463 protein-coding genes, 8 tRNA genes, 8 pseudogenes and 1 riboswitch (2 of these 480 running past the window's edge) are annotated in these 452,469 nt (G+C 65.7%); of the genes and pseudogenes, 253 read left to right on the top strand and 226 right to left on the bottom strand.

The window, feature by feature from the left end; all coding sequences use genetic code 11:
• Positions 1–580: the 3' portion of a type I pantothenate kinase gene (gene coaA / locus MSP7336_RS11050; RefSeq protein ID WP_069397747.1), read on the top strand. Its footprint begins 359 nt before the window's first position; only the last 580 of its 939 coding nucleotides appear in the window; its start codon lies off the left edge, out of view; its stop codon occupies positions 578–580.
• A 105-nt stretch (positions 581–685) separates the two neighbouring features.
• Here the strand turns inward: coaA and MSP7336_RS11045 are convergent, their stop codons facing one another.
• The 3 genes from MSP7336_RS11045 to MSP7336_RS11035 all read right to left on the bottom strand — a co-directional run bounded on the left by MSP7336_RS11045 (position 686) and on the right by MSP7336_RS11035 (position 3,384).
• Positions 686–1,105, bottom strand: a complete 420-nt coding sequence (locus MSP7336_RS11045; RefSeq protein ID WP_113963698.1) for a hypothetical protein — start codon at positions 1,103–1,105, stop codon at positions 686–688.
• 124 nt (positions 1,106–1,229) lie between these two features.
• On the bottom strand, positions 1,230–2,585 hold the full coding sequence (locus tag MSP7336_RS11040) for a hypothetical protein (RefSeq protein ID WP_113963697.1): 1,356 nt from the start codon (positions 2,583–2,585) through the stop codon (positions 1,230–1,232).
• Between the two features lie 10 nt (positions 2,586–2,595).
• Entirely contained in the window at positions 2,596–3,384 is a 789-nt protein-coding gene (locus MSP7336_RS11035) for a (2Z,6E)-farnesyl diphosphate synthase (protein WP_113963696.1), read from the bottom strand.
• 123 nt (positions 3,385–3,507) lie between these two features.
• Here MSP7336_RS11035 and trhA point away from each other — a divergent pair, with 123 nt between their 5' ends.
• Complete coding sequence (gene trhA, locus MSP7336_RS11030) at positions 3,508–4,209, top strand: PAQR family membrane homeostasis protein TrhA (protein WP_232321113.1); 702 nt, start codon at positions 3,508–3,510, stop codon at positions 4,207–4,209.
• Positions 4,210–4,214: 5 nt separating this feature from the next.
• Here trhA and MSP7336_RS11025 read toward each other — a convergent pair whose 3' ends face one another.
• The 4 genes from MSP7336_RS11025 to mca are packed head-to-tail and all read right to left on the bottom strand — an operon-like array spanning position 4,215 to position 7,741.
• Positions 4,215–4,586 carry a nuclear transport factor 2 family protein gene (locus MSP7336_RS11025; RefSeq protein ID WP_069397742.1) on the bottom strand — a complete coding sequence of 124 codons (372 nt, stop codon included), beginning with the start codon at positions 4,584–4,586 and terminating at the stop codon, positions 4,215–4,217.
• Between the two features lie 11 nt (positions 4,587–4,597).
• The gene (locus MSP7336_RS11020) at positions 4,598–6,610 is read right to left on the bottom strand and encodes a thioredoxin domain-containing protein (RefSeq protein ID WP_113963695.1); all 2,013 of its coding nucleotides are present in this window, start codon (positions 6,608–6,610) and stop codon (positions 4,598–4,600) included.
• The gene (locus MSP7336_RS11015; RefSeq protein WP_069397740.1) at positions 6,597–6,872 is read right to left on the bottom strand and encodes a hypothetical protein; all 276 of its coding nucleotides are present in this window, start codon (positions 6,870–6,872) and stop codon (positions 6,597–6,599) included. Before MSP7336_RS11015 ends, MSP7336_RS11020 begins: the two co-directional genes overlap by 14 nt.
• Positions 6,869–7,741: a mycothiol conjugate amidase Mca gene (mca, locus tag MSP7336_RS11010; protein WP_069397739.1), complete on the bottom strand. Its 873-nt coding sequence runs from the start codon at positions 7,739–7,741 to the stop codon at positions 6,869–6,871. Before mca ends, MSP7336_RS11015 begins: the two co-directional genes overlap by 4 nt.
• 84 nt (positions 7,742–7,825) lie before the next feature.
• On the opposite strand from mca, the gene MSP7336_RS11005 reads away from it, so the two are divergent.
• Together MSP7336_RS11005 and greA are read left to right on the top strand one after the other, a co-directional pair.
• Complete coding sequence (locus MSP7336_RS11005; protein ID WP_069397738.1) at positions 7,826–8,251, top strand: DUF4307 domain-containing protein; 426 nt, start codon at positions 7,826–7,828, stop codon at positions 8,249–8,251.
• Positions 8,252–8,472: 221 nt separating this feature from the next.
• Entirely contained in the window at positions 8,473–8,967 is a 495-nt protein-coding gene (gene greA, locus MSP7336_RS11000) for a transcription elongation factor GreA (RefSeq protein WP_069397737.1), read from the top strand.
• A 10-nt stretch (positions 8,968–8,977) separates the two neighbouring features.
• Here the strand turns inward: greA and MSP7336_RS10995 are convergent, their stop codons facing one another.
• The 4 genes and pseudogenes from MSP7336_RS10995 to MSP7336_RS10980 form a co-directional block, all read right to left on the bottom strand.
• Positions 8,978–10,126, bottom strand: a complete 1,149-nt coding sequence (locus tag MSP7336_RS10995) for a cystathionine gamma-synthase (RefSeq protein ID WP_113963694.1) — start codon at positions 10,124–10,126, stop codon at positions 8,978–8,980.
• A pseudogene (locus tag MSP7336_RS10990) lies at positions 10,123–10,623 on the bottom strand (RDD family protein); the annotation flags it as partial. The gene MSP7336_RS10995 and the pseudogene MSP7336_RS10990, both read right to left, overlap by 4 nt.
• Before the next feature lie 23 nt (positions 10,624–10,646).
• The gene (locus tag MSP7336_RS10985) at positions 10,647–12,041 is read right to left on the bottom strand and encodes a cystathionine beta-synthase (protein ID WP_069397735.1); all 1,395 of its coding nucleotides are present in this window, start codon (positions 12,039–12,041) and stop codon (positions 10,647–10,649) included.
• 31 nt (positions 12,042–12,072) lie between these two features.
• Positions 12,073–13,125, bottom strand: coding sequence for an alpha/beta hydrolase (locus MSP7336_RS10980; RefSeq protein WP_113963692.1), 1,053 nt, complete (start codon positions 13,123–13,125; stop codon positions 12,073–12,075).
• 244 nt (positions 13,126–13,369) lie between these two features.
• On the opposite strand from MSP7336_RS10980, the gene MSP7336_RS10975 reads away from it, so the two are divergent.
• Together MSP7336_RS10975 and MSP7336_RS10970 are read left to right on the top strand one after the other, a co-directional pair.
• The gene (locus tag MSP7336_RS10975) at positions 13,370–14,350 is read left to right on the top strand and encodes an SGNH/GDSL hydrolase family protein (protein ID WP_069397733.1); all 981 of its coding nucleotides are present in this window, start codon (positions 13,370–13,372) and stop codon (positions 14,348–14,350) included.
• Between the two features lie 25 nt (positions 14,351–14,375).
• On the top strand, positions 14,376–15,593 hold the full coding sequence (locus tag MSP7336_RS10970) for an acetyl-CoA C-acetyltransferase (protein ID WP_069397732.1): 1,218 nt from the start codon (positions 14,376–14,378) through the stop codon (positions 15,591–15,593).
• A 51-nt stretch (positions 15,594–15,644) separates the two neighbouring features.
• Here MSP7336_RS10970 and MSP7336_RS10965 read toward each other — a convergent pair whose 3' ends face one another.
• Both MSP7336_RS10965 and MSP7336_RS10960 read right to left on the bottom strand, forming a co-directional pair.
• Positions 15,645–16,499: a hypothetical protein gene (locus tag MSP7336_RS10965; RefSeq protein ID WP_069397731.1), complete on the bottom strand. Its 855-nt coding sequence runs from the start codon at positions 16,497–16,499 to the stop codon at positions 15,645–15,647.
• A gap of 149 nt (positions 16,500–16,648) precedes the next feature.
• A complete protein-coding gene (locus MSP7336_RS10960) occupies positions 16,649–17,500 on the bottom strand; it encodes a Bax inhibitor-1/YccA family protein (RefSeq protein WP_069397730.1) in 852 nt (283 codons plus the stop codon).
• A gap of 148 nt (positions 17,501–17,648) precedes the next feature.
• Between MSP7336_RS10960 and MSP7336_RS10955 the strand changes: the two genes are divergently transcribed.
• The gene (locus MSP7336_RS10955) at positions 17,649–18,698 is read left to right on the top strand and encodes an enoyl-CoA hydratase/isomerase family protein (RefSeq protein ID WP_113963691.1); all 1,050 of its coding nucleotides are present in this window, start codon (positions 17,649–17,651) and stop codon (positions 18,696–18,698) included.
• Complete coding sequence (locus MSP7336_RS10950) at positions 18,695–19,468, top strand: enoyl-CoA hydratase (protein WP_069397728.1); 774 nt, start codon at positions 18,695–18,697, stop codon at positions 19,466–19,468. Before MSP7336_RS10955 ends, MSP7336_RS10950 begins: the two co-directional genes overlap by 4 nt.
• Here the strand turns inward: MSP7336_RS10950 and MSP7336_RS10945 are convergent.
• Positions 19,459–19,869, bottom strand: coding sequence for a rhodanese-like domain-containing protein (locus MSP7336_RS10945; RefSeq protein WP_069397727.1), 411 nt, complete (start codon positions 19,867–19,869; stop codon positions 19,459–19,461). The two genes, MSP7336_RS10950 and MSP7336_RS10945, sit on opposite strands and share 10 nt — an antisense overlap.
• Positions 19,866–20,417 carry a cysteine dioxygenase gene (locus MSP7336_RS10940; RefSeq protein ID WP_069397726.1) on the bottom strand — a complete coding sequence of 184 codons (552 nt, stop codon included), beginning with the start codon at positions 20,415–20,417 and terminating at the stop codon, positions 19,866–19,868. The genes MSP7336_RS10945 and MSP7336_RS10940 overlap by 4 nt, the downstream gene beginning before the upstream one ends.
• 162 nt (positions 20,418–20,579) lie before the next feature.
• Here MSP7336_RS10940 and MSP7336_RS10935 point away from each other — a divergent pair, with 162 nt between their 5' ends.
• From MSP7336_RS10935 to MSP7336_RS24565, 3 genes and pseudogenes are all read left to right on the top strand, one after another.
• Positions 20,580–20,987, top strand: coding sequence for a lipoprotein LpqV (locus MSP7336_RS10935; RefSeq protein WP_425325742.1), 408 nt, complete (start codon positions 20,580–20,582; stop codon positions 20,985–20,987).
• A 28-nt stretch (positions 20,988–21,015) separates the two neighbouring features.
• A complete protein-coding gene (locus tag MSP7336_RS10930; protein WP_113963690.1) occupies positions 21,016–22,074 on the top strand; it encodes a patatin-like phospholipase family protein in 1,059 nt (352 codons plus the stop codon).
• Positions 22,075–22,201: 127 nt separating this feature from the next.
• Positions 22,202–22,789: pseudogene (locus MSP7336_RS24565) on the top strand (alpha/beta hydrolase); the annotation flags it as partial.
• Between the two features lie 256 nt (positions 22,790–23,045).
• Here the strand turns inward: MSP7336_RS24565 and MSP7336_RS10920 are convergent.
• Positions 23,046–25,280: a molybdopterin-dependent oxidoreductase gene (locus MSP7336_RS10920; RefSeq protein ID WP_113963689.1), complete on the bottom strand. Its 2,235-nt coding sequence runs from the start codon at positions 25,278–25,280 to the stop codon at positions 23,046–23,048.
• A gap of 58 nt (positions 25,281–25,338) precedes the next feature.
• Here MSP7336_RS10920 and MSP7336_RS10915 point away from each other — a divergent pair, with 58 nt between their 5' ends.
• Complete coding sequence (locus MSP7336_RS10915) at positions 25,339–25,911, top strand: TetR/AcrR family transcriptional regulator (protein WP_084226605.1); 573 nt, start codon at positions 25,339–25,341, stop codon at positions 25,909–25,911.
• Here MSP7336_RS10915 and MSP7336_RS10910 read toward each other — a convergent pair.
• From MSP7336_RS10910 to MSP7336_RS10885, 6 genes are all read right to left on the bottom strand, one after another.
• A complete protein-coding gene (locus MSP7336_RS10910; RefSeq protein ID WP_113963688.1) occupies positions 25,897–26,751 on the bottom strand; it encodes a patatin-like phospholipase family protein in 855 nt (284 codons plus the stop codon). The two genes, MSP7336_RS10915 and MSP7336_RS10910, sit on opposite strands and share 15 nt — an antisense overlap.
• Before the next feature lie 30 nt (positions 26,752–26,781).
• Positions 26,782–28,413 carry a long-chain fatty acid--CoA ligase gene (locus MSP7336_RS10905; RefSeq protein WP_069397721.1) on the bottom strand — a complete coding sequence of 544 codons (1,632 nt, stop codon included), beginning with the start codon at positions 28,411–28,413 and terminating at the stop codon, positions 26,782–26,784.
• 50 nt (positions 28,414–28,463) lie between these two features.
• Positions 28,464–29,522: a YncE family protein gene (locus MSP7336_RS10900; RefSeq protein WP_069397720.1), complete on the bottom strand. Its 1,059-nt coding sequence runs from the start codon at positions 29,520–29,522 to the stop codon at positions 28,464–28,466.
• A gap of 462 nt (positions 29,523–29,984) precedes the next feature.
• Entirely contained in the window at positions 29,985–30,284 is a 300-nt protein-coding gene (locus MSP7336_RS10895; RefSeq protein WP_069397767.1) for a DUF732 domain-containing protein, read from the bottom strand.
• 78 nt (positions 30,285–30,362) lie between these two features.
• Positions 30,363–30,605 (bottom strand): hypothetical protein, encoded by a 243-nt coding sequence (locus tag MSP7336_RS10890; RefSeq protein WP_113963687.1) that lies wholly within the window; start codon positions 30,603–30,605, stop codon positions 30,363–30,365.
• Between the two features lie 115 nt (positions 30,606–30,720).
• Positions 30,721–30,797, bottom strand: a tRNA-Leu gene (locus MSP7336_RS10885).
• A 259-nt stretch (positions 30,798–31,056) separates the two neighbouring features.
• On the opposite strand from MSP7336_RS10885, the gene MSP7336_RS10880 reads away from it, so the two are divergent.
• From MSP7336_RS10880 to MSP7336_RS10845, 8 genes are all read left to right on the top strand, one after another.
• A complete protein-coding gene (locus MSP7336_RS10880) occupies positions 31,057–31,356 on the top strand; it encodes a PE family protein (protein ID WP_069398208.1) in 300 nt (99 codons plus the stop codon).
• A gap of 9 nt (positions 31,357–31,365) precedes the next feature.
• A complete protein-coding gene (locus tag MSP7336_RS10875; protein WP_280524364.1) occupies positions 31,366–32,592 on the top strand; it encodes a PPE family protein in 1,227 nt (408 codons plus the stop codon).
• A 213-nt stretch (positions 32,593–32,805) separates the two neighbouring features.
• Positions 32,806–33,591: a PPE family protein, SVP subgroup gene (locus MSP7336_RS10870; RefSeq protein ID WP_069398210.1), complete on the top strand. Its 786-nt coding sequence runs from the start codon at positions 32,806–32,808 to the stop codon at positions 33,589–33,591.
• A 43-nt stretch (positions 33,592–33,634) separates the two neighbouring features.
• The gene (locus MSP7336_RS10865; protein ID WP_113963686.1) at positions 33,635–34,756 is read left to right on the top strand and encodes a PPE family protein; all 1,122 of its coding nucleotides are present in this window, start codon (positions 33,635–33,637) and stop codon (positions 34,754–34,756) included.
• A gap of 118 nt (positions 34,757–34,874) precedes the next feature.
• Positions 34,875–35,171: a WXG100 family type VII secretion target gene (locus tag MSP7336_RS10860; protein ID WP_085178737.1), complete on the top strand. Its 297-nt coding sequence runs from the start codon at positions 34,875–34,877 to the stop codon at positions 35,169–35,171.
• A 20-nt stretch (positions 35,172–35,191) separates the two neighbouring features.
• Complete coding sequence (locus MSP7336_RS10855; RefSeq protein ID WP_113963685.1) at positions 35,192–35,476, top strand: WXG100 family type VII secretion target; 285 nt, start codon at positions 35,192–35,194, stop codon at positions 35,474–35,476.
• A 264-nt stretch (positions 35,477–35,740) separates the two neighbouring features.
• On the top strand, positions 35,741–36,514 hold the full coding sequence (locus MSP7336_RS10850; protein WP_069396095.1) for a response regulator transcription factor: 774 nt from the start codon (positions 35,741–35,743) through the stop codon (positions 36,512–36,514).
• Positions 36,514–38,019 carry an ATP-binding protein gene (locus MSP7336_RS10845; RefSeq protein ID WP_113963684.1) on the top strand — a complete coding sequence of 502 codons (1,506 nt, stop codon included), beginning with the start codon at positions 36,514–36,516 and terminating at the stop codon, positions 38,017–38,019. The genes MSP7336_RS10850 and MSP7336_RS10845 overlap by 1 nt, the downstream gene beginning before the upstream one ends.
• Here the strand turns inward: MSP7336_RS10845 and MSP7336_RS10840 are convergent.
• On the bottom strand, positions 38,009–39,304 hold the full coding sequence (locus MSP7336_RS10840) for an ArsB/NhaD family transporter (protein WP_113963683.1): 1,296 nt from the start codon (positions 39,302–39,304) through the stop codon (positions 38,009–38,011). The two genes, MSP7336_RS10845 and MSP7336_RS10840, sit on opposite strands and share 11 nt — an antisense overlap.
• Complete coding sequence (locus MSP7336_RS10835; protein ID WP_069396098.1) at positions 39,301–39,744, bottom strand: CBS domain-containing protein; 444 nt, start codon at positions 39,742–39,744, stop codon at positions 39,301–39,303. Before MSP7336_RS10835 ends, MSP7336_RS10840 begins: the two co-directional genes overlap by 4 nt.
• A 53-nt stretch (positions 39,745–39,797) precedes the next feature.
• Between MSP7336_RS10835 and MSP7336_RS10830 the strand changes: the two genes are divergently transcribed.
• Together MSP7336_RS10830 and MSP7336_RS10825 are read left to right on the top strand one after the other, a co-directional pair.
• Positions 39,798–42,359, top strand: coding sequence for a sensor histidine kinase (locus tag MSP7336_RS10830; RefSeq protein ID WP_244917538.1), 2,562 nt, complete (start codon positions 39,798–39,800; stop codon positions 42,357–42,359).
• Positions 42,356–43,033: a response regulator gene (locus MSP7336_RS10825; RefSeq protein ID WP_113963681.1), complete on the top strand. Its 678-nt coding sequence runs from the start codon at positions 42,356–42,358 to the stop codon at positions 43,031–43,033. Before MSP7336_RS10830 ends, MSP7336_RS10825 begins: the two co-directional genes overlap by 4 nt.
• A gap of 5 nt (positions 43,034–43,038) precedes the next feature.
• Here MSP7336_RS10825 and MSP7336_RS10820 read toward each other — a convergent pair whose 3' ends face one another.
• Genes MSP7336_RS10820 through MSP7336_RS10800 form a run of 5 tightly spaced genes read right to left on the bottom strand, consistent with a single transcriptional unit; the run spans position 43,039 to position 47,191 of the window.
• On the bottom strand, positions 43,039–43,962 hold the full coding sequence (locus MSP7336_RS10820) for a Ppx/GppA phosphatase family protein (RefSeq protein WP_113963680.1): 924 nt from the start codon (positions 43,960–43,962) through the stop codon (positions 43,039–43,041).
• Positions 43,963–44,011: 49 nt separating this feature from the next.
• On the bottom strand, positions 44,012–44,503 hold the full coding sequence (locus tag MSP7336_RS10815) for a DUF501 domain-containing protein (RefSeq protein WP_069396102.1): 492 nt from the start codon (positions 44,501–44,503) through the stop codon (positions 44,012–44,014).
• Positions 44,496–45,113 (bottom strand): FtsB family cell division protein, encoded by a 618-nt coding sequence (locus MSP7336_RS10810; protein WP_069396103.1) that lies wholly within the window; start codon positions 45,111–45,113, stop codon positions 44,496–44,498. The genes MSP7336_RS10815 and MSP7336_RS10810 overlap by 8 nt, the downstream gene beginning before the upstream one ends.
• Before the next feature lie 8 nt (positions 45,114–45,121).
• Complete coding sequence (eno, locus tag MSP7336_RS10805; protein ID WP_113963679.1) at positions 45,122–46,411, bottom strand: phosphopyruvate hydratase; 1,290 nt, start codon at positions 46,409–46,411, stop codon at positions 45,122–45,124.
• A 48-nt stretch (positions 46,412–46,459) separates the two neighbouring features.
• A complete protein-coding gene (locus MSP7336_RS10800) occupies positions 46,460–47,191 on the bottom strand; it encodes a lytic transglycosylase domain-containing protein (protein ID WP_069396105.1) in 732 nt (243 codons plus the stop codon).
• Between the two features lie 924 nt (positions 47,192–48,115).
• Between MSP7336_RS10800 and MSP7336_RS10790 the strand changes: the two genes are divergently transcribed.
• Together MSP7336_RS10790 and MSP7336_RS10785 are read left to right on the top strand one after the other, a co-directional pair.
• Positions 48,116–48,361: an AbrB/MazE/SpoVT family DNA-binding domain-containing protein gene (locus tag MSP7336_RS10790; protein WP_069396106.1), complete on the top strand. Its 246-nt coding sequence runs from the start codon at positions 48,116–48,118 to the stop codon at positions 48,359–48,361.
• Entirely contained in the window at positions 48,358–48,762 is a 405-nt protein-coding gene (locus MSP7336_RS10785) for a type II toxin-antitoxin system VapC family toxin (RefSeq protein ID WP_113963678.1), read from the top strand. Before MSP7336_RS10790 ends, MSP7336_RS10785 begins: the two co-directional genes overlap by 4 nt.
• Here the strand turns inward: MSP7336_RS10785 and MSP7336_RS10780 are convergent.
• The 3 genes from MSP7336_RS10780 to MSP7336_RS10770 all read right to left on the bottom strand — a co-directional run bounded on the left by MSP7336_RS10780 (position 48,759) and on the right by MSP7336_RS10770 (position 54,067).
• Positions 48,759–49,685, bottom strand: coding sequence for a nucleoside triphosphate pyrophosphohydrolase (locus MSP7336_RS10780; RefSeq protein ID WP_069396108.1), 927 nt, complete (start codon positions 49,683–49,685; stop codon positions 48,759–48,761). The genes MSP7336_RS10785 and MSP7336_RS10780 overlap by 4 nt on opposite strands.
• The gene (mfd, locus tag MSP7336_RS10775) at positions 49,682–53,317 is read right to left on the bottom strand and encodes a transcription-repair coupling factor (protein ID WP_113963677.1); all 3,636 of its coding nucleotides are present in this window, start codon (positions 53,315–53,317) and stop codon (positions 49,682–49,684) included. Before mfd ends, MSP7336_RS10780 begins: the two co-directional genes overlap by 4 nt.
• 156 nt (positions 53,318–53,473) lie before the next feature.
• Entirely contained in the window at positions 53,474–54,067 is a 594-nt protein-coding gene (locus tag MSP7336_RS10770) for a TetR/AcrR family transcriptional regulator (protein ID WP_181786965.1), read from the bottom strand.
• 145 nt (positions 54,068–54,212) lie between these two features.
• Between MSP7336_RS10770 and MSP7336_RS10765 the strand changes: the two genes are divergently transcribed.
• From MSP7336_RS10765 to pth, 8 genes are all read left to right on the top strand, one after another.
• Positions 54,213–54,284, top strand: a tRNA-Gln gene (locus MSP7336_RS10765).
• 98 nt (positions 54,285–54,382) lie between these two features.
• A complete protein-coding gene (glmU, locus tag MSP7336_RS10760; RefSeq protein WP_069396110.1) occupies positions 54,383–55,834 on the top strand; it encodes a bifunctional UDP-N-acetylglucosamine diphosphorylase/glucosamine-1-phosphate N-acetyltransferase GlmU in 1,452 nt (483 codons plus the stop codon).
• A 69-nt stretch (positions 55,835–55,903) separates the two neighbouring features.
• Positions 55,904–56,884: a ribose-phosphate diphosphokinase gene (locus MSP7336_RS10755; RefSeq protein WP_069396111.1), complete on the top strand. Its 981-nt coding sequence runs from the start codon at positions 55,904–55,906 to the stop codon at positions 56,882–56,884.
• Positions 56,885–57,229, top strand: a complete 345-nt coding sequence (arsC, locus tag MSP7336_RS10750; protein WP_069396112.1) for an arsenate reductase (glutaredoxin) — start codon at positions 56,885–56,887, stop codon at positions 57,227–57,229.
• A complete protein-coding gene (locus MSP7336_RS10745; protein ID WP_069396113.1) occupies positions 57,226–57,864 on the top strand; it encodes an LpqN/LpqT family lipoprotein in 639 nt (212 codons plus the stop codon). The genes arsC and MSP7336_RS10745 overlap by 4 nt, the downstream gene beginning before the upstream one ends.
• A gap of 11 nt (positions 57,865–57,875) precedes the next feature.
• A complete protein-coding gene (locus MSP7336_RS10740) occupies positions 57,876–58,742 on the top strand; it encodes an oxidoreductase (RefSeq protein ID WP_113963676.1) in 867 nt (288 codons plus the stop codon).
• 129 nt (positions 58,743–58,871) lie between these two features.
• Entirely contained in the window at positions 58,872–59,555 is a 684-nt protein-coding gene (locus MSP7336_RS10735) for a 50S ribosomal protein L25/general stress protein Ctc (RefSeq protein ID WP_113963675.1), read from the top strand.
• Between the two features lie 3 nt (positions 59,556–59,558).
• Positions 59,559–60,134 (top strand): aminoacyl-tRNA hydrolase, encoded by a 576-nt coding sequence (pth, locus tag MSP7336_RS10730; RefSeq protein ID WP_069396116.1) that lies wholly within the window; start codon positions 59,559–59,561, stop codon positions 60,132–60,134.
• Between the two features lie 13 nt (positions 60,135–60,147).
• Here the strand turns inward: pth and MSP7336_RS10725 are convergent, their stop codons facing one another.
• A complete protein-coding gene (locus MSP7336_RS10725) occupies positions 60,148–61,782 on the bottom strand; it encodes a fatty acyl-AMP ligase (protein WP_069396117.1) in 1,635 nt (544 codons plus the stop codon).
• Between the two features lie 310 nt (positions 61,783–62,092).
• Entirely contained in the window at positions 62,093–63,049 is a 957-nt protein-coding gene (locus MSP7336_RS10720) for a 4-(cytidine 5'-diphospho)-2-C-methyl-D-erythritol kinase (protein ID WP_181786695.1), read from the bottom strand.
• Between the two features lie 35 nt (positions 63,050–63,084).
• On the opposite strand from MSP7336_RS10720, the gene MSP7336_RS10715 reads away from it, so the two are divergent.
• Complete coding sequence (locus MSP7336_RS10715; RefSeq protein WP_113963674.1) at positions 63,085–63,885, top strand: serine/threonine-protein kinase; 801 nt, start codon at positions 63,085–63,087, stop codon at positions 63,883–63,885.
• On the opposite strand, the gene rsmA is transcribed toward MSP7336_RS10715, so the two are convergent.
• The 3 genes from rsmA to MSP7336_RS10700 form a co-directional block, all read right to left on the bottom strand.
• Positions 63,863–64,780, bottom strand: coding sequence for a 16S rRNA (adenine(1518)-N(6)/adenine(1519)-N(6))-dimethyltransferase RsmA (gene rsmA, locus MSP7336_RS10710; protein ID WP_069396120.1), 918 nt, complete (start codon positions 64,778–64,780; stop codon positions 63,863–63,865). The genes MSP7336_RS10715 and rsmA overlap by 23 nt on opposite strands.
• A complete protein-coding gene (locus MSP7336_RS10705) occupies positions 64,744–65,871 on the bottom strand; it encodes a resuscitation-promoting factor (protein WP_069396121.1) in 1,128 nt (375 codons plus the stop codon). The genes rsmA and MSP7336_RS10705 overlap by 37 nt, the downstream gene beginning before the upstream one ends.
• Positions 65,872–66,018: 147 nt before the next feature.
• Positions 66,019–66,876, bottom strand: coding sequence for a TatD family hydrolase (locus MSP7336_RS10700; RefSeq protein WP_069396122.1), 858 nt, complete (start codon positions 66,874–66,876; stop codon positions 66,019–66,021).
• A 19-nt stretch (positions 66,877–66,895) separates the two neighbouring features.
• On the opposite strand from MSP7336_RS10700, the gene metG reads away from it, so the two are divergent.
• The 4 genes from metG (at position 66,896) to MSP7336_RS10680 (ending at position 71,852) form a co-directional block, all read left to right on the top strand.
• The gene (gene metG / locus MSP7336_RS10695) at positions 66,896–68,443 is read left to right on the top strand and encodes a methionine--tRNA ligase (RefSeq protein WP_069396123.1); all 1,548 of its coding nucleotides are present in this window, start codon (positions 66,896–66,898) and stop codon (positions 68,441–68,443) included.
• A gap of 75 nt (positions 68,444–68,518) precedes the next feature.
• Positions 68,519–69,682, top strand: coding sequence for an NAD(P)/FAD-dependent oxidoreductase (locus MSP7336_RS10690; protein ID WP_113963673.1), 1,164 nt, complete (start codon positions 68,519–68,521; stop codon positions 69,680–69,682).
• The gene (locus tag MSP7336_RS10685; RefSeq protein ID WP_372507658.1) at positions 69,679–70,584 is read left to right on the top strand and encodes an RNA polymerase sigma-70 factor; all 906 of its coding nucleotides are present in this window, start codon (positions 69,679–69,681) and stop codon (positions 70,582–70,584) included. Before MSP7336_RS10690 ends, MSP7336_RS10685 begins: the two co-directional genes overlap by 4 nt.
• A 20-nt stretch (positions 70,585–70,604) precedes the next feature.
• The gene (locus MSP7336_RS10680; protein ID WP_069396125.1) at positions 70,605–71,852 is read left to right on the top strand and encodes an aminodeoxychorismate synthase component I; all 1,248 of its coding nucleotides are present in this window, start codon (positions 70,605–70,607) and stop codon (positions 71,850–71,852) included.
• Here the strand turns inward: MSP7336_RS10680 and rsmI are convergent.
• Positions 71,808–72,638: a 16S rRNA (cytidine(1402)-2'-O)-methyltransferase gene (gene rsmI / locus MSP7336_RS10675; RefSeq protein ID WP_113963672.1), complete on the bottom strand. Its 831-nt coding sequence runs from the start codon at positions 72,636–72,638 to the stop codon at positions 71,808–71,810. The genes MSP7336_RS10680 and rsmI overlap by 45 nt on opposite strands.
• 24 nt (positions 72,639–72,662) lie before the next feature.
• Between rsmI and MSP7336_RS10670 the strand changes: the two genes are divergently transcribed.
• Both MSP7336_RS10670 and MSP7336_RS10665 read left to right on the top strand, forming a co-directional pair.
• Positions 72,663–74,213: a dolichyl-phosphate-mannose--protein mannosyltransferase gene (locus MSP7336_RS10670; RefSeq protein WP_113963671.1), complete on the top strand. Its 1,551-nt coding sequence runs from the start codon at positions 72,663–72,665 to the stop codon at positions 74,211–74,213.
• 119 nt (positions 74,214–74,332) lie between these two features.
• Positions 74,333–75,196, top strand: coding sequence for a hypothetical protein (locus MSP7336_RS10665; protein WP_113963670.1), 864 nt, complete (start codon positions 74,333–74,335; stop codon positions 75,194–75,196).
• On the opposite strand, the gene MSP7336_RS10660 is transcribed toward MSP7336_RS10665, so the two are convergent.
• On the bottom strand, positions 75,193–75,621 hold the full coding sequence (locus MSP7336_RS10660; RefSeq protein ID WP_069396129.1) for an ester cyclase: 429 nt from the start codon (positions 75,619–75,621) through the stop codon (positions 75,193–75,195). The genes MSP7336_RS10665 and MSP7336_RS10660 overlap by 4 nt on opposite strands.
• Before the next feature lie 20 nt (positions 75,622–75,641).
• Positions 75,642–76,844: an arginine deiminase gene (arcA, locus tag MSP7336_RS10655; protein ID WP_425325741.1), complete on the bottom strand. Its 1,203-nt coding sequence runs from the start codon at positions 76,842–76,844 to the stop codon at positions 75,642–75,644.
• Positions 76,845–76,892: 48 nt separating this feature from the next.
• Here arcA and soxR point away from each other — a divergent pair, with 48 nt between their 5' ends.
• Together soxR and MSP7336_RS10645 are read left to right on the top strand one after the other, a co-directional pair.
• Positions 76,893–77,327 (top strand): redox-sensitive transcriptional activator SoxR, encoded by a 435-nt coding sequence (soxR, locus tag MSP7336_RS10650; protein WP_069396130.1) that lies wholly within the window; start codon positions 76,893–76,895, stop codon positions 77,325–77,327.
• 32 nt (positions 77,328–77,359) lie between these two features.
• The gene (locus tag MSP7336_RS10645) at positions 77,360–77,956 is read left to right on the top strand and encodes an alpha-ketoglutarate-dependent dioxygenase AlkB (protein WP_069396131.1); all 597 of its coding nucleotides are present in this window, start codon (positions 77,360–77,362) and stop codon (positions 77,954–77,956) included.
• Here the strand turns inward: MSP7336_RS10645 and MSP7336_RS10640 are convergent.
• From MSP7336_RS10640 to MSP7336_RS10630, 3 genes are read right to left on the bottom strand one after another with little or no spacing between them, the layout of a single operon-like run.
• The gene (locus tag MSP7336_RS10640) at positions 77,953–78,606 is read right to left on the bottom strand and encodes a DUF5642 family protein (protein WP_084226438.1); all 654 of its coding nucleotides are present in this window, start codon (positions 78,604–78,606) and stop codon (positions 77,953–77,955) included. The two genes, MSP7336_RS10645 and MSP7336_RS10640, sit on opposite strands and share 4 nt — an antisense overlap.
• Before the next feature lie 27 nt (positions 78,607–78,633).
• Positions 78,634–79,290, bottom strand: coding sequence for a DUF5642 family protein (locus MSP7336_RS10635; protein ID WP_069396133.1), 657 nt, complete (start codon positions 79,288–79,290; stop codon positions 78,634–78,636).
• 11 nt (positions 79,291–79,301) lie between these two features.
• Positions 79,302–80,255 carry a GNAT family N-acetyltransferase gene (locus tag MSP7336_RS10630; protein WP_069396193.1) on the bottom strand — a complete coding sequence of 318 codons (954 nt, stop codon included), beginning with the start codon at positions 80,253–80,255 and terminating at the stop codon, positions 79,302–79,304.
• A 140-nt stretch (positions 80,256–80,395) separates the two neighbouring features.
• Between MSP7336_RS10630 and MSP7336_RS10625 the strand changes: the two genes are divergently transcribed.
• The 4 genes from MSP7336_RS10625 to MSP7336_RS10610 are packed head-to-tail and all read left to right on the top strand — an operon-like array spanning position 80,396 to position 82,627.
• Positions 80,396–81,151, top strand: a complete 756-nt coding sequence (locus MSP7336_RS10625; RefSeq protein ID WP_069396134.1) for a class I SAM-dependent methyltransferase — start codon at positions 80,396–80,398, stop codon at positions 81,149–81,151.
• A gap of 47 nt (positions 81,152–81,198) precedes the next feature.
• Positions 81,199–81,519, top strand: a complete 321-nt coding sequence (locus tag MSP7336_RS10620; RefSeq protein ID WP_069396135.1) for an ArsR/SmtB family transcription factor — start codon at positions 81,199–81,201, stop codon at positions 81,517–81,519.
• Positions 81,516–82,004: an SRPBCC family protein gene (locus tag MSP7336_RS10615; RefSeq protein ID WP_113963668.1), complete on the top strand. Its 489-nt coding sequence runs from the start codon at positions 81,516–81,518 to the stop codon at positions 82,002–82,004. Before MSP7336_RS10620 ends, MSP7336_RS10615 begins: the two co-directional genes overlap by 4 nt.
• Positions 82,001–82,627, top strand: a complete 627-nt coding sequence (locus MSP7336_RS10610; protein WP_181786693.1) for a maleylpyruvate isomerase family mycothiol-dependent enzyme — start codon at positions 82,001–82,003, stop codon at positions 82,625–82,627. The genes MSP7336_RS10615 and MSP7336_RS10610 overlap by 4 nt, the downstream gene beginning before the upstream one ends.
• A 27-nt stretch (positions 82,628–82,654) precedes the next feature.
• On the opposite strand, the gene MSP7336_RS10605 is transcribed toward MSP7336_RS10610, so the two are convergent.
• The 5 genes from MSP7336_RS10605 to MSP7336_RS10585 all read right to left on the bottom strand — a co-directional run bounded on the left by MSP7336_RS10605 (position 82,655) and on the right by MSP7336_RS10585 (position 86,879).
• Positions 82,655–82,727 (bottom strand) — tRNA-Ala (locus MSP7336_RS10605).
• A 101-nt stretch (positions 82,728–82,828) separates the two neighbouring features.
• On the bottom strand, positions 82,829–83,791 hold the full coding sequence (gene sepX, locus MSP7336_RS10600) for a divisome protein SepX/GlpR (RefSeq protein WP_113964866.1): 963 nt from the start codon (positions 83,789–83,791) through the stop codon (positions 82,829–82,831).
• A 168-nt stretch (positions 83,792–83,959) separates the two neighbouring features.
• A complete protein-coding gene (locus tag MSP7336_RS10595) occupies positions 83,960–84,613 on the bottom strand; it encodes a GNAT family N-acetyltransferase (RefSeq protein WP_069396138.1) in 654 nt (217 codons plus the stop codon).
• A 22-nt stretch (positions 84,614–84,635) separates the two neighbouring features.
• A complete protein-coding gene (gene glp, locus MSP7336_RS10590; RefSeq protein ID WP_069396139.1) occupies positions 84,636–85,901 on the bottom strand; it encodes a molybdotransferase-like divisome protein Glp in 1,266 nt (421 codons plus the stop codon).
• 42 nt (positions 85,902–85,943) lie between these two features.
• Positions 85,944–86,879 carry a UTP--glucose-1-phosphate uridylyltransferase gene (locus MSP7336_RS10585; RefSeq protein ID WP_069396140.1) on the bottom strand — a complete coding sequence of 312 codons (936 nt, stop codon included), beginning with the start codon at positions 86,877–86,879 and terminating at the stop codon, positions 85,944–85,946.
• 64 nt (positions 86,880–86,943) lie between these two features.
• On the opposite strand from MSP7336_RS10585, the gene MSP7336_RS10580 reads away from it, so the two are divergent.
• The 3 genes from MSP7336_RS10580 to MSP7336_RS10570 all read left to right on the top strand — a co-directional run bounded on the left by MSP7336_RS10580 (position 86,944) and on the right by MSP7336_RS10570 (position 88,639).
• Positions 86,944–87,570 carry a 5-formyltetrahydrofolate cyclo-ligase gene (locus MSP7336_RS10580; protein WP_113963666.1) on the top strand — a complete coding sequence of 209 codons (627 nt, stop codon included), beginning with the start codon at positions 86,944–86,946 and terminating at the stop codon, positions 87,568–87,570.
• A gap of 40 nt (positions 87,571–87,610) precedes the next feature.
• Positions 87,611–87,925 carry an FmdB family zinc ribbon protein gene (locus MSP7336_RS10575; protein WP_069396142.1) on the top strand — a complete coding sequence of 105 codons (315 nt, stop codon included), beginning with the start codon at positions 87,611–87,613 and terminating at the stop codon, positions 87,923–87,925.
• Between the two features lie 66 nt (positions 87,926–87,991).
• Positions 87,992–88,639: an SAF domain-containing protein gene (locus MSP7336_RS10570; protein ID WP_113963665.1), complete on the top strand. Its 648-nt coding sequence runs from the start codon at positions 87,992–87,994 to the stop codon at positions 88,637–88,639.
• A gap of 4 nt (positions 88,640–88,643) precedes the next feature.
• Here MSP7336_RS10570 and MSP7336_RS10565 read toward each other — a convergent pair whose 3' ends face one another.
• The 6 genes from MSP7336_RS10565 to rpmF all read right to left on the bottom strand — a co-directional run bounded on the left by MSP7336_RS10565 (position 88,644) and on the right by rpmF (position 93,726).
• Positions 88,644–89,069 (bottom strand): large conductance mechanosensitive channel protein MscL, encoded by a 426-nt coding sequence (locus MSP7336_RS10565; protein WP_069396144.1) that lies wholly within the window; start codon positions 89,067–89,069, stop codon positions 88,644–88,646.
• A 237-nt stretch (positions 89,070–89,306) separates the two neighbouring features.
• Complete coding sequence (locus MSP7336_RS10560) at positions 89,307–89,852, bottom strand: MogA/MoaB family molybdenum cofactor biosynthesis protein (RefSeq protein WP_084226440.1); 546 nt, start codon at positions 89,850–89,852, stop codon at positions 89,307–89,309.
• Positions 89,852–91,219, bottom strand: a complete 1,368-nt coding sequence (locus tag MSP7336_RS10555) for a S1C family serine protease (protein WP_113963664.1) — start codon at positions 91,217–91,219, stop codon at positions 89,852–89,854. The genes MSP7336_RS10560 and MSP7336_RS10555 overlap by 1 nt, the downstream gene beginning before the upstream one ends.
• Before the next feature lie 51 nt (positions 91,220–91,270).
• Entirely contained in the window at positions 91,271–92,767 is a 1,497-nt protein-coding gene (locus tag MSP7336_RS10550) for a HAMP domain-containing sensor histidine kinase (RefSeq protein WP_113963663.1), read from the bottom strand.
• Complete coding sequence (locus MSP7336_RS10545) at positions 92,767–93,453, bottom strand: response regulator transcription factor (protein ID WP_069396148.1); 687 nt, start codon at positions 93,451–93,453, stop codon at positions 92,767–92,769. Before MSP7336_RS10545 ends, MSP7336_RS10550 begins: the two co-directional genes overlap by 1 nt.
• A gap of 99 nt (positions 93,454–93,552) precedes the next feature.
• Complete coding sequence (gene rpmF / locus MSP7336_RS10540; RefSeq protein WP_069396149.1) at positions 93,553–93,726, bottom strand: 50S ribosomal protein L32; 174 nt, start codon at positions 93,724–93,726, stop codon at positions 93,553–93,555.
• Positions 93,727–93,949: 223 nt separating this feature from the next.
• On the opposite strand from rpmF, the gene MSP7336_RS10535 reads away from it, so the two are divergent.
• From MSP7336_RS10535 to MSP7336_RS10505, 7 genes are read left to right on the top strand one after another with little or no spacing between them, the layout of a single operon-like run.
• A complete protein-coding gene (locus tag MSP7336_RS10535; RefSeq protein ID WP_113963662.1) occupies positions 93,950–95,647 on the top strand; it encodes an acyclic terpene utilization AtuA family protein in 1,698 nt (565 codons plus the stop codon).
• On the top strand, positions 95,644–96,792 hold the full coding sequence (locus tag MSP7336_RS10530; protein ID WP_113963661.1) for an acyl-CoA dehydrogenase family protein: 1,149 nt from the start codon (positions 95,644–95,646) through the stop codon (positions 96,790–96,792). Before MSP7336_RS10535 ends, MSP7336_RS10530 begins: the two co-directional genes overlap by 4 nt.
• A gap of 49 nt (positions 96,793–96,841) precedes the next feature.
• Positions 96,842–98,437, top strand: a complete 1,596-nt coding sequence (locus MSP7336_RS10525) for an acyl-CoA carboxylase subunit beta (protein WP_425325740.1) — start codon at positions 96,842–96,844, stop codon at positions 98,435–98,437.
• 5 nt (positions 98,438–98,442) lie between these two features.
• A complete protein-coding gene (locus tag MSP7336_RS10520) occupies positions 98,443–100,434 on the top strand; it encodes an acetyl/propionyl/methylcrotonyl-CoA carboxylase subunit alpha (RefSeq protein WP_113964864.1) in 1,992 nt (663 codons plus the stop codon).
• Entirely contained in the window at positions 100,431–101,597 is a 1,167-nt protein-coding gene (locus MSP7336_RS10515; RefSeq protein ID WP_113963660.1) for an acyl-CoA dehydrogenase family protein, read from the top strand. Before MSP7336_RS10520 ends, MSP7336_RS10515 begins: the two co-directional genes overlap by 4 nt.
• Complete coding sequence (locus tag MSP7336_RS10510) at positions 101,597–102,385, top strand: enoyl-CoA hydratase family protein (protein ID WP_113963659.1); 789 nt, start codon at positions 101,597–101,599, stop codon at positions 102,383–102,385. Before MSP7336_RS10515 ends, MSP7336_RS10510 begins: the two co-directional genes overlap by 1 nt.
• A gap of 46 nt (positions 102,386–102,431) precedes the next feature.
• On the top strand, positions 102,432–103,031 hold the full coding sequence (locus tag MSP7336_RS10505; RefSeq protein WP_069396154.1) for a DUF1707 SHOCT-like domain-containing protein: 600 nt from the start codon (positions 102,432–102,434) through the stop codon (positions 103,029–103,031).
• On the opposite strand, the gene MSP7336_RS10500 is transcribed toward MSP7336_RS10505, so the two are convergent.
• From MSP7336_RS10500 to MSP7336_RS10475, 6 genes and pseudogenes are all read right to left on the bottom strand, one after another.
• A complete protein-coding gene (locus MSP7336_RS10500) occupies positions 103,028–105,001 on the bottom strand; it encodes a vWA domain-containing protein (protein ID WP_113963658.1) in 1,974 nt (657 codons plus the stop codon). The two genes, MSP7336_RS10505 and MSP7336_RS10500, sit on opposite strands and share 4 nt — an antisense overlap.
• A complete protein-coding gene (locus MSP7336_RS10495; protein ID WP_113963657.1) occupies positions 104,994–106,376 on the bottom strand; it encodes a sigma 54-interacting transcriptional regulator in 1,383 nt (460 codons plus the stop codon). The genes MSP7336_RS10500 and MSP7336_RS10495 overlap by 8 nt, the downstream gene beginning before the upstream one ends.
• Positions 106,377–106,431: 55 nt before the next feature.
• Complete coding sequence (gene purH / locus MSP7336_RS10490) at positions 106,432–108,012, bottom strand: bifunctional phosphoribosylaminoimidazolecarboxamide formyltransferase/IMP cyclohydrolase (protein WP_113963656.1); 1,581 nt, start codon at positions 108,010–108,012, stop codon at positions 106,432–106,434.
• Positions 108,009–108,638, bottom strand: a complete 630-nt coding sequence (gene purN, locus MSP7336_RS10485; RefSeq protein WP_069396158.1) for a phosphoribosylglycinamide formyltransferase — start codon at positions 108,636–108,638, stop codon at positions 108,009–108,011. The genes purH and purN overlap by 4 nt, the downstream gene beginning before the upstream one ends.
• A 21-nt stretch (positions 108,639–108,659) precedes the next feature.
• Positions 108,660–109,889: pseudogene (locus MSP7336_RS10480) on the bottom strand (cell division protein PerM); the annotation flags it as partial.
• A 25-nt stretch (positions 109,890–109,914) separates the two neighbouring features.
• Entirely contained in the window at positions 109,915–110,826 is a 912-nt protein-coding gene (locus MSP7336_RS10475) for a DUF5336 domain-containing protein (protein ID WP_069396159.1), read from the bottom strand.
• 221 nt (positions 110,827–111,047) lie between these two features.
• Here MSP7336_RS10475 and MSP7336_RS10470 point away from each other — a divergent pair, with 221 nt between their 5' ends.
• Positions 111,048–111,896, top strand: coding sequence for an LLM class F420-dependent oxidoreductase (locus tag MSP7336_RS10470; RefSeq protein ID WP_113963655.1), 849 nt, complete (start codon positions 111,048–111,050; stop codon positions 111,894–111,896).
• A 22-nt stretch (positions 111,897–111,918) separates the two neighbouring features.
• On the opposite strand, the gene sucD is transcribed toward MSP7336_RS10470, so the two are convergent.
• Entirely contained in the window at positions 111,919–112,821 is a 903-nt protein-coding gene (sucD, locus tag MSP7336_RS10465; protein WP_069396161.1) for a succinate--CoA ligase subunit alpha, read from the bottom strand.
• 4 nt (positions 112,822–112,825) lie between these two features.
• Entirely contained in the window at positions 112,826–114,001 is a 1,176-nt protein-coding gene (gene sucC, locus MSP7336_RS10460) for an ADP-forming succinate--CoA ligase subunit beta (RefSeq protein ID WP_113963654.1), read from the bottom strand.
• Positions 114,002–114,291: 290 nt separating this feature from the next.
• Between sucC and MSP7336_RS10455 the strand changes: the two genes are divergently transcribed.
• A complete protein-coding gene (locus MSP7336_RS10455; protein WP_069396163.1) occupies positions 114,292–115,317 on the top strand; it encodes a M23 family metallopeptidase in 1,026 nt (341 codons plus the stop codon).
• A 125-nt stretch (positions 115,318–115,442) separates the two neighbouring features.
• Complete coding sequence (locus tag MSP7336_RS10450) at positions 115,443–115,994, top strand: hypothetical protein (protein ID WP_232321020.1); 552 nt, start codon at positions 115,443–115,445, stop codon at positions 115,992–115,994.
• 22 nt (positions 115,995–116,016) lie between these two features.
• Here MSP7336_RS10450 and pcrA read toward each other — a convergent pair whose 3' ends face one another.
• Entirely contained in the window at positions 116,017–118,329 is a 2,313-nt protein-coding gene (gene pcrA, locus MSP7336_RS10445; RefSeq protein WP_069396164.1) for a DNA helicase PcrA, read from the bottom strand.
• 199 nt (positions 118,330–118,528) lie between these two features.
• On the opposite strand from pcrA, the pseudogene MSP7336_RS10435 reads away from it, so the two are divergent.
• The 3 genes and pseudogenes from MSP7336_RS10435 to pgi all read left to right on the top strand — a co-directional run bounded on the left by MSP7336_RS10435 (position 118,529) and on the right by pgi (position 121,370).
• A pseudogene (locus MSP7336_RS10435) lies at positions 118,529–118,847 on the top strand (chorismate mutase).
• 141 nt (positions 118,848–118,988) lie between these two features.
• On the top strand, positions 118,989–119,672 hold the full coding sequence (gene ric, locus MSP7336_RS10430; protein WP_113963653.1) for an iron-sulfur cluster repair di-iron protein: 684 nt from the start codon (positions 118,989–118,991) through the stop codon (positions 119,670–119,672).
• 39 nt (positions 119,673–119,711) lie between these two features.
• Positions 119,712–121,370: a glucose-6-phosphate isomerase gene (gene pgi / locus MSP7336_RS10425; RefSeq protein WP_113963652.1), complete on the top strand. Its 1,659-nt coding sequence runs from the start codon at positions 119,712–119,714 to the stop codon at positions 121,368–121,370.
• Positions 121,371–121,373: 3 nt separating this feature from the next.
• Here pgi and MSP7336_RS10420 read toward each other — a convergent pair whose 3' ends face one another.
• Positions 121,374–121,949 (bottom strand): TetR/AcrR family transcriptional regulator, encoded by a 576-nt coding sequence (locus tag MSP7336_RS10420; protein WP_181786963.1) that lies wholly within the window; start codon positions 121,947–121,949, stop codon positions 121,374–121,376.
• Between the two features lie 101 nt (positions 121,950–122,050).
• On the opposite strand from MSP7336_RS10420, the gene MSP7336_RS10415 reads away from it, so the two are divergent.
• Positions 122,051–123,370, top strand: coding sequence for an oxygenase MpaB family protein (locus MSP7336_RS10415; RefSeq protein ID WP_113963650.1), 1,320 nt, complete (start codon positions 122,051–122,053; stop codon positions 123,368–123,370).
• Here MSP7336_RS10415 and MSP7336_RS10410 read toward each other — a convergent pair.
• From MSP7336_RS10410 to MSP7336_RS10400, 4 genes and pseudogenes are all read right to left on the bottom strand, one after another.
• Positions 123,367–124,116 (bottom strand): SDR family oxidoreductase, encoded by a 750-nt coding sequence (locus MSP7336_RS10410; protein WP_113963649.1) that lies wholly within the window; start codon positions 124,114–124,116, stop codon positions 123,367–123,369. The two genes, MSP7336_RS10415 and MSP7336_RS10410, sit on opposite strands and share 4 nt — an antisense overlap.
• A 9-nt stretch (positions 124,117–124,125) precedes the next feature.
• A complete protein-coding gene (locus MSP7336_RS24210; RefSeq protein ID WP_232321025.1) occupies positions 124,126–124,599 on the bottom strand; it encodes a zinc finger domain-containing protein in 474 nt (157 codons plus the stop codon).
• A gap of 153 nt (positions 124,600–124,752) precedes the next feature.
• Positions 124,753–124,989, bottom strand: a pseudogene (locus MSP7336_RS24205) (DNA-formamidopyrimidine glycosylase family protein); the annotation flags it as partial.
• Between the two features lie 15 nt (positions 124,990–125,004).
• Positions 125,005–125,406: a phage holin family protein gene (locus MSP7336_RS10400; RefSeq protein ID WP_069396169.1), complete on the bottom strand. Its 402-nt coding sequence runs from the start codon at positions 125,404–125,406 to the stop codon at positions 125,005–125,007.
• A 100-nt stretch (positions 125,407–125,506) separates the two neighbouring features.
• Here MSP7336_RS10400 and MSP7336_RS10395 point away from each other — a divergent pair, with 100 nt between their 5' ends.
• Together MSP7336_RS10395 and MSP7336_RS10390 are read left to right on the top strand one after the other, a co-directional pair.
• Positions 125,507–126,409 (top strand): AurF N-oxygenase family protein, encoded by a 903-nt coding sequence (locus tag MSP7336_RS10395; RefSeq protein ID WP_069396170.1) that lies wholly within the window; start codon positions 125,507–125,509, stop codon positions 126,407–126,409.
• Entirely contained in the window at positions 126,406–127,482 is a 1,077-nt protein-coding gene (locus MSP7336_RS10390; protein WP_425325739.1) for a DUF4873 domain-containing protein, read from the top strand. The genes MSP7336_RS10395 and MSP7336_RS10390 overlap by 4 nt, the downstream gene beginning before the upstream one ends.
• A gap of 13 nt (positions 127,483–127,495) precedes the next feature.
• Here the strand turns inward: MSP7336_RS10390 and MSP7336_RS10385 are convergent, their stop codons facing one another.
• Positions 127,496–128,185: a GAF and ANTAR domain-containing protein gene (locus tag MSP7336_RS10385; protein WP_113963646.1), complete on the bottom strand. Its 690-nt coding sequence runs from the start codon at positions 128,183–128,185 to the stop codon at positions 127,496–127,498.
• Positions 128,186–128,253: 68 nt separating this feature from the next.
• Between MSP7336_RS10385 and MSP7336_RS10380 the strand changes: the two genes are divergently transcribed.
• Entirely contained in the window at positions 128,254–129,120 is an 867-nt protein-coding gene (locus tag MSP7336_RS10380; RefSeq protein ID WP_113963645.1) for a TIGR03619 family F420-dependent LLM class oxidoreductase, read from the top strand.
• Between the two features lie 3 nt (positions 129,121–129,123).
• Here the strand turns inward: MSP7336_RS10380 and MSP7336_RS10375 are convergent, their stop codons facing one another.
• A complete protein-coding gene (locus MSP7336_RS10375; RefSeq protein ID WP_069396173.1) occupies positions 129,124–129,930 on the bottom strand; it encodes an enoyl-CoA hydratase/isomerase family protein in 807 nt (268 codons plus the stop codon).
• A 38-nt stretch (positions 129,931–129,968) separates the two neighbouring features.
• On the opposite strand from MSP7336_RS10375, the gene MSP7336_RS10370 reads away from it, so the two are divergent.
• Positions 129,969–130,520 (top strand): hypothetical protein, encoded by a 552-nt coding sequence (locus MSP7336_RS10370; protein WP_069396174.1) that lies wholly within the window; start codon positions 129,969–129,971, stop codon positions 130,518–130,520.
• Here the strand turns inward: MSP7336_RS10370 and MSP7336_RS10365 are convergent.
• Positions 130,517–132,460 (bottom strand): fumarylacetoacetate hydrolase family protein, encoded by a 1,944-nt coding sequence (locus tag MSP7336_RS10365; protein WP_113964863.1) that lies wholly within the window; start codon positions 132,458–132,460, stop codon positions 130,517–130,519. The two genes, MSP7336_RS10370 and MSP7336_RS10365, sit on opposite strands and share 4 nt — an antisense overlap.
• Before the next feature lie 136 nt (positions 132,461–132,596).
• On the opposite strand from MSP7336_RS10365, the gene MSP7336_RS10360 reads away from it, so the two are divergent.
• Positions 132,597–134,135 carry a mannitol dehydrogenase family protein gene (locus tag MSP7336_RS10360; RefSeq protein ID WP_069396175.1) on the top strand — a complete coding sequence of 513 codons (1,539 nt, stop codon included), beginning with the start codon at positions 132,597–132,599 and terminating at the stop codon, positions 134,133–134,135.
• On the top strand, positions 134,132–134,977 hold the full coding sequence (locus MSP7336_RS10355; RefSeq protein WP_113963644.1) for an HAD family hydrolase: 846 nt from the start codon (positions 134,132–134,134) through the stop codon (positions 134,975–134,977). The genes MSP7336_RS10360 and MSP7336_RS10355 overlap by 4 nt, the downstream gene beginning before the upstream one ends.
• On the opposite strand, the gene MSP7336_RS10350 is transcribed toward MSP7336_RS10355, so the two are convergent.
• Positions 134,978–137,242 carry an ATP-dependent DNA ligase gene (locus MSP7336_RS10350; RefSeq protein ID WP_113963643.1) on the bottom strand — a complete coding sequence of 755 codons (2,265 nt, stop codon included), beginning with the start codon at positions 137,240–137,242 and terminating at the stop codon, positions 134,978–134,980.
• Positions 137,243–137,397: 155 nt separating this feature from the next.
• Here MSP7336_RS10350 and MSP7336_RS10345 point away from each other — a divergent pair, with 155 nt between their 5' ends.
• The 3 genes from MSP7336_RS10345 to ku are packed head-to-tail and all read left to right on the top strand — an operon-like array spanning position 137,398 to position 140,653.
• Positions 137,398–138,795: a mannitol dehydrogenase family protein gene (locus tag MSP7336_RS10345; protein WP_069396178.1), complete on the top strand. Its 1,398-nt coding sequence runs from the start codon at positions 137,398–137,400 to the stop codon at positions 138,793–138,795.
• A complete protein-coding gene (locus tag MSP7336_RS10340) occupies positions 138,792–139,703 on the top strand; it encodes a carbohydrate kinase family protein (RefSeq protein WP_113963641.1) in 912 nt (303 codons plus the stop codon). The genes MSP7336_RS10345 and MSP7336_RS10340 overlap by 4 nt, the downstream gene beginning before the upstream one ends.
• Before the next feature lie 38 nt (positions 139,704–139,741).
• A complete protein-coding gene (gene ku / locus MSP7336_RS10335; RefSeq protein WP_069396180.1) occupies positions 139,742–140,653 on the top strand; it encodes a non-homologous end joining protein Ku in 912 nt (303 codons plus the stop codon).
• Here the strand turns inward: ku and MSP7336_RS10330 are convergent.
• On the bottom strand, positions 140,650–142,104 hold the full coding sequence (locus MSP7336_RS10330) for an HNH endonuclease signature motif containing protein (protein ID WP_113963640.1): 1,455 nt from the start codon (positions 142,102–142,104) through the stop codon (positions 140,650–140,652). The two genes, ku and MSP7336_RS10330, sit on opposite strands and share 4 nt — an antisense overlap.
• Before the next feature lie 76 nt (positions 142,105–142,180).
• Between MSP7336_RS10330 and MSP7336_RS10325 the strand changes: the two genes are divergently transcribed.
• The 8 genes and pseudogenes from MSP7336_RS10325 to MSP7336_RS24660 all read left to right on the top strand — a co-directional run.
• Entirely contained in the window at positions 142,181–142,972 is a 792-nt protein-coding gene (locus tag MSP7336_RS10325) for an SDR family oxidoreductase (RefSeq protein WP_069396785.1), read from the top strand.
• Between the two features lie 7 nt (positions 142,973–142,979).
• Entirely contained in the window at positions 142,980–144,062 is a 1,083-nt protein-coding gene (locus tag MSP7336_RS10320; RefSeq protein WP_069396772.1) for an NAD(P)H-dependent amine dehydrogenase family protein, read from the top strand.
• Positions 144,062–145,288 (top strand): Nramp family divalent metal transporter, encoded by a 1,227-nt coding sequence (locus MSP7336_RS10315; protein WP_069396771.1) that lies wholly within the window; start codon positions 144,062–144,064, stop codon positions 145,286–145,288. The genes MSP7336_RS10320 and MSP7336_RS10315 overlap by 1 nt, the downstream gene beginning before the upstream one ends.
• On the top strand, positions 145,289–146,368 hold the full coding sequence (locus tag MSP7336_RS10310) for a poly-gamma-glutamate hydrolase family protein (protein ID WP_113963639.1): 1,080 nt from the start codon (positions 145,289–145,291) through the stop codon (positions 146,366–146,368).
• 96 nt (positions 146,369–146,464) lie between these two features.
• Complete coding sequence (locus MSP7336_RS10305; RefSeq protein WP_069396769.1) at positions 146,465–147,283, top strand: LLM class F420-dependent oxidoreductase; 819 nt, start codon at positions 146,465–146,467, stop codon at positions 147,281–147,283.
• A gap of 28 nt (positions 147,284–147,311) precedes the next feature.
• A tRNA-Arg gene (locus MSP7336_RS10300) sits at positions 147,312–147,384 on the top strand.
• A gap of 536 nt (positions 147,385–147,920) precedes the next feature.
• Positions 147,921–148,361: an OsmC family peroxiredoxin gene (locus tag MSP7336_RS10295; RefSeq protein ID WP_113964862.1), complete on the top strand. Its 441-nt coding sequence runs from the start codon at positions 147,921–147,923 to the stop codon at positions 148,359–148,361.
• Positions 148,362–148,694: 333 nt separating this feature from the next.
• Positions 148,695–148,781: pseudogene (locus MSP7336_RS24660) on the top strand (molybdopterin-dependent oxidoreductase); the annotation flags it as partial.
• A 54-nt stretch (positions 148,782–148,835) separates the two neighbouring features.
• Here MSP7336_RS24660 and gdhA read toward each other — a convergent pair.
• The 3 genes from gdhA to fdxA form a co-directional block, all read right to left on the bottom strand.
• Positions 148,836–150,185 (bottom strand): NADP-specific glutamate dehydrogenase, encoded by a 1,350-nt coding sequence (gene gdhA / locus MSP7336_RS10290; RefSeq protein WP_113964861.1) that lies wholly within the window; start codon positions 150,183–150,185, stop codon positions 148,836–148,838.
• Between the two features lie 317 nt (positions 150,186–150,502).
• Positions 150,503–151,861: a multicopper oxidase domain-containing protein gene (locus MSP7336_RS10285; protein ID WP_113963638.1), complete on the bottom strand. Its 1,359-nt coding sequence runs from the start codon at positions 151,859–151,861 to the stop codon at positions 150,503–150,505.
• A 316-nt stretch (positions 151,862–152,177) separates the two neighbouring features.
• Positions 152,178–152,534, bottom strand: a complete 357-nt coding sequence (gene fdxA, locus MSP7336_RS10280) for a ferredoxin (RefSeq protein ID WP_113963637.1) — start codon at positions 152,532–152,534, stop codon at positions 152,178–152,180.
• A 74-nt stretch (positions 152,535–152,608) separates the two neighbouring features.
• Here fdxA and MSP7336_RS23980 point away from each other — a divergent pair, with 74 nt between their 5' ends.
• A complete protein-coding gene (locus MSP7336_RS23980; protein WP_220178571.1) occupies positions 152,609–153,088 on the top strand; it encodes a DUF2249 domain-containing protein in 480 nt (159 codons plus the stop codon).
• 85 nt (positions 153,089–153,173) lie between these two features.
• Here the strand turns inward: MSP7336_RS23980 and MSP7336_RS10270 are convergent, their stop codons facing one another.
• The gene (locus MSP7336_RS10270; RefSeq protein WP_113963636.1) at positions 153,174–153,563 is read right to left on the bottom strand and encodes a cupin domain-containing protein; all 390 of its coding nucleotides are present in this window, start codon (positions 153,561–153,563) and stop codon (positions 153,174–153,176) included.
• Between the two features lie 279 nt (positions 153,564–153,842).
• Here MSP7336_RS10270 and MSP7336_RS10265 point away from each other — a divergent pair, with 279 nt between their 5' ends.
• From MSP7336_RS10265 to MSP7336_RS10225, 9 genes are all read left to right on the top strand, one after another.
• Complete coding sequence (locus tag MSP7336_RS10265) at positions 153,843–154,562, top strand: helix-turn-helix transcriptional regulator (RefSeq protein WP_113963635.1); 720 nt, start codon at positions 153,843–153,845, stop codon at positions 154,560–154,562.
• 104 nt (positions 154,563–154,666) lie between these two features.
• Positions 154,667–155,404, top strand: coding sequence for a helix-turn-helix transcriptional regulator (locus MSP7336_RS10260; protein ID WP_220178570.1), 738 nt, complete (start codon positions 154,667–154,669; stop codon positions 155,402–155,404).
• A complete protein-coding gene (locus tag MSP7336_RS10255; protein ID WP_220178569.1) occupies positions 155,397–155,795 on the top strand; it encodes a metal-sulfur cluster assembly factor in 399 nt (132 codons plus the stop codon). The genes MSP7336_RS10260 and MSP7336_RS10255 overlap by 8 nt, the downstream gene beginning before the upstream one ends.
• On the top strand, positions 155,795–156,979 hold the full coding sequence (locus MSP7336_RS10250; protein ID WP_220178568.1) for a hypothetical protein: 1,185 nt from the start codon (positions 155,795–155,797) through the stop codon (positions 156,977–156,979). The genes MSP7336_RS10255 and MSP7336_RS10250 overlap by 1 nt, the downstream gene beginning before the upstream one ends.
• A gap of 105 nt (positions 156,980–157,084) precedes the next feature.
• Positions 157,085–158,248 carry a 3-keto-5-aminohexanoate cleavage protein gene (locus MSP7336_RS10245; protein WP_113963634.1) on the top strand — a complete coding sequence of 388 codons (1,164 nt, stop codon included), beginning with the start codon at positions 157,085–157,087 and terminating at the stop codon, positions 158,246–158,248.
• Positions 158,249–158,273: 25 nt separating this feature from the next.
• Positions 158,274–159,422 (top strand): Mrp/NBP35 family ATP-binding protein, encoded by a 1,149-nt coding sequence (locus MSP7336_RS10240; protein ID WP_425325769.1) that lies wholly within the window; start codon positions 158,274–158,276, stop codon positions 159,420–159,422.
• 198 nt (positions 159,423–159,620) lie between these two features.
• On the top strand, positions 159,621–161,336 hold the full coding sequence (gene ctaD / locus MSP7336_RS10235) for an aa3-type cytochrome oxidase subunit I (protein ID WP_113964856.1): 1,716 nt from the start codon (positions 159,621–159,623) through the stop codon (positions 161,334–161,336).
• A 652-nt stretch (positions 161,337–161,988) separates the two neighbouring features.
• Positions 161,989–164,892, top strand: a complete 2,904-nt coding sequence (locus MSP7336_RS10230) for an MMPL/RND family transporter (protein WP_113963632.1) — start codon at positions 161,989–161,991, stop codon at positions 164,890–164,892.
• Between the two features lie 170 nt (positions 164,893–165,062).
• Positions 165,063–166,580 (top strand): carotenoid oxygenase family protein, encoded by a 1,518-nt coding sequence (locus MSP7336_RS10225; protein ID WP_113963631.1) that lies wholly within the window; start codon positions 165,063–165,065, stop codon positions 166,578–166,580.
• A gap of 7 nt (positions 166,581–166,587) precedes the next feature.
• On the opposite strand, the gene MSP7336_RS10220 is transcribed toward MSP7336_RS10225, so the two are convergent.
• Positions 166,588–167,004 (bottom strand): hypothetical protein, encoded by a 417-nt coding sequence (locus MSP7336_RS10220; RefSeq protein WP_069396767.1) that lies wholly within the window; start codon positions 167,002–167,004, stop codon positions 166,588–166,590.
• Positions 167,005–167,039: 35 nt separating this feature from the next.
• Between MSP7336_RS10220 and MSP7336_RS10215 the strand changes: the two genes are divergently transcribed.
• Positions 167,040–167,504, top strand: coding sequence for a cupin domain-containing protein (locus MSP7336_RS10215; RefSeq protein ID WP_113963630.1), 465 nt, complete (start codon positions 167,040–167,042; stop codon positions 167,502–167,504).
• Here the strand turns inward: MSP7336_RS10215 and MSP7336_RS10210 are convergent.
• From MSP7336_RS10210 to MSP7336_RS10180, 7 genes are all read right to left on the bottom strand, one after another.
• Complete coding sequence (locus tag MSP7336_RS10210; RefSeq protein WP_113964855.1) at positions 167,479–168,252, bottom strand: VOC family protein; 774 nt, start codon at positions 168,250–168,252, stop codon at positions 167,479–167,481. The genes MSP7336_RS10215 and MSP7336_RS10210 overlap by 26 nt on opposite strands.
• Positions 168,253–168,340: 88 nt before the next feature.
• On the bottom strand, positions 168,341–168,778 hold the full coding sequence (locus MSP7336_RS10205; RefSeq protein ID WP_113963629.1) for a type II toxin-antitoxin system Rv0910 family toxin: 438 nt from the start codon (positions 168,776–168,778) through the stop codon (positions 168,341–168,343).
• A gap of 16 nt (positions 168,779–168,794) precedes the next feature.
• Positions 168,795–171,233: a cation-translocating P-type ATPase gene (locus tag MSP7336_RS10200; protein ID WP_113963628.1), complete on the bottom strand. Its 2,439-nt coding sequence runs from the start codon at positions 171,231–171,233 to the stop codon at positions 168,795–168,797.
• Positions 171,211–172,320, bottom strand: coding sequence for an MBL fold metallo-hydrolase (locus MSP7336_RS10195; RefSeq protein ID WP_113963627.1), 1,110 nt, complete (start codon positions 172,318–172,320; stop codon positions 171,211–171,213). The genes MSP7336_RS10200 and MSP7336_RS10195 overlap by 23 nt, the downstream gene beginning before the upstream one ends.
• 4 nt (positions 172,321–172,324) lie before the next feature.
• Positions 172,325–173,056: an enoyl-CoA hydratase gene (locus MSP7336_RS10190; protein ID WP_113964854.1), complete on the bottom strand. Its 732-nt coding sequence runs from the start codon at positions 173,054–173,056 to the stop codon at positions 172,325–172,327.
• 81 nt (positions 173,057–173,137) lie between these two features.
• Positions 173,138–175,261, bottom strand: a complete 2,124-nt coding sequence (locus tag MSP7336_RS10185; protein WP_113963626.1) for an amylo-alpha-1,6-glucosidase — start codon at positions 175,259–175,261, stop codon at positions 173,138–173,140.
• The gene (locus tag MSP7336_RS10180) at positions 175,258–176,430 is read right to left on the bottom strand and encodes a glycosyltransferase family 4 protein (protein WP_084226503.1); all 1,173 of its coding nucleotides are present in this window, start codon (positions 176,428–176,430) and stop codon (positions 175,258–175,260) included. The genes MSP7336_RS10185 and MSP7336_RS10180 overlap by 4 nt, the downstream gene beginning before the upstream one ends.
• Before the next feature lie 117 nt (positions 176,431–176,547).
• Between MSP7336_RS10180 and MSP7336_RS10175 the strand changes: the two genes are divergently transcribed.
• From MSP7336_RS10175 to MSP7336_RS10160, 4 genes are read left to right on the top strand one after another with little or no spacing between them, the layout of a single operon-like run.
• Positions 176,548–178,032, top strand: coding sequence for an acetyl-coenzyme A carboxylase carboxyl transferase subunits beta/alpha (locus MSP7336_RS10175; RefSeq protein ID WP_113963625.1), 1,485 nt, complete (start codon positions 176,548–176,550; stop codon positions 178,030–178,032).
• A gap of 15 nt (positions 178,033–178,047) precedes the next feature.
• Positions 178,048–179,307: an MFS transporter gene (locus tag MSP7336_RS10170; protein WP_113963624.1), complete on the top strand. Its 1,260-nt coding sequence runs from the start codon at positions 178,048–178,050 to the stop codon at positions 179,305–179,307.
• Positions 179,308–179,354: 47 nt separating this feature from the next.
• Positions 179,355–180,065 carry a two-component system response regulator PrrA gene (gene prrA / locus MSP7336_RS10165; RefSeq protein WP_069396759.1) on the top strand — a complete coding sequence of 237 codons (711 nt, stop codon included), beginning with the start codon at positions 179,355–179,357 and terminating at the stop codon, positions 180,063–180,065.
• A 9-nt stretch (positions 180,066–180,074) separates the two neighbouring features.
• Positions 180,075–181,415: a HAMP domain-containing sensor histidine kinase gene (locus tag MSP7336_RS10160; protein ID WP_069396758.1), complete on the top strand. Its 1,341-nt coding sequence runs from the start codon at positions 180,075–180,077 to the stop codon at positions 181,413–181,415.
• Between the two features lie 13 nt (positions 181,416–181,428).
• On the opposite strand, the gene arfA is transcribed toward MSP7336_RS10160, so the two are convergent.
• Positions 181,429–181,941: a channel-forming protein ArfA/OmpATb gene (gene arfA, locus MSP7336_RS10155; RefSeq protein WP_084226502.1), complete on the bottom strand. Its 513-nt coding sequence runs from the start codon at positions 181,939–181,941 to the stop codon at positions 181,429–181,431.
• Between the two features lie 56 nt (positions 181,942–181,997).
• Here arfA and MSP7336_RS10150 point away from each other — a divergent pair, with 56 nt between their 5' ends.
• Positions 181,998–183,479, top strand: a complete 1,482-nt coding sequence (locus MSP7336_RS10150) for a phytoene desaturase family protein (protein WP_113963623.1) — start codon at positions 181,998–182,000, stop codon at positions 183,477–183,479.
• A 108-nt stretch (positions 183,480–183,587) separates the two neighbouring features.
• On the opposite strand, the gene MSP7336_RS10145 is transcribed toward MSP7336_RS10150, so the two are convergent.
• The gene (locus MSP7336_RS10145; RefSeq protein WP_069396756.1) at positions 183,588–184,883 is read right to left on the bottom strand and encodes a citrate synthase; all 1,296 of its coding nucleotides are present in this window, start codon (positions 184,881–184,883) and stop codon (positions 183,588–183,590) included.
• Positions 184,884–185,083: 200 nt separating this feature from the next.
• On the bottom strand, positions 185,084–185,743 hold the full coding sequence (pdxH, locus tag MSP7336_RS10140) for a pyridoxamine 5'-phosphate oxidase (protein WP_069396755.1): 660 nt from the start codon (positions 185,741–185,743) through the stop codon (positions 185,084–185,086).
• A gap of 81 nt (positions 185,744–185,824) precedes the next feature.
• Between pdxH and MSP7336_RS10135 the strand changes: the two genes are divergently transcribed.
• Both MSP7336_RS10135 and MSP7336_RS10130 read left to right on the top strand, forming a co-directional pair.
• Entirely contained in the window at positions 185,825–186,958 is a 1,134-nt protein-coding gene (locus MSP7336_RS10135) for a citrate synthase 2 (protein WP_069396754.1), read from the top strand.
• An 81-nt stretch (positions 186,959–187,039) separates the two neighbouring features.
• Positions 187,040–187,492 carry a VOC family protein gene (locus MSP7336_RS10130; RefSeq protein WP_069396753.1) on the top strand — a complete coding sequence of 151 codons (453 nt, stop codon included), beginning with the start codon at positions 187,040–187,042 and terminating at the stop codon, positions 187,490–187,492.
• Here the strand turns inward: MSP7336_RS10130 and MSP7336_RS10125 are convergent.
• Positions 187,489–189,180 (bottom strand): FAD-dependent oxidoreductase, encoded by a 1,692-nt coding sequence (locus tag MSP7336_RS10125; protein WP_069396752.1) that lies wholly within the window; start codon positions 189,178–189,180, stop codon positions 187,489–187,491. The two genes, MSP7336_RS10130 and MSP7336_RS10125, sit on opposite strands and share 4 nt — an antisense overlap.
• A gap of 7 nt (positions 189,181–189,187) precedes the next feature.
• On the bottom strand, positions 189,188–190,204 hold the full coding sequence (locus MSP7336_RS10120) for an AurF N-oxygenase family protein (RefSeq protein WP_069396781.1): 1,017 nt from the start codon (positions 190,202–190,204) through the stop codon (positions 189,188–189,190).
• A gap of 172 nt (positions 190,205–190,376) precedes the next feature.
• On the opposite strand from MSP7336_RS10120, the gene serC reads away from it, so the two are divergent.
• Together serC and sepH are read left to right on the top strand one after the other, a co-directional pair.
• Positions 190,377–191,495 carry a phosphoserine transaminase gene (gene serC, locus MSP7336_RS10115; RefSeq protein WP_069396780.1) on the top strand — a complete coding sequence of 373 codons (1,119 nt, stop codon included), beginning with the start codon at positions 190,377–190,379 and terminating at the stop codon, positions 191,493–191,495.
• 86 nt (positions 191,496–191,581) lie between these two features.
• Positions 191,582–192,364 (top strand): septation protein SepH, encoded by a 783-nt coding sequence (gene sepH / locus MSP7336_RS10110; protein ID WP_069396751.1) that lies wholly within the window; start codon positions 191,582–191,584, stop codon positions 192,362–192,364.
• Here the strand turns inward: sepH and MSP7336_RS10105 are convergent.
• The 3 genes from MSP7336_RS10105 to MSP7336_RS10095 are packed head-to-tail and all read right to left on the bottom strand — an operon-like array spanning position 192,361 to position 193,885.
• Positions 192,361–192,633, bottom strand: a complete 273-nt coding sequence (locus MSP7336_RS10105; RefSeq protein WP_069396750.1) for a DUF2537 domain-containing protein — start codon at positions 192,631–192,633, stop codon at positions 192,361–192,363. The two genes, sepH and MSP7336_RS10105, sit on opposite strands and share 4 nt — an antisense overlap.
• Positions 192,630–193,448, bottom strand: a complete 819-nt coding sequence (locus MSP7336_RS10100; protein ID WP_069396749.1) for a TrmH family RNA methyltransferase — start codon at positions 193,446–193,448, stop codon at positions 192,630–192,632. The genes MSP7336_RS10105 and MSP7336_RS10100 overlap by 4 nt, the downstream gene beginning before the upstream one ends.
• A gap of 5 nt (positions 193,449–193,453) precedes the next feature.
• On the bottom strand, positions 193,454–193,885 hold the full coding sequence (locus MSP7336_RS10095; RefSeq protein WP_069396748.1) for an Rv0880 family HTH-type transcriptional regulator: 432 nt from the start codon (positions 193,883–193,885) through the stop codon (positions 193,454–193,456).
• Positions 193,886–193,976: 91 nt separating this feature from the next.
• On the opposite strand from MSP7336_RS10095, the gene MSP7336_RS10090 reads away from it, so the two are divergent.
• Positions 193,977–194,246: a DUF2530 domain-containing protein gene (locus MSP7336_RS10090; protein ID WP_069396779.1), complete on the top strand. Its 270-nt coding sequence runs from the start codon at positions 193,977–193,979 to the stop codon at positions 194,244–194,246.
• A gap of 69 nt (positions 194,247–194,315) precedes the next feature.
• On the top strand, positions 194,316–194,771 hold the full coding sequence (locus MSP7336_RS10085) for an SRPBCC family protein (protein ID WP_069396747.1): 456 nt from the start codon (positions 194,316–194,318) through the stop codon (positions 194,769–194,771).
• Here MSP7336_RS10085 and MSP7336_RS10080 read toward each other — a convergent pair.
• A complete protein-coding gene (locus MSP7336_RS10080) occupies positions 194,768–195,538 on the bottom strand; it encodes a DUF3027 domain-containing protein (RefSeq protein WP_069396746.1) in 771 nt (256 codons plus the stop codon). The genes MSP7336_RS10085 and MSP7336_RS10080 overlap by 4 nt on opposite strands.
• Positions 195,539–195,631: 93 nt before the next feature.
• Here MSP7336_RS10080 and MSP7336_RS10075 point away from each other — a divergent pair, with 93 nt between their 5' ends.
• Together MSP7336_RS10075 and MSP7336_RS10070 are read left to right on the top strand one after the other, a co-directional pair.
• A complete protein-coding gene (locus MSP7336_RS10075; RefSeq protein ID WP_069396745.1) occupies positions 195,632–197,203 on the top strand; it encodes an MFS transporter in 1,572 nt (523 codons plus the stop codon).
• 38 nt (positions 197,204–197,241) lie between these two features.
• Positions 197,242–197,688: a DUF2771 domain-containing protein gene (locus MSP7336_RS10070; RefSeq protein WP_276002400.1), complete on the top strand. Its 447-nt coding sequence runs from the start codon at positions 197,242–197,244 to the stop codon at positions 197,686–197,688.
• Here the strand turns inward: MSP7336_RS10070 and MSP7336_RS10065 are convergent.
• The 3 genes from MSP7336_RS10065 to MSP7336_RS10055 all read right to left on the bottom strand — a co-directional run bounded on the left by MSP7336_RS10065 (position 197,685) and on the right by MSP7336_RS10055 (position 201,142).
• The gene (locus MSP7336_RS10065; protein ID WP_069396743.1) at positions 197,685–198,698 is read right to left on the bottom strand and encodes a glutathione S-transferase family protein; all 1,014 of its coding nucleotides are present in this window, start codon (positions 198,696–198,698) and stop codon (positions 197,685–197,687) included. The two genes, MSP7336_RS10070 and MSP7336_RS10065, sit on opposite strands and share 4 nt — an antisense overlap.
• The gene (locus tag MSP7336_RS10060) at positions 198,695–200,632 is read right to left on the bottom strand and encodes an acyl-CoA dehydrogenase family protein (protein ID WP_069396742.1); all 1,938 of its coding nucleotides are present in this window, start codon (positions 200,630–200,632) and stop codon (positions 198,695–198,697) included. The genes MSP7336_RS10065 and MSP7336_RS10060 overlap by 4 nt, the downstream gene beginning before the upstream one ends.
• A gap of 108 nt (positions 200,633–200,740) precedes the next feature.
• Positions 200,741–201,142, bottom strand: a complete 402-nt coding sequence (locus MSP7336_RS10055; RefSeq protein ID WP_069396741.1) for a cold-shock protein — start codon at positions 201,140–201,142, stop codon at positions 200,741–200,743.
• A 149-nt stretch (positions 201,143–201,291) separates the two neighbouring features.
• Between MSP7336_RS10055 and MSP7336_RS10050 the strand changes: the two genes are divergently transcribed.
• From MSP7336_RS10050 to MSP7336_RS10035, 4 genes are all read left to right on the top strand, one after another.
• On the top strand, positions 201,292–201,696 hold the full coding sequence (locus MSP7336_RS10050; protein ID WP_069396740.1) for a YccF domain-containing protein: 405 nt from the start codon (positions 201,292–201,294) through the stop codon (positions 201,694–201,696).
• Complete coding sequence (gene moaA, locus MSP7336_RS10045) at positions 201,693–202,775, top strand: GTP 3',8-cyclase MoaA (protein ID WP_069396739.1); 1,083 nt, start codon at positions 201,693–201,695, stop codon at positions 202,773–202,775. Before MSP7336_RS10050 ends, moaA begins: the two co-directional genes overlap by 4 nt.
• Before the next feature lie 4 nt (positions 202,776–202,779).
• A complete protein-coding gene (locus tag MSP7336_RS10040; protein ID WP_069396778.1) occupies positions 202,780–203,058 on the top strand; it encodes a MoaD/ThiS family protein in 279 nt (92 codons plus the stop codon).
• A gap of 225 nt (positions 203,059–203,283) precedes the next feature.
• A riboswitch (cyclic di-AMP (ydaO/yuaA leader) is annotated at positions 203,284–203,504 on the top strand.
• A gap of 9 nt (positions 203,505–203,513) precedes the next feature.
• A complete protein-coding gene (locus MSP7336_RS10035; RefSeq protein ID WP_069396738.1) occupies positions 203,514–204,461 on the top strand; it encodes a transglycosylase family protein in 948 nt (315 codons plus the stop codon).
• 1 nt (position 204,462) lies between these two features.
• On the opposite strand, the gene MSP7336_RS10030 is transcribed toward MSP7336_RS10035, so the two are convergent.
• The 4 genes from MSP7336_RS10030 to MSP7336_RS10015 are packed head-to-tail and all read right to left on the bottom strand — an operon-like array spanning position 204,463 to position 206,096.
• Positions 204,463–204,891: a molybdenum cofactor biosynthesis protein MoaE gene (locus MSP7336_RS10030; protein ID WP_069396737.1), complete on the bottom strand. Its 429-nt coding sequence runs from the start codon at positions 204,889–204,891 to the stop codon at positions 204,463–204,465.
• Positions 204,888–205,370 carry a MogA/MoaB family molybdenum cofactor biosynthesis protein gene (locus MSP7336_RS10025; RefSeq protein ID WP_069396736.1) on the bottom strand — a complete coding sequence of 161 codons (483 nt, stop codon included), beginning with the start codon at positions 205,368–205,370 and terminating at the stop codon, positions 204,888–204,890. Before MSP7336_RS10025 ends, MSP7336_RS10030 begins: the two co-directional genes overlap by 4 nt.
• Positions 205,370–205,855, bottom strand: a complete 486-nt coding sequence (gene moaC, locus MSP7336_RS10020; RefSeq protein ID WP_069396735.1) for a cyclic pyranopterin monophosphate synthase MoaC — start codon at positions 205,853–205,855, stop codon at positions 205,370–205,372. Before moaC ends, MSP7336_RS10025 begins: the two co-directional genes overlap by 1 nt.
• A 7-nt stretch (positions 205,856–205,862) precedes the next feature.
• Positions 205,863–206,096, bottom strand: coding sequence for a hypothetical protein (locus tag MSP7336_RS10015; RefSeq protein WP_069396734.1), 234 nt, complete (start codon positions 206,094–206,096; stop codon positions 205,863–205,865).
• A 57-nt stretch (positions 206,097–206,153) separates the two neighbouring features.
• Between MSP7336_RS10015 and MSP7336_RS10010 the strand changes: the two genes are divergently transcribed.
• The gene (locus MSP7336_RS10010) at positions 206,154–208,412 is read left to right on the top strand and encodes a helicase-associated domain-containing protein (protein WP_069396733.1); all 2,259 of its coding nucleotides are present in this window, start codon (positions 206,154–206,156) and stop codon (positions 208,410–208,412) included.
• 9 nt (positions 208,413–208,421) lie between these two features.
• Entirely contained in the window at positions 208,422–210,071 is a 1,650-nt protein-coding gene (locus MSP7336_RS10005) for a DNA repair helicase XPB (RefSeq protein WP_069396732.1), read from the top strand.
• A 9-nt stretch (positions 210,072–210,080) separates the two neighbouring features.
• Here the strand turns inward: MSP7336_RS10005 and MSP7336_RS10000 are convergent, their stop codons facing one another.
• From MSP7336_RS10000 to MSP7336_RS09985, 4 genes are read right to left on the bottom strand one after another with little or no spacing between them, the layout of a single operon-like run.
• On the bottom strand, positions 210,081–211,226 hold the full coding sequence (locus tag MSP7336_RS10000) for a thiolase family protein (protein ID WP_113963622.1): 1,146 nt from the start codon (positions 211,224–211,226) through the stop codon (positions 210,081–210,083).
• A gap of 12 nt (positions 211,227–211,238) precedes the next feature.
• Positions 211,239–211,664: a Zn-ribbon domain-containing OB-fold protein gene (locus tag MSP7336_RS09995; RefSeq protein ID WP_069396730.1), complete on the bottom strand. Its 426-nt coding sequence runs from the start codon at positions 211,662–211,664 to the stop codon at positions 211,239–211,241.
• 47 nt (positions 211,665–211,711) lie between these two features.
• The gene (locus MSP7336_RS09990) at positions 211,712–212,701 is read right to left on the bottom strand and encodes an LLM class F420-dependent oxidoreductase (protein WP_113963621.1); all 990 of its coding nucleotides are present in this window, start codon (positions 212,699–212,701) and stop codon (positions 211,712–211,714) included.
• Between the two features lie 15 nt (positions 212,702–212,716).
• Positions 212,717–213,253, bottom strand: a complete 537-nt coding sequence (locus MSP7336_RS09985) for a TetR/AcrR family transcriptional regulator (protein ID WP_069396728.1) — start codon at positions 213,251–213,253, stop codon at positions 212,717–212,719.
• A 76-nt stretch (positions 213,254–213,329) separates the two neighbouring features.
• Between MSP7336_RS09985 and MSP7336_RS09980 the strand changes: the two genes are divergently transcribed.
• The 3 genes from MSP7336_RS09980 to MSP7336_RS09970 are packed head-to-tail and all read left to right on the top strand — an operon-like array spanning position 213,330 to position 216,032.
• Positions 213,330–214,541 carry an FAD-dependent monooxygenase gene (locus MSP7336_RS09980; protein WP_113963620.1) on the top strand — a complete coding sequence of 404 codons (1,212 nt, stop codon included), beginning with the start codon at positions 213,330–213,332 and terminating at the stop codon, positions 214,539–214,541.
• A 3-nt stretch (positions 214,542–214,544) separates the two neighbouring features.
• Positions 214,545–215,414, top strand: coding sequence for an LLM class F420-dependent oxidoreductase (locus MSP7336_RS09975; protein WP_069396726.1), 870 nt, complete (start codon positions 214,545–214,547; stop codon positions 215,412–215,414).
• 9 nt (positions 215,415–215,423) lie between these two features.
• Positions 215,424–216,032, top strand: coding sequence for a class I SAM-dependent methyltransferase (locus tag MSP7336_RS09970; RefSeq protein WP_113963619.1), 609 nt, complete (start codon positions 215,424–215,426; stop codon positions 216,030–216,032).
• A 9-nt stretch (positions 216,033–216,041) separates the two neighbouring features.
• Here MSP7336_RS09970 and MSP7336_RS09965 read toward each other — a convergent pair whose 3' ends face one another.
• Entirely contained in the window at positions 216,042–218,189 is a 2,148-nt protein-coding gene (locus MSP7336_RS09965; RefSeq protein WP_113963618.1) for a 3-hydroxyacyl-CoA dehydrogenase NAD-binding domain-containing protein, read from the bottom strand.
• 7 nt (positions 218,190–218,196) lie between these two features.
• Positions 218,197–219,408 carry an acetyl-CoA C-acetyltransferase gene (locus MSP7336_RS09960; RefSeq protein WP_069396723.1) on the bottom strand — a complete coding sequence of 404 codons (1,212 nt, stop codon included), beginning with the start codon at positions 219,406–219,408 and terminating at the stop codon, positions 218,197–218,199.
• A gap of 109 nt (positions 219,409–219,517) precedes the next feature.
• Here MSP7336_RS09960 and MSP7336_RS09955 point away from each other — a divergent pair, with 109 nt between their 5' ends.
• Positions 219,518–220,699: a pyridoxal phosphate-dependent aminotransferase gene (locus tag MSP7336_RS09955; RefSeq protein WP_069396722.1), complete on the top strand. Its 1,182-nt coding sequence runs from the start codon at positions 219,518–219,520 to the stop codon at positions 220,697–220,699.
• 31 nt (positions 220,700–220,730) lie between these two features.
• On the opposite strand, the gene MSP7336_RS09950 is transcribed toward MSP7336_RS09955, so the two are convergent.
• The 3 genes from MSP7336_RS09950 to MSP7336_RS09940 are packed head-to-tail and all read right to left on the bottom strand — an operon-like array spanning position 220,731 to position 222,746.
• On the bottom strand, positions 220,731–221,189 hold the full coding sequence (locus tag MSP7336_RS09950) for an SRPBCC family protein (RefSeq protein ID WP_113963617.1): 459 nt from the start codon (positions 221,187–221,189) through the stop codon (positions 220,731–220,733).
• Positions 221,190–221,229: 40 nt separating this feature from the next.
• Positions 221,230–222,303, bottom strand: coding sequence for a CaiB/BaiF CoA transferase family protein (locus MSP7336_RS09945; protein WP_113963616.1), 1,074 nt, complete (start codon positions 222,301–222,303; stop codon positions 221,230–221,232).
• On the bottom strand, positions 222,300–222,746 hold the full coding sequence (locus tag MSP7336_RS09940) for an SRPBCC family protein (RefSeq protein ID WP_069396720.1): 447 nt from the start codon (positions 222,744–222,746) through the stop codon (positions 222,300–222,302). Before MSP7336_RS09940 ends, MSP7336_RS09945 begins: the two co-directional genes overlap by 4 nt.
• Before the next feature lie 69 nt (positions 222,747–222,815).
• On the opposite strand from MSP7336_RS09940, the gene MSP7336_RS09935 reads away from it, so the two are divergent.
• Positions 222,816–224,486: an alpha-keto acid decarboxylase family protein gene (locus MSP7336_RS09935; RefSeq protein WP_069396719.1), complete on the top strand. Its 1,671-nt coding sequence runs from the start codon at positions 222,816–222,818 to the stop codon at positions 224,484–224,486.
• Positions 224,487–224,489: 3 nt separating this feature from the next.
• On the opposite strand, the gene MSP7336_RS09930 is transcribed toward MSP7336_RS09935, so the two are convergent.
• The 4 genes from MSP7336_RS09930 to MSP7336_RS09915 are packed head-to-tail and all read right to left on the bottom strand — an operon-like array spanning position 224,490 to position 229,331.
• Positions 224,490–225,089: a fatty-acid--CoA ligase gene (locus MSP7336_RS09930; RefSeq protein WP_113964852.1), complete on the bottom strand. Its 600-nt coding sequence runs from the start codon at positions 225,087–225,089 to the stop codon at positions 224,490–224,492.
• A gap of 23 nt (positions 225,090–225,112) precedes the next feature.
• A complete protein-coding gene (locus MSP7336_RS09925; RefSeq protein ID WP_069396777.1) occupies positions 225,113–226,516 on the bottom strand; it encodes a FadD3 family acyl-CoA ligase in 1,404 nt (467 codons plus the stop codon).
• A 38-nt stretch (positions 226,517–226,554) separates the two neighbouring features.
• Positions 226,555–227,745 carry an amidohydrolase family protein gene (locus MSP7336_RS09920; protein WP_113963615.1) on the bottom strand — a complete coding sequence of 397 codons (1,191 nt, stop codon included), beginning with the start codon at positions 227,743–227,745 and terminating at the stop codon, positions 226,555–226,557.
• A gap of 29 nt (positions 227,746–227,774) precedes the next feature.
• Positions 227,775–229,331 (bottom strand): AMP-binding protein, encoded by a 1,557-nt coding sequence (locus tag MSP7336_RS09915; RefSeq protein WP_113963614.1) that lies wholly within the window; start codon positions 229,329–229,331, stop codon positions 227,775–227,777.
• Positions 229,332–229,430: 99 nt separating this feature from the next.
• Here MSP7336_RS09915 and MSP7336_RS09910 point away from each other — a divergent pair, with 99 nt between their 5' ends.
• From MSP7336_RS09910 to MSP7336_RS09885, 6 genes are read left to right on the top strand one after another with little or no spacing between them, the layout of a single operon-like run.
• Positions 229,431–230,171 carry an enoyl-CoA hydratase/isomerase family protein gene (locus MSP7336_RS09910; protein ID WP_113963613.1) on the top strand — a complete coding sequence of 247 codons (741 nt, stop codon included), beginning with the start codon at positions 229,431–229,433 and terminating at the stop codon, positions 230,169–230,171.
• A gap of 20 nt (positions 230,172–230,191) precedes the next feature.
• Positions 230,192–230,578, top strand: a complete 387-nt coding sequence (locus tag MSP7336_RS23805) for a hypothetical protein (RefSeq protein ID WP_069396715.1) — start codon at positions 230,192–230,194, stop codon at positions 230,576–230,578.
• Between the two features lie 57 nt (positions 230,579–230,635).
• Positions 230,636–231,715 carry an NAD(P)H-dependent amine dehydrogenase family protein gene (locus MSP7336_RS09900; protein WP_069396714.1) on the top strand — a complete coding sequence of 360 codons (1,080 nt, stop codon included), beginning with the start codon at positions 230,636–230,638 and terminating at the stop codon, positions 231,713–231,715.
• Positions 231,712–232,359, top strand: coding sequence for a TetR family transcriptional regulator (locus MSP7336_RS09895; RefSeq protein WP_113963612.1), 648 nt, complete (start codon positions 231,712–231,714; stop codon positions 232,357–232,359). The genes MSP7336_RS09900 and MSP7336_RS09895 overlap by 4 nt, the downstream gene beginning before the upstream one ends.
• Positions 232,360–232,371: 12 nt before the next feature.
• A complete protein-coding gene (locus tag MSP7336_RS09890) occupies positions 232,372–232,875 on the top strand; it encodes a nuclear transport factor 2 family protein (protein WP_069396712.1) in 504 nt (167 codons plus the stop codon).
• Positions 232,876–232,878: 3 nt separating this feature from the next.
• A complete protein-coding gene (locus MSP7336_RS09885) occupies positions 232,879–234,042 on the top strand; it encodes an FAD-dependent oxidoreductase (protein WP_069396711.1) in 1,164 nt (387 codons plus the stop codon).
• On the opposite strand, the gene MSP7336_RS09880 is transcribed toward MSP7336_RS09885, so the two are convergent.
• Complete coding sequence (locus MSP7336_RS09880) at positions 234,000–234,596, bottom strand: TetR/AcrR family transcriptional regulator (RefSeq protein WP_069396775.1); 597 nt, start codon at positions 234,594–234,596, stop codon at positions 234,000–234,002. The two genes, MSP7336_RS09885 and MSP7336_RS09880, sit on opposite strands and share 43 nt — an antisense overlap.
• A gap of 180 nt (positions 234,597–234,776) precedes the next feature.
• Between MSP7336_RS09880 and MSP7336_RS09875 the strand changes: the two genes are divergently transcribed.
• Together MSP7336_RS09875 and MSP7336_RS09870 are read left to right on the top strand one after the other, a co-directional pair.
• A complete protein-coding gene (locus MSP7336_RS09875; RefSeq protein WP_069396710.1) occupies positions 234,777–236,075 on the top strand; it encodes a cytochrome P450 in 1,299 nt (432 codons plus the stop codon).
• 34 nt (positions 236,076–236,109) lie between these two features.
• A complete protein-coding gene (locus MSP7336_RS09870) occupies positions 236,110–236,934 on the top strand; it encodes an SDR family NAD(P)-dependent oxidoreductase (protein WP_069396709.1) in 825 nt (274 codons plus the stop codon).
• A gap of 5 nt (positions 236,935–236,939) precedes the next feature.
• On the opposite strand, the gene MSP7336_RS09865 is transcribed toward MSP7336_RS09870, so the two are convergent.
• Entirely contained in the window at positions 236,940–238,382 is a 1,443-nt protein-coding gene (locus MSP7336_RS09865; RefSeq protein WP_113964851.1) for an adenylate/guanylate cyclase domain-containing protein, read from the bottom strand.
• A 167-nt stretch (positions 238,383–238,549) separates the two neighbouring features.
• Between MSP7336_RS09865 and MSP7336_RS09860 the strand changes: the two genes are divergently transcribed.
• A complete protein-coding gene (locus tag MSP7336_RS09860) occupies positions 238,550–239,065 on the top strand; it encodes an Rv2253/PknI dimerization domain-containing protein (protein WP_069396708.1) in 516 nt (171 codons plus the stop codon).
• A 14-nt stretch (positions 239,066–239,079) separates the two neighbouring features.
• Here the strand turns inward: MSP7336_RS09860 and MSP7336_RS09855 are convergent, their stop codons facing one another.
• The 8 genes from MSP7336_RS09855 to MSP7336_RS09820 are packed head-to-tail and all read right to left on the bottom strand — an operon-like array spanning position 239,080 to position 248,571.
• Positions 239,080–240,840, bottom strand: a complete 1,761-nt coding sequence (locus tag MSP7336_RS09855) for an MCE family protein (protein WP_113963611.1) — start codon at positions 240,838–240,840, stop codon at positions 239,080–239,082.
• Positions 240,841–242,061 carry an MCE family protein gene (locus MSP7336_RS09850; RefSeq protein WP_069396706.1) on the bottom strand — a complete coding sequence of 407 codons (1,221 nt, stop codon included), beginning with the start codon at positions 242,059–242,061 and terminating at the stop codon, positions 240,841–240,843.
• Positions 242,058–243,476 (bottom strand): MCE family protein, encoded by a 1,419-nt coding sequence (locus MSP7336_RS09845; RefSeq protein WP_113963610.1) that lies wholly within the window; start codon positions 243,474–243,476, stop codon positions 242,058–242,060. The genes MSP7336_RS09850 and MSP7336_RS09845 overlap by 4 nt, the downstream gene beginning before the upstream one ends.
• Entirely contained in the window at positions 243,473–244,591 is a 1,119-nt protein-coding gene (locus MSP7336_RS09840) for an MCE family protein (protein WP_069396704.1), read from the bottom strand. The genes MSP7336_RS09845 and MSP7336_RS09840 overlap by 4 nt, the downstream gene beginning before the upstream one ends.
• Positions 244,584–245,618: an MCE family protein gene (locus MSP7336_RS09835; protein WP_069396703.1), complete on the bottom strand. Its 1,035-nt coding sequence runs from the start codon at positions 245,616–245,618 to the stop codon at positions 244,584–244,586. The genes MSP7336_RS09840 and MSP7336_RS09835 overlap by 8 nt, the downstream gene beginning before the upstream one ends.
• The gene (locus MSP7336_RS09830) at positions 245,615–246,892 is read right to left on the bottom strand and encodes an MCE family protein (RefSeq protein ID WP_244917443.1); all 1,278 of its coding nucleotides are present in this window, start codon (positions 246,890–246,892) and stop codon (positions 245,615–245,617) included. The genes MSP7336_RS09835 and MSP7336_RS09830 overlap by 4 nt, the downstream gene beginning before the upstream one ends.
• A 10-nt stretch (positions 246,893–246,902) precedes the next feature.
• On the bottom strand, positions 246,903–247,748 hold the full coding sequence (locus tag MSP7336_RS09825) for an MlaE family ABC transporter permease (RefSeq protein WP_069398255.1): 846 nt from the start codon (positions 247,746–247,748) through the stop codon (positions 246,903–246,905).
• A 13-nt stretch (positions 247,749–247,761) separates the two neighbouring features.
• Positions 247,762–248,571, bottom strand: a complete 810-nt coding sequence (locus tag MSP7336_RS09820) for an MlaE family ABC transporter permease (protein ID WP_069398256.1) — start codon at positions 248,569–248,571, stop codon at positions 247,762–247,764.
• Positions 248,572–248,654: 83 nt separating this feature from the next.
• Here MSP7336_RS09820 and MSP7336_RS09815 point away from each other — a divergent pair, with 83 nt between their 5' ends.
• Positions 248,655–248,864: a hypothetical protein gene (locus MSP7336_RS09815; RefSeq protein WP_069398234.1), complete on the top strand. Its 210-nt coding sequence runs from the start codon at positions 248,655–248,657 to the stop codon at positions 248,862–248,864.
• Positions 248,865–248,941: 77 nt separating this feature from the next.
• On the opposite strand, the gene MSP7336_RS09810 is transcribed toward MSP7336_RS09815, so the two are convergent.
• Entirely contained in the window at positions 248,942–249,340 is a 399-nt protein-coding gene (locus MSP7336_RS09810) for a hypothetical protein (RefSeq protein ID WP_232321145.1), read from the bottom strand.
• A 135-nt stretch (positions 249,341–249,475) separates the two neighbouring features.
• Here MSP7336_RS09810 and MSP7336_RS09805 point away from each other — a divergent pair, with 135 nt between their 5' ends.
• Positions 249,476–250,123: a hypothetical protein gene (locus MSP7336_RS09805; protein WP_232321144.1), complete on the top strand. Its 648-nt coding sequence runs from the start codon at positions 249,476–249,478 to the stop codon at positions 250,121–250,123.
• On the top strand, positions 250,120–250,740 hold the full coding sequence (locus MSP7336_RS09800; protein ID WP_069398232.1) for a hypothetical protein: 621 nt from the start codon (positions 250,120–250,122) through the stop codon (positions 250,738–250,740). The genes MSP7336_RS09805 and MSP7336_RS09800 overlap by 4 nt, the downstream gene beginning before the upstream one ends.
• Positions 250,741–250,755: 15 nt before the next feature.
• On the opposite strand, the gene MSP7336_RS09795 is transcribed toward MSP7336_RS09800, so the two are convergent.
• From MSP7336_RS09795 to MSP7336_RS09750, 10 genes are all read right to left on the bottom strand, one after another.
• The gene (locus tag MSP7336_RS09795; protein WP_069398231.1) at positions 250,756–251,268 is read right to left on the bottom strand and encodes an Rv2253/PknI dimerization domain-containing protein; all 513 of its coding nucleotides are present in this window, start codon (positions 251,266–251,268) and stop codon (positions 250,756–250,758) included.
• The gene (locus MSP7336_RS09790; protein ID WP_113963608.1) at positions 251,265–252,974 is read right to left on the bottom strand and encodes an MCE family protein; all 1,710 of its coding nucleotides are present in this window, start codon (positions 252,972–252,974) and stop codon (positions 251,265–251,267) included. Before MSP7336_RS09790 ends, MSP7336_RS09795 begins: the two co-directional genes overlap by 4 nt.
• Complete coding sequence (locus MSP7336_RS09785) at positions 252,975–254,195, bottom strand: MCE family protein (protein ID WP_113964850.1); 1,221 nt, start codon at positions 254,193–254,195, stop codon at positions 252,975–252,977. It abuts the gene before it with no gap.
• A gap of 5 nt (positions 254,196–254,200) precedes the next feature.
• Entirely contained in the window at positions 254,201–255,592 is a 1,392-nt protein-coding gene (locus MSP7336_RS09780) for an MCE family protein (protein ID WP_085178715.1), read from the bottom strand.
• Complete coding sequence (locus MSP7336_RS09775) at positions 255,589–256,707, bottom strand: MCE family protein (RefSeq protein WP_069398242.1); 1,119 nt, start codon at positions 256,705–256,707, stop codon at positions 255,589–255,591. The genes MSP7336_RS09780 and MSP7336_RS09775 overlap by 4 nt, the downstream gene beginning before the upstream one ends.
• Positions 256,707–257,729, bottom strand: a complete 1,023-nt coding sequence (locus tag MSP7336_RS09770) for an MCE family protein (protein ID WP_069398241.1) — start codon at positions 257,727–257,729, stop codon at positions 256,707–256,709. Before MSP7336_RS09770 ends, MSP7336_RS09775 begins: the two co-directional genes overlap by 1 nt.
• On the bottom strand, positions 257,726–259,012 hold the full coding sequence (locus tag MSP7336_RS09765) for an MCE family protein (RefSeq protein WP_244917442.1): 1,287 nt from the start codon (positions 259,010–259,012) through the stop codon (positions 257,726–257,728). The genes MSP7336_RS09770 and MSP7336_RS09765 overlap by 4 nt, the downstream gene beginning before the upstream one ends.
• A 10-nt stretch (positions 259,013–259,022) precedes the next feature.
• Entirely contained in the window at positions 259,023–259,868 is an 846-nt protein-coding gene (locus MSP7336_RS09760) for an MlaE family ABC transporter permease (protein ID WP_113963606.1), read from the bottom strand.
• Positions 259,869–259,881: 13 nt separating this feature from the next.
• Positions 259,882–260,691 carry an MlaE family ABC transporter permease gene (locus MSP7336_RS09755; protein WP_069398256.1) on the bottom strand — a complete coding sequence of 270 codons (810 nt, stop codon included), beginning with the start codon at positions 260,689–260,691 and terminating at the stop codon, positions 259,882–259,884.
• A 110-nt stretch (positions 260,692–260,801) separates the two neighbouring features.
• The gene (locus MSP7336_RS09750; RefSeq protein WP_113963605.1) at positions 260,802–262,007 is read right to left on the bottom strand and encodes a CaiB/BaiF CoA transferase family protein; all 1,206 of its coding nucleotides are present in this window, start codon (positions 262,005–262,007) and stop codon (positions 260,802–260,804) included.
• Positions 262,008–262,346: 339 nt separating this feature from the next.
• On the opposite strand from MSP7336_RS09750, the gene MSP7336_RS09745 reads away from it, so the two are divergent.
• The 4 genes from MSP7336_RS09745 (at position 262,347) to MSP7336_RS09730 (ending at position 265,091) form a co-directional block, all read left to right on the top strand.
• Positions 262,347–263,048, top strand: coding sequence for an SDR family NAD(P)-dependent oxidoreductase (locus MSP7336_RS09745; protein WP_069398169.1), 702 nt, complete (start codon positions 262,347–262,349; stop codon positions 263,046–263,048).
• Positions 263,049–263,090: 42 nt separating this feature from the next.
• On the top strand, positions 263,091–263,291 hold the full coding sequence (locus MSP7336_RS09740) for a ferredoxin (protein ID WP_113963604.1): 201 nt from the start codon (positions 263,091–263,093) through the stop codon (positions 263,289–263,291).
• An 80-nt stretch (positions 263,292–263,371) separates the two neighbouring features.
• Entirely contained in the window at positions 263,372–264,628 is a 1,257-nt protein-coding gene (locus tag MSP7336_RS09735) for a cytochrome P450 (protein ID WP_232321138.1), read from the top strand.
• A 31-nt stretch (positions 264,629–264,659) separates the two neighbouring features.
• Positions 264,660–265,091, top strand: coding sequence for a hypothetical protein (locus MSP7336_RS09730; protein WP_069398167.1), 432 nt, complete (start codon positions 264,660–264,662; stop codon positions 265,089–265,091).
• A gap of 19 nt (positions 265,092–265,110) precedes the next feature.
• Here the strand turns inward: MSP7336_RS09730 and MSP7336_RS09725 are convergent, their stop codons facing one another.
• Entirely contained in the window at positions 265,111–266,283 is a 1,173-nt protein-coding gene (locus tag MSP7336_RS09725; RefSeq protein ID WP_069398166.1) for an acyl-CoA dehydrogenase family protein, read from the bottom strand.
• Positions 266,267–267,265, bottom strand: coding sequence for an acyl-CoA dehydrogenase family protein (locus MSP7336_RS09720; protein WP_069398165.1), 999 nt, complete (start codon positions 267,263–267,265; stop codon positions 266,267–266,269). Before MSP7336_RS09720 ends, MSP7336_RS09725 begins: the two co-directional genes overlap by 17 nt.
• 317 nt (positions 267,266–267,582) lie before the next feature.
• On the opposite strand from MSP7336_RS09720, the gene MSP7336_RS09715 reads away from it, so the two are divergent.
• Genes MSP7336_RS09715 through MSP7336_RS09700 form a run of 4 tightly spaced genes read left to right on the top strand, consistent with a single transcriptional unit; the run spans position 267,583 to position 271,105 of the window.
• Positions 267,583–268,674, top strand: a complete 1,092-nt coding sequence (locus MSP7336_RS09715) for an amidohydrolase family protein (protein ID WP_113963603.1) — start codon at positions 267,583–267,585, stop codon at positions 268,672–268,674.
• A gap of 16 nt (positions 268,675–268,690) precedes the next feature.
• Positions 268,691–269,836, top strand: coding sequence for an amidohydrolase family protein (locus MSP7336_RS09710; RefSeq protein ID WP_069398163.1), 1,146 nt, complete (start codon positions 268,691–268,693; stop codon positions 269,834–269,836).
• Entirely contained in the window at positions 269,837–270,229 is a 393-nt protein-coding gene (locus MSP7336_RS09705) for a Rieske (2Fe-2S) protein (RefSeq protein WP_069398162.1), read from the top strand. It abuts the gene before it with no gap.
• Between the two features lie 9 nt (positions 270,230–270,238).
• Positions 270,239–271,105 (top strand): alpha/beta fold hydrolase, encoded by an 867-nt coding sequence (locus MSP7336_RS09700; protein WP_069398161.1) that lies wholly within the window; start codon positions 270,239–270,241, stop codon positions 271,103–271,105.
• Positions 271,106–271,110: 5 nt separating this feature from the next.
• Here the strand turns inward: MSP7336_RS09700 and MSP7336_RS09695 are convergent, their stop codons facing one another.
• Positions 271,111–271,584, bottom strand: a complete 474-nt coding sequence (locus tag MSP7336_RS09695) for a hypothetical protein (RefSeq protein WP_069398160.1) — start codon at positions 271,582–271,584, stop codon at positions 271,111–271,113.
• Between MSP7336_RS09695 and MSP7336_RS09690 the strand changes: the two genes are divergently transcribed.
• The 9 genes from MSP7336_RS09690 (at position 271,583) to MSP7336_RS09650 (ending at position 280,369) form a co-directional block, all read left to right on the top strand.
• Positions 271,583–272,863: an NADH-ubiquinone oxidoreductase-F iron-sulfur binding region domain-containing protein gene (locus MSP7336_RS09690; protein WP_069398159.1), complete on the top strand. Its 1,281-nt coding sequence runs from the start codon at positions 271,583–271,585 to the stop codon at positions 272,861–272,863. The two genes, MSP7336_RS09695 and MSP7336_RS09690, sit on opposite strands and share 2 nt — an antisense overlap.
• An 8-nt stretch (positions 272,864–272,871) precedes the next feature.
• Positions 272,872–273,171 carry a ferredoxin gene (locus MSP7336_RS09685; RefSeq protein ID WP_084226641.1) on the top strand — a complete coding sequence of 100 codons (300 nt, stop codon included), beginning with the start codon at positions 272,872–272,874 and terminating at the stop codon, positions 273,169–273,171.
• The gene (locus MSP7336_RS09680; protein ID WP_069398172.1) at positions 273,168–274,814 is read left to right on the top strand and encodes a thiolase C-terminal domain-containing protein; all 1,647 of its coding nucleotides are present in this window, start codon (positions 273,168–273,170) and stop codon (positions 274,812–274,814) included. The genes MSP7336_RS09685 and MSP7336_RS09680 overlap by 4 nt, the downstream gene beginning before the upstream one ends.
• Entirely contained in the window at positions 274,811–275,683 is an 873-nt protein-coding gene (locus MSP7336_RS09675) for an alpha/beta hydrolase (protein ID WP_113963602.1), read from the top strand. The genes MSP7336_RS09680 and MSP7336_RS09675 overlap by 4 nt, the downstream gene beginning before the upstream one ends.
• Entirely contained in the window at positions 275,683–276,501 is an 819-nt protein-coding gene (locus MSP7336_RS09670; RefSeq protein WP_113963601.1) for an NAD(P)-dependent oxidoreductase, read from the top strand. The genes MSP7336_RS09675 and MSP7336_RS09670 overlap by 1 nt, the downstream gene beginning before the upstream one ends.
• Positions 276,498–277,283, top strand: a complete 786-nt coding sequence (locus tag MSP7336_RS09665; RefSeq protein ID WP_113963600.1) for an NAD(P)-dependent oxidoreductase — start codon at positions 276,498–276,500, stop codon at positions 277,281–277,283. The genes MSP7336_RS09670 and MSP7336_RS09665 overlap by 4 nt, the downstream gene beginning before the upstream one ends.
• Positions 277,284–277,380: 97 nt before the next feature.
• A complete protein-coding gene (locus tag MSP7336_RS09660) occupies positions 277,381–278,586 on the top strand; it encodes a cytochrome P450 (RefSeq protein WP_069398155.1) in 1,206 nt (401 codons plus the stop codon).
• A complete protein-coding gene (locus MSP7336_RS09655; protein WP_069398154.1) occupies positions 278,583–278,777 on the top strand; it encodes a ferredoxin in 195 nt (64 codons plus the stop codon). The genes MSP7336_RS09660 and MSP7336_RS09655 overlap by 4 nt, the downstream gene beginning before the upstream one ends.
• Positions 278,778–278,842: 65 nt before the next feature.
• Complete coding sequence (locus MSP7336_RS09650; protein WP_113963599.1) at positions 278,843–280,369, top strand: HNH endonuclease signature motif containing protein; 1,527 nt, start codon at positions 278,843–278,845, stop codon at positions 280,367–280,369.
• A 16-nt stretch (positions 280,370–280,385) separates the two neighbouring features.
• Here MSP7336_RS09650 and MSP7336_RS09645 read toward each other — a convergent pair.
• The 11 genes and pseudogenes from MSP7336_RS09645 to MSP7336_RS09595 all read right to left on the bottom strand — a co-directional run bounded on the left by MSP7336_RS09645 (position 280,386) and on the right by MSP7336_RS09595 (position 290,130).
• Positions 280,386–281,695 (bottom strand): annotated as a pseudogene (locus MSP7336_RS09645) (adenylate/guanylate cyclase domain-containing protein).
• 23 nt (positions 281,696–281,718) lie between these two features.
• Positions 281,719–282,561, bottom strand: coding sequence for an SDR family oxidoreductase (locus MSP7336_RS09640; RefSeq protein WP_113963598.1), 843 nt, complete (start codon positions 282,559–282,561; stop codon positions 281,719–281,721).
• An 18-nt stretch (positions 282,562–282,579) separates the two neighbouring features.
• Positions 282,580–282,870: a DUF1330 domain-containing protein gene (locus tag MSP7336_RS09635; RefSeq protein WP_069395905.1), complete on the bottom strand. Its 291-nt coding sequence runs from the start codon at positions 282,868–282,870 to the stop codon at positions 282,580–282,582.
• Positions 282,871–282,878: 8 nt separating this feature from the next.
• The gene (locus tag MSP7336_RS09630; RefSeq protein WP_069395904.1) at positions 282,879–283,067 is read right to left on the bottom strand and encodes a ferredoxin; all 189 of its coding nucleotides are present in this window, start codon (positions 283,065–283,067) and stop codon (positions 282,879–282,881) included.
• Positions 283,064–284,347: a cytochrome P450 gene (locus MSP7336_RS09625; RefSeq protein WP_069395920.1), complete on the bottom strand. Its 1,284-nt coding sequence runs from the start codon at positions 284,345–284,347 to the stop codon at positions 283,064–283,066. Before MSP7336_RS09625 ends, MSP7336_RS09630 begins: the two co-directional genes overlap by 4 nt.
• A 119-nt stretch (positions 284,348–284,466) precedes the next feature.
• Entirely contained in the window at positions 284,467–284,973 is a 507-nt protein-coding gene (locus tag MSP7336_RS09620) for a hypothetical protein (RefSeq protein ID WP_069395903.1), read from the bottom strand.
• Positions 284,970–285,569: a TetR/AcrR family transcriptional regulator gene (locus MSP7336_RS09615; RefSeq protein WP_069395902.1), complete on the bottom strand. Its 600-nt coding sequence runs from the start codon at positions 285,567–285,569 to the stop codon at positions 284,970–284,972. Before MSP7336_RS09615 ends, MSP7336_RS09620 begins: the two co-directional genes overlap by 4 nt.
• Before the next feature lie 110 nt (positions 285,570–285,679).
• Complete coding sequence (locus MSP7336_RS09610) at positions 285,680–286,825, bottom strand: thiolase family protein (protein WP_069395901.1); 1,146 nt, start codon at positions 286,823–286,825, stop codon at positions 285,680–285,682.
• Complete coding sequence (locus MSP7336_RS09605) at positions 286,818–287,624, bottom strand: enoyl-CoA hydratase/isomerase family protein (protein ID WP_069395900.1); 807 nt, start codon at positions 287,622–287,624, stop codon at positions 286,818–286,820. Before MSP7336_RS09605 ends, MSP7336_RS09610 begins: the two co-directional genes overlap by 8 nt.
• 27 nt (positions 287,625–287,651) lie before the next feature.
• Positions 287,652–288,818, bottom strand: a complete 1,167-nt coding sequence (locus tag MSP7336_RS09600) for an acyl-CoA dehydrogenase family protein (protein ID WP_069395899.1) — start codon at positions 288,816–288,818, stop codon at positions 287,652–287,654.
• 16 nt (positions 288,819–288,834) lie between these two features.
• Positions 288,835–290,130, bottom strand: coding sequence for an amidohydrolase family protein (locus tag MSP7336_RS09595; RefSeq protein ID WP_069395898.1), 1,296 nt, complete (start codon positions 290,128–290,130; stop codon positions 288,835–288,837).
• A 241-nt stretch (positions 290,131–290,371) separates the two neighbouring features.
• Between MSP7336_RS09595 and MSP7336_RS09590 the strand changes: the two genes are divergently transcribed.
• The 7 genes from MSP7336_RS09590 to MSP7336_RS09560 are packed head-to-tail and all read left to right on the top strand — an operon-like array spanning position 290,372 to position 296,023.
• The gene (locus tag MSP7336_RS09590; RefSeq protein ID WP_113964849.1) at positions 290,372–290,899 is read left to right on the top strand and encodes a carboxymuconolactone decarboxylase family protein; all 528 of its coding nucleotides are present in this window, start codon (positions 290,372–290,374) and stop codon (positions 290,897–290,899) included.
• 18 nt (positions 290,900–290,917) lie between these two features.
• Positions 290,918–292,198, top strand: coding sequence for an aromatic ring-hydroxylating oxygenase subunit alpha (locus MSP7336_RS09585; RefSeq protein ID WP_069395897.1), 1,281 nt, complete (start codon positions 290,918–290,920; stop codon positions 292,196–292,198).
• Positions 292,182–292,517 carry a hypothetical protein gene (locus MSP7336_RS09580; protein WP_069395896.1) on the top strand — a complete coding sequence of 112 codons (336 nt, stop codon included), beginning with the start codon at positions 292,182–292,184 and terminating at the stop codon, positions 292,515–292,517. The genes MSP7336_RS09585 and MSP7336_RS09580 overlap by 17 nt, the downstream gene beginning before the upstream one ends.
• Positions 292,518–292,520: 3 nt before the next feature.
• Positions 292,521–293,735 (top strand): metal-dependent hydrolase family protein, encoded by a 1,215-nt coding sequence (locus MSP7336_RS09575; protein ID WP_069395895.1) that lies wholly within the window; start codon positions 292,521–292,523, stop codon positions 293,733–293,735.
• Complete coding sequence (locus tag MSP7336_RS09570) at positions 293,719–294,144, top strand: nuclear transport factor 2 family protein (protein WP_069395894.1); 426 nt, start codon at positions 293,719–293,721, stop codon at positions 294,142–294,144. Before MSP7336_RS09575 ends, MSP7336_RS09570 begins: the two co-directional genes overlap by 17 nt.
• Positions 294,141–295,229 (top strand): acyl-CoA dehydrogenase family protein, encoded by a 1,089-nt coding sequence (locus tag MSP7336_RS09565; RefSeq protein ID WP_069395893.1) that lies wholly within the window; start codon positions 294,141–294,143, stop codon positions 295,227–295,229. Before MSP7336_RS09570 ends, MSP7336_RS09565 begins: the two co-directional genes overlap by 4 nt.
• Before the next feature lie 23 nt (positions 295,230–295,252).
• The gene (locus tag MSP7336_RS09560) at positions 295,253–296,023 is read left to right on the top strand and encodes an acyl-CoA dehydrogenase family protein (protein ID WP_069395918.1); all 771 of its coding nucleotides are present in this window, start codon (positions 295,253–295,255) and stop codon (positions 296,021–296,023) included.
• A gap of 14 nt (positions 296,024–296,037) precedes the next feature.
• Here the strand turns inward: MSP7336_RS09560 and MSP7336_RS09555 are convergent, their stop codons facing one another.
• Positions 296,038–297,210 carry an acyl-CoA dehydrogenase family protein gene (locus tag MSP7336_RS09555; RefSeq protein WP_113963597.1) on the bottom strand — a complete coding sequence of 391 codons (1,173 nt, stop codon included), beginning with the start codon at positions 297,208–297,210 and terminating at the stop codon, positions 296,038–296,040.
• Positions 297,211–297,406: 196 nt separating this feature from the next.
• On the opposite strand from MSP7336_RS09555, the gene MSP7336_RS09550 reads away from it, so the two are divergent.
• From MSP7336_RS09550 to MSP7336_RS09535, 4 genes are all read left to right on the top strand, one after another.
• Positions 297,407–298,072, top strand: coding sequence for a TetR/AcrR family transcriptional regulator (locus MSP7336_RS09550; protein ID WP_069395891.1), 666 nt, complete (start codon positions 297,407–297,409; stop codon positions 298,070–298,072).
• 182 nt (positions 298,073–298,254) lie between these two features.
• A complete protein-coding gene (locus tag MSP7336_RS09545) occupies positions 298,255–299,454 on the top strand; it encodes a cytochrome P450 (RefSeq protein WP_069395890.1) in 1,200 nt (399 codons plus the stop codon).
• Between the two features lie 62 nt (positions 299,455–299,516).
• On the top strand, positions 299,517–300,353 hold the full coding sequence (locus MSP7336_RS09540) for a mycofactocin-coupled SDR family oxidoreductase (RefSeq protein WP_069395917.1): 837 nt from the start codon (positions 299,517–299,519) through the stop codon (positions 300,351–300,353).
• A 16-nt stretch (positions 300,354–300,369) separates the two neighbouring features.
• On the top strand, positions 300,370–301,197 hold the full coding sequence (locus tag MSP7336_RS09535) for an SDR family NAD(P)-dependent oxidoreductase (protein ID WP_069395889.1): 828 nt from the start codon (positions 300,370–300,372) through the stop codon (positions 301,195–301,197).
• On the opposite strand, the gene MSP7336_RS09530 is transcribed toward MSP7336_RS09535, so the two are convergent.
• The 11 genes from MSP7336_RS09530 to MSP7336_RS09485 all read right to left on the bottom strand — a co-directional run bounded on the left by MSP7336_RS09530 (position 301,191) and on the right by MSP7336_RS09485 (position 311,963).
• On the bottom strand, positions 301,191–301,994 hold the full coding sequence (locus MSP7336_RS09530; protein ID WP_113963596.1) for an SDR family NAD(P)-dependent oxidoreductase: 804 nt from the start codon (positions 301,992–301,994) through the stop codon (positions 301,191–301,193). The genes MSP7336_RS09535 and MSP7336_RS09530 overlap by 7 nt on opposite strands.
• Positions 301,995–301,999: 5 nt before the next feature.
• Entirely contained in the window at positions 302,000–302,854 is an 855-nt protein-coding gene (locus MSP7336_RS09525; RefSeq protein ID WP_069395887.1) for an LLM class F420-dependent oxidoreductase, read from the bottom strand.
• Positions 302,851–305,259, bottom strand: a complete 2,409-nt coding sequence (locus tag MSP7336_RS09520) for a CaiB/BaiF CoA-transferase family protein (protein ID WP_113963595.1) — start codon at positions 305,257–305,259, stop codon at positions 302,851–302,853. The genes MSP7336_RS09525 and MSP7336_RS09520 overlap by 4 nt, the downstream gene beginning before the upstream one ends.
• 3 nt (positions 305,260–305,262) lie before the next feature.
• Positions 305,263–305,412 carry a hypothetical protein gene (locus MSP7336_RS23800; protein WP_157123579.1) on the bottom strand — a complete coding sequence of 50 codons (150 nt, stop codon included), beginning with the start codon at positions 305,410–305,412 and terminating at the stop codon, positions 305,263–305,265.
• The gene (locus MSP7336_RS09515) at positions 305,405–306,544 is read right to left on the bottom strand and encodes a M24 family metallopeptidase (protein ID WP_113963594.1); all 1,140 of its coding nucleotides are present in this window, start codon (positions 306,542–306,544) and stop codon (positions 305,405–305,407) included. Before MSP7336_RS09515 ends, MSP7336_RS23800 begins: the two co-directional genes overlap by 8 nt.
• A complete protein-coding gene (locus tag MSP7336_RS09510) occupies positions 306,531–307,757 on the bottom strand; it encodes a M24 family metallopeptidase (protein WP_113964848.1) in 1,227 nt (408 codons plus the stop codon). Before MSP7336_RS09510 ends, MSP7336_RS09515 begins: the two co-directional genes overlap by 14 nt.
• 21 nt (positions 307,758–307,778) lie before the next feature.
• Positions 307,779–308,840 (bottom strand): amidohydrolase family protein, encoded by a 1,062-nt coding sequence (locus MSP7336_RS09505; RefSeq protein ID WP_181786959.1) that lies wholly within the window; start codon positions 308,838–308,840, stop codon positions 307,779–307,781.
• Positions 308,841–309,009: 169 nt separating this feature from the next.
• On the bottom strand, positions 309,010–310,254 hold the full coding sequence (locus MSP7336_RS09500) for a cytochrome P450 (protein WP_113963593.1): 1,245 nt from the start codon (positions 310,252–310,254) through the stop codon (positions 309,010–309,012).
• Between the two features lie 3 nt (positions 310,255–310,257).
• The gene (locus tag MSP7336_RS09495; protein ID WP_069395881.1) at positions 310,258–310,452 is read right to left on the bottom strand and encodes a ferredoxin; all 195 of its coding nucleotides are present in this window, start codon (positions 310,450–310,452) and stop codon (positions 310,258–310,260) included.
• Entirely contained in the window at positions 310,449–311,111 is a 663-nt protein-coding gene (locus tag MSP7336_RS09490; RefSeq protein WP_113963592.1) for a TetR/AcrR family transcriptional regulator, read from the bottom strand. The genes MSP7336_RS09495 and MSP7336_RS09490 overlap by 4 nt, the downstream gene beginning before the upstream one ends.
• 45 nt (positions 311,112–311,156) lie before the next feature.
• Positions 311,157–311,963, bottom strand: coding sequence for an SDR family oxidoreductase (locus MSP7336_RS09485; protein ID WP_069395879.1), 807 nt, complete (start codon positions 311,961–311,963; stop codon positions 311,157–311,159).
• A gap of 281 nt (positions 311,964–312,244) precedes the next feature.
• Between MSP7336_RS09485 and pstS (MSP7336_RS09480) the strand changes: the two genes are divergently transcribed.
• The 3 genes from pstS (MSP7336_RS09480) to pstA (MSP7336_RS09470) all read left to right on the top strand — a co-directional run bounded on the left by pstS (MSP7336_RS09480) (position 312,245) and on the right by pstA (MSP7336_RS09470) (position 315,305).
• Complete coding sequence (gene pstS / locus MSP7336_RS09480; protein ID WP_069395878.1) at positions 312,245–313,384, top strand: phosphate ABC transporter substrate-binding protein PstS; 1,140 nt, start codon at positions 312,245–312,247, stop codon at positions 313,382–313,384.
• Positions 313,385–313,453: 69 nt separating this feature from the next.
• Entirely contained in the window at positions 313,454–314,392 is a 939-nt protein-coding gene (gene pstC, locus MSP7336_RS09475) for a phosphate ABC transporter permease subunit PstC (RefSeq protein WP_069395877.1), read from the top strand.
• A 7-nt stretch (positions 314,393–314,399) separates the two neighbouring features.
• A complete protein-coding gene (gene pstA / locus MSP7336_RS09470) occupies positions 314,400–315,305 on the top strand; it encodes a phosphate ABC transporter permease PstA (RefSeq protein ID WP_069395876.1) in 906 nt (301 codons plus the stop codon).
• A gap of 17 nt (positions 315,306–315,322) precedes the next feature.
• Here pstA (MSP7336_RS09470) and MSP7336_RS09465 read toward each other — a convergent pair whose 3' ends face one another.
• Together MSP7336_RS09465 and pstS (MSP7336_RS09460) are read right to left on the bottom strand one after the other, a co-directional pair.
• Positions 315,323–317,317 (bottom strand): serine/threonine-protein kinase PknD, encoded by a 1,995-nt coding sequence (locus MSP7336_RS09465; protein WP_113963591.1) that lies wholly within the window; start codon positions 317,315–317,317, stop codon positions 315,323–315,325.
• 22 nt (positions 317,318–317,339) lie between these two features.
• Positions 317,340–318,449, bottom strand: coding sequence for a phosphate ABC transporter substrate-binding protein PstS (pstS, locus tag MSP7336_RS09460; protein ID WP_069395874.1), 1,110 nt, complete (start codon positions 318,447–318,449; stop codon positions 317,340–317,342).
• A gap of 216 nt (positions 318,450–318,665) precedes the next feature.
• On the opposite strand from pstS (MSP7336_RS09460), the gene MSP7336_RS09455 reads away from it, so the two are divergent.
• From MSP7336_RS09455 to MSP7336_RS09440, 4 genes are all read left to right on the top strand, one after another.
• Positions 318,666–319,349 (top strand): TetR/AcrR family transcriptional regulator, encoded by a 684-nt coding sequence (locus MSP7336_RS09455; RefSeq protein WP_069395873.1) that lies wholly within the window; start codon positions 318,666–318,668, stop codon positions 319,347–319,349.
• A 126-nt stretch (positions 319,350–319,475) separates the two neighbouring features.
• A complete protein-coding gene (locus tag MSP7336_RS09450; protein WP_069395872.1) occupies positions 319,476–320,321 on the top strand; it encodes a metal-dependent hydrolase in 846 nt (281 codons plus the stop codon).
• Between the two features lie 16 nt (positions 320,322–320,337).
• Complete coding sequence (locus tag MSP7336_RS09445) at positions 320,338–321,216, top strand: metal-dependent hydrolase (RefSeq protein ID WP_069395871.1); 879 nt, start codon at positions 320,338–320,340, stop codon at positions 321,214–321,216.
• Positions 321,217–321,240: 24 nt separating this feature from the next.
• On the top strand, positions 321,241–322,134 hold the full coding sequence (locus MSP7336_RS09440; protein ID WP_069395870.1) for an SDR family NAD(P)-dependent oxidoreductase: 894 nt from the start codon (positions 321,241–321,243) through the stop codon (positions 322,132–322,134).
• A gap of 21 nt (positions 322,135–322,155) precedes the next feature.
• On the opposite strand, the gene MSP7336_RS09435 is transcribed toward MSP7336_RS09440, so the two are convergent.
• The 17 genes from MSP7336_RS09435 to MSP7336_RS09355 all read right to left on the bottom strand — a co-directional run bounded on the left by MSP7336_RS09435 (position 322,156) and on the right by MSP7336_RS09355 (position 341,279).
• Positions 322,156–323,703 (bottom strand): MCE family protein, encoded by a 1,548-nt coding sequence (locus tag MSP7336_RS09435; RefSeq protein WP_069395869.1) that lies wholly within the window; start codon positions 323,701–323,703, stop codon positions 322,156–322,158.
• A gap of 3 nt (positions 323,704–323,706) precedes the next feature.
• On the bottom strand, positions 323,707–324,801 hold the full coding sequence (locus MSP7336_RS09430) for a virulence factor Mce family protein (protein ID WP_069395916.1): 1,095 nt from the start codon (positions 324,799–324,801) through the stop codon (positions 323,707–323,709).
• 35 nt (positions 324,802–324,836) lie between these two features.
• Entirely contained in the window at positions 324,837–326,384 is a 1,548-nt protein-coding gene (locus MSP7336_RS09425) for a virulence factor Mce family protein (RefSeq protein ID WP_069395868.1), read from the bottom strand.
• The gene (locus MSP7336_RS09420) at positions 326,381–327,934 is read right to left on the bottom strand and encodes a virulence factor Mce family protein (RefSeq protein WP_113963590.1); all 1,554 of its coding nucleotides are present in this window, start codon (positions 327,932–327,934) and stop codon (positions 326,381–326,383) included. Before MSP7336_RS09420 ends, MSP7336_RS09425 begins: the two co-directional genes overlap by 4 nt.
• Positions 327,931–328,971: a virulence factor Mce family protein gene (locus MSP7336_RS09415; protein ID WP_069395866.1), complete on the bottom strand. Its 1,041-nt coding sequence runs from the start codon at positions 328,969–328,971 to the stop codon at positions 327,931–327,933. The genes MSP7336_RS09420 and MSP7336_RS09415 overlap by 4 nt, the downstream gene beginning before the upstream one ends.
• Entirely contained in the window at positions 328,968–330,197 is a 1,230-nt protein-coding gene (locus MSP7336_RS09410) for an MCE family protein (protein WP_113963589.1), read from the bottom strand. The genes MSP7336_RS09415 and MSP7336_RS09410 overlap by 4 nt, the downstream gene beginning before the upstream one ends.
• Positions 330,198–330,202: 5 nt before the next feature.
• Complete coding sequence (locus MSP7336_RS09405) at positions 330,203–331,072, bottom strand: ABC transporter permease (RefSeq protein WP_069395864.1); 870 nt, start codon at positions 331,070–331,072, stop codon at positions 330,203–330,205.
• Between the two features lies 1 nt (position 331,073).
• Positions 331,074–331,790 carry an MlaE family ABC transporter permease gene (locus tag MSP7336_RS09400; RefSeq protein ID WP_372507693.1) on the bottom strand — a complete coding sequence of 239 codons (717 nt, stop codon included), beginning with the start codon at positions 331,788–331,790 and terminating at the stop codon, positions 331,074–331,076.
• A gap of 255 nt (positions 331,791–332,045) precedes the next feature.
• Positions 332,046–332,873, bottom strand: a complete 828-nt coding sequence (locus MSP7336_RS09395; protein ID WP_069395862.1) for an alpha/beta fold hydrolase — start codon at positions 332,871–332,873, stop codon at positions 332,046–332,048.
• The gene (locus MSP7336_RS23795) at positions 332,870–333,034 is read right to left on the bottom strand and encodes a hypothetical protein (RefSeq protein WP_181786687.1); all 165 of its coding nucleotides are present in this window, start codon (positions 333,032–333,034) and stop codon (positions 332,870–332,872) included. Before MSP7336_RS23795 ends, MSP7336_RS09395 begins: the two co-directional genes overlap by 4 nt.
• A gap of 8 nt (positions 333,035–333,042) precedes the next feature.
• Positions 333,043–334,032, bottom strand: coding sequence for a cyclase family protein (locus MSP7336_RS09385; RefSeq protein ID WP_181786685.1), 990 nt, complete (start codon positions 334,030–334,032; stop codon positions 333,043–333,045).
• Positions 334,020–334,844: a coniferyl-alcohol dehydrogenase gene (locus MSP7336_RS09380; RefSeq protein WP_069395860.1), complete on the bottom strand. Its 825-nt coding sequence runs from the start codon at positions 334,842–334,844 to the stop codon at positions 334,020–334,022. The genes MSP7336_RS09385 and MSP7336_RS09380 overlap by 13 nt, the downstream gene beginning before the upstream one ends.
• Positions 334,841–336,160: an LLM class flavin-dependent oxidoreductase gene (locus MSP7336_RS09375; RefSeq protein WP_069395859.1), complete on the bottom strand. Its 1,320-nt coding sequence runs from the start codon at positions 336,158–336,160 to the stop codon at positions 334,841–334,843. Before MSP7336_RS09375 ends, MSP7336_RS09380 begins: the two co-directional genes overlap by 4 nt.
• Positions 336,157–337,869: an FAD-binding protein gene (locus MSP7336_RS09370; RefSeq protein ID WP_069395858.1), complete on the bottom strand. Its 1,713-nt coding sequence runs from the start codon at positions 337,867–337,869 to the stop codon at positions 336,157–336,159. Before MSP7336_RS09370 ends, MSP7336_RS09375 begins: the two co-directional genes overlap by 4 nt.
• Positions 337,866–338,786 carry a 3-carboxyethylcatechol 2,3-dioxygenase gene (locus tag MSP7336_RS09365; protein ID WP_069395857.1) on the bottom strand — a complete coding sequence of 307 codons (921 nt, stop codon included), beginning with the start codon at positions 338,784–338,786 and terminating at the stop codon, positions 337,866–337,868. Before MSP7336_RS09365 ends, MSP7336_RS09370 begins: the two co-directional genes overlap by 4 nt.
• Positions 338,734–340,413 carry a bifunctional 3-(3-hydroxy-phenyl)propionate/3-hydroxycinnamic acid hydroxylase gene (locus tag MSP7336_RS09360; RefSeq protein WP_069395856.1) on the bottom strand — a complete coding sequence of 560 codons (1,680 nt, stop codon included), beginning with the start codon at positions 340,411–340,413 and terminating at the stop codon, positions 338,734–338,736. The genes MSP7336_RS09365 and MSP7336_RS09360 overlap by 53 nt, the downstream gene beginning before the upstream one ends.
• Positions 340,410–341,279: an alpha/beta fold hydrolase gene (locus MSP7336_RS09355; protein ID WP_069395855.1), complete on the bottom strand. Its 870-nt coding sequence runs from the start codon at positions 341,277–341,279 to the stop codon at positions 340,410–340,412. Before MSP7336_RS09355 ends, MSP7336_RS09360 begins: the two co-directional genes overlap by 4 nt.
• A 132-nt stretch (positions 341,280–341,411) precedes the next feature.
• Here MSP7336_RS09355 and MSP7336_RS09350 point away from each other — a divergent pair, with 132 nt between their 5' ends.
• Together MSP7336_RS09350 and MSP7336_RS09345 are read left to right on the top strand one after the other, a co-directional pair.
• On the top strand, positions 341,412–342,077 hold the full coding sequence (locus MSP7336_RS09350) for an IclR family transcriptional regulator (protein ID WP_232321007.1): 666 nt from the start codon (positions 341,412–341,414) through the stop codon (positions 342,075–342,077).
• A 10-nt stretch (positions 342,078–342,087) separates the two neighbouring features.
• Positions 342,088–343,707, top strand: a complete 1,620-nt coding sequence (locus MSP7336_RS09345) for an FAD-dependent oxidoreductase (RefSeq protein ID WP_069395853.1) — start codon at positions 342,088–342,090, stop codon at positions 343,705–343,707.
• Here MSP7336_RS09345 and MSP7336_RS09340 read toward each other — a convergent pair.
• From MSP7336_RS09340 to MSP7336_RS09330, 3 genes are all read right to left on the bottom strand, one after another.
• Positions 343,704–344,768, bottom strand: coding sequence for a phosphotransferase (locus MSP7336_RS09340; RefSeq protein ID WP_113963587.1), 1,065 nt, complete (start codon positions 344,766–344,768; stop codon positions 343,704–343,706). The two genes, MSP7336_RS09345 and MSP7336_RS09340, sit on opposite strands and share 4 nt — an antisense overlap.
• A 62-nt stretch (positions 344,769–344,830) precedes the next feature.
• A complete protein-coding gene (locus MSP7336_RS09335) occupies positions 344,831–345,205 on the bottom strand; it encodes a nuclear transport factor 2 family protein (RefSeq protein WP_069395851.1) in 375 nt (124 codons plus the stop codon).
• Positions 345,206–345,211: 6 nt separating this feature from the next.
• Positions 345,212–345,736 carry a TetR/AcrR family transcriptional regulator gene (locus MSP7336_RS09330; protein WP_113964845.1) on the bottom strand — a complete coding sequence of 175 codons (525 nt, stop codon included), beginning with the start codon at positions 345,734–345,736 and terminating at the stop codon, positions 345,212–345,214.
• A 129-nt stretch (positions 345,737–345,865) separates the two neighbouring features.
• On the opposite strand from MSP7336_RS09330, the gene MSP7336_RS09325 reads away from it, so the two are divergent.
• From MSP7336_RS09325 to MSP7336_RS09310, 4 genes are read left to right on the top strand one after another with little or no spacing between them, the layout of a single operon-like run.
• Complete coding sequence (locus MSP7336_RS09325) at positions 345,866–346,603, top strand: hypothetical protein (protein WP_069395849.1); 738 nt, start codon at positions 345,866–345,868, stop codon at positions 346,601–346,603.
• Positions 346,600–347,319: a hypothetical protein gene (locus MSP7336_RS09320; RefSeq protein ID WP_069395848.1), complete on the top strand. Its 720-nt coding sequence runs from the start codon at positions 346,600–346,602 to the stop codon at positions 347,317–347,319. The genes MSP7336_RS09325 and MSP7336_RS09320 overlap by 4 nt, the downstream gene beginning before the upstream one ends.
• Positions 347,319–347,903, top strand: a complete 585-nt coding sequence (locus MSP7336_RS09315; protein ID WP_069395847.1) for a cytochrome c oxidase subunit 3 family protein — start codon at positions 347,319–347,321, stop codon at positions 347,901–347,903. The genes MSP7336_RS09320 and MSP7336_RS09315 overlap by 1 nt, the downstream gene beginning before the upstream one ends.
• Positions 347,904–347,907: 4 nt before the next feature.
• Positions 347,908–348,177, top strand: coding sequence for a cytochrome C oxidase subunit IV family protein (locus tag MSP7336_RS09310; RefSeq protein WP_069395846.1), 270 nt, complete (start codon positions 347,908–347,910; stop codon positions 348,175–348,177).
• On the opposite strand, the gene meaB is transcribed toward MSP7336_RS09310, so the two are convergent.
• The 5 genes from meaB to MSP7336_RS09285 all read right to left on the bottom strand — a co-directional run bounded on the left by meaB (position 348,165) and on the right by MSP7336_RS09285 (position 353,255).
• The gene (meaB, locus tag MSP7336_RS09305) at positions 348,165–349,034 is read right to left on the bottom strand and encodes a methylmalonyl Co-A mutase-associated GTPase MeaB (protein WP_069395845.1); all 870 of its coding nucleotides are present in this window, start codon (positions 349,032–349,034) and stop codon (positions 348,165–348,167) included. The genes MSP7336_RS09310 and meaB overlap by 13 nt on opposite strands.
• Positions 349,035–349,096: 62 nt before the next feature.
• The gene (locus tag MSP7336_RS09300) at positions 349,097–349,864 is read right to left on the bottom strand and encodes an enoyl-CoA hydratase/isomerase family protein (protein WP_069395844.1); all 768 of its coding nucleotides are present in this window, start codon (positions 349,862–349,864) and stop codon (positions 349,097–349,099) included.
• 32 nt (positions 349,865–349,896) lie between these two features.
• Positions 349,897–350,979 (bottom strand): acyl-CoA dehydrogenase family protein, encoded by a 1,083-nt coding sequence (locus MSP7336_RS09295; RefSeq protein WP_113963586.1) that lies wholly within the window; start codon positions 350,977–350,979, stop codon positions 349,897–349,899.
• Positions 350,966–351,868: an acyl-CoA dehydrogenase family protein gene (locus MSP7336_RS09290; RefSeq protein WP_069395915.1), complete on the bottom strand. Its 903-nt coding sequence runs from the start codon at positions 351,866–351,868 to the stop codon at positions 350,966–350,968. Before MSP7336_RS09290 ends, MSP7336_RS09295 begins: the two co-directional genes overlap by 14 nt.
• Positions 351,846–353,255: a class I adenylate-forming enzyme family protein gene (locus MSP7336_RS09285; RefSeq protein ID WP_069395842.1), complete on the bottom strand. Its 1,410-nt coding sequence runs from the start codon at positions 353,253–353,255 to the stop codon at positions 351,846–351,848. Before MSP7336_RS09285 ends, MSP7336_RS09290 begins: the two co-directional genes overlap by 23 nt.
• Positions 353,256–353,341: 86 nt before the next feature.
• Between MSP7336_RS09285 and MSP7336_RS09280 the strand changes: the two genes are divergently transcribed.
• On the top strand, positions 353,342–354,343 hold the full coding sequence (locus MSP7336_RS09280) for a ferredoxin--NADP reductase (protein WP_069395914.1): 1,002 nt from the start codon (positions 353,342–353,344) through the stop codon (positions 354,341–354,343).
• Between the two features lie 12 nt (positions 354,344–354,355).
• Complete coding sequence (locus tag MSP7336_RS09275; RefSeq protein WP_069395841.1) at positions 354,356–354,802, top strand: TIGR03618 family F420-dependent PPOX class oxidoreductase; 447 nt, start codon at positions 354,356–354,358, stop codon at positions 354,800–354,802.
• 12 nt (positions 354,803–354,814) lie between these two features.
• On the opposite strand, the gene MSP7336_RS09270 is transcribed toward MSP7336_RS09275, so the two are convergent.
• Genes MSP7336_RS09270 through MSP7336_RS09250 form a run of 5 tightly spaced genes read right to left on the bottom strand, consistent with a single transcriptional unit; the run spans position 354,815 to position 361,967 of the window.
• Positions 354,815–358,003, bottom strand: coding sequence for an ATP-binding protein (locus tag MSP7336_RS09270; RefSeq protein ID WP_084226423.1), 3,189 nt, complete (start codon positions 358,001–358,003; stop codon positions 354,815–354,817).
• A gap of 12 nt (positions 358,004–358,015) precedes the next feature.
• Positions 358,016–359,044, bottom strand: coding sequence for a CaiB/BaiF CoA transferase family protein (locus tag MSP7336_RS09265; RefSeq protein ID WP_069395840.1), 1,029 nt, complete (start codon positions 359,042–359,044; stop codon positions 358,016–358,018).
• On the bottom strand, positions 359,041–359,997 hold the full coding sequence (locus tag MSP7336_RS09260) for an LLM class F420-dependent oxidoreductase (protein WP_069395839.1): 957 nt from the start codon (positions 359,995–359,997) through the stop codon (positions 359,041–359,043). The genes MSP7336_RS09265 and MSP7336_RS09260 overlap by 4 nt, the downstream gene beginning before the upstream one ends.
• Positions 359,982–360,389, bottom strand: a complete 408-nt coding sequence (locus tag MSP7336_RS09255) for a cobalamin B12-binding domain-containing protein (protein WP_069395838.1) — start codon at positions 360,387–360,389, stop codon at positions 359,982–359,984. Before MSP7336_RS09255 ends, MSP7336_RS09260 begins: the two co-directional genes overlap by 16 nt.
• Positions 360,390–361,967 (bottom strand): methylmalonyl-CoA mutase family protein, encoded by a 1,578-nt coding sequence (locus tag MSP7336_RS09250; protein WP_113963585.1) that lies wholly within the window; start codon positions 361,965–361,967, stop codon positions 360,390–360,392.
• Positions 361,968–362,119: 152 nt separating this feature from the next.
• Between MSP7336_RS09250 and MSP7336_RS09245 the strand changes: the two genes are divergently transcribed.
• The gene (locus tag MSP7336_RS09245; RefSeq protein ID WP_113964843.1) at positions 362,120–363,676 is read left to right on the top strand and encodes an amidase; all 1,557 of its coding nucleotides are present in this window, start codon (positions 362,120–362,122) and stop codon (positions 363,674–363,676) included.
• On the opposite strand, the gene MSP7336_RS09240 is transcribed toward MSP7336_RS09245, so the two are convergent.
• The 7 genes from MSP7336_RS09240 to MSP7336_RS09210 all read right to left on the bottom strand — a co-directional run bounded on the left by MSP7336_RS09240 (position 363,627) and on the right by MSP7336_RS09210 (position 367,825).
• Complete coding sequence (locus MSP7336_RS09240) at positions 363,627–364,439, bottom strand: methyltransferase domain-containing protein (RefSeq protein WP_113963584.1); 813 nt, start codon at positions 364,437–364,439, stop codon at positions 363,627–363,629. The genes MSP7336_RS09245 and MSP7336_RS09240 overlap by 50 nt on opposite strands.
• A 59-nt stretch (positions 364,440–364,498) precedes the next feature.
• Positions 364,499–365,146, bottom strand: a complete 648-nt coding sequence (locus MSP7336_RS09235; protein ID WP_244917535.1) for a M15 family metallopeptidase — start codon at positions 365,144–365,146, stop codon at positions 364,499–364,501.
• A 23-nt stretch (positions 365,147–365,169) separates the two neighbouring features.
• Complete coding sequence (locus tag MSP7336_RS09230; protein ID WP_113963582.1) at positions 365,170–366,630, bottom strand: dihydrolipoyl dehydrogenase family protein; 1,461 nt, start codon at positions 366,628–366,630, stop codon at positions 365,170–365,172.
• 47 nt (positions 366,631–366,677) lie between these two features.
• On the bottom strand, positions 366,678–367,418 hold the full coding sequence (locus tag MSP7336_RS09225) for an SDR family NAD(P)-dependent oxidoreductase (RefSeq protein WP_069395833.1): 741 nt from the start codon (positions 367,416–367,418) through the stop codon (positions 366,678–366,680).
• A gap of 126 nt (positions 367,419–367,544) precedes the next feature.
• Positions 367,545–367,618 (bottom strand) — tRNA-Phe (locus tag MSP7336_RS09220).
• Between the two features lie 28 nt (positions 367,619–367,646).
• A tRNA-Asp gene (locus MSP7336_RS09215) sits at positions 367,647–367,720 on the bottom strand.
• Between the two features lie 31 nt (positions 367,721–367,751).
• Positions 367,752–367,825, bottom strand: a tRNA-Glu gene (locus MSP7336_RS09210).
• Between the two features lie 123 nt (positions 367,826–367,948).
• Between MSP7336_RS09210 and MSP7336_RS09205 the strand changes: the two genes are divergently transcribed.
• Together MSP7336_RS09205 and MSP7336_RS09200 are read left to right on the top strand one after the other, a co-directional pair.
• Positions 367,949–368,021 (top strand) — tRNA-Lys (locus MSP7336_RS09205).
• Positions 368,022–368,410: 389 nt separating this feature from the next.
• Positions 368,411–368,587, top strand: coding sequence for a MerR family transcriptional regulator (locus MSP7336_RS09200; RefSeq protein ID WP_081215562.1), 177 nt, complete (start codon positions 368,411–368,413; stop codon positions 368,585–368,587).
• Positions 368,588–368,631: 44 nt separating this feature from the next.
• On the opposite strand, the gene MSP7336_RS09195 is transcribed toward MSP7336_RS09200, so the two are convergent.
• On the bottom strand, positions 368,632–368,928 hold the full coding sequence (locus tag MSP7336_RS09195) for a GAT domain-containing protein (protein WP_113963581.1): 297 nt from the start codon (positions 368,926–368,928) through the stop codon (positions 368,632–368,634).
• A 113-nt stretch (positions 368,929–369,041) separates the two neighbouring features.
• On the opposite strand from MSP7336_RS09195, the gene MSP7336_RS09190 reads away from it, so the two are divergent.
• Positions 369,042–370,037 (top strand): phage antirepressor, encoded by a 996-nt coding sequence (locus MSP7336_RS09190; RefSeq protein ID WP_113963580.1) that lies wholly within the window; start codon positions 369,042–369,044, stop codon positions 370,035–370,037.
• Positions 370,038–370,114: 77 nt separating this feature from the next.
• Here the strand turns inward: MSP7336_RS09190 and MSP7336_RS09185 are convergent, their stop codons facing one another.
• Positions 370,115–370,375: a hypothetical protein gene (locus MSP7336_RS09185; protein ID WP_142706780.1), complete on the bottom strand. Its 261-nt coding sequence runs from the start codon at positions 370,373–370,375 to the stop codon at positions 370,115–370,117.
• A 116-nt stretch (positions 370,376–370,491) separates the two neighbouring features.
• On the opposite strand from MSP7336_RS09185, the gene MSP7336_RS09180 reads away from it, so the two are divergent.
• The 59 genes from MSP7336_RS09180 to MSP7336_RS23760 all read left to right on the top strand — a co-directional run bounded on the left by MSP7336_RS09180 (position 370,492) and on the right by MSP7336_RS23760 (position 414,212).
• Positions 370,492–371,193 carry a phage antirepressor N-terminal domain-containing protein gene (locus MSP7336_RS09180; RefSeq protein ID WP_113963578.1) on the top strand — a complete coding sequence of 234 codons (702 nt, stop codon included), beginning with the start codon at positions 370,492–370,494 and terminating at the stop codon, positions 371,191–371,193.
• A gap of 82 nt (positions 371,194–371,275) precedes the next feature.
• Positions 371,276–371,527 carry a hypothetical protein gene (locus MSP7336_RS09175; protein WP_113963577.1) on the top strand — a complete coding sequence of 84 codons (252 nt, stop codon included), beginning with the start codon at positions 371,276–371,278 and terminating at the stop codon, positions 371,525–371,527.
• Entirely contained in the window at positions 371,524–371,799 is a 276-nt protein-coding gene (locus MSP7336_RS09170) for a hypothetical protein (protein ID WP_113963576.1), read from the top strand. The genes MSP7336_RS09175 and MSP7336_RS09170 overlap by 4 nt, the downstream gene beginning before the upstream one ends.
• 2 nt (positions 371,800–371,801) lie before the next feature.
• The gene (locus MSP7336_RS23790; RefSeq protein ID WP_181786683.1) at positions 371,802–371,972 is read left to right on the top strand and encodes a hypothetical protein; all 171 of its coding nucleotides are present in this window, start codon (positions 371,802–371,804) and stop codon (positions 371,970–371,972) included.
• Positions 371,969–372,121: a hypothetical protein gene (locus tag MSP7336_RS23785; protein ID WP_181786681.1), complete on the top strand. Its 153-nt coding sequence runs from the start codon at positions 371,969–371,971 to the stop codon at positions 372,119–372,121. The genes MSP7336_RS23790 and MSP7336_RS23785 overlap by 4 nt, the downstream gene beginning before the upstream one ends.
• On the top strand, positions 372,115–372,591 hold the full coding sequence (locus MSP7336_RS09160) for a hypothetical protein (RefSeq protein ID WP_142706779.1): 477 nt from the start codon (positions 372,115–372,117) through the stop codon (positions 372,589–372,591). Before MSP7336_RS23785 ends, MSP7336_RS09160 begins: the two co-directional genes overlap by 7 nt.
• A 98-nt stretch (positions 372,592–372,689) precedes the next feature.
• Positions 372,690–373,034 (top strand): hypothetical protein, encoded by a 345-nt coding sequence (locus MSP7336_RS09155; RefSeq protein ID WP_142706777.1) that lies wholly within the window; start codon positions 372,690–372,692, stop codon positions 373,032–373,034.
• Positions 373,031–373,324: a hypothetical protein gene (locus MSP7336_RS09150; RefSeq protein ID WP_113963572.1), complete on the top strand. Its 294-nt coding sequence runs from the start codon at positions 373,031–373,033 to the stop codon at positions 373,322–373,324. Before MSP7336_RS09155 ends, MSP7336_RS09150 begins: the two co-directional genes overlap by 4 nt.
• Complete coding sequence (locus MSP7336_RS09145) at positions 373,321–373,587, top strand: hypothetical protein (RefSeq protein ID WP_113963571.1); 267 nt, start codon at positions 373,321–373,323, stop codon at positions 373,585–373,587. The genes MSP7336_RS09150 and MSP7336_RS09145 overlap by 4 nt, the downstream gene beginning before the upstream one ends.
• Positions 373,584–373,994 (top strand): hypothetical protein, encoded by a 411-nt coding sequence (locus MSP7336_RS09140; RefSeq protein ID WP_113963570.1) that lies wholly within the window; start codon positions 373,584–373,586, stop codon positions 373,992–373,994. Before MSP7336_RS09145 ends, MSP7336_RS09140 begins: the two co-directional genes overlap by 4 nt.
• Entirely contained in the window at positions 373,991–374,320 is a 330-nt protein-coding gene (locus MSP7336_RS09135; protein ID WP_113963569.1) for a hypothetical protein, read from the top strand. The genes MSP7336_RS09140 and MSP7336_RS09135 overlap by 4 nt, the downstream gene beginning before the upstream one ends.
• On the top strand, positions 374,317–374,691 hold the full coding sequence (locus tag MSP7336_RS09130; protein WP_142706775.1) for a DUF7368 family protein: 375 nt from the start codon (positions 374,317–374,319) through the stop codon (positions 374,689–374,691). Before MSP7336_RS09135 ends, MSP7336_RS09130 begins: the two co-directional genes overlap by 4 nt.
• Positions 374,688–374,852 carry a hypothetical protein gene (locus MSP7336_RS23780; RefSeq protein ID WP_181786679.1) on the top strand — a complete coding sequence of 55 codons (165 nt, stop codon included), beginning with the start codon at positions 374,688–374,690 and terminating at the stop codon, positions 374,850–374,852. Before MSP7336_RS09130 ends, MSP7336_RS23780 begins: the two co-directional genes overlap by 4 nt.
• Positions 374,849–375,769, top strand: a complete 921-nt coding sequence (locus tag MSP7336_RS09125; RefSeq protein ID WP_113963567.1) for a hypothetical protein — start codon at positions 374,849–374,851, stop codon at positions 375,767–375,769. The genes MSP7336_RS23780 and MSP7336_RS09125 overlap by 4 nt, the downstream gene beginning before the upstream one ends.
• Positions 375,769–376,254 carry an HNH endonuclease signature motif containing protein gene (locus MSP7336_RS09120; RefSeq protein WP_113963566.1) on the top strand — a complete coding sequence of 162 codons (486 nt, stop codon included), beginning with the start codon at positions 375,769–375,771 and terminating at the stop codon, positions 376,252–376,254. The genes MSP7336_RS09125 and MSP7336_RS09120 overlap by 1 nt, the downstream gene beginning before the upstream one ends.
• Positions 376,251–377,459 (top strand): recombination directionality factor, encoded by a 1,209-nt coding sequence (locus MSP7336_RS09115; protein WP_113963565.1) that lies wholly within the window; start codon positions 376,251–376,253, stop codon positions 377,457–377,459. The genes MSP7336_RS09120 and MSP7336_RS09115 overlap by 4 nt, the downstream gene beginning before the upstream one ends.
• Before the next feature lie 3 nt (positions 377,460–377,462).
• Positions 377,463–378,245, top strand: coding sequence for a hypothetical protein (locus MSP7336_RS24200; protein ID WP_113963564.1), 783 nt, complete (start codon positions 377,463–377,465; stop codon positions 378,243–378,245).
• 2 nt (positions 378,246–378,247) lie between these two features.
• Positions 378,248–378,601: a hypothetical protein gene (locus tag MSP7336_RS09105; RefSeq protein WP_113963563.1), complete on the top strand. Its 354-nt coding sequence runs from the start codon at positions 378,248–378,250 to the stop codon at positions 378,599–378,601.
• Positions 378,598–380,241, top strand: coding sequence for a DNA cytosine methyltransferase (locus MSP7336_RS09100; protein ID WP_113963562.1), 1,644 nt, complete (start codon positions 378,598–378,600; stop codon positions 380,239–380,241). The genes MSP7336_RS09105 and MSP7336_RS09100 overlap by 4 nt, the downstream gene beginning before the upstream one ends.
• Positions 380,238–380,510, top strand: a complete 273-nt coding sequence (locus MSP7336_RS09095) for a DEAD/DEAH box helicase family protein (RefSeq protein WP_220178567.1) — start codon at positions 380,238–380,240, stop codon at positions 380,508–380,510. Before MSP7336_RS09100 ends, MSP7336_RS09095 begins: the two co-directional genes overlap by 4 nt.
• Entirely contained in the window at positions 380,510–380,728 is a 219-nt protein-coding gene (locus MSP7336_RS09090) for a hypothetical protein (RefSeq protein ID WP_113963561.1), read from the top strand. The genes MSP7336_RS09095 and MSP7336_RS09090 overlap by 1 nt, the downstream gene beginning before the upstream one ends.
• The gene (locus tag MSP7336_RS23775) at positions 380,725–380,886 is read left to right on the top strand and encodes a hypothetical protein (protein ID WP_181786677.1); all 162 of its coding nucleotides are present in this window, start codon (positions 380,725–380,727) and stop codon (positions 380,884–380,886) included. The genes MSP7336_RS09090 and MSP7336_RS23775 overlap by 4 nt, the downstream gene beginning before the upstream one ends.
• A 158-nt stretch (positions 380,887–381,044) precedes the next feature.
• Positions 381,045–381,767, top strand: coding sequence for a hypothetical protein (locus MSP7336_RS09085; protein ID WP_113963560.1), 723 nt, complete (start codon positions 381,045–381,047; stop codon positions 381,765–381,767).
• Positions 381,760–381,972 carry a hypothetical protein gene (locus MSP7336_RS09080; protein ID WP_142706774.1) on the top strand — a complete coding sequence of 71 codons (213 nt, stop codon included), beginning with the start codon at positions 381,760–381,762 and terminating at the stop codon, positions 381,970–381,972. The genes MSP7336_RS09085 and MSP7336_RS09080 overlap by 8 nt, the downstream gene beginning before the upstream one ends.
• Entirely contained in the window at positions 381,969–382,187 is a 219-nt protein-coding gene (locus MSP7336_RS09075; protein ID WP_113963558.1) for a zinc finger domain-containing protein, read from the top strand. Before MSP7336_RS09080 ends, MSP7336_RS09075 begins: the two co-directional genes overlap by 4 nt.
• Positions 382,184–382,771 (top strand): hypothetical protein, encoded by a 588-nt coding sequence (locus MSP7336_RS09070; RefSeq protein WP_113963557.1) that lies wholly within the window; start codon positions 382,184–382,186, stop codon positions 382,769–382,771. Before MSP7336_RS09075 ends, MSP7336_RS09070 begins: the two co-directional genes overlap by 4 nt.
• Complete coding sequence (locus MSP7336_RS09065) at positions 382,768–383,763, top strand: hypothetical protein (RefSeq protein WP_113963556.1); 996 nt, start codon at positions 382,768–382,770, stop codon at positions 383,761–383,763. The genes MSP7336_RS09070 and MSP7336_RS09065 overlap by 4 nt, the downstream gene beginning before the upstream one ends.
• A 184-nt stretch (positions 383,764–383,947) precedes the next feature.
• A complete protein-coding gene (locus tag MSP7336_RS09060) occupies positions 383,948–384,133 on the top strand; it encodes a hypothetical protein (RefSeq protein ID WP_113963555.1) in 186 nt (61 codons plus the stop codon).
• On the top strand, positions 384,126–384,569 hold the full coding sequence (locus MSP7336_RS09055) for a hypothetical protein (protein WP_113963554.1): 444 nt from the start codon (positions 384,126–384,128) through the stop codon (positions 384,567–384,569). Before MSP7336_RS09060 ends, MSP7336_RS09055 begins: the two co-directional genes overlap by 8 nt.
• Positions 384,566–384,838: an MFS transporter gene (locus MSP7336_RS09050; RefSeq protein ID WP_113963553.1), complete on the top strand. Its 273-nt coding sequence runs from the start codon at positions 384,566–384,568 to the stop codon at positions 384,836–384,838. Before MSP7336_RS09055 ends, MSP7336_RS09050 begins: the two co-directional genes overlap by 4 nt.
• Entirely contained in the window at positions 384,816–385,112 is a 297-nt protein-coding gene (locus tag MSP7336_RS09045) for a hypothetical protein (RefSeq protein ID WP_113963552.1), read from the top strand. The genes MSP7336_RS09050 and MSP7336_RS09045 overlap by 23 nt, the downstream gene beginning before the upstream one ends.
• Before the next feature lie 852 nt (positions 385,113–385,964).
• Positions 385,965–386,231, top strand: coding sequence for a hypothetical protein (locus MSP7336_RS23970; protein WP_220178566.1), 267 nt, complete (start codon positions 385,965–385,967; stop codon positions 386,229–386,231).
• Entirely contained in the window at positions 386,203–387,750 is a 1,548-nt protein-coding gene (locus MSP7336_RS09035; protein ID WP_113963550.1) for a hypothetical protein, read from the top strand. Before MSP7336_RS23970 ends, MSP7336_RS09035 begins: the two co-directional genes overlap by 29 nt.
• Entirely contained in the window at positions 387,747–387,935 is a 189-nt protein-coding gene (locus MSP7336_RS09030; RefSeq protein WP_113963549.1) for a hypothetical protein, read from the top strand. Before MSP7336_RS09035 ends, MSP7336_RS09030 begins: the two co-directional genes overlap by 4 nt.
• Positions 387,932–389,371, top strand: coding sequence for a phage portal protein (locus MSP7336_RS09025; protein WP_113963548.1), 1,440 nt, complete (start codon positions 387,932–387,934; stop codon positions 389,369–389,371). Before MSP7336_RS09030 ends, MSP7336_RS09025 begins: the two co-directional genes overlap by 4 nt.
• A complete protein-coding gene (locus MSP7336_RS09020; RefSeq protein ID WP_113963547.1) occupies positions 389,352–390,314 on the top strand; it encodes an HK97 family phage prohead protease in 963 nt (320 codons plus the stop codon). Before MSP7336_RS09025 ends, MSP7336_RS09020 begins: the two co-directional genes overlap by 20 nt.
• On the top strand, positions 390,314–391,843 hold the full coding sequence (locus MSP7336_RS09015; RefSeq protein WP_113963546.1) for a phage major capsid protein: 1,530 nt from the start codon (positions 390,314–390,316) through the stop codon (positions 391,841–391,843). Before MSP7336_RS09020 ends, MSP7336_RS09015 begins: the two co-directional genes overlap by 1 nt.
• Before the next feature lie 94 nt (positions 391,844–391,937).
• Positions 391,938–392,225: a hypothetical protein gene (locus tag MSP7336_RS09010; RefSeq protein ID WP_113963545.1), complete on the top strand. Its 288-nt coding sequence runs from the start codon at positions 391,938–391,940 to the stop codon at positions 392,223–392,225.
• Complete coding sequence (locus MSP7336_RS09005; protein ID WP_113963544.1) at positions 392,218–392,793, top strand: hypothetical protein; 576 nt, start codon at positions 392,218–392,220, stop codon at positions 392,791–392,793. The genes MSP7336_RS09010 and MSP7336_RS09005 overlap by 8 nt, the downstream gene beginning before the upstream one ends.
• On the top strand, positions 392,790–393,137 hold the full coding sequence (locus MSP7336_RS09000) for a hypothetical protein (protein WP_113963543.1): 348 nt from the start codon (positions 392,790–392,792) through the stop codon (positions 393,135–393,137). Before MSP7336_RS09005 ends, MSP7336_RS09000 begins: the two co-directional genes overlap by 4 nt.
• The gene (locus MSP7336_RS08995) at positions 393,137–393,520 is read left to right on the top strand and encodes an HK97-gp10 family putative phage morphogenesis protein (protein ID WP_113963542.1); all 384 of its coding nucleotides are present in this window, start codon (positions 393,137–393,139) and stop codon (positions 393,518–393,520) included. Before MSP7336_RS09000 ends, MSP7336_RS08995 begins: the two co-directional genes overlap by 1 nt.
• A complete protein-coding gene (locus MSP7336_RS08990) occupies positions 393,517–393,936 on the top strand; it encodes a hypothetical protein (RefSeq protein ID WP_113963541.1) in 420 nt (139 codons plus the stop codon). Before MSP7336_RS08995 ends, MSP7336_RS08990 begins: the two co-directional genes overlap by 4 nt.
• 131 nt (positions 393,937–394,067) lie before the next feature.
• On the top strand, positions 394,068–395,120 hold the full coding sequence (locus MSP7336_RS08985) for a hypothetical protein (protein ID WP_181786675.1): 1,053 nt from the start codon (positions 394,068–394,070) through the stop codon (positions 395,118–395,120).
• Between the two features lie 100 nt (positions 395,121–395,220).
• On the top strand, positions 395,221–395,772 hold the full coding sequence (locus MSP7336_RS08975; RefSeq protein WP_142706772.1) for a hypothetical protein: 552 nt from the start codon (positions 395,221–395,223) through the stop codon (positions 395,770–395,772).
• The gene (locus MSP7336_RS08970; RefSeq protein WP_113963539.1) at positions 395,726–396,133 is read left to right on the top strand and encodes a hypothetical protein; all 408 of its coding nucleotides are present in this window, start codon (positions 395,726–395,728) and stop codon (positions 396,131–396,133) included. Before MSP7336_RS08975 ends, MSP7336_RS08970 begins: the two co-directional genes overlap by 47 nt.
• Positions 396,134–396,157: 24 nt before the next feature.
• The gene (locus MSP7336_RS08965; RefSeq protein ID WP_113963538.1) at positions 396,158–399,739 is read left to right on the top strand and encodes a VldE C-terminal domain-containing protein; all 3,582 of its coding nucleotides are present in this window, start codon (positions 396,158–396,160) and stop codon (positions 399,737–399,739) included.
• Positions 399,736–401,439 (top strand): DUF7257 domain-containing protein, encoded by a 1,704-nt coding sequence (locus MSP7336_RS08960; protein ID WP_113963537.1) that lies wholly within the window; start codon positions 399,736–399,738, stop codon positions 401,437–401,439. The genes MSP7336_RS08965 and MSP7336_RS08960 overlap by 4 nt, the downstream gene beginning before the upstream one ends.
• Positions 401,436–403,136, top strand: a complete 1,701-nt coding sequence (locus MSP7336_RS08955; RefSeq protein WP_113963536.1) for a Gp37-like protein — start codon at positions 401,436–401,438, stop codon at positions 403,134–403,136. Before MSP7336_RS08960 ends, MSP7336_RS08955 begins: the two co-directional genes overlap by 4 nt.
• Before the next feature lie 7 nt (positions 403,137–403,143).
• Positions 403,144–403,989 carry a hypothetical protein gene (locus MSP7336_RS08950; protein WP_113963535.1) on the top strand — a complete coding sequence of 282 codons (846 nt, stop codon included), beginning with the start codon at positions 403,144–403,146 and terminating at the stop codon, positions 403,987–403,989.
• Positions 403,986–407,150: a glycine-rich domain-containing protein gene (locus MSP7336_RS08945; RefSeq protein WP_113963534.1), complete on the top strand. Its 3,165-nt coding sequence runs from the start codon at positions 403,986–403,988 to the stop codon at positions 407,148–407,150. Before MSP7336_RS08950 ends, MSP7336_RS08945 begins: the two co-directional genes overlap by 4 nt.
• Complete coding sequence (locus MSP7336_RS24485; protein WP_113963533.1) at positions 407,147–409,702, top strand: PE-PPE domain-containing protein; 2,556 nt, start codon at positions 407,147–407,149, stop codon at positions 409,700–409,702. The genes MSP7336_RS08945 and MSP7336_RS24485 overlap by 4 nt, the downstream gene beginning before the upstream one ends.
• A 107-nt stretch (positions 409,703–409,809) precedes the next feature.
• Complete coding sequence (locus MSP7336_RS08935) at positions 409,810–410,157, top strand: hypothetical protein (RefSeq protein WP_220178565.1); 348 nt, start codon at positions 409,810–409,812, stop codon at positions 410,155–410,157.
• Between the two features lie 12 nt (positions 410,158–410,169).
• A complete protein-coding gene (locus MSP7336_RS08930; RefSeq protein ID WP_113963532.1) occupies positions 410,170–410,439 on the top strand; it encodes a hypothetical protein in 270 nt (89 codons plus the stop codon).
• Positions 410,440–410,570: 131 nt separating this feature from the next.
• A complete protein-coding gene (locus MSP7336_RS08925; protein ID WP_113963531.1) occupies positions 410,571–410,987 on the top strand; it encodes a C40 family peptidase in 417 nt (138 codons plus the stop codon).
• 22 nt (positions 410,988–411,009) lie between these two features.
• Entirely contained in the window at positions 411,010–412,353 is a 1,344-nt protein-coding gene (locus tag MSP7336_RS08920) for a C39 family peptidase (RefSeq protein ID WP_113963530.1), read from the top strand.
• Complete coding sequence (locus tag MSP7336_RS08915) at positions 412,353–413,345, top strand: peptidoglycan-binding domain-containing protein (protein WP_113963529.1); 993 nt, start codon at positions 412,353–412,355, stop codon at positions 413,343–413,345. The genes MSP7336_RS08920 and MSP7336_RS08915 overlap by 1 nt, the downstream gene beginning before the upstream one ends.
• A 45-nt stretch (positions 413,346–413,390) precedes the next feature.
• Positions 413,391–413,663, top strand: coding sequence for a hypothetical protein (locus MSP7336_RS23770; RefSeq protein WP_181786672.1), 273 nt, complete (start codon positions 413,391–413,393; stop codon positions 413,661–413,663).
• Positions 413,660–414,049: a hypothetical protein gene (locus MSP7336_RS23765; protein WP_181786670.1), complete on the top strand. Its 390-nt coding sequence runs from the start codon at positions 413,660–413,662 to the stop codon at positions 414,047–414,049. Before MSP7336_RS23770 ends, MSP7336_RS23765 begins: the two co-directional genes overlap by 4 nt.
• A gap of 4 nt (positions 414,050–414,053) precedes the next feature.
• Entirely contained in the window at positions 414,054–414,212 is a 159-nt protein-coding gene (locus MSP7336_RS23760; RefSeq protein ID WP_181786668.1) for a hypothetical protein, read from the top strand.
• Between the two features lie 4 nt (positions 414,213–414,216).
• Here the strand turns inward: MSP7336_RS23760 and MSP7336_RS24655 are convergent, their stop codons facing one another.
• Genes MSP7336_RS24655 through MSP7336_RS08900 form a run of 3 tightly spaced genes read right to left on the bottom strand, consistent with a single transcriptional unit; the run spans position 414,217 to position 416,229 of the window.
• Complete coding sequence (locus MSP7336_RS24655; protein WP_425325738.1) at positions 414,217–414,375, bottom strand: DUF732 domain-containing protein; 159 nt, start codon at positions 414,373–414,375, stop codon at positions 414,217–414,219.
• Positions 414,356–415,366, bottom strand: coding sequence for an Rv2253/PknI dimerization domain-containing protein (locus MSP7336_RS23750; protein WP_181786664.1), 1,011 nt, complete (start codon positions 415,364–415,366; stop codon positions 414,356–414,358). Before MSP7336_RS23750 ends, MSP7336_RS24655 begins: the two co-directional genes overlap by 20 nt.
• Positions 415,367–415,389: 23 nt before the next feature.
• The gene (locus tag MSP7336_RS08900; RefSeq protein ID WP_280524363.1) at positions 415,390–416,229 is read right to left on the bottom strand and encodes a tyrosine-type recombinase/integrase; all 840 of its coding nucleotides are present in this window, start codon (positions 416,227–416,229) and stop codon (positions 415,390–415,392) included.
• A gap of 272 nt (positions 416,230–416,501) precedes the next feature.
• On the opposite strand from MSP7336_RS08900, the gene MSP7336_RS08895 reads away from it, so the two are divergent.
• Positions 416,502–417,584: a F420-dependent hydroxymycolic acid dehydrogenase gene (locus MSP7336_RS08895; RefSeq protein WP_113963527.1), complete on the top strand. Its 1,083-nt coding sequence runs from the start codon at positions 416,502–416,504 to the stop codon at positions 417,582–417,584.
• Here MSP7336_RS08895 and MSP7336_RS08890 read toward each other — a convergent pair.
• A pseudogene (locus MSP7336_RS08890) lies at positions 417,581–418,475 on the bottom strand (class I SAM-dependent methyltransferase). The gene MSP7336_RS08895 and the pseudogene MSP7336_RS08890 overlap by 4 nt on opposite strands.
• Before the next feature lie 104 nt (positions 418,476–418,579).
• Between MSP7336_RS08890 and MSP7336_RS08885 the strand changes: the two are divergent.
• Together MSP7336_RS08885 and MSP7336_RS08880 are read left to right on the top strand one after the other, a co-directional pair.
• Positions 418,580–418,966 (top strand): ArsR/SmtB family transcription factor, encoded by a 387-nt coding sequence (locus MSP7336_RS08885; RefSeq protein ID WP_069395812.1) that lies wholly within the window; start codon positions 418,580–418,582, stop codon positions 418,964–418,966.
• Positions 418,967–418,968: 2 nt separating this feature from the next.
• A complete protein-coding gene (locus MSP7336_RS08880) occupies positions 418,969–419,175 on the top strand; it encodes a zinc transporter Slc39a7 (RefSeq protein ID WP_069395811.1) in 207 nt (68 codons plus the stop codon).
• Between the two features lie 6 nt (positions 419,176–419,181).
• On the opposite strand, the gene MSP7336_RS08875 is transcribed toward MSP7336_RS08880, so the two are convergent.
• Complete coding sequence (locus tag MSP7336_RS08875) at positions 419,182–420,198, bottom strand: oxygenase MpaB family protein (RefSeq protein ID WP_113963526.1); 1,017 nt, start codon at positions 420,196–420,198, stop codon at positions 419,182–419,184.
• A 69-nt stretch (positions 420,199–420,267) separates the two neighbouring features.
• Between MSP7336_RS08875 and MSP7336_RS08870 the strand changes: the two genes are divergently transcribed.
• The 5 genes from MSP7336_RS08870 to phoU all read left to right on the top strand — a co-directional run bounded on the left by MSP7336_RS08870 (position 420,268) and on the right by phoU (position 426,105).
• Positions 420,268–420,852 carry a TetR/AcrR family transcriptional regulator gene (locus tag MSP7336_RS08870; RefSeq protein ID WP_113963525.1) on the top strand — a complete coding sequence of 195 codons (585 nt, stop codon included), beginning with the start codon at positions 420,268–420,270 and terminating at the stop codon, positions 420,850–420,852.
• Positions 420,853–420,957: 105 nt separating this feature from the next.
• Complete coding sequence (locus MSP7336_RS08865) at positions 420,958–421,971, top strand: acyl-ACP desaturase (protein ID WP_069395808.1); 1,014 nt, start codon at positions 420,958–420,960, stop codon at positions 421,969–421,971.
• Between the two features lie 6 nt (positions 421,972–421,977).
• Positions 421,978–423,111, top strand: coding sequence for a tRNA dihydrouridine synthase DusB (dusB, locus tag MSP7336_RS08860; protein WP_069395807.1), 1,134 nt, complete (start codon positions 421,978–421,980; stop codon positions 423,109–423,111).
• Positions 423,112–423,314: 203 nt separating this feature from the next.
• Complete coding sequence (locus MSP7336_RS08855; protein WP_113963524.1) at positions 423,315–425,387, top strand: LCP family protein; 2,073 nt, start codon at positions 423,315–423,317, stop codon at positions 425,385–425,387.
• Between the two features lie 55 nt (positions 425,388–425,442).
• Positions 425,443–426,105, top strand: a complete 663-nt coding sequence (gene phoU / locus MSP7336_RS08850; RefSeq protein WP_069395805.1) for a phosphate signaling complex protein PhoU — start codon at positions 425,443–425,445, stop codon at positions 426,103–426,105.
• A 4-nt stretch (positions 426,106–426,109) separates the two neighbouring features.
• Here the strand turns inward: phoU and pstB are convergent, their stop codons facing one another.
• The 6 genes from pstB to MSP7336_RS08820 all read right to left on the bottom strand — a co-directional run bounded on the left by pstB (position 426,110) and on the right by MSP7336_RS08820 (position 431,755).
• Positions 426,110–426,886, bottom strand: a complete 777-nt coding sequence (gene pstB, locus MSP7336_RS08845; protein WP_069395804.1) for a phosphate ABC transporter ATP-binding protein PstB — start codon at positions 426,884–426,886, stop codon at positions 426,110–426,112.
• Positions 426,887–426,899: 13 nt separating this feature from the next.
• Positions 426,900–427,814, bottom strand: coding sequence for a phosphate ABC transporter permease PstA (pstA, locus tag MSP7336_RS08840; RefSeq protein WP_069395803.1), 915 nt, complete (start codon positions 427,812–427,814; stop codon positions 426,900–426,902).
• Entirely contained in the window at positions 427,811–428,773 is a 963-nt protein-coding gene (gene pstC / locus MSP7336_RS08835) for a phosphate ABC transporter permease subunit PstC (protein ID WP_425325768.1), read from the bottom strand. The genes pstA (MSP7336_RS08840) and pstC (MSP7336_RS08835) overlap by 4 nt, the downstream gene beginning before the upstream one ends.
• A gap of 92 nt (positions 428,774–428,865) precedes the next feature.
• Positions 428,866–429,960: a phosphate ABC transporter substrate-binding protein PstS gene (pstS, locus tag MSP7336_RS08830; RefSeq protein WP_113963522.1), complete on the bottom strand. Its 1,095-nt coding sequence runs from the start codon at positions 429,958–429,960 to the stop codon at positions 428,866–428,868.
• 143 nt (positions 429,961–430,103) lie between these two features.
• On the bottom strand, positions 430,104–430,997 hold the full coding sequence (gene mshD / locus MSP7336_RS08825; RefSeq protein WP_113963521.1) for a mycothiol synthase: 894 nt from the start codon (positions 430,995–430,997) through the stop codon (positions 430,104–430,106).
• Positions 430,994–431,755, bottom strand: coding sequence for a winged helix-turn-helix transcriptional regulator (locus MSP7336_RS08820; RefSeq protein WP_069395799.1), 762 nt, complete (start codon positions 431,753–431,755; stop codon positions 430,994–430,996). The genes mshD and MSP7336_RS08820 overlap by 4 nt, the downstream gene beginning before the upstream one ends.
• 147 nt (positions 431,756–431,902) lie before the next feature.
• Between MSP7336_RS08820 and lmeA the strand changes: the two genes are divergently transcribed.
• From lmeA to MSP7336_RS08790, 7 genes are all read left to right on the top strand, one after another.
• Positions 431,903–432,715 (top strand): mannan chain length control protein LmeA, encoded by an 813-nt coding sequence (gene lmeA, locus MSP7336_RS08815; protein ID WP_113964840.1) that lies wholly within the window; start codon positions 431,903–431,905, stop codon positions 432,713–432,715.
• On the top strand, positions 432,712–433,122 hold the full coding sequence (locus tag MSP7336_RS08810; RefSeq protein ID WP_069395798.1) for a thioredoxin family protein: 411 nt from the start codon (positions 432,712–432,714) through the stop codon (positions 433,120–433,122). The genes lmeA and MSP7336_RS08810 overlap by 4 nt, the downstream gene beginning before the upstream one ends.
• Positions 433,123–433,151: 29 nt before the next feature.
• Positions 433,152–433,241, top strand: coding sequence for an Ms5788A family Cys-rich leader peptide (locus MSP7336_RS24650; protein WP_372507691.1), 90 nt, complete (start codon positions 433,152–433,154; stop codon positions 433,239–433,241).
• Positions 433,242–433,322: 81 nt separating this feature from the next.
• Positions 433,323–433,820 carry a DUF4395 domain-containing protein gene (locus tag MSP7336_RS08805; protein ID WP_113963520.1) on the top strand — a complete coding sequence of 166 codons (498 nt, stop codon included), beginning with the start codon at positions 433,323–433,325 and terminating at the stop codon, positions 433,818–433,820.
• Entirely contained in the window at positions 433,799–434,632 is an 834-nt protein-coding gene (locus MSP7336_RS08800) for a sulfurtransferase (RefSeq protein WP_069395796.1), read from the top strand. The genes MSP7336_RS08805 and MSP7336_RS08800 overlap by 22 nt, the downstream gene beginning before the upstream one ends.
• Before the next feature lies 1 nt (position 434,633).
• Complete coding sequence (locus MSP7336_RS08795) at positions 434,634–434,936, top strand: DUF1416 domain-containing protein (RefSeq protein WP_069395795.1); 303 nt, start codon at positions 434,634–434,636, stop codon at positions 434,934–434,936.
• Positions 434,937–435,102: 166 nt separating this feature from the next.
• Positions 435,103–435,735: a heme-binding beta-barrel domain-containing protein gene (locus tag MSP7336_RS08790; RefSeq protein WP_069395794.1), complete on the top strand. Its 633-nt coding sequence runs from the start codon at positions 435,103–435,105 to the stop codon at positions 435,733–435,735.
• Positions 435,736–436,036: 301 nt separating this feature from the next.
• Here MSP7336_RS08790 and MSP7336_RS08785 read toward each other — a convergent pair whose 3' ends face one another.
• Positions 436,037–436,888, bottom strand: a complete 852-nt coding sequence (locus MSP7336_RS08785; protein ID WP_113964839.1) for an aminodeoxychorismate lyase — start codon at positions 436,886–436,888, stop codon at positions 436,037–436,039.
• A gap of 108 nt (positions 436,889–436,996) precedes the next feature.
• On the opposite strand from MSP7336_RS08785, the gene ygfZ reads away from it, so the two are divergent.
• The gene (gene ygfZ / locus MSP7336_RS08780) at positions 436,997–438,079 is read left to right on the top strand and encodes a CAF17-like 4Fe-4S cluster assembly/insertion protein YgfZ (RefSeq protein ID WP_113963519.1); all 1,083 of its coding nucleotides are present in this window, start codon (positions 436,997–436,999) and stop codon (positions 438,077–438,079) included.
• A gap of 136 nt (positions 438,080–438,215) precedes the next feature.
• On the top strand, positions 438,216–438,401 hold the full coding sequence (locus MSP7336_RS08775) for a DUF3073 domain-containing protein (RefSeq protein ID WP_069395791.1): 186 nt from the start codon (positions 438,216–438,218) through the stop codon (positions 438,399–438,401).
• A 3-nt stretch (positions 438,402–438,404) separates the two neighbouring features.
• On the opposite strand, the gene purM is transcribed toward MSP7336_RS08775, so the two are convergent.
• The 5 genes from purM to MSP7336_RS08750 all read right to left on the bottom strand — a co-directional run bounded on the left by purM (position 438,405) and on the right by MSP7336_RS08750 (position 442,366).
• Positions 438,405–439,481, bottom strand: a complete 1,077-nt coding sequence (gene purM / locus MSP7336_RS08770; protein WP_069395790.1) for a phosphoribosylformylglycinamidine cyclo-ligase — start codon at positions 439,479–439,481, stop codon at positions 438,405–438,407.
• Between the two features lie 40 nt (positions 439,482–439,521).
• The gene (gene purF, locus MSP7336_RS08765) at positions 439,522–441,069 is read right to left on the bottom strand and encodes an amidophosphoribosyltransferase (RefSeq protein ID WP_181786957.1); all 1,548 of its coding nucleotides are present in this window, start codon (positions 441,067–441,069) and stop codon (positions 439,522–439,524) included.
• Positions 441,070–441,276: 207 nt separating this feature from the next.
• Entirely contained in the window at positions 441,277–441,663 is a 387-nt protein-coding gene (locus MSP7336_RS08760) for a sterol carrier family protein (protein WP_069395788.1), read from the bottom strand.
• A 38-nt stretch (positions 441,664–441,701) separates the two neighbouring features.
• A complete protein-coding gene (locus MSP7336_RS08755; RefSeq protein WP_244917441.1) occupies positions 441,702–442,052 on the bottom strand; it encodes a SpoIIAA family protein in 351 nt (116 codons plus the stop codon).
• 8 nt (positions 442,053–442,060) lie between these two features.
• Complete coding sequence (locus MSP7336_RS08750) at positions 442,061–442,366, bottom strand: hypothetical protein (protein WP_113963516.1); 306 nt, start codon at positions 442,364–442,366, stop codon at positions 442,061–442,063.
• Between the two features lie 66 nt (positions 442,367–442,432).
• Here MSP7336_RS08750 and MSP7336_RS08745 point away from each other — a divergent pair, with 66 nt between their 5' ends.
• Complete coding sequence (locus MSP7336_RS08745; RefSeq protein WP_244917440.1) at positions 442,433–442,843, top strand: MerR family transcriptional regulator; 411 nt, start codon at positions 442,433–442,435, stop codon at positions 442,841–442,843.
• On the opposite strand, the gene MSP7336_RS08740 is transcribed toward MSP7336_RS08745, so the two are convergent.
• The 5 genes from MSP7336_RS08740 to MSP7336_RS08720 are packed head-to-tail and all read right to left on the bottom strand — an operon-like array spanning position 442,829 to position 448,692.
• Positions 442,829–443,452: an Rv0804 family intramembrane glutamic endopeptidase gene (locus MSP7336_RS08740; protein ID WP_113963514.1), complete on the bottom strand. Its 624-nt coding sequence runs from the start codon at positions 443,450–443,452 to the stop codon at positions 442,829–442,831. The genes MSP7336_RS08745 and MSP7336_RS08740 overlap by 15 nt on opposite strands.
• Positions 443,452–445,179: an alpha/beta hydrolase gene (locus MSP7336_RS08735; protein ID WP_113963513.1), complete on the bottom strand. Its 1,728-nt coding sequence runs from the start codon at positions 445,177–445,179 to the stop codon at positions 443,452–443,454. Before MSP7336_RS08735 ends, MSP7336_RS08740 begins: the two co-directional genes overlap by 1 nt.
• Positions 445,176–447,470, bottom strand: a complete 2,295-nt coding sequence (gene purL / locus MSP7336_RS08730; protein WP_113963512.1) for a phosphoribosylformylglycinamidine synthase subunit PurL — start codon at positions 447,468–447,470, stop codon at positions 445,176–445,178. Before purL ends, MSP7336_RS08735 begins: the two co-directional genes overlap by 4 nt.
• Positions 447,471–447,510: 40 nt before the next feature.
• Positions 447,511–447,858 (bottom strand): VOC family protein, encoded by a 348-nt coding sequence (locus MSP7336_RS08725; RefSeq protein ID WP_069395781.1) that lies wholly within the window; start codon positions 447,856–447,858, stop codon positions 447,511–447,513.
• Between the two features lie 15 nt (positions 447,859–447,873).
• Complete coding sequence (locus MSP7336_RS08720) at positions 447,874–448,692, bottom strand: helix-turn-helix domain-containing protein (RefSeq protein ID WP_069395908.1); 819 nt, start codon at positions 448,690–448,692, stop codon at positions 447,874–447,876.
• A 125-nt stretch (positions 448,693–448,817) separates the two neighbouring features.
• Between MSP7336_RS08720 and MSP7336_RS08715 the strand changes: the two genes are divergently transcribed.
• Positions 448,818–449,213: a nuclear transport factor 2 family protein gene (locus tag MSP7336_RS08715; RefSeq protein ID WP_069395780.1), complete on the top strand. Its 396-nt coding sequence runs from the start codon at positions 448,818–448,820 to the stop codon at positions 449,211–449,213.
• Between the two features lie 9 nt (positions 449,214–449,222).
• On the opposite strand, the gene MSP7336_RS08710 is transcribed toward MSP7336_RS08715, so the two are convergent.
• The gene (locus tag MSP7336_RS08710; protein ID WP_069395779.1) at positions 449,223–450,482 is read right to left on the bottom strand and encodes a M18 family aminopeptidase; all 1,260 of its coding nucleotides are present in this window, start codon (positions 450,480–450,482) and stop codon (positions 449,223–449,225) included.
• Between the two features lie 59 nt (positions 450,483–450,541).
• On the opposite strand from MSP7336_RS08710, the gene MSP7336_RS08705 reads away from it, so the two are divergent.
• Positions 450,542–451,552: a Dyp-type peroxidase gene (locus tag MSP7336_RS08705; RefSeq protein WP_069395778.1), complete on the top strand. Its 1,011-nt coding sequence runs from the start codon at positions 450,542–450,544 to the stop codon at positions 451,550–451,552.
• Positions 451,549–452,346, top strand: coding sequence for a family 1 encapsulin nanocompartment shell protein (locus MSP7336_RS08700; RefSeq protein WP_069395777.1), 798 nt, complete (start codon positions 451,549–451,551; stop codon positions 452,344–452,346). The genes MSP7336_RS08705 and MSP7336_RS08700 overlap by 4 nt, the downstream gene beginning before the upstream one ends.
• Before the next feature lie 93 nt (positions 452,347–452,439).
• Here the strand turns inward: MSP7336_RS08700 and purQ are convergent, their stop codons facing one another.
• Positions 452,440–452,469 carry the 3' end of a phosphoribosylformylglycinamidine synthase subunit PurQ gene (gene purQ, locus MSP7336_RS08695; RefSeq protein ID WP_069395776.1) on the bottom strand. It continues 645 nt past the right edge of the window, so the window shows 30 of its 675 coding nt (coding positions 646–675); its start codon lies off the right edge, out of view; its stop codon occupies positions 452,440–452,442.

Raw genomic sequence — 452,469 nt, 5'->3', positions numbered from 1 at the left:
CCCGCGCGTCGACCTGGTGACCACCGACGGCTTCCTTTACCCGAACGCCGAACTCGAACGGCGAAACCTGATGCACCGCAAGGGCTTCCCGGAAAGCTACGACCGGCGGGCACTGATGCGATTCGTCACCTCGGTGAAGTCGGGTGCGCCCTACGCGTGCGCGCCGGTGTACTCGCACCTGCACTACGACATCGTGCCCGGCGCCAAGCAGGTGGTCCGTCACCCCGACATCCTGATCCTCGAGGGACTCAACGTGCTGCAAACCGGGCCGACGCTCATGGTGTCGGACCTGTTCGATTTCTCGCTGTACGTGGATGCGCGAATCGAGGACATCGAGCAGTGGTACGTGTCGCGATTCCTGGCGATGCGCTCCACCGCATTCGCCAACCCGGAGTCACACTTCCACCACTACGCCGGGCTCAACGATGCGGAGGCCGTCGTCGCCGCGCGCGACATCTGGCGCTCGATCAACCGGCCCAACCTCGTCGAGAACATCCTGCCCACCCGGCCGCGGGCCACCCTGGTGCTGCGCAAAGACGCCGACCATTCCATTAACCGGCTGCGGCTGCGCAAGTTGTGAACTTCCGATCGCCCGAAATCCCTTGCTGCCTTTGGCACAGCGCCGGTGCGGGGCCGCACACCGCAAACCTCCTACGGCGGCGCCCCGCACCGACCCGGAAGGGAGTCACGCCGGTAGTCGGCGCACTCCGAGGTACTGCAGGTAGCCGAACACCGCGGTGTACACGCCGCCGGCCAGGGTGGTGGCGATGCCGGCTGTGCTCAGCGGCAACACGTCGGCGGCCACGACGGCCACGGTCGCCACGGCGAAGGCGAAGTTCGCGATGGCGACACCGATCCCGGTCCGGCGCAGATCGGGCAGCGCGGCGAGACAGAACACCGCCAGGCCGGCGAAGATGAAGAACGCGCCGACGGCGTACTCCTGCAAAGAGGTCAGCCCAGTCAGCGACGAGATCGGGTCGGCGGCCGCGGCGATGAGCAGTCCGCCAAGCCCGGTGAGCGTCGCGTCGACGCGCATCGCGAACCGCAGCATCGAGTCGGTGGAGTCGGTGAAGGGGCCGGTGGGCAATCCGGTTACGGCGGTCATCTGAGAACTCCTTGCGATCGGGGTGATCGAACACCCTCGAGCGTGCCGTTGTGGCGCTGCCAGATCGACGCGTGGCGCTGCCAAGCACTGCCAAGCGCTGGTCACCGTGATCGGAGCCGGCGTTCTAGCTGCTGGAGACGGCCACCCTGCCCCGCAGATCGGCGGCGATGAGCCGGGCCGCGGCGTTTTGCCAGTTATGCAGCGAGCGCTGCGGTACCTCGGTGACGAACCACTGCCAGGCCCGCCGAGCCGTTGGGTCCAGGCCGGCGGCGGTGGCGTTTTGCGCATAAGCGCGCACACCGGCGACGTAGGGGAAGTACAGGGCGTTGTAGTAGCGCCACTCCTCGCTGGTGCCGAAATCGCCGCCATCTTGCGGCTTGAGCCGCTCGATGCGATCGGCCAGCAGCGCCTTGAGTTCGATGGCCCGCTCCAGCGGCTGATCGGGTGCCCCGCGCGCAGCCAGCCGCTCGTCGATAATGGGCAACCCGGTCAGCGGGCTGGCGACCAGCTTGGACAGGTCGCCGTAGTGGCCAAGGGCGCGACGGGTGAGGCGCGTGAACGTCTCGTCGTCGACGTCGTCGAGCGGGTCGGTGGACCGCAGCGGCAGCGCGGATTGCGTGCGCCGCAACGTTTCCAAGTCCGCGCGCAACGCCGGCGAGCGGGAGAACGCCACCCCGTCCAGCATGCCCGCCAGCGGGTCGGCCAGCACCTGCACGGCGATGGCGATCGCCAAGCTGGTGAACAGCAATACGACCAGCGCAGTCTGTTGGCTGGTAACTGCGATGCCGACCAGGACCTGACCGCCGAACAGCACCGCCACCAGGGTGGTGCCCCAAAACGAGCGCATCATGTCGGCGCGCAACGCCTGACCCTCGTCGAAGGCATCCCAGAGGGCCACCGCGATGCCGAGCGCCAGCACGTCGCAACCGGTCGAGGCCAGCGCGAGCCAGCTGGGCAGCAGACCCAGCGGGATGACCAGGATCGCGTTGCTCAGTGCGAAGAACAGCGTCGCGACGATGACCAGCCCGGCGACTGAGACGGGCTGGGCGGGCCGGCGCACCAGGGCGGCGACCATCGCGCCCAGCGTCGACGTCGAGAGCACCGCGAACATCACCAGATGACCGGCCCGCAGCGGGCCGCCGACGCTGCCGGCCATTGCCGCACCCGCCACGGCCAGGGCGGCCACGACGCCTGTCAGCAGCAACTCACCGGTGCGGGCCCGCCAGCGCTCGCAGGGCCGGGACAACTCGAGGAGCACCGCGAACCAGGCCACACCCGGGATGACCACCAGGTAGACCTCGACCTGGCTGAGCAGATCGCTGTGCGCCACCAGCCGTACCGCATCCAAGGCGACCACCGTGGCAAACGCACACAACCCGATGGCCGCCAATACGAGGACCGGCTTGCGCGGGTCACGGACCAGCAGGTACAACCCCAGCCACCAGCTCAGCGCAAAAACCACTGCGGACAGCGCGGCCATCCCTCAAGTGTTACATGCCGTAGCGACGGTGGCGCAGGCTGTAATCGCGCAGCGCGCGCAGGAAGTCGACCCGGCGGAACGCCGGCCAATGCGCCTCGGTGAACCACATCTCCGAATACGCGCTCTGCCACAGCAGAAACCCGGACAACCGCTGCTCCCCCGACGTCCGGATCACCAGGTCGGGGTCGGGCTGTCCGGAGGTGTACAGGTTTTCCGAGATCGCGTCGACGGTGACCGCGTCGACGAGTTCCTCGGCGCTGGCCCCGTTGGCGAGTTCCTTGCTGAGCAGCGCGCGGACCGCGTCGACGATCTCCTGACGTCCGCCGTAGGCGACCGCGACATTGACGTGGAAGCCGGCATCCGATGGGGTTTTCTCCACCGCCTCACGCAGTCGCCGGGCGGGCTCGTCACCGATGAGCTCCAGGTCACCCACCGTGCGCACGCTCCACTTGTTGACCGGGGCGCAGATCTCCTCGACGACGTCGGTGATGATCTCGATCAGCGCGGCAAGTTCGTCGGGATCGCGACGCAGGTTTTCGGTGGAAAGCAAGTAGACCGTGGCCATTTCGATGCCGGCTTCGGCGCACCAGCGCAGCATCTCGGCGATCTTCGCCGCGCCCATCCGGTAGCCATAGCTGACGTCGTCGTAGCCGGCGTCACGCGCCCAACGCCGGTTCCCGTCGCAGAGCACTGCGATATGGCGCGGCAGCGCGGATCTGGACGCGGCCAAGCCCTGCCGCAGCCGCAGCTCGTAGATCCGATACAGCGGTTCCTTGAGCCGTGGCGGAATAATCTCCACGGGGATCCAGACTACTGTGGGAACGAAGCCCCGCCGGGGATCCCCACATAACGCAGGGCGCAAATTTTGGAGAGCGAGTTGAGCCACACCGACGCCGATTCGCGACCTGAGCAGTCCGGACCGCTGCACGTTGTCGAGGACGTAGTCGAGGGTGCCACCGACGTCTTGACCAAGCCGCGCATGCGCGGCTGGATCCACTTCTACGCCGCATGGTTGGCGATCATCTGCGGCGCCACCCTGGTGTCGGTGTCGTGGGCGTTCGAGTCGCCGAGTGCCGGTCTCGCGACATTCATCTATGCGGCCGCCACCGTGGCGATGTTCGCCGTCAGCGCCACCTATCACCGAGTGCAGTGGAAGTCTGACGTCGCCCGGATATCCATGAAGCGGCTCGACCATTCGATGATCTTCGTGTTCATCGCGGGCAGCTACACACCGTTCGCGCGGCTGGCCATGCCGCACAACGTCGGAACGCTGGTGCTGTGGATCGTCTGGGTCGGCGCGGCAGCCGGGATCTTGTTGAAGGTGCTGTGGCCGACCGCGCCCCGCTGGGTGGGTGTGCCGCTCTATCTGGTGTTGGGCTGGGTGGCGGTGTGGTATGCGCCGACGATCATTCACAGTGCCGGGGTGGCCGCGATGGTGCTGTTGGTAGTCGGCGGCGTGTTCTACAGCGTTGGTGGGGTGCTCTACGGTCTACGCTGGCCGGATCCGTGGCCGAACACCTTTGGCTATCACGAGTTTTTCCACGCCTGCACGGCGATCGCGGCAATCTTGCACTACATCGCGATGTGGCTGGCGGTCTTCTATGTCGACCACCCGCAGCTATAGCGACGCTAAAGCGAACTGACGTTCTCTGCCGACCAGTACGCCTTCATGGCGGCGACCTTGCCGTCCTCGTCGAACGCCATCACGTCGATCGGCTCGATGACCATCCCGCCGTCACCGGACTTGACGGTGAGCCGGAACTGAAATGCGGCCTCGTTGCCGGCCACCCGCAACGTGACCAGCTCGCAGTCTTTCTCGGCGTTCTCCACCGCGGAGTAGAAGCCGCGGATGGCCTGCCGACCGATGTGCACCTCGCCGCCGACCGGATCCTCAACGGTGGCGTCGTCGGCGTACAGGGCGGCGATGTCGTCGGCGCTGCCCTTGGCGAGCAAACCGATGTAGCGGTGGACGGTGTCGGCGATCTGTTCAGCAGTCGGCATGAGACGTGAGGCTACCGGGCGAGCGCGGCAGCCAGATCCTCAACGCTGGTAACCGGGAGGTCGCAAACCCGCCCGCGGCACACGTAGGCCGCGTCGGCGCCGCCCACTCGGTCCCGGCCGGCCAGCAAGTGCAGGGAATCCACCTGGCCGCCGACGACGATCGCCCCGCCGGGCGCCAGCCGGCGCGCAGCGGCCAGTAGCGCCGACTCGGACGGTTCGCAGGCGACCGCGATCTGCAGCGGCCCGCGCACGGCGGCTTCGGCGACGGCCAGCCAATGCCCGGCCGAACGCGGGGCGCGGGCCAGCAGCGGCGAGTGGGCCAGCAGTGCGTCGGCCGCCGCCTGCCGATACCGGTCGGCGTGCGGCTCGTCGGCGAGATACCCGGCCAGCAGCAGCGCCTCGGCGACCGACGACGCGCCGGACGGCGTCGCCCCGTCGAGCGGGTCGGCGGGCCGCAGCATCAGCTGCTCGGCGTCGTCGGCGGTGTCGAACCAACGGCCGGGCCGGTCGGGATCAGCGAAATGGTCCAGCGCCGTGTCAAGCAGTGCCGTGGCCGCCGTCAGCCAGCTGTCCTCGGCGGTGAGCTCATGAAGCGTCAGCAGACCGGTGGCCAGCATTGCGTGGTCTTCCAGCAGGGCCGCGTTGTCGCCGACGTGTCCGCCCAGGCTGGCCCGCCGCAGCCGGCCGTCGACGATATGCAGCTCGATCAGCGCCGTCGCGCACCGCCGCGCGGCGTCGAGCAGCTCCGGATCGTCCAGCGCCACACTGGCTTCGGCCAGCGCGGTGATCGCCAGGCCGTTCCAGGCGCTGACAACCTTGTCGTCGCGGTCGGGCTGCACCCGGGTCAACCGTGCGGCCAGCAGCACGGTGCGGACTCGATCGAAGCGATCGGGGTCGTCCGGATCGGCCGGCAGCTGCAACACCGAGGTGCCGTGCTCGAACGTTCCGTCCTCGGTGACACCGAAAACTGAGGCGGCCCAACGTCCGTCGTCGGCTCCGAGGACTTCGGTCAGCTGTGCGGGCGTCCACACATAGGTCGCCCCTTCACGACCCCCGGCGTCGGCGTCCAGCGATGAGGTGAACATGTCGCCGTCAGCGAGATCGTGCAGCAGGAACGCGGCGGTCTGGCCGGCGACCCGGCGCGCCAATTGGTCGCCGGTCCGGCGGGCCCAGTGCGCATAACTGCGCAACAGCAGCGCGTTGTCGTACAGCATCTTCTCGAAATGCGGTACCACCCAGGCGTTGTCGACGCTATAGCGGGCGAAGCCGCCGGCCAGCTGGTCGTAGATGCCACCGCGGGCCATCGCGGTTCCGGTGCGCTGCACAGCCTGCAACGCTCGAGCAGACCCGGTGCGTTCGTAATGCCGCAGTAGCGCCTCCAACAGCGCCGACGGCGGAAACTTCGGTGCTCCACCGAATCCGCCGTGCACGGTGTCCTCGTCGTCGAGCACGGTCGACACCGCGTGGTCGCAAAGCGACGGCTCTACCTCCGGACCGCCGGTCAGGCCCTGCAGAGACTGGGCCATCGACTGCAGCTCGCCCGCGATGTGGTCGGACGCCTGCTCGACCTCCTCGCGGCGATTACGCCAGGTGCTGATGACGGCCGAAAGTAGTTCGAGGAATGCGGCTTTCGGGTAGTAGGTGCCGCAGAAGAACGGTCGCCCGTCCGGGGTGAGGAAGCATGTCATCGGCCACCCGCCTTGCCCGGTGAGCGCAACAGTGGCATTCATGTAGACGGCGTCGATGTCGGGCCGTTCCTCGCGGTCGACCTTGATGCACACGAAGTCGGCGTTCATCGCTGCGGCCACCTGCTCGTCCTCGAACGACTCGTGGGCCATGACGTGGCACCAGTGGCAGGCGGCGTAGCCGACCGACAGCAGGATCGGCACATCGCGCTCGGCGGCCTCGGCCAGCGCCTGCGGCGTCCACTCCTGCCAGTGCACCGGGTTGTCGGCGTGCTGGCGCAGATAGGGGCTGGCGGCGTCGGCGAGTTTGTTTTGCCCGCGATGTTCAGTCGGGTTCACGCGGCGATCCGTCGGTTTCACCGACCGTGCCCTCGTCGGCGGCCTGATCCGGCTCCGGATGCGTCGGGTCGAAAGACTCGGGCACCTTCTTCAGCTGTTTGTTCATCGACCGCACCAGCAGGAACGTCCCCAGCAGCAGCAACACGATGACCAGCAGCCCGAACGGGCTGGCCTTGCCGAAGTCGGGTCCGCTGTTGCGTGGCGCGTCATCGGCCAGCAGGACGAGTGCACTCACTGCACCGGCTGCACCGGCAAGAATCATTCTTCGGCCTCGATTCCGGCGAACAGATCGGTCTCGGGCAGCCGCACCGGCACCCGGGAGCGGGCCAGCTCGAATTCTTCGGTCGGCCACAGCCGCTGCTGCCATTCGATGGGAGCGGCGAAGAAATCGCCTTTGGGGTCGATCTGGGTGGCATGAGCGCGCAGCGCGTCGTCGCGTTGCGAAAAGTACGCCGAGCACTCCACCCGGGTGGTTACCCGGTCGGCGAAAACGTCGTGCTTGGGGTCCCAGTGCGCCAGCCACTTCTCGAACGGGCCCTGCTGGCCGTGTTTGGCGAACTCGTCCTGCAGCAACTGCATTCGCTGCCGCAAAAAGCCGTGGTTGTAGTACAGCTTGGCCACCGACCAGGCTTCGCCGGCGTCCGGGAAGCGGCGGTAGTCGCCGGCCGCCTCGTAGGCGGCGACCGCAACCTGGTGGCAGCGGATGTGGTCGGGATGCGGGTAGCCACCGTTCTCGTCGTAGGTGGTCATCACGTGCGGCCGGAACTCGCGCACGACCCTTACCAGCGCCTCGGTGGCCACCTCGAGCGGGACCCGCGCGAAGCAATCGTCGGGCAGCGGTGGCGGCGGGTCGCCTTTCGGCAGGCCCGAGTCGACGAAGCCCAGCCAAGTGTGTTCGACGCCCAGAATCTCCGCCGCCTTGGCCATCTCGTCGCGGCGGATCTCCGCCAAGCGTCCGTGCACGTCGGGCAGGTCCATGGCGGGATTGAGGATGTCGCCGCGCTCGCCGCCGGTCAACGTCACTACCAGCACGCGATGCCCTTCGTCGGCATAGCGGGCAAGCGTGGCGGCTCCCTTGCTGGACTCGTCGTCCGGATGGGCGTGCACCGCCATCAACCGCAATTCGCTCACGTACTCCCTGTCTCGCCGCACTATCGGCCCCTTAACCTAATAGTTCCATCCTGGTGGCCCGAATCCGAACCGACGTACCAGCCCATGAGCGAAGCGCCCATCCTTCCCCCGGAAAGCCGCTACGGCCGATCCCGGCGGTGGCGGCGCGGCGCTGTCATCGTGTTGGGGTTGCTGGTAGTCGTCGCGGGCGTGATCGTCGCCGTCGTCGGCTACCAGCGGCTGGGCCGCAGCGACGTGGACGGCAGGCTGGCCGCCTACCGGGTGATCGACGACGAGACGGTGTCGGTGACGATCAGCGTCACGCGCGCCGACCCGTCGCGTCCGGTCGACTGCATCGTGCGGGTGCGGGCCAAAGACGGCAGCGAGACGGGCCGGCGCGAAGTGCTGGTCCCCCCGTCGCCGGAATCCACGATCCAGATCACCACGATCGTGAAGTCCAGCCGTCCGCCGGTGATGGGTGACATCTACGGGTGCGGCACCGATGTGCCCGGCTACCTGCGTGCTTCGTGACCCGGTATCGGCGGCGACGACGTCGAACTGCGAAAACATTCTCAAGTGACCTGCCTCAGCGGTGCTAAAATGTCGTGGTGCACGGTTCCAGCTGGGGCCGTGTATTGCTGCTTTAGCGGGTATACGCACGCGTGAGCGGCAGTAACGCGATTAAGCCGCCGGCAGCCGCAATTCAGCGCACGCGAATCCGTAACGGAATACATACAAGGGAGCACGACGAGATGACGGACACTCAGGTGACCTGGTTGACCCAGGAGTCACATGACCGACTGAAGGCTGAGCTCGATCAGTTGATCGCGAACCGTCCGATCATCGCCGCGGAAATCAACGACCGCCGCGAGGAAGGCGACCTGCGCGAGAACGGCGGATACCACGCCGCGCGTGAGGAGCAGGGCCAGCAAGAGGCTCGCATCCGGCAACTGCAGGACTTGCTCAACAACGCGAAGGTCGGTGAGGCTCCGAAGCAGTCCGGGGTTGCGCTTCCCGGCTCGGTGGTCACTGTCTACTACGGCGATGACGAGTCGGACAAGGAGACCTTCTTGATCGCCACCCGCGGGGAGGGCATCAACGACGGGGACCTGGAGGTCTACTCGCCGAACTCGCCGCTCGGCGGTGCGCTGATCGGCGCCAAGGTCGGCGAGTCGCGCAGCTACACCGTTCCCAACGGCAACACCGTCAAGGTGACGTTGGTCAGCGCGGAGCCGTACCAGGGCTAGGCACCCGGCGTTAGTCGGCTAGCGCCTGGTCCAGGTCGGCCAGCAGGTCGGCGATGTCCTCGATGCCCACCGACAGGCGCACCAGGTCGTCGGGAACCTCCAACTGCGAACCGGCGGTCGACGCATGCGTCATCGCAGCGGGATGCTCGATCAGCGACTCCACCCCGCCCAGCGACTCGGCGAGGATGAACACTTCGGTTCGGGCGCAAAGCCTTTCGGCTGCCGAGCGTCCACCACGCATCCGCACCGACACCATGCCACCGAATCCGCGCATCTGCCGGGCAGCGACGGCGTGGCCGGGGTGGCCGGACAGCCCCGGGTACAGGACTGTGCCGACAGCGGGTTGCTCGGCGAGGAAACCGGCGACCGCGGCGGCGTTTTCGCTGTGCCGCTGCATGCGCAACACCAGCGTCTTGAGACCGCGGATGGTCAAGTAGACGTCGAACGGGCCGGGCACGGCCCCGGCCCCGTTCTGCAGGAAACCGAACGCGGCGTCCAATTCCTCGTCGCTGGTGACCAGCGCCCCGCCCACGACGTCGGAGTGGCCGCCGATGTACTTGGTCGTCGAATGGAGTACGACGTCGGCGCCGAGCGTCAGCGGCTGCTGCAACGCGGGGGACGCAAACGTGTTGTCCACCAACACTTTCACGGAGCGCTCGTGGCCGAGTTGGGCGATCGCAGCGATGTCGGCGATCGACAGCAGCGGATTGGTCGGCGTCTCCACCCAGATCAACCGGGTGTGCGGGGTGATCGCGCCCTGCACCGCGTCGAGGTCGGACAGTGCGACCGGGGTATATGCCACACCCCACTCGGTGAAGACCTTGTCGATCAATCGGAATGTGCCGCCGTAGGCGTCGTCGGGAATGACCACGTGGTCGCCCGGACGCAGCATCGCGCGCAGCGCGCAGTCGGCGGCGGCCATGCCGGAGCCGAACGCCCGGCCGAACCTGCCCTCTTCGACCGCGGCCAGCGCCGCTTCCAGCGCGGCGCGAGTGGGGTTGGCCGAGCGGGAGTATTCGAATCCGGCGCGCAACTTACCCACGCCGTCTTGGGCGAATGTGCTGCTGGTGTGGATCGGCGGATTGACCGCACCGGTCGACGGGTCGGTGTGGAAGCCGGCGTGGATGGCCTTGGTGGCAAGCCCGTGCTGTCGCGTCATGAGGGCAGGCACACCGTGGCCATGATCTTGTCGGCCAACGTCTGCCGCTTGGCGTCCCACAGCGGGAAGAGGTACCCGACGTAGAACACCATCGTGTCGACGAGGTGTGCGAGCTGGCGCAGCACCGACATCCCGAAACCGATTGGCTGACCGGTGTTTTCGCTGACGACTTTGAACTTCATCACCGACTTACCGATGCTCGACCCGGTGGTGCCCTGGCGGTAGCCGTAGTTCCAGACCAAGTAGGCCAGCCCCAGCAGGATCGACAGCCAGAAGACCGTCAGCCCCATCGGAGAGAACCCGGTGGCGCACAGCTCGTCAACACCGTAACGGCTGATGTCGGCGACACACGCCTGCCGTTGAGTGCTCACCAGCACGAGCCAGCCGGTACCGACGATGACCAGATACGGGAAGTAGTCGATGAAAAACGCCAGCACGCGGGTGAACCACGAGGTGTAGGCCTGCGTGGGCAAGCCGCGGATCGCCGGCCCGGGCGGCACCAGGCTTGCTCGTCGTCGCGCTACCTACGGCGCGGACCCTCAGACAAGAATCCCAGCAGATCGTGCCGGGTGACCACACCCACCGGTTTGCCTTCCTCGACCACCATCACCGCGTCCCAATCGCGCAGCGTCTTGGCCAGCGCGCTCACCAGCTCGCCGGCGCCGATCATCGGCAACGCGGGACTCATGTGCAGCGCGACCGCATCGGCCAGGTTGGCGCGGCCTTCGAAGACGGCCGAGAGCAGTTCGCGTTCCGACACGCTACCGGCCACTTCGCCGGCCATCACCGGCGGCTCGGCACCGACGACGGGCATCTGCGACACCCCGTACTCGCGCAAGATGCCGATGGCGTCGCGCACGGTCTCCGACGGGTGGGTGTGCACCAGGTCGGGCAGCTTTCCGGATTTGCCCCGCAGCACGTCCCCGACGGTGGGTTGTTCCAGCGAGCCGTCGAGCGGGGTGCGCAAGAACCCGTACGACGACATCCATGCGTCGTTGAAGATCTTCGACATATAGCCGCGGCCGCCGTCGGGCAGCAACACGACCACCAGCGCGTCCGGCCCGGCCGCCTTGGCCACCTTCAGCGCGGCCACCACCGCCATCCCGCAGGATCCGCCGACCAACATCGCCTCCTCGCGGGCCAGTCGCCTGGTCATGTCGAACGAGTCGGCGTCGGAGACCGCGATGATCTCGTCGGGGACGGAACGGTCGTAGGCGGCCGGCCAGAAATCCTCGCCGACCCCCTCGACCAGGTAGGGGCGGCCGGTCCCACCGGAGTAGACCGATCCTTCCGGGTCGGCGCCGATGACGCGCACTCGGCCGTCGGAGACCTCTTTGAGATAGCGTCCGGCGCCGGTGATCGTTCCGCCGGTACCGATGCCGGCGACGAAATGGGTGACCTGGCCGTCGGTGTCGGCCCAAATCTCCGGGCCGGTGGTCTCGTAGTGGCTGGCCGGACCCTCTGGATTCGAGTACTGGTCGGGCTTCCAGGCGCCCTCGATCTCCTCGACCAGCCGATCGGAGACGCTGTAGTAGCTGTCCGGGTGCTCGGGCGGCACCGCTGTCGGGCACACCACCACCTCGGCGCCGTAGGCGCGCAACACATTTTGCTTGTCCTCGCTGACCTTGTCCGGGCAGACGAAGATGCACTTGTAACCGCGTGGCTGGGCGACCAGGGCCAGCCCGACGCCGGTGTTACCCGAGGTGGGTTCGATGATGGTGCCGCCCGGCTTCAGCTGACCGCTGGCCTCCGCGGCGTCGATCATCTTCGCGGCGATGCGGTCCTTGCTGCTCAGTCCGGGGTTGAAATATTCGACCTTGGCGACGACGCGGCCGGCGCCCGCCGGCACCACCGAGTTCAGCTGAACCAGCGGGGTATTGCCGATGAGTTCACTGATGTGCCGCGCGATCCGCATACCTTCATAGTCTCAGGTGCGCAAGTGACCGTTAGCCGGTGGCCTCGCGGATGTATTCGCCGATCTGCCGCAATGAGCGTGTCGCCTCCGGCACCACCGGCGCCGCGAGCTGGAAATCGTGAATTTGACCGGGCCACACCCGGACCTCGGCGGGCACGCCGGCGGCCGCCAGGCGGCGCGACGCCAGCCGGGCGTCGTGCAGCAGCACCTCGGAGCCCGACACGTGAATCAGTGTGCGCGGCAAGCCCGCTGCGACATGGTCGAGCGGCTCGTAGATCGCCTCCGGCTTGCCGTCGACGATGTTCTTGGCAGCGGCACGGGCGACCAGCGCGGCCAGGGCGTCGAACGCCTTGGACGGGAACATCGCGTCGATCCTGACGTTGGGATGGGCCTGCTTGGGACCCTTGGCCAGTTGCAGCAGCGGCGAGATAGCCACCAGCGCCGCCGGCTCCTCGTTCTCATCCTGCAGCCGCTGCGCCAGCGCGAGCGCCAGGTAACCTCCCGCGGAGTCGCCGGCCAGCACGATCTGCTCGGGGGAGTATCCGCGCAGCCGCAGCCAGCGGTAGGCGTCCATACAGTCGTCCAAGGCCATGCCCACCGAGTGCTTGGGGATCAGCCGGTAGTTCACCACCAGCACGGGCGAGTCGGCGTAGTGCGACAGGGCGTTGACCAGCCTGCTGTGGGAATTCGCTCCACACGTCAAAAAAGCGCCGCCGTGCAGATAGAGCACTATGCGGCGCCTGCCATCGGCGGGTAACACCCCGGGAGCGCGCACCAACTGTGCTGTCGCGTTCGGTAGGCCCACCGTCGCACGCACGGTGCCGGGGGTGGGCAGCAGCGCGCGGGAAACGAAGTCGATCAGACCCCACGGCCAGGGCAGATGCGGAAGATAGCTGCCGATTGCCAGCGTCGGGCGGATCGTCAAGTGGCTTGCCAGGGACAGCAACCTGCCGGGGATGCTGGGCCCGCTTTCGACAACCTCGACCGGGGCACCGTCGCTGAACGGAAGCTTGCGCGCCGGCGACGTGTTGCGAGCGCGCAGCAAAGTATGTGATGGATCGGGAACCTTGGTCGCTGCGGTCATGCTCAACTCCTACGCCGTTGTAGCCAGTCGACGAAGTAGCAGAGCATCGGGTTCAACTCTTGCCTCTTGCCTAAGCGAGGGCATACCCGCACCGACACCCAGCCAACCTCGCAAACCTAGCTTGACACCTGTAAAAATTTCAACAATCAAAGAGTCTTAATCGATACCACATTTGTTTCGCTCTGTGATTCCAGCCGCGCCGGCGTTGCGAGAACCTCCGCCAGAGCCGACATAAACTGACGCCGTGGACATTCGCGTGCCGCGGCGATCGATGGTTGCTTTGGCCGCAGCAGGGGCGTTGGCCTCAACGGGCACCGCTTTTGTAGGTGCCCGCAACCTGCTGATCGGCCAGGCTCAGCATGCCCGCAAGGTCATCCCGAGGGCCACGAAAGCCCCGCCCCGCGCGGACGGCATCTACACGCCCGGGGGCGGGCCCGTGCAACGCTGGGAGCGCGGCACCCCCGTCGACTTGCACCTGATGATCTTCGGCGACTCCACCGCCACCGGCTACGGCTGCCGCGACGCCGACGAGGTGCCCGGCGTGCGAATTGCCCGCGGTCTCGCCGAGCAGACCGGCAAACGTGTCCGGCTGAGCACCAAGGCCATCGTCGGGGCCACGTCGAAGGGGTTGTCCGGGCAAGTCGATGCCATGTTCGTGGCAGGCCCCCCACCGGATGCGGCAGTGATCATGATCGGCGCCAACGACGTCACCGCGTTGAACGGCATCAGGCCGTCGGCGCGCCGGCTCGGCGCGGCAGTGCAGCGGCTGTGCGCCAGCGGGGCCGCGGTCGTGGTCGCGACCTGTCCGGATTTCGGTGTGATCACCGCGATTCCCCAGCCGCTGCGCTGGGTGGCGCGCACTCGGGGGTTGCAACTGGCCCGGGCCCAGGCCGCTGCGGTCAAGGCGGCCGGCGGGGTGCCGGTTCCGCTGGCCAACCTGCTGTCCTCGAGCTTCCGCCATTCGCCGGCGCTGTTGCTGTCCGACGACCGGTACCACCCGTCGGCGGCGGGTTATGCGTTAGTGGCCGATCAGCTGCTGCCGGCGTTGTGCCGGGCGCTGGGTATCTCGACCGGCGACCTGACGCCGGCCCTGGAGGCGGCGGGCACACATACCGGTGACGCCGATCGCCGCGACATCGTGTCGCGACTGCTGCGACGGCACACCACCGGAGTGCCGGCACCCGTCTTCGTGCGGGGCGGCGACCCCGGGCTAGATTCGGTGTAACCCGTCCAGCAGTAGGGAGCCGATCGTGCCTGAAGCCGTCATCGTTTCGACCGCCCGTTCGCCGATCGGTCGTGCCGGCAAGGGATCGCTGGTCAACATGCGGCCCGATGACCTGGCCGCGCAGATGGTGCGCGCGGCGCTCGACAAGGTGCCCGCGCTCAACCCGCATCAGATCGAAGACCTGATCATGGGCTGCGGCCAGCCGGGCGGGGAGTCCGGCTACAACATCGCCCGGGTGGTCGCTGTGCAACTCGGCTACGACTTCCTGCCGGGCACCACGGTGAACCGGTACTGTTCGTCGTCGCTGCAGACCACCCGAATGGCGTTCCACGCCATCAAAGCCGGCGAGGGCGACGCGTTCATCTCCGCCGGCGTGGAGACGGTGTCGCGCTTCGCCAAAGGCAGCGCCGACGGCATGCCGGACACCAAGAACCCGCTGTTCGATGAGGCTCAGCAACGCACGGAAGCGGCCTCGGCCGGCGCCGACGAATGGCACGACCCGCGCAAGGACGGCAAGCTGCCCGACATCTACATCGCGATGGGTCAGACCGCGGAGAACGTGGCGCTGCTGACCGGGATCAGCCGCGAAGAACAAGATCACTGGGGGGTGCGCAGCCAGAACCGCGCCGAGGAGGCGATCAAGAGCGGTCACTTCGCGCGTGAGATCGAGCCGGTCACGTTGCCGGATGGCACCACGGTCAGCGTCGACGACGGCCCGCGACCCGGTACGACCTACGAAAAGGTCAGCCAGCTTAAACCGGTGTTTCGGCCCAACGGCACGGTGACCGCGGGCAACGCCTGCCCGCTCAACGATGGCGCGGCGGCGGTGGTGATCACCAGCGACACCAAGGCCAAAGAGCTCGGGCTGACCCCGTTGGCGCGGATCGTGTCCACCGGGGTGACCGGCCTGTCCCCGGAGATCATGGGCCTCGGGCCGATCGAGGCGACCAAGAAAGCGCTGGCCAACGCCGGCATGTCGATCCGCGACATCGACCTGTTCGAGATCAACGAGGCCTTCGCGGTGCAGGTGCTGGGCTCGGCCCGCGAACTCGGCATCGATGAGAACAAACTCAACGTCTCCGGTGGCGCGATCGCCCTTGGCCACCCGTTCGGGATGACCGGTGCCCGCATCACCGCCACGCTGCTGAACAACCTGCAGGCCTACGACAAGACGCTAGGCCTGGAGACCATGTGCGTCGGCGGCGGCCAGGGCATGGCGATGGTGATCGAGCGGCTGTCGTAATTTCGCGTTGAGTCTGCGGCTACCAGGCAAAAGTGCGAGTAGCCCCCTTGGTCAGCGCAGAGTCAATCCGTCCCAGGCGCGCTTAACCCGGCGGATGACGTCACAGCCACGGTGCTCGGATAGCACCCGGATATGAGTCCAACCGATTCCGATCAAGTACTCGAGCCGCGTGGCGTCCCAGACGTACTGTGACCTGCTCGTCCGATGTTGATCACCGTCGTACTCGACCGCCAGCATGAGGTCTTCCCAACCCATGTCGAGGAAGTACGTAGAGCCATTGGGACCGGGAACGGGAATCTGAGTGCGTGGCCTGGGGAAGCCAGCGTCTATCAGTAATAGCCGCAACCACGTTTCCTTCGGCGACTGTGCTCCTGCGTCGACGAGATCGAGCACGACTTCCAGCTGACGAAGGCCGCGGGTATGCCGATGGTTAGCCGCGAGCTCTTGGACATCGCTCACCTTGAAGTCGGTCGCGGCGGCAAGCGCGTCGAGCCTGGCGACGGCCTGCCTGATGGTTCCTCGCCTGGCCAGATCGAACGCGGTGCGCTCCGGCGTCGTCACATAGAGGCCGCCCAGCTGCTGGGTTTCACCATCCAACAACAGCTCATTGCGGGTTTTCACGCCCTTGGGGGCTCTGGCATTGCGCCAAATCAACTCCACGACGGTGTCGGCATCCACCCACTTCGCCCCATGCAGCGCCGACGCGGCGGCGCCGGCGATGACGCCTTTACGCCCAGACCACAGCCAGGCCGCGACTATGCGTTGGCGCAACGAGGGCTGCAGCCGGCTTTCCACATAGACGTTCGGCATGATCGCCTGGTAGTACCTGCCCAGCTCATGCCAGCTGACGATGCCCGCAGCAAGCGCCTCGGAGCCAACAAACGGCTGTTTCCCCAATTCCCCCATGCGGGCATGGTGGCCGTCGGCACCGACAAACTGCGTTGACTCTGCGGCTACCAGGCAAAAGTGCGAGTAGCCACCTTGGTCAGCGCAGAGTCAACGCAAAGCAAAACCGGCACGCCGTGTGGCGTGCCGGTTTGCGACCCCCGATGGCGTTACTCGCTTTGTAGATAGCTGAGCAGACGCAGGATCTCGATGTAGAGCCAGACCAGGGTCACGGTCAGACCCAGTGCGATGCCCCAGGCGGCCTTCTCCGGCGCGCCGGCGCGAATCATCTGGTCAGCCGCGTCGAAGTCGATGAGGAAGCTGAACGCGGCCAGGCCGATGCAGACCAGCGAGAAGATGATCGCCAACGGGCCGCCGCTGCGCAGGCCGAGGCCCTCACCGTGGCCCACGCCGAACATCGCCAACACCAGGTTGCCGATCATGAGAGCCAACACCCCGAACAGCCCGGCGACGATCATCCGGGAGAACTTCGGAGTGACGCGGATGGCGCCGGTCTTGTACACGACGAGCATCCCGGCGAATACCCCGAGGGTGCCCAGAATCGCCTGGCCGATCAGGGCCCCGGCGTTGGTGGTGGACACCGCGAAGTTCGCCAGCACGAAGGAGATGGCGCCGAGGAACAATCCCTCCAGCGCGGCGTAGGCCAGCACGATCGGCGGATTGTCCTGCTTGCGGCCGAAGGTGGCGATCAGCACCAACGCCAGGCCGCCGAAAGCGCCGACGAACGTGAACGGCGCGGCCAGCGCCTCGTTGGCCCGCACCATGAAATACGAGACCACGGCGACAGCCGAGAGCACCGCCAAAGTGATACCGGTCTTAGTGACGACGTCGTCGATGGTCAGCGGGCGCGCGACACCGGCCCGCTGGTCGACATACGGAGTCGCATAGGGGTCCGCATGCCCATACTGGGTCGCGGCGGCAGCCGTGCCCGTACCGAACTGCGCGTATCCGCCACGCTGCTTGGGCAGCGATCGGAATACCGGGTTGCTAGTCTCCCGCACCGTCGGATCCTCTCTTGTGGTGTGACTCGAGCTGTGCGAACACCTGCTCAACGAACCGCGGTCCTGCCGGGTTCCCGGCGCATGACCATCTCGACGTAAACCTTACCCGCGGGCAAGGCAAACCGGGTAGCGATCTAGATTGCTCGTCGTGACGCACGAATCCGACGAGGTCTTGACCCGCATCGACGACGGCATCGGCTTTTTGACCCTCAACCGCCCTAAGGCGATCAATTCGCTGAACCAAAACATGGTCAACGTGTTGAGTGCGGTGCTCACCGAGTGGGAAGCCGACGACGCGGTGCGTGCCGTGGTGCTTACCGGCGCCGGGGAACGTGGACTGTGCGCAGGTGGCGACGTCGTGGCGATCTACCACAGCGCCCGTGCCGACGGTGTTGCGGCACGGCGATTCTGGTACGACGAATACCTGCTCAATGCGCAGATCGGCCGCTTCGCCAAGCCGTACGTGTCGCTGATGGACGGCATCGTGATGGGCGGCGGAGTGGGCGTCGGCTCACACGCGAACGTTCGGGTGGTCACCGATACCACCAAGATGGCGATGCCCGAGGTGGGCATCGGGTTCATTCCCGACGTCGGCGGCACCTACCTGCTCTCACGTGCGCCGGGGTCGCTGGGTCTGCACGTAGCCCTTACCGGGGAACCGTTTTCCGGCGCCGACGCGATCGCGCTGGGATTCGCCGACCACTACGTGCCGCACGACGAGCTCGACAAGTTCTGCCGGGCGATCGTCGCCGATGGCGTGGAGCGGGCGCTTGCCGCTCACGCCGTCGACCCACCACCCAGCGATATTGTGGCGCAACGTGATTGGATCGACGAGTGCTATACCGGCAACACCGTCGCCGACATCGTGGCCGCGCTGCGCGCTCACGACGCCAAACCCGCCAATGATGCCGCTGACGTCATCGCCACCCGCTCCCCCATCGCGCTGTCGGTGACGTTGGAGGCGGTGCGCCGCGCCGCCAAGCTGGCCACGCTGGAAGACGTTCTGACACAGGAATACCGGGTGTCCTGCGGATCGCTGCGCTCACATGACCTGGTCGAGGGCATCCGTGCTCAACTGATCGACAAGGACCGCAATCCGAAATGGTCGCCGGCCACCCTGGAGGAAGTCACCGCGGCCGACGTCGAAGCGTATTTCGCTCCCGCAGAACCCGATCTGAGCTTCGAGGAGAAGGCATGAGTTACGAAACGATTCTGGTGGACCGCGACGGGCGGGTCGGCACGATCACGCTGAACCGGCCGCAGGCGCTCAACGCGCTCAACAGCCAGATGATGAACGAAGTCGTCACGGCTGCAGCTGATTTCGATGACGACCCGGATATCGGGGCGATCATCGTCACCGGTTCGGCGAAGGCCTTCGCCGCCGGTGCCGACATCAAGGAGATGTCAGCGCTGTCGTTCGCCGACGTCTTCGGCGCCGACTTCTTCGCGCCCTGGGCCAAATTCGCGGCGGTGCGGACCCCGACAATCGCCGCGGTGGCCGGGCATGCCCTCGGCGGCGGCTGTGAGCTGGCGATGATGTGCGACCTGCTGATCGCCGCTGACACAGCCAAATTCGGCCAACCCGAGATCAAGCTGGGTGTGCTGCCCGGGATGGGCGGCACACAGCGGCTGACGCGGGCCATCGGCAAAGCCAAAGCGATGGACTTGATCCTGACCGGCCGCACCATCGACGCCGCCGAGGCCGAACGCAGCGGCCTGGTTTCCCGGGTAGTTCCGGCAGACGATCTGCTCACCGAAGCGAAAGCCGCCGCGACCACTATTGCGAATATGTCGCTGTCAGCGACACGAATGGCCAAGGAAGCGGTGAACCGCGCCTTCGAAACGACGTTGGCCGAAGGGTTGCTGTACGAACGCCGGCTGTTTCACTCCACCTTCGCCACCCACGATCAGTCGGAGGGAATGGCGGCGTTCGTCGAGAAACGGCCGGCAAACTTCACTCACCGCTGAATCTGATCGAACACACCGGCGTTAACCAGCGCGTGATAACCGCCGACGACGTCGGTGGCCCGGTGCAGGCCCAGATCCTGTAGCGCCGCGGCGGCGAGGCTCGACGTGTAGCCCTCCGAGCAGAGGATCACCCACTCGACCTCATCGTTGACCGCTTGCGGCAGCCGGGCGTCGCTGGTGGGGTCGCAGCGCCACTCGAGCACGTTGCGCTCGATCACCAGCGCTCCCGGCACCTCTCCTTCCCGGGCGCGCTGGGCCGCCGGCCGGATGTCTACTAAGACCGCACCGCGACGCAGCGCTTCGGGCACCTGGTCGGCGGACAACCGGACCAGCCGGCCGCGGGCCCGTTCGAGGACTTGGTCAATGCGACTCTCTGTCTTGATTGTCCGGCTCCTCCTCATCGCGCTGCTTCGGGCTGGTCGGTCAACTCGGTGCGCCGCTTACGCAGTGTGTTGCCGGCGGTGACCTCGTAGTACGACATCACGGTCAGCGGCGGCGAATACGCGTGCACGCTGATCGTCGGACCTGTCGGGGCCACGCCCGGCGCCCACACCACGTCGTGGACCCAGCCCAACGGAAAGCCCGCCTGGTCGCCGGCCTTGAGGCGACGGCGGCGTAGCTGCTCACCGTCCCAACGGAACTCGTCGAGCGAGCCGGACAGCACAGTCAGCGCGCCCAACGATCCGCCATGGTCATGTAGTTCGGTGGCGTGTCCGGGCACCCAGCTGATCAGCCAGATATCGAGCTCGTCGTCGCTGTGGAGCCGTGTGAACCACCGGTGGTCGGTCGGCACTCCCCGGGCCGGCAAGAGGTGGTCGTAGCGACCGCTGAGCACGTCGTCTGCGGCCCGGTCGGTGGCATGAAAAAGGTCGGGCAGCCGCAACCGGGTGGGCGCCGCCAAGGACAGGCGGGGCAGTACAGGATGGGCGAGCGCGTTTGCCGAAAGCATGGAACGACTCCAAATGGGATGGACGGGTCGGGGCTGCTGGGCCTGTCGCCCGGCTTCTCCTCGGGCCGTTTCGACCCGGATCGTCGCTCGGGCTAGGCCCGACGACACTCCCAAAATCCGGTTCGTTCCATCACGAGCGCCAGTGTTGCATAGATTGACCGCGTGCACCGGTGTCGTTGTCCCCGCACGCTGTGCGGCGCCGTCGTCGTGGCGATCGCAGGGTGCTCGGCAGGCGGCGGCAACCAGACCGCGCCGCCACCCGCATCGCCCGGCGCTGCGGCGCCGCCGGAGCGGGTCGCGGTGTCGCCCGCGGGAGTGACGACCCGGGTCGACGTCCCGGCGGCGTCGACCGAAGAGGAGTATTTCCAGGCCTGTCACGCTGCGAAAACGTGGATGCAGGAGCGGTCCGGCGACCCGCATTTGTTGATCGAGCCGTATCTGGCGAGCATTCAGGCTCCCGGCGTCAGCGGCGCGGGCACCTGGAACACGACCTGGGCCAAGCTGACGCCGGCTCGGCAGGCGGCGGTGATCCTGGCCGTCCACGCGGCCGCCAACGACGAGTGCGGTTGATTCGGATCACGGTGTAAAAAATGGGGGAATGCCCCAGAGCGATCCAGTGAACACACCCGGTTCCGCGCCCGCCGATGCGCACCGCGGTAGTGGATCGTCGCCGACGAGGGTCGCGCTGGCTTTGGGCAGCGGCGGTGCGCGCGGATACGCCCACATCGGGGTGATCGACGAGCTGCGGGCCCGCGGCTACCAGATCGTCGGGATCGCCGGTTCGTCGATGGGTGCACTGGTGGGCGGCGTGCAGGCGGCGGGACGGCTCGACGACTTCGCCGACTGGGCCAAGGCGCTGACGCAGCGCGCGCTCTTGCGGCTGCTCGACCCGTCCATCACCGCCGCAGGAGTGCTGCGGGCCGAAAAGATCCTGGACGTCGTGCGCGAGATCCTCGGCGCGGTCGCCATCGAGGAGTTGCCCATTCCGTATACCGCGGTGACCACTGACCTGATCGCCGGAAAGTCGGTGTGGTTGCAGCGCGGCCCCGTCCATGAAGCCATCCGGGCATCGATCGCCATCCCCGGAATGATTGCCCCGCACGTCGTCGACAGGCGGCTGCTGGCCGACGGGGGCATTCTCGATCCGCTGCCGATGGCGCCGATCGCGGCCGCCAATGCCGATCTGACCATCGCGGTCAGCTTGAGCGGCGACGAAACCGAGGGCGAGCGCGAAGCAGAACCCCGCCCGGCCGCCGAGTGGCTGAACCGCATGATGCGCAGTACCTCCGCGCTGCTGGAGCGACCGGCAGCACGGGCGGTCCTCAACAGGTTCGGCGCATCGACCACCGAAAGCGAGGCCGAGGCCGTCGCGCAGCCGGAAGACTACTCCGAGGAGGTGCCCGAAGCCCCCCGACTCGGCGGCCGTTTCGAGGTGATGAATCGGACGATCGACATCGCCCAGGCCGCACTGGCCCGCCACATCCTCGCCGCATATCCCCCCGATCTACTGATCGAGGTGCCCCGTTCGGCCTGTCGCAGCCTGGAATTCCACCGCGCCGCCGAGGTGATCGAAATCGGTCGCGAGCTGACCAGCCGCGCCCTGGACACACTGGACGCCGGCCCCTCACCTCCTACACATACGCCTACCGCGCCCTGATGCACCCGGCTGAAATACGTTGTGCGCCGTAGGGATACCGGATCGCACCTGCCTTTGATCAATTCACAGGCCCCGCAACGCTGTTGACACATTTAACGACCAAATTCCTGTAGTACCATCGGTGCCCATGCCAATCCCTGATCTCGTTCTCATCCACGGCGGCTCTCATGCCGCAGATTGCTGGGATCCAGTGATTGGAACGTTAAGTCGCGCTGCGCCTGGATTGCGGGTACTTGCGGTCGATTTGCCCGGTCATCGAGCCAAGCCGGGTGACCTGCGCACAGCAACCATCCGCGACTGGGTCGATTCGGTTGTGAGCGATGTCGATCGGGCCGGCCTACGCAGGGTGGTTGTGGCTGGGCACTCAATGGCAGGTCTGATCATGCCGGGGGTAGTGAGCAAGCTGGGCGCGACTCGCGTCGCTGAGGCTGTTTTCGTGACGACATGCGTGCCACCGCAAGGAAGTGATATGGCACATGTCTTGGGTCCCCCGATAACCCAGTTCGTTCGAATGGGCGCCAGGTTCGGCATGTCCCTCAAATTGCCTGCGGTGGCAACGTTCATGTGCTGCAACGGAATGACCCGCGCCCAGCGCCAATTCGTAAAGTCCAGGCTCTATCCGGAGTCGACAGCGATCATCGCGGAAACGGTTAGCCGCCGGGACATGCCAGAGGGGATCTCCCGGACATGGGTTATGACATTGCGCGATCGAGTGTTCTCCGAAGCCAAGCAGCGGTCCAGCATCGACGCGCTCGGCGGTGTGGACAGGATTTATTCGATCGACACCTGCCACGACGCAATGGTCAGTGAACCCGAACGGCTCGCCGAGATCCTGCTCGAACGTTGTGCGACTCATTCGACGAGGGCCAGTTGTTGCCTCAGGAAGTTGGATTCTTCTTCGTCCCTGTGTCGCGCGCTAACCTTCCGCCGCTGCAACTTTGAGTCGCTGTGCGCGCCAAGGTCACCCGCGGCTAATGGATCGACTCGATGCGGGCGGGAACATGCTTGTGCCACGGCGTGCCCGCGTACTCGTCACGCCATTGCGTCGACGTCAATGAATTGGGGGCCACCCCGGGAATCCGCACCGCGCCGGCCTCGTCGGTGAAGTCAAGGCCGTACCCGTTGGGCAGCGACGCGTGCCCTGGCAGCATGGTTTCACTGATCTCCACCGTCGCCATGGCACCGCCGGCCGGAGTCGTAATCCGGGCCTGAGCGCCGTCGACCAATCCCAGCTCCTGAGCATCTTCGACGCTGACGCGCAGCGCTCCCTCGACATCACGCTTGCGCCAAGACGGATCACGAAGGATGTCGTTGGCGGTGAACGGCCGACGCTCGCCCGCCGAGAGCACGATCGGAAACTCGGCCGTCGTGTATTGGGTAGGAACGTCGGGCAATCTGCGGATCTCCTCCAGCAGCTCCGGCATGGTGTCGAGGTGAATCTTGCGATCCGCGTGCCGGATCAGGGCGAAGTCGTCGGCGTATTCATGCAGGGTGAACGTCACCCCGGAGCGGTTCGTCAGGATCGCTTCGAACAGCGCGTTGCCGTCGCGGTGCCCGGCGCGGCGAATCGCGTCCGGGTACGCCTGCGCAACGTTTTGCGCCAGACCCCACAATGCGGCCGCACCCGCTAACCCGTCGGGCAAGGTGGGCCCGAGGGTTTCATACAACACGTAGGGAAGAACTTTTCCGAACATCGGGTTTGCGCTGACCGCTTGCATGAACGCGACCGCATAAGCGTCGAGACCTGCTTCGGCCGCGGCCCGTAGCGGTCGTAGCTCGGCATCGTCGACGACCCCGAGTGCGCGCACCAAGCGCGCCCAGATCTCGGGTTCGGACAGTGTCCCGGGCAACGGGTCAAGCAGCGGGTGACGAAGGTGAAAAGTGTTGCGCGGAAACTCGAAATTGAAAAACGTCGCTTCCGGTTTTTCGAACTGGCTGGCCGCCGGCAGCACGTAGTGGGCCAACCGAGCCGTCTCGGTCATGGCCACGTCGATGACGACCATCAGTTCCAGCGATTCGAATGCCACCCGGCAGGCGCCGGAGTCGGCCAGCGAGTGAGCCGGGTTGCTGCTCTCCACGATCAGAGCACGGAACCGGTCAGGGTGATCCGACAGAATCTCCTGCGGCACAACGTTGCTGGGCACCAATCCACCGAGCACGGGCGCGCCGGTCACCGGTGTTCGACCGACGTCGGTGCTGTGCCGCAGGAGCGGACCGAACGACGAATGCAAATGCTGCCCACCGCGTTTGGCGAAGCTGCCGGTAAGAATCCACAGCAACTTGTTCAAATACGAGCACACGGTGCTGTTGGGCGCCTGCTGTATGCCGAGATCTTCGAAAACCGCGACGCTGTCCGCACCCGCGATACGCCGCGTCGCGGCGCGTATCAATTCCGGATCTACGCCGCAGCGATGCGCGTAGTCGTCGATATCGATGTCGCGCAATACCTCTCGAACCACATCTGCGCCGCTGACATGGCTCGCCAGAAACTCTTCGTTGCACAGATCTTCCTGGACCAACACGGCGGCCATCGCCGCCAGACACCACACGTCGGTTCCCGGCCGGACCCGTAGATGAAGGTCGGCCATCTTGGCGGTGTCGGTGAGTACCGGATCGATGACGATCATCGAGCGGCGTGGATTCTTGGCGATGTCGTTGAGCACGGTGCGTGCACGCGGGAAGCTTTGTGACATCCACGGGTTCTTGCCGACGAATACCGAGACCTCGGCATGCTCGAACTCGCCGCGGGTGTGGCCACCGTAAAAGTGAGCATCGACCCAGGCCTCACCCGTCTTTTCTTGGGCCAGCGCGTTTGAGCGGTAGCGAGCGCCGATGGCCTTGAGGAACGCTCCGCTGTAGGCGCCGCCGAGATGGTTACCCTGCCCGCCCCCGCCGTAGTACAAGATCTTGTCGCCGCCGTAGGTGTCGCGGATGTGGGTAAACCCGGCCGCGATCTCGGCAATCGCGGTGTCCCAGTCGATCTCCTCGTAGCCGCCGTCCGGACGCCGGCGCATCGGCGAGGTCAAGCGGTTGCGGTTGTTCTGGTAATGATCCAGGCGCAGGGCCTTGTTACAGGTGTAGCCCTTGGAGGCGGGATGTTTTTTGTCGCCGCGGATCTTGGCCAGTGTCCGGCCGTCCAGTTGCACGACGATGCCGCAGTTGCATTCACACAGGATGCATGCGGTCTGTTGCCAGTCGTTTGTCATGAGCGCCGGTCCCGTCCGGTAGATGCTATGCTATGCACCATAGCATAGTGGAGGTGAAATGGGAGTCCGGACCGACACCAAGCGCAGAATGCTGCTCAGCTCGATCGAGCTGCTGCGGGAACGTGGTGCCGGTGGGGTGACGGTTGAGGCGGTCCTTTCCCGTAGCCAGTCACCGAGGGGCTCGGTCTACCATCACTTCCCGGGTGGCCGCAGCGAGATCCTTTCCGAGGCACTGACTCTCGCCGGCGACACCATCGCCGACATCGTCGAGCAATCGGCCGCTCGAGGTTCGGGTTTCGCGCTGCGCCGCATCGGCAAGTTCTGGCGCAAGGTCCTGCTCGACTCCGACTTCAGCGCCGGCTGCCCGGTGGTCTCCGTCGCCGTCGGCGCCTCACCCGACGAGCAGCACCTGCAACCCACTGTCGCCGCGACGTTCCAGCGACTGCATCAGGCGCTGGTCGGGGCGATCGTGGTGGACGGGGTGAACGAGCAACGCGCAGATCGGCTGGCGACGATGGCGTTGGCTGCCATCGAAGGCGCGATCATCCTGTGCCGCGTGCAGCGATCCACCACCCCACTCGACGATGTCATCACCGAATTCGAGGCGCTGATCACGTCAGCCGCCGGTTAGGAACGCGCCGATCCGCGCGGCCTCGCGACGCCCCTGCGCACGCCCTGCCGCTGCTGACCCCGTGCGGCAGCGCGGGTCGAGCGGATTGGAGCCGAATGCCGCCAGCGAGTCGCCGTCGGCGAACACACCCAGAGCCGCACCATCGAACTCCGCGATCTCAGCGGCCGGCCCATCGCCGAACGACGACGGCGCCGACACGCCGGTTGGCACCAGCACCACGGCCACGCCGCAGTCGCCGGCGACCTCCAGGTTGATCGTGCTGCCGATTCCGCCGTCCATGTAGCGCCGCTCGCCGATCGTCACCGGCGGCCAGGCTCCCGGCACCGCGCAACTGGCCGCCACCGCGTCGACCAGTCCGGCACCCGAGTCACGGTCGAGGACAACGAGTTCGCCGGTGGCGGTGTCGATGGCGGTGATCCGCAGGATCACCTCTGGCCAGTCGTGCGACGGTAGCCGGTGGGCGATCACCTCGCGGCGCACCGGCTCGGCCACGGTTCTTGCTGCCAGCGCCACCGCCCCGATGCGTTGCCGCTTGCGTTGCATGTCCGGTTCGGCCATGGCCGCCAGGAACAGCTCGGTGATGTCGTCGACACCGACGCCGGGATCGATCTCGGTGGAGGTCTCGGCGACCTGCTTGGCGAACAGCTCGTCGAGACCACAGCCGCTGCTTAGCTGGGCCGCGACCGCCGAGCCGGCGGAGGTGCCCACCAGCACGTCAAAATCCAGCAGCGCCCGCGCCGTGGTGGGTGACTCGTCGGCGATGCCCCGCAAAATGCCGATTTCCCACGCGATCCCCGCTATTCCCCCGCCGCCGAGCACCAGCGCGCGCTTCGCGCTCATACGTTTACGTTAGCGACCAGCGGCCGAAGGTCAGTCACGCACCTCCGTGACCTGATAGGCGTTCTCGGCGTAGCGGGAGCGGATGGCCTTCTTGTCGTACTTTCCCACACTGGTACGCGGGATTTCGTCGACGAAGGTCCAGCGTTCCGGCAACCACCAGCGGGCAACCTTGTCCGAGAGGTACTTTCGCAATTCGCTGGCGTCGACACAACCGTCTTTCTTGCCGACGACCACCGCCAGCGGCCTTTCCTGCCAGCGCTCGTCGGGCACTCCGACAACGGCGGCTTCCACCACGTCCGGGTGCGCGATCAGGCAATTTTCCAGCTCGACCGACGAAATCCATTCTCCACCGGATTTGATGACGTCCTTGGCACGGTCGGTCAGCGTGATGAAACCGCGTTCGTCGATACGGCCCACGTCCCCGGTGCGCAGCCAACCGGACTGGAATCTGGACTCGTCGGCGCCACCATAGTAGGAGCCGGTGATCCAGGGGCCGCGGACCTCCAATTCGCCCACGGCCACGCCGTCATTGGGCAACACGTTGTCATCGTCATCGACTATCCGGGCTTCCACCCCGCACACCGGCCGCCCCTGGGTCGCGCGCAGCGCCCAGTACTGATCGTCCGGCGTTCCGGGCGGCGGCCACGCCATGGTGGCCAGCGGCGAGGTCTCGGTCATCCCCCACAACTGGCGGATCTGCACGCCGTGCTTCTCCTGGAACGTACGCATCAACGATTCCGGCACGGCCGAGCCGCCAGACGCCACCAGCCGCAGCGACGAGACATCATGGTCGGGTTCGCGCTCCAGGTAGTGCAGGATGTCGTTCCAGATGGTCGGCACTGCGCCGGCCACGGTGGGCCGCTGCGTTTCGATCAGGCCGACCAGCGACTCGGCGTCCAGATGGCGGTCGGGCAACACCAGATCCGCGCCCGCCATCAACGCCGCATACGGCAGGCCCCACGCGTTGGCGTGAAACATCGGCACAATCGGCAGTACGCAATCGCTGGCACCGATGCCGATCCCGTTGCTGGTGCAGGTCGCCATCGTGTGCAGATAGCTGGAACGGTGGCTGTAGACAACCCCTTTGGGATGTCCGGTGGTGCCGCTGGTGTAGCACATCGCGGCCGCAGAGTTCTCGTCGATCTCCGGCCAGTCGAATTCGCGCGGCTCGCCGGCGACGACATCGGCGAAGCGCAGCACCGTCTTGCCTGATTCGCTTAACGGCGCCAAGTCGCCGTCACCGACGGCGATCACCGTGTGCACGCTGTCCAGACGCCCTAAAACCGGCGCCAACAGATCGGCCAACGACATGTCGACCAGCACCACCTGGTCTTCGGCCTCATTGGCCACGAAGACGATCTGGTCGGCAAACAGCCTGATGTTGAGGGTGTGCAGCACCGCGCCCATCGACGGGACCGCCAGGTAGGTGGCCAGGTGCTCGGCGTTGTTCCACATGAACGTGGCGACCCGCTGGTCGCCGATGATGCCGAGCCTTCGCAATGCGTTGGCCAGCTGCGCCGCCTGTGCGCCCAGCTCCGCGTAGCTGCACTGACGGTAGCCGCTGCCGGTCGCGGTGGTGACCCTGCGCGCGCCGTGCACAACCGTGGCATGCCGCAAGATTGCGGTGATCGTCAACGGGACGTTCTGCATCGTGGCGTACATCACGTCCAGCTTATGATTCCGGGCGCGCCCGCGGGCCGCGGCCCGTCAGCTCATGCGGACTCGAGCTGCGGCAGCTCGGGCAAAAACCACTCGTTCGCGACGGTGGGTTCGTCGTCCGCCGACCCGATCGTCGAGCCACTCGCCGACGCCGACTCCACTACCGCCAGGGCGCCGGTGTAGTCGGCGATGTAAAGGCGCGTTCCGTCCGGGCTCTCGCTCACGCACGACGGTGCACGGCCCACAGCAATGGTGCCGATGACCTCATGAGTCGGTATGCCCAGGACCGCGACGCCCTCGTCGGCGACAAGGTAGGCCCGCGCCCCGTCGCGGCTCACCACCAGTTGGGTGAGCCACCCGCTGATCTCGGGGATCTTGTGGGTGCAGATCACGGCGTTACTGCCGGTGTCGATGACGTCGAGAACCGCGCCGAAGTCGGGACCGCAACTGGCGACATACGCCGTGCCGCCGTCCGGGCTGATCGCGACGTCCCGGATCGGCGAGCCGATCTCGACGATGTCGATGACGCGCGACTGCCCGGCGTCGATCACCGCCAGATTCCCACCGGATGCGGTGTTCGTCGCGAGATAGATCCGACGCCCATTCGGGCTGACGCGCACACACTGGGCGACGGTCCCCGGGGTCTCGGCGGCGCCGATCGCTTCCAGCTGTCCGGTTGCGGTGTGCAGGACTGCGACGTCGGCGCCGCCCGAACCCGTCCGTGCGACGTAGAGGTGCGCGCCGTCCGGGCTGACCGCCAGGTCAGCGATGCTGTGTGCTACCGGGTGGACGTCGACAACATAGTTGGTGCCCATGTCGATGACCGCGATCGCGTCGTAGGCGGGCCACACCGTGCTGACATAGGCGCGCTCGCCGGCGATGGCCAATGCGAACGGTTCGTCGAGGCCGGTGAGCGTGCGGATGAACGGCTCGTGGCCGCGGTAATCGATCAACGAAATGCTGTCATTGCCGGAATTGGTGACCACCACCCGGCCGCCGTCAGCGCTTACCGCAATGTCACCGACAGGACCCTGGTGCACGGCGACTTCGCCGACGTACGAGAAACCCGGCGGGGTGTCGGCCCGGCCGGTTTTTTGGTTTTTCGCGCCCAAAGCGGCACCTGCCTTTGCGTGGTGGTCGTCCGATCGTCATCGGACGCTGACGACGGCGCGTGCACTCGTGAAGCACAACTCCGAAGTCGGCGGATATGACGTCTTTCGGCGTCTTTCGATGCCTTTTGACGTGACTTTCAATCAAGTCTAGTGGCGTAATTCGGCTCAAAATGCACGAGTTTCGGCGCGCCGTCGGCTCGCTGTCGGTTAGGTCACATCGCCAGCTCAGGCTTCCCTTAAAGACAGTTCAGTCACGGTGCCGGCGCAAGTCGGGACAGCGAACAAACAACCATTTTCGTCCAGCAGTTTCCCGATCGCCGCTAACTCCCGAATTTCAACGCAGCCGCCGCGACCAGTGTTAAGAGTCTCTTAACCCTCCGGTGCGAAAAGCGGTCTAAATCACACACCAAAAAGCGCCGCGATCGGCGCGGCGCTTTGGTAGCGGATGCTCAACTATGCGGATCAGAGGTGCTGAGGGCAGAAGGCCGAGGCCGCGGTCACCGCGAACCGTGCGGATTGCTCCACGGTCATCGCGGGGTTGGTGCTGCGCACCGCGTTGACGGTATCCACCGGCGAGAGGCCGCGGTCCATCAATTCACACACCGCTTGGCCGGCGAGGACGGTTTGGCCCGCCCCGGCGCTATGAGAAATGCCCTGTTGGTCCAGCGCGGCCAGAAACCCTGCGTCGTTGCCGTCAGCGTGCGCGGGCGCCGCCAGGCCGACCATGGCTGCCATGCTCATCAGCAGGAGTAGGCGTTTCATACCCTGGAGCATGCCCAGCGGTCATTACGGGTGTGTTACCACCGGTTAAGCGTCGCCCTGCACATTGTTAAATCGGCGTTACTGGTGTTCGGCCATGCCGTCGAACTGCAGGTCAACGGCGTGACCGTCGGTCATGGCGCGTTGGCGAAAGTTCCGGGCCAGCGCAACCTGGCTCATGCGGGTCACCCGACCGGTATCCCAATTGCGGACCGCGAAGCGGCGCCCCAACGGCGAGGCGGCCAGCTCCGCGACAATCTCGACGGTGCGGTATCCACGCCTGGCATCCCACACGGTGCCCACCAGGTGTTCTTTAACCCCCATTGAATCGCCCCCCAGCGAGTCGATCGGTCCTCTCCCTACCTCGGTCACGGTAGCTCAGGAATCCCGGACGAAAGCGAGAATGGCCGTAGTGGTGGCGACGTAACAAGGTGGCACTTGGTGCCCCCAGTCGGACTCGAACCGACACTGGGCGGATTTTAAGTCCGCTGCCTCTGCCAATTGGGCTATGGGGGCCTCGGCGGCGAATCTAGCGTGCCGACGCCACAGCGGGTACGACCGGTGCTGGCAGGTCGCTGCGGCCGTCTCTTGTGACATCGATGTGTCTGAGGGCGCCACCGTGTTAAGTCTTCCAGCCCAACCGTTAAGAAGCAGTTAACGAGCTATCACATCCGCGCGATTTTGGGCAACTGTGGACGCGTGCAATCGGTAGTTCGACAGCACCGTAATGGCTGGCCCGGCAACGTGGGTCGGCCTGTTTTCTGTGAGGAGAAGTATGTCCTTCGTGACCACGCAGCCTGAGGCGCTGACGGCTGCGGCCAACAGCTTGCAGGCGATCGGTTCGGCGATGGCGGCGCAGAACGCCGCGGCTTCGGTTCCGACCACCGGTGTGGTTCCGGCTGCCGCTGACGAGGTTTCGGCCTTGACGGCGACGCAGTTCGTAGCGCATGCCACCTTGTATCGGGCAGTCAGCGCACAGGCCGAGACGATTCACGAAATGTTCGTGAAAACCCTTGGTATTAGTGCTGGTTCGTATGCGGCCACCGAGGTCGCCAACGCGATCGCAGCTGGTTAGGGGCCGAACATGCTGGATTACGGAGCCTTTCCGCCGGAGTTCAACTCCGCACGCATGTATGCCGGTGCCGGTTCAGGGCCGATGATGGCCGCGGCGTCGGCGTGGAATGCGCTTGCCGCAGAACTGAGTTCGACGGCCTCCTCCTACGAGGCGGTGATCAACGGGCTGATCAGTGAGCAGTGGCTTGGCCCCGCGTCGGCGTCGATGGCGGCCGCAGCTGCGCCCTATTTAGCGTGGATGAACAACAGCGCCGCCGAGGCACAGAAGGCGGCCGAGCAGGCCGCCGCGGCGGCGTCCGCCTACGAGGCGGCGTTTTCGATGACGGTGCCCCCGCCGGTGGTCGCGGCCAACCGTGCCGAGTTGGCAATGTTGGTCGCCACCAATGTCTTAGGCCAGAACACGCCCGCGATCGCCGCCAACGAGGCCCAGTACGCCGAGATGTGGGCCCAGGATGCCGCCGCGATGTACGGGTACGCGGCGAACTCGGCGGTCGCCTCCCAGCTGACCCCGTTCGACTCGCCCGCCCAAACCACCAACGGCACCGGCGTTGCCGGCCAAGCCGCAGCCGTCGCTCAAGCCACCAGCGGCGCTGCCGGCAGCCAAACCCAAGTGGCACAACTGATGTCGAGTCTGCCTAACGTGCTGCAGAACATGTCGTCCCCACTTGCATCGACAGGGTTGAGCCTTGCTGCCGCCCTTGATCCGGTGCTTCCGGCTGACGCTGTGGATGTAGTCCTGAACGGCATCTCGTCGGGAGCGTCCACGGCCGCGATGTACATCCCGTCGACGTTGATCCCCAGCATGATCGGTTACTTCGCCGGCCCCGGTTTCAACGCCGAGGGCGGTGGCGTCGTCGGTGGCGGGTTGGGCGCGTTGCTCGCTCCGGGTGGGCCGCTGGGCAACCTCGGCGCGCTCGGCGGTGGTCTGGGAAGCGCCGGTGGCGGCGCCGCCGGGGCGGCATCGGCCGCATCGGCTGTCACCGGCGGCGTGGGCCAGGCGTCGCTGGTCGGCTCCTTGTCAGTGCCGCCGAGCTGGGCCGCAACCACACCGGCCGGCTCCGCGGCGGGGGCCTTGCAGCCCGCCGGCTGGGCCGCCGCCCCGGAAAGCAACACGGTGGCGGCCATGCCCGGTGCGATGCCCGCCGGAGCGATGGGCAGCCGCGGCGGGTTCGGCATGGGTGCGCCGCGCTACGGCTTCAAGCCCACGGTGATGGGCCGGCCGGTGGTAGCGGGATAAGCCCCAACCACCACGTGGCCCGCGCACCCAGGGTGTGCGGGCCACTTTTATGCATGGTGATGTCACGAAACCCGTAACACAGCGTTAAAAGGCTGTGCCACACCGTTAAGAAACCGTTAGCGAATCCTCACAGCAGCCATTTTGTGCGCGAACCTTAGCCGGTGCCGCCCGACAGCCTGGCTGGCTGCCGGCCCGTTCGAGTGAGGAGAAGCTATGTCTTTCGTGACCACGCATCCTGAGGCGTTGACGGCGGCTGCCGCCAACCTGCAGGCCGTCGGCTCTGCGGTAGCGGCCCAGAATGCGGCCGCCGCAGCGCCGACCACAGGTGTCATTCCCGCAGCCGCCGACGAGGTTTCAGCGCTGCAGGCGACCCAGTTCGCGGCGTACGGCAACCTCTATCAGCAGATCAGCGCCCAAGCCACGGCGATCCATGAGATGTTCGTCCACACCTTGGGTCGCAGCGCCGGCTTGTACGGCGACACCGAAGCGGCCAACTCGGTGGCTGCGGCGGCCGCATCGGATGCGCCGGTCCTCAACGGCCTTACCACTCAGATCGGGAATTTCGGCTCCGCAGCCTCTGACCTGCTGCAGCTGGGAAGCTCCGGTTTCCTTGCTCCGGGTGCACTGGCCAACGGCCAAGTGCCCGGCCTCGGGCCCATGGCGGCTGGTTTAAGCCAAGCCGGCGCGGTGAGCTCCGTCGGGCCGGCGACTCCTGCCGCCACCACGGGCGCACCGGTGTTGGCCGGCGTGGGCCGGGCGTCTTCGGTGGGCCGCCTGTCGGTGCCGCCCAGTTGGGTCGCCGAAGGCGGCCCGGTTGTCAGCTCAGGTCCCCCGACCTTGACGGGCGCGGGCTGGACTACCGCCCCGCAGAGCACGTCGGTCGCAGCGATGCCGGCCGGGATGCCGGCCGCGGCCTCGGGCGGGCGCAGCGGATTTGGCTTCGGCGTACCGCGCTACGGCGTCAAGCCCACCGTCATGCCCAAATCCGCAGTCGTCTAAAAACGCTCAACCGAATCGGTTACCAGAGAACGGGATTGAAAAGATGGACTTCGGAGCATTACCCCCGGAAATCAACTCCGCACGCATGTATGCCGGTCCGGGAGCGGGACCGATGATGGCCGCCGCGGCGGCCTGGAACAACGTGGGCGCCGAATTGGCGACGGCCGCGGCCTCGTACCAGTCGGTGATCGCAGCGCTCACCGGCGAGCAGTGGCTGGGTCCGGCCTCAGCGGCCATGGCGGCCGCCGCCGCGCCCTACGTGGCATGGATGAACGCCACCGCCGCGGCCGCTGAGCAGGCCGCCGCCCAGGCCATGGCCTCGGCGGCGGCCTATCAGGCTGCCTTCGCTATGACGGTGCCCCCGCCGGTGATTGCCGCCAACCGCGCGCAATTGGCGATGCTGGTCGCGACCAATTTTCTCGGCCAGAACACGCCCGCGATCGCGGCGAACGAGGCCCTCTACGCCGAGATGTGGGCACAGGATGCGGCCGCGATGTACGGCTACGCCGGTGCGTCGGCGACCGCCGGCGTGCTGCAGCCCCTCAACGCCCCGGCACAAATCACCAATCCGGCGGCTGCGGCCGGCCAGGCCGCCGCGGTCTCGACCGCCGGCACCCAGTCGGGACTTTCCCAATTGGTGTCCAGCCTGCCGGGCGCGGTGCAGGGGCTGGCGTCCCCGTTGGCGGCGGGTGATGCGGCAGGGGCGCTCCAAAGCGTGATCGCCCAGGCCGGAAACATCGGGGCTTGGAACATGTTCGCCGGAATCTCGAGCGGGGTGGGTCTTGCCCACGCCCACAGTGCGGAAATGGCCGCCGATGCAATGGCTGAGGCGGAATTGCCGGTCTCAGTTGCGCAGGCTGCACCCGCAGCCGCGGTGGGCGCCAGCAACATTGGCGCGGCACCGGTGGTGGCCGCCGGTATGGGCCAGGCCTCCTCGGTCGGTGGTCTGTCGGTGCCGGCCGGTTGGTCGGCAGCCACCCCGACGAGCACTGCTGGCGCGGCGTTGGCGGGCAGCGGCTGGACAGCCGCCGCAGAGGAAAGCACCGCGATGGCCACCGTTCCGGCCGGGATGCCGCTGGGCGCCGGCCGGGGCTTGGGTGTCGGCTTCGGTGCGCCGCGCTACGGATTCAAGCCCACCGTGATGCCTAAATCGGTGGTGGTTTAACGAAACAAAAGTAACGACATGTCATGTGTTAGAAGCGAGCTGTTAATCGCCCGGTCCTAGCCTGTGCGCAACAGCCTGACAGACCCTGAGGGACCCTGACAGACAAGGAGCTACCTCGATGACCACCCGTTTTATGACCGACCCGCACGCGATGCGGGACATGGCGGGCCGTTTTGACGTGCACGCTCAGACCGTCGAGGACGAGGCCCGCAAGATGTGGGCATCCTCGATGAACATCGCCGGTGCCGGCTGGAGCGGCACAGCCCAGATGACCTCGCACGACACCATGGCCCAGATGAACACCGCGTTTCGCAACATCGTCAACATGCTGCACGGGGTGCGCGACGGGCTGATCCGCGACGCCAACAACTACGAACAGCAAGAGCAGGCCAGCCAGCAGATCCTGGGCAGCTGAAAGACATTGGGAGAACAAAGATGACGATCAATTACCAGTTCGGCGATGTCGACGCTCACGGTGCGCTGATCCGCGCCCAGGCCGCCACCTTAGAAGCGGAGCACACCGCCATCATTCGTGATGTGCTGGCCGCCGGTGACTTCTGGGGTGGTGCCGGTTCGGTGGCCTGCCAGGAGTTCATCACCGCGTTGGGTCGCAACTTCCAGGTGATCTACGAGCAGGCCAACGCCCACGGCCAAAAGATACAGGCCGCCGGCAACAACATGGCCAGCACCGACTCCGCCGTCGGCTCCAGCTGGGCCTAGTCCCGGTAGGAATCCCATCGCCGGCAGGGCACCCCGCGGGGGCTCGCCTGTCCAGAGGCACCTCGGCCGAGTAGCCGGGTCGTCTCCTTCAATGGTCATGTATTCCAATATTTTTCGGGAAATGCCACACACCGAGTAAACTTATGCGATACAGGGAAACGCATATCTTGCCCGGTCCATGGCGGTCTCTTCGACCATCTACAAAATTTGAGAACGCTATGAAGTGTGTGACTGAGCGATTTGTGCCAGGGAAAATCGGGAACCATGACCGCCATGTCGAGTTACACGCGTGAACAGCGGCCGCGCCAGGCCATCTTGGGCCAGCTGCCACGGATCACCCGAGCCGACGGATCACCGATCCGGGTCCTGCTGGTCGACGACGAGCCGGCATTGACCAACCTGGTCAAGATGGCGCTGCACTATGAAGGCTGGGTCGTCGACGTCGCGCACAACGGCCGAGAGGCCGTCACGAAGTTCGACAAAGTGGGACCCGACGTGCTCGTCCTCGACATCATGCTTCCCGATATGGACGGGCTGCAGATTCTGCAACGCGTGCGCGAATCCGAGGCCTACACCCCCACGCTGTTCCTCACCGCCCGCGATTCGGTGATGGACCGCGTCACCGGTTTGACCGCCGGCGCCGACGACTACATGACCAAGCCGTTCAGCCTCGAAGAGCTGGTGGCCAGGCTACGTGGGCTGCTGCGCCGCTCCAATCAGCTGGCACCTCCGGCCGAGGAGGTTCTCACGGTCGGCGGACTAATCCTGGACGGAGCCAGCCGCGAGGTGACCCGCGACGGGACGCCGATACCGCTCACGTCGACCGAGTTCGAGCTGCTCCGCTTTTTGATGCGTAACCCCCGCCGGGCGTTGACCCGCACCGAAATTCTGGATCGGGTATGGAATTACGACTTCGCCGGCCGCACCAGCATTGTCGATCTGTACATCTCCTATCTGCGGAAGAAAATTGACGCCGGCCGCAAACCCATGATTCATACCGTGCGAGGTATCGGGTACATGCTGCGACCACCGGACTAATGCGACGCCGACTCGCACCATGGTGGCGGCCCCGTTCGCTACGGCGGCAGCTGGTGCTGGGCGTATCGGCGATCGTTTGTGTGGTGCTGGCCGTAATCGGCGTCGCCTCGGTGGTGAGCATGCGCGAATACGTCACAGCGATGGTCGACGCGGAGGTTTCCGAATCGCTGGACGCACTGAGTCATTCGTTGGCCCGGTATCGCAACGCCGTTGGTCCTGAAGCACCGATAGCGCAGGAGATGGTGAAATTCACCGGCCAAACACCGGGCAATCTCATCGCGGTGGTCCGCGACGGTACCGTGATCGGCTCGGCCGTGTTCTCCGAAGACGAGCCGCGAGCGGCGCCTGCCGACGTTGTGAAAGCGATCGAGGCCCAGTCTTGGTCAGACGGCCCGGCGCGCACCGAAGATCTGGGTAGCTTGGGACCTCATCGGGTCAACAGCAGGGCTGACGGCGATGATCGTCTTGTGGTCGGGGTTTCGATGGACCTTGCCAATCGAGCTGTTTCGCACCGGATCGCCACTACTGCAGCACTTTTCGTGGGCGCATTGGTGGTCACCGCCGGTCTCACCATCATGGCCGTCGGCTACGCGCTGCGGCCACTGCGGCGCGTCGCGGCCACCGCAGCCGAAGTCGCCGGGATGCCGCTCATCGGTGACGAAAACCGAATCACCACCCGCGTGCAACCAGATGATACCGACCCGGACAACGAAGTCGGCATCGTCGGGCACACCTTGAATCGCTTACTGGACAACGTCGATAGCGCCCTGGCACATCGCGCTGAGTCCGACCGCCGCATGCGCCAGTTCATCACCGACGCCAGCCACGAATTGCGCACTCCGCTGGCAGCGATTCAGGGCTACGCCGAACTCACCCGCCAGGACAGCTCGACACTGCCACCGACAACCGAGTACGCGCTCGCCCGTATCGAGTCTGAGGCAATGCGGATGACATCGCTCGTCGACGAATTGCTGCTGCTGTCTCGGCTGGGCGAGGGTCAGGATCTGGACACTGAGGACGTCGATCTTGCCGACGTTGTCAGCACTGCGGCCAACGACGCGGCGGTTGCGGCGCCGACGCATCACTGGGTCAACGACTTGCCTGAGGAGCCGGTCTGGGTGCGGGGAGATCGCGACCGGCTGCACCAACTCGTCAGCAATCTGCTGACCAACGCCCACGTGCACACCCCGCCGGGAGTCACGGTGACGACCGCCATTACCCGTCACGTGTCCGGTGACGACGGGGCTTACGCCGAATTGACTGTATCCGACGACGGGCCCGAGATCGAACCCGAGCTGCTACCACACTTGTTTGACCGATTCGTGCGCGGCAACGTCTCCCGGTCGAATGGGTCAGGCAACGGCTTAGGACTGCCCATCGTCGCCTCTATCGTCAAGGCCCACAACGGCTCAGTCACCGCCGAATCCGGCAACGGCCACACCGTGTTTCGGGTTCGATTGCCGATGATCAGCCGTGCGAACCAAGCGGTCGAGCCTAGACCATGAGGTACCGCAGCCACAGGTAGCCCGCGCTGACCACCAGTGACATCCCAGTGACCACCGCCCCCTTGCGGGTAAACTCCCAAAACGAGATCGGATGGCCTGCGCGCTGGGCGATTCCGATCACGATGACGTTGGCGCTCGCCCCGACCGCGGTGAGGTTGCCGCCCAGATCGGTGCCCAAGGCCAAGGCCCACCACAGCACCGCGGAGTTCAAATGAGGCTGGATCGAGGAGACCAGCTCTGCGACAACCGGTGTCATCGCGGCCGCGTACGGCACATTGTTGATCACACCACTGGCGATGAAGGACACGACGAGGATCAGCATTGTCGTCACCAGTGCATCGCCACCAGTGGCGTGGGTGGCCAGGTTGGCTAATTGGCCGATCACGCCGGTTTTCACCAAAGCGCCGACCATGATGAAAAGCCCCGCGAAGAACAGCAGCGTCTCCCACTCGACGCTTTCCAGATAGAACTCTCGCGTCAGCCCGGAAACCACGATCAGCACGCCGGCGCCGACCATCGCCACCAGCGAGGGATCGGTGTGAATCGGATTATGCGCGACGAAGCCGGCGAACACCGCCGCCAGAACCACCCCGCACTTGATCAGCAACTGGTGGTCTCTGATCGCTTCTCGTTCATTCAACGACATGACATCGTCGACCCGTTCGGCATCAACCGTGAAAGCGCCGGGAAACAGACGCGGCAGCAGCACCGCCAGGACGACGAGGAGAATGAGTACGATCGGTGTCAGGTGAGCCAGAAATGCGTTGAAGCTCAAGCCAGCTCGGTCAGCGATGACGATGTTGGGTGGGTCGCCGACCAATGTGGCAGTACCACCGATGTTGGAGGCGAACGCTTCGGCCATCAGAAACGGCACCGGGCTGATTTGCAGCCGGTCGCAAACGAGCAAGGTAACCGGTGCGATCAGCAGGACCGTCGTGACGTTGTCCAGCAACGCCGATGCAATGGCGGTGACGAGCATCAGCAGGATCATGATCCGCACCGGCGAGCCTCTGGCGCGCTTGGCAGCCCAGATCGCCACGTATTCGAATACGCCGGTCTGGCGTAGCACGCTGACGATGATCATCATGCCCAGAAGCAAAAAGATGACTTCCCAGTCGATCCCGGTCTCACGAGAGAAGAAAACCTCGTGGGAATTGACCACCGGCAGAATGACCATGCATACGGCGCCGCCCAGGGCCACCAGGGTCTTGTTGACACGCTCGCTGGCGATCAGGGCGTAAGCGACGACGAAGATCGCGGTCGCGAGAATCGCGTAGAGATTCAAGATTTGAGCACCGCAGCCAACAGCCGTGATGCCGTGATGACGCCCTGCAGCCTGCCGTCCTTGACCACTGGGATCAGCGGGCTTCGCAGCCTTGCCATCACCGCGGCCACCTCGATGATCGTGTCATCGAACTGGGCCGGCGGCACGTTGGTCAGATGCTCGGGCAACATGTCGCCGACAGTCTTCCCGTCCAGGCTCTCCGCCACGTGGTCGGCCATCGATTCGGAGAGCACACCTGCCAGCGACGGGTCGTCCAGCACATACTGCGGCACGATGAAACGGACCACCTGCGAGGCGGGCAGCACCGCGTAGGGACTGCCCGACGCGTCGACGACGAGGATCCCGGGCAGGCGTTGCCGGGCGAGCATGCGGACAGCCTCGACTGCGGCGGAGTCCGTGGTCAGGACCGGGAAGTCCTCAGCGATTTCGGCGGCGCGCATGCGGAGACGATACAGCTTGGCGAGCTGGACCAGGACTAACGGGCAGACCCGGCATTGCGCCGCCGCAGGTGGATGATGTTGGTGTGAGTGTCGTCGAGCCCCAACGCAAGCGCGGGGAGCTGCGCATCTACCTGGGTGCGGCGCCCGGTGTCGGAAAGACGTACGCGATGCTATCCGAGGCGCACCGGCGAGCCGAACGCGGCACCGACGTGGTGGCAGCAGCGGTCGAAACCCATGGGCGGCGCAAAGTCGCGGAGCTGTTTGACGGAATCGAGGTTGTCCCGCTCCGGGATATCGAGTATCGCGGCAGCCATTTCACCGAGCTCGACGTTCCGGCAGTTCTGGCACGCAACCCGCAAGTGGTGCTGGTCGATGACCTGGCCCATACCAACGCTCCGGGAAGCAAGAACCGCAAGCGCTGGCAGGACGTCGAGGAGCTGCTCGATGCGGGCATGACGGTGATCTCCACGGTCAACATCGCACATCTGGAGAGTCTCAACGACGTCGTGGCCCAGATCACCGGCATCGTCCAGCAGGAAACGGTGCCGGACTCGATCGTGCGACAGGCCGAGCAGATCGAACTCATCGATATCACGCCGGAAGCGCTGCGGCGCAGGCTGTCCCATGGAAACGTCTACGCACCGGACAGAGTCGACGCGGCGCTGTCCAACTACTTTCGCAGCGGAAACCTCACTGCGTTGCGGGAACTCGCGCTGCTGTGGCTGGCCGACCAGGTCGACGCTGCCCTGTCGAAATACCGGGCTGACAAGAACATCACCGATACCTGGGAAGCGCGTGAACGCGTCGCGGTGGCCGTGACCGGGGGGCCGGAATCGGAGACCTTGGTCCGGCGGGCGTCCCGGATCGCTACCAAGTCAAGCGCTGAGCTGGTCGTGGTGCATGTGCTGCGTGGCGACGGGCTGGCCGACATGTCGGAGACGCGAATCAGCGCGATCCGTGAGCTGGCGACCAGCCTTGACGCTTCCATGCACATCGTGGCCGGCAACGACGTGGCGGCGGCGCTACTCGATTTCGCCCGCGAAATCAACGCCACTCAGCTGGTGATCGGGACCTCGCGACGCTCACGGTGGGCCCGCATCCTGGACGAAGGCATTGGCGCGCGAATTGTGCAACAGTCCGGCAAGATCGACGTGCACATCGTCAACCACGGCGAATCCCCACGCGGCTTTCGCGCAGCGGCGGTCTCGCGCCGCAACCGTCGCGCCGCTGCATGGCTGGCCGCGGTCGTTGTCCCATCGGTGATCTGTGCAATCGCAGTCAACTGGCTTGATCCACATCTGCGAACCAGCGGACAAAGCGCCATCTTCTTCGTCGGTGTGCTGGCCGTGGCATTGCTGGGAGGTGTAGGCCCGGCAGTGCTTTCGGCAGTGGTGTCCAGTCTGCTGTTGAACTACTACCTGACTACTCCGCGGCACAGCTTCACCATCGCCCATCTCGACGCGGCCATCACCGAGCTGGTGCTGCTGGTCGTAGCCGTAGCGAGCGCGGTTCTGGTCGACGGCGCGGCTAAACGGGCCCGGGAAGCCGGCCGGGCATCAAGGGAAGCGGAGTTGTTGACCCTGTTCGCGGGATCGGTGCTGGGCGGCGCCGATCTCGAGACGCTGCTCGAAAGGGTGCGCGAGACCTATTCGCAGCGGGCGGTCAGTATGTTGCGGGCAACCGACGACGTCGGCCAGGTCGTCGCCTCGGTGGGCAGTGACCCCTGCGCCACAATCGATTCCGCTGACACCGCAATCGAGGTCGGCGACGACGAGTTTTGGATGCTGTTGGCCGGCAAAAATCTCGCCGCGCGCGACCGCAGGGTGCTTTCCGCGGTAGCCAAGCAGGCCGCGGGTCTGATCAGGCAACGCGAACTGGCCGCAGAGGCCAGCCGGGCGGAGGCGATCAGCCAGGCTGACCAACTGCGGCGGTCGTTGTTGTCGGCGGTCAGCCACGACCTGCGCACTCCGCTGGCCGCGGCCAAGGTCGCGGTGTCAAGCCTGCGGGCCGAGGACATCGACTTTTCGCCCGACGACACCGCTGAGCTGCTGACCACCATCGAGGAGTCCATCGATCAACTGACGGCACTGGTCGGCAATCTGCTGGATTCGTCGCGGTTGGCCGCCGGCGTCATCCGGCCCGAGCTGCGACGGGTGTATTTGGAGGAAACGGTCCAGCGCGCGCTGGTGAGTATCGGCCAGGGCGCCACCGGGTTCTTCCGTTCCGGGATCGACCGGGTCAAGGTCGACGTCGGCGCCACGGTGGTACTGGCCGACGCCGGCCTGCTCGAACGGGTGCTGGCCAACCTGATCGACAACGCGTTGCGCTATGCCCCCAACTGCGTGGTCCGCGTGAACTCTGGACAGGTGGGCGACCGGGTCCTGATCAACGTGATCGACGAAGGGCCCGGGCTGCCGCACGGCAGCGAGAATCATCTTTTCGGGGCATTCCAGCGGATGGGCGACCACGACAACACCACCGGCGTGGGTCTGGGACTGTCGGTGGCGCAAGGTTTCGTCGAGGCGATGGGCGGCACGATCCAAGCCACCGATACCCCCGGCGGCGGACTCACCATCGTTGTCGATCTTGCTGCGGCGGAGGACCAGCACAGATGACTCGTGTCCTGGTGATCGACGACGAGCCGCATATCCTGCGCGCACTGCGGATCAACCTGACCGTGCGTGGCTACGAGGTCATAACGGCCTCAACGGGCACCGGGGCATTGCGGGCTGCCGCCGAACACCCACCTGACGTGGTGATCCTCGACCTGGGGTTGCCGGACATCTCTGGTATCGACGTGCTGGCTGGGCTGCGCGGCTGGTTGAGCGCACCGGTGATCGTGCTCTCGGCGCGCACCGATTCGATTGACAAGGTCGAAGCGCTGGATGCCGGCGCCGACGACTACGTGACGAAGCCATTCGGCATGGACGAGTTCCTGGCCCGGCTGCGCGCCGCGGTACGGCGCAACACCGCAGCGGAGACCGACCAACCTGTCATCGAAACCGCCTCGTTCACCGTGGATTTGGCTGCGAAAAAGGTGACGAAGAATGGTACCGAGGTCCACTTGACGCCGACCGAATGGGGCATGCTCGAGGTCCTCGCCCGCAACCGCGGGAAGCTGGTGGGCCGCGAAGAACTCCTCAAAGAGGTCTGGGGGCCGGCTTACGCCAAAGAAACACATTACCTCCGTGTCTATCTGGCGCAGCTGCGCCGGAAACTCGAGAATGACCCGTCACACCCCCGGCATCTGTTGACCGAGGCGGGTATGGGGTATCGCTTCGAGACGTGACAGACTCAGACGATCGACAGCGCGATACCGTCGAGGATGTCGTGCTCACTGACGATCAACTCTTCGATGCCGGCCCGCTCGGCCAAAGCAAAAGCCAGCTCCTCCACCACGATTGCGCCCGCGCCGATCACGTCGGCACGGCCCTCGTGCATCGGTCCGAGCCCGGCGCGTTGCGCCCGTGTCATGCCGATCAACTCATCGCACACCTGCAGTAGTCGCTCGATGCCCACCCGGGAAAGGTGAATGGCCGCAGAGTCATACACCGTCAGGCCCGCAGCGAGCGCCGCAAGTGTGGTCATGGTCCCGGCGACGCCGACCCAAGTGCGGGCGCGCTGTACCGGTACGACCCGCAGCGCCTCATCGAGGCGCTCGCGGATCATCTCGCGGGCCGCGGCCATCTCCCGCGGTGTCGGTGGATCGGTGTGCAGACAGCGTTCCGTGACCCGCACGCAGCCGACATCGGCGGAAAAGCTCGCAATGACATCCGAATCGCCGAGCACGATCTCTGTCGACCCGCCGCCCAGATCAACCACTACGAAAGGTGCTTGGGCCGAGTCTAATTCATTTACCGCACCGCGAAACGAAAGCTGGGCCTCCTCGGTGCCGCTGATCATGTCGGCGGTTATCCCCAGCACGTCGGCCGTCATGGCGAAGAAAACATCGCGATTGCTCGCGTCGCGGGCAGCCGACGTCGCCACCATCCGCACCCGGTCCACGCCATGCGCGGTGCACAGCGCGGCGTAGTCGACGAGCGCCGCGCGGGTCCGGTCCAGCGCGTCGGCCGCGAACTTACCCGTTGCGTCCACGCCTTGCCCTAGCCGTACGATGCGCATCTCGCGGTGCACGTCGCGCAGCTGCCCGTCGACCGAGTCGGCGATCAAGAGCCGAATCGAGTTGGTACCACAGTCAATTGCGGCGACTCGGCTCATTCGCGCCGCTCCTCCTCATCGCTGCGCTCTGCATCGTCGCCGGCGCGCGTCACGTCCACTCCCCCGGCACCAAAATCCCCGCCATGGACGGCTGGCCGGCCAACACCGCCAGCGCTTCGTCGCCCAGCGGATTCACCCCGGGTCCTTTGGCCAGTGAGTGCGCGATCAGCACATGCAGGCACTTGACCCGGTCCGGCATACCGCCGGCGGACGTCGTGGTACCCAACGGCTCGATCGCGTCACGCTCGGCGAGATACGACTCATGGGCCCGCCGGTATGCGGCGGCCAGATCGGGGTCGCGGCGTAGTCGCTCGGTCATCTCCCGCATCATCCCCGACGACTCCAAGCGACCCGCCGCCGCGGTGAGCACCGGATGAGTCAGGTAGTACAACGTCGGAAACGGTGTTCCGTCAGGTAATCTCGGCGCGGTCTTCACCACACCAGGTTCACCGTTGGGACAGCGATAGGCAATTTCGAGCACCCCACGCGGTTCGCGCCCGAGCTGGCGGGCAACCGCGTCGAGATCGGCGGGATCAACCACCGGGCGGCGCAGGATTGGGGGCCGCGGGCTCTGGCGGCGGCGCGGGCGGTGGCGGTCCGTGCGGGGTGTCGGCGATGGTGTGCCACAGCGAGGTGTACCAGGGACCGGTGTTCGCCGCCGTGGGCCCGCCCTCGTGCTCCTCCCCGGGAACGGCCGCCGATGGCGGAAGCTGCACCTGATAGGGGACCTCACCGGGCATCACAAAGCCGAGCCGCTCGCGCGCCTGCGCCGCGATGTAAGCCGGATCACCGAGCTTGACTTTCTGTTGTTCGAGCTCGGCGATTTGGCGGCGCAACGCGGCTTCAGAGGCGGCCAACTGCTTCATCTCGGTGCGCTGCGCGAAATACGTGCGGACCGGCCCGGCGATGGTCAGCGTCAGTACGCAGACAACGGCGGCAAGTATCGCCGCGCGTCGCGCGGTCAGGCCCAAGCGCTGCTCGGAGCGTTGTTCGGCCGACTCGACAATCGCGCGTTTGATGGGCTCGATGACCTCGGGCACCGCACGTGCCCGTGCTTGTGCTGTTGACTTGCGCGGCCCGGCCCTACCCGGCTTCCCCCGGCTGGGCGCCGGCGAGCGCCGCTTGGGATCGGGCCGTTTCGCTTCGGGCATGGACCTTGCTACTTGGCTTCCAGTCCAAATCTGGGGAACGCGAGATCACCGGCGTATCGCGCGGCGTCGCCCAACGCCTCCTCGATTCGCAGCAATTGGTTGTATTTGGCCACGCGTTCGCTGCGCGCCGGGGCCCCGGTCTTGATCTGCCCACATCCGGCGGCGACGGCCAGATCGGCGATCGTGGTGTCCTCGGTTTCACCGCTGCGGTGGCTCATCATGGTGCGATACCCGCTGTGGTGCGCCAATACCACGGCGTCGAGCGTCTCGGTCAGGGTTCCGATTTGATTCACCTTGACCAGCAACGCATTTGCCGCACCCTTGTCGATACCTTCCTCCAGCCGTTCGGGATTGGTGACGAAAAGGTCGTCGCCGACGATTTGCACGCGGTCTCCGATCGCGGCCGTCAGCGCCACCCAGCCGTCCCAGTCGTCCTCGGACAGCGGATCTTCAATGGAGACAAGCGGATAGGAGTCGAGCAGCTCGCCGTAAAACCTAGTCATGTCATCGGCGCTGCGGGTGTCACTCTCGAAGGCGTAACCGGTGCCGTCGGTGTAGAACTCGGTGGCGGCCGCGTCCAGCGCCAACGCGACGTCGGCGCCGAGTTTGAAACCCGCCGATTCGATGGCCAAACCGATGACGTCCAGCGCGGCCTTGGTGCCGGGCACGTCAGGCGCAAAACCCCCTTCATCGCCCAACCCGGTGCTCAGGCCCTGCTTCTTCAGCTGTGCCTTGAGGGCGTGGTAAACCTCAGCGCCCCAACGCAACGCCTCGGAGAAGCTCGGCGCGCCGATCGGAGCCACCATGAACTCCTGGATGTCCACGCCTGTGTCGGCGTGCGCCCCACCGTTGAGAATATTCATCATCGGCACCGGAAGGATGTGCGCATTGGGCCCACCGATGTAGCGGAACAGCGGTAATTCGGCGGAGTCGGCAGCGGCTTTGGCGACTGCCAACGACACGCCCAGAATCGCGTTAGCGCCCAAGCGGGATTTGTCCGGGGTGCCGTCGAGGTCCACCAGCGCCTGGTCGACCAGGCGCTGATCGTCGGCGTTGAGTCCGATGACGGCCGGCGCGATCTCGTCGAGAACGGCCTGGACTGCCTTTTTCACGCCCTTGCCGCCGTAACGGTCGCCGCCGTCACGCAGTTCGACAGCCTCGTGCTCGCCAGTCGACGCACCGGAGGGCACCGCTGCCCGCGCGAACGTCCCGTCGATGAGCGCGACCTCGACCTCGACAGTCGGGTTGCCGCGGGAATCCAGGATCTCGCGGGCCCCGACCTGCTCGATTATGGGCACTGGGATCTCCTTGCCTCGTTGCCTGCCCTCAGTAGCCTAGAGCCTGCATCACAACGGGTGACCGGCCGCATAGGCGGTGGCCCAATCCCGCACCGAGCGCGCATAGGGATCCGAGTCGTTATAGGCCCGCAGCGCGGTGATCCACCCTCTCGGTGTGCTGAGATCCTTTCCGCGCCAACACAAGTAACCGGCAGCTGACAGCGCGGCATCGTCGATGTTGTCGACGCTGACAATTCCGTCGTTGTTGGCGTCCACCCCGTACAGCCGCCAAGTCTCCGGAATGAACTGCATCGGGCCCATTGCCCGCACCGTGCCGTCGTCGTCGGCGAGGTCGCCCGCTTCACTGTCGACGATGTGCATGGTCCCGCCGCTGCCGTCGAGGCGCACCCCCCGAATGGGCGGACGTACGTCGCCGTTGGGCGCCACGGTGGCGCGATGGTAGGTGCCGTGATGACTCTCGATTGCGCCGATGCCGGCCAGCGTCGTCCACGCGATATGGCAGTTGGGGTTCTCGACTTCAGCCACCCGCGCGGCATAGGCGTACGCCTCGAGCGCGATGACCGGAATTTTCAGCTTCGGCGCGCGGGCGGCCGCCCACTCATGGAGCTGGTCGGCGGGCCGGCCCTTGGCGTGAGTGTCGACTGGCGGTACGGGGTCGCCCGGGGGCGGCGGCACGCCCTTGGGGATGGGTGTGCCCAGCTGCCAGGTACAACTCGATGCCAACAGCAGCGCCGTCGCCCCCACGACAGCGAACGCGCGCAGCCAACGCACCGGCGACACGAAACTCCCCTGCTGCTCCCCGGAACCAGATTTCCCTCGACCATGGTCCCACGGGACAGGTTGCGTCGCCGCGTTCGCGTCGCGGTGTAGCCGATGGAATCTCCGTGTTGCGCTATTGCTCGGCGCGCACGACGCGCCAAGCAATGACGTGGAGAAGGTGGCGCTGTGCGAGTTCGTAGTCGGCGTCGGCGTGCAGGACCAGGAGGCGCCTGGCCGCCGCGGCGCCGCAGATCAGCAGTTCAACAACTCGACAGGGCGCGCACCGCATCCGCGCCGCCCAGCCGTCGCGCGCTGAATCGATCCACTGCTACACCGATTTCGGCACTCGCGCATCCGGGTAGACGTCACGGAAAATCTGATTCATCTGATCGAACTCGTTTCGCTGTGGTTCGCACGGTCCGACACCTCCGCTAAGAAGCGAAGAACTCCAGGCTCGCTGAGTTCCGGTTGTCGTTGACTCCGCCAGACCGCCGAGGAGTCCGACCGGGAAAGAGATCAAATCCCGAGGGTCTTCTCGTCAGCCCGCGCGGCGAGCCAGCCCCCTAGTCCCAGCCCTTCGCCTGCTCGCGGGACCGACGAATCGACGGGTAATACTGACAGCTCGTCAGTTGTGGAGTAGCTTAACGTTTGCTGAGAGAAAGCATACGACGCCGTTACCTTAATTCTCACCGGGCGGCTCGATGACTGGCCAGAGCAGCAATAAACGTAATCAGCGGTCGCGCAACGCCAAGGCGCGCAGTCATCGTCGGGTAGTCGGTCTGGGGGCCAGCGCCGGCGCCTTTCTGGCATTCGGGCACCGACATTTGTTGTCGATCGATGCTGCTCAGACAACGGACATCCTCATCGCCGCCACCGCCCTCCGCCCGATGCAGTGGTTATACACAGCAGTGCCGCGGAGGCTTGCTTAATGGTAAATTCCGTACCATGCGGACAACCATCGATTCAGCAGGGCGTCTGGTGATTCCCAAGCGGATTCGCGACCGCCTCGGATTGCATGGGAATGAGGAGGTGGAGATCACCGAGCGCGACGGGCGCATCGAGATTGAACCGGCACCGACCCATGTCGAACTCGCTCGGGAAGGGTCAGTCCTCGTTGCGCGACCGGACCGGCCGCTACCCGTTTTGACCGACGAGATCGTGCGCGAGACCCTCGATCGCGTGCGACGGTGATCGCACCCGATACCAGTGTGCTGGTTGCCGGTTTCGCGACATGGCACGAAGGGCACGAGTCCGCGGTGCGTGCGCTTGATCGTGGCGGCCGTCTGATTGCACACGCGGCGGTGGAAACCTACTCCGTTCTGACGCGGCTGCCACCACCCCATCGTGTTGCCCCCGTCGCCGTTCATGCCTACTTGGCGGACGTCACTTCCCGTGACTACCTGACGCTGGATGCACGCTCTTATCGTGTGTTGATCGACCGTCTCGCCGAGAACGGCATCACCGGTGGCGCAACCTACGACGCGCTGGTCGGGTTGACGTCGAAAGCTGCCGGAGCAACGCTATTGACTCGCGACCAGCGAGCGGTCGGAACCTACGAGCGGCTGCACGTCGAGTACGAACTGGTGACCTAAGGCCAGCAAGCCCGCCACTCCGCCTCGGTGATCGCCCCGAGCGGCGTCGCATCCAGCTCCTCGGGGACATCGGGCCCGCGCCGCTCGGCTGCAATCACCTGCTCGGTGGCGCGCACAGCATCTATGAACTCCAAAACCGCGGTGCGCAGGGCATTTTCGGCATCAACATCCGGACTCACCGTAATCGACGTGATCTCGGACGGAATCAGGTCGGCGGGCAGTCCCGCCGCACAAGCTCGCTGGACCGCCTTCTGCGCTAACGCCAAAGCCGGCTGTGCTGTCGGAACTCCGTCCATCACCGAACTACGTGGCCTCTCCAGGGCCTTGCGCTCCTCCCATTGAGCCAATTGCTCATCGAGCGAAATCGATTCCCCGGCAAGGACTCCCGGCACCCGGTTACCCAGCTTTCGCAACAGCGTGTCGGCCACGTCGTCGATGGTGAACGGGTGTTCCGGCGCGTCCTCGGCGATACGGGCGTGGAAGAGCACCTGCAGCAGTATGTCGCCGAGCTCTTCGCGTAGCTCGTCGGCGTTGCCGCTGCGCACCGCGTCGAAAAGCTCGTAGGTTTCCTCCAGCAGGAAACGCCGCAGCGAGTCGTGCGTCTGCTCGCTTTCCCACGGGCCGGCGGTGCGCAACTTGTCCATCATCGCCACCGCGTCGATCAGCCGTTCGCCGCGCGGGGAGTCCGGCGCCGAGATCAGCCGGTCGCCGGCGGCTAATCGCTCGACGACAGCCGGATGCTCGGGGTCGGACGACAACAGCACCGGGGCGTCGTCGCCGACATGCACCGGACGCGCGGCCGGCAGCGTCCAGGGCACCGCGACGGGTATCTCCTCGGTGTAGGCCACCTCACCGGTGAGCAACTCGATCGCTTCCACCGGAATCAACGACGGGCGGCGGGGGTCGACCAAAACGACTGTCATCGCGCTGATCGTCCCTGTCCGGCTGCGGTCACGGATTCGGCTATACCAAGCCCTGCCTGCGGTTTCCCGTCGAGCGCCGTGACCAAATCCGCCACCATGGCGACCAGTTCGAGGTCGCGGATCCGCGGTGCGCCGACCCCGCCCGCGCGGGGAATCGGCACCTGGACGGTCGCCGTCGTGGCGCGGTAATGCGCGCCCGGGTAGAGCCGCTTGAGTCGGACCTGGGCGGAGTCCGGCAGCGTCAGCGGCGACAGCCGCACCGTCGCCGCTGACGCAGCGCTCACCTCGGTGATCCCGGCCGCTCGGCACAGCAGCCGCAATCGCGCCACCGCCACCAACCGCTGCGCGGGTTCGGGCAGCGCGCCGTAGCGGTCGGTCAGTTCTTCGACGACGGCATCGATCGCGGCGTCGTCGGTGGCTGCGGCCAGCCGTCGGTAACCTTCCAGCCGCAGCCGGTCGCTGGGAATGTAGTCGGGCGGCAGGTGGGCATCGACCGGCAGATCGATTCGAACCTCCTTGGGTTCCTCGGCGCTGGTGACGGTTTCGCCGTCGGCGGCCGCCCGATACGCCTCGACGGCCTCGCCGACCAATCGGACGTACAGGTCGAAGCCCACCCCGGCGACATGTCCGGATTGCTCGACACCGAGCACGTTGCCGGCGCCGCGGATCTCCAGGTCTTTCATCGCGACCGCCATGCCGGCGCCCAGCTCGTTGTTCTGCGCGATGGTGGCCAGCCGGTCGTAGGCGGTTTCGGTCAGCGGGGCGTGCTGCGGATACAGGAAATAGGCGTAGCCGCGCTCACGGCTGCGCCCGACCCTGCCGCGCAGCTGGTGCAGCTGGGCGAGCCCGAAAGTGTCGGCGCGCTCGACGATCAGCGTGTTGGCGTTGGAGATGTCCAGGCCGGTCTCCACGATGGTGGTGCACACCAAGATGTCGTAGTCGCGGTTCCAGAACCCCTGCACGGTGCGCTCGAGCACGTCCTCGTTCATCTGCCCGTGCGCGACGGCGACGCGGGCCTCGGGCACCAGCGCCCGCACCCGCGCGGCGGCCGCGTCGATGGAGCTGACCCGGTTGTGTACGTAGAAGGCCTGCCCGTCGCGCAACAGCTCGCGCCGCAGTGCGGCGGCGATCTGTTTGTCGTCGTGCGGGCCGACGTAGGTCAGCACCGGGTAGCGCTCCTCCGGCGGGGTCAGGATCGTCGACATTTCCCGGATGCCGGCCAGGCTCATCTCCAGGGTGCGCGGGATCGGCGTGGCGCTCATGGTGAGCACGTCGACGTGGGTGCGCAGGCTCTTGATGTGCTCTTTGTGTTCGACACCGAAGCGTTGTTCCTCGTCGACGACCACCAGGCCGAGGTCCTTCCAGCGCACCCCGGTCTGCAGCAGCCGGTGGGTGCCGATCACGATGTCCACCGACCCGTCGGCCATGCCGTCGAGCACAGCCCGTGACTCGGTCGGGCCGGTGAACCTCGACAGGCCCTTGATGGTGACGGGGAACCCGGCCATCCGCTCGCGGAACGTCTCCAGGTGCTGGTCGGCCAGCAGCGTGGTGGGCACCAGGATGGCGACCTGCTTGCCGTCCTGGACCGCCTTGAACGCCGCGCGCACCGCGATCTCGGTCTTGCCGTAGCCGACGTCGCCGCAGATCACTCGGTCCATCGGTACCGGCTTTTCCATGTCGGCCTTCACCTCGGTGATGGCGGTGAGCTGGTCGACGGTTTCGGTGAACCCGAACGCGTCCTCCATCTCGGCCTGCCAAGGCGTGTCGGGGCCGAAAGCGTAGCCGGGCGCGGCCTGCCGCTTGGCGTAGAGCGAGACCAGCTCGCCGGCGATTTCGCGGACCGCTTTGCGGGCCTTGGTTTTGGTATTGGCCCAGTCGCTGCCGCCGAGACGGGAAAGCGCCGGCGCCTGCCCGCCGACATACCGGGACAGCTGGTCGAGTGCATCCATCGGCACGTAAAGCTTGTCGGTGTTGTCCGGGCCGCCGCGCCTGCCCGACGCGTACTCCAGCACCAGATATTCGCGGCGGGCGCCGCCCACGGTGCGTTCGGTCATCTCGACGAACCGCCCGATGCCGTGCTGGTCGTGCACCACCAGGTCGCCGGGGGTCAGCGCCAGCGGGTCGACGACATTGCGGCGCTTGGCGGCCAGGCGCTTGCCCTCGGGGGCGGTGACCCGGTTGCCGGTCAGATCGGTCTCGGTGACAACGACGAGGTTGGCCCCCGGTATCACCAGGCCGTCGTGCAGCGGACCTTTGAGCACCCCGACCACACCTTGCTTGGGCGGTGCGCCCGGCTCCAACATCGTTGCGGGCGTGTCGGATTCGGCCAGCTGCTCGACGACGCGGTGCGCGGTTCCGGTTCCGGGTGCGACGACGACCGCGAACCCGCCGGTGGCGACGTGCGCGCGCAGCATCGCGAAAATCTCGTCGATGTCGCGTTGATGGCCGCGGGCCGACGGCGCGGCACGCACGTCCAGTTCGATCGCCGACTCGTCGGAGAGCTGGCTCAGCGTCCACCACGGGTGGCCCGATTCGCAGGCGGCGCGGCGCACCTCGTCGAGTTCGCGAAAGCCCGATCCGCCCAGCTGCTCGACGTCCACCGGCGCGTCGCCACCGACCGCTGCCACCGACCAGGACGCCTCCAGGAACTCCCGCCCCGTCTTGATCAGATCCGCGGCGCGGGTCCGGACCTTTTCCGGGTCGCACACCAGCACCGGCGTGCCGTCGGCCAGCTGATCGGTGAGCAACGACAACTCGTCGGGGCGCAGCACCGGCAGCAGCGCTTCCATGCCGTCGACCGGGATGCCCTCGGCGAGCTTGGCCAACATGTCGGCGACACTGCCGACGACGGTGTTGTCGGTCGGCGGGTGTTGTTGGGCCAACGCCACGGCCCGGGCCCGCACGTCCTCGGTCAGCAGCAGCTCCCGACAGGCCACGGCGACCAGGCCGTCGACGTCGAGCTCGGGGATGGACCGCTGGTCGGCCACCGCGAACATCCTCATCTCGCTGACCTCGTCACCCCAGAACTCCACCCGCATCGGGTGCTCGGCGGTCGGGGGGAAGACGTCGAGGATGCCGCCGCGCACGGCGAATTCGCCGCGCCGGCCGACCATGTCCACGCGGGTGTAGGCCAGTTCGACCAGCCGGGCGATCACCGCTTCGAAGTCGATTTCGTCGCCCACCGCAAGGGTCAGTGGTTCCAGCTCACCGAGCTGCGGTGTCATCGGCTGCAACAGCGAGCGCACCGCGGTGACCACCACCTGCAACGGCGGTCCCAGCCGCGTGTCCTCGGGATGGGCCAGCCGGCGCAGCACCAGCAGTCGTCGGCCCACGGTATCGACGCCCGGCGACAGCCGTTCGTGCGGCAGCGTCTCCCAGGACGGGAACATCGCCACCGTGTCGCCGAAAGCACCCTGTAGTTCGGCGGTCAGGTCCTCGGCCTCGCGGCCGGTGGCGGTGACTACCAGTAGCGGGCCCTGCCGCGCCAAGGCACTGGCAACGAACAGCCTCGCGCTGGCCGGCCCGACGAGACTCAATTCGGCGGGTCGATCGGCGGCCTGCTCGATCAGTTGCGCAAAGGTGGGCGCACGAAGCGCCGACTCAACTAGCCCCGCGATCGGGGTTTCGGTCATGATCGCGCCACGACGATGCGGAGCTTAGCGATGAGGAGTGGTGCCATAATTTCCGTCATTCTATTCTTCGATCGATTCTTGTTGCGGCGCTGGGCAACCCGACGTGAGCGCCGCCACAGCGGGCGGTAGCGCAGCGAAAAACGGCAATATTGACGGCTACTCGTCCTGCAGGTGTGGATCGGCTTCCAGATGCGTCAACCCGTTCCACATCAGGTTGACCAGATGCGCGGCGACAACTTCTTTCTTGGGTTCACGCGTATCGAGCCACCACTGGGCGGTCATCGACACCGAGCCGACGAGCGCCTGGGCGTACAGCGGCGCCAACTCCGGGTCCAGGCCGCGACGGGCGAAGTCGCCGGCCAGGATCGAGCTGACCTGGCCGACCGCGTCGTTGAGCAGGCTGGAGTAGGTGCCCGAGCTGATTGCCGCCGGCGAGTCGCGGATCATGATCCGGAAGCCGTCGGTGCGTTCTTCGACGTAGGTCAGCAGCGCCAGCGCCACCCGCTCGACGCGCACCCGGGACCGGTTGTTGGTCAGCGACGAGGTGATGCCGTCCAGCAACGCCGACATTTCCCGGTCTACGACCACCGCGTACAATCCCTCCTTGCCGCCGAAATGCTCGTAGACCACTGGTTTTGAGACGTTGGCGCGCAGCGCGATCTCCTCGATCGAGGTGCCGTCGTAGCCGCGTTCGGCAAACAACGATCGAGCGATGTCGATGAGCTGATGACGCCGCTCGCTGCCGGTCATCCTGGCGCGCGGCGCACGCACTTCCTTGTCCGGCGCTGCCACGCCCTTCAGCGTATCGGGTTGCACTGGCCAAATTCCCGGCTCTCCACCTCAGACCGTGCCACGGTCTGCGTCACCGGGCAGCTAGAGTCGTCGCTGGTACTGATCCGTCGTGGTGTAATCGGCAGCACATCAGATTTTGGTTCTGAGAGTTCAGGTTCGAGTCCTGGCGACGGAGCTTGCATTTTCGCGTCCCCTTTGCCCTGAGCGTGCATGAAATGACACGCTTGACGGCGTGTCGGCGGACAAACACGCACACTCGCGGCAGGAGCCCTCATGACAGCTCACGGTGACACCGCCGTCCTCGTGCTGGCGGCGGGAGCCGGCACCCGGATGCGCTCGGACATTCCCAAGGTGCTGCACCCGATCGCCGGCCGCAGCATGCTGGCGCACTGCCTGCACTCCATCGCCAAGCTGGCCCCGCAGCATCTGGTGGTGGTGCTCGGCCAGAACCACGAGCGCATCACCCCCGTCGTCGGCGAGCTGGCCTGCACGCTCGGACGGCCCATCGACGTCGCGATGCAGGACAAGCAGCTCGGGACCGGGCATGCGGTGCTGTGCGGTCTGACCGGGCTGCCCGACGACTTCGGCGGCGTCGTCGTCGTCACCTCCGGAGACATTCCGTTGCTCGACGCCGACACCCTGGCCGACTTGATCGCCGCGCACGGCTCGCATTCGGCCGCGGTCACCGTGCTGACCACCACGCTGCACGATCCCACCGGCTACGGCCGTATCCTGCGCACCCAGGACCACGAGGTGATCGCGATCGTCGAGCAAGCCGACGCGACCCCCTCGCAACAGCAGATCCGCGAGGTCAACGCCGGCGTCTATGCGTTCGACATCGGCCCGTTGCGCTCCGCGTTGAGCCGGCTATCGGCCGACAACGCCCAACACGAGCTCTACCTGACCGATGTGATCTCCATCCTTCGCCAGGACGGACAACTGGTTGCTGCTCGGCATGTCGCCGACAGCATGCTGGTGGCCGGCGTCAACAACCGGGTCCAGCTCGCCGAGCTCGGCGCCGATCTGAACCGCAGGATCGTCGCCAACCACCAGCTGGCCGGGGTCACCGTCGTCGACCCGGCGACCACCTGGATTGACATCGACGTCAGCATCGGCCGAGACACCGTGATCCAGCCCGGCACCCAGCTGCTGGGCGGTACCCGCATCGGCCGCAACTGCACGATCGGCCCGGACACCACCTTGACCGACGTCACCGTCGGCGACGACGCATCGGTGATCCGCACCCACGGCACGGAGGCGGTCATCGGCGACGGAGCCCACGTCGGGCCGTTCACCTACCTGCGCCCGGGCAGCGTGCTGGGCGCCGAGGGCAAGCTGGGCGCGTTCGTCGAGATCAAAAACTCCACCGTCGGCACCGGCACCAAGGTGCCGCACCTGACTTACGTCGGCGACGCCGATATCGGCGAGCACAGCAACATCGGCGCGTCCAGCGTGTTCGTCAACTACGACGGCGAATCCAAGCAGCGCACCAAGATCGGCTCGCATGTGCGTACCGGCTCGGACACCATGTTCGTCGCTCCGGTCACCGTCGGCGACGGCGCCTACACCGGGGCCGGAACGGTGGTGCGCGAGGACGTTCCGCCGGGGGCACTCGCGGTATCGGCCGGCCCGCAGCGCAACATCGAGAACTGGGTGCAGCGCAAGCGGCCGGGCAGCGCCGCCGCGCGGGCCGCGGAGAAAGCGCAGTCCGATGAAACCCAGTGACGTTTCTGTCCCTATTATTTGGTCGGGCCAGTAGGCTCAACCATCTCGATCCGAACGGCGGGACATCACGTGAGCCACGACTGGACCGACAACCGCAAGAACCTGATGCTCTTCTCGGGGCGGGCGCACCCCGAGTTGGCCGAGCAGGTTGCCAAAGAGCTCGACGTGCATGTCACGGCCCAGACGGCGCGCGACTTCGCCAACGGGGAGATCTTCGTCCGATACCAAGAATCGGTACGTGGCTGCGACGCGTTCGTCCTGCAGTCCTACCCGGCCCCGGTCAATCAATGGCTGGTCGAACAGCTGATCATGATCGACGCGCTCAAGCGCGGCAGCGCCAAGCGCATTACTGCGGTCATGCCGTTCTATCCCTACGCCCGCCAGGACAAGAAGCATCGCGGACGCGAACCGATCTCGGCGCGTCTGGTCGCTGATCTGCTCAAGACCGCCGGCGCCGACCGGATCGTGACGGTCGACCTGCACACCGATCAGATCCAGGGCTTCTTCGACGGGCCGGTCGACCACATGCGCGCCCAAAACCTGCTCACCGGCTACATCAAGGACAACTACGCCGACGGCAACATGGTGGTGGTCTCCCCCGACTCCGGCCGGGTGCGCATCGCCGAGAAATGGGCTGACGCGTTGGGCGGTGTCCCACTGGCCTTCATCCACAAGACACGCGATCCGCGGGTGCCCAACCAGGTGGTGTCCAACCGAGTGGTCGGCGAGGTGGAGGGCCGCACCTGCGTGCTGATCGACGACATGATCGACACCGGCGGCACCATCGCCGGAGCCGTCAAGTTGCTGCACGACGAGGGCGCCAGTGACGTGATCATCGCGGCCAGCCACGGTGTGCTGTCGGAACCGGCGTCGCAGCGGCTGGCCGAATGCGGCGCGCGCGAGGTGATCGTCACCAACACACTGCCGATTGGGGAGGACAAGCGCTTCGGCCAGCTCACGGTGCTGTCCATCGCACCGCTGCTGGCCAGCACGATTCGTGCGGTATTCGAAAACGGTTCAGTCACAGGCCTTTTCGATGGGGACGCATAGATGTCAGACAACGTTATCTACCACAACCCTCGTTGCTCGACCTCTCGCAAAACATTGGAACTGTTACGCGACAACGGGATTGAGCCAACAATAATCGAATATCTCAAGACGCCGCCCACTCGCGAGCAGCTCGCCCAGATGATCCGCGACGCCGGCATCAACGTACGCGACGCGGTGCGCAAAAACGAAGACGTTTACCGCGAGCTGGGCCTTGACGGTGCCAGTGACGACGAGCTACTGGACGCGATGATCGCGAACCCCATCCTGATCCAGCGGCCATTCGTGGTCACCGCCAAAGGGACTCGATTAGGACGGCCGGTCGACGCCGTCCGCGAAATTCTGTGAGGCGCCTGCTTTTGGCAGCCGCGCTGATACTCACCGCCGGCTGCGGGGCGCAAACGCCTGACTATCAGTCGATCTGGACGACGACCACCACAACGACCACTCCCACGACGACCGAGGAGCAGGTCCCGTTTGCGCAGTACCTGCGCACCAACAGCATTGGCGAAGAGCAAGTTGCGCCCGACTCGCTGCCCGACCTGACCGTGTCGATGCCCATACCACCGGGGTGGTCGAAGCACACGCCACCCAACATGCCACCGGCAACCGTGGTGATCACCAAGGGCGACGATTTGTACCCGAACGCGATGCTGAACGTCTTCCAACTCCACGGAGACTTTGATCCACGCGAAGTGGTCAAACACGCCGACGCCGATGTCTTGATGTCGTCGAACTTCAAAAAGCTGGACGGCTCCGACGCCGACTTCCACGGTTTCCCGTCCTCGATGATCCAGGGCACCTTCGACCTCACCGGCAAGCGGTTGCACACCTTCAACCGGGCCGTCATCGCCACCGGGTCGCCACCCGCCAACCAGCGTTATCTGGTCGAGTTCTCCGTCACCAGCCTCGCCGAGCAGGCGGTAGAGGAATCGGGCGACATCGAAGCGATCATCAACGGGTTCACTGTCGCGGCCAAGTAATCTCGGGTGCTATGAGCGCCTGGACTGCCGCCGACCTGCCGTCGTTCGCGGGGCGCACCGTGATCATCACCGGCGCCAACAGCGGGCTGGGCGCGGTGACCGCCCGCGAATTGGCGCGCGTAGGCGCCCAAGTCATCATGGCGGTGCGCGACACCGGCAAGGGCGAAGCCGCCGCCGCACAGATGACCGGTGATCTCGAAGTGCGCAGACTCGATCTGATGGATCTGGCCTCGGTGCGCCAGTTCGCCGACGGCGTGGACGCTGTAGATGTGTTGATCAACAACGCCGGGATCATGGCCGTCCCGCACACAGTCACCGCCGACGGCTTCGAAAGCCAGATCGGCACCAACCACCTCGGTCACTTCGCGCTGACCAATCTGCTGCTGCCCAAACTCACCGACCGCGTGGTCACGGTGTCATCGATAGCGCACGTGGTGGGCCGCATCAGCCTCAAAGACCTCAACTGGACGTCGCGGCCGTACTCGGCGTGGCTGGCCTACGGGCAGTCCAAGCTGGCCAATCTGCTGTTCACCAGTGAGCTGCAGCGACGCCTGACGGCGGTCGGCTCGCCGCTGCGGGCGCTGGCCGCCCACCCGGGGTACTCGCGTACCAACCTGCAGGGCCACTCCGGGCGCCGGTTGGCGGACGCATTGATGGCCATCGGAAATCGGCTGGCCACCGACGCCGACTTCGGCGCGCGGCAAATCCTGTATGCCGCCTCGGCCGATCTGCCCGGCGACACGTTCATCGGGCCCCGCTTCGGGATGCTGGGCCGCAGCAAGCCGGTTTGGCGCAGTCCACTGGCCCGCCGCGCCGACACCGCCCGGGAACTATGGGAGCTTTCCGAGCGGCTGACAGACACCAAATTTCCGCTGTGACGCGCTGATGCGCTAACCTGACCGGGCGTCACGGCGAGGGCGGCTGACCTTTCCAGCCGCCGTTATCGACGGGGACCGTCTTACGGTTGTCGCGATGCTGGCCGTGCCCCGACCAACAGGAGCGACACCATGGCCAAAGCCTCTTCCGCTAACCAGCTGACCGTCTCGGTACGCACCGAGACCGGTAAGGGCGCGTCCCGCCGGGCCCGCCGCGCGGGCAAGATCCCCGCGGTTCTCTACGGTCACGGTGCCGATCCGCAGCACCTGGAGCTGCCCGGACACGACTTCGCCGCGGTGCTGCGGCATTCCGGCACCAACGCGCTGCTGGCGCTCAAAATCGACGGCAAAGAGCAGCTGGCGCTGACCAAAGCGCTGGACATCCACCCGATCCGGCACACCATCCAGCACGCCGACCTGTTGCTGGTGCGCCGCGGCGAGAAGGTGGTGGTCGAGGTCACCGTCGAAGTCCAGGGTGAACCGGCCCCGGGCACCCTGGTCACGCAGGAGACCAACACCATCGAGATCGAGGCCGACGCGGTGGCCATTCCCGAGCAGTTGACGGTTTCGATCGAAGGCGCCGAACCGGGCACCCAGTTCACCGCCGGGCAGATCACCCTGCCGTCAGGGGTGACGCTGGTGTCCGACCCCGACCGCCTGGTTGTCAACGTGGTGAACGCGCCGACCGCCGAAGACCTCGAGGCCGAGGGTGCCGGCGAGGTGCCCGAGGCCGAGGCTGAGGCTGAGGCTGAGGCCGAGGCGCCGGCCGAGGAGGCCGCCGAAGCCGAGGAAACCCCGGCGTCCGAGTCCGAGTAGCGCATGGCCGAGCCACTCTTGGTGGTCGGCCTGGGCAACCCGGGACCAAACTACGCGGCGACCCGCCACAATCTCGGGTTCATGGTCGCCGACTTGCTCGCCGCGCGGCTGGGGTCGAAGTTCAAGGCGCACAAGAAGTCCGGCTGCGAGATTGTCACCGGTCGGCTCGGGGGGCGTTCGGTGGTGCTGGCCAAGCCGCGCAGCTATATGAACGAATCCGGGCGCCAAGTGGCGCCATTGGCCAAGTTCTACTCGGTGCCACCCGCGGACATCATCGTCATCCACGACGACCTCGACCTCGATTTCGGTCGGATCAGGCTCAAGCTCGGGGGCGGCGAGGGCGGCCACAACGGGCTGCGATCAGTGGCGGCCGCATTGGGCACCAAGGACTTTCAGCGGGTGCGCATCGGCATCGGACGTCCGCCGGGCCGCAAGGACCCGGCAGCGTTCGTGTTGGAGAACTTCACCGCGGCCGAACGTGTGGAAGTCCCGACGATCTGCGAGCAGGCCGCCGACGCCGCCGAGCTGTTGCTGCAACTGGGCCTCGAGCCGGCCCAAAACGTCGTGCACGCCTGGTAAGTACGCCCGAGATCTAGGTGACCAGCTGAACGGAGGTGGACCGCCGCAGCTTGCCCGACGGGGTCTTGGGAATCGTGCCCGGGCCGAGCACCACGACATTGCGCGGCCGCACATCCACTTCTTTGACGACCTCGTGGGCGACCTGGTGCTCGATGCGACGCACCTCGGCGGGATCCTCGAACGCGTTGGACTCCACCGCCACGGCGAACGTCTCGCGGGAATGCCCGGCGTCGAGCCGTACGGCCACCGCGCAGCCCGGACGGACCCCCTCGACCCGGCAGGCGGCCCGCTCGATGTCGGTCGGGTAGATGTTGCGGCCGGCCATGATGATGACGTCTTTGACCCGGCCGCATACCACGATGTGGCCCTCCTCGGTCAGGTAACCGAGGTCGCCGGTGTCATACCAGCCGTGTTCGTCCTGCGCCGGGATGAATCCACCCATGGTGATGTAGCCCGGCGTCACCGGCTCCCCGCGCAGTTCGATGACGCCGACGCCGCGGGGCGGCAACACATTGCCGTCCTCGTCGACGATGCGGACCTCGATGCCGTCGAGCACTGGCCCCAGGGACGCCAGCCGGCGGGTGTTTCCCTTGGTGGCCGGCACCGCGCGGCGCAGGGCAGCCAACAGATCGGCATCCACCTCGTCGACGTGCAGCCCCGTCTCCACCGGCGAGAACGACACCGCCAGCGTGGTTTCGGCCATCCCGTAGGCCGGCAGAATGGCCTCCGGCCGCAACCCGAACGGCCGGCCCGCGTCGATCAGGTCTTCGACGTCGGCCGGGTCGACGGGTTCAGCGCCTGACATCGCGATCCGCAGGCTCGACAGGTCGAACTGGCCGGGTTTGGCCTGCTTGCGCAGGCGCTTGGCGAACAGCGAGTAGGCGAAGTTGGGGCCGCAGATGAAGGTGCCCTTGTACTTGTCGATCAGCTTGGCCCACAGCAGCGTGTCGCGCAGGAAGTCCATCGGGGTGACCTTGACCAGCTCGGCGCCGAAGTACATCGGCACCGTCAAGAAACCGATCATGCCCATGTCGTGGAAGCAGGGCAGCCAGCTGATCATCACGTCGGTGTCGATGTTGTACTTCACGCCCACGAACATCGCCTCGACGTTCGAGTACACGTTGCGGTGAGTGATCTGGACGGCTTTGGGAGATCCCGTCGAACCGGACGTCAGCTGCATCAGCGCCAGATCGTCTTCCCCGGTCTCGATCGGGTCGGTCGGCTCGGCGGCCAACAGCTGCTCGACGGTCAGCACCTTGACGCCGCGCTCCTCCAGCACCGGTATGGCGGCCATGAAGGGCTCCGAGACGATGACGGCCTTCGCCTCGATCATGTCGATGACGGTGGTGGTGTCCTTCGCCCACGCGGCCAGGTCGGTACGTGGCGTGGGCTGGTGCAGCATCGTCAGGCTGGCGCCGCGCATCCACAGCCCCTGCGCCGTCGGCGCGATCTCCACCGGCGCTCCAACCAGGACCCCGATCGCGTCGCCGTGGCCGATTCCGGCCGCGAGCAGCCCACCGGCCACCCGGCGTGCGCGCTGATGAACCTCCAGCCAGGTGTGCCGGACCGGCTCGTGTGGTTCGCCGGTCACCATGCCGTTCTTGCTCTCGTGAGCGTTGCGGAACATGTTCTCGGTAAACCTGCTCACGAAAACCTCCTCGGTTTCAACGCAACGCCGCTGAATATCAGGCTGCCCCTGCCCAGGGGCGTTGCACAGTAGGCGCGCGCACACAATTGGGGAGCGGTTGTGTCTCGAATCGGTAGTGGATCAGTAACCTCGTGCAACGTCGCGACGTCGGTGGGGACACGGCCGCAGCCGCGACCCATCGGGTTCACCGAGCACCCATCGGCCTGCTCGGCAGGCGATGGGATTGGACGCAGGCTCTGACCACTACTCGTCACCGCCGAACATCTTAAACTCCTCTTAAGGAACTGCCAAACTCTGCAGTCAGATCGCCTCATACCCCGGTGACGGGCGCCGGTACCACCCGGGCGCCGTGCACCGGGCCACTGGCAACCCGCACCGTGCGGCATACCCCGGCACCGGATAACTGAATGCCGATGTCGACCGCCGCCGACGCCGACGAGCACAGGAACGCGCACGTTGGACCGGAGCCGGACACGATACCCGCCAGCGCGCCGGCCTCCTCGCCGGCCCTCAGCACGCGGCGCAAGTCCGGATGTGCGCTCACCGCGGCGGCTTGCAGCTCATTGCCCAGCAGCGGCGCCAGCTGCTCCGGGTCGCCGGCGGCCAGCGCCGCCAGCACCGGCCCGGGTCCTTCCAGCCGCGGCGGCGCCCCGGTCTTGCGCAGCCGGTCGAGTTCGCGGAAAACGGCCGGCGTCGCCAGTCCGCCCTCGGCAAACGCCAGCACCCAATGGAAGGTGTTGCGTGCCAGCACCGTGGCCAGTTCCTCCCCCCGGCCGGTCCCCAACGCGGTGCCACCGTGCAGTGCGAACGGCACATCGCTGCCCAGCCGCGCGGCCAGCGCGTGCAGGTCGCGGCGCGGCACGCCGAGCTCCCAGAGCGCGTTCATCGCGACCAGCACCGCGGCGGCATCCGCGCTGCCGCCGCCCATGCCGCCGGCCACCGGAATGGACTTCTCGACGGAGATCGCCACATCCGGGGCCCGGCCGACGTGGTCGGCCATCAGTTCGGCGGCCTGCCAGGCCAGGTTGCTGGCGTCGGTGGGCAGCTCGTCGGCGCCCTCTCCGGTCAGCTCCAGCGACAGCACGTCGGCGTTGCGGACCGTCACCTCGTCGACCAGGGAAACCGCGTGAAAGACCGTCGTCAGCTCGTGGTAGCCGTCGTCACGCCGGTCGCCCACGGCCAGATAGAGGTTGATCTTGCCGGGCGCCCGCACGGTGACCGACCCGGTGGGCACCCATTGAGCAGCGGTACTTCCGTCCAACGGCACCGCACGAGACTATCGCCGGAACCTACTGTGGGGGCATGGTTGACGCCGGCGAGATTCTCGACGGCTACGTCATCGATCGAGAAGTCGGTCGCGGCGGCCACGCCACCGTGTATCGAGCGCATGCGCTGCGACGGCCCGGCCGGCCGGTCGCCCTCAAGGTGCTCGATGCCGACCGGCGTAACCCGGCTCAGCAGGCCCGCCTGAACCGTGAATTCCGGTTGGTCCATCGGCTGCACCACCCCCACATCGTCGCGATGTATGAGCAGGGGGATTTCTGGCTGGCGATGCAATTCCTCGACGGCGGCAAATCCACCGGGCTGCAGAGCCGACCGGAGCGGCTGGCGACGCTGGCGCAGATCGCCGACGCGCTCGATTACCTGCACGGCGAGGGTATCGTGCATAGCGACGTCAAGCCAGCCAATATCCTTGTCGCCAAGGATTTTTCGCGTGGTGGAGCCTGTCTGATCGACTTCAGCGTGGCCCATGCGGTCGTCGACAACGTCTTTCGCCGCCCAACAGACCTTCAGGCGTCGCTGTCGTATGCCGCGCCGGAGCTGCTGCGCGGACGTGCACCAACGGCCGCCACCGACGAATACGCGCTGGCCTGCACCGCAGTCGAATTACTCACCGGCGCACCACCATACGAAGCCGACACCTCCACCGAACTGGTGCGGGCACACCTGCGCGGGATCGCGCCGCGACTCTCACCGAGGATGTCGTGGGCGTCGCGTTCGCTCGACACGGTCATCGCCCGAGCCATGGCCCGAGACCCCGAAATGCGCTACCAGTGCTGCTCGGAATTCGTCGAACACCTCAGCCGGGCGCTGAAGTCGTAGCGCTTTGCTCGGAGCGCTGCAGCAGCCGGACGAAATCCTCGACGGCCAGCGTCTCGCCGCGGCGTGACGGGTCGATGCTCGCGGCCAGCAGCCGGGTCGCCGACTCGTTGCCGGAGCCCGCCCACTCGGCGAAGGCATTGCGAGAAGTCTTGCGCCGCTGGGCGAATGCGATGTCGATCAGCTCGAACACTTGCCGGCGGAACGAGTCGTCGGTGGGCCAGGGTGAGCGCTCGTAGCGGTCGATGCGCACCAGCCCGGAGTAGACCCTTGGGATGGGCCAGAACACTGTCGGGGACACCGTGCCGTGCCGGCGCACCTGTCCGAAGAAGCGGCCTTTGACACTGGGCGCGCCGTACTCCTTGCCGCCGGGCTCGGCGGCGAGCCGTTCGGCGACCTCGGCCTGCACCATCACCGTCGCCGTGCGGACGGACGGAAACTCGGCCAGCAGGTGCAACAACGCGGGAACAGCGACGTTGTACGGCAAGTTCGCCACCACCGCTGAGGGCTCGTCGCCCACGTCCGCGGGGCCGACGGACAGCACGTCGCGGTTGAGCACCCGCAGTCGGTTGACCTCGCTGTGCGAATGCTCGGCCACGGTCTCCGGCAGCCGGTCGGCCAGCACCGGATCGATCTCGACCGCGCTGACTTTCGCGCCGCGGTCCAGCAGCGCAAGGGTCAGCGATCCCATCCCGGGGCCGACCTCCAGCACATGGTCGTGGCGGTGCACCCCGGCCGACGACACCACCCGCCGAACGGTATTGGCGTCATGGACGAAATTTTGGCCCAGCGATTTGCGGGGCCGGAAGTCGAGTTCTCTGGCCAACCGCCTGATCTCGGTTCGTCCGAGCAGTCGCACGGTCAGTGCGCCCCCGCCCTTCCGCTGCACACCGGCCACGCGCCCCAGCCCTGACGGGCCCGTGTCACCTCAGCGATGGTGATCTGCTCCTCACGCGTGGCGAGGTCTGCGCGCGGGGCATATCGCAGCCCCCCGTTGCGCTCCCAGGTTCCCTGATCGAATTGCACTCCCCCGTAATACCCGTTTCCGGTGTTGATCGCCCAGTTGCCGCCGGCCTCGCAGCGCGAGATGGCATCCCAGATGTCACCGTCGACGACCTCGGGAACCTCGGTGCCGGGTTTGGTGCCAACACGGACCACGGCCTCGCGGGCCGGTGTCACCACTGTGTTGGCGACCGGCAGTCGGCCGGTTTCCACGCCATTGACCTTGGCCACCGCAAACGTGACGTCCTGCGTGCCCGGGGTGCCCGGGTCCTCGATGACCTGTCGGCTGATGTTCATTTCCGGGTCCTCGACGCGACGCCGGGGTGGGGCCAGCGGCACCCGCTCGGTGACTTTCTCGATGCGATTGCGGGTCACCTGAATGTGCATGCCGTCGACCACCGGCGCCGACGCGGCCGGGGTGACTTGGTCGCTCTGCTCCAGCGGCGCGCCTGCCGCGGCGAGCAGCGCGCCGACGTTGGGTGCGGCCACATGCACGTTGTGAACGTTGCCGCCGTCGTCGACTTCGACGGTCTTGGCGCTCACGACCGGCAGGGCCATCCCGGCCAGCGGTACTCGGCTACCTCGAGAGGCCGCGGCGGGTGCGGTGTCGGTCATCGCGAGTTGGGCCAGCGCCTCGTCGACGGTGGAGGCCGTCGTCCAGACCTGCTTGACGTCGTGGCCGTCCAACGAGATCTGCAACGGCCGGCTGCGGCGCAACACGATGTTGTCGGCGTCGTGCACTCGGCTGTCACGGGCGGGGTAAAGGTCGTCGCGGTCGTCGACGTGGAAGCCGTTCTCCCTGATGATGTCGATGACCCGGGACTTCATCGTCGTCACCGTCATCGCGGTCCCGTCGACATTCAACGTCACGGTTTTGTACGTGGCGACCGCCATGGCCCCGGCGACGCTCAGCACCAGTAGCAGCGCGGCGACCAGAAGCCGCAGAATCGGCGATGAATTTTGGTGCAGTCTCGTTAGTACGTTCAACGCGCGTCTATACCCCGACCTCAGCAACCACTTCAGCAACAACCCTTGGACACACCAAAAGGGCCCTTGCGGGCCCCCGTTCGATCACAAGACGGTAACGAACCGGCCTACGCAGAGCAACACCCGACTCGCGCTCTTACTGGACTCTTAATTACCGCGTTCAAGCCCGTACACGCGGCGGGCGTTGGCGGTGGTCACCGTGGCCAAATCTTCGGCGCTGCGGTCGATGAGCTCCGCCAACGCCCGCACGGTGTAGGGCAGGCAGTAGGGCTCGTTGGGCGCGCCACGGTAGGGATGCGGAGCCAGAAACGGCGCGTCGGTCTCCACCAGCAGCTGCTCGGTGGGTATCAAACCAACCGCCTCCCGCAGCTCGCGCGCGTTGCGGAAGCTCACCGTTCCGGACAAGCTGATCAGCCAGCCCGCGTCCACGCACGCCCGCGCCATGGCACCGCCCGACGAGAAGCAATGAAAGATCACCGTCTCGGGCGCGCCCTCGGCGCGCAACACGTCGAGCACCTCGGCGTCGGCGTCACGGTTGTGGATCATCAGCGGCTTGCCGGTCCGCTTGGACAAGTCGATGTGCCAGGCGAACGCCTCCCGCTGCGCCGCGGGCTCCGCACACCCCTCGAGCCGCCCGGGCCAGTACATATCCATGCCGGTTTCGCCGACCGCCACCACCCGCGGGTGGGTGACCAGCTGCTCGATCTCGGCTCGAGCGGCGTCGGTGAGCGCGTTTGCCCGGGTCGGGTGCAGGGCGACCGCGGCATAGACCCGTGGATCCCAGTCGGCGGCCCGGGTCACCCAACGCGCCGACGCCAGGTCATCGGCGATGGTGACGACGGCCTCGACGCCCACTGCCGCGGCCCGGTCGACGATGGCGCGCACTGTGTGCGCATCGGTGGCACCGCACGCGTCCAGATGGGTGTGGGCGTCGACGAGCGGGGCCAGCGGCTCCGGAGCCGGCGGCGGTTGGCGTTTACCGGGCCGTTTCGAACTCACTTGCACACCATAAGGTGGTGTCTCGATGAAGCCCTTTTACGTGACCACGGCGATCACCTATCCCAACGGTGAGCCGCACATCGGGCATGCCTACGAATACATCGCCACCGACGCGATCGCCCGCTTCAAGCGCCTCGACGGTTTCGACGTGCGCTACCTGACCGGAACCGACGAACACGGCCTCAAGATGGTGGAGACAGCCGCGGCGGAAGGGATTCCGACCGCGCAGCTGGCCCGTCGCAACTCCGATGTGTTCCAACGGTTGCAGGAAAAGCTCAACATCTCCTTCGACCGGTTCATCCGCACCACCGATCCCGACCATCTGGCCGCATCCAAGGCGATCTGGCAGCGGATGGCCGACGCCGGCGATATCTACCTGGACTCCTATGCCGGCTGGTACTCGGTGCGCGACGAGCGGTTCCTGGTCGAGTCGGAGACCGTTGTCGCCGACGACGGCACCCGGGTCGCGGCCGAAACCGGCGCGCCGGTGACCTGGACCGAGGAGCAGACGTATTTCTTCCGGCTTTCGGCATACGCCGACAAGCTGCTCGCCCACTACCAGGCGCACCCGGAGTTCATCGCACCGGAGGTGCGCCGCAACGAGGTGATCAGCTTTGTCTCCGGCGGGCTGCGCGACCTGTCGATCTCGCGCACCTCGTTCGACTGGGGTGTGCCGGTACCCGGGCATCCCGACCACGTCATGTACGTCTGGGTCGACGCGCTGACGAACTACTTGACCGGCGTCGGCTATCCCGACACCGACTCGGAGCTGTTTCGCCGCTACTGGCCGGCGGATCTGCACATGATCGGCAAGGACATCATCCGGTTTCACACCGTCTACTGGCCGGCGTTTCTGATGTCAGCCGGAATCGAGCTTCCGCGAAGGGTTTTCGCGCATGGCTTCCTGCTCAATCGCGGCGAGAAAATGAGCAAGTCGGTGGGCAACGTCATCGACCCGAACACGCTGGTCGATACGTTCGGCCTGGATCAGGTGCGCTACTTTTTGCTGCGCGAGGTCCCGTTCGGCCAGGACGGCAGTTACAGCGACGAGGCGATCATCACCCGGACCAACACCGACCTGGCCAACGAACTGGGCAATCTGGCACAGCGATCACTGTCGATGATCGCCAAGAACCTGGACGGAATCGTGCCGGAGCCGGGCGAATTCACTGCCGACGACACCGAGTTGCTGACGATGGCTGACGGGCTGCTGGAACGAGTTCGGGCCGAATTCGATGCCCAGGCAATGCATTTAGGGTTGGAAGCGATCTGGTTGGTGCTCGGCGCCGCCAACCGTTATTTCTCCGCGCAGCAGCCGTGGGTGTTGCGCAAGAGCGAGTCGCCGGCCGATCAGACCCGGTTCGCCACCGTGCTCTACGTGACGTGCGAGGTGGTGCGCATCGCCGCGCTGCTGATTCAGCCCGTCATGCCCGATTCGGCGGCTCGACTGCTCGACCTGTTGGGACAGCCGCCCGAACAGCGGATGTTCAGCGCGATCGGCACCAGGTTGGCTCCCGGGACGCAGCTGCCGGCGCCGACAGCGGTGTTCCCGCGTTATCAGCCTGGCGAGTGATCTCGGTCACGCCATGTCACACCTGAGGACTCGGCGGTGTCTGGAGGGCACACCCCCCGAGAACAGGAGACAACAATGACCGACCAACACCCCCACGTCGTCGTCATCGGCGGCGGATACGCCGGAACCCTGGCCGCCAACCATCTGCGGCTGCGGCCCGACATGGACATCACCCTGGTGAATCCCCGCGCGATGTTCGTCGAGCGCATCCGGCTGCACCAACTCGCCGCCGGCACCCACACCGCGACCGTCGACTACGGCACCATGCTCGGAGAAGGCATTCAGCTCGCCGTCGGCACCGCCGAGCGCATCGACGCCGCCGACCGTAAGGTCGTGCTGGACTCCGGCGCGGTACTCGATTACGACTACCTCATCTATGCCGTGGGCAGCAACGCGTCTGCACCCGAATTCGCCTATCCCGTCGGGGAATTCGAGCACGCACAGCGGTTGCGCGCTGCGCTTGACGAGCTGCACCCCGCCTCCCCCGTCACGGTGGTCGGTGGCGGCTTGACCGGTATCGAAACGGCATCCGAGCTTGGCGAGCAGGGCCGGCGGGTCACGCTGGTCTGCGGCGGGGTGCTGGGGCCGTCACTGGCCGACATCGGCCGGCGTTCGGTGGCCAAGGCCCTGGCGCGCCTCGGCGTCGAGGTGCTCGAGACCGCCACAGTGACCGAGGTGCGGCCCGACGCGGTGGTGCTCGGCGACGGCACCGTGTTGCCCAGCGCGGTGACGGTGTGGACGGCAGGCTTCGGCGTGCCGGTGCTGGCCGCGCGCAGCGGACTGCGCACCGACACCCTGGGCCGTCTGCTCACCGACGAGACGCTGACCAGCGTCGACGACCCGCACATCGTGGCCGCCGGCGATGCCGCCGCGCCGTCGGGTGAGCCGCTGCGGATGAGTTGCCAGGCCGCGATCCCGCTCGGCGCCCAGGCCGCCAACACCGTGCTGAGTCGTCTCGCCGGCACCGAGCCGGTGCCGCTCGACCAGGCGTTCACCGGGCAGTGCATCAGCCTGGGCCGCAGCTACGCCACCGTCCAGCTCGCCCGCCGGGACGACACCCCGATCAGCGTGGCGATCGGCGGGCGGTTCGGTGCCCCGATCAAGGAGGCGGTGTGCAAGGGCACCGTCTGGGGTATCCGGCGCGAGGCGGCCAAGCCCGGCTGGTACCGGTGGCTCAAGGGCGGCAAGCGGCCGCAGCAGATCGCGGAGACGGCGGACACGGCGGTCACGGTATCGTGACCGCCCCGCCCAACGAACACGCCGAACGGTTCACTTTACTGAGGCCGTTGCTGTTCACCATCGCCTACGAAATCCTCGGCAGCGCAAGCGAAGCCGACGACGTCCTGCAAGACAGCTATCTACGGTGGGCCGAGGTGGACCTGGCGGACGTGCGCGACACCAAGTCGTACCTGGCCCGGCTGGTCACCCGTCAGTCGCTCAATGCGCTGCGGGCCGGCGCCCGCCGCCGCGAGGACTACGTCGGGCCGTGGCTGCCCGAGCCGCTGCTGCTCGACGAGCAGGATCCGTCCGCGGACGTGGTGCTGGCCGAATCGGTGTCGATGGCGATGCTGGTGCTGCTCGAGACGCTCACTCCCGACGAGCGTGCGGTGTTCGTGCTGCGCGAGGTCTTCGGGTTCGACTATGACGAAATCGCGGACGCCGTAGGCAAATCCGCGCCGACCGTGCGACAGATAGCGCACCGGGCCCGCGAACATGTCCAGGCGCGACGAAGGCGCTTCACCCCGGTCGACCCGGAGCAGCCTGCGCGTATCACCGCCGAATTCATGGCCGCGGCGTCGAGCGGCGATGTCGAGGGCGTGCTGGCACTGCTGGCGCCCGACGTGACGTGGACGGCCGACAGCGGCGGCAAGGTCAGCGCGGCGCGCCGGCCGGTGGTCGGAGCCGACAAGGTCGCCCGTGCGGTCGTCGGCCTGATCAGCCGGGCCATGCAGCTTCCCGACGTCCGGGTGGAAACGGTGGTATGCAACGCCGCGCCCGCGGTGGTGCTCTACCGCGGGGACCATCTCGAAGGCGTGTTCACCGTCGAAATCATCGACGGCAAGATCACCAACTTCTACGTGATGCGCAACCCGGACAAGCTGACGATGGTGACCACCCCACACGAGATCAGCCGGGTCTGAGCGTCTGCAAAGCTGGGACGGTGCGAACCGACCGGCTCGGCGATCTTGGCGATGCACCACAGGTGCTGCGCGGGGTCGGCGACGCCACGTCTCGACTCGGTCTGCCACCACCCGCCGCGCTGACCGGCGACTGGTTCAGCGCGCGGGCGGTGATCGCGCCCAGCGTGTCGGTGCAACCGGTCGACGCGGCCGACGTGTTCGCCGTGCGCCCGGGCTGCGATGACACGGTGGTGGGCGGTGGCTGGATCGGCTATCTGTCCTATCCCGATGCCGGTGCCGACAACCGTGTGCCCCGAATTCCCGAAGCCGCCGGCGGCTGGACGGATTGCGTATTGCGCTGCGATCGCGACGGTCAATGGTGGTACGAGAGCCTGTCGGGGGCGCCGATGCCGCAGTGGCTGGCCGATGCGCTGGCCGGACCGGCGCCGGCGCGGTCGTGCCGGATCGACTGGGACGCGGCCGACCGGCCGACGCATCGCGACGGAGTGCTGGCCTGCCTAGAGGCGATCAGCGCCGGCGAGATCTACCAGGCCTGTGTGTGCACTCAATTCAGTGGAACGGTCGAGGGCGCTCCGCTGGATTTCTTCGCCGACGCCGTGGAGCGCACCGCCCCGGCCCGCGCCGCCTACCTTGCCGGTCCCTGGGGGGCGGTGGCGTCGCTGTCACCGGAGCTGTTCTTGTGCCGCCGCGGCGACGTCGTCACGTCCAGCCCGATCAAAGGCACATTGCCGTTGGACGCCCGCCCTTCCGCGTTGCGCGCTTCGGTCAAAGACGTCGCCGAGAACATCATGATCGTCGACTTGGTCCGCAACGACTTGAGCCGGGTGGCGCTCACCGGAACGGTCACGGTGCCCGAGCTGCTCGTGGTCCGGCCCGCGCCCGGTGTGTGGCATTTGGTGTCGACGGTGTCGGCGCAAGTGCCCGCCGAGCTGCCGACATCTGAACTCCTAGACGCCGCATTCCCGCCCGCTTCGGTCACCGGAACACCGAAATTGCGTGCGCGGCAGCTGATCTCCCAATGGGAGGGCTTCAGACGTGGAGTCTATTGCGGCACAGTCGGTTTAGCATCACCGGTGGCAGGTTGCGAGCTCAACGTCGCTATCCGCACCGTCGAGTTCGACAGTGCAGGCAACGTTGTGTTGGGCGCCGGTGGAGGCATCACCGCAGACTCCGACGTGGACGCCGAATGGGATGAATGCCTGCACAAAGCGGCGCCGATCCTGTCAGCTTCTCGACCGCAATACCGCGTCGTAGAGCTCACGCCGTGACACCGGCGTACCGGATACCACCTGCGCGCACGCATCCTTAACCCGAATTCCTTGCCGGGTAAGCTCTTCCACCTCGGCCACCAATGCCGGCACGTCGGCGCACGGAATGGCACCGGCCAGCACCACGGTGATCTCACCCAGCATGTCGTCAGCCGCCCAGGACGCCAGCTCGTCGAGTGTTCCCCGGACGATTTCCTCGTGCACCTTGGTGAGCTCTCGGCACACCACCGCGCGCCGCTCACCGCCCAACTGCTCGACGGCATCGGCCAGGCACGCAGCCAGCCGGCGTGGCGATTCGAAGAACACACAGGTGCGACGCTCGTCGGCCAGCGACGCCAACCAGCTTCGGCGGGCCGAGGACTTACGCGGGGCGAACCCCTCGAAACAGAACCTGTCCGACGGCAGCCCGGACACCGCCAAGGCGGTGATCACCGCCGACGGACCCGGCAGGCACCCCACCGGCAGACCGGCGTCGACGCACGCGACGACCAGCCGGTACCCCGGGTCGTTGATCACCGGCATCCCGCCGTCGCTGACCACCAGCACCGTCGCTCCGGCTTTCACCGCGTCGACCAGTGCGGGCGCCCGGGTTGCCTCGTTGTGGTCGTGGAGGCTGACCACCCTGCCGCCAATGTGCACACCGAGGGCCTTGGCCAGCGTCCGGATCCGCCGGGTGTCCTCGGCGGCAATGACATCGGCAGAACCCAATGCGGCAATCAGCCGCGGTGACGCGTCTGACGGCTGACCCAGCGGCGTGGCCCCCAGTAATAGTCGACCAGCGCTCACCCGTCACAGCTTACGATCGATGTGATGACCGCCCCGCCCGTCGACATCGCCGCCGCCGAGCGGGCGGTGCCCGTCATCAGCCCCGGACCGCTGGCGCCGGTCGCGGACTTCGGTCCAACTGACCGGTTGCGAGGTTGGGCGGTGACCGCGGTGATCACCGCGTTGGCGGCACTGAGCCGGCTGGTGAACCTGGGCTCGCCCACCGATGCGGGCACACCGATCTTCGACGAGAAGCATTACGCGCCGCAGGCCTGGCAGATGCTGCACAACCACGGCGTCGAGGACAACCCCGGCTACGGCCTCGTCGTGCACCCACCGGTGGGCAAGCAGCTGATCGCCCTCGGCGAGGCGATTTTCGGCTACAACGGCGTGGGTTGGCGGTTCACCGGTGCGGTGCTCGGTGTGTTGATGGTCGCGCTGGTGGTACGCATCGTTCGGCGGATCAGCCGCTCGACGTTGGTCGGCGGCATCGCCGGTCTGCTGCTGATCGGCGACGGCGTCAGCTTTGTGGCGTCGCGCACCGCGCTGCTCGACGGGTTTCTGGCGTTCTTCGTCGTCGCGACGTTCGGGGCGCTGATCGTCGACCGTGATCAGGTCCGCCAGCGAATGCATGTCGCGCTGATGCAGAACCGCATTGCGGAAACGCCGTGGGGGCCGCGGTTGGGGGTGCGCTGGTGGCGATTCGGAGCCGGGGTGCTACTCGGATTAGCCTGTGCCACAAAATGGTCCGGCTTGTACTTCGTCCTGTTTTTCGGGCTGATGTCGTTGGCCTTCGACGTGTCCGCGCGCCGCGCTTATCGGGTGCCCAGACCGTGGCTGGGAACGCTGTGGCGCGACGCGGTTCCGACGGGCTATGCGATGGGGCTCATTCCGTTCGCGGTGTACCTGGCAAGCTATGCGCCGTGGTTTGCCTCCGAGACGGCGATCAACCGGCACGAAGTCGGCCAGTCGATCGGGGTGCAACCAAGCTTCCCGATGCCGGACGCCCTTCGATCGCTGTGGCATTACACCTATAAAGCATACGAATTCCATTCCGGGCTAACGAATTCCGCGGGTAACCATCATCCCTGGGAGTCCAAGCCGTGGACTTGGCCGATGTCATTGCGGCCGGTGCTCTACGCCATCGACCAGCACGACGTTCCCGGTTGCGGCGCGCAGTCGTGCGTGAAAGCGGTGATGCTGGTCGGCACACCCGCGATGTGGTGGCTTTCAGTCCCCGTGCTCGGCTATGCGCTGTGGCGGGCGTTCGTGCGGCGCGACTGGCGCTATGCGGTGGTATTGGTCGGCTATTGCGCGGGCTGGCTGCCCTGGTTCGCCGACATCGACCGACAGATGTACTTCTTCTACGCGGCCACCATGGCGCCGTTTTTGGTCATGGCGATCGCGTTGATACTCGGGGACATCCTGTACCAGCCTGGTCAAAGCCAGGAGCGGCGCACACTCGGGTTGATCGTCGTATCCTGTTACGTCGCTTTGGTGTTGACCAATTTCGCGTGGCTGTATCCGGTTCTCAGCGGCCAGCCGATATCGCAGTCCACCTGGAACATGGAAATCTGGCTGCCCAGCTGGCGCTAGTGCCGCGCACCAGCCTCCTTACGCGTTGAGATTGCGCTCAGGGTCGTTGTTTTGCGTTATCCACAGCCCTGGGCGCAATCTGAACGCGGGCGACGTCGCCGCCGGCCCAATATTGGCGGATGCCTGAAGTGTTCGTCGGCACAGAGATGCTCGCCAGCGGCACGCTAACCAGGGGACAGCTGCGCTGGAACTACAACGCGATCTTCCCGGGCATCTATGTGGCGAACACGGCGACCCCATCGCTGCGGCGCAACACCATCGGCGCGTGGCTCTGGTCGGGGCGCAACGGCGTCATCGCCGGGCGCGCTGCGGCAGCGCTGCACGGCGCCCTCTGGGTTAATGCAGATACACCGATCGAGATGATCTGGCGCAGCGGGCGTCCACCGTTGGGCATTGTGGTGCGCAACGAGCGGATTGAGGCTGACGAGGTCGTCGAAGTCGACGGGATACCGGTGACCAGTCCGGCAAGGACTGCGCTGGATATCGCCCGGCACCTGCCGCGTGACCTCGCCGTGCAGCACCTCGATGCGTTGGCCTGCGCCGCGGGTGTAACAGCATGCGATGCGCTTTCACTGGCGCAGCGCTACCCCAGGGGTCGGGGCCTGCGTCGCTGCCAGGTCGCCCTCTCGCTAATGGACTCGGGCGCTCAATCGCCGAAGGAAACATGGTTGCGGCTACTACTCATCGACGCCGGACTGCCCGCGCCGCGAACGCAAATCAGGGTCAGCGACGGTGTCAATGAGGCATTCATCGACATGGACTACGACGAACCGATGGTGGGCCTTGACTATGACGGCCAGCAACACAGCACCGATCGCCAGCGGTATGTACACGACATCGGGCGTGCAGAACTGATCGAGCGCCAAGGTTGGATCGACATTCGCGTGGTCGCCGAACACAGCCGGCGATTCATCCTGCATCGGGTGTCGGAACCCTTCGCCCGTCGGGGATATCCGATTGCGCCGACTAACCACGCGCGCTAGAGCATCCCGAGCTGCTTCATCAGCGACAACACGTCGACGACCCCCCAGGTCTCGACGACTCGACCGTTGACGAAGCGGAAGATGAAGATCTCGTTGTACGTCACGGATTTGCCGGTAGGTGCCAAGCCCATGTATTCGCCCCGGTGCGTCCCGGTAACGGTATTGCGGACCACGACCTTGTCCCCCTCGGCGATCATGTCCTCGACCGCGAGATGCAAGTCGGGGAAGGCCCGCAGGAGCATCGCCCATACCTGCTTGAGCGCCGCCGCCCCCGTGCCGTCAACCGGCGCCGGCGTGCGGATCAGCGCATCGGGCTCGACCAGCTCGTCGATCACCTTCGAGATGACTTGCAGATCACCCGTATTCACCGCGTCGTGGAAACGGCTGAACGAGACTTTGTTGATGGTTTCCGGTGCGGTCGGCATTGAGCTCCTCACGGGCTAGATCACAGCGGGTCACGGGTGGCCGGACACGCCATGCAGCGCGGCCCGCCGCGGCCGGTGCCCAACTCGGACGCGGCGATGGTGAGCACCTCGATGCCGGCCTCCTGCAAGCGTGCGTTGGTCTGGGTGTTGCGCTCGTAGGCGACGACGACGCCGGGCGCCAACGCCAGGGTGTTGTTGCCGTCGTCCCATTGTTCGCGTTCGGCGACGACGGGATCCAAACCGGTGCTGATGATGCGCAGCTTGTCCACCCCGATCGCCGCGGCGGCGGCCTCGACGAACCGCGCCTCGTCGGAGATCTTCACGCCGTCGGGCGTGCGTGCAATGGTGAACGCCGACAACGTCTCGACGACATTGGCGAACATCACCATCGCGTCGGTGTCGACCATGGTGCACACCGTGTCCAGATGCATCTGCGCGCGTTTCTGCTCGATCGGCACGGCCAACACCGTTTCCGCGAGATCGTCGTCAAACAAGCTGCGCGCCAACGCTTCCGCTCCGGCCGGAGTGGTCCGCTCCCCCACGCCGACCGCGATCACACCCGGCGCGAGCAGCAACACGTCACCGCCTTCCACCGGCGCGGTGTGCGATTCGTAGGCGCGACGCACCCCGGTGAACCGCGGATGGTGGGCGTAGATCAGGTCCGTCAACGATGCCTCTCGGGCCCGCGCCGGCAGCGCCAGCGACGGGATGATCACCCGCGGCCCGACCCAGATCGACGAGTCGCGGGTGAACACCAGATTGGGCAACGGCTCGATGACGTAGTCGCGGCCATGATGCATCAGCCGCACCAACGACACGTCGGTTTGGGTGTCCGACGGCAGCTCGGCAAAAGTCATGCCCGCGGTCAGCACGTGCGCCAACTCCGCCGGCGGCAGGCCGCGCAGGTAGGCCGAAAGTTCCTGGGCCAGAGGTAATCCCAACCGACGGGCATCGACCGCGGCGGCGATCCCCTGCATGCGGGCGGCGCCGCTTTCCAGCGCTTCGGTCAGCAGCTCGGAAAGCAGCAGCACCTCGACGCCGTGCGAGCGCAACAGCTCGGCGAATGCGTCGTGTTCCTCCTGCGCGCGGGCGACCCAGGGCAATCCGTCGAACAGCAGCGAGTCGGTGTTGTCCGGTGTGAGCCGGCGCAGCTCAGCGCCCGGTCGGTGCAGGATGGCGACCCGCAGCGTCCCCACCTCGGAATCGAGGCCCAACTCACTCACACTTAGCACGGTAATGCCAACCGCCACCCTCAAGTATGGTTCAGGTATATGGACAACCCCGAGCTGTCGCCGGGCGAGCTGGCCACCCGGGCGGGCGTCGCGATCTCGACGCTGCATTTCTACGAGCGGAAGGGGCTGATCAGCAGCCGGCGCACGTCAGGCAATCAGCGCCGGTACTCGCGCGACACGCTTCGGCGGGTGGCATTCATCCGGATGTCGCAGCGGCTGGGGATCCCGCTGGCCCGCGTCCGAAACGCGTTGGCCACCCTGCCCACCGACCGGGTGCCCACCAGCAGGGACTGGGCACGGCTGTCCGCCGGCTGGCGCGCCGACCTCGACCACCGGATCGTGCACCTGCAGCGGCTGCGCGACAACCTCGCCGACTGCATCGGCTGCGGTTGCCTGAGCCTGCGCAGTTGTGCCCTGTTCAATCCCGGCGACGTCCTGGCCGAACAGGGACCCGGCGCGGTCCGGCTCGAATAGGATTCGAACGTCCGTGCGATAAGCTGGGCGGTGTGGCGTTGCCGGTCCAGGAGTCGTTGTTCGACTGCAACGAGCGCAGAGCGCTCGGCGCCGGCGCCTGGATCGACATCCGCTCCGGCTGGTTGACCGGCGCCGACGAGCTGTTCGACGAATTGCTCAGCGTCGTGCCGTGGCGCGCCGAGCGGCGCCCGATGTATGACCGGGTGGTCGACGTGCCGCGGCTGGTGAGCTTTCACGACCTGGTCGCCGATGACCCGCCACACCCGCGGCTGGCGCAACTGCGGCGCCGGCTCAACGACATCTACGCGGGCGAGCTGGGCGAGCCGTTCACCACGGCCGGGCTGTGCTTGTACCGAGACGGCTCCGATAGCGTCGCCTGGCACGGCGACACCATCGGCCGCAGCAGCACCGAAGACACCATGGTGGCCATCGTCGGCCTCGGCGCCACCCGTACCTTCGCGATGCGGCCACGCGGCGGGGGACCGTCGCTGCGGCTGCCGCAGGCGCACGGCGATCTGTTGGTGATGGGCGGATCATGCCAGCGGACCTGGGAGCACTCGGTCCCCAAGACGTCGGGATGCGCCGGCCCGCGGATCAGTATCCAGTTCCGCCCGAGGGACGTTCGCTAGCTGCGGATCGCGGCGACGGCCTTCACGAGCAATTCACGCGCCCGGTTGATGTCGACGGGGGGCACGGGCTGGTCGGGTGCCAGCACGGGATTGGCGGTGACGATCACCTGGTAGTCGCCGAAGTGAGCGGAGTAGTTGTACAGCTCGCCGGTGCGGGGTTTGCCTTGGACCACCGTTTGCAGCACCCGGTGCACACCGAGGGTCTGTGCCCCCGCGATTTTCGGTGCGTCGACGACCTCGACAACCCCGCGCACCCGGCCTCCGACGAATCCGACTTGCTTGCAGTTCTTTCCGGGCTCGTTGACGGGCACCGGCTGATTGGTCTGCACCGCGATGGCGATGAAGCGGTTACCGTCACCCTCGGCCGCCACCGCGGCCATGTTGCCCTGCAGGCCTGGCGGCATGTCCTCGCCGGTGACGAACTTCGCGCAGTCGGGTGGTTGAAACTTGACTCCCTCTGGAAGCTTGTGCGGCGCCAGGACCTTCGGATCGATACCGGTCTTGGGAGTGTCTTTGACCTTGAACTCGGGACCGAAGCTGGACTTCACCGTGGAGATCTTGGTGATGTCGGCAGAGGTCGAGGCGGAGTCGGAGGATCCGCATGCGGCCAGGCAAAGCACGCATCCGATCACGAGGGCAGCCCTAATCATCGTGGTCAATGTACGCTAGCGCCGCCGTCAACGACGTAACTCGGTCACTGTTTTCACCAGCAGGTCGGCGGCCAGTTGAGGCGGTAGCGGTGGTTGCGCCGACCCGGGGTCGGTGACCAGCGTGGTGAATGCGTAATAGCTTCCTAAATATGCAGTGAAAGTTGTTGCCTGAGAGACGATTTGACCACCACCTTCAACCGGGGCGATGGTTTCGCTGGCCATCCCGAGGGTTTCGACGCCGTCGAGTTGAGGGGGTGCGACGAGGTGCACGCGGACGTTAGCGCTGCCGTTGGTCATTGTCCATTGCGGGCAATCGAGGACCAGCACGGGATCCAAATGCACCTGCGCCGCCGCGACGACCGCGAAGATGGTCCCGCCGCTGCCCGATCCTGAGACCCCTTGCGGAGATTCGCCATGACCGCCGCCGAGGTCGGCAAGCGCCCCGCAGTGCGCGGGATCCGCGGTCCAGTTCGGGCCCAGTCCCCAGACTGCCGGCGGCGCCGCGACGCCGTAAACGTTGGTCACCTCGTAGCCGGGCGGCATATCGTGGCCGACCCGTTTGATGTTCACGGGCTTGACGGGGTGAATCGTGAGGCTCTGCACGGATGCCGTTTCGGCGCCCGGCGCATGGGCGCAGCCGGCGGTCAGCAGAACTGCCATCGCGCCGATCAACCCGGGCCGCATCCGATGCCGTTCTAACCGACAGCCCGGATCACTTGCCGCGCAACGCGTTCGACCTGGCCGATCAGATCGCCATCGAGAGGCAGATCGCGCGGGTCAGGAACGTCAATGACCGTGGTGACGACCCCGGGGTCGTCGCGTTTCCAGAACGCCCCGTAACGGTCGAGGATGGTCCGCATCGCCAGGTTGTCGGAAAGCACCCGCGCGGAAAACCTTTGGACGCCGTCAACTCGGGCGGCGACGGACAGGACCGCGATCAAAAGGGTGCCGACTCCCCGACCCTGGTAGACATCGGCGACGGTGAACGCCACCTCGGCCACGGCCCGGTCGTCGTCGTCGCGAACGAAGCGGGCATCCGCGACCACGCTGCCGTCCGCCTCGGTGATCACCCACACAAAGTGGTCGACGTAGTCGACCTCGGCCAGGTAGTCCATCAGGGCCGGACTGGGAACTCGCGGGGACATGAACCGTCGGTACAGGGTCTCACTGGAGAACTGAATGTGCCCGTGCAACGTCCGTTCACTGTCGCCGGGCAACACCGGGCGAAGCTGCAATTCGGCGCCGTCGCGGGTCTGGATCGGGATCGGGGTGATGAACGCGGCCAGCCGCTGACGGACCGTCCGCACCAGCCGCTGCATGATGCCCGGGATGTGCACCATCCGGGCGAACGCGTCGTTGTCGCCGATCCAGCCGGTCAACGGTTCGGTGGTGGTGACGGTCGCGGTGCGCGGGATGTCACGTAGCAGGGCGATTTCGCCGACGATGGTGCCCGCGGCGACGTGCTCGACGATGACGACACCGTCATCGCCCACGTGCTTGATCTCCGCACCGCCGGAGGAGATGAGTAGGAAGGAAACCGCCTGCTCACCCTGCTGCATGAGCACCTGGCCGGCACCGGCCTGCAGTGCCTGCAGGCTGGCGGCCAGCGGCATCAAGTCCTCCGGCGGACATCCCTTGAAGATGTCCATCGCGGCGAGTTCATCGGCTCGCAAACTGGCCAGTTCGGTCACCGTGATAGCCGCTCCCCATCCGTCAGATGCTGCCCAGGCTATGGCCTTCGCTTCGGCCACGGCAAGGATGCGCCGGGTGGGTGCGACAGACTACGGGGATGCATACCAGCGACCCACTCGAGGCTGCCCGCGCTCTGCTCAACCGCCCGGCGTCGGTGCGGCACGGCTACCTCGACGTGTTGGGCGAGTCGACGGCCGCGCCCGTGCCGACGTTCGCGCAGCGGGCGATGAACAGCCCGCTCGTGGCGTCCGTGTACGAACGGCTGTGGCGCCCGATTTCGTTCTACATCGCCAGCGGCGTCACCACCGGCGCCGAACAGCGCCGCGCGGCTGATGCGCTGCACCTGGCGACGGCGAGCCGGCTCCTCGATGTCGCTTGCGGGCCAGGGAATTTCACCGGCAAGTTGGCACGGCGACTTCCCGCCGGCGGCCTGGCCGTCGGGTTCGACATCTCTGAGCCGATGCTGACCCGGGCCGTGCACGACAACAGCGGACCGGGCATCTGCTACGTCCGCGGCGACGCGCGAGCGCTGCCGTTCGGCGACGAGACATTCGACGCGGTGTGCTGTTTTGGTGCGCTGTATCTGATGCCGGAGCCGTTCCGGGTCGTCCACGAGATGGTGCGCGTGCTCAAACCCGGCGGGCGGATCGCGATTCTCACCAGTTATGCGGGCCAACAGCCGCCGGTCCGGCTGGCCCTGTCCGCTACCGCCCGGGTGATCGGGTTGCGGATGTTCGGCCGTGACGAGTTCGTCAACTTGTTCACCGAGGCGGGGCTGGTCGACGTCGAACAGCAGGCCCAGCGGGCGTTGCAGTTCCTGAGCGCGGCCAAGCCGCACCCGGTGGCGGGCTGAGAACCCGCGCTATCCAAGCGGGGATCGTAAGCGTATGCTTACCGTTAGTGACTACTTACGAAAGCACGGATGCATGGGCCGCGCTTGCTGATCGCACCCGACGAGCGATTTTCAAGCGTCTTGCGGGTGGACCGATGGCCGTCGGCGAGTTGGCCCACGGGCTGCCGGTGAGCAGACCAGCCGTGTCTCAACACCTGAAAGTGCTCAAGCGCGCCGGCCTGGTCGGGGACCGCGCAGTCGGAACGCGGAGGGTCTATCACGTCGATCCGGAGGGCCTGAAGGCCTTGAGGTCGGAGCTAGACGTGTTCTGGGCCAGGGCATTAGACGCCTACAAGCTCATCGCAGATGAAGGGATACCGGATCAATGAATCCATCGGCAGTCCCGCCGGTTCGCAAAGAAATCGTCGTCAACACCGGGGTCGAGCGAGCGTTCAGAATATTCGTCGACCAGTTCGATGCGATCAAGCCGCGGGAGCACAATCTATTGCCAGTCCCGGTGGCCGAAACCGTCTTTGAGCCGCGTGTTGGCGGACACATCTACGACGTGGGAATCGACGGCAGCCGGTGCGAGTGGTCTCGCGTTCTCGCGTATGAGCCACCAAACCGGGTGGTGTTTTCCTGGGACATCGGACCGACATGGCAATTGGAAACAGATCCGGCCAAGACAAGCGAAGTCGAGGTGCGGTTCATCGCTGAAGCCGAGGATCGCACTCGGGTGGAGTTGGAGCACCGCCACCTTGAACGCCACGGCGCGGGCTGGCAGGCGGTAGCCGACGGGATCGGCGGTGATGCGGGATGGCCGTTATACCTGTGCCGCTACGCCGAGATAGCGACGGCGGGGATCACGCGATGATCGTGGGTGAAAAGTCCTTGATGGACTTGGCATACGACGAGCGAGTTGACCTCGCCGATTTCCTTGAATCCTTGGAGCCGCGCGAGTGGCATGCGCCGACGCTCTGCGAAAAATGGACGGTGAAAGACGTTGTCGCGCACGTCGTGAGCTATGAAGAGTTGTCGCGGTTTGCGTTGATCGGGCGCTTCGCGAAAGGTCTGGTGGTCCACGCCAACCAAGTAGGCGTTCGGAAGTTCGCGCAAAGATCTCCCGACGAGTTGCTGGAGTTCCTTCGCAACCACCTTCATCCGAAAGGGCTTACCGCCGCTTTCGGCGGCATGATCGCGCTCGTCGACGCGACTGTCCATCACCAAGACATCAGGCGGGCACTCGGCTATCCGCGCATCGCGCCGGCCGAGCGCCTGGAACGTATTCTGCCTCTGGTGCCTAGGAATCCGCGGCTGGGTGCGGGGCGACGTATCAGGGGGTTACGCCTTCGTGCCACCGATGTCGATTGGCAACATGGAGACGGCCCCGAGGTGGTTGGCACCGGAGAGGCACTCTTGATGGCGATGACCGGCAGGGGCGCAGCGCTGCGCGACTTGTCCGGGCCGGGGACACAAAAGTTGGCTAGTCGCTTATAGCCGCCGCCCTGACCTGCTCAAACTCTGTGGAGCTAAGGGGATTCGAACCCCTGACCTACTCGATGCGAACGAGTCGCGCTACCAACTGCGCCATAGCCCCTTAATTTGATGGTGGCGACCCGCTGCGCCCGGCTTCGCCGCGCTTGCTATCGCCACTTATCGCTAGCAGGTTACCAGCCGTGCTCAGCGAAGCCGAACCCGTTACTGGCCGACCGCCCTGGGCAGGTCGCGGTGCCAGCCGTATTGCTCCGCGTACGGCGCATAGTCGAGATGCTCGAAAATCGGGTCCTCGTCATCGATCTCCAGCACGACCGCTCCCGGGCGGCGCAACCGCGCGGGGACCACGTCGAACTCGCGGTCGAGGGTGCTCTCCACACCGAGCCGCGCGCGGGCCATCCGCTGCATGCGGCGCCGGCGCACCCGCGCCTCGATCCGGGTCTGCCGACGCAGGTAGCCCAGGTACAGCACCGTGAGGGCGCCGGTGGCTCCGCAGACCCACCAGGCCGATGGCGACAATACGAACGCCGCCGCGGCCGAGCCTGCCAGCACCAGTGCCATCGCCATCAGCACCCGCTTACGGAATGCGTATTTGCGGGCGCTGACCGCGGCGGCCGTCCTGGCGCTGTAGCCGCGCCGTCGCATAACGGCCGGCGCTGGATCTTCTTCGGCGATCGGTATGCCGGAAGTGTCCTCGACGTACTCGTATTCGTCGTCTTCGGCAGTGGGTTGGTCCTCGTCTTCAGAGTCTTCAGGGTCTTCAGGGTCTTCGGGGTTCGCTTCCTCACCCGGCGGAAGCGCAGCGGCGTTCTCCTCGATCACATCGACATCCAGGTACTGCGGCTCGGGTTCGGCGTCCTCGGCCGCCGCAACCGCCACGTCCGCCCCGGGCGTCGGCAGCGCCTCGGTGTCCTCGTCGAGGTCCTCACGAAGGTCTTCGAACTCGTTTTCCTCGGGCTGCCAGTTCGGATCGCTGCGATGGCCCGCCGCCGGACCGCCGCGGCGGAGCAGCCGGGCCGCGGCGCCGCTGTTGAGCACGCGGGTCGCCAACGCCACGTCGCTGGTCCGGCGCACCGCATCACGCTTGCTGACCAGCATCGGCACCAGCACGAATAGCCAGAGCACCACGAGGGAGATCCACAGTATCGATTGCGGGATGCTTGGCATGGTGGGCCGCTCCTTTCCCCGCCGCACAAACACGCCCTGGTGAAGGCGTACCGATGACAATTACACACCTGTAATTCGCTGGTTACAAGCACCAACAGTCACAAATGCCACATCAGTAACAAACGACGGCAAAGATTTTCCGCGTTATCCCGGGTGATTCACGGGCGGCTACACCCAGCTGGCGTGCCCGTCGCGCACCAGGGCCGACGCCGCCGACCCGTACACCTCTTCAACGGTGACCGCGAGCAGCAGATGATCGCGCCAGGCCCCGTCGACCTGCAGGTAGCGCCGCAGCAGCCCTTCCTCGCGGAAGCCCACCTTTGCCAGCACGGCCCGGCTCGCCGCGTTCTCCGGACGCACGGTGGCCTCCACCCGGTGCAGCATGACCGGGCCGAAGCAATGGTCGAGGCCGAGCGCCAACGCCGCGGTGGCCACCCCGCCCCCGGTCACCGAGCTGGACACCCAGTACCCGATCCAGGCCGATCGCAGCGCGCCGTGGGTCACGTTGCCGATTGTCAGCTGCCCGCAGAACTGTCCGTCCAGCTCGATGACATACGGCAGCATGCGTCCCTTGCGCGCTTCGGACCGCAGGCTCGAGCACACCGCCGGCCACGCCGAAACGGTATGACGCACAGTCCAATCCGAGTCTGTGCTGGGCTCCCATGGCTCCAGATGACGCCGATCGGCCAAGCGGATGCGGCTCCACTGCGCCGCGTCGCGCATCCGTACCGGGCGCAACCGGACCACCCCGGCCGGCACCCGCAACGGGCCGACCTTCAGCGGCCATCCCGGATGCTGAGAGCTGGACCGCCACAGGTTCACGAGATTGCGCCGCCGGGATCGTTCAACCACGCTGGGCCAGGAACGCGACATCGACGATCTCGCCGGTGCGGATCTGCTCTGCCTCGCTGGGAACCATAATCAGACAGTTTGCCTCCGCCAGCGTCGCCAGCAAGTGCGAGGACGCGCCGGGAGCACCGCCGAGCGCCTGCACCAGGTACTCGCCGGTCTCCTGATCGCGCATCAGCTGACCGCGCAGGTATCCCCGGCGCCCGGGCACCGAGGTGATCGGCGACAGCGTGCGTGCTTGCACCACCCGTCGCATCGGCTGCCGCTTGCCCAGCGATAACCTGATCAGCGGTCGCACCATCACCTCGAAGACGACCAGCGCGCTGACCGGGTTGGCGGGCAGCAGAAATGTCGGGACTCCCTCGCGGCCCAGCTGGCCGAAACCCTGCACCGACCCCGGATGCATGGCGACCCGGGTGACCTCCATCTCGCCGAGCTCGGCGAGCACTGCGCGCACCGCCTCGGCGGCCGCACCCCCGACCGCGCCGGCGATGACCACAATTTCGGCCCGATTGATTTGGCCCTCAACGATTTCGCCCAGCTCTTTGGGATCGTTGCTGACGATCCCGACGCGGTTCACCTCCGCGCCGGCATCCCGGCCGGCCGCCGCCAGCGCGTAGGAATTGACGTCGTAGACCTGTCCGTTGCCGGGTGTGCGCGAAATGTCAACCAGCTCACCGCCGACGGCCATCACCGACAGCCGTGGCCGCGGGTGTACCAGCACTCGTTCCCGGCCGACGGCTGCCAGCAACCCGACCTGGGCGGGGCCGATGATCGTGCCGGCGCGTACCGCCACGTCGCCGGGTTGCACGTCGTCGCCGGTGCGTCGCACATACGCGCCCGAGCGCACGCCACGCAGCACCCGAACCCGGGATTGTCCGCCGTCGGTCCACCGCAACGGCAAAACGGCGTCGGCCAGTGTCGGCAAGGGTGCGCCGGTCTGCACCCGGGCGGCCTGGCGCGGCTGCAACCGGCTGGGCGTGCGCGTCCCGGCTTCGATGGTTCCCATCACCGGCAGCACCACGCCGTCGCCGCCGTCGCCGTGATCCTCGGAGTCGTCGGAATCGCCGACGCCGAGCACGTCGACACTGCGCACCGCATAGCCGTCGATGGCGGCCTGGTCGAATCCGGGCAGCGGACGCTCGGTGACTACTTCTTCGGCGCACATCAGCCCCTGCGCTTCGGCGATCGCGACACGCACCGGCCGCGGCGCCACCGCGGCGGCCGTCACCCGAGCTTGCTGCTCCTCCACCGATCGCACGACGCGCCTTTCTGCTCTTCAGTGGTGCCGGGCGCGCGCTTGCTAGTTCTTTGCGCCCCGACCCGCCGCGTTCTCGCTGAGGCCCAATCGCGCCACCAACCATTGCCGCAACTCCGGGCCGTAGTCGTCCCGGTTCAAGGCAAAGTCAACCGCAGCTTTGAGGTATCCCCCGGGATTTCCCAGGTCGTGTCGAGAGCCTCGATGCACGACAACATGCACCGGATGTCCTTCGGCGATCAACAGCGCGATCGCGTCGGTGAGCTGGACTTCACCACCGGCGCCGCGGTCGATGCGGCGCAACGCGTCGAAGATCGCGCGGTCGAGCACGTAGCGCCCGGCCGCCGCATACCGCGACGGAGCATCGGCCGGCTTGGGCTTTTCGACCATGCCCTTGACCTTCAGCACGTCCGGGCTGTCCGCGTCGGGAACGGGCTCGACGTCGAAAACGCCGTAGGCGCTGATCTCTTCGGGACTGACCTCGATGGCACACAGCACGCTGCCGCCGAGCTGCGCCCGCACCGCCGACATGGTTTCCAGCACCCCGGTGGGCAACACGAGGTCGTCGGGCAACAGCACCGACACCGCATCCTCGTCCTCGGACAGCACCGGCTCGACGCACCCGATCGCGTGGCCCAGCCCGAGCGGCTCGGCCTGCACCACGGACTCGACCTTGATCAGTTGCGGCGCCCGGCGCACCTTGGCCAGCATCGCTTTCTTGCCGCGCGCCTCCAGCGTGCCCTCGAGGACCAGGTCTTCGACGAAATGCGCGACGACGCCGTCCTTACCCTCCGAAGTGACGATCACCAGCCGCTCCGCGCCGGCGTCGGCGGCCTCTTCGGCCACCAGCTCGATGCCCGGGGTGTCGACGACCGGTAGCAGCTCTTTGGGCACTGTCTTGGTGGCGGGCAGGAAGCGAGTGCCCAGGCCCGCGGCGGGAACAATGGCCGTACGCGGAACTCGAGACGGTGCACGTGACATCGTTCACACGATAACCGTGCGTCGAAGTGGCGGCGCGCGTGGCCTTGCTGTCATCGTTGAGCTCGTGGCGACCGCGGGCAAAGCCGCTTTGCGAGATCAACTGCTGGCAGCCCGGCGTTCGGTCGCCGACGACATCCGCGCGGCCGATGCCCGCGCACTGGCCGGTCATGTCGCCGGCATTGTCGAGGCCGGCGGCACGGTCTGCGCCTTCGTTCCGGTGGGCGCCGAACCGGGGTCGATCGAAATGCTGGACGCGCTGCTGGGGCGGGCGGCACGGGTGCTGCTGCCGGTCGCGCGAACCCGCGGCGACGACACCCCGCTGCCGTTGCAGTGGGGCGAATACCGGCCCGGCCGGCTGGTGACCGCGCGGTTCGGCCTGCTCGAGCCCGCCGAGCCTTGGCTGCCGCCCACGGCGCTGGCCGAAGCTCACCTGGTGCTGGTGCCCGCGTTGGCCGTCGACCGGTTCGGCGTGCGGCTGGGCCGTGGCCGCGGGTTCTATGACCGGTCTCTGGTATATCGCGACGCACAGGCCCGTCTGGTCGCGGTGGTCCGCGACGCGGAAGTCCTCGATGAGCTGCCCTGCGAGCCGCATGACGTGCGGATGAGCCACGCGCTCACCCCGAAAGCCGGGCTCATCGCCCTCGACGCCACCCGGGAATCGGGCGACGGAAATGGCGGTTCTAGCACTTAACACGGTAGAGTGCTAACGAACGCGACATCCGGAGGTTTCTGTGCCGACCTACAGCTATGCGTGCACTGCGTGCGGCAACCGCTTCGACGTGGTCCAGGCCTTCACCGACGACGCTTTGACCACCTGCGAGCGCTGCGCGGGCCGATTGCGCAAACTGTTCGGCTCCGTGGGCGTGGTCTTCAAAGGCAGCGGCTTCTACCGCACCGACAGCCGCGAATCCAGCAAGAGCTCGACGAACGGCTCCGCCAAGAGTGAGTCGTCGACCGGTGAAAAGTCCAGCTCGTCGGATACATCCGGCTCTTCGGAGAAGGCCTCGTCGACATCGGAGTCCGCGAAATCAGCCGCAGCTAGCTAGCGGGTTATCCACAAGCGGTCGTCCTGGACGATCGCGCCCGGCATTGCCCACGCTTAGCGTTGCCGCGTGGGCGATTCGCTGAATCCGTCGGCGCTGACCCGGATCTCGCAGTGGCTGCGCCCGGACTGGACCCGAACGGTGCTGGCCCGACGAGTTGCCGCCGCCACACTGGTGGTGCTCGCCGGCGTTGCGGCGTTTCGGTCCGATCCCGGCGGTGATCACGCCGAGGTGGTTGTCGCCACCCGCGACCTACACCCGGGCGCCGCGTTGACGGCCGACGATGTTCGACTCGAAAGACGTTTGGCAGCAAGCATTCCCGACGGCTCCCAAGCCGACCTCGACAGCGTGGTCGGCGCGACGCTGACCGGCCCGGCGCGGCGGGGCGAAATACTCACCGACGTGCGCCTGCTGAGCAGCCGGCTGGCCGAGTCGAGCGCCGGGCCCGGCGCGCGGATCGTGCCGCTGCACCCGGTCGACAGCGCGCTGATCGACATGGTGCGCGCCGGGGATGTCGTCGACGTGATCGCCGCTCCGGAGGCCGACAGCCATGCCGATCCCCGGATCGTCGCGAGCAATGCCGTCGTCGTGCTGGTCTCGGCGAAGCCGAAAATGCAAGCCGACGACCGGGTGGTGCTGGTAGCCCTACCGTCGGCCGCGGCGACCGCCCTGGCCGGCGCGGCGCTGGCTCAGCGCATCACCCTCACCTTGCACTAGGTTGTCAGGCGGCTGCCGGCTGCTCGCTGGCGCAGTACTTGCACTTCTGCGCGGCCTCAGGGATGTCGGACATGCATTGCGGGCAGGCCTTTGTCGCCGGCTCCTCACCGAAAACGGTGACGCCGCGGCGTTTCTGAATGTGCCGGTAGGGCACCACAATCGCGACGTAGACGGTGGCCATGAAGACCAAGAAGTAGATGATGGCCCCGATAAACGACCCGATGTCCAAAAAGGTCGCCTTGTTGCCTGCGTCGCCGAGCTGCCAGCCCAAACCCAACTTCGTACCCGGCTGTGCGGCCGCGACAAGCGGGTTGATCACATTGTTGGTGAATGCCTCGACCAGATTCGAGAATGCCAAGGCCACAACCAGGCCGACGGCCACGGTGATCACGTCACCGCGCATGACGAAATCTCTGAACCCCTTTATCACGCGAGCCAACCTCCCGTCACAGGAATCGTGCGAGCGACGCGGCGCCGCCCGAAAAAGACGCTATGCCGGTTGGGAACCCTGCGCGGGTTTTAAGAGCAATTAGTCACCGAGGTTTGACCGCATCGTGACTGACGGCCGCAGAGCGCGCTCACAAGTGATGCGGTGGCTGGTTCTCCCGGAGCCATCGCTCATGCTCGTCGAGGTCGCGTTCGACCTCGCGATCGTCTTCGCGGTCGGTCAAATTTCCAGACTCGAAAGCTGTCCGATGATGTGGGCCGCCAGCGGATTCAGCGTCGCCATGCCGTCGCGCACCGCATAGCGTGACCCGGCGAGGTTGACCACCAGCGTGCTGCCGGAGATTCCGGCCAGACCACGCGACAATCCGGCGTCGACAATGCCGGCAGACAACGCCGATGCGCGCAATGCCTCAGCGATACCGAGGATTTCGCGATCGAGAATGTCTCGGGTGGCTTCCGGCGTGACATCGCGAGGCGTCACGCCCGTGCCGCCCACCGACACCACCAGATCCACCCCGCCGATCACCGCGGTGTTCAGCGCATTGCGGATCTCCACCTCGTCGGCGGCGACGACCACGACCCCGTCGACGAGGAAACCCGCCTCGGTGAGCAGCTCGGTGACCAGAGGCCCGCTGTGGTCCTCTTCGTCACCGTGAGCGGTGCGATCGTCGACAACCACGACCAGTGCCCTGCCGACCAAGTCCGCACGCTGTTCCATGGTTGCAACGGTATATCTGCGGTCCGACGCGGATCCGGCGTCTCTCATCACTGTTCCGCCTTTCCGAGCGTGACCTGAATCGTGCGGCTCTCGCCTGACGGCTCAAGGTAGGTCAGCGTGATCTTCTCCCCGGGTGCCTTGGACCGCACCGCCGCGACCAGACCATCGGCGCTGTTGATCGTGCGATCGTTGACCTTGGTGACCACCACACCGCTGGGCAATCCGGCGCCGGCCGCCGCGCCGCCCGGAACGACGTCGACGACCTTGGCCCCGTGCGCTGCCTTGTCGCTGGTGACCTGGACGCCCAGCGAGGCATGTGAGGCCGTCCCATTGCTGATCAGTTCGTCGGCGATGCGCTTGGCCTGGTCGATGGGGATTGCGAAGCCGAGCCCGATCGAGCCGCTCTGGCTGTCGGTGGAATCACCGCCGAGCGTGGCGATGGCCGAGTTGACGCCGATCAAATCGCCGTTCATGTTGACCAGCGCGCCGCCGGAGTTACCCGGGTTGATCGCGGCGTCGGTCTGGATGGCGTCGAGCACGGTGTTCTGGTTGCCGGTATCCCCGGTCGTGGACACCGGGCGGTTGAGCGCACTGACAATGCCAGTGGTCACGGTTCCCTGCAGGCCCAGCGGCGATCCGACTGCGACCACCGGCTGGCCGACGACCAGATTCGCCGAGGAGCCCAGGCTGATCGGGGTCAGTCCGGACACCCCCTCGGCCCGCACCACCGCAATGTCGGTGGTGGGGTCGGTTCCGACCACGGTGAACGACGCGGTACGCCCGTCGGAAAAGGTCACGGTGGTCTTCGGCTCCCCGCCGGCCCCGGGGAACAGACCGGGCGGCGGACCACCACGGTCCCCGCCGGCGGCGGCCGCGACAACGTGGTTGTTGGTCAGGATCAGCCCGTCAGACGACAAGACGATGCCCGAACCCTCCTCGGACTGCCTGCCCAAATCCGTCTCGAGCATCACGACGCTGGGCACCACCTTGGCGGCCACCTGCTCGACGGTTCCGCCGGGCACATTGGCGGCCGGGATGCTCGGCGCCGGCCCGTTGGCGGTCCTGGTGGGCAAATGACTGACGGGCTGGGCGCTGTGCTGAACCACCGACGCCGCGGCCCCGCCGATACCGGCCGAGACGACGGCAATCGCCAGCGCGCCTGCCGTCAATAAGCCTGCTCGAGAACGCTTTTGGGGCGCAGCAAGCGCACCTGAACCGGCCGGGGTGGGCTGGCCGCTACCGTACGGGGCGAACGGCTGCCGGTATCCCGGCTGCTGCGCGTAGCGCCAGTCGAACTGCTGGGCATACGCGGGCTGGCTGCCCTGCTCGGAATAGCCCGGCGCGCCAGGCTGATCAGACCCCGGACGGTATCCGGCCTGCTGCGGCGGTGGCGAATACCGCGGGTGATTCGTCATACGCTAAATCGCTCTTCCTGTGCAACGTGCTGGCGGGGCAGTGATCGCAAACTACCTTGCCTGCGTGGACTGAGATTCCTCTGAGATAACGTTCGTCGCTGCTGAGGAGTTTCCCGGTTTTTCCGCATCGCTAACATCGGCCTGCGGCGCAAGCTGTCCGGGCAGCAATACGTACATCGACGTGCCCGGCGGCTGGCCTCCGGGCACGGTGTCTTCAACGCGAAGGGCACCACCGTGATTGAGCACCACCTGTTTGACGATCGCGAGCCCTAGTCCCGACCCGGGCATCGCCCGCGCCGCCGTCGAGCGGAAGAAGCGTTCGAACACCAGCTCACGCTCATGCGGGGAGATGCCGGGCCCATAATCGGAGACCACCAGTTCGGTGTGGGCCGGATCGAGCTGGGTCATGCGGACCCGGACAGTCTCGCCCGACGGGCTCCACTTGGCCGCGTTGTCCAGCAGGTTCAGCACCGCTCGCGACAAGCCGGCGGCGTCGCCGTAGACCATCCACGGAATCACCTGAACGTCGAACTCCACGTCGTTGCGGCGGCGGCGGACCCGCTCCAGGCAGCGATCGATCACCTCGGACATGTCGACCGGCTCGTGCACTACCTCGGCGGCGTCCTCTCGGGTGAGGTCCACCAGATCACCCACCAGCGTGGACAATTCTTCGATCTGCCCGATCACGTCGGCGCGCAGATCATTCATTTCCTGCTCGGGTATCGGCGGCGCCCCCGGGGCCGACGAGGCCATCAGCAGTTCGACATTGGTGCGCAGCGATGTCAGCGGGGTTTTAAGTTCGTGCCCGGCGTCGGCGACCAACCGGGCCTGCCGCTCCCGTGAGTCGGCCAGTGCGCGCAGCATCAAATTGAAGGCCTCGGTGAGGCGGGCCAGCTCGTCGCTGCCGGTCACCGGGATGGGCCGAAGGTCGTCGGTGCGCGCCACGTGCTCGGCCGCTTCGGTGAGTTTGGCCACCGGGCGCAGCCCGGCTCGGGTGACCATCCCGCCGGCCACTGCGGCCACCACCACACCGACCCCGCCGACGGCCAAAAGCACCCAGCGCAGTTTCGTCATCACCGCGTCGGTGGGCTCCAGGCTCTTGGAGAGCAGCAGCGAGCTGCCGTTGGGCAAATGAATGGCCAGCACGCGCTGGCCGTTGGCGGTACGCCGCGACATGAACAACTCTCCGCGGATGACCGCCTTTTCCTGCTGGCCGACCGGCAACCGCTGTCCGGTCTGGTTGGCGGTGTAAACGAACCGGCCGGGGTTGATCAGCATCGCGTTGACGTCCGAATACGCGGTGCCCTCGATGGCTTTGCCGGGATCGGCCGCCAACGATCCGCTCGCGATCAGCAGCTGTGCCCTGCTTTGCAGCTGGTTGTCGATGTCCTTGTACAGCGCCGCCGAAACCACCGCGTACACAGCGACGGACATCAGCACGACGACCATCGCGACCATGGACATCGCCAGCAGCATCACCCGCCACCGCAGCGACAACGACGTGGTCGCCCGCAGTGGAGCTCGACGCCGCATGCGCAGCCAGGACATTAGGGAGGAGTTTCGCGGAGCACGTAACCCACTCCGCGCACGGTGTGGATCAGCCGCGGCTCTCCTTCGGCTTCGGTCTTGCGGCGCAGATACCCGACGTACACCTCAAGCGCATTGCCCGAGGTGGGGAAATCGAATCCCCACACCTCTTCGAGGATGCGGCTGCGGGACAGCACTCGCCGTGGGTTGGCGATCAGCATTTCCAGCAGCGCGAATTCGGTGCGCGTCAGGCTGATCTGACGTTGGCCACGGGTGACTTCCCGGGTCAACGGGTCCAAGGTGAGGTCGGCGAAAGTCATGGCCACCGACTCGCCGTTGTCTTCGGGCTGGGTGCGGCGCAACAACGCCCGCAGCCGGGCCAACAGCTCTTCAAGCGCGAACGGCTTGGGCAGATAGTCGTCGGCGCCGGCGTCCAGGCCGGCCACCCGCTCGGAGATCGCATCGCGCGCAGTCAACACCAGAATCGGCAGGTCATCGCCGGTGCTGCGCAGCTGGCGGCACACTTCCAGACCGTCCAGCTTGGGCATCATGACGTCCAGGACCAGGGCGTCGGGCCGGTCGATGCTGATCATCTCCAGCGCCTCGACGCCGTCCTGGGCCAACGCCACCGAGTACCCATTGAAAGACAGCGAGCGGCGCAGCGAGTCCCGCACCGCACGATCGTCGTCAACGACAAGAATTCGCACGAGTACAGTCTCGTCTAATCGCCTGAGAGTTACCTAAGAAATACCCAGTAGAGCCTTGGTGACCAGCCACGATGCCCACGCTCGGGCGGGCGGGTCGGCTCAGCGTCGGTCGAAGTCGATGAGACCCAGCCGGGCCGCTTTGAGCAACCGGCGCGGCACCTTGTGCCGCTGCCCGGCCACCGTCACGCCCACCAGTTCGGGCTTGGCGGCCTTCCACTGCGCGCGCCGACTGCGGGTGTTCGCGCGCGACATCCTGCGCTTGGGCACAGCCATAATCGAGCCTTACTCCTGGTAGGGGGGCCGCCGCGGTAGAGGTCGACGGCGACAAGTTGGTTCACAGAATAGTCGGTGATCTGCCGGCTCCAAAATCGGGCAGCCCAGCCCGCGCGATGGCCGCTCACCTGCCCGAGGGGGCATCCTTGACGTGGCACCGGCGGCACCCGCTAACCTACCGGTTGGTTGGGGCGCTGAGGGTGCGCCTAGATGGAGGACGCGTATGAAACCCCCAGTTCGCATTGGGAACTGCTCGGGGTTCTATGGCGACCGACTCTCGGCGATGCGCGAGATGCTCACCGGCGGCGAGCTGGACTACCTCACCGGCGATTACCTCGCCGAGCTGACCATGCTCATCTTGGGCCGCGACCGGATGAAGCATCCCGAGCGCGGCTACGCCAAGACGTTCCTCACCCAGCTCGAGGAGTGCCTGGGACTGGCCCACGACCACGGCGTGCGCATCGTCGCCAACGCGGGCGGGCTCAACCCTGCCGGTCTGGCCGACGCGGTGCGCTCGCTGGCCGAGCGGCTGGGCGTCCCGACGCGGGTGGCACACGTCGAAGGCGACGACCTCACATCTCGCGCCCAGGAGTTGGGGCTGGGCACCCCGTTGACGGCCAACGCCTACCTGGGCGCCTGGGGCATCGTCGACTGCCTTGCTGCCGGCGCCGACGTCGTCGTCACCGGACGGGTGACGGACGCGTCGGTGATTGTCGGTCCGGCGGCCGCGCACTTCGGCTGGGGGCGCACCGATTACGACCAACTTGCCGGCGCCGTCGTCGCCGGCCACGTCATCGAATGCGGCGTGCAGGCCACCGGCGGCAACTACGCCTTCTTCACCGAGGTGCCCGATCTGACCTACGCCGGGTTCCCGCTCGCCGAAATCCACCCCGACGGTTCGTCGGTGATCACCAAACACCCCGGGACGGGAGGTCTGGTCAGCATCGGCACGGTCACCGCGCAGCTGCTCTACGAGGTCACCGGGGCCCGCTACGCCAACCCCGACGTCACCGCCCGGATGGACACCATCGAGCTGTCTGATGATGGCCCGGACCGGGTGCGAATCAGCGGCGTGGTCGGCGAACCGCCACCGCCGACGCTGAAAGTTTCGTTGAACAGCATCGGTGGTTTCCGCAACACGATGACGTTCGTGTTGACCGGCTTGGACATCGAAGCGAAAGCCGAGTTGGTGCGCCGGCAACTGGAATCGAGCCTGACCGCCAAGCCAGCCGAAATGCAGTGGACGCTGGCTCGTACCGACCATCCCGACGCCGACACCGAAGAAGCGGCCAGCGCGCTGCTGCGCTGCGTGGTCCGCGACCCGGACCCCGCCAACGTCGGCCGCCAATTCTCCTCGGCAGCAGTCGAACTCGCGCTGGCCAGCTATCCCGGATTCACTGTCACCGCCCCGCCCGGCGAGGGCCAGGTCTACGGAGTGTTCACTCCCGCATACGTCGACGCGGACAAGGTGGCCCACATTGCCGTACACGACGATGGGACCCGCACCGAGATTCCCTGTGCCAGTGACACTTTAGAGCTCGCGCCGGCTGACCCTCCTGAGCTGCCCGAGCCGCTGCCGGCCGGACCGACCCGGCGCGCACCGCTGGGCCTGGTGGCGGGCGCCCGCAGCGGCGACAAAGGCGGTTCGGCCAACGTCGGCGTCTGGGTGCGCACCGACGAACAGTGGCGCTGGCTGGTCCACACCTTGACCGTCGACGCGCTCAAGACGCTGCTGCCCGAGACCGCGGACCTGCCCGTCACCCGTCATGTGCTGCCCAACCTGCGCGCGGTCAACTTCGTCATCGATGACATCCTGGGCCAGGGGGTGGCCTACCAAGCCCGCTTCGATCCGCAGGCCAAGGGGCTGGGCGAATGGCTGCGCAGCCGTCATGTCGATATCCCGGAAAGGCTGCTGCCGTGAGTATTTGGACCACGCCCGAGCGCGACCAGCTCCGCAAGACGGTGCGCTCGTTCGCCGAGCGGGAAATCCTCCCCCACGTCGATGAGTGGGAACGGGCCGGCGAGCTGCCGCGCGAGCTGCACCGGCGCGCGGGCGAGGCCGGGCTGTTGGGAGCGAGCTTTCCCGAAGCGGTCGGTGGCGGCGGCGGCGACGGCGCCGACGCGGTGATCATCTGCGAGGAGTTGCACGAAGCCGGTGTGCCCGGCGGGGTGTTCGCGTCACTGTTCACCTCCGGCATCGCGGTGCCGCACATGGCGGCGTCCGGCGACCAGCGGCTCATCGACACGTTCGTGCGTCCGACGCTGGCCGGTGAGAAGATCGGCGCGCTGGCCATCACCGAACCCGGCGGCGGATCGGACGTCGGTCATCTTCGCACCACGGCGGGCCGCGACGGCGACCACTACGTGGTCAACGGCGCCAAGACCTACATCACCTCCGGGGTGCGCGCCGACTACGTCGTGACCGCGGTGCGCACCGGCGGCCCCGGTGCGGCCGGGGTGTCCTTGCTGGTGGTGGAGAAAGGCACGCCCGGTTTCGAAGTCACCCGCAAACTGGACAAGATGGGTTGGCGGTCTTCGGATACCGCCGAGCTGGCCTATACCGACGCCCGGGTGCCGGTGGCCAATCTGGTCGGCGTCGAGAACACAGGTTTCGCGCAGATCGCTGCCGCTTTTGTTTCTGAACGCATCGGGCTTGCCGCGCAGGCATATTCGAGTGCACAGCGTTGCCTGGACCTGACGGTTCAGTGGTGTCGCGACCGCGAAACGTTCGGCCAGCCGCTCATCAGGCGCCAGGCCGTGCAGAACACCCTGGCCGAGATGGCCCGGCGGATCGACGTCGCCCGGGTGTATTCGCGCAACGTAGTGGAACGCCAGCTCGCCGGGGAGACCAACCTCATCGCGCAGGTGTGCTTCGCCAAGAACACCGCGGTAAAGGCCGGCGAATGGGTTGCCCACCAAGCCGTTCAGCTGTTCGGCGGCATGGGTTACATGACTGAGTCCGAAGTCGAGCGCCAGTACCGCGATATGCGCATCCTGGGCATCGGCGGTGGAACGACCGAAATCCTGACGTCATTGGCCGCCAAAACCCTGGGATACCAAGCATGATTACACCGCCTCCTCCTCATCGCTCCGCTCTGCATCGTCGGCGGTGGCCGTGACCGTACTGCAGTCCGTACTGGATCCTTCCTCCTCCAGCTACACCGAAGCCGCATCGGCAATGTCGGACAAGCTCGACGAGATCAACGGCGAACTCGCCAAAGCCCTCGCCGGTGGTGGCGCCAAGTACGTCGAACGCCACCATGCCCGTGGCAAGCTCACCGCGCGGGAACGCATCGAGTTGCTGGTCGACCCCGATTCCCCGTTTTTGGAGCTGAGCCCGCTGGCCGCCTACGGCAGCGCATTCACCGTCGGCGCCAGCCTGGTGGTCGGGATCGGGGCGGTGTCGGGGGTGGAATGCATGATCGTCGCCAACGACCCGACGGTCAAAGGCGGCACCAGCAATCCGTGGACGCTTCGAAAGATCCTGCGCGCCAACCAGATCGCTTTCCAGAACCGGCTTCCGGTGATTTCGTTGGTGGAATCCGGCGGCGCGGACCTGCCCACCCAGAAGGAGATCTTCATTCCGGGCGGGCAGATGTTCCGCGACCTGACCCGGCTCTCAGCCGCCGGCATACCCACGATCGCCCTGGTATTCGGCAACTCCACCGCGGGCGGGGCCTACATCCCCGGCATGTCCGACCACGTCGTGATGATCAAAGAGCGCTCGAAGGTCTTTTTGGCCGGCCCACCGCTGGTGAAGATGGCCACCGGCGAGGAGTCCGACGACGAATCGTTGGGCGGTGCCGAAATGCATGCCCGGGTCTCGGGATTGGCGGACTACTTCGCAGTCGACGAACTGGACGCGATCAGGATCGGCCGGCGCATCGTGGCGCGGTTGAACTGGAAGAAACTAGGGCCCTCGCCCAGGCCCGTGACCGAGCCGCTGTTCGACCCCGAGGAGCTGATCGGTATCGTGCCCCCGGACCTGCGCATCCCGTTCGACCCCCGGGAGGTGATCGCCCGCATTGTCGACGGCTCCGAATTCGACGAATTCAAGCCCATGTACGGCTCGTCGCTGGTGACCGGCTGGGCACAGCTGCACGGCTACCCGCTCGGCATCTTGGCCAATGCCCGCGGGATTTTGTTCAGTGAGGAATCGCAGAAAGCCACTCAGTTCATTCAGCTGGCCAATCGCAGCGACACACCATTGTTGTTCTTGCACAACACCACTGGGTACATGGTCGGCAAAGACTACGAAGAGGGCGGGATGATCAAGCACGGCTCGATGATGATCAACGCCGTGTCGAACTCGACCGTGCCGCACATCTCGCTGCTGATCGGCGCGTCCTACGGCGCCGGCCACTACGGGATGTGCGGACGTGCCTATGACCCGAGGTTCTTGTTCGCCTGGCCCAGCGCCAAGTCAGCGGTGATGGGCGGCGCCCAGCTTGCCGGCGTGCTGTCGATCGTGAGCCGCGCCGCCGCCCAAGCCCGCGGCCAGCAGGTCGACGAGGAAGCCGACGCCGCGATGCGCGCGGCCGTGGAGGGCCAGATCGAAGCCGAGTCGCTGCCGTTGATTTTGTCCGGGATGCTCTACGACGACGGCGTGATCGACCCGCGTGATACCCGCACGGTGCTGGGAATGTGCTTGTCCGCCATCGCCAATGCCCCGATCGAGGGGACGTCGAACTTCGGCGTCTTCCGGATGTGACGCTCATGATCAGTCGAGTCCTGGTAGCTAACCGCGGCGAGATCGCCCGGCGGGTGTTCGCCACCTGCCGACGACTCGGTCTGGGCACCGTCGCCGTCTACACCGAGCCGGATGCCGCCGCCCCACATGTCGCCGAGGCCGACGCCCGGGTGCGGCTGGCCAACACCACCGACTACCTCAACGCTGACGCGATCATCGCCGCCGCCCGCGCCGCCGGCGCCGACGCGATTCATCCGGGCTACGGATTCCTTTCGGAGAACCCCGATTTCGCCGCCGCGGTGGCCGATGCCGGGCTCATCTGGATCGGGCCTCCGGCGGCGGCGGTGCGGGCGATGGGCTCCAAGATCGAAGCCAAGAAGATGATGTCCGCCGCCGGGGTCCCGGTGCTCGACGAGCTCGACCCGCGAGCCGTCACAGCAGAGCAGCTGCCGGTGCTGGTCAAGGCGTCGGCGGGCGGCGGCGGGCGCGGGATGCGAGTGGTCACCGAATTGTCCGCTCTGGCGGGCGAAGTCGAGGCCGCCCGTCGCGAGGCGCAGTCGGCGTTCGGCGATCCCACGGTGTTCTGCGAGCGTTATCTGCCCACCGGCCACCACGTCGAGGTCCAAGTGATCGCCGACACGCACGGCACCGTGTGGGCCGTCGGTGAACGCGAATGCTCGATTCAGCGTCGGCACCAGAAGATCATCGAAGAAGCGCCCTCACCGTTGGTCGAGCGCACTCCCGGGATGCGGGCCAAGCTGTTCGACGCCGCCCGGCTGGCCGCCGAGGCGATCGGCTACACCGGCGCCGGGACGGTGGAATTCCTCGCCGACGACGACGGCGATTTCTACTTTTTGGAGATGAACACCAGGCTGCAGGTCGAGCACCCGGTTACCGAGGAGACCACCGGACTCGACCTGGTCGAGCTGCAGCTCGTGGTGGCCGATGGTGCCCGGCTCGATGCCGAACCGCCGCTGGCGCAGGGCCATTCGATTGAGGCGCGCATCTATGCCGAGGACCCGGCACACGGCTGGCAACCGCAGGCCGGCCAAATGCACCGCATCGACGTGCCGGGCGTACGCGCCGAGTTCGATTCGCTCGGTGCGCGGACCGGAATCCGGCTGGACTCCGGGGTCGTCGCCGGCTCGGTGGTGTCCATCCACTACGACCCGATGCTGGCCAAGGTCATCTCCTATGCCCCCAACCGCCGAGCGTCGGCGATGGTGCTGGCCGATGCGCTGGCGCGCACCCGGATGCACGGCGTGCGCACCAACCGCGATCTGCTGGTCAACGTGTTGCGCCATCCCGCATTTCTCGACGGCGCCACCGACACCGCGTTCTTCGACACCCACGGGGTGACGCAGCTGTCGGCACCGCTGGCCGGCCCGACGGCGATCAGGCTGTCGGCCGTCGCGGCCGCACTCGCCGATGCCGCGCACAATCGTGCGACGGCGCCGGTTTTCGCCTCCATCCCCAGCGGTTGGCGCAACTTGGCGTCGGGATATCAGGTCAAGAGCTATCTCGACGACAACGGCAACGAGTACCGCATCGAATACCGGTTCACCAGAAGCGGTTTGGAGATCACCGACGATGTTGAGCTGGTTGCCGCGACTCCGGACGAGGTTGTGCTGGCCGGCGGCGACGGGGTGGCGCACAGCTTCGCCATTGCCCGCTACGGTGACAATCTCGAAGACGTCTACGTCGACTCCCCGCACGGCCCCGTCCACCTGATTGCTCAGCCGCGATTCCCGGAACCCGGCTCGGCCGTCGAGCAGGGCTCACTGGTGGCGCCGATGCCGGGCAATGTCATCCGCGTCGGCGCCGATGTCGGTGACACCGTCGTCGCCGGCCAGCCGTTGGTGTGGCTGGAAGCGATGAAGATGGAGCACACCATCACCGCACCTACCGACGGCGTCCTGGCGCAACTCAACGTCACCACCGGACAGCAAGTCGAGCTCGGCGCCATCCTGGCCCGCGTCGACCCATCCGAGAACCCAGAAGGAGACTCCCAGGCATGACCGACAGCAGTTTCATCGAGAACGAGGAACGTCAGGCGCTGCGAAAGGCGGTCGCCGCCCTGGTATCCAACTGCGGCCAGGACTACTACCTGGAGAAAGCCCGGGCCCACCAGCACACCGACGAATTGTGGAACGAGGCAGGCAAACTCGGCTTCCTCGGGGTGAACCTGCCCGAACAGTACGGCGGCGGCGGCGCCGGCATGTACGAACTGTCGCTGGTGATGGAGGAGATGGCTGCGCATGGCTGCGCGCTGCTGATGATGGTGGTGTCACCGGCCATCAACGGCACGATCATCTCCAAGTTCGGCACCGACGAACAAAAACAGCGCTGGCTGCCCGGTATCGCCGACGGGTCGATCACGATGGCGTTCGCGATCACCGAGCCCGACGCCGGCTCGAACTCACACCGGATCACCACCACGGCCCGCCGCGACGGCAGCGACTGGATCCTTTCCGGCCAAAAAGTTTTCATCTCCGGCGTCGACCAGGCGCAGATGGTGCTGGTAGTCGGACGCACCGAGGAAGCCAAAACCGGCAAGCTGCGTCCGGCGCTGTTCGTGGTGCCCACCGACGCGCCCGGGTTCACCTACACCCCGATCGAGATGGAGCTGATCAGCCCCGAGCGCCAGTTCCAGGTCTTCATCGACGACGTGCGGTTACCGGCGGATGCGCTGGTGGGCTCGGAGGACGCCGCGATCGCGCAACTGTTCGCCGGCCTGAACCCGGAGCGGATCATGGGCGCGGCCAGCGCGGTGGGCATGGGCCGGTTCGCGATCGGCAAGGCCACCGAGTATGTCAAGACCCGCCAGGTGTGGGGCACTCCGATCGGCGCGCATCAGGGGCTCTCGCACCCGTTGGCGCAGAACCACATTGAGGTCGAGCTGGCCAAGCTGATGATGCAGAAGGCCGCGATCCTCTACGACACCGGCGACGACGCCGGCGCTGCCGAGGCGGCCAACATGGCTAAATACGCCGCCGGCGAGGCGTCCGCGCGGGCGGTCGACCAGGCCGTGCAGTCGCTGGGCGGCAACGGGCTGACCCAGGAGTACGGCATCGCGGCGGCGTTGACCGCATCGCGGTTGTCGCGGATCGCGCCGGTCAGCCGTGAGATGGTGCTCAACTTCGTCGCGCAGACGTCGCTGGGCCTGCCCCGTTCCTACTGATGGAACGGCTCGTTCAATACGCCGTCGACGGGCACGCCGCCCGGCTGACACTGGACTCCCCGCACAACCGCAACGCGTTGTCGTCGCGACTGGTTGAACAACTGCACCAAGGGCTGCGCGACGCGGTCGCCGACCCGGCCGTGCGGGTACTGGTGCTCGGCCACACCGGGGGCACGTTCTGCGCCGGAGCCGATCTGTCCGAAGCCTCCGGTGGTGACCCCTCCGAGTTGGCCGCCGACCGGGCGCGCGAACTCACCGCGCTGCTGCGCGCGATCGTGGAGTCCCCGCTGCCGGTGATCGGAGCCATCGACGGGCACGTGCGCGCGGGCGGTTTCGGATTGGTCGGCGCGTGCGACATCGTGGTCGCCGGCCCGCGCAGCACGTTCGCGCTGACCGAGGCCCGGATCGGCGTCGCGCCCGCGATCATCTCGCTGACCCTGCTGCCGAAGATGTCCCCGCGGGCGGCGGCCCGCTATTACCTGACCGGCGAGAAGTTCGGCGCCGACGAGGCCGCCGCGATCGGGCTGATCACGATGGCCGCCGACGACGTCGACGCGGCGGTGACGTCGCTGGTCGCCGAGCTGCGGCACGCTTCGCCGCAGGGCCTGGCGGCATCAAAGGCGCTCACCACCGCGGCGGTCTTGGCGGGCTTCGACCGTGATGCCGAGCGCCTGGCCACCGAGTCGGCAAGGTTGTTCGTCTCCGACGAGGCCCGCGAAGGAATGCTGGCCTTCCTGCAGAAACGTCCGCCGCGGTGGAGCGATCCAGACAGCGGTGCGCGAGTTTAGCGAACTTGGTTTGCAGCGAAATCTGTTCGTCGTAGGCTCGTAATCGATGGGTAACTCAGCGCAGCAAAACGCATCGCACGCGTCGTCGCGGGCCGCGGATACCGACCGGATCCAGGTGGCGCAACTGCTGACCGACGCCGCGGCGCAGGGACGGCTGCAGCTGAGCGACTACGAGGAGCGGCTCGCCAAGGCCTACGCTGCGCAAACCTACGACGAACTGGACCGGCTACGGTCCGACCTTCCCGGTTATCCGGTGAGCATGCGGCGCGGCGGCACCTGCAAACCCGCGCCGTCCACGCTGCTGCTGGCCGTCATGAGCGCGTTCGAGCGGCGTGGCCGTTGGAACGTACCCAAGAAGCTGACGACGTTCGCGCTGTGGGGCGGCGGGGTTGTCGATCTGCGCTACGCCGACTTCACCTCCACCGACGTAGAGATTTACGCATGCTCGATCATGGGCGCGCAAACCATCCTGCTGCCGCCGGAAGTCAACGTCGAAATCCATGGCCACGGCGTGATGGGCAGCTTCGACCATCACGTTGACGGCGACGGCACACCCGGCGCGCCGACGGTGAAGATCCGCGGTTTCGCGCTGTGGGGAGGCGTCGCCGTCAAGCGCAAGAAGCGCAAAGCCAGAACTGCCAACTAGCGGCGCCGTCGCGACCGTAGATAGTCGCCGACCACTGCTGCGCCCAGCCCGTCGAGATCGGGCACCACAACCCGTCCCTCGACCCGTCGCGCAACCTGGTCGATGAACCGCGCCAACCCCGGGTCGCTGCCCAGCCGGAAGATGGTGATCTGCGCACCCAATCGGGCCATGTCGTCGAAGCCCCGCACGGTGTGGGCGATGGTCCGCGGATGCGGCGGGTAATCAAAGAACACCACCGACCCTTCGCCGTCCAGGCTTTCCAGGTGCGCGGTCGGTTCGCCGTCGGTGACAACCAGCACGACGGGCTGTGCGTTGGGGTGTTTCCGCAGATGCCGACCGGCCAACGCCAGCGCATGGTGCAAGTTGGTGCCCTGCTCGTACACACCTTCCAGGCCCATCAGCTCTGCGGGCGTCATCGTCCGCGCATAGCGCCCAAAAGCGATGATCTGCAACGCATCCGAGCGGAACCTGGTGCTCACCAGGTGGTTGAGCGCCAGCGCCGTCCGCTTCATCGGCAGCCACCGGTTTTCCATCACCATCGAGAACGAGGTGTCCACCAACAAGGCGACCGCAGCCTGGGTGCGGGTCTCGGTCTCGGAGACCTCCACGTCGTCGACGGTGATATGAATCGGGCGGTTGACCGTCCCGGTCCCGGCTTGCCGCAGCACCGCGTTGGTCAACGTCCGGGTGACGTTCCACGGCTCGGTGTCACCGAACTGCCAGGGCCGAGTTGCCCCGGTCAGTTCGCCGGCCGCCCCGGCGCGCCGATGGTCACGCTCACCGCGGCGCCCGGAAAGCTGTTGGGCCACATCACGTAACGCCGTCTCGCCGAGCCGGCGCATCGCCTTGGGCGACAGCCGCCACTGGCCGTCGGAGCCGCGGTCCAAAAAGCCCTGGTTGACCAGCGCCCGCTCCAACTCGGCGAGTGTTCGCGCATCCACGGCTGCCTCGTCGCCGAGCTGGCGGGCCAGCGCATCGAGGTCGACGTCGTCCATCGTCGCCCCCGGGTAGCTCTGCGACAGCTGCTCGGCCAGTTGTTCCAGCTCGGCGATGTCGGCCAGCGCCTGCGCCCCCTCACCCATGCCCAACGGGTTGTCGCCGGAGAACTCCGATGACCCCGTCCAATCCTCGCCCGGACGCATCGCTTGTAAGTGCGCATCCAGCCGGCTCAAAGCCTGCTGTAATGCCGGCGACCCAAATGCCTGCTGCGCCAACGCCTCCAGCTCGGCACGCTGGTCGGGACTCAGGCTGTTGAGGAAGCGCTGCGCGGCGGCGGCGCGCTTGGCCAGCGAGTCGATCAGCTCCTCGACGTTGCGCGGGTTCTCCGGAAAGAAGTCACCGTGCTTGTCCATGAAGTTCTGGAAATCCGCACTGGTGTCCTCGCCTCTCGCGTGCTTGTCGAGCAGATCGTTGAGGTCGTCGAGCATCTCGGTGACGCGTTGGCGATCCTCGTCGGTGGCCCCCTCCAACGCCTGCTTCATCCCGGCGAATCGCTGGTCGAGCATCTCACGGCCGAGCAAATCCTTGATCTGCTCGTACTTTTCGCGAGCCTCGGTGCTGCGCCAGTTGTACTCGGAAAGCTCTTGGATGGCCTTGGCCGGCGACGGCGACAACGCGTCGAGCTGCAGCTCCCCGAACCGGGCGTCGTCGTCGAGGGCACGGGCCAGCTCTTTACGCTCGGCCAGCACCGCCTCATCGAGCAGCTTCTTGATTTCCGCTAAGGTGCCATCTAAGTTGTTGTGACGCAATAGATCCCGTCGGCGCCGGTTAACCTCGGCAGCCAGCCGGTCCGCGCCGCGCATATTCTTACTGCCCCGGCGCAGCAATTCCGACAACGCCCGCCGCGGCGAGGTGCCCGCCATGACGTCCTGACCGATCTGCTCGAGCGCCTCGCGCAGGTCCACCGGCGGTGCCAGCGGGTCGGGCCCACCGGTGTAAGCCGAGTATCGTGACGAGTGGCCTCTAGCCATAGACGGTTTCGCCCTCTCCGGACACCTTGTCGATCCGTTTGGCCAAATACAGTGCCTCGAGGGCTAATTCGAGTGCTGCGGCACGCTCACCCTCGGATTTCGCGCCAAGACGGTCGGCGACCTTCTCGACGACGGGGAGGTCCGGCAACGCGCCCAGCACGTCTTTGGCCGACACCCGCTCGCCCGTCGTCACCGCGGAACCGCCTTCCACCGCGGCCACCAGTGAACCGACATCCAGACCGCCCAACACTTTCGACGCGGTGTCGGCGGTGGCACGGCGCAGCAGGTGTTCGAGGACGGCCTGTTCGCGGCCTTCTTCACCGGATTCGAATTCCAGCTTGCCGCGCAGCACGTCGATCACGGTGCCCAGGTCGACCACCCGGGCCACCGGGTCGGTCTCGCCGAGCACCGCGCCGCGGTGGCGTGCCGCGGCCGCCACCGTCTCGGCCGCCGCGATCGCGAACCGCGCCGACACCCCGGAACGCTGATCGACCGAGTTGGACTCCCGCAGATAGCGGGCGAACCGCGCGATCACCTGGATCAGGTGCTCGGGCACTTGCGCGCTCAGGCGTGCCTCCTGGCGGATCACACCCATCTCGGCCTCGAGCTCCAGCGGGTAGTGCGTGCGGATCTCGGCGCCGAAGCGGTCCTTGAGCGGGGTGATGATGCGACCGCGGTTGGTGTAGTCCTCGGGGTTGGCGCTGGCGACCACCAGCACATCCAGCGGAAGCCGCAGGGTGTAGCCGCGGACCTGGATGTCGCGCTCCTCCATGACGTTGAGCATCGACACCTGGATGCGTTCGGCCAGGTCGGGCAGCTCGTTGACCGCGACGATGCCGCGGTGCGCCCGCGGGATCAGCCCGTAGGCGATGGTCTCGGGATCACCGAGGGTGCGACCCTCGGCGACCTTGATCGGGTCGATGTCGCCGACCAGGTCGGCGACGCTGGTGTCGGGCGTGGCCAGTTTCTCGGTGTAGCGCTCGCTGCGGTGTTTCCACTCCACCGGCAGGTCGTCGCCGAGGGTTGCGGCGCGGCGGATCGACGCCGGCGTGATCGGCGAGTAGGGATGCTCGCCGAGCTCGGCACCGCCGATCACCGGCGTCCACTCGTCGAGCAGACCGACCAGCGCCCGCAACAGCCGCGTCTTGCCCTGGCCGCGTTCACCGAGCAGCACGAAGTCATGACCTGCGATGAGCGCCCGCTCCAGCTGCGGAATCACTGTGTCGTCGAAGCCCAGGATGCCCGGCCAGACCTCGTCGCCCTCGGCCAGCGCGGTCAGCAAATTCTCCCGGATTTCCTGCTTGACTCCCCGTTCGCGGTGCCCGGCGGCGCGCAATTCGCCGAGGGTGCGGGGCAGATGGCTAGGTGCAGTCACTACTCCACGCTACCGCGCACACCCACCCGGCCCGCCAGCTGCGCCGACTATGTGCTCAGTGGGCGAAGTGCCTTGCGCCGGTCAGGTACAGGGTCACGCCGGCTTCCTTGGCCGCCGCGGTGACCTCTTCGTCGCGCACCGAACCGCCCGGATGCACAATTGCCCGCACACCGGCGGCGGCCAGTGTCTGCAATCCGTCCGGGAACGGGAAGAACGCATCCGAGGCCGCCACCGCGCCGCGCACCCGCTCGCCGCCGCGCTCGACGGCGAGCCGCGCCGCGTCGACACGATTCACCTGACCCATGCCCACCCCGACGGTGGCACCGTCGGCGGCGATGACGATCGCGTTGGACTTCACCGCGCGACACGCCCGCCAGGCAAATACCAAGTCCGCCAACGTCGCCGGGTCGGCCGCTGTGCCGGTGGCCAGCGTCCAGTTGGCCGGATCGTCGCCGGGGGCGTCGAGGCGATCGCGCTGCTGCATCAGCAGTCCGCCGCTGACCTGACGCACCTCGATGCCCCCGCCCATCGGCTCGGAAGCCACCAGCACCCGAATGTTCTTCTTACGGGCCAGCACGTCGACGGCGCCCGGCGCGTAGGCGGGCGCGACGATCACCTCGGTGAAGATCGTGTTGACGTACTCGGCCATCTCGACGCTCACCTCGGTGTTGGCCGCGATCACCCCGCCGAACGCGCTGAGCGGGTCGCAGGCGTGCGCCTTGCGGTGCGCGTCGGCGACAGAGACCGACGAGACGGCGATCCCACATGGATTGGCATGCTTGATGATCGCCACGCAGGTCTCGTCGTGGTCGAAGGCCGCCCGCCAGGCCGCGTCGGCGTCGGTGAAGTTGTTGTACGACATCTCTTTTCCGTGCAGCTGCTCGGCCTGAGCCAGGCCCGGCCACGCGGCCGGATCATGAAAGAGCGCCGCCTGCTGATGCGGGTTCTCCCCGTAACGCAGCAACGCCGAACGCCGCCACGACCGGGCGAACCACTCCGGGAACACCGTGGGTGGCTGCTCGGGCGCAAGCGTCGACGACATCCAACCGGCGACCGCGATGTCGTAGTCGGCGGTGTGCCGAAACGCCAACGACGCCAACCGTTTCCGCTCAGCGAGCGTGAAACCCCCGTCGGCCACTGCGGCCAGCACCCCGTCGTAGCCGCGCGGATCGACTACCACCGCCACGCTGGGATGGTTCTTGGCCGCGGCCCGCACCATCGACGGCCCGCCGATGTCGATCTGCTCGACACACTCGTCGACACTTGCGCCCGAGTCCACGGTTTCGCTGAACGGATACAGGTTGACCACCACCAGCTCGAACGCCGCGATGCCGAGCTGTTCGAGCGCCGTAGCGTGTTCGGGCTTGCGCAGGTCCGCCAGAATCCCGGCATGAACATGCGGATGCAAGGTCTTGACCCGCCCGTCGAGAACCTCCGGAAACCCGGTGACCTTTTCCACGGGTGTGACGGGAATGCCGTCGGCGGCAATGGTTTTCGCCGTGGAGCCGGTAGAGACGATGTCGACGCCTGCTGCGTGAAGCCCGCGGGCCAACTCGATCAGCCCAGTCTTGTCATAGACGCTGATCAATGCGCGACGAATTGGCCGCTTTCCGTCAGCATCATTTTCTAGGTTCACCCGATGTACGCCTTTCGTCCGGTCCACGTCACACCGCCGGTCACCACCGCGGCCACCACGTCCACCAGCAGCCGTCGTTCAGCGACCTTGATGCGCTCATGCAAGGTCTGTTCGTCGTCATCGTCGTGCACTCGGATGGATTCTTGCGCCAGTATCGGCCCGGTGTCGGTACCGGCGTCCACCAGGTGCACCGTGCACCCGGTGACTTTCACGCCGTACGCCAACGCATCGGCCACTCCGTGCGCACCGGGAAACGCCGGCAGCAGCGCCGGATGGGTGTTGAGGATGCGGCCACCGAAACGCGACAAGAATTGCGGGCCGAGAATTTTCATGAATCCCGCTGACACGATGAGGTCGGGTGCATGCGTCGCGACGGCGTCGGTGAGCGCAATGTCCCAGGCGTCGCGGTCCGGGTAGTCGCTCAACCGGGTGGTGAAGGTCGGCAATGATGCGGCGGCCGCGATCTCGGCGGCCGGGCACTCGCGGTCCACGCCGACGGCGACCACCCGCGCGGGGTAATCGCCGACGGCCGCGTCCAGCAGCGCGGCGAGCAATGAGCCTTTTCCAGAAGCCAGTACCACCAGCCGTGCCGGCGCGCTCGGAGGCACACGGAGCGGTTGCTGCACAGGGCGAGCTTAATCGTCTTCGGGTGGCGCTTCGCTTGCACCGGCCGGCCCGGCGGTGTCGTCAGCTGGCGGCTCGACCACCGGTGCCGCCGGTTCGGCGGCGGCCTTCGATGCTTTGGGCCGGCGGCGGATTCCGCCGGCCATCGCGACCGTGAGCGCACCGATGATCGCGAACCATCCGAACGAGGCGATCACGAAGCTGCCCTGGTCGATGCCGACCTCGCCGAAGTTGCCCAGCTGTCCGCCCGCGGCGTAGCCGAGCAGCCCCATCGTCAGCGTCGCGATCACCGCAGCCACCAGCAGCTTGGCCATCGCCGCACCCAGCGGCAGCGCGCGGCGCGCGCATTGCTGCCCGACAGCCACACCGGATGACGCGCCGACGATGAGCAGCGCGACCCACACCGGACCCAGCGGCGGGTGCGGGGCCGCGGCCAGCACCGGCAGCGCCGGAATGTCGCCGCCGAACACCGTGAACGAGCTGAACGTGGCGAAACCCAGGTGGGCGCTGGACCCGACGGCGACCGCCGCGGTGGCGACGATGACGTTGGGCGCGTACAGAATCGACAGCACGGTGAGGCTGAGTTGGCCGAACAGCGAATCGGTGATCGCGTACAGCTCGTGCATGGTTCCCCAATGCACGACCAGCGAGCCGGCCGTGACCGCACCGGACAGCCCCAGCAGCGCCAATACTCCCGCCGCCGCACCACGCAGCGCATCGGCGAGCCAATCGGGCAGCGACGACGCCGACAGCGCGCGCCGACCGACCCGGGAACCCACGCCCAGCGCCGCGCCGATGCCATGGACGACCAGCACGCTGAGGAAGGCGCGCAGCGCGTTGGGCGTCTGCAGTTCGGTGAGCACCGAAGCCGCGTCGTGGATGACCGCCAGTGAGATCGCGGCGAACAACAGTGGGCCGCCCAGCGCCGAGGCCACCACCCAGCGGATGACGAACCAGGACGCCGTGTTGGCGGTGGCCTGCGCGGTGGTGCGCGCCGTCGCCCACACCATCAGCAGTAGCGGCAACAACGGCATCACGCCAAGCTCGCGGCCGCTGATCGAGATCGGCACCCGGTGCACGCCGAGCCACATGCTGGCGATGGCTCCCAGCGCACCGGTCATGTCGCTGTTGGCGATCAGCAGCTGCAGCAGCGTGACCGCAGCGATGATCACCAGCGCGACAACAGCCGGCCCGAACGCCACCCGAAGCAGCTCGCGGGCCTGACGCGGACCCGCGGTCGGACTGCCCGCCACCTACGTCACTCTCGGCGGCACCCGGTCAGGACTGTGACTGCCCCGAGGACGGCTGCTGTTGCTGCTGTTGCTGCTGCCCCTGGCCGTAGGACTGTTGACCCTGCGCTTGCCCCTGCGCAGAACCCCCTTGGTTCGCGGAGTTGTGCTGACCCGAGCTCTGGCTACCCGAACCGGCCGAGGTGGGCTGGCCGTAGCCCGGGAAACCGGTGGGCGGGGTGGGCGGACCCTGTTGCGGTGTCTGCTGCGGCCCGGATTGCGACGCCTGCTGCTGCGGGCCGGTCTGGCTGCCAACAGCGCTGAACCCGCCGGTGGACGGGTAGCTTCCGTACTGCGAGCCGTAGCCGGACTGTTGGTGCGATTGCTGCGGGGCGTGCTGCTGGTAAGGGCTCTGCTGGCCGTAGTAGCCGCCGTACTGGCCGTAATGCCCGTATTGGTCGTAGCGGGGTCGCGGCGCCGGTGCCGTGATGACGCCGGCGTCCAACAGCAGCGCGCTGACCGCGATGATGGCCTGCACCACCACACATGCGAGGGCGAACCATAACGCCCAGGCGACAGACAGGCCGTTGGGCGCGCTGAGCGCCTCCTTGATCAGGGTCAGCGCGCCCAGCACCGCGATCGCCGCGATAACTCCCTCGTAGCTTTTGGCCTTCGGCAGCAGGCTTACCGCGGCCAGCAGCCCCGCCAGCAGGGCGGCGACGATGCCGATCCCGACATCACCGGAAATCTCGCCAACCGGGCCGAGCTCGGCGCTGACGTTGAACATGGGACCGAAGCTCGCCAGATACGCCGCGAAGCCGAGCGCGACTACCGCGATGGTCAAATACAGCGGCAAACTGCTCTTGCCGTCATCGGATTTCGCGAACGACGGGTTAGCGCCGCCGTAGGAACCAGTGGACTGTGCGGGCGGATATCCGGGGCTGCCGGGCGAGTAGGTCATGACTTCTCCTGTGCTTGCAATGCCGATTCTGTACTCGCAGGCGCCGCTCCCGCGACGCTACGCCGGACCGCTCGATGAACGCCACCGCGGCGAGCGCGAACGTTACGAGGCGATTCGGCCATCCACGCTAGCGCACTGTCGACAACCCGGCTCGCGGCAGTTCCTGTGTCGCGCCACCCCCCGCGTTTGCCCACCGGATTGCAACACGTTCTAATTCAGGGATGGACTACGGGCTTGTGCTGTTCACCAGCGACCGCGGCATCGCCCCTGCGACGGCTGCAACGCTCGCCGAAAGTCATGGCTTTCACACGTTCTACGTGCCCGAACACACCCATATCCCGGTCAAACGGGAGGCCGCTCACCCGACCACCGGCGACTCCTCGCTGCCCGACGACCGCTACATGCGCACGCTGGACCCTTGGGTCAGTCTGGGTACGGCCTGTGCGGTGACCTCGCGGATCCGGCTGTCCACCGCTGTCGCGTTGCCGGTCGAGCATGATCCGATCACGCTGGCCAAGTCGATTGCCACGCTCGACCACCTGTCCGGCGGCCGGGTGAGTCTGGGCGTCGGATTTGGTTGGAACACCGACGAACTCGTTGACCACAAGGTGCCGCCGGCGCGGCGGCGCACCATGTTGCGCGAATACCTCGAGGCGATGCGCGCATTGTGGACGCAGGAGGAAGCCGCCTACGACGGGGAATTCGTCAGCTTCGGGCCCAGCTGGGCCTGGCCCAAGCCGGTGCAGTCACATATCCCGGTGCTGGTCGGTGCGGCCGGGACCGAGAAGAATTTCAAGTGGATTGCGCGCAGCGCCGACGGTTGGATCACCACCCCGCGCGACCTCGACATCGACGAACCGGTGAAGTTGCTGCAGGACACCTGGGCCGCGGCGGGACGCGACGGGGCCCCGCAAATCGTGGCGCTGGATTTCAAGCCGGTGCCCGAGAAGCTGGCGCATTGGGCCGAGTTGGGAGTAACCGAAGTGCTGTTCGGGTTGCCCGACCGATCCGAGGACGAGGTGGCCGCCTACGTGGAGCGGCTGGCCGGCAAGCTCGCGGCAATCGTGTAACGAGCGCTCAGGCTGCGGCGGCCTACAGGCTTTCCAGGATCTTGCGCGCCAACGCCGCAGTCCCCGATGGGGTTTTACCGACTTTGACGCCGGCCGCCTCCAGGGCTTCCTTCTTGGCGGCCGCGGTGCCCGACGAACCGGACACGATCGCACCGGCGTGCCCCATCGTCTTGCCTTCCGGGGCAGTGAATCCGGCGACGTAGCCGACGACGGGCTTGGAGACGTTGGCCTTGATGTAATCGGCGGCACGCTCTTCGGCGTCACCGCCGATCTCGCCGATCATCACGATGACCTTGGTCTCGGGATCCTTTTCGAACGCCTCGATGGCGTCGATGTGGGTGGTACCGATCACCGGGTCGCCGCCGATGCCGATGCAGGTGGAAAACCCGAAATCGCGGAGTTCGTACATCATCTGGTAGGTCAGGGTGCCCGACTTCGACACCAGGCCAAGCGGGCCTTTGCCGGTGATGTTGGCCGGGGTGATGCCGACCAGCGCTTCACCCGGAGTGATGATGCCGGGACAGTTCGGGCCGATGATGCGCGTCTTGGTGCCCTTGTCGACGTTGTAGGCCCACGCGTACGCGGTGTCCTGCACCGGGATTCCCTCGGTGATGACGACCAGCAGCGCAATCTCGGCGTCGATCGCCTCGATGATCGCGTCCTTGGCGAACTTCGGCGGCACGAAGATAACCGACACGTCGGCGCCGGTCTCCTTCATCGCCTCTGCCACGCTGCCAAAGACCGGCAGCTTGATCATCCGCCCGCCCTTGTCCTCATGAGTCACCGTGGTGCCGGCCTTGCGGGCGTTCACGCCGCCGACGATCTGGGTGCCGGCTTTGAGCATGCGGGCCGTGTGGACGGTGGCTTCGCTGCCGGTGATGCCCTGGACGATGACCTTGTTGTCCTTGTTCAAGTAGATCGACATCGCCTTACGCGTCCTTTCCGGAGCTCGCCAGCTCGGCGGCTTTGTCAGCGGCCTCGTCCATCGTGTCCACCAGGGTCACCAGCGGATGGTTGGCTTCCGCCAGGATCCGCCGGCCCTCCTCGACGTTGTTGCCGTCCAACCGAACCACCAATGGCTTGGTGGCGGTGTCGCCGAGCATCTGCAACGCCTTGACGATGCCGCTCGCCACCGCATCGCACGAGGTGATGCCACCGAAGACGTTGACGAACACGCTCTTGACCTGGTCGTCGCCCAAGATTACGTCCAGCCCCGCGGCCATCACCTCCGCCGAGGCGCCGCCACCGATGTCCAGAAAGTTCGCCGGCTTGACTCCGCCGTGGTTTTCACCGGCATAAGCGACGACGTCGAGGGTGGACATCACCAGGCCCGCGCCATTGCCGATGATGCCGACCGCGCCGTCGAGCTTGACGTAGTTGAGGTCGTGCTCCTTGGCCTTCAACTCCAGCGGGTCGGTGGCGTCGCGGTCCTCGAACGCTGCGTGGCCGGGCTGGCGGAAGTAGGCGTTACCGTCGAGGGTGATCTTGGCGTCCAGCGCCAGGATCTGGTCGTCGGGGGTGCGCACCAAGGGGTTGACCTCGACGAGGGTGGCGTCCTCGGCGACAAACAACTCCCAGAGCTTGCCGATGGTGACCGCCGCGGCGTCGAGCACCTCGGCGGGCAGGTGCCCCTGCTCGGCGATGGACCGCGCGAAAGCGAGGTCGACGCCTTTGACGGCGTTGACGGGAACCTTGGCCAGCCGTTCGGGCTTGGTGGCGGCGACCTCTTCGATCTCCATGCCACCCTCGACGGAGCACATGGCCAGGTAGGTGCGGTTGGACCGGTCGAGCAAAAAGGAGATGTAGTACTCCTCGGCGATGTCGCTGGCCTCGGACACCAGCAGTTTCTTGACGATGTGTCCCTTGATGTTCAGCCCGAGGATGTTGTTCGCGTGGGTGTAGGCGTCGTCGGGCGTGGCCGCGTACTGCACGCCGCCGGCTTTACCCCGTCCGCCGGTCTTGACCTGGGCTTTGACCATCACCGGACGGCCGATTTCCTGGGCTATCGCCTTCGCCTCGTCGGCGCTGTCAGTCACCCGTCCGGGCGTGGTGGGCACGCTGTGCTTGGCGAACAACTCCTTCGCCTGGTACTCGAAAAGATCCATGAGCTCGCTGTCTATTGAGTCGGCGTGATCGCTATCCTGCGGCTGCGGTTGCGTTTCGCCAACCGCGCCCGGGGGAACTGTATCCGCACGCGGTCAGGGCGCCGTCGTCGCATCCGCTGTTGTGGCGCAGGTCACGACCGATACAGGACAGATAGGGGTTGCGCGCAGCGTGATCCAGGTCACATTCTCGGCCGGGTTTCTCCCCTTAGCTTGCGAGCCTCATCTGCTAGTGGTTAACGTCTCAGGGTCTTCAGATAACGTTATGGTCACGACGCGAGGGACGTTTCAGGTTGACCCAGCATCTGTCTGCCCGGTCTCCTGGTTCAGGGACCTTTCGCGGACCGTCCGACCGTTGGTTTGACCGCAACGAGATCACCGACATCATCCCGTTCAACGAGTTCGGCAGCCTTGATGACCTGGAATTCAGCGAAAACTCGGTCTTCGGCGCCGCCGGGGTCCTGGACGCTCCTGAGCTCGACGACCTGAACGACGCGGACGAGCCCATCGCGCTGGAGTTGGCCAGTCCCAGTGAGCACCAGCTCAACGCGGACATCGATCAGCCCACCGATGCTTACCGCTTCGACTTGCCCGGTGACCCAGCCTGGCGTCGTGGACAGCATCGCAAGCAGATGAGTGGCGCGGTGCGGGGCCGGGTGTTGATCGGTGCCATGGCCGCCGGGGCGGCAGCCGCCGCTGCGCACTCCGCCACCCACCCGTCGGATACCTCCAAATCCGCGACCGTGCTGGCTTCGGACACCACGGCGGCCAGCAGCGGGCCGATCACCACCTCGCCGCGGGGCATGCAGGTGGTGACGGTGAAGCCCGCCGCCAACGCCGCGGTACACAACGCCGAACTCGCCAAGGGTGTGGCATTCGCCCAGGAACGCGCGCAACGTGAGGCCCGGCTGCAGCAGCCGCTCTACGTCATGCCGACCAAGGGCATATTCACGTCGAATTTCGGGTACCGCTGGGGTGTGTTGCACGCCGGGATCGATATCGCCAACTCGATTGGAACTCCGATCCTGGCGGTGTCCGACGGGGTTGTCATCGATGCCGGCCCGACCGCCGGCTACGGAATGTGGGTCAAGCTGCGCCACGCGGACGGAACGGTGACCCTGTACGGGCATGTCAACACCACGACGGTCAGCGTCGGACAGCGCGTGATGGCCGGTGACCAGATCGCCACCATGGGCAACCGCGGCAACTCCACCGGTCCACACCTGCATTTCGAGGTGCTGCTGAACGGCACCAGCCGGGTAGACCCGGTACCGTGGCTGGCAAAGCGGGGCTTGAGCGTCGGAAGTTTCGCCGGCTGACCGGTGACCTCATCGATCTACCTCACGCCTGACGACATTCCGCCCAACACACCACATGGTTCTGTCGGTGCGGGCAATCTTCCACCGGCCCGGCGGCCACAGGGCCATACCACAGGAGGGCCGAAATGAGTGCACCCCACGACGACGCACCGCGTACTCGCATCATCCGGCGGGCGCCGACCGGGCCGCTCCCCCGGATCGCCGATGACCCGCGCACCACCCATATCCCCCGCCAATCGCCTTACCCGACCGGCTATCCCGCCCAGCGCCCCGCAATGCCCGTCCCGCCGGCCCCCCAGCTGGACGAGCCCGCCAGCCGAACCGCCGTGGCCGGCGCCGCAGTCAGCATCGTCAGCGGGTGGGCCACCGCGGTGGTGGCCACCGATCTGATTGCGGGCTGGTGGGGCTCCGACCGGCTGTTCTGCGTCGCGGTCGCATTCCTGGCGCTGGTGTTTGCGTCGGCCACGGTGTCGGGAGTGATTCTGCTGCTTCGCCGGCGGGCGCTGGGCCGCTACCTCATCGTGGCCGGCGCCGTCATCGCGCTGCTGACCTACGGTGGTGTGTTCATCGCCGGCGCGCGGGTCGCCTGGATCGTGCACATACTGCCGCTACTGCCGATTGCCAGCGCAGTGTTGGTGCTGCACCCGAAAACCAAAGTCTGGTTGCCCGACGCCTAGAGCGCCTAGCGCGCCTAGCGCCCTAGAGCTTCGTGAGCGGGGCGTGGTTGTGCATCAGCTTGACCCGCCCGGAACTGCCGAAGTCGATCAGCGACATCGCCGACTCTCCCACGCCGGAGACTTCTTCGACCCGACCCAGCCCGTACTTGTCGTGGGAAACCCGGTCGCCGGGCTCGAGCACCAGCAGCGGCCGCTTGCTTGCCGACGTACGAGCCGGTGACGGCCGCGCAGGGCCGAACCGGCCGGCACCGCTCACCGGTGCGCTGAACGACGGCGTTGAGTCGGTTCGCCGCCAGTCGATGAGCTCCTGCGGAATCTCTTGCAAGAAGCGCGATTCGGGGTTCAGCATCGGCTGGCCCCACGACGAGCGGACCTTGGCCCTGCTGACGTAGAGGCGTTGACGCGCCCGGGTGATCCCGACGTAGGCCAGCCGGCGTTCCTCACTCAACTCGGTCGGGTCGGCCAATGCCCGCATGTGCGGGAACATTCCGTCCTCCATCCCGGTCACGAACACCACCGGGAACTCCAGACCCTTTGCGGTGTGCAAGGTCATCAGGGTGACCACTCCGGCATCGTGTTCGGGGAGTTCGTCGGCGTCGGCGACGAGCGACACCCGCTCGAGGAACTGCGCCAGCACACCGGTGTCCGGTACATCCTCGTCCTCGCCAGCGTCCTCGAGTGCTGCCGCGTTGGCCATGTCGGTTGCGAATTCGTGTGCGACGCTGACGAGCTCGTTGAGGTTGTCCAGCCGCGCCAGGTCCTGTGGGTCGTTGGAGGACTCCAGTTCGGCGCGGTAGCCGGTGCGGTTCAGCACCGCCTCGACCAGCTCACCGAGATCGCCGTCGAGGTGACCGCGCAGCTCGTCGAGCATCTCGACGAATCCCGAAATCGCTTTCACCGAACGGGAGTTGAGCATCGGCACTTTGCCTTCGGCTGCAGCGTCGAGCGCGTCGGCGAAACTGCTGCCGGTGTTCTCGGCGTAAACGGCCACGCAGGCTTCGGCGCGGTCGCCGATTCCGCGCCGCGGGGTGTTGAGGATGCGCCGCAGGCTCACCGCGTCGCCGGGGTTGTCCAGCACCCGCAGGTAGGCAACCACGTCGCGGATCTCTTTGCGCTCGTAAAACCGCACGCCGCCAACGACTTTGTACGGAATACCGGCTCGGATGAAAACTTCTTCCAACGACCGCGACGAATTGTTGGTGCGGTAGAACACTGCCACGTCGTTGTAGGTGATCTCGCCGCGCTGCGCCAGCGCCTCGATCTCTTCGGCGACGAACCGCGCCTCGTCGTGCTCGTTGTCGGCGACGTAACCGACGATCAGCTCGCCCTCCCCCGCGTCGGTCCACAGTCGCTTTTCACGGCGTCCGGAGTTGCGCGATATCACCGAGTTGGCCGCGGACAGAATGTTTTGCGTCGAGCGGTAGTTCTGTTCCAGCAGGATCGTGGTGGCGTTCGGGTAGTCGCGTTCGAAGTCTTCGATGTTGCGGATGGTGGCCCCGCGGAACGCATAGATCGATTGGTCGGCGTCGCCGACCACGCACAGTTCCGCGGGCGGCAGACCGTCGTCGCTGCCGTCCACAGGATGCCCGGCCAGCTCGCGCACCAGCACGTACTGCGCGTGGTTGGTGTCCTGGTATTCGTCGACCAGGATGTGCCGGAACCGCCGCCGGTAGTGCTGGGCGATCTGCGGGAAGGCCTGCAGCACCGCGACGGTCTCCCCGATGAGGTCGTCGAAGTCCAGCGCGTTGGCCGCGCGCAGCCGGTGCTGGTATTCGGAGTAGACCGCGGCCACGGTGCGGGCCAGGTCGTCGGAATCGTCGGACAGCGCGGCCAGCGCCGCCGGCGGGTCGATCAACTCGTTTTTCAAGTTGGAGATGGCGTTGGCCAGCAGCCGCGGCGAATACCGCTTGATGTCCAGGCCCATGTCCCGGCCGATCATCTGCAGCAGCCGTCGCGAGTCGTCGGCGTCGTAGATCGAGAAGTTGGAGTTCAGGCCGGCGATCAACGAGGCCTGGTTGCGCAGGATCCGCACACAGGTCGAGTGGAACGTCGACACCCACATCGACCGCGCCCGGGGCCCGACGAGCCGCACCACCCGCTCGCGCATCTCGGCAGCGGCCTTGTTGGTGAACGTGATCGCCAGGATCTGACCGGCGCCGACCTCGCGTGCGGCCATCAGATAGGCGATGCGCCGGGTCAGCACCGCCGTTTTGCCCGAGCCGGCGCCCGCGACAATCAGCAGCGGCGAGCCCTCGTGCAGGACAGCCTGGCGTTGTTGCGGGTTGAGCCCGTCGAGCAACTGATCTGCCCCGGCGTCGGTAATGTGCAACGTCATGTCCGTCCAAACTTACCGCTGTTTTGCGACACCTTTGCGCTGGCGGGCCTCCAAGTGGCACACTCAAATCGTGCTCAACATGCAGCGCCGATTTTTCTACGGGTACCGGCCAGCGGTGCCCGTGGTGTAGCTGCTCTGCAGAGCCCCGTGGTCCGCTACCGGATCCGGGGCTCGTTTCTTGTGTGAGGCCCGAAACCGGATGAGACCACAACCCCCCACATCCCCTGCACACAACGAGATTGCGGAGCCTTCCAATGACTATCGAAGCCGAACAATTGCCTGACATCGACGAACTGCGCCTCGAGATCGATCGGCTGGATGCCGAGATCCTGGCCGCGGTCAAACGCCGCACCGAGGTTTCCCAACAGATCGGCAAAGCCCGGATGGCCTCCGGCGGCACCCGCCTGGTGCACAGCCGCGAAATGAAGGTCATCGAGCGCTACAGCGAACTGGGACCCGACGGCAAGGACCTGGCCATGCTGCTGCTGCGGATGGGGCGAGGCCGCCTGGGTCACTAGGGACTTTCGTCACTGCCTTCTTGTGGGTCATGTCACGGGGTTGGCCCCTAAGAATTAATGCCGCCAAAGCCTAGGCTTTTCGGTGCGCTCCGCCGGGCTGTTGGAATCGGCGGGGCTCTGCGACGAGCGAAGGAAATTCCGATGGCCAGCTACACGTCCGATACCATTCTTGGCGATATCGTTACCGCGGATCCCTCCCGCGCCCGGATTCTGGAACGCTTCGGCATCGATTACTGCTGCAATGGCCAACGGCCGCTCGGTGACGCGTGTACAGCGGCACAGATCGATGCAGGCGAACTCCTCGCCGCATTGAACGCCGAAGAGCCCGGGCAGCGGGCCGGTTGGGCGGATCTCGATGATCCGGCATTGATCGAGCACATTCTCACCACCCACCATCGGTTCCTCTGGGAGGAATTTCCGCGGATGTCGGCACTGGTGGACAAGGTGGCAAGGGTTCACGGCCCGAATCACGCCGAGTTGACCCGGGTGCGTGAAGCATTCGACGAGCTACGCCATAAGGTCGAGCCGCATCTGCGCAACGAAGAGACGGCATTGTTCCCAGAAATCCTTGCGCGCAGCGGGGCCGACGGTCCTATCTCCGAAGAGCTGCACGCCGCATTGGACGAGAATATGACGCAACACGACCGAGCCGGCCAACTGCTGGCCGAGTTGCGGCAACTCACCAGCGGTTATGCTGTTCCCCCTGACGCCTGTCCCACCTACACGGCAATGTTGGCGGGCCTGGAAGAGATCGAATCCGACTTGCACATGCACGTTCACAAGGAGAACAACGTGCTGTTTGCACGCATGCTCGCCAACAACTGACCGAGTCAGGCTTTGGCCGGCCCGACTAGGGTCGAAAACATGATTGCCGCTATCCCTGATATCACCGCCACTGGCACCTGGAGCGCGCTGCGCGGACATCACGACCAGATCAAAGACCGCCATTTGCGCCAGCTCTTCACCGACGACCCCGACCGTGGCCGCGAATTGACGGTCACCGTCGGCGATCTCTACATCGACTACAGCAAGCACCGCATCAACCGCGAAACGCTCAAATTGCTGGTCGAGTTGGCCCGCGCGGCCAGGCTCGAAGAGCGTCGCGACGCGATGTTCGCCGGCGAGCACATCAACACCTCGGAGAACCGCGCGGTGCTGCACACCGCGCTGCGGCTGCCGCGCGACTCCACGCTGATCGTCGACGGACAGAATGTCGTCGAAGACGTGCACAAAGTGCTCGACGCGATGGGCGATTTCACCGACCGGCTGCGCAGCGGCGAGTGGACCGGTGCGACAGGCAAGCCCATCAGGACCGTGGTCAACATCGGCATCGGCGGATCGGATCTGGGCCCGGTGATGGTGTACCAGGCGCTGCGCCACTACGCCGACGCCGGCATCTCGGCGCGGTTTGTCTCCAATGTCGACCCGGCTGACCTTGTTGCGAAGCTGGCTGACTTAGACCCCGCCACAACGCTTTTCATCGTCGCGTCCAAAACGTTCTCCACACTGGAGACGCTGACCAACGCGACCGCCGCGCGGCGTTGGCTAACCGACGCGCTCGGCGAGGACGCGGTGGCCAAGCATTTCGTTGCGGTGTCCACCAACGAAAAACTGGTCGACGAGTTCGGCATCGACACCGCGAACATGTTCGGCTTCTGGGACTGGGTCGGCGGACGCTACTCGGTAGACTCGGCCATCGGGCTGTCGGTGATGGCCGCAATCGGACGAGAGGCGTTCGGCGACTTCCTGTCCGGATTCCATGTCGTCGACGAGCATTTCAGGACCGCCCCGCTAGAGGCCAACGCGCCGGTGCTACTCGGGCTGATCGGGTTGTGGTACTCCACTTTTTTTGGTGCGCAATCGCGCGCGGTGCTGCCGTATTCCAACGATCTGGCGCGGTTTCCGGCCTACCTGCAGCAACTGACCATGGAATCCAACGGCAAGTCGACTCGCGCCGACGGCACGCCCGTCGTCACCGATACCGGCGAAATCTTTTGGGGCGAACCGGGAACCAACGGCCAACACGCCTTCTACCAGTTGCTGCATCAGGGCACCCGGCTGGTACCGGCCGATTTCATCGGTTTCTCTCAACCCCTGGACGATCTGCCGGACGCCGACGGCACCGGCAGCATGCACGATTTGTTGATGAGCAACTTCTTCGCCCAAACCCAGGTGCTGGCATTTGGCAAGACCGCCGAAGAGATTGCCGCCGAAGGCACTCCGGCCGATGTGGTGCCGCACAAAGTGATGCCCGGTAACCGGCCGACCACGTCGATCCTGGCGACCCGGCTCACCCCGTCTGTGCTCGGCCAGCTGATCGCCCTCTACGAGCATCAAGTGTTCACCGAGGGCGTGGTGTGGGGCATCGACTCGTTTGACCAGTGGGGCGTGGAACTGGGCAAGACTCAGGCCAAGGCGCTGCTGCCGGTGATCGCCGACGACGGTTCACCCGCACCGCAGTCGGACAGCTCGACCGACACACTGGTTCGGCGCTACCGCAGCGAACGAGGGCGGGCGGGCTAGGTCCTAAGGCGCCCCGACGACAAGCTCGGATCCGAATCGCCGCACAAACGTACGCAAGCGTTCCACCGTCGCGGTCTGCGGCTCAACCAGGTGCAGCTGCAGCAGTTCGCGGCCGGCGGCATGCAGGACCCGAGCGGTGTATTCCGGATCATGCAGATGGGGATTGATGCGCAGCAGTTCCCTGACGAAGAAGTCGAGGACGACGGCCTGAGATTGAGCCAGCCGCGCATACAACTGCGGGGGCGCGCCCTGCGGCGGGAACAAGAACAGCCGCCACGTTGCCGGGTGCGCGTCGACAGCAGCCAGCACACCGTCGAATGCGAGCACCAGCGACTGATCGTCTACTACCGCATCCAACCCGGCGATCGCCTCGGCGAACTGCGCGCCGGCCCGCGCCGCCTCGCGGTCGATCAACGCGACGAACAGCCCCGCCGGGTCGCCGAATAGCTGATATATCAGCGATCGATTGATACCGGCTTGGCCGGCGATGCGGTTGGGGGTCGCCGCGTGAAATCCTTCGGCGTCCACGATCGCGTGTGTGACATCGAGGATCTGCTCGCGCCGGCGCTCGGCGGTCATGCGCCGCTTCGGGCTCTCCCGTAACGATGTGGTCATCCTTGACAGGATAACTAACAACTTGTGAGTATTACTCACTAACTGTTAGTTATCCGGAGGTCGTGATGGTCACCTACTACCCTGAGCTCGCGCAGCGGGTCCGGAGCCAGCGCGATTTGCAGCCCGACCTCTACGGAGACTTCGACTTCGACCAGCGGCCGGATCGGCTGGTTACCGAGCCCGACGCCGACTCGGCCCTGCCCACCTGGGTGGCCGACCGCGCACCGATCCTGGAAGACGAGCGCGTCCTCGAATTGATCAGCACCGCCACCCTGCTCGGCGACGTCGTCGCCGATCCCTATGCGGCGCTAATGGCCACGCACAGCGTCACGCAGCTGATCGACATGCTCAAGAGGGCCTGCCGAGAGGGACTCGAGGCGGTGCCCGAGGCGCCGCCCGAGCTCGTGTCGTTCATCGGCGCCATGGAGGCCACCCCGGAGTGGATCGACTTCGACCTGGTACGCGAAGGCGCGCGCCAAGAGCGCATCCCGGCGGCCCTGCTGGCCCCCTTCATCACGCGCGGAGCCTTTCTCGCGACCTTCACCAATACCTACGCCGCACTGCCGATGGCTCTGACCGGCGCACTGTCGGGCAAGCGGGCCGCCCGGCGGGTCAACGAGACGGCCAGTTTCTTCGCCGTCACTACCCTGCCCGGCGCGCTGGACCGGTACGGCCCCGGCTTCGAGGCCGCGGCCATGGTCCGGTTGATGCACTCGATGGTCCGCTACAACGCGCTGAAGAAATCCGACAAGTGGGACGTCGGTGTCTACGGCATGCCGGTGCCGCAAGTCGACCAGATGCCCGCCGGAATGATCGGCCAGTACCTGTTGGCGCGCAAGGCACGTCAACAGGGCCGGTCCCGGTTCACCAAGCAAGAGCGCGCCGTCGTCGAATTCGCCAGATACCGGTGCTTTCTGCTGGGTCTGCCCGAGGAATTGCTGCCCGCCGAACCAGCCGACATCATGCACGTCATGCACGCGCGCTCTGCGCTGCTGCGCGACGGATTCGACGACATCTGCCGCGAGCTCGTCAGCGGCACGATGGCGGCCTATCTGCGCCCCGACACGACCTTGTTCGACCGTTGCGCCGAGGCGGTCGAGAAAAGCTTCTCCAAGCTCACCTTCGTCCGCACGTTCTGCGGTGGTGATCGCAACATCGCCGAGGCCATGGGCGTCTCAATGGGGACTACGGATCTCGTGCGCGTCGCCCTCACCGCGCCGTTCATCATCGGGCGTTTCACCGCGGTGAGCCAGGCCAGCCGCGTCCCTGTGCTTCGAGACATCACCGACGCATACGTCATCGGGCTGCTCAAGCTTCGGCTGGCGACCTACGGCAAGCCCGAATTCACCACCGACGCAGCGCATTACACGCCAGTCGCGAGCTAGGCGAAGTACTTGGTCAGCCGAAGCGGCAATACCCGCAGCACCCGAACCAGCGGCCCCCACGGCCAGGCCGGCACGACGGCGCGGCCGGATTCGCGTTCGATCGCGGTGACCATCGCCTTGACGCCGGTCGCGTTGTCCACCATCAGCATGGTGCTGGCCGACTTCGCGGTCATCTCCGACTCGATGTAGCCCGGCTCCAGCACGGTGATTTTGATCGGGCCGCTCGCATACTCCGCGCGCAGCGATTCGCCCAGCGATGACAAGCCGGCCTTGCTGGCGCCGTAGGCGGCCTTGACGCCGGGCACCCCTCTGTTGGCCAGCACCGAGGAGATCAGCACCAGGTGCCCCGACCCGGTCTGCTTGAACATCTCCAGCGCGGTTTCGATCTGCACCAGCGCCGCCACCAGGTTGGTCTCGATGGTGGCCTTGTTGGCCCACAGCTTGCCCGAGCCCAGCGGGGCGCCCTTGCCGAGGCCGGCGTTGACGATGATGCGGTCAATCCCGCCGAGCGCGTCGGCAAACTCGGAGAACACCTTCGGCACCTGCTCGTGGTCGTTGACGTCGAGCGCGGAGGTGGCCACCGTGATTCCCGGATATTGCGAAGTCAGTTCGGCTTTGAGCTCGTCGAGCCGGTCGGTGCGACGGGCGCACAGCGCCAGATCGCGGCCCTTGGCGGCGAACGCGCGGGCCATCCCCGCGCCCAGCCCGGAGCTTGCGCCGGTGATGAGGATCTTTTGTCGAGTCACCCGGGCAGGTTACTTCAACAACCGCGACATCCGCCGGTCGGCCAGGACCTTGCCGCCGGTCTGACAGGTCGGGCAGTACTGAAACGACTTGTCGGCAAACGACACTTCACGCACGGTGTCCCCGCACACCGGGCACGGCAGTCCGGTGCGGGCATGCACCCGCAGGCCGGAGCGTTTTTCGCCCTTCAACGTGGCGGCTTGCTGGCCGACCGAGCGGGTCACGGCGTCGGTCAGCACCGACACCATCGCCTCATGCAGCGCGGCGAGCTGCCCGTCGGACAGTTTCCCTGCGGTCGCGAACGGCGAGATCTTGGCGACGTGCAAAATCTCGTCGCTGTAGGCGTTGCCGATGCCGGCGATCACCTTCTGGTCGGTGATGACGGTTTTGATCCGGCCACTGTTTCCGGCCAGCAGCCCGGCCAGCTCCTCGGCGCTGACCTGCAGGGCATCCGGGCCGAGCGCCGCGATGCCCGGCACCTGCATCGGATCGCCGACCAGCCAGACCGCCAGCCGTTTCTGGGTGCCGGCCTCGGTGAGATCGAATCCGGGTGCCTGCCCGGGGACGCCGAGGTGAACCCGCAGCGCGATCGGGCCCTTACCGGGCCGCAGCGGCGCGCCGGCCAGCTTGTCGGACCACTTCAGCCAACCCGCCCGGGACAGGTGGGTGATCAAATACAGCTGCCCGACCTGCAGCCCCAGATACTTGCCCCACCGTTGGGCCCCGGTGACGGCCTGGCCGTGCAAGGCATCCACGGGCGGGTCGAAGGTCTTGAGCACCGAGAACGCGGCGACGTCGACGCGCCCGATCGTGAGCCCGAGGGCGTGGCGGCGCAGGTGGTCGGCGAGTGCTTCGACTTCGGGCAGTTCGGGCATGTGTCCAGTGTGCCGTCAGCGGCGAGCGCTGCGGCTCACGTCGCGCGCCACCAGCGACAGCACCCAGCTGACGATCGACAGCACGATGGCAGCCCAGATCGCCGTCCACCAGAAGTGGTCGATGTGCAGCCCCCAGTGTGTGGTGTGGCGGGTGATCCACGCCGTGAGCCACAACATGAACGCGTTGATGACGATGTGGAACAGGCCGAGGGTCAGGATGTACAGCGGGATCGACAGAATCTGCACGACCGGCTTGATGAACGCGTTGACCAGGCCGAAGATCACCGCGACCACGAAGACGATGCCGGCGCGCTCCAGCTTGGAGTCGCCACCGACAAAGCTCAGCCCCGGCACGATCAACGTGACCACCCATAACGCGAATCCGGTTAATGCGGCGCGCAGCAGGAATTGACCCATGGCGCGAAAATACTCCGCGGCCGCGAGAAATAGCCAGAACCGGAGGTATCCGGTACCAAAGGTATTGACTACCCCGCAGGGGCTTCCTACCGTTTGAAAGATGACTACTGCGGTGCAGCCAGCCGGTCCAAGTCGCGAAGAGTTCTCCGAACGCTTGCTCAAAGGCTCGGTCAAAAAGTCGTACGCGCCGGTCGTCGACATTGACTGGGACGCCCCGCTTGACCCGGACAAGTTCTACCTGCCCCCCAAGCTCGTGTCGCTGTACGGCACGCCGATGTGGGACCAGATGACGCGCGCCCAGCAGATCGAGCTTTCCCGCCAAGAGCTGGTCAACACGCTGTCGGCGGGCATCTGGTTCGAGAACATGCTCAATCAGGCGCTGCTGCGCAAGCTGATCCACAAGGACCCGACCACCCGCTCGTCGCACTACGCGCTGACCGAACTGGGCGACGAAACCCGCCACATGGTGATGTTCGGCAAAGCCATCGAACGGGTTGGCGCCAAGCCGGTGCGTCCGCGGCTGTATCACCGGATGATCATCAACACGCTGCCGTTCTTTTTCCGCGGCTCGGTGCTGTGGGTGGCCGCGCTGATCGGCGAGGAGATCTTCGACTCGTTACAACGCCAGATGATGGACGACCCCGAGCTGCAGCCAATGATCCAGCGGCTGATGCGGATTCACGTCACCGAAGAGGCCCGCCATATCCAGTTCGCCCGCGACGGACTGCGCAAACGGGCGGCGCACATGCGGCGGCTGGAGCGGTGGTTCGTGGCGAACATCAACGGGCTGGGCGGCTGGTTCTTCCGCTACCTGTTCACCAACCCGATCCCGTATGCCCGCGCAGGTCTCGACGCGCACCACGCCCGGCTGACCGCGCGCACCAGCCCGCACCGCCATGCCGTGCAGGTGGCCGGCTTTGCGCCGCTGGCGGCATTTCTCGATGAGGTGGGGTTGATGGGACCCCTCGCGCGTCGGGGATGGGCGCGCACCAAGTTCCTGTGATCACCGCCGACGTCGTTGTCGTCGGCGCGCACATCGCGGGCTTCCCGACCCTCGATGGTGAGCTGACCAGCGCGGTGTTCGACGATGACGCCGATGCCTGGACGCTGACCACGCGCGGCGGCGACGAGTGCCGCAGCCAGATCGTCATCGCACGTTCACCGCTAGTGCCGTGGATTCCGGATCTGCCTGGGCGCAATGAGTTTCGCGGTCTGGCGTTTCATGCAGCCGCGCCCGGGCCGGGCTTCGACCCGACCGGCAAACGCATCGCGGTGATCGGCGCCGACGCCGAGGCCGGCCGGCTCATCGAGCGCATCACCGGCCGCGCGGCCAAGCTCGAGGTGTTCGCCTACGCGCCCCGGCGGGTCGTCGGCACGACCCGCCGACGCCGGCGCCGTCGACCACGGATCTCGGTGACATCGGAGCCCATCGACAGCCTGACAGCGTCGGGCATCCGGACTCGCAGCGGCGTCCACCATGAGGTCGACGTGATCATCTACGGCACCGGATTCGCCGTCCCCGATCAGCTCCCCGCGCTGGTCGGAGCCGGCGGAATAACCCTGCCGCAAGCCTGGCGGGACGGGATGGAGCCCTACCTCGGCGTCGCGGTGCACGGCTTCCCCAACTACTTCTTCGTCAGCGGGCCCGATTCCGAGCGCTACGTCGCCGCCTGCCTGCAGCTCATGGACGGGCAGTCGCGAATCGAAGTTCGGCGCAGCAGCCAACAGACCTTCAACGAGCGCGTCTACCTGCACAGCCCGAAGCCCGGTGCGATTGCGTCGGCATTCGACGTGTCGAACCCAAGACCCGACGGGACGTACCGGGGTGCGGCCACGCTGACGGTCGCGGACACCAGCCGGGCGGTTCGTGTCCACTTGATCGGCCACGTCGACCCCATCGATGGCCAATACCATTGGCAAGGAACAGTTTTCGATCCACCGGACCTGCTCAAGCCTGGCCGGGCGGTGACGCTTGCAATCGGCAACTGCAGCGCCTCGGCGCGCATCACCGAGGAAACGCCGCAGGGCACCCACTCCATCGCCGGTGTCGGCGCTCCGCCGTTCGCGTCGCAGTAGCCAAGCCGCGTCGTCAGGATTTCGATTCGACAAGCTGTCTGGCGACGGCGATCAGCGGAGTGTTCGAGCGCTGGGACAGCCGCTTGAGCAGCTCGAAGGCGTGCACGGCGTCGATCCCGAACCGCTCCATGAGGATCCCCTTGGCTTGGCCGATGACGTCGCGGGAAGCCAGTGCGCTGCGGAACTGCTCATCGCGGCGCACCAAATTCCACGCCAGTGCCGCGTGGGTTGCCAGGATCAGGCCGAGTTCAGCCGCATCATCGTCGAACGCCTCCCGCTGCTCGGCGTAGAAGTTCAGCGCACCCATGGTCTGGCGGTTGGTGTACAGCTGAAACAACATGGCCGACCGGATCGGCGTCTCTTCGGCGGCGTCCCGACTGTACGACGGCCAACGAGTGTCACATGCCATGTCGCCGATGCGGATGATGTGATGCTCCCAGGCCGCTGACAGACAGGGCCCCTCGCAGTGGCGTTGCTGGATGTCGTCGAGAATCTCCGGATAGGGGCCGGTAGCCGTCGTCGTTTGAACTGTGCCGTCGCGGAACACGGTCGTGATGCCGGCATATTGTGCGGCGGGTACGGACTGGACGGCGTTCTCGATGAGTTCGGCGAGGACGAAGTCGACATCCATCGACTGCTGTTGCAGTGCTTGGGCCAACTCCGCGACTTCCAGGAGGTGGCCGCTAGGGCCCTGGGGCGCCATGCTTGCTCGCTTCGATCGCCTCCGGCTTATTGTCCTCGTGGCGGACATACTCAGCAACAGGAGGCGTTGTGCGGTTCAGCTACGCGGAGGCGATGACCAACCCGGCGTTCTACATTCCGCTGGCCAAAGCCGCGGAGGCGGCCGGGTATGCCAGCATGACGATCGCCGACAGCATCGCCTACCCCTTCGAGTCGGACTCGAAGTACCCGTACACGCCCGACGGCAGCCGCGAGTTCCTCGACGGCAAGCCGTTCATCGAGACGTTTGTGTTGACCGCCGCGCTGGGTGCGGTGACGACGACGCTGCGGTTCAATTTCTTCGTCCTCAAGCTGCCCATCCGGCCGCCGGTCCTGGTGGCCAAGCAGGTCGGTTCGCTGGCCGCACTGATCGGCAACCGTGTGGGCCTCGGTGTCGGTACCAGCCCCTGGCCGGAAGACTACGAGTTGCTCGGCGTCCCATTCGCCAAGCGCGGCAAGCGAATGGACGAGTGCATCGAGATCATCCGGGGACTCACCACCGGCGAGTACTTCGAGTTCCACGGCGAGTTCTACGACATCCCCAAAACGAAAATGACCCCGGCCCCCACTGCGCCGATCCCGATCCTGGTGGGCGGGCACGCCGACGCCGCATTGCGGCGTGCCGCGCGGGCCGACGGCTGGATGCACGGCGGCGGCGACCCGGCCGAGCTGGACCGACTGATCGCACGGCTCAAAGGCTTTCGCGCGGAGGAAGGCAAGACCGGCCCATTCGAAATCCATGTCATCTCGGCCGACGCATTCACCGTCGACGGCGTCAAGCGACTGGAGGACAAGGGCGTCACCGACGTGATCGTGGGTTTCCGGATGCCCTACACCAAAGGCCCTGACACCGAGCCGCTGGACACCAAGATCCGCAACCTGGAAACGTTCGCCGAGAAAGTGATCGCGAAAGTCTAGACGTTACAACCTATCCCACACCGGAGCCCGCTTCTGTTGGTGCGCCAACGCGGCCTCGATCGGGTTGTTGGTGAACCCGCTGATGATCTGGGTGCGATTCTCGATCTCCTTGGCATGCCGCAAGCTGGGCGCATCCAGCGCGGCATTGAGCCCAATCTTGGTCTGCCACACACCGTATGCGTTGTTCTCCACGATCGAACGCGCCATTGCCAACGCCGCATCGGTCAGCCTGTCGAGCGCCACTACTTCGTGGACCAGGTTGATGCGGTATGCCTCGGCCGCATCGATGATCCGTCCGGTCAACATCAGTTCGCGCGCCACTCCGGCACCGACGATTCTGGGCAACAGGTAGCTGGTGCCCATATCCATCGAGGAGAATCCCGCCTTGATGAACACCGAACCGAACCGGGCCGCCTCGGCGGCGATCCGGACATCGCAATGCAGCGCGTAAGCCAGGCCGCCGCCGACAGCGACGCCGTTGACCGCAGCGATCACCGGTATCGGCAACTCGTAGAGCCGGGTCAGCTGATCGGCCAGGCGAACCTGGGCGTCGTAGTTGACCTTGAACGCCGGGGTGTCCGGCGCCGGCTTGGTCCACGGCTCACCGGTGCCGGACAGGTCGGCCCCGGCGCAAAACCCGCGTCCGGCGCCGGTCAAGATGGCCGCCCGATACTGTCCGCTGCTGAGCGTGTCCAAGGCGGCATCCATCGCGTCCAGCAGCGACCCGTCGATGGCGTTCAACCGCTCGGGCCGGTTCATCGTGACAACGGCGATCTGGTCTTCGAGAGTTTGCAATTGCACAGCAGTCATATCCGCACGGTAGGCGAGCACCGCTTACGGTGGAAGCGATGACCGAGAACATCCTCTCTGATTCCACGATCGCCGCGATGTCCCCGGCGGAACGCCGCGACTTGATCGCCCGCCTGGAACGCCCAGTTGACGAGCTGTTTTCCCGGTCGGGGGCGTTCGAGCGAATTCGACGTGTCCGTATCGGGTTGATGGTCGCCGGATCCGTGCTGCTGATCCCGTGGATCGTCTATCTGGCGTTCACGCTGCCGGACACCTATGTCGCCCACAACTGGACCGCAACATGGGTCGGATTCGACTGTCTGCTCGTTGTTTTCATGGCCGCCACGGCTGTGCTCGGATACCTGCGCCGTCAGATGCTGGTTCTCACCGCATTCGCCACCGGGGTACTGCTGATCTGCGACGCCTGGTTCGACATCATGACCGCGGGCCCAGACGACATGTGGTTAGCCATCGCGACTGCCGTGTTCGGCGCGTTGCCGCTGGCGATCATCCTCATCGGCGGTCCGCTGCGGATCATTCGCGTCACCGCCACCCGGTTGTGGCTGCTGGAGCCCGGGGCCCGGCTGTGGCGACTGCCGCTGTTGCCCTAGCCGTTTGCGCTGTGCTTGGCGAACCAGTCGGCCTGCATCGCCAACAGCGCCATCGGCGGCAATTGCGGTGTGGTGGGATCGAGTTCGCGATACCGCTGATAAACATTGACGACGACGCGCTCGGCATCCAACCACGCCGCGTACTCGCCGAGGTCAATGGTGGCGGCGGCCTCGGCGAACGATAGGCCCTTGCGATAAGCCGCCTCGGCCTGCTCGTTGATGTGAGCCAGATACCCACGCACTGCGCGGATTCCGTCGGGATCGGTGACCGGACCATGGCCGGGCACCACGATCGGCGCGTCCAGGGCGATCATCGCATCACAGGCCGCCACCCAATTGGCGATCGGGCCGGCCCACACGATCGGCGTGCAGCCGATGAACAGCAGGTCGCCGCCGAACAGCACCCCCGCGTCGGGCACGTGAACGACGGAGTCGGCCGCGGTATGCGCAGGCCCCAGGTTCAGCAGCCGCACCACACGGCCGCCGATCTCGACCTGAAGTTCGTCGTCGAACGTCTGGTCGGCATTGCGCAACGTGATGCCACTGAAGTCGAAGGGCCCGAAGCGATCTCGCAGATACCGCGTCGCCACCGGTCCCAGGTCGGCGGTCTGGGTCATCGCCAGCATCTCGGGAGCCATGCCGTGTGCAAGCTCCTCGGCGGTGCCCTTGGCGGCGATGATCCGCACCGAGCGGTCCAGCAGCTGATTGCCGTGCGTGTGGTCGCCGTTGGAGTGGGTGATCAGCGCGTGGGTGATCGGGGCACCGTCAGTGACCGGCCGCATCGCATCCAGCATTTCGCGGGTCAATGCCAGATCGAACAGCGTGTCGACCAACAGCGACGCGCCGTCGCCGGCGACCAGCCCGGCGTTGCTCCAGCCATACCCGCCGTCGGGCAACGTCCACGCCCACACCCGGTCGGCCACCTGGTGCAGCCCGCGGGTGTAGGGAACTTTCGCCGGAGCCCGATTGACTCGCGGCTTGTCAGCCGCGGCGTCCGGATTCGGCCGCGGCGGCAGGCGGTGCGGCGCCGGACTGTGGCGGACCGTTTGACGGATCTCGCCCAAACCTTGGACTCGCAGCGTGACCACGTCGCCGTCGCGCAGCCAACCGCGGAACGATTCCGGCTTGCTGGGGTCGAGGTGCTCGACGAGCGTGCAGGTGGGCACCGTCCCTGAGCCGAAAACATCGCCGGGAGTGAGCATTACGCCCCGCGAGGCATAGGAGATGACCTCACCGAAGCTCCAGTCCATTGTTCCCGTCGACCCCGATCCGATCACCGCGTCGTTGACCAATGCGGTCACTTCGAGGCTCAGTTTGCCGTCGCGGCGATACGGTTCCAGTTCGTCGGGCGTGACCAGGTAGGGACCCAGCGTGACCCCGCTGTCTTTACCCTTGGCCTGGCCGATCGCCAGTTGGCCCTCCAGTTGCTGCAGGTCACGCGCGGACCAGTCATTGAAAATGGTGTAGCCGACGATCGCCTGCTCGGCTTCCTCGACCGACAGATCCTTGCCCGAGACGCCGATCACCGCAGCGATCTCCAATTCGAAGTCCTGCCAGGCACTTCCGGGAGCCGTGGGCGCATCATCGTAGGGACCGAGCACGGTCGACGGGCAGGCAAAGTAGAACGCCGGAATCCGATACCAGGTGTCTTTGAGCACCCGCCCGCCGCCCATCGCCGCCTGGCAGTTGCGCATGTGGTCCAAAAAGCACAACGAGTCGCGGATCGACGGCGGGCGCGGAATCGGCGGCCTCAACGTCACCTGGCGCAGAGCAACGGTCTGCGGCGAACTCAACGCATCTTCAGCGGCTTCCCGCAGTCCGGCGCTGCCCCGCGCGATGAGCTCGAGCAGCGTCACGCCGGGCGGCATCGGATGGATCGCATCGCCTACCAGCACTCCCGTGCGTTCACCGTCATCAGCTCTAAATGTCACCCACCGCATGAGCAACAACATACTTACCGCGGTGTGGCGAACGTCACCATGTCGACTCTTCGCCTGCTTACGACAACCGCGTCGGGGGGCGGCGATGGTTCGGTTGGTTGCCGCCCGTCCGCGACGAAGCTAAGTTCGGCGCGCGATGGGATACCGAAAAAGCATCAGCAACGTCGTCCCTTTGCGCCGCACCGTCGGCGTCCCGCTCAGTAACGCCACATTGCCACTGCATTCCCAACGAATCGATGTGCCGACGTATGACCGCTCGGCCCTGCGGCCCAGTGTCGTCCACATCGGCCCAGGCAACTTCCACCGCGCTCATCAGGCCGTCTACTTCGACGACCTTGCCCGCTCGGGTGTTTCCCGCCAGTGGGGAGTCACCAACGTCAGTTTGCGCACGCCCAGAGTCAAAGATCTGCTGTCGGCACAGGATGGGCTCTACACCGTGGTTCAACGCGGGGAGCGCCAAACGGCTCGCGTGGTCGGCTCCATCGGCGGCTACCACTACGCACCGCACGACAGCGTGGCTGTCCGCACCGCCCTGGCTGACCCCCAAACCCGCGTCGTCAGCCTGACGATTACCGGCAACGGGTATTACCTGGACCCGCGCACCGGGGAATTCGACGCTACCCACCCCGACGTGCGTGCCGATCTCGCGGCACCGAAATCCGCGAAGTGCTACGCCACCGCGTGGGCTTATCTGACCGAGGCCCTCGACCGGCGCCGCCGCGCCGGTATTGCCCCGTTCACGGTGCTGTGTTGTGACAACATCCCCGACAACACACCGACAGCGCGAACCGCGCTGGTGTCGTTCGCCACGTTGCGTGATCCGCGCCTCGGCCGCTGGATCGAGCGCAATGTCGCGTTCCCGTCGACCATGGTCGACCGGATCACCCCACAGACCTCCGAGGAGGACTGCGAGTTCGTCGAACGCACCTTCGGCATCGCCGACATGCTGCCGGTCGTGACCGAACCGCATTGTCAATGGATCATCGAGGACAGCTTTTCCCACGGCCGCCCGCCGCTGGACGAGGTCGGTGTCGAGTTCGTGGCCGACGTCAGTGACTACAAGCTGGTTAAAACCCGCCTGCTCAACGCAACTCATATGGCACTCGGGTGTCTGGCCACGCTGGCCGGCTATCAGCGCACCGGCGAAGCGATGAGCGACCCGGTGATCTTCGGTTACGTCGAGCAGCTGATGCGCGACGAGATTCAGCCGCTGCTGCCGGCCAGGCATCCGATGAACACCCGCGGCTATCGGAACACACTGCTCACCCGACTGTCCAATCGCCGCATTCCCGACCAGTTGTCACGGTTGGCGCGCAGGGGGTCGGAAAAGATGCCGTCGTTCGTGCTGCCGTCCCTGCACGAGGCGATCAGGCAGGGCCGACCGCACACGCTGCTGATGCTGGCAGTAGCCGGGTGGGCCCGATACCTGCGGGGCACCGACCTCTACGGCCGCAAAATCCGCATCGACGATCCGCAGGCGGACGTGCTGACGGACCTGGCGACGCGCGCAGGAAACGGTGCCTATCCGCTGCTGGAACATGAGATCTTCACCGAATTCCGCGGTACCCCCGGCTTTGCGGAACAGCTCGGTGATCTGATCGCCGACATCGACGAGCGCGGTGTGCGGGCCGCGCTGCGCCAGGCATTGCAGGACACTGCCCGGGAGCTGGCATGAAGCGCAATCAGCAGAGGCTCGCGGTGATCCGCGAATTCGACCCAGCGTCGATCACCACGCTGCTTTGCGACGCCGACGACAACCTCTTCGCCTCCGAAGCGCCGGCGTTCGACGCCTCGGTCGAAGTGACCAACCGGTTTTTGGCCAGGTTCGGCGTGTCGGTGCCGCTGAGCGCCGACGAGCTGCGAAAGAAAGCCGTCGGCAAGAACTTCCGCAGCACCGCACTCGATCTGGCTGTGCTATGCGAAGTGCCGCTCGAGCAGACGCTGGCAAAGGACCACCCCGCCGCCGTCGTCGCGTCAGACAATGACGTGGCAGCAGGCCGGGCGCTGTGCGCCGACGAACTCGAGCAATGGGTGCGCCAGGAACGCGAGCACGTCACCGCTCATCTGGCCGCCACCTTGAGTCCGGACCCACAGGTCGCCGCCGCACTGCGGAGCCTCGCTTCGCGGTATAGGTTGGCCGCGGTCAGCTCGAGTGCGCTTGCGCGCCTGGACGCCTGCTTCGCCGCCACCGGCCTGGATCAACTCATTCCGGCGAATATGCGCTTCAGCGCAGAAGATTCGCTTCAGGTACCGACGAGTAAGCCTGACCCGGCGGTGTATCTGCATGCCGGTGAGGTTATGGATATCGGCCCGCGTCAAGGGCTGGCCATCGAAGACTCGGTGGCCGGGGTGACCTCCGCGGTGGCGGCCGGCTACCTCACCGTCGGCAACCTGTTCTTCGTGCCCGACCACGAACGTGCTTGCCGCAGGGCCGAACTTGCCGATGCGGGTGCACACGCGATAGCCGAGTCGTGGTCTGCGCTCACCGATGCCCTGCTGGCGCCGGCCGTCAAGTAACTATTCCCGGTGCACCTCGTCGGGTGTCTTGTCCGGCCGCAGGCCCCGCCAGCTGGCTTGGCGCAGCCGACCGTCCGACGTCCATTCGCTGTAGCGGACCTCGCCGACCAGCGACGGCTCGACGAACGTCACACCCTTGGCGTCTTTGTTGGGAAGCCTGGTGTTAAACGGTGATTCGTCGGTGTGTAGCGGCTCCAGAGTCTTCTTCAGGTTGGCGAGATCGCGTTCGGTGAAACCGGTGCCGACCCGGCCGGCGAAATGCAACCCGCCGTCATCGGGAATGCCCATCAACAGCGAGCCGATGCCGCTGGTGCGTCCGCCCTCGCCGGCGCGCCACCCGCCGATCACGACTTCCTGGGTCTTCCAGTGCTTGTCCTTGATCCACGACGACGAGCGGCGCCCCGGCTGGTAGGTCGAGTCGCGCCTTTTGGCGATCACACCCTCCCATCCGCGGGTGCGCGAGTGCTCCAACGCTTCGGCACCGTCACCGGGCAACAAGTCCGGAACAATCAAATCGGTTCCCCTGGCCAGTGTTTCCAGCAGACGGCGACGGTCACGGTATGGGACACGCAGCAGCGAGCGGCCGTCCAGATACAGCAGGTCGAACGCCCAGTACTCGATGCGGGTGGCACGGACCCGATTCTGCATCTCGGAGAAACTCGGCACCCCCGATTTGTCGAGTGCCACTACCTCGCCATCGAGCACGAAGTGATGATCTTCCAGATCGCTTGCCAGTGACTGCAATTGGGGGTAGTCCTTGGTCACGTCACGACCGCGGCGCGATCGAAGCCGAACAGCGCCCCGGTCCGCCTCGAGGATAAGCCGGTAGCCGTCCCACTTGCCCTCGAATGCCCACACCGACGCCTTGAGGTTTTCTACCGAGCCCTCCTTGGCGAGCATCGGAGCGATGTCGTCGAGGTCGAAGACCCTCTGGTCCTTCATCCGGTGTGCTAACCACTGGTCGCCGCTGGTCTGGATCAGCGCGTAACGCCCGGAGATTCGGTCGCCGTGCAGCGTGACGATGACCTCTCCTTTTTCGCCGGAGTCGCGGAACTTCTCGGTCTCATAAGTGCCGGAGTCCCAGATGACGACCTTGCCCGCGCCATACTCACCCTTGGGGATGGTGCCCTCGAAAGTGCCGTACTCCAACGGGTGGTCCTCGGTGCGCACCGCCAGATGGTTGGCCGACGGGGTGTGCGGCAGATTCTTGGGAATCGCCCAGGACACCAGCACACCGTTGCGCTCCAACCGGAAGTCGTAGTGCAGCCGACGAGCGCGGTGCTCCTGAATGACGAACGTGTTGTCGTGGCCGGTCGCGGGTGTCGCCGCGGGAACCGGCTCGGGGGTCTTCGACGCGTCCCGCATGCTGCGGTACTTCGTCAGTCGGTCCGCAAGCCGCACCTCGGCGTCGAGCGGGGCGAGCAGATCGCCATCGCGTTCGACCCGGGCCAGCACTTCGTCGTATCTGAGGTGACGAAGCTTCTTGTCGTCGAGTTCCTCCCAGGTGCGCGGCGCGGCGACGGTCGGCTGCTCGCGGCCACGCAGTGAATACGGCGCGATGGTGGTCTTCGACCCGTTGTTCTGACTCCAGTCCACAAACACCTTCCCGGCCCGCAGACTCTTGGTCATGGTCGAGGTCACCAGCTTGGGCATCGCCTTTTCCAGTTGCTGCGCAACACGTTTGGCCAACACAACCGCACCCCGGCTGCTGACCGGCTTGTCCAGCGGAGCGTAAAGGTGCAATCCTTTGCTGCCGCTGGTGAGCGGAAAAGTGGTTAGCCCGATGTCGGCAATCAAGTCCCGGACCGCGCGGGCCACCTCGGTGAGCTGGGCCATCGTCACGCCTTCACCGGGGTCGAGGTCGAACACCAATCGCGTTGCCGGGCCTGGCTTTAGCTTTTCCCCACTGCGGGTCCATTCGGCGACGAACCGCCACTGCGGTACATGCACCTCCAGCGCGGCCTGCTGCGCGATCCAGGCCAGCCCGAGCTCGCTGTCGATGATCGGATACGTCGTCGTTCCCGATTTGTGCACCACACTGGCGCGCGGTAGCCAGTTGGGTGCGGAGTCGGCGAGCTGCTTTTCGAAAAACGACGGCTCATCGACGCCGTTGGGCCAGCGTTTGCGGGTTGCCGGGCGCCCGGCGATATGGGGCACCATCACTTCGGCGATGCTGGTGTAGTAGTCGAACACCTCGGCCTTGGTGGTGCCCGTCGCGGGATACAGCACTTTGTCTGCATTGGTCAGCTTCACCCGCGGCGCCATACCGCCAACCTACGCGTCATCGATTATCGTCCTCGCCGTAAATAAGCCGGGGCTTCAGGCACGAAAAACGTTAGACCGACGGCCGCATCGGGCACGCGGTTATATGCCCGCAACATCGCCGCCGTGCTCAGGAGTGTGCAATCGTGCCTAACGCGATGAACTTGAACAATGCAGCGCTGAGAACGCTGCTCATCCCGGGACCAAACTATGACCGCGGCCAGGTCGGCGTCGGTATCGCCCATATCGGGACCGGTCACTTTCACCGGGCGCACCAGGCCATGTACATCGACCGGTTGCTGCAGCGGGGCCTGGCCAACGAGTGGGGCATCTGCGGGGTCGGGGTGTTGCCCACCGACTGGCCGATGCGCGACGTGCTGCGGGATCAGGACGGCCTCTACACGCTGATCGCGGAGAACCCCGACGGCAGCCGCGACCCACGGGTGATCGGCTCGATCATCGACTACCGCTACGCCCCCGACGATCCGGAGGCGGCCCTCGAGGTGCTGGCCGCACCAACCACCCGGATCATTTCGATGACCATCACCGAAGGCGGCTACCGCGATCCGGACGGGCCCGCATTCGCATTGATCACCGAGGCTCTGGCCACACGCCGCGACCGGAAAATCGCCGCACCGACAATCGTGTCGTGCGACAACATCGAAGCCAACGGTGAGGTCGCGCGGCGAGCGGTCCTCGCACATGCCGAACGCCGGGATCCCGCGCTCGGCGAATGGGTGGCCGAACACGTCCGGTTCCCCAGTTCGATGGTGGACCGGATCACCCCGGCCACGACACTGGATGTGGCCGAGGCGGTGCGACGCGAGATCGGGGTCAACGACCGGTGGCCGGTGGTGGCCGAACAATTCAGCGCCTGGGTGCTCGAAGACGACTTCGCCGATGGCAGGCCACCGTTGGAAGAAGCGGGCGTGCTGATGGTCGACGATGTAAGACCGTACGAGTTGATGAAGCTGCGACTGCTCAATGCGGGCCATCAGTGCCTGTGCTATTTCGCGCATCTATGCGGCTTCGAGTTGGTTCACGACGCCGCCCGCGACCCGCTGATCGCCGAATTCCTACTCGCCTACTTCGAATTCGAGGCCATCCCGACGCTGCCGTCAGTGCCCGGGGTGGACCTACACGACTACAGCCGCACGCTGCTCGAACGGTTCGCCAATCCGGGCGTGCGCGACACGGTTTCGCGGCTGTGCGCCTACTCGTCGGATCGCATTCCGAAGTGGCTGCTTCCGGTGATCCAGGACAACCTGGCCAGCGGTGGGTCGGTTCGACTGGCGGCGGCGACCGTGGCCAGCTGGGCCCGCTACGCCGAAGGCACCGACGAATGGGGTAAGCCGTTCGAGGTGGTGGACCAGCTGGCGGATTCGCTGGTGCCGATCGCCCGGTCGCAAAAGGAGAATCCCACCGCGTTCATCGAGATCACTGCGGTGTTCGGGGATCTGGCGCAGCAGCCGCGTTTCGTCCAGGCATATCGCTGGGCGCTGGATTCGTTGCACCGCAAAGGAGCTCGCGCCACGCTGGAAGAACTGCTGCGATGAACCGCGCACTGGTGATCGGCGAATCGCTGATCGACATCATCGACGGCAACGAGTACGTCGGCGGCAGCCCGCTCAATGTCGCAGTGGGCCTGGGCCGGCTGGGCCGCGGCGTCGACCTGTTGACCCACGTCGGCGACGACCCGTACGGCCGGTTGATCGCCGAGTACGCCACTGCGTCCGGGGTGCAATTGGTTTCAGGTGGTGCCGGCCCAGGCCGGACATCCACCGCGCGAGCCAGCGTGGGCGTAGACGGGTCGGCCGACTACGTGTTCGATCTGACCTGGCAGCTTTCCGGCACTCCGGCGGTGGCTCCACCGCGGGTGGTACACACCGGATCGATCGCGTCCGTGCATGAGCCCGGATGTCTGGCGGTCGCGGCGCTGATCGACACCTATCGAGTCTCGGCGACGGTGACGTTCGATCCCAATGTGCGCCCCGCGCTGATCGGCGACCCCGACCTGGCCCGCGAACGTATCGGGCATTTAGTCGAACGCAGTGACATCGTCAAAGTCAGCGAAGAGGACCTGCGCTGGATCTCACCCGACCATCCGCCCGAAGCGACCGCGCGGGGATGGCTGGCTTGCGGTGCCTCGATCGTTGCCGTGACGCTGGGTGACCGCGGCGCGACGGCGCTCTGCCGCGGTGGCGAGATCCGGGTTTCGGCCGCTAGAGCGCAGGTGGTCGACACCGTCGGCGGCGGAGACGCCTTCATGGTCGGTCTCATCGACGCGCTGTGGACGATGAACCTGTTGGGCGCGGATCGTCGCGACGAATTGCGTCGAATCGGACCGGAAGCCCTGACCGGCGCGCTGCGAAGGGCGACGTTGCTATCGGCGTTAACGGTTGCCCGGGCGGGCGCCGACCTGCCGGATCGGGCCGCCGTCGATGCCGCGGCGGACGCTGTTTAGACGCGTAACACGGTTGCAGTACGGGCATACTCTTCGTTATGCGTTCCATCTGGAAGGGTTCCATCGCCTTTGGGCTGGTCAACGTCCCGGTCAAGCTGTACACCGCGACCGAGGACCACGACATCAAGTTCCACCAGGTGCACGCCAAGGACAACGGCCGCATCCGGTACAAGCGGGTCTGCGAGGTCTGCGGCGAGGTAGTCGAGTACCGCGATCTGGCCAGAGCCTACGAATCCGACGACGGTCAGATGGTGGTGATCACCGACGACGACATTGCGACGCTGCCCGAAGAGCGCAGCCGCGAAATCGAGGTGTTGGAGTTCGTCCCGGCCAGCGATCTCGACCCGATGATGTATGACCGGAGCTATTTCCTCGAGCCGGATTCGAAATCATCGAAATCTTATGTGCTGCTGGCCAAAACGCTTGCCGACACCGACCGCGTGGCGATCGTGCATTTCGCGCTGCGCAACAAGACACGGCTTGCCGCGTTGCGCGTCAAGGACTTCAGTAAGCGCGAGGTGATGGTGATCCACACGCTGTTGTGGCCTGATGAGATCCGCGACCCAGACTTCCCGGTGCTCGACAAGAAGGTCGACATCAAACCAGCCGAGCTCAAGATGGCCGGGCAGGTGGTGGAGTCGATGGCGGCCGACTTCAACCCCGACCGCTACCACGACGACTACCAGGAACAGCTCCACGAGTTGGTGCAAGCCAAACTCGAAGGCGGTGAAGCGTTTACCACTGAGGAGCAGCCGAAAGAACTTGACGAGACCGAGGACGTCTCTGACCTGCTGGCCAAGCTGGAGGCCAGCGTGAAGGCCCGTTCCGGCGACGGCAAGGCGCCGGCCAAAAAGTCACCGGCGAAGAAGTCATCGGCCAAGAAGACACCCGCCAAGAAGACAGCGGCAAAGAAAACGGCCAAAAAGACGGCCAAGAAAGCCAACGCCTAAAAAGGCGGCGGTTCGTCGGGATCGCCGTGAAGTGTGGTGCTGATGAATCGATACACCCGTTGTCGGGTGATGCGGTCGTAGCGATTCTGGTTGCGCTCGGCGGTAATCCGTCGTGAGCGTTCCTGGGCGCGGGTCCGCCGCCGGCTCGGCATAAAGGCGGTGCGCTCACCGCAGCGGTCGTCTGGCCTACTAGGCCGTTCCGGCAGTTCGCCGGTGGGCGCGGCGAGCGTCGGAAACAGGATTGCGCTGCCTGGGCTGGTGATGTAGGTCTGGCCGGATGGCAGGGTCCAGATGACCGTGCCGTCGGGCAGCTGCTTGTCACGCCATCCCCAAAATGTCTTGAGCAGGTGATGTTTTCGGCATAGGCACTTCAAGTTTGACGGATGGGTGGGGCCACCTTCCGCATATGGGATGGTGTGGTCGACGTCGCAGTACACCGCTGGGCAGTCACACCCGGGCGCCCGGCACGTCAGGTCCCGGCACCGCACGAACTCGGCCAGTTTGGCCGACGGGATGTAGCGCGGCTCGGCGGCTGACGGAATCACCAGCGGTTGCAGTTTGGCGGTCTTCGCCAATTGCGCGACCACCTCGGCCGGGATCAGCTTGTCCGCACCGGCCATGTAGCCCGGCGAGGTTCCAGTGCCGTCGACGCTGGCCTGCTCGGCGATGATCTGGATCACGAGATTGGGGTTCCGCGGGCGACCTCGTTGCTGGCAGCACTCGGAATCGCCACAGGTGCACGCCAGCCGCTCGGCGCCGCAGACCAGGGCGTCCAAGGCGTCGGCGCGTCGCTGCGCCTTGGTCCGCGGATCAGCATCACACACCGTCGCTGCCAGCTCATCTAACCGGCGATCCAATGCCCAGCCGGTGCTGGCGAATACATTCCCGTACACCTCCGCGATGCCCGGGATCGATTCCGACACATTCAGATAGCGGTCTTTGACCTCTTTGTTGGTTCGACGGATCGCATCGGGGTCGATTTGGGCGACGATGGCGTCGACTCGCCTGGCCAGGTTGCCGCGAGTCAGCGACGGCCAGCGCGGCGCGCGCAGCGCCAATTGCGCATCGATCGTGGCCAGGGCCGTGTCGTCGGTGACGAGCGCGGTGCGATAGGCGATCACTCGAAACATCGGGTAATTGATGTCGCCGGCGGCCAGGCACCCGCCCAGCTTCGGCAGCCGCTCGCACATCACCTGGGCATCGGTCATGTAGCTCGACGCCAGCGCGCGGCTGACCCGCAGCGCCGCGGCCAACTCGGCGGCCACCGCGTCCCACAAGTCGACGGCCCAGTCCTCATGACCTTCGTATTGGCGATCCCGCAGTTGCATCAGATCGGCGATCGCATTGAGCCGCCGCGCGATAGCCTGCGTTTCACTGCGCGCCGCGGCCGATACCTGCTCGAGCAGACCGATCGACTCTTCGGTGGTCGACAACTCGGTGGACTCGAACATATGTTCGATACTACCACGAGTCCCGACAACCAGAAGAACTAGAACGTGTTACAGACACGGTGTTACGGTGGCGGCCGTGATACTCGACAAATTCCGACTTGACGACAAAATTGCGGTAATCACCGGTGGTGGCCGCGGTCTCGGCGCGGCGATTGCACTCGCCTTCGCCGACGTCGGCGCCGACGTCGTCATCGCCTCGCGAACCCAATCCGAACTAGAGGCCGTCGCCGAACAAGTCCACGCCAAGGGCCGTCGCGCCCACGTTGTGCCGGGCGATCTCGCCCACCCCGAAGTGACCGCAAAACTGGCCGATCAGGCGATCGAGGCCTTCGGGCGGCTGGACATCGTCGTCAACAATGTCGGCGGCACGATGCCCAACGCGCTGCTGAGCACCTCGACCAAAGACCTCAAGGACGCATTCACGTTCAACGTCGCCACCGCCCACGCGCTGACCACGGCCGCGGCCCCGCTGATGCTCGAGCACTCCGGCGGCGGCAACATCATCAACATCACCTCGACGATGGGTCGGGTGGCTGGGCGTGGCTTCGCCGCCTACGGCACCGCCAAAGCCGCACTTGCGCACTACACCCGGCTGGCCGCCTTGGACCTGTGCCCGCGGATACGGGTGAACGCGATCGCGCCGGGGTCGATCGCTACCTCAGCGCTGGACATCGTGGCTTCCAACGACGAACTGCGAGCGCCGATGGAAAAGGCGACGCCCATGCGCAGACTCGGCCAGCCTGATGAGATCGCCGCTGCCGCAGTATATTTGGCTTCACCTGCAGGCGCTTACCTGACCGGCAAGGTGCTCGAAGTCGACGGCGGCATCACCTTCCCGAACCTCGACCTCCCGATCCCGGACCTGTGAGGGGACTATGAGCGAAACCATTCGCGTGGCCCAAATCGGCACCGGCAACGTCGGCGTCCACGCACTGCGGGCGCTCATCACCAACCCCGGTTTCGAGCTGACCGGGGTATGGGTGTCATCGGAGGCCAAGTCCGGCAAAGACGCCGGAGAGCTTGCCGGACTTGATGTCTCGACCGGCATCGCAGCCACCACCGACCTTGAAGCGGTGCTGGCCACCAAGCCGCAATGCGCCGTCTACACCGCAATGGCCGACAATAGGCTGGCCGACGCGCTCCACGACTACCGGCGCATCCTGGCCGCCGGGATCAACGTCGTCGGCAGCAGTGCGGTGTTTTTGCAATATCCCTGGCAGGTGATCCCGCAAGAGATGCTGGCTCCACTGGAAGATGCTGCGCGGGACGGTAATTCGAGTCTGTTCGTGAACGGCATCGACCCGGGTTTCGCCAACGATCTGCTGCCGCTCGCCTTGGCCGGTACCTGTCAGAACATCCAGCAGATCCGGTGCATGGAGATCGTCGACTACGCCACCTATGACAGCGCGACCGTCATGTTCGACGTCATGGGCTTCGGCAAGCCACTCGATGAAACCCCCATGCTGCTGCAGCCCGGCGTGCTGAGCCTGGCTTGGGGCTCGGTGGTGCGCCAGCTGGCCGCCGGTCTGGGCATCGAGCTCGACGAGGTCACTGAGCGTCACGAAAGGCACCCTGCCCCAGATGATTTCGACATCGCAGCCGGGCACATCCCGAAGGGCGGCGCGGCCGCACTGCGCTTCGAGGTGCTGGGAATGGTGAACGGCAAACCTGCCGTCGTCCTCGAACACGTCACCCGGTTGCGCGAGGACCTGCAGCCGGACTGGCCGCAACCCGCCCAACCCGGTGGCTCGTATCGCGTCGAGATCACCGGCGAGCCGTCGTATGCCGTGGACATCTGCCTGAGCAGTCCCAACGGCGACCACAACCATGCCGGGCTGGTGGCCACCGCGATGCGGGTGGTCAACGCCATCCCCGCCGTGGTGGCCGCCCCGCCGGGCATCCGCACAACCCTGGACCTGCCGTTGGTCACCGGACGGGGGCTATACGCTCCGACCTGATGACTCAGGCCGCCCAGACCAGGCATAAAACCGGCTGGTATCTACTCGGACCGGCATTCGTCGCCGCGATCGCCTACGTCGACCCGGGCAATGTGGCCGCCAACGTCAGCGCCGGCGCGCAGTTCGGGTTTCTGCTGCTGTGGGTCATCGTCGCGGCGAACGTGATGGCCGGCCTGGTGCAGTACCTGTCGGCCAAGCTGGGCCTGGTCAGCGGGCGCACACTGCCGGAGGCGGTCGGGGCGGCGCTGAGTCGTCCGGCGCGCCTGGCCTACTGGGCGCAGGCCGAGATCGTCGCGATGGCCACCGACGTCGCCGAAGTCATCGGTGGGGCGGTGGCACTGCGCATCCTGTTCGGTCTGCCGTTGCTGGTCGGCGGGGTGATCACGGGGCTGGTGTCATTGCTGCTGCTGGGAATTCAGGACCGCCGCGGCCAGCAGCTGTTCGAACGGGTCATCACCGGGATGCTGCTCATCATCGCCGTCGGGTTCACGGCCAGCTTTTTTGTCGCCACCCCGCCGCCGGGCAGCGTGATCGGCGGGCTGACACCGCGATTTCGCGGCAGCGAAAGCGTGCTGCTGGCGGCCGCGATGCTCGGTGCCACGGTCATGCCGCACGCCGTCTACCTGCACTCCGGGCTGGCCCGCGACCGGCACGGTCACCCCGCTGCCGGACCACAACGGCGCAGGCTGCTGCGGGTGACCCGGGTCGACGTCGGGCTGGCCATGGTCGTTGCCGGAGGTGTGAACGGCGCGATGCTGCTGGTCGCGGCCCTCAACATGGCCGGTCGCGGCGGTACCGGTTCCATCGACGGCGCCTACGCCGCGGTGCGCGACACGGTGAACCCCACGATCGCGGTGTTTTTCGCGATCGGGTTGCTGACCTCGGGGCTGGCCTCGTCGTCGGTGGGCGCGTATGCCGGCGCGATGATCATGCAGGGATTGCTGTACCGGGCGGTGCCGCTGCTGATGCGCCGGCTGGTCACGCTGGCCCCGTCGCTGCTGATCCTGGCGGTCGGCCTCGACCCGACCCGCACCCTGGTGTTATCGCAGGTCGTGCTGTCGTTCGGTATCCCGATGGCGCTGCTGCCGTTGGTCCGACTGACCAGCGACCGGCGCCTGATGGGTCCCGACGTCAATCATCGGCTCACCACGGTCGTTGGCTGGGTGGTCGGGGTGCTGATTAGTGTGCTCAATGTGATGCTGATCGTCCTGACGGTGAAGGGCTGAATGCCGCATCGCCGTCACGCCTACTTCGCGTATGGGTCGAACCTGTGCGTAGAGCAGATGGCGCGACGATGCCCCGACGCGGCGGAGCCACTTCCGGCGGTCCTGGGCAACCACGACTGGCTGATCAACCAGCGCGGGGTGGCTACGGTCGAGCCGTTCACCGGCACCGAAGTGCACGGGGTGCTGTGGCGACTGTCCGATCACGACCTGGCCACCCTGGACAGCGCTGAGGGTGTGCCGCACCGCTACCGGCGCGACCAGCTGATCGTGCACACCGACCACGGGTCGTCGCCCGCGTGGGTCTACATCGACCACCGGGTCGATCCCGGGCCGCCGCGGCCGGGCTACCTCGAGCGCATCATCGGCGGCGCAATTCATCACGGGCTGCCGCAACGCTGGATCGACTTTTTGCGCCGATGGGATCCCGCTACCTGGCGACGGCCCGCAGCGTCGTCGACATCGCCTGCGCCGCAGTCGCTTTCAGAACTGCTGGCCGACGGTGGGGTGCTCGAGGCGAGCCGGCTGCGGTCGCGTTTCGGGTTCCTCGCGATCCACGGCGGCGGACTGGAAGAGATGACCGACGTGATCGCCGAACGCGCCGCGGACGCCGCCGACGCATCGGTGTATCTGGTGCGCCACCCCGACCGCTACCCGCACCACCTGTGGTCGGCGCGCTTTTGTCCCGAGGAGTCCGCCCGGCTCGCGGAATTCCTCGACCACGTCGACGTGACGGTGTCGCTGCACGGCTACGGCCGGATCGGGCGCGGCACCCAGCTGCTGGCCGGTGGCCGCAACCGCGCGCTGGCCGCCCATGTCGCCGAGCACCTGGACTTGCCGGGCTATCAGGTGGTGACCGACCTGGACCAGATCCCGGTCGAGCTGCGCGGCCTGCACCCGAATAACCCGGTCAACCGGACACGGAGCGGCGGCACGCAGCTGGAACTTCCGACTCGGGTGCGGGGCATCAGCCCGCGCAGCCCGCTGCCCGGAGACGACGGGCTCCCACCGGTGACGTCCGCTCTGGTGCAGGGCTTGGTGGCCGCGGCGAGATCGTGGCGCAAGAAGCCGAATGTACGCTGACGATCGCGCCGAAACTGTAGTTAGGGCGGTCGCTTCTCGCAGTTTTCCGCCCTGGCTACAGGCTCGGGAGCGGTCCGACTCCCTCGGAGGTGACTGATTAGCAAGGACTTTCGGTTTTCGATCGGCATCCACGGGTTCAGGTCACGCGCCGCACTGGTGGACAAGGCACGCCGGTTGGAGGACTTCGGGTTCGACGCGCTGCATCTGCCCGATCACCTCGGTGCGCCGGCGCCGTTTCCCGCGCTGACCGCGATCGCCCAGGCCACCACCACGGTCCGGGTGGGCACCTATGTGCTCAACGCGTGCTTTTACAAGCCGGCCCTGTTGGCGCGCGACGCCGGCGCGGTCGATCTACTCAGCGACGGCCGTCTCGAGCTCGGCCTCGGCGCGGGCTACGTGAAGGAAGAATTCGAGGCCGCTGAGCTGCCGTACCCGGCCGCACGCCAGCGCGTCGACTATCTGGAGCACGTCACCACCTATATGAAAAAGCACCTGCCGAGCGTGCCAATCCTGATCGCCGGCAACGGTGATCGGTTGCTGACGGTGGCGGCCCGCTACGCCGACATCATCGGATTGACCGGCGCCAACCCGGGCGCGGTTGCCGATCCGCTGGCCGAACGCATCGACTTCGTTCGCGCCGCTGCCGGTGACCGCTTCGAGCGGCTCGAGCTGAACCTGGCGATCACCGCGGTGCCGACCGACAACTCGGGTATGCCCGATCTGTCGTTGACCCGCAGGTATGTGCCGACGCTGTCCGATGAACAGATATTGGCCTTGCCCGCGGTGTTGAGCGGGTCGCCACCAGACATCGCCGAGCGGCTGCGCGGATACCGCGACACGTACGGGCTGACGTCGTTCACCGTGCAGGAAAATCACGCCGAGGGGTTCGCCAAGGTGATTGCGGAGCTGCGATGAGGCACTGCCGGTAAGCTGCCAGCGCACGGCCCTCGTAGCTCAGGGGATAGAGCACGGCTCTCCTAAAGCCGGTGTCGCAGGTTCGAATCCTGCCGGGGGCACTGTGTGATGTGTGTTACCTCGGGTGATACTTGACTTTGCGTCTTCGGCTGATGCCTGACAGTGTTTCGGCTGATTGTTGACAGTTACTTCGGCTGATCCTTGACACTCCCTGGATGAGGGAGTTAAGCGTGGCTGAGCAGAGGTATCACGCCGTGTTGGCGGTCATCGGCGACGGGTTGGAGGTGTCGCTGGTCGCCGAGAAGGTGTCAACTATGTCCCGGGACAGCTGTCAACTATGTCGTGAAATCAGACACTGCCGGGGGCACTTCTGTTGTGTTCTTCGATGTCGCGGTTGGGTACGTGGATGTCGCTGTCGTTGATGAGGACGTGACTTTCGTGCCGGCGGAAGGTCGGCGTGCAGGGACGCGGATGCCCGACGCTTCCGGACCGAAACTCCGGGGGTCGGCGACGTCTGGTCAGCATGATGTCTGACGGCTAGAGTTTACCCAGTCAATAATTGTAAAAATTCAAGGGTTTGGTGCTACATGTCGGCGTCGGGGCAGGCCCAAACCGTTCCAGGAAGGAGTCGGTGCAGATGAGCATTGCGGAGCGGACCACGCAGACCGTTTGGGACGGCTCTCTCGCCTCGGGTGCAGGCAAGTTGTCGAACGGGAGCAGTGGCGCCTTGGATGGCTTGGACGTGACTTGGGCTGCCAGAACTGAGCGACCCGACGGCAAAACCAGCCCCGAGGAGTTGGCCGCGGCGGCGCATTCGTCCTGTTTCGCAATGGCGTTGGCGTTGAAGTTGGATGAGAACAAGACGCCCCCGCAACAACTTGCGGTCGAATCCACCGTGACTCTGGATGAGGTCGACGGGCTTCCGACGATCACAACGTCCCGGTTGAAGGTTAGAGCTCGGGTGGCGGGGTTAGGTGCCGATGCATTCGCGGCCGTGGTGGATGACGCGGCCGCCCTGTGTCCGGTGTCGCGATTGTTCGCCGGAGCGCAGATCAGCGTCGACGCTCAACTTGCCTAGAACGCAGAATCGCATCGTGTTCTGGCTCTTGATATCCCGATCGGAATCAAAAATGACAACAGAGTCGAGCGATCGTGCTCCGGCGCAACGAATCGGTCAGGGACATCTATCGCTCTGAACACTCATGATCTCCGCACGTGACTGCAGCGGTGCCGGTGTCAACCCCCCGGATCGGAGTATTTGCGATGCACGAGTGAACCGGGGTTGAGTAGGTGACAGCAATCAGCTCTCGACCGTCACAAGGGAGAGACCGCATCGACGCCAACGCCGAAGGACGACAATCGCGGGACTTGCTGGCGCCGTTGTTACCCGGTGGTCGGCCGGTCGAATCGCCCACGGGGTACGTCGTTTTCCTGGTACACATATTCGCCAGCGCGGGTGCGCTATCCCTATATTCGCCAGCCGCTGCTCGAGATGTGGCCGAAACGGAACCTCATTGCGCCGTCTTTGGATCTTTGGAGCCACCGACGCGCATCAAATCAGACCGAGGGCCAGCATCGCGTCAGCGACGTGGATGAAGCCGGCGATATTGGCGCCGGCGACGTAATCGCCGGGGACTCCGTACTCGTCGGCGGTAGCCAGACAGCTGTCGTGGATGCGGCGCATGATGCCGGCCAGGCGTTGCTCGGTGTACTCGAAAGACCAGGAATCCCGGGAAGCGTTCTGCTGCATCTCCAAGGCGCTGGTGGCCACCCCGCCGGCATTTACGGCCTTTCCCGGCGCGAAGACAACACCGGCTTCTGTGAAACGTCGGACCGCGTCGGGTGTGCATGGCATGTTGGCGCCTTCGGCGACAATGCGGCAACCGCCGTCGATTAGCGTGGCGGCGTCAGCACCGTTGAGCTCGTTTTGGGTGGCGCTGGGTATTGCAATATCACAAGGAACTTCCCACACGGATCGGTCGCTGATAAATCGCGCCTCGCCACCACGCGCCTCGGCATAAGCGGCGATGCGTGCGCGGCGCACTTCCTTGATGTCTTTGAGTAACTCGATTTCAATGCCCTTCGGATCGAGCACGTAGCCGGTTGAGTCCGAGCACGCAATGACGATACCGCCGAGCTGGTGGATCTTCTCGATGGCATAAATCGCCACGTTACCCGAGCCGGACACCACAACCTTTTTGCCTTCGAAGGATTGGTTAGCGGACTTGAGGATCTCGTCGATGAAGAAAACCGTGCCGTAGCCGGTAGCTTCGGTACGTACCTGCGAACCGCCCCAGGTCGGACGCTTGCCGGTGATTACGCCTGATTCGTACCGGTTAGTAATCCGTTTGTATTGACCAAACAGATAACCGATTTCGCGGCTGCCGACACCGATGTCCCCTGCTGGGACATCGGTATATTCACCGATGTGGCGGTAGAGCTCGGTCATGAACGATTGGCAGAAGCGCATGACTTCGGCGTCCGAGCGACCTTTGGGGTCGAAGTCAGACCCGCCTTTGCCGCCGCCGATGGGCATCCCGGTGAGCGCGTTCTTGAAAGTCTGTTCGAAACCGAGGAACTTGACAATCCCCAGGTTCACCGACGGATGGAAGCGCAAGCCGCCCTTGTGGGGCCCGAGTGCGGAATTGAACTCGACCCGGAAGCCGCGGTTGATGTGCACCGCACCGGTATCGTCGACCCACGGAACGCGGAAGATGATCTGCCGTTCCGGCTCGCACATCCGTCGGATGACCTCTGTGTCGGTGTATCGCGGATGCTTGGCGACCACAGGTCCGAGGCTGCTGAGGACCTCGTACACCGCTTGGTGGAACTCGGTCTCGGCAGGGTCACGCCGCAGCACCGCATCGTAGATGTCATGCAGTTTCTCATCTAGCACTGTCATCGTCTGGGCTTTCTCTTTGCTGCGTGGCGAGATGGGCGGCACTGTAGTGCAACATTAATCCACCGTCAGGTTAACCGTCGGCGATGCTCATGACGGACGCAAGGCCACCGCCCGACCCGACGATGCAAGCCACCGGAGGCGGTGCTGCGTAGCGCGTTGGCGATCAAGTTGCTGGTGTTCGCACCCCACGGCGATCACCGTTGCGGCCACTCCTTCGCTGCCGAATGCATAGGTGGCGAAGGCAATTGGGACTATCGCTTTTCGTGTCCGGGACTCGGTATTCACCCCGGGCGCGTCTTGCAGCTCAGCCGCCCCCATTACTGCGCGGTGAGTTCGCCGCTCGCGCCGCGGTTTGCGTCGACCATGAGGTGGCTGAGGAAGGGGTAATGACCGGGTTCGGGGAGGGTGAACTCGACGAATCCGCCTTGTCCGGGTTGCAGGGCAAGGGCCTGGGCGGCACTGCGGCTCGGATTGTCCGGGCGGACCAGGTAAGCGCCGTCGCTGTACGCGGTGTCGAACTGGGTGCCGACGATGTGGAAGGCACTTGACCGAGTGAGGCCGGCGTCAACCACCCAGATGCGCACCCGCTCGCCCGCGCGGGCTGCCAGCGGCCGGTGGCGGTACTGGTCGTAGTAGCCGTTGAACACCACGGCATCAGGCGTGCCGCAGGTCATCTTGGTGACGTCGCCGGTCTGGGCGTTGGGCCCCAGATAGAGCTCGGATTGGACGAGTACGTACTCGGTGGACACCGGGGCGAGGTCGGGTGGGTCGATGATGACGGCGCCGTACATCCCGTTGCCGATGTGCTGGATCATCGGCGCGGTGGCGCAGTGATACATCCATGCGCCGGCATGGCGGGCGGTGAATCGGTAGACCAGACGTTGGCCGGGTCCGATCGTGCGCATGTCGCGGTCGGGGGCGACCATGCTGGCGTGGAAGTCGATGGAGTGGCCCATCGGGGTGTTGTTGATCACGGTGACCACGAAGGTGTCCCCCACCCGCCCATGCAGGGTCGGACCGGGGACGGCACCACCGAATGTCCACATCCGCTGGGTCACGCCGGGCGCCACCGAAAGCGTCTGGTCGTTGATTCCCAGTGTCACGTGATGCACCGGTGGTCCGGCTGGCGCCAAGTCAGCGGGGTATGGGCGGAAACCGGGTTCGGGGGTGGCATTCGGGTCGATCGTTGCGTCGCCGCCGGTGCTCGCGGTGGCTTCGGCAGCGAGCTGGATGGTGAGGGTCATGCCGGCCTGCTTGTGCCCGGGCACTGTGCACCATCCGGTGCGAGAGGCGTTGACGACGCCGAGGTCGAGGCGCTGACGGCCGCCCGGGTCGAGCATGCGGGTGGCCGGCCCCTCCGGGAAGGCGAGATCGTGGGGCATCTCGCCGTCGTTGGTCACGTCCAGGATCACCCGGGCGCCCCTGGGCACGGTGATCTTGCCGGGCACGATGTCGAGGTCGACCAGCTTCACCGCGATCGTTTGCACGCCGTCGCCCGTGACGTTGACGACGGCGCGGTCGTCGGCCGAGCGATGCCCGCTGACCGCGGTCAACACCACGATCAGCAACATGGCGGCGCCGACGGCGAGACCGACCAGCAGCGGACGGCGGCCGGCCCGGGCCGGTGGCGCGGCGTCGTCGGCGAGTGGCCCCGCATCGGCTGTGCCGGTGCTCATCGACGAGTTCTCCTCCTGGTGCTAACGACGCCGGCGAGGATGATGAAGCCGGCCAACGCGGCCGCGACCGGCCCCCAGCCGACGCCCGTGGCGGGCGCGGGTTGCGAAGAGGCGAAAGCGGTTACGGGCGACCGGACGTACAGACGTCCAGGCCGCTGCCGCGCCCTTTGGCCGCGGTCATAGCCCGGCGCCGCCGACTTGCCGGCAAGCCCTCCACCCCCACGCCCACACGAGGTCCGTTGACCGAATCCATCGCCACCGTGCAACAAGCTGCTGCCTGCGACGCCGACCTGCCAATCGCGGAGGACCTGCGGTGTCATGGCTGCGCCACCTCATCAAGGCGCGGATGGGATGCAACCAGCTCAGTGTCGACCCCGAGCGGTCCCACCTTGCCCGCGCCGCCGGGGGAGCCGAGTGGCTCGTCGCGGCCGGGCAGGGTGTCGGTGAAGAACCGGGCGTTGTCCTCTTGGTGGATCGACCACTTCGCGGGCAGGTCTTCCTCGTAGTAGATGGCATCCACCGGGCAGACCGGCTCGCAAGCACCGCAGTCGACGCATTCGTCTGGGTGGATGTACAGCGATCTGCCGCCTTCGTAGATGCAGTCCACAGGACACTCGTCAACACAGGCCCGGTCCATCACGTCAATGCACGGCTCACCGATCACGTAGGTCATTGCGTCTCCCTCCCGGTGCTTGCGCTAGTGACATTTTGTACTAATGTACTCGTTTAAACAAACGCAGGAGAGAGGTGACTATCGACGCGACAAAGGAGCTAACCCGGGTCCTGAGCCGGGCGCTGCGGGCTCTTGGAGAGGCCGGTCAGCCTGCGCACGCCAGCAGCCTTGCCGCGGCCGCTTGGGCAGTGCTGCGCAGGGAACGTCCGGCCGATGCGGAACGGCTCAACGGCATCCTGCACTACCTGGCGCGCCTGCCAGACCACCCCGATGCGGCACCACATAACACGAAGGAGACCACGATGACCACCGAAGATCGACAACTCGACGTCCGCAGCGAGCCACCCGCCCGCAGACACGAGCTCATCTTCGAGACCTATACGGCCCTCAGCCCGGGCGAGGGGTTCGTTCTTGTCAACGACCATGACCCCAAACCGCTGTACTACCAATTGGCCGCCGAGCACGCCGGGGCGTTCAGCTGGGAATACAAAGAGCAAGGCCCGCAAACCTGGCGGGTCCGAATCGGCCGCACCGCGCCCGATGCCGGGGCCTGACGGCGATGGCTCGTACGACCTGGCGTCAGCCGCCGGTGTCCAACGCACTGAGTCGCGCGAGCATGACGGCATGATCCGTAGGCGATCACCCTACTCGTGAATCGCCGCCCGTGGCGTCGGCCGGCCACGGGCGGCGCGCGACCTCGTGATCCGCCGCCGTCGGCGGCGGCGACACCACGAACAGCAGGATCAGCCGGCCGCCGCGGGACCGAACCCCCCGGGTGGTGCCGGCAGAGATGACAGCGATGTCACCTTGGGCAATCGGATGCGGAGCATCGTCGACCCAGAGATCTCCGACCCCCTCCAACACGGCCACTGCCAAATCCACACGCGGTGCATGCAGCGGGATTTCCTGTCCCGCCTCCAACCCGGCGAGCATCACCTTGGCCCGTTCGCTCTCGAACAGCACCTTTGGAACAAACGACTCGGCGTCGAATTCCGCGAGTTCCGCCGCGCTGCCGAACATCGCCTTCATCTCCGTCTCCGTTCGCAAAGCGTTACGTCTCACAACGGCTCACCTCGCCAGTAGGACGCCGAGTGCCGATCAGGGCCCGCAGGCGGTGGCCAGGGAAGCGATCGCCATTTCCGCTTACCTCGCAGCCCGGGTCATCGGGGTTCTGCTGGGTTGATAATAAATATGACAGATATATTAACAAAATGGGGCCGCGGTTTGTTAGCCTGTTGTCCGAACACCTGTCATTGGCTGGAATCTCGTCGGTTGTTTCTACAAGGCGTTTTGTGTGAAAATGATCGTATGCCTGTTCGAGAGTTGCTGCACGCCGACGAGAGCGCGCCGCCCGCTTTGGGTGAGAGTCGGGCCCGGGTGCTCGCCGTGCTGCAGGACGCCGGCAGACCGCTCGGCGTGAGCGAGGTGGCCACGCGCGTCGAGCTGCACAAGAACACCACCCGCTTTCACCTCGAAGCACTGGTTGAGGCTGGAATCGTCGACCGGGCCAGCGAGGAGCGCGAGCACCCAGGGCGCCCGCGCATGCTTTACACGGCCCGATCCGGCGCCGCGCGAGCCGGTAAGCGCAGCTATCGGCTACTAGCCGAGATCCTCACCAGCTATGTCGCCGCCGAGACCCCGGAGCCTGCCCAGGCCGCCGTGCAGGCCGGGCAGGCGTGGGGCCGCTACCTCGCCGACCGCCCACCCCCATTCCGCCGCATCGACGCCGATACGGCGACCAAGCAGCTCGTCGACAGCTTCGACGAGATCGGGTTCATGCCTGAAGCCATCACCACCGGACGCCGACGGCAGATCCTGCTCCACCACTGCCCGTTCCGAGAAACCGCCGAAGAACACCGCGAGGTCGTCTGCTCCATACATCTCGGTCTGACACAGGGCATCCTCGCCGCCATCGATGCGCCCATCGAAGCCGAACGCCTCGAGCCCTTCGTCGAACCCGACCTCTGCGTCGCTGACCTCACCGAACGCAAGATCGCCAAGCCAGCCAAACGCAGCCACCGTAGCTGATTCGCGCTCAGGTATGTGAGCGCGCAGGCTCCTCGCTTCCTTCGAAGCTCGTGTTCTATCTACAACTGCTTGTTTGTACTATAGATTTCGGTAAAATTATCGGGGTGACGAGTTGGTCGCTGGACGAACAAGCCCACACCCGCAGTAGAGCGGACGCAGACGAGTCCCGGCGAACGGTGCTGCATGGGACCAGCCGAATCCACGTGCTCGAGACCCTGCGCGCCGCAGGCGGGCCGTTGCCAATTACCGACCTGGCCACTCGGGTGGGACTACACCCCAACACCGTCCGCTGGCACCTCGACCAACTCGTCCAGGCGGGCTGGGTCACTCATAGGACCGAGTCCACGTCGAACCCGGGCCGGCCCCACATGCTGTACACGGCCCGATCGGACACACCCTGCTGCGGCGGCGAGAATGCGGGCTACCGACTGCTCGCCGACATCCTCGTCAGCTACCTCGCCAGAACCGATCCCAACCCGGCGTCTTGGGCCGCCGACGCGGGGCGAGCTTGGGGCCGCTATCTGACCGAGAAGCCCGCCCCGTTCGCCCGGCTCAGCCCGGCGGAAGTGACCGCGCGAGTGGTCGAGTTGCTCGAGAACCTCGGCTTCGCCCCTGAGCCGGACCAAGGCGCAGGGTTGGTCACTTTGCACGCCTGCCCGTTTCGAGAGGTTGCAGAAGCCCACCCCGAGGTTGCATGCGCGGTACACCTGGGACTGATGCAGGGCGCCCTGGCCGAGTTGGGCGCACCAGCGGAAGCGACCTGGCTCGAACCGTTTGTCACGCCCCGGCGATGCCACGCTCACCTCGATACCCGAGCCGAAGAGGTATCGACTCATGGCTGACGAACAGCACGCGGAGACAGGGCCGGTCGGCGGTCCGCTGCGGGTGACGGAGTGGCTCACCGGCAACGGCAAAATGCCAGTGCCGTGGCAGCCTCCTGACGGGTGTCTGTATCGCGATCCGCTACGCGAGGTCATCGATCCCGAGTTGGGTGTCAACATCATCGACCTCGGCCTGGTCTATGACGTCCGTGTCAGCGACGGCGTGGCCACGGTACAGATGACGATGACCACCCCGGGTTGCCCGCTCGGCGCCTATTTCGACGACGCCGTCCACGACTGCCTGTGGGGCGCGCCGGGGGTGGAGCAAGTGGACTTGCAGATCGTGTGGGATCCGCCCTGGCGGCCAGAGATGATGAGTCACGCGGCCAAAAAACAGCTCGGGTGGGCGTGATGACCCGGCCCGCCATCACGCTGACCACGCCACGGCATCGCCGACCGCTATGGGTGCCGCCACTGATGGCGGCTGCAGTCGTCAGCCTGCTCACCGGGCTGTGGGCCGGCCTGCTGCGTCTCGGTCTGGCCATCCCCACCGGCCAGCCCGGTCTCGTCGGAGCGCACGGCCCACTCATGGTGCTCGGCTTCCTCGGCACGTTGATCGCACTGGAACGGGCCGTGGCCCTCGGCGCCGCTTGGGCTTACGCGGCCCCTGCCGCGGCCGGTGCCGGCGGCTTCGCGGTCGTCCTCGGTGTACCGGGCGGTCTCGGTCAGCTGCTGCTCACCGCAGGTGGTCTGGTGTTGATCGGTGTTTTCGTCGCAGTGCACCGGATCCAGGCCTCGCTGCACAACGTGGTGCTCGCCTCGGGCGCTGCCTGTTGGGTCGTCTCAGGAGTGCTGTGGCTGGCTGGTTGGGCCATCCCGCAATTCGCGCCCTGGCTGGTCGCCTTTCTCGTCCTCACGATCGCCGGAGAACGCTTGGAGTTGTCCCGCCTCGTCGGTGCGAAAGGGGTGGCGCGCTGGCTGTTCGTCGCTGCCGCAGGCCTATTCGCCGCCGGATTGGTCGTCTCGCTTTTCCTTGAGACAACCGGGGTGCGAATCGCCGGGGGCGGTTTGCTCGCGCTGGCCGCCTGGCTCGTCCGCTACGACGTGGCCCGCCGAACGATCCGTACCCGCGGTCTCACCCGGTACATGGCCGTTGCGCTGCTCACCGGCTACGGCTGGCTCGCTGTCACGGGGGGGCTGTGGATAACGGTCGGCCGCATGGTCACGGGCCTCGCATACGACGCCATGCTGCACGCGGTCTTCATCGGGTTCGTCATCTCGATGGTCTTCGCGCACGCACCGGTCATCATCCCAGCGGTGCTGGGCCGCCCGCTCCCCTACCGTCCCATCTTCTACGTCCCGCTCGCCTTGCTGCACGCCTCCCTCATCCTGCGGTTGGTCGGTGGCGATTTCGCCGGCAACGTCACCGCTCGGCAGTGGGGCGGATCGCTCAACGAGGTCGCCCTGCTGCTGTTTTTCGGCCTGGCAGCGACCACGGTCATCATCACGCGCGGCACCCGCAGATCAACCCGCCCGCTTCGCAGACCAACTCGAACGGCCATGCCGACCAGCAGGATCCGACCAGGAGGCCAGTAGCTGTGACGCAGACCATTCTGACTATGTCTGCCATGCCCGCCCTCCCGCCGGTCGAAGCTCAAGGCCAACGGTCACGACCACCCCGACGGAAAGGTAAGGCACGCAATGAGTTTTCGCGACGACGGCAAGGTGTATCTCGAAGTCGGGATCAACGAGGCGGCCAGCAAGGAAGAAAACCCGAATGTGCCCTACGGGGCTGAGGAAACCGCTCGCGACGTGGTGGAGTGCATTCGGCACGGCGCGAGCGTGGTTCATTACCATGCCCGCTACAACGATGGCCGGCAAGCCTGGACCGATGATGAGGTCTCCCGGACCATCTTGGCTACGGCGGCCAGTGAAGTCGATCCGTTGGCCTACCCGAGCTACTCCGAAAGCCTCGAACACATCTGGGCGCTGTCCGATCGCCCGCCGACCGGTACCGGGTTGCTGTTGGCACCGTTCGACCCGGCCCAACATGTCAAGCGCGTCCTGTGGCTGGAAGATGAGAATCGATTCGGCGTGATCGGTTGTGGCCCCGACGATCCGAACAACTCACGTCCGACCTACCCACCGGAGCTGGATCGGTTCGTCGAGCTGGGGCTGGTGCCGAGCATCGCTGTGTTCAACGCGGCCGACTTGCGCTGGGTGATGCTGGCCGCTCGCATGGGGATCCTGCGACAACCGTTGAACATCAAGCTGTTCTTTTCCGATCGCTGGGTGGGCTGCAATGATCCCGACCCCGACGTCCTCGACTTCCTGATTTCACGCATCCCAAAAGGGATCGACCACGAAACCGTCGCCGTACCATATGCGATGAGCTCCGCCGAACAGTGCCAGCAACTTTGGAAGCATGCACTGGACCGTGGGCTGGGTATTCGGGTAGGAATCGGGGACTGCCCGTTGGCGTTTCCGACTATGACCAATGCCGAGATGGTCGACCACGCCGTCGGTCTCATCACCAAACGCGGACTCACCCCGGTGACACAGGACGACCTGCGCGCCAATATCGCTGCGGCTGCGGTGGACGAAGCCGAGGTTGTAAGAGTTGTCGTTGACCGAAACCGCTGCCTGGGATGTGGGGTGTGCTACTTCCATGTTCCCGAGGTCTACCAACCGGATGTCGAGGGCTTCTGCATCGTGGTCAAGCCCTACGTCCACGGCCACCTGCTGGAGAAGGCTATTGACGGGGCGGCGGGTTGCCCGGAACGGGCAATCAGGCTCGAGTTTTGGGACAACCCATCAGCTTCCGAAGGTGATCGGCCAGCGTCGAGAGGGATAACCCATGTCTGAGCCGAACTCCGACACTACGGCGGTGATGTCCGAGCAACCTGAAACCACTGATCTCACTGCTGCTATCCGGGGCGCCCTGGCCAAGGTGATCGACCCTGAATTGCGGCGTCCCATCACCGAACTCGGGATGGTCAAAAGCATCGATGTCGGATCCGACGGCAGCGTGCATGTGGGGATATATCTGACCATCGCAGGCTGTCCGAAGAAAACCGAGATCAGTGAGCGCGTCGCCCAGGCCGTCGCCGACGTGCCCGGCACCGGCGCCGTCAAGGTCAGCCTGGACGTCATGAGCGACGAGCAGCGTACGGAGCTGCGCAAGCAGTTGCGCGGCGACGCCCGAGAGCCCGTCATCCCGTTCGCCCAGCCCGGTTCGCTGACCCGCGTCTACGCGGTCGCTTCCGGAAAGGGCGGGGTCGGGAAGTCGACCGTCACCGTCAACCTTGCCGCGGCCATGGCCGCACGCGGCCTGTCAGTCGGGGTGCTCGACGCCGACATCCACGGCCACTCCATCCCACGGATGATGGGCACCACCGACCGGCCAACCCAGGTCGAGTCGATGATCTTGCCGCCGATCGCCCACGAGGTGCGGGTCATTTCGATTGCCCAGTTCACGCAGGGCAACACCCCGGTGGTGTGGCGCGGCCCGATGCTGCACCGGGCATTGCAGCAGTTCCTGGCCGACGTCTACTGGGGCGATCTGGACGTGCTGCTGCTCGACCTGCCGCCCGGGACCGGCGATATCGCCATCTCGGTGGCCCAGCTCATTCCGAACGCGGAGATCCTGGTGGTGACCACACCGCAGCTCGCCGCCGCCGAAGTGGCCGAACGCGCGGGCAGCATCGCGTTGCAGACCCGCCAGCGCATCGTCGGCGTGGTGGAGAACATGTCCGGGCTGAAGCTGCCCGACGGGTCGACGCTGCAGGTGTTCGGTGAGGGCGGCGGCCAGCAGGTCGCCGAACGGCTGTCCCGCGCTGTCGGTGCGGACGTGCCGCTGCTGGGCCAGGTTCCGCTCGATCCGGCGTTGGTCGCCTCCGGCGACTCCGGCGTGCCGATCGTGCTCAGCGCTCCCGACTCGGCGGTGGGCAAAGAGCTGCGCAATGTCGCCGACGCGTTGTCGTCACGGCGCCGTGGCCTGGCCGGCAGGTCTTTGAACCTGAACACCGTCCGCCACTAATCTCACGACCCGACCCGCTCACTTCGCGGCGGAGTCAGACGGCGCGGGGAAACGGCAGCCCGTATTGGCAACCAGCATCGTGCCCTCCACCGCGCACTGGCTCGCACGTCTACCCAACCGCGTCGCGGTGCAGTATGGTTTATACAAGAGCGATTTGGAAAATTCGTGCGCACGGAGATACCCGATGGCGGCGAGCTGATGACATCCCAAGCACCTCCCATAACGGGGCTCCAACCGCGGCGTCCCTTCCCGCCGCGGATGGGCCCCAAGGGCAACCTCGTCTACCGGCTGGTGACCACCACCGATCACAAGATGATCGGCATCATGTATGTCGTCACCTGCTTCGGCTTCTTTTTCATCGGCGGGCTGATGGCGCTGTTGATGCGCACCGAACTCGCTGCACCGGGTTTGCAGTTTCTGTCCAACGAGCAGTTCAACCAGCTGTTCACCATGCACGGCACGATCATGCTGCTGTTTTATGCCACCCCGATCGTGTTCGGCTTCGCCAACCTGGTGCTGCCGCTGCAGATCGGCGCACCGGATGTGGCGTTCCCGCGGCTCAACGCGTTCTCCTACTGGTTGTTCTTGTTCGGCGGGTTGATCGCGACGGCCGGGTTCATCACACCTGGCGGCGCCGCCGACTTCGGCTGGACCGCCTACACCCCGCTGTCGGATGCCGTTCACGCACCCGGCGCCGGGGCCGACTTGTGGATCATGGGCCTTGCGGTCGCCGGTCTGGGCACGATCCTGGGTGCGGTCAACATGATCACCACGGTGGTGTGCATGCGGGCGCCCGGCATGACGATGTTCCGGATGCCGATCCTGACCTGGAACATCCTGATCACGTCGATTTTGGTGTTGCTGATCTTCCCGCTGCTGACCGCGGCACTTTTGGGTTTGGCTGCCGACCGGCATCTCGGCGCTCACGTCTACGACGCCGCCAACGGCGGAGTCTTGTTGTGGCAGCACCTGTTCTGGTTCTTCGGTCACCCCGAGGTGTACGTCGTGGCGCTGCCGTTCTTCGGCATTGTCAGCGAGATCTTTCCGGTGTTCTCGCGCAAACCGATCTTCGGCTACACCACGCTGGTCTACGCGACGATGTCGATCGCGGTGTTGTCGGTCGCGGTGTGGGCGCACCACATGTTCGCCACCGGCGCCGTCCTGCTGCCGTTCTTCAGTTTCATGACATATCTGATCGCGGTGCCGACCGGGATCAAGTTCTTCAACTGGATCGGCACAATGTGGAAGGGCCAGTTGACATTTGAGACACCGATGCTGTTTTCGGTGGGGTTCGCGGTCACCTTCTTGGCGGGTGGCTTGACCGGTGTGCTGCTGGCCAGCCCGCCGCTGGATTTCCACGTCACCGACACCTACTTCGTGGTCGCGCACTTCCACTACGTGCTGTTCGGCACCATCGTGTTCTCGACGTTCGCCGGGGTGTACTTCTGGTTCCCGAAGATGACGGGCAGACTGCTCGACGAGCGGCTGGGCAAGCTGCATTTCTGGTTGACGTTCATCGGTTTTCACACCACGTTTTTGATCCAGCACTGGCTGGGTGACGCGGGAATGCCGCGCCGCTACGCCGATTACCTGCCCACCGACGGCTTCCAGACGTACAACGTCATCTCGACGATCGGCTCGTTCATTCTCGGTGCATCGATGCTGGTGTTCGCGTGGAACGTGTTCCGCAGCTGGCGTTACGGCGAGCCGGTCACCGTCGATGACCCGTGGGGCTACGGCAACTCGCTGGAGTGGGCGACCAGTTGCCCGCCGCCGCGGCACAACTTCCACGAGCTGCCCCGTATCCGCTCCGAGCGACCGGCCTTCGAGTTGCACTATCCGCACATGGTGGAACGAATGCGGGCGGAGGCTCACATCGGCCGCAGGCACGGACCGGTGTCCACCGTGCCATGACCACAACGCCGAGGATCTGTTAGCAAGACCTCGTTGCCCAATCGTGCCAATCGACGCGAGTAGGGTTCACCAAGGTCGGCCTCGTGTCGTTCGGGCGGGCCCAGCCGAGTTCAGTGATGAACTGGGAGACGTTCGCGCGGAGGCAGAGGTCGAACGAAACACCCTGAGGGCCAGGCCAATACTCGATGACCTACCCATCAGCGCAAGGCCCCTGCCGGCCTCTTGCCATCGTCGTTCGGCTACGAGCAAGGCTAATCCGAGAACCAATCCAAGTATGTCCTTCTAGGACAAGCACATGTGTTGGCGGCAGCGTTGGCATCGACTTGTACTCGATGCAGGGCATCCGTCGACTTCCCTCGCGCTCGCGATGTCCAGCAGCCGCGGTGGTCGATGAAGCGTCGTTCGCCGGCCAGCCAGCCCTCGGTGCCGACCCTGGCTTAAACGTAAACTTCGCAGCATGACGCAGACGTCTGGTCCACGTACCCGGTTTGCCAGCGCACAGACGGCAGCTTGCGGATCAGGCGTCATGGTCGTCCAGCCATTCCGCTACCCTTTCGCCGTGCCTCATCCGTGCCCCCGCGTGTTGGAACAGAATGAAGACGCATGCACACGCTTTGTTCCCCGTGGCCGAGCAGATAGGCAGTAAATCCACATGAGCACGCACGCACCGACCGACGTCTTGCCGGCGCCGGTGGAGGTGGTGCGCGAACGCCTGCCGTTGTGGATCCACCGGATGGCGGTGCCGATCATCCTCGCCTGGGTGGCCGTCACGGTGCTGCTGAACGTCGTCGTCCCCCAGCTGGACACCGTAGGCAAGATGCGGACGGTTTCGATGAATCCGCACGATGCGCCGTCGATGATCGCCATCAAGCGCGTCGGGGAGGTTTTCCACGAATTCGATTCCGACAGCTCGGCGATGATCGTGCTCGAAGGCCAACAGCCACTGGGCGATGCGGCACACGAGTACTACAACGAACTGGTCGCCAAGCTGCGCGCGGACAAGAAACACGTCGAGAATGTCCAGGACTTCTGGAGCGACCCGCTGACCGCGGCGGGTTCGCAGAGTCCCGACGGCAAAGCCGCCTACGTCCAGGTCTACCTGGCCGGCAACCAGGGCGAGAGCCTGGCCAACGAGTCCGTCGAGGCGGTCCAGCACATCATTAAAACGATCCCGCCGCCGCCCGGGGTCAGCGCCTATGTGACCGGGGATGCGCCACTGCAGGCCGATCAAATGATTGCCGGCGACCGCAGCCTCGCCCTGATCACCGGGCTGACCTTCTTGGTGATCACGGTGATGCTGCTGTTCGTCTACCGCGCGATCAGCACCGTGTTGCTGGTCATGACAATGGTCTTTTTGGAGTTGGCGGCCGCGCGCGGTGTGGTGGCGTTTTTGGGCTACCACAACCTCATCGGGCTCTCCACGTTCGCGACCAACCTGCTGGTGATGCTGGCGATCGCCGCTGCCACGGACTACGCCATCTTTCTGATCGGCCGCTACCAGGAGGCGCGCGGCGCCGGTCAAGATCGTGAGTCGGCGTTCTACACGATGTATCGCGGCACCGGCCACGTCATCTTGGGCTCGGGGCTGACGATCGCCGGCGCCACCTTCTGCCTGCGGTTCACCCGGATGCCCTACTTTCAGACCCTGGGTGTGCCGTTGGCCATCGGCATGCTGACCATGGTCGCCGCCGCGTTGACGCTCGGTGCCGCCGTCGTCGTGGTGGCAAGTCGGTTCGGCTTGCTGGAGCCCAAGCGGGCCATGCGGATCCGCGGCTGGCGCAAGATCGGCGCCGTGGTGGCCCGCTGGCCCGGGCCTGTGCTGGTGGCGACGATCGCGGTCGCGTTGGTCGGGCTGGTCACGCTGCCCGGCTACCGACCCGGGTACAACGATCGCAAGTATCTGCCGGCCGATATCCCGGCGAACCTCGGCTACGCGGCGGCCGACCGGCATTTCTCCCAGGCCCGGATGAACCCGGATCTGCTCCTGGTCGAAACCGACCACGACATGCGCAACCCGGCGGATTTTCTGGTGATGGACAAGGTGGCCAAGGCCGTGTTCCACACCCCGGGGATCGGGCGGGTGCAGGCCATTACCCGACCGTTGGGCACCCCGATCAACCACGCGTCGATCCCGTTCGCGCTCAGCATGCAGGGCACCACCCAGCGACTCAACGAGAAATATCAACAGGACCGGATGGCCGACCTGCTGGTCCAGGCCGACCAGATGCAAAAGAACGTCGACTACTTGGAAAAGATGCTGAGCATCACCAAGCAGATGGCCGAGGTCACCCATTCGACCGTGGCCAAGACAACCAAGACGGCGGCTGACGTGGCCGAAATCCGGGACCAGATTTCGCAATTCGATGACTTCTACCGGCCGATCCGCAGCTACTTCTATTGGGAGAAGCACTGTTTCGACATCCCGGCGTGCTGGGCTTTGAAATCCCTGTTTGACACTCTCGACGGCATCGACATCACCAGCGACGATATTCAGAGCCTGGTGCCGGACTTGCAGCGGCTGGATTCGCTGTTGCCGCAGATGGTCGCGTTGATGCCGGAAATGATCGAGAGCATGAAGACCATGAAAACCATGACGCTGACGATGCATCAGAGTCAGAAGAGCATGCAGGACCAGATGCAGGCTATGACGGAGAACCAGTCGGCGATGGGGCATGCGTTCGACGAGGCCAAGAACGACGACTCGTTTTATCTGCCGCCGGAGGCCTTCGACAACGATGATTTCAAGCGCGGCCTGAAGATGTTCCTCTCACCCGATGGGCATGCGGTGCGGATGATCATCTCGCACGAAGGCGAACCCATGTCGCCGGAGGGCATCTCGCGCGTCGAGCCGGTCAAACATGCCGTGCACGAGGCCATCAAAGGTACCCCGTGGGAGGGTTCCAAGGTTTACCTCGGCGGCGCGGCGGCCATGTACCACGACCTGGCGGCGGGCACCATGTACGACTTGCTGATCGCCGGGATCGCTTCGCTGTGCCTGATTTTCATCATCATGCTGGTCATCACCCGAAGCGTCATCGCGGCAGCCGTGATCGTCGGCACCGTGGTGCTCTCGCTCGGCAGCGCATTTGGGTTGTCAGTGCTCATCTGGCAGCATCTGGTTGGACTCGGCCTGGATTGGTATGTGCTGCCGATGGCAGTCATCATCTTGTTGGCGGTCGGGTCGGACTACAACCTGCTGCTGGTGGCGCGGTTCAAAGAAGAAATTCATGCCGGGATCAATACCGGCATCATCCGGGCGATGGGCGGCAGCGGCTCGGTGGTCACGTCGGCTGGTTTGGTGTTCGCGTTCACGATGTCGGCCATGGTGGTCAGCGAGCTACGCGGCCTCGGCCAAGTGGGCACCACCATCGGGTTGGGTCTGCTGTTCGACACGCTGGTGGTGCGCTCGTTCATGACACCGTCCATCGCCGCGCTGCTGGGACGCTGGTTCTGGTGGCCGCAACGGGTGAGTACCCGACCGACGCCGCTGGTCGCCACGGGTATTGATGACGTGTCGGACGACCGTGGCCAGCCGCACGTCCATGCTCTGCGATAGCCGCGAGGTTTGCCCGTCGCCAGTAACGGCAATGCGCCTCAAGCAGGCGGGCACGTTGGTCGACCGACGTGCCTGTCCAGGTTCCGTCGGTTCAGCCGAGAGCCGGCGGGACCGTCTCCATCCGGTAGGTTCTCCTCGCGGCGCTGTCGTGTGTGTAATAGCGTGCCGACATGGACGTCGAGATCGTCGCCAAGTACCTGTCCACGCTGCCCGAGGACGACGACCACCCCTACCGCACCGGTCCCTGGCGACCGCAGACCACCGAATGGGACGCCGACGATCTGAGTGCCGTGGAGGGCGAAATTCCCCACGATTTGGACGGCGTGTATTTGCGCAATACCGAGAACCCGCTGCACCCGGCGTTGAAGACCTACCATCCGTTCGACGGCGACGGCATGCTACACGTGGTCGGTTTCCGCGACGGAAAAGCCTTCTACCGCAACCGCTTCATTCGCACCGACGGGTTCCTGGCGGAAACCGAAGCGGGCGGACCGTTGTGGGCGGGCCTGGCCGAGCCGGTGTCACTGGCCCGCCGCGACGACGGCTGGGGTGCCCGGGGGCGGATGAAGGACGCGTCGAGCACCGACGTCATCGTGCACCGCGGAATCGCGTTGACCAGCTTTTACCAGTGCGGGGACTTGTATCGGGTAGACCCGTACACGGCTGAAACCCTCGGCAAAGAACAGTGGAATGGCAAATTTCCGTTCGACTGGGGTGTGTCGGCGCATCCGAAGGTCGATCCCAGAACCGGTGAGCTGCTGTTCTTCAACTACAGCAAGCAGGCGCCGTATATGCACTACGGCGTGGTGGACGCTGCCAATCATCTTGTGCACTACACCGATGTCCCGCTGCCGGGGCCCCGGTTGCCGCACGACATGGCGTTCACTGAAAACTACGTCATCCTCAACGATTTCCCGCTGTTCTGGGAACCCGAACTGTTGAGCAGGGACCTGCATGTGGCCCGGTTCCATCCGGACATGCCGTCGCGGTTCGCGGTGCTACCGCGACGCGGAGGGACCGCCGACATCCGCTGGTTCGAGGCGGAGCCGACGTTCGTGCTGCACTTCGTCAACGCCTACGAGGACGGTGACGAGATCGTGCTCGACGGGTTCTTTCAGGCCGACCCAGAACCTGCGGACACCGGCACCGGCACCAAATGGCAACGGGTATTTCGCTTCTTGGCGCTCGACCGCATGCAGGCGCGGCTGCATCGGTGGCGGCTCAACTTGGCGACCGGTGTGGTCGAAGAAGAGCAGCGCTCAGAGACCATCACCGAATTCGGGATGATCAACACCGATTATGTGGCCCGCCCCTACCGCTACAGCTATGCCGCCACCGGAGTGCCGGGCTGGTTTTTGTTTGACGGTCTGGTCAAACACGATGTCCTGACCGGCCGCGAACAGCGCTACTCATTCGGCGAGGGCGTCTACGGAAGCGAAACCGCGATGGCACCGCGGGCCGGAGGCGGCGGCGAAGACGACGGCTACCTGATCACTCTGACCACCGATATGGCCGCCGACGCCTCCTACTGTCTGGTGTTCGATGCCGCTCACCTCGACGGCGGTCCGGTTTGCAAACTCCAACTCCCCGAACGTATTTCCAGTGGTACCCACTCGACTTGGGCGCCCGGCCCCCAGTTGCGGCGCTGGCACAGTGCCGACTCGCCGGCCAGCGCGATCGGACTGTGACCAGTTGTCAACGATGCAGCGACGACGCCACTGCCCAGCCGGAGCAGATCACCGCGCCCGCGGCGGCGACAGCTCCGATATAAAACCCGTAGCCGGCCGAGATCGGCGGGTGGGCGTTGGCATCGAAATACCACGCCGTCAGCGCGGCGATCAACAGCGAAATAAACAGTGCGGCAATCGAAGCCAGTTTCGCCGACAGGCCCCGGCCGACCATCGCGCCCGCCACCAACAGCATCGAAGACAACAACACAATCAGCTGACCTACCCCGAAGCGCGCCGGAAGATGCAGGCCGCCCGCCGTGCCCCCGATGGCACTTGCCCAGCCCCCGCCGTTGGCGGTCGTCGTCAACCATGGCAGCCAGGCGCTGACGGACATCACCGTAGCGAACAACACAACCAGCCAGCCGGGACGCAGTCGAGACATAGTGCGACATTAGCGCGGGCTTTAGGGGAGCTGTCATGACCGAGCTCCCCGATTGGGCTCGCCGGCTGGATCTGGCGCCCAACCCCGAGGGCGGTTGGTTTCGGCAGACCTGGCGCAGTGACATCACCATCGGCCAGTCCGCGCTGCCGCCGGATTACACCGGCCCGCGCAGCGCGGCAACGGCGATCCTGCTGCTGTTGATGCCCGGCCAGCAGTCGGCCTGGCACACCGTGCGCAGCGCCGAGTTGTGGATGCACCACCGCGGCAGCCCGCTGCTGCTCGACATCGGAAGCGAACGGCACAGCACCACAACCCATGTGCTCGGTAGCGACATCCTGGCCGGCGAGCAACCCCAGCTGTTGGTCCCGCCGCGATACTGGCAGCGGGCCCGCCCCCGTGACGACGAGCCCAGCCTGGTCAGTTGTGTGGTGGTACCGGGTTTCGACTACGCCGACTTCGGTCTCGGCGCGGGGACTAGCCCTGTAACGACGACAGGTTGAACACCGCGCCGGTGGGGTCGGTCGCGGCCGCCAACCGGCCGTAGGGCGTGTCCTCGGCGTCCCGAAGCACCGCACCACCGTTGTCGTTGATCACCTGCAACGTCTTGTCGACGTCTTCTGCCCCGAAGTAGATCGTCCAGTGCGATGGGACATCCGCGGGCAGTATGCGGGCACCGTCCATCACGCCCAGTAGTTGCTCATTGCCGAACCATGCTGTGGTGTAACGGAATTCGTCGGTATCTTCGACAGCCTCGGTGCGCCAGCCGAGGACTTGGCGGTAGAAGTCGACGGCCGTGCGGTAGTCCCGGGTGGTCAACTGATGCCACACCGGGGCGCCGGCTTCACCGATCAGCTCGAAACCGCGATGCTCCAGCGGCTGCCACAGACCGAAAAACGCTCCGCCCGGGTCGGTGGCCATGCTCATGAAACCCTTGGCGGGAACCTCCATTGGCGGCATGTATACCGAGCCGCCCGCCTCGGTCAGCGCCGACACCGTCGCGTCGATGTCGCCGGTGTGAAAGTAGGTGGTCCACGCGTCCGGGCCCTGCTGTTGCGGGTTGCGCGCCATCAGCCCGGCGACCGGGTGACCGCCCTTGGCGGCATTGACGTATCCGCCGTAGTCGGGCCCGGCGGATTCGAAAGTCCAGCCGAATACGGTGCCATAGAAGTCTTGGGCCTTCTCGAGGTCGGAAGACGTGAGGTCGATCCAGGTGGGGGCGCCCAACGGCGCGCGGTGACGAATGGGCACGAGAGTCTCCTTTTCATACGATGGCGGCCCAATGTCGGGCTTCATCGATATGGACTCGTGCCGGTGCGAAAACTCATCGCCCCCGGGCTCAGGCCACAGCGAACACCGTGACGAATCGTTCCAGGGATTCGCGGATGTCGCCCTTCAGCGCACCCGCGACGATCATGCCGATCGGGCCGAACAGCGCCGGACCGCCCAGGTGCACGTCGAAGTTGACCTCCGATCCGTCCTCCTTGGGCTTGATCTTGGCCAAGAGCTTCACCTTGACCCCGCCCACGCCCACGCCGTTGAGCGTCATGGCCTGCGGCGGGTTGTAGTGCACGATCGTCCATTTGATCCGGTTGGGCATGCCCTTGACCTCGACGATCGACTCGACGACGGTGCCCTTTTCCAGCTTCTCGGGTAGTTTGCTGCGCCACACCCGATGGATGGTGAGCCATTCCTTGTAGCGGGAAAGGTCGGCGGCGTGAGCCCAGGCCTCTTCAGGCGGCAACGGCACGTCGATGGATCCAGAGACTTTGGCCATGAATTCCTCCCTTCCGCTAGGCGAACCCTACCGTCTGGGTCTGCGGCGCCTCCGCCCACAGTCGGCGCCGCTCGCCCAGGATGCGGCCCTGAACCCACCACAGCGCCTCGATTGCCGCGGCCCCGAGTATGCCGAGTCCCACCGCTTCCGATGTCACAACCACATTCGACGGATCGAGCAGGAACTTCTCTCGCGCCAGCGGCAGGCTGAAGATCACCACGTAAGCCAGCGCGGACGCAATCACCAACGCCACTTTCCACCATCGGTAAGGGCGTGCGACTACGGCGAGCACCCACAGCGCGGTGATGAGCAACGTGATCAGCGCAGCGGTCGACGCCTGCGTCTGCTGCTGGGCACTGGCCACCCGACCGTGGTAGTCCGACAGGTAGGAGATGAAGGTGGCCGCGCCGACGACCAGGCCCGAGGGCAACGCGCCGGACACCACCCGTCGGGCGAAACCGGGTTGGGCACGCTCGTAGTTGGGCGCGAGGGACAAGATGAACGCCGGAATGCCGATGGTGAACCAGGCCGCGATCGTGACGTGGATGGGCTGAAAGGGATACGGCAGTGGATCGGCGCCGAACAGCTTGGAACCCAGGCCGGCCAGACCTACCAGCAGCGCCAGCAGCACCGAGTACACGGTCTTGGTCAAAAAGAGGTTGGCGACGCGTTCGATGTTGCCGATCACCCGTCGGCCCTCCGCGACCACGTATGGCAGCGTGCCGAAACTGTTGTCCAGCAAGACGATCTGAGCCACTGCCCGTGACGCGGGACTGCCCGAACCCATCGCGACGCCGATATCGGCATCCTTGAGCGCCAGCACGTCGTTGACGCCGTCGCCGGTCATCGCCACGGTATGCCCGCGCGATTGCAGCGCGTGCACCATCGCGCGCTTCTGGTCGGGTAGCACCCGGCCGAACGTGGTGTAGCGTTCCAGCGCCTCGGCCAGTTCATCGGGGTCGGCGGGCAGCCGGCGGGCGTCTATGGTCTCGCCCCGTAAGCCCAGTTTCTCGGCGACCGCGGCCACCGACACCGCATTGTCACCGGAAATCACCTTTACTGAAACATTCTGCATTGCAAAGTAATTGAGGGTTTCGGCAGCGTCGGGCCGCACCTTCTGCTCGAGCACCACCAGCGCGACGGGAGTCAAACGGCGCAACGCGTCCGGATGGTCGACGGGCAGGTCGCAGGCCGCCAACAGCATCACCCGCAGGCCGCGTCCGCCGATTTCCTCCGCCCGGGCGGCGGCCGGCGATGCCGGATCGACGAGTACGTCCGGAGCCCCGATCACCCAGTTGCCCCGATCACCATAGGAGGCGCCGCTCCACTTGGTCGCCGACTGAAACGGCGCGATCGCGGTTGCCGTCCAGCCGGGCGGCGAGGAGTACACGTCGGCGATGGCCTGCATGCTGGCGTTGGGCCGGGCGTCGGCGGCGGCGAGCGAAGCGAGTACATCGTCGATTCGTTCGCGCTGACTGTCGAGATGCTGAACCTCGGCGACTCGCATGGCGTTCTCGGTCAGCGTTCCGGTCTTGTCGGCACATACCACGTCGACCCGGGCCAGTCCCTCGATGGCGGGCAATTCCTGCACCAGACACTGGCGTGCGCCCAGGCGGATCACACCCACCGCGAACGCGATCGACGTCAGCAATACCAGTCCCTCCGGGACCATCGGCACCAATGCACCGACCATCCGCAGCACCGACTCCCGCCACTCGGCGTGGATGGTGAACAGTTGGCTGTAGATGGTCAACAAGCCGGCTGGAATCAGCAGATAGGTGACCAGCTGCAGGATCTTGTTGATGCCATTGCGCAGTTCGGATTTCACCAGGGTGAACTTGCTGGCTTCCTCGGCGAGTCTGGCGGCGTAGGCCTCTCGGCCGACCTTCGTGGCGCGGTAGGCGCCGGTGCCGGCGACGACGTAACTGCCCGACATGACCGGATCCCCGATGTTTTTCACGACGTGATCGGCCTCGCCGGTGAGCAGCGATTCGTCGACTTCCAGGCCGGCTTCCTCGACGACTTCGCCGTCGACGACGACCTGGTCGCCCGCACCGAGTTCGATGATGTCGTCGAGCACCACTTCGCCGGGCGGCAAGGCGCGCACCCCGGATTGGCGGCGCACCATCGGAGTTGTCTGCCCGATGATCGCGAGTTTGTCCAAGGTCCGCTTTGCCCTGATCTCCTGGACCATGCCCACAATGCTGTTGGCGATGATGAGCAGCCCGAACATGCCGTTGATCAGCGAACCGGTCGCCAACACGATCACCAACAGCACACCCAGAATCGCGTTGATGCGGGTGAAGACGTTGGCGCGGATGATGTCTCGGACACTGCGGGTGGCCCGCGCCGGAACGTCGTTGGTTTTGCCGTCGGCGATGCGCTGCGCGACCTCGGCGTCGGTCAACCCGGCAGTCACTGGGTGAGGCAAGTTACGACCGCCACCACGGGTCATGTGTCGCGGGGAGCGAAGGCCCGGTTCGCCCACCCGGCTTAGGCACCGACACTTCGACATCGGATGACTCGGCGGCGGCGAGGAGTCGCTCGATCGGCTCGGCCCAGGGATGCGGCGCCAGCCGGAAGGTGCACCAGTGGATCGGCACCAACAGCCGGCCGCCGACGTCGAGGTGTGCCCGGACCGCCTCCTCCGGATTCATGTGGATGTCCGGCCAGGCTTTGTTGTAGGCGCCCACCGGCATCAACGTGACGTCGAATGGCCCGTGTGCGGCGCCGATCGCGGCAAAGCTCTTGGTGTAACCGGTATCACCGGCGAAATACGCGCGATGTCTGGGCCCGATCAGCGCCCACGACGCCCACAGCGTGGTGTTGCGGCTCAAGAACCGCCCCGAGAAATGCCGGGCCGGTGTGCATACCAGACGGAGCTCGTCGACCTGCGCGACCTCGTTCCAATCGAGTTCGATGATGCGCTCACCGGGGATGCCCCAGGCGCGCAGGTGCGCTCCGACCCCCAACGGCACGACAAACGGCGCCCGCTGGGTGCGAGCCAGCGCGACGACGGTGTCGGTGTCGAGGTGGTCGTAGTGGTCGTGGCTGATCACGATTGCGTCCAGCGCCGGCAACCCTTCGACTTCTGTTGGCGGAGGATGCATTCGCTGCGGGCCGATGACGTCCGACGGGGAGCAGCGCTCACTCCAGATCGGGTCGGTGAGCACCCGGTAGCCGTCGAGTTCCACCAGCACCGTGGCGTGGCCCAACCAACAGACCGCGATGTCCTCGGCCACACCGGCGAGGCCGCGGGGCAGCTCCATCGGGATCGGGGCGGCGGGTCGCGTCGCGGCGCGCCCGCCGATGATTTCGCGCAGGATCAGCCGCTGTTGCTCACGGTCGATGCTGAACACCGAGGCCGGCTCGGGATTGACGAACACACCCTCACGCAGGTTCGGTGAGCGTTCGGCCGCCGCGCGGATGGCAGCCGGCGCTGCGCCGAGGGCCGTCGGCGCACCGTGCAGGGCACGCAGCATCCACCCGCCGCCGGCCAGCGTGGCGGTGCCGGCAGCGAGCCGCAACGCCCCCCGCAACATCGGCTCACGCCCCCTGGAACTTCGGCGGCCGCTTCTCCAGGCGGGCCACCTGTGCCTCGATCACGTCCTGGCTGGCCCACGCCTTGTCGAACAACTCCTTGTGAGCAGGCCACGGCTCTTCGATCGCGCCGTCGTCGTTGAGCACCCGCTTGGCGTGCTGCAGCGCGAGCGGCGCCAGCCCGGCGATCTCCGCCGCCCAGGCCTGTGCATCGGCCAGTGTCCCGATCCGGTTGGCCATGCCGGTCTGCAGCGCCGCCTCGGCGGTCAGCTTTTCCGCGGTCAGCAGCATCGCGCGGGCGCGGCCATGCCCGACCAACGACGACAGTCGGCGGATACTCCAGTTATCCAGTGCCAGACCGTATTTGGATGTCGGAAATTGGAAGAACGCATCGGGGGCCACTACCCGCAGATCACATTGCATCGCCAACTGCAGTCCGGCGCCGATCGCCGGGCCGTTGATCGCGCCGACCACCGGCATCGGTGCGGCGTCCATGGCTTTGTGCAGCTCGACCAGCCGGTCCGGGTAGTCGGCGGCGAATGCGTCGCCACTCAGGTCAGCGCCAGCACAGAACACCGTGCCCTGACCTGTGAGCACGATGACGCGCACATTCTCCGTGGCGGCCTTCTGGACCGCTTCCCGCAACTCCTCGACCAGCTCAGAGTTGAGCGCGTTACGCCGCTCGGGGCGTTGCAGCTCGATCGTCATGACCTGCTCGACGTGGGTGACAGCAATCATGCGCGCCACTCCTCCTCATCGCTGCGCTCTGCATCGTCGTTGGCGCAAATCATGCCGACCACCATATCCAGGCCCGTCGGCTCAGGCCGACGCCGTCACCAGCTCCCAGTCGTCGGGCAACCCGTGCGTCTTGGCCAGCTCACCCTCGGCTTCAACGTGCACGGTCACGCTGCCCAGCCGCAGATCGGTCAGCTCGACGCGACCCCACGCCGCCGGAACATGCGCCGAGATCGACAGCCTGCGGTGCGGCACGTCGGGGTCGAGTCCCATAAAAGCCCGCAGCAACAGCAGCGGGGCCGCACTCGCCCAGGCCTGCGGCGAGCACGACGTGGGGTAAGGCACCGGGGTGGCGAACTGGGAGCGCGGAAAGCCGCAGAACAGTTCGGGCAGTCTGGCACCGAACGCCTCAGCCGCATCGAGCAGGCCCGTGGCCAGGTGCTCGGCCAGCTCGACCGCGCCGGGAATGTGCCGATAGCGCAGCAGCCCGGCCACCGCGATCGCGGTGTCGTGCGGCCACACCGAGCCGTTGTGGTAGCTCATCGGGTTATAGGCGCCCATCGTGGTCGCCAGCGTGCGCAATCCGAACCCGGAATCCATCTCCTCACTGGCCAGCCGCTCGACGAGGACTTCGGCGTGTTCATCGCTCGCGATCCCGGTCCACAAACAGTGGGCCGCGTTGCTGGTCAGGGCATCGACCGGACGCTTGGAGCCGTCCAGCGCGAGCGCGTACCACCCCTTGTCCGGGAGCCAGAAGGCGTCGAGGAACTTGGCTCGCAACTCTTGCGCCCACTGACGCAGTCGCGCCGCTGTGGCCGCATCGCCGAACCCGTCAGCGAGGTCGGCGCGCCCGAGCAGCGCCGCGTACAGGTAGCCCTGGACCTCGCACAGCGCGATGGGCGGTTCGGCCCGCCGGCCCGCAGCATCGTTGATGCCGTCGAAGCTGTCCTTCCAGCCCTGGTTGATCAGCCCCCGGTCGGTGGCGCGCCGGTATTCGACGAAGCCGTCCCCGTCGCGATCGCCGTAGCGCTCCGCCCAACTCAATGCGGCGTCGGCCGCGGGCAGCAGCGCGCGCACGGCGGTCTCGTCGGCTCCCCACCGCCACGCCTCGGCCAGTAGCATCACGAAAAGCGGTGTGACGTCGACCGATCCGTAGTAGACGTTGCCGCCGAGCACATCGTCGCTGGCCGGGCCGCGCCGGATTTCGTGCATGAGCCGGCCCGGTTCTTCCTCGGTGATCGGGTCGACGCGCCGGCCCTGCAACGCGGCGAGTCGCTGCAGCGTGCCGACCGCGAGCCCAACCTCCAGCGGCAGCGCCATCCACGCGGTGAGCACGCTGTCGCGGCCGAACAGCGTCATGAACCAGGGTGCCCCGGCCGCGACGAACGATCGGCCCAGGCCGGTTTCGTCGTGCATCAGCAGCGCCCCGAGGTCGCTCTCGGTCTGACGCAACACCGCGGCGAGCCGCGGATGGTCGGTTTCGACGTTGGTCGAGCTGACCCGCCAAGCCTCGACCTTGCGGGCCGGCGCGCTGGATCCCACATCCTCGCCGGTGCGGACGCGGTGGGTGATCTTCTGGTTCGCCCAGGTCGGCAGCAACATGATTTCGGTCTGCCAGCACTCCCCCGGCGGCACCACCACCCGCCAGTTCAGCGAGCCGGGCAACACGATGGGATCACCGGTGGCGGTGATGGTCAGGCCGCGCACCTGGTCACCGCGCTCGCGCAGCACCAGCTCGCCGTCGGTCACCGCCATGTCGGCGCCGGAGACTGCCACCCGCCCCTCCTTGACCGCGAACAGGTCGGCGAAGTCAGCGTCGGCGTGCAGTTCGAGAAACACCGCCGTGCTTTCCTTGTCGAGGTTGTGCAGCGAGATGATCTCCCGCAGCCCATCGACGATCAGCCGTTCCCGGACCACCAGCAGGGTGCTGTCGGCGCGCGCGGAATGCGGAGCGCGCCGCATGATGAACCGGGCCGCGAACGCCTCCGTCGTCTCCACCGACAACGACTCGGGCACTTGACCGTCCACCCGCATTTCCCAGCGCGACAAGACGCGGGCGTCGCGGAAGAACAGCCCGTGCGGCCGGCCCACCACCATGTCGCCGTAACGGTCGGACAGGCAGAACGTCGCGCCCTCGACCAGCGTCACTGTCTCGTCGCCGGACCCGACCCGGGCAACAGGACTGCCGGTGTTGAATCCGTAGGTCACGAGGTCGCCTTGTCAGTCAGCTCGCGAACAGGTGTGATCGGTTCGGCCGTCGCCGGTGGACCGGACTGAACCAGGTGGTGGCGCAACGCCTTCCGGTAGATCTGCTCATATCCGTAACCTAACTGTGCCACCTCGAAGTGTGTTGCGACATGCCGACGGCAAACGTGCGGATCGATCGCGTCGGTCCGCGCGATTGCGGCCGCCAGTTCGTCAGGTTGCTCGCACACGAAACCGGTGGTGCCGTCGACAACCACCTCGGCGACCGCGCCGCCACGCAGCGCGACGACCGGGGTCCCGCACGCCATCGCTTCGATCATCACGATCCCGAACGGCTCCTCCCACTGCACGGGGAACAGCAGACAACGCGCGCCGGCCAACAATTTGCGCTTGCTGACCGCATCCGCTTCGCCGAACACGTGGTCGCTGTCGGTAAGCAACGGCCGCACACAGTCCTCGAAGTACTGCTTCTCCGCGGGCTCGTTGCATTTGCCCGCCAAAACGAGCGATATGCCCGCCTCGTGCGCGGCCTGCACGGCCAGGTGGGCACCCTTGTACGGCGCGAACCGCCCCAAAAACAGCGCATAGTCGCCCTTGTCGGCCTGAAACGGCCAGTCGTCGATCCGCAGCGCATTGTGCACGCGGCCAATCCAATTCAGGTCAGGCGCCAGTTGTCGCTGCCGGTCGCTGATGGCGACCAGACCGGCGTCGCGGCCGAGTTCACGGTAGTACGGGTGCAAGTCGTCGTCGATGGGCCCGTGCACGGTCACCACAGTCGGCACCTCCAGTGCCCGATACGTCGGGGTGTTCAACGCGCCGGCAAAGGTGTGGTCGTGCACGATGTCGACACCGTCGCCCGCGGCGATTCGCGCGATAGCGCTGCGGACCTTCAGCGCGTGCATCACCTCGGGATAGGGCTCGCCCAGCCGGTCCGGCAGCGTCCGATCCCACACCGGGACGAACTTGGCTGCGGTGCCCGGCTCGCCGGCGCCGATCACCGTCACGCTGTGACCACGGGCGACGAGCATGTCGGCGAGGTCGGCCACGACGGCCTCGACGCCGCCGTAACCCTTCGGTGGAATATCGAAATACGGCGGTGCCACCAAGACGATCCGCAGCGGGTGCGCGGAATCGGGACCGTCGGACCAGAAGACGAAATCAGCGCCGCGCAATGACCTTCCCTCCCTTCAGCTCGCGCATTAGCACTCTCGGTCTACGAGTGCTAATTATGGTCCGTTCGCGGCGGCTCTGCAAAGTCGCACCGCGGGCGGGCTGGTTACCCTCGTGCGGTGAGCCGGATCAGCGCCGACGAACTTCGGGATGCGGTGCTCGACAAGGGATCGTTCGTCAGCTGGGACACCGAGCCGCTCGCGGTCCCGGCAAAGGACGCGTACGCACGGGAGTTGACCGCCGCCCGGGCCGCCACCGGGCTCAGCGAGTCGGTCGTCACCGGTGAAGGTCGGGTGCACGGGCGACGGGTGGCCGTGATCGCCTGCGAGTTCGACTTCCTGGCCGGTTCGATCGGGGTCGCCGCGGCCGAACGGATCACCACGGCCATCGAACGGGCGACCCGAGAGCGGCTGCCGCTGCTGGCCTCGCCGAGTTCCGGCGGCACCCGAATGCAGGAAGGCACGGTCGCTTTCGTGCAGATGGTCAAGATCAGCGCGGCGGTCGAACTGCACAAGCGGGCGCACCTGCCCTACCTGGTTTACCTGCGCCACCCGACCACCGGCGGGGTCTTCGCGTCCTGGGGTTCGCTGGGCCATGTCACCATCGCCGAGCCGGGCGCCCTGATCGGTTTTCTGGGGCCCCGGGTGTACGAGCAGCTCTACGGTGAGCCGTTCCCGCCGGGCATCCAGGTCGCCGAGAATCTGCAGCGTCACGGGGTTATCGACGGTGTCATTCCGTTGCGGTGGCTGCGCCGCACGCTGGAGCGGGCACTGAAGGTGCTGGTGGATCCACCCGGGGCACCGCCGCCGGCCATCGCCGACGAACCGATACCCGATGTGCCGGCTTGGGATTCGGTGCTGGCCTCACGACGGCCGGACCGGCCCGGGGTCGGCACCCTGCTGCGCCACGGGGCCACCGAGCGGGTCTTGTTGTCGGGTACCGGTCAGGGCGAAGCAAAAGGCATGCTGCTGGCGCTGGCGCGCTTCGGCGGCCAGCCCGCGGTGGTGTTGGGCCAGCAGCGCGTCTTCGGCGGCGTCGTGGGCCCGGCCGCGCTGCGCGAAGCCCGGCGCGGCATGGCCCTGGCCGCCGGCTTGCGTATCCCCCTGGCGCTCATCATCGACACCGCGGGGCCGGCGCTGTCCGAAGCGGCCGAGCAGGAAGGACTCGCCGGCGAGATCGCACGCTGCCTAGCCGAACTCGTCACACTCGACACCCCGACGGTCTCGATCCTGCTGGGGCAGGGCAGCGGCGGGCCCGCGCTGGCAATGGTTCCCGCCGATCGGGTGCTGGCGGCGTTGCATGGCTGGCTGGCGCCGCTGCCGCCAGAGGGCGCCAGCGCACTGATATTCCGCGACACCGACCACGCCGCGGAACTGGCTGCATCGCAAGGTACTCGGTCCAGGGACCTGCGCGCGTCCGGAATCGTCGACGTCGTCGTGCCGGAACATCCCGATGCCGCCGACGAGCCGATCGAATTCGCCAAACGGATGTCTCGAACGATCGCTCGCGAGCTCCATTCGCTGCAGGCGACACCCGCCAATCAGCGGCTCGCCGCGCGCCTGGACCGCTATCGGCGCATCGGCTTGCCCGGCCCGAGACGATGACTCAACATTCAACCGATGACGAGGAAGGACACCGCAAGGCCGGGCGCGCTCGTCCGGGATCGGGCCGCGCTGAGCGCGGTCAACTTCTTCATGGCCGACATGGAGGCCGGGATGGGCCCGTTCCTGGGCGTGTTGCTGGCCGGTCGCGGCTTCAGCACCAGTGCCATCGGCGCGGTCATCACCCTGGGCGCCATCGTCGGCATGTGCACGGTCGCCCCGGCCGGTGCGCTGGTCGACGCCACCACCCGCAAACGGGCCTGCGTCATCATCGTCGGTCTCGCCGCAGTGGCGGCGTCGGCGGTGATTCTCACATCGCGGCAGTTCTGGGTCGTCGCCGCCGCGCAGGCGGTGATGTGCATCTCCGGGGCGACGATCGCCCCCGCGGTTATCGGCATCACGCTCGGAGTCGTCGGCCAAGCCGGATTCACCGCTCAGAACGGCCGTAACCAGGCCTACAACCACGCGGGCAACATGGTCGGTGCCGCGTTATCAGGACTGCTGGGCTGGCTTTTCGGTTACCCCGCCGTTTTCTGGCTGGCCGCCGGATTCGCAGCGGTCACCATCGGCTCGGTACTGTCCATCCCCGCCGATCACATCGACCACCACGTCGCCCGGGGCGAGGCCCCGCCCGAGACCGGGGCACCGGTCAAGCGGTTCCGGGTGTTGCTCGAGTGCAAGCCGCTGCTGGCGGTGGCCGCCGCGGTGATGCTGTTTTGGCTGGGTAACGCGGCAATGCTGCCGCTGTACGGACTGGCGGTGGTGGCCACCCACACCAACCCGTTCACCACCGTGGCCAGCACCGTCGTGGTGGCCCAGGGCGTCATGATCATCACCGCGCTGGTGGCCATGCGGATCGCCCAGACCCGCGGCTACTGGCTGGCCATCCTGATCGCGTTCAGCGCACTGCCCATCCGTGCGGTCATCGCCGCCCATGTCATCAGCGCCTGGGGCGTCATTCCGGTCCAGGTGCTCGACGGTGTCGGCTCCGGCATGCTGTCGGTCGCGGTGCCCGGCCTGGTGGCCCGGATCCTCGACGGCACCGGCCACGTCAACGTCGGGCAGGGCGCCGTCATGGCCGCTCAGGGTCTCGGCGGTGCGCTCAGCCCGCTATTGGGCGGATATGTCGCCCAACATCTCGGGTTCCCAACCGCTTTCCTGATGCTGGGCGCGCTGTCGCTCGGCTCGCTGGTCATCTGGCTTTCATGCGCGTCCAGGCTGCGCCGCGAACGCGAATACGTCGCGGCTCGTCCGGCCGTCGCGGCCAGCCCAGGGTAGCGACGGGCGGCACATCTTCCCACAGCTGCTCATCGGGATCAGGCAAGATGGGCAGCATGGACACAAGTGCGACCTCACCCCGGGTATTGGTGGTCGACGACGACTCCGACGTGCTCGCGTCGCTGGAACGCGGGCTACGGCTGTCCGGATTCGAGGTGTCGACGGCAGTCGACGGTGCTGAGGCGCTGCGCAGTGCCACCGAGACTCGGCCGGATGCCATCGTGCTCGACATCAACATGCCCGTACTGGACGGCGTCAGCGTGGTCACCGCGCTGCGCGCCATGGACAACGACGTGCCGGTCTGTGTGCTCTCGGCGCGCAGCTCGGTCGACGACCGGGTGATGGGCCTGGAGGCGGGCGCGGACGACTACCTGGTCAAACCGTTCGTGCTGGCCGAGCTGGTGGCGCGGGTCAAGGCGCTGCTGCGCCGCCGCGGGTCCACTGCGACCTCGTCGTCGGAAATCATCACGGTCGGGCCGTTGGAGGTCGACATCCCGGGCCGTCGGGCCCGGGTCAACGGTGTCGATGTCGACCTGACCAAGCGAGAGTTCGACCTGCTCGCGGTGCTGGCCGAGCACAAGACCGCGGTGCTGTCCCGTGCGCAATTGCTGGAACTGGTCTGGGGATACGACTTCGCTGCAGACACCAACGTCGTCGACGTGTTCATCGGCTACCTGCGACGCAAGCTGGAAGCAGGCGGCGGCCCGCGGCTGCTGCACACCGTTCGTGGAGTGGGGTTCGTACTGCGCGTGCAGTAACGGTGACCCATGAACGTGTTGTCCCGGATCTTGAGCCGCACCCCCTCGCTGCGGGCGCGGGTCGTGGTCGCCACCGCGATCGGAGCGGCGATTCCGGTACTGATCGTGGGTACCGTCGTCTGGTTCGGCATCACCAACAACAGCAAGGAGCGGCTTGACCGCCGCCTCGACGAAGCGGCGGGTTTCGCGATTCCGTTCCTGCCCCGCGGCCTCGAGGGGATCCCCCGCTCGCCCAACTACCAGAACACGGTCATCACCGTGCGCAGGGGGGATCAAGTCACGTCCAACACGCCGGTCGTGCTGCCCGAGTTGCCGGCCGGCTACGCCGACACCGATGTCAACGGTGTGCGCTACCGGGTGCGCACGGTCCAGATACCGGCGCTACAGCCGACGACGGTGCAAGTGGGAGCAACCTACGACGAGGCGATCGCCGAGACCAACAACTTGCATCGTCGCGTCATCTTGATCTGTGGGTTCGCGATCGGCGCGGCGGCGGTGTTCAGCTGGCTGCTGGCCGCGTTCGCGGTACGGCCGTTCAAACAACTCGCGGAGCAGACCCGCTCGATCGACGCCGGCGATCAGGCACCGCGGGTCGAAGTGCGCGGTGCCACCGAGGCCGTGGAGATTGCCGAGGCGATGCGCGGGATGCTGCAGCGTATCTGGAGTGAGCAGGAACGCACCAAGGAGGCACTCGCCTCGGCCCGCGACTTCGCTTCGGTGTCCGCCCACGAGCTGCGCACCCCGCTCACCGCGATGCGCACCAACCTCGAGGTGCTGACGACGCTGGAGTTGGCCGACGACCAGCGCAAAGAAGTGCTCAACGACGTGGTCCGCACCCAGTCACGCATCGAGGCCACGCTGAGCGCGCTGGAGCGGCTGGCGCAAGGTGAGCTGTCGACCTCCGACGACCATGTTCCGGTCGATATCACCGAGTTGCTCGACCGCGCCGCGCACGACGCCATGCGGGTGTACCCCAACCTCGAGGTGTCGCTGGCGCCGTCGCCGACCTGCATCATCGTCGGAATGCCCGCCGGGTTGCGGCTGGCCGTCGACAACGCGATCGCCAATGCCGTCAAACACGGTGGCGCCACCCGTGTTCAGCTGTCCGCGGTCAGCTCGCGCGACGGGGTGGAGATCGCCATCGACGACAACGGCAGCGGAGTGCCCGAGCACGAACGCCAGCTGGTGTTCGACCGGTTCTCCCGCGGGTCGACGGCTTCGCATTCGGGTTCGGGGTTGGGCCTGGCATTGGTGGCCCAGCAGGCCCAATTACACGGCGGCACAGCTACGTTGGAGGACAGCCCGCTGGGCGGCGCCCGGCTGGTGCTGCGGCTGCCCGCGCCGAGCTGAGTCGAGTTTCTGCTCAGCTAGCACCGGCTGTTATCCGGTTGTCGATGTGCAGGTCGGGCCAAGTGTCCTCGGCGGCTTGCAAGACGGCGTCCGCTTGCTCGGCTGTCGCAGCGGTGCCCGCCAGCGTGACAGTGTCGCCGACGGCCGAGAGCCGGAAGTCGGGAATCGCCGCGGCGGTGTTGAAAACCAGTGCGGCATCGGAGAAGTCGAGCGAGTTGACATCCGGGTTGATGCCGAGGTTGTCAACTACGTTGGCGGTCGACCCGACCGACTCGACCACCGCGTCGAGCAGGGCCGCCCTGGCTTTGGCGTCGGGAAACTCACCTTGCAGCGTTATTTCCTTGCCGGTGCGCGTGATTGAGACCGGCACCAGTGATATCGGCGAAATCGTCGCCGCGGCGGGTGCCGCACCGGTCGGCTCATGGGACCGCGTTCGATCCAGCAGGCCGTAACCGATTGCGCCCAGCAGCAGGGTAACCATCAGGCCGATCAGCCATCGGAACCGTCGTCGGTAGAACACGGCCATGGGCGGAAAGCCTAGGCCAGGGCGCCGGGCAACTCGACGACGTGCACACTGGAGTCGTGGCCGCCCGTGTCGACGCCGTCGACGTCGTCGTGGTAGGTGGCGGACACAACGCCCTTGTCGCGGCCGGATATCTGGCCCGGGCCGGGCTGCGCGTGCGGTTGCTGGAGCGGCTCGACCAGGTCGGCGGGGCTGCGGTGTCGGCGCACCTCTTCGAGGGCGTCGAGGCACGCCTGTCGCGATTTTCCTACTTGGTCAGCCTGCTGCCGGCGCGCATCGTCGAGGAGCTGGGTGCGCCAGTGCGGTTGGCCCGCCGCCGGTACTCCTCGTACACCCCTGACCCGGGCCGCGCCGGGCTGTTGATCGGAGATGCCCCCGCCGACCTGCGCGCGTTCCACCGCCGGTGCCGGCTGGTGACCGAGCGGCTCTGGCCGACCTTGCTGGAGCCACTGCCGACCCGCACGGCGGCACGCCGACTGGTCGGCGACGACGCGGCCTGGCACGCCATGGTCGTCGAGCCGATCGGGCTGGCCATCGCCGACGCGCTCGAGAGCGACTTGGTGCGCGGTCTGGTTGCCACCGATGCGTTGATCGGCACTTTCGCTCGCCTCGACGACCTGTCGCTGCGGCAGAACGTCTGCTTCTTGTATCACCTGCTCGGTGGCGGTACCGGCGACTGGCTCGTCCCGATCGGCGGCATGGGTGCGGTGACCACCGCGTTGGCATCGGCCGCATCCGGTTACGGCGCCGAAATCATCACCGGCGCGGCGGTTTACGCGGTGAATCCGGACGGCGAGGTGCGCTACCGCCACGGCGACGACGAGTGCGTGGTCCGCGGTAGGTTCGTGCTGGCCGGTGTGACGCCGACGGTGCTGGCCGGGCTGCTCGGTGAAGGGCAGCCGCCCGCGGCGCCGGGCGCGCAGGTCAAGGTGAACATGCTGGTGCGGCGGCTGCCGCGGTTGCGCGACGAGTCGGTGACCCCCGAGCAGGCGTTCAACGGCACGATGCACGTCAATGAGACCTGGACGCAACTGGATTCGGCGTATGCGCAGGCGGCGGCCGGACGTGTTCCGGACCCGCTGCCGTGCGAGGTCTACTGCCATTCGCTCACCGATCCAAGCATCCTGTCGCCCGCGCTGCGCGAGTCCGGCGCGCAGGCTTTGACGGTGTTCGGCCTGCACACGCCGCACGGGCTGCGTGGGGATTTCACCGAAGCGGTGCTCGATTCGTTGAATTCGGTTCTGGGCGAACCCATTCAGGAGCAATTGCTGGCTGATGCAAACGGGCGACCGTGCCTCGAAACCGTCACCACTGCCGATCTGGAAGACACGCTGGCCATGACCGGGGGGAACATCTTTCACGGCGGGCTGGCCTGGCCGTTCGCCGACGACGACGATCCGCTGGACACACCCGCGCGGCGGTGGGGTGTGGCCACGGCGCATGAGCGAATCCTGTTGTGCGGCTCGGGTGCTCGCCGCGGTGGAGCGGTGTCGGGGATCGGCGGACACAACGCCGCGATGGCGGTGCTGGCGTCGTCCTGACCCCCGGCCCTCCCGCCCCCAGGGCGCGAACGGGCGCAGTTGTACAGCATTTCCGGCGTGTCGGCGTACAAACACGCCCGCTCGCGGAGAAAGAAAGGGAGGGAGAGCCTACCGCGCGTCGATCGTGGTGTAGTCGCGCTCGGTGTAGCCGGTGTAGATCTGGCGCGGACGGCCGATCTTGGAATCGCCCTCGTCGTGCATCTCGCGCCAGTGCGCGATCCATCCCGGCAGCCGGCCCAGCGCGAACAGCACGGTGAACATCCGCGTCGGGAATCCCAGCGCCCGGTAAATCAGCCCGGTGTAGAAGTCGACGTTGGGGTACAGCTTGCGCTCGATGAAGTAGTCGTCGGTGAGCGCCGCCTCCTCGAGTTCCTTGGCGATCTTGAGCAGGTGGTCGTCACCGCCGAGCTTGCCGAGAATCTTGTCGGCCTGTTCTTTGACGATGCGCGCCCGCGGGTCGTAGTTCTTGTACACGCGGTGGCCGAAGCCCATCAGCTTGACGCCTTCCTCGCGGTTCTTGACCTTGCGGACGAACTCCGCGACGTCGTCGTCGCTTTGCCGGATCTTCTCGAGCATCTCCAGCACCGCCTGGTTGGCGCCGCCGTGCAGCGGGCCCCATAGCGCGTTGATGCCACCGGAGATCGACGTGAACAGGTTGGCCCGCGACGAGCCCACCAGCCGCACCGTCGACGTCGAGCAATTCTGCTCGTGGTCGGCGTGCAAGATGAACAGCATGTCCAGCGCCCGGACGATCTCCGGGTCCGGCGTGTAGGGCTCGGCCGGCAAACCGAACGTCATCCGCAAAAAGTTCTCTACCAGCGTCAGCGAGTTGTCCGGATACAGGAAGGGCTGGCCCACCGACTTCTTGAACGCGTAGGCGGCGATGGTCGGCAGCTTGGCCAGCAGCCGGATCGTGGACAGCTCGACCTGGTCGCTGTCCATCGGGTCCAGCGAATCCTGGTAGTAGGCGGAGAGCGCGTTGACGACGCTGCTCAACACCGGCATCGGGTGGGCGTTGCGCGGAAAGCCGTCGAAGAACCGCTTGAGGTCCTCATGCAGCATGGTGTGGCGCTGGATCTGCTTGGTGAAGTTGGCGAGCTGCTCTTTGGTCGGCAGCTCACCGTAAATCAGCAGGTAGCTGACCTCGAGGAACGTCGACTTCTCCGCGAGCTGCTCGATCGGGTAGCCGCGGTAGCGCAGGATGCCCGCATCGCCGTCGATGTAGGTGATGGCGCTCTTGGTGGAGGCGGTGTTCATGAAGCCGCTGTCGAAGGTCGTGTAACCCGTCTTGGCCAGCAGTGAGCCCAGCGCAATGCCGTCGGCTCCCTCGGTGGCGTGTGCGATCTTTAGTTCCAGCTCACCACCTGGGTATCGCAGCGTGGCGGTGTCGTCAGTTGCTGCCACAAGAATCCCTTTGCGCTCTGCTCATGCTGCCCAGCTTTTATAGGCGTGCTTATAGCTGAAGGTAGTCGTTATCGCGCCGGTGCGTCTGCCCGGGGTGTCGGGTCACAGTAGCCGATGATCGCCGGCGCGGTGCGTGGATCTGCACTGAGCACCGCAAAAATCGCCCGGTTGGCGCCGATTCCGGCCACCGGGCCCGGCCGCTATGGCTGCAGGCGTTCAACGACCCCGCCTGTGACGCGAATCCTGTTGTGCAGCCGGTTTTCTCGGCCCTGCCAGAACTCGACCACCTCGGGTGCGATGCGGTACCCGCCCCAGTTCGGGGGGACCGGGACCTGCTCGCTGTCAGCGAAACGGGCGGTGACCTCGGCCAGCTGGTCCAGGAGGGCCGCGCGCGACGCGATCGGCCGCGACTGCTGCGACGCCCAGGCACCCAACTGTGAGCCCCGCGGCCGTCGGGACCAGTACTCTTGCGTCTCGGCCGGGTCGACCTTGGTCACCGGGCCGCGGATGTGGACCTGCCGGCCGAGCAGATACCACGGGAACGTCGCCGACGCGTACGGCGTCGCGGCGAGCTCGGCGGCCTTGGCCGAGTCGTAGCTGGTGTAGAAAGTGATCCCCCGCTCATCGACACTCTTGCACAGCACTGAGCGGCTGACCGGCCGGCCCGAGTCGACAGTGGCCAGCACGAAGGCGTTGGGTTCGGCGACGCCGGCGTCCTCGGCGTCGCGGATCCACTTGCGCAGCAAGGCAACCCACCCATCCTGCAACCAGTCGACGTCGAGATCGGGGCTGCCGTCCTTTTCCACCGACCCGTACTCGGCACGCATTGCGGCAAGGTGCTCATTGTCCGGTCCTGCCATCGCGCCAACGGTACCTCGGCGAGCAAGCTACGGTTACCGACCGGTAGCGGCCGGTCCGGACCGGCGTGCGAGAATTCAGCTATGACCGTGATCCCGGACAAAATCCCGGAGAACTTCGTCGCCGGCCTCGACGGTGTGGTGGCCTTCACCACCGAGATCGCCGAGCCTGACAAGGACGGCGGTGCGCTGCGCTACCGCGGTGTGGACATCGAGGAACTGGTGGGCCGGCGGGTCACCTTCGGTGACACCTGGGCGTTGCTGGTCGACGGCAAATTCGGCCACGGGCTGCCGCCGGCCGAGCCGTTCCCGCTGCCGATCCACAGCGGCGATGTGCGCGTCGACGTGCAGGCCGGGCTGGCGATGTTGGCGCCGATCTGGGGGTATCAGCCGCTGCTCGACATTGACGACTCCACCGCCCGCGCCCAGCTGGCCAGGGCCTCGGTGATGGCGCTGTCCTATGTCGCCCAGTCCGCCCGCGGCATCTACCAGCCGGCGGTTCCGCAACGGGTCATCGACGAATGCCCCACGGTGACTGCACGTTTCATGACCCGATGGCAGGGCGAGCCGGACCCCAGACATATCGAGGCTGTTGACGCTTACTGGGTTTCCGCGGCCGAGCACGGCATGAACGCCTCGACCTTCACCGCCCGGGTGATCGCTTCGACCGGCGCCGACGTGGCGGCCGCATTGTCCGGGGCCATCGGGGCGATGAGCGGCCCGCTGCACGGCGGTGCGCCCGCCCGGGTGTTGCCGATGCTCGAGCAAGTCGAGCGCACCGGCGACGCGCGCGGTCTGGTCAAGGGCATCCTGGACCGCGGTGAGAAGCTGATGGGCTTCGGGCACCGGGTCTACCGCGCCGAGGATCCGCGGGCCCGGGTGCTGCGGGCCACCGCAGAGCGACTCGGGGCACCGCGCTACGAGGTCGCGATGGCACTCGAGCAGGCAGCCCTGGCGGAACTGCGGGAGCGGCGGCCGGACCGGGCCATCGAAACCAACGTCGAGTTCTGGGCGGCAGTGGTGCTGGACTTTGCCCGGGTGCCGCCGCAGATGATGCCGGCGATGTTCACCTGCGGGCGCACCGCCGGTTGGTGTGCACACATCCTCGAGCAGAAGAAACTGGGCAAGTTGGTCCGCCCGTCGGCCATCTATGTCGGCCCCGATCCGCGCAGCGCGGAGGCGGTCGAAGGCTGGGACCAGGTCCGCACACTGTCATAACCTGCGGCGATCACGGCGATGATTTTGTGTCGCCTCCGTGGTCTATACCGGTACCAGACCTATGACCATTAGGAGGCCACCATGGCGATCGCCGTCGAACCCACCGTATCCCCGCACCTCGTCGTCGACGACGCCGCGGCGGCGATCGACTTTTACGTCAAGGCCTTCGACGCTGTCGAATTGGGCCGGGTCCCCCGCCCGGACGGCAAGCTGATCCATGCGGCGCTGCGCATCAACGGCTTTGTGGTGATGCTCAACGACGACTTCCCGGAAATGTCGGGCGGCAAGTCGATGACCCCGAAGTCGCTCGGCGGGACGCCGGTCACCATTCACATGACGGTGACCGACGTCGATGCAAAGTTCCAGCGGGCGCTGGACGCCGGCGCGACCGTCGTTGCGCCGTTGGAAGACCAGTTCTGGGGCGACCGCTACGGCGTGCTGGCCGATCCGTTCGGCCACCATTGGTCGCTGGGCCAGCCGATGCGTGAGGTCAGCATGGAGGAAATCGCCGCGGCAATGGCACAGGAGTCCTAAACCAGTTCACGGATCCGGTCGAAAATCCGCCGTCGCAACGGAATTCGCGGCGCGTTCGCCGCGACGGCCAGCATGTCGGCGATCGAGGTGAACTTGTCGCGGGGGCGCTCGCGGGCCTTGCCTCGCTCACGTTCTGCCTCGTCGATCGCCCGCCAACCGGCGGCGTCGACGACGTCGGGCTGACGGGCGTGCACCAGCCGGGCCAACGCACGCGGACCGGCGACGGGATCGGTCAGCAGACCCTCGTTGAAGTCCGCTACCAGCGACTGCACCGTCTGCAGCGAGCAGGACTTGTTGGTGCCGATGAATCCGGTGGGCCCGCGCTTGATCCATCCCGCCACATACGCCCCACGAACCGGCTGCCCGCTGTCCGGGTCGACGACGCGCCCTGCGTCGTTCGGGACCACCGCGGCGCTCTCGTCGAACGGGAGCCCGGCCACAGGTGTGCCGCGGTAGCCGATCGAACTGAGCACCAGCCCGGCGTCCACTCGGCGCGTCTCGTCGGTGCCGGTGACGGCGAACTCCATAGCGGTGACACGGTCTGTGCCCACGATGCGCATCGGGGTCAGCAGGTAGGCCAGCCGGATGCGCGGTCGTCTCACCGGACTCGAGGGAAGGGCGAGCTTGCTGAGGATTTCCAGCTTCTGCTTGGTCAGGGGATCTTTGGTGGTCTCCAGGTCACGGCGCACCAGCTCGTGGTCGTGCGCGTCGAGCACCACGTCGGCCGACGTGGTGAGCCCGATCAGCTCGGGCAGCGTGAACGCCGAGTGCGCGGGGCCGCGGCGGGCGGCGATCACCACCTCCTGCACTCGTGAAGTCCGCAGCACGCCCAGCGCGTGATCGGAGATGTCGGTGCGGGCCAGCTCGTCGGGATCGGTGGTGAGCACTCGCGCCACGTCGAGGGCGACATTGCCGTTGCCGATGATCACGACCCGCTCGTGCCCCAGATCGACTGGAAGATCGGTGAAGTCGGGGTGTCCGTTGATCCACGCGACCAGCTCGGTGGCGGTCGCGCTGCCGGGCAATCCCACACCCTCGATCTCGAGCCGGCGGTCGGTCGGCGCTCCGACGGCGTAGACGACGGCGTGATGATGCGCGAGCAGGTCGGCGTGGCTCAGATGCTTACCGACCTGGACGTTGAGATAGAACTGAAAGCCCCGCCGCGCGGCGACCCTGTCGAACAGCCAGGTGACCCGCTTGGTGCTCTGGTGGTCGGGCGCGACGCCGGCCCGTACCAGGCCGTAGGGCGTCGGCAGCTTCTCGAACACGTTGACGCGCACGCCCGGCTGTGTCAGCAACTCGTCGGCGGCGTACATCGCCGCCGGTCCCGAGCCGACGATGGCCACCGTCAGCGGGTGGTCGCGGGCATGCACCTGCGCCGCCGGAATCACCGGGGCCAGTTTCGACGTCGGCGGCAGCTTCACGTCGGGCGGCCGGTACGGATAAAACGACGCGTTGATGTCGACGAACGGCAACTGGCGGACGTCCAGCCGGGTGTCGGGCGCGATCGCTCCGACCGGGCACGCACTCACACAGGCGCCGCAGTCCACACAAGCCGCCGGATCGATGTAGAGCATCTCGGAGGTGGCAAAGCCGGGCTCGTCCGGCGTGGGGTGAATGCAGTTCACCGGACACGCGAACACGCAGGACCCGTCGTTACAGCACGACTGGGTGATGACGTGCGGCATAGGCGCCCTATGCGGCCGCGACCAGGTGCTGGCGCGCTGGCTCGCTGCGGTAGCGCGAAGGCTTGCCGTTGATCTTGCAGATCCGCCAGATGATCTTCGCGACCGGATTCATCAGGCCGGTGTCGTGGCACAGCATCCGCACGTCGCCGAACATATCGCGAAGCATCTGCCGCGACTCCGGGGAACGGAAGAACGCTTCCTTGCGCACCTCACGCGGAATGTCGAACTCCTGCCAGAAGGCCTTGGGCGGCACCACGATGGCCGAGCACAGGATCCGCATTGTGATCGGCACCGACAGCGAGAGCCAGAACCGCTTGCGGCGCGGCAGATGTGGCACCCGCTTGCGCAGGTACTCATGAGCGAAGGAGATGTGGCGAGCCTCCTCGGCCACGTGGATGGCCATCACCCGCTCCATGATCGGGTGCAGCTCCTTGCCTTCGCGCAACACGTTCTTCTGGGTGTGGTCGATGGGCTCCTCGCCGGCGAGGATGCCGAACCAGAACGGGATCGGCAGCGGTCCGGCGAGCAGCGGGATCAGCGGCTGGATCCACTTGAGCAGCCGCGGCATGCCCGGCACGTCGGCGCCGATGCGGTTCACCATCTCCTGGAACATCATCGTGTGGTTGCACTCTTCGACCGCCTCGTGCAGGCAGTAGCGGTATTCCGGTGAACCGTTGGGCACCCAGAACGCGTACTCCATCAAGCCGCGGATGAGGATGGACTCGAAGTGCAGGCCGACCTTGGCGACGTTCGCCTGACGCCACATGCCGATTTCGATCTGGCGTTCCTCCGACTGCGCCTGATACCAGGGGTGGCGGCCCAGCGGATCGGTGGCCGGCAGCTTCCAGCGCGGATCGTTCTTCGTGACCGCGAATTCCGGCGAGTTCCAGTCGATGTCGGTATAGGGGTTGAAGTTGCGCCGCACCGACCCCTCGGAGAGCGTGCGCAGCATCTCCACGTACTCGGTGTCGTCGGACACGTCCATGTTGCGACGCCAGCGACGTACGAGCTTCGTCCGATCCATCTTCTGAGCCATGCCGGTCTCCTGATGAGCTTTACATTTGGACGTCGTGTGTCTAGACAGTACCGCAGGTATCGGAAACTTTCTAGGCCCGCCACGAGCACTGTGGCGTACCCGAAAACGACCACTTCGATGTGGTCTGGCTCACACGCCCGGGATCACTAGCCTGGTGATCATGGCACAGGCACTGAGGATTCCCGACGGCATCAAACCCCACGACGGCCGCTTCGGGTGCGGCCCGTCCAAGGTTCGGCCCGAGCAGCTGCAAGCGCTCGCGACCAGCGCCGCCGGGTTGTTCGGTACCTCGCACCGGCAGGCCCCGGTGAAGGACCTGGTGGGCCGGGTCCGCACCGGATTGCGCGACTTCTTCTCCGTGCCCGACGGCTATGAGGTCATCCTGGGCAACGGCGGGGCGACCGCATTCTGGGACGCCGCGGCGTTCGGATTGATCGACAAGCGGTCGTTGCACTTGAGCTACGGCGAGTTCAGTTCCAAGTTCGCCAGCGCGGTCACCAAGAATCCGTTCGTCGGCGACCCGATTGTGGTCAAAGCCGACCCCGGGAGCGCCCCCGAGCCGCAGAGCGACCCTTCGGTCGACGTGATCGCCTGGGCGCACAACGAGACCTCGACCGGGGTGGCGGTGCCGGTCGAACGGCCCGCCGGGTCGGGTGATGCGCTGGTCTTGATCGACGCCACGTCCGGAGCAGGGGGCTTGCCGGTCGACATCACCGAGGCCGACGCCTACTACTTCGCGCCGCAGAAGAACTTCGCCAGCGACGGCGGGCTGTGGGTGGCGATCCTGAGCCCGGCGGCGCTGGCCCGCATCGAGGCGATCGCCGCGGCCGGACGGTGGGTGCCCGACTTCTTGTCGCTGCCGATCGCCGTCGAGAACAGTTTGAAGAACCAGACCTACAACACCCCGGCGATCGGAACGCTGGTGTTGCTGGCCGAGCAGATCGACTGGCTGCTGGGCAACGGCGGACTGGACTGGGCGGTCAAGCGCACCGCCGATTCGTCGCAGCGGCTGTACTCGTGGGCGCAGGAGCGGCCCTACACCAGGCCATTTGTCGCCGAGCCGCGGCTGCGCTCAGCGGTGGTGGGCACGATCGATTTCAGCGACGACGTCGATGCGGGGGCCGTTGCCGCGGTTTTGCGGGCGAACGGCATCGTCGACACCGAGCCCTACCGCAAACTCGGCCGCAATCAATTGCGGGTCGGAATGTTCCCGGCGGTCGAGCCGGAGGACGTCAGCGCGCTCACCGAGTGCGTCGACTGGGTCGTCGAACGGCTCTAAGCGATCTGACCTGGGCGGCGTGTCAGCGCGGTTACGGCCGGCTGCTGCACTAGAGTGCGCAGCTGACAGGCCCCGAGGAGGTCGCCATGCGGGAACTCAAGGTCGTCGGTCTCGACGTCGAAGGCAAACACATCATCTGTGAGGGCTGCGACGAAAACGGAGTTGCCACCGACACCTTCAAGCTGCCCGCCGACGACCGGTTGCGCGCCGCGATGCGCGGTGACGGCGCACGGGTGGGACAGGGGCAGATGGACATGCAAATGCCCAGCACGTTGCGTCCCAAGGACATTCAGGCCCGTGTCCGCTCCGGCGCGTCGGTCGAGCAAGTCGCTGCCGCGGCCGGTGTCGATGTCGAGCGGGTTCAGCGCTTCGCCCACCCGGTGCTGTTGGAGCGCTCGCGTGTCGCCGAGCTGGCGACCGCCGCGCATCCGGTGCTCGCCGACGGCCCCGCGGTGCTGACCCTGCTGGAGACGGTCAACGCCACGCTGATCGCGCGCGGCCTCAACCCGGACAGCATGTCCTGGGATGCGTGGCGCAACGAAGACGGACGCTGGACGGTGCAGTTGGCTTGGAAGGCGGGTCGCTCGGACAACGTCGCGCATTTCCGCTTCACCCCCGGTGCGCACGGCGGGACGGTACTCGCGGTCGACGACGAGGCCAACGCGCTGATCGATCCCCACTTCGAGCGGCCGCTGCGGCCGGTGGCTCCGGTCGCCCAGCTCGACTTCGACGAACCCGAGCCCACGCCCGCGGCAGAACCGGCCGAGGAGCGGCGCAGCGAGCCTGCCCGCGCGCGTCGGGGACGCAAGCCGCCGGTTCCGGCCTGGGAAGACGTATTGCTCGGCGTGCGCTCGGGCGGCCAGCGCTAACCGGCGCCCGCGAGCGTCAGCAGCGCCAGCCAGGCACCCGCGACGCCTAAACCGGCACCCAGCACGAACCAGCGCAACACCGGCGTGCGTCGCCATCCCCACAAGGTGGGCGCCAATCCCCCGGCCGCAACCACGTTGAGCCCCACGGCCAGCAACGGATGCACCCGAACCAGCCCCAGGCTCAGCACCACGATCGCGACCGCGGTGACCGCCGCAACGAACCCAGCCACCGTCAAACCCGTTGCCCACGGCGTAGATTCGTCGGTCACGAGCCGAGCCTAACCCGTGTGCGTTCATAGAACGCCAGCGCCGCCGCGGTGGCGACGTTGAGCGAATCGGTGTCCCGCGACATCGGAATGCGCACCCGCAGGTCGCTTGCGCGCATCGCGGCGTGGCTCAGCCCGGGTCCTTCGGCGCCCAGCAGCACCGCGACCGGTTGGTCGCGCACTGTGGCCATGGCCATTGGCAACGGGGTGGCATCGCGATCGGGAGTCATTGCCAGCAACCGAAATCCCTTCTGCCGCATGGTTTTCAACTCGTTGGGCCAATCGGTTGCGCGGGCATACGGCACCAGCAACGCGTGCCCCATGGAGACGCGCACCGCGCGCCGGTACAGCGGGTCGGCGCAGCCGCTGCCGAACACCACCGCGTCGACGTCGAGTCCGGCGGCGTTGCGGAAAATCGAACCCAGGTTTTCGTGGTCGTTGACACCTTCGAGCACCGCGACCGTGCGGGCTCCCTCCAGTACCTGGTTGACACTGGGCTCGGGCACCCGGCGGGCCGCGGCCAACACCCCGCGGTTGAGGTGAAATCCGACCACCGCAGCCATCACTTCGGCGGACACCCGATAGTACGGGGCGCTGCTGGTAGTCAAATCGGCTTCGAGCTCAGCGAGCCTGCGATCCACGCCCAGAAGGGCCAGCGGCGTGAACCGCGACGCCAGCATGCGCTGCACCACCAGTACACCCTCGGCGATCACCAGTCCTTTGCCGGTGGGCAGATCCGGGCGGCGGTCGATGCTGTTCAGATCACGAAAGTTGTCGAGCCGTGGGTCGTCGGGATCGTCGATATCGCAGACGACCATGCCCGTCACGGACTTTCGTCAACGAGCGCCAGCATCAGATTTGCGGCCTCGCGGAGCGTGCAACGCTCCTCGCGAGCTAAACACGCCAGCCGCTGCGCAAGCCATTCCTGACTGGCGCGACGTTCGGCCTCGATCAGCTCGTTGCCGGCCTCGGAAACCGAGACCAGCACCTGCCGACCGTCGTCGGGGTGGGCCGTGCGGTCCACGAAGCCCAGATCGGCCAGTGAGGCGATCACTCGCGTCATCGACGGCGGCCGGACCCGTTCCCGGATGGCCAGCGCGCCGGGCGTCATCGGCCCCTCTTTGGCCAGTGTGGACAACGCCGACAGCTGCGACAACGACACCGGCGACGAAGGCCTGCGAAAACGCAGTTGTCTCGCCAGGCGCATCACCGCTAACGACAAGTCGCTGGCCAGCCGCGTATCGACGTCGGTCACAGCCCCGAACGTTACGACACAACCTCGGATCGTCAACGCCAAATCACCGACAGAATCACCGACAGATAACCCATCCGTTAGCGTGAACTGGATGTCTGAGCCCGATTCCACCCCGGAACTGCCCCAGCTACCGGATTCCTTGCTGGAGGTATGGCCGGTCATCGGGGTCGGCGCGCTGGGCTGGCTCGCGGCGGCGGTGGCCGCGTTCGTCGTACCGGAGCTGGAGCACTGGCGACCGGTGACGTTGGCCGGTCTGGCAGTCGGGCTGCTGGGCACCGGCATCTTCATGTGGCAGCGCGACGCGGTTCGGCGCGGCGCGCGGGGAGCCCAAACCGGGCTGAAGTATCGCGAACCACAATGACATCGCCAAGACATCGCCAAGACATCGCTAGGACATCGTTAAAACCGTTGGGCGACTAGGAGGAAGTGAATGGCAGCGCCGCTGTTGCAGGCACAGGTCGATATCAAGGCGCCACCGGCGAAGGTCTGGGCATTGGTGTCCGACCTCGGCAGGATGCCGCAATGGAGTCCGCAGTGCCGGTGGATGAAGCCGCTTGGCCCGATCCGCCAGGGCACCCGCACGCTCAACCTGAACCGTCGCAAGCAACTGTTCTGGCCCACGACGTGCACGATCGTCGAGGTGATCCCCGACCAGAAGCTCGCGTTCAGGGTCAACGCCAACGGCACGATCTGGAGCTACGAGCTGCAGCCGATCCCCGAGGGCACCCGGGTGATCGAAAGCCGGCATGCCGAAAACGGCGTCAAGCCGATCTCGACCATGACCGTGAACGCCGTGCTGGGCGGAGAAGACTCCTTCGAGCGCGAGCTCATCGAGGGAATGAATACCTCGCTGGCACGGATCAAAGCCGCGGCCGAGAGCGGCTAGTCGTTCTTGGCCGGCTCGGTGACGTCGAGCACGCCGTCGTCGTAGGGAGCGTAGGCCGGTGAGCCGCTGCCGGCGGGGGCCGGCGTGTCGGAGTGCGCGCCGCAGCCGTACTCGTGGTCGACGACGTGACCGTCGGCGGAGAACTCGTTGCCGCACACCCCGAACATCGCGCCCAGCGACCCGGCCAGTGGCAGGAAGAAACCGCAGTCGCGGCAAACCCGTTTGGTGGACCGGGCCATCGCCGAGTTCGGGCCGTAGTCGCCGTCGTGCCAGCGCTGCGCGGCCGCCGCTCGGCCGAACGCGCTCATCACCCAACGCCGCCCCAAGCCGATCTCGGCGGCGGTCTCGTCGAGAAGTGGGTCACCGCTGGCCGTGTAACCCGGCACCAGTCGCGGGTCGTCCCGCGGTGGCGCGAGCAGATCGCCGGGGCTCAGGTCGCCCGGCCTGATCCGCTGTTCCCAGGGCACCCACGGCGGCGCCAGCAATGCGGTCGGGCCCGGAACCAACACCACCTCGCTGACCGTGGCGTGGTCGGCGCCCGGGTGGGCGGCCACCACAACGGCCCACTGCCAGCCCTGGTAGCCGGGGATGTGGGCCAGGAATCGGTGGGTCGCCGCGGTCGGGTCTTCGTAGTCGACCCCAAGGTAGTCACCGACAGTGTCGGCGCCGCTGAACTCGACGATGGCCGCGCGCGCCTGCTCGACCGCGCCGGTAAGGATCGGTGCCAGCCCGTCCGCCCACTGCGTCACGCTGTCCGCTGTCTCCATATGCCTTCAATACTGCCGTAGCGCCTGCACAGCCGACTAGGCGGCATGGGTGAGAATTGATTCGTGTCCAGACAGCGGCCCGAGCACCCCGGCATGGCCAACTATCCGGCCGACGACTCGGGCGATCGGCGACCGCGCCGCCCCCCGATGCCCAGCGCCAACCGCTATCTGCCGCCATTGCAGGACCGGTCCGGACGCGACCGGGCCCGCCGGTACGGTCCGTCCCCCGGGAAAGAGCCGCCACGTCAAACCCGCAATTCCGAGCGCATCACAGTCACCCGCGCCGCGGCACTGCGCAGCCGCGAAATGGGTTCACGGATGTACGGATTGGTGCATCGGGCGGCGACCGCCGACGGCGCCGACCGATCCGGGCTCACCGCGCTGACCTGGCCGGTGGTGGCCAATTCCGCGGTCGACTCCGCGATGGCCGTCGCGCTGGCCAACACGCTGTTCTTCGCGGCGGCCACCGGGGAGAGCAAGGACAGGGTCGCGCTGTACCTGCTGATCACGATTGCGCCGTTCGCGGTGATCGCGCCGCTGATCGGTCCGGCGCTCGACCGGCTGCAGCACGGCCGGCGCGTCGCGCTGGCGGCCTCGTTCGTACTGCGCACCGCGCTGGCGATCGTGCTGATCGCCAACTACGACAGCGCGACCGGCAGCTTCCCGTCCTGGGTGCTCTACCCCAGCGCGCTGGCCATGATGGTGCTGTCGAAGTCGTTCTCCGTGTTGCGCAGCGCGGTAACTCCGCGGGTGATGCCGCCCACGATCGATTTGGTGCGGGTCAACTCCCGGCTGACCATGTTCGGGCTGTTGGGCGGCACCATCGTGGGCGGTGGCATCGCCAGCGGCATCGAGTTTGCGCTCACCCACTTGTTCGGTCTGCCGGGCGCCTTGTTCGTCATCGTCGCGGTCACCGTGGTCGGCGCGGCATTGTCGATGCGGATCCCCCGATGGGTCGAGGTGACCGCCGGCGAGGTCCCGACCACGTTGAGTTATCGCAACCAACAGCCGCGAAGCGGACCCCGTAGCTTGCTGCAACCGTTGGGCCGCAACATCATTACCGCATTGTGGGGTAATTCCACGATCAAAGTCATGGTCGGCTTTCTGTTCTTGTATCCGGCGTTCGTCGCCAAGGCGCACGACGCCAGTGGCTGGGTGCAGCTGGCCATGTTGGGGTTGATCGGGGCGGCAGCGGCGGTCGGGAATTTCGTGGGCAACTTCACCAGCGCGCGGTTGCAGCTGGGCAGGCCCGCCGTGCTGGTGGTGCGCTGCACGGTGGCGGTCACTGCATCGGCACTGGCCGCGGCCGTGGCCGGCACCCTGCCGGCGGCCGCCATCGCCACCTTGATCACCTCCGGGGCGAGTGCGATCGCCAAGGCCTCACTGGACGCTTCGTTGCAAGACGACCTGCCCGAAGAATCCCGCGCCTCGGCGTTCGGCCGTTCCGAGTCGACGCTGCAGCTGGCCTGGGTGCTCGGCGGCACGCTGGGCGTGCTGCTCTACACCGAGCTGTGGGTCGGCTTCACTGCGGTGGGCGCGCTGCTCATCCTGGGTCTGGCCCAGACTGTGGTCAGCTTCCGGGGCCACTCGTTGATACCCGGGCTGGGCGGAAACCGGCCCGTCCTGGTCGAGCACGACCCCACCAACCTGGTGACGCCGCAGTGAAACGTCCGCTCGCCGTGCTGGTGGCGGTCGTGGTGGTAATGACCGCGACCGCCGCGGGAATCGGTGCCTGGTTGCTTGTCGGTGAACGCGGCCCGGTGCGACCCGAGATCAGCGCGTATTCGCACGGTCACCTGACCCGGGTCGGGCCGTACCTGTATTGCGACGTGCTCGACGTGACCGATTGCCAGACCCCGCATACCCAGGGCGAATTACCGGTGAATGCCGTTGATCCCGTGCAGCTTTCGGTGCCGAGTTCGATCGGCCGGGCACCGTGGCGACTGCTGCGGGTATATGCCGACGAGGCGAACACCACCGCCACCATGTTTCGACCGGGCAGTCGGCTGGCGGTCACCATTCCCACCGTCGACCCGCAGCGCGGGCGCTTGGCCGGAATCGTCGTGCAACTGCTGACCTTGGTGGTCGACCCCGCCGGTCAGTTGCACGACGTCCCACACGCCGAGTGGTCGGTGCGAACGCTGTTTTAGCCGTCCGCCCCGTGGCCGGGGGGCACGCGCTCGCCGTCCACCGGTGGCCCGGGTGGTGTGCCGTCGCCAAATGGCCTACCGCCCAACGCTTCCCGACCGTGCGGGGTGAGCCAACCGGACAGATCGGGGCCGCGCGGCACGATGCGGGTGGGGTTGATGTCCGCGTGCACGATGTAGTAGTGCTGCTTGATCTGGACGAAATCTACCGTGTCGCCGAAACCGGGTGTCTGGAACAGATCACGCGCATATGCCCACAGCACCGGCATTTCGGACAACTTGGTGCGATTGCACTTGAAATGCCCGTGATAAACCGGATCGAATCGGGCCAGTGTGGTGAACAACCGCACGTCAGCCTCGGTGATGGTGTCGCCCACCAGATACCGCTGCCTCGCCAGCCGATCGCTGACCCAGTCCAGCCCGGCGAACAGCCGCTCGTAGGCCGCGTCATAGGCCTCCTGGGTACCGGCGAAGCCGCAGCGGTACACACCGTTGTTGATCTCGGTGTAGATCCGTTGCGCCACTTCGTCGATCTCAGCGCGCAGCGGTTCGGGGTAAAGGTTCGGAGCGCCGTCGCGGTGATAGGCCGTCCACTGCGTTGACAAGTCCAACGTCATCTGCGCGAAATCGTTGGTGACGACCGCGCCGGTGGGCACATCGACAATCGCCGGGACCGTGATGCCTTTCGGGTAGTCGGGGAACCGCTTGAAATAGGCGTCTTGCAACCGCGGAATTTTCAGCACCGGATCGACACCGCCGGGATCCAGATCGAATGTCCAGCTCCGCTCGTCGTGGGTTGGGCCGCAAAACCCAATGGAAATAGCATCTTCCAAGCCGAGTAGCCGCCGAACGATGATCGCCCGGTTCGCCCAGGGGCACGCACGCGCGACGATCAACCGGTAGCGGCCCGGCTCGACCGGATAGCCGTCGCGTCCGTCGGCGGTGATCCGGGTCGCGATGTAATTGGAATCGCGGTTGAACTCCCCTGATGTTGCGACGTACGACGCTGTCATGACGAGGCGGCCGTCAGGAACCGCCGCGCCACATTCTCCTCGGTGGACGGGCCGGGTTCCCAATGGGCGATCCATGGCCCGGTGCCCTCGGACTGGTCGAGGATGCCCTCCTCGAGCCAGGTATACCTGCCCGCCAGCACATTTCGCGCCAGCCGCAAGTCGGTGCCGTCGGTATTGGTCCACAACGCGTCGAAGAGCGCCTCCACCCGCAAGGTGGCCTGCTGGCAGAACGCGTCGGCCAATTCGTACGCCTGGTCACCTTCGGCGCGGTCGGCGGCCCGTTGCGCCTCGGCGCGCACGCACGATGCCGCCATGGCGAACAGCTCCGCGCCGATGTCCACGACGCGGCCGAGGAATCCCTGCTTTTGCTCCAAAGCCGCCTGCCAGCGCGCCATTCCGTAGAACGTGTTGCGGGCGAGCTTGCGTGACGAGCGTTCGACGAACCGCAGGTGGGTTGCCAGGGGGCCGAAATCGCGGTAGCTCGTCGGGAGCTGTCCTTCACCGAATACCAACTGCGGCAACCACTTCGCGTAGAACCCGCTCGCGCCGGCGGCCGCCTTGGCCTTCTGGCGCATATCGGCTTTGGGGTTCGCCAGGTCCCCGGCGGCACTCAGGTGCGCGTCGACGGCCTCACGGGCGATCAGTAACCGCATGATCTCACTGGAACCTTCGAAGATCCGGTTGATGCGCAGGTCGCGCACGACCTGCTCCACCGGTACCGCACGCTCACCGCGGGCCGCCAGCGACTCGGCGGTTTCATAGCCGCGGCCGCCGCGGATTTGCACCAGTTCGTCGGCGATCACGCAGGCCATTTCGCTCGACCACAGCTTGGCCAGCGCCGCCTCGATCCGGATGTCGTTGCGGCCTTCGTCGGCCATCTGCCCGGACAGCTCCAACGCCGATTCCAGGGCGTAGGCGGTCGCCGCGATAAACGCGATCTTGTTGGCGACGGCGGCGTGCTCGCCCACCGGCTTGCCCCATTGCACCCGTTCACACGACCACTCCCGTGCGATCTTCAACGACCATTTCGCCGAACCGGCGGCAATCGCCGGGATGGCCAGCCGCCCGGCATTCAGCGTGGTCAGCGCGATCTTCAGACCGTCGCCTTCGCGCCCGATGAGGTTTTCGCGAGGGACTCGTACCCGATGCATCCGGGTCACACCGTTTTCGATGCCGCGCAGCCCCATGAACTTGTTGCGGCGTTCGACGGTGATGCCGGGTGAATCGGCCTCGACGACAAACGCGCTGATTCCGCCCCGGTGTCCCTCGCTCTTGGGTACGCGGGCCATCACCACCAGCAGATCGGCGACGACGCCGTTGGTGGTCCACAACTTCACGCCGTCGAGCTGGTAGGCCTGCCCGTCGTCGACCGGGATCGCCGTGGACGCCAGCCGCGCCGGGTCGGAGCCCACGTCCGGTTCGGTCAGCAGGAACGCCGAGATCCCTCCGGCCGCACAGCGCGGCAGGAACTTTTGCTTCTGTTCCTCGGTGCCGGCCAGCTTGAGCGGTTCGGGCACCCCGATCGACTGGTGCGCCGACAGCAGTGCGCCCAGACTCGGATGCACCGACGACACCATCATCAGGGCGCGGTTGTAGGCTACCTGCGACATGCCCAGGCCGCCGTACTCGACGGGAATCTTCATCCCGAAGCAGCCCAGGTCAGCAAAGCCCTTCACGTATTCGTCGGGAATCTGGGCATCGCGTTCGATCACGCTGCCGTCGACCCCGCGGAGAAACTCGCCCAGCTTGGTCAGGAAAGCGTCGGTGCGGGCGGCGTCCTCGTCGGTCGGCCGGGGAAACGGGTGAATCAGATCTAGTGGAAAGCGACCGAGGAAAAGCTCTTTAGCGAAAGACGGTTTATCCCAGCCGGATTCGCGTGACTCCTCGGCTACGGCTCTCGCTTGCTCCTCGGTGACCTGTACCTGCTGCGCCATCGGACACTCCTCGCTGGACGGGCTCCCTGGGTACTCCCGGGGTGGTAGTACCCAGTGTTACTCGCCAGTACGCTTTGGCGCACGTTTTCGTCGGCCGACGGCTTTTCCTCAGGCGTCGAGCTCTCGGGCCACCGCCTTGACCACCTCCGAGACGCGCCGCGCGGTCTTGCGGTCGGGGTAGCGCCCCTTGCGTAGCTCGGGCTGCACCGTGCTTTCCAGCAGGGTGATCATGTCCTCCACCATGCCGTGCAGTTCGTCAGGGCTGTGCTTGTGCTCAGCCGGTTCCCGGCGTCGAGACAGGCTGGGCGGCGGATCGATCAGCTTGAGACTCAACGCCTGCGGCCCGCGCCGCCCGGTGGCGATACCGAACTCGACACGCTGGCCGGTCTTGAGATCCTCGACCCCCTCGGGCAGCGCCGAGGAGCGGACGTAGACGTCTTCGCCGTCCTCCTGGGACAAGAAGCCGAAGCCCTTGGCGGCGTCGTACCACTTCACCTTGCCGGTCGGCACTGGTCTCACCTGCTTGTCTGATGCATCCACTAAAGGCAACACAAGGAAGCGTCCCGCCTGCGCAGGACGCGACTGCAAATCCTACTCGGATGCCGGCTGCCCGAGCACCCCCGTTGAGTCGGTACGCTGGCCGTACCGGTGGAGGAGATATGCGCCTGATCCTGAACATCATCTGGCTGGTCTTCGGCGGCATCTGGCTGGCCGCGGGATACCTGCTCGCCGCGCTCGTCTGCTTCCTGCTGATCATCACCATCCCGTTCGGCTTCGCTTCGCTGCGCATCGCCTCATATGCCCTCTGGCCCTTCGGGCGCACCATCGTCGAGAAGCCCGGCGCGCGGCCGGGAGCGCTGATCGGCAATGTCATCTGGGTCCTGTTATTCGGCATCTCGCTGACCGTCATTCATCTGACAACCGCGCTCGCGCAGGCGGCCACCATCATCGGGATTCCGTTGGCGCTGGCCAACCTCAAGCTGATTCCGGTGTCGCTGGTGCCGCTGGGCAAAGAGATAGTTCCGGTCGGCGCGACGCCACGAGCCCAAGCGGTGCCGGCATGACGCTGATCGCGCTCGGTGTGCCGACGGTACGCCGCGACACGGACGAGCTGGTGAGCACCGGGGCGTTCCCGACCACCGGCCCGCTGGTCGACAGCTATGGGCGGGTCGCCACCGACCTGCGGGTGTCGCTGACCGACCGTTGCAACCTGCGCTGCCGTTACTGCATGCCGGCCGAAGGACTGGACTGGCTGCCCGGCGAGCACTTGTTGCGCGCCGACGAACTGGCGCGGGTGCTGCGTATCGCCGTGACCCGGCTGGGGATCACCAGTGTGCGGTTCACCGGCGGCGAGCCGTTGCTGGCCCGCCATCTCGAGGAGGTGGTGGCGACAACCGCGGCGTTACGGCCCCGCCCCGAGATTTCGTTGACCACCAACGGCCTGGGCCTGGACCGACGGGCGGCCGCGCTCGCCGAAGCCGGCCTGGACCGGGTGAACGTGTCGCTGGACACCGTGGACCGAGAGCACTTCGCGGCGATCACCCGCCGTGACCGGCTCTCCGACGTCCTAGATGGCCTGGCCGCCGCCAAACGGGCCGGCTTCGAGCCGGTCAAGGTGAACGCGGTGCTCGATCCCGCGACCGGGCGTGAAGACGTGGTGGAGCTGCTGCGGTTCTGCCTTGCGCATGACTACCAGCTGCGCGTTATCGAGCAGATGCCGCTCGACGCCGGCCACGAGTGGCGCCGCGGCGCCACACTGTCCGCCGACGATGTGCTGGCCGCCCTGCGCCCGCATTTCCGGCTACGACCCGACCCGGCACCACGCGGATCCGCGCCGGCCCAGCTGTGGCTGGTCGACGAGGGTCCCGGCGGGCGGTCCGGCAAGGTCGGGATCATCGCCTCGGTGTCCCACCCGTTCTGCGGGGACTGCGACCGCACCAGGTTGACCGCCGACGGCCAGATCCGCAGCTGCCTGTTCGCCACCAAGGAAACCGACCTGCGCGGGCTGCTGCGTTCGGGCGCCGACGACGATGCGATCGAGATGACTTGGCGGGCCGCGATGTGGGGCAAACCCGCCGGCCACGGCATCAACGACCCGAACTTCATCCAGCCGGACCGTCCGATGAGCGCGATTGGTGGGTGATCTGGTGACACACTCCGCTGGCGAACTCACTGCAATTGCCGTCAACGTCCGCTTTTTCGCGGCAGCGCGGGCGGCTGCCGGGGCCGACTCGGAAACCGTCACCGTGCAATCCGGGACCACGCTCGGCGAGCTGGTCGACACCCTGGCCGCGCGCGATGCGCAGCTGGCGAAGGTGCTCGCCCGATGCTCGTATCTGTGCGACGGGATCGCGGTCCGCGACACGTCCACCCCGCTGCGCGCGGGCGACACGATCGACGTCCTCCCACCCTTCGCCGGGGGCTGACCGCCGCGGCTTTCGGCGTGATTTACATCACATAACGGTTGGATAACAGCTCGGCAACGACGCGATTTCGCACCTCGCTGAGCTGCGCGGACGCAGTGCTTTCCTGGCAATTCGCCACGGCCGCCAAACGCGAATCGCCGGTTTCGTCATGACGTGACTCACACGTCCGAATTCGCTAGCGTCTCCCGCGGGCTTGTCGAGTCCCTATGAGCGACAAGGCCTTCCCCTCCTGTAGCGCCGAGCTCCATCCAGCAGGCGGGGAACCGACGAGAACCAATGGATGGAGGCGGGGGACCCACCGGTCCACCGAAAAGCGGACCGGAGCCTCTTGGGGCTCCTTGGGGTGAAGCCACCGTCGTCTCCGACGGCTGTGGCCGGGCGGCCTCTCTGGTTGCATCCAGCCCGAACCCGACAGCTGACCTCGCGGGCGCACACAGAGAGGACATCACTGACGCATGAGTGGACGCCATCGCAAGCCCACGAACGTCAACGTCGCCAAGATCGCCTTCACCGGGGCAGTGATCGGTGGCGGCAGCATGGCCCTCGCGGGCCACGCGTCGGCCGCGACCGACGGCGAATGGGACCAGGTAGCCCGTTGCGAGTCCGGCGGCAACTGGTCGATCAACACCGGAAACGGTTACCAGGGCGGTCTGCAGTTCAACCGAGGCACGTGGGCGGCCCACGGCGGCGGCGAATTCGCCCCGTCGGCCCACCTGGCCACCAGAGAACAGCAGATCGCGGTTGCCGAGCGGGTGTTGGCGACCCAGGGTCGCGGCGCTTGGCCGGTGTGCGGTCGCGGGTTGTCGGCCGCGACGCCCCGCAACGTGCTCGCGGACGCTCCGGTGAACGCCCCCGAAGACGACCCGGCGCCCAACGCCGAGCCCGCGGCGTTCGATGCACCGCCGGCCCCGGAGGCACCACCACCGCCCGCCCCGGAGGCGCCGCCGGCACCGGAGCCCGACGCGCCACCCCCGCCGGAGTTCGAGGCGCCACCGCCGCCGGAGGCTCCGCCTGCCGAGATGGTCGCGGCCGAGGAGGAGCCCGCGCCGCAAGCTGAGCCGGCTCCGCCGGCCGACGAGCCCGGCCCACCGGTCGAGCCCGTCGCCAACGAGGCACCGGCCGAAGAACCGGCCCAGTTACCGGCCGAAGAACCGGCACCGCCAGCCGAGGCAGTCGCGGCTGACGAGGCGCCGCCCGCGGCTGAGCCGCAGGAAGTGCACCAGGCCCAGTCGGTGTCCTATTGGGCTCCCGCGCCGAACGACACCACCCGGCGGCCCTTCACGGCGCCGCAAAACCTGGAGTCCAGCTTCATGAAAGACCTGTGGCAGGCGATCGAGGCGCAGGGCGTCAACGGCAACGGTGCGCTGGCGGCCCTCGCAGGGCAGTCCGGCCCCGTCCGGTAAGTCAGGCCGAGCCCACCCACTCGTCGGTTCCATCGGCGAAGAACTGGTGCTTCCACACCGGTAGCCGCGCCTTGATGGTGTCCACCAACAGCGCGCAGGTGTCGAATGCCTCCCGGCGGTGGTCGGCGGCGACCGCGGCCACCAGCGCCGCCTCGCCGATTTGCAGCACACCGATGCGATGGCTGGCCGCGATGGCCCGCACACCGTGCGACTGCTCGGCGACTTCGGCCAGCACCTCGGCCATGACCCGTTCGGCCGACGGGTGCGCGGAGTACTCCAGCCGCAGTACCGGCCGCTGGCCGTCGTGATCGCGGATCATTCCGACGAACCCGACGATCGCGCCGGCGGCCTGGTGGCCGACCAGCTCCTCGTGTTCGGCCAACACGATCGGCTGCTCGGTCAGCGCGGCGCGCAGAACTCGAGGGGTCATCGGCGGTGATCACCGCCGGCCAGCTGGTCCAGCGCATGGTCGAGCACGTCACCGAGCACCGCCAGCCCGTCGCGCACCCCGCCCGTGGAGCCCGGCAGGTTGACGATCAAGGTCCGGCCGGCCACCCCGCACACGCCGCGGGACAGCACCGAGGTCGGCACCTTCGGCAGCCCCGAGCGGCGGATCGCGTCGGCCAGTCCGGGGATCTCGTAGTCGAGCACCGCCGCCGTCTGCGCCGGGGTGTCGTCGCTGGGTGAGATGCCCGTGCCACCGGACGTGATGATCAGGTCGACGCCGTCGCCGACCGCATCGCGCAACGCCGCACCAACCGGGTCGCCGTCGGGGACCACCAGCGGCTGCACGGACGAAAACCCGCGTTGCTCAAGCCATTCGGCGATGATCGGGCCGGACTTATCCTCGTACACACCGGCTGCCGCACGACTGGAAGCGATGATGACCCGTGCCGACCGCTCGGCCATCAGCGCACCCAGGTTCCGGTTTTGCCACCGTCTTTGCGCAGTACCCGCACATCGTCGATGCGCGCGGCCGGATCCACTGCCTTGACCATGTCGTAGAGGGTCAGGCCCGCCACGCTCACGGCGGTCAGCGCCTCCATCTCCACCCCGGTCCGGTCGGTGCTGCGCACCGTCGCGGTGATCTCGACACCGGACTTTTTCACGGTGAAGTCGACCTCGACGCTGGTCAATGCCAGCTGGTGGCAGAGCGGGATGAGGTCGCTGGTGCGTTTGGCGGCGAGGATGCCCGCTACTCGCGCGGTGGCCAGCGCGTCACCCTTGGGCAAACCGCCGGCCGAGATCAGCGACACCACCTTCGCGGAGGTGTGGAACGTGCCGGCCGCCACGGCGGTGCGCTTGGTGGCTGTCTTTTCGGTGACGTCGACCATGTGCGCCGCGCCGCCCTCGTCGATGTGCGAGAGCGGACCGGAAGATGGCGCGCCGGACATCGGGCGCCTACCGGTTGACGACCGTGACCGGGTGGACGTAGGGCAAGTCGTCGGGCGGCAGCGGGAAGACCAAGTCGCCGAACGGCGACAGCGCACCGACGCGATCGGCCGCCAGTTCGCTCACCGCGTGATCGTCGGGGTCGGTTGTCGGCCACCCGTGGTCGACGTACTTGGTCTTTCGAGCCTTTTTCTCAACCTGCTTGTCAGCCTGCTTGTCAGCGTTGTCAGCCACGTCACCCATTCTGACAGGTCGCGAGCGAACTCGGGCCGTCGGGCAGCTGCTTTACGCTGGTCAGCAATGACCGAACACACCCCGAGCATCCCGCTGGGGCCCTGGCTGGCCGACTTACCCGACGAGCGGCTGATCCGCCTGCTGGAACTGCGACCCGACCTCGCCCAGCCGTCGCCGGGCAGCATCACCGCCCTGGCGGCGCGGGCCCAGGCCCGCCAGTCGATCCGGGCGGCCACCGACGAGCTGGACTTCCTGCGGCTGGCGATCATCGACGCGCTGCTGGTGCTGCATGCCGATGCCGCCCCGGTGCCGATCGCCAAACTGCTCGCGCTGATCGGCGATCGGGCGCCCGAAGCCGACGTGATGGCCGCGGTCGACGACCTCATGCAGCGAGCCCTGGTGTGGGGTGACACCGAGGTGCGAGTCGCACCCGACGCCGCCGCCGGGCTGCCGTGGCACCCCGGCCAAGCGATCCTGGAAGACGAATCACCCACCGGCGAGCAGATCGCCGCGCTGCTCGACGAACTCGACGACGCCGAGCTGGCCGTGCTGGACAAGTTGGTCGACGGGTCACCGATGGGGCGCACCCGCGACGCCGCGCCGGGCGCGCCGCCGGATCGCCCGGTGCCGCGGCTGCTGGCCAAAGGCCTGTTGCGCCGCATCGACGCCGACACGGTGATCCTGCCCCGCCAGGTCGGACAGGTGTTGCGCGGGGAAAATCCCGGCCCGTCGACGCTGACCGCACCCGACCCGGTGCTGACCACCACCACAGGCGCCGATGCCGATGCGGCGGCCGCGGGTGCGGCCATCGACCTGCTCCGCGAAGTCGACGTGCTGCTCGAAACCCTCAGCGCCACACCGGTTCCCGAGTTGCGCAGCGGCGGGCTGGGAGTGCGCGAAGTCAAACGGCTGGCCAAGGTCACCGCAATCGACGAGGCCCGCCTGGGCCTGATCCTCGAGCTGGCTGCCGCCGCCGGCCTGATCGCGGCGGGCCTTCCCGACCCAGCGCCCGACGACGGCGACGGCCCCTATTGGGCCCCGACGGTGGCCGCGGACCGATTCGCTGAGGCATCCACCGCCGGCCGGTGGCATCTGCTGGCCAGCACCTGGCTGGACCTGCCGGCCCGACCGGCGTTGATCGGAACGCGCGGTCCGGACGCGAAACCATATGGTGCCCTGTCGAACTCGGTGTACTCGACGGCGGCGCCGCTGGATCGCAGGCTGGTACTGGGCATGCTGGCCGAGCTGCCGGCCGGCAGCGGGGTGGACGCGGCGTCGGCATCGGCCGCACTGGTGTGGCGGCGACCGCGGTGGGCCAAACGACTGCAGCCCAAGCCCGTCGAAGATCTGCTGAACGAGGCGCATGTGTTGGGCCTGATCGGGCGCGGCGCGATCAGCACACCCGGGCGAGCGCTGTTAGCCGAGGATAAGGATGAGGCCGCCGTCGTGGCCGCCATGGAACGCAGCCTGCCTACGCCGGTCGACCATTTCCTGGTCCAGGCCGATCTGACCGTGGTGGTGCCGGGCCCGTTGGAACGCCCGTTGGCCGAAGAACTGGCCGCGGTCGCCACGGTGGAATCAGCGGGCGCGGCAATGGTGTACCGGGTCACCGAAGCCTCCATCCGGCACGCCCTGGACATCGGCAAAACCGCCGACAGCTTGCATTCGCTGTTTGCCAAACATTCCAAAACCCCGGTGCCGCAATCGCTTACCTATCTAATCGACGACGTGGCCCGTCGGCACGGACAGCTGCGGATCGGCATGGCGACCTCGTTTGTGCGGTGCGAGGACCCGACTCTGCTCGCGCAGGCGGTGAGCGCGCCCGCGGTCGAAGAGCTCGGGTTACGGGTGCTGGCGCCGACGGTGGCGATATCGCAGGCACCGATCGCCGAAGTGCTGTCGGCGTTGCGCGACGCCGGCTTCGCACCCGCCGCCGAGGACTCCACCGGCAGCGTCGTCGACATCCGGTCGCGGGGCGCCCGCGTACCTACACCGCCGCAACGCCGCAAGCATCGCCCGCTGCCGCGGCCCAGCGGCGAATCCCTGCGTGCGGTAGTTGCGGTGCTGCGCAAGGTGAGCGCCGGGCCGCTGGCCAACACGCGGATCGATCCCGCGGTCGCGATGTCGTTGCTGCAGCGCGCCGCCCGCCAAGACGAGACCGTGGTGATCGGATACGTCGACGCCGCCGGGGTGTCCACCCAGCGGATCGTGATGCCGGTCGCAGTGGTCGGCGGCCAACTCGTGGCGTTCGACTCCACCTCCGGGCAGGCCCGGGAGTTCGCCATCCACCGCATCACATCAGTCGTGTCACACGAGTCCGGATAATGGGGCGCTATGACTGACGGGCCGTTGATCGTGCAGTCCGACAAGACGGTGCTGCTCGAGGTTGACCACGAGCTGGCCGGCGCCGCGCGCGCAGCGATCGCGCCGTTCGCCGAGCTGGAACGCGCACCCGAGCATGTGCACACCTACCGGATCACGCCGCTGGCCCTGTGGAACGCCCGCGCCGCCGGCCACGACGCCGAGCAGGTAGTCGACGCGCTGGTGAGCTACTCCCGCTACGCGGTCCCGCAGCCGCTGCTGGTCGACATCGTCGACACCATGGCCCGCTACGGCCGGCTGCAGTTGGTCAAGAATCCCGCACACGGCTTGACCCTGGTCAGCCTGGACCGGGCGGTGCTCGAAGAAGTGCTGCGACACAAGAAGATCGCGCCGATGCTCGGCGCCCGGATCGACGACGACACCGTGGTCGTGCACCCCAGCGAGCGCGGCCGGGTCAAGCAGATGCTGCTCAAAATCGGCTGGCCGGCCGAGGATCTGGCCGGATACGTGGACGGCGAGGCGCACCCGATCAGCCTGCGCCAAAACGGTTGGCATCTGCGCGACTACCAGCGAATGGCCACCGAGTCGTTCTGGTCGGGCGGCTCCGGGGTGGTGGTGCTGCCGTGCGGTGCGGGCAAGACGCTGGTCGGTGCGGCTGCGATGGCGAAAGCCAGTGCGACGACGCTGATTTTGGTCACCAACACCGTCGCGGGCCGGCAGTGGAAACGCGAACTGATCGCCCGCACGTCGCTGACCGAACAGGAGATCGGCGAATATTCCGGCGAGCGTAAGGAGATCCGGCCGGTCACCATCGCCACTTATCAGGTGATCACCCGCCGCACCAAGGGCGAGTACCGCCACCTGGAGCTGTTCGACAGCCGCGACTGGGGCTTGATCATCTACGACGAGGTGCACCTGCTGCCGGCGCCGGTGTTCCGGATGACCGCCGACCTGCAGTCGCGGCGGCGGTTGGGCCTGACCGCCACCCTGATCCGTGAGGACGGCCGCGAAGGCGACGTGTTCAGCCTGATCGGGCCCAAACGCTATGACGCACCCTGGAAAGACATTGAGGCGCAAGGCTGGATCGCTCCGGCAGAATGCGTCGAGGTGCGGGTCACGCTCACCGACAGCGAGCGGATGACCTACGCCACCGCCGAACCCGACGAGCGCTACCGGGTGTGCTCGACGGCGCACTCGAAAATCGCGGTGGTCCGCTCGATCCTGAGCCGACACCCCGGTGAGCAGACCTTGGTGATCGGCGCCTACCTCGACCAGCTCGAGGAGCTGGGCGATGTGCTCGACGCTCCGGTCATCCAAGGATCCACCAAGACCAGCGAACGCGAGGACCTGTTCGACGCATTCCGCCGCGGCGAGATCAGCACGCTGGTGGTGTCCAAAGTCGCCAACTTCTCCATCGATCTGCCGGAAGCCGCGGTGGCGGTTCAGGTTTCGGGCACATTCGGATCACGCCAGGAGGAGGCGCAACGGCTGGGGCGGCTGTTGCGGCCCAAGACCGGCGGCGGCGGCGCCATCTTCTACTCGGTGGTCGCCCGCGACAGCCAGGACGCCGAGTACGCCGCGCACCGACAGCGCTTCCTCGCCGAACAGGGCTACGGCTACGTGATCCGCGACGCGGACGACCTTTTGGGTCCGGCCATCTAGCGCGGGCCGCTAGGTCGTCAGGATGCTCGCGGCCGCGGTACCGGGCGCGCCGTATACCTGAGCGAAGCCCACCCGCGGTGTGCCGCGTACTTGCCGCTCGCCTGCTTCGCCGCGCAGCTGACGCACCAGCTCGTGCACCTGCCGCAGCCCTGAGGCCCCGATCGGCTCCCCGTTGGCGATCAAACCGCCGTCGGTGTTGACCGGCATCCGGCCGGTGATCTCGGTGGCGCCCTCGGCCAGCAGCTTCTCCTGCTCGCCGTCGGCGCAGAACCCCGCTTCGGCCATATGGATCACTTCGGCGCCGGCGTCGGTGTCCTGCAGCTGAATGACGTCGACCTCCTCCGGCGCAACCCCGGCCACCTCGAACGCAGCCCGCGACGCGTAGACGGTTGGGGATACGTCCTCCTCGATCGGCGCACAGGTGGCATGTACCTCATACGCGCCGTAGCGACGGGTCCGAATCTCGGTCGCGCGCAAATAGACCGGTTTGGACGTGTAGCGGTGTGCGATGTCGGCGCGGCACATGATCACCGCGGCGGCGCCTTCGTCGGGTGCACAGAACATGTATTGGGTCAGCGGATAATTCAGCACCGCCGAGTTGAGGATCTCCTCCTCCGACAACGGCTTACGCCGGAACGCGTTGGGGTTGAGCTCACCGTTGCGGTAGTTCTTGGCGGCCACTTTGGCCAGCGTCTGGGCCGAGATTCCGTGGTCGTGCGAGTAGCGGTTGGCCTTCATCCCGAAGAACTTCGTGGTGAGGAACTGCCCGTTCTCGGCGTACCAGGCCGGCAGCGCCAACTTCGCGGGGTCGTCGGTGAAAGCACCGCGCGGGTGTTTGTCCATGCCTACGGCGATGCCGATGTCGTATTTGCCCAACCGGATCGTGTCCGCGCAGACCTGTGTGGCAGTGGCCGCCGTCGCGCAGGCATTGAACACATCGGTGAACGGAATCCCGGTCAGGCCCACCAATCTGGTCACCGCATCCGGGTTGGACACCTCATGGCTTCCGCCCACCCCGAACTGGATGTCCTTCCAGTCCAGGCAGGCGTCGGACAATGCTGCCTGGATGGCGTCGGCGCCCATTTCCATCGCGGACTTGCCCTCGAAACGACCGAACGGGTGCAAACCCACGCCGATGATGGCCACATCATTCATGTTTGACTCCAATCACACCGGCGCGAAGGCGAACGTCAGGACTTCGTTGCCCTCGTCGTCGGTGGTAAACGGCACCATGGTCAGTTCGACTTCCATGCCGAACTGCAGTTTTTCCGGATCACTTTCGGTGAGCCGTCCCTCGACGCGAATCACCGCGTCTTCACCCAGGCCGAGTTGGACCAGGCCGACGCCGAACGGAACGAACGCCTGGCCCGTCGGGCCGGCGTAGGGCGGCCCCGGCGGAAAGCCCTGCGTCGTCCAGGCCACCAACGTTCCGCGGCGAGGCAGCAGCAACTCGGACATGTTGGCGCCGCTGCACCGCGGACAATGCTGTTGCACGGGGAAGGTAGTGGCATCGCAGTCGCCGCACTGACTACCGATCAGCTGCGGATTGTCGTCCGGCCAGGTGGAAATCTCGGGCGCCAGTGCCTTCTGCATAACCGAACCGTACAACAGCGTTCGGCAGAAACGGAAACCCCATTCTCCTAGCCCAACGCCGGGATCACCTCGCGTTCGAACAGTTCGATACCGGAGCGGTCATAGGCGGCCTCCGGGAAATAGCAGATGACGTACTCGCAACCCAGATCGCGCAGCCGCGCCAGCCGCTCGGTGACCTGCTCGGTCGTGCCGACCGCCGACTCCGGCCCGGTGGTGCCCGCGATCGTCGCATCCGCCGCCGACTCGGGCACGAGGCGCGCCAGGCGGTCCCGAACCCGTTGCACCCGGTCGTTGACCTCGGGGCCGGATGTGGCGACGACGGCATTGACGTTGACAGAACGAACGATGCGGCCGAAATCGGTGCCCATGTCACGGCAGTGCCGGGCCAGGACATCAGACTTGTGGGCGAACGCTTCCGGGTCCGGCGTGAAATTGGTGTATTGGGCGTACTTGGCTGCGATCCGCAGCGTCACCTTCTCTCCCCCGCCGGCGATCCACAATGGAATACCGCCGTCCTGCAACGGTTTCGGCGCCACAATCGCGCCGTCAACCTGATAGTGCTCACCGGTGAAACTGACCTTGCCGTCACGCCAGGCGTCGCGCATGATCTGCACGCCCTCATCGAGGCGCCCGAGCCGCACCTTCACCGACGGAAAGCCGTAACCGTAGGCGCGCCATTCATGTTCGTACCAGCCACCACCGATACCCATCTGGATGCGGCCGCCGGAGATGATGTCCGCGGTGGCCGCCGCCTTGGCAAGGTAAGCCGGATTGCGATAACTCATCGCAGTGCACATCTGGCCGAGCTTGATTCGCGACGTCGTCGCCGCGTAGGCAGACATCAACGACCACGCCTCGTGGGTGGCCTCCCCGGTGGGCATCGGAACGGTGTGGAAGTGGTCGTAGACCCACAACGAATCCCACACTCCGGCATCGGCATATCCGGCCAGGTCACGCATCACCGCCCAGTGCTTGGCGGGTTCGATTCCGACGAGGTCCAGTCGCCAGCCTTGTGGAATGAAAAGTCCGAAGCGCATAGGGTGCGACTCTAATCAGATACCCAAGGCGGCGAGGGCACCTTCGACCGACGCGGCACGCAACTCATCACGCGGCACATCGCGAAATTGCAGACAGCAGTCCTGCAGACCGCCGAATGCGATGACCGCCCGAGTGGCTTGAGTCAGCGTCGGCTTGGGACCGAACACCAATTTGCCCAGCCGGGCGCGCCAAGCGAGCACCTTCTCGACCAGCCCGAGGTCTTCGAGTATGGCGAATTCGGCGAGCACGACGACGAGGTCCTGCCGGCGGTGATAGTGGAAATCGAAATAGCCCTCCAGCAACTGCCTGACGTCGACTTTGCGTTTCGCCTCCTGCTCGGCGACGAACTGCTCGCCGTCGTCGATCAGCGGCTGCACGATGCTGCGCACCAACTCTTCGCGAGAGCTGAAGTGGTAGTACAACGCCGGTTTGGTGATGCCGAGCTTGTCGGCGATGTCCTGCAGGCTGGTGCGCTGCACACCCTGCTGCGCGAACAGCTCGCGCGCGACGTCTTGAATCCGTTCCCGGGTGTCGGAACGTGGCCTGCTCACCCCGGCAGTTTATCTGACTTAACGATAGGTAAGCTCGTCATGCTAGACTTACCTATCGTTAAGTAAGGAGCGCGGCATGCGGGTATTGATCTCAGGCGCGAGCATCGCCGGACCGGTCCTGGCGTATTGGCTGGCTCGCTACCGATTCGACGTCACCGTCGTCGAACGCGCACCCGCCTTGCGCAAGACCGGTGGGCACGCCGTCGACTTGTTCCGGCCGGCAATGGAAATCACGTCCCGGATGGGCGTGCTGCCCCGCGTGGAGGACCGGGCCACCGGGACGAACCGGTTGGCCATCTACCGCAAGGGCGCGGACCGGCCCATCCGGGTCGACCTGACCAAGGTCTACAGCGCCGCCTCCGACCGGCACGTGGAGATCATGCGCGACGACCTCAGTGAGATCTACTACGACGCCGGCCGCAACGATGTCGAGTACCTCTTCGGCGATTCGATCACCGCCATCTCCCCCGACGGGGACGTGACCTTCGAACACGCCGCACCCCGGACGTTCGATGTCGTGGTCGGCGCCGACGGGCTGCACTCCAATGTTCGGCAACTGGTCTTCGGTGACGACGCCGGTGTCACCAGCTACCTCGGGGGCCATCTTGCGGTGATGTCCATGCCGAAAACGGCGGCGCCCGAAGGTGAGATGGCCGGATACGGCGAGATCGGCCGCATCGCCGCGATCTACAGTGCACGACACCTGGACGACGCGCGCGCGGTGTTTTTGTTCCACAGCCCGCAACTGGAATATCACCACCGGGATGTGCCGTGCCAGAAGGACTTACTGCGGGATGCATTCGCGAAAATGAACCCACGGGTGCACGGCTGGCTCGAGCAACTCGACACCACCCCGGCGTTCTACTTCGACTCGATCACCCAGCTGCTGCTTGACAGGTGGTCACGTGGGCGGGTGACACTTGTCGGCGATGCCGGCTACTGCCCAGGCCCCGCGGTCGGCGGCAGCACCAGCCTCGCGGTGATCGGCGCTTACATCTTGGCTTCAGAACTGGCCCGCGCCGACGGCGATCACGTAGAAGCGTTTGCCGCCTACGAACATCAGATGCGCGAACCGGTGCGACGCAGCCGCGCCTTTGCGCGGCGCGCCGCAAAGACCGTCGTACCCGGGTCCCGGGCCGCGCTGTGGGCGGTGACTCGCGGTGCGCAACTGATCTCCGTGCTGCCCGCACCACTCACTCGCGCTCTCGCCAAGCTCAACACCAACGGCGTGCGCATGCACGACTCGATACCCGTGCCCGATTACGACGCCGGCGTTTGGCAGCATTGACGCATGGATCTTTCCGGGGTCGGAATCTGGAGTAGTCAGCTTCGCTACGGTGACTCGGCCGAATCTGCCGAAGCCGCAGCCGAATTGGAAGAACTCGGTTTTACCGCATTGTGGATCCCCGATGTCGGGGGGAAGCCGGTGCTGGATCGGGTGGACCGGCTGCTGGCGGCAACCAAGCGGACCACGATCGCGACCGGGATCCTGAATCTGTGGATGCACTCGGCAGCCGAGGTCGCGGCCTCCTATGCGGCGCTGACCGCCGCTCATGGCGAGCGCTTCCTGCTCGGAATCGGGGTCAGTCACGCACCGTTGATCGACGCCGCCGAACCGGGCCGATACCGAAAACCGCTGGCAACGACGGCATCGTTTCTCGACGGCCTCGATGCCGCAGAACAACCGGTGCCCGCCGAGAATCGAGTGCTGGCCGCGCTGGGGCCCAAGATGCTGGCCTTGGCGGCCAGTCGCACCCGGGGAGCTCACCCCTACCTGACCACTCCTGACCACACCGCCACTGCCCGCGAGGCGTTAGGCGAAGGCCCGTTGCTGCTGCCGGAGCAGACGGTGATCCTGTGCGAGAGCGCCGACGAGGCCCGCGCCATAGGAACCGATTGGCTGCGCTCATATTTGGCCCTGCCCAATTACGCCAATAACCTGCTGCGCATCGGATTCTCCCCCGACGATCTGACACAAGTCAGCAACCGTCTTTTCGACGCGATCATCGCGTGGGGAGACGAACAGACCGTCATGCGCAGAGTCAACGAACACCATGCGGCCGGCGCCGATCATGTGTGCGTGCAGGTGCTGCTCGCCGATCCGAAGACATTTCCCCGCCAGCAGTGGCGTCGGCTCGCCGCGGTTCACAACCGCGTCTAACGTGAGGTCATGGCTTCTCGACATCGGTTGTTTCGGGTCTTCTACCGGCTGGGATTCACACCGTGGGACGGCCACCCGCAGTCGCCGGTGCTGCGTGAGCTCGTCGAGGGAAGCGACCCGCTGCCACCTGGCTCGGCCCTTGATCTCGGGTGCGGCACCGGAGACGCGTCGATCTACCTGGCTCAACACGGATGGCAGGTCACCGGAGTGGATTTCGTGCCGAAGGCGCTCGAGAAGGCCCGCGCGAAGGCCGACTCCGCCGGCGTAACGGTCGATTTCGTCCAGGCGGACGTCACGCATTTGCGCCAGTACGGGATCACCCCGGGTTTCGGGCTGATCGTGGACAACGGCTGCTTCCATGGCATGAGCGATCACGATCGCGATCTGTACGTGCAGGAGGTCAGCGCGGTCGCCGCCCCGGAAGCACGGCTGTTCATGGTCGCGTTCAAACCCGCTGGCCGTTTGGGACCAGCCGGCGTTGAACAAGCGGAGATCGAGCGCCGATTCAGCGCAGACTGGACGCTGCTGTCGGCCACGGACGAACCGCGGTGGACAGCGCAGAACAAGTTCGCCGCACGGTTCGTGGCCCGCAGCTACGTTTTACAGCGACGCCGGTAGTACCCAGCGCTACGAGGTGAGCGAATCCGGCGGCAGGAACCGGTCGCCGTACTTGGCGGCCAGTTCACGGGCGCGGGCGATGAAAGCCTGCTTACCCGTGCCGTGTGCACCCTGGTAGCCGACGATGAACTGCGCGGTGCCGCCGGTCCACGGTGGGAACCCGATGCCCATGATCGATCCGATGTTGGCGTCGGCCGTCGACGTAATCACACCCTCGTCGAGACATTTCTGCGTCTCCAGCGACTCGGCGAACAACATCCGGTCGATCATGTCCTGCAGCGGCAGCTGCGACGAGCCCGACTTGAACGTCTCTCGCAGGCCCGGCCACAGACCAACACGCTTGCCGTCGGCGTACTCGTAGAACCCGGCGCCCTTCAGCCGGCCGGGCCGACCGAGCTCGAGCATCTTCTCGACGACGGCTTCGGCCGGGTGCGGCTGGTAGGTGCCGCCGGCGTCTTCGACACCCTTGCGGGTGGCGACCGCGATCTTGTGCATCAGCTCCAGGTTGAGCTCGTCGGAGAGCTGCAGCGGCGGTGCGGGGTAACCGGCCTGCGAGCCGGCCTGCTCGATGCTGGCCGGCTCCACGCCTTCACCGAGCATCGCGATCGCCTCGTTGATGAACGTGCCGATCACCCGGCTGGTGTAGAAGCCGCGGCTGTCGTTGACCACGATCGGGGTCTTGCCGATGGCCTGGGTGTAGTCGAACACCCGAGCCAGCGCCTCGTCAGATGTCTTCTCGCCCTTGATGATCTCGACCAGCGGCATCTTGTCGACCGGTGAGAAGAAGTGGATCCCGATGAAATCCTCCTGGCGCTTGACACCGGTCGCCAGACCGGTGATCGGCAGCGTCGAGGTGTTGGATCCCAGGATCGCGTTGGGCTCGACGATGTCTTCGATTTCGGCGAAGACCTTGTGTTTGAGATCCTGGTTCTCGAAGACGGCCTCGATGACGAAGTCGACGCCCTTGCGGTCGGCGGCCTCACCGGTCGGGGTGATGCGGTCCAGCAACGCCTTGGATTTCTGCTCGGTGGTGCGGCCCTTCTCCAGCGCCTTGGCTTCCAGCTTCTCGGAGTAGCTTTTGCCCTTCTGGGCGGCTTCCAGGCTGACGTCTTTGAGCACGACGTCGAAGCCGGCTTTGGCCGACACGTAGGCGATGCCGGCGCCCATCATGCCGGCACCAAGCACACCGATCTTCTTGATCGGTGTCTGCTCGATGCCGTCGGGCCGTGAACCACCGGAGTTGATGTGCTGCAAGTCGAAGAAGAACGCCTGGATCATGTTCTTGGCGACCTGACCGGTGACCAGTTGCGCGAAGTAGCGGCTTTCGATGCGGCTGGCGGTGTCGAAGTCGACCTGCGCACCCTCCACCGCGGCGGCCAGGATGGCCCGCGGCGCGGGCATCGGTGCGCCCTTGAGCTGCTTGCGCAGGTTCGACGGGAACGACGGCAGGATGGCCGCCAAGCTCGGCGACGACGGAGTGCCGCCGGGCATCTTGTAGCCCTTTTGGTCCCACGGCTGCACGTGCTTGTCGGGGTTGGCCTTGATCCACGCCTTCGCCGCGGGCACCAACTCCTCGACCGTGGGCAGCACCTCGTCGATCAGGCCGATCTGTTTGGCCTTGGCCGGCTTGAACCGGGTGCCCTGCGAAAGCACTGTGACGAACGCGTTTTGGATGCCGAGCATCCGCACGGTGCGGGTGACCCCGCCGCCTCCGGGCAGCAGGCCCAGCGTCACCTCCGGCACGCCGATCTGGCTGCCCTTCACGTCGGCGGCGATCCGGTGGTGACAGGCCAGCGCGATCTCCAGGCCGCCGCCGAGCGCCGCCCCGTTGATCGCGGCGACCACCGGCTTGCCGAACGTCTCCAGGGTGCGCAGATGCTTTTTGATCCGCTCGACCGTGTCGAAAGCCTGCCCGGCGTCTTCCGGCCCCAGCTTGATCATGCTGTTGAGGTCACCGCCGGCGAAGAAGGTCTTCTTGGCGCTGGTGATCACCACTCCGGTGATCGAATCCTTCTCGGCGACAAGGCGTTCGACGGCCTTTCCCATCGACTCGATGTACGCCTCGTTCATTACGTTGGCCGACCCGGACGGGTCGTCCAGCGTCAGCGTGACGATGCCGTCGGCGTCTTTGTCCCACTTGATGGTGTTCTCTGCCATGCTTCCCTCAGACTCGCTCGATGATGGTGGCGACACCCATGCCGCCGCCGATGCACAGGGTGACCAACGCGCGCCGCGCATTACGGCGCTCCAGCTCGTCGACCATGGTGCCGAGGATCATTGCGCCGGTGGCACCCAGCGGGTGACCCATCGCGATCGCGCCGCCGTTGACGTTGAGCTTCTCGTCGGGAATGTTCAAGTCCTTCTGGAACTTCAGCACCACCGACGCGAACGCCTCGTTGAGCTCGAACAGGTCGATGTCGTCGACGGTCAGTCCCGCCCGGTCGAGCACCTTGCGGGTGGCCGGGGTTGGGCCGGTCAGCATGATCGTCGGCTCGGCGCCGCTGGTGGCGGTCGCCACGATGCGGGCGCGCGGCGTCAAACCCTGCGATTCGCCGGCCTTCTCACTGCCCACCAGCACCAGCGCGGCCCCGTCGACGATCCCGGAGCTGTTGCCGCCGGTGTGCACGTGGTTGATCTTCTCCACCCAGTGGTACTTCTGCAGCGCCACGTCGTCGAATCCGCCCAGCGCGGCGATACCTTCGAAGGCGGGCTTGAGCTGGGCCAGGCCCTCCATCGTGGTGTCGGGCCGCATGTGCTCGTCGTGGTCGAGGATCAGCAGGCCGTTTTGGTCGCGGACCGGCACCACCGACTTGGCGAAGTAGCCGCCCGACCACGCCGCCGCGGCTCTCTGCTGGCTGCGCAGCGCGTAGGCGTCGACGTCCTCACGCGAGAAGCCCTCGATGGTGGCGATGAGGTCGGCGCCGATGCCCTGCGGCACGAAGCCGAGGTCGTAGTTGGTAACCGGGTCCAGCGCCATCGCGCCGCCGTCGGAGCCCATCGGCACCCGGCTCATCGACTCCACGCCGCCGGCCAGCACCAGGTCGTCCCACCCCGAGCGCACCTTCTGCGCGGCGGTGTTGACCGCCTCCAGGCCGGACGCGCAGAACCGGTTGAGCTGTACACCGCCGGTGGTGTCGGGCAGGCCCGCGGCCAGCACCGCGGCCCGGGCGATGTCGCCGCCCTGGTCGCCGACCGGCGACACCACGCCCAAGATGACGTCGCTGATCAGGTGCTCATCGAGGTCGGGGAAGCGGTTGCGCAGTTCGTCGATCAGGCCGACGACCAGGTTGAGCGGCTTGACCTCGTGCAGCGACCCGTTGCGCTGCTTGCCCCGCGGCGTGCGGATGGCCTCGTAAACGAAGGCTTCTTCGGACATGGCAGATTCCTCTATCGATCGGATAGGTATGCCGCCACCCTAACAGCAGGCCGATCAACCTGTTGGTTGGGAGGCTGCACCCGCGCTGGGCGCTTTAGGCTCGATCAACATGACGGTGTCGCGGCTGCGCCCCTACGCCACCACGGTCTTCGCCGAGATGTCGGCGCTGGCCGCACGGATCGGTGCGGTGAACCTCGGGCAGGGCTTTCCCGACGAGGACGGGCCGCCGACAATGCTGCAGGCCGCGCAGGACGCGATCGGCGAGGGCATGAACCAATACCCGCCGGGCATCGGCATCGCACCGCTGCGGCATGCCATCGCCGCGCATCGCAAGCGCCATTACGGCATCGACTACGACCCGGACACCGAGGTGCTGGTGACGGTCGGGGCCACCGAGGCGATCGCGGCGGCGGTGCTCGGCCTGGTCGAACCGGGCTCGGAAGTGATCCTGATCCAGCCGTTCTACGACTCCTACTCGCCGGTGGTGGCGATGGCCGGCGCCCAGCGTGTCGTGGTGCCGCTGGTGCCCGACGGCCGCGGCTTCGCCCTCGACGCCGACGCTCTGCGCCGGGCGGTGACGCCGAACACCAAGGCGCTGATCGTCAACTCGCCGCACAATCCGACCGGCATGGTGCTGCGCGAGGACGAACTCGAGGCCGTCGCCGAGATCGCCGTGACGGCAGACCTGCTGGCCATCACCGACGAGGTCTACGAGCACCTGGTCTTCGACCAGCACCGGCACCTCCCGCTGGCAGCCTTCGACGGCATGGCCGAACGCACGATCACCATCTCCAGTGCGGCGAAGATGTTCAACTGCACCGGATGGAAGATCGGATGGGCTTGTGGCCCAAGCGATCTCATCGCCGGGTTGCGGGCGGCCAAGCAGTACTTGAGTTATGTCGGCGGTGCGCCGCTGCAGCCGGCGGTGGCGCGGGCATTGGACACCGAGGAGGCCTGGGTGGCCGCGCTGCGCACCTCGCTGCAGCACCGTCGCGACCGGCTCGCCGCCGGATTGACCGACATCGGCTTCGAGGTGCACGACAGTGCGGGCACCTACTTTCTGTGCGCCGATCCGCGTCCGCTGGGCTATGACGACAGCACCGCATTCTGCGCGGCGCTGCCCGAGCGCGTGGGGGTAGCCGCTATCCCGATGTCGGCCTTTTGCGATCCGGCTGCCGGTGAACTGTGGAATCACCTGGTGCGGTTCACTTTTGCCAAGCGCGACGACACCCTCGACGAGGCCATTAGGCGGTTGGCGGTGTTGCGTGACGCCCCCGCGGGGCATCGATGACGAATCCTCGAGGCGCCGCGAGAGCCACCGATTAGGCGCCGGGCCGATCGGGACCAACCACACCCATCACCCGGTTTCGCAGCCCGACGGTTGCCGCATGCAAGATCTTCCTGCGTGCCCGGCTGATCAAGAACTCCGGCAGCGGCGCCCACGGTTCCAGGGTGATGTCGAAGCGCACCCGGGTCTTGTCGTCACCTTCACGGGTAAGCGTGTACTCGGCATGCTGGGCATGTTGCTGAACCGTCCTGTCGGCGTCCCACACCAGCCAGTTGGGTCCCCAGTGGTATTCGAGCACTTCCTTGTCGACGATCCCGACCACCTTGACCGTCACTCTCACATGGTGCGGACGCCCGTCGGGATAGGTGTCGATGACTTCGGCGTGCTTGTGCACCGAGGACCGGGACGGCACAGAGCGGATGTCGGCTAACGCGTCGAGAATCTTTTCCGGCGACGCGTCGATGACAATCTCTCGCGAAGCGCGTACGGCCATTGCTACCAAGCGTATAACCGGAACGCGATCGCAGCCGAGATTACCAATCGATTTCGTGCACCGATGTCGTGCTCGTCGGCGGGGCGCCAACCGGTCCGGCCGGGGTGCGCGAAAACCGCGGCGCCGGGGCGGCCTGCTCGACACCCGCGACGGTGATCACGGTGGCGCGCGCCGTCAGATGCGCGTCGTTGGCCGCTTCGCTCCAGCTGAGCACCGGTGTCACACAAGCATCGGTGCCTGCGAAAATCTCCGCCCACTCGTCGCGGGTCTTGCTGGCGAAGCGCCGCGCGAAAAGCTCACGCATCCGCGGGTACGACTCGAAATCAAGCTGACCCGGCACGTCGTCAGCCGAGAACCCCAGGCCGCTGCACAATTCGGCGAAAAACTGTGGCTCGATCGCGCCGACCGCAACGTATTTGCCGTCGGCGGTCTCGTAGCAGCGGTAGAACGGCGCACCGCCGTCGAGCAGAAAGGACTCGCGTTCGTCGCGCAGCGCGCCGGTCGACTTCATCGTCCACATCATCTGCGCCAGCACGCTGACGCCGTCGACCATCGCGGCGTCGACGACCTGGCCCTTGCCGGAGCGCTCCCGTTCGTAGAGCGCGGCGACGATGCCCAACAGCACCAGCATCGACCCGCCGCCGAAGTCGGCGACCAGGTTCAGCGGCGGCATCGGCGGGCGGTCGCGGTAGCCCAGCGAATAGAGCGCCCCGGTCTGCGACAAGTAGTTGATGTCATGGCCGGCCGTGCTGGCGCGCGGTCCATCCTGACCCCATCCGGTGATCCGGGCGAAGATGAGCCGCGGGTTGACCGCCGCGCAATCGTCCGGGCCGATGCCGAGTCGCTCGCAGGTTCCGGGCCGAAAGCAGTCCAGCAGCACATCGGCCTTGGCGGCCAACGCCAGCAGCTGCTGCGGCTGCGTCTTGACATCGAGGTCCACGATCCGCTTGCCCCGGTGCAGCAGGTCGCGATCCTCGGCCGGCATCGCGAGGCCGCCGGGGCGGCGCACCCGTACCACATCGGCACCCAGATCGGCGAGCACCATGCCCGCGTGCGGTCCCGGCCCGATACCGCCGAGTTCGATCACCCGCACACCGGCCAGTGGTCCCGTCACTTACGGCCCTTCTTCACGTCCAGCACCCGCTTGCGCAGTCCTTCGGTCGAGGTGTCCATCACCCCTTTGACGGTGCGCTTGAGCAGAAAGCCCGGCAGCGGCACGACGGGATCGATGCTGATGTCGAACTTGACCCGGGTCGCCTCGCCCTCGGGCGTCAACGTGTACGTGGCGTCTTGGGCACGCTGCTGGCCGGCGCTGACCAACGTCCAGCTGACGGTGTTCTCGCCCCACGTGTAGGCCACCACCTGCTCGTCGGTGATCCCGGCGGCTTTGACTTTCATCTTCGCCACCGCTGGTCGACCATCGTCACCGCGCTCCACAACCTCGGAGCTCTGGTGCGCCGAGGACCACTCGGTCAGCGACTCGAGATCGGCGATGACGTCCAAGATCTCCTCCGGGGTTGCCTCGATGACTATTTCGCGCGATTCCTTGATTGCCATGGCACCGCACGATAGCGATGCCCCGCCACGCCGGAGGCGTTTTCACCCGCCCGGCGTACCGTCGGACGGGTGAGTGCTGCTTATACCGTCGGTGACTATCTGCTCGACCGGCTGGCCGAGCTGGGCGTGACGCATGTCTTCGGTGTTCCGGGCGACTACAACCTGGAATTCCTCGATCACATCGTCGCCCATCGGAACATCCGCTGGGTCGGGAACGCGAACGAACTCAACGCCGGATACGCCGCTGACGGCTACGGCCGACTGCGCGGAATGTCGGCCGTAGTCACAACATTCGGCGTCGGAGAGCTCTCGCTGGCCAATGCGATCGCCGGCAGTTACGCCGAACATGTACCGGTGGTCCATATCGTCGGCGGCCCATCGAAAGACGCGCAGGGCACTCGTCGGGCCTTGCATCATTCGCTCGGTGACGGGGATTTCGAGCATTTTTTCCGGATGAGTAGGGAAATCACTTGTGCTCAGGCAAATCTCATGCCGGCAACGGCCACCCGGGAAATTGATCGGGTGCTCAGCGAAGTGCGGGAACAGAAACGGCCCGGCTACCTATTGCTGCCGACTGATGTCGCGCGCTTCGAAGTCGAGCCGCCCGCCGCACCGCTGCCGCGCTACACCGGTGGCACCAGCCCGCGCGCGCTGGCGGCATTCACCGAGGCGGCAACGGAACTCATCGGCGATCATCAGCTGACGGTGCTTGCCGATCTTTTGGTTCATCGTCTGCAGGCAGTGGACAAGCTCGAGGCGCTGCTGGCTGCCGACGTGGTGCCGCACGCCACGCTGATGTGGGGCAAGAGCCTCGTCGACGAGAGTTCACCCAGCTTCCTGGGGATCTACGCCGGCGCGGCCAGTGACGAGTCGGTTCGTCGCGCGATCGAAGAAGCACCGGTGCTGGTCACCGCCGGAGTGGTGTTCACCGACATGGTCAGCGGTTTCTTCAGCCAGCGCATCAACCCGGCCACCACCATCGACATCGGCGCACAGCAAAGCACCGTTGCCGATCAGGTATTCGCGCCGTTGGAGATGGAGGCAGCGCTGGAAGCGCTGACGTCCATTCTCACCCGCCGGAAGGTGACGTCGCCGCCGGTCGCGTCGGCATGCGGCGACACGCCCACCGCGGAACCCGCCCGCGAAGCACCGCTGAGCCAGAAAGCGTTATGGGACAGGCTTTGTCAGGCGCTCACACCGGGTAACGTGGTGCTGGCCGATCAAGGCACGTCGTTCTACGGTATGGCGCGCCATCGACTTCCGCGCGGTGTGACCTTCATCGGCCAGCCACTGTGGGGGTCGATCGGCTACACCCTACCCGCCACGCTGGGTGCAGGTCTGGCTCATCCCGACCGCAGACCGGTCCTGTTGATCGGCGATGGTGCGGCCCAACTGACCATCCAGGAGTTGGGTGTCATTGCCCGCGAAGGGCTTTCACCGGTCATCGTGGTTGTCAACAACGATGGTTACACCGTCGAGCGCGCAATCCACGGAGAGGCGGCTCCCTACAACGACATTGTGCGCTGGAATTGGTCGCAAATCCCCGGCGCGCTCGGTGTCACCGGCCACCTGACCTACCGCGCGGAAACCTACGGGGAACTCGACGATGCTTTCGTTGCCGCCGCCGAGCATCCGGACCGAATGGTGATCGTCGAAGCCGTCGTGCCGCGGTCCGACATTCCGGACCTGCTCACCGAATTGGTCAAGCCCACGTCACCCGACGGCAAACCGCGTCGTTAGCCCTCAGTCCTCGATGCGCATCATGTCGGCGAATCGGCCCAGAAAAATCGGTGGATAGGCACCAAATCCGCGCTGCGTCATCCACTGGGCGGCCGGGTGTGGGTTCACGATCCAGCGCTGCGCCTGGTCTTCGTCGTCGAACTGCTGCAGGATCATCACTTCCTGCCCGTCGTCGAAAGCCTGGAAAAGCCACGTTTTTCGGATGCCGGCGGCGGTGAACCCGCCGAGCGCCGAACGAACCTGGGCGCTCAACATCGTCACGTCGTCGACCGACGCGATGGCGGCAACGACCACGCCCGGCGCCCTCGGGCCGGACGATGCATGCGCTGCGAAGCGATCGACGATCTCCCCCGCGAAGACGGCCGGGATGTCTTCGACGCCCACCGCGTCGAACCAGTCGAAGAAAACGCGCGAACGCAGCAGCTCGACGATCGGTTCGCGGCTGCGCACCCCGATCATCACCAACACCCGTCCGTGGTCCTGCGTCGACTTGTAGACCAGGACGTGGTGCGCCCCGATGTCTGCCAGTGCTGATTTGCGACGCTGCAGCAGCGGCCAGACCCGGTCCGGATCAGGGACCCGGTAGTCCGATGCGATCACCATCGACTGCAGGGGTTCTGCGACGCTCACCGAAGTTGGTCCTTCATCACCTTGCCGGTGGCGTTCAGCGGCAACTCGTCGAGAAACTCGACGAATCGCGGCGCCTTAAACCCGGCCATCCGTTGCCGGCACCACTGGATGAGATCATCCCCGGACACCGGAGTTTTGGCTACCACAAACGCCTTACCCACCTGGCCGAGTCGCTCATCGGGCACGCCGATGACGGCGGCCTGCGCGACTGCCGGGTGCTCCAGCAGAAATCCCTCGATTTCAGCCGGATAGGCGTTGAACCCGCCGACGATGAACATGTCTTTCTTGCGGCCGACCACGCGAAGGCGCCCAGCCTGGTCGAAGTTTCCCAGATCGCCGGTGTGCAACCACCCGTCGGCGTCGATCGCCTCTGCGGTGGCGGCCGGCTCGCCCAAGTAGCCTTGCATGACGCCGTAGCCGCGGACCAGCACCTCGCCGTCGTCGGCGATCCGCACCTCGACTCCCTCGCAGGGCAGGCCCGCGGTGGTGGCCACATCTTCGAAGGAGTCCCCGGGACGGGACAAGGTGACGTTGCCGGCCTCGGTGAGCCCGTACCCGGTCATCAGCGTCTGAAAGGGCAGTTCGCCGTGGATGCGTCGGACCAGTTCCACCGGAATGTCGGCGGCGCCGGTCACCCCGGCCCGCAGCGTCGACAGCTTGTCCTTGTCGCGCACCGTCAGCAATGAGTGGTACAGCGTGGGCGGGCCGGGCAGCATCGTGATCCGTTCGCGGGCAATGAGGTCAACCACCGCGTCGAGGTCGAACACCGCCACCGGCAGCATCGTCGCGCCACGCAGAAACGACGCGATGAGGCCCGCCTTCAAACCGAATGTGTGGAAGTACGGGTTGATCATCAAATACCGGTCGCCCTCGCGCAGGTCGGCGAGGGTGGCCCACTCTTCGTACATCCGCAGCGTCTGTTGGTGATTCATCATCGCGCCCTTCGGGCGCCCGGTTGTGCCCGAGGTGAAGATGACGTCGGCGATGTCTGTTCCGCTCACCGGCCGCTCGAACGGCGAACCGCCGGAAAGGAAGTCGGATTCGAGGTCGATGACCGGTATCCCTGCAGGGCCGGGGTAGTCCCGGTCCAGAAATCCCTTCAGCACCATAACGGCCTTGGCCTGGCTGCGCACGATGATGTCGTGCGCTTCTTGGGTCTTGAATCGGGTGTTGACCGGAACCAGCACGCCGCCCGCCGTGAGCAGCCCGAACGCCGCGATGATCCATTCGGCGCAGTTCGGCGCCCAGATGGCGATCCGATCGCCTTTACCCACCCCGAGATCAGCGAAAGCGCCTGCGGCACAGCGGATTCGATCGACTACTTCGGAATAGGTGAGCCGCAGCGGACCGTCGACGATCGCTTCGGCGTCGCCGAATCGGTCCGCCGCGCTCAAGACCATCTCGGGGATGGTCTGCCACCGCTCGGATGCGCTAGATGTCACACCGTGACGAGCCGACCGAGGTTGCCGCCCATGATCTTTGCCTGGTCCTCTACCGCCAGATGCGACAACGCGTTGATGTAGTAGGTCGGCTCCGCGAGCCCTTCCGGATGTGGCCAGTCCGAGCCGTACAGCACATGGTCCACGCCGACGAGGCTGATCAGGTCGTCGATGCCGTCCTCGAAGAATGGGCTCACGTGGATGCGGTTCTTGACCATCTCGACGGGGTCGCTCGGGAACGCTTCGGGGGCCTTGCGGAAGACCTCGGCCAAACCGTCCAGCAGCGGGACCATCCATTTCGAACCGGCCTCGACGATCGCGACCTTCAGCTTCGGGTGGCGATACAGCGCGCCGTGGATGACCCACGATCCCACCGCGTCCTGGATCGGCCGCCACTCGTTGAGGATGGCCATCGCATTGGTTTGGAAGGGCAGCATTTCCTGGTCGGCACCGTCCCATTCGGAGGTGTACCGGGAATAGCCGCTGTCGGACGAGTGCATGCCGACCAGCACGTCGTACTCGACGACGCGTTCCCAGAACGGGTCGAACTCGGGCAGCGCGAACGAGCGGGGGCCGCGGAAGCCGGGGACGGGCGCCGGGCGGACCAAGATGACGCGGGCACCGCGCTTGACCACCCATTCGAGTTCCTCGATCGCCTTCTCGACGATCGGCAAGGTGATGACCGGGGTGGTGAAGATGCGGTTTTTGTAGTTGAAGCCCCAGACTTCGTCGAGCCACTGGTTCAGCGCATGGACCAGGACGTGGATGGCGACCGGGTCGTCGCGCAGTCGCTCCTCGAGCAGGCTGGCCAGGGTGGGGAACATCAGGGTGCGGTCCAGGCCCAGCTCGTTCATCTTCTCCAGGCGCGGGCCGGGCTCGAAGAACGCCGGGATGGCGCGCATCGGCTCACCGAACAGCTCGCGCTTGCTCTTACCGTCCGGGTTGCCGAACTTGAAGTACTCCTCCCAGGCGCCCGGCCGAGCCACGACCTCGAAGGTCGGATTGGGTATGTAGTTGCTGATCTGGCCGCGGATCGCGATCTTGGTGCGGCCGTTGACCTGCACGTACTGGACGTAGTCCTTGTACTCCTTGGGAAGGAACTTGGTCAGCGCCTCCGGCGGTTCGTAGAGGTGATTATCGGCATCAAAGAGCGGGAAAGGGACGTCGACCCGATGCGACAACTGCCCCATGAGATCCTCCTTCGCAGTTCGCGAGAATATTATTCTCGTCGACAGGCTACCGCAGTGTTTCTTCGGATGTCCTCCCGGACCAGCCGCTTTTGGACCTTGCCACTGGGCGTGCGCGGGTAGTCGCTGACTTCCCGCAGGACCTCCGGCCACTTCTGCCGGGCGACGCCGCGTTGCGTGAAATGCTCGCGCACCTGTCCGAGCGTGGGCATCGCCTGGCCCGGGCGAACGCGCAGTACGGCGGCCACCCGCTCGCCGAGTCCGGCGTCCGGGACGGCGACCACCACGGCTTCGGCGATCCCCGGCATACCCAACAGCACTTCCTCGACCTCGAGCGCGCTGATGTTCTCGCCACCACGGATGATGACGTCGGCCTTGCGGTCGGTGATGGTGAGATACCCGTCGGCGTCGAGCACTCCGATGTCGCCGGTGTGGTACCAACCGTCATCGTCGAAAACCGCCGCGGTCAGCGCGTCGTCGGTGTAGCCCAGGCACAGATCCGGGCCGCGGGAAAGGATTTCGCCGTCGGGCGCCAACCGGATCTCGACGCCGGGCATCGGCTCGCCGTCGGTGAGCAGCCGCTTTTCCTCGGGTGCATCCAGCCGCGAACCGGTGATCGACGGATGTTCGGTGCTGCCGTAGGAGCGAAAAACGGTGATGCCCAGATCCGAAAGCCGCCGGGTGACCGCGGCCGGCACACTCGCGCCGCCCAGCCCGAGGCACTTGATGTGGGCCCGGTGCGCCGGCGTGCAATCGGGATGGTCGAGCAGGCTGGTGACGAAGTAGGGCGGTCCGCCGCCCAGGGTGAGGCCGTCGCGCTGCATCAAGGTCAGCACTTCGCCCGGGTCCCAGCTGTCGATCAGGTTCACCGGCCTGCCGTTGAAGACCGGAATCAGCAGGGCGCCCAGCATGCCGATGAAGTGCCCGACCGGCGCGGCGGTCAGCTGGTTGGCTCCGATCGAGCCGATCTGGCCGGCGAGTTGATGCGATTCGCAGACCAGGCTGCGATGGCTGTGCACCACACCCTTGGGATCACTGGTCGTACCGGAGGTGAAGGCGATCAGGCCCGGCCCGGCCGGGTCGGCAGCGACGGTCTCGGTCATCGGCTCGTCGGCGAGCAGCTCGTCGAAGTCACGCCCAACCAGGCCGACGATCGGTACATCGGCGCACAGGTCTGGCTGATGGGCCATCCGGCCGAACTGCTCGGTCGTGATGAACACGCGAGGTTTGGCGGTGGCCAGAATGTGCGCCAGTTCTTTGCGGCCGTAGAAGTGCACGATCGGTACCACCGCCGCGCCCAGGAAGGCCGCGGCCCAAAACGTCGCCGCGGCTTCCATCCAGTTCGGCAGCTGAAACGCGACCAGGTCGCCGGCGCCGACGCCGCGCGCACGCAGCCCGCCCGCCAGTCGACGGGCGAGTTGCTCGACGTCGCGAAAGCTGCCCGAGAAGGGCCGCACGGTCGAGTAGACCCGAAACCCCGCCTCGGGGGCGGCCCGCAGGCAGCGGGCCAGCACCAGCCCGATGGTCTCGCGGCCCCACCAGCCCGCCTGCTCGTACCGCGCGACGAGTTCTTCGGGAATGGTGCGCATCAGTGGGCTCCGACCGGCAAGATGAGTAGGTCCTGACGAGGCAACGGCGATGTTATTCTCCGGCCTGGAGAATGCCAATATCGCGACGGAGAGCGGCCAATGGTGGACTTGGAGTTCGACCAGGGCCTCGCTGTGCTCCGAATCGACCGTCCGCATGCCCGCAACGCGATCGCGCTGGACACCATGGACCAGTTGGACAAGGCGATCGACGAGGCCGAGGGCGCACGCGCGCTGGCTATCACCGGGGCGGGAGATCGGGCGTTCGTCTCGGGCGGAGACCTCAAAGAACTCAGCTCGATCCGGACCGAGGACGAAGCGGCCGCGATGGCGTGGCGGATGCGATCGATCTGCGACCGGCTCGCCGGCTTTCCGGCGCCGGTGATCGCCGCGCTCAACGGTCACGCATTGGGGGGTGGCGCCGAAGTCGCCGTCGCCGCCGACATCCGATTGGCTGCCCACGACATCAAGATCGGCTTCAACCAGGTCGCGTTGGAGATCATGCCTGCCTGGGGCGGTGCGGAGCGGCTGGCCGCGCTGGTCGGACAGAGCCGGGCACTGTTGCTGGCCGGAACCGGCACGGTACTCGATGCCGGCGAGGCCGAACGCGTCGGGCTGGTGGATCGGGTGTTTCCCCGCTCGAGCTTCGATGCCGACTGGCGCGAAATCGCGCGCCAGCTGGCCAGTCGACCGGCCGGGGAGATCAAACGCGTCCTGGGCGGGGTTTCCGCTGACGAAGCGGTGAAAGCGTTCGCACGGCTGTGGGTGAGCGACGCTCACTGGACAGCCGCGGACCGAGTCATGAAACGCGGCAACGATTCCCGGTTGGGAGGTGTGAGATGACAGTCATCGCCAGGACTCTCATGGTGCTCGCAGCGATAGGCCTTGGAGTTGCGCCGCCGTCACTCGCCGACGAAAACACAGTCATGCATCACGTCAAATATGTTGTTTCCGTGGCGAATCCGATTTACGCCGACATCTATTATCTCGACCAGGAGCCGGCGATCTTCTCCGACTACAGTCACAACCCATACCAGTTCGTCCCCAACGTCAAAGTGGATATCGCTCCCGGCCACCCGTGGAGCTATGAGCTCGACCTGGCCAAGCCCGACCAGTGGGCGCTGGTGACCGCGAGCACCGGCACGGAGCCGGGCACGCCGGAGTTCCACTGCGACTTGCTGGTTGACGGTGTCGTCGTGGTGTCGAAGGACGGCCCCAAGGGCGTGCTTTGCTCGTTGCGGCATTGGTGAGCCGGCCGCCCGCGGCAAAACTTGACAGTCACTCTCACTACGGCATACGCTCCGACGATGGGGCAACCAAACACCAAGACGCTGAAGGTAATTCAGTGGGCGACGGGCGGTGTCGGGAAGGCGGCCATTGCGGCCGTCCTCAATCACCCCGAACTCGAACTGGCCGGCTGCTGGGTGCACAGCGCGGACAAGCACGGCCGCGATGTCGGTGACATCCTGGGCCGCGGGCCGCTGGGCGTCACGGCCAGCTCGAACAAAGACGACGTGCTCGCCATCGATGCCGACTGCGTGGTGTACTCGCCGCTGATTCCCAATGACGACGAGGTGAAAGCCATTCTGCGGTCGGGGAAAAACGTTGTCACGCCGGTCGGCTGGGTATATCCCGACCGCAGCGATCCGCGGGTGAAAGACATCGAGCGGACGTGCCTGGACGCCCGCGTGACCTTACACGGCTCGGGCATTCATCCCGGGGGCATCACCGAGAAGTTCCCGCTGATGATCTCGGCGCTCTCCACGGCGATCACCCATGTGCGGGCCGAGGAATTCTCCGACATCCGCACATACAACGCGCCCGATGTGGTGCACCACATCATGGGCTTCGGGGCCACGCCCGAGCAGGCCGAAAAGAGCCCGATGGCCAGCCTGCTGGAAGGTGGGTTCAAATCCTCGGTTTGGATGGTTGCCGACTATCTGGGTTTCCGAGACCCGACCTTCTCCTCGACCCAGGAAGTTGCGGTCGCCACCGCTACCATCGACGCGGGTTACCTCACGATAGCGCCGGGCACCGTGGCAGCCCGCCGCTTTCGCTGGCAGGCACTCGTCGACGGCAAGCCGGTGATCACCGCGGCGGTTAACTGGCTGATGGGCGAGGATGATCTGGAACCGAACTGGAGCTTCGGTGAGCGCGGCGAGCGATTCGAACTCCAGGTCACCGGCGACCCCGACGTGGAAGTGATCATCAAAGGGCTGCAGCCGGATTCGATCGCCGAGGGATTGCGCAAGAATCCCGGTGTCGTCGCCACCGCCAATCACTGCGTGCACGCCATACCGCAGACGTGCGCGGCCGCGCCGGGTATCAAGACTTATCTCGATCTACCGATGATCGCCGGACGCCCGGCGCCCGGCCTCAGCAGATGACCGGCCCCGACAAGCCCTTGTCACTGCGCGAGCGCCAGCGCGCACAGGTCCGCGCCGACATCCGGCTGGCCGCGTACCGGCTGTTCAGCGCTCACGGATTCGACAACGTGACCACCGAGCAGATCGCGGCTGCAGCCGGCATTTCGCCGAGCACCTTTTTCCGGCACACGGCCACCAAAGAGGAACTGTTGCTGGACCCGGTGCGGCGCGGCTGGGGGGCGATCGCGTCGCTGCTGGAAGAGCGGCCCAGTGCGGAATCGGCCGATGTCGCGCTGGCCCGCGCGATCGAAGCTCGCACCGGCGCATTCCAAGACAGCGAATCAGAGCAGTGGCGCGCCGCGATTCTCACCGCCCCGGCCCTTCTGGAGAAGCTCACCGTTTTGACTCGTGAGGACAAAAGCCGGCTGGTCAAGCTCACCGCCGCCCGCATGGGTACCGACCCCGAACGTGACATGAGACCCGCATTGCTGCTTCACTTGGCTTTCGCGGCAGCCGATTTCGCGTTCCAGCAGTGGGTGCGCACCTCGGTGGACGATCACCGGTCGCTTCAAGTGCTGGTGTCCGAAGCGCTGCAGGCGGTACTGGGTCCGCAATGGGAACGACGCCGCAGCCGTATCACGAAACCGCCGAAACGAATCCGGTGATTGGAGGAGCAAATGGGCCAATGGTCACGCGATGAGATCGAAACGGCGTTTCGCGACTACGGGCGCGCTGTCATCGAGATCAGCGAGGGCGGGGATTGGTCGCGCTACGCGGACCTGTTCACCGAGGACGCCGTCTACATCGAGCATGCCTACGGACAAATGCGTGGCAGAGAACAGATCCGAAGCTGGATCGCGTCGACGATGAGCGCCTTCCCCGGCTCGGAGATGCCGTTCTACCCCACCGAGTGGTACGCGATCGACGAGGACCGGGGCTGGGTCATCGCGAAGATCCTCAACCGCATGAAGGATCCCGGCGACGGCAGCATTCATCAGGCCGCGGCGCTGACCGTGTTGCGATACGCCGGCGACGGGCTGTGGAGCTATGAAGAGGACGCCTACAATCCCCTCAACTTCCTGACGATGGTGCACGAGTACACCAAGCGCTGCAAAGCGTTGAACACTCTCTCCGATGACGCTCTGGCGTTCGCCAAGAACATGAACTGGCAACTGGACTAGCGCGTGGCAGGCCGCAAACGGATCGTCATCGCCGGGCTCGGCGACACCGGTGTGCTCGCGGCAATCCGGCTGGCTCGGCACGCCGACGTGGTCGGAATATCAACCAAACCAGGATTGCTGAGCGGCCAGGAACTGGGATGGCGGCTCAGCCGTCCCGAGTCGTGGGCCCACACGAATTGGATCCCGTTCGACCGGTTCCGCGGGCTGGACCGGGTGCGCACCGTGCACGCCTCGCTGACCGGGGTAAACCTGGAAACGCGAACCGTTTTCGGGCGCCGTGACGACGGGTCGCCGGTGCGCGAGCGTTACGACGCGCTGGTGATCTCAACGGGCGTCACCAACGGCTTTTGGCGACGGCCGGGCCTGCAGTCAAACGGTGCTATCGGGGCGGATCTGCTTGCCGCACACGATATTCTGGCCGGCGCCGGTTCGGTGATGGTGATCGGTGGTGGTGCCGCGGCGTTCAGTAGCGCCGCTGCGCTTGCGACCACCTGGCCCGCCAAACGGGTCGACGTGTACTTCCCCGGGCAACGCGGGCTGGTGCACCACCACCCGCGCGCCTGGGCCCGAGTCGCCCGGCGCCTGGCCGACCTGGGCGTGAGGCTGCACCCCGGTCACCGGGCCGCCATACCCGACGGCTTCGACGGCGACCGGATCACCCACGAACCGGTGCGATGGAGCACCGGACAACCACCGGCATCGGCCGACGCGGTGTTGTGGACAGTGGGGCGGGTGCGGCCCAACACCGCTTGGTTGCCCGGCGAGCTGCTCGACGAGCGCGGCTTTGTGCGCGTCACACCCGATCTACGGGTTCGGGGGTATCCCGGCGTATTTGCCGTTGGAGACGTCGCGGCCACCGACCCGCTTCGCAGCTCGGCCCGCAACAGGGGCGATGCGTTGCTCGCCCACAATATCCGCGCCTGGTTCGCCGGGCGATCGCTGCGCAGCTACCGCCCGCCGGCACGCAGATGGGGATCGGTGCTCGGTGTGCTGCCCGACGGACTCGAGGTCTACCTGCCCAACGGGAGCGCGATGCGTTTCGGAGTCTGGACCTTCCATAAGGTGCTGCTGCCATTGGTCGTGGGATGGGGCTATTACCACGGGGTGCGCAAGAACGACCCGTTTCAACTGCTGGGCGCGGGATCACCCTCCAGTCGCTGCAGATAACGCTCCACGAACTGCACGGTTTCGGCATGCCCGGCCGACATTCCCAGCGCTTGTTCCATGACCAGCACCCGAGAGACGCTGGTGATCAGCACCGACCACACCAGCGGCGGCACCTCGGCGAGGTCGATTCCGTAGCGCTCCAGCACCGCCGACACCGCCTTGCACTGCTCTTCACGGAAACGCTCTGCGTAGTAAGCGATTTCAGCTTTGAGCGCCTTGCGATGGTTGGCCAGCGCGACATATTCCATCGTCACCGCGGTGGCCGCCGGATCGAGACTGAACCGCCACAACGCCCACAGTGGTTGCGGAGAGGCCAACGCCTGCGCGTGCAGTTTGAGGCCTTCTTCACCGCGACGACGAAACGCCGCCAGGAACAGATCGTCCATCGTGCGGAAGTAATAGTGCACCAGTTGCGGCTTCAGCCCCGCCTTCTCTGCGACCCGCCGGGACGTCACCGCAGCGTAGCCTTCCTCGAGCATCAGCTGCTCGGCCGCGTCGAGCAGCACTCCGCGGTTCTTCGCGTCCGGCGCCCCGATCCTGCGCGCGGAAGTCATTCGGGCTTGGCCCTTTCGCTCATCGTCGCTGAACACGCCGATCGTAGCGGCGGCCCGGCGCTGCACCTTGACCCCGACATGAGCGTCATGCTAAGCAGATGCTCAGCACCTTGACAATCTCGTGTGCGGTCGGTGCCACGTCTCGCCGCAGACAACCCAAGCCTGAAGGAGCGGGTCCACATGACGATCGTTGATTCAGCGTTCGAATCGATCGACTTCTTCACCGACCCGTCTCTGGTCCCCGATCCATATCCGTACTTCGACTACCTGCGCGGCCAAAACCCGGTGTTCAAGCTGCCGCACCACAATGTCGTCGCCGTCACCGGCTGGGAAGAGGCGAACGCGGTCTACAAGGACACCGACAGCTTCTCGAACTGCGTGGCGCTCGGCGGGCCGTTCCCGCCGTTGCCGTTCGAAGTCGACGGCTCGGGCCTTGAGGACCTCACGCCCTTGATCGACGCCCATCGCGACCAGTTCCCGATGTTCGAGCACATGGTCACGATGGATCCGCCCGAGCACACCCGGGCCCGCTCGCTGCTGAGCCGGCTTTTGACGCCGAGCCGGCTGAAAGAGAACGAGGACTTCATGTGGCGGCTCGCCGACCGCCAGCTCGAGGAATTCCTCGGCGAGGGTAAGTGTGAGTTCATCGCCGAATACTCCAAACCCTTCGCCACCCTGGTGATCGCCGACCTGCTCGGTGTTCCGGAAGAAGACCACAAGCAATTCCGCACCGTCCTGGGTGCTGATCGTCCCGGCGCGCGGGTCGGGGCTCTCGATCACGAATCGGTCGGCATCAACCCGTTGCAGTGGCTCGACGACAAGTTCTGCGCCTACATCGAGGAGCGGCGCCAAGCTCCACGCGACGACGTGCTGACCGCGCTGGCGACGGCGAACTATCCCGATGGATCCACGCCCGAGGTCATCGAGGTGGTGCGCTCGGCCACCTTCCTGTTCGCCGCCGGCCAGGAAACCACGGCCAAGCTGTTGTCGGCGGCCCTGCAGGTGCTCGGCGACCGGCCGGACATCCAGGAGAAGCTGCGCTGCGACCGCAGCCTGATTCCCGGTTTCATCGAGGAATCGCTGCGGATGGAAAGCCCCGTCAAGACTGACTCCCGGTTGGCCCGTAAGCCGGCCACGGTGGGCGGTGTCGACATCCCGGTCGGCACCATCGTGGTGGTGTTGCCCGGTGCGGTCAACCGCGATCCGCGCCGGTTCGAAAATCCGCACGAGTTCCAGCTGGACCGCAAGAATGTCCGCGAGCACATGGCGTTCGCCCGCGGCGTGCATTCCTGTCCGGGCGCACCACTGGCGCGGGTGGAGGGCCGCGTCTCGATCGAGCGCATCCTGGACCGGATGTCCGACATCCGCATCGACGAGGCCAAGCACGGGTCGGCCGGCGACCGCCGTTACACCTACGAACCGACTTACATCCTGCGGGGGCTTTCCGAACTGCACCTCACCTTCACCGCGGCGGGGTGAAGACCGCCGGCCGGGTTGTCATACGCTGCCGGGCGTGACAGCCAGGACGATCGTCATCACCGGCGCCAGCGACGGTATTGGCGCGGCAGCAGCGCGCCGGCTGCACCGATGCGGCGAAAACGTCGTCGTGGTCGGACGGTCGCAAGACAAGACACGCGTCGTGGCAACAGAATTGGGCGCCGACTGCTTCGTCAGCGACTTCGCGCATCTGTCGCAGGTTCGAGATTTGGCGCAGCAGTTACGCTCTCGATACGACCGCATCGATGTGTTGGCCAACAACGCCGGAGTGATGACCTTTCCGCTGCAGCGCACTGACGACGGATTTGAAAAGACCTATCAGGTCAACTACCTGGCGCCGTTCCTGCTGACAACCCTGCTCCTGGATGTCTTGACGGAATCCCACGGCGCTGTCGTCAATACGACCAGCGCCTCGCACCGACTGCTCCGCAGTTTCAGCCCCGCGCAGCTGGAGAACACCGACCGGTACCGACCGAGCAAGGCATACGCACTCACCAAGCTGGGTATCATGCTGTTTACCAAGGAATTACACCGCCGCTACCACGCTTCGGGCCTGTCGGCTGCCGCATTCGACCCCGGTTACGTGAACACCAACCTGGGTAACGCCTCGGGGTCCCGGTTTCTCGCCTTCATGTATCGGACACCGGTGCGACACCTCACATCCAGCGCCGAACAGGCTGCCGACCAACTCATCTGGCTTTCCACCAGTCGTCCCGGCGTTACGTGGAAATCCGGTGAGTATTACCTGAAGCGCCGCATCACCAGATCGAATCGCCTCTCGTACGACGCCCGACTGGCCCGTGAGCTGTGGGACCGTACCCGCGCCATTCTCGGCGGCTAGCCCTGCTAGACATCGTTAGCGGGCGTTGAGATCTGCGTCTCTTCCGAACGTCCGCGCAGCACCACCGAAGCTGTCGCAACCCAACGCTTCTGCTCCGTGGGATCGGCGCGTTCTACAGCGGCGGCCGAGCAGAGAACCCGTCGATCGGTGGTCTTGGCAAGATCGGCAAGGCGCGCAGCTTCGTTGACCGCGTCGCCGATAACCGTGTATTCATACCGATTCTCGGCTCCGATGTTGCCGGCGAATACCGGCCCAGCCGATACCCCGATACCGAAGTCGACCATGGGCAGTTCCCGTAGCCGGGTGGCCAACATGCGCGCGGTGGCCAACGCGGCCGATGCGGCCCGATCGTTACGCAGCGGGACGCCGAAGACCGCCAGCGCAGCATCACCCTGGAATTTGTTGATAAGACCATGCTGTTCGTCGACGGCGACCACGACAATCCGGAAGAAGTCGTTGAGTACCTCGGCGACCTCCTCGGGTGGGCGGTTGGCCGCCAGCTGCGTCGAACCCACCAGGTCGACGAACAGGATCGCCGCCTCGCTGACCTCGCCGGACAACGTCGCGCCCTCTTGCACAGCACGACGTGCGACGTCGGTACCGACGTGGCGGCCGAACAGATCCCGCAGCCGGTCGCGCTCGCTCAATCCGGCGACCATCCGGTTGAATCCGCGTTGCAGCCGGCCGATTTCGGACCGCTCGTAAACGTCGATGACCGCGCCGATCTGGCCCTGCTCGATCTCGGCCATCGCGTCGACCACCTCGGACACCGGATCCGCAATCGATCGCGATACCAAGATCATGCCCCGCAGTCCGAGCATCACCGCGACCAGCGAGAGCACCAGCACCGGCACCTCCACCGAAGCGGTCTTGGGAATGAGCCAGCCGTTCGAACGAAGGAGAATCACCGCAACTATGGCCAGGCTGGGCAGCCCGCTGCACAGCAGCCACATATTGAGCAGCCGTGCCAGCACACCCGGGGCCGGTACGAATCCCTCGAAATCCTTTGTCGCAGCGGCGATGATGGGACGGATGGTGCGTTGAGTGAGCAACACGGCGGTGCCCGTGGCGGCTGCTCCGCCGAAGATAACCGCCAGAACGGTCGAAATTGCAACGGTGAGCCCGCCGTCGAGATTGACCACGATGAACAGGGCTCCGCTGGCCACCCAGGTTGCCGCTATCAGCAGCGCTTGATTGCGCATCAGGCTCATTGCCGCGCTGTGTTGTGCCGTGTCGGGTTCACGACCGGGGACGAACCAGCGCAGCAGCGGCCGAATGATGACGGCACCACCCACCGAAACAGCAATCGTGCCGAGAGCGATCGTCGCGGTGCCCGCGATCACATACTTTTCGTTCAGGTGTGGGCGAACGCCGCCGGAGATATTTCCGCTCAGGGCGAGCACGATGACGAGAATCTCGGCGACACTGAGCAGGTGCGCCCCTGCCAGGGCCGCCCCATAGCGGACCGACAAGCCGGTAATGGTCCTGCGCGGCGCACCCACCAGCCTGTTCACATGACGACGGTAGCGAAGTCATGGGCGGCTGCCCAAAACCACTCCCCAGCTGCGGCAACGGTGCTATCCTTTGCCGGGTCATTGTGCGTGAGGAGTGCGCGATGCGTCGAGTTGGAATGGCTGCCGCCGCAACAGTATTGGCTGCATCTGGCTGCTTGGTTGCAGGTTCTCCTGTCGCCGTTGCATCCAGGGACAACCTCGCCCTCAACGGGACCTACCGTGCCACGTCGATCGGCCAGTGGGCCAAAACCAACGACACCTACCACGACGAGGCAACCGTCGTGAGCACCTGGACGATCACCTCCACCTGCTCGAACGCGCAGCAATGTACCGGTACCGTGACCAGCGACCAGGGCTGGAGCGCGCCGCTGAACATGAGCGACGGGACGCTGTGGAAGGTCGCACACGATGTGCCTGGGTGGGAAAAGTGTCCCGACGGTAGTTCGTATCCGGGTCATCAGCTCTACTCGTTCTGGCCCGTGGACGATGCCGGTATGGTTCAGGTCGGGTCGCCGACGCTGGGCGGTTTCGACAAGACCACCGGCCCCAGTGGCGCCTGCGGAAGAAACTACTGGCTCGTCATCGAGATGCCGTTCAGGCTGGAAAAAATCGGCTGAGCAGATGCTCGCGTTCAGGCGGGCACCAGCATGTCCTGCCAGTTTTTGGGCGCCGTCGGCGTGACGAGGTCCGCCTGCTGATACAGCTGGCCGTCCGGCCCCATATAACGCCCGGTCTGTGGATCGTAGGGCACTGCAGCAATCACCGGCTTGGATCCAGCTTGCTCGCCCTGAGAGTCGCCCTGAGAATCACTGTGCGAGAACGCACTCGGCGCAGCCTGCGGCCCGCCCGCTTCGCCGGGCGCCTCGCCTGCTTCGACGGGCGGTGGCGCCGGCGGCGGCGCTCCGTCAGGAACGTCGAGTGGCGCAATGGATGGCAAATCGGCCGACATCGGTGACATGACGACACCCGGCATCGGCAACGCCGCAGGCGACGACGGCAGCGGCGGCGCAAAATACCCCGACCCCGGCGGGGCGTAGGTGCCCCGCGGTCCCGGTGGTGTCCCCCGCGGGACGGCTCCCGGCGGCAACGGCGTGCCCTCCACCGGCCCGAAAATCCTGTCGTTGACCGTGATCCGGTCATCGGGCGGTATACCCTGCGCCAGCAGATTCGGATCCAGCGGGTAGGGGCCGAGCACATGCTGGCGCATCGCCAGCGGCATGTACGGCTTGTCGCTGTTGCAGATTTCCACCGTGGGGGCGCGCTTTCCCGGGTGCCCCATGCAGGGGTAATTGCGGGCCCCGCGCACCGAGATCGGTGAGTCCTGCGGCAGCTTGCAGTACAGCCCGTCCGGCGTGTCGGCCTCAGTGAGGTCTTCCGGAGAGCGCCATTGGCTGGGTGGCAGGAATCCCACCAGGCAGGACGGCGGATCGGAGATCTTCTGCGCGAAGTCGCCCCGGGCCAAACCATCCGGCTGGTTCTTGGGTATTCCCGCCGAGTGAAAGGCAGAAACTATCGGCGGCAGCAGCACCAGCAGTTGCTCCAGTGAGGGGTGGTAGGTGATCCCGATCTGACCGATGGTGGTCAGGTTGGCCAACAGCACCGGCAGCGTCGGCTTGACTTGCTCGAGCAGCCGGGAGGCTTCGTTAGCGGCTTCGGGACCGTTTTGCAGCAAGGTGCGGAACTGCGAATCGTCGGTCACCATGACATCGGAAATCCCGGCGAGGCTGCGCGCCCACCGCCGGATCGAATCCGCGGTCTGCGCCTGCGATTCCAGTAGCGGTCCACTGTCCTCGGTCAGCGTACGGGTGCGGTCGGCAACGGCATTGGCGTCCGCGGTGATTCGTGACGACGAGTCGAACAGCGATCCGAGGTCATAGCTGGCGCCGTTGAATGCGGTGAAGGTCTCATCGAGCAGTTGGCTGAGTTTGTCTTTGGGGAAGCTGTCGACCAATGCGCTGACCCGATCGAGCATCGGACCGACCGGCTGCGGAATTATGGCGTTGCGCGCGGAGATGACGGATCCGTCGTGCAAATACGGCGGGGAGTCGGTCCGTGGTCGCAAATCCACGTACTGCTCGCCCACGGCCGAGATACTGCGCACCTCCGCTTGCAGATCCGCTGGGATTTTCGCCGAGGTGCCCAGCGACAGTGTCGCTTTGGCGCCGTGAGCCGTCGCGCGGACGGCGGTGACCTTGCCGACTTGCACGCCGCGGTAAGTCACGTTGGAAAACCGGTACAGGCCACCGGAGGCCGGCAGCTCCAAGGTGATCGTCATCCGGCCGATGCCCAGCAGAGTCGGCACCTGCATGTAGACAAAGGCCATTACCACCACACCGATGATCGACGCGACGGTGAAAATCGCCAGCTGGATCCGAACGAATCGAGTCAGCATTTAGCCACCTGCCTCGGTCGCCGGCGGTGCCGCATCGGCGAGCCCCGGTCCGGGCGGCGGACCGAATGCCGAATTAGGTGGTGGAGCCTGCGGGCCGGCCGGGGGAACACCCGGTTGTGGGGGCGGTGCCACACCCACATGCAGCGGATCGTAGGTGTATTGCAAGTAATACGGGTCGCCGGGTGCCGGGACCAATGGTGCGCCCACTTCCTCCCAGTGCGACCCCGCCAGCAGTCCGGTCTTGAGCCGGGGAACCGTGAAGTCCAAAACTTCGAACAGGTTGATGTAATCGCCGCGTATACCTCGGTCGACGAGATCCTGGGGGAAGGGGAACAGCGGCAGGTAGGCAAGCGCGGTATCCAAATCGGGTCCGACGTCGGCGAGCGCCTTGATGCTCGGTTCCAGGTTTTTCAGGTTCTTGACCAGGTCGGCCTGAGTGTCGTTGATCAGCCCGGTCGCGGTGTCGCTGAACACCCGCAGTTTGTCCAGGGCGGTCGTGATCCGCGGCCGCTCCTTGATCAGCACGTCGAGCGCGGGCGGAATCTTGCGCAGCGCTTGCGTGACGACATCACGCTGGTCGGCGAACGTGGTGGCCAACCGGTTCAATCCACGGATCGAAGCAATGATGTTGTCGTGCTGTTCATCCAGCACTCCCACAAACTTGTCCAGCCGAACCAGCAGATCACGAACTTCACCGGCACGCCCGGACAACGCGCCGTTGAAATTGTGGACGATGTCGCCGATTTGGCCCAGCCCGCCACCGTTGACGATGGCGGCCAGCGAGGACAACGTCTGCTCGGTCGACGGATAGGTCGACGAACGGCTCAACGGGATGGTGGCGCCCGGTTGCAGCCGCCCGCGAGGCGGCTCACCCAGCGGCGGGTTGAGCTCTAAGTGCATCGAACCCAGCAGACTGGTCTGTCCCACCGAGGCGACTGCGTTGGCGGGTATCACGACGTCCGGCTGTACCGAGATCTCGAGGTCGGCGTGCCAGCCGTGCACCGTCATCTCGCCGACGCTGCCGACCACGGCGTCATTGATCATCACCGGTGAATTCGACTCCAGCGTGCCGACATTGGCGACCTCGACGTGATAGACCGTGGCTCCCGGGCCACGGCCCACCGTGCCCGGCAGAGGCAGCGAGTTCAACCCATGAAAGGCGCACCCCGTCACGGTCGCCAGCACTGCACAGCTGACGGCCAGCGCTCGCGCGGCGATCATTGCTGCGGCCCTTCGGCTGGCAGCAGCAAGCCCGGCAAGCTCGGTGCCGGCGGCGCCGGAGCCGGTGTGGTGGGCGGCGGCGGGAGGGGCATCGCCGCACCCGGTATCCGCGGGGGCGGTACCGCACCCGGCGGCCCGACCGGGTCACCGGGCAGGCCGGTGTACGCCGACACCGCCGGCGGCTCCTCGGGCGGCCCCGGCTTGGGGCCCTCGCCGCCGGGCGCCAGCCGCTGCTCGGAGTAGACGATCTTGTCCGGGCTTGCCGACTTCATCAACATCGGCCACACGATCGGCGGAATAATCAAGGGATATATAGGAATCGGCGAGTCGTTGAAGTTCAGCTTGCTCAGACCAGGGCCGACAAACTCGGCACACAGCTTCCCGGTTTCGTACGCGGTGACATCCGCGATTGCTCCGAGCTGGGAGCAGACGAATGAAACCGGGTTGGCGAAGAAATTGAACGCGAACTGTCCGATGAGGCTCCGGGTGTCCGGGTTGTAGGCGTTGTAGAAGTTCGCGAACGCGTTCGGCGCCACGTGCAGCACATTTTCCAAAGCCAGGTGGTGATCGACCAGGTTTTGCGTGACGCTGGCCAATAGGGCCACCTGCTCGCTGGTTTGGTCGCGGGTACCCGCGATGAAGCGCTGCACCTCGCCGACCGCGGTGGAAAGATTGTTCAGCGCCGCGTCGAGCTCGGATCTGCTGTCGTTGACCACGCTGGTCAGCGTGGCCAGCCGATTCTGGAACTGGACGATTTGGGTGTTGCTGTCGCGCAGTGTGGTGACGAAGGTTTGCAGGTTTTTGATGATGTCGACGATGTTGCCGCTGCCGTCGGCGAGGATCCGCCCCACCCCGGACAGTTGGGTCAGGGTTTGGCGCAGCTTGTCGCCGTTGCCGTCGAGCGCGTCGGCGGCGCTGTCGATGAAACGCCCCACCGAGGTACCTGACACCCCGCTCTTGGGTCCCAGTTCCGTTGCAAGCCGCATCAATTGGGTTTTGACCTCGTCCCACTCGACGGGCACCGCGGTGCGCTCGATCGGGATCACGGCGCCGTCGCCCATCACCGGGCCGCCCTTGCTTTTGCGGTAGGCCGGTGCGAGCTGGACGTAGCGGGCGGCCACCAGGTTCGACGCGACGATGACTGCTTTCGCGTCTGCCGGCACGGGCACGTTTCGATCGACGTGCAAGGTCAGTTTGGTCTTGGTGCCCTGTGGCTGAATGGATTTGATACGGCCCACCTTGACACCGGAGACTCGTACCTCGTCGCCCGGGTAGATCGCGGTGGCGGTGGTGAAGTAGGCGGTAATCGTCTTCGGGCCGAAGAAGCTATTGCGGACGACCAGTCCCGCGCCGGCCATCACCAGCACCGCCAGGAGGATCGCGAGTCCTACCGCAAGCCTTCGTCGCGGAATCATTGCTGGCCTCCGATCCGTCCGCCGATCGTGCAGTCCGGACAGGGTGGAATTCCGTTGTACGGGAAGGGAACCAGCGACCGCGGCATCGGCGACGGGGTACCGGGACCGGTCGCGGTGTCGAAGGTGCGGAATCCCCAGAGGTAATCAAGGAACGGCTGCAATAGCTGCATGGGCACCAGGTTGGCTTCATACGCGTTGTAGTTGAATCCGCTGGACACGGATTCGCCCACGGTAATGGCATACTTGGCCAGACCCGGCAGTGCTTTGCCGATGTTGTCGCGGTTCTTCTCCAGCATCGCTGTCACCGAATTCAGCTTCTCCAGCGTGGGCGCCAATTCCTGCTCGTTGTCATGGACCAACCCCGTCAGCTGCTTTGCCACAGCTGATGTGCCGGCTAGCAAGTCAACGATCTCCTGTTTGCGCGCTACCAGAACGTCCAGCAGATCGTTGGCATTGAGGATCAGCGTGTTGACCTGTTGGCTGCGCTGGGAAAGGATGTCGGTGACGTCGCCGGCGCTTTTAAGCAGTTCGCCCAGTGATTGGTTGCGGCCGTTGATGGTTCGTGACAACCGCGTCAAGCTGTCGAACGTCGGCCCCAGCTGCGGTGCGATTTGGTCCAGGGTCGCCGCCAGGGTGTCCAGCGACTGGTTCAGGGCTTTCGTATCGGTACTCGCTGTGTTGCCGGTGAATTCGCTGACGGCGTCGGTCAGCGAGTAGGGCGACGAGGTGCGCGAGATCGGTATGACATCCATCGGGTGCAGCGTGCCGCTGCCGGCGGATTCCAAGGTCAACGCCCGCTCGCCCAGCAGCGTGCCGGTCCTGATATGCGCGGTGGTCTCCGACCCGAGCTGAACCTTGCCGGCGAGGCTGAATGTCACCAGGGCGTCGCCGTCCCGCAGGGAAATATCAGATACCGTCCCGACTTTCATCCCCGACACTGTCACGTCGTTGCCCACGGCAAGGCCACCGGCTTCAGAGAACACCGCCTGGTACCGGACCGCCGTAGCCCACGACACCAGCCGGTCTGGCGACAGGCCTATCAGGATCACCATCACAATGACGACGAGGCCGATGAATCCGGCCCGAATGAGGCCGGTCCCGCGATACTTAAGCATCGGGCTCCGCGCACCTCCCGCCTTCTTGCTTGATCCACGGGACGACCACAGTGCGTCCCGAGTTATCCGAGACACGGATCGATAGTTCGCAGATGTACGTGTTCAAGAAACTCCCGTAGGAACCCAGCCGTAGCGTCTTTCGGTAGTTGTGCGGCGCCCTTGCGATGGCGGTGTCGATTTTGTCCTTGTCCTCGTCGAGCAGCGGAGCCAATCGATTCAGTTCGTCGATGGTGCCGGCCAGTGGCGGCCTGGCCTGGTTCAGCAGACCGGCCAGTGAGGCTGTTCCTTTGTCCAGCGCGTCGATGGCCGCTCCGATGGGGTTTCGATGTTCGGACAGTTCGCTGATCAGTCGCTCGAGGCGGTCGATCGCGCCGGAGAACTTGGTGCCCTCCTTGTCGAGGGTGGCGACCACGGTGTTGAGGTTGTCGATCAGTTGCTGCACCGTCTCGTTGTTGTCGGCCAACGCGTTCGAAAACGACGACGTCTTGGAAAACAGTGATTCCAGCGTCGGGCCCTGGCCCTGGAAGACCTGGATGAGCGAGGCCGTGAGCGCATTGACGTCTCGCGGATTGAGGCCCTGAATGACCGGTTTCAGCCCGCCCAGCAGCAGGTCGAGATCGAGTGCGGGCGCGGTGTGGTCGACGGGAATCTGCCCACCGGCCGGCAGCCGTTTGGTCGAGCCGGGACCTTCTATCAGCTCCAGGTACCGATCGCCGACCAGGTTGAGGTAGCGGACAACCGCTTTGGTGCCCTCGGTGAGCACGATGTTGCGGTCGGCGTCGAATTTCACCAGCACCTTCTTGTCGGGGCGCAACGTCACGCTGTTGACGGTGCCCACCCGGATCCCGGCGACCCGCACCGTCTCCCCGGGCTTGAGCCGGGACACATCGCTGAAAACAGCCGAATATCCAGTGGTGGAACCGGTTCGGTATTGGCCGAAGATGAAGAACAGTCCCGCGGTCAGCAGTACCATCACGGCCGCGAAGACCGCGAACTTGACCAGCGTCGCGCGCCACGAGCCCGTCATCCCGGCATCCCGATCTGCGCGGAGTTACGGGGCGGACCGGCGATCGGCCCGTACAACAGCTGCTTGAGCGCGTCGGAGTTGAGCAGGAGTTGCTGGTTACCGTACTGCCAGGGGTTGGCGCCGTCATCGATGACGACGTACGGCTCGGCGGTGTTGTAGGGCGTGTCCGGAAGGTCCAGGCACTGCGGGCCCCCGGTCGCCGCGACCTTGGGCAGATTCGTCGGGTACCGATAACGCTCGGTGCCGAACAGAAAGGTGGTCGAGGTGACTTCGCCGGGCCGTTGCGACGGCGGATTCTTCGCGATCACGGCGATCCCGGCCAAACCGCAGTTCAGTGCGGGACCATATTCGTTGGTCAGGTCGGTGGTGGGCACCAGCAGGTGCAGCACATCGGTGAGCGGTCTGCGGTTGTCGCCGAGCACTTGGTTGCCGATGTCCGCCAATCCGATGGCACTGATCAACAGGGCATCGAGATTGTGTTGTTCCTCGACGATGGTCTGGCTGATCCGGGTGGCATTGGCCGTGGTTTTGAGCAGGTCCGGCGCGGCGTCGCCATAGGCGTCGACCACCGCTGGGGTGACCTCGAGGTCGTGGCTCAATGCCGGAAGGGCCGGATCCAGTTTGGCCAGAACGGCATCCAGGTCACTGGCCGTTTGACCGAGCTGATCTCCTCGGCCGTTGAACCCGGCCGCGAGCGCGCCGAGGGTTTCGTTGAGTTTGGCGGGGTCGATCTTGGCCAACACCTTCGTCAACTGCTCGAACACCGTGTTGATCTCGACCGTGACATGTTTGCCTTCCAGCGTCTGGCCGGCCTGCAGCGGTTTGGGTGACGGTTCGGCCGGGGGAACCAGTTCGACGAACTTGGCCCCAAAGACCGTCGAGGCTGCGATGTTGACCAGCACGTTACTCGGAATCAACTGCAACGCAGACGGATCCAGCGCCAAGTGCAGGGCAACCTGTCCGTTGGCCAGCGACTGGATCGAGTCCACTTTGCCGACCTGCACCCCGTGCAGCTTGACCTTCGCATCGGGGTTCATCACCAAGCCGGCCCGGGGTGAAATCACAGTCACCGGAGCGCTCTGGGCGAAACCACCTTGGAACAGACCCACGGACACAGCGACAATGGCGGCGACGATGGCGATGGTGGCCAGGCCCGCCAGTGGGCGCACATAGGATTGCACCCCGAAGTGGCGCCCCGGCGAAGCCGCGACAGGAGTTGCCGCACTGGCGGTTTCAGACCGATGAATCGGCCCGGGCCCCAGATTGCGCGTCACGTCTCCTCCACTACCCCGACAAGTTGAAGTTTCCGTTGGACCCATAAATCGACAGCGACACCAACAACGTCACCGACACCACCACCACCAGCGACGTACGCACCGCATTACCCACCGCCACCCCCACCCCCGACGGCCCCCCCGTCGCGAAATACCCGAAATACGTGTGAATCAACAAAATCGTCAACGCCATCAACACCGCCTGCAGAAACGACCACAACAAATCGATCGGATTCAAAAACGTGTCGAAGTAATGGTCATACAGGCCCGCCGACTGCCCGAACAAAAACACCGTCGTGAACTGACTCGCCAGAAACGACAAGATCACCGCGATCGAATACAACGGCGTGATCGCGATCATCCCCGCGATCAACCGAGTACTCACCAAATACGACACCGGCCGAATCGCCATGGCCTCCAACGCATCAATCTCCTCACTGATACGCATCGCCCCCAACTGCGCCGTCACCCCCGCCCCGAACGTCGCCGCCAACCCAATACCAGCCACCACCGGCGCCGAGATCCGCACATTGATAAACGCCGCCAAAAACCCCGTCAACGCCTCAATACCGATATTGCCCAACGACGAATACCCCTGCACCGCCAACGTCCCCCCAGCCGCCAACGTCAAAAACCCCACGATCACCACCGTGCCGCCGATCATCGCCAACGTCCCCGCCCCCATAGAAATCTCGGCGATCAACCGAACCACTTCCCGGCGATAATGCACCGCCGCGAACGGAGCACTAGCCAACGCACGCCCATAAAACAACGTGTGATCCCCAATACGGCCCAACGTGCCCACCGGCCGCTCCAACTGACGGAACAACCGCGGATACGCCGCCCGCAACGTCACAACAACGCCCCGCTCACTTCGCCGTCATCTTGATACCGATCGCAGTCACCACCACATTGACCACGAACAACGACATGAACGCATACACCACCGTCTCGTTGACCGCATTACCCACCGCCTTGGCGCCCCCACCAGAAATGATCAACCCCCGATAACACGCCACCAACCCCGCGATCAAACCGAAAAGCATTGCCTTCACACACGAAATGATCACCTCAGGCACCCCCGTCAACAACGTGATCCCCGCCGCGAACGCACCAGGATTCACATCCTGCACAAACACCGAAAACGTATAACCCCCCAAAATCCCCACAATCACCACCAAACTATTCAGCAACAACGCCACCAACCCCGACGCCAACATCCGCGGAGTCACCAACCGCTGCACCGGATTAATCCCCAACACCTCCATCGCATCGATCTCCTCCCGAATCGTCCGCGACCCCAAATCCGCACAAATCGCCGTCGCCCCCGCCCCCGCCACAATCAACACCGTCACAATCGGACCCACCTGCGTCACCGCACCAAACGCCGCCCCCGCCCCCGACAAATCCGCCGCCCCCAACTCCCGCAACAAAATATTCAACGTAAAACTCACCAACACCGTGAACGGGATCGCCACCAACAACGTCGGCGCCAACGACACCCGCGCAATAAACCACGACTGCTCCAAAAACTCCCGCCAAAAAAACGGCCGACGAAACGCAAACCTCACCGCATCCGCCGACATCGCAAACAACCCACCCACCGCCTGCATCGCACCCGAAAAACTCCGCGGCACAGACACACCCGACGACCACCGCTCCGCAAACCTACCCGCCATCGACAACAACCCCACCAACATTGCGGCCCAAGCCAAACGCGAGACCAGCGAACTGGGCAGCGGCCGCCCAGCGAATATGTTGCATGGCGTGGCAACAGTCACCGACGTCGACGTCGCTGACGCCGGCGTTGCAAGACGTCGATCCGGTGCTGACCACAGCCACCTCCGTCACGGCGCTCATGGGCTGGGGCTCTCGTCGGCACCAAGTGGTGGACACGCGGGTTGCCCCGACCTTCCCCACGCGCGTGGCGATTATGACCCAAGCCGCGGGCTTGCGGGGCGCAATTGCGTAATGATAGTAAAGAAAAGGACCGCACGGCGGCCCGCTTATTTTTGCTGCCCGCCTGCTGCTCAGATTGCGGTCCGTCGGCTAGGTATCGCCGCGCACCCAGCTGGTGTGACCGTCATGGGCGATACAGACCAAAAACAGGCCGTCCGGCGCCTGTGCGACGTAATTCTGAAATTGGGTGCAGTCAGCGCCCTCTTCTTTGATGCCCGCCATCGGCGGGGAGCGGAACCATCGCGGCTGGTACCGCCTCGGCGAGCCGCAGAACATCAGCCGCCCCGGCTGCGACGCGAAGGACACGTTGTAGTCAGCGGTCCCGAACACGTAGTAGGTGGTGTTGTCGCACGGTGCACCGAGGACCACGTGTGGGGTGATGCCGGGCGTGCAGCTGGGGTAGTCGCAGACAGTCGGACCGGCAGCCGCCGGCGCTGCCAGCACGCCCGTACTCAGCAACGCGGCAGCCAGTGCCACGATGAATCGCACCCGATCACTCTGCCATAGCGGATAAGAAAATTCTCCTATTTGGAGAAGATCGCCTGTGCCCGAGGGCCTCCCGGTCCCGGGTCCCGCCGCAACGACGCCGGTGAGCGTCGGCTGCCGGTGATAATGTGGTTCTCCGTGCACGATCCGGTAGCGGACGCGGAACTCGAGGCCGCCCAGGCACAGGCACGCGCCGAGGCGGCTCGGGCACGTGCGATACAGCTACGCCGGGCGGCCGGCATCGCGGATGCGCAGGACGACGGCGGCGCCGTGCCGGCACGGGCGCGACGACGTTGGCTTCGCCGCCCGCGAGCGAAAGCCGTCACGGCCGGCGTCGGGATCGTGCTCGCCGCCGCCTCGGTCGCCGCGAGCGGCTACATGGCGTGGCAGCACCGCACGCTGGTGCAGAACCGGGATCGGGCGCCTGAATTCGCTGCGGCGGCCCGGCAAGCAGTGACGACGCTGATGTCAATCGACGCAGACCATGCGAGGGAAGATTTCCAGCGCATCATCGATGCCACTACGGGCGAGCTCAAGGCCCAGGTGGAAGCCACCTCGGCGCTGCTGGCCAAGCAGGCCGAGGAGTCGAAGGTCAGCAGTAAGGTCACCGTGCAAGCTGTCGCCGTTCAGTCGCAGACCGACGACTCGGCGGTCGTACTCGTCACGGCGAAATCCGATGTCACCGAGGCCGATAACACGAACCGGCCCGCTTTGTGGCGGCTGCGGGTCAACATCAACCGGGATGCCGGCAAGCTCAAGATGTCGAAGGTGGAGTTCGTGCAATGACGGTCGAGCACGAATCGTCGCTCGCCAGCATGGAAACGCCGACCGCCGACGGTACCGAGCCATCGCCCGCCGGCGAGAAACGAGTCCATCGCAGCGTGCTTGCGGTGCTCATCCGCTGCAGCCGATGGTGTCTGGCGAGATGGCGGCCAATACTCGCCGCAATGCTGGTCGCCACCTCAGTCGGCGTGGCATCGGGCTTGTTCTTCCTGCAGTACCTTCCGGACCGCCAGATCGATGACGCCGCGGCGCACCGGGCGATACAGGCAGCTTCAGACGGTGCCGTTGCCGTGCTGTCGTACTCTCCGGAGAACCTGGACCGGGATCTCGCCACGGCGAGATCACATCTCACCGGCGAATTTCTGGACTACTACACAAAGTTCAGCGACCAGTTCATCACCCCGATGGCACGGGAGAAGCACATCACGGCCACCGCCAAAGTGGTTCAGGCTGCCGTGTCGGAGTTGCACCCGGATTCGGCCACGGTGTTGATGTTCGTCAACCAGAACACGACAACAGCCGAGAAACCGGAACCGCTGCTGACCGCCAGCAGCATCCTGGTGACGATGAAAAAGATCGAGGGTTCCTGGTTGATCGCGAAGGTGGATCCGCTCGGCTGAGCACGCGAAAAGTCTTCAGCCGATTTTGTCCAGCCGGAACGGCATTGTGATGTCCAACCACTTGTTTACCCCGCACGCGCCGCTGGGACCAACGGTCTTGTCTTTACCAGCGAAGGTCGGTGATCCGAGCTTCGGGTAGCCGTTCGAGTCCACCGCGTAGAACATATAGGTCTGCTGCCCGGTGTATGCGGTGCCGTCCGGGCACCTTTCCCAGTCCGGCACATCGCGTTTGAGGTACCAAAGCTGTCCGTCATGGGTGTAGGTCGGCGCGGTCCAGCCCTGGTCGCTGGTCACCGTGCCGGTGCATTCCTGAAATGTCGCGCACGAGGAGCTGATCGTCCAGGTGCTGATGACCGTCGGCTCGACGTGATACTGGTCGTTCGTCTTGGCCAAGTCCCCGATGAAAGTGGCGCGGTACGTCCCGTTGATCGCGACCTCTTCCTTTGTCGTTGCGCCGGCTGGCGGCGCTGTGGCCGAGCTGCCGAATACTGTGGCAGCCAGCGTGATTGCAGCGGTGATTGCTTTCATGTCGGAAGCATGTCCTGCCACTTTTTGGGTCCTGTCGATCTCGCGAGATCGGACTGCACATACAACTTCCCGTCCGGGCCGAGATACCGTCCGGTGTGCGGGTCGTACTGTGCGGTCACCACCGGCGCCTTGGGCTTGGAGTCCTTGGCGCCGAACGCGCTCGGTGCGGCCTGCGGTCCTCCGGTTTCGGCCGGTGCCGGCGCCTCCGGTGGCGCGGGTGCCGGCGCCGGCGGCGGCGCGTCGTCGGGAACATCCAGGGGCGCAATGGGCGGAAGGTCTGCCGATTGTGTCGACATACCGACCGACGAGGGCACCGGCGGTGCAGAGTATCCCTCCCCCGGCGGTCCGTAGCTGCCCCGTGGGCCCGGTGGTGTGCCCCGCGGGACGGCTCCCGGGGGCAGGGGGGTGCCCTCGACCGGGCCGAATATCCTGTCGTTGGCCGTGATCCGGTCATCGGGTGGTACACCCTGTGACAGCAGGTTCGGATCCAGGGGGTAGGGGCCGAGCACATGCTGGCGCATCGCCAGCGGCATGTACGGCTTGTCGCTTTCGCAGATCTCGACCGTGGGGGCACGCTTGCCGGGCTGCCCCATGCATGGATAGTTGCGGGCGCCGCGCACCGTGAGCGGCGAATCCTGCGGCAGTTTGCAATACAGCCCGTCCGGCGTGTCGATCACCGTGGTGTCTTCCGGCGATCGCCACTGGCTCGCCGGCATGAACCCGACCGTGCAAATGGGCGGATCGTCGACCGTGATCGCGAAGTCGCCGACGGGCATACCGTCCGGGTTACGAGTGGGGTCCCCGGATTGCAACGTCGCACCCACCACCGGCGGCAGCATCACCAGCAGTTGCTCCAGCGAGGGGTGGTAGGTGATCCCGATCTGACCGATGGTGGTCAGGTTGGCCAACAACACCGGCAGCGTCGGCTTGACTTGCTCGAGCAGCCGGGAGGCTTCGTTGGCGGCTTCGGGACCGTTTTGCAGCAAGGTGCGGATCCGCGAGTCGTCGGTCACCAGCACGTCCGAGATGCCGGCGAGACTGCGCGCCCACGTTCTGATTGCGTCGGTCGTGCTCGCCTGTGAATCCAGCAGTGGCCCCGTGTCCTCGGTGAGGGTCCGGGTGCGGTCGGCAACGGCGTTGGCGTCCGCGGCGATTCGTGACGACGAGTCGGACAGCGACCCCAGGTCGTAGCCGGACCCGTTGAAGCCGGTGAACGATTCGTCGAGCAACTGGCTGAGCTTGTTTTTGGAGATGCTGCCGGTCAACGCACTGACCTGATCCAGCATGGGGCCGACCGCCTGCGGAATCGTGGTGTCACGCATGGCGATAACCGAGCCGTTGTGCAGGTAGGGCGGCCCATTGGTCTTGGGCCGCAGGTCCACGTATTGTTCGCCGACCGCGGAGATGCTGCGCACCTCCGCGGAGAGGTCCGCTGGAATCTTCGGCGAGGTGCCCAGCGACAGGGTGGCTTTGGCGCCGTCCGGCGTCAGGGCGACGGAGGTGACCTTGCCGATCTGCACCCCGCGGTAGGTCACGTTGGAAAACCGGTACAGGCCGCCCGCGGCCGGCAGTTCCAGCGTGACGGTCATCCGGCCGATACCCAGCAGGGTCGGCGCCTGGATGTAGAAGAGGACCATCGCGACGACCCCGATGATGCCGACGATCGTGAAGATCGCCAGCTGGATCCGGACGAAGCGGGACAGCATCTATCCACCCGCCTCCGCTGCCGGTGGTGCTGCCTCGGCGAGCCCGGGACCGGGGGGCGGACCGAATTCCGGTCCGGGCGGCGGAGCTTGCGGGCCTGCCGGAGGAGTGTCCGGCGGTGGCGGCGCGACCCCGGCGTGCAGCGGATCGTACGTGTATTGCAGATAGGGCGGATCCCCGGGCGCCGGGGGCTCCGGCTCGTGTGTTTGCCCCCAGTGGGTGCCCAGCAGTAGTCCGCGCTTGAGCCGGGGAATCGTGATGTCCAGCTCGGCGAACAGGTTGAAGTAGTCGCCCCGGACAGCGCGGTCGATGAAGTATTGCGGGAACGGGAAGGTCGGCGCGCCGGCGAGCGCGATGCCGAGATCGTCTCCGACGTCGGCGAGGCCGCGGAGGGTCGGCTCGAGATTTTGTAGGTTCTTGACCAGGTCCGCCTGGGCATCGTTGATCAGCCCGGTCGCGGTGTTGCTGAAGACCCGAAGTCGCTCCAGCGCCGTGGTGAGGCGCGGTCGCTCTCTGTTCAGCACGTCCAACGCCGGCGGAATCTTGCGCAGCGCCTCGGAGATGACGTCACGCTCGGCGGCGAATGTGCCGGCAAGCCGGTTCAATTCCTGGATAGACGCCACCAGGCTGTCGCGCTGTGCGTCTAGTGTTCCGACGAACTTGTCGAGTCGGGTGATCAGGTCGCGCACCGCACCCTCACGGCCGGACAGGGCCGCGCTGAAGTTGTGCACGATGTCTTGGATCTGGCCCAGTCCCCCGCCGTTGACGATCACCGACAGCGATGACAGAGTCTGTTCGGTCGACGGGTAGGTCGACGACCTGTTCAGCGGCAGGGTGGCACCGGGTTGCAGCCGCCCGCGAGGCGGCTCACCCAGCGGCGGGTTGAGCTCTAAGTGCATCGAACCCAGCAGACTGGTCTGTCCCACCGAGGCGACTGCGTTGGCGGGAATCACCACGTCGGGCTTCACCGAGATCTCGAGGTCGGCGTGCCAGCCGTGCACTCTCATGTCACCGACGCTGCCGACCACGACGTCATCGATCATCACCGGCGAATTCGACTCCAGCGTACCGACATTGGCAATTTCGACGTGATAGATGTCCGCGCCCGCTCCGCGCCCCACCGCCCCGGGCAACGGGAGTGAGTTCAGCCCGTGGAATGCACATCCCGTGCCGGTCAGCATCACGGCAGCACCGATCGCGAATACCCGCCGCACCGTACGCATCATGATTACGGCCCTTCCGCCGGTAACGGTGCGGGTGGCGGTGGCGGTGCGGCCGGTGTCGTCGGCGGCGGCTCCGGCATCGCCGCTCCGGGGATCCGGGGCAGCGGCACCGATCCCGGCGGCCCGACCGGGTCACCGGGCAGGCCGGTGTACGCCGAGACGGCCGGCGGCTGTTCGGGCGGCCCCGGTTTGGGGCCCTCGCCGCCGGGCGCCAGCCGCTGCTCGGTATAGACGATGTTGTCCGGGGTCGCCGACGGCTGAATGAACGGCGCGATCGGGAACGGCAGATTGTTGAAGTTGAGCAGCCGTATGCCCGGGCCGAGGAACAACGAGCACAGCTTGCCCGACTCGACCGACGTCACGTTCCCGATGGCACCGATGACCGAGCAGCCGGGCCAGAGCGGTCCGAGCAACGATCCCGACTGCACGGGATTTGCTTCGTTGATAAGACCGAAACCTCCCACAATGGTTCCGGTGTTTGGGTTGTAGTCGTTGTAGAAGTTCGCCAGTGCGTTGGGCGCGACGTGCAGAATGTTCTTCAGCGCCATCTGTTTGTCAGCCAGGATCTGGGTGAGGTCGGCCAACCGCAGAATCTGCTCGCTGGTTTGGTCGCGGGTACCCGCGATGAAGCGCTGCACCTCACCGACCGCGGTCGATAGATCGCTCAGCGCCGCGTCCAGCTCGGATCTGCTGTCGTTGACCACTGCTGTGAGCGTCGCCAGCCGGTCGTTGAACTGGACGATCTGGGTGTTGCTGTCGCGCAGTGTGGTGACGAAGGTTTGCAGGTTTTTGATGATGTCGACGATGTTGCCGCTGCCGTCGGCGAGGATCCGCCCCACCCCGGACAGTTGGGTCAGGGTTTGGCGCAGCTTGTCGCCGTTGCCGTCGAGCGCGTCGGCGGCGCTGTCGATGAACCGCCCCACCGAGGTACCTGACACCCCGCTCTTGGGTCCCAGTTCCGTTGCGAGCCGCATCAATTGGGTTTTGACCTCGTCCCACTCGACGGGCACCGCGGTGCGCTCGATCGGGATCACGGCGCCGTCGCCCATCACCGGTCCGGTATCGCGGTAAGCCGGTGCGAGCTGGACGTAGCGGGCGGCCACCAGGTTCGAGGCGACGATGACCGCTTTCGCGTCTGCCGGCACGGGCACGTCCCGATCGACGTGCAAGGTCATTTTGGCGCGTGTCCCATCCGGCTGGATGGACTTGATCGTCCCGACCTTGACACCGGAGACCCGTACCTCGTCGCCCGGGTAGATCGCGGTGGCGGTGGTGAAGTAGGCGGTAATCGTCTTCGGGCCGAAGAAGCTATTGCGGACGATCAATCCCGCGCCGGCAACCACGAGCCCGGCAAGGAGGATAGCGGCGGCGGCTGTCAGCCTGTTGCGCGAAATCACGGTCCGCCTCCGATCCTTCCGCCGATCGTGCAGCCGTCGCACGGCGGAATACCGTTGTACGGGAAAGGCAGCAGCGCCCGTGGTAGCGGCGAAGGTTTGCCGGGACCGGTCGCGGTGTCGAAAGTGCGATAACCCCAGAGATAGTCGACGAACGGCTGGAAAAGCTGCCCCATGGCCAAGTTGGGGACGAAGGCTTGATAGAAGAACCCCCCTGCGACCGCCTCGCCCAAGGTGATCTGATATTTCGCAAGTGCCGGCAGTGCTTTGGAGATGTAGTCCCGGTTCTTCTCCAGCATCGCTGTCACCGAATTCAGTCTCTGCAATGCCGGCGCCAACTTGCTTTCGTTGTCGTGCACCAACCCCGTCAGCTGTTTTGCCACCGTCGACGTACTCTCCAGCAGGTCCACGATCTCCTGCCGACGCGCTGCCAGCACTTGCAGCAGGTCATCGGCGTTGAGGATGAGCGCATTCACCTGCTGACTGCGTTCGGACAGAATCCCAGTGACATCGCGGGCGCTTTTGAGCAGCTGACCGAGCTTTTCGTTGCGGCCGTTCAGGCTTCGCGACAACCGCGTCAAGTTGTCGAACGTCGGCCCCAACTGTGGTGCGATTTGGTCCAGGGTCGCCGCCAGGGTGTCCAGCGACTGGTTCAGTGCTTCGGTGTTGGTTCCGGCGGTGTTCGTGGTGAGATCGCTGACGGCGTCGGTCAGCGAGTAGGGCGACGAGGTGCGCGAGATCGGTATGACATCCATCGGGCGCAGCGTGCCGCTGCCGGCCGAGTCCACGGTCAACACGCGCTCACCCAGCAGCGTGCCGGTCTTGATATGCGCGGTGGTCTCTGAGCCCAGCCGGACGTTTCCCTTGATCATGAACGTCACCAGGGCGTCGCCTTTACGCAACGAAACATCCGACACCGTGCCAACTTTGATACCGGATACCGTCACGTCGTTACCCGCGGCCAGACCCCCGGCTTCGGAAAACAGGGCTTGGTATTTGACCGTCGTCGCCCAGGAGATCAACTGCTCGGGCGCCAGGCCGACCAGGATCACCAGCACCATCAAGACGGCACCGATGAACCCCGCCTTGATCAACCCACTTCCGCGATACTTCAGCATCAGGGCTCACTGCACCTTCCGGCATTCGACCTGAACAACGGGGCTTTGACGGTGCGGCCCTGCAGGTCCGTGCCTTTGAGGATCAAAGCGCAGACGTAGTACGGGATGGTGCTGCCCATGGAGCCGAGGCGCATCAGCTTGCGGTAGTTGTCCGGCAGTTTCTGCAGCGCCGCATCGAGCCGATCCTTGTCATCGTCGAGCAGAGGGGCCAGCCGGCTGAGCTGGTCCACACTTCCCGCCAGTGGCGGCCTTGCCTTGGTCAGCAGATCCGCCAGTGAGGCGGTTCCGTTGTCCAGCGCGTCGATGGCCGCGCCGATCGGATCGCGGTCCTCGGCAAGCCCGCTGATCAGGTGCTCGAGGCGGTCGATCGCCCCGGAGAACTTATTGCCGTCCTTGCTGATGGTGCCGACCACGGTGTTGAGGTTGTCGATCAGTTGCTGCACCGTCTCGTTGTTGTCGGCCAACGCGTTCGAAAACGACGACGTCTTGGAAAACAGCGACTCCAAGTTGTCGCCCTGACCCTGGAAAATTTGCAGCAGCGCCGATGTCAGCGCATTGACATCTTGCGGATTGAGGCCCTGGACAACAGGTTTGAGTCCACCGAGTAACAGGTCGAGGTCAAGGGCGGGCGCGGTGCGGTCGACGGGAATCTGCCCGCCGGTCGGCAACCGTTTGGTCGAGCCCGGACCGTCGACGAGCTCGAGATAGCGATCACCGACCAAGTTGAGGTAGCGGACCGCGGCCTTGGTGCCCTCGGTGAGCACGATGCTGCGGTCGGCGTCGAATTTCACCAGGACCTTTTTGTCTCCGCGCAGCTTCACGCTGTTGACGGTGCCCACCCGAACCCCGGCGACCCGCACCGAATCACCGGACTTCAACCGTGACGCGTCGGCGAACACCGCCGAATACCCCGCCGTCGCGCCGGTACGGTACTCGCCAAAGATGAAGAACAGGAAAGCGGTCAGCACCGCCATCACAGCCGCGAAGACCGTGAACTTGACCAGCGTCGCGCGCGTGCTCATCCGGGCATCCCGACCTGTGCGGAGTTACGAGGCGGACCGGCGATGGGCCCGTACAGCAACTGTTTGAGACCGTCGAAATTGAGCAACAGTTGCGGATTTCCGTACTGCCACGGGTTGGCGCCGACATCGCCGACGACGAACGGCACCCATTTGTTGGTGGGGATGTCCGGAAGGTCCAGGCACTGCGGGCCACCGGTCGCGGCGACCTTGGGCAGGTGCGTCGGATACCGGTACCGTTCCTGGGCGAACACCAGACTGGCCGATAGCCAAATGCCGGGTTCATTCAGCGAACCGAACGGCGGAAACTTGTTCTGTTTTGCGAGTGCTTGGAAACCACAAGTCAAAGCCGGGCTGTACTCGTTGGTCAGGTCGGTGGTGGGCACCAGCAGATGCATCACCGTCGTCAGCGGTGTGCGGTTGGTTCCCAGCACGTCGTTGCCGATGTCGGCCAGGCCGATCGCGCTGACCAGCAACGCATCCAGGTTGTCCTGTTCGTCGACGATCGACTGGCTGATTTCCGAGGAGTTGGCGACGGTTTTCACCAGATCCGGCGCCGCGTCGGCGTAGGCATTGAACACTTTCGACGAGACCTCGAGGTCGTGGCTCAATGCCGGAAGGGCCGGATCCAGCTTGGCCAGAAACGACTCCAGATCGCTTAGTGCTTGACCGATCTTCGCTCCCCGTCCGCTTACTGCCTTCGCCAGCGCGCCGAGGGTTTCGTTGAGTTTGGCGGGGTCGATCTTGGCCAACACCTTCGTCAACTGCTCAAACACCGTGTTGATCTCGACCATGACGTGCTGGGCGTCCAATACCTGACCGGCGCGCAAGGGTTGCGGCGAGGGATCAGCGGGCGGGACCAGTTCGACGAATTTCGCGCCGAACACCGTCGACGACGCGATGTTGACCAGCACGTTGCTCGGAATCAGGTGCAACGCAGAGGGATACATAGCAAGGTGCAGAACGGCTTGACCACCCGGGCGGGCTTCGATCGAGTCGACTTTGCCGACCTGCACGCCACGCATCTTGACCTTCGCATCGGGGTTCATCACCAAGCCGGCCCGGGGTGAAATCACAGTCACCGGAGCGCTCTGGGCGAAACCACCTTGGAACAGACCCACGGACACAGCGACAATGGCGGCGACGATGGCGATGGTGGCCAGGCCCGCCAGTGGGCGCACATAGGATTGCACCCCGAAGTGGCGCCCCGGCGAAGCCGCGACAGGAGTTGCCGCACTGGCGGTTTCAGACCGATGAATCGGCCCGGGCCCCAGATTGCGCGTCACGTCTCCTCCACTACCCCGACAAGTTGAAGTTTCCGTTGGACCCATAAATCGACAGCGACACCAACAACGTCACCGACACCACCACCACCAGCGACGTACGCACCGCATTACCCACCGCCACCCCCACCCCCGACGGCCCCCCCGGCGGGAAATCCCCGACAGGCGAGTGAATCAACAACAAGGCCAACCCCATCAACACCGCCTGCAGAAACGACCACAACAAATCGATCGGATTCAAAAACGTGTCGAAGTAATGGTCATACAGGCCCGCCGACTGCCCGAACAAAAACACCGTCGTGAACTGACTCGCCAGAAACGACAAGATCACCGCGATCGAATACAACGGCGTGATCGCGATCATCCCCGCGATCAACCGAGTACTCACCAAATACGACACCGGCCGAATCGCCATGGCCTCCAACGCATCAATCTCCTCACTGATACGCATCGCCCCCAACTGCGCCGTCACCCCCGCCCCGAACGTCGCCGCCAACCCAATACCAGCCACCACCGGCGCCGAGATCCGCACATTGATAAACGCCGCCAAAAACCCCGTCAACGCCTCAATACCGATATTGCCCAACGACGAATACCCCTGCACCGCCAACGTCCCCCCAGCCGCCAACGTCAAAAACCCCACGATCACCACCGTGCCGCCGATCATCGCCAACGTCCCCGCCCCCATAGAAATCTCGGCGATCAACCGAACCACTTCCCGGCGATAATGCACCGCCGCGAACGGAGCACTAGCCAACGCACGCCCATAAAACAACGTGTGATCCCCAATACGGCCCAACGTGCCCACCGGCCGCTCCAACTGACGGAACAACCGCGGATACGCCGCCCGCAACGTCACAACAACGCCCCGCTCACTTCGCCGTCATCTTGATACCGATCGCAGTCACCACCACATTGACCACGAACAACGACATGAACGCATACACCACCGTCTCGTTGACCGCATTACCCACCGCCTTGGCGCCCCCACCAGAAATGATCAACCCCCGATAACACGCCACCAACCCCGCGATCAAACCGAAAAGCATTGCCTTCACACACGAAATGATCACCTCAGGCACCCCCGTCAACAACGTGATCCCCGCCGCGAACGCACCAGGATTCACATCCTGCACAAACACCGAAAACGTATAACCCCCCAAAATCCCCACAATCACCACCAAACTATTCAGCAACAACGCCACCAACCCCGACGCCAACATCCGCGGAGTCACCAACCGCTGCACCGGATTAATCCCCAACACCTCCATCGCATCGATCTCCTCCCGAATCGTCCGCGACCCCAAATCCGCACAAATCGCCGTCGCCCCCGCCCCCGCCACAATCAACACCGTCACAATCGGACCCACCTGCGTCACCGCCCCAAACGCCGCCCCCGCCCCCGACAAATCCGCCGCCCCCAACTCCCGCAACAAAATATTCAACGTAAAACTCACCAACACCGTGAACGGGATCGCCACCAACAACGTCGGCGCCAACGACACCCGCGCAATAAACCACGACTGCTCCAAAAACTCCCGCCAAAAAAACGGCCGACGAAACGCAAACCTCACCGCATCCGCCGACATCGCAAACAACCCACCCACCGCCTGCATCGCACCCGAAAAACTCCGCGGCACAGACACACCCGACGACCACCGCTCCGCAAACCTACCCGCCATCGACAACAACCCCACCAACATTGCGGCCCAAGCCAACCCGCCGGACAGGCGTGCCCCAACACGGCAGATAGGTGCCAATCGCGGCGACGTGCGGCATTGGGTCCCCCGACCTACGTGACGGCGCCGGCCGTCTTCAGCTCGATAATGCGGTCCCAGTCGTATCCCAGTTCCATCAATATGTCGTCGGTCTGCTCGGCGAACCCGGGCGCCGGACCGGTCTCGGGGGCGGTGACGTCGAACTGCACTGGGTTGGCGACCAATTCGAGCTCGCCCGCCTGTACCACGTACTCGTTGGCCCGGATCTGCGGGTCCTTGGCAGCCTGCAAGGTGTCCTGCACCGGCGCCCACGGCCCGGCCAGCGTCGCGAACCGTTCGCTCCATTCGGCGAGGCTGCGGGTGGCGATCACCTCCGACAGGATCTTCACCGCCTCGGCGGTGTTGGCGGCGATCAGCTCGTCGGTGGCGAACCGCGGGTCGTCGGCAAGCTCGGGCCGATCGATGTGGCGGCAGACGTCGGCCCAGAATTTGGACGCCTGCATCATCACGAAGGAGATATAGCGCCCGTCCGATGTCGTGTAGAGCCCTACCAGTGGGTTGATCGGTGAACCGTGCACGCCGGGCGGGAACGCCTCCATCCGCTGACCGAGATGCACCGTCAAGGCCACCGTGTGTCCCAGCGACCACAGGCCGCTGCCCAGCAACGAGACGTCGACGACTGACGGTTCGCCGGTACGCTCCCGCTTGAGCAGCGCCGCCGCGATACCGCCGGCCAGATTGGTGCCCGAAATGGTGTCGCCGTAGGCCGGGCCCGGCGGCCCGATCATTCCCTCCATCGAGGGTGGGGTGATCGTCGCCGCGGTTCCGGCCCGGCACCAAAACGCGGTCATGTCGTAGCCGCCCTTTTCCGCCTCGGCACCGCGGGGGCCAAGCGCGCTGCCGCGCGCGTAGATGATCTTGGGGTTGACCGCGCGGATGTCCTCGACGTCGATGCCGAACTTCTTACGGTGCCCCGGCAGGAAGCTGGTCAAAAAGACATCCGAGCGGCGAACCAACTCATAGAGCACGTCCTTGCCTTCGGGCACCGACATGTCCAGGCCCAGACTGCGTTTGTTGCGGTTGGCGTGCTCGATGTTGGGATTGGGGTCGCCCTCCACGCGCAGCAAACCGGTCTGGCGCAGACCGCGCTGAGGGTCGCCGGTCACCGCGTGCTCGACCTTGATTACGTCGGCGCCCCACTCGGCCAGTACCGCGCCGGCCGATGGCACGAAGCCGTACATCGCGACCTCGAGAACGCGGATGCCTTCTAGGGGTTTCATCCGGCAACCTCCGCAAAGGTCTTGCCGGCGTCAGCCGAACCGCCACCCTCCGCGATCGTCGTCGTCGCGTCCTGCGGTGGCATTCGGCCTCCTCAACACGTGGATAATTTCATTCTCATCCCCGGCGAATCATACATTCCGAGTTTGAGAATTCAACCAAACAGAAGAAACGAGACTGCCATACTCATACCGCCAACCGAGATCCCGCGTCGGTGCCGTCTGCGCTGGCAGAGTGGGCTTTCGAGCTTGTCTTGCGGCACGCAACAGCGTGAGAGTAGGGTTCTCATATTCGGAAGGGAGATTCTTGGTGAATGAGACGGGCCGAGACGAGGTCCTGACGTGACAACGGCCGTCGTCACCGGCGGCGGCTCGGGCATCGGCGCGGCCGTCGTGGAGCGGCTGCGACGCGACGGCTACCGAGTCGCGAGCATCGATCTCAAGCCCGGCCAGACCGAGTACGCCTTCACCGCCGACGTCACCGACCGCTCGCAGGTGGACGCTGCGCTCGCGGGCATTCGCGAGCAACTGGGCCCGGTCACCGTTCTGGTCAATGCCGCCGGCCTCGACGGTTTCAAGCGGTTCACCCACATCGACTTCGAGGATTGGCAGCGGGTCATCGACGTCAACCTCAACGGTGTCTTCCACATGATCCAGGCGGTGCTGCCCGACATGATCGATGCCGGCTATGGCCGGATCGTCAACATTTCGTCGTCGAGCACGCATTCCGGCACGCCGTACATGGCCCACTATGTGGCGGCTAAATCCGCGGTCAACGGGCTCACCAAGTCGCTGGCCCTCGAGTACGGGCCCAACGGCATCACCGTCAATGCCATACCGCCCGGTTTCATCGACACCCCGATGCTGCGTAGCGCGCAAGAGCACGGCTTCATCGGCGACATCGACAAAAACATCGCCGCAACACCGGTGCGCCGCATCGGCAAACCGGAAGACATTGCGGCCGCATGCGCCTTTCTGGCTTCCGAAGAGGCCGGCTACATCACCGGACAGATATTGGGCGTCAACGGCGGCCGAAACACCTAAGCCGCGGCTACCTGAAGCGGTACGACTTCAGAAGGGGAAGACATGAAAGTCAGGGTCGACTCGCAACGCTGCCAAGGCCACACGCTGTGCGCCATGATCGCCCCGAATTCCTTCGTGCTCGACGACATCGAGGGACATTCCTCGGCGGTGACCGAAGATGTTCCGCCCGAATACGAATCACAAGTTCGCGAAGCCGCCCAGTCCTGCCCGGAGCAAGCCATCGACATAGAGGAAACGCCTTGAGCGATCGCAAGAAGAACCGGTATCACTTCGACCGGCACACGCCGGAGTACCGGTTGCAGTTCGAGAAGATCACCGAAGAAATGCTTGCCAACTGTCCGGTGGCGTGGACCGACACTTACGGCGGTCACTGGGTCGCCGCAGGAAGCGAGGCGGTGTTCGAGCTGGCCCGCTGCCCGCACGTTTCCAACGACCACGACGTCAACGGTGAACGGCGCGGATACCAAGGCATTTCGATTCCGAAGGCCAAGCGCGCAAGCGGTGTGCGCGGCGGCATCCTGGAGATGGACGAACCCGAGCACCGCATCTACCGCAACGTGCTCAACCCGTATCTGTCGCCGGCCGCGGTCAAGCGGTGGGTTCCGTTCATCGACGAAGTGACGCGGGCATGCCTGGACGAGAAGATCGAGGAAGGGCGTATCGACTTCGTCGACGATCTGGCCAACGTGGTGCCGGCCGTCCTCACCCTGGCGATGCTCGGTATCCCGCTGAAGAATTGGGCGCTTTACAGCGAGCCGACCCACGCCGCGGTGTACACCCCTGAACATTCCCCGGACATCGAGCGGGTGGTCGCGATGCACCGCCAGATGGGTCTGGATCTGCTCAACAACATGATCGAGATCCGCGAGAAACCGCGTCCGGGCATTGTCAATGCGCTCATCAGTATGCGGATCGACGGAAATCCCGCTCCCGATCTGGAGATCATGGGCAATCTCGGTCTGGTCATCGGTGGCGGTTTCGACACCACCACCGCGTTGACCGCGCACTCACTGGAGTGGCTGTCGCAAAATCCCGATCAACGTGAACGGCTCAGCCGCGAGCGGGACACCCTGCTCGATTCGGCGACCGAGGAGTTCCTGCGCTACTTCACCCCCGCGCCGGGCGACGGACGCACCTTCTCCGACGACGTCGAAATCGTGGGAACCCAGTTCAAAGAGGGTGAGCGGCTCTGGATCTCCTGGGCGATGGCCAACCGCGACCCGGCGCTGTTCCCTGACCCGAACAAGATCGTCATGGAACGGAAAGGCAACCGGCACTTCAGCTTCGGTCTCGGTGTGCATCGCTGCATCGGCTCCAACGTGGCGCGCACGGTGTTCAAATCCATGCTCACCGCGGTGCTCGACCGGATGCCTGACTACCAATGCGACCCCGAGGGGACCGTGCACTACGAGACCATCGGCGTCATCCAGGGCATGCGCAAGCTCCCGGCCACCTTCACCCCCGGACGCCGGCTCGGCGCGGGTCTGGATGAAACGCTGGACAAGCTGCAACGGATCTGCGACGAGCAGGAGCTCGCTCGGCCCATCACCGAACGCAAGGACGTCGCCGTCATCGACTGACATACTGGCCAGACGGAACGGAGGGCAGCCGATGAAGAAGTTGACACTGGGCGTGGCGTTGACGACAGCAGCGGTGGCGTTGGCGCCGAGTGCCCAAGCACGCATGCAGATCGGTAACTATGAGGTGCAGACCCCGCGGGATCCGGGTCACTCCTGGATATGGCAGATCCGGCCGTGCACTCCGGCTGCATCCGAAGACTGTGTCCATGTGTCGGCCGTGCCCCGGCCTAACGGGCAAGCGGCGCCGTACTGGGGAGATGCGCAACTGGTCGATGGCCGCTACACGCTGGTCGTCGATGTGCCCGACGGGGTGCGCTGCGTGGTGTATTTCCGTCCTTCGCACGACGTCTACACATGGGATCCGGTGACGCTGACCGGTTCGGTGGTGTCCACCTACGACCAGGGCTGCGCCGGACCCCCGGGCGGAACGGACACCTACCCGTTCACCCTCGTGCGGTACTGAGCGCGTCTGGGACGGCGCCTCAATGCGGCAGGCCGAGCACCCGCTGGGCGATGATGTTGCGCTGGATCTCCGAGGTGCCGCCGGCGATCGTGCCCGAGAAGCTGCGGGCATAGCGCTCGAACCAGCTGGCGAAGTAGTGGTCGAGGTTCATCGGCGCGTATGGGCCGGTCAGGGCGGGATGTGCAAGCCCGTCGGGGCCCGCGGCCGACAGCGCGTGTTCGCACGCTGCGCGCTCGGCTTCAGAACCGAGCAACTTCAGCACCGACAACGCCGGCACGTCTTCCTCGCCGCGGGCGGCGCGCGCCAGCGCCACCGAGCCGAGCAGCCGCAGCGCTTGATGGTCCATCACCAAAGTCGCGTACTGGTCGCGCTCCACCGCGGTAGCCGGATGGAAATCACTGATGAGGTTATCCAGCCGGTCGGCGAAGCCCAGCCACATCATCGTGCGTTCGTGCCCAAGCGACCCGTTGGCGACTCGCCAACCCTGGTTCAGCGGCCCGACCAGGTTTTCGGCCGGTACCCGCACGTCGGTGAAGAACACCTCGTTGAAGTCCAAGTCATCGATCGAGCAGATCGACGGAAACGGCCGTCGCACCACACCGGGGGTGTCGGTGGGGATCAGTAACGCGCTGATGCCCTTGTGTTTTGGGGCATCGGGATCGGTGCGCACAAACGTCAGCAACACGTCGGCATCGTGGGCGCCCGATGTCCACACCTTCTGTCCATTGACCACGAAGTCGTCGCCGTCTCGCACCGCGCGGGTGCGCAGCGACGCCAGGTCGGAGCCGGCGCTGGGCTCGCTCATGCCCAGCGACGCGGTGATCTCGGCCCGCAGAATCGGCACCGCCCAGCGGTGCTTTTGCTCATCGGTGCCGAACGACAACAGCGATGCCGCAATGATATTCACGCCCTGCGGATTGAAACTGTGGTAGATCCGTCTGCGGCACAACTCTTCTAGGTACACGTACTGCTGCAATACGGTGGCGTTGCGTCCGCCGAACTCCGGAGGCTGGGTGGGCAGCAGCCAGCCGTTGTCGAACAGGAGTCGCTGCCAGCGGCGTGCCCAGGCCGGCATGTGCGACACCGAGCGGGGCCGCTCCGTCGTCTCGGCTTCGTCGGGCAGATGCTCGTCGAGGAAGGCGGCGAACTCCGCGCGGAACTCCTCGACGTCGGAATCAAATGCGAGCTGCACGGTACTCCTCGGCGATCATCGCCCGATGTTCGGCGGCACCGCCGAGCATCAACTCGCCGGCTTTGGCGCGCTTGAGCGCGAACTGCAGATCGTTCTCCCACGTGAAACCCATTGCGCCGAACAGCTGTAGACCATGACGAAACACCAGGGCTTGACACTCCCCCGCTGCGGCTTTGGCCATCGCGGCCGCAAGCCGCCGGCGCGGGTCGTCTTCGGCGATGGTCAACGCCGCGAAATAGCCCAGCGCGCGGGCTCGTTCGATCGCGACGTGCATGTCGGCGGCCTTGTGCTGTACGGCCTGAAACGACCCGATCGGCACCCCGAATTGCTGGCGGCCGCGCACATGGTCGAGGACCAGATCGAGGATGCGCTGGCAGGCGCCGACCATCGTCATCGCCATCCCGGTCAGGGCGACATGGCGTGCCCGCTCGGTGTCGACGCTGACCCGGGCGGCATCGGGCAGGTGGACCCCGTCGAAGGTCACGTCGGCCACGTGCAGCACCGGGTCGAAGATCGACGAGCGCCGTACGAACACATCGCCGGCGCTGACCACGAACACCGCCGCGTCGGTCACCACCGCCAGCCGCTCGGCGCGGTCTCCGTCGAGCACATGCCGCGCCGTGCCGTCGAGCATCCAGCCTTGCGCGTCGCGGCGCACCGCGACGCCGCTGTACACGGCGGCCCCGGGGGCCTGCGGGTCGAATCGCTCGCCGACCAGCGGCGCGAATTGCGTCATCGTGGCCAAGAACGCCGTGGGATCGGTGGCGCGGCCCAGCTCTTCGGTGACGATGGCCAGTTCCACCGCGCTGGCCGGATCGTTCAGCTCGGTCCAGCCCAGATCCGCGTAGACCTTCCACAGCGCGCTGGTGTCGGCGCCTTCTTCGGCCACGCTGCGCACCAACGACGGCGGACACTGCTTGGCGACGACATCACGTACGGTTTCCTGCCACAGCCGCTGATCCGCGTCGAACTCTAGAAGCATCGTCCGAGAATAGCATTCTCGTTAACGAAAGTATGCATCTCAGACCTCGCAAGGCTGCTTGCTGACGAGGAAGCAACCGCATCTCATACCTCATGTGTCGCAATGGTTGCGACGTGGCCGAGGTGCCGGAGTGGTCATTAGAATGATATTCTCATAAGTAAAGAATTTTACTTGCAGCGGACCACGACCACTGGTCCTGTGCTTAATCGAAATGCTTACCGGAAATCCGTTGATAGGCGGTACACCAGAATGTTAGGTTATCTATCGTATAGCCGGCCGGGCCGCTTGTTGACTGCCGAAGCCGGAAGGTGGGCTTAGTGATCGAACACGCTGACGGCACCCGGACACCCGTCATCGACGCGAGCGTGCACATCTTCTTCCCGTCCACGCGCGACTTGCGCGAGTTCTTGCGCGAGCCGTTCAAAAGCCGCGGCTTCCCGGACTACGAGATGGACTGGTACGGCACACCCGGCGGCGAATACGCGCCCGGCACCCGCGGACCCAACCGCGGCTACCCGGGCTCGGACCCTGACTTCGTGGCGCAGCAATTGTTCAGCGAGCGGGGCGTCGACGTCGCGGTGCTGCACCCGATGGGCCGTGGCATCATGCCGGACCGCCACCTCGGCTCCGCACTGTGCGCGGCGCACAACGAGATGATGGTGTCGCGCTGGCTGGAGTCCAGCGAATTCGGTGACCGGTTCCGCGGCACCATCCGGGTCAATCCCGACGACATTGCCGGCGCGCTGCGCGAGCTCGACAAGTACAAGGACCACCCGCAGGTGGTGCAAATCGGCGTCCCCCTGCAATCGCGGGAGCTCTACGGCAAACCGCAGTTCTGGCCGTTGTGGGAAGCGGCCGCCGAAGCGAATCTTCCGGTGGCGGTGCACATCGAAACCGGTGAGGGCGTCGCGTTTCCGCCGACGCCGTCGGGACACACCCGCACCTACGAGCAGTACCTGGGCTTCATGTCGCTGAACTACCTCTACCACCTGATGAACATGATCGCCGAGGGTGTGTTCGAGCGGTTCCCCACGGTCAAGTTCGTATGGGCCGACGGCGCAGCGGATTTCGTCACTCCGTTCATCTGGCGGATGGATACTTTCGGTCGGCCGCATCTGGAGCAGACGCCATGGGCGCCGCGGATACCAAGTGACTATCTGCCCGGGCATGTTTACTTCGTCGCGGGTGGTCTCGACGGTCCCGGTGATGTCGAGTTCGCCGATCAGTGGTTCAGCTTCACCGGCAAAGAGAACATGGTGATGTTCGGCTCCAGCTACCCGCACTGGCACTCGTGGGATCTGTCCACGCTGCCCAGCGCGCTGACCGCCGAGCAACGCGAAAAGCTGTGCTGGCGTAACGCCGCGGAGCTTTACGGCATAGACATCCCGGCCGAGTTGGCCACACAGTAGATACAGGGAGGTCACGATGACTGTGACACAGACTCACGAACGGGTGCCCGCGGCAGAGCGCATCGCGGTGCGATGCGTCGACTCCGATGTGCACCCGGTGCCCAAGCGCGGCGAACTCGTCCAATACATCCCGGAGCCGTGGCGCAGCAAGTTCTTCGCAGAGCACAAGGTGGGCGAGCTGATCTACTACGACGCCCCCGACTATGCGCACGCCTATGCGATGCGCGTCGACACCTTCCCGCCCGATGGTGAGTTTCCGGGCAGCGACCCGGACATGGCGTTTCGCCAGCTGATCATGGAGGCAGGCTCCGACATCGCGATCCTGGAACCCGGCGCTCGCACACCTCGCCTGCCCGAAGCCCACCAGGCGATGTCGTGCGCGCTAAATGACTGGCAGGCCAATCACTGGCTGGACAGCCACAACAACTGGCATGAGCGCTGGCGCGGATCGATCTGCGTGGCGATCGAGGATCCACAGGGCGCGGCGCGTGAGATCGAGCGGTGGGCCGGCCACCCGTACATGGCGCAGATCCTGCTCAAGGCCGAACCGCGGCCGTCGTGGGGCCACCCGATGTACGACCCGGTCTGGGCGGCCGCCACCAAGCACGACATCGTGGTGAGCTGCCACCTGTCACGCAGCAACTACGAGATGCTGCCGATGCCGCCAGTTGGATTCCCCAGCTACAACCACGATTTCATGGTGACCTACTCGTTGCTGGCCGCTAACCAGGTGATGAGCCTGATTTTCGACGGGGTCTTCGACCGCTTCCCCACGCTGCGGATCGTGCTCGTCGAGCACGCATTCACCTGGGTGCTGCCGCTGATGTGGCGGATGGACGCGATCTACGAGGCCCGCAAGTCGAAGATGGACATCAAACGCAAGCCGAGCGAAATCCTCAAGGATCACATCAAGTTCACCACTCAGCCGCTCGATTATCCGGAGGACAAAACCGAGCTGACCCGGGCGCTGGAGTGGATGGAGTGCGACAAGATCCTGCTGTACTCGTCGGATTACCCGCACTGGACCTTCGACGACCCGCGCTGGCTGGTCAAGCACCTGCCCAAGGCGGCCCGCGAAGCGGTCATGTTCAAAAACGGCATCGCGACCTATCACCTGCCGGAGACGGTTCCGGTGCTCGAGGGTCAAGTACGGGTGTTCTGAGTGCGCGAAGAAATCACGCGGCCCCGGTTGGCTCAGGGTCGCGAGCACGTCGTCGCGACGGTGGACGAAATCCCGCCGGGCACCCATAAATTGGTGCCGATCGGGCGGCACGGCGTCGGGGTCTACAACGTCAACGGCACGTTCTACGCGATCGCGAACTACTGCCCGCACCAGGGTGGACCGCTGTGTTCGGGGCGGGTCCGCGGTCGCACCATCGTCGACGAGACCGCCCCCGGTGACGCGGTCATGGTCCGCGACCTGGAGTACATCTACTGCCCCTGGCATCAATGGGGTTTCGAGCTCGCAACCGGGACGACCGCGGTCAAACCGGAGTGGAGCATCCGCACCTATCCGGTCCGGGTCGTCGGCAACGACGTACTGGTGATGGCCTGAGGAGAATCCGTGTCTTCTATCGAGGTGAACGGCGGCAATGTCGTCTACGAAATCCTCGGTCAATCAGGGGATCTCATCGTCCTGACACCCGGCGGCCGGTTCAGCAAGGAGATCCCCGGCCTACGTCCACTGGCCGAGGCGCTGGTCGCCGGCGGGTACCGGGTGCTGCTGTGGGACCGGCCCAACTGCGGAGCCTCCGATGTGCAGTTCTACGGACAAAGCGAGTCGCACATGCGGGCCGAAACCCTGCACGGGCTGCTGACCAAACTCGATGCGGCGCCGTGCATCCTGGCCGGCGGCTCTGGCGGGGCGCGGGATTCGATGCTGACCACGATGCTCTATCCCGAGCTGGTCACCAAGTTGGTGGTGTGGAACATCGTCGGCGGTATCTACGGAACCTTCGTGCTGGGCTCCTACTACGTCATTCCGAGCATTCTGGCGGCGCGCGGAACCGGCATCGAAGGAGTGATGAAGCTGCCGGAGTGGCGCGAACGCATCGAGGAAAACCCGAACAACAAGCAGCGGTTCCTCGATCTGGGCCGTGACGAGTTCCTCAAGGTGATGCTGCGCTGGCTGAACGCCTTCGTGTCCAAGCCCGGGCAGACTATCCCGGGCGTCGACGACGAGATGTTCGACCGGATCACCGTCCCCACGTTGATCATTCGCGGCGGAGAAAACGACTGGGACCATCCCAAGCGAATCTCACTGGAGGTCAGCTGCCTGATCAAAGGATCCAAACTGATCGATCCGCCGTGGCCCGAGGACGCCTGGGAGCGTGCATCGGAAGCCCGGGCGACGGGCAAGGTCGACCGGTTCAATCTGTTCGACACCTGGGTGCAGGCCGCCCCGGCGATAGTGGAATTTTTGGACAGCTGATGGTTTTACCCGGTGAGAATGTGCACTTCGCAGTTCAGCGAGGCTTCCAGTGCGGTGTGGATCCGGCTTTCCGGGATGCGCTCCAGATCGGCCTGGCGCAGCGTCACGTACACGACGTCGAACCCATTGTCTCCGGGCACTCGCCTGATCTCGCCGGTCAGCCCGAATCCGGCCAACACGCCATGCGCGTCGTCGTCGGTTCCCCGGCTGACGTAAGTCACCACCCCGGCCACAGGATCAGTGCCAAAAGCCTTAGCGCACAAGTCAACCGCGCTCTGCCGGACGACGTCGGCGTCGTCGCCGTTGATCAGCAGCCGTACTTCGCGGCGGGCAGCCGGCATCCCCGCGATGCTGGTTGGCACCACATCGACACCAGCCGCCGCGGCCAGTTCCAGGAGGGTGGCCATGCCCTCGTCTAACCGCGCGGGTGTGAGCACACCCGACGGGTCGACACCGACCCGTACCACCGCAGTTCGCATGAGTCCAAGCCTAACCGTCGCCAGCTGGCCCGACGTCGAACCGCGGCTACTGTGCGGCGAACCCGGCCGTGAGGACTATGCGGCGTATCGCGAACTCGGCGGCTACCAACCGCTTACCTCTGCCGACGACTTGCTCGAGGAGGTCGATCGTAGCGGGCTGCTCGGCCGCGGCGGTGCCGCCTTTCCGCTCGCGGTCAAACTCCGCACGGTGCGCGACAACGGCCGCCTGAGCACCGGCACCGTCGTTGTCGCGAACGGCGAAGAGGGCGAACCCGCTTCGGTCAAAGATCGATGGCTGCTGCGCAACCGCCCGCATCTGGTTCTCGATGGGCTGCGCCTGGCCGCGGCGGTGGTGGCCGCCGACCGCAGCTATGTGTACGTTTCCGACCTCCAATCGGCCCACAGTGTCGAGACCGCGCTGACCGAACTCGATCCCGCCATGCTCGGCGGCGTGGCGGTCGAGGTGCGGCTGGTCGATCCCGGCTACATCGCCGGCGAAGAGACCGCGGTGGTGCGCGCGCTGGACGGCGGCCCGGTCAAGCCGACCGATAAGCCGCCCCGCCCGTTCCAGGAGGGCGTCGGCGGGCTACCCACCTTGGTCAGCAATGTCGAAACGCTGGCAAATCTGCCGTATCTGCTCCGACACGGGTCCGCAGCATTTCGCGCGCAAGGGACGTCGCACTCACCGGGCACCTTCTTGATCACCATCACCGGTGCCGGCCGTCCACCCGGTCTCTACGAGATCCCGCACGGCTTGCCGTTCACCGACCTTCTTGGCATGCACGGTGTTTCGGCAGACCAGGTGAAGGGTGTGCTGATGGGAGGCTACTTCGCCGGGCTGCTGAACCGCGCCGTCCTCGATGCCACTTTGGACCACGAAACACTACGAACTCTGGGCAGCGGCCTGGGCGCCGGTGCCATCACCGTGCTCACCGACGACTGCGCGGTGGCCGTCGCCGCGTCCGTGCTGGCGTACTTTGACCGCGAGAACGCCGGGCAGTGCGGCTCGTGTTTCAACGGCACGGCCGCGATGGCCGCCGCCGCCGGTGCGCTGCGTGACGGTGTCGCCAGCCGCGAGGATGTCACCGCGCTGCGACGCTGGTCGGTTGTGCTGCGCGGCCGGGGCGCGTGCGCGACCCTGGACGCCGCGTGCAACGTGGCGGGGAGCCTGCTCGACCAATTCCCGCATGCTGTGGATCGCCACCTCGACAATGCCTGCGAGGCATGCCATGCCGGAATGTTCCGGGCCCACCGGCCCTACGAGGTGGAGTCGCTATGACCGAACCCATGAGGATCCGCCTGGATCGCACCGTCTGCGACGGCTTCGGCTTCTGCGCCAAACATGCGCCGAAGTATTTCTCGCTCGACGACTGGGGCTACGCGTCGTTGATCGGCGATGGCGTTGTGGCCGAGGAAGACCACGATGCGGTCATGCGTGCGTTGTTGGACTGCCCCGTTCACGCCATCATGGAGATCGGTGAGCGGCGCCGCGCCGTCGATACCCGCCCATCCTCGACCCCTCCCGAAGATCCCGCCGCGGATCTGAAAACCGAGGCCAACGAAGCGGAGTGGGGGTTCACCCGTTGACCGGGCGCCCACTGCCGCTGATCACACCGGACAACGAGTTCTTCTGGAAATCGGGCGAAGACGGCACATTTCGGCTTCGGGAGTGCCGAGACTGCGCGGCGCTCATCCATCCCCCGGCCCCGGTATGCCGCTATTGCCGCTCACACAACGTCGGGATACGGGCACTGTCGGGCCGCGGGACGCTGGCCGGCTTCACCATCAATCACCGGTTCAGTCTGCCTGGCCTGCCCGCCCCGTATGTGGTGGCACAGGTGGCGATCGCGGAGGATCCCCGAGTCCGGCTGACCACGAATATCGTGGAGTGCGAACCGGATCGGCTGCAACTGGGTCAGCCGGTCGAGGTTGTTTTCGAGCACATCGAGGACGTGTGGCTGCCGCTGTTTCGCCCCGTCGCTGATAGCGAGCCGGCAGCACTGCCGGTCGACGAGATCGCGCCGGAGAGCTTCGGCGAATACGTCCGTCCCATGCTCACTCGCGAGAAGTTCGAGGACAAGGTGGCGCTCACCGGAATCGGCATGTCCGATATCGGGCGTCGGTTGATGACGCCACCGCTCACGCTGACGGTGCAGGCCTGCGAGGCTGCGGTCGCCGACGCCGGGTTGACGCTCGGTGACATCGACGGATTGTCCACCTATCCCGGGGGTGGCAACTTCGGCGGATTCGGCGAAGGCGGGGTCACCGCGCTGGAGGCGGCGTTGGGCATCCGGCCGGTGTGGCACAACGGCGGAATGGAAACGTTCGGTCCGGGCGGATCGGTGATAGCCGCCATGCTCGCAGTTGCCGGCGGCCTTGCCCGGCATGTGCTGTGCTTCCGGACATTATGGGAAGCCACCTACAACGAACTTGTGAAACAAGGCAAGATCGTCCCGCCCGGCGGGCGCACCGCCAGCTGGCTGATGCCGTTCGGCGCAACCTCGGCGGCCCACACGCTGGCACAGAATGCGCAGAGGCATTTTCATCGGTACGGGACAACCAAGGAGACGTTGGGCTGGATTGCGTTGAATCAGCGCGCCAACGCCGAGCTCAACCCGTCGGCAATCTATCGGTCTCCGATGACCATGGAGGACTACCTGAGCGCGCGGCCCATCACCACACCGTTCGGGCTTTACGACTGCGATGTGCCCTGCGACGGCGCAATTGCGGTCATCGTGTCGGCGGTCGACGCCGCCCGCGACCTGGCCAAGCCGCCGGTGCTGGTCGAGGCGGTGGGAACGCAGATTATCGAGCGGATCGATTGGGATCAAAGCACTTTGACCCATGAACCACAGGTGCTGGGCCAGTCCGCACATCTGTGGTCGCGCACGTCGCTGAAACCGGACGACGTCGACGTCGCCGAGCTCTACGACGGGTTCACCATGAACTGCCTGTCCTGGATTGAGGCGCTGGGGTTCTGCAAAATCGGCGAAGCCCGCGAGTTCTTGGAAGGCGGCAGGAACATCGCCCGCGACGGCAGGCTGCCGCTCAACACGCACGGCGGCCAGCTCTCGCATGGCCGGACCCACGGCATGGGGCTGCTGCACGAAGCCGTCACTCAGCTGCGCGGTGAGGCCGGCGAACGCCAGGTCGCTGATACCCGTGTCGGTGTGGTCAGCAGCGGCGGGCTGACACCCAGCGGTGTGCTGCTGTTGCGAGCGGATACATGAACGCCCCTCGCCCGCGGGTCGTCGTCGTCAACGGCGTGCCGATGTCTGCGTTGATCGCCGAGGCGGCCCAGCCGCGGGCCGTCATCGTTGCGCTGCACGGCGGCGGCACCACCGGGCTGTATTTCGACTGTCCGGGTCATCCGGAACTTTCGTTGCTGAGAACCGGTGCCGCCCATGGCTTTACCGTGATCGCCCTGGACCGCCCCGGCTATGGCAGCTCCGCGCCGTATCCGGAGGCGATGGCGCAGCCCGAGCAGCGGGTCGCCCTGGCCTACGGTGCAGTCGACCGCATTCTCGGTGAGCGGCCCCGCGGTGCGGGACTGTTCGTGTTCGCGCACTCCAGCGGCTGCGAACTGGCACTGCGGATGGCCGTCGACCCTCGCGGGTCGGATCTGCTCGGCATCGAAATAGCCGGCACCGGCCTGAGGTATCAGCCCGCTGCCCGCGAGGTTCTGAAAGCGGCCAGTGCGACCCACCGGCCGCCCGGGCTGCGCGAATTGCTGTGGCAGCCCACCGAGCTGTATCCGGCCGACGTGATCGGCGGCATCACGAGCGCCGCGTCGGGCGGGCTGTATGAAGCGGCAATGGTCACCGACTGGCCTCGCCGCGACTTCCCGGCGCTGGCCGCGCAGGTACGAGTTCCGGTGCAGTTCAGCGTTGCCGAACACGAAAAGGTCTGGGAGTCCGATACCGCTGCGCTGGCCGAGATTGCCGACTTGTTTTCCGCCGCACCCCGATTCACCCTCAATCACCAGCACGACGCGGCCCACAACCTCAGCCTTGGCCGCACTGCCGCCGATTATCACCAACGCGTCTTTGCGTTCATCGACGAATGTGTGCCCAGTGAAGGCGATTTGGAGGCCGGTTGATGCGGGTCGGATTCATCGGGCTGGGTAGCCAGGGCGGCCCGATGGCCAGGCGGATTGTCGACGCGGGTTATCCGACCACGTTGTGGGCGCGCAGACCCGCATCGCTCGAGCCGTTCGCGGATACCGCAGCCACGGTTGCCGGCTCTCCGGCCGACCTCGCCGCCGCCAGTGATCTGGTCTGTCTCTGCGTCCTCGGTGACGATGACGTGGAAGAAGTTGCCGGCGGCGACACCGGATTGCTGGCCGGGCTCCAGCCGGGCAGCGTGATCGCGGTACACAGCACCGTTCATCCAAGAACCTGCCATGCACTGGGTAAGAAGGCTGCCGCACAGGGCGTCTCGGTCATCGACGCTCCGGTCAGCGGTGGGGGTTTTGCCGCGGCGGAGGGTCGGCTGTTGGTGATGGTCGGCGGTGATGCCGACATCGTCGAGCGCTGCCGCCCGGTGTTCGCTACCTACGCCGACCCGATTGTGCATCTGGGCGACCTGGGATCGGGGCAGACCACCAAGCTGTTGAACAACCTGCTGTTCACGGCAAATCTCGGAACCGCGGCCTCGACATTGACTCTTGGCGAGGCTCTCGGCGTCGTACCCGACCGACTGTCCGAGGTCATCGCGCGAGGTAGCGCAAACAGCTTTGCGCTCAACACTCTTGGCGGCGACACCGGCGGACTGGATCGTCTCGCCGGGCTGGCCGGCGCTCTACTGCAGAAGGATGTGCGCTTGATCGCCGATCTGGCAAAGTCCGCCGGTGTTCCCGGCGGCGCGGTGCTCGATGCCGCCGACGCCACCCTGGCTCTGATGGAGCACCTGCGGTGAGAATCGGGTTCATCGGTGCGGGGCGCATGGGCCGGCCGATGGTAGGTCGTCTCGTCGAGGCCGGTCACGATGTCCGGGTACTCGGACGATCGGACGAGAAGCGCAGCGCGATCGCCGAATTGGGCGCGGTGGCCGTGACCGACATTCGCGAGGTCGGCCCGACCGCCGAGATTGTCGTGCTCTGCGTGTTCAACGACGAGCAGGTGCGTGAAATCTGCCTGAACACCGACCTACTCACCACGATGGCGCCCTGCTCGGCGCTGGTGGTGCATACCACGGGGAGCCCAGGCACGGTGGAGACGATCGCTGCCTCGGGGGAAATCGAGGTCGTCGACGCACCAGTCAGCGGAGGCCCGCACCAGGCGGCGACGGGCGAGCTGACCCTGTTCGTGGGCGGAACCGACGAAGCGGTGAAGCAAGTGCGGCCGGTATTGAGTTGCTACGGCGATCCGGTACTGCACGTCGGGCCGCTCGGGGTCGGGCAGAAGGTCAAGCTGGTCAACAACGCGCTGTTCGCGGCGCAGATCGGGCTGCTGTCGGGCGCCGTCGACGTGGCGATGCGGCTCGGGGTTTCGGAGTCGACGCTGCTGGCGGCGCTGCACCACGGCAGCGCAGCCAGCACGGTGTTGGACCTAGTGGCCCGAGGCGGCTCCGTCGCGTCGTTCGTCGAGCTGGCGGGCGAATTTGTCGGCAAAGACCTCGCCGTGGTGCGCGACGTCGTGGCCGAGGTCGACACCGGTCTGGGCGTGCTCGAGGACGTCATCGACGCGGCAGGACTATGAGTTGGGGTGTTTGCAGCCCGTGAGGAATGAACTACCGTTAGGTTTACAGTCAAGCATTCCGTCGTAAAGGTGACCAGCCCGCCGCTGAGGAGATGCCATGACCAAACCGAAGGTGGTCTTCGATCCGTTCTCCGAAGAATTCTTCAATAATCCCGCCGAGGTATTTCGGCGGATGCGCGAAGAGGCACCGCTGTATTACGACGAGCGAGAAGACTTCTACGCGCTGACGCGCCACGAGGATGTCGCCGCCGCATTCAAGGATTTCGAGACCTACTCGTCGGCGCGGGGCTGTGATCTCGCGATGGTGCGCAAGGGCGTGCCCATCGAGCAGAAGTCGATCATTTTCATGGACCCACCCGAGCACCGGCACATGCGCAGCCTGCTCAACAAGGCATTCACGCCACGGGCCATCCAATCGCAGCGGGACATGGTCGTCGAGGTGGTCGAGAAGTACTTGAACGCGGCCGATCCCGACAACTTCGACGTCGTGCAGGACTTCTCCGGACCGTTCCCGGTGGAGGTCATCACCACGATGATGGGGGTACCGGAGGACTTTCGCCAACAAGTGCGGCACTGGATCGACACCAGCCTGCACCGCGAACCCGGACAGATCGAGGCTAGCGAAGAAGGCATGCAGGCCAACATCGACAGCGCGATGTACTACTTCGGCCTGGTGCAGGAGCGGCGCGAGAAGCCGCAAGACGACTTCATCAGCAGGCTGATCGCCGCGGAGATCCCGGGTGAAAACGGCCAGATGCGCAAGCTCGACGACGTCGAGATCACTGGTTTTGCAGTGCTATTGGGCGGCGCGGGCGCCGAGACCGTCACCAAGCTGGTCGGCACCGCTGCGGTGATCTTCGCGCGCAACCCCGACCAGTGGCAGAAGCTGCTCGACGACCGCAGCAAGGTCCCGGGGGCCGTCGAAGAGTTGTTGCGCTACGAGGGTCCGGTCCAGTACAACGTGCGCTACACGCTCAAGGAGGCACACGTCAGCGGCGGCGTGATCCCCGCCGGCAAGCCAGTGTTCTTGTGCGGCGCGGCGGCCAACCGCGATCCGGATGCCTTCACCAACGCCGATGTGTTCGACATCGAACGCGACCAGACCGAGGCTCAGCACCTGGGTCTGGGGTATGGAATTCATAGTTGCCTGGGCGCGGCGTTGGCCCGGATGGAAAGCAGAATCGCGATTGAGCACCTGCTGGATTTCATGCCCCGCTACGAAGTGAATTGGGATGGCCTGCAACGGGTTCACATGCAGAACGTCGCGGGCTACCAGAATGTGCCGGTGAGAGTACTGCGATGACAAGAGTAGAAGTCGATTTCGGATTGTGTGAAAGCAACGGCGTGTGCATGGGCATCATCCCGGAGGTGTTTCACCTCGGCGATGACGACATGCTGACCGTTCTGCAACCGGAAGTCACCCCGGAAAACGAGGAACGCATCCGCGACGCGGTACGCCAGTGCCCGAGGCAGGCCATCTCGATCGTCGAATAGCGCCTGGAAAACAGCGGCGTCCTGCCGCATCGCGTTGGTCGGTGGATGATGGTAGTATCGAACGTATGTTCGAACAACCGACCGGTACGGCGTCGTCGCCGGAAGCGATTGCCCGCTTAGAGGAGATGTTTGAGCGGCGCCATCCGTCGGTGACGGCGGAGTCGGCGGTGTTGGTGGACCGGATTTGTTCGGCGACTCGGTTTGAGAATCGGGCCGCGGCCGCGCAGCTCGCCGCGATTGGGGAGTTGTTCAGCTATCGACTGTCGCGCTGTGCAGAGACCGAGGACTGGGCGATCGACACCGAGGCGGCGGTGGCCGCGGAAGTGGCCGCGGCGTTGCGGATCAGCCATGCCCTGGCCAGTAGCCGGCTGCGCTACGCACGGGCCATGCGCGAGCGGCTGCCCAAAATCGGCGAGGTCTTTGCCGCCGGCGATATCGACTACCGGACGTTTCAGACGATGGTGTATCGCACCGATCTGATCACCGATGCCCAGGTGCTGGCGGCCGTGGATGCGGCGTTGGCGGTCAATGTTGTGCGCTGGCCGTCGATGACCCAGGGCCGGCTGGGCGGGCAGATCGACAAGATCGTGGCCCGCGCCGATGCCGATGCGGTGCGGCGACGCAACGAGCACCAGGTTGGCCGGCAGATCTGGTTCGGGCCTTCAGAGGAAGGCGGGACCTCGGAGTTTGGCGGCAGTCTGTTCACTGTGGATGCCCACGCGCTGGACCAGGCCGTGGATGCGTTGGCGGCCACGGTGTGTGAGCATGATCCGCGTACTCGCGATCAGCGCCGCGCCGACGCTCTGGGCGCGCTGGCGGCACGCGCGGATCGGTTGGGGTGTCGCTGCGGACGCCCGGATTGCGCCGCGGGCAGGCGGCCGGCGGCCGGCCCCGCGGTGATCTATGTGATTGCCGAGCCCGCCGCCCTCGACGGCCGCACCGGCGCATCGGCGTCGGAGGTCGGTGCCGATGGGCTGATCCCCCCGGAGCTGGTGGCCGAGCTGGCCCGCTCGGCGAAGCTGACCCCGTTGATGCATCCCGGTGATGCCCCACCCGAACCCGGCTACACCCCGTCCAAAGCGCTGGCCGAGTTCGTGCGCTGCCGGGATCTGACCTGTCGCTGGGTGGGCTGCGATGTACCGGCGTGGCAGTGCGACATCGACCACACGGTCCCGTTCGTGGCGGGCGGGCCCACCCACGCCTCCAACCTCAAATGTTATTGCCGCACCCATCATCTGGTGAAAACCTTCTGGGGTTGGCGCGATCAACAACTCCCCGACGGCACCGTGATCCTCACCTCACCGTCGGGCCACACCTATGTCACCACCCCCGGCAGCGCGCTGCTGTTTCCCAGCCTGTGCCACTCCACCGGCGCAATCTCGGCCATCGAGGCCGACCCCCCGCACGACTACTGTGACCAGCGCACCGCGATGATGCCCAAACGCCGCCGCACCCGCGCCCAACACCGCGCCCAGCGCATCGCCACCGAACGGCGCGCCAACCGCACCACCCGAATAGCCCGACAAGCCCAACACCGAAGCTACTTCGACCTACCCCCACCCGGACCCGACGACGAACCACCACCATTCTAGTTGCCGGACAACGGCTTTACGCAGAGGCGACAGTGGACAGCCGCCACTGGCCGGGCACGCCCTTGAGTTCATAGACACCGCGCTCAACGAATTCCAGGCCCGAGCCGATCACCAGGTCACGCAGCGTGCTCGACACCAGCACCTCATTGGGCCCGGCCAGTGCGCTCACCCGCGCGCCGATATGCACCGCGATCCCGCCGATGTCCTCACCGCGCACCTCGCATTCGCCGGTGTGCAACCCCGCGCGCACCTGGATGCCGAGCGCCTGCACCGCGTCGCGAATGGCCATGGCGCAGCGGATCGCCCGCTGCGGCCCGTCGAACACGGCCAAAAACCCATCACCGGAGGTATTCACCTCCCGGCCACGAAAACGAGCCAGCTGCGAGCGCACCACAGCATCGTGTGCATCAAGCAAGGCATGCCAATCACGATCGCCCATCTCCGCCGCCCGGCGCGTCGAGTCGACGATGTCGGTGAACAACACCGTGGCCAGTGCCCGATCATCAGCCACGTCCGCCTGCTCGCCAGTGAGGAACTCCGCGATCTCCTGGAAAGATTCACGCCATGGTTCGACGTAGTGGAACATGTTGCGCCCGTGTAGCTCAACGTATTTCGCGCCTGGGATGTGATCGGCGACATCCCTGCCCCGCTCGGGTGGGATCAAGGGGTTCTCGGCGTGCTGGACGACGAGAGTTGGCACGCGGACGGTCGGAAGCAGCGCCCGCACATCCAATTCGGACACTATCGGCATCATGAGAGCAACGGTCCGTGGGTTCGACGCCAAGCGTTCGAACCGGGCAAACGTTGCCCGGATTTCTTCATTCCAAGGCATGTCGGGATTGATCACATGTTCGAACTCTCCCGTTCCCCACACGGCGAGCATGGCATCGAAGAACTCCTCCGGAGTGACCCCAGCAGCCATCGGATCGGCGTAGACCTCAAGCCCGACCAGCGCCGTGGTGCGAGCCGGATGGCTGGCCGCGAACAGCGCCGCAGGCGCGAATGCAGCGTTCGGTGCGACGAGAACCGCTTCGCGACTCCCGAGATCGTCCAAAACTGCGGTGATGCTGTCGGCCCACTGCTCTAACGTCGGCAACGAATTTATCGAGACCGGATCGGACGCGCCTGTGCCCGGCTGGTCGAAAGAGATTAACCGACCGAGCGATGCCATCGCCTCGATCCACCCTTGAATCGCCGGTAGCTCGGCAGTAGGTCGCAACAGTTAAACCAGTTCGGGACGAAGACGATGTCGCGAGCGCCTTCACCCGAGGCCCGGTAGGCGACGCGCAAGTCACCATTCAGCGCATAGCGCGTCTCGGAGAACACGGCGGAAGTCTAAGCCGTATCGATCACGATTTACGTCCCACCGAGAACTTGTCCCGCAGGCTCATCCCCGCCACGGTGCCGCCGTCGCAAAGGATGTCCGTGCCGGTGAGGTAGCCGGCTTTCTCGCTCGCGCAGAACGCCAGCAGTTCGGCGATCTCCTCCGGCTTTCCAAAGCGTTTCAGCGCGGCGTAGCGGACCATCGCTCCTGCGCCGCTTTGTTCTTCCAATCTGCCCATCGCGGTGTCGATGGAACCCGGCGACACCGAGAGGATGCGCGCGCCGCGCTCACCGAATCGACCGGCCTGCGAGGTGCAATACCATCGCACGAAGGTCTTGCTGATGCTGTACGCCATTCCTGGCCGCGCCCGCTCCGGAACCAGGCCGCACACCGACATCATCTTCTTCATGAACGCGTCTTCATTGCGCAGAGCGGAGGTAAATCGCTTTGTCGGAACGAAGGATTCCGGGAGCATGTGCGCGGCCATGGAAGCGACGTTGACGACCGCGGATCCCTCCCCGAGGATCTTGAAAAAGCTTTCGTTGACGTTGACCGTGCCGATCGCGTTGACCCGCATGATCAACTCGGCGCTGCCCATGCTGGGACTGATACCGGCCGTGTGTATCACCGAACCGACTGTGCCCATCGCGCTTGATGTTTCGATCAACTCCGCGACGGACTCCCGCTCGGTGATGTCGCAGACGACGGCCTTGCTGATGATCCCCAGGCTGTTCAATTCGGCTACCGCGGCATCCAGCCCTTCCCGGTTGAGGTCGCTGATGACGACCGCGTGGTCACGTCCGACGATCTTCGCGGTGGCCAAACCAATGCCGCCGGCTCCCCCCGTGATGACCGACACCTTGTCCATGGCAGCTCAAATCGCCTGTTAATTACCAAAACCGGAGAGGATCACCGCGTTGCAGTCCGCGGCGGCCTGTCGCAGCTTCGCTGCTTTCTGGTACCCCTCGGACTCGTACCAGGCGCGGGCGGCGTCCACCGATTCGAACTCCAGCACGACCGTTTGGTCGCCGTGCCAATTGCCCTCCACAACCGTGGGCGAGGGATCCGCTGCCAGTATGTTCACCCCGGCCATGGCTCCTCCGGCCGCCTGGGCATAGGCCTTCATGCCCTCCGGATCCTTGATGGCCTCAGTGAGGATGACGTAACCTTTGGGCATTCAAGCTCCTAACTTGTTTCAATGGCCTGCTCTGGACACTGCATGACGGCGTCACGGACCGCGTCTTCGAACTCGGACGGGACTTCGGGCACCGTCACCGTCGAGTAGCCGTCGTCATTCAGCTCGAACACCGATGGGCAGATCGTGGTGCAGATGCCGTGGCCACGGCACCGCTCCTCGTCAACTCTGGCTTTCACGGACCGCTGCTCCGACCGAATTCGAGGTGCAGTTCAGTGAGTCCGCGCAGGATGTAAGTCGGAACATATTGATAGCGCCGCTCGTTCGCCGGTCCGTGTTTGCGTTCGGAGATCCGGATGTCCTCGGTCCGGTCGAGTAGGCGTTCGAGCGCGACCCGGGTCTCGGCCCGGGCCAGTGGCGCGCCGGGGCAACTGTGGATCCCCCGGCCGAACGCGATGTGTTGGCGCGCGTTCTTGCGGCCGGGGTCGAATGTGTCCGGGTCTTCGAATCGGCGCGGATCCCGATTTGCGGCGCCGTTGACCACCATCACCGTAGTGCCGGCCGGGATTTCGACTCCACCGACCGCCGTGGGCACCCGGGAGAGCCGGAAGTCACCTTTGACCGGGCTCTCGATACGCAGCGCCTCTTCGATGAAGTTCGGGATCAGGCTGCGGTCATCGCGCAGCTGCTGCTGAATGTCGGGGCGCTCCCCGATCACCTGTAGCGCGGCACCGAGCAGCCGCACGGTCGTCTCCTGGCCCGCCGAAAACACGTTGGTCGCAACGCGAGCCACGTCGGTCACGTCGGGCGTCGAGCCGTCCGGGAACGTGGCGTGCGCCAATCCGGTCAACACGTCGTCGCGAGGCTGCCGGCGCCGATCCTCGATGTATTCGCTGAACGTGCCGTACAGAAACTCGAGTGGACTGTGCGACAACGACTTTTCACCGGTGCTGCCGACACCGCCACCGGCATTGCGGTGGATGCCCTTGACGAACTCCTCACGGTCGTCTTCCGGTACGCCGAGCAGGTCGGCGATGACCAGCAGCGTGAACGGGCCGGCGAAACCTTTGATGAATTCGCCCTCGCTCGGCGCCAGAAATGTGTCGAGCACCCGATCGGCGAGCACCCACATAGCGTCCTCGTTCTCCTTGAGGCGCTTCGGAGTGATCAGTCGCATCAGCAACGCACGGTGGTTGGTGTGCGTCGGCGGGTCGAGGGTCGGCAATTGGTCGCTGAACGGCAGCTCGTCGCGGTGTCGCTCGATCAGCTCGGTCACGTCGTCGCCAGTGAGCGGCACCGGAAAACCGGGGAACGGACCGGTCACCGAGATGCACGACGAGAACGTCTCGGCATTGCTGGCGACCTCCACGGCCTCCTCCCAGCCGGTCACCATCATCACCTCGTGGTGAGGTTCGCGCAGCACCGGGCACTGCCGCCGCAGGGCTTCGAAGTACGGGTACGGGTTGTCGAGGAGCCGGTCGTCCCGGAAGAAATCCATCGCGGTGACGTCGTCGGCCATCTGCTGCTCCATTCACGTCTCGACAGTGAGAACGTCGCTCTCATCAATGAGTATTACATTTCCATAGGAAATGCCACGCCGTCAACGAGGCAGCATGGCCGGCCGGAGGCTCCGGCGTGTTAACTGGCGGGGATCAGGTCGGCCGCGACGGACGGGCAGGTCATCACCCCGCTGCGGAACGTTTCGGTCTGTTCGATCTCGACTCCGGGCAGCCCCGCGGCGGCAAGGGCCTGAGCCTTGAACGCCCGGGCCGCGGCGCTGAGCTGATGGGCAACCAGGTCGACCGGCTTGTTCAGGTCGGGCGGCCAGGTCTTGCCCCACAGTGTCACTTCGGTGACACCGTGGTCGAGGGCCTGAAGCACGCCCTGGCGGACCCGCGAATCACACTCGATGAGGTCGGCGGCGGCGGCCAAGGTCTGCGGTCGCGGACGTTGCCCGACCGTGGCCAGCGCGTATTCGAGGTCGACCACTTCGGCGCCGATGATCTGCAATGGCCGTTCGTCGGGATGGTCAGCGGCCAGGACCGTGACGTCCCATCCGGCCATGGCACGGTCGAACAGCCACCCGCCGGCGAACATCACCACATCCACGACGTTCGCCGCGACCACATCAAGCTGGTATCTCACGCCGGGCTCGGCGGTGTCAGGTCGCGGGCGAGCGACTCCGCGTAGTCCTTGAACGCTTCGGTCAGGGGTATCGAAGGGTCGAGTAACCATGCGGTCTCCATTCCGGTGATGAAGGCGAGAATTTGCACAGCTTTGACGGTCGGGTCCAGATCCAGCCGGTAGCGCCCGGCCTCTTGTCCACGGCGAATGAGCCCGGTGATGATGTCGACCGCACCCCGGTATCGGGCGAGCAGGCGATCGTGCAGGGGAGCCTCGGGATCTATGTTCTCGGCCAGCAGCACGGCGAACGTGCCGATCAGTTCCGGTGATCGGTCGAACCGATCGGCGACCGCCGCGATCTCGGTGATGAGGTCGCCGGCGCGGTCCGCGTGGGCGTCGTCGTCGGCGTCGCGCACATCGAGCACCGCGTGCAGCAACTGTTCCTTGGACTCGAAATGATGCAGCAGCCCGGCCGGGCTGACGCCCGCCTCCCGGGCAATCTGCGCCAGCGTGGTGTTGCGCCACCCGTTGCGGGTCAGCAGCCGCTGCGCGACCTCGAGGATGCGCTGCTTACGGTCCTCACCCTTCGCCAGCAGGGTGTCGTACGGACGCGTCACCGGACTCCCTCGTCCCCGATCAACCTAATGAACACACAGTAGGTTGGTTTGGTGCGTGTGACAAGGGTCTCATGCCGGTCAGTTTGCGACGGCGATCACAGCCTTCCGGCTCAGGCCACCAATTCCACCAGGGTGGCGTTGGCGGTGCCGCCGCCTTCACACATGGTCTGCAATCCGAAGCGAATTCCGTTGTCGCGCATGTGATGCACCATCCGGGTCATCAGCACCGCGCCGGACGCCCCCAAGGGATGGCCTAGCGCTATGGCGCCGCCCAGCGGATTGAGCCGCTCGGGGTCGGCGCCGGTTTCGGCCAGCCACGCCAGCGGGACCGGGGCGAAGGCCTCGTTCACCTCGAACACGCCGACGTCGTCCACCGACAAGCCCACCTTGGACAGCACCTTGTCGGTGGCCGGGATCGGGCCGGTGAGCATCAGCACCGGGTCGGCGCCGGTCACCGCGCCCGCCCGGTAGCGCACCAGTGGTGTCAACCCGAGTTCGAGCGCGTGCGCCGATGTGGTGACCAGCAGCGCCGCCGCGCCGTCGGATATCTGCGACGAGTTGCCGGCATGGATCACCCCGTCCTCGGTGAACGCCGGCTTCAGCCCGGCCAGCTTCTCCACCGTGGTCCCCCGACGCACACCCTCGTCCTCGCTGACGATCGCGTCGTCGACGAACACCGGGACGATCTGTGCGGTGAAAGCTCCGCTGTCCTGAGCCGCGGCGGCCCGCTCGTGCGAGCGCACCGAGTACTCGTCGAGCTGCGTTCGGGAAAAGCCCCACTTCTTGGCGATCATCTCCGCGGAGATTCCCTGGTTGAACGAGAAATCACCGTATCGGGCAAGCACTTTCGGCCCGTACGGCATCCCGGTGGCCCGCGCCGCGCCCAACGGCACCCGGCTCATGACCTCTACTCCGCCGGCCACGACCACATCCTGCTGGCCCGACATCACCGCGTGCACCGCGAAGTCGAGCGCCTGCTGGCTGGAACCGCACGCCCGGTTGATGGTGGTGCCCGGAATGCTCTCCGGCCAGCCCGCCGCCAGCACCGCGTAGCGACCGATGTTGCTCGACTGATCGCCGACCTGGGAGACGCAACCCCACACCACGTCGTCGATGATCCCGGGGTCGATTCCGGTGCGCTGCACCAATTCGTTGAGCACAACTGCCGACAGGTCGGCAGCGTGCATGGCCGACAGCCCGCCATTGCGCTTGCCTACCGGGGTGCGCACCGCCTCGACGATGACCGTTTCACGCATCTGTCCGCTCCGATCTCGAAACCGCCCACCGACCAGTAAACGACGGCTCCCGTCGGTCGGCGAACGCGGCATAGGCCTCGGCGGCATCCGCGGTAGCGAAGTTGACGACCTGCGCACGCGCCTCGTTGGCCAGCGCATCGCGCAGGGTCCGGTCGGCGTTCTCGTTCAACAGCGCCTTGGATTGTGCCAGCGCGATCTGCGGCCCGGCGGCCAGACGGTCGGCGAGGTCATCGACGAAGCTGTCGATCTCCTCGGCCGACACGACCCACGTCACCAGGCTCAAAGCCTGCGCTTCCTCGGCGTCGATGGTCTCGGCCAGCAGTGCCAGCCGTTTGGCCTGCTGCAGCCCAACGATTTTCGGCAACAGCCAGGAGCCGCCCAGATCCAGCGAGAGTCCGCGCTTGGCGAAAATCTGGCAGAACCTCGATTCCGGGGTGGCGACCACCAAATCGCAGCCCAGGGCGAGGTTCCAGCCGGCGCCGACGGCCACCCCGGTCACCTTGGCGATGGTCGGTCGCGGCAATTCGTGCAATGCCAGCGCCACGTCGGTGAGCCGGCGCAGCTTGTTCACCGGGTGCGCGTCGTCGGACGTGGAGATGTCTGCACCGGAACAGAACGCCCCGCCGGCCCCGGTGATCACTACCGCGCGCACGCCGGGGTCGGTGCCGGCCGCGGTCAGCGCCTCGGCCAGCGCAATCCACAACTGTGGGTTGATCGCGTTCTTGCGCTTCGGGCGGTTCAGCGTCAGCGTGCGTACGCCGTTGCGGTCGCTGCACAGCAGCACGGGTTCGTCAGGCATAGGCTCATCAATAACCCTCAATAGCCCTCAATAGCTCCTCGGAAGTTTGAGGGTGTGCGATCCGAGGAAATTGAGGATCATTTCCTGGCTGATCGGCGCGATCTTCATCAGCCGGGCCTCGCGGAAATAGCGGGCGACGTTGTACTCCTCGGCGTAGCCCATGCCGCCGTGCGTTTGCAACGCCCGGTCGGCAGCGGTGAAGCCGGCGTCGGCGCACAAGTATTTGGCCGTATTGGCCTCGCGCCCACAGGGTTTGCCGTTGTCATAGAGCCAGGTGGCCTTGCGCAACATCAGCTCGGCCGCGTCGAGCCGGGTCAGCGAGTCAGCCAGCGGGAACTGGATGCCCTGGTTCATGCCGATCGGCCGGCCGAAGACCTCGCGGTCGGTGGCGTATTTGACCGCTTTGTCCAGCGCCACCCTGCCGATCCCGAGCGCTTCGGCCGCGATCAGCATCCGCTCCGGGTTCAGCCCGTCGAGGATGTAGTGAAATCCTTTGCCCTCCTCGCCGACTCGATCCTCGACCGGCACCTCGAGGTTGTCGATGAACACCTCGTTGGAACTGACCGCGTTGCGGCCCATCTTGCGGATCGGCCGGATGTCGACGTGGTCGCGGTCGAGATCGGTGAGAAACAGCGTCATCCCGTCGGTCTTCTTGGTGACCTCGTCGTAATGCTGGGTGCGGGTGAGCAACAGTATCTTCTCGGACTCCTGCGCCTTGGAGATCCACACCTTGCGGCCGTTGACGACGTAGCGATCACCTTGCCGTTTGGCGAACGTACTGATGCGGGAAGTGTCCAGGCCCGCACCGGGTTCGGTGACACCGAAACAGACGTGCAGATCCCCGGTGGCCACCCGCGGCAAGGTGCGGGCCTTGAGCTCCGCGGAGCCGTACTTGACCACCGGCTGCATACCGAAGATCGACAGGTGAATCGAGCTGGCGGCGTTCATGCCACCGCCGGATTTGGCGACCTCCTCGGCCAAAAGTGTGGCCTCGGTGATGCCGAGGCCATGGCCGCCGTACTCGACGGGGATCGTCATCCCGAGCCACCCGCCATCAGCGATGGCCCGATAGAACTCGGACGGGAACTCGTGCGCCTGGTCGCGCTCCATCCAATAGTGGTCGTCGAACTTCTGCGCCAACTCAGCGACCGACCTGCGGATCAGCTCCTGATCCTCGGTCAGCTCGAAATTCATTCCGGAGCTTGACACCTCAGTCGGTATTACCGGTCAGCGATTTCGCGCTGGCGGCAAACTCCGCTAACGACGAGCCTGAGCGCTCTTTGTGATGAGACAGGGCACGAATCGAAACATCATGCCCTTCAGCGGCTTTGCGCAACGCACCGACCGTCGCTTGCTCACGGCTGATGTGGCTGAACGGGTCGAACGAGTACCACCGCATGGCGTTCTCGTAGCCCAGCTTGTTGATTTCGTCGTCCGGCACGTTGTTGGCCGACAGCACATCCCACAGCTCCTCGGGCGCACCCGGCCACATCGAGTCGCTGTGCGGGTAGTCGGCCTCCCAACAGATGTTGTCGATGCCGATCATGTTGCGCAGCGCCACGCCCACCTTGTCGCTGATGAAGCAGGTCAGGAAGTGCTCGCGGAAGACCTCGGACGGCAGCTTGCCGCCGAAGTTCTGGTGGGTCCAGGTGGAGTGCATCTCGTAGGTGCGGTCGGCTCGCTCGAGGAAGTACGGGATCCACCCGGTGCCGCCCTCCGAGAGTGCGATCTTGAGGTCCGGGTACTTCTTGATGGGCGCCGACCACAACAGGTCCGCGGCGGCCTGCACGATGTTCATCGGCTGCAGGGTGATCATCACGTCCATCGGGGCATCGGGCGCGGTGATCGCCAGCCGGCCCGACGATCCGATGTGGATGTTCATCACAGTATTGGTGTCGCACAACGCTTTCCACAGCGGATCCCAATACTCGTCGTGGAAGCTGGGGTATCCCATGGCCGCCGGGTTCTCGGTGAACGTCAAGGCGTGCACGCCCTTCTTGGACACCCGGCGGACCTCATCGGCGCACTTCTCGGCGTCCCAGATGACCGGCAGCGCCATCGGAATGAACCGCGCGGGGTAGGCCCCGCACCATTCGTCGATGTGCCAGTCGTTGTAGGCCTGCACCAACGCCAGCGAGAATTCAGGATCCTCGGTGGCAAACAGCCGCCCCGCGAAACCCGGGAACGACGGAAAGCAGATCGAGCCCAAGATGCCGCCGGCGTTCATGTCCTTGACCCGCTCGTCGACGTTGTAGCAGCCCGGCCGGATCTCGTCGAGGCCCTGCGGTTCCAGGCCGTACTCCTCCTTGGGGCGGCCGGCCACCGCGTTGAGCGCGACGTTGGGAATCACGGTGTCGCGGAACTGCCAGGTGTCCGAGCCGTCCGGGTTGTGCACCAGCCGGGGGGCATCGTCGATGTACTTTTTGGCCAGGTGGTTCTTGAACATGTCCGGCGGCTCGACGATGTGGTCGTCGACGCTGATCAAGATCATGTCGTCCTTGTTCACTGGTCGGTCCTCTCTCTCGGCGGCCGTGAACCCTTAGTATGGAAATTAGCTTCTCAGAACCTGAGAATCAACATCTTGACAGTACCGCCGCAGCCGCCGCAGCGCTGCTCGCGCGCCGATGTCCGGCCCGTCGATATCGGCGTTTTCGCAGGTGTCACCGCTGGTATTGACCAATCGAGCCGATCGTGGAAATCTATTGGTCAAATATGAGAATATGATTCTCAAATCTGAGGAGGGCACTATGCGGCTGTCTCCGTTGCCGGCCGACGCGTGGGACGACGCTGTTCGGCATGCGGTGGCGGCAATGCTGCCCGAGGACCGGCGTAATCCGCAGGGAGCCGGCAACCTGCTGGGCACGCTGGTGCACCATCCCGAGCTGACCCGCGCGTTTTTGCGGTTCAGCCTTTATCTGCTGTCCGGTTCGACGCTGCCGGCGCGAGTGCGCGAGCAGGTCATCCTGCGGGTCGCGCACCGTCGCGGTTGTGCCTACGAATGGACCCACCACGTCAAGATCGGCAAGAAGGCCGGGCTTTCGGACTCAGACATCGCCGCCATCCAATCCGGCGACCCCGCCGACCCATTCGACCGCGCGGTGTACAACGCCGTCGACGAGCTCGACGAGAAGACGAATCTGTCGGACGCGACGTGGGACGCGCTGGCAGAGCGGCTCGACGAGCGACAGCGAATGGATCTGATTTTCACGGCCGGGGGGTACACGGCGCTCGCGATGGCGCTGAACACCTTTGGCGTCGAAGTGGAACAAGGCTAGAAAGAGAAGAGCACAACCATGCCACATTTCACCAAGCCCGCTGCCGGCAGCTGGACGCAGAACTATCCCGAACTCGGCACCGGCCCAGTCGATTACACCGACTCCATCGACCCGGCTTTCTTCGAAGCCGAGCGCGCGGCGATCTTCCGGCGGACCTGGTTGAATGTGGGCCGCGTCGAGCGGCTTCCGCGCACCGGCAGCTACTTCACCAAAGAGCTGCCGTCAGCCGGGCCGGGCATCTCGGTGATCGTCGTCAAGACCAAGGACGGGTCGATCAAGGCGTTCCACAACGTATGCCGGCACCGCGGAAACAAGTTGGTGTGGAACGACTATCCCCACGAAGAAACCTCGGGCATCTGCCGGCAGTTCACCTGCAAATACCACGCATGGCGCTACAACCTCGACGGTGAGCTGACGTTCATCCAGCAGGAGGACGAGTTCTTCGACGTCGACAAGAGCCAGTACGGGCTGGTGCCGGTGCGCTGCGAGGTGTGGGAGGGGTTCATCTTCGTCAATCTCGATGCCGATGCGCAGCCGTTGACGGAATACCTCGGTCCACTTGCCAAGGGCATCGAGGGCTACCCGTTCCACGAGATGACCGAGACCTACTCCTACCGGGCCGAGGTCGGCAGCAACTGGAAGCTGTTCATCGACGCGTTCGCCGAGTTCTACCACGCGCCGGTGCTGCATCAGGGCCAGTACACCAAGGAGGAAGCCGCCAAAATTCAGAAGTACGGCTTTGAGGCGTTGTACTACGAGCTGGCCAGTCCGCACGGAATGATCTCCACCTGGGGAGGTCAGGCACCGCCCCGGGACCTGAACATGGTGAAGCCCATCGACCGGGTGCTGCGCAGTGGGCTGTTCGGCCCGTGGGACAAGCCGGAGGTGATCGAAAAACTTGACCAGCTTCCCCCGGGCGTCAACCCGAAGAGGGCGCCGCAGTGGGGCATTGACTCGTGGCACTTCTTCCCGAACTTCATGTTGCTGATCTGGGAGCCAGGCTGGTTCTTGACCTATCACTACTGGCCCACCGCCGTGGACAAGCACATCTTCGAAACGACGCTGTATTTCGTCCCGCCGAAAAACGCGCGGGAACGATTGGCCCAGGAGTTGGCCGCGGTGACGTTCAAGGAATACGCCCTGCAGGATGCCAACACCCTCGAAGCGACCCAGACCATGATCGGCACCAAAGTTGTCAAAGACTTCTTACTGTGCGACCAGGAGATCCTGCTGCGGCATCTACACAAGGTGACCGGCGACTATGTGAAGGAGTACCACGGCAATGGCCACCGCAACTAAGCTGCCCGCCGAATTCGCCGACCTCGAGCCCTTTTTGGAGTGGGACCTGGCGACCGAGCCGGAGCGCTACGCCAAACGGCTGGCGTCGTCCATGGCACAGATGCAGGCGTTCTATGACGCCGCGTTTCCCCGCCTACCGGATGTGATCGCTTACTGCGACCAGTTCCCGCTCGACGAACTGCCGGACGACGCGCGAACGCTGATGCACATGATGCAGTCGCTGATCATGGTGTCGTTCCCGATCGAAGCGTGGAAACAGCCGCGAGTCCCAGATAGCGGCGCGGCCTGGCTGGAGCTGATCCGGGAACCGGTGATCTGAGAGGTGCTGACGCTCAAGGCAGCTGGGCTACTCGACGTCGACGTCGGGGAGATCGTCCGGCCGGGCGTTGTGCGGATTGACGACGAGCGTATCGCCGGTGTGGGCGGCGCACCGCAGGGTGATGTCATCGATCTCGGTGACCAGATTCTGTTGCCGGGGTTGATGGACATGGAAGTCAACCTGCTGATGGGCGGGCGCGGGGAGACCGGTCTGGCCTCCTCGGTGCAGGACGATCCGCCCACCCGGGTGCTGCGTGCGGTGGGCAATGCCCGCCGCACCCTGCGCGCGGGATTCACCACGGTGCGCAACCTTGGCCTGTTCGTCAAGACCGGGGGTTATCTGCTCGACGTCGCGCTGGCCAAGGCGATCGACAAGGGCTGGATCGACGGACCCCGAGTGGTGCCTGCGGGGCACGCGATCACCCCGACCGGCGGCCACCTCGATCCGACGATGTTCTCGGCGTTCGCGCCGGATCTGCTGCACTTGACCGTCGAGGAGGGCATCGCCAACGGTGTCGACGAAGTCCGCAAGGCGGTGCGCTACCAGATCAAATACGGCGCACAGCTGATCAAGGTGTGCTGTTCTGGTGGGGTGATGTCGCTCACCGGGCCGCCTGGAGCACAGCACTATTCGGACGAAGAGCTGCGGGTCATCGTCGACGAGGCGCATCGGCGCGGGCTGCGGGTGGCCGCGCACACGCACGGCGCCGAGGCGGTCAAGCATGCCGTCGCCGCCGGCATCGACTGCATCGAGCACGGCTTTCTGGTCGACGACGAGGCAATCGCGACCATGGTCACCCACGGCACCTTCCTGGTGAGCACCCGGCGCCTGACCGACGCGATGGACGTCTCCCATGCCCCACCCGAACTGCAGGCCAAGGCCGCAGAGATGTTCCCCCGGGCGCGTAAGTCCATCCTCGCCGCCTACGAGGCCGGCGTGAAGATCGCGGTCGGCACCGACGCGCCGGCGATCCCGCACGGCCGAAACGCCGACGAACTCGTCACCCTGGTGGAATTGGGTCTACCGCCGCTGGAGGTACTGCGAGCGGCGACCACCACCGCCGCGGAGCTCATCGACGCCACCGACCGCGGCAGGTTGGCGGAGGGCCTGCTGGCCGACATCATCGCAGTGCCGGGAGATCCATTGCAGGACATGACCGTGACCCAGAACGTGAGCTTTGTCATGAAGGGCGGCAAGGTGTATGCCAACAAGAACTGAAGACCTCGTCGAGATCCAACAGCTGCTGGCCCGCTACGCGGTCACCATCACTCAGGAAGACATCGACGGGCTGCTCAAGGTCTTCACGCCCGATGGCACCTACAGCGCCTTCGGAGAAACCTATTCGCTGGAGCGGTTTCCGGCGCTGGTGGACGCCGCGCCGAAAGGTTTGTTCTTGACCGCAACCCCGGTGATCGAGTTCGCCGGCGACACCGCGACCGGCACCCAGCCGCTGTGCTTCATCGACCATGCCACCCACGACATGCGCATCGGCTACTACAACGACACCTACGTCCGCACCCCCGATGGGTGGCGACTCAAAACCCGTGCGATGACGTTCATTCGGCGCAGCGGTGCACACGACTCGGGTCGCCCGCATGCGGTGGGGCGGCCATCGGGCGAAGCATGAAGGTCGAGCAGTTCCGGGCGGACTTATGTGCCTGGCTCGACGAGAACGACCTGACCCCGGGGCCGGATCACTCGCTGGAAGGCCAAATCAAGCAGCTTGCCCGAGTTCATTCCGCGCTTTATGACGCGGATTGGATGCGATATGGCTGGCCGGTCGAAGTCGGCGGGCTGGGCGGTCCGGCGATACTGCGCGCCGTCGTCGGCGAGGAGATCGTCGGGCGCGGACTCGCCGAGCCCGGCCCATACTCGATGGTCGAGGTGCTGGCGCCGACGATGATCGATTACGCGCCAACGGAACTCGCCGCGGAAATGGTGCCGCGACTCCTGTCCGGGCGCGAACAGTGGTGTCAGGGCTTCTCCGAACCCGGATCGGGCAGCGACCTCGCATCGTTGACCACCCGCGCCACGCCCCGCGGGGATGACTGGGTGGTCAACGGCCAGAAGGTGTGGACGAGCTTCGCGCAGTACTCGACACGATGTGTGCTGCTGACTCGCACCGCGCCTGGCCATGACGGCATCACGGCGTTCTTCGTCGACCTGGACACTCCCGGCATCACCATCCGGCCGCTACGCACCATGCACGGCGTCGACGAGTTCTGCGAAGTGTATTTCGACGATGTGGTGATTCCCGGCGCTCGGATGCTCGGCAAGCCAGGAGACGGTTGGCGCCTCGCGATGGATCTGCTGCCCTACGAGCGCTCCACCTGCTTTTGGCAACGAATCTCGTACCTGTATTCACGATTCGATCGACTCATCGTCGAGGCCACCGAGACAGACGATTCCAGTCTGGGCGCGGCATACCTGGCACTGCATACCCTGCGCTGCCGATCGCGCGCCACCCAGCACCGGCTGGCCGACGGCCAACGGCTCGGGCCGGAAACATCGATCGACAAGGTCCTGCTGGCCGGCGCAGAGCAACGGATGTATGACACCGCCCGCGACTTGCTGCCCGGTGTGGTCGAGCTCGACGAGTCCGATTGGCGCACCGAGTTTTTGTATTCGCGAGCGGCGACAATCTACGGCGGTACCGCCGAAATCCAGCGCAACATCATCGCGCGCAGGCTGCTGGATCTGGGCAAGGAGTGAGTGTGGACGCCGAGTCCTTGCGGATGTTGGCCGACGCGCTGCGCAAGTCCATGGCAGCGACGTCCGGTGCAGCGCTGGATGCGGCGCTGGCGGACCTGGGCTGGCGCGACATGCTCGACGAGATGCCAGAGGACGCTATTGCGTTGGTGTTTCGGCTACTCGGCGAGACCGGCACCCATGCCCCGGTGCTCAATGATGTGGTGTTGCGTGCGGCAGGACATGACGCAGGCGGCACGATCCCACTGCCCTACGTTGGCGGGTCATGGGTCGTGTGGGAACGCACCGACAAGCCAGGCACAGCACTGGGTGACGACCTGCCGATTCACCGCGTGCCCGAAGGAAATTCGGTGCCACTGGCCGCCGGGCGGCACGCGCTGGCCTGGTGGCTGCTCGGGTCCGGCCGGGCCATGCTCTCGCTGGCCCGCCGGCATGCGCTGGAACGCACCCAATTCGGCCGTCCCATCGCGTCGTTCCAAGCGATCAGGCATCGACTGGCCGAGACGCTCGTCGCGCTCGAGGGCGCTGAAGCCACCTTGCTCGCCGCCGCGGCCGAACCCGACGACCTGAGCTTTCTGCTGGCCAAAGCCGCTGCCGGTCAGGCCGCGCTGACCGCCGCGCGCCACTGCCAGCAGGTACTGGGCGGCATCGGCTTCACCGCCGAGCATCAGTTGCACCGTTACGTGAAGCGGGCGCTGGTGCTGGACGGAATGCTCGGCAGCGCCAGGGAATTGACCCGCGAAGCCGGAGCACTGCTGCGCAGCAAGGGATCGGCGCCGCGGCTGGCCCACCTTTAGGTCTTCGCGGGACGTTATCGGGGCAGCCCCAAAAGCCGCTGGGCGATGATGTTGCGCTGAATTTCTGATGTGCCACCGGCAATCGTCCCGGCGAAGGTCCGAAAGTAACGATCGAACCAGCTGCCGTAATGGGCATCCAAATTCAGCGGTGCGAACGGCCCGGTGATGCCGGGATGGATCAGCCCGTCGGTACCGGCCGCGCTCAACGCGTGCTCGTACGCAGTCTGGAGGGCTTCCGAGCCCAACAGTTTCAGCACCGACACGGTTGCCACGTCCTCTTCACCGCGGTCGGCGCGCGCCAACGCGGCGGAACCCAGCAGGTTCAACGCTTCGGCATCCATGACGAGTCTGGCGAATTGATCGCGCTCCAATGCCCCGGACGGCCGAAAGTCGATGAGCAGGTCGCGCAGCTGACTGGCGTACCCGACCCACAGCATCGTGCGTTCATGTCCCAGTGAGCCGTTCGCCACCCGCCATCCCTCGTTCAGCGGGCCGACCAGATTCTCGACCGGGACCCGCGCATCGGTGAAGAACACCTCGTTGAAATCCAGGTCGTCGCGATCCGAGGCCGAGGCGAACGGTCGGCGCGTCAGACCAGGTGTGTCGGTGGGGATGAGTAACGCACTGATGCCCTTGTGTTTTGGGGCGTCGGGATCGGTCCGTACAAAAGTCAGCAACACATCGGCGTCGTGAGCCCCCGATGTCCAGACCTTTTGCCCGTTGACGACGAAATGGTCGCCGTCGCGCACCGCGCGGGTCCGCAACGACGCGAGATCCGAGCCCGCGCCCGGCTCGCTCATTCCCAGCGAGGCGGTCATCTCGGCCCGCAGAATGGGCACCGCCCACCGGTGCTTCTGCTCGTCGGTGCCGAATGACAGGATTGACGCCGCGATGATCCCCACGCCCTGCGGGTTGAAGCTGTGATAGATCCGCCGCCGCGACAGCTCCTCCAGGTGTACGTATTGCTGCAAGACGGTCGCGTTGCGGCCGCCGAATTCCGGCGGATAGCCGGGCAGCAGCCAGCCGTGGTCGAACAACAGCCGCTGCCATCGGCGAGCCCAGTGGGGAATGTGTGACGTCGAGCGCGGCCGTTCGGTGGCCAGTGCCTCGTCGGGTAAGTGCTCGTCCAGGAACGCGATGAAGTCGGATCGGAATGCCTCGACGTCGGCGTCAAACGTTAGCTGCACGGGTGCTCCTCGGCGATGGCGCCCGCAGATGTGTGTTCTGCTTCCCAGGACACCGAAAAGAGAATACTATTCTCATGATGAGAAAGTTTCAATCTCGAACACGGCATCCGTGAGGAGGTCTGGGACACCAATGTCACGGCGTTCTCCGGTACAGTCCAATCATGTTCTCCCCTCACGGCAATCTTCCGAGTCGCCGGTGACAAGCCCCAGCGAAGAGCCGGCCTGGAAACAGCGCGCGGTCGAGCGGTCGATCAAAACGGCGAAGCTGCGGGCGGCCCAGCGCGTCCAGCGTTTCCTCGACGCCGCGCAGGCCATCATCATCGAGAAGGGCAGCACGGACTTCACCGTCCAAGAGGTTGTCGACCGCTCCAAGCAGTCCTTGCGGAGCTTCTACCTGCAGTTTGACGGCAAACATGAGCTGTTGTTGGCGCTGTTCGAAGATGCTTTGAGCCGTTCGGCCGATCAGATCCGCGCGGCCACCGACAGCCATTCCGACCCGCTTGAGCGGCTCAAAGTGGCCGTCGAGCTGCTGTTCGAAGCGTCGCGCCCCGACCCGACCGCCAAACGACCGCTGTTCACTGACTTTGCTCCAAGACTGTTGGTCTCGCATCCAGCCGAGGTCAAGATAGCTCACGCGCCACTACTGGCGTTGCTGACCGAGCTGATGGAAGAGGCCGACGCGGCCGGGCAACTGCGGCCCGGCATCGCCCCCAAGCGGATGGCCGCGATGACGATGCAGACCGTCATGTTCATCGCACAGTCCAGTGGCGGTTCGGATGAAGCGACGGTTCACCCCATCACCGCCGACGAGGTATGGGACTTCTGCTCACGCGGATTCGTCCGCGAGGGCCGCGAGAACTAGGTTACCGCCGCCCGAGAACCTCGCTTACGCGAAGGCGTCGTAAGGGTATGAGAACATAATTCTCTGTCCACGAGAATTCGAGATGGCGAAAATGAATTCCGCATTGACACCGTTGGGCGCTGATGACAGAGTTCTCCCTGGCAGCAGAAGTGAGAACGTGGTTTCTGTGAGAGGCAGATTCTGTGACCGTTAGCGCGACCAGCGAGGTCTACTACGACCCGTACAACCCGGAAATCAATGCCGATCCCTACCCCACGTTTCGCCGGCTGCGCGAGGAAGCGCCGCTGTACTACAACCCCGAGCACGACTTCTACGCGCTGAGCCGCTTCGCCGACGTCGACGACGCGCTGGTCGATTACGAGACGTTCAGCTCGGCCCGCGGGGGGATTCTCGAACTGATCAAAGCCAACATCGAAGTTCCTTCGGGCGTACTGATTTTCGAAGATCCGCCGCTCCACGACATTCATCGCAAGCTGCTGGCTCGGATGTTCACCCCCCGCAAGATCAACGAGCTGGAAAGCAAAATCCGCGAATACTGTGTGCGCTGTCTGGATCCGCTGGTCGGCGCGGACCGATTCGACTTCGTCGCCGACCTGGGTGCGCAGATGCCGATGCGGGTGATCGGCATGCTGCTGGGTATTCCCGAAGCCGACCAGGAGGCTATCCGGGACCGCTCGAACGCCACCATGCGCACCGAGGTCGGCAAACCGATGGATCACACCAAGGGATTCGACTCCGGCGAGGTCTTCGCCCAGTACATCGATTGGCGGGTGGACCACCCGTCCGACGACATCATGACCGAGCTCCTCAACATCGAGTTCGAGGACGAGACCGGCACCACCCGCCGACTGACCCGCGACGAATTGCTCATCTACGTCAACGTGGTGGCCGGGGCCGGCAACGAGACAACGACCCGGCTGATCGGTTGGACCGGGAAAGTGCTTGCCGAGCATCCGGATCAGCGTCGGCAGCTGGTCGAGGACAGGTCCCTGATACCGCGGGCGATCGAAGAATTGCTGCGCTACGAACCGCCGGCTCCGCATGTGTGCCGATACGTGACCCGCGACGTGGAACTTTATGGACAGCGGGTGCCGGCCGGCAGCGTGATGATGATGCTGATCGGTGCGGCAAACCGGGACCACCGCCAATTCCCTCCTGACGGTGACGTTTTCGACATCCACCGGGAGGTCCGCCAGCACCTGTCATTCAGCGTCGGCACACACTACTGCCTGGGTTCGGCACTGGCCCGGCTGGAGGGACGGATCGCGCTGGAAGAGATCTTGAAGCGCTTTCCGGACTGGGACGTCGACCTGACCAACGCCAGCTTGTCTCCGACGTCCACCGTGCGGGGATGGGAATCCATGCCGGCTGTTATTCGCTGATTTGTCAGCCCATTTGAAGCATTCGAAACATTTGAATCAATGTCGATCGAATCGAGGTAATGATGGCGGGACGAGTTGAAGGCAAGGTCGCCTTTATCACCGGTGCGGCGCGCGGCCAGGGTCGCAGCCACGCGGTGCGATTGGCCCAAGAGGGCGCCGACATCATTGCCGTTGACATCTGCAAGCAGATCGACAGTGTCCAGATCCCGCTTTCCACGCCTGAGGATCTGGCCGAGACCGCGGATCTCGTGAAGGGCCATGACCGCCGCATCTACACCGCCGAGGTCGACGTGCGGGACTACGGCGCGCTGAAGGCAGCCGTCGACGCCGGCGTCGAGCAGCTCGGCCGGCTCGACATCATCGTCGCCAATGCCGGGATCGGCAATGGTGGTGCAACGCTGGACAGGACCAGCGAACGCGACTGGACCGATATGATCGACGTCAACCTCGGCGGCGTGTGGAAGACGGTGAAAGCCGGTGTGCCGCATATGTTGGCGGGCGGTCGCGGCGGTTCGATCATCTTGACGAGCTCCGTCGGCGGGCTCAAAGCTTACCCGCATACCGGTCACTACGTGGCCGCCAAGCACGGCGTGGTGGGGCTGATGCGGACCTTCGCGGTCGAATTGGGCCAGCACATGATTCGGGTCAACTCCGTGCATCCGACCAACGTGAACACGCCGTTGTTCCTCAACGAAGGGACGATGAAGTTGTTCCGGCCGGATCTGGAGAACCCCGGCCCCGACGACATGAAGGTCGTCGCCCAGATGATGCACACCTTGCCGATCGGCTGGGTGGAGCCCGAGGACATCAGCAACGCGGTGCTCTTCCTGGCATCCGATGAAGCCCGATACATCACCGGCGTGACACTGCCGGTCGATGCCGGAAGCTGTCTGAAGTAGGTTAGGGTCCCGTCCCATGGACGGGTTGGACAATCGGGGCGCGGTCATCACCGGCGGCGCGAGCGGCATCGGCTTCGCCACCGCGCGCGAGCTCGCCCGCCGCGGCGCCGCCGTGGTGCTTGCAGACATCGAACAGGGCGCACTCGACGAGGCTGTGACGCGCCTGCGCGGTGACGGATTCGACGCGCACGGTGTGGTTTGCGACGTCCGGCATCTGGGGCAGGTGGCCGACCTCGCCGATGAGGCGTTCCGTCTGCTCGGCGGCGTTCACGTGGTCTTCAACAACGCGGGTGTCGCGGTGGCGGGGCCGATCGCGCAGATGACGCACGACGACTGGCGCTGGGTGATCGACGTGGACCTGTGGGGCCCGATTCACGGAGTCGAGGCGTTTCTGCCGCGGCTTGTCGAGCAAGGCCAGGGCGGGCATCTGCTGTTCACCTCGTCGTTCGCCGGCCTGGTGTCCAATGTCGGCCTCGGACCGTATTCGGTTGCCAAGTACGGTGTCGTTGCCCTGGCAGAGGCGCTGGCCCGCGAGGTCAAGCCGAACGGAATCGGGGTGTCGGTGCTGTGCCCGATGCTGGTCGCCACCAACATCGGCAACTGCGAACGCAACCGCGGCGCCGAGTATTCAGGGTCGGCGACACAACCGGTTTCGGCCCCGGTCACCGTGGGCCAAGAGGACGTGCTCGACGCCGACGACGTCGCTCGGCTGACCGTCGACGCGATCCTGGCCGAGCGGCTCTACGTGCTGCCGCATCAGGCTGCGCGCGACTCGATCCGCCGCAGGTTCGAGCGCATCGACCGCACCTTCGACGAGCAGGCCGGCCAGGGCTGGCCCTACTGACTAGGGCCCAGCTGCGGGTTCCCGGTTGTCGGATGGTGGTACCAGCCGCCGGCCGCGTGCGTTCCACCGTCTACGTGGATGGTTTGGCCCGTGATGTAGCTCGCCATATCGGAAGCGAGAAACACAGCGGCTGAGGCGATCTCGTCGACAGTGCCGGGACGGCCCATCGGGACGACATGGGAGACCTGCGCGCTGAGTGCCCCGAGGTTGGCCAGGCCTTCGGTCAAGGTGATGTCGGGTGCCAGTGCGTTGACGCGAATGCCGTGCGGTGCCAGTTCGAATGCGGCGGTCTTGGTGTAGTTGATCACGCCCGCCTTGGCCGCTGCGTAGGCGGCGTAGCCGGGCGCGGCGCGCACGCCTTCGATCGACGTCAGGTTGATGATGCTGCCCGGCCGCGCCGCGCTGACGAGTTGTCGTGCGACCTGCTGGGTGCACAGCAGCACGTGGCGCAGGTTCGCCTTGTACAAAGCATCCCAGCCGTTTTCGCTGGTCTCCAGCAGCCTGGAGAAGAACGTGCCACCGGCGTTGTTCACCAGGATGCTCACCGGTCCCAGCTCGTCGGTCGTACGCTGCAGTGCGGACTCGACCTGCTCGGTGTCACGTACGTCGGTCACGATCCCGAGCGCACCGATGGTGTCGGCTGCGGCGGCGCAACTGTCGGCGTCTCGCTCCCAGATCGCCACCGATGCGCCGAAGGCGACCATGGCGGCGGCGATGCCGCGACCGATCCCGGCTCCCCCGCCGGTCACCACCGCGACGCGGTCGGTCAGCTGGATGTCGGACGGGCCGATCGCCATGGTCGTTATCCTGCCGCAGCAGACTTTTCGATGTATTGGTCGGCGAAGGCGGCGATGCCGTCGAGGGCCTCGCGGGTACGTTGCCAGGGTGAGGTGATGAGCCGGTCGATGCCCGCGTCGGCGGCGCGCTGCACGTCATCGGGTGACGACAACGGCACCGATGTGGTGATTTGCGGTTTGCCGCTGCGCCCGTGCGCGCTCCACAGTTGGGTCAGTGTGCGCACCGACTCCGGTATGCGGTCCAGCGTGTGGTTCATCGGCAACCAGCCGTCGCCGTAGCGCGCCACCCGTCGCAGCGCAGCCTTGCCGTCGCCGCCGATGTGCAGCGGAGGACCCGCTGGTTGCACCGGTTTGGGCTCGAACATGACTTCGTCGAAATCGAAGAACCGGCCGTGGTGTTCGACGCTGGGTTGGCTCCACAACGCCCGGCACACCTCGAGTGCCTCGTCGACGCGCGCGCCGCGGGTGGCGAAGTCGAGTCCGGCGGCATCCCATTCCTCGCGCAGCCAGCTCGCCCCGACCCCGAAGTCGAAACGCCCACCCGAGACGATGTCGAGGGTGGCGGCGGCGCGGGCGCTGACGAACGGGTGGCGTAGCCCGATGTTGTAGACGTAGGTGCCCAGCCGGATGGTGCTGGTTTGCGCGGCCAGAAACGACAGGTAGTTCAGCGCGTCGAATACCGGTGTCTGCGGCGGAATCGGTGGGTGCGTGTCGCCGTGGTGGGGACTGCCGCTCATCGCGGTGGGCAACACCAGATGCTCGGGAAGCCACACCGACTCGAAGCCCAATTCCTCCGCCCGCTTGGTCAATTGCGGCCACAGGCCGGGATGTGCGCGGGCCAGCGGGATACCGAATTTCACTGTGCTTTCACCCTTCTCGTGACGGCCGGTGTCCGTCCGATGATGCCATCGGCTTCCAGCTCGGCGATTTCGGCCGCGCTCAACCCGAGTTCGGTGAGCAGCTCGTGGTTGTGCTGGCCGAGCAGCGGCGCCGGGTGCAGGTGGAACCGCTCCGGCCCGCGAAAGAACCGTACCGCCACGGTGCTGTGCGGGGCGGGGTCGTTGACCGGGTGGTCGACGTTTTCGAAGAAGGCCCGGAAGCCAAGTTGACCCAACTCGGTTTGGCGGTGCGGCTGCATGACCTTGGCCACCGGCACACCGGCGTCCCAGAGGCATTCGACGATCTCGTCGCCGCTGCGCTGTGCACACCAGGCGCTGAGCTGCTGGTCGATCAAGTCGTGTTGTTCGCTTCGTCCGCGGGCAGTTGCCAGCGCCGGATCCATCGCCCACTGCGGCCGGCCCAGCGCGCGGCGCAGGTGCGCCCACTGCTCGTCGGTGGCCACCGCGATCGCGACCCAGCTATCGAGCCGGCCGAATTCGTCGACGTCGGCGGTGCGGTACAGGTTCTGCGGCGCGGCTGTCGGTCCGCGGTTTCCGGCCCGTTCCAGCAGTGCACCGTAGGCCGAATACTCGATCACCTGTTCGGCGGTGATGTTGACCGCCGCGTCGATCATCGCGGCTTCCACCATCACCCCCTCACCGGTGCGGCGCCGATGTTCCAGCGCCAGCAGCAGCGCGTTGAGCGCGTGCACCCCCGCGTTGGGGTCACCGATCGAGTAGGGCTCGTCCGGAGTGCGGTCGGGATATCCGGTCAGCCAGCTCACCCCGGAGGCGGCCTCGATCGCGTAGGCGAAGGCCGGGTTGTCACGCCACGGCCCGTCCAGCCCGAATCCCGGCATCCGCAGCAGAATCGCGTCGGGCCGCTGGGCCTGCACCGCCGCGAAGTCCAGACCGATCTGGTCGAGCACGCGCGGGGTGAAGTTCTCGACGATCACGTCGCAGGTTGTAATGAACCGGCGCAACAAGTTTCGGCCTTCGTCGGTTTGCAGATCCATGGTCAGACCCTTTTTGTTGGTGTTCAGACTCGAAAAGATCGGCGAACGCTCCCACCACAGCTCTTCGCTCATCGGCACGCCGGCGATCAGCCGGGTGCCGTCGGGTTTGCCGGTGGACTCGACGTGGATGACCTCGGCGCCGAGCAGCGCCAGGAAATGCGTGCACGACGGACCGGCCCAGAACGTCGTCAGGTCCAGCACCCGTAGACCGGCGAACGGCAGGCGATCCGCCGTGCCCCCGTTTTCGGCCCGCCGCGTTCGAGTCATGCCGGACTGGCGATACTGCGCGGTGTGCTCGCCGAGCCGGGGAGCCGGTTGCGGCGGGCGAAGCTGGGCTGGTCGCATGCGGTAGGGGTGGCCCGGCTGAGAAAACCCGTCGCGCGGATTCATGGTGAACGTCCGACGCTGTTGAAAATGATCCAGCCCGGTGATGTTGGCGCCGTTGGCAACTGGCGCGTTGGGGATGCGAAATGCCGTGGCGAGTTCACAAATCTCCTCGACCGTCCGGCTCTCGACCCAGGCATAGATCTCGTCGGCGTGTTCGTTGGCCTGTTCGGTGATCGTCAGCGGCGAGTCTTCGGCGATCCACTCCTGGTGGCCGACCATCGCGCACAGGTCGAAGAACTGCTGGGCGGTTCCGCAGCCGACGTCGACCAAGCCGTCTTTGGCGCGGGCGATACCCGGGACGGTTACCTTGCGCGCGTCCCGCCATGGCCGGCCGAGCATTTCGAAGTAGGTCACCGGGAAATAGGTAAGACCCAGTATCTGGGTTTCCAGCATCGACAGGTCAACCAGATCGCCGGCGCCACACGTTATCTGGCGCAGCCTTGCGGTCAGCGTCGCTGCGCTGGCATACGCGCCGGCAAAGAACTCGCCGACCTGCCCGCCCACGAATACCGGCGCCCGATCCGGTGATCCCCGGCCCAGGCCGACGATTCCGCCCGACCAAGCCTGCAGGGTGAACTCGGTCGCCGGACGGTCCCGCCACGGGCCGTCGAGCCCGAACGGCGTGATCGAGGTGACGACCAGGTGCGGATGCGCGCGATGGATTTCAGCTGGGGCGAACACATCCGCGAGCGGTGAGCCGCGCGACCACACCGCGGCATCCGCGGACGCCAGCAGTGCGTCCACGAAGTCGACGTCGGAGTGCGGGTCGGCGACCACGCTGTGCTTGGAGCAGGCCAGGAAACTGAACAGGGCACCGTCGCCTTCGAGGTGGGCGCCCGAAGCGGACCACCGCCGCAGCGGATCGCCTCGTGGTGGCTCGACTTTGATCACACGCGCCCCGCCGTCAGCGAGCAGTTTGGTGCAATAGGCGCCGGCGATACCACTGGAAAGGTCGACGACCGTGTAACCCTGCAGCGGCTCCACCGGCTACTCGTCCTCTTCGCGGCTGGACTTGCTCAACCGGAACTCGGGCGGAAACTTGCGGTCGACCGTGATCGTCGCGATCTTGGTTTCCGGGTCCTTCGCGTAGCGGATGATCTCCTCCGGCGAGTGGGCCCAGTGGGCACTGTCAGGCATGGACGACGCCTTGCCAGGACGGGCTGGTCGTCAGCACCTGCGGCCCGTCTGCGCTGATCAACACTGCTTCGCGGCCGAATACTGCGCCGAGGCCCTGCTGCCACACGTACCCGGTGACCGCAAGCACCATCCCGGCCTCCAGCTGCTCCTCGGCGGCAGTGGCCGGCAGGTGCGCCGACACGACCGGCGGGTCGAAGCCCATGCCCAGTCCGCGCGCCACCGGCATCGGCGGAAGCGGTTCTTTCGCACTGTGATACGCCGAAATCAGGTCGGTGGCCGGAGCACCGGCCTGGCAGGCGTCGAAGAGCCGCTGCCACAGCAACTCCCAGCGGCGGTACAAGTCGGCGGCTTGATGTTGGGTGGCGTCGCCGACCGGCCAGGTGCGGCCGACTTCACCGGTATAGCCGCCGCCGAGCACACCCACGGAGAACGCCACCAGGTCGCCGGATCGCACTCGCCCATCGCTGCTGGCGCGCCGCCACGGATGCTCCCGCGACGTCACCCAGGCGACGTCCTGGGTCGAGGGTGTGCTCACACCGCCGGCCGTCATCGCCTCCAGCAACACTGCGGCCAACTCCTTCTCGCTGACGCCTTCGGTCAGTTCGGGTAGGGCCGTGGCGAGCGCGTTCTCGGCCACCTGGATGGCCTCGCGCAGCGCGGCCACCTCCTCGTCGGTCTTGACACGTCGAGCGGCCCGCATCGCCGGTTCGCCGTCCACCAGCTCGGCATTGGGGAACGCCATCGGCAACAACTGTCTGAAGGTCGGCGAGAGGGCGTCGGTACCAACACGTTTCACATCGTCGGCGCCCTCGATTTTCTGCAGCACCGCGATGGTGTTCATTGGGTTCCAGGCGATGCCGTAAAGATTCTCGTGCGGGATGTCGTCGGGTACACCTTCGTCCCAGGTGCTCAGCAGATGGATCGCCCCGGTCTTACGCACCACCACACACGTCGGGCCGAACGGGCGGGTGCCGGCCACCCACAGTTGCGGAGCGCCGGCGACGTAGCGGACGTTGGCTTGCCGGCCGAGCACCAGGACATCCAGGTCGTGCGCGGCCATCTGGGCCAGAGCGCGCTCCCGGCGTCCCAACCGCAGCGCGCGGTCGTCGGGCAGGACTTCAGTGCGCGCCATAGGGGTCATAGGGGTAGTCGGTCAACGAAATCCAACCTTCCTCGGTGATGACGATGATCTCTTCACTGCGGTAGCCGCCGGTGCCGTCCTCCCATACCACCGGTTCGAGAACCAGCACCATCCCCGGCTCGAATACGAAGTTCTCGTCGAACTCGTCACCGAGATCCGTTCCGATCATTGGTGTTTCGGCGGCGTTCACGCCGATGCCGTGCCCAAGGTAGAAGTGCGGCAGCCAGGGCCGGAAACCGCCGTTGGCCTTGGTCGCGGCCCGGCCCAGCTCGGCGGCCGTTGCGCCGGGACGGGTCACCTCGAGCACCGCGCTCATGATGTCGCACCATCGGCGAAATTGCGCCTGCTGGCGCGGTGTCGGGTCCTGCCCCACCAACCAGGTCCGCCCGAAGTCCGAGCAGTAGCCGGCGTAGGTGATGCTGACATCGGTCCACAGCACGTCGCCGGCGGCGAGTTCGCGCTCGGTCGTCAACAACGGCAGCGCCAGATCGCCGTGGGTGGTCCACACACCCTCCGCCTTGCTGTTCGGCATCACCTGCCAAATCGGTTCCAGCATGCTGGCCATCGCACCCAATTCGAAAGCGCGGCGCATGAAGCCGGCGGACAGGTCGATTTGGCGGATACCGGGGGCCAGCGCGGCCTGCACGTCGACCATGGCTGTGTCGGTGATCCGGCATGCGGCGCGGATACAGCTCAGCTCGTCGGGAGTCTTGATCAGCTTGGCGGCTCCGACGATTGCGGCGGCGTCGACGGCCCCGTCGGCCGGGAACAACCGGTGCCGGGCGCGCCGCATCGCCCCGGTGAACTCGTCGACGGCGACGACCGCGTCCGGGGGCACGAATTCTGCGACCAGCCGGGCGAAGTTCTCCACGCCCTCGTCGAACTCCAAATAGACCGGGCCGTGCAGGTGGTCGGCGGGCAGCCCGGATTCCGAGGATGCGCCTTCGCGAAACGGCAGGAAAAGATGTGGCCACTGATCATCTGCGCGCACCACCGCCACAGGCCGCTCGACGTAGGACAAGCCCGCGTCTCCCAGCGGCCAGCTCACCCCCGTCGCATAGACCACATTGCTGTTGTTCAGCAGGATCAACGTGTCGACGCCGCGTTCGGCCATCGCTGACCGCAGCCGCGCTCCGGTTTGTGCGCGCATGCGGTCGAGGTCGGGGGTATCCGGGATGACGAGCGCTGACGGCGGCGCCTGCATGAACGTCGTCACCAAACCGCCTCAGAGACCGAGGAAGTCGGTGATGTTGCCGCTGACGATCCGCGCTGCGGCCGTGGGTCCGACAGCGTCGACGACAGCGGCCAGCGACTTCTCCGAATAACCGTAGGTGCTTTCGTTGTGCGGGTAGTCGCTCGACCACATCACCTTGTCGACCCCGATTTTGTCGATCAACTGCAGCCCGAGCGGGTCGACCATGAACGACGCGCTCATGTGCTTGTCCCAGTAGTAGCGCACATCGTGTTCGACCGGCCGGTTGAACATGTGCCGATACGACGCCACCAGATGCTCGGCGTCCTGCAACGCCCATGGAACCCAAGCGATTCCGCCTTCGAACCAGCCGATCCGCAGTTTCGGATGGCGGTCGAGGATGCCGGCGAAGATGTACTTGGCGAACGCCTCGCGGAACCCGTCGACGTTGATCATCATTCCGACGACCACGCTGTTGAATTGGCAGGGAGTTTTCGGCGGGGTTTCGCCGATGTGATGGGTGACGGGCAGGCCTGCCTCCTCGATTTCGTCCCACACTGGGCTCATGGCATCGCTGGCATAGTCGATGATGTTGCCGTCGTCATCCTTGCCGGGGTTCAATGGCAGTAGAAATGTCTTGAGACCCAACGATTTCAGTTCCGACAAAGTCCGCCGGGTCCCCTTCGGGTCCCACCAGTTGATAAGTCCGGCGCCATAGAAATGGCCGCCCGAGCGTTCTTGCAGGTCGGCGATGTACTCGTTGTAGATGCGGAACGCAAGCTCACGGAGTTGCTTGTCGGGGAAGTGGAACAGCGCCAAAAGCGCGTTGGGGAAAGCCAACTCTTTCTCGACGCCGTCCTCGCGCAGCTCCTGGATCCGGGCTTCGATGTTCGTGGTGGCCGCCCCGGGCAGGTCGTCATATTGCATGAGCACCGCGCTGAAGTCGCCCGGCAAGAACGACTGGCCCTTGCGGCCGAGTTGATACGCGCCCTCCTCGTACCAGATCCGCGGCGCCTTGTCCTTGAGGTCCTCGGGAAATCGCTCGTAGAAGATGTCCTCGGCCAGCGAGATGTGGTTGTCCGCGGAGAAAACCACGGTGCCCTCGGGCAGGCCCACGGTGCTGATGTCGGCGTGGCCGCGTCGATTCTTCGGCGCGCCGTACCCTTCCGGTGGATACAGAGAAACGGTGGTGGTCATTGCGGACCCTCCAATTCCAGCGGGTTGGTTTCGAGACTAGCCATGTCGATTTGTCCCGGATAGGCCTTCACCAGGTCACCGGCAGCTCGTAGACGCCGTACGCCAGCCGATCGTGTTTGAACGCAATGTTCTCGATCTGCACGGCCAGCCGCATCGTCGGGATACGGCGCGCCAACGTGTGAAAGACGATTTGCAGTTCGGCGCGGGCCAGCTGCTGGCCAACGCATTGATGCCGGCCGTAACCGAATGCGACGTGCTGGCCCGCCTTCGAGCGGTGCAGGTACAACCGGTCCGGTTCGTCAAAGATGTTGGCGTCCCAGTTCGCCGGAGCCAGATCGATGATGATGCCCTCGCCGGCGCGAATGGTCTCACCGGCGATGTCGATGTCTTCGATGGCGACCCGGCGCTGGCCGTTCTGGATGATGGACAGGTAGCGCAGCAGTTCCTCGACCGCATTGGCGATGACGTTCGCGTCGTCGGTGTCTTGCAGCACCGCCAGCTGCTCGGGGTGCTCGAGCAAGGCGAGCACGCCCAGCCCGATCATGTTGGCGGTCGTCTCATGTCCGGCGATGAGCAGACCGGTGCCCAGCTGGGCGGCTTCTTTCACACTGAGCTCGCCGGCCCTGACGCGTTCGGCCAGATCGGAGATCGCGTCCGCCGGATCTTCGGACGGACACTGCACCTTGGTTTCGACCAAGTTCGCCAGGTACTTCGCCAGCCCGGCCGCGCCTTTGGCGGTGTCTTCGGCGGTGGCGTAGCGGGCCAGCCCGATGTTGGCGTGGCGCTGGAAGAACTCCGCGTCCTGGTACGGCACACCCAGCAGCTGGCTGATCACCAGCGACGGCACCGGCAGCGCCAACGCGGTGACGATGTCTGCCGGCCGGGGCCCGGCCAGCATGGCGTCGATATGGTCGTCTGTGATCTGTTGGATCACCGGGCGCAGCCCTTCAACCCGCTTGAAAGTGAACGGTTTCGACAGCATCCGCCGGAACCGGGTGTGTTCTTCGGCGTCGGAGGTGAAGACCGAGCGCGGCCGCTTGTGCACGGTCGACAACATGCCCTCGTTCCAATGCGGGAAGCCGGCGCGCCGGTCGTCGACGCTGACCCTGGAATCGGAGAACAGCGCCCGCACCTCGTCGTACCCGGTGACCAGCCATGGCGTGCTGCCGTCCCAGATCCGCACCCGCGACAGCGGTTTCGACTTCGCCAGCGCCATCACGTCGGGCGGCGGCGCGAACGGGCATCCGGCCTCGCGGGCCATCGGATAATCCGGAACGTCCTGGGCCGTGATGCTGGTGAGGGTGTCGGACACTTCTCACTCCTCGATGTGGATGGCCAGCGCTGGACAACCTGCGGCGGCACTGCGGGCGTTATCGGCCTGCTCAGCCGGTGGACTGTCGTTGAGCAGCACGACGACGCCGTCTTCGTCGCGTTGGTCGAAGATTTCCGGAGCGCGCATCACACAGTTTCCCGAGGACGCGCATTTGTCTTGGTCGACAGTCACTTTCATCTGTCGCTACTTTCGGTCACCGGGGCAAGCCACAGGCCCACGATCGCGTCGATGAGCCCCGATGCGGCGGCCTGCCACGACAGCTTGCGATCACCGCTCGCTATCGCGCGTTCGAGGTCGGCGCAGGTGTGCACCAGCAGGTTGCGCGCCATCAGGTTGCGCTCGCCGTGGACGTCGACGGGCAACTCCGGCAGGCAGCGGTTGATCCCATCGATCACCTGGACCAGCGACGGCGAGGTCAGCGCGTCTTTGACCACGATGTTGTAGTACGCCGGATCGGTCATCACCTGCGCGGCGAAGCGCGCATACCAGGTGGGGTTGCCGAGCGCGGCCAGATGCTCGGTGAGCGGACAGACCAGGCAGGCCACCCAGTCGCGCATGTCGGCCGGCTGAGCGCGCTGCGACAACTCGGTCACCATCTGCTCGCGCAACCGTTCGATCGGCACCCGGTGCTTGCGCTCGATGGCGCGCACCAGATCGGTTTTGGTGCCGAAGTGATAGCCGACCGCGGCGTTGTTGCCCTGGCCGGCGGCTTCGCTGACCTGGCGGTTGGACACCGCGAAGACGCCGTGTTCGGCGAAAAGCCGCTCGGCCGCGGCCAGGATCGCCTCCTGAGTGGTGCTGGCCCGCTCGGTGCGCGCAGTCCTCGCTGTGGTCACCCGGCCAAGTCAACGCCGTTGGACCTATTAAGTCAAGCGCTTGATTTAATCTTTGCGCCTCGTGATCGGTTTGCCCGCGGAGGTGCCCCCGTCGACCGGCAAAACCACTCCGGTGACGTACCGGGAGCGGTCGCCGGCGAAGTACAGCGCCGCCTCGGCGACGTCGTCGGGTGTGCCTTCCCGCTGTAGCGGCCGGTCGGCCCGCATCCGCGCGCGGGTCGTCTGCTCGAAACGCTCGAGTTGCTCGGGAGTCATGCCGGTCGCCGAGGACGCCAGTAGCGGAGTGGGGATGCTGCCCGGCGCGATGCAATTGACCCGGACGTCGTGGTAGGCCAACTCGATCGCCGCGGACTTGCTGAACTGGATCACCGCGGCCTTGGAGGCGCGATATGTCATCACGCCACCACCGGCCTGGATGCCGCCGATCGACGACACGTTGATGATCGAGCCGCCACCGTTGGTTGCCATGTGGCGGGCGGCATCGCGGGTACCGGCCATCACGCCGAGGACGTTGACCGCCATCACCCGGTGGAAATCCGCGAGGTCGTCCTCGAGGAAGCTGCGGTGCATCTTGCTGGACACGCCGGCGTTGTTGACCATGATGTCGAGGCGACCGAACTGCTCGACAGCAAAGCCCACCAGGCCGTTGACCTGGTCCGGGTCGCCGGTGTCGGACCGCCGAGAGATCGCCTGGCCGCGATGCTTTGCCGCGAGCGCACTGGCCCGGTCGCCATCGATATCGCCGATGACCACCTGCGCGCCCTCCGCCACAAACCTTTCGACGATCCCCGCGCCGATCCCCGATGCGCCTCCGGTGACGATCGCGACTTTGCCGGCTAGCTCGTTGCCCACACCGACGAGTTAATCGACGCCGTCGGTGTTAAGTCAAGTGATTTATTTTTTACGGCAGGCCTGCCCTGTTTGCTCGTCAGCACAAAAAGCGACGCGGATTGCTCGACTGATGGGTTGTGGTGCTGATACGTTCACGTCGGTGGGGACCTTTGTTGTTCGTGCGTCTCTACGGTTCCGGCCCGAAGGAGCCGCGGACCCACTGGCTGCCCGGCGCGACCTGACCGTCGGCGCAGCGAAAGTGGCCGTCGCGACTACCATCTCTACTGTTCGAAGGAGCTGAGTTGAAACTCAACCGATTTGGCACTGCGCTCGGTGTCATGGCCAGCGGCGCACTTGTGTTGTCGGGGTGTGGCAATGACAACAGCGCGAACCAAGGCGCGAACCAAGGCGCGCCAACGACGTCCGGTTCACCGGGTGCTACGGCGTCAGCGAATGTGAATTGCGGCGGCACCAAGACGCTGAAGGCCAGCGGGTCGACAGCCCAAGCCAATGCGATGGCCCGCTTCGTCAACGCGTTCGAGGAGGCCTGTTCAGGGCAGACTCTCAACTACACTGCCAACGGCTCCGGCGCCGGCATCAATGAATTTACGGGCAACCAAACCGATTTCGCCGGCTCGGACGTAGCGCTGAAGCCCGAGGAAGCCACGAAAGCGCAGGAGCGCTGCGGCTCACCCGCCTGGCATCTGCCGACGGTTTTCGGGCCCATCGCGGTTACCTACAACGTCAAGGGCGTGGACAAACTGGTTCTGGATGGACCGACCGCCGCCAAAATCTTCAACGGCGCTATCACCACGTGGAATGATCCCGCCATCGCGGGGCTGAACCAGGGCACCACGTTGCCGGATGAGCCGATCCATGTGGTGTTCCGCAGCGACGAGTCCGGGACGACCGCGAATTTCCAGGAATACCTCGAGGCTGCCTCCGACGGCGCTTGGGGCAAGGGTGCCGGAAAGACGTTCAACGGCGGTGTCGGTGAAGGCGCCAAGGGCAACGACGGCACGTCGGCGGCGGTCAAGGGCACCGAAGGGTCGATCACCTACAACGAGTGGTCGTTCGCCCAGGCGCAGAAGCTGAGCATGGCCCAGATCGTGACTTCGGCGGGTACCGAGCCGGTGTCGATCAGCGCCGACTCGGTTGGCAAGACCATCGCCGGGGCAACGATCAAGGGTGAGGGTAACGACCTGGTACTCGACACGAACTCGTTCTACAAGCCGACACAGGCCGGGTCCTACCCGATCGTGCTGGCGACGTATGAGATTGTCTGCTCGAAGTATCCCGACCCCCAAGTCGGCACGGCCGTAAAGGCTTTCCTGCAGGCTGCGATCGGCCCGGGTCAAGAAGGCTTGGCGGACAACGGATACATCCCGATTCCGGACTCGTTCAAGTCGAGGTTGTCGACCGCGGTCAACGCTATCTCCTGATCGCTATAGGCATTGGCTCAACAATCACCAACCACGCCTGATCGCTCCGGGGCAAGTCCCGGGTTCAAGGTGACCAGTGTGGCGGCGGCACGGCGCGGCGACCGACTGTTCAAGTCGGTCGCCGTCGCCGCCGGGATGACGGTCGTGATGGCGATCGCGCTCATCGCGATCTTCCTGCTGGTCAAAGCGGTGCCGTCGTTGCGTGCGAACCACGCCAACTTCTTCACCAGCTCGCAATTCGACACCCGCGAGGCCGACAATCTGGCGTTCGGCATCCGCGACTTGTTCATGGTCACCGTATTGAGCTCATTGTTCGCTCTGGCGTTGGCGGTGCCGGTGGCAGTGGGGATCGCGGTGTTCCTCACCCAATACGCCCCGGCCAGGTTGTCGCGGCCGTTCGCCGGGATCGTAGACCTGCTGGCCGCGGTACCTTCGATCATCTTCGGGTTGTGGGGAATCTTCGTGCTGGCGCCGCAACTCGAGCCGTTAGAACTGATGCTCAACCGGCATCTGGGATGGTTGTTTCTGTTCAAGAAGGGCAACGTGTCGTTGGTAGGTGGCGGGACCATCTTCACCGCCGGCATTGTGCTTGCGGTGATGATCCTGCCGATCATCTCGTCGGTGTCGCGAGAAGTGTTCCGGCAGACTCCAAGTACCCAAATCGAAGCAGCGCAGGCACTCGGTGCGACGAAGTGGGAAGTCATCCGGATGACCGTCTTTCCGTTCGGCCGTAGCGGTGTCATCGCGGCGTCAATGTTGGGCCTGGGCCGTGCTCTGGGTGAAACCGTGGCGGTGCTGATCATCTTGCGGGCCGCTGCCCAGCCCGGCCACTGGTCGTTGTTCGACGGTGGCTATACCTTTGCCTCCAAGATCGCCTCGGCGGCAACCGAATTCAGCGAACCGTTACCCACCGGCGCGTATATTTCAGCCGGCTTCGTGCTGTTCGTGCTGACGTTCTTGGTCAATGCCGCCGCCCGGGCGGTCGCCGGCGGAAGGGTGAATCAGTGAGCCGCAGATGAGCACCGAGACCCTCAGCCGGCCGGTCAAGACCGGGACATTTGGCCACATCAGTATCGAGCGTCGGATCAAAAACCAGGTCGCGACAGTGCTTTTCCTCGCCTCGTTCATCGTGGCGCTGGTGCCGCTGGTATGGCTGCTCTGGGTGGTCGTCGCGCGCGGGTGGTACGGGGTCACCAGGTCGGGCTGGTGGACACACTCACTGCGCGGGGTGATGCCCGAGGAGTTCGCCGGCGGGGTGTATCACGCGTTGTATGGAACGATCGCTCAGGCGGGGGTCGCAGCGCTGATTGCGGTTCCGCTGGGATTGATGGTCGCGGTGTATTTGGCGGAGTATGGCCCGGATCGGCTGACACGGCTGACCACGTTCATGGTCGACGTGCTCGCCGGGGTGCCCTCGATTGTGGCGGCGCTGTTCATCTTCGCCCTGTGGATCGCCACCCTGGGCTTCGAGCAGAGCGGCTTCGCGGTGTCACTGGCGCTGGTTCTGCTGATGCTGCCGATCGTGGTGCGGGCAGCCGAAGAGATGCTCAAGCTGGTCCCCGACGAGTTGCGAGAAGCCGGCTACGCGTTGGGGATTCCGAAATGGAAGACCATCGTGCGCATCGTCTTCCCCGTCGCCTTGCCCGGCATCATCTCCGGTGTGTTGTTGTCGATCGCGCGCATCGTCGGCGAAACGGCGCCGGTGCTGGTGCTGGTCGGCTACAGCCGTTCGATCAACTACGACATGTTCGACGGCAATATGGCCTCGCTGCCGCTGCTGATCTACACCGAACTCTCTAACCCCGAACACGCCGGCTATTTGCGGATTTGGGGTGCGGCGCTGACGCTGATCATCGTGGTGGCGGTCGTCAACTTGGTTCCCGCTGTCGTGACCCGCCTGCTGGCAGCCCGACGTCTATAACTTCCGCTAATTGGACGCTAATTGGACTTTGTCGGCGGCAGCTTCACCACTCTGTTGTTGCCCCGGTCGGCGACGTAGATGTTGTGGTCCTTGTCGATGTCCACATCCAGTGGGGTGTTGAGACCTTCGAACGGCAGCACGACGGGGGTGCTCGACCCGGCCTCCAGCTTCACCACCTTGCTGGTGTCGTGTTCGGTGACGTAAACGGTGCCGGCGTCGTCCACCGCGATGCCCCACGGCACCGATAAGGGGCCGAACGGCAGCTCGACCGGAGTGTTCGATCCCGCCTCCAGCTTCAGCACCCGGTTGTTGTCGGAGTCGGTGACGTAGATATTGCCGGCGTTGTCGAGCGCGACCGCGTCCGGGTGCTTGAGGTCGGTGAACGGCAGGTCGGTCTGGTTGTTCGACTCGTCCAACTTCACCACCCGGTTGTTGCCCCGGTCGGCGACATAGACATTGCCGGCGCTGTCCACCGCCAGTCCCTCGGGGTAGTTGAGGCCGGTGATCGGTAGCTCAGTCTGGTTGTTCGACCCGGCGGCCAGCTTCACCACCCTGTTGTTGAAGTCGGTGACGTACACCGCGCCGGCGGCATCCACCGCCAACCCCTGCGGCTCATAGAGGCCGGTGAACGGTAGCACCGACGGGGTGGTCGACCCGGGCGCCAGCTTCACCACCCGGCCGTACATGCCCTGGTTTGTGACGTAGACGTTGCCGGCGCTGTCCAGCGCCACTCCGCCCGGGGACAAACGGAAATTCAGGCCGTTGAACGGCAGCACCGTTTGACCGTTCGCCGACTTCGAGGAGGATTGCGGATGGAACAACAGGATGGCGGCGGCAACGACGACCCCGACAACTACGAGCGCGATCGCCCCGATGATCGCCCACCGTCGGCCGTGGTGCTCCGGTTCTTCAGGTGCTTTGCTGAAGTCGGGCGCGGCGACCGGGGCGGCAGAGGTCGGGATTCCTGGTTGGCTGGGCCAGCTACTGCCACCGGTATCGGTGTACGACGCCCACGCCGGCCGGGTCCAGCTGTCCGAATCCGGACCGGACCCGGTGGGCTGAGGTTGGGCTTGCTCGCGGAAACCCGCCGCGGCGCCGGCAGCGCCGGCGGCGCCGCCGGCCAACAAGGTGGCATTGTCACCCTGTCGCAGAATCGTTGCGGCCTGAACCTGCTCGGTTGCGGTCAACGCGTCGTGGGCCGCAGCGGCCAGCTCGCCGGCGCTGCGGTAGCGCTCCGCGGGGTTTTTGGCCATGCCCTTGGCGATCACGTGATCCAGCGCCGGGGGAACTTCCCCGGGTCGCGTTTCACTGGGCCGCGGAATAGGTTGCATCAGATGCGCGGCGACCAGCTGCTCGATGCTGTTGGCACGGTACGGCGGCGCGCCCGTCAAGCACTCGGCCAACACACAGGCCAGCGCGTAGACGTCCGCGGGGTAGCTGACCTCGTCGCCGGAAAAACGCTCCGGGGCCATGTACCGGTAAGTTCCGATGGCGGTGCCGGTTTGGGTCAACCCGGGATCGGTGGCGGCGCGGGCAATGCCGAAATCGACCAGGTAGGCAAAGTCGTTAGCGGTGACCAGAATGTTCTCCGGTTTGACGTCGCGATGCATGATGCCGTTGGCGTGCGCGGCGTCCAGCGCGGCCGCGATCTGGCGCACGATGGCCACCGCCCGGGCCGGCGGCAGCGGGCCGTCGCGCACCACGATGTCGCGCAGTGACGTGCCGTCGATCAGGCGCATGTCCACATAGAACTGGCCGTTGATTTCGCCGTAGTCGTGGATCGGCACCACATGCGGCTCGGTGAGCCGTCCTGCGGTATCGGCCTCGCGTTGCATACGGGCGCGGAACTCAGGGCTGTTGGAGTACTGCTCCGAGATCAGCTTCAACGCCACCACCCGGTGCTTGCGCGCATCCTCGGCCTCGTAGACCTCCCCCATGCCGCCGCGGCCCAGCAGCCGCTTCAGCTGGTACGGCCCAAACCACGTACCCACCCGCGAACCTGGGTCGGTCACCGTCGACGCTCCCTTCCGCTAATCACGAGATAGCATTCACGGCCGCTTCGAGTTTCGATTCGAAGGATTTCGGCATCGGAATGTATCCGTACTGGTCCAATCCATCCTGCCCCGAACCGATGGTGGCCTGCATGAAAGCCCTTACCGCCGGGCCGGTCGCGGGATCCGGATACTTCGAGCAGACGATCTCATAGGTCACCAGCACCAGTGGGTAGGCCCCGGCCTGCGTGGGCTTGTAGAACGACGACGTGTCCACCACCAGGTCATTGCCCTGCCCTTTGAACTTCGCCCCCTCGATCGTCTTTCCGACCGTTTCGGCCGTGATCGTCACCGGATCCGGACTCGCTGACGTGATGATCTGGGCCATGTTCAGCTGACGTCCCACCGCGAAGGACCACTCGTTGTAGGTGATGGCCCCGTCGGTGTTTCGCAGGAGCGACGACGTGCCGTTGTTGCCCGCTGCTCCCTGCCCGACACCTCCGTTGAACGTCTTTCCGGTGCCTTTGCCCCACGCGCCATCGGATGCCACCTCGAGGTAGTTCTGGAAGTTGTCGGTGGTACCGGATTCGTCGCTGCGGAACACCACCTGGATCGGCGTCGCGGGCAGCTTGGTGCCTTGGTTGAGTGCCGCGATCGCCGGATCGTTCCACGTGGTGATGGTGCCGTTGAAGATCTTCGCCGTTGTCGGCCCGTCCAGATTCAACGTGTTGACGTCTTTGACGTTGTAGGTGATCGCGATCGGGCCGAACACCGTCGGTAGGTCCCACGCCGGCGAACCGCACCGCTCCTGCGCGCTTTCGGGTTCACCCTTCGAGGGATCCAGTGCCACATCGGAGCCGGCGAGGTCGGTTTGGTTGCTGATGAACTCCGCCACCCCTTTGCCGGAGCCGTTTGCGTTGTAGTCCAGCGTGTAACCCGGGCACGCCCGGATATAGGCGTACACAAATTGCTCGATGGCGTGCGTTTGCGCGGTCGAGCCGCTCGCCTTGAGTTTCTGCTTGCCGCCGCACTGCACCGGCACCTCGGCGGTGCCCGACGACGCCGAGCTGTCCTTGCCGCCGCCACAGGCCGACAACACCAGTGCGCCGACGGTGAGCAGGATCAGAGCGGTGCTCAATCGGTTGGCCTTCACGCAGCTCCTCGAAACAGCCGGGGTGGCAGATGCCCTCCGCCACCGGATCACGTGTGAGCGTTGGTACGTCGCAGCTCAGCGACAGTGGCAACAGTACCGTGAACAGCGGGTCCTTCCGGTGCGAACAGAATATGAATGCCCGAGTCTTCGGCTCGCCCGCACTGCGGTCGGTACTGGCTGGCAAACCCTTGCAAAGCCTGCGGATACCATTAGCTGGTGTCGACGGAGGCCCTCGGCGGGCGCTTGCCCGAATTGACCGGCGACGCCAGAGTCGATCGCTGGCGCGAGCATCGAGCGGCGGTGCGAGCCGAATTGGTCGAGGCAACGCTGCGGGCCATCGAGGAACACGGCCCGGACTTGTCCATCGACGATGTGGTGCGGACCGCCGGTGTCCCGCGCCCGAAGCTGTACCGGTTCTTCGCCGATAAAGACACGCTGTTCAGCGCCGTCGGCGAACGCGTACAAGCGATGGTGCTCGAACGTGTGGTACCCCGGTTCAATGCGGCCGGCACCGCGTTGGAGCTGGTCCGCTCGGCCGTGGCCACCTACGTCGACCTCGTCGACGAGCGGCCCAACCTGTTCCGCTTCCTGGTCGGATCCCAGTTCACCGAGCGCCGCTCGACCGAGGCCCTGATCGAAGGCGGCCGGCCACTGGCCAACGCCACCTGCGAGGTTGTCGCCGACATCCTTCGGGCCCGCGGCGGAAACGGCGATGACATTCAATATGTCGTCGACGCGTTGCTGGGCGGGGTGGCGCTCGGCGTCCTGCGCTGGCTCAACGAGCCGACGATCAGCAAAGATGCTTTGGTCGAGCAACTGACGACGTTCCTGTGGGGCGCATTGTCGGCCACCGCCGCTGCCCGCGGTCTGATTCTGGATCGCCACCAGAAACTGTCGTAACCAGCGCTAGCCAGCGCGAATCTCGCCGACTCCTTGCACGTGCCATCGGGCCGCGCTACTGTGACCCAGGACACCCCGTACTTACGGTACTAGGTACTGAACGTTCGAGGAAGGGTCGTCGCGGTCATGCCGACCAGCTATCCGAACACCAGGCGGATCCGTTTCCGCTTTGATCAGGCCCGCAGGTTCGACAAGTACTTCGTCAACAACGACATCGTGCTCAGCCACTTTGTGGCGGGCCTGTCAGGTGCTTTTCCACCCGGCGAGGAAGCGTTCATTCGCTCGGTCCGGCGATTCGCCGAGTCCATCACCGATCCGGTGCTGAAGAAACGGGTCGCCGGTTTCATCGGGCAAGAATCGATGCACGGGCAAGAACACCGCCGGCTCAACCAGAAGCTCATCGAGATGGGTTATTCCATCAAGTGGTGTGACTCAGAGGCGTTGCGGCGGCGCCGGATTCAGTTCGAAGGCTGGCTGGGTGGCCGACGGCACCTTGCGTTGACGGCAGCCGCCGAACACTACACAGCAGTGGTGGCCCAACGGGTGCTGTCCAATCCGGAGATCCAAACGATCCCGGGCGATGCCGAAGTGTGGAACCTGCTGAACTGGCATGCCCTCGAAGAGCTGGAACACAAGTCGGTGGCCTTCGACGTGTATCGAGCGGTCGGCGGCTCCGAGCGGGTCCGAATCACCACCATGGCCATACTCATTGCCGTCACGCTCCCGGTGACCACCCTGTTGCTGGCGATCGCGCTGGCACGCGACCCGGTGGCGCACCGTCATCCGTTGCGAGTCGCTCGCGAGGCATACCGGCTCTACCGGGGTCCGTTCATCCGCGGGTTGATACCTGACCTCGCGCAGTATCTGCGTCCGGGCTTCCACCCCGACGATGTGGACACCACAGCGCTGGTAGAGCAATGGCGCGAGGAGCTTTTCGGCGCCGAGGGCGCGCTGGCCGATCACCTGAAATAACGAAGGGACGGTTCGTATGGGTGCTGCAGCGGCAACAACAACAACCGCGACGGCCTATCCGCCGGTCCGGCGGATTAGGTTCCGGTTCGGCGAACCGCGACCGATGAAGCGTCACTTCGTCGACGGCGACATCGTGATGAGTCACCTGACCGCCTTGTTGTCAGCCATTTTTCCGCCCGGCGAGGAGGGGTTCATCAGGTCGGTGCGCCGTTTTGCCGATCATGTCAGTGACCCCGTTTTGAAGAAACGGGTCGCCGGATTCATCGGACAGGAATCGGTGCACGGTCAAGAGCACCGGCGCCTCAATGAGCAACTGGTGGCGATGGGCTATCCGCTGGTTCGGGTGTTCATGTTCGACCACGACAGCAGGCGCCACAAATGGATCGTGCGCGCCGAGAACCGGCTGCCGGGCTATTTGCATTTGGCGGCGACGGCGGCTGCCGAGCACTACACCGCGACGCTGGCTCAGCGCGTGCTCACCGACGAGATACAAGCTATCCCAGGCGATCCCGAGGTGCGCCAGCTGCTCAATTGGCATGCCGTCGAAGAGCTGGAACACAAATCGGTGGCGTTCGACGTCTACCGCTTTGTCGGCGGACCGGAGTGGATCCGTATCGCCGTGATGGGCGTGGTGTACGTGCTCACCATCCCCGTCGTCACCGGCGGCGTCATGGTGTCGATCATGACCGATCCATCTGGGCGGCGTCCGATCACGGTGCTGCGCCAGACCATCGGCGTCTTCCGCGGACCGCTGCTCAAAGGTGTGATGGCCGACCTGCGTAAGTACATGAGACCTGGCTTTCACCCCGACGACATCGACACCACCGAGCTGTTGGACAAGTGGCGCGCCGAACTGTTCGGCACCGAGGGCGCGCTGGTCGATCACCTCAAGTAGCCGGGAACAACGGGATCAGGTGGCGTGAAATTCAATCGGTTGCGGCCCCGGGTGGTAGTGGTCACTGGCGCCGGGAGCGGCATCGGGCGGGCGATCGCGATCAGATTCGCCAAACTCGGGGCCCGGGTGGTGGTCTCCGACATCGACCTCGACGCCGCACAGCAGACGGCAGCAGTCATCCGCGGCCACGGCCGCCTTGCCTCGGCGGCGCAGCTCGACGTGACCGAGCCTGAGGCGTGGGATGCGCTGGCCCGAAACGTACTCACCGAACACGGCTACACCGACGTGCTGGTGAACAACGCCGGCATACTCGTCGCCGGCCCCTTCCTGGAGCTGCAGCCGTCGGATTGGGAACACCAACTTGCGGTCAACCTCATGGGCGTGGTGTACGGCTGCCGCGCATTCGGTGCTCAAATGGTCGAGCGCGGTGCGGGGGGTCATATCGTCAATATCGCGTCCGCGGCGGCATTCACGCCGACGCCGGTGATGTCTGCCTATTCGGTATCGAAGGCCGGCGTGAAAATGCTGACCGAATGCCTGCGCCTGGAACTGGGTCCGAAAGGCATTGGTGTCAGCGCTATCTGCCCGGGAGTCATCAACACCAGCATCATGGAAAACGCGACCACGTTGGGTGTCGACGACGATCTGATCGAGCGCGGCAAGTCGCTTGTCCGGCAGCTCCAGCAGTTCGCGGAGACACTTCCGTTCGCGCCGATGAGTCCCGATCTGGTCGCACGCGCAGCAGTGCGCGCCGTCCGATTCGACCTTGCGGTGGTGCCCGTCCGCACCGAGGCCTGGCTGGGCTACGTCATGCTGCGGGTCGCACCCGGTGTCAATCGGATCATGACACGTCCGTTCTCGATGAAGACGCTGGAGAAGGTTGGCGCTCGCCTACTCATGCCCGCGGGCCGCACATAGGGGCGCACATAGGGGTAGGACTCAACCCGCCGGCGACAGCATCTGCCGCCAGCCGTCTTCTCCGAGACCGTCGGAGCTTTCCAGGTGGTACTTGACCCCGTCAGGGCCGAGCACTTCACCGCTGGATGGGTTGTAGATCGCGGCCGGGCCGGCGGGAGTGTAGACGCACGGGTTGGGTTGCTGCCCGTTGCACTGAACGGTTCCCGAACCCGGCCGGGACAGCGGATCGCTGACCGGTGGCGGCGTACCGGGAACCCGGTCGGCCGGCGCCGGGTTCATGCCGTTGTTGACCGACGGCGCCGGGATCATCTCGCCGACATTGACCGGTTGGTCGCACCGCGCACCCGGTGCGGGGCAGTTGCGGATCTGGTTGGGATCGCCGTACCAGGGATTGGTCCCCAGCGGTACGTACGGCTTGCTGTCGCGGCACTCCCGGGGAGTGGCGGCACGCTTGCCCGGGACGTCGACACACGGCAGGTTGCGTGCGCCGCGCACGACGTTGGCCGGAACATCTTGGGGAATCTTGCAATACGTTCCGCTTGGCAGCGGCGCGGTGTTGGTGTCGGCCGGCGATCGCCACTGTGATGCCGGCAGGAATCCGGTCAGACATGGCGGTGGGTTGTTGATCGACAGATTGAGGTCCATCAGCACCGACCCGGGGGTGGAGGCAATCGTGGTTTGTGCGATAGACGCGACCTCCGGCAAGAACACCAGCAACTGCTCGAGGCCCTTGTTGTAGCGCTTGAGCATGTCGGCCACGATCTCCAGGTTCGCCAGGGTCTGCGGCAGCGACTCGCGGACACCGCTGAACACCTCGGTGACCTGGTCGGCGGTCGGCGCGGCCTTCGACAGGATGCTTTGCAGGCCTTGGTCGTTCTGGGCGATCTGCGCGGTCAGGACGTTCAAGTCATGTGACCACCGCTCGATCGAGTCGCTCGAGTCGACCTGGCTGTCCAAGATCGGTGCCGCGTTCTCGATGACATCGTCGACATCGGCGAGATTGGTCTTGAAGTCGCCGACGATCGACTGCGTCGAATCCACCAACCGTTGCAACGCCGGACCCAAACCGCCGATTGCCTGTGCCGTCTCATCGAGCAGCGAGGCGATCTTGTCCTTGGGGAGGACCGACAGGCTCCGGTTGGCGGCATCCAGCGCCGGGCCGATCTCACTGGGCACGGTGCCCTTGGTGATGGTCTGCCCGGGCGAGAAGAACTTCCCCGGTGTGCCGGTGGACACCAGGTCCAGGTACTGCTCACCGACCGCGGAGACCGAGTGCACATTGGCCGACGCGTCGATGGGGATCTTGTAGCGGCTGTCGATGCTGAGTGTGGCCCGGGCACCGGTCACCGTCGGTTCGACCTTGGTGACCTTGCCGATCTGGATCCCGCGATAGGTCACGTTCGACGTGCGATACAAACCGCCCGAAGCGGGCAACTCGGCGACCAGTGTGTATCGACCGATGCCCAGCAGGCTCGGGATGTGCAGGTAGTACCAGCCCAACGCAACCAGCGCCGCAACCGTCAGCGCGGCGAACACGATCAACTGGTTACGGATGAAACGGGTCAACATCTTTCATTCGCCTCGCTCCACCGGCGCGTCGGCCGGATTGGGCACGTATCGGATGTCGGGCACCATGGTTGCCGGATCACGGCCCCAGGACTGTTCGAGCGCGCGCAGCATTCCGGACAATCCGGTTCCGGTCAATATCGCGTTGTCGATCGTGCTCAGTGTGAGGTCGAGCGAACCGGACACGTTGATGTAATCGCCCCGCACGATTTTCGGCACGCTGTCGATGGTGAACGGCGGCGAGAGCAGCAGCCCCAGGGCATCCACCAAATATGGCGCGGCAAGGCCGAGTTGCTTGAGCGGTCGCTGCAACAGTTGCAGATTCTGATGCAGGTCGCCGCGCACCGTGGACAACGTCTGATCGGTGACGGCGCTGATGCGCCCGATGGCTTCGACAGTGTCGGCGAACAGGTCGCGCTGGTCTTCGAAATGCTCAACCAGCGGTGGGAATTCGGTAAGCACCCGATCGAGGACATCGGTGCGCTCACCGACATAGGTCAACAGCCGGTTCGTCGAGTCGATCGCGCGGGTGACATCACCACGCTGCTCATTGAGCTTGGTGGCAAAGGTATCCAGCTTGCCGAGGAAGGCCCGAATCTGCTGGGCCCGTCCGTTGAGAATCTGGTAGACCTCGTTCTGGATCACTTCGAGATTGGGAATCCCGCCGCCGCGCAACACCAACGCCAGGCTGGCCAACGTTTGCTCAATGCTGGGATAGGCCGATGAGTTCGTCAGCTTGATGGTGTCGCCGTCTTCTAACAGCTGCGGCGACGGATTCGGCGGTGCGGCAAGCTCGAGGTGCTGCGAACCCAGCAGGCTGGTCTGCCCGATCCTCGCGGTGGCGTTCTTCGGTAGCCGAACGCCTTTCTCCAGATCCACGGTCAGGGTGGCGACCCAGTCTTTCAGTTTGATTCCGCGCACCGTGCCGACAAACACATCGGCGACGAGGACCCGACTGTTTCCGTTGAGCGCTAACGTGTTTGGCATCTGGACGTAGATGGTGTAGGAGCCGCGCCCGCTGCCCGGCCCGCCGGGCAGCGGCACGTTGGAGATGCCCCGCCAGTTGCCGCACGATGTCAGTACGACCACCGCGACCAGCATCGCCAGGGCCCGTCGCACGCACCTCGTCGCTTTGCTCACGGGCCCGGCCTTTCGGCGGCGCCCAGCGGCGCTTCGGGCGGCGGCGGTGCCGCGGTCGGCGAGGGCAGCGGCTGCGGGTACCACGGCGGCGGCAACGGGTTGTTCTCGTCGTAGGCGTTCGGCGGCCCGGGCATGTTCTTGCCCGGCGGTGGAGGTGCGATGTCCGGGCCGCCCATGAGTTCGGCCAACGACTCCGGTGTCAACAGGCTCGCCGTGAACGGCCCCACGCGAACCCCCTGCATACCCGGCGCGACGATCCACCCCGGCTCGGAGTTCCGGTGCGACCACGGTGTGTCCGGTGAAAAGATCCCCGGGACGGTGGTGTCCTTGTATCCCGGCGGCGGCTGCAGCCGCGGCTCGGAGTAGGCGATGTTCTTGGGCAACGTGTCTGCGGTGCTGACCAGGTTCATGCCAAACGGGAAGTAATTGAACTTGATCGCATCCAGAATCGGAGCCAGGTACTCCGCGCACAGTTCGGCCGACTCCTGATAGCCGAGCCGGCTGCCGGCTTGGATTGCGCTGCAGATGAACTGCATTGGGTTGGCGAAGTTGACCAGCGCGGGCACGCCGGTGAGGCTGCCGTGCGCCGGCTCGTAAATCCCGAGCACGTTAGCGGCCATGGTGGGCAGGATGTGCAACCCGGTCTCCAACCCTTCCCTGGGCTCCGGCTGCATGATCGCGGTGGTCACTTCGGACAGGTTGTTGACGTCGTGGGTCAGCACATCGCGGTTCGCGGTCAAGAACTCCTGCGCGGTGGACAGCAGGCTGTCGGTCTGCCGAATCGCCTCAGCAGCCGCTTGATCCGCGCTGGTCAAGTTTTCGGTGAATTGGGCAAGGTCTTTGTTCAACGCGACGAACTGCTGATCGTCTTGACGCAAGGCGTTGACGAACAACGCCAGGCTGTGCAGCACGGCGAAGAAGTCGCCGCGGCCCTCGTCCAACGTGGTCAACGACCGAGACAGGCTATCGAGCGTGGTGTTGATCTGCTTGCCCTTGCCGGCCAGCCCATCGGCGAACGATTCGACGATGTCGCCGAACGGTCCCTTGGGCTGCTCCTTGGTGGGGCCGAGTTTGTCGATGATGTTGGTGATCTGGTTGCGCAGGTCGTCCCACTCCACCGGCACCTGGGTGCGCTCGATCGGGATGACGGCGTTGTCGGCCAGCACCGGACCGCCACGATAGGGAGGCTGCAACTGAATTGCCCGTGATGCCACCAGCGTGGGGTTGAGGACCACCGCCGAGGCATCGGCGGGAACTTTGTAGCGCCGCTGGTAGTGAAAGGTCACCTTCATCTTGTCGCCGGCCGGCTCGATCTTGTCGATCGCGCCCACCCGTGCGCCCATGATCTGCACCTTGTCCCCGGCATACAGCGCGTTGGTCTGCGGGAAGTACGCCACCACAGTGATATTGGTCAACTTGTGATAGATCTGTTGGCCCACGAAAGCGGCGAGCAGACCGATCAGCGCAACGAGTGAACCGGTGATGACCGCCGTCCGCGACAACCTCGGCAGCTGCAACTTGCGAATATCGAAGATGGTGCTCAATCCTGGCTACCTCCGGTCCCGTCCGGTGTGATGAACGGGGCGGGGAGCGCCGGCCCCGGCCCGGGTGGTGCCGGCGGTCCGGGCGGCAGCCCCGGCGCGAACGTCGACGGCGGTGGCGTCGGACCCGCGGGCCCCAGGTCCTCGGTGCGTGCTCCGCGCGGTGCGTTCGGCGGCAACGGCACCGCGGTGCCGGGAACGTCGGGAGCCGGCTCGCCCGGCCGCCCGGCGATATTGATGCCCGGCGTCGGCGGCAGCCCGTTGGGATTGGGTGGCGACGACAACACGTCGGGCAGCCCCGGATAGGGACCATTCGGCCCGAACGGTCCCTGCCCCTGGTCGATGCCGGCACACGGCAGCGGATTCCACGGCCGCGGCAACAGATCCGGCGTCGGCGTGAACGAACACGGTGAGCCGGGCGCGACCGCCGGACCCGGATGGTCCGGCGTTCCCTCCAGCACCGGGGGCGCCGGCGGCGGCGCGGCATTCGGGAACCGGGTGCCGTTGGGGTCCGGCCAGCGGAACGCCGGCAGCCCCGCGCTGCGCCAGAACTCCTCCGGGTCGATCCCACGCTTCTTGAACGCCGCATCCACCCAGGGCTGCAAAATCTGATACGGCAGCAGGTTGGCCACCATCACTTTGAAGTACGGACCGGAACCGACCGCCTCACTCAGCGCCGCGGTGTAATTGCGCAACGTGGTCAACACCGAGGCCAGCTCGTTTTTGCGCTTGGCCAGCGTGTCGGTGACAGTGCCCAACTGCTCGAGCAGATGGTGGAGGTTGGGGTTGTCATTGATCAATCCCTGCAGCTGGGTGGAGAATGCGGCGACGTTCGCCAGCAGTGCTTCGACGGCCTTGCCGCGCTGATTGAACGCCGCTAACAGCGCGCGGGCGTTGACCAGCAGTGCGTTGATCTGCCTGCTCCGGTCGCCAAGAACGCTGGCCACCTTCCTGGCTTGGGCGAGCAGGTGCCTGATCTGCTCGTCGCGCTTGCCGATCGTGTCGGAGAACTTGGCCACCCCGTCCAGGGCGCCACTCAGGTGCGGGTAGGTTTCATTGACGATCTGGGACAACACATTCAGCGACCGCTTGACGGTGTCGATGTCCCAATCGGCGGCGGCCTTGGTGACGTCGAAGAATGCGTCGTAGATCTGATACGGCGTGGTGCTCTGCCCCAGCGGCAAGACGCCGCCGGGCCGCAGCCGCTGGCTGCCCCGCGGCTCGATCTCGAGCACCTTTTTGCCCAAGATGGTCTCGGTCTTGATCGCCAGCCGGCTCTCGGTGCCGATTCGGTGCGAGCCCGCCGAGAACTTCATCACGATGTGGTCGCCGTCGATCTTGACGTCCTGCACAACGCCGACGTCCTTGCCGGCGATGCGCACCGTGTCGTTCTTGCTCAAGCCGCCGGTGTCGACGAACTGCCCGTAGTAGGTCGGTTGGGCGAACAGCATCGGGACGCTGCTGAAACTCTGCCCCACCCCGACGACAAGAATCGACACCGCGATGGCAAGCACCCCGATGCGTACCCGGTTGGCGGGTTCGAGCGTTCTCATTGCCGGGTGCACCTGCCCGTCGGTTGGGTGAACAGCTTGACCGTGCGGATCGGGCCGCCGGGCTGCAGCCCGTTCACGGTCAGAGACAGGTCGCACAGATAGAAGTTGAAGAAGTCGCCGTAGATACCACTGGCGCGGCCGATACGGTTGAATGCGTCGGGCAATCCCGCCAGCATGTCCTCGAGTTTGCCGCGTTGGTCGACAAGCGGCTGCGCGATGACTTCCAGCCGGCTTACGGTGTCGTGCAGCAGGTTTCGGTTGTCTGCCAATAGGTCGGCCACCGTTCCCGCAGCGTTGCTGATGTGCGCCGTGCCGTCGGCCAGCGGGTCAGCCCGGTTTTTCAACCCGGTGATCAGCTTCTCGAAGTTGTCGACGGTGGCATCGAAGTCTTTCCGGTGCTTGACGGTGGTGTCCAACACGGTGTTGAGATTGGTGATGACTTCGCCGATCGCGGCATCGCGCTCGGCGAGATGCTCTGTCAGCTGTGCGGTCTGGTCGAGGATGTCGTTGATGGTGCCACCCTCGCCCTGGAACACCGCGATGATCGAGGACGCAATGCTGTTGACCTTGTCCGGATTCAGCGCCCGAAACAGCGGTTTGAAGCCGCCGATCAGCGCGTCGAGGTCCAGGGCGGGCTGGGTGCGCGACAGCGGGATGAATCCACCCGGCGGCAGAATTCGGTCGGCGCCTTCGCCCTCGCCACGTTCGAGTTCGAGATAGCGGTTACCGATCAGATCCTGATAGCGGATCGAGGCGGTTGTCGACTGGTACAGCTTGACCGAGCGGTCGACGGCAAACTCGACATGTATTCGCTTGTCGTCGTCGACGAGATCGACCCGTTTGACCTTGCCGACCTCGACACCGGAGGCGCGGACGAACTGCCCGGCCCGCAGCCCGCTGGCATTGCTGAATTCCGCGGAGTAGCTGTCGGTCCGATCGAATCGGATCTGGCCGAACACCACCACGATGACAGCGGTTAACAACAGCTGCACCGATGCGATGACAGCCAGTCGGATAACTGTTCCGGTGAGTTTCATGGGTTGATCGTGTACTCCCCGTACTGCCGTCCCCAGATGTATTCGCTGGCGAGCGGCTGGCTGAGTTCGAAGTGGTTGTAAGGCGCGATGCTGTTTCCGGTGTCCATCACCAGATACGGTGCGGGCCATAGGTTCTGCGTGATCTTCGCCCAGCAGCCCGGTGCGCCGCCGGGTCCGCCCCGGGCATTGACCCGGGGCAGATTTTCCGGATACACGTACGGGTTTTCCGCTCCGGTGATCGACACGCCCAGCCGCGCGGAATAGGCGTTGCCACTTTCCAGTTCGCCGATCTTGGGGACCAGCTCGGCGAAGTTTCGGAAGGTGCAGAGCACCTCGGGACTGTAAGTGTCGAGCAGCCGGGAGGTCGGCACCAGATCGGCGACAACGCGTTCCAGGTAGGGCTTGCTGCGCGTGAAGATGTCTTCTCCGGTGCGGCCGAATCCAGTCGCAGCCAGCAGCGCGGCATCGATATCGGCTTGTTGGCGATTGAGGGTGCGCGCGGTAATCACCGCATTGTCCAGCGCGTTAAACATATTTGCTGCGTTGTCTGCATAGATGTCGCCCAGCGCCGCCAGCTGCGCAATGTCGTGGCGGATGGTCGGCATCCTTGCGTTCACGTCGTCCAGGATCGTGTTGCCGTTGACCACCGATGCTCCGAACTTGTCGCCGAGCCCACTCAACGCCTGCGCGGCTGCACTCAGCGTCAGATTCACCTTGACCGGATCGACATGCTCCGCAATGTGGACCAGCGTTTCGAACAAGGTGTTGAATTCGGTGGTGACCGATACCGCGTTGATCACATGCTGTGGTGTGATGCGTTGCTGTGACGGCTGTTTGGGCGACGTGAACGACACATACTTGTTGCCGAACACCGTTGTCGCCGCAATCTTGGCAATCACGTTCACCGGAATCAGCTGGACATACCGCGGATCGACGTCCAAGGTGAGCTTGGCGGTGGGCTTGCCGTCATAGTCGACCTCGGAGATGTCGGCAACCCGCCCGATGCTCACGCCGTTGAAGGTCACCTTCGAACCGCGATCCATCACCAAGCCCGCGCGGTCGGCCAGCATTGTCAACTGTGCCTTGGGAGTGAAATTGCCGCGGAACTGCCAGTAGGTCAACGCAAGCACCACCGCGCATGTCAAGAACAGCCCCAACCCTGCCACCGTGTCGGGCCAGGTTCGGGTTTTGCGTTGTTTCGGCACAGTTGTCGTCGCGGTTGTCATGATGGCTACACCGTGAGGTTGAAATTCGGGTCGACGCCGTAGAGCGCGAGCGATGTCAGCAACACGACGACGACCGTCGACACCAACGAGAAACGCATCGAGCGGCCGACCGCCTCCCCCACCCCGACCGGCCCGCCGCTGGCGGTGTATCCGTAGTAGCAGTGCGTGATCATCACTATCACCGCCATGACGATCACCTCTGCCCCCGACCAAAACACGTCCTCGGTGCGCAAGAAGGTCTGGAAATAGTGCTCGTAAGTCCCCACCGACTGTCCGTAGAACAGCGTCGTGACGGTCTGCCCGGAAAGAAATGACATGACGAGCGCCATCGCGTACAGGGGGACGACCACGACCAGGCCAGCCAGCAGCCGCGTCGATACCAAGAACGCGACCGATTTGATGCCCATCACCTCGAGCGCGTCGATCTCCTCGCTGATCCGCATGGCGCCCAGTTCCGCAGTGGCGCCGGCCCCGACGGTCGCCGCCAGCGCGACCCCGGTGACGACGGCCGTGACGACGCGGACGTTGGCCAGCGCGGCAAAGAATCCCGTGAATGCCTCGACGCCGATGTTGCCCAGCGAGGCGAAGCCTTGGATGGCGATCAGCGAGCCGCCGGACAGCGTCGTGAACCCGATGATCGCGGCGGTGCCGCCGACGACCGCCATGGCGCCGGTGCCCATGCCGATCTGGGCGATCAGCCGTAGCGTCTCGCGGCGATAGCGGCGCAGTGCCCACCCGATCGACCAGCCGCCCAGCAGCGCGAAGCGGGTCAGCTGCCCGGCTTGGTTGACCGCCCGCACGGTGCCACCGACGTAGTGGTTGAACGCGGCGACGGTGCGCGGATAGCGAGCGCGTAGGACAGCGGCGGTTGACATTTCAGCGTCCCGTCCCGAACCGGACGCCAATGGTGGTCAGCACCACGTTGACCGCGAACAGCGCGATCACACACAGCACCAACGTCTCGTTGACGGCGATTCCGACGCCTTTGGGCCCGCCCTTGGTGGTCAGGCCGCGATAGCAGCCCACCAAACCGGCGATGACGCCGAATACTGCCGCTTTGATCGTCGCGATGACCACTTCGGGCAACCCGGTGACCAGAGTCAGGGTAGCGAGATATGCACCGCCCGAGACGTTTTGGAGCCGGACACCGAAGAAGAATCCGCCGATGAGCCCGATCGTGATCACGGTGCCGTTCAGCAGCGTGGCAACCGCGGTCGCGGCCACGACCCGCGGCACCACCAGCCGCTGAATGGGGTCGATGCCGAGCACCTCCATGGCGTCGATCTCCTCGCGGATGGTGCGCGCCCCCAAATCGGCACAGATCGCAGTCGATCCGGCGCCGGCTATCACCAGCACCGTGGTCAACGGGCCCAGTTGGGTGACCGCGCCCAGCGCCGCGCCGGCACCCGACAGGTCTGCCGCGCCGAACGCCGCCAGCAGCGTGTTGAGGGTGAACACGATCAGCACGGTCAACGGAATCGAAACCGCGATGGTGGGCAACAGCGAGACACGCATGAGAAACCAGCACTGAAAGAGGGCCTCGCGCCAGTGAAATGGCACCCGCAACGACGCCTTGCCGGCCAATACGCACATCCGCGCGAAACCGCCCACCGACGCCAGCGGCGACTCGAGTTGGTCGCGCACGTACTCGGTGAGCCGCGTCGGCGTCGTGGTCGTCACCGTCAACGCCCGCTCCCATACGCCCTGCTCAGCCAGGGGTTAGAGCGGGTAATTCCGGGCAGGACGTGACAACGCACATTTCCCATGCGCCACACTATGTAACAGAAGTCACAACGATCGCATGAGACACGCGGGGCGATTTCGTGTCAATGACATTTCAGTGACGTCTCAGTGCGACAGAAATTCCCCTATCAGGTCATTGACGATCGCCGGTTGCTCGATCTGTGGGCAATGCCCTGCCAATTCAACGACTGCCGAACGACTGTCGGGAATCTGGTCGGCGATCTGCTTGGCCCAGCCCGCGGGCAGCAGCTTGTCGCAGGCGCCCTCGACAACCAGGGTTGGCACCGAGATGCGCCCGTAGGCACGGTTACTCGACGGAGTCGGGGGAGGTAATGCCCCGGGCCGGCGAAACCGCGCGGCGGCGACGGCTTCCCACGCGCCAGGTGCCATGCTGGATTCATAGCGCCGTCGCACGTAGTCGTCGTCGGCCGGGTAGGCGGGATCATAGAAGAGCGCTTCGACGATGCGGCGCATACCGGCCAGGGTGGCGTCGTAGTCATAAAGCGCCTCCGCGTACTGGTTGCGCTGAATCTCGCCGCCCCCGCAGATGATGGCGAGGGTACGCGCCGGCAGGATCGGCGACTCCGAAGTCGCGTCCACGAGCAGGTTGATCGCACCCATCGAATTACCGACGAAATGCGCTGATTCGACACCCATTTCGGCACAAAAGCGCGCCACATGGCGGATCCGCATACCGCGCGCGTCGTTGAAGTCGACCACCTTTGCAGATTCGCCGAAGCCGAGCATGTCCGGTGCCAGCACCCGAAAATGCGGAGCAAGCGCGGAAATAGTGCGTTCCCAGCCGATTTCGGCGCCGGCACCAAATTCTCCACCGTGCAGCAGGATCACCGGATCGCCTGCCCCGGCTTCCAGGTAGCTGGTGACCAGACCGTCGACGAGGATAGTTCTTCGTCGCCAGGCGCCAGCACTCATGATGTCGGCGCGTACGTCCGGGTGAACATCAGCACCTGCGAAGCCAGCAGTTCGAGTTGGTCCCGCACACCCGAGTCGACGAGCAGCGCTCGTTCGGTCGACGAGTTCGTCCGCAGAGTTCCGCCCACACCGACCACCAGCGGCCCGTTGGATTGCGACATATTCGTTCCTACTTGATTGCGATCGGGTTCAGTGGCGAGCCCACCGCGCCGACTACTCGCAGCGGTGGAGCGATGAGCTGGAACTCATACACCCGGTCGGCCGCGCAGTCGGCTGCCAACGCGGTCAGGTCCCAGTACTCGCCGAGCATCAGGCCCATGTCGCGCAGGCACAGCATGTGCATGGGCAAAACCGTTCCCTCGACGCCGGATACCGGATCTTCCACCATGAGGTTGTCGGCGGCCACCGCGGCGATGTCGTGGTCGTGTAACCACGAGGCGCAGCGCCAGTCCAAGCCAGAACCGGGTTCGCTGCCGTTGCCGGTCTGCGCAAACCGTGTCCACCAACCAGTTCGGATCAACACGATGTCGCCCGGTTCGATCGTGACGCCCTGCGCACGAACGACGTCGTCGAGCTCCTCGGGGGTAATGGGATTGCCGAGTTCGAGGAAGGTGTCTACACCGCGGTGACGAACCAGGTCCAGCAGCACACCGCGAGAGGTAATGCCCTTGCTGTCGACCTTGTCGATCCCGCAGTGGAATGCACCGAAGCTGGTCACTGAATCCGCCGGGAAGCCGTTGTAGAGCTGCTCGTCGTAATAGACGTGGGAAAGCGCGTCCCATTGGGTCGCGGCCTGCAGCGGCATGATGATCATGTCGTCGTTGAAGCGGAATGGGTTGTCCCGGAAGTACTTGCTCATCTCGTGGGCGGCCGGATTGCGCGGCCAGTGTGCGCCGTATTGGGCTAGCGCGGCGGTGTCGCCCCCGTCGACGGTCATGACGTGGATCGGGTTGTGGCGGAATTTGAACGCGCCCTGTGGTCCGGACGATCCGAAGTCCACGCCCAGCGGAAAGACTTTGCCGTGCTTGACCAGGCTTGCCGCGTGGGCGATCTTCTCGGCCGAGATGAGGTTCAGGGTGCCCAGCTCGTCGGTTTCTCCCCATCGGCCCCAGTTGCTGACCTCACGGGCGACCTTGCGAAATTCGGTCAGGCTGGCCACGATGCCGGTCCTTCCTGTAGTCCGTCGGCGATGGTGGTTCCCACGGTCCCACCGTCGACCCAGATCACTTGACCTGAAATGTAACTGGCCGCTTGGCTGTTCAGGAACACCAGGACGGCAGCTTGTTCGGCGGGATCGGCTGTCCGGCCCATCGGCTTGGGGATGTCGTCGAGATATTCCTGACCGTAGGCGCTGCGCAGTTGGTCGAGGATCGGGGTTTCGGTGACGCCGGGTCCGGTGCAGTTGATCCGGATGCCCCGGGCGGCAAGGGGCGCTGCACTTCTCATGGTGTAGAGAATGATCGCTTCTTTCGACAACCGGTAGCCCCCGCCGGCCAGCGCATCGGGGTGGCGGCGACACCAGTCGACTCCCTCGGCCATGGACCCGGTTTTCAGCAGCGGAGCGACCGTCTGGCGGTGGTCCAGGTAATCTGCCGCCGCCAACGATGACGTGCTGACCACCGACGAACCGGACGGCATCAGGGGGATCACCGCCTCGGTGAAGTGCCGCAGGCCCAGGAAGTTGACGGTGACGACCAGCAGTGGATCACCGATGCCGGAGGACACCCCGGCAATGTTGAACAGCGCGTCGACCCGCGTTCCCAGGCAAGCGACGGCCCGATCGATACAGGCCGCGTCGGCGAGATCTACCTGGTGAAACTCGCCGATATCGAAGGCTGGTCGACGCGTGTCCAGTCCGACGACGTCCGCGCCGAGCTCGGTCAATTGACGCGCGACGTGGGCTCCGATGCCCGACGCGCAGCCGGTGACCACCGCCCGGCGCCCGTCATATCGCCAGAGTTGCTCGATCACGAACCGTGTTCTTCGGCGTTTTGGGCTTCTTTGGCACGCTGGGCCGCCAAGACCCGGCCCTCGTTGATCTCGGCCATTGCTTCGGGGATCTCGCTGGCGGTGAACTTGCCGCCGCGACCGGTGGGCAGGCCACCGAACGAGTAGCTCTCGTCGAACTCCGGCGCCGTCGGCGCCGGTCGGCGCGACTCGATCTTCTCGATGACCGGCTCCAGTCGCTTCGCCTTGTCGGCCACCGCTTTCGCGTCGCGCTCGATGAATTCGGGCAGCACTTCGGAGCCCATGATCTCGATGGATTCCATGGTGCCTTCGTGGCTGCGCGGGTTGAGCAGCAGGATGATCTCGTCGACGCCGCTGTCCTCGTAGCCGCGCAGGAACTCCCGCACGGTGGCCGGTGAGCCGATGGCGCCGCGGCCAGGCCCGTAGGCCAGTGTCGGGTCTTTCTCGCATTCTTCGAGGTAGCGCTTCCACACGCCGGTACGCCCGGGTGTGTGTACGCCGGTCATGTAGTAGTGCATGATCCCGAACGAGAAGAATCCGCCACCCATTCCGAGACGTTCAAGGGCCTGCTCGTCGGTCTTGGCGACCATCATCGACAGGTCACCGCCGATGGCGAGGATGTTCGGGTTGATCTGCGGGGTCGCCGGGACGCCGCTTTCCTCGAGCTCCTTGTAGTAGCCGTTGACCCGCTCGGTCAGCGGGCCGGGACCGGTGTAAGCGAAACTCAAAGCGCCGATGCACTTTTGGGCTGCCATCTGAACCGATGACGGGCGGGTGCAGGCCACCCACACTGGTGGATGCGGCTTTTGCATGGGTTTGGGGATGACGTTACGTGCCGGCATCTGGATGTGCCGGCCGTTGAATCCGGAAAATGGTTCTTCGATCATGCACCGGATCGCCACCTCGAGCGCTTCTTCCCACTGCGCCCGCTTGTCGGCGGGATCGATGTTGAAACCGCCGAGCTCGCCGACCGACGACGACTCTCCGGTGCCGAACTCCACGCGTCCGTTGGAGATCAGATCGAGAGTGGCGATCCGTTCGGCGACCCGGGCCGGATGGTTCACCGCCGGCGGCATATGCATGATGCCGAACCCCAGCCGGATGTTCTTGGTGCGCTGGCTGGCCGCCGCCAAGAAGATCTCCGGCGCGGTGGAATGGCAGTACTCCTCGAGGAAGTGATGCTCGGTCAACCACACTGTCGAGAAGCCTGCCTTGTCGGCGGCCTCCACCTCGTCGAGGCAGTCCTGCAGCAGCACCCGCTCGTCGTCGGGGGCCCAGGGGCGGGGCAGGGCGAACTCGTAGAACAGTGAGATTTTCACTGGTTACCTCCAATAAGGGTTGACCGTTGGCTGACAAGGTGTTTGGCCGCGACATAGCCGAACGTCATCGCCGGCCCGATAGTGGCGCCGGCACCGGCGTAGCTGCGGCCCATCACCGGCGCTGCCGTATTGCCCACCGCATACAGGCCGCGCACCACGCGGTCGTCGGCGCGCAGCACCCGGGCATACTCGTCGGTGCGCAGCCCACCCGATGTGCCCAGATCGCCGAGAATGACTTGGAATGCGTAGTAGGGCGGTTTACCGAGCGGACGCAAGTTGGGGTTCGTACACGTGGGATCTCCGTAGTAGTTGTCGTAGACGCTGTCACCTCTGTTGAAATCGTCGTCGTGGCCGCGCTGCGCCAGTTCGTTGAAACGTGCTGCAGTGTCGCGAAGTTGACCGGCCGGCACGCCGATCTCGGCGGCCAGTTCGTCCCAGCTGGCCGCTTTTTTGACCACTCCTGATTCCAGCCACTCCTGCGGGACCTTTCGGCCGGTGGGCACCGGGGATCCCGGAATCTTCGGCAGCGGTAGATGCCCGGCGATGACGTAGCGGTTCCACGACCGATGGTCGGTGATCAGCCAGCATGGAATGTGGGTCACGCCGGTCTTCTGCCCCTCGATCATGGCGTGACCGAAGTCCATGTAGGGCGCGGCCTCGTTGATGAACCGCTTCCCGTCACCGTTGACGATGAACTGGGCCGGCATCATGCGTTCGTTGAGCATGAATTGCAGCCGCCCGTCCGGCCATTGGATGGCCGGGAACCACCAGGCTTCGTCGAGCAGATCGGTGGCAGCCCCGACCTTTTGACCGGCGCGGATGCCGTCACCGGTGGCTGCGGGATTGCCGAAGCTCCAGTCGTGGTCGACGACCGGCTGGTGCTCCTTGCGCCACGCGAGGTCGTGGTCGAACCCGCCGGTCGCCAGGATCACGCCGCAGCGCGCTTGGATCTGCTGTGTCACACCGTCTTTCACGATCATCACGCCGGTGACCGACCCGTCGCCGTCGGTGAGTAGCTCGGTCATCGGCGAGTCCAGCCACAGCGGAATGCCGCGATCTTTCATCGCCAGCCGCAGTCGCGCCGCCAGCGATTGGCCGATAGCCGCGATCCGGTCGCCGAAAACCCGTGCCCGCACCATCCGCCAGACCAGCTTCACCAGCACGGCTTTGCCCTGCCACGATTGGCGGACTTGATAAAACGACCGAAGCTCTTTGGGTCCCAGCCAGATTCCGCGCGGCGCCAATGCCAGGGGCTGCAATAGGTGCTGCTCGTCGTCCCCTAGCCTGCGCAGGTCGATCGGCGGCACATTGATGGTGCTGCCCAGTTCTGAGCCGCCCGGTAACTCCGGGTAATAGTCGGCGTAGCCCGGCTTCCACACGAACTCGAACCACGGGCTGAGCTGCTCGAGAAACTCCATCATGGCGGGCGCGGACTCGACGTACTGCCGGATGCGGGGCTCGCTGACCAGGCCCTCGGTGATGTGCCGCAGGTATTCCACGACGCCGTCGGGCGGCGGCGCGTAGCCCTCCCGGCGCTGCGCAGGCGCGCCGGGCACCCAGATCCCGCCGCCGGACAGCGCGGTGGAACCGCCGAAGTGGCTTGATTTTTCAACGACCAGGGTGTTCAGGCCACAGGCGTCGGCGGTCAGCGCCGCGGTCATGCCGCCGCCGCCTGAGCCGATTACCAGCACGTCCACTTCGTGACTCATGAGCAGGGCACCGCCGTTCGGACCGCGAACCCCGCGATCAGTTCCGGCGCGGCTTTGTAGTAACGCACCGTGGTCTCATAGGTGCCCGCCGCCGCAAGTGCACCGAATGCCGCCACCCAGGTGCGGATTTCGTGTGCCGAGTTGCCGCCCTCGTGCGCGATAAAGGAATTGGACCACCCATCGAGGTCGGTGAGCTGGCCGGCGTCGACGATCTCCAGGAAACGGTGATCGAAGGCCGGGTTGATCGGTTGCCGGTCGCTGCGGCCTTCGGCCAATTGCTGTGCTGCCTCGATCACCGCCACTTGCCGGGCCTGTCGCTGCGCAGACGTCATCGGGTCACCGTGCACGATCCGGCGCGCGACTTGCGGGTTCGCGGTTTCCAGCGTCGCAATCGGCGGATCATGCGACAGGCCACCGGATCCCACAACCAGGACGCGCTTGCCCAGCGACACAAGGTACTTGCCGACCGCAGTGCCGAGCGTGCGGCAACGCCGCAGCGGCCCCAGCGGTGTGGCCAGCGAGTTGATGAAGATCGGAATCACCGGCCGCGCCGTCGCGTCTCCAAACAGCTTCTCCAGGGGCTGGACGGCGCCGTGGTCGACCTCCATGCAGCTCGAGATCGCGATGTCGACGTCGGCGGCCAGAACGGCCTTGGCGCAGCCGTCGGCGATGTCCTCGGGAACGTCCAGCGGACCACTGTGAGTGCCATAGTCGCCGACACCGGTTGCGCTGGTGGCAATGCAAAACGGTGGCATCAGCTTGTAAAAGAACCCGTTGTAGTGGTCCGGGGCGAAGATGACCACGAGTTCGGGGGCGAACTCAGCGACGAAATTACGGGCCTGGGACAGCGCCGTCTCGATGTCATCAAGGAGGTCCTGCGACGGCCCGGGCAGATTCAGTAGTGGGCTGTGGGACATACAGCACAGGGCTATCGGCATGGCTTCCTCCCGGAGTCAAGGTGAGGACGTCGAAAAGCTTGGCGCTCAGCTCGCCTGCGAGCTGAGCGATGCAGGCGCCGGCGATACACCGGTCGGGGCGCAGGAACAGCACGGACTCCCGGTGGCTGTCGAACCAGCCTTTCAGATCACCGTCGCGGTCTCCAACGATCACCACGTCAGGATCATCGTGTCCGGTCCAGTGCAGTTGCGTCTGTGGCCGCGCTGCGACGAACCGGGCCCCGATCGCCTTCCAGTTCGCAAACTCCTGAGCGCCAAGGATTTCGCGGGGGTTGTTGTTCCAGCACAGCACGGCGAACCCGGTGCCGAGCACGTCGTCGAGCAGAACGTCCTGGCGCTCGCGCAGATCCACCCGGGGCTGCACGAACAAGGTGCCGACCGGTGAGTCGGGCACGGTATGCACCACGGCCCCGGTCTCGTAGCGCGGCATCGGCTTGAACCGCATCTCGAGCACATACCGCTTGAGCGACGGCACAATTGACGCCGACCGCACCAGCAGGTCGCGGGCGGCGGCCACCCGGCGGTTGGTCGGAGAGATCACCCGGCCCACCAACGTGGACAGGTCGATCATCGCGCGGGCGTGCTTGCGTCGTTCCACGTCGTAGGTGTCGAGCAGCGCGTCGTCGGCCTGGCCGTTGATCACCGCCGCCAGCTTCCAGCCCAAATTCGCGGCATCCCGGATCCCGCTGTTGTAGCCCTGCCCTTGCCAGACCGGCATCAGGTGCGCGGCATCGCCGGCCAGCAGCATGCGCCCGCGTCGGAATGCCCCGGCGATGCGGGAGTGGTGGGTGTAGACCCGGCGCCGGATCACGTCGACCCGGTCGGGGTGCGGTACGAGCGGTGCGAGCATCCGAGCCAGAAACGCCGGATCCTCCGCCTGCTCGTCGGATTCGTCGGCGTGAATCATGAACTCGAACCGCCGAATTCCATGGGCGATCGAGATCGAGACAAATGGACGCCGGGGGTCCGCCCCTACTTCGCTGTTGGGATGTCCGAGCGGATCGTTGGCGACGTCGACGACCAGCCAGCGGGTCGACGACGTGGTGCCGTCGAAGGACACCCCCATCAGCCGTCGGGTGGTGCTGCGTCCGCCGTCGCAGCCGACGACGTAGCGGGCCTGCACACCGGCGGGCTCTGCGCCGCCGAGCTCGACCGTCACCGCGTCGGGTGTCTGTGTGCAGGAGGTCATCGGACGCTCCCACCACACCTCGACATGCTCGAATCGGTCCAGGCCCCTGAGCAATTCGGCGTCGACCAGCGGCTGCACGAACCCATTGCGCTTGGGCCAGCCGAATCGCGCGTCGGCGGGCGCCATTTCGGCAAGCAGCCGGCGCTTGGCGTCGACGAACCGCAGGATCTGGTTGGGCACGGTGTGCGGCAGGATCGCATCGACCAGGCCGATCGCCTGGAAGGTGCGTAACGCCTCGTCGTCGAGGCCGACTCCGCGCGGATAGTCGATCAGCGACGAGCGCTCCTCGACCACGATCGTGCGAACTCCCTGCAGGCCAAGGATGTTGGCCAGGGTGAGCCCAACCGGACCGGCTCCCACCACGACGACGGCTGCGTCCTGCGTGCGGCTTTCGGTCACGTCGAGCGTCCCAGCAGGAAATCCAGATGCAGCCGGTTGAACGTCTTGGCGTTCTCATACTGCGGCCAGTGTCCGCAGCCGGGCATCAGCTCGAAGCGCGCGCCGGGAATCATCGACGCGATTCGGCGGCCCTCGGCGACATCGGCGGTGGGATCGTCGCTGGTCCACAGCACCAGGGTCGGCGCGGTGATAGCTCCGTACTCGGCCGGACCGAGCAGGTTGCGCGCCCGGATCGTGGGGTCCTGCAATGCCATGATGTCGCGCATCGCGGCCACGAAACCCGGCTGGCGGTATATCCGTTGCCGGCTGGCCACCAAATCGTCGTAGTCCTTCGACTTGTCTGCCATCAACCACTTGATCCGCGCCTGCACGGTCTGCCAGGACGGATCCTCGGCGGCCGCCATCGACAACGTGATAATCCGTTGCATCACTTCCGGATCCGCTTGCGAACCACCTGCGGTGTTGAGGACCAGCCGATCCACCTTCTCCGGGTGGTCGATGGCGGCGCGGGCGGCGACCCAGCCGCCGAGCGACTCGCCGGACAGGCTGGCTCGTTCGGCGCCGATCGCGTCCAGAAACGCGATCAGATGCGTGACATAGTGCGGTATTTCAAGCGGATGGCCGGGCTTGTCGGTGTAGCCATGCCCGAGCATGTCGATCGCCCAGGTCCAGAAATGCTCCCCGTGCGCTTCCAGGTTGCGCACGTAGGCCTCGGCGTGTCCGCCGGATCCGTGCAACAGGATGAGCACCGGGTTGTCGGGCTCACCGGCCCGCAGATAGCGGGTCCGGATGCCACCGGCGTCCAGATAGCCCTGTTCGAACGCGACACCTTGAAGATCGCTCCAGATGCTCTCGTGGTCGGCCACCGGCTCCTCATCTCGTGCGGAAATTCGGTTCTCGTCTAGCGCCAACCGCCTGTGCTAAAATCGCACATTGATGTGCACTATGTATAGAGCATCACTCTCGGTTCGAGGTCTGTCAAGAAAAGCCGTCGAGTCGTGAACGGCTCGCAGACCCTGGCCAGGGGCCTGTCTGCGCTGCAGTTGGTGGCCAACGCACCGGGCGGGATGACGGTGCAACAGGTCGCCGACGGCCTCGGGGTGCACCGGACGATCGCGTATCGCCTGCTCGGCACGCTGGCCGAATTCCGATTGATCGCCAAGGGCGACGACGGCCGATACCGCCCGGCGGCCGGGCTCGCCGTACTGGGCGCGTCGTTCGACCACAACTTGCGGCAGGTGAGCCTGCCGACGCTGCGCGCCCTGGCCGACGAGCTGGGCACCACGGTGTCGCTGCTTGTCGCCGAGGGCGACCAGCAGGTGGCGGTCGCGGTGATCGTGCCCACCCAGGTGGCCTATCAGTTGGCGTTTCACGAAGGCAGCCGCTACCCGCTGAACCGAGGCGCGGCCGGTATCGCGTTGCTGGCCAGCCTGCCCCCGCGTCCGGGCGAACGCGATCTTGTCGCGCGCGCCCGCGATCAGGGCTGGGTCGTCACGCACGGCGAGATCGAGCCGAACACTTACGGGCTGGCCGTGCCGGTTCATCGCGAACCGCCGTCGCCGCCGACGTGCATCAACCTGATCTCGCATCGCGAAGACGTCGTGATGCGCGGTAAGGACGCGGTGCTCAAGGCGGCCAAGGAGCTATCGGCGACTTTGAGCTGAAAGGACGTTCATGCCTGACACGCAGTCTTGGGACCGCGAAGCCGACGTCGTCGTGCTGGGCACCGGCGGCGCCGGCCTCACGGCCGCTCTGGCCGCAGCGGTCAACGGCGCTTCGGTGGCGGTATACGAGAAGTCCGCCACGGTCGGCGGCACCACCGCTGTCTCGGGCGGCGTGGTGTGGATCCCCGCCCATAACCGCTGTCCGGATGGAGAATTGACGGTCGTTGATGCCTTGCGTTATCTGCAAGCCCAGTCGTTCGGTTCGATGGACGAGGCACTCGTCGAGACCTTTGTGCGGACCGGCCCTGCGATGCTCGACTTCGTCGAGGCGCACAGCGGTCTGCGTTTCGAGATCGCGACCGGCTTTCCCGATTACAAACCCGAGCTGCCCGGCGGGCGACCGTCCGGCGGCCGGTCTTTGTGTGCCGCGCCGTACGATCTGGCACTGCTCGGTGACTGGCGTGACCGGATCACGTCGTTTCCCGCGGATTGGTCCAACGTCGGATTCGACGCCGAAACCCGTGCCCGGCTGCACGCGGACGTCGACGGAGGAGCCGACTTGTGCGTGGCCGGCACCGCGCTGATCGCCGGGTTGCTCAGGGGAATACTGGATTTGGGCGTCACGCCGCAGACTCACGCCCCGGGTCTGGAACTCATAGCCGAAGACGGCAGAATCGCCGGCGTACGCGTTGATGTGGCGGGCCGAGCGCAGACGGTACTCGCGCGTCGCGGTGTCGTGCTCGCTACCGGTGGATTCGAATGGAATCCGCCGTGGGTCAAGGCTTTTCTGCGCGGCCCGATGCACGGCGCGGTGTCGCCACCAAACAACACCGGCGATGGTCTGCGGATGGCAATGGCGCACGGCGCCGAACTGGCCAACATGGGTGAAGCATGGTGGGTGCCGATCGTGCAGATCCCGGGCGACACCATCGACGGCCATCAACGCAGCCGCAGCGTACGGCTGGAACGAACCCGCCCGCGCAGCATCATCGTCAACCGGGCCGGACGGCGATTCGTCAACGAGGCTTGCGACTACAACTCGATGGCCGGCGCGTTCCACTACTTCGATCCGCGCGGAGGCTTCGTCAACGACCCGGCGTGGATGGTCTTCGACTCGCTACATCTGAAACGTTACGGCTTTTTGGGCGTCGCGCCCGGCGAGGCGGTCCCGGACTGGTTCTGCGCGTCGGCGGACTTCGCCGAACTGGGCGCCAAGACCGGCATCGATCCCGACGGTCTGACCCGCACGATCGATCACTGGAACCGCAACGTCGCGGCCGGGTCCGATCCCGACTTCGGGCGAGGCTCCAGTGCATACGACGGTTACTGGGGCGACGAGCATGCGGCCACAACGGCCGGCAAGACGCTCGGACCGATCGACACCGCGCCCTACTATGCGGTGCCGATTTCGGTGGGCGCGATGGGCACCAAGGGCGGCCCGCGCACCGACCGCGACGGACGGGTATTGCACGTCAGCGGCGCACCGATTCCCGGCCTGTTCGCCGCGGGTAATGCGATGGCCGGAGTCACCGGCCGCGCCTACGGTGGCGCAGGCGGAACCATCGGCCCGGCAATGGTTTTCGGATACCGCGCCGGTCACCGGGCAGCGACGGGTGAGCCGCTGAACTAATTCATCTCCTGCGCCAACGCCCAAGCCGTTTGCGCCAGGACGCGATAGCGCTCGCGGAAACTGGCCGCGCGAGAGTCCGCGGCGTTCCCGTCAAGCCCACGGCGATAGACGCCGGCAGTTATCGATGCCAGACGAAACATGGAAAAGACCACGAAAACGTCGAGCGAATCCGGCACCTCCCGGCCGATGTAGCGGCAGTAGCTCGCAACGAAGGAGTCTTCGTCGGGGATGCCGGTGCCACTCAGGTCCTTGCCTGCGACTCCACTCGCGGCACCGAGGTCCTCGGGCTGCAGGTGGTACATCAGACAGGTATAGCCCAGGTCGGCCAGCGGATGGCCGATGGTCGCAAGTTCCCAGTCCAGCACCGCAACCACGCGCGGCTCACTCGGATGGATCAGGACATTGCCCAACCGGTAGTCACCATGGGCGATGCACGCCGGCTCGTCGTCAGGTGGCAGGCGCTCGGGCAGCCATTCCGCCAACAGGTCCATCGCCGGCATATCCTCCACCCGCGCTGCCTGCCACTGCCTGGTCCACAGCGCGACTTGGCGTTGCATGTAACCCTCCGGCTTGCCGAACCCCTCGAGACCGACCGCGCGCCAATCCACGCGATGCAGCGCAGCCAGCACGCGGGCGAGATCCTCATAGATCGCGGCGCGGTGCTCCGGCGTGCATTCGCGCAGGGCCGGATCGGCAAAGATTCGCCCCGGAACGTAGTCCATGACGAAGAATGTTGTGCCGATTACTGATTCGTCTTGGCAGAGCAGCCACATGCGTGGAACCGGTACATCGGTATCGGCCAACGCCGCCATCACCCGGTGTTCGCGCTCCACCTCGTGCGCTCGGGGCAGCAGCTTTCCGGGTGGCTTCTTGCGCAGCACATACTCACCATCGGAGGTGTGCAGGTGAAACGTCGGGTTGCTCTGACCGCCCTGAAACTGACGAACTTTTATCGCGGTGTCGAACCCCGGCAACCGTCCGCGCAGATAGCTTTGCAGCGCAGCTTCGTCGAACCGGTGGGCAGGTAGGACCGGTACCAACTCCGCCGCACCCTCCGTCATCTGGCTTTTATAGCACCTGGCAGGTGGGACGGCCTAAGGCACGCAGCGCTTGTCGCGGCCGGTCAGCTCATCGCGCCCGTGATGGTGGCCATGTCGAAGTAGTCTCGCCATGCGGTGATTTGGCCGTCGCGTATTTCGAAGACGCCGGTCACCGGCAGCGGTATCTCTTTGCCGTCCTTGCTGTGCATCACGTCGGTGCGTTCATTCATCACTATGGTTCCGTCGCAGATTTGTCGATGCACCCGGAAGTCGATGCCGTCGAATGCGGCGGTGAACCCGGCAATGAAGTCTCGGATCGCCTCGCGCCCTTGGACCGCCTCCATTGGGATGTTGTGGTACACGGCGTCTTCGGCGAAGTACGAGGCCAGCTTGTCCGGATCGGGCGAAGACCACAGTTTGCAGAATTCGGTTACCAGTTCGTCGGCAGAACGTGTCATGACGCGTCAGGTTATCGCTGCCGACGTTTCCATGAATCGGCGGGTCAGCCGGACCAGCTGCGAACGCAGGGTGTCATCGTCGACGTCGGCGACGAGTGGATGCATGACGCCGACGGCGATGGCCCCGGACAGCATCGCCGCGGTGACCCGGGCGTCGTCGCCGGCGTCACCGACCAGCACGCTATAAAGCCGTTGGATGAATTGCTGAAACGGCTGGTGCTCGGCGAGCAGCCGGACGATGACCGGGTCGAATTGCAGGGTGCTCGCCACGCCGCGGCGTTTGACGGCCAAGTCGATGACCCCGTCGAGCAGCATTTCACGGGCCCGGAGTTGGGATCGCTCGGCTTCGGCGGCTTCCAGCGCCTCCTCGAGGCCGGCGAGTTCGCGTTCGGTGAGCGCGATCACGATCTCGTCTTTGGTCTTGAACTGGTGGTACACGGCGGCCTTGGTGACGCCGATGGCATCGGCGATCATTTGCAATGACGTTCCGCCCACACCATTTTCGGCGATCAGGCGCAATGCGGCATCCAGGACGCGGGTCTGCGCGGCGCTGCGCTCGATGGATCGCAGCCGGGTTTCGGGCTTGGTGGACGCCACAGCCGTCAGCCTAGCCGATCGGCTATTGACCGTGGACTAGCCGATCGGCTAGCCTGACGGCTGATGTCGACTATTGCGCGGGTGCAGCAGGCGCCGCCTCGGCCTAGCCTCCGTGGGCAGTTGATCTGCCTGTGGCTGACACCCGTGGTCGGTGTCGTCTTGCTTGTCGCGTTCTTGTCGTTCCCGGGATTTTTTCCGCCGATGTCGCCCGGCATGACTGCGGATCAAGTGGCCGAGTTCTACGCGAACAACACCACGATGATCCGGTTCAGCATGATCACCTACAACCTGTTCGGCATCATGCTGGTCCCGCTGTTCGCCCTGATCGTCGTTCAGATGAAACGGATGGCCACCCCCACCCAGGTCCTCGCCTACTGCTATTTGACCGCGGTCGTCAGCGGGGCAACACTGTTCGCGCTCGCCGATATCTTCTGGCTGGTGGCGGCCTACCGGCCGGAACGCAACCCGCAGCTGATTCAGCTGCTCAACGACCTGGCCTGGATCACCTTCATCGCGCCGGTCGGCATGCTCGTAGTGCAGAATCTGTGCTTGGCGTTGGCCGTGTACTTGGATGCCCGAGATGCCCCGCCGCGGCCGGTATTTCCGCGCTGGGTTGCGCCGTTCAGCGTCGTCACGGCCGCGGCCATGACGCCGGCCGCGTGCGCCGCGGTGTTTCGCACCGGCCCGCTGGCCTGGGACGGCCTGGTGTCGTTCTGGCTACGGATCGGCGCGTTCACGGTGTATGTCGTGGTGATGTTCTTCGTCCTGCGGGCTGCGATCAAGCAGCAGGCTGGCCAATGACCGATACCGCAGCGCCACAACGCAACACCGATCTGTGGATCTGCTTCTGGGTGGTGCCGACCTTTTACACCCTGTTCGGGCTGATCTTCGTCCCGCTTACCCGGGTGATGCCGCCACCGCGCCCGGATGTCACCGCCGATCAGATGGTGAACTTCTTGCATCAGCATGCGCTGACCATTCAGATCGGTTTTGCGTTGTTGATGATCGTCATCGGATTCGCCGGAGTGGCGAACGGCATTGTGGTGTTTGAGATCAAACGGATGTCCGTCAGCCCGGCGTTCGGCTACGCGTATATGGGTGCGTTGGCGGTCGGCGCGCTGCCCGGATGTCTGATGGCTGCGATTTCATTTTTGACCGCGGTGTTCCGCCCGGACCGCGGCACCGAGATCGTCGCGCTGTTATACGAGCTGACCTTCCTGTCGTTCGTCGGGTCGCTGGGTTGTTTTTCCACCGCTTACCTGGTTTTCGCGATCGCTATCCTGCTGGACCGCAATGAAGTCTTCCCCAAATGGCTTGCCTATATCTCGATTTGGCAGATCGTCACCGAGCTGCTCGCCGCACCGGTGTTCATTTTCCGATCCGGGCCGCTGGCGTGGAACGGTTCGATCAGTTTCTGGATGGGCACCGCGATTTTCGCGTTCTGGCAGGTGTGTCTGATCGTGCTGCTGAAGAAGGCCGTCGAGCGCCAACCCGTGGGTGAATTGGTGCCGGACTAGTGACCCAGACCCGAACAGCCGCCGACCGCACGCGGCCAGCGCACCTTCCCGGCGATGGCAGCATGTGGGTCTTCGTCCTCGGCGATCTCATCATTTTCGGCGCGTATTTCATCATCTTCATGGTTTACCGCACCCAGCAGCACGAGCTGTTTTTAGCTTCGCAACAGCAACTTTCGCTCAACATCGGTGCGCTCAACACGTTGGTGCTGATCGCCAGCTCGTGGTTTGTCGCGCGCGGTGTCCAAGCGGTCCGGACCGAAGATGACGCGCAGGCGGCACGGCTCATCGCGTACGGCGGCCTGTGCGGCGTGCTGTTCATCGCGATCAAGGCCTACGAGTGGACGTCGAAGATCAGCCACGGCTTGACGTTTCCCCACAACGACTTCTTCATGTTCTACTACCTGCTCACCGGTGTGCACCTGTTCCATGTCGCACTCGGGCTGGTGTTTTTGGGCGTCGTGATCGTCAATGTCCGACACTCGGCGCAGCGGCGGGTGTCCACGGCCGAGGCCGGGGCTACCTATTGGCACATGGTCGATCTGCTGTGGATTGTCATCTTTGCGCTGCTCTACGTGATGAGGTAAAGCTATGAGCGCTACGGCACGGCTTACCTATGTGTGGCTGATTCTTTCCGCCATCACCGTCGCGACATGGTGGCTCGGGCCTGTACACGCAGACCGAATGCTGTCCGCCAGCGTATCCATCACCATCGCGGTCTTGGTCATGGCATTGGTCAAGGCGCGCTTGATTATTCAACACTTCATGGAGGTGCGCACCGCACCGCGCTGGCTGCGCGTCGGCACCGACATGTGGCTGGTCGCGCTGTGGGGCGCCGTGTTGGCTATTTATCTGTGGTGAGCAGAAAGCAGGGTTTCAGCGGCTGAGTAGGGATCGCTGCGACCTTCGGCAACCGCTTCCGCCAGCCGGTCGAGCTCGGGATGCGTTCGCAGCCGAGTCTGTGCCAGCGACAAGATTTGTGCTCGCGCCCTGGCCAGCCGGCGCGCGTGGCTGTCCGTGCGGTGATGGGCATCGATTGCGTCCATCAGTTCCGCGAGCCCTTCGCCCTTGGCGGCAACGAGACTGAGGATGGGCGCACTGGTCTCGGCGCGCAAATCGCGAATAGTCTGCTCGGCGCCCTCGCGGTCGGCCTTGTTGACCACGACGATGTCGGCAACCTCCAACAGCCCCGCTTTGGCGGCCTGCACCGCGTCGCCGGCTCCCGGGTTGAGGATGACGACGGTCGGGTCGGCGACCGCGGCGATCTCGATCTCGGACTGGCCCACGCCGACGGTTTCCAGCAGCACCACGTCGTAAGCCAGTGCCCCGAGCAGCCGGATGGCGGCCGGCACCGCGGCGGCCAGCCCGCCCAGGTGACCGCGAGTCGCCAATGAACGAATCAACACCTCGGAGTCGTTGATGTGCCGGGTCATTCGGATCCGGTCGCCGAGCAACGCACCACCGCTGAACGGCGAGGACGGATCGACGGCCAGCACCGCGACCCGCAAATCCCGCTCGCGGTAAGCCCCCACCAAGGCCGCGGCCGTCGTCGACTTGCCCGCGCCCGGCGGTCCGGTGATCCCGACGACGTGCACCGACGACGGGCCGAGGCTTTCCAGCACCTCGTCACGGCGCTCGCCCTCGACCAGGCTGAGCAATCGGCCGGCCGCCCGCGGTGACCCGTCACGCGCCGCGGCGATCAGCTCGGCGATGTTCATCTCCAGGATTTTATGGCCCGGACACCTCGGTGGCCGTGCCCTCCTTTGCGAGTGGCTGGGCGTCAGTTCTTGCCGGCGGTCAGCTTGGTGACGATGTTGCGGAAATCCTCGGTCTGGAACGACTGGTTCTCGGCGGTCAGCGCGAAATCGATGGTGGCCAGAACCGCGCGCTCGAGGTGCACGTTGAGGACGCGCTTGGTGTTCTCGACGGCCTGCTGCGGCAATTCCAGGATCCGCCGGGCGCAGGCGGTCGCCTCGGCGACCGCATCGTCGACCACGTGATTGGCCAACCCCAGTTCGACGGCGCGCTGAGCCGTAATGCGCGCGCCGGTCAGGGCGAACTCCTTGGCCTGCATCAGGCTGATGTGCAATGGCCAGGTGATGGGGCCGCCGTCCGCGGCCACCAACCCGACCTGCACGTGCGGATCGGCCAGGTACGCGTTTTCGGCGATGTAGACGATGTCGCTGAGCGCGACCAAACTGCACCCGAGTCCGACGGCCGGCCCATTGACGGCCGCCACCACCGGGATTCGGCAGCGCGCCATCCCCAGCACGATCTCCCGGCCGTCGGCGATGGTCTTGGCGCGCAGGTCGGCATCGCCGGCCAATTCGGCGAGGTAATGGAAGTCTCCGCCGGCCGAGAACGCCCGCCCGGCGCCGGTGAGTACCGCCGCTCGCGCCGTCAGGTCGTCGCTCATCCGCTGCCACAACTTCGCCAGCCCGTGGTGCAGGTCGTCGTTGACCGAGTTCAGTGAATCCGGCCGGTTCAGTGTGATGATCCGCAGCGGCCCGTCGGCGCGGACGTCGATCTCTTTCGGCATGTCGTACACGTCAGACTCCTTAGATGGTCGTGACCCGCGGGCTACAATCCCAAGATTCGTGCGGCGATGATGTTCTTCTGGATCTGCGATGTTCCGCCCATGACGCTTTGCGCCCGGCTGTACAGGTAGGCGCTCAGCAGGTCGGGGTTCTCGGTGCCGCCGACGGCGAGCGCCGCGTGGCCGACCGTCTGTTCAACCCAGGTCATCAGCAGCTTGTCCAGCGATCCGTCCGGGCCGTGCAACACCCCGTCGAGCTGTTCGGACAGCCGGCGCCGCACATGATGCGTCAGCATCTCGGTTTGCACTGCCGCCCACCTAAGTTCGTCGCTCACGGGACCATCGCTGCGGGCGGCCAGCTGGCGCACCAGCTTGCCGTAACGGGCCGCATAGCCCAGCGTGGAGGGTTCGCGTTCGTGCCCGACCACCGTCATGGCGATCGCCCAGCCGTCGCCGGGCGCGCCGACCATCTGGTCGGCCGGCACCGTCGCCCCGTCGAGGAACACCTGACCGAATTCGGTGGTGACCCCGTTCATCATCCGCAGCGGACGTTGTTGCACACCGGGCTGTTTCATCGAGATGATGAACGCAGACAGGCCCCGGTGGCGTTTGGCGTCGGGATCGGTACGGGCCAGCAGCAGGCACCAGTCGGCGACGTCGGAATAACTGGTCCAGATCTTGTGCCCGTGCACGACGTAGTTGTCGCCGTCACGGGTGGCGGTGGTGGTCAGCGACGCCAGGTCCGAGCCCGCGCCCGGCTCGGAAAAGCCCTGGCACCAGCGCTCGGTGCCGTTGATCATGCCCGGCAGAAACCGCCGCTGAAGTTCCTTGCTCCCATGCCTTCCCAGACCGACCACGAGATAGCCCAGGCTGGGCCGCGGTGGAGCACCGGCGCGAGCCAGCTCCTCATCGACGATGACGTCGTACACCGGCGGGAGCTCCTGTCCGCCGTACTCCCGCGGCCAGGACAGCCCAAAGAAACCGGCTTCGTACAACGCCCGATGCCATTCGCCCTGCCGGGTCCAGTACTCGTCGCCGGAGCTCGGAAATTCGCTGGCGTGCACCGATAACCACGCCCGCAGCCGATCGCGGAACGCTGCTTCCTCCGGTGAGTCACGAAAGTCCAATGTCGATCTCCTCCAGCTTGACGGGCCATAGTTCGGTGGACACCAGCGCCCGCCGCAAGTAGACATGCGCCAGGCAATCCCAGGTGTTCCCGATGCCGCCATGCACCTGCACGGCGGTCTCACACACGGTTCGCGCCGCGCGTGCGCAGTAGATCTTGGCCACCCGGCCCGCCCGTATCGCGTCGGCCGGGTCGAGTTCGTCGACCGCCCACGCAGCGTGCCGCAGTACGCTGATCGAGCCTTCGATCAACGCCTGGCTTTCGGCCAGCAGGTGCGCAATGGCTTGATACGAACCGATCGGATTGCCGTACTGCTCACGGATTTTCGCGTAGTCCACCGCCAATACCTGTGCGCCCCGCGCCGCGCCGACCAGGTCCGCCGATGTGGTCGCCAACGCAAGCGCCAGCCAGCGTCCGGCGACGTCGGCCGATACTTCGCCGACCGGGACCGCTGCGGCTAGTTGGGAGTCGGCTCTGGTCAGGTCGGCACCGGCCCGGTCGCCGGCTAGATCGGCGGCGCACACCGTAGTTTCGTCCAGTATCAGCGCCCGCCGACATCCCCGCGCGTCGATCGCGCGGTCGCCGAACGCGACGGTTGCTTCTTGCCCATCGGCGCCGGCGTGACGGGCCAGTTCGTCGGCCAGCACCGGCCCCAAAAACGGCGTGTCCACCAGGCCACGCCCGAATTCCTCTGCCACGATCGCGACTTCGACCCCGGATGCACCGTCGGAGCGCAGCGCCCGCCAGCCGGTTGCCTGGATCTGCTTGTCCAGTCGTGTGATTCGTTCGCCGTCGGCGAGTGCCTGAACTGAGCCGGGGCCGAGGTCGTCGGCGAGCTTGGCGGCGGCGTCGCGCAGTTGTTGTTGTTCAGTTGTCAGACGTACATCCATACCGCTCCTTCAGCACTCGGCGTAGCACCTTGCCCGAAGGCAGCCGAGGAATATCGGAAACGAACACCACGCGGCTCAACTGTTTGTAGGAGGCCAGCCGCTCTTGCACTCGAGCAATCAGTTCGGCGGCGTCGATGCGATCGTGCGTGGCGACCGCGGCCACCACCGCTTCCCCGTTGAGGCCGTCGGGGACCCCGAACACCGCGCAGTCTTTGACCGCCGGATGACCGTGCAGCACGGCCTCGATCTCGGCGGGCGCGACCTGAAAACCCCGCACCTTGATCATCTCCTTGGAGCGGTCGGTGATCCGCAGCCAGCCACCGGTGTCCAGGTAGCCGACGTCGCCGGTGCGATACCACCCGTCGCACAGGGCTTCTTGCGTCGATGTGCACGGAAGGTACCCGGCCATCATCGATTCGGCTCGGGCTTGAATCTCACCGATCTCGCCGGTGCCGACCGGCTCTCCCGTCTGCAGCGACACCACTCGCACCTCGACACCGGGCACCGGGCGTCCGACCGAGTCGAGCCGGGCTTTATCGAGCGGATTGCACGCGATGACGGGCAGCTCGGTGGTGCCGTACGCGGGCAACCACCCGATTCCGGTTCGCCGGGTTACGGTTTCGGCGACGCTGTAGCTGACCGGTGTCGCGCCCCACACGATGTAGCGCAGCGACGAGAGGTCATAAGACTCCAGCTGCGGGTGCGACGCGATCGCCAACGCGATGGGCGCCACCGCCATCTCGACGGTGATGCGGTCGGTTTCGATGTGCCGCAACATCGCGTCGACGTCGAATCGACGATGCAGCCGCATCCACGCACCGTTCTGCATCGCGGTGAGGATGTTGAGTAGGCCGAGGATATGCGAAGGCGGAGTGGCGATTTGGATCCGATCACGAAACGTCAGCTGCAGCGCGTCACGCCAGTGCCCGACCGCCGCGGCGAGCGACGCATGAGTGTGCCGCACGGCCTTGGGCAGCCCGGTGGTACCCGAGCTGAACACCAGCGCGGCGTCGGCGTGCGGGGGCGGCGCCGTGCCCGTCGACTCGCCGGGTGTGATCGGCTCGTCGAGGTGCAGCATCGGCATCAATTCGGCCAGCACGGGGTGGTCACCGACGGCATGCGCCGGTTCGGTCAGCGCCAGCGCGTGCTCGACCTCGCCACGCTTGTACGCGGGGCTGATGAGCACCACCGTTGCGGCCAACCGCCAGATGGCGTAGAGAGCAGTGACGAACTCCGGCCGATTGGACGCCATCAGCGCCACCCGTTCGCCGGGCCGGACACCGCGCTGCATCAACGCCGATGCCAGCCCGTCGGCCAGCGCGTCGAGCTGCGGCAGGCTGTAGTGCCGGTCCTCGAATGCGAGCGCCGCGGGTTCACTGACAACCATTTGAGAAGATCCTATCGCTTTGTGAGAATAGTATTCTCTATACTGAAGAACGCAAGTACTGACAGGTATGCGAAGGGGTGGGCCGCTTGGCCGAGCTGCACGCGTTTCAGCAGGCGACGGTGACCCGGATCATCAAGGAGACCGCCGACGCGCGCACGTTCGTGCTCGCCCCCCACGACCAGCCGTTTCACTACCGCGCCGGCCAATTCTGCACGTTTAAGGTGATCGTGGACGGCGAGGCGCTCTACCGGTCGTATTCGATGTCGAGCGCGCCGGAAACCGACGACGAGCTGATGACCACCGTCAAGCGCGTACCGGGCGGCAAGGTGTCCAACTGGCTGGTCGACAACGTCGTCGAAGGCGACGAGCTGACCATGACCCGCGCCGCCGGCACTTTCTGCCTGAGCCCAACGCCGCTGCCGCTGCTCGCCTTCGCCGGCGGCAGCGGAATCACCCCGATCCTGTCGCTGACCAAGAGTGCGTTGGCGACGACGGATCGCCGCGTGCGGCTGCTGTGCGCCGATCGCGACCGGGCGTCGGTGATCTTTGACGCGGTGCTCGATGAGCTGGTCGAACAGCATCCCGGCCGGCTGTCGATCGTGCGCCATCTTGACGCCGAGCAGGGACTGATCGTGGCCGACGCCGTCCGTGAGTTCGTCGGTTCCGATGCCGACGCCGACTGCTATCTGTGCGGCCCGGAGGGCTTTATGGCGGTGGTGCGATCCGCGCTGCCCGGTCCCGGGCGGGTATTCGTCGAGGATTTCGATGCCGCGCCGCCGGTGAAACCCACTCCCGCGGTCGACGGCGCCGAGGCGGCCGGCACGGTGACTATTTATCTCGAACGCAAGAAGGTATCGGTGCCGCAAATCGCCGGTGAGACGCTGCTGGACAGCGCCCGGCGGGCGGGCCTGGCGCCGCCGTTCAGCTGCGAGGCCGGCAACTGCGGAACCTGCATGGCCAGGATCACCGAGGGCAGCGTGACCATGCGGAACAATGACGCGCTCGACGACGACGAGGTCGCCGACGGCTATATCCTCACCTGCCAGGGTGTGCCCGATACGCCGTCGGTGACAGTGCATTACGAGTAGCGTTCCAATCTCATGACCGAGCTTTCGGATTTCGCCAACCACCTGTCAGCCGATCAGGGGCTGTGTGTGTTCAGCACCGTGCGCCGCGACGGCAGTATCCAATCGTCGGTGGTCAATGCCGGTGTGTTGCAGCATCCACTGACTGGTGTCCCGGTCGTCGGGCTCGTGGCGATCGGGGGTTCCCGCAAACTGGCCCACCTGCGCGCGGATCCGCGAGCAACGATCGTCGCGAAGGCCGGTTGGCAGTGGGCCGCCGTGGAGGGTTCGGCAGATTTGATCGGTCCGGACGATCCGCATCCCGAGGTCGACGCCGAACGGCTCCGAGGGTTGCTGCGCGAAATCTTCACGGCCGCAGGCGGAACCCACGACGACTGGGATACCTATGACCGGGTCATGCGTGAGCAGCGCCGAACCGCCGTCCTCATCCCACCTGCCCGGGTCTACGCCAACCCGGCGTGACGATCCACCCTGTCAGACCATCGCGTGCGCCAACGCGATATGACCCTCAAAGCCCGTGGATTGAGCGCGGGCGCGGTACCGGTCACGGAATTCCCGATAGCGATCCTCGTCGCCGCGGGCTTCGGCAAGCATTGCGTTCAACCGCAGCAGGGGCAGCTCGTGGTACAAGAACCCGGGCTCCGTCGGGGTTGCCGCTAGGCTGTCGATGGCATCCTGCGCCTCGTCAAGGTCCCCGGCGCGACCACGGTTGAGCAGCGCCTCGACAAGAACGGTGGTGCACCAACCACGATTTGTCATCTCGCCACTACGGATCTCGCTCGCCAGCACGGCACGACACAATGCGATGGCACCGTCGTAGTCACCGGTTCGGTTTTTCTCTGCTGCGAAATCGATGTCGGCACACCACGCCGCGACGATGATGTTGCGATGCTCGAGCGCCACTCGACGAGCCCTGTCCAGCAGTTCAAAACCCAACTTCCGGTCAGCGTCCTCGCGACGCACCAAGACGAGCCCCCGGGTGAATTCCGCGTTGGTGAGTGTGAAGTCGTCGCCGAACTGCTGGGCGATTTCCACCGCCTCTGCGGTGTCTCGCAGCGCGTCGTCGTCGGGTAGCAGCGCCCAGCTCAGCGTCGCAATGTATTTGAACATGACGACCGTGCAGAACGTGAACTTGTCGGTTCTACGGGCGAGCGCGACGGCGTCGTCGAAGTCCTGGCGCCAACCGGCAATGCCGAGGGCACACCGCGCCGATGCGCGCATCACCAGTGCGAACGCCAACGGCGACCCCACGATCATGTTGCCCATGGTGGGATCACCTTGAGATGTGTCGATCGCGCGCTGGCTCAGTTCCATGGCCACGGAGACCTCGCCCACGGACCATTTGACGATCATCGGCGTCATCAACACGCCCACAGTCAGCTCGGGATCACCGATCGAATCGAGCAGTTCCACATGGTGCGACGCCAACCGTGAGGCTTCGGTGTACTTGCCGTAGAACTGCATCAGTGTCACAAGCCCCGTCATGCCGATAACTAATGATCTCTGATCACCTGCAGCAGTCGCTAATTCGCGTAATTCGTCGAAGCGGATGTCGTCCGGGCTTGCACTGACCCGCCAGATTGTTGCGCACAACAGGGTTCGCGGGGCGATGCGCATGGCCGTGCGATGAACGTCGTCGGCGGGCAACCGGTCAGCCACCTGGCGCGCTCGCTCCCAACTCATCCGCGCCCCGGTAATGTCGCGGTGCGTCGACCAGTTCCCGGCTCGCATGTGCCATCCGAACGCTGCGTGCAGGTCACCGGCAGCCTCCAGATGATCGGCGATCAACGCGGCGTTTTCGTCGATCGATTCCGGCTCGCGAGCTTCGATGGCGGCCGCGAGCCGCCGGTGCAACTCGGCACGATCAGATTTGAGTTGCGATTCATAGGCCACCGCGCGGATCAGCGGATGGTCGAATGCGTACTCGGGCTGGCAGACGAAGCTGATCTGGTGGATGAACCCGGCCACGATCAAGTCGTCAACGACTGGCTCGACGCCCAGCGCGGTCAGCAGATCTAGGCCGAACCGCGAGCCGACGACCGCCGCCGCGCTCAATGTGCGTTTCGCATCCGGGTCGAGGCGATCAATACGTGCGGCGATGGTTGCCACCAGAGTGGCAGGCACACTCACCTGTGCACCATCCGTCGCTGACACGTAGGCGCCCGGCGTGCCACGCAGCAGATTACGGTCGGCCAAGTCGCGCACGATCTCCTCGACGAAAAACGGGTTTCCGGCGGCCCGATCGGCAATCGTCCGGCCCAGCCCCACAACGGAGGCGTCTGGCCCGAGCAGCTCTTTGACCAAAGCCGCGGCCTCTGAATCGCTCAGCGGCGCAAGGGCGATGGTCTGAGCACCATGGACCCGCATCAGGGGACCGTCATACTCGGGCCGATAGGTGAACAGCACCAGCGACGGCATCTGCGGAATCACGGTCAGCAACTCGACCAGCATCGACTCGCTGACCTTGTCAATCCAATGAGCGTCTTCAATGACATAGACAGCCGGGCTTTTGCGGGCCAGCGCGGCCGCATTGACCAATGCCGTCAGCCGCCGTCGACGCGCATCCGGATCGATGACCGGTATAGCAGCATTTGGGTCGGCAATGCCCAGCAGTTCATCGAACAACGCCAAGTCCTCGGGGTCTGCGGTGACCCGGACGCGCACTCGATCACGCGCCACCCGTTCGTCAAGACCATCAACGCCGGTGGCCGCGCGTAGCAGCCGCGCAATCACGTGAAAGGGGATTTGGCTCGCGTGGGACTCGCAAATGGCGGTGAACACCTCCGCGTCCCGTCGGACCGCCAGCGCCGCCAGCTCACGCACCAGACGGCTTTTGCCGATGCCAGGCGGCCCGACCACGCGCACTACGGCGCCGTGGCCGTCGACGGCTCGGTCCAATATGCCTTCAAGCATGGATATCTCCGGGCGCCGACCGACCAGACTTGATTGCGCACGCCAGGCAGCGCGATGTCCTTCAGCCATGCCCAACAGCCGACGGGCGGGCACCGGCAGATCGACGCCCTTGAGATGAATCAGCTCAGGTTCGCCGACGGCTGCTATCCCATCGACCAAGCGCGCTGTCGAGCTGCTGAGCATTACCCCACCCGGGGGAGCGACCGACTCCATGTGCCGAGCCATGCCCAGCGGCTCGCCAATGGTGGTGTATCCCAACGGCCGTGACCCAATTTCCCCGGCGATGACCTGACCAGAGTGCAGCCCTATCCGCAGGGCCAACGCGACGCCGTCGCTATCGCTGACCTCAGCGGCCAGCCGGGCGATTTCTGCTTGGATGCCAAGCGCCGCCAGGCACGCGCGCACGGCATGGTCCTCCAAAGCCATCGGTGCGCCGAACACCGCCTTGACGCCGTCGCCGGTGAACTTGTCCACCGTCCCTCCGAAGCGGCGCACCACAGCAGTGGCTTTGTCGACCAATTGCGCCATGATCTCGCGCAGCCGTTCCTCGCCCACCGCCGCCGCGATCTCCACCGAATGAACAACATCGGCGAACAGCACCGTCGCCTGCTTGTACTCAGCGGAAGGGGTAATGTCCGCGAGCAGCCGACCGCATTCCCCGCAGAACTTGGCCGTCGGGCTGGACCACGCGCCGCAAGCCCGACAGAACCGACCCGATGCGGTCAGCCCACCGTCCCCGCTGCGGTCCATGCCATCATCGTTTCATGCCTCACCCAACTTGGGCGGCGGCCGATATTCCGGCTGATAGCCGGCTATGCGGATCGGGTTGGCGACCAAGCGGAAATCGCCTGCGCTGACGATGATCTCCGGTGTGGCTTTCAACGCCTCGGGCAGTGTCCGGACCGCGGCTACCGGCACCCCGAGCGGACGCAGCCGGGATTCCCAGTTGGCGGCGGTGTCGGATGCCAACGCCCCGGCAACGACGGCGAGCACCTCGTCGCGCCGCGCCACCCGCTCAGCCATGGTCTCGAAGCCGTCGATATTGGCCTCGGCGGCAAAGGACTTCCAAAAGCCGTCATGGGTGATGAACAACGCCAGGTAGCCGTCTGACGTCGGGAACATCTGCGCCGGAACGTAATACGAGTGTGCACCGAACGGTCGGCGCTGTGGCTCGACGCCGTCGTTGAGGTACGCCGAAGCGTGGTAGTTCAGCTGGGACAACATCACGTCACGCAGGCATACGTCGACCTGCCCACCGCGGCCGGAGGTGACCTGGGCCAGCAGGCCGAGCGCTGCGGCCAGGCCGGTGGAGTTGTCCGCCGACGAGTAGCCGGGCAGCGTCGGCGGCCCGTCCGGATGGCCGGTCAGCGCGGCGACACCGGTGGCCGCCTGGACGACGTAGTCGAACGCCGGGTCGTCTCCCCCGTCCAGCCCGAAGCCGGTGATGGCGACACAGACGATCCGTTCGTTGAACCGGCGCAGCGCCTCATACGTCAGGCCGAGCCGACGGATCGCCGACGGTTTCAGGTTGACCAGCAGCGCATGCGACTGCGCGGCCAGTTCGCCCAATTTGTCTTGGCCGGCTTGCGAATTGAGGTCCAGCCGGATACTGCGTTTGTTGCGGTTGAGGCTGGCGAAGTAACTGTCGCTGACCTGCCGGGAGATCTCCCCTTCGGGCGGCTCGATCTTGATGACGTCGGCACCGAGATCGGCGAGCAGCATCGTGGCGTACGGGCCGGCCAGCATGGTGCCGACCTCCAGAATCCGGATCCCGGCCAGCGGCGCCGTCATCGCACTTCGGCGCCGAGCGCCGCAATGACTTCCCGAGTGCGCCGCTTGGAGGCGATCAGCTCGTCGCGGTTGTCGCCGATCGGTAGCAGCCGCACCGACAGGTCGGTCACGCCGGCGTCGGCGAAGCGACGGAACCGAGCCAGGATGGCCTCCTCGTCGCCGGCCGCGCAGAGGTCGCCCACGTCGTTCGCGTCGCCGTAATCGAGAAGCCGCTGATAGTTCGGCGACACCTCGGCCTCACCGAGGATCCGGTTGGCGCGTTCCCGAGCGACATCGACTTCGCTTGGCGCACAAAGACACACCGGGATCCCCGCGACAATTCGCGGTGCGGGCCGTCCGGCGTTGTCGGCAGCCTTGGTTATGCGCGGCACGACATGCTCGGCGACCGCGCGTTCGTCGGCCATCCATAGCACCGTGCCGGCGGCTCGCTCGCCGGCCAGTGTCAGCATCACCGGGCCGAGCGCCGCGAGGAGTACCGGCAGCGGAGCCACCGCGGCGAGGTCGAGCGGATTGTGCACCGCGAACGTTTCGTTCTCGACGTCGACCGGGCCGGGACCGCTGAAGGCAGCGTTGAGCACTTCGAGGTAGTCGCGGGTGTAGGCCGCGGGCCGCTCGTAGGACAGCCCGAGCATGTCGCGGATGATCCAGTGATGCGATGGCCCGATGCCCAGAGCCAACCGGCCCTTGGCGGCGGCGTGCACGGACAGCGCCTGGCGCGCCAACGCGATCGGGTGTTGGCCCTGCAGCGGCACCACGGCCGTCCCCAGCTCGATGCGGTTGGTTCGGGTGGCCATCAGCGCGACGGCCGTCAGCGCGTCGAAATCGTTGGGCACCTGCGGAATCCACGCGGTGTCCATGCCGGCAGCTTCGGCCCACTCGATGTCGGCCAGCAGTTTGGTGACCTTGCGGGCGGAGTCGCCGCGCTCGGCGCCGATCATCACTCCGAGACGCATGCTTCCTCCCCGGTCAGTCGCCGAATGTCTCGTACCAGGACCTCCAGCGACGTTCCGGTCGGAAACACCGCCGCGGCCCCGGCTTCCAGCAGTTTGGGCACGTCGGCCTCGGGGATCGTCCCGCCGACGACGACGGCGATGTCGCCGGCATCGGCCGCGCGCAACGCTTCGACGGTGCGGGTCGTCAGTGCAAGGTGGGCACCGGACAGAATGCTCAGCCCGACGAGTGCGACGTCTTCTTGCACGGCAACCGACGCGATGTCTTCGATGCGCTGCCGGATACCGGTGTAGATCACCTCAAAGCCCGCGTCGCGCAGAGTACGGGCGACGATCTTGGCGCCGCGGTCATGCCCGTCGAGGCCGGGTTTTGCGATCAGAATGCGCACGGCCATCTAGAACACCACCGGCTGCTCGAATTCGCCCCACACCGATTTGAGTGCGGAAACCATCTCGCCGATCGTGCAGTAAGCATTGGCGCAGTCGATCAGCTTGTGCATCAGATTATCCGTCCCTTCGGCGGAACGCGCCAACGCATTGAGGGCGGATTGTGCAGCGCCCGAGTCTCTTTCGGCACGCACTTTGGACAACCGCTTCAATTGCAGATCGCGCCCCTCCGGGTCGAGTTCGTAGGTGACGATCTGAGGTGCCGGCTCCTCGGTGACGAACCGGTTGACCCCGACGACCGGGCGCTCACCCGATTCGATCTCCTGGTGGATCCGATAGGCCTCGTCGGCGATCAGGCCCTGCAGATAGCCGTCCTCGATGGCGCGCACCATCCCGCCGTGCTGCTCGAGATCGTCCATGATCTCGATGATGCGGGCCTCGGTCTCGTCGGTGAGCGCCTCGACGAAGTACGAGCCACCCAGCGGATCGGCCACCCGGGCCACCCCGGTTTCGTAAGCCAGGATCTGCTGGGTGCGCAACGCCAGCGTGGTGGTCTCCTCGGTGGGCAGCGCGAACGGCTCATCCCAGGCTGCGGTGAACATCGACTGGACCCCGCCGAGCACCGCGGCCATCGCCTCGTAGGCCACCCGCACGACATTGTTGTGTGCTTGCGGCGCGTACAGCGACGCCCCGCCGCACACACAGCCGAACCGGAACATCGAAGCCTTGTCGGTCTTGGCACCGTAGCGCTCACGCACGATGGTCGCCCAACGGCGCCGCCCCGCACGGTATTTCGCGATCTCCTCGAAGAAATCCCCGTGGGTGTAGAAGAAGAACGAGATCTGCGGCGCAAACTCGTCGATGCTCATCCGGCCGCGTTCCACCACGGTGTCGCAGTACGTGACGCCGTCGGCCAGCGTGAACGCCATCTCCTGGACCGCGTTCGCGCCGGCGTCGCGGAAGTGCGCCCCCGCCACCGATATTGCGTTGAATTTCGGGACTTCGGCGGCGCAGAACTCGATGGTGTCGGCGATCAACCGCAGCGACGGCTCCGGAGGCCAGATCCAGGTTCCGCGCGACGCGTACTCCTTGAGGATGTCGTTTTGGATCGTGCCGGTCAGCTTGGCCCAGGGCACACCCTTCTTTTCGGCGGCGGCCACGTAGAACGCCAGCAGGATCGCGGCCGTGCCGTTGATCGTCATGCTGGTGCTGATCTTGTCCAGCGGGATGCCGTCGAACAGGATCTCGGCGTCGGCCAGGGTGTCGATCGCGACACCGACCCGGCCGACCTCCTCGACGACCTCGGGGTCGTCGGAGTCAAAGCCGCACTGGGTGGGCAGATCCAGCGCCACCGACAGGCCCGTCCCGCCCTGGTCCAGCAGGTAGCGGTAGCGGCGATTGGATTCCTCGGCGGTGCCGAACCCGGAGTATTGCCGGAATGTCCACAGCTTGCCCCGGTACCCGGACGCGAAGTTGCCGCGGGTGAACGGGAAGGTCCCCGGCTCGGGCGGTTCGGTACCACGCTGCCCCGGCCCGTATACCGGCGCGAGCGGGATGCCGGATGAGGTCTGCGTGAGGTTATCCATCGACTGATAACGTACTTGCAAAAAAAGAGAATGCCAATACCGTATGCCTGACCAGGCAAGACAACAAAGATTGGAGCAGGCCCGCCGCGGTGGATTCGCACGGCCGCGGACCGCTGAAAGCGGGCCATAAACCGGGCCATAAGGAGGGCGGCATGGCGATTCGGCGACCAGCGCAGTCGGACATCGCGGCGGCGGCGGAGCATTTCGGTTTGCGTTTGGACGCCGATCAGCTGGCGCGATTCACCGCGATCGCCGGGCACTCGTTAGTGGCCTACGACGCGGTCGACGAGCTCTACGACGAGATCGCCCGGCCACAACCCGCCGAGCGCGCCTATGCGTTCCCCGACGACAACCCCCTGGGTGCCTGGTACGTCACCACCGAGATCAGCGCGGGCGCCGGCGGGCCGCTGGCCGGCAGACGTGTCGCGGTCAAGGACAACATCGCCGTCGCCGGCGTCCCGATGATGAACGGGTCGCGCACCGTGGAAGGTTTCATCCCCGGCCGCGACGCGACCGTGGTGCAACGGCTCCTCGACGCCGGGGCCCTGATCGCCGGCAAGAGCGTCTGCGAAGACCTGTGCTACTCGGGATCCAGCTTCACCTCGGCCTCCGGCCCGGTCCGCAACCCGTGGGACCCCACCCGTGAAACGGGCGGATCATCCAGTGGCAGTGCGGCGCTCGTCGCCGCCGGCGAGGTCGAGCTCGCCCTCGGCGGCGATCAGGGCGGATCGGTGCGGATTCCCGCGGCACTGTGCGGGATCGTCGGCCACAAGCCCACCTATGGGCTGGTTCCCTACACCGGAGCCTTCCCGATCGAACGGACCCTCGACCACATCGGGCCGATCACTCGCAGCGTCGCCGATGCCGCGCTCTTGCTGGGGGTGCTCGCCGGATCCGACGGCCAGGACCCGCGTCAGCCGGACCAGCTGCCCGCGGTCGACTATCCGGCCGCGCTCACCGGCGACGTCGCGGGTCTGCGGGTGGGCATCCTGGCCGAAGGCTTCGGCCAGCCCGGTGCAGCGCAACAAGTCGACGAGCTGGTGCGAGCATCAGCCCAGCGCTTCGCCGAGATCGGCTGCACCGTCGCCGAAACCAGCGTGCCGTGGCATCGCAAGATATTTCATCTTTTCGCCGTCATCATGACCGACGGCGCCACCTATCAGATGCTCGACGGCAACGGCTATGGGCTAGGTGTGGAAGGGCTCTACGACCCGGAACTGATGGCGTACTTTGCGCAACGGCGCCGGGCCACGGCCGATCAACTTCCGGCCGTGGTAAAGGTGCCCGCGTTGTGCGGCCACTACAGCCTGACCACGCTCGGCGGCGCGTCATATGCCAAGGTGCGCAACCTGTTACCGCACGCGCGTGGCGCCTACGACACGGCGCTTCAGCAGTACGACGTGCTGGTGATGCCCACGGTGCCGAGCACGGCGGCCACGCTGCCCACGCCCGACGCCGATGATGCGACGCTGCTTGCCCAAGCGATGGGAAAGGCGCTCAACACCGCGCCGATGAATGTCACCGGGCACCCGGCGATTTCGGTGCCCGTCGGCATCGTCGACGGGCTGCCGGTGGGAATGATGATCATGGGCAGGCGATTTGACGACGCTACGGTGCTGCGGGTCGCCCATGCCTTCGAAGAACTGTGCGGCGGCTTTCCTATGCCCGGCACAGAATCTCGCCGTGCGGGATCGCCAGCCAGCCGTTAGGCGCGGCGGCCCAGGTGCGCCACGCGACGGAGATTTCCATGAGTTCTGCGGCGCTTGCCATTGCGGAGTCCACCAACTGACGGGCCAGCGCCGAGTGCAGGATCCGGTCGGCCCACATTCCACCCCACCAATCGCGGTCCTGAGGCGTTGCGAGGCACCAGATTCCGCCGCTCGGCGTGATGTCTTCGAACCCGGCTTGCTGCGCCCAGTCCAGCAGGCGCCGTCCGGCGTCGGGCTCGCCGCCGTTGGCGCGGGCGGCCCGACTGTACAGCGCCAGCCACCGATCCAGCATCGGTAGCCGCGGGTACCAGATGAAGCCGGCGTAGTCGGAATCGCGGGCGGCGACGAGCCCGCCGGGTGTGCACACTCGCCGCATTTCGCGTAGAGCAGCAACCGGATCGGCGACGTGCTGTAGGACCTGATGGACGTGCACGACATCGAAGGTGTCGTCGGGAAATTCCAGCGCGTGTACGTCGGCGGTCTGGATCGTGACGTTGGATATGTTGCGCGCGTGGGCTTCCGCGCGGGCAGCAACCACGGCGTCGTCGGTGATATCCACCGCGGTGACATGACCCGGAGCGATTCGTTGGGCGAGATCCGCGGTGATCGTGCCCGGTCCGCAGCCGATGTCCAACAGCGACATTCCTGGGCGCAGGTGTGCTAACAGGTAGCCCGCGGAATTCTCGGCCGTGCGCTGACGATGAGAGCGCAGCACCGACTCGTGATGGCCGTGCGTGTAGACGGCGCAAGGTCCGCGGTTCATGCGCCGAGGCTACGCTCCCGGTACCAAATAATGAAATAACTGTCTCATATTCTGAGAAGCTAGTTGACGGGGACGTCCAGGATCGGGCGGTCGACGTAGGAACCAGCGCCGTCGAAATGCCACCACTCGCCGGAGTACACGTCGAGCCCACCGGTCTTCATGGCATCGCGAAGACGGGCGCGGTTCGCCTGCTGGTCCGCGCTGACGCCGTTGGTGGCGAACGCATGAGCGCGAGCGGTGAAGTCGTCGAAGTCGGTTCCCATGTCGACCAGGCAGCGTGACTGGGCCGCACACCGCTGGCTCGCAGTCGTCACGTCGACCGAACGGCCCGCCTCATGGCTGTGCGCGTACGCGCCCGGCCGGGCCACCCAGGCCGGGTCGGGGACGACCTGGAACATCTTGACTTGCACGGCGTGCGGCCGGTAGCAGTCCCAGAAGACGAGCACTTCGCCCTGCGCACGAAGCGCATTGGCAGCCGCAGCCAAACCTGGTGCCATGGATTGGTGCACCAGGCAGCGCGCGTCGGCCGGATACAGCGGTGCGCCGGTGAAGTTGTGCGGCGTCGCGTAGCGCAAGTCGATGATCGCGTCGGGTACGAAGCTTCGGACATCGACGAAGCCTGCCGCTCGCGCCTGCTCGCTCAGCGGCGGCACGTCGGCATGGGCCGGCGCAGTACCGCAGGGCACCAAGAGCAGCAGACCGGCTATGAGCCGGCGTGCGCTAACGACATTCACGCGGAATCACGGTACGCCTCGAGGAGTCGCAGCCACACCTCCGTGATGGTCGGGAAGCAGGGCACAGCGTGCCAGAGCCGCTGTATTGGCACCTGAGCGGCGACGGCAATCGTCGCCGAGTGCAGCAGCTCGGAGATTCCCGGTCCGACGAACGTCACACCGAGCAGACATTCCCGGTCGAGGTCGATCACCATCCGCGCCCGGCCGGTGTAACCGTCGGCGTAAAGCTCCGATCCCTTGACCACATCACCGATTTCGACGTCGACCGCGCGCACCCGATACCCTGCCTGCTCGGCTTGCCGAGCCGACAGGCCGACCGCCGCGGCCTCTGGGTCGGTGAAGAAGATCTGCGGCACCGCGTAATGGTCGGCGGTCGCGGAATGAGCACCCCACGCTGTGGTGTCCAGTGCGCGTCCGGCGGCGCGGGCCCCGATCGCCGCACCGGCGATCCGGGCTTGGTATTTCCCCTCATGGGTGAGCAGCGCGCGATGATTGGCGTCACCGCAGGCGTAGAGCCACCCGTCGTCGATCGCGCGGACCCGGCAGGTGTCGTCGACCTCTAACCAGCTGCCCGGCGATAGTCCTACGGTTTCCAAACCGATGTCGTCGGTGAGCGGCGCCCGTCCGGTTGCGAACAGCACCTCGTCGACTTCGAGTTCACTGCCGTCGTCCAGTTCAAGGGTGATCGGTCCTTCGGCGTCGGGACGGCGAAGTTTCGTGACGGAAACACTCACGCGCACATCCGCTCCCAGCTCAACAAGCCCGCGGGCGACGAGTCGGCCGACGAAAGGTTCCATCCGCGGCAGCAACCCGGATCCGCGGCACAGCAGCGTCACCGACGCCCCCAAACCCTGCCATGCCGTGGCCATTTCGACACCGACACCGCCGGCGCCGACGACCGCGAGCCGACCCGGGACCGAGCTGCTGTCGGTGGCCCGGCGGTTCGTCCAAGGCCGCGCCTCGGTGATGCCCGGCAGGTCGGGCAGCGCCGGGCGGCTTCCGGTGCAGACCACCACCGCATGCCGCGCGGAGAGCATCGCCGTTGCGCCGGGCGTGCTGACGGCGACTCGCCGGGGTCCGTCCAGCCGCGCGTGACCGCGCACCAGGGTGGCCCCGATGCCCGACACCCAGTCGGCTTGGCCGGCGTCGTCCCAGTTGGTGACGTAGCGGTCGCGACGACCGAACACGCCCGCAGTGCTGATCGGGCCGGTGATCGCCTGACGTGCGCCGTCTACGCGGCGGGCGTCGGCAATCGCGACGACCGGGCGCAGCAGGGCCTTGCTGGGAACACAAGCCCAGTAGGAACATTCGCCGCCGACGAGTTCGCGCTCAACCACCGCAACGCTGAGCCCTGCGGCCCGCGCGCGGTCGGCAACGTTTTGGCCCACCGGTCCGGCGCCGAGCACCACGACGTCGTAGGTGTCGTAGGTATCTGAAATCTCCGATGGTACAGCCATGTGCCCATCCCTTCGATGGAGGCGGTAACCGCACCTTACTTGTCGCCCTACGGCGCGATCGCTACTTGCCCGCCATTGGCTTGCACTATCGCACCGTTGACATAGCCGGCGGCCGGCGAAGCCAAAAACGCGATCACGTTCGCGATCTCGTCGGCCTGCGCAGCCCGGCCGAGGGCGGTGAGTGCACCCAGACCGTCGGTCAGGCCGGGCGTGACGGCAGTTCCGGGGGTCTCGGTCGGCCCGGCCTGGACCGCGTTCACCCGCACCCCGGACCGGCCGAACTCGTCGGCCCATGCGCGGGTCAGTAGTTCGACGCCGGCCTTGGTGGCGCCGTAAATGCCGCCCATGCGCGCCGGGACAGCGGCGGCGACGGTGCTCAGGTTGACGACGACGCCGCTGCCGCGTTCGGCCATGCCCGGCACCAGCTGCTGAACCAGGATGTAGGGAGCACGCAGGTTGATGTTGACGTGTTCATCGAAAAACGCGTCGTCCGTATCGGCAGTGGCGCCGAATTTGTATACGCCTGCGTTGTTGATCAGGATGTCGACCGGCCCGGCCTCAGCGGCCAGCCGTCGCACGTCGTCGGCGTCGGAAAGGTCGGCCGCGACGAAACGTGCTGTGCCGCCGCCGTTTTGGATTTCTTGCACCACCTCGGCACCGCGTTCGGGGTTTCGTCCGTGTACCACCACTTCGGCCCCGAGCCCGGCTAGTTGTAGTGCGACTTCCCGGCCGATGCCGGCGGTGGCTCCGGTGACCAATGCGGCAGAACCGGCTAGCGAGGGTGCCATGAGTTGCCTTTCATGCGGCTGTGAGTATCGCGATGCACAGCACCGGCGCGTGCTGTTTCATTCCGCGGGCCGCGGGGCAAGCCGAGGCGCCGACAGGACACTTGCGAACTGGAAAGACAAACCCGGTGGCCAGGGCCGGGATCGAACCGGCGACCTTCCGCTTTTCAGGCGGACGCTCATACCGACTGAGCTACCTGGCCGGAAGGCACGTGTGCCTCGCCGCGACGGCGACCCTGACGGGACTCGAACCCGCGACCTCCGCCGTGACAGGGCGGCGCGCTAACCAACTGCGCCACAGGGCCTTGTTCGCTGCTTCGCGTCGCCGCGTAGCCGTACCCCCTACGGGATTCGAACCCGCGTTACCGCCTTGAAAGGGCGGCGTCCTAGGCCGTCTAGACGAAGGGGGCCAGAACCGAATCTCTCCGGGGTACTCGCAACATGGTGACGCTGTGAGCCAAGCCAGCTTAGGCCACCGGGTACCGAATCCTCAAACGAGCTCCGCCGGCGAAGGCAGTATCCTGTGCGTCGCAGCCCCTATAGCTCAGTTGGTAGAGCTACGGACTTTTAATCCGCAGGTCCCAGGTTCGAGTCCTGGTGGGGGCACTGGCCGCGGGGTCGTCGCCGTACGGGTTAGGGGTTCCTGCCATAAGCCAGATCAGGTCGCACCCGGTGCGCGCCGCGATCTGCTTGCAGATGCCCTCATAGTCTCGCGGGCGGCGGCCCGAGATCTCCCATTCGCGCCATGATTGAGGACTGATCCCGCATGCGAGGGCAGCCTCTTTGGCGTTCCATCCCATCTCGTGCCGGACGAGAACTAGCCTGACGGCGAAGTTGTCGACGTCCGGGATCCAGTGGGTCACCTGAGTGTCCATGATCAGTATTTTGCACTTCTCGTGTATGTCGCGCAAGTCGTGTATCTGAAGGTTGGCTGGGAAATATTCACGGCATGTCGTGCTTGACACGACTTATGCGTCGGTGGCAACCTTCTGCGCATGCCAGATGTCGTGCTACTCACGACTAGTGAGGTTGCAAAGCGATTTCGCGTTGATAGTTCCGCCGTACGCCGGTGGGTCAAAAAGGGCAAACTGACGCCAGCCGTCACTACACCCGGTGGTTACTACCGGTTCGCGGAAGCGGATATCGAAGCGTTTGAGCGGGCCAGCGCATGACCGCGCTCACCGAGGCTCGGGTCCGCCAGATCGTGCGCGAAGAACTAGCCGTCGCCGAAGAACTCGCTCACGATGGCGTTAAATCTGTCCTCCGGGATGCCCGGTCGACCGTTCAGCCGCTCAATCCCGTTCTCCAGCGTGGTGGCGCAGATGACGAGGCTTGCAGCGACTTTACCGACAACCTGGTGAAGTTCCTGGAGGCTTGGTACGCCATCTACACCACCGGCCGGCTGCATTTGATCGAGCAGGACCAGCACGGCCGCGGTGGCCGTCATGGTCTGCGGAACCTGGTTCAACAAGGCGCGGATCGCGCCGTGGGTATCACGGGACGTTTCGTCCATGATTCTTCTCCTTCGCTGGTTGCTGACACTCCAAGCAGCGTAGGAGAGGGCCGCGCCGGCGGTTCTCTGTCCGCAGACGCCGCCGGCGCGGCCCGCCCCGAAAGCGGCGTGAAATGAGCGCCACAGCGGCGCCCGCCATCTCCTGCCCGACGCCGGACAAGAAGCAGTACCGGTCGCAGGCCGAAGCCAACCGCGCCCAGCGCGAGCGATACGCGCGCCGCGGCGACCACAAGGAACGGCTCTACCCGTATGAGTGCCCCAGCGGCGAGCACTGGCATCTCACCCATCACACCCCCGAAAAGCAACAACGGGTGTTTGATCAGACGACCCGAGAGCCAGGCCTGCACGCCATCGCGAACACATTCGAGGGCTTCGACGTCCGGCATGTCATGACCGACGAGCCATTGTGGATCGGGCGTGATGTCTGCGAAGCGGTCGGCATATCGAAGTACCGCGACGCGCTCGCCCAACTCGATGGCGACGAAAGGGTGTCCGTGGTCGTGGACACCCCTGGTGGGCCGCAACGAATGAGCGCCGTCACAGAAGCCGGCCTCTGGTCACTACTCCTGATCAGCAGATCACCGAAGGTGCGGCCGTTCAAACGGTGGCTCACCCATGAAGTGCTGCCTGGGATCCGCAAGACCGGCCGCTACGACAGCAGTATTGCGCTACCCGATCGCAAGACGCTGGCGCAATGGGTTGTCGAGGCTGAGACACGTGCCGAGGTAGCCGAGGCGAAGGTCGCCGAGCTAGAACCCAAGGCCCAGTTTTACGACGAGCTGATGGAATCTGACGGCACCTACTCCATGCTGGCCGCGTCGAAAATCCTCGGCTGGGGCCGCAACGTCATGATGCGCGAATTGCGCCGCATGGGCGTGCTTCAAGGGAACCGGCTGCCCTACCAGCGGTACGCGCACCACTTCAAGGTCGTGCCGGGAACGTACGTCCACCCCAAGACGGGCGAGCAGATCCCCACGGCCACAACGTTTGTGCGCCCGTCTGGGCTGGAGTTTCTGCGTAAGAAGCTGTCCGGTCGCAACGGCGCATACCTGTTCGACCGCGCCGCCGTCGAGGCTCTTGCCGCGCAGCGCAACGAGGCTTCCGCATGACTGCGCTCACCGAGGCCCAGCTCCGCGAGCTCACCGAAGCCTGCGAATGGGCACTAGGCCTCTGGAACCGGCTGATCCTAGCTGCCCGAGAGTCTACGAACTTCCCTGCGGACCTCGATGATCTGCTTCTCGATCTCAAAAATGGACTTCGCGCAGAGGGTGCCGACGCCAATGGTGAGCCCGAAGATGTGCTTGAGAGGATTCTTGCCAGCCCATTCCTGCAGTCCGGCGAGGTCGTCGCGCAACTGGCGGCTTACGACCGCCTCTTCGGGGAGGTCGAGCTTCCTGATCTCGCTGAATTCCGGGAAATCGGGGATCTCGGCGCCGGTGTCATCCATGATTCTTCTCCTTCGCTGGTTGCTGACACTCCAAGCAGCGTAGGAGAGCGGGCCGCGTCTGGGGATGAGCTTCGGGCTCACACCCCGGACGCGGCCCAAACCCAAGGTGGCGACGCATGAGCGCCGACCTGGTCGCTGTCCCGGTGCCCGGCACCGATGTGCCGATGCAGGCATCACTGGTCGACGGTGAGCCGTTCGTCGCGCTCAAGCCCATGTGCGAAGCGCTCGGGATCGACCACCGTAGCCAGCGCGCCAAGCTCGACCAGGCGAAATGGGCAGTTGGGGTGATGATCACCGCAACTGGATCGGACGGCAAGACGTACCGCATGTACGGGCTGCACGCCGACTGCATCCCCATGTGGCTGGCAACCATCGCCGTCAACCGCGTAACTGAGCATGCCCGCCCGGTGCTGATCGCCTATCAGCGTGAGGCTGCGCGGGCGCTGCGCGACTTCTTCTACCGCGGCGTCGCAGTCCAGCCCAGCGGCATGTCGCAGCTCGACGTGCTGCGCGCAGCACTGGACCAGATCGAGGCCGCCCAGCGCGACGCCGCCGAAGCCAAGGCCATCGCTCAGCGCGCCGACGACCGGCTCACCGCCATCGAAGGCCGCCACGACTGGCTTTCGGCGCTCGCCTACGCCCGGCAGGCCGGGCTGCCGACCCACACCCGCTACCTGCGGCGCCTCGGCAAGTGCGCGGCGACGATCGCGCGCCGCCACGGTGTTGAGCCAAATCCGGTGCAACACCAACTGTTCGGGATGGTCAACAGCTTCCCGGTGTGGGTGTGGGAGCTGGCGGCAGAGCGGTTCGAGCAATGATCCTCGACACCATCACCGCCGCCGGCGCGCTGCTGGCCGGGTTCCTATGCCTGGCCGGATTCGTGTGGCTGCGGAGGTCGCCGTGAACCAGTTGCACTTCGCGGCCGACCTGCGCAGATTCGACCCCGAAGACGTGCTGGGCCCCGACAACTTCGACGCCTACTACGTGATCGACTCCGTCGACTATGACGCGGCGACCGGCCGCAGCACCGCCACGCTGCGCCCACTCCCGCCCGCGGATTTGGCTGACCGCCGGCGGGCGGCGCTCTCCGCGATGACTAAGCGGGCGCGCATCGCCCAGCTCTTCAATCCGATGCCTGGAGTCGACAGGTGAGCGCGCCGACGCCGGTCGGCGAATGGTTCGACCCCGCCGCCTATCAGCCGACGATCGCCTCTGATTGCCGCGACATCGACGCGCTGCAGGCCCGTGTCGCCGAGCTCGAGCGCGAACGCGACGAGCTGCGCCGCAAGCGCGACGAACAACTCGTGTTGCGCGTCGCCGCAGAGGACGCGGCCCGCACAGCGCAGAAACGCCTGGCCGACGCCACCGCTGCGATCGCCAATCTCAAAAGCCGACTTGCGGTCTTCGATCGGCGGGGGTGGTGATCGTGGCCAAGCACCGCCGGCAGTCCAGCACACCTCGGGCCGTCCAGTTCGCGGTCGACCTCATCTGCCTGCCCGTCGACATCATCGCCGAACTCGGCAGCTACCCGCTGCGTTTCGCCCAGGCCGTGATCGAGGGTCTGGTTCCGCGCCGATACCGGAGGACACGCGCATGAGTCTCTACCATCTGGCGACCTGCCTGAACTGTCAGCCGCTGCTGCAGCAGCCATTCGACGACCCGGCGGCACGCGACAGGTGGCTGGACCAGCATCACGAGTCGACCGGGCACAGGGTCATCGCGGCATCGGTGTGGAAGTCATGTTGAGCTTGGTTCTGCGCGCCGCTGACGCCGCGGTCAACGCATTCGTCGAAACGATGCGCTCGGCACAGCTGTGGCCGGACTTCGACGAGGACGCCGCGGCCAGGTATCTCAACGACACCGATCAGACTTCGGCCGCCCCGGTGCTACCTCCCGGTGCGGCGGCCGAAAGCCCCGAGGCCGATATGCCCAGGCGCGCCGACCCGCCGGCGCCTGCGGCCTCGGGGCACCCACTCCTATTCAGCTCTACTCATCCTCGTTTGTTCGTCGCCGCCGCGATCGGACTACGCGAGTGGGCCGACCACCCCGCCTGCGAAGCGCCCGCGTACTGGCGGATCCTCGCCGACCAACTCGACGACCTCCACGCCGAGACGGAGTCGCTGGATAACGAGCCCTGGCCGCCGGACGTTTCGTGGATCGAATTCGACTCCGGCTTGCGCAATCAAAACCCGAACGTCATCCGCAAAACGAAGTAAAACGCCCCCGGCCGGATCAGCGGGCCGAGGGCGACGACACCGAGAAGGAGTGGTTCTCAATGCCGGATAGCAGTGTAGCAACGCGAAAGGTGTGGCCGGTGTGGACACCCGATGACTACCGCAAGCTGGTTGAGCACGCGCGGCGCTTCGCCGGGCTACCGCTGATTCGGCATGAGCCGATGCTGCCAGCGCACGACGGCGACATGGCTGAGATCGGCGCGCTGATCGATTGCATCTTCGCCGAGGCCGAGCGCACCAACACCGCGCCTGGCCCGTTGCACCCCAACTTGGTTGAAACCGAAGCTGCGTGGCACGCCGCGGATTTTGAGCGCTGCACTCCAGGTGAGCTGCTGGGCACAAACCCTGAGTTGTGGCCCGACCCGATCGGCGACATCCTCGCCAGCTGGCCCGCGCGCATCGTCGCCCCCGTGGTGATCCCGTGAGCGACAAGACATTGCCGCCGCGCATGCGCGAAGCCGCGAAAGTTATCGAAGAGGCCACCGAACGCCGCGACAAAGGGATGCTGTACGACGACGCCTGGACTCCAGGCCAACTGCTCTACTGGGCCTCAAGGTGGGAGGCAGACGAGCGCCTCGTGGATGAGTTGGCGCGAGAAATGTTCAACGCCCTATATCCCCAGTACGCCACTGAGTCATACCGACCCACCGGTGCCTGGTTTTCCGCCGCGCAGAGGCTAATCGAATCCGGCTGGCGCAAAGGCGATCCGCAATGACCGCCGTGGCCACCCCGTACCGTCTCGTCGCCGACGCCGACAAAGACGGCCAGCGCATCATCGCCGTCACACCCGACGACATCGAAATCTGCGGAGCATACAGGCCATTGAGGCTCAACGACTGGCGGCTGTACGTCACGAAACTCATGTCAGATGTGGCGGGGCTACCGCAGCCGCACAAGGTGCACGTCGTCTCCCGCAGTGACGCCATTCGCTGGGTGGACCTGCTGGCGGCGCTCTACGCGAGGGCGGTGCTGCGATGAAAGGCTTCACATTCCGCTACGCGATCCGTATGCCGGACGGGCAGCTGTACCCGCCGCCGCCCGAACCCGCACCTGAGCCCGTGCCGGATTACAGTGTGCCCAGCCCGATGCGAGACGTTGGCGAACAGCTGAGCCAGATGATTACCGGCATTACCGGCATGTTCGGGATACCGCAGACACAGCAGGATTCGCCGCCCCCGCAGCACAAGCCGGAAATCTTCGACACTCTCGAAGAGGCAGAGAAGAAGCTCGCCGAAATTCGGGCCGCCGCAGCCAAGGTCGGCGTTATCAACTGGGGCGGCACCATCGTACGCCAACTGTGCACGCCGTTTACAGCGGGCGACATCGGTAAGGAATTCGCCAATCAGGTCGCCGAGTGGCTGCGAGCGAACGGAGTTCAACCATGATCCACCGCACGGTGATTCCAGTCCTGTGGCTGTGGCTGGCCTGCGTCATTATCGGCGCCGCGCTCGCCGGATCAGCCAAAGCCGATCCCGCAGAGGACTTCGCGACGGCCTACGCAGCCGACGTGTGCATCGTCCTCGACGACCACCCCACCATCCCCGGCCTCACAGGCGTGCTGCAAGCCGTCCAGGAAACCGGCGGCCTCACGGCGCGGCAGGCCGGCCAGGCTGTCGCGCTGTCGGTGATCAACGTGTGCCCCAGGCACATTCCGCTCCTGCGGCGATACGTTGCGATGTACGCGCCGAGAGCTAGTGGGGCGCTCGCATGAGGCCACCGGATCTCAACGCCGTTGAATGCCCGGGCTGCGGTCGCATGATCTCCACCAACAGCGGCAAGTTCCGCCGCCACTCCGACGACAAGACGTTCCGAGAATGCGCTTGGTCGGGGCGCTCGACGCCGCAAAGCGAGCTCGCCGCCGAGATGGTCAGCACCGCCCGCACAGTACTCAACCTGGCTGACGTTGTACGCGACGAGGATCCAGGATTCGTCTGGAAATACCTCGGTGATCTTGCCCGCCACGATGTTCCGGCGCTGCGACGGCTCGCGTTCGTTGCGCTCGCCGCGGTGCCGGCGGGCCAGACGCTCGAGCAGGCGTTCGCCTGGGTGCTTGATCTACCCGCCGCGAGGTTCGCGTCATGATCCGGCCCCGCATCGGCGACCGCGTGCAGTGGAAACACACCAACGACGAAATACGCAAAGGCACCGTCGAAGACATCGACGAACTCATCGGCGTGCGCGCCGACGACGGAGAACTCGTGTACGTGGAGGAATTTTATCTCGAGCCTACGGAGGCAACATGACCGCGCAATTAGGCCAAGAAGCGCTCGAAGTCAACGGGCCGGACGACGACGACGACCTGGTGCTGTGGTCCGTCACCACCATCATCGGCGTCCTCGACAAACCCGCATTGCTGTACTGGGCGGCCGAGCAGACCGCCAACGCCGCGATCGACAGCGCCGCCACGTGGCAGGCGATGGCCGAGGACGAGGGCCGCGACGCCGCGGTGAAGTGGCTGCGCGACGCCAGATTCCGGCGCCCCAAGACGCGGCTGTCCGACACGGCGCTGGGTTCGGTCGTGCACAAGATGTGCGAAACCTACGCGCTCACCGGCGCCAAGCCGGACAAGGATTTCGCCACCGAACTGATCGTGCACGAGGGCGGCCCTCAGGTGGACGTCGGCGCCGAGCTCGATGTTGTCGGCAAGTGCCTCAACCAGTTCGACGGCTGGCTTCACTGCTTCCAGCCGCAATACCAGGCCACAGAGGTTTGCGTCTACTGCCCGACTTACGGCTACGCCGGTCAGGCTGATGCGTTCCTGACGATCGACGGCGTGCGGTTCATCGTCGACTACAAGTCGAGCCGCAACGCACGCGACAGCCAAGGCCGGCCCAAAACGCCCTACCCGGAAAGTGTTGGGCTGCAACTCGCGGCTTACCGCAACGCCGACTACGCCGCGGTGTGGCGGCCCCGCCGATTCGAGAAGTTCCGCCGCCGGTACTACCTCCTCAGCACGGAGGAACGAGAGATGGCCGTGCGTGTCCCTGAGGTGGATACCGGACTGGTCATCCTCATCACGCCGGAATCCTGCGAGGCCTATCCTATCCGCTGCGACGAAGAGGTCCACGACGCATTCCTCTACTGCCTCGAAGCGTTCCGGTGGGTGCAAGAGACATCCAAGACCGTGATGGGTGATCCCCTGACCTCCCCGGAGTCGTGATGACACGGCAATCGATTGAAGAACGGTTTTGGGCGAAGGTCGACACCAGTGGCGGTCCTACCGCTTGTTGGCCCTGGACAGCCGCGAAGTTCGACAATGGATACGGCGCGTTCTGGTTGAACCGCACAAACGTTCGTGCACATCGGTTCTCGTGGGAACTGGCCACGAGACAAGTGCTCGGCGACCTGCTTGTAGATCACCGCTGCCACAACAAGGCGTGCGTCAATCCGACGCATCTTCGACCGGTGACGAACAAGCAGAACGGTGAAAACAGGCTTGGAGCTGAGGCAACCAGCGTCTCGGGAGTCCGCGGTGTACGTCCGAACCCGCATCGTCACGGCACCTGGATAGCTCAGGTTTGGCACAACGGGAAGCCGATTCGCGTCGGCGTATTCGACTCCGTCGAGGCTGCTGGAATTGCTGCCCGAGACAAACGGATCGAACTATTCACCCACAACGACATTGATCGGCAGGAAGCATCGTGATCATAGATTTGCAACGCCGTCTCGCCGAAATCGGCCGCATCCGCATCGGCCAACAAGTCCCTGTCGGCAACGGCAGCAAGAAGACTCGACCGGCGAAGCTGACCACGTTCCGGCTCACCAGCCCGGACCGAAACCGCATCGCCCAAGCCGCACTCCTATACGGGGGCAACCCCGCCGAATGGGACGCCCCCGCCGGAAAGCAATGGGAAGTCATCACCGAGAGCGACGCGCTCAACGTCATCGTCCCACCCTCCGACATGGCGTTCAGCCAGCACTACGAACTGTGGTCAGGCGGCGGCTGCCAACGCCGCTGCGACGGCCGCAACGAATCCATCAGCGACGGACCCTGCATCTGCGACCCCGACAAACGCGAATGCGCCATCCACACACGCCTATCAGTAATGCTGCGCGACCTCCCAGGCCTCGGTGTGTGGCGAATCGACACCAGCGGCTACTACGCCGCCCTCGAACTCCAAGGCGCCGTCGAGATCGTGCAACTCGCCGCCGGCCGCGGCCAAATGCTGCCCGCACGACTGCGCCTCGAGCAGCGCATGGTGAAGCGCCCGGGCCAAAGCACCAAGCGATTCGCCGTCCCGGTCCTCGACATCGAGGTATCCCCGGCTCAGCTGATGGCCGGCGGCGCGGCGACCATGATCGACGGCACCCCGGAAACTATCGCGATAGAACCACCGGCTCCGACTGTCGCAGAACTCGTAGAACAGGTCAACGCGCAGCGTGAACGCAAGCGGCGCAAGAACTCCGCGCAACCGGTAGCACGCACCGGTCTCAAGCCGCGCACCGCCGCTGAGGCGAACGCCAGCCGTTCCAATGGCGGCGGCGGCCAAGGTGAAACCGGAATCGTCGTGACTACCTCCGCGCCCCCGGCCGACGACTCAGAAGCGCCCGCGAGCACAGCGCAGAACCGAAAGATGCATGCGCTGTTCCGCGACCTCGGCCTCACCGAACGCGAGGACCGGCTCATCGTCACAAGCTCGATTCTCGGCTTCGACGTCTCCACCAGCTCTCAGCTCACCGTCGCCGAAGCGTCGAAACTCATTGACACGCTGGATCAATGGTGGACCGGTGAATGCTACGACGACGCCGGAAACAAGATCAGCACGGACGACAAGATCCGCGAAATCCTCAACGCCGCCACGCTCGCAGAAGTCGAAAACGATACCGCCGCAACACAGGAAGGAAACTGACCGATGATCGACCTCGACCGCATCACGCATCCGCTGCGCCTTGCGAAAGGCTCGCACCAACCCGGCAGCGGCAAAGGCTGCGCGATGAACGTTATCTCGTACATCAACGGTGATGCCCAGATCACTGACTATCCGGAATGTTCAGCGCGTCCGCTGGCCAGGCTGGTCCAGATGTGCAACGACGAACTAGCCGACGACGACGGGATGCTCTCACCTGAGAACAGTGTGCTGGTCCTCGATTTGGGTTGGCAGACAGTCGGAACCGCGGATATGCCTGACGCCGGTTATGCGTTGTGGATCGCGGAGATGCTCGATAATCCGGAGTGGGGAGTCGTCCGCTTCGCGAAAGGCGATGGTGTCGCCGCGGTGAAACGGGTCGCTGAGTTACACCGGGACTCAGCGACCGGCGCAGTGCCGTTCGCATGGGCGGCCGGGAGCGCGGCCTGGAGCGCGGCCGAGAACGCGGCCTGGAGCGCGGCCGAGAACGCGGCCCGGAGCGCGGCCTGGAGCGCGGCCTGGAGCGCGGCCCGGAACGCGGCCTGGAGCGCGGCCCGGAGCGCGGCCCGGAGCGCGGCCTGGAGCGCGGCCTGGAGCGCGGCCTGGAACGCGGCCTGGAACGCGGCCGAGAGCGCGGCCGAGGGCGCGGCGGAGAGCGCGGCGGGCGCGGCCCTTGTTGATTTCACCCGGCGGGCAATCACTTGCTGGCGTCAAATCCAAGGTCTCGACCAACCCGCCGAAATCAACCCCGACGCAATCAATTCCGCACTCGACAAGATCGGAGTCTGACCATGGCCCTCGTCACCGACAAACCCGAAGGTCTGTCCAGCGGCAACGACCTCGACGACATCCCCGACGACCCCACAACCCCGGCCGCATACCTATCCTTCGGCCAAACCCCCTACGCCCTCGACAACCCGCCCGCGATCGGCGAGAAACGCACCTACGTCGTGCGCGTCGAATGCACCGGCGAGAGCGAATCGGTGCGCAACGACGGCGAACACCGCTACGGGCGCAAGCTGAACATCTTGTGGGCCGTCGGCGAGGGGCAGCCCAAGCCGCCGGACCCGAGTGATGAGCAGCCCGGGCTGTTCGACGATGACGGGGACCAAGACGACGAGACCGACGTCGACGACGAAGAATGACCCTCACGGTCACCGACCTATTCTGCGGCGCCGGCGGCAGCTCTACCGGAGCTGTCGCCATCCCCGGAGTTGCAGTCCAGATCGCCTCAAACCACTGGGATCTGGCCGTCGAAACGCACAACACGAACCATCCGAAAACGGACCATTTGTGCGCAGATCTGTCCGCAGTTGACCCGCGCTATTTTCCGCGCACAGACATTCTTTGGGCTAGCCCGGAATGCACGAATCATTCGGTGGCGAAAGGCCGCAGGCGTGCGGATGCGCAGCCGGATTTGTTCGGCGAGACACTGCCGGATGCTGCTGCGGAGCGGTCGCGGGCGACGATGTGGGATGTTCCCCGCTTCACCGAGGTTCACCGTTACGAGGCGGTGATTGTTGAGAACGTTGTTGATGCGTGGCATTGGGAACCGTATCGCGCATGGCTGATGGCAATGGATTCCCTCGGCTACGACCACCAGGCCGTGTTCCTGAATTCTATGCACGCGCAAGCGTTCGGGCGTGGTGCCCCGCAGTCTCGGGACCGGATGTATGTGGTGTTTTGGCGCAAAGGAAACCCGCGTCCGGAGATAGAGCGCGCAACCCGGCCATCTGCGGTGTGTCCTGAGCACGGGGCGGTCCAGGCCCGTCAGGTGTTCAAGCGGCCGGATCGCGAACCGTGGGGACGATACCGGCAACAGTATGTGTACATCTGCGGGGTTACGGGATGCCGGCGTGTAGTTGAGCCTGTCTATCGTCCGGCTGCGGAGATCATCGACTGGTCGCTGCGCGGCACTCGCATCGGTGATCGCGATCGCCCGCTGGCCGCCAAAACCATGGCACGCATAGCCGCCGGAATTCAGCGCTACTGGCAACCACTACTGATCCCGGTCGAGGGCCGCCCCGGCAAGAGCGCAGTCCCGGTCGATCAGCCCGCCCGCACCATGACCACCCGCAACGAGACCGGCCTGTTGGTTCCCACCGGCGGCACGTGGCGCACCGAGGCGGTCAGCGTCGACCAACCCGCACCGACTCGCACCACCCGAGAAAACGACGCTCTGGCATTGCCCCCCTTCCTCACCCAGTTCCGTGACCGCATCCGCCACATCGACCCCGCCGCCGAGCCCTTGCCCACAGTCGTAGCAGACGGAGCCAACCACGGCCTCGTTTCCGCTCCCCCCTTCATCGCCGAGCTGCGCGGCGGCAGCAGCGATGCCCGTCTCGCCAGTGAGCCCCTGGCTACCGTCACAGCCTCTGGTAACCACCACGGCCTGGTCACGGCCTACTACGACAATGGCTCGACACACTCCACGGGCGAACCGCTGTCGACGGTGACCGCTGTGGATCGTCACGCCCTGCTGATGCGGAACAACTCCAGCAAGGGCAGCGGTGCTGAAATGACAACCCCGGTAACCGAAGCCGCCCGAACGATCACAACGACCGGACACCAGTCACTACTGACAGGCAAAGCCCTGAACCTGGAGGACGTGCTGTTCCGCATGCTGGAGCCGCACGAGATCGCCGCAGCCATGGACTTCCCCGCCGACTATGTGATCCTGGGCAACAAGCGCGAGAAGGTGCGCCAGGCCGGCAACGCCGTCACACCGCCCGCCGCAAGGGATCTCGTCGGCGTCGTCGCTGAATCACTCGGGGTCGCGTCATGAAGCCCTACGCCGAGTTCCTGGCAGACAAGGTGCGCTTCGACACCACCTACGGCCACGACATCGACCCCGGCGACATCAACCCGATCCTGAAACCACACCAGCGTGACATCGTGCAATGGGCTGCGCGGGGCGGCCGGCGCGCAATCTTCGCCGCATTCGGACTCGGCAAGAGCGTGATGCAGCTCTACTTCTTCGACGGCGTGAAGTACCTGCAAGCCGAAGAACGGCAACGCGACATGCCGTCCCTGTTCGACCTGGAAGCGGTGTGATGGCTGACCAGCTCACGTTCCCGGCTTGTGTCATCCCCGGCTGCACCAACGTCGTTGCCGCCGTTCGTGAACCCTGCGCGAGCTGCACACGCGCGTTCGGGCCGATGCTGCGCCACAACCCCGGCAGCCCACCTCTGACGGCTGAGGAGATCAGTGAGCGGGACTCCTACACGCACCGGGCCTACGCGGTGCAGCGACAGATCGGGTGCGGGAGATGAGCAAAGAATCCAAGCCACGCGACCGCTGGGACCAGGTCTTCACCGCTGCCACCGACCGGAAAGGCTTCTGCGTCGGCTGCGGTTACCACCACGCCGCCAACGGCGCCCACCGCACAGACTGCACATCGGCAAACCAGGAGGAGCACAGTGGCGCGTGACCACGCCCGCATAAACCTCGACATCTGGGGCGATGACGACTTTCTCGACCCGAGAAAGGTCCAAGGATGAACCCGCGCGGCGTCGTACCACAACAAGCCACCGCCGCGCTCAGATGGCTGCTCTCCGTCGCCCAAACCACTGAGGAGGCCACCGACTGATGCCCCACTTCCGCGTCGACGATGCCCTGCACTCGCACCCTAAAGCCCAGAAGGCTGCGGACGAGGCGCTGGGCATGTGGGTACGGGCCGGCTCGTTCTGCATGGCCTACCTCACCGACGGATTCGTGCCCGAGTGGTGGGTCAAGCAGCAGCCCAAGGGCCTCGCCAAGGCGAAGCGCCTCGTGGCGGCGGGGCTGTGGCACCTCGCCGAGCGAGATGGCGAGCGTGGCTGGGAGTTTCACGAGTGGCTCGGTCCCGGGCGCCAAGACAGCAGGGCGAAGGGCGAGGCCGAGCGGGAAGCGGCCCGGCAACGCAAAGCCAACTGGCGAGCGTCACAGCGTGAGTCACAGCCGACGTCACACCCAGAGTCACGGCGTGACACCCAGCGGGACGAACGCCGAACTCCAGGTACCAACCCAACCCAACCCAACCCAACCCGTATTTCAGTGGTTACTTCTGGGGGGGAACTCACGCAAGTAGCGCCCCCGCCGTTCTGCCCCCGCCACCCAAACGGCACCGAGAAGCCCTGCGGCGCCTGCGCTGACGCGCGGCGCGCATTCCAGGCATGGGAAACCGACCGCGCCGAAGCCATGGCCAAAGCCCGCGCCGACTTCTGGGCCGACGTCCGAGCCTGCCCCAACTGCGACGACAACGGCCAAGTCGACCACGGCAACGCCGTATCCCGCTGCCCGAACCACGACTGGAAAGCCACTCATGCCTAACCGCGACCCCATCGAAGCCATGGCCGACTTCTACGAGCCCGACAACGCACACCTGTCCCGCATCGAACGCGACCGCTGCCAACTCTGCGACGACGACGGCTACCGGCCCAACGGCACCGTCTGCGACCACGTCGACTACAGCGACATCGCCCGCCGCGGCATGGCGAAAGTCCGCGCCGCACTCGCCAAGGACAGCAAGCGATGAGCCAGATCAGCCCACTGGTGCGCGCACCCGAATCGCCACACATCAAGCTCGCCAACCCCAGCAACCCGTTCGTCCGCGACGCGCTCACGCGCAAGTGCCCGCTCTGCAGCGCTGAGCCGCACGCACGCTGCAGACGCAACGATGGCCGCCAGCTGCAGCGCCGAATCGTGCACTACGCACGCATCCGATTCCCGCACCCAGGAGGTCTGGTGTGATCGTCGCTGGCATCGACCCCAGCCTCTCAAGCACCGGTATCGCGGTCCTCGTCGACGGCCACCCCGTCATGCTGCGCACCGTCGGCCACCGCAGCCCCGACGCCCGCAGCTACGCCCACCGCTCCGACCGCATCGTCAGCCAAGCCCGGGCCGTCATCGACGCGCTCTACTGCGCGCCAGTCACATCACCAGCCGACCGGCCCAAGCCACTCGGCGAACGCATCGACATGGCCGTCATCGAAGGCCCCGCCTACGCCCACCACAACGCCGGCACCCACGACAGCGCCGGCCTCTGGTGGGGCCTGTTCAGCAAGCTGCGATCCCTGCGCATCCCCACCGCGGTCATCGCACCCAAAACCCGCGCACTGTGGACCACCGGCAACGGCAACGCCACCAAAAGCCAAGTGCTCGACACCGTCCGCAGCTGGTGGCCCGGCCACGCCATCCGCTGCAACGACATCGCCGACGCGCTCGCACTCGCCAGCATCGGCGCCGCGCACTTCGGCGACCAGCTGCCGTTCGAGCTACGCGCACGCCACCGGGCGAAGCTGCGAGACATCGACTGGCCCGAGGTGCGCGCGTGACCGAGTGCCACAGCTGCGGCGGCCGCGCCGAAGTAGTCCTATGCGGACGCTGCCAAGGCAAAATCCACGGCATCCTGCGCGAACTGCCGTGGTGGCTCGACAGACTCACCGAGACCGCGGTCGGGCAAGCACGCCTCGACACCGCGGCGCGACGCACCACCCGCGAGCCGATGACCCTGCACGGCGACGACAGCCTCGCCAGCCACATCGAGCCCTACCCCGACGACAACGAAGAAGACCTCTACGAAGCCCGCCGCGCCCGCCAAGCCGCGGCGCTGCGGCACGCGCTCGCCACCGGTGGCGTCCACCCATCGGCGGCCGAGCTGCTCGAGAAAGTCACCAACATGCTTTCGATGTGGATCCGCGACATCTGCGAGACGCGCGGCGTCGAGCCGCCCGCGCTGAGATACCCCAAATTGATGGCTGTGTGGCTCGCTGAGCGGATAAACACCGTCGCCGGTATGGAAGGGGCCGACGAGTTCCTCCAAGAGCTCTCAGAGCGATTCAGAGCCATCCGACGCATCGTCAACCGCCCAGTGCCGCTCGTGCCCTACGGGCCATGCCCGGCCAAAAGCGGCGGCAAACGATGCGCCGCCCCGCTACGCGCCGTCAGCGGCGCATCCACGGTCGTGTGCGAGCGCTGCAAAGCCGAACACGACACCGCCGACATCGTCGACCGATACCTGTCCGGCCGCGACGACCAGCACTTCACCCGCGAAGAAATCCTCATCGTCATGGCCATGCGCGGCGAGCCGATCTCGGCCCGCACCTTCCGCAGCTGGTGCACGCCACGCAAACTGCCCGACGGCACCACACAGCCACCGCGGCTACGCCCACGCGGGTACCGGCGCCCAGACGGCCGCCGCGGCATCGCCCGCCACTCCGACGACGACGAGCCGGTGTACCTGCTCGGCGACGTCCGAAAACTCCATCAAGAAAAACCGCAGGTCAAAACAACCGGAGCCGCGACACGCCGAAAGGCAGCCAAATGAGACAACCAACCGCCTCTGCTACACTTGCCGCGAAAATGCCAGTGGTCGACCTATGTCGAAAACCGCTGGCATTAGTCATTTCCAACCACATCCGCGAACCCGGCGGACGGCCACGGTCACAGCTACGGGCTCTCAACCGCGGCCACCCCTCAGCAACAGCCCACCACCCCCGTTTGGAGCCAACATGGCCGCCATACCCAGCACCGTCGACATCGACTGCCCACGCTGCCACACCAACATCCAGTGCGCGCTCGAAGTGAAGGCGCTGCCACCCAAGCCGGGCACCAACAAGGCTCAGCTCCAAGTTCGCGTCGCCGACTTGGCTGAGCGCTTCGCAGAGCACTATAAGCAGGCCGGTCACGATGCCTGACGCCGCCATCGCCGACCTGATCGCCCGCAGCCTTCCCGAACTCACCCACCCCGGCGACGGCAAGAGCGGCCCGATCGTGCTGCCGCTGCCGATGTTCCGGACCTCGGCGATGCCGCGCGAGATGGCCGAGCAGTTCGCCAAAGACGCCGGGCTGCCAAGTCCGGACATCGCCAGGCTCGTCGCCGAAGCGATCGTCCACGTCATCGAATCCGGCAACAAGACGATCGTCGACAACGCCGAGCTGACCCAGTTGCGCGCCGACGCCGCCGCCGGCCTCGAGCGCCACCGCCAGCCGCAGGTGTGTTGCTCCGCCTGCCATCAGCCGCTGTTCCGGATCAACGTCGACACCGACAGGCCCACCATCAGCGGGCCGCACTTCATCGAGACGATCGGCAAGCTGAGCGTCGCCTGCCCGCACACCCCGGTCGAATCATGAGCAACCTGCACATCGTCGTCGACGGCGACGTGCTGATGGACGGTGACCTCGGCATCTGGACCCAGAAGCCGCCGGCAGAACTGCTCGGCCACTTCCGCCCCGGCGCCAAGCCGCAGCCGTGGATGAAAGCACTCATGATCGCCGTGGCCGAAGCCGCCGTCACCAACCAGCCGCTGCGCGCCGACGTTCGCACCCATCCGACAGGCTGGAGCATGACCGTCGAAATGCCCATGCCGAAGGACACCCATGCCATCGAAGGGCACAACTAACCAGCGCGGCTACGACTACCGCCACCAACGACTCCGCAAGCAGTTCGAGCCACTGGTCAGGTCCGGCCGCGCCGTATGCTGGCGATGCGGCCTGCCGATCAAACCCGACGCCAAGTGGGATCTCGGCCACGACGACAACGACCGCACGAAGTACCGCGGTCCCGAGCATGTCGGCCGCGAGTGCCCGGCAGGCGGCAACCGTGGGACCGCTGGCCGTGGCCGTGGCCAGGCGACGACAGCAACCGGCGGTGTTGACACCACACGCCAGTGGTGACACATACCCGGCCGCACACGTGGAGCCGATACGTGGTAGCCACACACCCACACCCACACGGCCAGGCAAGTGGACACAGCTGGACACACAGACAGCCAGCACTAACCACAAGTGGTCAGGCACACGCGCAGAAACGCACACCAACCACACGCACGTGACGCGCCCGCACGGCACACGCTCCGCACGCACGCACACGCACACGTAGCGATACGCACCGGCACACGCACACGCCTGGCACACGCACACGCCAGGGCGCACACGCACAGGCCAGGGCGCACACACAGGCCTCACACAGGCCGGCCCGCACACGTGGGCTGGGCACACACCCACACCCACACGCACACGTGGGCACGCACACGCACACGCACACGTCAGCACACACGCACACACGTAGGGCACACACGCATAGGTGCAGGTCAGACGCACGCACGTACGCGCACGCAGGCACGCCGGCACCCGCGCCAGCAAACCCGCCGCACGCCCAGCAAACATGCGCATACCCCCCGGGGGGTAGGTCGGCGTCGTGGGAGGCCCCCGATGCCGACCCCGCCGCCCCAGTCGGGTTTCTATTCTGTGACGCGCGCAAGTCACGTGACCTGCGGAAACGTCGTTTGCTGGCTCGCGAGCGCTCGGACCTGGTGATTCGTCGCTGTCACGGCGCTGTCTGCGCACCGTCGGCCAGCAAACTTTTCGATCAGAGGTGGTGGAATGCAGCGTCAGTGCGCGGTCTGCGGCAAGCCGTTTGAGGCGAGACGCCCGCAGGCGAGGTTCTGCGGTGCGACGTGCCGTAAGCGGCATTCCCGCAATCCGTCGGCGGCCGCGCCAGCGGATGCGCCCGCCGTGGTGGCGCCGATGACGAACCGGAAGCCGGTCGGTGATCTGGTTGAGGCCACCCGCGCCGAGCTCGAGCGGCTCGGCCGCCTGGATACGGTCGCCGGGCAGCAAGCGTTGCGGCTGGCCGATGAGATGTACCGATTCCAGACCGCGGGCGGCCTGGCGGCGATCTCCAAGGAGTTGTCGCGTGTTCTGGCCGAGATTCGGCAGACGGTGAATGTGGTTGACGACCCGATCGACGAGCTGAAGGCGCGCCGTGACGCAAAGCGTCGAGCCGCTGGTTGAACCGGCTTACGCCAACTTCCCGCAGTGGAGCGAGACTTACGGGCCCGAGGTGGCCGACCTGTGCGACCTCGCGGGCTTCCCGCCTGATCCTGAGCAGGAGATGGCGCTGAATGCGCTGTTCGGGATCGACTCCAATGGCCGCTCGGTGGCGTTCGAGTTCGCTGCGATCGCGCCGCGACAGAACCTCAAGACGGGCCTGGCGAAGCAGGCGATCTTGGGGTGGGTCTACATCACCGAGCAGCGGCTGATCACCATGTCGGCGCACGACATGACGCCGACGCTGGAGACGTTCAACGATCTGGTCAACCTGATCGAGAATTGCCGGCCGCTGGCCAAGCGGCTGGCTGATGGCCCGTCGAACGGAATTTTCCGCGGGCCTGGCAAGGAAGCGATCGCGTTCAAGCCGTCGCCGGCGTGCCCAGATGGGCAGCGGATCAAGTTCAAGGCGCGCACGTACAGCGGTGGGCGTGGCCTGACCGCGAACAAGGTGATTCTCGACGAGGCGTTCGCCCTGCGTAAGTCGCACATGGGTTCGCTGATGCCGACGTTGTCGGCGGTGCCGGACCCGCAGCTGTTCTACGGGTCGTCTGCGTGTCACGCGGACTCCGAGGTGTTGCACAAGATCGTCGAGCGAGGCCGCTCACACGACCCGGCGAAGCGCAAGCGCCTGGGCTACCTGGAGTTTTGCGCGCCCGAGGACGCGTGTGAAGACCCTGACTGCCCGCACCATGTCGGCTATCCCGGCTGTGCGATGGACAAACGCGAGTACATCATCATGGCGAATCCACAGGCCGGACGCCGGATCACCTGGGAATACCTCGAGGGCGAGCGGGACGGGCTCGATCCGGCGGAGTTCGGCCGCGAGCGCATGGGCTGGCACGACAAGCTCATGGTCGACGAAGACCCGGCGATCTCCAAAGAGCTGTGGAAGAGCCTGGCCGACCCGAATTCGACGCCGGTGGATCCGGTGGCGTTCGGGGTTTACATCAACAAGGACCGCACGAACTGCGCGATCGGTGTGGCCGCCTACCGCGAGGATCGCCTGATTCATGTGGGTGTGGTGCCCGCGGTGCATGGCGGCACCGCGGAGTCACTGCCGGGCACGGCGTGGATTCCGGGGCGGGTCAAAGAGCTTGTGGACCGCTGGAAGCCCTGCGCGGTGGTGATCGACGATCACTCGGCGGCGGCGTCGTTGATCACCAAGATCCAGGAGCTTGGCGTCGAGGTTGTGACCACGAACGCCGGGGATATGGCCAAAGCCTGCGGAAACTTCTACGACGCGGCGACTGACAAGGCGATCGGCCCTGACGGTAAGCCGGGCCGGCTGCGCCATCAGGGCGCGCAGTCGTTGCAGTTGGCCGTGACGTCGGGCAAGAGGCGGGATCTGTCCGACGCCTGGGCGTGGGACCGCAAGGACAAGTCGAGCGACATCACGCAGTTGGTGGCGGTGACGCTGGCCCTGCACGGGCTGCTCGAGCACCAGCCGCAAGAGATCGAGGTTTGGGGATTCTTCACGTGACAGCGATTCAAGCCGTGTTCACCGCCACCGTCGCGGTGGTCGTGGTGGCCATGGGCCTGATTGTCGCCGGGGTAGAGATCCTGGCCGGCGTCGGCTGGGCTCTCGTCGTCGCCGGAACGCTACTCGGCGTCGGCGCCGTGGCGCTCGGCGTGGTGCTACTGCGTGACACAGGACGCGGGCCGTGAGGTTTCTGGACCGCCTTCGCGGCGCACGTGAACCCGAGCGGATGACGCTCGAAGAGTACGTCATGCAGCTCAACCAGTTCGCCTACAACGGGTTGAGCTACGGGTTTTTGGGTTCCGGCTATGGGAACCCGATTCAGCAGACGCTCGGCGGCCAGGCGACGCTGCTTGCGCCGAACAATTTCGTCGGCCTGGCCACGGCGGCGTATGAGGCCAACGGCGTGGTGTTCGCCTGCATGCTGGTGCGGCAGCTGGTGTTCTCCAGCGTGCGATTCCGCTGGCAGCGGCTACGCGACGGCAAGCCGTCGGACACCTTCGGTACCGCCGAGCTGAGCATCCTGGAGCGGCCATGGGCCGGCGGCACCACGCAGGATCTGCTGTCGCGGATGATCCAGGACGCCGATCTGTGCGGCAACTCGTACTGGACCCTTCACACGCCGTTACCGCAGATCGGAACATCCGACCCGACTCGCGAGTTCGTGCGGATGCGCCCCGACTGGGTGGACATCATCGTCGAAGAGCGGCAACTGCCGGGCGGCCGCGGACAGGTCGGCTGGCGCAAGGCCGGTTACGCCTACACCGAGGGCGGCCGCCACGCTGGTGCCGATCCGGTCGGGTTGTTGCCGGATGAGGTTGTGCACTTCGCGCCGATCCCTGACCCGCTGGCCGACTACCGGGGCATGTCATGGCTGACGCCGATCCTGCGGGAGATCCAGGCCGACCAGGCGATGACGCGGCACCAGCGCAAGTTCTTCGACAACGGCGCCACGGTCAACATGGTCATCAAGCACGCGCTGGGCGCGTCTGAGGACGCGGTCAAAAAGTGGGCCCAAGAGATGGAAGGCAAGCACGCGGGCCCCGACAACGCGTACAAGACGCTGCACCTATACCCGGGTGCCGACGCGACGCCAGTCGGCTCAAACCTCAAGGACATCGACTTCGACAACGTGCGCGCCGGCGGCGAAGTGCGGATCGCCGCCGCGGCGGGCGTGCCCCCGGTGATCGTCGGGCTGACCAAGGGCTTGGATTCCAGCACGTACAGCAACTACAGCCAGGCCCGTCGGCGGCTGGCCGACGGAACCGCGCACCCGCTGTGGGAGAACCTTTCCGGCTGCATCGAGCATGTGTTGTCGTCGCCGGGGCCGGATGTGCGGTTGTGGTATGACGCCGACAACGTGCCGTTCCTGCGCGAAGACGAAAAGGACGCCGCGGGCATCCAGCAGACCCGCGCGACCACTATCAACTCGCTGATCACCGCTGGCTACGAGCCCGATTCGGTCATCGCCGCCGTCGAGGCCAACGACTTCCGCCTGCTGGTGCATTCGGGGCTTTACTCCGTTCAGTTGCAACAGCCCGGCACTGATTTCACAGCCAACGGGCGGGCCGCGACCAACGGCCAGCCACAAGGAGGTTTATCGAATGGCGCTGTCGTCAACTGACATTCGGCGCGAGCCGCGCCCACCGCTTTCCGGGGTGCGGCGCGAGGCGCCGTTCGTGCTGCGCTCCAACCTCGACGGGGAGCCCAACGACGGCCTGACCCTCGACGGCTACGGCGCGGTGTTCAACCGCGAAACCGTGATCGACAGCTGGGAGGGTCGGTTCCGCGAGAAGATCGCGCCCGGCTCGATGAAGCGGTCGTTTCGGGAGACGCCACCGCGGATCCAGTTCGACCACGGCCGCCATCCGCTGATCGGCTCAATCCCGATCGCCGAACTGCGGTCCATCGCCGAGGAAGCCCACCCCGAGCTCGCACCGGAGGGCGGCGCGCACATCATCGGGAGGATCTTCGACAACTGGCTGATGCAGCCAGTGCGCGACGCGATCGCGGCCGGCGCGATCAACGGCATGTCGTTTCGGTTCTCGGTGGTCCGCGAGGTGTGGGAGACCGCGGACGGCAAGCCGATCCGCGACGACAAGACGCTGATGGCCGAGCTGGAGCGCACCTGGTACGAGGACATCCCCGACGACCAGCTTCCGGTGCGCACGCTCAAGGAGCTGAAGGTGCCCGAGATGGGGCCGGTGGTGTGGCCGGCCTATTCAGAGACTTCGGTCGGCGTGCGGTCTCAGGTGATCGACCTGAGTCGGCTCGACGACCCTGAGCAGCGCAAGCTGCTCGCCCGCGCCGTGTTCCTGGTGGACTCGGCGCCTATGGATGAAGACGCGCAGCGAGCCGCCGACGCGCAGCGAACCACCGGCGAAACGCCCGTAGGTGAGCGCCCGTCCGCAAGTGAGCGCCCGGCTGAATCCGACGACGCGCAGCGATCCACAACTGAGTGCGTAGGTGAGCGCCCGTCGAAACCGCGCGGAATGCGGGACATCGACCTGATCCTCCGCAACCAGCGCGACGACATCATTCACCGCAAGTCGAAAGGACTCTCGTGATGAGCGAGGACACCACTACCCAGGAAGAGCGCAAAGCTCCGACCTTGACGCACAGCCAGTCCGTCAAGCGGATGGACGAAATCCATGCCCGCATGGAGGAAATCGGCGAACAGGAAACCATCACCCCCGAGGACCGCGCCGAGTTCGACGAGCTGCGCAGCGAGTTCGAGCAGCTGCGTGAGCACGCCGAGCGCCTGGAGGTCGCCGCCGAATTGGCGGCCGTGCGGTCGGCGGCCCCGAACGGCAAGCGCAAGCTGCGGGTCGACGCCGGTTCTTCGCAGGGATCGCGTGCCGACTACGACCGCGACGCCATCCTCGAGCCCGACAGCATCGAGGACTGCCGGTTCCGCAACCCGTGGGATCTGTCGGAGGTGCGCACCTACGGCCGCGAGCCCGAGGATGTCGCAACCGAACTGCGGGCCCGCGCGCTGGCCGCGATCGAGAAGATGCCCGGCGCGAACGACAACATCCGGCAGGCGGCCACCGAGATCATCGAGCGGTTCGATGACAAGGAGTCGCGGCTGGCCAAGCACGCCCTGCTGACCTCAAACCCGGTCTATTTGCGGGCCTGGTCGAAGATGGCGCGCAACCCGCAGAACGCGATGCTCACCCCCGAGGAAGCGCGCGCGCTCAACGAGGTGCGCGCCATGTCGCTGACCGACGCCGCAGGCGGCTACCTGGTGCCGTTCCAGCTCGACCCGACGGTGATCATCACCTCGGACGGCTCGCAGAACGACATTCGCCTCTTCGCCAGGCAAGTGGTGGCCACCGGCGACGTGTGGCACGGCGTGTCGGCCGGCGCGGTCGAGTGGTCGTGGGACGGTGAAGCGACCGAGGTTTCGGACGACGCGCCAACCTTCGCGCAGCCGACGATCCCCAACCACAAGGCGCAGGGGTTCGTGCCGATCTCGATCGAGGCGTTGCAGGACGAGGCCAACGTCACCCAAGAGATCGGTCGGCTGCTCGCCTTCGGGCGCGAGGAGCTCGAGGCCGAGGCGCTGATCACCGGCACCGGCAGTGGCGAGCCCAAGGGTCTCATCACCGCCCTGGACGGCACGGCGGCCGAGGTGGCGCCCACAAGCCCGGAAACATTCGCCTTGGCGGATGTCTACAACGTGTACGGCAAGCTGCCGTCGCGATTCCGCCGGCGCGCGAGCTGGCTGGCGAACAACCTGATCTACAACCAGATCCGGCAGTTCGACCAGTACGGCGGTGGCGGCCTGTGGACGACGCTGGGCAACGACCGGCCGCAGCAGTTGATCGGCCGCAACATCGGCGAGGCCGAGGCGATGGACGGGGTGATCAACCCCGACGCGACCGAGGACAACTTCGTCCTGGTGTTCGGTGACTTCATGCACTACGTGATCACCGACCGTGTCGGAATGTCTGTCGAGTTCATCCCGCACCTGTTCGGGTCGAACCGACGGCCGACCGGCCAGCGCGGCTGGTATGCCTACTACCGCGTCGGCGCGGACGTCACCTATGCGGGCGCGTTCCGCGTGCTGAACATCGCGACCACTGGGGCGTAGTTCCCGCCGAGCCCCGCCAGCCCCCAACCGCCTTGCGGGGGGCTGGCGGGGCACACCAAAACCCGAAACCACTACAGGTTCAGGAGAATCCGAAATGGCGGTTGTCCGCGCCACACAAGCGTTTTCATACTCCGATGCCGGCGTCCCGCGGGTCGTCACCCCAGGTACGCTGTACGACTCCGATCACCCCTGCGTGAAGCAGCGACCGCACCTGTTCGAGCCTGTCGAGGTCGCGGCGTCCCGCAGAGCGTCCGTCGAAGACGCGGCCGCCGAGCCGGGCAGCCGGCGTTCGGTGAGCACCGGTCGCGGCCGACGCAGAAGCGCCGAACCTGGGCCGGCCAAGGACGAGCCGAGCGAGTCGAGCGCCGCGGGCGATGCCTAACGAAAACGGTGAACTGACCGTCGACGACGTCGAGCAGTACACCAAAGGCCGCCTGGTTGCCGGCAATCCGGAAACGGAACGGATTCTCGACGCCGCGCTCGACGCCGCTCGCCGATTCTGCGGCTGGCACGTCACCCCTGTGATAACCGACGAGGTGACCCTGGACGGCCCGGGCGGGCACGTGTTGTCGCTGCCGACCATGCGGCTTGTCGAGTTGACCGAACTGTCTGAGGACGGCACAGCGCTCAACGTCGATGATCTGGCGGTGTCGCCGCGAGGTCTGGTTCAAAAGCGTTGCGGCCGCTGGTCACACAACTACGGGTCGATCACCGCCAAGATGAAGCACGGCTACGATGAGGCCACCGACTTCCAGGCCGCGGTGCTCGAGCTGGTGGACCGCATGGCATCGCAGGTCGGCAAAGTCATCGGCAACAGCGGCCCACCGGTCGAAGAGCGTGTCGACGACGTGGTCATGCGCTGGGTGCTCACGATCAGCTCCAACCACGACCTGTTCGACATGCTCAACCACACGCTGCTGGACCGATACCGACTACTGGCGTTCGCATGAAATCCTTCGGCGGCCAAACGGTCACGTTCGTGAAGTACACCGCCGCAGGCGAGCCGGGATATCTCGGCGTCAAGCCACAGACCCGCGTTGAAACGGACGTTTCCGGCTGCCGATTCCGGCCACTCACGGTCAAAGAGCTCAACGGGCTGAACATCCAAGCCACGACCGAGATGTGGAAGTGCACCGCGCCGCCCCACCCGGCGGTGCTGGCCGCCGACGGCGGCGACGAGGTGATCGTTGACGGCAAGACCTACGAGGTCGATGGGCAGGTCCAGTCGAAGCCGGACTACAACTCGGATGAGATCCACCACGTCACGGTGATGTGCAAGAGGCAGGTCGGCTGATGGCCAAACGGGTCCACGTCAGCAGCCAGGCCGAAATCGAGGCTGAAATCTACGCGGCGGTGCGCCGCCAGGCCGAACTGGGCATCGAAGCCGACAAATTCGCCGATCGGGTGTGCGAGGTCGTGAAGTCGCACACGCCCGTGGACACCGGGAAAACCAGAGCCTCGATTCACGTCGAGAAACCACGCACCCGCGCCAACGGGTTGCCTTGGCGCCGCGTGATCTCGCGCTACTGGAAGATGCATCTCATCGAGTTCGGCACCGGCCCAGACGATCCCGACTCCAAGTCGCCGTTCGGGCCCGACACCCCGACGCCGGCATTCGCGCCGTTCGAGAAGGCAGCGCACGAATTCGGCGGGACGATGGACGGAGTGTCGCGGTGACCGTTGAGCTTTACGACCTGGAAGCCCCAGACCTCGAAGATTTCACGGCCTGCTGGCTTCAGCCGCTGGTGCGGGCATCGACCGACCACAACGTCAACGATGGATTTCCGTTCGTGCTCGTCCAGCGCATCACCGGGTCGGAATATCCCGACTGCGGAATGGCCGACGAGATCGTTCAGCTCGACATCATGGACAACGACCCGCAGAGTGCGAGCAGGCTGCACCGCAAGGTGCATCGGCGCATGCTCTACCTCGCGCGCTATGCGGTCGACGTCGAAATGTCCGACGGCTCAATCGCGAACGCCGACTACGTCAGGCCCACGCTGCTGCCGCAGCGCATGGACTACACCAACGACCTGATCATCCGATACGTGGCCCGCTACCAAATGGGCCTCTCCTACGTCGCGGCGACCTAACCCGCCGCGTCGGCGGCCACGCGCCGCCGCTTTGAAACAGCCCTGTTTCGGAACAGCCCGAGTCGAACAGCCCGACTCCAGATTGCCGGATTGCCTTCCGGTTTCATCACCATCCGAAAGGGACTGTCAACATGACGCAACCTGCGACCGGCACAACCTGGAAGGCCGGCGGATTCAGCGATGTCGACAACAGATTCCTCGAGCGCGGAACCCTCATCGCGGCCTTGGTCCGGGATGCCCGCGGCGCGGACACCGACATCTCCCCACACAACCCCAACGGCACCGTGCGTTGGTCGCCGTTCGCCCAGGACGGCAAGCTGAGGGGGGATCTGTTCGCGCACAAGCGAGTCAACGGCGTATGGGTTCCGAATCCCGAGCAGAACGAGGGATTCCACCTGTTCGGCGCCTTCCATGAGGACGACGGGCCGACCACCAAGCCGTCGATCGACGTCGACGACTACATGATCGAGCAGTCGAACTGGCCGTTCGACACGATCATGACCAAGCAAGACGAGCCGTTCTCGATCATGGGAGCTGAGACGGCCAAGCCGTTCCTGCGGCGGCTGCGCAACAACCTTCCGCTGTCGGACTCCAGCGGCAACCTGCTCGCCGAGATCCCCGGCGCCGGGAACACCGGATTTGCTCAGCTGATTGAGGCCGACCAGATCGACCGCCAGGTTCTGCTGCTGCGCGAGTTCCGCAAGGGCGGCAAGATCTTCCAGACCGTCAAGGGCTACTCGTGCGTGAAGCTGGTCGACATCGGCGAAGCGAAGATGGCGAAGAAGGACGCCGAGTCGGCTGAGCTGACGTTCAAGCCGGTGCCCGACGGCATCTTCATGGCGATGCAGGACGGCGAATACGTGCCGGTCATCAAGTACGAGTGGTTCGGCGGCACCCTGTTCGAAGATGACACCCCGTCGACGTTCACGGTCACGCTCGGCTCTCCGACCGCCGGCACCTTCACGCTGACGTTCGGTGGCAACACCACCGACGGTATCGCCTACAACGCGACGGCCACGGCGGTGAAGTCAGCCCTAGTGGCGCTCGACGACGGCTACAAGTCTTCGGACTGGACCGTCACCGGCAACTCGGGCGGCCCGTACACGGTGACCACGCCTGGCGGCGCGCTAACTGGCTCGGGTGCCGGATTGACCGGCGGCACCTTCTCTGTCCAGCCGGCGTAGTAGTCCCTCACCGGGGCGGGAGTTCGGGCTGTTCGCCCGCCCCGGTGAGCACCAAATCCTGTAACAGCCCAAACACCAACAGCCCGAAAGGAAACGGCCCATGTCTGAACACCCTGTGCCCGAAATCGGCGGCCCAGTACCCCAAGCCCCCAGCCCCAATAAGCTGGCGCAGGCCGCCGAGCAGGCCGACGAGTACGACAGCTTCGTCAAGCCGATACGCATCCGCACCAAGAGCGGCAAGGTCTTCGAGGTGCCGCACCCCACGCAACTCGACGACGAGCAGCAAGAGGCGTTCGACGAATTGCAGTACGAGGCCAACCAGTGTGACCGCTGGCCGGACGTCGAAGTGCCCGAAACGACAACTACGCACCCTGACGGAAGCGTGACGGTCATTCCCAAGCACATCGAGCGGGGAGACTTCATCAGCCCGTACCAGAAGGGCGGCGTGCGGATGCGCCCGGGCTACAACATCCGGTTGGCGAAAATCTACTTCGGCGACCGCTACGAGGAATTCAAAGCCGCGGGCGGCCGATCGAACGATCTGGCGCTGGCGTTGAGGCGGGCCGCCGATGAAATGCGGGAGCGCCAGGCCGCCGACTCGAAAAGTGCTGGCGGCGGTGTATCTGTGGAAAAGGTACCCAACACAGATTGAGGCCGATCTCGCGTTTCGCGGGATCGAGATCGCCGACTGGCATCAGAACGCCCGCGACAACCGGGGCCGAATGCTGTTGTCCAGCAGGAAGCTACTCGCCCTGCTGGAGAACCTGCCTGACACCAGCGCGACCAAGATGGCGATGGCCGGCCGTGAAGGCGACTGGCCCGAATGGGTCGAGATCGTCGCCAAGATCCACGAAGAGATCGCGCTTGATGTGGCCGGCCGCTACGGCAAGAAGGAAGCGCAGACTTTCCTGTCACCCAAGGCTCGTGTGGCGTATTACCGCGAGCTCGAGCAGGCGCAGAAGTTCATGGAAGAGGGCATCGACGACCTTGCAACGCAATTCGGCTGGACATGACGACGAACCGAAAGGTGGTGAACCGTGGCAGTCCATCTTGACGTCGTAACACGGTTCGATGACCGTTCGGTTCGTTCCGCAGCATCCGACCTCCAGCGCGACCTTCGCCGGGAGGGCCAGGCCGCCGGTCAGGCTTGGGGAGATCAATTCGCCGGCGGCGTCGCGAAGTCGATGCCGAAATACGAACGCGCGATGGACAAGGCGGTCAACGCCGCCAGTCGCGTGGTCGTGGCAGAACGCAAGGTGACTGAGTCGCGTGAGCGCCACGAAGCATCGGCGAAGGCGGTCGCCGACGCCGAGAAGCGTTTAGCGAACGTCCGCAAGGACGCCTCGGCGACCTCCAAGCAGATCATCGACGCCGAGCGCGATCTGGACCGTGTTCGCGAACGCCATTCGCGAACCACCACCGCCCTGGTCTCGGCGGTTGAGAACCGAAACCGGACGCTGCGCTCTGAGCGCTCGGCGGTGCGCGACCTGACAAACGAGTACCACCGCCTCCTCAACGGTCTGCCGGACGCCTCCCAGGGAGGCCGCACAGCCATATCGAGCTTTTCCCAACTCGGCACCGCACTCGGGGCGGTGGGCAGGATCGGCACTCCGGTGGCAATCGTCGGCCTCGGCGCGGTGCTGGTCGATCTGGCCGGGGTGGCTGCGTCCGCGGCCCAATCGCTGTGGCTGATTCCGGCTGCGGGGGGAGCGGCCGCAGCAGCGTTCGGCACCCTGAAGCTGGCAACGAGCGGGTTCGCCGACGCGATCAAGGACATTCGCGACCCGAAGAAGTTCGCCGAAGACCTGCAATCGCTGTCACCGAACGCGCAGCAGGCCGCGCTGGCGATTCAGGCGATGATGCCGGCGTTCGACCAGCTGAAGAACGCTACGCAGGACTCGCTGTTCGCCGGTGTGCCCCAGCAGCTCAACCAGTTGACCAACACGTTCCTGCCCGCTGTGCAACAGTTGACGACCGGAATCGCCGGGGCGTTCAACCAGATGTTCACGGGCGTCGCCAACCAGCTGATGACACCCGAGACGCAAGCGGCGCTGCAGTCTTTCATAAGCAACGTCGTCACGGCGTTCCAGCAGTTGGCGCCGGCGGCCGCTCCGCTGACGAAGGCGCTAGCCGAGATCATGCAGGTCGGTTCAGGATTCCTGCCGGATCTGGCGCGGGCTGCGTCGGACGCCGCGCGTTCGTTCGGCGACTTCATCACTCGCGCACAGCAATCCGGCGATCTGCAACGCTGGCTCAGCGAAGGCCTGGACACACTCAAGCAGCTGGGCCAAGGCGCCTGGATGCTGCTGCAGGCGTTCATGCAGCTCGCGCCGGTCGGCCGAGACGTGTTGCCCGACATCGTCACGCTGCTGGGCGAAGTCAGAGACATCATGCCCGTCATCGCCTCGGCGGCTGGGGCAATGGGGCCGCAGTTCCGCATGTGGTCGGACATGATCGAAGCAGTCAAAACGCAGGTCGGTCTTCTGTCCAAGGCGATCGAAGGCGTCGGCAACGTCGCGGTCACGATCGCGAACGTCGTCAAGAATGCGCTCGATATCGGATTCCTGACGCCGCTGCGCATGGCGATCGACCTTTACAACAAGCTGCCGCTGCCCGACATCCCGAACATCCCCAAAATCCCTGACATCCCGCACTTTTCGTTGGGCACGCCAGATCAAGGGCCGCCGGTCGACATCGACCTGCCGTCAAGTCTTCCCGGTGGCTCTGGCCCGTGGGCGCCGTGGGCGCCTGGCGGCATGCCGAGTCTTCTTCCGTCGGCCGGGTTGCCGCTCGTCCCATCGGGCGGCTACCCGGTTCCGCCGCCGCCACCGGCTAGCGGTTCGTCTTCCGCGCCGCCACCGTATTTCGACCCGAAGTTGTGGCAAGTTCCTGGCGCCTCGTTCTCAGCGAACTCGCTCCCTGAGGGTCTGGCGAGCCCATATGGCCTGCAGCCCAACGCCGAACAGCTGAACCGCATCATCACCGCGATGTTCCCGCAGGTTCAGTCGATCGGCGGCTTCCGGCCCGACCCAGGCTTCCCCGGCGAGCACGGCGCCGGGCGCGCGCTGGACATCATGGTCGGCGGCAATAAAGCCCTCGGCGATGCCATCAACCAGTGGATTCTGGCCAACGCCGCAGCGCTCGGCGTCAATTACACGCTCTGGCAACAAGCTCAGCACAACCCCAATGGCCAAGTGATCCCGATGGCGGACCGCGGCTCGCCGACTGAGAACCACATGGATCACGTCCATGTCAATGTGCGCCCCGGACCGGCCACCGGAATCGTCCCTCCCGCGCCCGCGATGGCCGGATTCAGTTCCGGCGGCGGCTACTACCAGGTGGACCCGCAGCAGGTGTTTGACGCGCAGAGCCAGGTGTTGCGCGCCAAGCACAACCTCGAGCAAGACCGCCTGCGCCTGCGCGAACTCGAAGCGAAGGGCAACGCGTCGCAGCGCGAACTGCTGACCGCGAAGAACCAAGTCGCCGAGGATGAGCGCGCGCTGCAGTCGGCGCAAATGAAGCTCGCTGAGGCGCAACAAGGCACGCTCAAGAAGCAGACCTCCGCGGCCAACAGCTTCGCCAGCGGCATGGGGCAGATCGGTGCGCAGCTCGACCAGGACTTCGGGCTGAGCAAGGGGCTGCCGGGGCTAGCCGAAAACCTGACGAAGTTCCTGGCGAATCTCGCGTTCGCACCCGCGCTCGGCGCGTTGTCGGCGGTGTCGGCGGCCGCGGGCGGCCCGCAGCGCACAGGCAGTGGCCTGGTCGGCCTGATCGCCTCGAGCGCAGGCTTCGGCGGCGCCATGATTCCCACTCCGTCAGCGATGGGCCCGGCACCCCTGGGCGGCGGGATGGGCGCGCCGATGGGGCCGGTTGGGGCCGGTCTCGGTCTCGTGCCAACGCCCGGTCCGATAGGTGCTGTCATCCCACCCACACCCACGCGCGGCGGACCGGTCGGCGCCCCCGCGCCAACAGCCGCCGTCGGCGCGCCGGGCGTTGGTCCGGACGCGCTCAACCGGTTCATGGCTGGTGGTCCGCTCCCGCTGGGCGGCGGCGGCCAAGCGTTCGGCGCTGGGCTGCCCGGCGCGGCACCGGGATACGCAGGCGCGCAGGGTTCGTCGGTGATCGGCGGGCAGGCGCCCGGCGTCGGCGCGGGCGGCAGCGGCTTCAGCGGGTTGGATGGGCTGCCCATGTCAGCGGCGATGACCGCGGCAGGCAGCCTGAACATGCTCGCCCCCGGTGCGGGCATCGCAGCACAAATCGGCATCCAGGAAATCAACCGAGCAATCGGCTACGCCGGCCAAGCCGTCGGGATCGGCGTCTCAGGGCTGCTCGAGACATTCCTTCCGCACGACTCGCCACTGGCCGACACCTCGAACTCATGGTTCGGCCGGCTGGCGGCCGGATTCGCCGGGGCGCGTCCCGCGCTGCCGAACCGGATTTCCATGCCCGCGCCGAAACAGCCCCAGCCGCAAGGCGAGCAGGGCGGCAAGCGGGCTGGACCCGAGGCGCTGGTCAAGATCGACACCTTCAACGCCGGCAAACAGACCCCCGACGAGATCGGCAAGGAGCTCAACTGGCACGCCGCCCAAGCGAATCAATCCCCGGTGTTAGGACGATGAGCCCAACAGTTCACTACCCGTCCGGGCCTGTCACCCCACACGGCGCCTACCACATCCTCAAAGGCAACCACCCGATGGTGGAGCTGCGCGCCTACGACGATTCAGCCGTCTTCCACCTGATGGGCGGCCGCTCAATCCCCGATCGCACCATGCCCGAATCGGTGCAGATCAAGCGAGACGGACTCAAAGGGCTGATTCCGCCGTGGAAAACCATTGACCAGAAGACCGCCACCCAGGACGGAGTGACATTCGTCGACGCGCTCTACGACCCGATGGAAGTCGAGATGACCGTCATCGCCCGCGGCCGGTCACCGAAATACACCCGCAGAGTGGTTCGCGACCTCATCGCATCCCTGGATGCCAAGCAAAAATCCGAATTGTCGTGGTTCACGCAGGAATTGGGGCGCTGGTGGGCGCCAGTGCGATGGCTGAAAGCACCGCCGAACAAGTTCTACGGAGCCCAGCTGCGCGAACAGGAGCTGACGCTGGCGTTGCGGGCCGACGATGCGTTCTGGCGATCGTATCCCCACACCGACGCCTTCGCGTTCGCCTACGAAGACATGGTCGACAGCTTCGACTATGTCGCGCCCGACCTCGGCCCCAACTGGCCCCAGCGCTACAGCGGCGAAGGCGGCGGCTTTTTCCGCGCCGTCGGCGGCGAAGCGAAATGGTTTGACGATCCCGAGAATCCGATCCTTCCCGACGGGCGCGAGGTCGTCAACGGCCCGTACAAGGACTTCAGCACCGCCACCGACAACCAGGTCATCACCATCACGTTGGGATCGCTCCAAGAGCTCACACTGGGCGACACCGCCTACAACGACATCTGGGGCAGGATGGGCCGCAACCCCGATGGCACCTGGAACGGCGACGGTATCCGCGCCCGCATCGGAGGACTCGTCTACCAGCTGTCGCGGTTCAACAACTTCGTCGAGACCGTCATGGCGCAATGGATCAATCTGTGGCCGCCGATGTGGAACGACAAGTTCACGCTGATCTGCGGCGAGGAAGACAATCCGCGGCGGTTCACCATCCTGCGCAACGGATTCCCCGCGCTCCAACACCAGGAATCCGGTGAAGGTTCGGCCCTCGGCGCGAACTGGCGCGGCGTCGGATTCGGCGTCCGCGCAGGAGCATCGCTGATCACGCAGACCACGCCGGCGAACGTCACTGAGATCTCGGCTGGCGACAACTCAACGGTTTCGCAGTCCGGATTCGTCGAGCGGCTCAACGTCGGCGACCAGCCGATGTGGGACAACTTCACCTGCTTCGGGCCCGGCACGTTCTTCTTCGGCAACGGTCCCGGATCGACAGACATGGTGAAGTTTGGGCCGCTGCTGCCCAACCAGGTGATGCAGATCCGCACCGACCCGCGCAAGTACGGCGTTGTCGACCTGACGTCCGTGCCGCCGACGCCGCAGGAACTCAACTGGTTTCAACAGGCGCTCAAGGACTTCTTCAGCTTCGCGACCGGCAACAACGTGCCGCCGCTGTATCAGGCGATCGAGTCCCAGTGGGGCATCGCGCCGCCGCAGGGTAACCCGTACTCGCTGCTGGACGGCCGGTTCTCCAACCCCATACCACCGAAGCCGCCCGGTAGCCCGGCCAAGCCGTACAAGGTCAAGGTTGCCATCGACGACGGCAACGCGTCGTCGAAGATCGTCGTGACCGGCACACCGCTGCGGAGATATCCGCAGTGACCAGCACTGAGCTGGCCCGCTGGAACGCAGACGTCCAGTCGGGCGATCCGGCGCGCATCGGCCCAGCCGCCGAACGGCTCGCCGAAATCAAAGACGACGTCGAAACCGAGTGGGTCTTCACGCTTTACGACAACCTGTGGCGGGCACAGGGCGGCATCAGCGGAGACATCATGGAAGGGTCAGGCACCGACCCTCGCAACGATCTGCCGTCGGCGAAAATCACACAGACCGGGGAATCGCGCTTCATCGACGCACTGATGGAATGCCGCAAGACACTGGTCGGCATCACTCTGGAGACCGCCGGCCTGCGGTACGCCTACTATGTCGACACCCATGAATACAAGTACGAAAACACCGCCTGGACGTCGACGTCGAATTGCCTTGGCATCTGGGACATCCTGAACTACCTGATCATCTACCCGCTGTGGTTCCTGCCGCTGCAGATCCAGCCGATTTCGCACGCGGTCTTCATCGGCCCGCTGGTCACGGTGATCGAGAACATGATCGCCGAGTGCGCGCTGCGCGTGCAGTCGGGAATCATGGAGTTCCTGGACAACGCATTGTCGCTGAACCTGGACATGCGCACATGGTTCGGAACCCTGTTGCAGTCCAACGGCAACATCTTCGAAATGCTCAAGACGCCCGTCTATGTGGTGCGCACCAACCCATTCCTCGACACATCCCCGTTGGTGGCCAAGACGGTGCGAATGCAGTCGTGCGGCGAGGTTATCAAAGAGATCACGAAGCCGTACGGCGTCGACGTTCGGGTGGATCTTTGGCTGCCCGGCGATGCGCAGCCAGACCCGTGGGCCAACCTGGATCAGCCTACCTACGTTGTGACGGTCAAGGACCGCTCCCAAATCGAAGGCCCGACAAAGACGGTGCTCGACAGCGTGATCCGCACTGTCGTCGACCTCGAGGGCTCGCTGGTCGGCAAGGCGCTTGACCCGCTGCTCAACCCGCGCGGCGAGTATGTGCCGACGAACTTCACCGGCATGCACATCGCGCCGGCGCTCGGTGTCGATTTCGTGCCGCCGTGGACGATCATCATTGCGCCGGAGCCGGGCGACAAGAGTTCGCTGATCTCCTGTGAGATCGTCGACCACACGCCCAAGGGCTGGCAGCTGACCCTGGGCGGCAAGAGCCCAAAGTGGCTGAACGACCTCATCAACGCCACCATGTCGTGGCTGATCGACTCGGCCATGATCATCGTCGGATTCACCGGAGTGCCGTCGAACATCCTCGACGGGTTCCTGAACGACGCGTTCTTCGCTTTCCAGACAATCGAGCACTACACGCGCCGCAGCGAAGTCGGCCCCTACCATCCGGCGATCGAGACGATGACCGCGACCAACGCGTCGCCGTACAACATCGAGGCGTTGTTCTCGTTCATCGCAAAGCTTTGGGACACAAGAGGATACACCTCAGCCAAGGCGGTGTTCCGCAACGGCGAGCAATACAAGCTCGGCAAGGACATCTTCCGCGGCGCGCTGTTCTCAATCGTCTACATGGGCCGCAAGCGGCTCTTCACCGACTACATCGAAAACATCATGTGGCGCTTCACCCGCGACGAGCGCAACGTGCTCGTCCAGGTCGGCGACGGCAAAGCCGAGGAAGCGCCGATCGCCAAGCACCAGCGCTTCATCAGCGGGCTACAAGAGGCGTTCAACGTGTTGACGCTGGCCCCGAATTCTTAGGAGAGACATGGCTGTTGAACCGTGGCCCACCGTGACCATCGGCGGCCAAAACTATTGGCAGATCCCGATGCTCGTGGCCAAGGAATCCGAGCCGGATGCCCAGGTGTTGGTTCTGGTCGCAACCCCGCAGGGCGGTGTGGCGAACGTTGGTCCGCTAGTCAAGGGCGACCCGGGCCTGCCGCCGACGTTCGACGCCCCGACGCTGCATCCACTCGAGTGGAACGACCCCACACCCGATTCGATCAGCTTCACGCTAGTCACACCGGCCACCGACGACGCCGGGCCGGTCTACCACGCAGACGTCTATATGCATAAGGGGCAGCCCGGCCAGGACGGCACCAGCACGCTCGACGTGGACGCCTACGGCACGCCACTGGCCGGGCGCATCCTCGCGGTCAAAGCAGACCTCACCGGCTTCGAATACGTCCCGCAGAAGGTCGGCGGAATGCACTGGCCGGCAAGCCTCAACGCCGCCCCGGCCGGCACGACGGCAGGCTTCACACTGGGCACTATCACGGTGCAGGCGAACACCTACCCGTTCGACTGGCGTCCCGACATCGAAGCAATGACCATCGTCGCCGGGTCGGGACCGGACGTGCGGGTCGACTTGGTCGCGCGGCTCAACGCCGACAACGGGCCGGTGATCGGCCGCTGCTACGGCATTGCGGGCGCGCAGGACAGGCTGATCCTGGTGTCCGGACCCGACGCCGGCGCAGCTGACGGAACCAACCGGATCGCGGCCGGTGCCGCGGCGACGATCTTCCTGCGCACCGAGAAGCAGGCGGGCGCTGACACCTACAGCACCAGCGTGGCCACGACCCGATTCAGCATGAAAGCCATCGCAGTGCCGTGACCCAAGAACTACCCGACCCGGAAGACGCGCCGGACTGGGCGACGCAGGTTCCCAACCTGCCGTCGATCCATCAGCCGCCGGCCCAGACCGGTGGGTCTCTGACGCCGCCGCTCACGCAGCAGCAGCTGCAGGCCACGATGCAGTTCTTCATGACTGCGTTCGTCGGCCAGATCGCGATCGCGTTCGGCGGCATTGAGATCGCGGGCTGGAAGCCGCTGGACTTCATCGCCGAGTGGGGGCATGACCTGATTGAGCAGGCGTCGGCCGCCTTTCAGGGTCAGCAGCAGGCGAACCAGAAGGCCGATTTACTCGGTGGGCTGTTCGGGGGCATCGACTTCACCAGCCCGCCGCCGACCGAGGATCCTTGGCAGTGGGTCGTCGACAACATCCTGAAGCCACTCGAAGCGTGGCTGACGCCGCAGTCTCCGCTCAACGCGGCGAACCTGTGGGGCCTGCTTCCACCGGGTGTGTCGTTGCAGGTGCCCTCGACGTCGATTTCAGACACCGAGCAGAACCCGTTGTGGAACCCAGACTTCCGCGGCGCGATCTCGTTCGCACCTGGCGACGGCTGGTCGTGGGATTCGACGGTCTACTACGTCGACCCCGATGCAGACGACGCTCCTACGCCCGGCTCGGCGAAGGCGATCGCGGACGGCACATTACGCGCGCTGAAGTCGAACCCCATCCCGATCTCGAAAGGCCAGACCCTCGGTCTCAGCATTCCGGTTCTGACTTCGGGCTTGGTGTGCACCGGCACGCCGATCCGCGTGGATCTGATTCTGTTCAAAGCGGATTCGCAAGGCACTCTTACCAAGGTCGGCACCGTCCCTGTTCCCGGCATGGCGATGGGTGCCGCTACCGGCGATGGGTCTGACTGGGTCGGCGCCCCCACGGGCGCGAAAGCCGATGTGTTGCAGGGTAGTTATGAGATGCCCGATGACAGTACGGCCAACAGGGCTGTCGTTCGGCTGGTGGTCGACAAAGAGGCGACCGCCGGCACCGTTTGGTGGGATCATGCGGTACCGACGATCTCGGGCGGCCTGATTGCGGCACTGAAGTCGGGCTTTGCTGCGCTACAGCAGGATTCGGTCGAGGCGCAGCAGGCGTGGCAGGAGTTCCTTCAGTCCGGCTGGGAAGCGCTCAATGGCCTGATAACCGGCACCAAGACCTTCGCGCAGGCTCTCGCGGACGGCCAGGCGGCCTGGAATACGTTCGCGGAGAAGATCGCCGGCATCCAAGCCGACGGCACGGTCACGTTCCAGAAGATCCTGAACGCGCTCATCCCGGGCCTTTTCCCGGCGGGCAGCGACAGCCCAACCGGGCTAACCGATTTGGTCTCGAGCTTCCAGGAGCGGGTCAACGCGTGGTCGACGTTCGCGCAAGCCTGCTGGACGATCTTCACCGGATTGATCAACGGAACTCTGCCGTGGACCACCGCGGCCGCGGATTTCCAGTCGGCGTGGAACACCTTCATCAATAAAGTCGCCGGCATCGAGGCGACCGGCACCGTCACGGTGCAGAAGATCCTCAACAGCGTCTTCCCTGGACTGTTTCCCGACGAGTCGTCGGGCCCGACCGGGCTGACGAGTCTGCAGTCCGGCTTGAACGACTTGCAGGAGGCCCAACAGGCGGGCGCGCAGGCGTTCCAGACATTGGCCGATTCGTGGCGCACCACCCTCACTGACGCGACCCTGAGTTGGGCCACGAAGCTGTCGCAGCTCGAGTCGGCGTGGTCGACGTATCAGCAGCAGGCCCAGAATGTTGCGTCCGAACAGATTGTCACTCTGGCGCAGATCTTCTCGGGGCTGCTCGGCATCAACATCGAAAACGGCCTGACGTATCCGAGCCAGATCGACGGCCTGTCGGATTCGTGGACCCAGCTCGGCGCGGCGTTGTCGGGAGATATTGAGAATGCCGGGCAGTGGGCGTGGCTGGCGCAGATCATCAGCGTCGGCCAGAGTTCGTGGTTCTCGATTTCCAGCGACGCGCACTCGATGTCGGTCGCCAACACCAACACGCTGAACTTTCAGAACAACAAGCCGTTGGTGTATGGGTTGGATGACACGACCGAGTCGAATATCCCGTTCCCGACTGGCCTTGGTGCCACATCCATGCAGCTTTCTGCTGGGGAGGGGGGGATCGTCACATTCGTTCGCTGCCAGCAAGAATCTGTGAAGAACACGGTCGCTTTCGTTGCAGGTAAGAGCGGATCGTTGTCACAGCTGGTCGTCGGACTCTACCGGGTGGATTTCGACAATCAGGAATTGATCCGTATCACAAGCGAGGACGTTGGTTCGCAGCTGACCACAACGCCGAAGTGGTTGTTTGTGGATGCGGACGCGACCAGCGTACAACCCGGTGACGTGTTGGCGGTGATGTTCACGGTGTCAGGGACATCGGGCAGCGGGGCGACTTTTGCGGGGCAGTCGAATTTAACGAACGCGACACCTGTGCATCCGAACGCCAAACTACCGGCCCTAGCCGCTAGCAGCTCATCTTCGGGATCGACGGTTCCGTTTTCTGATCTGACGTTCCAAAACGTTCTCATTCCGTATGTGGGTTTGGAGACGTCTTCCCCGCCGCCGCCGTCGTTCCCCGATCGCACTGAAGTGTTCACCATCATCGGAACGGTCACCAAAAACTACACCGACGACTGGGTTACTAAAGTCGATTTGATCGGAGTCGGCGGTGGCGGCGGCGGCCAAGGCGAGACCGGCGCCGTGGTAGGCCGCGGTGGCTCGCCAGGAGAATGGAACGCAGTCACCCTCGTCCGCGGCGGCACAGGCCAATTCAGCTTCCCCGAAAGCGGCCTAGAACTCACCATCACTGTCGGTGACGGGGGCGCCGGCGGCCCCTATTTCTCCGACGGCTCAGACGGCCAGCCGACCAAATTCCAGTGGAAAGACGCCAGCGGCGTCACACGAACCCTCAGCTGCGCCGGCGGCAACGGCGGCGGCCTCGGCAACGGAGACAACCTCACCACATTCGGACAGTCGCCCGGCAACTTCAGCTATAACGACGTAACTTATCGGGGCGGCGCGGCGATGCTGGTGCCCGGCCCCGGCAATCCGCCCGGCGGCAGCGGGCCCGGCGGTCAACCGTTCCAGTTCGGCTGGGCCGGTGCACGCGGCCAGGCCTGGGTGGTGGAACGGCAGTCGTGAGCCGAACCGTCATCCTGCTCAACCCCATGGGAGCCGACGTCACCCCGTTCGTCAACGGCTCCCTTCCGGGCGCCCAGCTGCTCAAGGGAACGATCCTTCAGCCGGGAGACACCCTATACACGCTGCCCTACGTCAACACCGTCGGTAAGCAGAACATCGTCAACGGCGCGGACCTTCTGGACGACAAGGTCCACGACGTCATCGACAACACCAGCGACGACGTGCAGTTGCTGGGCTACTCCGAAGGCAACCAGGTCATCAATAACTGGATGCGCCGCTACGGCATCTCTGAGCCGGTCCCGGCGAACCGGCTGAAGATATTGCAACTCGCCGACAGTGCCCGCAAGTACGGCGGATTCATCTACGGGCACAGCGTTTTCGATCTGCTGGCAGACACCGAAGGCCTGCCCGACACTGTGCCGTACGAGACGACTTCCTTTGCGCGCCAATACGACGGCTGGTCTGACTTCCCGACGGCACCTTCGATCCAGGCCGCGATCGACAGCCTCAGTGACATCGTCGGCGACAACAACGCGATAGCCAACGCGATGCGGTTCATCGCCGCCGAGTTTGTCGTCGCATCGGAGTGGCCGGCGATCGAGAACGCCGTGGTCGGCATGTCGGCCATCCACACCATGTACCTGTACGTGACCGTGGACGACCCGACGAACGTCTGGTACACCGACCCCGTCTCAGGCGTGAAGTACGTGTGGTCGCCGACCTACCCGGTGCCGATGCTCGGTTTGGCGGCGTTCCCGCAGGCGGATCAGCAGCTGCGCACGCAGATTGAACGGGCGTATGCGCGGCCAGTGCAGATCCCGATGCCCGACTACAGCCAGTTGGGTTGGGACATCGACCCTTCCCCGGTCGCGAGCCCGCCACCACCTGTAACCGGCTGGTGGGTTGAAAAGCACGCCACGTTCACCCTGGAAGCCACGGCCAGCCTGGGAATGAGATCCAAACTCATCACAGGGCTGACCTTGGAGCTCACCGCCGGCCTGGAAATGGCCGGCACCGGCAGATCGAAGGCGTCGTTCGAACTCGCGGCCACCGCGAGCCTTGGCATGGTGGCCGAGGGCACGTCAAAGGCATCGTTCGGCCTCGAGGTGTCTACGTCGCTGGGCATGTCCGGCGCGGCGCGGTATCGGCGCACCTTCGCTTTGGAACTGTCGGCGTCGCTGGAATTCTCTGCCGCCGAGCACTACTCACGCACCTTTGAGCTTTCCGCGACTCCGCAGCTCGGCATGTCAGGACAGGGCAGGTCGAAAGGCGAGTTTGAACTGTCGGCGACACCGGAGCTTTCGATGAGCGGTGTCGAGCATTACAGCCGCTCGTTCATGCTCGAGCTGACCGCACAGCTAGGCATGGGCACGCCTGCCGCCATCCCTGCTTCGTTTGAACTGGCGCTGACTCCGCAGCTTTCGACGGCTGCACGCGAGCACTATGTCCGCAGCTTCAGCCTCGAGCTGACGCCGTCGTTGGAATTCGCGGCGGTGGAACGCTACTCGCGCACGTTTGAACTGTCGGTGACGCCTGAACTGGCGATGTCGGCCGCGGGCACATCGGTGGCCGGGTTCGAGCTCGCCGTCACGCCCGAGCTGTCGATGTCCGGCAGTGGCAGGTCGGTGGCCTCGTTCACCCTGGCCGCCACACCATCGATGGGAATGACGGCGGAAGGCCGCGGCGGGGTGTCGACGGCGAGCTTCGACATGAGCCTCACCGCGTCGCTGAGCATGGCCGGCGTCGGCCACGACGGCATCATATTCCAGCCCTTCAACGTCGAAGACGAAGACAAGGCAGACGAACCCGTGCCTGCCGGGTCTTCCGGGGTGTGGGTGACCATGATTGGCGGGGGCGGGGGCGGCGGCTTCGCGGACTCAGGGATCTTCGGCGACCGGCGCGGCGGCGGTGGTGGCGGCGGCGCCGCCGCGGTACTCCGGTCGTTCATCCCGCGGTCCGCGCTCGGCGACACCTACACGCTCACGCGCGGTCTCGGCGGCGGACCGCACACTGGCGGCGGAGCATCGATCTTCTCATCTGGCGGCAAAACAATCACCGCCGGCGGCGGAGGGCCCGGCGGCAACGCCACCTCATCGCTTACCGGAGCCTTCGGCGCCGGCGGCGTCGCAACAGTCAGCGGCTTCACCGACATTCAAACCGCGAACGGCACACGCGGCGGCAACGGCGGCGGCCCCAGCCAAGCCGGTGAAGCAGCCCCAGACAACCACACCGGGGGCGCCCCGGGTGGTGGTGGCGGCGGCGAGCGTAACTCTTTGGGCGGCTCGTTCGCAGGCGGCGACGGCGGCACCGGCCATACCGGCGGCGGGTTTGGAGGCGTCGCGAACGGCGGTGACGGTGGCCCAGGCGGCGACGGCGGCGCTGGTCATAGCGGCGGCGGCGGCGGCGGTGGCGGCGGTAGCGGTGCCGCGCAGGGAGGCGACGGCGGCGATGGCGGTGACTGCGGCGCCGGCGGCGGCGGCACCGGCGGCGGGAACACCACCGGCACACCAGGATCGGGCGGCGACGGCTACACCCTCCTGGAATGGGTTTGACCGTACGCCCCCATCCGCAATAGCTAACTAAACCCTTTGCGGGACAGCCATACTCGGCTGCCCTCTGAACCACACCCTGTAAACCCCTAAATGAAAGGAACACCATCATGGCCGCAGTACCAACCGCGGTGAAGAACGCACTTGCCGTCAAGTGGGCCACCGACTACCCGTACGTCGGCGTCTTCACCGCAGCCAGCACCACCGGCGACAACGAGGCCAGCGGCGGCGGCTACACCCGCAAGCAAGCCTTCTCCAGCCCCACCGCCACTAGCGGGGTATGCACCGGCGCAGAGGTGAATATCCCTGTGCCGGAAGGCGATTACCCCGAGGGTGGCCTGTTCAGCGCGTCCAGCGGCGGCGACTACGGCGGCTCAGAGCCGTTCGACGGCGGCACCGTCCACGTCTCCGGGACAGGCGCGAGCATCGACGTCACCCCGAAGACGAAGATCAACTAGGAGCAGCGAAACGTGTTCAGCGTCAAGACGAAAGGACGAATCATCGGCCTCAACCCCGACCTGATGAAGCTGCTGTCCAGCGACGACGGCACAGAGCTCGTCACCGCCACACGGGTCGATGGCATCTGGACAATCCAGGCCGAGGGTCAAGAGGACGTCACGGCGCAGGTGCGCAGCGGACCCGACGGCGCAATCCGCGCCATGCTGCGCCACGCGGCAGCCGTAACCGGGGAACCGAACTATACCGCCCAGTCCGAGCCGGGCCTGGACCAGCTGCCGTGACATGACCAGATGCGCCGCCGCCTTCGCGGCCGGGATGCTAATCGGCCCGATCATCGGGTGCGCGCTGTTCCTCCTGGCCATCGAATTATGCGATGGCAGAACAGAAATCGCGTGGTGAAAGGAGTGCCACGATGCCGATCCGGCGATTCGCCGCCGCGATACTCGCGGCGGTCTGCACCATCATGGCGTCGCCGCCGGCGGCCGCCAACCCCGGCGCGGTCGACGCTGCGCGCAGCGCAATCGGCAAGCCATACCGGTGGGGCGCGACCGGGCCGGACGCTTTCGACTGCTCGGGTCTGGTCGTGTGGTCGTACGCGCAGATCGGCGTGGCGGTTCCGCGGACCAGCCAGCAGCAGGCCGCGGCGGGCCAGCCGGTCGCACGCGACGAGCTCGAGCCGGGCGACGTCGTGACGTTCTACCCCACGGCATCCCACTCCGCGATCTACAGCGGCGGCGGCATGGTCATCCACGCATCAACATACGGCCGCCCTGTCGCCGAGGTGCCGCTGCCGGCGGCGGGCCCGTGGCACAACGCACGCCGCTACTGACGAACGAAGGAAGACCGCCAAGGTGACTGAACACGTCTTGCCCTACGACCACAGCATCGTTCCGCAGGAGACGTTCTACGACTGCGGCCCCGCCGCCACCCAGGTCGTGCTGAACTCGCGCGGCATCCACGTCAGCGAAGCCGATCTCATCCGGCAGATCGGCACCACGGTCAACGGCACCGACTACGTCGGCCTCATCGAACTCGCGCTGGACCAGCGCCTGCCCGACGCCCGCTACACCAGCATCTACATCGAAAACGACCCGCCCACACAGGCGCAGAAGGACAAGCTGTGGGCCGATCTGACGCGGTCCATCGACGCGGGCTACGGCGTGGTCATGAATTGGGTTGCGCCGCCGAGCAACTACCCGCGAGGCGTCAAAGGCTCGGTGAGCCCGAGCTACGGCGGCGGCACCGTCTACCACTACGTCGCGGCGATGGGCTACGACGACGGCGGCGCACGCGCGGTCTGGATCGCCGACAGCGGATTCGCGCCGTTCGGCTACTGGATCAGCTTCGACCAGTGCGCCAGCCTGATCCCGCCAAAGGGCTACGCCTACGCCGACGTCGTAGTCCCGGCACCGCCACCACCCCCGCCGCCACCGATCGACAACCGAATCCCGGTTCTGGCGGCCGCAGCCGGAATCACGCACGCAAAGGCGGCGTCGATCGTCGACACCATGTCGCAGGGTCTGATTCTGGCGAACTGCACCAACGTCAACCGGATCGCGATGTTCATCGCCCAGACCCGCCATGAGTCCGATCAGTTCCGCGCCACCCAGGAATACGACAGCGGCGCGAATCACGGCGACCCCAACGAGGTCACCGACCGCTGGCGGTACAAGGGCCGCACCTGGATTCAGATCACCTGGCAGTCCAACTACGCCAAGTTCGGCGCGTGGGCATACGAGCGGGGACTGATCGACGACCCCGACCAGTTCGTCAAAGACCCGCGCAGCCTCGCCGATGTGCGCTGGGCGGGCATCGGCGCAGCCTGGTACTGGATCACCCCGCACCTCGGCCACAACCTGATCAACGACGACGCCGACCGCGCCGACGTGCGCGCGGTCACCTACACGATCAACGGCGGCTACAACGGCCTCGACAAACGCATCGAGTACTTCAATCAAGCGCTCGCACAAGGCGATGCGCTGCTGTCACTGCTCAACGAAGGAGATGACTTCATGCAAGCACTCAACCCCGACGAACAACACGAACTGCTGGACAAGGTTCGCTACATCTACGACCAGGTCGGCCCCGGCTTCGACGTCTGGGGCGAGGACGGCGACCTCGGCCGCAACAAGCAGGGCTTGCGCCGCACGCTGCGCGCCGGGCTGGCCGCTCTCATGCGCAAAGTCGGTGCCTGATGCCGCTGCCATACAAACTCGGCGACCATGGGCCCGAGATCACCTCATGGCAACAGTGGTTCGACCGCATGTATCACAGCTACGCGCCGCCGATCGACGGCTACTACGGCAACGACGAGGTGGCCGCGGTCAGCGAAATGCAACGCCGCCTGCATCTTCCGGTCACCGGCGTGTTCGACGCGAACACCGCGCACCTGGCCGGCTACTACGAACCGGCGCCGCAGCTGCCGATCTTCTTCACCGTCGAAGGGCACCTGTCGAATATGTTCGCCGGCCCGGTCGCCGACACCGCGGCCAAGCTCGAGGCCGAAGGGCTGTGCCACCACCAGCCGATCGGCTACAACAACGCCGCGGTCCCGTTCGACAACGCCAGCGGCCAGAACGAGCTGGCCCGCCTGTTCGGGCAGCCCGCCATGGACAACAAGGTGCCGTTTCCGCTCGGGACCAAATACATTCTCGGCGGCTTCAGCCAGGGCATGATCGTCGTCACCGACTTCATCGTCAACTGCCTACAGCCCGGCCAGATCCACGAACCCCGCGCCAAAGACTGCCTGGGTGTACTCGCCTACGGAAACCCCTGCAGATCCCGGGGATCTGCCGCGCCGTGGTCGGTCGCGCAGGCCGGGCCACCGGAGAACGCCGGCATGGACCCGAAGGTGCGGTTCGACCTGCTCGGCATCCATCTGCCCTACCCGGTGATGGACGTCTACCGGCGCGGCGACATCTTCTCCGACAACGAACCCACCCAGGAGGGCGCGGTCAAATCCGCTGTCTACGAAGCCGCCGCACGCGGCGACTTCTTCAGCAACCCCTACTCGATCTGCGCGCAGATCGCCAACCTGTTCGCCACACCGTTCCAAGAGGTGTGGGCGATCTTCGAGGCGATCGTCAGCGGCGTCGAATTCCTCGCAGCCCAGCCCAACCCGCACTACGCGCCGTTCGACATCGACGGCGGCATCGACTGGGCGCGCGGACTGTTGACCGCCGCCTGAGCCACCCCGACCAAAGCGAGTTCCACTGACCTGAAAGGGATAACGATGTCTGTCTCCAGCGTGCTATCCGCAGTGAAGGCATGGGCGATTCGGACGTGGGAAGACCGGGCCAAAGTACGCCGCAACCTCATCGTGGCCATCGCTCATATCACAGCGGTCATCGCCGCCTTTCAGTTCGCGTTCCCGAACCTGCCCGAGCAGGGCACCATCGCGCTGGCCACCGCGACGCGATTTCTGACCAGCTTCAGCGTGTTTCTCGCGTCGGCCGCGGTGGGCAAGATCGTCGGGGGTGTGCAAGCGCGGAAATCCGGCCAGTGAGCGAGCATCCGACAACGATGATCGAACTTGCCGGCCTGCTCATCACCAATATCTTTGCCGTCGTGGCAATCTGGTTGCATCAGCACTTCCAGGTCGGCAAGGTCGACAAGAAGGTAGACCAAGTCTGCGAGCACACCGGCGAGATCCGCCAGCAGGTGCACAACACGCACCCGATGCAACCCAACCTGCGCGATGACATCGACTACCTCAAGCGGGTCGTCACCAATGTCGCCGACGTCCAAGTCGACCACGGCCGCGACATCCGCGGGCTACGCCAGGACTTGGGCGGCTTGCGCGGCGAGCTGCGCGACGAGCGCGAAACGCGCCGGCGCGAAGTCGAGCTGCTGAGCCGCAAGGTCGACGAATACCGGGAGCGCAGCGGGTGATGTCATGCCCGCCGCGACTGGGCGCAAGCCGCTGACCGAGCAGATCACGATGGCGTTGGCGCAGTTGCGTGCTGCGCGGGCGCAGGGTGAGATTGAGCGTGAATTCACTTGGCAGTCAATGCTGGACCGGCTACTCGACCGCTACGCCCAAGGCTTCAGATAAGCTGCTATTGGCCGCGCCGCGGACAATAGGCCGCCGCCGCGTGGCTGACGAAATCCATGCTTTGCTGCTGTGACCAGCTGGTTGCCTGCTGGATAAGGCGAGCATTGTCTTGCAATGTGGGATTGTCCGGGCCTGCAAGGAATTCACACACCGAGTGCGCCATCTCGATTCGCGCCGGCGTCGCCACTAGCGGGCATGGGAATGCCCTTTGAACGCATGGCGTCGAGGAATTGGGCGTCCGCACCGACATGCCTCGGCGTCGGCGCGGCATGCGGTGTCGGCGCGGCGGGGGCTGGCGCAGGAGCGGCGGCAGTCGGTGGCGGTGCCGCATCCCCCAGCACGCTGGGCGGCACATCGCCGACCCGCGTCGCCGTGATCGGAGTTGTCAGCGTGTTGCCTTTCGTTCCACATTCATCTGTGACGATGGAGGTAACCGAATCGCCATGGAATGTGCCGTTCGGCTGCGGTTTAAGGCTCCATGTCAGCGATGTCCAATAGGCCCCGCCGGTTTTGGAGCCGTCAACACGTGCGCACGGATACTGCGCATTCACAGGCGTAATGACCTGCCATACACCATTGGTAAAGCGCATCGCCACCGTGGCGCGCGGCATAACCACTTGCTGATGGTCCTTGTCGTCAAGCGTGGTCACTGTGGCGATGCAGCCCTCATCGGCGCATGTCGACGTGAACGCCCACCAGTAGACGCGGGACTGGTCAGCGTCCTCCCAGCGCACACCGCCCTCAACATTGGTGCTGCTGAATGTCGAGTGCTCCCAGTCCTGATCGATCCGGTACGTGCCGTTCAGTAGCGGCTTGGGCGGCGGTGGAGGCGTCTGTGCGGCAGCCGGTTTAGGTGCGGGCGTATGATCGCCGCGCAGACTCAGGAACGCCACCGCTCCGGCAACCACCGCGACGACCACACTGGCGACCACAGCCAGCGCCGTGATTCGGCCGGGCGTCATGCGACGCCGGTGTAGCCCGATGCTCTCCTGGTCGCTAGCGGTCGGATCTTCCAACTCGTAAGCCAGCGGCGGCCGGGTGATCTCACCGGTCTCAGCGATGACAGTCAGTGCGTCGTCGGGGTCATCAGTGACGGCGGCATCTCCCGCGACCGTTGCTGGCTCGTCGTCGTCCGTATGGCCTTGGGCTGTCATGACGGAAGTATAAATCCGCGCAGTCAGGCCGCTCCACGGAACGGGTCCAGGCGACCGATCGCTTCGTCTCGCCGTTCGTCGGACACCTTCGTGTAAATCTGCGTCGTCGCCAACGAACGATGACGCAACAACTCCTGCACCGTTCGGAGGTCCGCACCGTCGTCGAGCAACGTGGTGCCGTACCAGTGCCTCAAGCTGTGCGGGGTGCCCCGCACACCGGCCCGCCGCATGGCGTTACCGATGATGTCGCTGACAGACTTCGCATGCACCGGATGTCCGAGCCGGCGTCGGTTAGCCGGGAACCACCACCCTTTGGCAGGCATCGTCACCGCGGCATCGACCAGCAATGTGTGCATCGGAAGCCACGCATGGCGATTGCCCTTACCTTCCACATGGAGCGCCGGCCGACAAACGTCGACATCTTCGCCACGCACCTTCGCGATTTCGTGAACGCGCAACCCAGCCAGCGCGGCCAACAGGATCATCACGCGGGTGCGATGGTGCATGGGAGTGACAAGCAGCCGCACTAGGCCATCGTCGGACACTGGTCGCGGTGCGCGATCGGGGTACCGCGGTGATCCGATTTTGACCATCGGGTTGTCAGGGCGGTGGTCCATGATCGTCAGCCAGCTGAACCAGGCACGCAGATAGCTGTGGTAGGTGGCCGCGGTTGCCTGTGACCAATCGGTGTGGCGGCCAAGCCAGCGAATGATGTCGGGCGCCTGGGCGCGGGCGGGTGCGCATCCCGTCTCCTCGGCGAACATCGCGATCACTCGCAGGCGCTCGACGATGGTGCGTTCGGACTTTCGGGCGGCATGCTGCCACAGCTGCCATTCCTGCAACAAGGGATACTTGCTCAACATGCGTGCAAGTGAATCTTTCGCGTTAGTCTTTTCGCTACCGCTTTGGATCACAGTTAAGTCACAGGAACCTTTCAGTTTTTGTTTGCAGGGCGTCGCCGTGCTCATGCGGCGTGGTTTTCCGAATGATGTTGCAGGACATTCGGTCTGATAATCCGCAGGTCCCAGGTTCGAGTCCTGGTGGGGGCACCGCAAATAGCCGCAAATAGCCCCATGACCTCGGTTGAGTAGCGCCGTCGCCCGTTTCCGGGTATTCCGGGGCCATGACAGGCGCCATGAGAGGAATGTCACGACGGTCCTTTGGGCTAGTCGCGGCGGGGATGAGCGCCGCTGCTCTGGCGAGTGCCTGCAGCGGCGAGCCCGAAAACGCACCCACCGGCCCGCCGCCCGCCTCCGGCCCGGAGGTGGGCTTCGTGCTCTCGCACGAGCAGTTCGGCACCGCCCAGCTCGTCGAGCAGGCGCAGGCGGCCGAACAGGCCGGATTCCGCTACCTGTGGGCCAGTGACCACATCCAGCCATGGCAGGACAACGAGGGCCATTCGATGTTCGGTTGGATCACCCTGGCGCTGGTCGGCGAGCGAACCAGCCACATCCCGTTCGGCACCGGGGTCACCTGCCCCATTTATCGGTATCACCCGACGACCGTCGCGCACGCCTTCGCCTCGCTCGCGGTGCTCCACCCCGGCCGGGTCTTCCTCGGCGTGGGCACCGGCGAGCGGCTCAACGAACAAGCCGCCACCACCGAATTCGGGCCCTATCAAGAACGCCACGACCGGCTGGTCGAAGCCATCCAACTGATCCGGCAACTTTGGAGCGGCGAGCGAATCTCGTTTCAGGGCAGGTATTTTCAAACTAATCAGCTCAAGATTTACGACGTGCCGCCGTCGCCCCCGCCCATCTTCGTCGCCGCGAGCGGCCCCAAAAGCGCCCGTCTGGCCGGGCAGTTCGGCGACGGCTGGATTTGCCAGGCGGGCGACGTCAAAAACTCCAAGCTCGTCAGCGCCTTCAACCGGGGCGCCCGGGATTCAGGGCGCGATCCGGCCGCCATGGGCAAGCGGGCCGAGATGTTCGCGGTCGTCGGTGACCAGGCGGAGATCAACCGCGCCGCGGAGCTGTGGCGGTTCACCGGCGGTGCGGTCGACCAGCCCAACCCGGTCGAGATCCAGCGCGCGGCGGCGTCCAATCCGCTGGACAAGGTGACCAAACGCTGGACGACCGGAACCGATCCGGCCACCCACGTCAACGCCGTACAGGCCGTTCTCGACGCCGGCGCAACACCATTCATGCACTTCCCGCAGTCCGACCCCGTTGCGGCCATCGACTTCTACCGCACCAGGGTCCTGCCGCAACTGCACTAGTGCAGCACGGCGCGCAGGTAGGTCACATCGGCGAACGCGGCCGCAACTTCGTCGTCGGGGTACACGAAACCGTTGTCGGCGTGCAGCTGCGCGACCGTGCGGTGCGACACCTGCCAGCCATGCCCGCTCAGATACTCGATGATGTGGCTGCGCTCGAAGTGGTAGACGAGGTCGTTGAAGTCGATGTCAAAACCGAGCTCGCTCATCCGCTCGTGATGGGATCGCCACTGCGGATCGGCGAAAACCGTTGTGTCCGGGACGATGTCGGCGGCCAGCCGACTACCGGCAGCGCTTAGCGCGGTGATGTTGTCGAACAGCGCGTCTTGCGCCTCCGGCGGCAGGTAGACCACCAGCCCTTCGGCGCTCCATGCCGACGGGGCGCCGGTGTCGAACCCGGCGGCCCGAAGCGCCGCCGGCCAGTCGTCGCGCAGGTCGACGGCCACGGTCCGGCGTTGCGCGGTCGGCTCGGCGCCGAGCTTGCTCAACGTGGCGGTCTTGAACTCGATGACCTCGGGCATGTCGATCTCGTAGACGACGCTGCCCGCCGGCCACGGCAAGCGGTACGCGCGGGCGTCCAGACCGGCCGCCAAGATCACCGCCTGCCGAACGCCGCCCTGGCCCGCCTCGTCGAAGAACTGGTCATAGAACCGGGTCCGTACCGCCATGCTGCGGGCCATCCGGCTCGGGTCGAATTCGGAGTCCTCGGTGACCGGGATCTTGCCGTCGATCAGCCGGGTGTAGACGTCGTAGCCGACCGGCCCGCACCAGCGGCGCGGCGAACGGGTCGTCGATCAACGATGCCGACGTGGCGAGCGCCCGTTGAGCCGCGACCATCGTCGCCGTCGCCCCGACGCTCGTTGCCAGATCCCAGCTGTCGCTTTCGGTGCGCATCGGGTACTCCCATCTCGACTTCTCAACAATATAGATGAGCTACATATTGACGCGGACGCGAGATCGGCCTGGACGGCGATCCGCCACTTTATTATTATTTGCGTATGCATGCAGATAACGAGCCTGTCCGGCTGCCGGACGATCAGGTCAGCCTGGTGGTCGAGGTGTTCCGGATGCTGGCCGACGCCACCCGCGTGCAGGTGCTGTGGTCGCTTGCCGACCGGGAGATGTCGGTCACCGAGCTCGCCGAGCATGTGGGCAAGCCGGCTCCGTCGGTTTCCCAGCATCTGGCAAAGCTGCGGATGGCGCGCCTGGTGCGGACCCGCCGCGACGGGACCACGATCTACTACAGCCTGGAAAACGAGCACGTGCGCCAGCTGGTCACCGACGCCGTCTTCAACGCCGAGCATGCCGGGCCCGGAGTGCCGCGACATCACCGCAACGACGGATTGCAGATCGTCGCTGAAAAAAGGAGCAAGCAAAGGAGATAGCCATGTCCCACCACGACCACGCTCACGAAACGCCGCATTCGCACGAGCATGAGCACGGCGGCGTCAATCACACGCACGCTCACACCGCCCACGACCATGACCACGTCGAACACCAGCATGCCCATGCCCACGACGACGGCACCGAGCACACCCATGAGCACGTGCATCAGGTGGGCCTGGAAGAAGCCCACGACCACGCGCACTGCTAAGGCGTGCTACACCGCCGGGCAGTAGTGCTTGGGGTTGTCACGCTCGTCGATCGGCGGCAGATTGCGCGCGGGCGTGTGCACCAACGGCGTGTCAGCCGGGATGCGGCCGGTGGCGCGATCCCATCCGGCCCGGGCCCGGGGATGCTTGCGGTAGCGCGGGGGCACCAGCGCGAAAACCAGACGCACGACATCGCAGAACCGGCGATGCAACCACTCGTCTCGATTCGACCAGGTGTAACCCATCAAATCGCGCACCGGCGGATCGTAGAGACCGACCGTGAACCAGACGAAGAACGGCGCCAACAGCTTGCGCTGCGCGCGCCACAGCCACTCCGGAAGCCATTGCGCGAAAGGCGGTTTCGGCAACTCGGTCAAGTTGAGCACTTCGCGCGCGGCGTAGTTGTTCTCCAGCACCTCACGGCACATGTGGTCCCAGTAAGCCTGAAATTCCTCCCAGCTCTTCGGCACCGGTCGCATACTCATGCCGTACATCCGGTACCACTGAATGTGCTCGTCGAACAGCTGCCGCTTTTCGGCTTCGGTGATGCCGCCGCAGAACCGTTCGGCCACGATCAACGTGCCGACAAAGAAGGTGGCGTGCGCCCAGTAGAAGACATCCGGGTTGAGCGCGTGATAGCGACGCCCCTGAGCGTCCACCCCCTTGATCTCGGTGTGGTAATCGCGCACCTCGGCACCGGTCATCGGAGCGCGGTCACCGTCGAAGACCACGCCGCCGATCGGGTACAGCGACCGCAGCAACCGCGGCCAGCGCTCCTTAAAAAACGTCGAATGCTGTTCAACCGCCGCACCCAGCTGCGGGTGCATGTTCTGCATCGAGCCGGCCCACGGGCCCTGCAACATGCCGCGCCAATCGCCGAAGTATTTCCACGTCAGCGAGTCGGGCCCGAGCGGTTCCGGCGGCGCGTCATACCCCGACGGTGATACCGGGCAGCCGGCTGCGACTGCACCGGCGGGTTCGCTGTCGCTGGTCAGCGGGTACGTCGTAGACGTATGTTGAATCACTGATGAAGTTCCCTGTCGTTGTCAGCCACTCTGACTACGTGCGTTGTCATTATCGACTCTAGGAGGGATGTGCGGTCCGGTCAACGACGAGGCCGCTGGTCCGGGGTTCCGCTCGAGGATCGCCAAGCGCTGCGTCGCGACAAACTGGTCGCCGCAGGCGTGAAATTGCTTGGCGCCCAAAGTGGTCCGGCAGTAACCGTTCGCGCAGTGTGCCGCGAGGCCGGGCTGACCGAGCGTTACTTCTACGAAAGCTTCACCGACCGCGACGAATTCGTGCGAGCCGTCTACGACGACGTCTGCACCCGAGCGATGGCAACACTGACGTCAGCCAAAACGCCGCGGGAGGCAGTCGAGCAATTCGTGGCGTTGATGGTCGACGACCCGGTGCGCGGGCGCGTGCTACTGGTGGCACCAGGCGTGGAACCGGTGTTGACCCGCTCCGGTGCGGAGTGGATGCCCAGCTTCATCGAGTTGTTGCAGCGCAAGTTGACCAGAATCGCCGACCCGGTGCTGCAGAGCATGGTCGCCACCAGCCTGATCGGCGGCCTGACCGCACTGTTCACCGCATATCTGGATGGGCGATTGGCGGCCACCCGCACGCAGTTCATCGACTTTTGCGTCGAGATGCTGCTGAGCCGGGCTTCCAGCTACTGAACTGCAACCTGAATTGCAACCCGAATTGCAGCGGCAAACTTGATGCTACTGGTGTACACAGATATATTGACCGCAACCGCCAGACACAGATAACTGGGAGGCGCTGTGCCGGATCCTCAAGACCTGGACCTATTGCGCGATCTCGAGCCGGTCGTGGAGAAGAACCTCAATCGGCACTTGGGCATGCACAAGAGCTGGAATCCGCACGACTACATCCCGTGGTCAGACGGCAAGAACTTCTATGCGCTGGGCGGACAGGACTGGGACCCCGAACAGTCGCAGCTCTCCGACGTCGCGCAGGTGGCGATGGTGCAGAACCTGATGACCGAGGACAACCTGCCCTCGTATCACCGCGAGATCGCGATGTCCATGGGTATGGACGGCGCCTGGGGGCAGTGGGTGAACCGCTGGACCGCCGAGGAGAACCGGCACGGCATCGCATTGCGCGACTACCTGGTGGTGACCCGCGCGGTCGACCCCGTGGAGTTGGAGAAGTTACGCATCGAGGTGGTCAACCGCGGGTTCAGCCCGGGCCAGAACCAGCAGGGAGACCTGTTCTGCGAGAACATCTTCGACTCGATCCTCTATGTCACTTTCCAGGAGCTCGCGACCCGCGTGTCACACCGCAACACCGGTAAGGCGTGCAACGAGAAGGTCGCCGATCAGCTGATGGCCAAGATCTCGCACGACGAGAACCTGCACATGATTTTCTATCGAGACTTGTCCGAAGCCGGGATCGAGCTCGCGCCGAACAAGGCGATGAAGTCGTTGCATCGGGTGTTGCGTAACTTCAAGATGCCCGGTTTCACCGTGCCGGAGTTCCGCCGTAAAGCGGTGATGATCGCCGTCGGTGGTGTGTACGACCCGCGCATTCACCTCGACGAAGTCGTCACGCCGGTACTGAAGAAGTGGCGCATCTTCGACCGCGAGGACTTCACCGGCGAAGCCGCCCGACTGCGCGACGATCTCGCGGTGCTGATGAAGGAGCTCGAGGTGGCCTGCGACAAGTTCGAGGTCTCCAAACAGCGTCAGCTCGAGCGGGAAGCCCGCACCGGCAAGAAGGTCACCGCATTCGAACTGCATCAGACCGCCGGCAAGCTGACCCTGAGCCGGCGGTAGCCAGCGTTGCGTATCGGGCCCATCGAGCTGGCCAGCCCGGTGGTATTGGCCCCGATGGCCGGCGTGACCAATGTCGCGTTCCGCAAGCTGTGCCGTGAGCTCGAACAGTCACTGGTCGGGACGGTCAGCGGACTCTACGTCTGCGAGATGGTGACGGCGCGCGCGCTGGTCGAGCGTCATCCGGTCACCATGCACATGACGACGTTCGCCCCCGGGGAGTCACCGCGTTCGCTTCAGCTCTACTCCGTCGACCCGGCCACCACCTACGCGGCGGTCAAGATGATCGCCGAGGAGGACCTTGCCGATCACGTCGACATGAACTTCGGCTGCCCGGTGCCCAAGGTGACCCGTCGCGGCGGCGGGGCGGCACTGCCGTTCAAACGCCGCCTGTTCGGCCAGATCGTCGCGGCGGCCGTGCGCGCGACCGCGGGCACCGACATCCCGGTCACGGTCAAGTTCCGCGTCGGCATCGACGACGAGCACCACACTCATCTGGACGCCGGGCGCATCGCCGAAGCCGAGGGTGCTGCGGCGGTTGCGCTGCACGCCCGTACCGCGGCGCAGCGCTACTCCGGGGCGGCGGACTGGGAGCAGATCGCCGCGCTCAAGGAGCAGGTGCGCACAATCCCGGTGCTCGGCAACGGAGACATCTTCGACGCCAGCGACGCGCTGACAATGATGGCCACCACGGGCTGCGACGGGGTGGTTATCGGCCGCGGCTGCCTGGGGCGGCCCTGGCTGTTCGCCGAGCTGTCGGCCGCGTTCACCGGCAGCCCGCCGCCGGCTGCCCCCACGCTCGGGGACGTCGCCGAGATCATCCGCCGGCACGGGGTGTTGCTGGCCGAGCATTTCGGCGAAGACAAGGGGATGCGGGACATCCGCAAGCACATCGGCTGGTATCTGCACGGATTTCCCGCGGGATCGGAGCTGCGGCGGGCGTTGGCGCTGGTCAGGACGCTCGATGAACTCGACGCTTTGCTGAGCCGGCTCGACGTCACCGTCCCGTTCCCCGAGACCGCCAGCGGCCCGCGGGGCCGGCAGGGCTCCCCGGCCCGGGTGGCGTTACCCGATGGCTGGCTCGACGATCGCGACGACTGCACGGTGCCGGCCGGCGCGGACGTTATGCATTCCGGTGGCTGAACCGAGACCCCCTCGACATTTCGTTTTCGCCAATGTCTCGATACGATGTGGAACTTGTTGCAGCGCGCTTCGGTGGGCTCGGGGGGAAGCGCGGGTTGCAGTGTTGCCACCGTCTGACACTGCCCTGATGTACCTGATGTATGCGGTGTATGCGCAGGACCAGTCAAAGGCATCTCATCGCCAGTTCCGGAGGCCGGTAGGACATGAGTGACGGCAAGAACGCCACTCCTGACCGTGCCCACACCTCGGGCGCCGACGGTGACGAGGTAGCGCTTAGCCACGGTGCGCGCCGATCGCTCGGCGCAGCGCCGTGGGAGCGCTTCGGGGCGTACCGCCCGGCCCGCGGTGCGGTCTCCGTCATCGAAGCTGACCGGCCGGCTGCAGGGCCGGGAGACGACGGCGAGCCGACCGGATCGCATACCGAAGGCGGGCTCACCGTCGCCGAGCTGATCGCCAAGGTCGGTGGCCCCGCCACGCCCGGTCACAGCCATCGTCGCGCAGCGCCAGAAGCCGAGCCGCCCGAACACAGCGACTACCTCGACGCGGCTTACGACATTTCGATGTCGTCAGCTTATGGATCCGAGCTTCCTGACTTGGACGCCGTGCACCGGCCCAAGCGCGTCGTCGACTCCGACCGAACCGTCGTGTTGCCGAAGGCATCCGACCGGGTGCCGCCCGTGCGGATCGCCGGCACCACAGCCACCGAGAAGCCGGCGCCCGCCCCGAAACGTAAGCGCCGCCCACTGTTGGTGGCCGGGCGCACGGTGGCGGCCTTGATCGCCGCGCTGTCGCTGGCCCTGACCGGCGGGGCATACCAGTGGAGCGCCTCTAAGAACAACCGCCTCAACACCATCAGTGCGCTCGATCCGCATTCCCGCGACATCGTCGACCCCAACGCCCAATACGGCGACGAGAACTTCCTCATCGTGGGTGTCGACTCGCGGGCAGGGGAAAACAGCCAGATGGGTGCGGGCGACACCGAAGACGCCGGGGGCGCTCGATCGGACACCGTGATGCTGGTCAACATCCCGGCGAACCGTAAACGCGTTGTCGCCGTGTCGTTTCCACGCGATCTGGCCATCACCCCGATCAAGTGCGAGGCCTGGAACCCCGACACCGGCGCCTACGGACCGCTCTACGACGAGGACACCAAAACCTATGGTTCCCAGTACGTCTACACCGAGACAAAGCTGAACTCCGCCTTCGCGTTCGGCGGCCCCAAGTGCCTGGTGAAGGTGATCCAGAAGTTGTCCGGTCTGTCCATCAACCGGTTCATAGCCATCGACTTCGCCGGCTTCGCCAAGATGGTCGACGCCCTCGGCGGTGTCGAAGTCTGCACCACCACCCCGCTGAAGGACTACGAGCTGGGCACGGTGCTCGACCACGCCGGTCGCCAGGTCATCGATGGGGCGACGGCGCTGAACTACGTGCGGGCTCGCAACGTCACCACGGAGAACAACGGCGACTACGGTCGCATCAAGCGCCAGCAACGGTTCCTGTCGTCGCTGCTGCGGTCCCTGATTTCCAGGGACACCTTCTTCTCGATGAACAAGCTCAACAACGTCGTCAACATGTTCATCGCCGACAGTTACGTCGACAACGTCAAGACCAAGGACCTCGTCGACCTCGGCCAGTCGGTGCAGGGCGTGTCGGCCGGGCGCATCACATTCGTGACCGTGCCGACCGGCGAAACCGACGAGGACGGCAACGAGCCGCCACGCAAGGCCGACATGCGGGCGCTGTTCGACGCGATCATCAACGACGAGCCGCTGCCAGGCGAGAGCGACAAGAACCCCACAGCTGGTCCGGCGACCAAATCGAAGCCCACCACGCCGGCCCCGTCGGGCACCCACCCCGAGCAGATGCAGGCCGTGACCACCGAGCCGGAGGAGGTCACCGTGCAGGTCTCCAATTCGACCGGCACGTCGGGACTGGCGACCACCGCCAGCAATCAGCTGGAAAAGAACGGGTTCAACGTCATGACGCCCGACGATTACCCGACCACGGTGAGTTCCACCACGGTGCGCTTCGCACCGGGTAACGAACAAGCGGCCGCGACGGTGGCGGCGGCGCTTGGCAAATCAAAAGTGGAGCGGGTCACTGGAATCGGGCAAGTGGTGCAAGTGATTCTTGGCCCGGATTTCTCAGCGGTGAAGACTCCCCCGCCCAGCGGCTCGCCGGTCAATGTGCAGATCGAGCGCAACAGCAGCAGCACACCGACCAAGCTTCCCGAGGATCTGACGGTGACGAACGCGGCGGACACCACCTGCGAGTAGCGCTACCGAGGCAACCTTGCAGCGGCATTTGCCGTCGAGAACGTAGTCTTGGGATATGCGGGTTGCCTACCATGAGCAGCTTTCGGCGTTGTCCGAGCAACTCGGCGAGATGTGCGAGCTGGCCGGGATTGCCATGGAGCGCGCGACGCAGGCACTGCTGCAAGCCGATCTGGTGTTGGCCGAGCAGGTGATCTCCGACCACGAGAAGATCGCAAAGCTGAGCAAGCAGGCCGAGGAGAGCGCGTTCGTGCTGTTGGCGCTGCAGGCGCCGGTGGCCGGTGACCTACGCGCGATCGTCAGCGCGATCCAGATGGTCGCCGATATCGACCGGATGGGCGCGCTGGCACTGCACGTCGCCAAGATCGCCCGTCGACGCCACCCGCAGCACGCCTTGCCCGAAGAAGTCAACGGATATTTCGCCGAGATGGGAAGCATCGCAGTCGAGTTGGGTAAGAGCGCCCAGGAGGTGCTGCTGTCGCGCGACCCGGAGAAGGCGGCGCGCATCCGCGAAGAAGACGACGCGATGGACGACTTGCATCGGCACCTGTTCACCGTGCTGATGGACCGGGAATGGAAGCACGGTGTGGCCGCTGCGGTCGACGTCACCCTGCTGGGCCGTTTCTACGAGCGCTTCGCCGACCACGCCGTGGAAGTGGCCCGCCGTGTCATCTTCCAGGCCACCGGCAGATTCCCCGACGGAGACACGACTCCCCCGTAGCGGGCTAGCCGAAGCGACCGGAGATGTAGTCCTCGGTGGCTGCCTGCGTCGGGTTGGAGAAGATCTTCTCGGTCTCGTCGATCTCAACCAGCCGACCGGGTTTGCCGACGGCTTCCAAGTTGAAGAATGCGGTCTGGTCGCTCACCCGGGCGGCCTGCTGCATGTTGTGCGTGACGATGACGATGGTGTAGTCCTGCTTGAGCTCGGCGATCAGGTCCTCGATCGCCAAGGTCGAAATTGGGTCCAACGCCGAGCACGGCTCGTCCATCAACAAGACATCGGGCTGCACGGCGATCGCCCGTGCAATGCACAACCGTTGCTGCTGGCCCCCGGACAGCCCGCCGCCCGGCTTGTCCAACCGGTCCTTGACTTCATCCCACAGGTTCGCGCCGCGTAGCGAATGTTCCGCTGTCTCGTCGAGCAGTTTGCGGTTGCGTACGCCCTGCAGCTTCAGCCCGGCCACCACGTTGTCGCGAATCGACATGGTCGGGAAGGGGTTTGGCCGCTGAAACACCATTCCGATTGCACGGCGCACACCGACCGGATCGACGCCCGAAGCGTAGATGTCCTCGTCGTCGAGCAAGACGGTGCCCTCCACGCGGGCGCCCGGGATGACTTCGTGCATGCGGTTGAGGGTGCGCAGCACCGTCGTTTTGCCACATCCGGACGGACCGATGAACGCCGTCACACTGCGCGGCAGAACCGAAAGCGACACATCGGCGACCGCGTGGAAAGACCCGTAATAGATGTTGAGGTCTTTGAGGTCTAATCGCTTAGCCACCGCACGCTCCTAGCTAGAACTTCTTAGGCGCAAAAATCGTGGCAACCACCCTTGCCCCAACATTGATCACGGCGATCAGCAGTATAAGTGTCACCGCAGCGCCCCACAGTCGGTCGGTCGGCACGGGGTTTGTGCCGGCGCCAGCCGAGGTCTGGTCATAAATCATACCGGGCAGCGAACCCATGAAGTCGCTGAACATGTCGAAGTTGATGGCCTGCGAGTAACCCACCAGGATCAGCAACGGAGCTGTTTCGCCCATGACCCGCGCCAGCGCCAACATGATGCCGGTGACGATGCCGGACAGCCCGGCCGGAATCACGATCCGGACAATGGTTTTCCATTTCGAGACGCCCAATGCGTAGCTGGCTTCGCGCAAGTCCAACGGCACAATTCGCAGCATTTCCTCGGTCGTCCGCACGATGACCGGCAGCATCAAGAGCACCAGCGCCAGCGACACGGCGAATCCGGAACGCGAAAGCCCCAGGGTCGCAACGGCGAGCGCATAGATGAACAATGCCGCCACAATCGAAGGCACCCCGGTGAGGATGTCGACCATGAACGTCGTCAGCCTGCCCATCGCCGTGCCCGCACCGTATTCGACCAGGTAGATCGCTACGAACACGCCGATCGGAATGGCGATGGCGGCACACACCAGGCCCTGCAGCACGGTGCCCACGATCGCGTGATAGGCGCCGCCACCGGTGATGAACGCCGTCAAGCCCGCTTGGGAGTGTGTCCACCAGACCGTGGATGTGATCGCGCCGAATCCCTTGGCCACCGCCGCAGACAGCACCCACAGCAGCGGCACCAGCGCGACCAGCACCGACAGCGTCACCAACACGGTGGCAACCTTGTCGGCGGCTCGACGCCGCAGGCTGGTGCCGGCGAACGTGCGTGCCTTGACCGGACGGTCCAGTATCGACGTCATCGGCCTGCCCTACCGGCCACCGCGGCCCGGGCCACCGCATTGACCACGAAGGTCAGCAGGAAAAGCACCAGTCCGGCGGCAATGTACGCCCCGGCCTTGTATTGGTCGTTGAACTCCAGCGCGGTGGCCGCGATCTTGGTGGCAAAGGTGTAGCCACCGTCGAACAGCGACCAGCCGAACGCTGATTGGGTGCCGCGCAAAATGATCAGCAGCGCCACGGTCTCCCCCAGCGCGCGGCCCAGACCGAGCATCGCACCGCTGATGTAGCCGGAACGCCCGAACGGCAGCACCGTCGTCTTGACCACTTCCCAGCGGGTCGCGCCGAGCGCCAGCGCGGCCTCGATGTGCGCTTGCGGGGTCTGGGCGAACACCTCGCGTGTGACCGCGGTGATGATCGGCAAGATCATCACCGCCAGCACGATCCCGGCGGTGAAGATGGTGCCACCGCCGGCCACCGACACATTGCCGTGGGCGAACAAAAAGCACCAGCCCAAGTGGTGGTTGAGCCACGTCGCGATCGGCCGCAAGCGCGGCGCCAGCACGTACAGGCCCCACACGCCGTAGATGATCGACGGCACCGCCGCGAGCAGATCGACCATGTAGGCCAGCGGCGCCGCCAGCCGTCGCGGCGCGTATTGGGTGAGGCAAATGGCGATGCCCAATGCCACCGGCATGGCGAGGATCAGCGCGACCAACGCGACGAACACCGTCACCTGCGCCAGATCGGCGATGCCGAAGTGCATCGCGGAGTTGTCGGTGGTGATCCAGTTGCCGCCGTAGGTGAAAAAATTTTCCTTGTTGCGTTCCAACGCCGGGATGGCCCGCCACAGCAAAAACACCCCGATCGCGGCGACGAGCAGCACGAGCAGAAACCCCGACCCCTCGGCCAGGCCACGAAACAGTCGATCCATCAGCAGCCCCGCCGTCCCGCGCCGCCGCGGGATGGGGGATGCGGACAACGGTCGGCGAACGGGCGTGGGGATGAGGTCACCCGAGCCTGTCTCGGACGGATTCGGCGTCGTCACGGAAGTCCCAATCGTCGCTGCATCAATCAGTCAAGCGCATTGATCGCCGCGATGAGACGCTCCCTGAACACATCCGGCAACGGGACGTAGCCAGCGGCGGAAAGACGCTCTTGGCCGTACTCGGCGGCGGTGGCCAGAAATGCCTTGACCGCCTTGCCGGTAGCCGGGTCAGCGCTCTTGGAGCACACGATCTCGTAGGTCGCCAGCACCAACGGGTAAGCGCCGGGCTCTTTGGTGCCGTAAATCGAGTCGAGGTCCAGCTTCAGGTCGTTGCCGGTGCCGACGTACTTGGCGTTGTCGATCGCGTTGCGGGCCGCGTCGTCGGTGAGCGCGACGGGACCACCGCCGCCGTCGATCTGCGCATACGGAATGCCGGCGGGTTCAGCCGAACTCTTCTCGACGTACGCGATGCCACCGGGCGTGGTCTTGACGGCCTGCACCACACCGGCGGACTTCTGCGCGCCTTCGCCCGCGCCACCCTGGAACTCGGTGCCGGCGCCTTTGGTCCAGCTTTGCGGAGCCGCCGCGGCCAGGTACTGCTGAAAGTTGTCGGTGGTGCCCGAGGAGTCCGACCGGTAGATCGGTGCGATCTCGGTGTCGGGGAGGGCCACGCCGTGATTGAGCGCCGCGATCTGTGGATCGTTCCACTTGGTGATGACCCCGGTGAAGATCTTGGCCAGCACGTCGGCGTTGACGACCAAGGGGTTGACGCCGTCGAGGTGGTAGATCACCGCTACCGGTGCGAACACCAGCGGGAGATGCCATGCGGGATTACCGCCGCAGCGCTTGACCGCCGAGTCGGCCTGGCTGCGGCTCAACGGCGAGTCCGAGCCGGCGAAATCGACACGGCCGGCGACGAACTGCTCACGCCCGGCAGCCGACCCGGTCGGGTTGTACGAGACGTTCTTGTGCGGACACATGCGGCCCCAGGCTTGATTGAACAACGCGATGGCGATTTGCTGAGCGGTCGACCCCTCACCGGTCAGCGAGTCTTTGCCGGCGCAGGCCTCCTCGCCGGCCGGGATCTCGGCCGCGTCCAGGTTGTCGTCCGTGCCGCAGCCGGCCACCCCTGGGACCGTGATCGCCGCCGTCGAAATCAACGCGACAACGACCTTGCTCACCCTATTCAGCGCCACCGATCTCGCTTTCCCAATCGCCTTCTCCGCCACTGAAAAAGCCCCGCTGCGAGCGTGCCCGGGCGCACGGACCGTATGCGCTGGCGGTAGACAGCATCCGCATGGGACGTTAACGCCCGCTGAACAGCTCACGCAACACTTGCCGCGTAAGCGGTGTCGACGCTGTGCTGGACAAAGCCCAAATTCCGATAGGTCCGCAGCGCGGCGGTGTTGTCCGACTCCACGTAGAGCATCACCGTGGGGTCGGTCGCGGCGGACAGTCGCCGCGCCAGGTACGCAACGCCCACCGAGGTCAGCAGCGCACCCAAGCCACGACCCTGAGCCGACGGATCCACACCGACGATGTAGACCTCGCCCAAGTCATCAGAGTGCACCTTGGTCCAATGAAAGCCCAACAGGCGCCCGGTCGGCTCGTCGAAGGCCAAAAACAATCCATCGGGGTCGAACCACGGCTCGCTGCGGCGCTCGTCCAGATCGGCTTGCGTCCAGCCGCCTTGTTCCGGGTGCTCGGCGAATGCGGCGTTGTTGACCCGCAGCAGTTCGGCGTCATCAGCAGGTCCGGTGTAAGTGCGCAGGCGCAACCCGGCAGGCAGCGCCGGTTCTTCGACGTCGCTGAGATCGCGCCGCATCTGGATGAGTTCGCGAACGGGCACCAGCTCCAGAGCCGATGCGGTCGCCCGCGCCGCCTCCAACGTTCCATGCGCCCAAAATCGGTTTCGCCCTTCAGTTTTCGCTAACGCGGCACGTATCATCTCCGAGCCGATGCCGCGTCGGCGTGCCTGCGGATGAACCACGAGCTCCGCCATGCCCGGCGTTTCGTCCTGCGGTGCAGTGAGATTCAGATAACCGACGACGGTCTCGGCGGCATCCTTGACCACCAAATGGTGGGTCCGTTGATGACCGAGCTCTCTGAGTACTTGCTCGCCGACCGGGGCTACTCCATCGAAATCGGTTGCCGCCCTGACTAGCTCACGCAACTGCCGCTGCTCGTCCGCGGTCAGCTTCGCACGCCAGCTTGTCACTGGGTGCGCAACGGGTCGACCAGCGTGTCTTCGTTCGTTTCCAGATCGGATTCGTCCTCGTCGGACGAGTCAGGCGCCGGTGGCCTGCCGCGGGCCGGCCGGACCGCCTTGTACCCCACGTTGCGCACGGTGCCGATCAACGATTCGTGCTCCGGTCCGAGCTTTGCCCGCAGCCGTCGCACATGCACGTCGACGGTCCGGGTGCCGCCGAAAAAGTCGTACCCCCACACCTCGTGCAGCAGCTGCGCGCGGGTGAACACCCGCCCGGCATGCTGCGCCAGGTACTTCAGCAACTCGAATTCCTTATAGGTGAGGTCCAGCGGACGCCCGCGCAGCCGCGCGGTGTAGGTGCCTTCGTCGATGACCAGCTCACCCAGGCTGATCTTGCCCGCACTCTCTTGGTCGGCGGGTCCCCCGCGACGGCCGACCAGCAGCCGCAGCCGCGCGTCGATCTCGCCGGGGCCGGTGTTCGGCAGCAAGATGTCGTCGAGTCCCCAGTCGGGGTTGACCGCCACCAGCCCGCCTTCACTCACCACCGCCACGACCGGGATCGACCGGCCCGTCGTGCCCAGCAACCGGCACAGCCCCCGCGCCGCAGGCAGATCGTTGCGCGCATCGACCAGCACGACGTCCGCGCTGCCGGCTTCCAGCAGCGACGACACGTCGGCAGGCGCTGTTCGCACGCTGTGGGCGAGCAGCGACAACGACGGCAGGACCGAGTCTGAATTCGGGTCCGCGGTCAGCAGCAGTAGATCCAAACGAGCCCCTCCGGCGTCATGGGAAAGGGTCTCCCAGAGTCAGGCGAAATGTCTAGTTAGCGGCCAGGTCATTTAACGATAACGTGCCACCTGGTGTTTCGCCCGGCGACGATGCAGACGCAGCGCAGTGCGGTGGTGGGCGACAATATGCGGATGCGCAGGGTGTTCGTCGCGGCGGCGGCGATCGGGGTCGTCGTCGCCGTGGTGGTCTTCGGCGCGATCGGGGTGGACTTCGGCACCACGATCTATGCCGAATACCGGCTGTCGCGCACACTGCGCGACACCGCGCAGCTGGGGTCGGACCCGTTTGTCGCGATCCTGGGTTTCCCGGTGATTCCACAGGCCATGCGGCGCCACTACGACGAGCTGGAGATCAAGGCCAACGCCGTCGACCATCCCAGGGTGGGCAAGGCCACCTTGGAAGCCACCATGCACTCCATCGGGCTGAATGACGCGTCCTGGCTGATCCGGCCGGACGCGAAGCTCCCGGTCGGCAAACTGGAGAGCCGAATCATCATCGACTCGACGCATCTGGGTCGGTATATGGGCATCACCGATTTGATGGTCGAGGCGCCACCGCAGGAGACCAACGACAACACCGGCGGCACCACCGAATCGGGTATTTCCGGCAACCGTGGGCTGGTGTTCACCGGCACTCCGAAATCGGCCCAGTTCAACAAGCGGGTCAGCGTCGCGGTGGATCTGTCCGTCGCCGGCGAGGACCGCACGACGCTGGTGTTCACTCCGACCGGTGTGCTGACCGGGCCCAACACCGCCAACCAGAAGGTGCCCGAGGACAAGCGCGCCGCGGTCCTCGCCGCGTTCCACCAGCAGCTGCCCGACCAGCGGCTCCCGTTTCGGGTGGCGCCGACCAGCATGGGCGTGCGCGGCTCGGACGTCATCATCGAAGGCATCACCGAGGGAGTAACGATCACCCTCGAGGAGTTCAACCGATCATGACTACTGCGCTGGTGGCAGTGCCGGCCGCGCTGGCATTCGCAGCCGCCCTCGGATGGCTGCTGACCCGCCGCGCCGGGGTCGTCCGGAGCATCGACCCGACGACCGGCCCCGACATCAGCGACCTCGGCTTGTCGCCGGATGGTCCGACCGTGGTGCACTTCAGCGCGCCGTGGTGCGCGCCGTGCGAACGAGTGCGCCGCGTGGTCAGCCAGGTCTGCAGCGACCTTGGCGGGGTTGCGCACGTGGAGATCGACATGGACGCGAACCCGGCTGCGGCACGCCGTTTTTCGGTGATGTCGCTGCCGACGACGTTCGTCTTCGACCGGGACGGCCAGCAGCGTTTCCGTGCCACCGGTGTTCTCAGAGCCGACGACCTGCGCCTGGCGCTGGCACCGCTGTTGGCTTGAGCATCGCAACATTAGGTAAGCTGTCCGACGTGTTAGCCCGCCTCGAGCTTGTGCTCACCAAGCGTCGCGCAGTCGATCTGTGCCGTACCGCGGGCTGCTGCTGTTGTTGTAGCTGCTGAGTAGCGCCGTCTCGCGCCGCTCTCGGAGCAGCCATTTCGGCGTGCCTCCACCCCTTCCGTTTGTCAAACAGGAGCAGCTATATGTCCAGAACTTCACCGGAAACCACCGCAAGCGCCCAAGTGGACGTCCGCGGTCCGCGGTTTGTCGCCTGGGTCACTACCGCGGTGCTGGTGAGCACGCTGATCGTCGCGGGATTCCATGTGCCGGCCGCCGCCGTCATCCTCGGCGCGCAGGCCTTGGTCTTCGCGATCGGCGCCTGGGCGGGGCCGCGCCGCCACCCCTATGGTGTGATCTTCGCCTCCCTCGTCGCGCCGCGGCTGGGTCCGGTCTCCGAGCGCGAGCCCGCGCCCCCGCTGAAGTTCGCGCAGCTGCTGGGATTCGTGTTCGCCGCGGTCGGGGTGGCCGGGTTCGCCGCCGGCGTCGCGCTGCTGGGAATCGTCGCCACCGCCGCCGCCTTGAGCGCGGCCTTCCTCAACGCAGCCTTCGGCATCTGCCTGGGCTGTCAGCTCTACCCGCTCGTCGCGCATCTGCGTAATCAACCGAAAGGATCGACACCATGGCACGCTCAGACGTCCTAGTCTCCGCCGACTGGGCCGAGAGCAATCTCGACACACCTGGGGTCGTCTTCGTCGAGGTCGATGAGGACACCAGCGCCTACGACACCGGCCACATCGCCGGGGCCGTGAAACTGGATTGGCGCACCGACCTGCAGGACCCGGTTCGGCGTGACTTCGTCGACGCGCAGCAATTCTCCAAGCTGCTGAGTGACCGCGGCATCTCCAACGACGACACCGTGGTGCTCTACGGCGGCAACAACAACTGGTTCGCCGCGTACGCCTACTGGTACTTCAAGCTGTACGGCCACGAGAAGGTCAAGCTGCTCGACGGCGGCCGCAAGAAGTGGGAGCTGGACGGCCGTCCGCTGTCCACCGAGAAGGTGAGTCGGCCGGCGACCAGCTACACCGCAAAGCAGCCCGACAACAGCATCCGGGCGTTCCGCGACGAGGTCATCGAGGCCATCGGCGCCAAGAACCTGGTCGACGTGCGCTCCCCCGATGAGTTCTCCGGCAAGATCCTGGCGCCTGCGCACCTGCCGCAGGAACAAAGCCAGCGGCCCGGTCACATCCCCGGCGCGATCAACGTGCCGTGGAGCAAAGCCGCCAACGAGGACGGCACCTTCAAGTCCGACGAGGAGCTGGCCAAGCTGTATGCCGACGCCGGCCTGGACGGATCGAAGGAGACCATCGCCTATTGCCGGATCGGTGAGCGCTCGTCGCACACCTGGTTTGTGTTGCACGAGTTGCTCGGACATCAGAACGTCAAGAACTACGACGGCAGTTGGACGGAATACGGCTCCCTGGTGGGGGCCCCGATCGAGTTGGGAAACTGACATGTGCTCTGCACCGAAACAAGGACAGACGTTGCCGGCCAGCGTCGACTTGGAGAAGGAAACGGTGATCACCGGCCGGGTCGTGGACGGGTCCGGCCAGGCGGTCGGCGGCGCGTTCGTGCGCCTGCTGGACTCCTCCGACGAGTTCACCGCCGAGGTCGTCGCGTCGGCGACCGGTGACTTCCGGTTCTTCGCCGCACCCGGATCCTGGACAGTGCGTGCGCTGTCGGCGGCCGGTAACGGTGACGCCGTGGTGTCCCCGTCGGGTGCGGGTATCCACGAGGTCGACGTCAAGATCGCCTGACCCGGCTTCTCCGGCTTTCCGGCGAGGCCGCCTGGGGATAGCCCGGCGATCGAAGAACTACACTCGTTGCCGTGGTGCTGTTCTTCGAGATCATGCTGGTTACGGCCGTCGTGGTCATCACCTGGTTCGCCCTGTACGTGCTGTATCGGCTGATCACCGACGAGTCGTGACCGGGCCCGCGGACCGCGCGGTCGCGGCAGCCGCTGAACGCGCCAAGGTGACGGGTTCGCGCAACATCCCGACGTTCGACGACCTGCCGATCCCCGCCGATACCGCCAACCTGCGCGAGGGCGCCAACCTGCATGACGCGCTGCTGGCGCTGTTGCCGTTGGTCGGGGTATGGCGCGGGGAGGGCGAGGGCCGCGGCGCTCACGGCGACTACCGGTTCGGCCAGCAGATCGTGGTCTCACACGATGGCGGCGACTACCTGAACTGGGAAGCCAGGTCCTGGCGGTTGACCGACTCAGGCGACTACGACGGGCACGACCTTCGGGAAGCCGGCTTCTGGCGCTTCGTCAACGACCCCAACGATCCCACCGAGTCGCAGGCCATCGAGCTGATGCTGGCGCATTCGGCCGGCTACGTCGAGCTGTTCTACGGACAGCCGCGCACCCAGTCGTCGTGGGAATTGGTCACCGATGCCCTGGCGCGCAGTAAATCCGGTGCGCTGGTCGGCGGGGCCAAACGGCTCTACGGCATCGTCGAAGGCGGCGACCTCGCCTACGTCGAAGAACGGGTGGATCCCGACGGCGGACTGGTCCCGCATTTGTCTGCCCGACTTTCCCGCTTCGCGGGCTAGCAATTCTCGTTGACTCTGCGGCTACCACGGAGTCTTCTCGAACTTTTGCCTGGTAGGTGCAGAGTCAACGCCGACAGATATGAGACGGCCCCCGAGCCGTAGTTCCTGGTTGGACAGACCGGAGGCTCGGGGGCCGGGTGGCTGCGGGGAATTCGCCAGCAGATGCTGCCGGTTCTTTCCAGCCTGGCGCTGCTTAGCGCGCAGCCACCTCACAAGTCCATAAGCCAATCAATTCGCGGACCACCTCCTTTCTTGTGTACGGCTGACGCTACCCGCTGACCGGTAGCACGAACCACCGAATTCAGCGATCGCTGACGATCGCGGCGTCGACGAGCTCGGTGAATTCCGCTGCCATCGGTGGGTGCGGGAGCGGCCGGCCGTCCAGAGTGTGCACCCGTGCAGCCAACGTCATCGCCGATACCAGCCAAATGCCTTGCGCGGCATGCAGATCCGCGACCCGCAAGGCGCGGTAGTCGCAGTCATAGCCTTTGGCGCGAGCTACCGTGAAGAGCGCCTGCTGTGTGGTGCCGCGCAGAATCGGATACCACGGCGGCGGTGTCAGCAGGCATCGGTCGTCGGAGGCGATCACCACCGTCGAGCGGGGGCCCTCCAGGATGTAGCCGTCCGAGCTGACGAAGATGACGTCGCCGGCGCCCTGCCGGGCGGCGTGCCGCAGCGCGGCCATGTTGATCGCGTAGGACAGTGTTTTGGCGCCGGCCAGCAGCCACGGCATGGCGTCGACGCCCGTGGAGGGCAGCCCGCGGGGCAGCGTCACCGCGGCCAGCCCGTCGCGGCGGGCCGCGGCCACCCGCTCGGCGACCGGGTTGACCGTCACGTACGCCGTCGGCTCGCCGCCGCGTTCCCGACCGCGGCTGTAGACCAGCCGCATCGCGCCCTCGTCGGCGGTGTCGGCCACCCATTGCCGGGTGGCCACGTCGATTGCCCGCCGCCACGTCGACAGATCGGGTTTCGGCAGGTCCATCAAGGCGGCCGAATGGGCCAGTCGGCCCAGATGCGCTTCGATCAGGCAGGCCCGGCCGTCGCGGACCAGCAGCGTTTCGAAGATGCCGTCGCCACGCACCGCAGCGAGGTCGTCGGCGAACAGCAGCGGTGTTCCCGGCGGATGGATCTCGCCGTCGAGCGTGACGACCACACCCGGGTGGTCTGTCATGGATATGGAGCCTATATGTCCGCCTGCCGACGTATGTGACGCTGGCTTCACAGACGTCGGTTGGCGTTGAGCAGCTCGTAGAGTTGGGATGTGACCGCAGTTCGCGTCCCCGAAGGCCCAGACGCCGGTGCTATCTGGCACTACGGCGATCCGCTCGCTGAACAACGCGCCGCCCAGACGGACGCCGTACTGGTCGATCGCTCGCATCGGGCGGTGCTCACCCTGACCGGCGCCGACCGGCAGACCTGGTTGCACAGCATCTCCACCCAACACGTCAGCGAGCTGACCGACGGCGCCAGCACCGAAAACCTGAGCTTGGATGGTCGGGGCCGCGTCGAAGACCACTGGCTGCAAACCGAACTGGGCGGTGTGACCTATCTCGACACCGAACCGTGGCGTGGTGAACCGCTGCTGGACTACCTACGCCGGATGGTGTTTTGGTCTGAGGTCACCCCGGCCGCCGCGGAGTTGGCGGTGCTGTCGCTGCTGGGTCCGCGGTTGGCTGAGCGAGCTGTCCTCGACGCGATCGGCGTGGACGCGTTGCCCGCCCAGATGACGGCGGTGCCAGTGCACGGGGGCTTTCTGCGGCGGATGACCGGCGCGACCGGGCAACTCGAGCTGGACCTGCTGGTCGCCCGAGGCCGGTCCGCCGAGTGGGAGCAGCGCCTGACGCAGGCGGGGGTTCGCCGGGCCGGGGTATGGACGTACGAGGCGCACCGGGTGGCGGCCGTCCGCCCCCGGCTGGGGGTTGACACCGACGAGCGCACCATCCCGCACGAGGTGGGCTGGATCGGCGGCCCCGGGGTGGGGGCGGTTCATTTGGACAAAGGCTGCTATCGCGGACAGGAGACCGTCGCCAGGGTGCACAACCTCGGTAAACCGCCGCGGATGCTGGTGTTGCTGCATCTGGACGGCTCGGCGGAGCGGCCGTCGACGGGTGATGCCGTAAAGGCCGACGGGCGCCCGGTGGGCCGGCTGGGCACCGTCGTCGACCATGTCGATCTGGGCCCGGTGGCGCTGGCGCTGCTCAAGCGCGGGTTGCCGGCCGAGACCGCGTTGGTGACCGGTCGCGACGACGTCGCCGCCACGATCGACCCCGACACCGTGCCTTCCGACGACGTAGTCGGCGCCGGGCGGCAGGCCGTCGAGCGGCTGCGCGGCATCAACCGATAATCGCTTCTACCGACGGGTAGGGCAGGCAGCACACAAGGACGGGGCACGGTAAACTGTCGGCAGGACAATAAATTCACTGACAGATCGGAGCCGCCTAATATTGGGCCGCTCCGTTATTGCGCGAGGGGGTTCCCCCATGGGCCGCGGCCGGGCTAAGGCGAAGCAGACCAAGGTTGCTCGAGAACTGAAGTACAGCTCCCCGCAGACCGACTTCGAGCGGCTTCAACGCGAGCTGTCCGGGTCGAACTCCGACGACTCCGACCGGTTCGACGATGAGGACCAGCTTCCCGACGACCCGTGGGCAGAGGACTATCGCCGCTAGCCCTTAAAACCGCGGGTGTTGCCCGACGAGCTTGGCTCTCGGGCCATCTTTTCCGCCCTTGCTGATGGTGCCCAGCACCCAGCAATCCAAGTGCCGGGCGGTCAGGATGGCCAAGGCGCGGTCGGTGTCCTCGGGAGCGACGACAGCGACCATGCCGACACCCATGTTGAACGTCTTCTCCATCTCCGCGCGACTGACCCGGCCGCGTTGGGCGATCATCGCGAATACCGGCGCGGGCGTCCATGTGCCCCGGTCGATTTCGGCGACCAGCCCGTTCGGGATAACCCGTTCCAAGTTGCCGGCCAGTCCGCCACCGGTGATGTGGCAGAACGTGCGGACCTGAGTTTCGGCGGCCAGCGCCATACAGTGCTTGGCGTAGATGAGCGTCGGTTCTAGCAGCTCCTCGCCCAGGGTGCGGCCGAACTCTTCCACGTGCCCGGCCAGGTTCATCCGGTCGATCTCCAGCAGCACCCGCCGGGCCAGCGAGTAGCCGTTGGAATGCAGGCCCGACGACCCCATCGCGATGATCACGTCGCCGGGTTTGACCCGCTCGGGTCCCAGCACGTCGTCGGCCTCGACCACGCCGACGGCGGTTCCGGAGATGTCGTAGTGGTCGGGTTCGATCAGGCCGGGATGTTCGGCGGTCTCTCCGCCGAGCAGCGCGCAGCCCGCCCGCATGCAGCCGTCGGCGATGCCGGCGACGATCGCGTTGAGCCGCTCCGGCACGATCCGCCCGACGGCGATGTAGTCCAGCAGGAACAGCGGCTCGGCGCCGCACACCACCAAATCGTCGACCACCATCGCCACCAGGTCGAGACCTACGGTGTCGTGTTTGTCCATCGCCTGCGCGACGGCCAGCTTGGTGCCGACGCCGTCGCTGGACGCGGCCAGCAGCGGTTCGCGGTAACCACCGCGCAGCGCGAACAATCCGGCGAAGCCGCCCAGCGAGCTGCGTACTTCGGGTCTGGTGGCTTTCGACGCCAGCGGCTTGAACAATTCGACGGCCCGCTCGCCGGCTGCGATATCTACCCCTGCCGATGCGTAGGTGACGCCGTGATTGCCGGGGTCTTTTTCAGTCATCGCGGTTAAGGCTACCGGTCGGCGCCCCCGTCGGTACCGGCTATGGATGCCGCAGGACCGACGCCTGTTCGGCCTCCGGCGATGCTTCTGCGGTCGCGATATCGGGTCGCGCCGCGGCGCCGCGGGCGGTGGTCGCCAGCATGTGCTCGATGACGTTCTTGCCCAGTGCGGTTTCGCTGGGCAGCTCGATCGGATACTTGCCGTCGAAGCAGGCGCTGCACAGCCGCGAGGTCGGCTGCTCGGTGGCGGCGATCAGGCCCCGCAGTGAGATGTAGCCCAGCGTGTCGGCGTTGATGCCGTGTCGCACGGCCTCGACCATTTCCTCTTCGTCCTCGACGGCGTTGGCGATCAACTCGGCCGGAGAGGGAAAGTCGATGCCGTAGAAACAGGGCCACTTGACCGGCGGCGAGGCGATCCGCACATGGACCTCGACCGCGCCGGCCTCGCGCAGCATCCGCACCAACGCGCGCTGGGTGTTACCCCGCACGATCGAGTCGTCGACGACGATGAGCCGCTTGCCGCGGATGACTTCCTTGAGCGGGTTGAGCTTGAGCCTGATACCGAGCTGGCGAATGGTCTGCGACGGCTGGATGAATGTGCGTCCGACGTAAGCGTTCTTCGTCAAACCCTGCCCGTAGGGAATACCGGACTCCTGGGCGTAGCCGACCGCCGCCGGCGTGCCCGACTCCGGGACACCGATCACCAGGTCGGCGTCGATCGGGCATTCGCGGGCCAGCCGGCGACCGATCTCGACCCGGGCGCGATGCACCGAGCGGCCGGCAAGCGTGCTGTCCGGGCGCGCCAGGTACACGTACTCGAAGATGCAGCCCTTGGGAGTCGGGTTGGCGAAGCGGGTGGACCGCACGCCGTCGGCGTCGATCGCCAGCAGTTCACCGGGCTCGATGTCACGGACGAACGAGGCGCCGACGATGTCCAGCGCCGCGGTTTCCGAGGCCACTACCCAGCCGCGGTCCAGCCGCCCCAACGACAACGGGCGCACCCCGTACGGGTCGCGGGCCGCATACAGCGTGTCCTCGTCCATGAATGTCAGGCAGAAGGCGCCGCGCACGGTCGGCAGCAGTTCCAGCGCCGCCTGCTCCAGGCTGGAGTCCGCCGCGCCGTGCGCCAGCAGCGCGCCGAGGATGTCGGAGTCGGTGCTGGCACTCCCGGGGATTCGGGGGTTGATCAGCCCCGCGTCGCGCGCCCGGGTGACCAGTTCGGTGCTGTTGACCAGGTTGCCGTTATGCCCCAGTGCCACCCCGGTGCCGGCGCTCGTGGTGTGAAACACCGGCTGGGCGTTTTCCCAGGTGGTCTGACCGGTGGTGGAGTAGCGGCAATGCCCGATCGCGACGTGTCCTTGCATGGCGGTCAGGGTCTGCTCTTCGAAAACCTGGCTGACCAGCCCCAAATCCTTGAACACCAGGACCTGCGACCCGTCGGCGACGGCGATGCCGGCGGCCTCCTGGCCGCGATGCTGCAACGCGTACAAGCCGTAATAGGTGAGCTTGGCGACTTCCTCGCCGGGTGCCCATACGCCGAATACACCACACTCTTCGCCGGGCGGGTTTTCTGGAATCGCCGGGAGTATCGGCTGCTGAGCGGTCACGATGGGGCGGCTCCCTGGGGCGCGGTTGGTGACGTAACGGAGTCTACGGGGGCGACGGTCAAGTCGCCGAATCGAGCGAGCGTGTTGCGTTCGCGCTAACGACTTTTACGGACCGAGCATTCCCAGAAGGATTCACCAACCACGCAGGTCACAGTGGTCACAGGGATTGGTCGGCGTGCGTCGACCGAGTCACAGCCTGACCAGCGGTAGCCAGGCGCCGATCTCACCGGCGCGCGATCCGGAGAGCGCTACCGCCCCCCCGGCCTGGGCCTCGGCCAACTGCAGTAGGCCGGTGGCCAGCAAAAGCCATGTCCGCGGATCGGTCTCGACGACGTTGGGCGGCGTGCCGCGGGTGTGCCGCGGTCCCGAAATACATTGGACGGCAACGAACGGTGGAATCCGGACCTCGACGCTGGCGCCGGGTGCGTGCTCCGCCAAAGTCCGGGCGGTGAGCCGCACCGCGGCCGCCAAGTCAGCGCGCTCCGGAACCGGCTGTGTGTCGTCGCGCAACCATTCCGCAATGGCCAGTACCGCGGCGCGGGTCTGCGCCGGGTCGGCTTTACGACGCGGGGCCATATGTCACTGTCGACGGTCTGGGGCCGGGGCCTTCGCCGTCACGACCGCAGCCACCGCCATGCCTCGCCGAGTTCTTCGCGTCGAAATGTCCGCAGTTCGCCGACCATCAGAGGCGCCGCAGCCAATTTCACGCACCATTCCTCCCACCTCGGGCAGCCAACCATTGCGATCTTGCCGAAGTCGCGCCGGTGCTTCAGATCGAAGATGGTGTTGGCCCACGCCGCGCGCAGGCTCCAGCCCTCGAAAGCGTCGTCCATGAGGAAAAGCACGCTCGCAGACGCGAACCGCTTGAGCAAATCTTCGACAAGCCGCTGTAGCATCTGATAGTCGGATCGAGTCAGTCTTGCCGTGGCACGGAATCCGATGACATTGCCGGAACTCTCATCCATGACGCTGATCATGTTGTGGCACTTGGTGAAAACAGTTCATCGAACGCTTCGCCGCCCTCGCCCGGCGCCACGATCGTCACGACCAGCGTGTCCTCGTCCTGGTCGACGCTGAATTTCAGAAACGGGCAGCAGTCTTGCTCGGCACGGACGAACTCGTGTACCAGCGCGGCCGCCGCCGAATCGTAGGCGAGCTCGATGCGCGAACCCTCGCGGTGGTAGCCGCGCAGGGCCGCCGCGTTGAGCGCTGCGATCCAAGCCAGCCGCTGTCGGTAGTCGGCGAAGGCGAGTGTGCAGGCGGGTTCAACGTGGTCCATCTCTACAGCGTGGCCCTTCCAGTCACTTGAGGTTCAACCGCATCGACGAGAAGATGTGCCATGGGCATGAAAATCGGCGAACTTGCAGAACTGACCGGCACGACCGCGCCGACCATCCGCTACTACGAGGACATCGGTCTTTTGCCCGCGCCGGCCCGGGTGGGCCACCAGCGCCGCTACGGCCAGGACGATGCACGGCGACTGACATTGATCCGACGGTGCCGAAAGTTCGGATTTTCGCTCGACCAAATCCGGATGCTGACCTGCCTGATCCAAGACGATGAACGCCCGTGCAGCGACGCACGCGACCTCGCGCAGGCGCACCTTGAAGAGCTCCGCGACAAGCTGCGGGAATTGCATGCGCTCGAACGCGACGTCGCGATGTTCATCGAAGCAGCCGACGACGTCTGCCCCGGCGGATCTGGCCCGGACTGCGTTGTCCTGGAGCAACTCGCCGAATCGTCAGCGTCGTTGTAGAGCCAACGCCGCCGCGGCGCCGGTCTCATTGATCGCCAAGTGCGCCAGTATCGGCGCCAGCACGCTGCCGGATCGCTCGCCCAGCCAACCCAACACCCAGCCGGCAAGACCAGTAACGAGGACGGTGGGCAACACCGGCTCGCCAGTGGCACGCGCATCGGCGATATGGGAGAGCCCAAATGCGTTGGCCTGCAACAGCCTTCCGCCGGTTCGCCCGAAAGCGGCGTTGGCGGCGGCGGCCAATGCCCCGCGGTATGCCGCCTCCTCAGCGCACACGGTGCCCAGCGGGATGTGCAGCAACAGCCAGGCCGGCGCCGGTCGCGGTAGCTCGCGGTCGGTCATCCCCAGCCGGACCGGCGGCAGCGTCGTGGTCATCGCGACGGCGGTCGCCGCGCCGGTGCCCGCCATCGCTCCGACGCGCAGCCCCCGCCACAGCTGCGGCGGGCGAAGGCCCAGCGGCGCTCGGGTCGCGGCGATCAGCAGGCCGGCCAGGCCGGCCTGCGCGGGTGTACGCCACGGCGCCGGCACGCGCGGGGCGACAAAGCTCCAGCCGACCAGCATCGCCGCCAGCACCACCGCCTTTAGTTGGCGAAAAGCGTTGTGCCGCATCAGTCTTTGGGTTCGTCAGCGCTCGCGGTCTGCTTGAGCGCCACCCTGATGCGCTCGGTGTCGCTTGGCTGCCAGCCATCCGGCGGAGCGACTGCCACCCAGCCGTCCAGCACGATGTCGCCGTAGTTGTGGCCATGCCCGCCGGGCATGTCCTCGGCTTCGGTCAGATCGGCGCTGACCTGCCAGAATGTCACCACCGGATACCAGCTCATCGCAGCGGTCCGATCCTGGCCGGGTGGCTCGACCAGCCAGTCCGGCCGGGTGAACAACAGCCGGGGTGACCACCAGACGACGGGGTCGGACGGGTGCTGCAAGAACAGCACCCGGGTGCCGTCCCACGGTGGCGCGGCAGTGCGAGTCACGTCGTGCGGCGTCACCGCCTCGGAGAACCGCACCGTTCGCCCGTTGTCGTAGCACGGCTGCACTTGGGTGCTATGGGGATCGCGCCGCTCGATCAGCGCGTGCCACAACGGACTTTCGTGCGGGGGCCCGACCCACAGCACCGCGTCGAAGCCCATCCTGGGGATATCGGGCAGGAAGTCAAAGGCGCTTTGTCCGGCCATCGACCCCAGGCTTTCGCCGTACAGCACCAACTTCGGCCGGTGATCCCGCGGCAGTTGCTCCCAGTAGTGGTGAATGGAATCGACCAGCATCCGCCCGGCGTCCATCGACTTCTGCTGATCAGCCAAAAACGATATCCAGCTTGGCAAGTAGGAATACTGCGCACCGACTATCGCGGTGTCGCCGTCGTACATCATCTCGATCGCACGGGCCGCCACCGGATTGATCCAGCCGGTGCCCGTCGTCGGGACGATGACGAGCATTTTGCGATCGGATGCGCCGGTGCGTTCGAGTTCGCGCACCAGGACCTTCATCCGGCCTTCGTCGTCGTCGGCGGTGTGCAGTCCGGCGTAGATGCGGATGGGCTCGCGGGCGGGCCGACCGTTGATCCGGGTGATATCGGCGGCGTGCGGACCGGTGGCGACGAAGCTGCGGCCCTGATAGCCCAACGAATCCCAAGGCGCCAATGACGCTGGGCTGCCGGACTTTTCCGGCAGGGTCGGTTGTGTCAGACCGGGACGGGTTTCGCTGTTCTGCGGCTCGAAGATCGCGTTTGCCGCCGCGAAGAATCCTCGCACCAAGACACCATTGATGAGCAGCACCAGCACGGTGACCACGATCGCGGTTCCGATGAACATCGCTGTTTCGTTGTGGATGCGCCAGCGCCTGATCAGCATCCGGGCCAGCACCTTGATGGCGTCGATCAACACCCGCGACGCACCGACCAGCAGAGCGCCGACACCGGCCGCGACGAGCAGGGTGCGCAGGTACGCAGGCGCGGTCGGGCCGGGGATCCCCATCAGCGCCGACACCTGTCGTTGCCAGGATGCGGCCGGGATCAGCATCAGCACACACGCCGCCGGGGAGGCGACCACCACCGCGGCCTTCATCAACAGCAAGATCCGAGGCGGCGGCGGCCACCAGCCGGCGCTGCGCAGCACCAGGCGGTGCACCACCTTGCCGATCACCACCCCCAGGCCGTAGCCGAATGCGGCGTTGATTCCGCCGACCAATCCCTGGAAAATCCAGTCGCGCGGCAGCAGCGATGGGGTCAGCGACAGGCAGAAGAACAAGGCGCCGAACGCGATACCGACGTATTTCAACCGCAACAAGCTCCACGCCCACACCAGCAGGGGATGCCGGCCGGGTGCGTCGCGCACGGTCATCCGAAGAGTCGGGGTAGCACTGCCTCGGACGTGTCGCGCAGCTCGGCCAGGGACACCGTGAACAGTCCCTGAACCTCCACCGAATCCGAGCCCTGATCGACGACGCCGATGCGGGTGGCGGGCAGTCCACGCGCCTCGCACATCGAGGTGAATCGGCTCTCTTCGGTGCGGGGCACGGCCACCAGGACTCGGCCCGCCGACTCGGAGAACAGCATGACGAAGGGATCAGTACCCTCGGGAAGCACGATGCGGCAACCTGTTTCGCCGGCCAGCGCCGATTCCACCACCGCCTGCGCCAGACCGCCTTCGGACAGGTCGTGGGCCGCCGACACCAGCCCGTCGCGCGAAGCCGCGCTCAAGACCTCGGCCAGCAGCTTTTCCCGTGCCAGGTCGACCGCGGGTGGCAACCCGCCCAGATGGTCGGCGGTGACTTGCGCCCAGATCGAACCGTCGAACTCGTCGCGGGTCTCGCCCAGCAGCAGCAACGTCTCCCCCGCTTCGGTGCCCATCGCGGTCGGGATGCGACGCGCCACGTCGTCGATGACGCCCAGCACGCCGACCACCGGGGTAGGCAGGATCGCCGTCGACCCGGTCTGGTTGTAGAAGCTGACATTGCCGCCCGTCACCGGAATACCAAGCGTCGCACAGCCATCCGCCAAACCACGCACCGCCTGGGAGAACTGCCACATCACCCCGGGATCCTCCGGCGAACCGAAGTTGAGGCAGTTGGTGACCGCAACCGGGGTGGCGCCGGTGACGGCGACGTTGCGGTAGGCCTCGGCCAGCGCCAGCTGAGCGCCGGCATAGGGATCCAGCAGGGTGTAGCGACCCGAGGCATCGGTCGACACCGCGATGCCGCGGCCGGTGGTCTCATCGACGCGCAGCACGCCGCCGTCAGCGTGTTCGGCCAGCACCGTGTTGCCGCGCACATAGCGGTCGTACTGCTCGGTGATGAAGGCGCGACTGCACAAGTGCGGACTACCCAGCAGCGCAAGCAAAGTCGAGCGCAGCTCGTCGCCGGTGACCGGCCGCTTCAGGCTGCTCGACCGGTTGGCATTGAGCGCATCCTGTGACTCGGGGCGCGCGACCGGGCGCTGGTATACCGGGCCCTCGTCGGCCACCGTGCGTGGCGGCACGTCGGCGACCGTCTCCCCGTGCCAGGTGATTCGCAGCCGGTCGCCGTCGGTCACCTCGCCGATCACGGTGGCCAGCACCTCCCATTTGCGGCACACCGCCATGAACGCGTCAACGTTTTCCGGCGCGACCACCGCGCACATCCGCTCCTGCGATTCACTGCAAAGCACCTCGGCGGGCGTCATGTTCTTGGTGCGCAGCGGCACGGTGCCCAGTTCGATGGCCATACCGCCGTCACCGGCTGACGCTAATTCCGATGTGGCACAAGCTAATCCGGCCCCACCCAAGTCCTGGATCGCGATCACCAGGTCGGCGGCGTAAAGCTCCAGGCAGCACTCGATGAGCACCTTCTCCATGAACGGGTCGCCCACCTGCACCGACGGGAGCTTCTTGCGCCCGGGACCGGACTCGTCGCCGCCGAACGTGTCCGACGCCAGCACCGACACCCCGCCGATTCCGTCGAGCCCGGTTCGCGCACCGAACAGGATGATCTTGTTTCCGGCGCCGGACGCGAACGCCAGATGCAGGTCTTGTGCTCGCAGCACTCCCACGCACAACGCGTTGACCAACGGATTGCCGGCGTAGCTCGGGTCGAAGACGGTCTCGCCACCGATATTGGGCAGGCCCAGCGAATTGCCGTAGCCGCCGATGCCGCGAACCACGCCGTCGAGCACGCGGCGGGTGTCGGGAGCATCGGCCGCGCCGAAGCGCAGCTGGTCCATCACCGCGACGGGGCGCGCGCCCATCGCCATGATGTCGCGCACGATGCCGCCCACACCGGTGGCCGCACCCTGATAAGGCTCGACGTAGGAGGGGTGATTGTGTGATTCCACCTTGAAGGTGACCGCCCAGCCGTCGCCGATGTCGACAACACCCGCGTTTTCCCCGATGCCGGCCAGCATGCCGGCGCGCATCTGCTCGGTGGTGGTCTCACCGAAATAGCGCAGGTGGACTTTCGATGACTTGTAGGAGCAGTGTTCGCTCCACATGACCGCATACATCGCCAGTTCGACGTCGGTGGGCCGACGGCCCAGGATGTCGCGGATGCGCTGGTATTCGTCGTCTTTGAGACCTAGCTCACGAAACGGCTGCGGCTGATCGGGGCTGGCCGCGGCCCGCTCGACGGTATCGACCGCTTGGGTGAGCCCGGACGTCACGGGTCACAGTCTAGATTCCGGGCCGCGGCGGGATCGCCGGCTACTGCCCGACCACGCAGAACAGGTTGCCGGCCGGGTCGGCCAGGACAACCCAGCGGAAGCTTTCGCCCACGCTGTGCCGGCCGACCTCGCCGGCACCGGCGGCCACCAACCGCGCGACTTCGCCGTCTACGTCCGGGGTCGTGAAATCCAGGTGGACCCGATTTTTACCCGGGGTCGGATCGGGAACTTTCTGAAACCCGAGCTGCGGCCCTTCGGATCGGTTGACCGCGACGAACTCGCCCGGGATCAACTCGCGGCTTTCCCCGTCGAACTGATCTGCCCACCACCGCGCCAGCGTCGCGGGCTCGTCACAGTCGAAGGTGACCATCTCCATTTTGAGCGCCATACGCCGGTACGCTACTCACCCCTGTCCGCCCGGTGTCACCGCCGACGCGCCGGCATTGCGCAGCAGCTCAGCGCTTTCGGAATCGACCGGATAGAACAATTCGACGGCAAGTTCGTCCAGCGTGACGTCCAGTGGAGTCCCGAATGTCGTCAGCGTGGTGAACATCGAAAGTCGTTGTCCGCCAGCAATCTCAAGCTGGAAGGGGATCAGCAGGGCGGCATTGTCCGGCGGCCCGCGATGCGTCGACGCCGCCTTGACCCCGGGGTAAGAGAGCACTTCTTCGTGCAGTGCCTGCAATGTCGCGTCGCCGGTGAGCGCGATCGTGCGCCGCAGTTGATTGACGAGGTAGGCGGCCCATTCGTCGAAGTTCAGGGTTCGCCCGGCCAGCCCGTCCGGATGCAGGCATATCCGGTAGACGTTGGCGGGCGGGCCCAGCAGGCTCTGCGGCAGGCCGGCGGTCATCGCGCTGGCCGCCGCATTGGCCTGGACGATGTTCCAGCAGCGGTCTATGACGACGCCCGGGTAGGGATGGTGGGCGTCGAGGAGCCGCTGCAGGGCGCTGCGCGCCGGGGTGAGCGCATCGTCATCCAGCGGACGCGTTTGGTACCGGGGCGCATACCCGGCGGCGAGCAGCAGCGTGTTGCGTTCCCGCAGCGGTATGTCCAGGCCGTCGGCCAGCGCAAGCACCATCTCCGCGCTGGGTCGGGAACGTCCGGTCTCAATGAAGCTCAGATGCCGCGCCGAGACGCCGACGCCCAGTGACAGGTCGAGCTGGCTCACCCGTCGCCGTGCCCGCCATTCCCGCAACAACGCACCAACACTCGGCTCGGTCACGAGGAAACGGTAGACGTATCGCTGCACCGCCGCGATGACCTCGGAGGTAATTGTGCGGCGGCACTTTTACGGCGCAGGCTCGATGCGACGCGCTTCACCGGAGCGCCCAACCCAGGGAGGAAGTCATGACCGAAGTTCAATCCGCGCCGATGTTCAGCGCCGAGCTCTGGGCCGCGTTTTGGGCGGCGCCCGATGCGTCTCGGGTGTCGAACATCCTGGCCGAGGACATCATCGGCTACTGGCCTGACAACCCGGAGCCGGTACGCGGAATCGCGGCCTACACGAACAAGATCGCCGAATTGCTGGCCGCCGCGCCGGATCTACGGCTCGAGCTGGTCGACAGCGCAACCGTCCCGGGCAACGCCGCGGGCGAGGAGCTGATCTTTCTGCACTACGTCGGCCAGGGCACCGGCCCGGACGGACCGTTCGAGATCCGCGGGCTGGACCGGGTCCGCACCCGCGACGGCGTCGTGGTGGAGAACGTCATCCGCTACGAGCCGATCTCCCTCGTCCACAGCTGAGCGCACGCGTCACTGCGGCGCCAAAAATGCCTGCAGGGCGGCCGAGTAAGCGCCGACGTCGTGAGCGCCCATGAGTTCGCGCGCCGAATGCATGGCCAGCTGGGCCGCACCCACGTCGACGGTCGGGATGCCGGTGCGGGCCGACGTCATCGGGCCGATCGTCGATCCGCACGGCAGGTCGGCACGGTGCTCGTAGCGCTGCAACGGCACGTCGGCTTGCCGGCAGGCCAGCGCAAACGCCGCGGCGGTGCGGCCATCGGTGGCATAGCGCAGATTCGGCTGCACCTTGAGCACCGGGCCCGCGTTGATGGCGATCAGGTGGCCGGGCTCATGGCGGTCCGGATAGTTGGGATGCGTGGCGTGGGCCATGTCAGCCGACGCCACCATCGAGGCGCTGACGCGGCGCAGGAAGTCCTCGCGGCTGCCGCCGCCGGCCAGCACAATGCGCTCCAACGTCGTCAACAACAGCTCCGAATTCGCGCCGTGATCGGATGTCGACCCGACTTCCTCATGGTCGAACAGCGCCAGCACCGGCAGATACCCGTGCGGCTCGGCGGCCAGCAGCGCTTCGGTGCCCGCATAGCAACTCGCCTGGTTGTCCAGCCGTGGGGCGCTGACGAATGCGCCGTCGACGCCGGAGAGCGTCGACGGCGCCAGGTCATGCGTCATCAAGTCGAAGCCGAGCACGTCGTCGCGCGCGGAACCGGCCCGCTCGGCGACGTAGTCCAAAAATGACCCGGTGGCGTCGTCGGCCGCCCAGACCGCGTTGACGTGACGCTGCGGGTCCAAAGTGACCGACTTGCGGTCCTCGGCCAGATGGATGGCCAGCTGCGGGACCCGCAGGATCGGCTCGTCGACGCGGACCAATCGGTGGTCGATGTGATCACCGTCGCGCACCGACAAGCGTCCGCTGATGCCCAGATCGCGGTCCAGCCACGAGTTCAGCCATGCACCGCCGTAGGGCTGCAGCGCGACCAGCTGCCACCCGGCGACCTGTCGGTCCGGGTGTTGTTTGACCCGCAGGTTGGGGCTGTCGGTGTGGGCGCCGACGATGCGAAAAGGCCGCTGTGCGTCGCCGCTGCTGTCCCAGGCCACCAGCGAACCGGCCCGGACGATGAAAAACCTGCCAGCGTTGCTCGGCCACGGGTCGGCCTCGGCGAGCTCGGCGTATCCGGCGGCACGCAGCCGCTGCGCGACCGTCGCGCAGACGTGAAACGGCGAGGGGGACGCGTCGATGAATTCGCACAGGCCCGATGCCGTCGCCGCCATGCCCACATCCTTTCATCACCACTTCCTCACCACACCGGCCGGGACGTTAGGGTCAAAGCGTGCCCGCCGTGCAGCCGCAACCGATCCTGGAGCCGCTGACACCGGCGGCGATCTTTTTGGTCCTCACCATCAACGAGGGCGGCGAGGCGGCGGTGCACGAGGCGTTGCCCGACATCTCCGGACTGGTTCGCGCGATCGGGTTCCGCGATCCGGCCAAGCGTTTGTCGGCGGTCGCCTCCATCGGCTCCGACGCCTGGGACCGGTTGTTCGCCGGCCCGCGGCCCGCCGGCCTGCATCCGTTCATCGAGCTCCAAGGCCCGCGGCACACCGCCCCCGCCACGCCGGGCGACCTGTTGTTCCACATTCGGGCCGAGGCGATGGACTTCTGCTTCGAGCTGGCCGGCCGACTCGTCGACGCCATGGGCGACGTCACCGTGGTCGACGAAGTGCACGCGTTCCGGTTCTTCGACAACCGGGATCTGCTCGGATTCGTCGACGGCACCGAGAACCCCGACGGCCCGCTGGCCGCCAGCGCCACCCAGATCGGCGACGAGGACCCCGACTTTGCGGGCGGGTGCTATGTGCATGTGCAGAAGTACGTGCACGACATGGCCGGGTGGAACGCCTTGTCGGTGACCGAGCAGGAACGGGTGATAGGCCGAACCAAGCTGGAAGACATCGAATTCGACGAAGACGACAAGCCGGCCGACGCGCACATCGCGCTGAACAAGGTTGAAGACGACGACGGCAACGAACTCAAAATCGTGCGACACAACATGCCGTTCGGCGAAGTGGGCAAGGGCGAGTACGGCACCTATTACATCGGCTACTCGCGAAACCCGGCTGTCACCGAACAGATGCTGCGCAACATGTTTCTCGGCGATCCGCCCGGTAACACCGACCGCATCCTGGACTTCTCGACCGCGGTTACCGGCGGCTTGTTCTTTTCTCCCACCATCAACTTTCTCGACGATCCGCCCCCCATGCCGGGTGCAGCAGCGGCGGCGACGGATTCCGAATCACAGGACGGGTCATTGGCGATCGGCAGTCTGAAAGGAAACCCGCAATGAACAACCTCTACCGCGAGCTGGCGCCAATCACCGAAGCCGCCTGGGCGGAAATCGAATTGGAGGCGTCACGTACCTTCAAGCGCCACATCGCCGGGCGTCGGGTGGTAGATGTCAGCGAGCCCGGGGGGCCGGTGGCGGCGGCGGTCAGCACCGGCCGGCTCACCGAGGTGACGGCACCCACCGATGGAGTCGAGGCGCACCTGCGCGCGAGCAAGCCGCTTGTGCGGCTTCGGGTTCCGTTCACCCTGTCGCGCTCGGAAATCGACGACGTGGAGCGCGGCTCGCACGACTCGGACTGGGATCCGGTCAAGGACGCCGCGAAGAAGCTCGCATTCGTCGAAGACCGGGCCATCTTCGAAGGCTATCCGGCGGCGTCGATCGAGGGAATCCGTAGCTGCAGTTCCAACCCGGCACTGACGCTGCCGGCCGAAGTTCGCGATTTCCCGGATGTCATTTCGCAAGCGTTGTCCGGGCTCCGGTTGGCAGGTGTCGACGGCCCCTATTCGGTGCTGCTGTCCGCGGAGGCGTACACCAAAGTCAGCGAAACCACCGAACACGGCTATCCGATCCGCGAGCATCTGCACCGGCTGGTCGACGGTGACATCATCTGGGCTCCGGCGATTGACGGTGCGTTCGTCTTGACCACTCGCGGTGGAGATTTCGACCTGCAGCTGGGCACCGATGTGGCGATCGGCTACCTGTCACACGACGCCGACACCGTGCGGCTGTACATGCAGGAGACGATGACATTCCTGTGCTACACCGCCGAAGCCTCGGTCTGCCTCAGCGCCTAGCCCCCCCTTTTCTTGCCCCTTTTCCCGCGAGGGGGCGTGTTTGTACGGCGACACGCCGCAGATGCCGTACAAATGCGCCCGCTCGCGGCGAAACTAGGCCGCCAGAACGGAATCCAGCGCGGA

This window comes from Mycobacterium shimoidei (assembly GCF_900417275.1).
Lineage (GTDB): Bacteria > Actinomycetota > Actinomycetes > Mycobacteriales > Mycobacteriaceae > Mycobacterium > Mycobacterium shimoidei.
Note: the sequence above shows the minus strand (reverse complement) of the source record. Positions and strands in the feature narration are given on the sequence as shown.

Coding starts and splice junctions, on each gene's coding strand:
- MSP7336_RS09260 (WP_069395839.1), bottom strand. CDS start 359,997: ATGCGTCTCGGAGTGATGATCGGCGCCGAGCGCGGCGACTCCGCCCGC.
- MSP7336_RS09660 (WP_069398155.1), top strand. CDS start 277,381: ATGACCAAACCGAAGGTGGTCTTCGATCCGTTCTCCGAAGAATTCTTC.
- MSP7336_RS09290 (WP_069395915.1), bottom strand. CDS start 351,868: ATGGATGTACGTCTGACAACTGAACAACAACAACTGCGCGACGCCGCC.
- MSP7336_RS09950 (WP_113963617.1), bottom strand. CDS start 221,189: ATGGCCGTACGCGCTTCGCGAGAGATTGTCATCGACGCGTCGCCGGAA.
- MSP7336_RS08950 (WP_113963535.1), top strand. CDS start 403,144: ATGGCTGTTGAACCGTGGCCCACCGTGACCATCGGCGGCCAAAACTAT.
- MSP7336_RS10770 (WP_181786965.1), bottom strand. CDS start 54,067: ATGACCGGCAGCGAGCGGCGTCATCAGCTCATCGACATCGCTCGATCG.
- MSP7336_RS09045 (WP_113963552.1), top strand. CDS start 384,816: ATGCCATCGAAGGGCACAACTAACCAGCGCGGCTACGACTACCGCCAC.
- MSP7336_RS09720 (WP_069398165.1), bottom strand. CDS start 267,265: ATGCTTCTAGAGTTCGACGCGGATCAGCGGCTGTGGCAGGAAACCGTA.
- MSP7336_RS09795 (WP_069398231.1), bottom strand. CDS start 251,268: ATGAAAGCAATCACCGCTGCAATCACGCTGGCTGCCACAGTATTCGGC.
- MSP7336_RS10250 (WP_220178568.1), top strand. CDS start 155,795: ATGACCCGGCCCGCCATCACGCTGACCACGCCACGGCATCGCCGACCG.
- MSP7336_RS09600 (WP_069395899.1), bottom strand. CDS start 288,818: ATGAATTTCGAGCTGACCGAGGATCAGGAGCTGATCCGCAGGTCGGTC.
- MSP7336_RS09405 (WP_069395864.1), bottom strand. CDS start 331,072: ATGTCAACCGCCGCTGTCCTACGCGCTCGCTATCCGCGCACCGTCGCC.
- MSP7336_RS09930 (WP_113964852.1), bottom strand. CDS start 225,089: ATGGTGATCGCATCGGACTACCGGGTCCCTGATCCGGACCGGGTCTGG.
- MSP7336_RS10400 (WP_069396169.1), bottom strand. CDS start 125,406: ATGGGTCAATTCCTGCTGCGCGCCGCATTAACCGGATTCGCGTTATGG.
- MSP7336_RS10915 (WP_084226605.1), top strand. CDS start 25,339: ATGGGAGTCCGGACCGACACCAAGCGCAGAATGCTGCTCAGCTCGATC.
- MSP7336_RS09580 (WP_069395896.1), top strand. CDS start 292,182: ATGGCCACCGCAACTAAGCTGCCCGCCGAATTCGCCGACCTCGAGCCC.
- pth (WP_069396116.1), top strand. CDS start 59,559: ATGGCCGAGCCACTCTTGGTGGTCGGCCTGGGCAACCCGGGACCAAAC.
- MSP7336_RS10505 (WP_069396154.1), top strand. CDS start 102,432: ATGGGTAACTCAGCGCAGCAAAACGCATCGCACGCGTCGTCGCGGGCC.
- MSP7336_RS10360 (WP_069396175.1), top strand. CDS start 132,597: ATGGGATACCGAAAAAGCATCAGCAACGTCGTCCCTTTGCGCCGCACC.
- MSP7336_RS09515 (WP_113963594.1), bottom strand. CDS start 306,544: ATGGCGCGCACTGAAGTCCTGCCCGACGACCGCGCGCTGCGGTTGGGA.
- arfA (WP_084226502.1), bottom strand. CDS start 181,941: ATGGCCGTGTTCTACCGACGACGGTTCCGATGGCTGATCGGCCTGATG.
- MSP7336_RS09495 (WP_069395881.1), bottom strand. CDS start 310,452: ATGAAAGTGACTGTCGACCAAGACAAATGCGCGTCCTCGGGAAACTGT.
- MSP7336_RS09130 (WP_142706775.1), top strand. CDS start 374,317: ATGAGGCCACCGGATCTCAACGCCGTTGAATGCCCGGGCTGCGGTCGC.
- serC (WP_069396780.1), top strand. CDS start 190,377: ATGGCACAGGCACTGAGGATTCCCGACGGCATCAAACCCCACGACGGC.
- soxR (WP_069396130.1), top strand. CDS start 76,893: ATGGACAACCCCGAGCTGTCGCCGGGCGAGCTGGCCACCCGGGCGGGC.
- MSP7336_RS23780 (WP_181786679.1), top strand. CDS start 374,688: ATGATCCGGCCCCGCATCGGCGACCGCGTGCAGTGGAAACACACCAAC.
- MSP7336_RS10995 (WP_113963694.1), bottom strand. CDS start 10,126: ATGACGCGACAGCACGGGCTTGCCACCAAGGCCATCCACGCCGGCTTC.
- MSP7336_RS09535 (WP_069395889.1), top strand. CDS start 300,370: ATGGACGGGTTGGACAATCGGGGCGCGGTCATCACCGGCGGCGCGAGC.
- MSP7336_RS24655 (WP_425325738.1), bottom strand. CDS start 414,375: ATGGCGCACTCGGTGTGTGAATTCCTTGCAGGCCCGGACAATCCCACA.
- MSP7336_RS09925 (WP_069396777.1), bottom strand. CDS start 226,516: ATGGTCTTGAGCGCGGCGGACCGATTCGGCGACGCCGAAGCGATCGTC.
- MSP7336_RS10225 (WP_113963631.1), top strand. CDS start 165,063: ATGGACGTCGAGATCGTCGCCAAGTACCTGTCCACGCTGCCCGAGGAC.
- MSP7336_RS09940 (WP_069396720.1), bottom strand. CDS start 222,746: ATGGCAATCAAGGAATCGCGCGAAATAGTCATCGAGGCAACCCCGGAG.
- MSP7336_RS09095 (WP_220178567.1), top strand. CDS start 380,238: ATGAAGCCCTACGCCGAGTTCCTGGCAGACAAGGTGCGCTTCGACACC.
- MSP7336_RS10100 (WP_069396749.1), bottom strand. CDS start 193,448: ATGGTCGTCTGCGATATCGACGATCCCGACGACCCACGGCTCGACAAC.
- MSP7336_RS09690 (WP_069398159.1), top strand. CDS start 271,583: ATGAGTCCAAGCCTAACCGTCGCCAGCTGGCCCGACGTCGAACCGCGG.
- MSP7336_RS10130 (WP_069396753.1), top strand. CDS start 187,040: ATGGCGATCGCCGTCGAACCCACCGTATCCCCGCACCTCGTCGTCGAC.
- phoU (WP_069395805.1), top strand. CDS start 425,443: ATGCGGGTTGCCTACCATGAGCAGCTTTCGGCGTTGTCCGAGCAACTC.
- MSP7336_RS10810 (WP_069396103.1), bottom strand. CDS start 45,113: ATGCCCGAAGCGAAACGGCCCGATCCCAAGCGGCGCTCGCCGGCGCCC.
- MSP7336_RS23750 (WP_181786664.1), bottom strand. CDS start 415,366: ATGACAGCCCAAGGCCATACGGACGACGACGAGCCAGCAACGGTCGCG.
- MSP7336_RS10230 (WP_113963632.1), top strand. CDS start 161,989: ATGAGCACGCACGCACCGACCGACGTCTTGCCGGCGCCGGTGGAGGTG.
- MSP7336_RS09230 (WP_113963582.1), bottom strand. CDS start 366,630: ATGGCTGTACCATCGGAGATTTCAGATACCTACGACACCTACGACGTC.
- MSP7336_RS09855 (WP_113963611.1), bottom strand. CDS start 240,840: ATGCTGACTCGATTCGTTCGGATCCAGCTGGCGATTTTCACCGTCGCG.
- MSP7336_RS09530 (WP_113963596.1), bottom strand. CDS start 301,994: ATGGCGATCGGCCCGTCCGACATCCAGCTGACCGACCGCGTCGCGGTG.
- MSP7336_RS08740 (WP_113963514.1), bottom strand. CDS start 443,452: ATGCGGCACAACGCTTTTCGCCAACTAAAGGCGGTGGTGCTGGCGGCG.
- MSP7336_RS08725 (WP_069395781.1), bottom strand. CDS start 447,858: ATGGCGCTCAAAATGGAGATGGTCACCTTCGACTGTGACGAGCCCGCG.
- MSP7336_RS10240 (WP_425325769.1), top strand. CDS start 158,274: ATGTCCGAGCAACCTGAAACCACTGATCTCACTGCTGCTATCCGGGGC.
- MSP7336_RS09850 (WP_069396706.1), bottom strand. CDS start 242,061: ATGATCGCCGCGCGAGCGCTGGCCGTCAGCTGTGCAGTGCTGGCGACC.
- moaA (WP_069396739.1), top strand. CDS start 201,693: ATGACGCTGATCGCGCTCGGTGTGCCGACGGTACGCCGCGACACGGAC.
- MSP7336_RS10905 (WP_069397721.1), bottom strand. CDS start 28,413: ATGTACGCCACGATGCAGAACGTCCCGTTGACGATCACCGCAATCTTG.
- MSP7336_RS09860 (WP_069396708.1), top strand. CDS start 238,550: ATGCGTCGAGTTGGAATGGCTGCCGCCGCAACAGTATTGGCTGCATCT.
- MSP7336_RS10205 (WP_113963629.1), bottom strand. CDS start 168,778: ATGGCCAAAGTCTCTGGATCCATCGACGTGCCGTTGCCGCCTGAAGAG.
- MSP7336_RS09245 (WP_113964843.1), top strand. CDS start 362,120: ATGGCGATTCGGCGACCAGCGCAGTCGGACATCGCGGCGGCGGCGGAG.
- MSP7336_RS09180 (WP_113963578.1), top strand. CDS start 370,492: ATGAGCGCCGACCTGGTCGCTGTCCCGGTGCCCGGCACCGATGTGCCG.
- MSP7336_RS09965 (WP_113963618.1), bottom strand. CDS start 218,189: ATGGCAGAGAACACCATCAAGTGGGACAAAGACGCCGACGGCATCGTC.
- ku (WP_069396180.1), top strand. CDS start 139,742: ATGCGTTCCATCTGGAAGGGTTCCATCGCCTTTGGGCTGGTCAACGTC.
- MSP7336_RS09185 (WP_142706780.1), bottom strand. CDS start 370,375: ATGGATGACACCGGCGCCGAGATCCCCGATTTCCCGGAATTCAGCGAG.
- MSP7336_RS09735 (WP_232321138.1), top strand. CDS start 263,372: ATGCTTGCCAACTGTCCGGTGGCGTGGACCGACACTTACGGCGGTCAC.
- MSP7336_RS09635 (WP_069395905.1), bottom strand. CDS start 282,870: ATGCCCAAAGGTTACGTCATCCTCACTGAGGCCATCAAGGATCCGGAG.
- MSP7336_RS10135 (WP_069396754.1), top strand. CDS start 185,825: ATGACCGTGATCCCGGACAAAATCCCGGAGAACTTCGTCGCCGGCCTC.
- MSP7336_RS08885 (WP_069395812.1), top strand. CDS start 418,580: ATGCATGCAGATAACGAGCCTGTCCGGCTGCCGGACGATCAGGTCAGC.
- MSP7336_RS09320 (WP_069395848.1), top strand. CDS start 346,600: ATGACCGATACCGCAGCGCCACAACGCAACACCGATCTGTGGATCTGC.
- MSP7336_RS08745 (WP_244917440.1), top strand. CDS start 442,433: ATGAAAATCGGCGAACTTGCAGAACTGACCGGCACGACCGCGCCGACC.
- MSP7336_RS09875 (WP_069396710.1), top strand. CDS start 234,777: ATGACGATCGTTGATTCAGCGTTCGAATCGATCGACTTCTTCACCGAC.
- MSP7336_RS09160 (WP_142706779.1), top strand. CDS start 372,115: ATGTTGAGCTTGGTTCTGCGCGCCGCTGACGCCGCGGTCAACGCATTC.
- pstA (WP_069395803.1), bottom strand. CDS start 427,814: ATGACGTCGATACTGGACCGTCCGGTCAAGGCACGCACGTTCGCCGGC.
- MSP7336_RS09015 (WP_113963546.1), top strand. CDS start 390,314: ATGAGCGAGGACACCACTACCCAGGAAGAGCGCAAAGCTCCGACCTTG.
- MSP7336_RS09570 (WP_069395894.1), top strand. CDS start 293,719: ATGCCAACAAGAACTGAAGACCTCGTCGAGATCCAACAGCTGCTGGCC.
- MSP7336_RS09710 (WP_069398163.1), top strand. CDS start 268,691: ATGACTGTGACACAGACTCACGAACGGGTGCCCGCGGCAGAGCGCATC.
- MSP7336_RS09955 (WP_069396722.1), top strand. CDS start 219,518: ATGACGGTGTCGCGGCTGCGCCCCTACGCCACCACGGTCTTCGCCGAG.
- MSP7336_RS08975 (WP_142706772.1), top strand. CDS start 395,221: ATGTCTGAACACCCTGTGCCCGAAATCGGCGGCCCAGTACCCCAAGCC.
- moaC (WP_069396735.1), bottom strand. CDS start 205,855: ATGTCCGGCGCGCCATCTTCCGGTCCGCTCTCGCACATCGACGAGGGC.
- MSP7336_RS09265 (WP_069395840.1), bottom strand. CDS start 359,044: ATGACGGCGCCGCTGGCCGGGATCCGGATTCTGGAGGTCGGCACCATG.
- glmU (WP_069396110.1), top strand. CDS start 54,383: ATGACAGCTCACGGTGACACCGCCGTCCTCGTGCTGGCGGCGGGAGCC.
- MSP7336_RS23760 (WP_181786668.1), top strand. CDS start 414,054: ATGCCCGCCGCGACTGGGCGCAAGCCGCTGACCGAGCAGATCACGATG.
- MSP7336_RS09820 (WP_069398256.1), bottom strand. CDS start 248,571: ATGGCGGGTAGGTTTGCGGAGCGGTGGTCGTCGGGTGTGTCTGTGCCG.
- MSP7336_RS10355 (WP_113963644.1), top strand. CDS start 134,132: ATGAAGCGCAATCAGCAGAGGCTCGCGGTGATCCGCGAATTCGACCCA.
- MSP7336_RS08710 (WP_069395779.1), bottom strand. CDS start 450,482: ATGGCGGCGACGGCATCGGGCCTGTGCGAATTCATCGACGCGTCCCCC.
- MSP7336_RS10035 (WP_069396738.1), top strand. CDS start 203,514: ATGAGTGGACGCCATCGCAAGCCCACGAACGTCAACGTCGCCAAGATC.
- MSP7336_RS10950 (WP_069397728.1), top strand. CDS start 18,695: ATGAGTTACGAAACGATTCTGGTGGACCGCGACGGGCGGGTCGGCACG.
- MSP7336_RS09275 (WP_069395841.1), top strand. CDS start 354,356: ATGACCGAGCTTTCGGATTTCGCCAACCACCTGTCAGCCGATCAGGGG.
- MSP7336_RS09840 (WP_069396704.1), bottom strand. CDS start 244,591: ATGCTTAAGTATCGCGGGACCGGCCTCATTCGGGCCGGATTCATCGGC.
- MSP7336_RS10615 (WP_113963668.1), top strand. CDS start 81,516: ATGAATCCATCGGCAGTCCCGCCGGTTCGCAAAGAAATCGTCGTCAAC.
- MSP7336_RS08880 (WP_069395811.1), top strand. CDS start 418,969: ATGTCCCACCACGACCACGCTCACGAAACGCCGCATTCGCACGAGCAT.
- MSP7336_RS09005 (WP_113963544.1), top strand. CDS start 392,218: ATGCCTAACGAAAACGGTGAACTGACCGTCGACGACGTCGAGCAGTAC.
- MSP7336_RS10060 (WP_069396742.1), bottom strand. CDS start 200,632: ATGGCGCAGCAGGTACAGGTCACCGAGGAGCAAGCGAGAGCCGTAGCC.
- MSP7336_RS10560 (WP_084226440.1), bottom strand. CDS start 89,852: ATGAGAGACGCCGGATCCGCGTCGGACCGCAGATATACCGTTGCAACC.
- MSP7336_RS08755 (WP_244917441.1), bottom strand. CDS start 442,052: ATGGATGAGAGTTCCGGCAATGTCATCGGATTCCGTGCCACGGCAAGA.
- MSP7336_RS10945 (WP_069397727.1), bottom strand. CDS start 19,869: ATGAGGAGGAGCCGGACAATCAAGACAGAGAGTCGCATTGACCAAGTC.
- pdxH (WP_069396755.1), bottom strand. CDS start 185,743: ATGGCAGGACCGGACAATGAGCACCTTGCCGCAATGCGTGCCGAGTAC.
- MSP7336_RS09770 (WP_069398241.1), bottom strand. CDS start 257,729: ATGAGCACGCGCGCGACGCTGGTCAAGTTCACGGTCTTCGCGGCTGTG.
- MSP7336_RS09285 (WP_069395842.1), bottom strand. CDS start 353,255: ATGGTTGTCAGTGAACCCGCGGCGCTCGCATTCGAGGACCGGCACTAC.
- MSP7336_RS23805 (WP_069396715.1), top strand. CDS start 230,192: ATGGTGCTCGCAGCGATAGGCCTTGGAGTTGCGCCGCCGTCACTCGCC.
- purM (WP_069395790.1), bottom strand. CDS start 439,481: ATGACTGAAAAAGACCCCGGCAATCACGGCGTCACCTACGCATCGGCA.
- MSP7336_RS10030 (WP_069396737.1), bottom strand. CDS start 204,891: ATGACCCCTCGAGTTCTGCGCGCCGCGCTGACCGAGCAGCCGATCGTG.
- MSP7336_RS09430 (WP_069395916.1), bottom strand. CDS start 324,801: ATGCTGGTCGCGGTGGTCGTACTGACATCGTGCGGCAACTGGCGGGGC.
- arsC (WP_069396112.1), top strand. CDS start 56,885: ATGTCAGACAACGTTATCTACCACAACCCTCGTTGCTCGACCTCTCGC.
- MSP7336_RS11040 (WP_113963697.1), bottom strand. CDS start 2,585: ATGGCCGCGCTGTCCGCAGTGGTTTTTGCGCTGAGCTGGTGGCTGGGG.
- MSP7336_RS09900 (WP_069396714.1), top strand. CDS start 230,636: ATGGGGCAACCAAACACCAAGACGCTGAAGGTAATTCAGTGGGCGACG.
- greA (WP_069397737.1), top strand. CDS start 8,473: ATGACGGACACTCAGGTGACCTGGTTGACCCAGGAGTCACATGACCGA.
- MSP7336_RS09145 (WP_113963571.1), top strand. CDS start 373,321: ATGACCGCCGTGGCCACCCCGTACCGTCTCGTCGCCGACGCCGACAAA.
- metG (WP_069396123.1), top strand. CDS start 66,896: ATGAAGCCCTTTTACGTGACCACGGCGATCACCTATCCCAACGGTGAG.
- MSP7336_RS09560 (WP_069395918.1), top strand. CDS start 295,253: ATGTTGGCCGACGCGCTGCGCAAGTCCATGGCAGCGACGTCCGGTGCA.
- MSP7336_RS10920 (WP_113963689.1), bottom strand. CDS start 25,280: ATGACAAACGACTGGCAACAGACCGCATGCATCCTGTGTGAATGCAAC.
- MSP7336_RS10890 (WP_113963687.1), bottom strand. CDS start 30,605: ATGGGGGTTAAAGAACACCTGGTGGGCACCGTGTGGGATGCCAGGCGT.
- MSP7336_RS23785 (WP_181786681.1), top strand. CDS start 371,969: ATGAGTCTCTACCATCTGGCGACCTGCCTGAACTGTCAGCCGCTGCTG.
- MSP7336_RS10895 (WP_069397767.1), bottom strand. CDS start 30,284: ATGAAACGCCTACTCCTGCTGATGAGCATGGCAGCCATGGTCGGCCTG.
- MSP7336_RS09960 (WP_069396723.1), bottom strand. CDS start 219,408: ATGTCCGAAGAAGCCTTCGTTTACGAGGCCATCCGCACGCCGCGGGGC.
- MSP7336_RS09740 (WP_113963604.1), top strand. CDS start 263,091: ATGAAAGTCAGGGTCGACTCGCAACGCTGCCAAGGCCACACGCTGTGC.
- mfd (WP_113963677.1), bottom strand. CDS start 53,317: ATGACCGAAACCCCGATCGCGGGGCTAGTTGAGTCGGCGCTTCGTGCG.
- MSP7336_RS09055 (WP_113963554.1), top strand. CDS start 384,126: ATGCCTGACGCCGCCATCGCCGACCTGATCGCCCGCAGCCTTCCCGAA.
- MSP7336_RS08800 (WP_069395796.1), top strand. CDS start 433,799: ATGGCACGCTCAGACGTCCTAGTCTCCGCCGACTGGGCCGAGAGCAAT.
- MSP7336_RS09445 (WP_069395871.1), top strand. CDS start 320,338: ATGGGTGCTGCAGCGGCAACAACAACAACCGCGACGGCCTATCCGCCG.
- MSP7336_RS10910 (WP_113963688.1), bottom strand. CDS start 26,751: ATGAGCGCGAAGCGCGCGCTGGTGCTCGGCGGCGGGGGAATAGCGGGG.
- MSP7336_RS09050 (WP_113963553.1), top strand. CDS start 384,566: ATGAGCAACCTGCACATCGTCGTCGACGGCGACGTGCTGATGGACGGT.
- MSP7336_RS10865 (WP_113963686.1), top strand. CDS start 33,635: ATGGACTTCGGAGCATTACCCCCGGAAATCAACTCCGCACGCATGTAT.
- meaB (WP_069395845.1), bottom strand. CDS start 349,034: ATGAACATCGCCGAGCTGATCGCCGCGGCGCGTGACGGGTCACCGCGG.
- MSP7336_RS09610 (WP_069395901.1), bottom strand. CDS start 286,825: ATGCGTGAAACGGTCATCGTCGAGGCGGTGCGCACCCCGGTAGGCAAG.
- prrA (WP_069396759.1), top strand. CDS start 179,355: ATGGGCAGCATGGACACAAGTGCGACCTCACCCCGGGTATTGGTGGTC.
- MSP7336_RS09100 (WP_113963562.1), top strand. CDS start 378,598: ATGACCCTCACGGTCACCGACCTATTCTGCGGCGCCGGCGGCAGCTCT.
- MSP7336_RS08915 (WP_113963529.1), top strand. CDS start 412,353: ATGCCGCTGCCATACAAACTCGGCGACCATGGGCCCGAGATCACCTCA.
- MSP7336_RS10535 (WP_113963662.1), top strand. CDS start 93,950: ATGAAACCCCCAGTTCGCATTGGGAACTGCTCGGGGTTCTATGGCGAC.
- MSP7336_RS10625 (WP_069396134.1), top strand. CDS start 80,396: ATGCATACCAGCGACCCACTCGAGGCTGCCCGCGCTCTGCTCAACCGC.
- MSP7336_RS11045 (WP_113963698.1), bottom strand. CDS start 1,105: ATGACCGCCGTAACCGGATTGCCCACCGGCCCCTTCACCGACTCCACC.
- MSP7336_RS10585 (WP_069396140.1), bottom strand. CDS start 86,879: ATGTCACGTGCACCGTCTCGAGTTCCGCGTACGGCCATTGTTCCCGCC.
- MSP7336_RS10555 (WP_113963664.1), bottom strand. CDS start 91,219: ATGACGAATCACCCGCGGTATTCGCCACCGCCGCAGCAGGCCGGATAC.
- MSP7336_RS10015 (WP_069396734.1), bottom strand. CDS start 206,096: ATGGGTGACGTGGCTGACAACGCTGACAAGCAGGCTGACAAGCAGGTT.
- MSP7336_RS08735 (WP_113963513.1), bottom strand. CDS start 445,179: ATGACCGTGCGCGACGCACCCGGCCGGCATCCCCTGCTGGTGTGGGCG.
- MSP7336_RS10610 (WP_181786693.1), top strand. CDS start 82,001: ATGATCGTGGGTGAAAAGTCCTTGATGGACTTGGCATACGACGAGCGA.
- MSP7336_RS09640 (WP_113963598.1), bottom strand. CDS start 282,561: ATGGACAAGGTGTCGGTCATCACGGGGGGAGCCGGCGGCATTGGTTTG.
- MSP7336_RS08775 (WP_069395791.1), top strand. CDS start 438,216: ATGGGCCGCGGCCGGGCTAAGGCGAAGCAGACCAAGGTTGCTCGAGAA.
- MSP7336_RS10965 (WP_069397731.1), bottom strand. CDS start 16,499: ATGGGGGAATTGGGGAAACAGCCGTTTGTTGGCTCCGAGGCGCTTGCT.
- MSP7336_RS09890 (WP_069396712.1), top strand. CDS start 232,372: ATGGGCCAATGGTCACGCGATGAGATCGAAACGGCGTTTCGCGACTAC.
- MSP7336_RS10475 (WP_069396159.1), bottom strand. CDS start 110,826: ATGACCTACTCGCCCGGCAGCCCCGGATATCCGCCCGCACAGTCCACT.
- MSP7336_RS10090 (WP_069396779.1), top strand. CDS start 193,977: ATGTCTGAGCCCGATTCCACCCCGGAACTGCCCCAGCTACCGGATTCC.
- MSP7336_RS10000 (WP_113963622.1), bottom strand. CDS start 211,226: ATGAATGATGTGGCCATCATCGGCGTGGGTTTGCACCCGTTCGGTCGT.
- fdxA (WP_113963637.1), bottom strand. CDS start 152,534: ATGACCTACGTGATCGGTGAGCCGTGCATTGACGTGATGGACCGGGCC.
- MSP7336_RS10515 (WP_113963660.1), top strand. CDS start 100,431: ATGACCGACAGCAGTTTCATCGAGAACGAGGAACGTCAGGCGCTGCGA.
- MSP7336_RS09365 (WP_069395857.1), bottom strand. CDS start 338,786: ATGTCCCACAGCCCACTACTGAATCTGCCCGGGCCGTCGCAGGACCTC.
- MSP7336_RS09125 (WP_113963567.1), top strand. CDS start 374,849: ATGACCGCGCAATTAGGCCAAGAAGCGCTCGAAGTCAACGGGCCGGAC.
- MSP7336_RS10420 (WP_181786963.1), bottom strand. CDS start 121,949: ATGACCGCCGAGCGCCGGCGCGAGCAGATCCTCGATGTCACACACGCG.
- MSP7336_RS10520 (WP_113964864.1), top strand. CDS start 98,443: ATGATCAGTCGAGTCCTGGTAGCTAACCGCGGCGAGATCGCCCGGCGG.
- MSP7336_RS09415 (WP_069395866.1), bottom strand. CDS start 328,971: ATGAAACTCACCGGAACAGTTATCCGACTGGCTGTCATCGCATCGGTG.
- MSP7336_RS10310 (WP_113963639.1), top strand. CDS start 145,289: ATGCCGCATCGCCGTCACGCCTACTTCGCGTATGGGTCGAACCTGTGC.
- MSP7336_RS10255 (WP_220178569.1), top strand. CDS start 155,397: ATGGCTGACGAACAGCACGCGGAGACAGGGCCGGTCGGCGGTCCGCTG.
- MSP7336_RS08925 (WP_113963531.1), top strand. CDS start 410,571: ATGCCGATCCGGCGATTCGCCGCCGCGATACTCGCGGCGGTCTGCACC.
- MSP7336_RS10075 (WP_069396745.1), top strand. CDS start 195,632: ATGGCCAACTATCCGGCCGACGACTCGGGCGATCGGCGACCGCGCCGC.
- MSP7336_RS10415 (WP_113963650.1), top strand. CDS start 122,051: ATGGTCACCTACTACCCTGAGCTCGCGCAGCGGGTCCGGAGCCAGCGC.
- MSP7336_RS09370 (WP_069395858.1), bottom strand. CDS start 337,869: ATGAGTCACGAAGTGGACGTGCTGGTAATCGGCTCAGGCGGCGGCGGC.
- MSP7336_RS10880 (WP_069398208.1), top strand. CDS start 31,057: ATGTCCTTCGTGACCACGCAGCCTGAGGCGCTGACGGCTGCGGCCAAC.
- MSP7336_RS10510 (WP_113963659.1), top strand. CDS start 101,597: ATGGAACGGCTCGTTCAATACGCCGTCGACGGGCACGCCGCCCGGCTG.
- MSP7336_RS10835 (WP_069396098.1), bottom strand. CDS start 39,744: ATGCGCGCCGCCGAAATCGCTGAGGACTTCCCGGTCCTGACCACGGAC.
- MSP7336_RS10270 (WP_113963636.1), bottom strand. CDS start 153,563: ATGAAGGCGATGTTCGGCAGCGCGGCGGAACTCGCGGAATTCGACGCC.
- MSP7336_RS10170 (WP_113963624.1), top strand. CDS start 178,048: ATGACGAGGAAGGACACCGCAAGGCCGGGCGCGCTCGTCCGGGATCGG.
- MSP7336_RS09565 (WP_069395893.1), top strand. CDS start 294,141: ATGAAGGTCGAGCAGTTCCGGGCGGACTTATGTGCCTGGCTCGACGAG.
- MSP7336_RS09540 (WP_069395917.1), top strand. CDS start 299,517: ATGGCGGGACGAGTTGAAGGCAAGGTCGCCTTTATCACCGGTGCGGCG.
- MSP7336_RS09975 (WP_069396726.1), top strand. CDS start 214,545: ATGGATCTTTCCGGGGTCGGAATCTGGAGTAGTCAGCTTCGCTACGGT.
- MSP7336_RS09410 (WP_113963589.1), bottom strand. CDS start 330,197: ATGACAACCGCGACGACAACTGTGCCGAAACAACGCAAAACCCGAACC.
- MSP7336_RS08935 (WP_220178565.1), top strand. CDS start 409,810: ATGGCCGCAGTACCAACCGCGGTGAAGAACGCACTTGCCGTCAAGTGG.
- MSP7336_RS09910 (WP_113963613.1), top strand. CDS start 229,431: ATGGTGGACTTGGAGTTCGACCAGGGCCTCGCTGTGCTCCGAATCGAC.
- MSP7336_RS09075 (WP_113963558.1), top strand. CDS start 381,969: ATGAGCCAGATCAGCCCACTGGTGCGCGCACCCGAATCGCCACACATC.
- MSP7336_RS09060 (WP_113963555.1), top strand. CDS start 383,948: ATGGCCGCCATACCCAGCACCGTCGACATCGACTGCCCACGCTGCCAC.
- sucD (WP_069396161.1), bottom strand. CDS start 112,821: ATGTCGATCTACTTGAACAAGGACAACAAGGTCATCGTCCAGGGCATC.
- pgi (WP_113963652.1), top strand. CDS start 119,712: ATGATTGCCGCTATCCCTGATATCACCGCCACTGGCACCTGGAGCGCG.
- MSP7336_RS08810 (WP_069395798.1), top strand. CDS start 432,712: ATGACTACTGCGCTGGTGGCAGTGCCGGCCGCGCTGGCATTCGCAGCC.
- MSP7336_RS10860 (WP_085178737.1), top strand. CDS start 34,875: ATGACCACCCGTTTTATGACCGACCCGCACGCGATGCGGGACATGGCG.
- MSP7336_RS10010 (WP_069396733.1), top strand. CDS start 206,154: ATGACCGAACACACCCCGAGCATCCCGCTGGGGCCCTGGCTGGCCGAC.
- MSP7336_RS10160 (WP_069396758.1), top strand. CDS start 180,075: ATGAACGTGTTGTCCCGGATCTTGAGCCGCACCCCCTCGCTGCGGGCG.
- MSP7336_RS09225 (WP_069395833.1), bottom strand. CDS start 367,418: ATGGCACCCTCGCTAGCCGGTTCTGCCGCATTGGTCACCGGAGCCACC.
- MSP7336_RS09670 (WP_113963601.1), top strand. CDS start 275,683: ATGCGGGTCGGATTCATCGGGCTGGGTAGCCAGGGCGGCCCGATGGCC.
- MSP7336_RS09800 (WP_069398232.1), top strand. CDS start 250,120: ATGACGGTCGAGCACGAATCGTCGCTCGCCAGCATGGAAACGCCGACC.
- MSP7336_RS10320 (WP_069396772.1), top strand. CDS start 142,980: ATGAGCGAAACCATTCGCGTGGCCCAAATCGGCACCGGCAACGTCGGC.
- MSP7336_RS09135 (WP_113963569.1), top strand. CDS start 373,991: ATGATCCACCGCACGGTGATTCCAGTCCTGTGGCTGTGGCTGGCCTGC.
- MSP7336_RS10790 (WP_069396106.1), top strand. CDS start 48,116: ATGCGGACAACCATCGATTCAGCAGGGCGTCTGGTGATTCCCAAGCGG.
- sepH (WP_069396751.1), top strand. CDS start 191,582: ATGCGGGAACTCAAGGTCGTCGGTCTCGACGTCGAAGGCAAACACATC.
- MSP7336_RS10470 (WP_113963655.1), top strand. CDS start 111,048: ATGGACTACGGGCTTGTGCTGTTCACCAGCGACCGCGGCATCGCCCCT.
- MSP7336_RS09625 (WP_069395920.1), bottom strand. CDS start 284,347: ATGGCCGACGACGTCACCGCGATGGATTTCTTCCGGGACGACCGGCTC.
- MSP7336_RS09240 (WP_113963584.1), bottom strand. CDS start 364,439: ATGAACCGCGGACCTTGCGCCGTCTACACGCACGGCCATCACGAGTCG.
- MSP7336_RS08995 (WP_113963542.1), top strand. CDS start 393,137: ATGGCCAAACGGGTCCACGTCAGCAGCCAGGCCGAAATCGAGGCTGAA.
- MSP7336_RS10930 (WP_113963690.1), top strand. CDS start 21,016: ATGCCCCAGAGCGATCCAGTGAACACACCCGGTTCCGCGCCCGCCGAT.
- MSP7336_RS08855 (WP_113963524.1), top strand. CDS start 423,315: ATGAGTGACGGCAAGAACGCCACTCCTGACCGTGCCCACACCTCGGGC.
- MSP7336_RS09980 (WP_113963620.1), top strand. CDS start 213,330: ATGCGGGTATTGATCTCAGGCGCGAGCATCGCCGGACCGGTCCTGGCG.
- MSP7336_RS09845 (WP_113963610.1), bottom strand. CDS start 243,476: ATGATTCCGCGACGAAGGCTTGCGGTAGGACTCGCGATCCTCCTGGCG.
- MSP7336_RS10820 (WP_113963680.1), bottom strand. CDS start 43,962: ATGAGCCGAGTCGCCGCAATTGACTGTGGTACCAACTCGATTCGGCTC.
- MSP7336_RS10245 (WP_113963634.1), top strand. CDS start 157,085: ATGAGTTTTCGCGACGACGGCAAGGTGTATCTCGAAGTCGGGATCAAC.
- pstA (WP_069395876.1), top strand. CDS start 314,400: ATGAGCACCGAGACCCTCAGCCGGCCGGTCAAGACCGGGACATTTGGC.
- lmeA (WP_113964840.1), top strand. CDS start 431,903: ATGCGGATGCGCAGGGTGTTCGTCGCGGCGGCGGCGATCGGGGTCGTC.
- MSP7336_RS24210 (WP_232321025.1), bottom strand. CDS start 124,599: ATGCAGGTGCCGGGCATCGCGGCGCTCGGCCCGGATGCCCTGCAGGTC.
- MSP7336_RS09400 (WP_372507693.1), bottom strand. CDS start 331,790: ATGTGCGTATTGGCCGGCAAGGCGTCGTTGCGGGTGCCATTTCACTGG.
- MSP7336_RS09310 (WP_069395846.1), top strand. CDS start 347,908: ATGAGCGCTACGGCACGGCTTACCTATGTGTGGCTGATTCTTTCCGCC.
- MSP7336_RS09790 (WP_113963608.1), bottom strand. CDS start 252,974: ATGCTGTCCCGCTTCGTCCGGATCCAGCTGGCGATCTTCACGATCGTC.
- MSP7336_RS09895 (WP_113963612.1), top strand. CDS start 231,712: ATGACCGGCCCCGACAAGCCCTTGTCACTGCGCGAGCGCCAGCGCGCA.
- MSP7336_RS09140 (WP_113963570.1), top strand. CDS start 373,584: ATGAAAGGCTTCACATTCCGCTACGCGATCCGTATGCCGGACGGGCAG.
- gdhA (WP_113964861.1), bottom strand. CDS start 150,185: ATGACAGTGCTAGATGAGAAACTGCATGACATCTACGATGCGGTGCTG.
- MSP7336_RS09325 (WP_069395849.1), top strand. CDS start 345,866: ATGTCGACTATTGCGCGGGTGCAGCAGGCGCCGCCTCGGCCTAGCCTC.
- MSP7336_RS08985 (WP_181786675.1), top strand. CDS start 394,068: ATGACGCAACCTGCGACCGGCACAACCTGGAAGGCCGGCGGATTCAGC.
- MSP7336_RS09510 (WP_113964848.1), bottom strand. CDS start 307,757: ATGCAGGCGCCGCCGTCAGCGCTCGTCATCCCGGATACCCCCGACCTC.
- MSP7336_RS09105 (WP_113963563.1), top strand. CDS start 378,248: ATGGCCCTCGTCACCGACAAACCCGAAGGTCTGTCCAGCGGCAACGAC.
- MSP7336_RS10120 (WP_069396781.1), bottom strand. CDS start 190,204: ATGGATCGGACGAAGCTCGTACGTCGCTGGCGTCGCAACATGGACGTG.
- MSP7336_RS10370 (WP_069396174.1), top strand. CDS start 129,969: ATGACCGAGAACATCCTCTCTGATTCCACGATCGCCGCGATGTCCCCG.
- MSP7336_RS10735 (WP_113963675.1), top strand. CDS start 58,872: ATGGCCAAAGCCTCTTCCGCTAACCAGCTGACCGTCTCGGTACGCACC.
- MSP7336_RS23775 (WP_181786677.1), top strand. CDS start 380,725: ATGAGCAAAGAATCCAAGCCACGCGACCGCTGGGACCAGGTCTTCACC.
- MSP7336_RS08700 (WP_069395777.1), top strand. CDS start 451,549: ATGAACAACCTCTACCGCGAGCTGGCGCCAATCACCGAAGCCGCCTGG.
- MSP7336_RS09585 (WP_069395897.1), top strand. CDS start 290,918: ATGCCACATTTCACCAAGCCCGCTGCCGGCAGCTGGACGCAGAACTAT.
- MSP7336_RS09915 (WP_113963614.1), bottom strand. CDS start 229,331: ATGCGCACCATTCCCGAAGAACTCGTCGCGCGGTACGAGCAGGCGGGC.
- MSP7336_RS09195 (WP_113963581.1), bottom strand. CDS start 368,928: ATGGACGAAACGTCCCGTGATACCCACGGCGCGATCCGCGCCTTGTTG.
- MSP7336_RS10630 (WP_069396193.1), bottom strand. CDS start 80,255: ATGGACATCTTCAAGGGATGTCCGCCGGAGGACTTGATGCCGCTGGCC.
- MSP7336_RS09010 (WP_113963545.1), top strand. CDS start 391,938: ATGGCGGTTGTCCGCGCCACACAAGCGTTTTCATACTCCGATGCCGGC.
- MSP7336_RS10385 (WP_113963646.1), bottom strand. CDS start 128,185: ATGGCGCCCCAGGGCCCTAGCGGCCACCTCCTGGAAGTCGCGGAGTTG.
- sepX (WP_113964866.1), bottom strand. CDS start 83,791: ATGCCAAGCATCCCGCAATCGATACTGTGGATCTCCCTCGTGGTGCTC.
- MSP7336_RS09435 (WP_069395869.1), bottom strand. CDS start 323,703: ATGTTGACCCGTTTCATCCGTAACCAGTTGATCGTGTTCGCCGCGCTG.
- MSP7336_RS10350 (WP_113963643.1), bottom strand. CDS start 137,242: ATGGCGCCGCGGGTGAAGCTGACCAATGCAGACAAAGTGCTGTATCCC.
- MSP7336_RS10050 (WP_069396740.1), top strand. CDS start 201,292: ATGCGCCTGATCCTGAACATCATCTGGCTGGTCTTCGGCGGCATCTGG.
- MSP7336_RS10940 (WP_069397726.1), bottom strand. CDS start 20,417: ATGCTTTCGGCAAACGCGCTCGCCCATCCTGTACTGCCCCGCCTGTCC.
- MSP7336_RS09340 (WP_113963587.1), bottom strand. CDS start 344,768: ATGACGGAGGGTGCGGCGGAGTTGGTACCGGTCCTACCTGCCCACCGG.
- MSP7336_RS10550 (WP_113963663.1), bottom strand. CDS start 92,767: ATGTCCTGGCTGCGCATGCGGCGTCGAGCTCCACTGCGGGCGACCACG.
- MSP7336_RS10665 (WP_113963670.1), top strand. CDS start 74,333: ATGCCTGAAGTGTTCGTCGGCACAGAGATGCTCGCCAGCGGCACGCTA.
- MSP7336_RS08760 (WP_069395788.1), bottom strand. CDS start 441,663: ATGGCCCCGCGTCGTAAAGCCGACCCGGCGCAGACCCGCGCCGCGGTA.
- MSP7336_RS09685 (WP_084226641.1), top strand. CDS start 272,872: ATGAGGATCCGCCTGGATCGCACCGTCTGCGACGGCTTCGGCTTCTGC.
- MSP7336_RS10985 (WP_069397735.1), bottom strand. CDS start 12,041: ATGCGGATCGCGCGGCACATCAGTGAACTCATCGGCAATACCCCGCTG.
- MSP7336_RS10450 (WP_232321020.1), top strand. CDS start 115,443: ATGAGTGCACCCCACGACGACGCACCGCGTACTCGCATCATCCGGCGG.
- MSP7336_RS09120 (WP_113963566.1), top strand. CDS start 375,769: ATGACACGGCAATCGATTGAAGAACGGTTTTGGGCGAAGGTCGACACC.
- MSP7336_RS08750 (WP_113963516.1), bottom strand. CDS start 442,366: ATGGACCACGTTGAACCCGCCTGCACACTCGCCTTCGCCGACTACCGA.
- MSP7336_RS10220 (WP_069396767.1), bottom strand. CDS start 167,004: ATGTCTCGACTGCGTCCCGGCTGGCTGGTTGTGTTGTTCGCTACGGTG.
- MSP7336_RS09695 (WP_069398160.1), bottom strand. CDS start 271,584: ATGCGAACTGCGGTGGTACGGGTCGGTGTCGACCCGTCGGGTGTGCTC.
- MSP7336_RS09450 (WP_069395872.1), top strand. CDS start 319,476: ATGCCGACCAGCTATCCGAACACCAGGCGGATCCGTTTCCGCTTTGAT.
- MSP7336_RS09420 (WP_113963590.1), bottom strand. CDS start 327,934: ATGAGAACGCTCGAACCCGCCAACCGGGTACGCATCGGGGTGCTTGCC.
- MSP7336_RS09200 (WP_081215562.1), top strand. CDS start 368,411: ATGCCAGATGTCGTGCTACTCACGACTAGTGAGGTTGCAAAGCGATTT.
- MSP7336_RS10070 (WP_276002400.1), top strand. CDS start 197,242: ATGACCGCGACCGCCGCGGGAATCGGTGCCTGGTTGCTTGTCGGTGAA.
- MSP7336_RS09090 (WP_113963561.1), top strand. CDS start 380,510: ATGGCTGACCAGCTCACGTTCCCGGCTTGTGTCATCCCCGGCTGCACC.
- MSP7336_RS11025 (WP_069397742.1), bottom strand. CDS start 4,586: ATGCCGACTGCTGAACAGATCGCCGACACCGTCCACCGCTACATCGGT.
- MSP7336_RS08715 (WP_069395780.1), top strand. CDS start 448,818: ATGACCGAAGTTCAATCCGCGCCGATGTTCAGCGCCGAGCTCTGGGCC.
- MSP7336_RS09775 (WP_069398242.1), bottom strand. CDS start 256,707: ATGCTGAAGTATCGCGGAAGTGGGTTGATCAAGGCGGGGTTCATCGGT.
- MSP7336_RS09020 (WP_113963547.1), top strand. CDS start 389,352: ATGGCGCTGTCGTCAACTGACATTCGGCGCGAGCCGCGCCCACCGCTT.
- MSP7336_RS09250 (WP_113963585.1), bottom strand. CDS start 361,967: ATGGATAACCTCACGCAGACCTCATCCGGCATCCCGCTCGCGCCGGTA.
- MSP7336_RS10850 (WP_069396095.1), top strand. CDS start 35,741: ATGACCGCCATGTCGAGTTACACGCGTGAACAGCGGCCGCGCCAGGCC.
- MSP7336_RS24200 (WP_113963564.1), top strand. CDS start 377,463: ATGATCGACCTCGACCGCATCACGCATCCGCTGCGCCTTGCGAAAGGC.
- MSP7336_RS09190 (WP_113963580.1), top strand. CDS start 369,042: ATGAGCGCCACAGCGGCGCCCGCCATCTCCTGCCCGACGCCGGACAAG.
- MSP7336_RS09880 (WP_069396775.1), bottom strand. CDS start 234,596: ATGACTTCCGCGCGCAGGATCGGGGCGCCGGACGCGAAGAACCGCGGA.
- MSP7336_RS09990 (WP_113963621.1), bottom strand. CDS start 212,701: ATGCGCTTCGGACTTTTCATTCCACAAGGCTGGCGACTGGACCTCGTC.
- MSP7336_RS23970 (WP_220178566.1), top strand. CDS start 385,965: ATGACGAACCGGAAGCCGGTCGGTGATCTGGTTGAGGCCACCCGCGCC.
- MSP7336_RS11015 (WP_069397740.1), bottom strand. CDS start 6,872: ATGATTCTTGCCGGTGCAGCCGGTGCAGTGAGTGCACTCGTCCTGCTG.
- MSP7336_RS09815 (WP_069398234.1), top strand. CDS start 248,655: ATGGCGTGGCAACAGTCACCGACGTCGACGTCGCTGACGCCGGCGTTG.
- MSP7336_RS08895 (WP_113963527.1), top strand. CDS start 416,502: ATGAGAGGAATGTCACGACGGTCCTTTGGGCTAGTCGCGGCGGGGATG.
- MSP7336_RS10005 (WP_069396732.1), top strand. CDS start 208,422: ATGACTGACGGGCCGTTGATCGTGCAGTCCGACAAGACGGTGCTGCTC.
- MSP7336_RS10375 (WP_069396173.1), bottom strand. CDS start 129,930: ATGACTGCTGTGCAATTGCAAACTCTCGAAGACCAGATCGCCGTTGTC.
- ric (WP_113963653.1), top strand. CDS start 118,989: ATGGCCAGCTACACGTCCGATACCATTCTTGGCGATATCGTTACCGCG.
- MSP7336_RS08805 (WP_113963520.1), top strand. CDS start 433,323: ATGTCCAGAACTTCACCGGAAACCACCGCAAGCGCCCAAGTGGACGTC.
- MSP7336_RS09080 (WP_142706774.1), top strand. CDS start 381,760: ATGCCTAACCGCGACCCCATCGAAGCCATGGCCGACTTCTACGAGCCC.
- MSP7336_RS10215 (WP_113963630.1), top strand. CDS start 167,040: ATGACCGAGCTCCCCGATTGGGCTCGCCGGCTGGATCTGGCGCCCAAC.
- MSP7336_RS09085 (WP_113963560.1), top strand. CDS start 381,045: ATGCCCCACTTCCGCGTCGACGATGCCCTGCACTCGCACCCTAAAGCC.
- MSP7336_RS09755 (WP_069398256.1), bottom strand. CDS start 260,691: ATGGCGGGTAGGTTTGCGGAGCGGTGGTCGTCGGGTGTGTCTGTGCCG.
- MSP7336_RS10640 (WP_084226438.1), bottom strand. CDS start 78,606: ATGATTAGGGCTGCCCTCGTGATCGGATGCGTGCTTTGCCTGGCCGCA.
- MSP7336_RS10345 (WP_069396178.1), top strand. CDS start 137,398: ATGAACTTGAACAATGCAGCGCTGAGAACGCTGCTCATCCCGGGACCA.
- MSP7336_RS09920 (WP_113963615.1), bottom strand. CDS start 227,745: ATGGGGCAGTTGTCGCATCGGGTCGACGTCCCTTTCCCGCTCTTTGAT.
- MSP7336_RS10825 (WP_113963681.1), top strand. CDS start 42,356: ATGACTCGTGTCCTGGTGATCGACGACGAGCCGCATATCCTGCGCGCA.
- MSP7336_RS10500 (WP_113963658.1), bottom strand. CDS start 105,001: ATGGCTAGAGGCCACTCGTCACGATACTCGGCTTACACCGGTGGGCCC.
- pcrA (WP_069396164.1), bottom strand. CDS start 118,329: ATGACGTTGCACATTACCGACGCCGGGGCAGATCAGTTGCTCGACGGG.
- MSP7336_RS10265 (WP_113963635.1), top strand. CDS start 153,843: ATGCCTGTTCGAGAGTTGCTGCACGCCGACGAGAGCGCGCCGCCCGCT.
- MSP7336_RS10670 (WP_113963671.1), top strand. CDS start 72,663: ATGACCGCCCCGCCCGTCGACATCGCCGCCGCCGAGCGGGCGGTGCCC.
- MSP7336_RS10875 (WP_280524364.1), top strand. CDS start 31,366: ATGCTGGATTACGGAGCCTTTCCGCCGGAGTTCAACTCCGCACGCATG.
- MSP7336_RS09335 (WP_069395851.1), bottom strand. CDS start 345,205: ATGACACGTTCTGCCGACGAACTGGTAACCGAATTCTGCAAACTGTGG.
- MSP7336_RS09835 (WP_069396703.1), bottom strand. CDS start 245,618: ATGACGGGCTCGTGGCGCGCGACGCTGGTCAAGTTCGCGGTCTTCGCG.
- MSP7336_RS10660 (WP_069396129.1), bottom strand. CDS start 75,621: ATGCCGACCGCACCGGAAACCATCAACAAAGTCTCGTTCAGCCGTTTC.
- MSP7336_RS10080 (WP_069396746.1), bottom strand. CDS start 195,538: ATGGAGACAGCGGACAGCGTGACGCAGTGGGCGGACGGGCTGGCACCG.
- MSP7336_RS23795 (WP_181786687.1), bottom strand. CDS start 333,034: ATGTCGCAATCCAACGGGCCGCTGGTGGTCGGTGTGGGCGGAACTCTG.
- MSP7336_RS10855 (WP_113963685.1), top strand. CDS start 35,192: ATGACGATCAATTACCAGTTCGGCGATGTCGACGCTCACGGTGCGCTG.
- MSP7336_RS09650 (WP_113963599.1), top strand. CDS start 278,843: ATGTTCGAACAACCGACCGGTACGGCGTCGTCGCCGGAAGCGATTGCC.
- MSP7336_RS10395 (WP_069396170.1), top strand. CDS start 125,507: ATGACTACTGCGGTGCAGCCAGCCGGTCCAAGTCGCGAAGAGTTCTCC.
- MSP7336_RS09000 (WP_113963543.1), top strand. CDS start 392,790: ATGAAATCCTTCGGCGGCCAAACGGTCACGTTCGTGAAGTACACCGCC.
- MSP7336_RS08795 (WP_069395795.1), top strand. CDS start 434,634: ATGTGCTCTGCACCGAAACAAGGACAGACGTTGCCGGCCAGCGTCGAC.
- MSP7336_RS10065 (WP_069396743.1), bottom strand. CDS start 198,698: ATGACAGCGTCGTACGTCGCAACATCAGGGGAGTTCAACCGCGATTCC.
- MSP7336_RS09785 (WP_113964850.1), bottom strand. CDS start 254,195: ATGCGTACGGTGCGGCGGGTATTCGCGATCGGTGCTGCCGTGATGCTG.
- sucC (WP_113963654.1), bottom strand. CDS start 114,001: ATGGATCTTTTCGAGTACCAGGCGAAGGAGTTGTTCGCCAAGCACAGC.
- MSP7336_RS11005 (WP_069397738.1), top strand. CDS start 7,826: ATGAGCGAAGCGCCCATCCTTCCCCCGGAAAGCCGCTACGGCCGATCC.
- MSP7336_RS10690 (WP_113963673.1), top strand. CDS start 68,519: ATGACCGACCAACACCCCCACGTCGTCGTCATCGGCGGCGGATACGCC.
- MSP7336_RS09255 (WP_069395838.1), bottom strand. CDS start 360,389: ATGGCCGTGCGCATTCTGATCGCAAAACCCGGCCTCGACGGGCATGAC.
- MSP7336_RS10025 (WP_069396736.1), bottom strand. CDS start 205,370: ATGGCCGAGCGGTCGGCACGGGTCATCATCGCTTCCAGTCGTGCGGCA.
- MSP7336_RS09995 (WP_069396730.1), bottom strand. CDS start 211,664: ATGCAGAAGGCACTGGCGCCCGAGATTTCCACCTGGCCGGACGACAAT.
- MSP7336_RS10295 (WP_113964862.1), top strand. CDS start 147,921: ATGAGCATTGCGGAGCGGACCACGCAGACCGTTTGGGACGGCTCTCTC.
- MSP7336_RS10845 (WP_113963684.1), top strand. CDS start 36,514: ATGCGACGCCGACTCGCACCATGGTGGCGGCCCCGTTCGCTACGGCGG.
- MSP7336_RS10715 (WP_113963674.1), top strand. CDS start 63,085: ATGGTTGACGCCGGCGAGATTCTCGACGGCTACGTCATCGATCGAGAA.
- MSP7336_RS09605 (WP_069395900.1), bottom strand. CDS start 287,624: ATGCCTGACGAACCCGTGCTGCTGTGCAGCGACCGCAACGGCGTACGC.
- MSP7336_RS10870 (WP_069398210.1), top strand. CDS start 32,806: ATGTCTTTCGTGACCACGCATCCTGAGGCGTTGACGGCGGCTGCCGCC.
- MSP7336_RS09345 (WP_069395853.1), top strand. CDS start 342,088: ATGCCTGACACGCAGTCTTGGGACCGCGAAGCCGACGTCGTCGTGCTG.
- MSP7336_RS09750 (WP_113963605.1), bottom strand. CDS start 262,007: ATGAAACCCCTAGAAGGCATCCGCGTTCTCGAGGTCGCGATGTACGGC.
- MSP7336_RS10125 (WP_069396752.1), bottom strand. CDS start 189,180: ATGCCGCACGTCATCACCCAGTCGTGCTGTAACGACGGGTCCTGCGTG.
- ctaD (WP_113964856.1), top strand. CDS start 159,621: ATGACATCCCAAGCACCTCCCATAACGGGGCTCCAACCGCGGCGTCCC.
- rpmF (WP_069396149.1), bottom strand. CDS start 93,726: ATGGCTGTGCCCAAGCGCAGGATGTCGCGCGCGAACACCCGCAGTCGG.
- MSP7336_RS10330 (WP_113963640.1), bottom strand. CDS start 142,104: ATGTTCGAGTCCACCGAGTTGTCGACCACCGAAGAGTCGATCGGTCTG.
- MSP7336_RS10085 (WP_069396747.1), top strand. CDS start 194,316: ATGGCAGCGCCGCTGTTGCAGGCACAGGTCGATATCAAGGCGCCACCG.
- MSP7336_RS09655 (WP_069398154.1), top strand. CDS start 278,583: ATGACAAGAGTAGAAGTCGATTTCGGATTGTGTGAAAGCAACGGCGTG.
- MSP7336_RS09970 (WP_113963619.1), top strand. CDS start 215,424: ATGGCTTCTCGACATCGGTTGTTTCGGGTCTTCTACCGGCTGGGATTC.
- MSP7336_RS10190 (WP_113964854.1), bottom strand. CDS start 173,056: ATGATTGCTGTCACCCACGTCGAGCAGGTCATGACGATCGAGCTGCAA.
- MSP7336_RS09730 (WP_069398167.1), top strand. CDS start 264,660: ATGAAGAAGTTGACACTGGGCGTGGCGTTGACGACAGCAGCGGTGGCG.
- MSP7336_RS08900 (WP_280524363.1), bottom strand. CDS start 416,229: ATGTTGAGCAAGTATCCCTTGTTGCAGGAATGGCAGCTGTGGCAGCAT.
- MSP7336_RS09395 (WP_069395862.1), bottom strand. CDS start 332,873: ATGAGTGCTGGCGCCTGGCGACGAAGAACTATCCTCGTCGACGGTCTG.
- MSP7336_RS10635 (WP_069396133.1), bottom strand. CDS start 79,290: ATGCGGCCCGGGTTGATCGGCGCGATGGCAGTTCTGCTGACCGCCGGC.
- MSP7336_RS10340 (WP_113963641.1), top strand. CDS start 138,792: ATGAACCGCGCACTGGTGATCGGCGAATCGCTGATCGACATCATCGAC.
- MSP7336_RS10315 (WP_069396771.1), top strand. CDS start 144,062: ATGACTCAGGCCGCCCAGACCAGGCATAAAACCGGCTGGTATCTACTC.
- MSP7336_RS10365 (WP_113964863.1), bottom strand. CDS start 132,460: ATGCGGTGGGTGACATTTAGAGCTGATGACGGTGAACGCACGGGAGTG.
- MSP7336_RS23770 (WP_181786672.1), top strand. CDS start 413,391: ATGTCTGTCTCCAGCGTGCTATCCGCAGTGAAGGCATGGGCGATTCGG.
- MSP7336_RS08960 (WP_113963537.1), top strand. CDS start 399,736: ATGAGCCCAACAGTTCACTACCCGTCCGGGCCTGTCACCCCACACGGC.
- MSP7336_RS10780 (WP_069396108.1), bottom strand. CDS start 49,685: ATGACAGTCGTTTTGGTCGACCCCCGCCGCCCGTCGTTGATTCCGGTG.
- MSP7336_RS10980 (WP_113963692.1), bottom strand. CDS start 13,125: ATGACCGCAGCGACCAAGGTTCCCGATCCATCACATACTTTGCTGCGC.
- MSP7336_RS10740 (WP_113963676.1), top strand. CDS start 57,876: ATGAGCGCCTGGACTGCCGCCGACCTGCCGTCGTTCGCGGGGCGCACC.
- MSP7336_RS23800 (WP_157123579.1), bottom strand. CDS start 305,412: ATGCCTGACAGTGCCCACTGGGCCCACTCGCCGGAGGAGATCATCCGC.
- MSP7336_RS09590 (WP_113964849.1), top strand. CDS start 290,372: ATGCGGCTGTCTCCGTTGCCGGCCGACGCGTGGGACGACGCTGTTCGG.
- MSP7336_RS09270 (WP_084226423.1), bottom strand. CDS start 358,003: ATGGACCGCAGCGGGGACGGTGGGCTGACCGCATCGGGTCGGTTCTGT.
- MSP7336_RS10285 (WP_113963638.1), bottom strand. CDS start 151,861: ATGAGCACCGGCACAGCCGATGCGGGGCCACTCGCCGACGACGCCGCG.
- MSP7336_RS09675 (WP_113963602.1), top strand. CDS start 274,811: ATGAACGCCCCTCGCCCGCGGGTCGTCGTCGTCAACGGCGTGCCGATG.
- MSP7336_RS10200 (WP_113963628.1), bottom strand. CDS start 171,233: ATGACCCGTGGTGGCGGTCGTAACTTGCCTCACCCAGTGACTGCCGGG.
- MSP7336_RS10195 (WP_113963627.1), bottom strand. CDS start 172,320: ATGTTGCGGGGGGCGTTGCGGCTCGCTGCCGGCACCGCCACGCTGGCC.